A 453,168-nucleotide genomic window follows, 5' to 3' on the forward strand; every position below is an offset into this window, starting at 1 on the left:
GCTCGGCGAGCAGCTCGGCGAGGTGGCCGACCACCTGATCGGCCATTTCGTCGACCAGGCCCGCCACGCCGGCGCCTCCTGGACCGACATCGGCCGCAGCATGGGCGTGACCAAGCAGGCCGCGCAGAAGCGCTTCGTGCCCAAGGAGACCTCGCTCGCCGAGGACCTGCGCTCGTACGGGCGCTTCACCGAACGCACCCGGGCCGTCATCGTGGCGGCCCAGGCCCTCGCCCGGGACGGCGGGGCGGGCCACATCGAGCCGCAACACCTCGTGCTCGGCCTGCTGAGCGAGCCGCAGTGCCTGGCCGTGCGCGCGATGGACGCCCTCGGCGCGTCGCCCGACACGGTGCGCCAGGCGATGGAGGCCCTCACGTCCTCCGGCGAGGCGCACGGGGACGCCTCCGCGGCCCCCACGCCCCCCGCCGACTCGGAGGAAGCGGCGGGAGCCGCCGGAGGGCCGCCGTTCTCCGCCCTGTCCAGGAAGGCGCTGGAGCTGACGCTGCGGGAGGCGCTGCACCTCGGGCACAACTACGTCGGCACCGAGCACGTGCTGCTGGGCGTGCTCTCGCTCGGCGAGGCCCCGGGGGCGCATCCCGTCGTGACGGTGCTGGAAGGGCTCGGCGTGACCAAGGAAGCGGCGGAGCGCGAGATCAAGGAGCTCCTGGCCGCCATCCTCCGCGACCGCACCTGACCGGCCGTTCCCTCCCCCGAAGAACACCCCGGCGCGGGGCCTACGCCGCGCCGGTCGGGGCCGGGGTGGGGGTCGGGAGGAGGCGGGGGCCGGGGGCCGGCCCCCGGGTGATCCGGTGCAGGAGGGCGTGCAGGCCGAGGGAGGTGCGGGGCGGCCCCGGCGTCCGCCAGCGGGGGCACGGGCCCTCGCAGCGGATCAGCCTCCCGTACAGGCCGATGCGGGTGCGGCCCGGGCCTGGGTGGAGGAAGGCCAGGTCCGCGCCGTCCCGACCCGCGCGCGTCAGGGCGGCGCGCATCTCCGGCGACCAGTACGCGTCCCACCCGGGCGACACCACCGCCAGCGCGCCGCGCAACGCGCCGAGGGTGAGGTCCACGCTGGTCAGGTACGCCAGAGGCGCGCCGCTCCGCTCGGCCAGGGCGACGGCGCGCCGCTCGTAGGCGGTGAAGAAGTCCGCGCCCGTCCCGTCGTAGGGCCGGTCGAACGTCACCTTCGGCGCCCGCGTCCCGCCCTCCGCGAGGTCCCGTCCTCCCCACCGGTTGTGGGCCTGCCAGGTGGTGACGGCGTTGACGAGCACCACGCGGCCACGCGCCGACGAGGAGCGCACGGTGATCGGCACGTACCGGGCGCCGCCCGTGGACGCGTCCAGCCGGACCAGGTAGACCCCCTCCCGCCAGCCGGTGGTGTCCACGGTCAGCGACGGCTTCCAGTGGGCGGCCGTCACCATGCCCCCGACCGTGAGCGGCCCGGCCTGCCGCGTCCCCGGGACGTTCCCCGACCGCCACACCAGCTCGGGCCGGGCGCCCATGCGGAAGGCGCGCGCGGTGAAGCCGGGCGCGGTCGTGGACACCAGCAGCCGGAACCGCTCACCCGGCAGCACGCTGACCCGGTCGGCGTACCCCTCGATCTCGTGCTCGCCGCCCTCGGCGCCGATGCGCCACGCGGCCCGCCGGACCTGGCGGACCTGCCGTCGTCCGGGGACCGGCCCGGCGGCCCCGGCGCCCGTCCCCGGGTCCGCGCCCTTGTCCGCGACCGTCCCCCGGCCTGCTTCCGGGCTCGGCCCCGCCGCGGTCGGGGGCACGGCACCGGCGGCGGTCGGGGATGGGGCGGCGGCGGGCGTGGGACGCGATCCGGGCGGCACGGCGGCGGCGCCGCAGCCGGCGACCGGCGCGAGGGCCAGCGTCAGGGCGAGCCCGGCCGCCGGCAGCCTGAGCGTCCGCGGAGGGCGCGACGGGACCCGGCGGGACGAGGGCGCCGCAGCGCCCGGGGAGGTACGCACGGAACCCCATCGTCACGACGCCGCCCCCGACAGCCGGCCACTTGACCGACTCCTTACGGCCCCACGGCCCACCCGCGACCCGTCACGCGCGTGTGCCGCCGCGACCCGTCACGACGCGTGTGCCGCCGCGGCCCGTCACACCGGCAGGACGCAGCCCGGGCTCTCCACCCGGTACGTCTCCCCCGTCGGCGCCGGCACCCCGTCCTCCAGCGCGAACACCGTCACCACGTCCGCGTGCTGGTTGGCCACGTACATCCGGTCGCCGTCGACGGCGAAGTGGCGCGGCCAGGCGCCGCCGGACGGCACCTCCGCCACCGTCGTCAGGTCCTCGGCCCGCAGCACGGAGATCGTGTCCGGCCCCCGGTTGGCCACGTAGACGTGCTCGCCGTGCACCTCCAGGTGGGACGGCTGGTTGCCGGAGCCCGCCCGCGAGGCCAGGCCCGTGAACCGCGCGTCGCCGTCGATGGCGGTGACCACCCCGTCGAGCTCCCCCACCACGTACAGCCGCGACCCGGCGAAGGCCATGTGGCGCGGGCCGGTGCCGGGCGGCAGGCGCAGCGGCTCCAGGGGCTCGCCGTCGAGCGTGTAGCGGCGGATCTCGTCGGTGCCGAGGTCGCTGATGTGCAGGACGTCCTCGTGGAAGACCGCCTGGTGGGCGTGCGGGCCCTCCTGGCGGTCGGCGACGGGGCCGGACCCCTTGTGGCGCAGGGCGATCGCCTGGCCGGTGAAGGCGCCCCGCTCGTCCAGGCGGTGGATGCTCGCGGTGCCGTCGCCGTAGTTGGCGACGGCGAGCAGCGCGCCGGACGGGTGGACGGCCACGTGGCACGGCGTGTGCCCCTCGCTGGGGCGTTCGGCCAGCGGCGACAGGCCGTTCCCGGCGCGCAGCGCGGTGATCCACCCCTGCGCCAGCTCGCCCACCGCGTACAGCACCGGAAGGGCGGGGTGGGCGGCCAGGAAGGACGGCGAGGCGATGCGGGTCAGCTCGCCGTCACCCGTGACGATGCCCGGGCCGTATCCGCCGATGTACAGGTGCTTCACGACAAGCGTCCTCTCATGGTTGACTGGAGCAATGAATTCATTGACCCAAGCAAGGGTTTCTGAGATCAGAGCCTTCAACCGGTTCTATACGAAGGTGATCGGCGTTCTCCAGGCCGGGATGCACGACTCCGCGTACTCCCTCACCGAGGCGAGGGTCCTGTACGAGCTGGCGCACCACGGCGAGCCGATGGAGACCGGCGACCTGCGCGGGCTGCTCGGGCTCGACGCGGGCTACCTCAGCCGCATCCTGTCGCGGCTGGAGGGCGACGGCCTGCTGGCGCGCGAGCGCTCGCCCGGCGACGCGCGCAAGCAGGTCGTACGGCTGAGCGAGACCGGCGTCGCCACGTACCGGCACCTGGACGCCCTGTCGGCCGAGGAGATCGAGCAGCTCCTGGCCGCCCTGCCCGAGGCCGGGCAGGAGCGGCTGGTGAGCGCGATGGCCACGATCAGGGAGCTGATCGGCGGCGAGCGGGAGCGCGAGCCGTTCGTCATCAGGGCGCCGCGCGTCGGCGACCTCGGCTGGGCCGTCCAGCGGCACGGCGACCTCTACAGCCGCGAGTACGGCTGGGGCCTCGCGTTCGAGCAGCTCGTGGCCCGGCTCATGGGCGAGCTGGACTTCGCGGGCCGCGACACGGGCTGGATCGCCGAGGCCGGCGGCGAGCGGCTGGGCTGCGTGTTCTTCGAGCACGTGGACGACGGCACCGCCAAGCTGCGGATGCTGCTCGTCGAGCCGTCCGCCCGGGGGCTCGGCCTCGGGCGGCGGCTGGTCGAGGAGTGCGTGCGCCACGCCCGCGCGGGCGGCTACAAGCGGATCACGCTGTGGACCCGCGAGTGCCTGGACAGCGCCCGGCGCATCTACGCGCGCGTGGGGTTCGTGCACGAGTCCAGCGAGAGGGGCGTCGAGAACGGCGTCGAGGTGGTGGACGAGATCTGGACGCTCGACCTGTGAGTCAGCGCCCGCGGCGCCGGCCCGGCCACCAGTTGAGCGGCCCGGCCAGGCGCATCAGGCTGGGCACGAGCACCGCCCGGATCACCGTCGCGTCCACCAGCACCGCCACCGCCATGCCGACGCCGAGCATCTGCACGAACGTCACCTCCGCCGTGGCGTACGCGGCGAAGGACAGCGCCAGGATGCCGCCCGCCGCGGTGATCAGCGGGGCGCCCCGCTGGAGCCCGGCCGCCACGGCCCGCGTGGTGTCGCCCGTCCTCGCGTACTCCTCCTCGATCCTGGACAGCAGGAACACCTCGTAGTCCATGGACAGGCCGTAGGCCACGCACAGCATGAGGATGGGGATGCTCGGGTCGAGGCTGCCGGTGGGCGTGAAGCCGAGCAGGCCCGCCAGGTGCCCGTCCTGGTAGACCCAGACGAGCGCGCCGAACATCACGCCGAGGCTGAGCAGGTTCAGCGCGCTCGCCTTGACCGGGATGAGCAGGCTGCGGGTCATGGCGAGCAGCAGCACGAACGTGACGCCCAGCATCAGCCCGAGGACCAGCGGCAGCCGGCCGACGACCGAGGCCCGGTAGTCGGCCAGCTCCGCCGGATAGCCGCCCACCAGCACCGGGAACGGCGGCCGGACGGCCCGCACGGCCGCGACCAGCCGCACCGGATCGCCGGCCAGCGCCTCGGCCGAGGGCACCACCGACAGCCAGGTACCGTTTGTGCCGCTTGTGCCGCTTGTGCCGCCTGTCCCGCTTGTCCCGCTTGTGCCGCTTGTGCCGCTTGTGCCGCTTGTGCCGCTTGTGCCGCTTGTGCCGCCTGTGCCGGCCCGGCCGGCGAACCGGGCCGGGTCGCCCGCGCCGACGCGCCGCCCGGCCGCGTATGAGCCGGCCGCGGAGTCGACCTGGGCCACCCCGGGCAGCCGCGACAGAGCCACCGCGTAGGCGTCCACCGGCCCGCCGCCACCCCGGACGGCCGCGGAAGCGTCCGCCCCGCCGCCACCCTGAACGGCCGCGGAGCCGTCCGCCGGCCCTGCGGCCGCCCGGGAGACGACCTGGATGGCGTCGGTCTCCTCGGCGGGGAAGCCCTGCCGGATGACCTCCTGCGTCTGCCGGGCCGGGGCGGAGACCGGCAGGATCCGGTCGTCGGCCACCCCGAACCGCAGCCCGAGGAACGGCGAGGCGAGCAGGAGCAGCAGCCCGGCCGCCAGGCCCCCGAAGACCAGCGGCCGGCGCATGACCCGCGTCGCGAGCCCGTGCCAGAACCCGCCCTCCCGCTCCGGCGCGGCCCGCCTCGGCAGCAGCGCCCCGCCTGCGGAGGCGAGGACGGCCGGCAGCACGAGCACGGCGGCGACCGTCCCGCCGAGCACCACCGCGATGCCCGCGTACGCGAACGAGCGCAGGAACCCGAACGGCAGCGCGAAGAGCACCGCCAGCGAGGCGGCCACGGTGAGCCCGCTGAACAGCACGGTGCGCCCCGCGTGCTCGACGGCCGCGGCCACGGCCTCCACCCGGTCGAGCCCGCGCCGCGTCTCCTCGCGGAAGCGCGCGATCATGAACAGGCAGTAGTCGACGCCGAGCCCGAGGCCCATCGCCAGCGTCAGGTTAAGGGCGAAGGTGGAGATCTCGGCGAACGCCAGCACCCCGCGCAACAGGGCCAGCCCGACGACCATGGCGTACACCCCGGCCAGGATCGGCACCAGGGCGGCGGCGACCCGCCGCTGGTAGAGCCAGAGCAGGACGAACACCAGCGGGAAGACGACCATCTCCGCGCGGACGAAGTCCTGGCGGGCCAGCGGCACGGTCTGGCGGAACACCTCCTCGCCCCCTCCGGCCCGCACCTGGAGGAGCGCGTCGCCCCGCGTGATGTCGGGGACCAGGCGGGGCAGCACGACCTGCCGGACGTGGCCGGCGTCACCGGGGACGCGCGCGACGATCAGCGCGTGCCGCCGGTCCTCGCTGCGCAGGGTGGCGGAGCCGCCCCGGGTCCAGTACGAGGCGGCCTCGGCGACGCCCTCCGCGGCGGCGACCCGGGCGGTCAGCCGGCGGCCCGCCTCGGCGACGGCGGCGTCGTCCACGGTGCCCGTCCGCGCCGTGACGAGGAAGACCAGGTCGGGGCTTCCGGTGCCGAACCGGGCGGCCAGCTCGGCCTGGGCCCGGTCGGACTCGGATCCGGGAGCGTCGAACCGGGCCAGCGACAGGCGCGGCACCGCGCCGGCCGCGAGCGCCGCGGCGGCCACGAACAGGGCCAGGGCGAGGGCGAGCACGGCGCGGCGCCGCCGGGCGAGGAGGCGGCCGAGCCGGCGCAGGGGCGGCCCGTCCCCGGGCGCGGCCGGCGCGGGTCCGGTGTCCGGGACCACGGGCGCGGTCGGGTTGGTCATGCGGGCTCCCCGGAAAAGTCGGTAATCTACTCGTGTTCTGTCCTACGAGGCTCAGGAATACAAGTAAATGCTCGCATTTGTCAACGCGGGATGCCGTCGCGTCCGGAGGCCGTCGTGACCGAGCGCGCGGTGCGCAGGCAGGCGCGGGGGCTCCGGCGCATGGCCGAGATCCTCGACGCGGCCGAGCTGGTGATCGCCGACGTCGGCTACCCGGAGATGACGACCAACCAGGTCGCGGCCCGCGCCGGGATGTCGCCGGGCTCGCTGTACCAGTTCTTCCGCAACAAGGAGGAGATCCTCGACGGGCTGGTGGCCCGCTACACCGACGAGCGGGAGGAGTTCTGGGCGACCCGGCTGGCCGAGGTCACGCCGGAGGTGCCGCTGGAGGCGCTGGTCGGGCGGCTCGTGGACGAGAGCGTGGCGTTCAAGACGCGCTCGCCCGCCTACTGGGCGCTGCTGTACGGCTCGGCGACCGGCGACCGGCTGGCCACCGCGGCGGGACGGCTGCACGAGGCGATCGCCGGCCAGGTGGCGCGGATGCTGCTGCGGCGCTCCCCCGGCCTGGAGCCGGAGCGGGCGCTGACCCTCGGCACGATGGCGGTGGCCGCCGTGAAGGCCGTCATGCCGCTCGTGTCGACGGCCGCGCCGGAGCGGGCGGACGCGCTCGTGGCCGAGCTGAAGGTGATGCTGGTGCGCTACCTGGCCTGAGCGGTCCGGGAGCTCAGGGCCCGGCCCGGGAGGTCAGGGCCCGATCCGGGAGGTCAGGGCCGGAAGGAGCCGGCCCGGGAGGTCAGGGCCGGAAGGAGCCGGCCCGGGAGGTCAGGGCCGGAAGGGGCCGGTCACCTCGAAGGTGTGGCCGTCGCCCGGCTCGCCGGCCGGGCCGCGGCGGGAGGAGAAGTACAGGCGCGAGCCGTCGGGCGAGAACGCGGGCCCCGCCAGCTCCGCCCCGGCGTGCCCCTCCAGCCGCAGGAACGGGGCGATCGCCCGGTCGGGGGTGATGACGTCGACGCCCATCGTGTCCCTGGTCACGTACAGGTCGCCGGAGGGCGCGGCGGTGACGGCCCGCACGCCTCCGCACAGCCGCTCCAGCGTGGACGTCTGCGCGTCGTAGGCCCACAGGCCGTGATCGCCCTTGGTGGTGAAGTAGCAGACGCCGCCAGCGTAGTGGCAGCCCTCCGCGCCGTCGAAGCGGCGCGCGTCCTCGACCTGGTGGCGGGCGGCCTTGAGCAACGCGGCGGGCGAGGGCACCGGCCGCCAGCCGCCGGAGACGCACAGCACCTCCAGTCGCCCCTCGGTCAGGTCGCCCCAGTCGCCCGGCACGAACCGGTAGAAGCACCCGTCGGGCTCGCCCTCGGTGAGGTACACGACCTGGCGGTCGGGGTCGCAGGCGGCGGCCTCGTGACGGAAGCGGCCCATGGCCAGGCGCGGCCGGGCGGCGCGGGCGCCGTACGGGTCGCACTCGAAGACCCGGCCGCGGTGGCCCAGCTCGCACGACAGCCAGGTGTGCCAGGGGGTGGCGCCACCGGCGCAGTTGAGATCGGTGCCGGACAGGATGCGGTAGGCGTCGGCGATCGTGCCGTCCGGCGCGAAGCGGAGGGCCGAGGCGCCGCCGAGCAGGGGCAGCTCGGAGTTGGACACGTAGATCCAGCCGGCGCCGTCGGGGAAGCAGGCGCCGCCGTCGGGTGCCGCGTGCCAGGTCAGCCCAGCCACCTTGCGGCCCGAGCGGGCCACGACCCGGCCGGTGAACCCGGCGGGCAGGACCAGCCCGTCGCCGCCGTACGGGGCGAGCGGGCCGTACGGGCCGGCCGCCTCCCGGCGGAGCGGGCCCGTGCGGAGGAGAGTCTTGCGGGACATGGGTCAGGCCTCCCTCTGGGTCCACGCTAGTCGACAGCACGGACATGAATGGCGGGATCCCGGCCGCCGAACAGCACGCGAACCCCGGCCCACCGGCCTGTCGCATCCGTGCATATCGCCCACGGCTTTCCCCCTGTCCCGGCGTCCGGCACGGAAAAGCCCGGGGCCGCGCGGGGCTCCGGGCTTGACCGGCGGGGTCAGCGCTGGGCCTGGAACATCCAGCGCTCCTTGTCGATGTCCTGGGCGATCGCGATGAGGATGTCCTGGCTGGCGGGGTCGGGCTCCTCGGTCGCCTCGATCCGCTCGCGCAGCCGCCGGCCGATCCCGTCGAGGATGTCCGCGACCGTGGCCACGACCTTGCCGTCCTCGATCCAGCCGTTCTCCGGCTGCGCCAGCTTGGTGTTCTTGGCCAGGGTGGAGGAGCGGCCGTCGGGGTTGATGCCCAGCGCCGCCGCGCGTTCGGCCACGGTGTCGGCGTGCTCGCGCGCCAGCGAGACCAGCTCGTCGAGTTGCAGGTGCACCGAGCGGAAGTTCGTGCCGACGATGTTCCAGTGCATCTGCTTGGCGACGAGCGACAGGTCGATGAGGTCGACCAGGGTGCCCTGAAGGCACTCGGCGACCGTGCTCTTCGCCTCGCCCGAAAGGGGTCCGGTGATCGGAGCCATGATGTTTTCCTCCCCGTTGTACGACATCTCTGCTCTCCTGCACGAAATATGGCGCTTTAATCCTCTGGATTGACACTGCAACAGTGACAGTGTCATCGTGGTGGCATGGAGGAGACCTGGACCATCGGCGAGCTGGCGGAGCGGGCGGCCGGCCTGCTGGGCGCCGGCGGGCCGAACGGCAACGGGCGGGTGCGCGAGGTGCCGGGCGAGCGGCTGATCAGGTGGTACACGACGATCGGCCTGGTCGACCCGCCGCTGTCCCGGCGCGGCCGGATCGCCCGCTACGGGCGGCGCCACCTGCTCCAGCTCGTGGCGGTCAAGCGCCTCCAGGCGGCCGGGCTGTCGATCGCCGACATCCAGGTGGCGCTGGCGGGCGCGACGGACGCCATGCTGGAGGGCGCCGCCCAGCCGGAGCACCCAGGACAGGCCGCCTCGGCGTCCCGCCCTGACGACGGGCCGGAAGCCGCCCGCGACCGGGCGGCCGAAGCCTCCCGCGGCCGGCCGGAGGGAGCCTCCCGCGAACGGACGGAGGGAGTCGCGCGCGATCGGACGGAGGGATCCGCGCGCGGCCGGACGGAGGGATCCGCGCGCGAACGGGCAGGGGGAGCCTCCCGCGAGCGCACGGCGGAAGGCTCACGCGAGCCCGCGCCAGACCGGTTCTGGGCGCGGGCGCCGCGAGACCGTGCCCCCTCCCCCGCTCCGCCCCGCGACGACGAGCCGCGCCGGCGCGATCCCGCCCCCGCCCCCGCCCCCGAACCTGAACCGCCCGGCGGGCTGGTGCGCGGGATCAGGCTCGCGCCCGGCGTGACGCTGGTGCTCGACGGCTCCGGCCGCGTCCCTTCCACCGACGACGTCCAGGCCGTGCTCGGCGCGGCCGCCCCGCTGCTGGCGGTGCTCGAAGAGAGGAAGCTCGCATGAAGATCGTTCCACTCGAGCCCGGACGGTGCCGGCCGGTGCCGGACGCCGGGTTCGGCGCGCTGCGCACGGACCGGGGCAACCTGCCGCTGGAGAGCGTGGACGTCACGGCCGCCGTCTCGGGTCTCGTCGCCGGGGTCGAGGTGGCCCAGGAGTTCCGGAACCCGTTCGACGTCACGCTGGAGGCCACGTACGTCTTCCCGCTCCCCGACCGGGCGGCCGTGACCGCGTTCCGGATGGAGGCCGACGACCGGGTCATCGACGGCGTGCTCAAGGAGCGCGGGCAGGCGCGGGCCGACTACGACCGGGCGCTGCGCGAGGGCCGGCGCGCGGCGATCGCCGAGGAGGAGCGGCCGGACGTGTTCACGATCCGGGTGGGCAACATCCTGCCCGGCGAGCGGGTCACGGTCCGGATGTCGCTCAGCCAGCCGCTGCCGTACGAGGACGGCGCGGCCACGTTCCGCTTCCCGCTGGTGGTGGCGCCCCGCTACATCCCGGGCGCCCCGCTCGACGGCGCCCCCGCCGGCGACGGCACCGCGCCCGACACCGGGGCGGTGCCCGACGCCTCGCGGATCACCCCGCCGGTGCTGCTGCCCGGCTTCCCCGCGCCGGTGCGGCTGTCGCTTGCGGTGACCCTCGACCCCGCCGGCCTGGACCTGCGGGAGGTCTCCTCCAGCCTGCACGTGGTCGAGGAGGACGGCCACACCGTACGCCTGCGCCCCGGCGAGCGGCTGGACCGCGACTTCGTCCTCAGGCTGGCCTTCGACGCCTCGACCTCCCTCCGGATCGACACGAGCGAGACGAACGGCGAGGGCGACGGCGGGGGGACGTTCGCGCTGACCGTCGTCCCGCCCGCCCTGGAGGCCCCGCGCGCCCCGCGCGACCTGGTGCTGCTGCTCGACCGCTCGGGCAGCATGGGCGGGTGGAAGATGGTCGCCGCCCGGCGGGCCGCCGCGCGCATCGTCGACACGCTCACCTCAGCCGACCGGTTCGCGGTGCTGACGTTCGACTCGGTGGTGGAGCAGCCGTTCGAGGGGCTCGTGGAGGCGTCCGACCGCAACCGGTACCGCGCCGTCGAGCACCTCGCCCGCGTGGACGCCCGCGGCGGCACCGAGCTGCTGGAGCCGCTGCGCGAGGCCGTGCGGCTGCTGCCGCCCGCCGAGGGCCGCGAGCGCGTGCTCGTCCTCGTCACCGACGGCCAGGTCGGCAACGAGGACCAGATCCTGGAGCAGGCCGGCGGCGCGCTGTCGGCCATGCGCGTCCACGCCGTCGGCATCGACCGCGCCGTGAACGCCGGCTTCCTCGGCAGGCTCGCCGGGCTCGGCGCGGGCCGGTGCGAGCTGGTCGAGTCGGAGGACCGGCTCGACGCCGCCATGGAGCAGATCCACCGGCGCATCGGCGCGCCCCTGGTCACGGACCTGGCTCTCAAGGGCCTCGACACGGAGCCGGGCACGGTCACGCACCTCGGTTCGATCTTCCCGGGCGTGCCGCTGCGGGCGTACGGGCGCCTGCGACGCGTCGAGCCGGGCGACGTCGAACCGGGCGACGTCGAACCGGGCGACGTCGAGCCGGGCGACGCGACCGTGACCGTGCGGGGGCTCGCGGCGGGAGAGCCGTGGGAGCGGCAGGTCACCGCGACCGCCGTGGACAACCCCGCGCTGCGCGCCGTGTGGGCGCGGGCGCACCTGCGCGCGCTGGAGGACCGGTACGCGATGGGCGAGCACGGGCTGGAGGCGGAGATCGTCCGGGTCTCGCTGGAGTACGGCGTCCTGTGCAGGTTCACGGCGTACGTCGCGGTGGACAGCAGGGCGGTGACCGAGGGCGGCCCCGAGCACCGGGTCATCCAGCCGGTCGAGCCACCGAGCGGCTGGGAGATGCCGTCGCCGCCGTCGATGCCCGGGTTCGTGGCGCAGGCCGCCGTGATGGCGGCGCCGGGCCGGTTCCGCGCGTCGTCGCCGTCGTTCGAGGCGGCGCTGGAGCAGGGGGCCCCGATGAGCCCGCCCGCCGCCCCGTCGCCTTCGGGCGCTCCGGTCGCGGGGGCTGCCCCCTCCGCTCCCGGCTCCGCGCCGGACGACGCCGGCGGGTTCGGCGCCTCGTCGGGCGGGTCGGTGGGGCCGCGCGGGCCGGTGTTCGGCCGGCCGGGCGCGGTGCCGCGTCCACCCCGCCGCGCCCCGCGCGGGCTGGAGCCGGTACGGGGACAGCTCGTGGCCGAGCTCGACCGGCTCAGGGCGCTGCCCGTGGCCGACGCGCTGTACCTCGCCGACCTGGGCTCCCGGCTGGCGGCCCTGTCGGCGTACCTGGGGGATCACGCGGAGCTGTCGGCCCTGGCGCGGGAGCTGGAGGCGGCCGAGCGGCCGGGGACGGACCTGGCGGAGCTGCGACGGCACGCGGTCGAGGTGCTCACGTCGCTGACCGGCGGTCCCGCCCCGGAGACGGGCGGGGGCGGCTCCCCGGCCGAGCCGCGGCGCGGGCCCTTCTGGAAGCGCGGCTGACACTGACGGGCACCCCGCTCCGCGGCGAGGGGGTGCCCGTCAGCGTTCGATCATCCGCATCCGCTCCTCGCCGTGGTGGTCACCCGCGGCGGGGGGCAGGTCGTCGAGCCTGGCCATGATCGCGTCGGTGGGCTCCAGCAGCACGGGGTCGGGCACGTCCTCCACGCGCACATCACCGGCGCCGCAGATCAGGGTCGCTCGCATGAGAGCCTTCCGTCGTCGTGGGTCGTCCGTCGTCGGACCTCCCCCAGGCCGGCCGGGGCCGGATGACCGGCACGCCTGACCCAGGCCGGTCCCAGGTAGATCTGCGGCGGGGCGGCTCCTCGGGACCGGGTCGCCCCCGATCGAACGCGCGCGCCTGTCACGGGTGACGACAAGAGCCCCCGGGCGATGGCGCACGGGCCCGCGGGCCGGCCGGGCATAATTCTTTGCTGGGAAAATGCCGTGAATTCCGGGAGAAGACCGGATACGATCCGCCGCCGTGGCGGCACGCTGTGACACCACGCCAAAACAGTCCCGAACTCGGCCGGACCCGGCCTGGTGACATCCGGCGGCCGCGCCCGTTCCCGCCTCCCGCCGTGCGACCTGCGGAGAAGCGCTCCCCCGGCCGCATCAGCGCCCGGCGCACACCGCACCCATAATCACGGAAATTTCCGCATAAAGGGGGGAGGTCGCTTTTCCTGGTTGACCCGGAAATCGCGCCTCCATCGGCATCCCGGAAAATCCGCGCACCGTCCGGTCCGGTACGCCGCGGCCCATAGGCTGGAGCGTGTGAGCACTCTTGTCCTGGACGGCGGTCTGGCCACCCACCTCGAAGCGCTCGGCGCGGACCTGAGCGACGAGCTGTGGTCGGCCCGGCTGCTGATGGAAGACCCCGACCTGATCCGGCGCGTCCACGCCGACTACTTCGCGGCGGGCGCGAACGTGGCGACCACGGCCAGCTACCAGGCGTCGATCCCGGGGTTCCTCCGGCGGGGCGCGAGCGTGGCCCAGGCCGAGCGCCTCATCAGGCTCTCGGTCGAGCTGGCCGCGCAGGCCCGCGACGAGGCGGGCGGCGGGCTGGTCGCCGCCAGCGTCGGCCCGTACGGGGCCTACCTGGCCAACGGGGCCGAGTACACCGGCGACTACGACCTCGGCGAGGAGGGCCTGCTCGCCTGGCACCGGCCCCGCTGGGAGATCCTCGCCTCGGCCGGCGCCGACCTGCTGGCCTGCGAGACCATCCCGTCGTACGCGGAGGCGCGGGCGCTGGCCCGGCTGCTGAAGGAGACGCCGGGGCTCAAGGCGTGGGTGAGCTTCTCCTGCCGGGACGGCGAGCACATCAGCGACGGCACGCCCATCCGCGAGGCGGCGGCCCTGTTCACCGGCGACCCGCAGGTCGTGGCCGTGGGCGCCAACTGCACGGCGCCGCGCCACGTGCCCGGCGTGATCGCCGCCCTGTCGGGTGGCCTGCCGGTGGTCGTCTACCCCAACTCGGGCGAGACGTGGGACGCGGCGAACCGCCGCTGGCTCGGGCTCACCGACCCGGTGGAGTACGGCCAGGCGGCCAAGGAGTGGGAGCGGGCGGGCGCGTCCCTGATCGGCGGCTGCTGCCGCACCACCCCCGACCACATCAGGCAGATCCGCACCCACCTGTCCTGACCCCGGCTTCTGGCTGGTCTCCAGCCAGGTCCGGAACGGGGACCAGGCCTTGGCATGACGAAGCAAGGCCGTCTCTGGCCGGCCCCCACGGGGCCGCTGCCCACCGCGAGGTGAGCGCGGCCCACGGCGGGCGGACGTCACCAGGGGGCCGTGACCGCCAAGGGCCTACTCCTGGGCCCGCGGAGCAACGGCACGATCACTCCCGAGATCCGGGCGAGTGGAGTCGCTCCCGCGATGACCCCGGACGCGTTCACGGTCAGAGGCGGCCTTGCCGCTGCCCGTTCCGGCGGGACAAGCGGGGCGGCGAGCCGGCACCCCGCGAAAGGGCGCCTCAGGCGGTCGCGCCGGCCGGGGTGCGGCGGCGGCGCAGCAGGGAGTCCAGGGCCAGCGCGCCGCCCCCGGTGAAGCCGACCGCCAGCGCCCCCGCCGCCAGCGACAGCACGAACTCGTAACCGCCCTTGTCCACGCCGAACCCGCTGGCCCCGTGGACGAACACGATCGCCCCGACCATGTCGAGCGCCAGCAGCGTGCCCGCGATCGGCAGGGCCGCGCCGAGGATCAGCGCCAGGCCGCCCGCCACCTCCAGCACCGCGATGGCCGGAGCCGCCACGCCCGCCATCGGGACGCCGATCGACTCGAAGAACTTCGTGGCCCCCGCGAGGCCCATGACGGCGAACTTCTGGTAGCCGTGCACGAGGAAGATGACGCCGAGCGCCACCCGGGCGAGCAGCAGGGCGACGGGGCGCGCCTGGTCGATCATGCGGTCTCCTCAGGTGTTGGTTCGTTCAGATTTGAACGAATATACCAAGGTAGTTCAAATCTGAACAACAAGTACACTTGGGCCGTGACGGACACCCGGTGGCTAGACGACACGGAAATGGCGGCGTGGCGCGCCTTCCTGTCCACCTCTCACCTGCTGGAGAGGCGCATCGAGGAGCAGCTCAAGGCCGCGGCCGGGCTGACGCATCCGCAGTACGAGATCCTGGTCCGGCTGGCGGACGCCCCGGACCGGCAGATGCGCATGACGGAGCTGGCCCGGGGCGTCGTCGTGTCGAAGAGCGCGCTGACGTACCAGATCACCCGCCTGGAGCGGGCGGGACTCGTGGAGCGCGCGACCTGCCCGTCGGACGACCGGGGCGTGCTCGCGGTGCTCACCGAGGCAGGCCTGCGCTGTCTCGAACGCGTGGCCCCCGGCCATCTCGCGGTCGTGCGCGCCTACCTCGTCGACCGGCTCACCCGCGACGAGCTGGAGGTCATGACCACGGCCATGCGCAGGACGGAGCGGGCTCTGCGCGAGTAGCCCGCCGCGGCGACGGTCAGTGCTTGGCGGCGCGGGCCGCGCGCTCCATCTCGACCTTGGCGCTGGCCGCGTACTTGTCGACGTACTCCTGGCCCGACAGCTCCATGAGCGCGTACATGATCTCGTCGGTCACCGCGCGCAGGACCAGCCGGTCGTCCTCCATGCCGTAGTAGCGGGAGAAGTCGAGCGGCTTGCCGAACCGGACGCCCGGCCGGATGCCGAGCCTGGGCAGCGCCCGGCCCGGGGGCATCATCTCGAACGTGTTGACCATGGCCCACGGGATGACCGGGGCCCGCGACTCCAGCGCCAGCCGGGCCACGCCGGTCTTGCCCTTGTACAGGCGGCCGTCGGGCGAGCGGGTGCCCTCGGGGTAGATGCCGAGGATCTGGCCCTCGCGCAGCACCCGCAGGCCGGTGCGCAGCGCCGCCTCGCTGGCCTTGCCGCCGGAGCGGTCGATCGGCACGGTGCCGACGCCGCTGAAGAACAGCCGGGTGAAGAAGCCCTTGACGCCCCGGCCGGTGAAGTAGTCCGACTTGCCGAGCGAGATGACCTTGCGGCGCAGGTGCAGCGGGCCGAAGAAGTGGTCGGCGAACGACAGGTGGTTGCCGGCGAGGATCACCGGCCCCTGCCGGGGCACGTTGTCCGCACCCTCCGTCCAGGGACGGAAGATGAGATGGAGGAACGGCCCCAAGATGGCCTTGACCACCCAGTAGAACACCCGGCCACCTCTTCCTCTGCGCTTCATGTGTGAGCAACGTCATCTTCGCATCTCAGACTCGATGCTCCTACACCACCTCTCGCACAAAGCCCCGGGATCGTGCGACGATCGGGCAGTTCCGGGATGAAATCCCTTCGAGGAGCTGTTATGCCGCTCATGCCAGGCGCGGAGCCGTACCATCACGAAGCAGGCCAGATCGGGGTGCTGCTCTGCCATGGGTTCACCGGCACGCCGCAGTCGCTGCGGCCGTGGGCGGAGTTCCTGGCCGGGCACGGCCTGAGCGTCTCCCTGCCCCGCCAGCCCGGTCACGGCACGACCTGGCAGGAGATGAACCACACCCGCTGGGAGGACTGGTACGCCGAGGTCGAGAAGGCGTTCGAGGACCTCCAGGGGCGCTGCGCCGAGGTGTTCGTGGCGGGCCTGTCGCTGGGCGGCTGCCTGGCGTTGCGGCTGGCCGAGGTGCACGGCGAGGCGATCAAGGGAGTGGTGGTGGTCAACCCGTCGATCGCCAACGACGTGCCGCTGCTGAAGCTGGCGCCGCTGCTCAAGTGGTTCCTGCCGTCGGTGCCCGGCGTGGCGAACGACGTGAAGAAGCCGGGCGTGACCGAGCTCGCGTACCCGCGCACCCCCGTGAAGGCGGCCGCCTCGCTGCCGGGCCTGTGGTCGCTGGTGCAGGCCGACCTCGCCCGGGTCACGCAGCCGCTGCTGGTGTTCCACAGCATCGACGACCACGTGGTGAAACCCACCAGCGTGGCCATCATCCGTCAGAAGGTCCCGCAGGCCACGATCGAGGAGCTTACGGATAGCTACCATGTTGCGACGCTCGACAACGATGCCGACAGGATCTTTGCCGGTAGCCTCGGCTTCATCAGGACGCATGCCTCGGTACCCTTGCAGAGGGACTGATCGCGCCCAGGGGGAAGCCGCGATCGCTGCGGAGAGGGCCGGCTAGGTGACGCCCCAGAGTGACGAGGACGAGGTCTGGCGGCAGATCGTCGCGTCCTTCAACGACACGGCCGAGCGCGACTCGGCGGATCAGCCATGGCCGGACAGCGAGAACGTCCCCCTCGACCAGACGCGCCGGGTGATCCAGCCCGCCGAGCCCGTCCTGCGCGAGAGCGACGCCGATCGTCCCGAGCCGCATCACGACCAGCACGACGACGAGGACGACGAGGGCCACTACGAGCCTCCGCCGCCGCCCCCGCTGCCCAAGCTCGACCTGACCACCAAGCTGGCCTGGACGGCGCTGTTCGGCGGCCCGGCCTATCTGCTGTTGTCCGCGATGGCCGACTGGCGGATGGAGGGCTGGGCGCTGTTCACGGCGGTGGCGGCCTTCATCGGCGGCTTCGTGGCGCTGGTGGTCCGCATGGGCGACGGCCCGCCCAACGACTCCGGCTGGGACGACGGGGCCGTCCTGTAGCGGCCTCGGCCCGCCGGACGACCTCGCTCCCCGAACGACTCAGGACGGCTCCACCAGCGTCCGCCGCCGGGCCGGCCTGGGTCAGGAGTCCTTCGGCGGCGGGCCGCCCGGCCCGAAGGTCTCCACCACGTCGCTGTAGCGGTCGGCCAGGTCGACGGCGTGGCCCACCGCCCACACCGCCCCCTTGCCCGGCAGGTAGGTGACGGCCTGCAGCCGCACGCTGCTGCGGCCCTGCGCGGCGGCGCCGCGGATGATCTCGCAGTCGCCCTTCTCGCAGCGCAGCATGAACGGCTCGGTCTCGCGGGTCGGGTCGTAGCCGGAGATCCAGTAGCGGCCCTTGCCGTCACCGGTCACCCCGTACAGGCGGGCGTCGGTGCCGGGCAGCGGCACCCGGCGCCAGTGCTTGCCGTCCCAGGACAGCACGAGCGGCTCGACGTCGCTGGGCCCGTGGTAGACGCCGCCGACGGCCATGGCCCGCTTGCCGCCGTCGACCTGGACGTCGCGCAGGTAGCCGCCGGGCACGTCGGGCACCGGCATGGCCTTCCACGTGTCGCCGGACTGGTGCATGATCAGCGGCTGGGTGCCGGTGTCGCCGACCGCGATGCCCTCGGACACCGCGTAGAGGGCGCCCTCGGCCTCGGTCTCCTGGACGGTCCACCTGCCGTTCTGCCCGGTGACGATGAGCCCGACCGTCCAGTTGCTCTTCCTCGGGTCGAGGTCGCGGCTCTTGCCGCGGCCGACGGCCACCACCCGGCCGGGGCGGGCGTCGACGCCGCCGAGCCAGTCGCCGGTCCACAGGCCCTCGGCGCGCACGCGGTCGAAGCCGTTGACGTCGCCGTGGGCGAGGTAGGGCACGCCGTCGTGGCCGTCGCCCACGGCCCACACGTCGGACGGCGAGGCCGCGGCGACGCCGCGCAGGTTGCCCGCGCCGCTCGCGTCGCGGATCGCGACCTCCGACCACCGGGAGCCGTCCCAGTGGCGGATCGTGCCGCGGCTCTTCCAGACGTCCCAGATCTCCTGCTGCCCCACGGCCCACACGTCGTCGGCGGACAGGGCCGCCACGTCGGACAGCGAACCGTCGGCGACCAGGCGCGCGCTCGACGAGCGCTGCCACGCCTCGACCGAGACGGGCCGGGGCTCGGCTAGCACGGCATGCGTGACCTGGGACCAGGCCACGGACGTCGCCATGATCAAGGAGAGCGCACGCCGCCGGAAGCGACGGGTCATGAGCAAATGCTAAGGGTTCACGACAGGTCCCCGGAGCCGGCCCCCGATTCCACCTCCGCGACCACCGGCAGGTGGTCGGAAGCCGCGGCCAGGTCGGCCGGATCGGCGAGCGCCCCTCCGCAGTCGCGAACCCGCAGGCCGGGCCCGGTGAAGATCGCGTCGATGCGCGCCTGGGGCGACCTGGCGGGGAAGGTCAGGCCGTCGCCCCGCGGCGCCGCCGGATAGCAGTCGGCGAGCCGGGCGGCGACGTAGCGCCAGGCCGGCTGGTGGTCGCGCTCGTTGAAGTCGCCGCACAGCACGGGCTCCGCGCCGAAGCGGGCCGCCGCCGCCTCCAGCAGCGTCATCGCCTCGGTCACGTGGTGCAGCCGGGCCGCGCCGTTCAGGTCGAGATGGGTGGAGCCGACGGCCAGCCGCGCGCCCTCGACCTCGGCGACGGCGATCGCCAGACCGCGCACCTCCAGGCCGACGAAGACGCGCAGCACGTGGCTCTCGGCGTGCAGCAGCCGCGCCCGGGGGGCGGCGAAGACGGCCACGCCGCCGAGCCGCCGTCCCGCCACGACCCGCAGCCCGCACGAGCCGGCCAGCGCCTCACGCCGGGCCTGCCAGCCGAGCAGCCGGGGCGCCTCCTGGACGCAGAGCAGGTCGGCGCGCAGCGCGCCGACCACGCGGGTGAGCGCGGGGACGCTGTCCTTCATCCCCCGCACGTTGTAGGTGGCCAGCCTGACCGTCACGGACGGACTGTAATCCCGTCAGCGATGCCTGGCCAGGTCGGCGGCGCCGACCATCCCGGCGTTGGCGCCCAGCTCGGCCAGCCGGATCTCGGGCAGCGGCCGGTGCCCGCGGCCGGTCAGCCGCTCCTCGAACGCCGCACGCGCCCGGTCGAGGAACAGGTCGGAGGCGCGGCACACGCCGCCCCCCACGATGAAGCAGCCGGGGTCGAGCACCGCGGCCAGGTCGGCCATGCCCTGGCCGAGCCAGTCGGCGAGGCTCGCGAACGCCGCGAGCGACGCCTCGTCGCCCTGCCGGGCCGCCTCGGTGACCTCCTCGCCCTCGATCCTGCCGCCGGCCAGGCCGAGCAGGATCCCGGCGCGCTCGGGCTGCTCCTCGGCGATGCGCCTGGCCTCCATGACCAGCGCGTTGCCGCTGGCGTACTGCTCCCAGCAGCCTCGCTGGCCGCAGCCGCACGGCCGCCCGTCGGGGACGACCTGCATGTGGCCGAGCTCGGCCGCCATCCCCCAGTGGCCGCGGAACAGGGTGCCGCCGAACACCAGGCCGCCGCCGATGCCGGTGCCGACCGTGAGGCACACGATGTGGGACTGCCCGCGGCCGGCGCCGAAGCGGGTCTCGCCCCAGGCCATGGCGTTGGCGTCGTTCTCGATCACCACGGGCAGGTCGACCATGCCGCTGATCTTCTTCTGCAGCGGCTCCTCGCGCCAGGCGAGGTTGGGCGCGAAGCGGACGACGGACCGCGACTCGTCCACGAACCCGGCGGCGCCGACGCCGACGGCCTCGATGTCGCGGCCCTCGGCCAGTTCGCGGACCACGTCGGCCACGGTCTCGGCGATGAGGTCGGGCCGGTCGGCCGGTGTCTTCCTCAGCGCCTGCTCGACGATCGCGCCGTTCTCGTCGACCACACCCGCGCTGACCTTCGTGCCGCCGATGTCCACGCCGATCGTGAGCATTGCCGTTGCCCCCTTATCCCAGGTCGATGTGCTGCACGGTATCGTGCCCGCGCTCCCGGTCGTCGCGCGGCCCGCGGGGGGCGGCCGGCTTGCTGAGCGCGTCGAGCGTCTGCCGGAACGCGGCGAACAGCTCGCCGCCCGCGGCGACCAGATGGCCGGTCACGTCCTTGCCCGACTCGCGCTGCGCCGCGATCGCCCGGCACACCGGGCAGGCGCGGCAGATGTACTCCTCGTGCGGTTCGGAGACGGCCTCGCTCCACACGTCGCGCTCGTCCCTGCGCCCGCCGCCGCCGAGGGAGCCGGTGAACGAGCTGAGCACCGTCCGGCCGACGTGGCGGGTGGCCTGGCCCTGGATCGCGTCGAACAGCTTGCGCGCCTCGTCGGCCACCGTGCCGATCGGGTCACGGCCGCTCTGGTCGCTCTGACCGGCCTGGCCGGTCCGGCCGCTCTGGCCCGTCCGGGTGCTTCGGGTGTCGTCCGCGCGGGGGTCGGCGGCGCGGGGTCCCGTGTCGCGGGGGTCTCTGTCGTTGGTCTCGGTCATCTGGCCCTCCCTGGCTCCGGAGCGCCCGCCGTCTCGCTCACGTCGCGGCCGGCCTGTCGTCGTGGCCGGAGGCTCCGCTCGTCGCGCCGGATCGGGCTCCCGAGCTGAACCGTACCCGCAGGACGCCGTCGCGGAGCGCCGCGCCGCCGATCTCCCTGCGGGCCAGGGCCACCGGCAGCGCCAGGATCCTCCGGTACGGGCCCGCGGTGACGATCAGCTCGTCGCCCTTGCGCGCCAGGTCGACCTCGCCGCGGTCGGCGCCGGGCAGGTCGAGCTCCAGCTCGTCGGCGGACAGCCGCAGCGGCGGCCGCACCCGGGGCGGCCCGAACGGGTCGGCCTCGCCGTACAGCCGCTCGCCGACGGCCGCCAGCGCGTCGGCGCCGACGGGCTCGGCCGGCAGGTACGGCACGACGTGCAGGGGCAGCGGCGCGAACGACTCCTCCGCCTCGGCCAGCAGGCGCGACTGGGCGTTCACCCACTGGGCGCGCCACTCGTCGGCCCCGCCCGCCGGGAAGACCCGGTTGGCGATGACCGCGTCGACGCGGTAGCCGTACAGGTTGAGCGAGGTGAGCGTGCGGCGGGCCTCGGCGAGCACCACGGCCTCCGGCGTGAGCACGAGCCGCACGGACGCGCCGTCGCCGGTGAGCAGCTCGCGCACCTCCAGCAGCGCGCGGTGCAGGCGCTCGCCCGCGCCGACGACCTCGTCGCCCGGGGCGCTGACGCGCGCGACGCCGCGCACGAACGGCGCGGCCAGCTTCATGATCCGGCGGCCCACGGGCAGCAGCCTGTTGACGTGCCAGTCGAGCGCCTCGGGCAGCGCGAGCAGCCGCAACGTCTCGGCGGTGGGCGCGCAGTCGACGACGATGACGTCCCAGGCGCCGGACTGCGCGTGCTCGCGCAGCTCCAGCAGGGCGATGACCTCCTCGGCCCCGGGCAGGACCGTGATCTCCTCGGAGGTGATCTCGTCCAGGCCCAGCTCGGTGAGCAGGCCGCGGGCGTAGTCGCGCAGCTCGCCCCAGTGGCGTTCGAGGGACTTCTGCGTGTCGACCTGGTGCAGGTGCAGGCCGGGGGCGACCTCGCCGGGCTCGACGGCCAGGGCGTCGGCCAGCGAGTGCGCGGTGTCGGTGGAGACGACCAGCGTCTTGAGGCCGCGCCGGGCGGCGAGGGTCGCGGTCGCGGCGGCGGCCGTGGTCTTGCCGACCCCGCCCTTCCCGGTGAACAGCAGGACCCGGGGGCTCACCTCAGCGGCCTTCGACACGCTTCTTCAGGCCCTTGAGGGCGGTGTCCACGATGACCTTCTCGGCCTTGCGCCGCAGCATGCCGATCATCGGCACCTTCAGCTCGACGGCCAGCTCGTACGTCACCTCGGTGCCCGTGCCCACCTCGGACAGGAGGTAACTTCCCGCCAGCTCGGCGACCATCTTGCCGGGCTCGGCCACCCGCCAGGAGACGCTCTCGTCGTCGTGCCAGGTGTAGGCGAGGGTGTAGGTGTCGCTGATCACGCCCGCGTCGAGCGTGAACCGCACGGTCTCGGCCCGGCCGTCGGCGCCGGTGGTCAGGACCTCGGCGCTCTTCACCTGGCCCGCCCAGTCGGGGTAGGCGGGGAAGTCAGCGATGACGGCCATCACGCCGGGCCGGTCGGCGTCGATGACGATGCTCGAAGTCGTGCGATCAGCCATGCGACCACCGTAGTGCAGAACCCGCTACTTGCGGCGGACCGCTGAACGCGGCCCACCGTAGTGCAGAACCCGCTACTTGCGGCGGACCGCTGAACGCGGCCCACCGTAGTGCAGAACCCGCTACTTGCGGCGGACCGCCGATCAGGCGCGGACGCTCACCACAGGACGTTCACCACTCCAGGACGAACGGCTCGCCCCTCCCCCGGAAGTGCCCCACGTTGACGCACTCGGTGCGGCCGATGCGGGTGCGCCGGTGCAGCGGCTGGTGGACGTGGCCGAACAGCGCGTAGCGGGGCTGCGTGCGACGGATCAGCTCCAGCGTGGCCTCGCTGCCCCGCTCGAAGCGCCGGGCCACCACGTCGTAGAGCAGCTCGGGCACCGCGGGCGGGATGTGGCAGCACAGCACGTCGACCTCGCCGACCGCCTCCACCTTCGCCGCGTACTCCTCGTCGCTGATCTCGTACGGCGTGCGGTACGCGGTGCGCAGTCCCCCGCCGACGAACCCGAAGCGCAGCCCGCCGATCTCCACGCTCTCGCCGTCGAGCACCCGGTGCCCGTCGCGCGCGTAGTCGGCCCACAGGCGCGGCAGGTCGACGTTGCCGTAGGTGAGGTAGGCGGGCGCCGGCATCGCGGCGAACAGGCGCTCGTACTGGGCGCGCACGTGGCGCTCGATGTGCTCGCGCGGGTCGCCGTCGAGGGTCTCCCACAGGCGGGCGGACATGGCGCGGGCCTCGTCGAAGCGCCCCGCCGTGCGCAGGCCGATGAACTCCGCGGCGCGTTCGGCGCCGAACAGGTCGGCGAAGATGCCCTGCCCGTGGTCGGCGTAGTCGATGAACAGGATGAGGTCGCCCAGGCAGACGAGCGCGTCGGCGCCCTCCCCGGCGGCGGCCAGCGCGTCGGCCCTGCCGTGCACATCGCTGATGACGTGGACCCGCATGCGGGCAATCCTAAACGCGCCTGCGGCGCTGCTTGTGGCGGGTCGCTGAACGCGACCCACCATAGGCGCCGATGCGGCGCTGCCTGTGGCGGGTCGCCGAACGTGGTGGGCGTCCCAACGGATCTGTGGCTGCTAGCGTGAGGAATGGGTTCATAACGCCTGGATGACAAAGCTACCGGCGCGTAACTTATCGCGGTAACGTCCAGGCAATCCCCGAAGCGTCCGCCTGGAGGAGTTTGTCCGTGCGCGAGTACAGCGTTCCCGTACTGGTGGATGTGCCGCCCACCGCGAGCCTGCCCGACACGGTGTTCGACAGGGCGGAGCGGGAGCCCGGAAGGATCGTCGTGCGACGCCAGGTGGACGGCGCCTGGGCGGCCGTCACGGCCGCCGAGCTGCGGGACCAGGTCGTCGCACTGGCCAGGGGACTCATCGCGGCGGGGATCGAGCACGGCGACCGCGTCGCGCTCATGTCGCGCACCCGCTACGAGTGGACGCTGATCGACTACGCCATCTGGTCCGTGGGCGCGGTGACCGTGCCCATCTACGAGACCTCCTCGATCGAGCAGGTCCGCTGGATCCTCACCGACAGCGCGGCGCGCGCGGCGTTCGTCGAGTTGGACGGGCACGAGGAGACCGTGCGCGAGGCCGCGCCGGGGCTGAAGGACCTGTGGCGGGTCGAGGCCGCGCTGGACGGCCTGCCCGGCGCCTCCGAGATCTCCGAGGCGGACGTGGCCGAGCGCCGCGGCCGGGTGTGCGGCGCCGACCTCGCGACCGTCGTCTACACCTCCGGCACGACCGGCCGCCCCAAGGGCTGCCGGATCACCCACGACAACCTGCTCTTCACCGGCCGCAACGTGGTGCGCGGGCCCCTGGAGCCGCTGTTCACCGCCAAGGACCCGGCGGGGCTGCTGTTCCTGCCGCTGGCGCACATCTTCGCGCGCATGATCCAGGTGGCGCTGGTCGAGGCTGGCGCGGTCCTCGCCCACACCCCCAACATGAAGAACGTGGCGCCCGACCTGGTGGGGTTCCGTCCCACGTTCCTGCTGGGCGTGCCGCGGGTCTTCGAGAAGGTCTACAACGGCGCCGAGCAGAAGGCCATCGCGGGCGGCAAGGGCGCGATCTTCGCGCGCGCCGTGGACACGGCCGTGGCCTGGAGCCGCGCCGAGAACGCGGGCGGCGCCCCCCTCGGGCTGCGCCTGCGACATGCCCTGTTCGACCGGCTCGTGTACCGCAAGCTCCGCGCGGCCACCGGCGGCCGCCTGTCGGCGGCCGTGAGCGGCGGCGGCGCGCTCGGCGAGCGGCTCGGCCACTTCTTCCGGGGCGCCGGCATCGAGGTCTTCGAGGGGTACGGGCTGACCGAGACCTCCGCGCCGTGCTCCGTCAACATGCCCGGGGCCAACAAGATCGGCACCGTCGGCAAGCCCCTGCCCGGGGTCACCCTGCGCATCGGCGAGGACGGCGAGATCCTCGCCAGGGGCCGCAACGTGTTCCACGGCTACTGGAACAACGAGGACGCCACGGGCGAGGTGATCGACGGCGACGGCTGGTTCCGCACCGGCGACGTGGGCGAGCTGGACGCCGACGGCTACCTGCGGATCACCGGGCGCAAGAAGGAGATCCTGGTGACCGCGGCCGGCAAGAACGTCGCCCCCGGGCCGCTGGAGGACGCGCTGCGGGCCCACCCGCTGGTGTCCCAGGCCGTGGTGGTCGGCGACGGCCGGCCGTTCGTCGGCGCGCTGATCACGCTCGACCCGGAGGCGCTGGAGCAGTGGCGCTCCGCGCGCGGGCGGGCCGGGACCGCTGCCGCCGATCCGGCCGCCGACCCGGAGATCCGCGCCGAGGTCCAGCAGGCGGTGGACCGGGCCAACGCCACGGTGTCGAAGGCGGAGCAGATCAAGAAGTTCACGATCCTGCACGCGGACATCACCGAGGAGAGCGGCCACCTGACGCCGACCCTCAAGATCAAGCGCAACATCGTCATGCGCGACTTCGCCGCCGACGTCGAGGCTCTGTACACGTCCTGACCTCCGCCTCGCGGCCCGGGAAGGGGTCAGCCGACGGAGGTCAGCTCCCGGCTGGTGCGCTCGACGGCCGCGACGAGGCCGGCCAGGGCGTCACGGGTGGCCTGGAGGCCGGCGAGCTGCTCCTCCAGGCCGGTCAGCCGGCCCCGCAGGTGCTGGAGCGTGCAGGCGGCGAGCCGGTCGTCCCCCTCGACGCAGGGCAGCACCTCCTTGATCACCCTGGTCGGCAGCCCGGCGTCGAGCAGGGTGCGGATGCGCCGCACGACGACCGGCGCGTCGGGCCCGTAGTGGCGCTGGCCGCCGCCGTCGCGCTCGGCCTCCAGGAGGCCCTGCTCCTCGTAGTAGCGCAACAGCCGAGGGCTCACGCCGGTCTCACGCGACAGGTCGCCGATCTTCATGCCACTCATGTGAGCTTCCAACGCCGCTCACACGCCCCGCCATTCCGCCCTTTATGCCCGTTTTGAACGGCGAACATTACGGGCGACTTTTCCGGACATTTCTTGTATTTGCCCAGGTAGGCGACCTGAAATTTGTTCGAAGTCGCGTCCGGAAATGGCCTTGGCAGCCGCGAGCGGACGGGTAATCTGAGTCCCAAGAAAGAAAGAAAGCGGGACCGGAGATCCAATACATCCCCGGTCCCTACCTAGAAAGGTAGGGGAGATCGCGATGAGCATCAAGGACGCGGCGCTTCAATACGCCACGGCGATCGAGAACGAGCTGATCCAGGTCCGCGCCGACCAGATGGAGCTCGGCCAGCAGCTCACCGAGCGCATCAACGGCGTCGCCGACCGGGTCAAGGTCCTCGACAGCAAGGTCACGCTGCTGGACGACAGGCTCGCGATCATGGATCGCAAGTTCGAGGCCCTGGACCACAAGGTCGACACCGGATTCGCGGAGCAGCGCGAAGAGCAGAAGGCCATACGGGAGACCCAGGCGGCCATGCAGGAGACCCAGACAGCCATGCAGAAGGCCCAGACGGCGATGCAGGACAGCCAGCGCTCCATGCAGAAGACACAGGTCGAGATGATGGACATCCTCGTCGCCATCCAGGCCAAGCTCGAACTCAACTAGCCCGCGTCGGGCATGACGCGTGACCGGCCGCGCGCCCGGCCGGTCACGCGACGATCAGCTCGCCCGGCTGCTCGCCCAGGATCCGCCGCGCCTCCTCCGGCAGCCCCGCGTCCGAGACCACCACGTCCGCCTCCGCCAGGCGGGCGATGGTGCTGATGCCGACCGTGCCCCACTTGGTGTGGTCGGCGAGCACGACGAGGCGGCCGGCGGCCTCGACCAGCGCGCGGTCGGTCTCGGCCTCCATCATGTTCGGGGTGGTGAAACCGGCCCGCACGCTCATCCCGTGCACGCCGAGGAAGAGCAGGTCCACGTTCAGCCGCCGGATCGCGGCGACGGCGACCGGGCCGACGAGCGCGTCCGACGGGGTGCGCTCGCCACCGGTGAGCACGACCGTCTGGTCCGGCCGGCCGGCCCGCTGGAAGACGTCGCCGACCCGCACCGAGTTCGTCACGACGGTCAGTCCGGGCACCGCGACCAGCTCGTGGGCCAGCGTGTACGTCGTCGTGCCGGCCGACAGCGCGACCGCGGACCCCGGCTCGACCAGGACCGCGGCGCGGCGGGCGATGGCCCGTTTCTCCTCCTCCTGCCGCATCGACTTGGCGGCGAAGCCGGGCTCGTCGGTGGAGCCGGCGCCGATCGCCGTGGCGCCGCCGTGCACCTTGGCCAGCAGCCCCCGCTCGGCCAGCACCTCCAGATCGCGCCGGACGGTGATGTCGGAGACGCCGAACGCCCGGACGAGATCGACGACCCTGACGCCGCCGTTCAGCCGGACCAGCTCGAGAATGGCCTGCTGCCGCTGCGGGGCCAGCATCGCGTCACCACATCCCAACAGTTTCCGACACATCCTCAGACGCATGATGACATGCCGTTCTCGGAAATCTGCCGGCGTTATTCCGAGAACTCCCGCAAACCCGCACGAAATCATGCGTTGACAGTCCGAAATGTTGGGTTTTCGATGAATGGAAGTGCGCGAACTCGGGGGAATATGTCGGTCCACGCTAGGAGGAACCCCCCATGGACCATGGTGCGCCCCTCTCCCGCCGCAACCTCCTGCTCGGGGCCGCCGCCGCGGCCGGCGTCCCGGCCCTGCTCGCCGGCTGCTCCTCCGGCGCGCGGCCGTCCGCCGGCGGCGCGAGCGCCTCGGGCGGCCTCGGCACGGTGACGCTCGGCTCGAACGCCTCCGACGAGGTGCCGAAGAAGTCGCTGGCCACGGTGCTCGCGAGCTTCCACTCCGCCCAGGTGAAGGTCAACACCGTCGACCACAACACGTTCCAGGAGAACATCAACCGCTACCTCAAGGGCAGGCCGGACGACGTCTTCACCTGGTTCGCCGGCTACCGGATGCAGTTCTTCGCCGAGCAGGGCCTGGCCACCGACATCTCGGACGTGTGGCGCGAGATCGGCGGCGACTACACGCAGGCGTTCAAGGACGCCTCGACGGGCACGGACGGCAAGCAGTACTTCGTGCCGTTCACCTACTACCCCTGGGCCGTCTTCTACCGCAAGAGCCTCTGGCGGCAGAAGGGCTACCAGCCGCCCAGGACGCTCGACGAGTTCACGGCGCTGGCCAGGAAGATGAAGGCCGACGGGCTCATCCCGATCGCGTTCGCCGACAAGGACGGCTGGCCGGCCATGGGCACGTTCGACATCATCAACATGCGCACGAACGGCTACGACTTCCACATCTCGCTCATGGGCGGCAAGGAGTCGTGGACGGACCCGCGGGTCAGGCAGGTCTTCGACACCTGGCGCGGGCTCATGGAGTACCACCAGCCGGCCGCGCTGGGCCGCACGTGGCAGGAGGCCGCGCAGTCGCTCCAGCAGAAGAAGACCGGCATGTACCTGCTCGGCATGTTCGTCGCCCAGCAGTTCCCCGAGAACGAGCGCGACGACATCGACTTCTTCACCTTCCCCGAGATCGACCCCGCGCACGGCACCGACTCGATCGACGCGCCCATCGACGGCTACATGATCTCCGCCAAGGCGAAGAACGTGGACGGCGCCAAGGCGCTGCTCAAGCACCTCGCCCAGGCCGCGGCGCAGAACGTGGCCACCGGGCTCGACCCCGGCACCCTGGCCGCCAGCTCCAAGGCCGACACGAGCGGCTACAGCACGCTGCAGAAGCGCGGCGCCGAGCTGGTGTCCAAGGCGAAGCACATCGCGCAGTTCCTCGACCGTGACACCCGCCCCGACTTCGCCTCGACCGTGATGATCCCCTCGCTCCAGTCGTTCGTCGGCAAGCCGGGCGAGATCGACTCCTTGCTGGCCGGCATCGAGAAGCAGAAGGCCACCATCTTCCGGTGATGGCCGTCAGGACCCGTCGCTACTCCGCCCGCGACGTGACCGTGCTGGTCATCGGGCTGGGGGTGGCCATCGTCGTCAACGTGGGCCTCATCTGGGGGCCCACGTTGGCCTCCGTGGGGCTGTCCGGCACCGACTGGAACGGCATCGGCCCCCTCCGGTGGGTCGGCGGGCGCAACTACGCCGACCTGGCCGGCGCGTACCCGCCGTTCTGGTCCGCGGTCCGCAACAACCTGCTGTGGCTGGGGTTCCTCGGGCTGGTCGCGACGCCGTTCGGGCTGCTGTGCGCGGTGCTGCTGGACCGGCGGCTGCGGCTGTCACGGCTCTACCAGAGCGCGCTCTACCTGCCGGTCGTGCTGTCGCTGGCCGTGGTGGGCTTCATCGCGCAGCTCGTCTACTCCTCCGACTACGGCGTGCTGAACGCGGTGACCGGGCTGAGCGTGGACTGGCTCGGCGACCGGTCGATCAACATCTGGGTGGTCATGGTCGCGGCCGGCTGGCGGCACGTCGGCTACGTCATGATCATTTACCTGGCCGGGCTGAAGGCGGTGGACCCCGCGCTGAAGGAGGCGGCGGCCATCGACGGGGCGAGCGAGGCGCAGACGTTCTTCCGCGTCGTCTTCCCCACGCTGCGGCCGGTCAACGTGATCGTGCTGGTCATCACGGTGATCGAGGCGCTGCGCGCGTTCGACATCGTCTACGCGATCAACCGCGGCCGCAACGGGCTGGAGCTGCTGTCCGTGCTCGTCACGGAGAACATCGTGGGCGAGGCCAGCCGGATCGGGTTCGGCTCGGCCATCGCGGTGATCCTGCTGGCCATCTCGATCGGGTTCATCGTGACGTACCTGTCGCAGCTGTTCAGGGAGGAATGATGACGCTCACCGCCCCCGTCCCCACCCGCGCGGCGGGGCGGCCGGGCACGCCGCCCCGCCGCCCGGTGCGCCCGCTACGGGCGCTGCTGCACGTCTTCCTCGGCCTGGTCGCGCTGGGCTGGCTGCTGCCGCTGGCGCTCGCGGTGTACGCCTCGCTGCGCCCGTACGACGAGACGGCCCGCCTGGGCTACTTCTCGCTGCCCGAGCACCTGACGCTGGACTACTACGGCCGGGCGTGGAGCCAGGCCGAGCTGCCCCGCTACTACCTCAACACGCTGATCATCGTGGTCCCGGCCCTGGTGGTCACGCTGTTCATGGCGTCGTTCACGGCGTTCGCCATCGCGCGGCTGCGCGTCCCGGGCCGCAGGGCGCTGCTCATCGTCTTCACCGCGGGCAACCTGCTGCCGCCGCAGGTGCTCATCACTCCGCTCTACACCGTGTACGCGATGGTCCCGCTGCCCGCGTGGCTGTCGGACTCGCAGTCGCTGTACGACTCCTACCTCGGGCTGATCCTGGTGCACGTGGCGTTCCAGTTCGGGTTCTGCGTGTTCGTGATGGCCAACTTCATGCGCACGATCCCGGAGGAGATCGACGAGGCGGCGCTGGTGGACGGGGCGGGCGTGTGGAAGCGGTACTGGCGGCTGACGCTGCCGCTGTGCCGGCCGGTGCTGGCGGCGCTGTCCACGCTGCAGTTCACCTGGATGTACAACGACTTCCTGTGGGCGCTGGTGCTCATGTCGTCGGGTGACAAGCTGCCGGTCACCTCGGCGCTGAACAACCTGCGCGGCCAGTTCTTCACCGACTACAACCTGCTGGCCGCCGGGTCGGTGCTGGTGGCGCTGCCGACGCTGATCGTGTTCCAGCTCCTGCACAAGCAGTTCGTGGCCGGGCTGACGCTCGGCGCGACGAAGGGGTGACCTCACCGGGAAGGGGTGACCTCACAGGAGGGTGTGGAAGCGGGTGGCGACCAGGTCCCAGGACCACTCGCGGCCGATCCACTCGCGCCCGGCGGCGCCCAGCTTGCGGGCCCGCTCGGGGTCGCCGAGCAGCTCGGCGAGGGCGGCGGCCAGCTCGCCGGTGTCCTCGCCGTCCACGAGCAGGCCGGTCTCGCCGTGGCGGACGGCGTCGGGCGCCCCGCCGGAGGCGCCCGCCACCACGGGCAGGCCGGTCGCCGACGCCTCCAGGAACACGATGCCGAGCCCCTCCACGTCGATCCCGCCCCAGCGCGTACGGCAGGGCATGGCGAAGACGTCGCCCGCCGCGTAGTAGCCGGGCAACGCCGAGGCCGGGACGGTGCCGGTGAAGCGGACCGACTCGTGTCCGCCGGCCAGCCGTTCCAGCCGCCGGCGGTACGGGCCGCCGCCCACCAGCAGCAGCACGGCGTCCGGGACGGCGGCGAGCACCTCCGGCCAGGCCGCGATCAGCCGGTCCTGGCCCTTGCGCGGCACGAGCCGGGACACGCACACGACCACGGGCCGGCCGGCCAGCCCGAGCGCCTCCTTGGCCCGGCCGGGTTCGGCCTCGGGGCGGAAGCGCCCGGTGTCGACGCCGGGCGCGAGCTGGACGAGCTTGTCCGGGGCGATGGCGGCGGCCAGCCGGGCGCGCGTGTACTCCCCCAGGTAGGTGACCACGTCGGCGTGCCCGCCGATGCGGCGCAACACGGAGCGGAACCCGGGCCCCGCCGCCCAGGACGCCTCGTGGCCGTGGGTGAGCATCACCACCCGGCGCGCCCCGGCGGCGCGCAGCCGCGGCGCGAGCAGCCCGAGCGGGGCGGCGGCGCCGAACACCACGGTCCGGGCGCCGTGCTCGGCGACCAGCCGGGCCGCCGTGCGGGCGACGGCGGGCGTGGGCAGCATGAGCGAGGTCGGGTGGCGCACGACGGGGTACGGCTGGCGGCGGTCGAACTCGGCGCAGCCGGGCCAGGCGGGCGCGTAGACCGCCACGCCGGGCGTGCGCGCGGCCAGGCCGTGGACGAAGGACTGGATGCCGCCCGGCCGCGGCGGGAAGTCGTTGGTGACGATGAGGACGCGGGCGGTCACGGCGCCGGGACGCCGTTCAGCCGCGCCCAGGCCCGTGCCAGGGCGATCCGCTCGGGCGTCGACGGATGAGACGCAAAGAGCGCATATTCCACGGCATCAGGCGACAAGTCGGAAATATTGGTAATTGCGAGGCGTTTCTGCATGGCCACGAAGGTGGCCGGGTCTTTCGTCAGGTCGAGGGCGTGGACGTCGGCCCGGGCCTCGACGTGGCGGCTGACGAGGTTCAGGGCGGGGCCGGACAGCACGGTGGCCAGCGACATCAGCCCGACCAGCACGGCCACGGCCCGCGGGTCGGCGGCCGAGGCGACTCCGGTGCGCCGCCGTACGAGCTGGAAGGCCAGATACAGCAGCGCGGTGCCGGCGGCGGCGCCCAGCGCGCCGACGAGGGTGCCGTCGAGCACGTCGCCGTTCTTCGCGTGGCCGAGCTCGTGCGCGACCACCAGCTCCACCTGCGGGACCGGCCCGCGCAGCAGCGTGTCGTAGACGACGATCCGGCGGGTGGCGCCGAAGCCGGAGACGTACGCGTTGAGCGCCGTGGTGCGGCGGGAGGCGTCGGCGACGAGCACGTCCTCGACCGGCACGCCGTCGCGCGCGGCCATCTCCAGCAGGCTCGTGCGCAGCGCGCCCTGCGGCATGGGGCGGAAGTCGTTGAACAGCGGCTCGACCACCACGGGATAGACGAACGACAGCGCCACGGTCAGCGCGAACGCGCCCACGGCGGCGGGGATCCACCACCGCCGCACCTTCCGGGCCAGGCCGACCACGACGACCATCGCGAGCGCCAGCACGGCGGCGTCGACCCCGATGCCCTTGATCCGGTCGGCCGACCAGGCCGCCCAGTCCTGCGTGGACAGGCCGTACGCGCGCAGCTCGCTCTCGGCCCACATGCCGAGCGGCCAGCGCACCGCCTCGACCAGCGCGGTGAGGAGCAGCACGCCGAGGACGACCCGCATCCACCAGGGGCCGCGCAGGCGGCCGAGCAGCCGGGCGCCGAACGGGGTGAGGACGAGCAGGCCCGCGAAAAGCAGGGTGAGGCCCAGCGACAGGTAGACGGGGGCGGTGGTGGCGGCGTCGAACGCGGCGGCGCGGGCGATCTCGGCGGGGGTGAAGTCGCGGGCGGGGTCGGGGACGACGTGCGGCGCGGAGGGAGGCAGCGCCCGCCAGGGCGTCGTGACGGCCACGACGGCCACGGTGGCGAGGCCGAGCACGGCGCACACCACCCCGGCCTGCCGCCACCCGTCCCTCGAGTCCTCAGCCTCGGAAGCGCCGGACGCATCGGCCCCCGAGTCCCCGGCCCCGGAAGCGCCGGGCATGTCAGACCCCGGCGCGTCCGGCCTGGACGCGTCCGCCGTGGGGACCGTGTCCCCCGCCTGCCCGTCCTTCGTCACGTGTCCCCCTACGCCAGCTTCTCACGCACGTACGCGCGCCAGCCCGCCGTCAGTCTCGCGGTGGGGAGCCCGGCGGCGGCGAGCGCCCGGGCGGCGCCCCGCGTCCTGGCATCACGGTAGAGCCTCACCAGCGTCTGCTCTCCGCGCCACTCGGCGATGAACCGGCACGCGAGCCACGCCTCCTGGTAGACCGCCGCCAGCCTGGACGAACCGGGCGCGAAGTCGGCGGCCCCGGGCAGCCGGCGCGGCGTCCTCCCGGCGCGCACCTCGGCGGCCAGCTCGGCGGCGGCCACCGGCACGGCCAGGCCGGCGTCACGGTAGGCCACGTAGTCGGCGAACCCCTCGTACAGCCAGGGCGGCAGTCCGCCGGTGCCGGCGGCGACATGCGTGAGCTCGTGGGCGAGCACGACGTCCCGGCCGACGTCGGTGAGGCGGCCGAACGTCTCGGGGACGACGATGACCCGCCCGCCGTCGGCCAGCGCGGCCAGCCCCTCGACGCCCGCGACGCGGGCCAGCCGCGCGGCCTCGGCGGAGGAGTCGGGGACGAGCACGAGCGGCCGCACGGGGGTCCGGAGGACGGCGGAGACGCGCGCGCCGGCGGCGTCGGCGCGGCGAGCCAGGTCCCGCAGGAGCGCCGGGGCGGCCCGGTGTCCCAGCACGAGGGACCGCGCGCCGCGGACGGTCCGGGTCTCCCCCGGCCACGGTTCGGCCGCCACGTCCGTGCCGGGCGGGCCCGCCGCCGCGGTCCTCGCGCTCTGGCGGGCGGCGTCACCACGGTCGGGAGCGTTCTGGAGGCCGGCGCCGGTACGGTCGGCAGCGCCCTGGAAGCCGGCGCCGGTACGGTCGGCAGCGCCCTGGAAGGCGCCGCCGTCACGGCCGGGAGCGGACGCGGCGGCGAGCGCGAGCAGGGGCGCCACCCCCGCCAGCACGGCACGACGACTCACCCGGACCGACACGCTGTCCGATCGTACCCGGCCGTCCGGCGGCCACCCGGCGGTTCCCCCACGCGAGGGCGACCCGCTCCACCGATCCCGCCCGTGAACGTCTGCTCTGCCGGTGAACGCACGAAGACCCCGTCCCCAACCCGGGACGGGGTCTTCGTGCGTGCTCACAGGCCAGGACGTACCGCAGCCACGAACGACGACTTGCGCCATCCGCTGAGCTTCTCGATGCGTACCGTCAGACCTGTCCGCGGCGAGTGGACCATCTTGCCGTGGCCGACGTACATGCCCACGTGGCCGAGCCCCCGGAAGAACATCAGGTCGCCCGGCTTGAGGTGCTTCCAGGAGACCTTCTTCTTGATGCGCGCGTACTGGCTGTTCGTCACGCGGGGGATGCGCACGCCGGCCTTCTTCCAGGCGTACTGGACGAGGCCGGAGCAGTCGAACGCGCCAGGTCCGGTGCCGCCGTAGCGGTACGGGTCACCGATCTGGGCCTTCGCCACGGCGACGGCCGTGTGGGCCCTCGCCTGCTGCCGGACGGCTTTCGACGCCTTCGCCGACTTACGGGTGGCCTGCTTCACGGACGCGGCGGCCGTGCCCGCCGAAACCGAGGAGAAGCCGGCCGTGGTGCTCGTCGTCCCTTGTGCCTGGGCCGCCGGGGCATGGAGAACCAGGCCTCCGGCCGTCACGGTCATGGTGAGAGCGACACCGCTCAGCGCGATTCGGGACAGACGGGGGTTGTGCGAAGAGGTAGACAGGATTTCTCCTTGAGTCTTCCACGAACGCCTACCGGGTTAGCTGACGGATTCGGGCCTGGAAGTCGCCCTACGGCGCGCTCGCGCGCCGATTCACCCCTGATCCCGGGTTCGGGATCGCTGGGTCCCCGGCTCCGTGCCTCCTGGCTGCACGGACTCGGCAGGTCACCGCCGACACACGTACGGATATCTACGGCGGCGACCGCTGGATCTCTATCTCGTCCACATCGGGAGGACCGATGCTGGCTCGCGACGCCATGGCTTGTGCGCCGCGACGCCAGAAGTTACGCCGACAAGTCATGAAACGGCAAAGCCACCGTCAAGCTGTAAAGATCCACATAAGGTGTTAGTAAGACGATGAGTCCCAGCTTGTCACCATGATTCGTTACGCAAATGTGACTCTGCTCACACTTGACGCATCACTGGCCAGTCAAGGCTCTTTCGTCGCATTTGTCAGGTTTGCCCCGACCGCCATGCCAGGCCACCCGACCATGAACGGCACCAGATCCGTTCAGTTCTTTACTGCCGTTTCCGTCACGGAATAGCGGCAGGATCGCTAAAATGCCCCGCCACACCCCTCTGCGAGGGGGCGACGGGGCCGCCGGCCGAGGCCGGTCTCAGGGACGTACGGCGCCGACGATGCTGCCGCCGTACGACGAGAGCGTGACGACCTTCACCACGTCGCCCGTCTGCGGCGCGTGAACGATCTGGCCGTTGCCCGCGTAGATGCTGACGTGGCCCAGACCGTTGCTGAAGATGAGGTCGCCGGGCTGGAGCGCGTCCAGCGAGACCTTGCGCGAGGCGCCCCACGCCCACTGCTGCCAGGTGGTGCGTGGCAGGGAGACGCCGGCCGCGCGCCAGGCGGCCTGCGTGAGGCCCGAGCAGTCCCAGCCGCCGGGGCCCGTGCCGCCGAACACGTACGGCTTGCCGACCTGCGCGTAGGCGAACCTCAGGACGGCCGCCGCGTTGCCCGAGGCCGGGCCGGAGTACTTGATGCCGGTGCTGTTCGGGTCACCGGCGCGGTAGGCGCCGAGCCGGTCGAGCAGCTTCTTCTGCTGGGCGATGAGCTTGAGGACCTCGGCGCGTTCCTTGCGCACCGCGTCGCGCTCGTCGTCGGCGGCGGCCAGGGCCGCCTCGGCCTTGTCACGCTCGGTCTTGAGGCCGCGGTTCTCCCGGTCGAAGGCGGCCAGCTTCTGGGCGCGCTCCCTGGAGACCTGGTCGGCCAGGGCGAGGCTGCCGAGGACCGTGGAGGGGTCGTCGGAGGTGATCACGCCGGGCACGGCCGCGGCGTCGCCGCCGAACTTGTAGCTGTTGACCGCCGCGGAGATGACCTGCTGGCGCAGGTCGGCCACGGTGGCGAGCTTGCGCTTGTAGCTGGCGTTGAGCCCGTCGTAGACGGACTGGGCCTTCTTGTGCTTCTCGGTCGCCGTGTTGTAGCGGTCGACGACCTTGTCGGCCTTGTCGTTGAGCTTGGCGAGCTTGGCCTTCGCCTGCTTGATCGTCGGCTTCGGCGCGGCCTGCGCGCCACCCGTCGGCGCGATCATCAACCCGGCCACGAGACTCGCGACCACCGGCACCCGGCCCAACCTCACAGCGACGCCTCCCAGGGAACACACCTGGGGCGAAATAGTACAGAAGTTGCGGCGGTGATCTCACCTAAACGTCAGATTCCTTTTACCGCCGTTTTACCGCCGGTGGTCGCGACCGCATCCGTTCACGTCGGCGCCCCTGACCGCACCTGTCCGGCCGGGGCGGCAGTGCCGCACCGGGCCGAGTCCGAACGGAGCCGCCGGCGCCAGTGCGGGTCTACGCGCGGCCCAGCCTGCGCAGCAGCAGTCCTGATGGTACGGGCCGGGCGCCCATCCTGCGCACGGATTCGGCGACCTCGCGGTCGGAGGACACCACGGCGATGGCCCGCCCGGGCGGTTCGGCCCGGACGAGCTGGCGGATGAGGTCGTCGGCGATCTCCCCCGGCGCGCTGAACAGCACGCGGACCCCGCGCGGCGCCACCACCTGGACCGGCGCGTTCAGCTCGGCCCCGTCGAAGACCACCGTCACCTCGACGCGGGTCTGCGCGACCAGCCCGCCGAGCCCGGTCATGAGGCGGTTGCGCTGGTCGGCCAGCGTGAGGGTGCCGTAGCCGGCCTTGGTCACGTTGTAGCCGTCGATGATCAGGTGCACCTGGGGCAGGGCGAGGAGCTGGTCGAGGAGCTGCGGGTCGTCGTCGGCCAGCGCGCGGGCGGGCACGCCGCGCACGCTCGGACGCTCGCCGGTGACCGCAGCGACCGAGTCGGCGGGCCGGCTGATCATGGTGGGCAGGGCCAGCTCGCGGCGCAGCCCGGCGGAGGCGTCCTGGAGGGCGTCGAGCAGGACGCGGATGCGGGCGTCCTCGATGCTGCGTCCCTCTCGGGCGGCCCGGCGGGAGGCTTCGAGCTGTTTCTCGGCGTCGGCCAGCCGCTCGCGCAGCCGCCGCAGCTCGGACTCGCCGGCGCTGCCCGCCGCCGACGCCGCCGACCGGGCCTCGTCGGCGGCCTGCGCCATCTCCTCGGCGTGCCGCTGCGCCGCCCTGGCCCGCTCCCGCGCCTCGTGCAGGCGGCGGCGCAGGTCGGAGTTCTCGGTGCGGGCGGCCTTGAGCTGCTCGCGCAGCCGTTCGGTCTCCTCCTTGGCGGCGTTCTTCTGGGCGGCGAGCTGCTCGCGCAGCCGCGTCACGACCTCTTCGCGCTCGGACCCCTCGGCGGCCACGGCGGAGCGTTCGAGGTCGGCGCGGGCCGCCTCGACCATGTCGGCCCAGCCGGGCGGGCGGGTGAGGTAGGCCGCGGCGGCCACGAGCACGGGGTCGGCGGCGGGCGGCACGTGGCCCTCGGCCAGCGAGGCGACCAGCTCGGGCCAGCCCGCCGCGACCGACTCGGCGACCAGCTCGCGGAACTCCTTGTCGCTCTCCAACTGCGCGGCGATGGGGGCGCTGCCCAGGCGGGCGCGCTTGCGCGGGTCGAACTTGGCGATGCCCCGCAACGGGGGCGGAACGGACGCAGCGGGGAGCGAGCCGAGGACCTGGGCCGCCAGGTCGACGACGTTCAGCCGCACCGGTTCGGGAAGCGGGCGAGACAGGCCTTCACCCGCTGAGCTCATCCCACTGTCCCTTCGTGACATGCCCTTTCAGACAAGGGTACGGCTGCCCCGTACCTGACCGTAACGCTCGCCCCACGTAGACAAGCGCTTGCTAGGGGTATACCACTGGTGCGGGACCCGAACAGCAGGAGGAGACCGCCGTGGCCGAGGAGATGCGGACATCGACCCGTGACCTGCGCACCCTCCACGACCGGGTGGCCACCTGGCTGTCCGGCCGCACCGGCGGCCCGGTGGAGGTGTCGGAGCTGTCGCGGCCCTCGGCGAACGGCATGTCGAGCGAGACGCTGTTCTTCACCGCCTCCTGGGCCGGACGGCGGCCGGTGCGCTGCGTGGCGCGCCTCGCCCCGGAGACCGAGGCGGTGCCCGTCTTCCCCCACTACGACCTCGGTGCCCAGTTCGAGGTCATGCGGCTGGCCAGGGAGCGGGCGGGGGTCCCGGCGCCGAGAGCGCTGTGGTTCGAGCCGGACCCGGGGGCGCTGGGCACGCCGTTCTTCGTCATGGAGCGGGAGGACGGGGACGTGCCGCCGGACGTCATGCCGTACACGTTCGAGGGCTGGCTGCTCGACGCGCCGCCCGGGAGACGGCGAGAGCTCCAGGACGCGAGCGTGGGGCTGCTGGCCGCGCTGCACGACACGCCGTTCACGAGGGACGAACTCTCGATCCTCTTACGCCCTGACCCCGGCAGAGGGGGTGGGTTGCGGGCGCACGTGGACGCCCAGCGCGCCTACTACGGATGGGCGCACGGGGACCACCCGATCCCGCTGCTGGAACGCGCCTTCGACTGGCTGGAGGCACACTGGCCGGACGACCCCGGACCCGACGTGCTGACCTGGGGCGACGCCCGCATCGGGAACGTGATGTACCAGGACTTCCGGCCGGTCGCCGTACTGGACTGGGAGATGGCCGCGGTGGGGCCGCGAGAGCTCGACCTGGCGTGGATGATCTTCCTGCATCGGTTCTTCCAGGACCTCACGGAGGCCATGGGCCTGCCTGGCCTGCCCGACTTCATGCGCCGGGACGACGTCTGCCGGACGTACCAGGAGCTCACGGGCCATCAGCCCGCGAACATGGACTTCCACCTGACGTACGCGGCGCTCCGGCATGGGGTGATCATGGCGAGGGTGTGGCGGCGACGGATCCACTTCGGCGAACAGGCCATGCCGGACGACCCCGACGACCTCGTCCTGCACCGCACGACCTTGGAGCGCATGATCGCGCACTGAGCCGTGCCACCACCCAGACGCCTTCTCACCCTCCCCGCCCTGAGCGTCCGAACCGGCGAGGCTTTCCACTACTGAGGCCGCCTCCACGCCCAGGTTTGCAGCCGCACCCTGCGCGTCCCAACTCCTGAGAAGCACCTACTCACCCGGCCGCCCGCAGTTCCGCAGACGAGCCGCCAGACGAGCACCCGCCTCCCTGAGCTTCGCTCGCTTGAACCGACCGGTGGCCCGGTTCAGCTCGCTGAGCCGGCGTCGTGGACGATCAGGGCGATCTGCACCCGGTTGTTCAGCCCCAGCTTGGTGAGGATCCGCGACACGTGCGCCTTGACCGTGGCGACGCTCATGTAGAGGTCGGCGCCGATCTCGGCGTTGGACCGGCCCTGGCCGACCGCCACCGCCACCTCCCGCTCGCGCTCGCTCAGCCGGTCGAGCAAGGAGCGGGCGCGACCGGCGCGGCTCTCCGCCCCGCCGCCCGACACGTGGCTGATGAGCTGCCGGGTGACGACCGGCGACAGGATCGGCTCGCCCGCGGCCACCTTCCGGATGGCGCCGACCAACTCGGCGGGCGCGATGTCCTTCAACAGGAACCCCGCCGCCCCGGCCCGCAGCGCCCGGAGCACCTGCGCGTCGGCGTGGAACGTGGTCAGGACCACCACCTCGGGCGGCTCCTTCGCCGCGCGCAGCGCCTCGGTGGCGGTGAGCCCGTCGACGTCAGGCATGCGGATGTCCATGAGAACGACATCGGGACGGTGCTCGGCGACCATCGGCGGCACCTGCGACCCGTCACCCGCCTCGCCCACGATCACGATGTCGTCGGCGCCGCCGAGGATCATCGCCAGACCGGCCCGGACGAGCGGGTCGTCGTCCACGATGAGCACCTTGATCGTCATGCCGTCCACCGTAACCACCCTCCACCACGCACATCCCCACACCCCATCCGACCCCGCTCCACCTCACCCGACGCCGGCCCAGCACGCCGTACGACCCCTGAAGCCGAACCCCGCGCCCCATCACGCCCAGCCGCCCGAGCGCCGCGTCCCAGCCTGTCCGACCACCACGCCACACCACGCCCGACCGCCCAACCACCGTGCCCGCCCACGCGTGCCACGAGTTGTCCCGCACCGGACCGCACTCGCCGCATCTCCCCAACACCGAGTCCCCGCCCGCTCTTTTCTCCCCGCGGGATCACGGAGTCCATGGCAACCAGGCGTGCAGGCGGAAGTCACCTCCCGCCCCCGGGCCGAACTCCAGCCGGCCGCCCGCGAGCTCGACCCGTTCGGTGAGCCCGATGAGCCCCGCCCCCGCGCCTGGGATGCGCGGGCTCTGCCTGGCCCACACCGCGTTGCGCACCTCGACCGTCACCCCGTCACCCGGACGTCCCGCGACGGTCACCGACACCGGCGCGCCGCCCCCGTGCTTACGCGCATTGGTGAGGGCCTCCTGGACGACGCGGTAGACGGTACGGCCGAGACCATCGGACACCACCACCTCACCGGCGACATCCCCGAAACGCTCGCCGGCGCCATCACCGGCACCTTCGCCGACCCCATCGCCGAAACTCTCTCCGAGGCCGTCAGCGGCACGCTCTCCAGCACCACCGCCGGGGCCGCCCCTCACCCCCGCCCCCTCGAAGCCGTCCATCGTGAAGGACAGCTTCATGCCCGCCTGCCGGCACTCCTCCACGAGCGAGCGCAGGTCGGCCAGCGTGGGCTGGGGCGGGGCGGGGACCGGGCCGTTCTCGTCGCCGGAGGACGACGGGTGCCGCAGTACCCCGATCACCTCGCGCAGATCCTGGAGCGCCTGGTGGGCGCTGTGCCGGATGGCGCCCGCCGCCCTGGAGATCTCCTCGGGCGGCGCGCCGGGCCGGAACTCCAGCGCCCCCGCGTGCAGGCTCAGCATGGAGATGCGATGGGCCAGCACGTCGTGCATCTCCCGGGCGATCCGTTCGCGTTCGAGCCTTTTGGCCTCCTCGGCCGCGATGACCGCGCGCTGCCGTAACGACCAGACGAGCTGCCGCCGCGCCCGGACGACCACGCCCCACGCGAACACCGTCAGCAGGATCGCCACGCTGAGCGTCATCGTGCCGGCCGGCCCCAGGTCGGGGTCGGGGTGCAGCATCACGTACGGGCCCAACGTCAGCATGGCGAACGCGGCCACCGGCCCCGCCACCTTGAACGGCCGGTGCACCGCCACCGTGAACATGCCGACCACCGCCGCCCCGCCCACCATCAGCAGGAACGTCGACAGCACCGTGGTGACCATCGCGAACCACACCGGCCACCGGCGGCGCAGCCACACGGCCACGCACGACAGCACCCCGGCGACCTGCTCGATCATCATGAGCGGCCGCGGCAGGCCCTCCAGCTCCGGCGCCGTCAGGAGCGTGATGCCGCACGCGGCCAGGAACATCGCGATGTCGACGATCCAGTCACGGGTGGAGCGCCGCACCGGCCGCACGGCGGAGCCGTCGCCCAGCAGGACGGCCGGCAGGGCCCAGCGGTACTCGTCGTGGTCGCTCACAGGTCCCGAGGTTAGGGGGTCGCGGGGCGGGCGGACAGCGACCAAAGTCGATACTCCGCGCGACCTCCGGCGGACGCGCCGGAGTCACCGCTGGTGTCATGGTCGGGAGCATGGAACGTCACGACGAGCACCCGGCCCCCCGGCCTGCCCCGCGGCGGGGGGCGCCCCCGCTCCCCCGGCCCGGCGAAGGCGCGGTCTCCCGCCCCGGCGAAGGCGCGGTCTACCGACCTGGCGGAGACGGGGTCTACCGGCCTGGCGAGAGCCCGGTCCCCCAGCGTGGAGGCGCCCCGGCTCCCCGGCCTGACGACAGCCCGGTCTCCCGGCACGGAGGAACCCTGGCCTCCCCGCCTGACCCCGACCTCCGGCGCGGCACGCACACCCCCGACGCCGGCCACGGCATGAGCGGGGTCGCGTTGAGGCCGCCGCGTCATCAGGCCGATCCGCGGGCGGTCTCGTGGTGGACCGCGCAGGCGCTCATCCTGGCCGTCCCGGTGGCTGGCGCGGCCGTGGCGGCGTACTGGCTGTTCACCGGGCACCCGGTCTGGCTCGGAGTGCTGGTGGGAGGGTTCGCGGGCTGCTGCCTGGCGTTGGCGGTCGCCGGTCCGCGGGCGTCGTACCGGGTGGAGCGCTGGGAGGTCACGGACGACGCCGTGTACACGCGCAAGGGCTGGCTGACCCACACCTGGCGAGTGGCGCCGATGTCGCGCATCCAGACGGTCGACACCGCGCGGGGGCCGGTGCAGCGGCTGTTCGGCCTGGCGGACGTGACGGTGACCACGGCGTCGGCCGCCGGGCCGATCACGATCGAGGGGCTGGACCACGAACTGGCCGCCGAGCTGGCGGCCAGGCTCACCGCGATCACGCAGGCCACGCCCGGGGACGCGACATGAGCTGGCGCCGGCTGCCCCGGCGCAGCCTGGCGGTGTCCGCGGTGCTGTCCCTGGGCGCCGTGGTGCCGGTGGACGTGGTGGTGGTGCGCGTGCTGCACGAGCGCGACTGGACGTGGGGGACGATCGCGGCCGTCGCGGCCGTGGTCGCGGTGCTCATCGTGGCGGGGATCGTGGCGTACGAGGTGGCGCGGCTGCGCGCGACGCGCTGGCGGCTCACGCGCGAGCGCCTGGAGCTGCGCTCCGGCGTGGTGTCCCGGCAGCACCGGTCCGTGCCGCGCGACCGGGTCCGCAGCGTGGACCTGCGTGCCGATCCGGTACGGCGGGCGTTCGGGCTGACCGTCGTGAAGATCGGCACGGGTGGCCACGGGGACGAGAACGCCGAGCTGACTCTGGACCCGCTGACGGTCTCCGAGGCCGAGACCCTGCGCCGTGTCCTCCTGTCGGGCGCCCCGGCCGACGCCTTCCTCACGGAGGACCCCGTCCTCGCGGGCGAGCCGAGTCGAAGGGACGAGCTCGTCTCGGCAACCGAGGCCGCGTGGGGAAGCGCCCCGTTCCGGAAGGACGAGGCACCCCAGGGCAATGGGCTTCCCGAAGGGGACGAGACGTCGCGAAGAAGCGGCCGTCACAGGGGGAACGAGGCATCCCTGGGAGGTGGGCGTTCTCGGGGAAGCGCGGCCTCGCGGGGTAACGGGCCCTCCCAGGAGGACGAGGCTTCTTCGGGGCATGGGTCTTCCTGGGGAGGCGGGCCTGCGGGCGCGATGCGTGCCGTCGAGGTGGTGGCGCGGTTGCGGTGGCCGTGGGTTCGGTACGCGCCGCTGACCGTGTGGTCGTTCGCCGGGGCGGCGCTGGTGCTCGGCGTGCTCTACAAGCCGCTGGACGCGCTCGGGGTGGAGGTGTTCTCGGCCGAGACGGCGGCCCTCGTGTGGGGCTGGCTGACGGAGCGGCCTTGGGTGACCATCCCGGTGGTGGTCGCGGGCAACGTGGCGGCCGGTGTGACGGGGGCCCTCCTGATCTTCGTGGAGTCCTGGGGCGGTTACCGCCTGGAACGCGAGCCCGGCCGTCCCGGAGCGCCCGAGGACACCGGACCGGACGCGCGCCCGGCATCACGTGATGGGCGGTGGCGGGTGCGGCGCGGCTTGCTGACCAGCCGCTCCCTCACGCTGGACGAGTCGCGGCTGCGCGGCGTGGAGATCCGAGAGCCGCTGCTGCTGAGGCTGGGCGGAGGCGCGCGCGTCACGGCGGTGGCCACCGGGCTGGGCAAGGCGCGGGAGGGCGAGACCGAGGACGTGGCGGCGCTCACCCCGCCCCTCCCCCAGGCCGAGGCGGTGCGCATCGCGGCGCTGGTCGCGGGCGGGCGCCTGCCCGCGCCTGTTCCGCATCCGGCGGCGGCGCGGCGCAGGCGCGTGCGGCGGGCGCTGATCGCCGCCGTCGTCCCCGCCGTGGCGCTCGCGGCGATGGCCATGTGGATCCGGAACGGTGGCGCGGAGGCGTGGACCCGGGGCAGCGGGCTCGGCGCTTGGGCCGGGGGCGGCGGGCTCGGCTCTTGGGCCGGGACCGGCGACGTGCAGGCGTGGATCCGGGACGGCGCGCTGGAGGCATGGGTGTGGGGCGCGGTGGCAGCCGTGCTGCTCCTGGTGCTGCCGCTCGCGCTCCTGGTGGCCGTGGCCGGGTACCGGGGCCTGGGGCACGGGCTGGGCGGGCGTCATCTGCTGGCCCGGTCCGGCGCCGTGGTCCGGCGTACTGTCGCGCTCGACCGTGGCGGCATCGTCGGCTGGACGATCACGCAGTCGTACGTTCAGCGCCGCGCCGGGCTGTTGACGGTCTCGGCCACGACGGCCGCCGGTGACGGTCATTACGACGTGGTGGACGTGGGCGGCGACACCGGGCTGGAGCTGGCGGCACGCGCCGTGCCCGGACTGCTCGACCCGTTCCTGGTCAGGAGCGGCCCGGGAGCAGGATGCCCTCCGACGTCGCGGGCGCCCTCCGCTGATGCGGCGGTGCCGTCTCAGGGGCCCAGAAGCTTCTGAGCCCAGAAGGCTCAAGGCTCAGAAGCCTCAGGGCTCAGAAGTTCCAGGGCTCAGAAGTTCCAGGGCTCAGGAGCCTCGCGCGCGCGGGCCCGGCTCCCAACGGGCGGGCGCGCGCGAGGCCGTGAGGCGCGGGATCACCCACGGCCTGCCCGCGCCCCTGTCACGGTCAAGCGAGATCACGCGGCTCGGATGTTGCGTGATCAACGCTATTTGCCCGGCTTGCAGACCGGTTGCAGGCCCGTAAACCTCTCGCGTAAAGCGCCCGGGAATGCCCGTTCACGGAGCCGCTGCTCCTACCGACCTCGCGGCCACCTGAACAGCGCGTCCCGGCGGCCGGCTCCCGGCTGAGAGAGGTCAGCGACCGAGGCCGGCGTCGCGGGCGCGGACGATGGCCTCGGTCCGGTCGGCGACGTGCAGCTTGGCGAAGATGTTCGAGACGTTGTTGCGCACCGTCTTCGGCGACAGGAAGAGCGCGGAGGCGATCTGCGGATTGGACCGGCCGGCGGCGATCAGCGAGAGGATCTCCCGCTCGCGGGGCGTGAGCTGCGGGAACATGGTCTCGTCCGGCGTGGGCGCCGGCGCGGAGAAGTACTCGGCCACGCGGCGGGCGACCGTCGGCCCGAAGATGGCCTCCCCGTGGGCGACCGCCTGGATCGCGCGGACGATCTCCGCCTGGTTGGCGCCCTTGAGCAGGTAGCCGCGGGCTCCGGCGCGCATGGCGGCGAACAGCGTGGCGTCCTCCTCCGACATCGTCAGCATGAGCACGCCGATGTGCGGGCTGTCGGCGACCACCCGCCGTGTCGCCTCGATGCCGTCGAGGTCGGGCATGGTGACGTCCATGACCACGATGTCCGGTTGGAGGGCGGCGGCGCGTTCCACGGCCTCGCGTCCGTTCGCTGCCGTGCCGACGACCTCCACGCCGGGGATCGAGCCCAGCAGCACCGCCAGCCCGTCCCGGTAGACCGGGTGGTCGTCGGCCAGCAGCACGCGGATCGGCTCATCGGACACCTGTCGCCTCCAGATCTGTCTTCTCCAAGGCCGCCGCAACCGATCCGTCGGACGGGGCAGAGCCGTCAGACGCAACCGAGTCTGCCGCCGTTCCCGGGTTCGCCGCCGCAGCGGAGCCCGCCGCTGTGACGAGAGCCGACGCCGACGCCGCACCTGAAATCGCGGGACTCTCCTGAACCTGCGCCAGCGGCAGCCGCGCGCGGACCAGCGTGCCGCCCTCCGCGGGGCAGCTCACCTCGCACTCGCCGCCCAGCTCCGCCGTACGCTCGCGCAACGACAGCATGCCCACCCCGGCGACGACGTCCGGGCCGATGCCGCGCCCGTCGTCGCGGATCAGCACCTCCAGCGCGCCCTCGCGCACGCCGAGCGTGACGTCGCAGCGCGCTGCGCCGGAGTGCCGCACCACGTTGGCCAGCGCCTCCGACACGATACGGTACGCAGCCACCTCCACCGCGGCCGGCAGCGCGGCGAGCCCGTCGCCGGACACGGCCACGTGCGGCCCGCCGGAGCCCTGCCCGGCGGCGACGCGACACCCTCCGAGGCGGTCGGCCAGTTGCTCGACGGCGCGCAGCAGGCCGAGCTCGTCGAGCGCCGGCGGCCGCAGGTCGTGGACGAGCCGCCGGACGTCGGCCAGCACGGTGGTGACCTCGGCGGCCGTCTGCTCCAGGATGCGGTCCGACTCCGCGGGCGCGGACGCGGCGAGGTTGCGGGCGGCCTCGATGCGCAGCGCCACCGCGCCCAGGCTGGGGCCGAGCCCGTCGTGCAGGTCGCGCCGCAGCCTGCGGCGCTCCTCCTCGCGGGCGAGGACGAGCCGGGCCCGGATGCGCTGCAGGTCGGTGCTCAGCTCGCTGGCCCGCGCCGCCGCGGCGGCCTGCCGGACGAGGTCGCCGAGCAGCCGCTGGTCGCGTTCGGTGAGGTCGGCCCGGCACAGCACGAGGCGGCCCACCGCCTCGCCGCGGTAGGCGACGGGCAGCGACAGCGACGGCCCGCGCGGCGAGCCGTGCTCCACCACCGACCGCACGCCGCCGGGCCGTTCGATCTCGACCCGCACGTACGGCAGGCGGAACGCCTCCGCCACGGTCGTGGCCAGCGCGCGGAGCTGGTCGTCCGGCTCGGTGGCGAGTTCGAGGCGCTGGGCGAGCGTGGAGACCGTGGCGTACGGGTCGTCGCGCGCCCCGCGGGCCAGCCGCCGGGCCGCCCGCCACAGCCAGGTGCGCAGCGGCGCGTAGGCCACCGCCACGATCGCCATCGCGGTCAGCGCCGACTCGCGCTCCCCGAGCACGCTGCCCGCCACGGTGAACACGACGATGTCGATCACGACGGCCAGCGCCGCGAGCACGCCGTACAGGAAGGTGGCCGGCAGCAGCCGGTCGATGTCGTAGAGGCGGTACTTGGTCACCGCGACCAGCACCGCGCCCGAGGTGAGGCCGAGCGCGACGCAGAGCAGCGCCGCGGGCACCCCCGGCGGCGCGACGAGCGGCAGCAGCAGCACGAACATGTCCACCAGCGCCGCCCACGTCAGCCAGCGGATCTGCGCCCGCCGCTCCGGGTCCGCGGCGCGGTAGCGGCGCACCATGACCGCGAACGGCACCACCAGGCTCAGCGGCACCGCCGCCTGGGCCACCGCGATCAGCGGCCGCCACACCTCGTACGGCAGGCCGACGCTGATCAGGTCCAGGTCGAGCCGGGCGATCCCGGCGGGCAGCTCGGCCGCCCAGTGACGGCTCAGCACGTCCATCGGCACGAGCAGCCAGACCACCGCCTGGAACGCGGTCAGGCCGAGACCGGCCAGCGACAGCCACCGCCAGCCCCTCCCGGCGGGCAGGCGGCCGTCGGGGAACAGCAGGATCAGCAGCGGCAGCCCGACGAGCAGCATCGCGCCGAACCGGGCGTACAGCCAGTACGCCAGAGCCGCGCCCGGCGTCCCCGGAGAGCCGTAGACGGCGTGGAGCGACCAGGCGTCGGAGAAGCCGTTCAGCCCCCACAGGACGCCCGACAGCACCAGCACCCATGCGACCGGATGCCGGGGCAGCCGCCGCAGCAGCAGCGCACCGGGCACCACCTGGGCAAGCCCGGCCACGGCGTACGGCCAGCTCGCCTCGTCCAGGTCGGCGCCCGGCGGGACGACGACGCCGACGTTGACCACGTCCAGGACGACCGTGCCGGCCGTGAGCGCGACCACGAGGAGCGTCACCGCCGCGGCCACGATCACGGGGAAGCGGGCGGCGCCCGCCGGCGTCCCGTCCGGTCCGGTTTTCGTCATTCGAGCATTGTCGCCGGTTTTGTGTCCCGTTGTCCCGGGACAGGGTGTCCCGGGACAACGCAGCCCGAGGCAGCGGCGCCCCGGCGACGGTCCCGAACGACGGGGCCTGGGCAGCCGGGCCGGAGACGCCTCCGGACGGCCGTTCAGCTTCCGGTAAGCTTGCCCTCCAGGCCCGCCAGGTACGCGCGGGCCACCTTGAGCGCCCCCGCCTCCGCCTCCTTCTTCGGCATGAGGCGGACCTTGGGCGAGTTGGTAGGCTCGTCGCCCCGATGCTGCTGCCCCGCGTAGTCCACCGCGACGACCAGCGCGCCCTTGCGGATCATCACGGTCGTGCTGCCGGCGAACACCACACCCCGGCGGTAGCTGAGGTACTGCCTGTAGGCGGCGTCGCCCATGCCCTTGATGTCGGTCAACTTGTCCCAGGTGACCTCCTTCGTGGAGAAGGACTCCATGGACTTGCTGCCGCCACGCTTGCCCGCGTAGAACGTGCCGGCCGCGCCGGGGTCGGGCGCCCCCGCCCGGTTGGTGAACCGGTGCGTGGTGATCAGCACGCTGCGGACCTTCGTGACGCCGCCGCCGGCGTCGATCTCGCGGTTGAGCCAGCGGCACTCGTTCTGGGTGTCGGCGCCCGTCGTGCTGCCCGTCGCCTTGGTCTCGGCGTCCGGCACCAGCGCGGTCGCCGCCTTGCCCGCCGCCACGCAGTCGGCGGGCATGGCCGCGAGCTTCGTCGGCGACGGCGTGGGGGCGGCGGTCGGGAGCGTGGGCGTCGGCGTGGAGATCTTGAGCGGCTGGGCCAGCACGTCGGGGTGCTGGGCCTTCCACGCGGCCACGCCCTTGGCGATCTGGCCGACGAGGCCGGTGACCTCGCGGATGGCGTTGTCCTCGGTGATCGACTGGACGGTCTTGTTGGTGAGCAGCGCGGCGTCCTTGCGTCGCTGGTCGGCCTGGTACTTGACCTCGATGGTCATGTCGCCGACCCGGGCGTGGGCCTCACCGTAGGCGTACCACAGCACGCTGCCCGACCGCCGCCACACGTACTGGGCGAACGCGCCGTCGCCGATGCCCTGGATGTCCGTGACCTTGGAGGTGTACTCCTTGTCGCCCTTCGTCGGGGTGGGTTTGGCGGTCTCGGCGTACTTGGCGCCGCCGCGGTCGATCTCGAACGAGTTCTGCGCCATCGACCGGCCGGTCTTCGCGCCGTCGCCGCGGTGCTGGTCGACCTTGACCTCGATCTGGCGGCTGCGCCAGTACTCGCCGAACGAGATGCGCAGGTTTTCCCAGGTGCAGTCGAAGTTGATCGTGTAGTCGGTGGACCGGGAGTCGCCGGTGACCTTCGCCTCGGGCACGAGCCGGTCGATCGTCTCCTTGGGCAGCATGGCGCACACGTCCGGGCCGGGCACGGGGCCGGTCGCCGGCTTGGACGCCTTGGCCGCGGGCTCCTGACCGGCGGACGTCCTGCCGTACACGAGGTACGCGCCGCCGGCGCCGCCCGCCAGCAGGAGCGCCACGCCCGCGGCCACGACGGGCATCACCCAGGGGCGGCGCGCCTTCGGGCGGTCGGGGATGGGGGCTCCGCCGGTGGGGAGGTCCAGGCCGACGGACGACGGCATGGTGACGGGGCCGGCGTCGGCGGGCGCCGCCTGACCGTGTCCGGGGCCATGAGCGTTCTGGCCGGGCGGGCCGTAGGGGATGCCTGGAGGTGGCGCGCCGTAGGGCTGAGGGGCGCCGCCGTGGTGGGGCGGTCCGGGAGGGGGGCCGCCGTACGGGGCGGGCATGCCTTCCGATGACGCGGAGGGACCGGCGGCCGGCCAACCGGACGGCCCGGCGGGCGGTCCCCAGGATCCAGCGGCCGGTCCCGAGGGCTGCTCCGCCGGAGACACCGGTGGGACGGGAGACGGAGGGGCGGGAGGCCAGACCGGCGCCCCGAAGCCAGGACCGGACGGCGCCCCGGAGTCAGGAGCGACTGACTGAGAACCGGCTGGCTGAGGACCGGACGGCCGAGGACCGGCTGCGTGAGGACCGGCTCCGTGAGGACCGGCTGCGTGAGGACCGGCTGCGTGAGGACCGGCTGCGTGAGGACCGGCTGAGTGAGGACCGGAAGGAGCGCCGCCTGGAGAGCCCGCCGGCGGGGTGGCGGGCGGGGGAACAGGGCGGCCCTCGTACGGCTCCGCCTGCGGCTCCCACGGAACGAACGCGCCAGGCGGCGACGCCCCCTGCGCCGGCGGGAACCCCTGCGGGCCGGGCTGCGGAGGCCCTTGCGGCCCGTGCTCAGGGAACGGCGGCCGGAACTCAGGCGGTGGGGACGGGGGTCCGGCCGGTGGTGGGGACGGGGGTCCGGCCGGTGGCTCGGACGGGCCGCCCGGCCCCGGGCGGGGGTTGTGCGGGGGCTCGTTCCGGCTACCGGCATTCACGAGGGACTCCTGGGGATTCGTCATGACATGCGACTGAACATGCTAGTGAAAGCGATGATCCGCCACTCACCGATCCACCCGAAGCGGCCACGAGCCGGCTCGTCGCGACAAGCGGTGACGTAAGGAGTAAAGCTGCGTCAGGTCGCTTGCACGACACTTGCACCACCGATGACGCCCCGCCCCGGCGGGTCATCCCCCGAGCGCCGCCGACACCGCCCGCGCCGCCGTGAGCACCGCCTGCTTGCCGCCACCCGCGTCCTTGATCGGCACATTCCCGCGTTCCAGGGTCACCTGCCCCATGAGGTTGTTCAGCCGGAACAGCACGACGTCCTCACTGCGCCCCTCCTTCGAGCCGGTGAGCTTGAACGAGGTCTGCGCGTACGCGGCCTCGCCCACCCCCTTCACGTCCTGACCCTCTCCGGTGATCGTGTAGAAGACCGTGCCCTTCGCGCCCACCCTGCCGGCGCGCTCGCTGGCGTACCTGCGCTCGGCGACCCGGGGGCCGCTGAGGTCGTCGGCCGGCCGCTCGGCCCAGATCTCCACGAGCAGCGTGCCCGGCGCGACGGCCTCGTCGAGTCGCCACTGGCACGCGCCCGGCCGGGGCGCCGTCCGCAGCACCGTACCGCCCAGCAGCTCCACGGCCCGGGCGTCACTGAGCAGCCCGCACGGGTCGGGCGCCGTCGCGAACCTCCCGGTCTCGGGCGTCCCCTTCAGCGCCGTGACCCCGTACCAGCCGGCCACGCCCACCAGCACGGCGGCCACGGCCGCCACCGGAGCGAGCCACCAGCGGCGACGGCTGCCGGACGGCTCGGCCAGCGCGCTCAGCCGCTCGCGGATCACGCCCGCCGGCGGGCGCGCGACCGGGTCCTTGGCGAGCATCGCCATGATGAGCCCGCCGAGCTCGGGGCCGGCGCGTTCGGGGAACGGGGGGTCGTGCAGCAGCACCGCCGCCGCGACGGCGGCCGGCATGGCGCGCTCGAACGGCGCCCTGCCCTCGGCCGCCACGTACAGGGCCGCGCCGAGCGACCACAGGTCGGACGCGGAGCCGGCGGCCTGCTGGTTCAGCCGCTCGGGCGCCATGTACCCGAGCGAGCCGCCGCCCGAGGTGGGGCCCGCGCCGTCCTGGCCGTACAGGGGCACGGCGATGCCGAAGTCGGTGAGCATGGCCGAGCCGTCGGCGTCGAGCAGGATGTTGGCCGGCTTGACGTCGTGGTGGAGCATGCCGTTCATGTGCGCGGTCTCCAGCGCCGACAGCACGCTCAGCCCGATGCGCGCCACCTCCTCGGGCGGCAGCGGCCCGCGCTCCTTGACCACCTTGTCCAGCGAGCGGCCGGTGACCAGGTCCATGATGATCCACGGCTGGTCGCCCTCCAGGACCACGTCGTGGACCATGACGATCGCCGGGTCGCGCAGCCGCCCGGCGGACCTGGCCTCGTGGATGGCGCGGTCGGCGAACGCGGCCCGCTGCGGCGGGGTCAGGCCCGGCGGCACGCGGACCTGCTTGACCGCCACCTGCCGGTCGAGTGTCTCGTCGATCGCCCGCCAGACTGTGCCCGCGCCGCCCTCGCCGAGCCGCTCGACCAGGTGGTAGCGGCCGGCCAGCCGGTAGGCGTCAGCCCGCACGGCGCAACGCCTCCTCGGTGGCCCGCGCCGCGTCCAGCGCGGTGCGCTTGATGTCGTCGTCGGTGGGCCGGTCGCCCAGCGTGGTGTACTCGACCCGCACCACGAGGTTGGCCAGCCGGAAGTAGACGTGGGCGCTGTGCATCCGCCCCGTCGGCCCCTTCATCTCGTAGCCGAACGCCTCCTCCCCGATCCCCGTCACGGCGTGGACGGGGGTGAGGGTGGCCTTGTTGGAGCCCGTCGCGCCGACCTCCGGCCAGGTCCAGTCGACCTGGTGGTACTTCCCCCATTTGATCTTCTGGTTCTCGAACAGGGTGTGCGCGGAGACGGGGGTCATCGACCACGGGTCGGCCGTGTCGGAGTCCTTCTGGAGCTGGACGCCGATGCCCGTCTTGGGGATGGTCCAGCCGCAGGTCGGGCCCTCGTCGTCGGAGCTGCGCCGACCGGCCGGGGGCTTCTGGACCCGCAGCAGCCGGGCCACGTCCCCGCCCGGCAGCGCCGAGCAGGCGTCCATCGGCACGGTGAACGCCTCGGGAAGCCCGTCGCCCTGCTGCCGCACCAGGACGAACACGCCCGCGCCCACGACGGCGGCCACGGCGACGGCGGCCACGGCGCCCCACAGCAGGCCCCTGCGGGGGCGCCGCACCCGGCCGGGCGCGGTCATCTCGTGCGTGACCGTCAGGCGCGGCGACTGGCCGGCCGCCACCTGCCGCAGCGCGTCGCGGGCGGTGCGCGCGTCCGGCCTGGCGAACGGGTGGCGCGCGGTCAGCGCGGCGATCACCGGGCCGATGTGGCCGCCGACCTCGGGCGGCGGCGTGGTCAGCGTCGCGGTGATCCGCTCGCCCGCCGTGCCGCCGTACATCGGACGGCCCTCGACCGCGTAGAACAGCGTGGCCCCGACCGACCACAGGTCGCTGGCCGGGCCGCCCGGGTCGCCGTCCAGGCGCTCCGGCGCGATGAACCCCGGCGAGCCGATCGTCAGGCCCTGCTCGGTGATCGCGGCCTGGCCCTCCTGGCGCGCGATGCCGAAGTCGGTGAGGACCACCCGGCCGGTGTCGGTGATGAACACGTTGCCCGGCTTCACGTCGCGGTGCTGCAGCCCCTGCGCGTGGGCGGCGGCCAGCGCCTCCAGCAGGTCGGCGCCGACCCGGGCCGCGTGCTCCTGCGGCATCGGGCCGTGCCGCTTGACCACGTCGGCCAGGCTGCCGCCCCGCAGCAGCTCCATGACCAGCCACGGGCGGCCGTACTCGACGATGACGTCGTGCAGGGCCACGATGCCGGGGTGGCGCAGCCTGGCGGTGGCCTGCGCCTCGCGCACGGCCCGCGTGACCAGCTCGTTCCGCTCCGCGGCGGGCAGCCCCTCGGGCAGCGTGAGCTCCTTGACCGCCACCTCGCGATCGAGCATCTCGTCCCTGGCCAGCCACACCTTTCCCATGCCTCCGGCGCCGAGCTGGACGATCAGGGAGTAGCGGCCGGCGAGTCTTCCGCCAGACATACCCGGAAGACTAACTAATGATCATGATGAAGGGTTATTCGTCGGGCGGACGCGCAACTGTCGGTGGCCGACTCTATGGTCTTGGATCGTGGACGCGGTACAAGGCACCCTCGACGAGCTCGGCACCCCGCTGAGTGACGTCACGTTCGTGGTCTTCGACCTGGAGACGACCGGCGGCTCGCCGGCCGAGCACCAGATCACCGAGATCGGCGCGGTCAAGGTGCGGGCCGGCGAGGTGCTGGGCGAGTTCTCCACGCTGGTCGACCCGGGGGGCCCGATCCCGCCGTTCATCTCGGTGCTGACCGGCATCACCGACGCCATGGTCATGGCCGCGCCGCGCATCGAGGCGGTGCTGCCGAGCTTCCTCGAGTTCATCCAGGGCACCACGCTGGTCGCGCACAACGCGGGCTTCGACACCCGGTTCGTCAAGGCGGCCTGCGCCGCCCACGGCTACCCGCCGCCGGCCAACCCGGTCGTCGACACCGTCGACCTGGCCCGGCGGGTGCTGACCCGCGACGAGACGCCCAACGCCAAGCTGGCCACGCTGGCCCGGTTCTTCCGCAGCCCCGCCGACCCGTGCCACCGCGCCCTGCAGGACGCCAGGGCCACCGTGCACGTCCTCCACGGGCTGATCGAGCGGGCCGGGTCGTTCCAGGTCCACACGCTGGAGGAGCTGAAGTCGTTCGTCCGCGCGCCCACCCCCGAGCAGCAGCGCAAGCGCCACCTGGCCGAGTCGGTGCCCCACGGCCCCGGCGTCTACATGTTCGAGGACGAGCGCGGCGAGGTGCTCTACATCGGCAAGAGCACCAACCTGCGCAACCGCGTGCGCTCCTACTTCACCGCCGGCGAGACCCGGCCGCGCATCCGCGAGATGATCGGCATCGCCGAACGGGTCCGCCACATCGTGTGCGCCACGGGGTTAGAGGCCGAGGTGCGGGAGCTGCGCCTCATCGGCGGCGCCAAGCCCCGCTACAACCGCCGCTCCCGCTTCCCCGAGAAGGTCGTCTGGCTCAAGCTCACCCAGGAACCGTTCCCCCGGCTGTCGATCGTGCGCGAGCTCAAGGACGACGGCGCCGCCTACCTCGGCCCGTTCGGCAGCAACCGCTCCGCCGACGACGCCCGCCTCGCCCTGCAGGAGGCGGTGCCGCTGCGCCAGTGCACCCAGCCGATGACGCTGCGCACCCGCCGGGCGGCGTGCGTGCTGCTGGAGATGGGCCGCTGCGGCGCGCCCTGCGAGGGGCGGCAGAGCCAGGCCGAGTACGCCCTGCACGCCGAGGCGGCGCGCCGGGCCATGACGCTCGACGCCACACCCGTCCTCGCCGCCGTGACCGCCCGCATGGAGCGACTGTCGGCCGAGCAGCGCTACGAGGAGGCGTCGATCGACCGCGACCGGCTGGCCGCGTTCGTCCGCACGGCCGCGCGCATGCAGCGCCTGTCCGCGATCACGCGCATCCCGCAGCTCATCGCCGCCAGCCCCGCCTTCGACGGCGGCTGGGACATCCACGTCATCCGGTACGGCCGGCTCGCGGCGGCCGGGGTCATGCCGCGCGGCGCCCACCCCGTGCCGTACGTCGAGTCGCTGGCGGCCCACGCCGAGACCGTCCTGCCGGGGGCGGGGCCGATCCACGCGGCCAGCGCCGAGGAGACGGAGTGCATCCTGCGCTGGCTGGAGTCGCCGGGGGTGCGGCTGGTGGAGGTCGACGGCGACTGGGCGCTGCCCATCCACGGCGCGGCCCGCCACAAGGCCCGCATCGAGCTCGCCTACCGGCCGCTCGCCGCCGAGCGCTCGCACGCCCGTGAGGGCCGGCCCTTGCGCTGACCCGATAGAGTTGGGGCCATGGTCACGGCTATCGTTCACATCAACGCCGAGGTCGACCGCATTCCGGAGGTCGCCCAGACGATCGCCGAGATCGACGGCGTCAGCGAGGTCTACTCCATCACCGGCGAGTACGACCTGCTGGCCATGGTGCGGGTGGCCGCCTACGAGGAGATCGCCGAGGTGGTCCCGGGCCGCATCAACAAGGTGTCGGGCGTGCTGCACACCGAGACCCACATCGCGTTCCGGGCCTACTCCAAGCACGACCTGGACGCCGCCTTCTCGATCGGCTTCACCGAGTCCGACTGACTCCTCGGCCGGGGCCCGCACCGCCGGTCGCGGACCTGATCCGGCGTCCCGTCACTCGCCGAGGTCCCGGCGGTCCGTCTCCCCGGCGGTCCGTCTCTCCCTGACGACCCGGCACTCGCCGAGAGCTCGGCGGCCTGCCTCCCATGGACGCGCCGAGAGCTCGGCGGCCTGCCTCTCCTGGACGCCCCGCCACTCGCGAAGAGCTCGGCGGCCTGCCTCCCCTTGACGACCCGCCATTCGCGGAGGGTCCAAGCTCTGTCCGTCGCCGGCGGGCTGTCCCGCCGGGGCACCCTTCCGGGCTCCCGGCCCGCACCGCCGACCTCCGCGCCGCCCGCTCGTGTGCGGCGCTGTCCGGCTGTCGCGCCGTCCCCGCCTTGCGCGTCTCCTGGCGGCATACCGGGCGAGCGCGATCGTCGCCGATCCCGGCCCCACAGCATGGGAGAACGGCGCGGGCCCGGGCGGCTGGTGCCGTCCGGGCCCGGGCTGGGCCGCCGGTCCTCGGGAGACCGGCGGCGGGTGGATCAGTGGGTCAGCGAGCGGTCCTCGCCCGACCCGATCGCGGCGTGCTCGTCCTCGTGGCCGTGGCCGTGGCCCTCGTCCAGAGCGATCTTCTCGCCGCCGTACGCGCGGGACATGCGAGCCCGCAGCTTGCCGAGCGGACCGCGCATGCCCTTCGGCGGGATGCCGGCGCCGTCCGCCTCGACGGGCAGCATCGGCACCGCCTGCTTGCCGCGCACGTGAGCCTCGATGTCGTCCGCCGCCGGCGTGTGGATCTCGATGAACTCACCGTGCGGCAGCCGCTTGATGACGCCCGACTCGACGCCGTGCGAGACGACGGCCGCGTCGGAGCGCTGCAGGCCGAGGCAGACGCGGTAGGTGATGATGTACGCCAGCGCCGGCCCCAGGAACACCAGCACCCGGCCGATGTACGTCGTCCAGTTGAGCGAGATCTGGAAGTTCGCCGAGAGCTCGTCGTTGGCGCCGAGCAGCCACAGCACGCCGTAGAACACGATCGCCGCCATGCCGATCGACGTGCGGTGCGGGTTGTTGCGCGGACGGTCGGCGACGTGGTGCTCGCTGTGGTCGCCCGTGATCCAGCGTTCGAGGAACGGGTACAGCGCGAGACCGGTCATGACCAGACCCAGCGGCACGAGCGCCGGGATGATCACGCTCAGCGGCAGCGTGCCCGCGTGGGACGTGCCGAAGAGGTTGATCTCCCACGACGGCATGAGCCGCAGCGAGCCCTCCAGGAAGCCCATGTACCAGTCGGGCTGCGAACCCGCCGAGATGTCGGCCGGCGTGTACGGGCCGAACAGCCAGATCGGGTTGATCTGGGTGAACGTCGCGAGCCCGGCGACCACGGCGAACGTGAACAGGGTGTACGCGCCCGCCTTGGCCATGAAGGCCGGGTAGAACGGCGCGCCCACCACGTTCTTGTTGGTGCGGCCCTTGCCCGGCATCTGGGTGTGCTTCTGCACCCACATGAGCACCAGGTGAGCCGACACGAGCGCCAGGATGAGGCCCGGGATGAGCAGGATGTGCAGCGAGTAGAACCGGGAGATGATGTCCTCGCCCGGATACTCCCCGCCGAACAGGAAGAACGTGATGTACGTGCCGACCAGCGGCAGCGAGATCGCCACACCCTCGGTGATCCGCAGACCGGCGCCGGAGAGCAGGTCGTCGGGAAGGGAGTAGCCGGTGAGGCCCTCGACCAGCGCCAGCGTGAACAGCAGGACGCCGATCAGCCAGTTGAGCTCGCGGGGCTTGCGGTAGGCGCCGGTGAAGAACACCCGGAGCATGTGCACCAGCATGCCGGAGACGAACAGCAGGGCCGCCCAGTGGTGCATCTGCCGCACGAGCAGGCCGCCGCGCACGTCGAAGCTGATCTCCAGCGACGACGCGTACGCCTCGGACATCATGACGCCCTTGAGCGGGGCGTACGAGCCGTCGTAGGCGATCTCCCCCATGCTGGGCTTGAACCAGAGCGTCAGGAACGTCCCGGTCAGCAGCAGCAGGATGAACGCGTACAGGGCGATCTCACCGAGCAGGAACGACCAGTGGTCGGGAAAGATCTTCCGCAGGTTGCGCTTGAGGAAGTTGGCCCCCCCGATGCGCTCGTCGAGGAAGTTCGACGGACCGGCGATGCCCTTGGGAACCGTCGTCAGGTCGCTGCTCATGCGTGACCTCCCTTGGCCCTGGCCTCGGCCTCGGCGTCGCCGCGCTCCCAGTAGCTGGGGCCCGGGGGCACCGCGAAGTCGCCCTTGGCGATGAGGTAGCCCTGGTCGTCGACCGTGATCGGCAGCTGCGGCAGCGGCCGGGCGGCCGGGCCGAAGATGACCTTGGCGCCGTCGGCGGCGTCGAACGTCGACTGGTGGCAGGGGCACAGGATGTGGTGGGTGGTCTGCTCGTACAGGGCCGCCGGGCAGCCCACGTGCGTGCAGATCTTGGAGTAGGCCACGATCCCGTCGTGCGTCCAGTTGAGGTTGGTGCCCGACTTGATCTCGTCCGCCCGGAACTTGATCAGGATCAGCGTGGCCTTGGCGAGGGCGTTGAGGTCGTGCTGGTAGCCCTCGGGAACGACGGAAAGGATGCCGCCCGGCGAGTTGAAGTCGGCCGCGCGGATCGGCTGGCCGGTGCCCTCGACGACGAGCCGCAGCGGCTTGCCGTCCTTGGTCTTCTCGCCCCAGACGGTGTGGCGCAGCGTCTCGTTGAACTTCGCGCCCGGCATCTTCGAGTTGTCGAGGTCGCGCAGGAGGACCAGCGGGATCAGGCCGAGCGGGGCCGCCGCGAGCAGCAGGGTGCGGCGCAGCAGCGGGCGCTTGACGAACCCGCTCTCCTTGGCGCCCTGCAGGAAGGTCTCGGCGACCACCTCGCGGGTGTCATCGTCGGAGACCATCGGGTGGCGCTCCTGGATGAGGGAGTACTTCGGCATGATCTGGCGGACCCAGACCACGATGCCGACGGCCAGCCCCAGCAACGCGAGCGTGAGGCTGCCTCCCAGTGCGAGGTTGGAGATCGCGGTCTTCTCCGGGCTGCCCACCTGGAACACCACGTAGGAGATGATGAACGCGATCGCCGCCAGGAAGGTGATCGTGAAGCACAGCGCCACGATCTTCTCGGCCTTGCGGGCCTTGGTCTCGTCCTGGTACGTGACGCCGGCGACCTCCGCGTCGCGTGCGGCGGGTTCCCCGTCGCCGAGCATCGAGGTGCCCGGGGCGGGGGTGCCGATGACGCGCTTGGGTACGCGCTCGTCCGGCTGCTCGATCTCGTGCTCGATGTCTGTCATGACTTCTGTCGCTTCTTCGCGGTGATCCAGATGGAGGCGAGTACGAGGGCGGTGATGCCCACGACCCAACCTACGAGACCCTCGGTCACGGGGCCAATGCGGCCCAGGCCGAAGCCTCCCGGGTCCTTCTGCTCGCGCACCTGGGTGATGTAGGCGATCATGCTGCGCTTCTCTTCGGGCGTGATCGTGGTGTCGTTGAACACCGGCATGGCCTGCGGGCCGGTCGCCATCGCCTCGTAGATCTGCGTGGGGGTGGCCTGGTTCAGGTTGGGCGCGTACTTGCCCTGCGTGAGCGCGCCGCCCGCGCCTGCCCAGTTGTGGCACTGGATGCAGTTGGCGCGGAAGAGCTCGCCGCCCTTGCCGGCGTCGCCGAGCGCGGGGTCGACCTGCTCCTTGCCGGGCACCTGCGGGCCGCCGCCGAGCGACTGCACGAAGGCGCCGATCTGACGGATCTTGTCCGGCGTGACCCATCCCGCCATCGGCTTGCGCGGCACCTGGGCGCCGGGGTTGGACGCCGGCATGCGGCCGGTGCTCATCTGGAAGTCGACGGCAGCCGCGCCCACCCCGATCAGCGTCGGGCCGGTCGAGGTGCCCTGCGCGTTCATGCCGTGGCAGCTGGCGCAGTGAACCTCGAACAGGCTCTTGCCCGCGGCGACGTCGTCGAGCTTGCCCGAGGCGAGGGCCGCGTCCGCGGGCCGGCCGGCCTGCACGAAGGCGGTGTATACCATCCCGACCAGCGCCAACGCCAAAATCAGGACGGCGTATCTCGCGAGGGGATGCCGCCGCCAAGCGGTGATCCTAGTCACAGAGATCCCGTTCCTTAACGAATGATGTAGATGGTCGCGAAAAGACCGATCCAGACGACGTCGACGAAGTGCCAGTAGTAGGACACGACGATGGCGCTGGTGGCCTGCTCATGCGTGAAGCGCTTCGCGGCGTACGTGCGTCCCAGCATGAACAGGAACGCGATCAGGCCACCGGTCACGTGCAGGCCGTGGAAGCCCGTCGTGAGGTAGAACACCGACGTGAATGCGTTGGCGGACAGGGTGGCGCCCTCGCTCGCCAGCTCGCCGTACTCGTACAGCTGCCCGGCGACGAAGACGGCGCCCATCAGGAAGCTGACGAAGTACCAGAAGCGGAGCTTGCCGACCTGCCCCTTCTCAGCGGCCCACACGCCGAGCTGGCACGTCACACTCGACAGCACCAGGATGATCGTGTTGACCGTCGCGAACGGGATGTTCAGGTGAGCGCCTTCTTCGGCGGTCGCGCCCTTCAGGTGCAGGGCGGGCCCCCATTCGAGGCCGTGGCCCTCGCTCACCGACCGGATGGTGAAGTACATCGCGAACAGCGCCGCGAAGAACATGAGCTCAGAGGACAGCCACACGATGGTCCCGACGCTGACCAGGTTGGGTCTGCGGGCCGGGTGTGCTGTCGTCGTCGAAGTTATTGCGGATGCTGTCGCCACGGGCAGCATTATTGCGGCTCCGGGTGTCGGTCCGGCGCACGACCCCCCGTTAGCGGGGGTCCGGAGACCATCAAGCTGGGATAATTCCTGCAAATCACGCGCCAGGGGCGGCGGCCTGGGATTGCACGCCGCCGCACCGGTACGATCCCAGGTGACCCTATACCGCTTCGACCGATAGCGAGCGCGACCGTGAGCACCGACGACACCATGAAGGTCCTCGTCTACAGCGACGACGCCACCACCCGCGAGGAGGTGCGGCGGGCGCTCGGCCGCCGTCCGGCCGCCGACGTGCCGTTCGTGGAGATCGTGGAGTGCGCCACCGAGCCCAAGGCCCACCAGTGGCTCGGCTCCGGCGAGATCGACGTCGCCGTGCTCGACGGCGAGACCCAGCCGGCCGGCGGCATGGGCGTGTGCCGCCAGGCCAAGGACGAGGTCTACGACTGCCCGCCGGTGTGCCTGATCATCGCCCGGCGCGACGACCGCTGGCTGGCCGAGTGGTCCAAGGCCGACGCCGTCGTCCCGCAGCCGCTGGAGCCGCTGGTCCTGGCCGACACCGTGGCCGACCTCATGCGCCGCCGTTCCTCCACCCGACTCAACGCTAAGTAGGTGCCCTCCGTGGATGCCCGGACCACCTGGCCCGCCCTGCTGTCGGCGCTCCTCGCCGGCGAGCACCTCACCGCCGACGAGACCGCGTGGGCGATGCGTGAGATCATGTCCGGCTCCGCGACGTCCGCGCAGATCGCCGGCTTCGCCGTCGCGCTGCGGGCCAAGGGCGAGACCGTGGCCGAGGTGGCGGGCCTGGCCCGCACCATGCTGGAGTTCGCCACGCCGCTGAGCGTGGAGGGCCCCGTGGTCGACGTGGTCGGCACCGGCGGCGACCGCGCCCACACGGTCAACGTCTCGACGATGGCGGCGATCGTGGCCGCCGCGGCGGGCGCCCGGGTCGTCAAGCACGGCAACCGCGCGGCCTCGTCCTCGTGCGGCGCGGCCGACGTCCTGGAGCACCTCGGCATCCGGCTCGACCTCACGCCCGCCCAGACCGCCCGGGTCGCCCGGGAGGCGGGCATCGCCTTCTGCTTCGCGCCCGTCTACCACCCGGCGCTGCGCTTCGCCGGGCCGCCGCGCAAGGAGATCGGCGTCCCGACGGTCTTCAACTTCCTCGGCCCGCTCACCAACCCGGCCCGGCCCGCCGCCCAGGCGATCGGCGTCTACGACGCCGGCATGCTGCCGGTGCTCGCCGGCGTCTTCGCCGAGCGCGGGGTCTCGGCCCTGGTGTTCCGCGGCGACGACGGCCTCGACGAGCTGACGATCTCCACCACCTCCACGGTGTGGACGGTCCGCGACGGCGCCGCGACGCAGACCGTGTTCGACCCGGCGGTGCTGGGCATCCCGCGCGCCGACGCGGGCGCGCTGCGGGGCGGCGACGTGGATTTCAACGCCCAGGCGGTGCGCGACCTGGTCGGCGGGGTGACGGGGCCGGTGCGCGACGCGGTGCTGCTCAACGCCGCGGCCGCGCTGGTCGCGCTCGACGGTCCGGGCGACGACCTCGACTCCGCCATGATCGACGCGTACGCGCGGGCGACGCAGGCGGTCGACTCCGGCCGGGCCGCCGCGACCCTCGACCGCTGGGTCGAGGTCAGCCGCGCCGCCTGACGCCGCCTCCGACCTTCACGGGCCGCCCCGTGTGCGCGGTCGCGGCCCGTCGTCGTGTCCGCCGGGTGCGGTCGCGGCCCGCGGCCGTACCCCTACCGCCTGTACGGCCCCTGCACGGCCCTCAGCCGCCCGCGCGCCCGCTTCCGTACATCGGAGTGCCGGGAGCGTCACGGAGCGCCAGGAAGCCCTCTGACGGGCCAGGACGCGGTACCCGGGTCAGGGCGCCCGGGTCAGAAGGTCGTCGTGGGCCCGTCCTTGAGCGAGCTCCACTTCAGCCATTCCTTCCAGTTCTCCTGCCAGTGCCCCCAGCCGTTCGTGGGCTCCAGCACCCGCGGCGACCCCGTGATGATGATCGGGTCGCCGATCAGGGTGTTGTCGAGGAACCACTTGGCGTTCTCCGGGCTGACGTTCACGCACCCGTGGCTGACGTTGGAGTTGCCCTGCGCCCCCACCGACCAGGGCGCGCTGTGCACGTACTCGCCGCTGTTGGAGATGCGGACCGTGTCGTAGACCGTGAGCTGGTAGTAGCCCGGCTCGCCGGGGCCGATGCCGGGTGAGGTCATGACCGTGACGTTCTCCCGGGACATGGCCAGGTGGATGCCGGAGGTCGTGTAGAACTTCCAGGCGCCGCCCTGTCCCGCGCTCATCGGCATGGTGCGGATGACCTTGCCGTCGCGCTTGACGGTCAGGACGTGGTTCTGCGTGGTGCCGCGGGTGATCTGCGCGCGGCCGATGCGGAAGTCGAGCCGCACGTCGCGCTTGCCGTACAGGCCCTCGCCGCCGCGCACGCCGGCCAGGCGGGCCTCCACGCGCACCTTGGTGCGGGCGGGCCAGTACTCGGTGGGCCGGTAGTCGACGTGCCGGTCGTCGAACCAGTGCCACGCGCCCTCGACGGGCTTGGAGCTCTGCACGGTGAGGTTGCGCTCGACGGAGACCCGGTCGGTGACCGGCTTGTCGAAGGTGATCATGATGGGCATGCCGATGCCGACGGTGAGCCCGGTGTCGTTGCTGTTGGGGGTGATGTACTCGATGTCGAAGGTGTCCTTCGCCTTGACCGTGGTGAAGGTGCTGGTGCTCTCCTTGCGCTTGCCCTCGGCGTTGACCGCGACGGTCCGCACCGTGTAGGTGGTGCCGGGCCGGGCGGTCTGGTTGCTGCGCCAGCGGGTGCCGTCGTCGCTGATGACGCCGGGCAGGCGGCCGTGGTCGCTGGTGACGTGGACGCTCTTGAGCGTCCCGGCGTCCGCGGCGACGATGACGGTCTCGTCGGTCGGCACGTCGCCGGTGCGGTCACGGGGGGTCACGGCCACGGAGACGTCCGGGGCCGCGGCGGGTTTGACGGTCTGCCTGGTCGCGGTGGTGGCGGTGCACGCCGCCAGCAGCGACACGGCGATCAGAGCGGCCGATCCATGCGCGAGGTGCCCCACGAGTACTCCCCCGTCCCGTTCGGTCCCTTCGCCTCTTGTCTTACCCTGCGTGATGGATTGGCCACTTCCGCGACGTGGTAAAGATCATCAAAAAGCGGGCGTCCTCCCCCAAGGAGGACGCCCGCTCTCTGGACGGCTGGAACCAGACGGCTCGGGTCAGTGCGAGAAGTTGCCCCGGTAGTACTGGAAGACGAAGCCGATCATGGCCATGATCACCAGGAAGACCCCGATGATGAACATCCACAGGCCGATGACGAACCCGGCGAAGGCGAAGGCCGCGGCCAGGCAGAGGAACAGCGGCCACCAGCTGCTCGGGCTGAAGAAGCCGATCTCACCGGCGCCGTCGCTGATGTCGGCCTGCTTGTTGTCCTCCGGCTGGGCGCCGATGCGCCGCGCGGTGAACATCAGGTAGTAGCCGATCATGAACGCGAAGCCGACCGAGATGGCCATGGCCGTGGTGCCGACCGGCTCGCCCCGGCCCGACTCGGCCTTCGTCCAGAACCAGTAGGCGACGTCGACGCCGGCGAAGAACAGGCCGCACAGCAGGAACAGCCAACCCTGGACCTTCATCAGGCCTCAACCTCCTGGGCGGACTTGGCGGACGCGTGGGGGTAGTGCAGGTCGAAGGCCGGACGCTCCGAGCGGATGCGCGGCAGCGAGGTGAAGTTGTGCCGCGGCGGCGGGCAGGAGGTCGCCCATTCGAGCGAGCCGCCGAAGCCCCACGGGTCGTCGACCGTGACCTTGGGCGCGGTGCGCCAGGTCTTCCACACGTTGTAGAAGAACGGCAGCGTGGACGCGCCGAGTATGAAGGCGCCCACCGACGAGATCATGTTCAGGTCGGTGAAGCCGTCGGCGGCGCTGTAGTCGGCGTAGCGGCGGGGGAACCCGGCCACGCCCAGCCAGTGCTGGATGAGGAACGTGGTGTGGAAGCCGATGAACAGCAGCCAGAAGTGCAGCTTGCCGAGGCGGTCGTTGAGCATCTTGCCGGTGAACTTCGGCCACCAGAAGTAGAAGCCGGCGAACATCGCGAAGACGACGGTGCCGAACACCACGTAGTGGAAGTGCGCGACCACGAAGTAGGTGTCGCTGATGTGGAAGTCCAGCGGCGGCGAGGCCAGGATGACGCCGGTCAGGCCGCCGAGCAGGAAGGTGATGAGGAAGCCGACCGAGAACAGCATCGGCGACTCGAAGCTCAGATGGCCCCGCCACATCGTGCCGATCCAGTTGAAGAACTTCACGCCCGTCGGCACCGCGATGAGGAACGTCATGAACGAGAAGAACGGCAGCAGGACCTGGCCGGTCGGGAACATGTGGTGCGCCCACACCGTGATGGACAGACCCGCGATCGCGATGGTGGCCCCGACCAGGCCGATGTAGCCGAAGATCGGCTTACGGCTGAAGACCGGCAGGATCTCGGTCACGATGCCGAAGAACGGCAGCGCGATGATGTACACCTCGGGGTGGCCGAAGAACCAGAACAGGTGCTGCCACAGGATCGGCCCGGAGTTGGCCGCGTCGAAGATGTGGGTGCCGAGCTTGCGGTCGGCCTCCAGGGCGAGCAGCGCGGCGGCCAGCACCGGGAAGGCCATGAGCACCAGCATGCTGGTGAGCAGGACGTTCCAGGTGAAGATCGGCATGCGGAACATCGTCATGCCGGGAGCGCGCATGCAGATGATCGTGGTGATGAAGTTGACCGCGCCGAGGATGGTGCCGAGACCCGACAGCGCCAGGCCCATGATCCACAGGTCGCCGCCCATGCCGGGCGAGTAGACCGCGCTGGACAGCGGGGCGTAGCCGAACCAGCCGAAGGAGGCGGCGCCGTTCGGGGTGAAGAAGCCCGAGACCGCGATGGTGCTGCCGAACAGGTAGAGCCAGTAGCTCACCATGTTCAGGCGCGGGAACGCGACGTCGGGGGCGCCGATCTGCAGCGGCATCAGCTCGTTGGCGAAGCCCGCGAACAGCGGCGTCGCGAACATCAGCAGCATGATCGTGCCGTGCATGGTGAACAGCTGGTTGAACTGCTCGTTGCTGGTGATCTGCAGACCCGGCTGTGCCAGCTCCGCCCGCATCACCAGCGCCATGACGCCGCCGATGAGGAAGAAGACGAACGACGTGATCAGGTACAGGTGACCGATGATCTTGTGGTCGGTGGAGGACAGCCACTTGGCGATGATCCGGCCCTTGGGTGTGGGCCTGGCCGTCGTCCGGAGGGGCTCTTGGATGGCGGTCACTGGGCGCTCCCAGTCTGGGTCGCGATGTACTGGTCGTACTCAGCCTGCGGAACGAGCTTGACGTTGAACAGCATGCGGCTGTGGTCGACGCCGCACAGCTCGGCGCAGCGGCCGGCGTAGACGCCGGGCTTGTTCAGCGTGACGATCTCGAACTTCCGGCCCTTGTCGTTCTCCTGCAGGCCAGGGATCACGTCGCGCTTGAAGAGGAAGGCCGGCACCCAGAAGGAGTGGATGACGTCCGGGGAGCTCAGGTCGAACTCCACGCGCTTGTTGACCGGCAGGACGAGCTGGGGGCCCTGGTGGTAGTCGTTGACCGGCGTGCCGGTGACGGGCTTGAGCGTCTTGCCGCCGACCTCCGTGGTGAAGCGCCAGCTCCACTGGAACGCCTCGACCTTGACCCGCACGTCCGCCTTGCCCGACACGGCGTCGACCTCGCGGGTGTCACGGGCGGTGAAGAAGAAGAACACCGACACCATGACGAGCGGGACCAGGGTGTAGAAGATCTCGATCGGCAGGTTGTAGCGCACCTGCGGAGGCAGCTCCGCCTTGGCCCGCCGCCGGGTGTGGAAGATGCACGCCCAGACGATCAGGAAGATGACGACGACACCCGTGGCGAGCGCGGCGATCCAGGCACCGTTCCACAGATTGGTGATGGTGTCACCCTGGGTGGTGATGCTCGTCGGAAGGAGGCCACGACTCCAGTCGGCCTTGGGCACGTCATTAGCACACGCCGTCACGGTGGCCAGCAGCAACGCCAAAGCGGCGGCGCGCGGCACCCCGCGCCGGGCCAACGAACGCCGTGTCGAACGGCGAGTCGGACTCACGGATCGCCTACCCCACAGATGAAGCCCAAGAGTCACTCTTGGGCGCTCGTATTTCCAAATGCACAGCTGATTGCAGACACATTAGCGTGCAGGGGCCCCGCCCTCCCGCGCGGCCCCTCGAATGGCGCGCCCTCACGGGCGCCGCCTCCTCCGGCCGGGATGACGGCCGGACGGCCGGGAGCCGGCCGCGAGCGGGTCCACGCGGGTGGGACGATGGTCTCGTGGCGTACTTCGACGCGGCCTCGACCGAACCCCTCCACCCCCGGGCGCGCGAGGCGCTCCTGGAGGCGGTCGACGTCGGCTGGGCCGACCCCGCGAGGCCGTACACCCAGTCCCGCCGGGCGCATCTGCTGCTGGAGCAGGCGCGCTCGGAGGTGGCCGAGGTGCTGGGCGCGCGCCCCGACGAGGTGTCGTTCACCTCCTCGGGCACGCAGGCCGTGCATCTCGGCGCCCTCGGCACCCTACACGGCAGGCGCAGGGCCGGACGCCACCTGGTGACCGGCGCCGTGGAGCACTCCAGCGTGCTCCACGCGGCCCAGCTGCACGAACGCGACGGCGGCACGGTGGAGACGGTCGGCGTGAGCCTGACCGGACGGGTCGATCCGGCCGCCTTCGAGGCCGCCGTGGCCCGCGAGGGCACCGCGCTGGCGTGCCTGCAGAGCGCCAACCACGAGGTCGGCACGGTGCAGCCGGTGGCCGAGGTGGCCGAGGCGTGCCGGCGGCACGGGGTGCCGCTGCTGGTCGACGCGGCGCAGACGGCCGGCCGGCTGCCGGTGCCGGCGGGCTGGTCGGTGCTGACGGCCAGCGCCCACAAGTGGGGCGGCCCGGCCGGGGTGGGCGTGCTGGCCGTGCGCAAGGGCACGCGGTTCCGGTCCTTCCTGCCCGAGGACGAGCGCGAGCGCCGCCGCGTGCCGGGCTTCGAGAACGTCCCGGCGATCGTGGCCGCCGCCGCGGCGCTGCGCGCCATGGCGGAGGAGGCGCCCGAGGAGCAGCGGCGGCTGTCGGAGCTGGTCGGGCGGATCAGGGAGACGATCCCCAAGGTCGTCCCGGACGTCGAGGTGATCGGCGAGCCGGTCGAGCGGGCGCCGCACATCGTCACGTTCTCCTGCCTGTACGTGGACGGCGAGGTGCTGCTCGGCGAACTCGACCGGGCGGGATTCGCGGTCTCGTCCGGCAGCTCCTGCACCGCTAGTACGCTTCGTCCATCGCATGTCCTGGAAGCGATGGGCGTGCTCACCCATGGGAACGTGCGGATCTCCCTGCCCAGAGGCGCCACCGCGGACGAGGTCGACCGGTTCCTCGCCGTGCTGCCGGAGCTGGTGCGCCGGATCCGCCACGACGCAGGAGTCGCATGACCGAGGTCACCACGCCGGCGCTGACGATCGACGCGCTCGGGAAGAAGTGCCCGATCCCGATCATCATGCTCGCCGAGCAGATCAACTACGTGCCGCTCAACTCCGTGGTGGCCGTCCTGGCCGACGACCCGGCGGCCTACACCGACGTGCCGGCCTGGTGCCGGCTCAAGTCGCACCGCCACGTCGGCTCGTACGAGTTGCCCGGCGGCGGCTGGGCGATCCACGTGCGGCGCAACTACTGACCTCGCCCCAGCGGCGCGCGGGGTGATGTGGCTTGTGACGCGACCTGGGTAGGGCCACAGCGACCGACCGCTGACGAGCCACCCCAGGGGGAGAGATGACCGCAGGACACCCGCACGAGACCGCGCGCGACGTGATGAACCCGGGCGCCGAATGCCTCCCGGCCCACGAGACGCTCGACCGGGCGGCGCAGCTCATGCGCAACGGCAACGTCGGGGCGTTGCCCGTCTGCGACCCGGACGGGCGCGTCGTCGGGATCATCACCGACCGCGACATCGTCGTGAAGTGCATCGCGGAGGGGCGTGACCCCTCCGAGGTACGGGCCGGCGACCTCACGACGGGGCTGGTGTCGGTGACGCCGGACGCCCCGCTGGCGGAGGCGCTGTCCCAGATGGAGGAGCACCAGATCAAGCGGCTGCCGGTGGTCGAGGGCGACCACGTGGTCGGCATGATCAGTGAGGCCGACCTGGCCAGGCACCTGCCGGACGCGCAGCTCGCCGAGTTCGTCCACCGCGTCTACGCGCGCGGCTGACGCGGCCGGACGGGGCGGGACGCCCGGACCCGCGGGCCGGCAGCGACGCACGGCTCGCGGGTCCTCCGCGTTCTTCGGACCCCTCGCGGGTTACGGGTGGTGGCAGCGCACGTGGGCGGCCACCTCGGCGGCGGCGTCGGCCCCGTAGGCGGCGGCGAAGCGCTCCAGGAAGACCTTCTGGCCGAGCTCGTACTCCTGGCCGCCGACGTTCTCCAGCACGTGGGTGGCCGTCAGGTTGCCGATCTGGCCGCAGCGCTCCAGCGACAGGCCCCAGGCCAGGCCGGCGAGGAAGCCGGCGCGGAAGGCGTCGCCGACGCCCGTGGGGTCGGCCTTGCCGAGCTCGGGGGCCGGGGCCACGTGGATGGACGGCTCGCCCGCGCGGTCGATGACCGCGCCCTTGGGGCCGAGCGTGGTGACGCGGACGCCGACGCGGGACAGGATCTCGTCGTCGGACCAGCCGGTCTTCTGCTCGATGAGCCCCTTCTCGTAGTCGTTGGAGAACAGGTAGGCGGCGCCGTCGACGAGGTCGCGGATCTGGTCGTCGGCCATGCGGGCGAGCTGCTGCGACGGGTCGGCGGCGAACGGGATGCCGCGCTGGCGGCACTCGTCGGTGTGGCGCAGCATCGCGTCGGGGTCGTTGGGGCTGACCAGCACGAGGTCGAGGCCGCCGACGCGGGCGGCGACCGGCTGCAGCTCGATGAGACGCGCCTCGGCCATCGCCCCGGTGTAGAAGGAGGCGATCTGGTTGTGGTGCTCGTCGGTGGTGCACAGGAAGCGGGCCGTGTGGCGGGTCTCGGAGACGTGCACCGAGCCGCAGTCGACGCCGTGGCGCTCCAGCCAGGAGTGGTAGTCGGCGAAGTCGTTGCCGACGGCGCCGACGAGGACCGGGTTGAGGCCCAGGCAGCCCATGCCGAAGGCGATGTTCGCCGCGCACCCGCCGCGACGGATCTGCAGGTCGTCGACCAGGAACGAGAGTGACACCCGGTCGAGCTGCTCGGCGATGAGCTGATCGCCGAAGCTGCCGGGGAACGTCATCAGTTGGTCTGTCGCGATGGAGCCGGTGACGGCGATGCGCACGGGATTCTTCTTCCTCGTTGTCAGCAAGCCAGATGAGCCCATCGAGAATACGCGAAGGTCCCGCGCGCACAAAGGCGAGCGGGACCGTGTCGGTGACGACCCGTCAGGCGACTAGTTGAAGGAGTCGCCGCACGCGCACGAACCCGTGGCGTTGGGGTTGTCGATGGTGAAGCCCTGCTTCTCGATGGTGTCGACGAAGTCGATGGAGGCTCCCATGAGGTACGGGGCGCTCATCCTGTCGGTGACGACGCTCACGCCGCCGAAGTCGGTGACGACGTCGCCGTCCATCTGGCGGTCGTCGAAGAAGAGCTGGTAGCGCAGGCCGGAGCAGCCGCCCGGCTGCACGGCCACGCGCAGCTGGAGCCCTTCCTCACCCTGCTGCTCGAGCAGGCTCTTGACCTTGGCGGCGGCCGCGTCGGTCAGGATCAGGCCCTGCGCTGTGGTCTCGCTGCTCTCAACCGTCATCTGCTGACTCCCTAACCCGGCTGTCTCTTTCTGACGTCCTACTTAGACGCTACCAACACCCGGGGTATGCCCGGCATTCCCCTGCCTCTCCCTGGTTCTTCTCCGTCCCCGCCCACCCGGGACGCGAGCATGGCGCGCCGTGTGCCATCATCGGTATCGTCAAACCGACGATAAGGGGGGATGGCGATGGCCACCCAGACCGGTCTGCCGCTCTTCGTCCTCGGCCAGGGCGCCGACCCGCACTCCGAGCGGGGGGTGGACTGCCCCGGTGAGCTGCCGCCGGCCTCCGACCCCGGCCTGGTGGAGCGGGCGCGCAAGGCGAAGGAGGCGCTGGGCGATCGGCTGTTCGTGCTGGGCCACCACTACCAGCGCGACGAGGTCATCCAGTTCGCCGACGTGACGGGCGACTCCTTCAAGCTGGCGCGGCTGGCGGCGGCCCGGCCGGAGGCCGAGTACATCGTCTTCTGCGGCGTGCACTTCATGGCGGAGTCGGCCGACATCCTCACCTCCGACGCCCAGAAGGTGATCCTGCCCGACCTGGCCGCCGGGTGCTCGATGGCCGACATGGCGACGTTCGACCAGGTGGAGGAGTGCTGGGAGGCGCTGGAGGACGCCGGCCTGGCCGATGACGTGATCCCCGTCACGTACATGAACTCCAGCGCCGACATCAAGGCGTTCTGCGGCCGCAACGGCGGCGCGGTGTGCACCTCCTCCAACGCGCGCCGCGCGCTGGAGTGGGCGTTCGACCAGCGCGGCAAGGTGCTGTTCCTGCCCGACCAGCACCTCGGCCGCAACACGGCCGTGCTGGAGATGGGCATGTCGCTGGACGACTGCGTGGTGTGGAACCCGCACCGCCCCGGCGGCGGCCTCACCCGCGAGCAGCTCCAGCGGGCCAGGATGATCCTCTGGAAGGGCCACTGCTCGGTGCACGGCCGCTTCACGGCCGAGTCGGTCGACGACGTACGGCGCCGCGTCCCGGGCGTGAACGTGCTCGTCCACCCGGAGTGCCGGCACGAGGTGGTGCTCAAGGCCGACCACGTCGGCTCCACCGAGCACATCATCAAGACGCTGGAGGAGGCCCCGGCCGGGTCGAGCTGGGCCGTCGGCACCGAGCTCAACCTGGTCAAGCGGCTCGCCGGGATGTTCCCCGACAAGAACGTCTCGTTCCTGGACCGCACGGTCTGCTACTGCTCGACCATGAACCGCATCGACCTGCCCCACCTGGTGTGGGCGCTGGAGTCGCTGTCGCTGGGCGAGGTGGTCAACCAGATCACGGTGGACGAGGACACGGCGCACTGGGCGCGCGTGGCCCTCGACCGCATGCTGGCCCTGCCCTAGGTCCGCGTCACGGTGGCGCCGGCCTCGGTGTCCGTGCCGGCGAAGGCGTAGACGACGCGGACGCCGACCGACAGCGTCTGCCGGCCGGGGCTGACCGACGCGCGCTCCTCGGCCGCCATGGCGGCGAACGCCATCGGCTGGGGGCCGCCGCGCGCGTCCTCGGTGACGGAGACGACCCGGCCGAGCGCCCGCCCGGCCAGGCTCGCGTACTGGGCGGCCTTGGCCGCGGCGTCGCGGAACGCCCGTTCGCGGGCCTCCGCGAGCGCCGCGGCCGGGTCGGACAGCTCGAAGGACACGCCGCCGAGCCGCGCCTCCTCCCCCACCCCGGCGACGGCGTCGACCACCCGGTCCGCCCGCGCCAGGTCGCGCACCACGGCCTCGACCCCCTGGGCGGCGCGGTAGCCGGACACCTTGGGGTACGCCTCGTACTCCGGGCCGAGGGACAGCTCACTCGTGCGCAGGTCCTCGGCGGCGACCCCGGCCTCGCGCAGGGCGGCGTCCAGCCGCGCCGCGGCGGCCCTGACCTCGGCGAACGCCTGCGCGGCCGAGGCGCCGCGCGCCTCCACCCCCGCGCTCAGGCGCATGACGTCGGGCGCGGCCGACGCCGATCCCTCTCCGGCGACCGCGATCTGCTCGTGTTCGGTGGTCACGCGCACCCCTTCGTGGACGGGTCCGGGTCCTTCGGCCGTGGGACGGTGTCTCGTACGGATGAGCCGTTCCGCCGCCCCATTGTGCGGGCCGATCGTGTCGGCCGTCACGCCCGCCGTCGGCCCCCGCCCGCCTCCCCCGCGCCCCGTACGGCCGCCACCAGGGCGGCGGGGTCGCGGAGAAGGGCGCGGCGGCGGACGCGGACCAGCTCGGCTCCCAGCGCCGCCGCCACCCGCCGGCCCGGGGCGCGCCGGCGGGTCGTGCTGACCACGGTGACCGGGACGGCGGGCATCGGCCGGCGGGCTCTCAGGAGGCGCAGGCAGGCGGCCATGTCGCGGCGCGCCAGCCACTCCCCCAGGACGGCGGCGGCCACGTGCCCGCGCTCGCCGGGTCGTGGCCGGACGGGCTGGACGGGGGCGTGGAGCCGGTCCAGGACCGGGGCGGGTGGGACGGGGGCGTGGAGCCGGTCCAGGACCGGGGCGGCCAGCCGGGCGAGGACGGCGGCGCCCCACGTGCCGCCCAGGGCGGGCAGCCATCGGGCCGCCTCCCGTCCCGCGGCCGAGGTGCCGCGCGCGCCGCGCACGCCGGGGTGCGGGTCCACGAGCACGAGCGCGGCCACGCGCAGGGGATGCAGCCGGGCGAACGCCTCCGCGTGCCAGGCGGCCTGCCCGTGGGCGACCACGGTGACGCGTTCGGGGTGCGCGGGGGCGAGCGCGGCCAGCCGGGCGGCCTCGCCGTACAGGGTGGGCGGCGCGGAGGACGCCTCGCCGTACAGGGTGGGTCCGTACAGAGTGGGTGGCACGGCGGGGGCCACGTCGTAAAGGGTGGGTCCGTACAGGGTGGGTGGCGCGGCGGGGGCCGCGTCGGGAGCGCGCGAGCCCCGCCGGTCGGGAGCGGCCGGCACGCACGCGTCCGCGCCGAGGCCGGGGCGGTCGAAGCGGGTCACCCGGTGCCCGCGCGCCAGCGTCCGCGTCAGCCGGTCCCACGGCAGCCAGGCCCCTCCGAGGCCGCCGGTGAGGATCACGGCGGGTCCGGTCCCGTGCCGGGCCACGCGGGGCGGCGCGCCGGGGCGCGCCGGCCCGGGGCGTACGAGCAGCCGGAGCGCCGCGTACACGAGCCAGCCGGCAAGCAGCGCGGCCTGGAGGCGCTGCACGGCCCCCGCGCCCGCGAGGAGCGCCAGGAGCCCGGGATCGATCCCGCGGACGGCGTGAGCGAGCGCCGGAGCGCCGGAAAGCGACGCGAGGGGTGAGGCGGAGGCGGCGGTCAGCGTGAGCGCGGCGGGCGGTACGAGGGCCGAGCCGCCGGGGAGGAGGACGGCCATGAGCGTGGTGGCGCCGGTGGCGACGGCGCCCAGGAGGGCGGTGGCGCCCAGCGAGGCGCCGGCGAGGAGGGCCGCGGGCCAGGTGTGCCAGCGCAGGCTCAGCAGCACCATGGCGGCCACGCCGCACGCCTCGGACGGCGCCCACGCCGCGGCGTGGACGTGGTGGGCTAGCGACCGCGCCCGGTGCGCGCACGACGGGTCGCTCAGGACCGCGCAGTCCAGCGGGAACACGCCTCCCAGCAGCGCGAGCGCGGCGAAGACGGCCAGCGCCAGCCAGCCGGTGCCCTCCCGCGCCGTACGGGGCGTCAGTGCCACGCCCGCCAGGCAGGCCAGGGCGGCGAGCGCGTCGGTGGTCCGGAACAGGCGCGTCCACGGCTGGTCGCGGGCGGCCAGCTCGCTCACGTAGCCGCCCGCGCCGCTCAGGGCCGGAGTGGTGAACTGCCCGGTCACCCAGGCGCTGGCGAGTACGGCGGCCACGATGAACGCGGAAGCCGCGAACACCGACAATTGTCGCTCCACGTGACGATTACACCACTAAGCGTATCTATCGCCACGAACCGCCCCCGGCGCGAGCACATGTCCGCGTCCGGACACCGAGCAGCCGCAACACGTCGGGCGTCCCTCGGCGTCTGGATGGTGAAGGCCGTCGAGGACGGCGGCGCCGGGCCGGGCTCAGAGGCCGGGGGCGCCCCAGACCGGGAACCAGCGGCTGAGGTCCGGCTCCAGCGGCAGCTCGTCCGCGAGCGCGCCGCGCGCCTGGAGTTCGAGCGCGTTGTCGCGCCGCTGCCCCGTCAGGGGCGCGAACGGGTAGAACGTGCCGCGCTTGTACAGGTACACCAGCGATAGCCGCCGCCCGTCCGCACCGGCGAGCGACACGATCGAGCACAGCAGCGACGGGCCGAACCCGGCGCCCTCCAGCGTGGAGTTGACCGCGTGCAGCTCCGTCACCAGGTCGCCCACCGCCTCCGGCGCGCGCCGGACCAGCAGCCACGTGTAGCCGTAGCCGTCGTCCGACTCCTCGACGCGGTCGCCGAGCAGCGCCTTGGCGTCGCGTTCGGCCGCCGCGAAGGCGCCGCCCTCCGCCGCGCGGAAGGCGACCGAGCCCGTCCCGGTCGCCTTGAGCCCGGTGGCCGCCTCCAGGGTCACCAGGGCGGACGGCAGCGCGAACAGCGCGTCGAGGTTCGGCCTGACCGGCTTCGAACGGCCGAGCAGCGCGTCCAGCCAGCCCACGCTCACCCCCTCCCGAGCTGGGCGGAGATTTCCGAGAGCTGCCGGAGCCGGCGGTCGAGGGGCGGGTGCGTGGAGAACAGGTTGGCCAGCGTCGCGCCGGGCGCCGCGGCCGGGGCGAAGTAGAAGGCGTTGAACGGCGCGGCCTCCCGCAGGTCGCGGGTCGGGATCCGGGCCATGTCGCCGCTGATCTTGACGAGCGCGCTGGCCAGCTCCGACGGCCGCTGCGTGAGCAGGGCGCCGGCCCGGTCCGCGGACAGCTCGCGGTAGCGCGACAGGGCCCGGGTGAGCAGGAAGCTCACCGCGTACACCACGACGGAGACCACCATGACGATCAGCCCGACCGGCAGGCCGCCCTGCCCGTCGGAGCGGCGCGCGCCCAGCCCGCTGTAGAGGGCGAAGCGCGTCATGAGACCCGCCACGAGGCCGAGGAACGAGGCGATCGTCATGACGGCCACGTCGCGGTGGGCGACGTGCGAGAGCTCGTGGGCCAGCACCCCCTCGAGCTCCCGCGCGTCCAGGCGGCGAAGGATGCCCGTCGTGACGCAGACGACGGCGTGCTTCTGGTCACGACCGGTGGCGAACGCGTTGGGGACGTCGGAGTCGGCGATCGCCACCCGTGGCTTGGGCATGTCGGCCATGGCGCACAACCGGTCGATCAGCCCGTGCAGTTCGGGAGCCTCCCGCGGCGACACCTCGCGCCCGCCCATCCCGTACAGCGCGATGCGGTCGGACAGGAAGTACTGCGCCAGCAGCAGGCCCCCGGCGATCAGCAGCACCGTCAGCGCCCGGACCCCCAGGGCGACGAGGGCGCCGACGAACACCACGTACAGCAGCCCGAGCAGGAACATCGTCACGACCATGCGATTGGTCAGGCCGCGGTCGGGCGCGAACCGCGTGCGCACGGCTCAGCCCGGGATGAGGCCCTGGTCGCCCAGCATCTCCCGGACCTCCTCGATCGAGGCGTCCGCGGGGGGAAGGATCAGCTCTGACGGCTCAAGGCTGTCGTCGGGCAGCGTCTTGCCCACCTGGCGCACCTTGTCGAGGAGCGCGTGGAGCTTGACGCGGAAGCTGGCCTCGTCGCCGGTCTCGATCGCCGACTCCAGCTCGCCGTCCAGCTCGTTGAGCACGGCGATGTCGTCGGACGAGATCTCGACCTGGCCCTCGCCCATGATCCTGACGATCATGCGCCCTCCCCCGGCTGACGGAACTGCTGCGTGTGCTGCTGCGGCTGCGCCTGCTGCTGGGGCTGCGCCTGCTGCTGCGGGTGGCCCTGCTCGATCGCGCTCTGCGGCGCGGGACCCTGGCCGAGCTCGGCCTTCATGCGGGCGAGCTCCAGCTCGACGTCCATGCCGCCGCCCATGCGGTCGAGCTCGGCCTGGATGTCGTCGCCGCGGGTGCCGCTGAAGTCGTCGAGCGCGCCGCTGGCCAGCAGCTCGTCGATGGCGCCGGCGCGGGCCTGCATCTGCGCCGTCTTGTCCTCGGCGCGCTGGATCGCCAGGCCGACGTCGCCCATCTCCTCGGAGATGCCGGAGAACGCCTCGTTGATGCGCGTCTGCGCCTCGGCCGCGGTGTAGGTCGCCTTGATGGTCTCCTTCTTCGTGCGGAAGGAGTCGACCTTGGCCTGCAGCCGCTGGGAGGCGAGCGTGAGCTTCTCCTCCTCGGCCTGCAGGTTGTCATGCTGGATCTTCAAATCGGCCATCTGGGTCTGCAGCCCGGCCCGGCGCTCCAGCGCGGTGCGGGCGAGGTCCTCACGGCCGACGGACAGCGCCTTGCGGCCCTGCTCCTCGTAACGCTTGGCCTGCTGCTCCAGGCCGTTGATCTGCAGCTCGACCCGCTTGCGAGAGGTGGCGACGTCGGCCACGCCCCTGCGCACCTTCTGCAGCAGCTCAAGCTGCCGCTGGTAGGAGTAGTCGAGGGTCTCGCGCGGATCCTCCATCTTGTCCAGGGCCTTGTTGGCCTTGGACTTGAAGATCATCGAAAGTCTCTTCATCACGCTCATGCGCGTCGGCCGTCCCCTTCTTAGGTCGTGCTGGTGGTCACCCAGTGCAGCGCAGCCGCCCTGGGATTACCCTACGCATAACGCACGAGGGCGTCACTAAGTTGCAGTCCAGGTAGGGTTGACGTCGTGTTGCGACGCCGTTCCCAAACCTCCGTGGACGACACTCCCGTCCCCGCTGACGATCCTAAGCCTCAGGGCAAGGGTCGTCCCACACCCAAGCGCCGAGACGCCGAAGGCAGGCGGCGCCAGCCGGTCAGCGCTCCGAAGGACCGCAAGGAGGCCTACCGGCAGATGCGGGCCAAGCAGGCCGTGGAGCGCGATCGGGCCCGCAAGGGCATGCTCGCGGGAGACGAGCGCTACCTCCCGGCGCGCGACAAGGGCCCGGCCCGCAAGTTCGCCCGCGACTGGGTCGACTCGCGGCGGCTGCCGAGCCAGTACTTCCTGCCGTTCTCGCTGCTGATCCTGCTGGCGACGTGGATCCCGTGGCCGATCCAGGTGCGGGGCCTGATCCTCGGCTACGTCATCACGATCGGCTGGCCCATCATGATGATCGGCGTCGTGGCCACCTCGCTCTACGTGGCCTGGAAGGTCAAGAAGCTGGGCGCGGAGAAGCTGCCGAACGAGAGCATGCGCGGCGTCGGGTTCTACGCGGCGATGCGCGCCCTGCAGATCCGCAAGCTCCGCTTCCCGCCGCCCACGGTGGCGCCGGGCGGCAAGCCGGTCGCGCCCAGGAAGTAGGCCGGAAGGCCGAGGAAACCGGCCGGTAAGGCCCAGGAATCAGGCGGGAGGCAGGCCGCCGCGGGCGGCTCACGTCCGGGTGGCATGTCCGGGCCGAGGGCCTACTCCCAGGTGAGCGCGCCGTCGACGACGCGGGGCCGCAACTCTCCCAGTCGGCCCCGCTCCAGGCCGTCGGCCACGGCCCGCAGCAGCCCGTAGTACGACCGGACCCGCAGGCCACCGGGGCGGTCCGACATGTACTCGTCGCCGATCTCGACGACGGACCCGGCGTCCTCACTGGAGACGAGCAGCACGCCCTCCAGCTGGCCGCCGACCGGGATGAGCCGGTCGTCCCAGTTCTCCCCCGGCACGATCCCGCCGCCGTCGCGGCAGTACTCCCGCCAGAGGGCGCGGATCTGCCGGACGCCGAACAGCCGCTCGCCGACCAGCCCGAAGTGCGCCGCCCCGTCGTGGCGCAGCAGGGAGGCGCGCAGCGCGTCGGGGAACTCCACGCCCATGCGCGCCTCCGCGAGCGCGATGTGCCGGGGCCTGCCCCGGGCGCCCAGCGTCGCGTACGTCCGCGGCGCGTTGCGCCGCAGCCACCGCTCGATGCGCCGCCACTGGTGGTTGACGGCCCGCCGGACGCGCGGGTCGATCGGCCGCACCACCGCCGGACGCGCGGCCGGACGGCAGACCAGGTCCGCGGGCGCGCGGAGCCCGGTGTCCGGGCTCGGGGACGCGCCGACGGGGGCCGTGGGCGAGGCGGTGGCCAGGGGTGACGCCCCGGCCGGTGACGGCGTGTCCAGCGGCGACGGCGTCTCCGCGGGCGACGAGCTGTCCGCCGGCGACGAGGCGGCCAGCATGGACGGCGTGGCCGCCGGTGAAGGCGTGGGCTCCGGCGGGACGGCGGGCGTCAGAAACGCGGCGGCCACCAGCAGCACGACCGCCACGACCGCCCCGGCGGTGAGCAGGAGCGGCGTGATCCCTCCGGAACGCCGGGACCGCCCGCTCCCGGCCGGCCCCGAGGCGGGGTGACCAGGCGCCTGACCAGGGTGTTCCTGGCGCGCCCGGCGGCGCAGCCGTACGGCGATCGCGGTCAGGATCGCCGCGGTCAGCGCCGTCCGTACGAGCTTCAGCACGTCGCGCACCCTATCCCGAATCAGGTCACATCACGTGACCGCCTAGGGTCGTGGACATGGAATTCCGTCACCTCGGCCGCAGCGGTCTCAAGGTCAGCGAGATCAGCTACGGCAACTGGCTCACCCATGGCTCCCAGGTCGAGGAAGAGGCCGCCAAGCAGTGCGTGCAGGCCGCCCTCGACGAGGGCGTCACCACGTTCGACACCGCCGACGTGTACGCCGGCACCAAGGCCGAGGAGGTCCTCGGCCGGGCGCTCAAGGGCGTGCGCCGCGAGTCGCTGGAGATCTTCACCAAGGTCTACTGGCCCACCGGACCGGGCCAGAACGACCGCGGACTGTCCCGCAAGCACATCACCGAGTCGATCCACGGGTCCCTGCGCCGCCTGCAGACCGACTACGTCGACCTCTACCAGGCGCACCGCTTTGACTACGAGACGCCGCTCGAGGAGACCCTGAAGACGTTCGACGACCTCGTACGGCAGGGCAAGGTCCTCTACGTCGGCGTCAGCGAGTGGAGCGCCGACCAGATCGCCCAGGCGCTGAAGATCGCCGACGAGATGGGCTTCGACCGGATCGTGTCCAGCCAGCCGCAGTACTCCATGCTGTGGCGGGTCATCGAGGCCGAGGTCGTGCCGCTGTGCGAGCGCGAGGGCATCGGCCAGATCGTCTGGTCGCCGATCGCGCAGGGCGTGCTCACCGGCAAGTACCTGCCCGGACAGCAGCCGCCGGAGGGCTCGCGCGCCACCGACCCGAGCGGCAGCGGCATGATCGCCCGGTTCATGAACGACGACGTGCTCTCCCGCGTCCAGGAGCTCAAGCCGATCGCGGCCGGCCTCGGGCTCAGCATGGCGCAGCTCGCCGTCGCGTGGGTGCTGCAGAACCCGAACGTGTCCAGCGCGATCATCGGCGCCTCCCGGCCCGAGCAGGTGCGCGACAACGTCAAGGCGGCGGGCGTCAAGCTCGACGCCGAGGTGCTCAAGCGGATCGACGACGTGCTCGGCTCCGTGGTCGAGCGCGACCCGGGCAAGACCGCCAGCCCCGCCAAGCGCCCGTGACGGGAGGGCCGGGGTCCTTTCGCACGTGACGGACCCCGGCCCTCGCGATCCTCGTGGTACTCGCGATCCTCTCGGCCCGCGGCCCTCGCGGCCCCGCGGTCCTCGCGTGCTTGTGGTCCCCGTGGGCCTCGCGGGCTTGTGCTTCCCACGGTCCTCACACGACGAGACCCCTTGAGCCCGTGATCGCGGCTCAAGGGGTCTCGCTCTCGTCAGCGGGGCTTCCGTGGTCGGTCAGGAGGCCCCAGGGCTGATCGGTCGTCCGTAGTCCGTCATTCCGTCATTTCGTCACTTCGTCATGGGGATGCCGGCCGTCACTCGGCGCGCAAGGACAGGCCCTGGTACTCGACACGGTCCTCGTCGAGCAGGGCGACCTGCTCGACACCGGATTCAAGCAGGTCACGCCAGTTCTCGCCGAGCCAGGACTCCGCGTCGGCCTGGCTGGGGAAGACCTCTCGCGGCAACGGGCGGTCTGTCACCTCACCACCATGCGCGTTCTCGTAACGCCACCGCCATGTCATGCCATACGCTCCTTTTCCGCGGGTTCGCCGGCGCACCCTCCGGCGGCACTGGCACCCTACTCCCGAGCCCCGTCATGGGGCCTCACGCCGCACACACCGTCCGCACACCCCCGTGCTCCCGGCTCGGGCGACTCCGGTGCGCCGGGCGCGTACGCTCGGCGCGGTGAAGGTCTTTCTCCCCGGTACGGCGGGCGCCGCGGGCTGGCCGGAGCCGGGCTGCCGGTGCGCCTCCTGCCGCCGTCTGCCCGCCGGCCGGCGCCGGCCGTTCGAGATCGTGGTGGACGGCGTCGCGCGCCTGCCGTTCCTCGCCCCGCCGCCCGGCTACCGCGCCTTCGCCGGAGGCCACGGCCTGGAGGGCCCCGACGGCACGCGCGTCCTGTACGTCCCGCCCGGCCCTTGCCCGGAGGGCGTGGAGGGGCGCTGCGACCTCCTCCTGATCGACCTGCTCGACCGGCCGGAGCGGCTCGGGCTGCTGCGGCGCGACGGGGTCGCCGACCGGGACACCTTCGTGGTGGCGGTCGGGCTCGACCATCGGGCGCGCTCCGAGGAGGAACTGGCCCGGCGGCTGTGCCTGTGGGGTGCGCACGCCGTCCCGGACGGCGCGACGCTCGACACGGCCTCCCCCGCGGCGCTCCCCCTCCCCCAGCGGCCTGCCGGGGACGGGCCCTGGCGGGAGCTGGTGCTGGGCGGGTCGCGTTCGGGGAAGTCGGCCGAGGCGGAGACCCGGCTGGCCGGCGAGCCGTACGTCACCTATGTCGCCACGGGTCCCGGCGGCGAGGGGGACGCCGAGTGGGCGGCCCGGATCCGGGTGCACCGGGAGCGCAGGCCCGCGCACTGGGCGACGCTGGAGACGACCGACCTCGCGGGGGTCGTCCGGGACGCCGCGACGCCCCTGCTGGTGGACGGGCTCGGCACGTGGCTGGCGGCGGTGTTCGACGAGCACGGCGCCTGGGAGGGCGACCGGACGGCGGTGTGGCGGCGGTGCGACGAGCTCGTGGCCGCCTGGCGCGGCGCGGGGCAGCGGATCGTGGCGGTGTCGGACGAGGTGGGCATGGGCGTGGTGCCCGCGACGGCCAGCGGGCGGGCGTTCAGGGACGCCTTGGGCCGGCTCAACGAGCGGCTGGCGGCCGAGTCGGAGGACGTCGCCCTCGTCGTGGCCGGCCGCGTCCTCCCCCTGCCCTGACGTCCCAGAGCCCGGTCTCCCCCGGGCCCGACGCCCCGTCCCCACGATGGCCGGCTGCTCGACCTCCCTCTGGCCCTGACGCCCCTGGCTCGGTCCGCCTCCGGCCCAGCGGCCCTCGGACAGGACCCGCTGACAGGGCGGTGCGAGGGCTGACACCTGCGGGGGCGTCTGCGGGCGGCCTGGCGTGGGCGGCCTGGTGCGGGCGGCCTGGTGCGGGGGATGGGGGTCAGGGGCGGATGGCGCGGGCGTACCAGCGGCCGTCGAGGCGGTCGACGTGGAGGGCGCGGCCGAAGCACTCGGACAGGTTGCCGGGCGTGAGCACCTCCGAGACCGGCCCCGCCGCCAGGACGCGGGCGTCGCGCATGAGCATGGCGTGCGTGGTGGTCGCGGGGATCTCCTCCAGGTGGTGCGTCACCGTGATCGTGGTGAGCACCGGCCGCGTGGCCGCCAGGTCCTCGACGGCCGTGATCAGGTCCTCGCGGGCGGGCAGGTCGAGCCCCGCGAACGGCTCGTCCAGCAGCAGCACCACCGGGTCGGACATGAGCGACCTGGCCACCCGGACGCGGGCCCGCTCGCCCTGGGAGCACACCCGGAACGGCCGGTCGGCCAGGTCCTTGCAGCCGAGGTCGCCCAGCAGGCGCAGCGCGCGGTCGCGCTCAGCGTCGCCGTACTTGTCCCACAGCGGGGCGCTCGTCCCGGTGTGGCCGGTGAGTACCACGGTGAGCGCGGTCGCCCCTTCCTCCTCCAGGAGATCCTCGTCGACCAGGCGCTGGCTGGCCGCCACCAGGCCGATGTGGCGGCGCAGGGAGCGCAGGTCGACCCGGCCGAGGCGGTGGCCGAGCACGCTGACCGCGCCCTCGGTCGGATGCCGCACGGCGGCGGCCAGCGACAGCAGCGTCGTCTTCCCCGCCCCGTTGGGGCCGAGGATCGCCCAGTGCTCGCCGTACTCCACCCGCCAGTCGACGCCGCTCAGCAGCGTCTTGCCGACGACCCGGACCGCTACGCCTTCGAGTTGAACCACGTGCATCCGCTCACCCTAACGGCCGTACCATCGACCGTTATGCGGCTTCGCGGGGGATCTCCTGGCTCGTCCGCGGCCGGGGCGGGCCGGACGGACGGGCTCCGGCTGGCCGTGGGCCTGCTGACGATCTTCCCGGTACGCGTCCCGCGGGTGGATCGGCGGACCGCGGGCGCGGCCATGGGCTCCGCGCCGGTGGTCGGACTGGTGCTGGGGCTGGTGGCGTGCCTGCCGCTCCTGCTCCCGGGGCCGCCGCTGCTGGGCGCCGTGCTGGCCGTGGGGGCGCTGGCCGTGCTGACGCGGGGGCTGCACCTGGACGGGCTGGCGGACCTGGCCGACGGGCTGGGCAGCGGCAAGCCCGCCGATCAGGCGCTCGACATCATGAAAAAGTCGGACATCGGGCCGTTCGGCGTGATGACGTTGGTCATCACGTTGCTCGCCCAGATCGCCGCGCTGACCGCGGCCGGGCCGTTCGCGCTGGTGACCGCCTGCGTGACGGGGCGGCTCGCGCTCGTGTGGGCCTGCCGGTCCGGGGTGCCCGCCGCGCGGCCCGGCGGGCTCGGGGCGACGGTGGCCGGCACGGTAAGGCCGGCCACCGCCTGGCGGGTGACCGCGGCGGCGCTGATCGTCGCCGCGCTCGCCGGGGTCGTCCTCGCCGCCTGGACGTCCGCCTCCCATCCGCCGCCCGTGACCGCCCCGCTCGAATGGGGCCCCGCGACCGCCCCCTCCGACCGGACGTCCGCGCCCCTCGGCCTGACCCCGGCCGCCCTTTCCGGCTGGGCGTCCGCGGTCGTCGCGCCCATCGCCATGGCGGCGGGGCTGGGGGCCGCGCTGCTGCTCCTGCGCCGGGCCCGGCGGCGGCTGGGCGGTGTCACCGGGGACGTGCTCGGCGCGCTGGTGGAGACGGCGACCACCGCCGCCCTGGTGGTCTGGGCCGTGATCGGCTGAGACCTCAGCCCGCGGCGGGGGCCCCGGCGGGATCCGGCTCGGGCACGGGGAAGCAGGGGGGCCGCGGCGCCCGTACCGGGAAGAAGCGGAGCAGCACCACCGCCGTCACGGCCAGCACCGCCCACCCGGCCAGCCCCGTGAGCCCGGCCACGACCGGGTCGGGCGGCGCGGCCGCGTCGCCGAGCAGCAGCACGACGCCCGTCACCGCGTTCACCGAGCCGTGGGCCACCACGGCGGGCCACACGCTGCCCGAGCGCAGCCGCAACCACCCGAACACCACCCCGGCCGGCACGCAGAACCCCACGAAGTAGAGCGCGGCCCAGGGGCCGAGGCGGGCGTAGTTGTAGCCGAGCAGCGTGAGCGGGGCGTGCCAGAGGCCCCAGACGACGCCGGAGAGCGCCAGCCCGGCGACCGTGCCCCGCGCGGCCACGAGCCGGGGCGCCAGCCAGCCGCGCCAGCCCCACTCCTCGCCCAGCGACGGCACCGCGTTGAGCAGCGGGCCGGCCAGCGTGGCGATCAGGATCTGGATGACCACCACCGTGGACAGCCCGCCGGGCACCTGCGCGCCCTGCGCCCGCAGCCCCTGCTGGAACAGGCTGAACCGGGTCAGGTCCAGCGAGACCAGCCCGAGGGCGACGCTCAGCGCGATCGACGCCGCGACGAGCAGCGGCACGCCGAACCAGGCGAGCAGCACCAGCAGGACGGTGCGGCCGGGCCGCTCCCCCAGCGTCAGCCCGGTCTCCCGGGCGAACCGGCGGAACGGCGGCCGCCCCACCGCCTCGCCCGTGCCGGAGCCCGCGGCGCGGCCCGTCAGCAGCCACGCCGCCAGCACCCCCACGCTGGGCGTGAACATCATCAGCATCCCCGACACCTGCGTCATGGGCGAGCCGAGGCCGCCCGCCAGCCACACCGGCAGCGCCGCCACCCACGCCAGCCCGAACGCCACGACCAGGAACACCGGCAGGGGCCTCATGCGCCCACCCGCTCCGCGAGCAGGGCGTTGATCAGGGACGCGGCGCGCTCGGCGTCGTCCACGCTCACCGCGAGACGCCCGCCCGATCGGTAGCGGACCACGAGGCACTCCCCGCCCCGCAGCATGATGGTGGCGTCGCCCGGCAGGCCGCGGAAGCCCCACCCGCCGACCTCGACGGGGCTGCGCGTCTCGGTCCACGCCCGCTCGACGCGGTCCAGGCGGATCCTGCGCACCGGCCAGCCGAACGGCCCGAACCCGATCGCGAGCCCGTCCTCGGTGACCCGGGCCGTGAGCGAAGAGGTGAACAGGCCGGCGGCCAGCACGATCACCAGCCCGGGAAGCGCCGAGGCCGCGGTCTCGTCCCCGGCCAGCCCGAGCGTCCACAGCAGGCCGAGCAGGCCCAGCCCGGCCCCCGCCGCGGCGGTCACCGCGGACAGCCACCGGTTGCCGGCGCGGCCGACCCACACGGCGCGCTGCCCCGGCCGCAGCCGCAGCTCCGGAGGCACGGAAGCCGCGCCGCCGGGCTCGTCCGCCCCGCCGCGGCGCAGGCGGGCGGCCAGCAGCGCCGCCGCCACGGCCGTGGCGAGCACCGCGGCCGCCTGCCAGCCGGGCAGGCGCGCCTCGGTCCAGGAGGGGGCGTCAAGGTTCGCCAGCAGGGTGGTGGCGCCCATGCCGAGGAAGAGCGCGGAGGAGCCCGCCAGGGCGCCCCACCAGCCGGCGCGGGCCCGGCGTCGCCCGGAGACGGCCGGGACCATCACGAGGAGCGTCACCCAGACGGCGGCCCAGAGCGCCACGTCCGTCGTCGCGGACGCCGCGAGCGGCATCGACCGGTCAGGACCCAGGCCGAGACCCCAGTGGACGGCGATCGGGTCGGGCAGCCGGTCGCGCAGGACGAGCGGTCCCGCGGCGAGGACGGCCGAGACCGTGAGGCCCCACAGCGCGGCGGTCCGACGTGAGGGCGTCGCGAGGGCCGGGGTCGTCGTGCCGGGGTTCATGGCAGCTCCTTCAGGATGGTGATGAGGTCCTCTCGGCGGTAGCCGTGCCTCTGGGCGTCCTCCAGCAGCTCGCGGGCCCGCTGGACGAGCAGGGCGCGGCCTCCGGCGACGCCGGCGACGCTGACGCCCCGCCCCCGCCGGAACTCCAGCAGCCCCTCATCGCGCAGGTCGCGCAGGGCGCGCAGCACCGTGTTGGTGTTGATGCCGAGCGCCTGGGCCAGTTCGCGGGCCGGCGGCAGCCGGTCGCCGGCCGCGTAGGAGCCCTCGCCGATGGCCCGGCGGATGGCCGCCGCCACCTGTTCGTGCAGGGGACGGACGTCGTTGAGATCGAGCGTGAGCAGCATGGTGCCAATAACACTAGCACCATTCCATCAACCGGCCATTGGTAGGATGAACCCCTGTTTGTGAGTACCTCGTAACCCTCGATAGAGTCGGTTTACGTGACCACTGTGCGGCTGAACTCAGCAGATCCAGTCTCTTTCGACACCGACGCGCTGATCGTCGGGTTCCGGTCCGGCCCCGAGGCCCCCCTCCCCGTCACGGGCGCGCAGGCGCTCGACGCCGCCTTCGGGGGCAAGCTCGCCGCCTCCCTCACCGCAGCCGGGTTCGCCGGCAAGCCGGGCGAGATCGCCAAGGTGCCCACCTTCGGCGCCATCAGCGCCCCGCTGCTGGTCGCGGTCGGTCTGGGCGACAAGAGCGACGCCGAGACGCTGCGCCGCGCGGCCGGGGCCGCCGCCCGCTCCCTCGCCGGCACCGCCCGCGCCGCGATCGCGCTGCCCGCCGAGTCCGCCGCCGACGCCGAGGCCGTCGCCCTCGGCGCCCTGCTCGGCGCGTACGGCTTCAGCCGCTACCGCACCGGCGGCGACGCCAAGGACCCCGTGGCCGAGCTGGACGTGCTCTCGCCGCTCGGCGGCGAGGAGGGCGCCCGGATCACCGAGCGGGTCACCGCGCTCGCCGAGTCGGTGTCGCTCGTGCGCGACCTGGTCAACACCCCGCCCTCCGACCTCTGGCCGGCCAAGTTCGCCGAGATCGCCGAGCAGGCCGCCGCCGAGACCGGCCTGTCGATCGAGGTGCTCGACGAGAAGCAGCTCAAGGACGGCGGCTACGGCGGCCTCATCGGCGTCGGCCAGGGCTCGGCCAACCCGCCCCGGCTCGTCCGCCTGTCCTACACCCACCCCGAGGCCGCCAAGACGCTGGCCTTCGTCGGCAAGGGCATCACCTTCGACTCCGGCGGCCTGTCGCTCAAGCCGTCCGCGTCCATGGACTGGATGAAGTCCGACATGGGAGGCGCGGCCGCCGTCTTCGGCGCGCTGCTCGGCATCGCCCGCCTCGGCGTCCCGGTCAACGCCGTCGGCTACCTCTGCCTGGCCGAGAACCTGCCGAGCGGCACCGCGCAGCGCCCCTCCGACGTCATCCACAGCTACAGCGGCAAGACCGTCGAGGTGCTCGACACCGACGCCGAGGGCCGCCTGGTGCTCATGGACGGCATCGCCCGCGCCGCCGAGGACTCCCCCGACCTGATCGTCGACGTGGCCACCCTCACCGGCGCGCAGATCGTCGCCCTGGGCTGGCGCACCGCCGGCGTCATGTCCAACGACGACGCCGTCAGGGAGCTCGTCGTCGAGGCCGCGACGGCCGCCGGCGAGGGCGCCTGGGGCATGCCGCTGCCCGAGGAGCTGCGCAAGGGCCTCGACTCGCCGATCGCCGACCTCGCCAACCTCCACCCCGAGCGCTGGGGCGGCATGCTGACCGCGGCCATCTTCCTCAAGGAGTTCGTGCCCGACGGCGTGCGCTGGGCGCACATCGACATGGCCGGCCCCGCCTTCAACAAGGGCGAGCCGTACGGCTACATCCCCAAGGGCGGCACGGGCGCCATCACCCGCACCCTGATCGGACTCGCCGAGCGGCACGCGAGCATCTGAAACAAATGAAAAGATGACGGCATCACGAACACCCCGACAAGGAGCCTTCCTGTGGCCTACGACATCGTCGTCCTAGGTGGCGGCAGCGGCGGCTATGCCTGCGCGCTGAGGGCTGCCGAGCTGGGCAAGTCCGTCGCTCTGATCGAGAAGGACAAGATCGGCGGCACCTGCCTCCACCGGGGATGCATCCCCACCAAGGCTCTGCTGCACTCCGCCGAGGTCGCCGACGAGACCCGCGAGAGCGAGACGTTCGGCGTCAAGGCGCGCTTCGACGGCATCGACGTCCCCGGCGTCCACGCGTTCAAGGACAAGATCGTCAATCGCGCCTGGAAGGGCGTGCAGGGCCTGCTCAAGGGCGCGGGCGTGACGATCGTCGAGGGCGAGGGCCGCCTCGTCGGGGAGCGGGCGATCCAGGTCGGCTCCGAGGTGTACGAGGGGGCCAGCGTCGTCCTCGCCACCGGCTCCGCGCCGAAGTCGCTGCCCGGTCTGGAGATCGACGGCGAGCGGATCATCACCAGCGAGCACGTGCTGACCATGGACCATGTCCCCGCGTCCGTGGTGGTGCTGGGCGGCGGCGTGATCGGCGTCGAGCTGGCCAGCGTCTACCGCTCGTTCGGCGCCGAGGTGACGATCGTCGAGGCGCTGCCGCACCTGCTGCCCACCGAGGAGGAGTCCAGCTCCAAGCTGCTGGAGCGGGCCTTCCGCCGCCGCGGCATCAAGTACGAGCTCGGCGTCTTCTTCGACAGCGCCAAGACCACCGACACGGGCGTCGTGGTCACCCTGGCCAACGGCAAGACGCTCGACGCCGAGGTGCTGCTCGTCGCGGTCGGCCGCGGCGCGGTGTCGGCCGGCATGGGCTTCGAGGAGGCCGGCATCGCGATCGAGCGCGGCGCCGTCGTCGTCGACGAGCACTGCCGCACCTCGGTCCCCGGCGTCTACGCGATCGGCGACCTCATCCCCACCCTGCAGCTGGCGCACGCCGGCTTCGCCGAGGGCATCATGGTCGCCGAGCACATCGCCGGGCTCAACCCGCCGCCCATCGACTACGCCGGCGTCCCCCGCATCACGTACTCCGACCCCGAGGTCGCCTCGGTCGGCATCACGTCCGCGCAGGCCGCCGAGCGCGGCATCGAGATCGTGGAGCAGGTCTACGACCTCGCGGGCAACCCGAAGAGCCAGATTCTCGGCACCGCTGGGGCGGTCAAGGTCATCGCCCAGAAGGACGGGCCCGTCGTCGGCGTCCACATGGTGGGCCGCCGCATCGGCGAGCTCGTGACCGAGGGTCAGCTGATCTACAACTGGGAGGCGCTGCCCGCAGAGGTCGCCCAGCTCATCCACGCACACCCGACCCAGTCCGAGGCCATGGGTGAGGCGATGCTGGCACTGGCCGGCAAGCCGCTGCACGTACACAACTAGTCCAGCCCTCATCAGAACGCGAGAGAAGATAACGATGCCGGTCTCCGTACAGATGCCCCAGCTCGGCGAGAGCGTCACCGAGGGCACGGTCACCCGTTGGCTGAAGAAGGAGGGCGAGCGCGTCGAGGCCGACGAGCCGCTCCTCGAGGTGTCCACCGACAAGGTCGACACCGAGATCCCGTCGCCGTCCGCGGGTGTCATCACCAAGATCGTCGTCGCGGAGGACGAGACCGTCGAGGTCGGCGCCGAGCTGGCCATCATCGACGAGAACGGCCAGGCGGGCGGCGCCGCGCCCGCGCAGGAGGAGGCTCCGGCCCCCGCCGCGCAGCCCGAGCCGGAGCCCGCCCCGGCCTCGTCGATCCCGCAGCCCGCGCCCGCCCAGCAGGCCCCGCCGCAGCCGGCTCCGGCTCCGGCTCCGCAGGCCCAGCAGGCGCCGCCGGCTCCGGCGCCCGCCCCGGCTCCCGCTCCGGCCCCCGCGCCCGCCCCGGCTCCGCAGGCGCAGGCCCCGGCCGAGCAGGCCGCGCCGTCCGGGGAGAGCCCGTACGTGACGCCGCTGGTGCGCAAGCTCGCCAACGAGCACGGCGTCGACCTGGAGTCGGTCACCGGCACCGGCGTCGGCGGCCGCATCCGCAAGCAGGACGTGCTGGAGGCCGCCAAGGCGCAGCGCGAGCAGGCCGCCCCGGCCGCGGCCCAGCCGGCCGCCGCCGCTCCGGCGCCCGCCGCGCAGGCCCCGGCCGCGCAGGTCAGCGCGGCTCCCGAGCCGGTCGAGGTCGACACCACGCTGCGCGGCCGCACCGAGAAGATGTCGCGCCTGCGGCAGACCATGTCCAAGCGGCTGGTCGAGTCGCTGCAGACGGCGGCCCAGCTCACCACGGTCGTCGAGGTCGACGTCACGAAGATCGCGCGGCTGCGCGACCAGGCCAAGGCGGAGTTCCTGCGCCGCGAGGGCGTCAAGCTGTCGTTCATGCCGTTCTTCGAGATGGCCGCGATCGAGGCGCTCAAGCAGCACCCCAAGCTCAACGCGACGATCAACAACGAGACCATGGAGGTCACGTACTTCGACGTCGAGCACCTGGGCATCGCGGTCGACACCGAGCGCGGCCTGATCGCGGCGGTCATCAAGAACGCCGGCGACCTCAACCTCGCCGGGCTGGCCCGCAAGACGGCCGACCTGGCCGAGCGCACCCGCGCCAACAAGGTGACGCCCGACGAGATCACCGGCGGCACGTTCACGCTGACCAACACCGGCAGCCGCGGCGCCCTGTTCGACACGCCGATCCTCAACCAGCCGCAGGTCGGCATGCTGGGCACCGGCGCCGTCGTCAAGCGTCCCGTGGTGGTCGACACGCCGGAGGGCGAGGTCATCGCGGTCCGCTCGATGGTGTACCTGGCGCTGACGTACGACCACCGCCTGGTCGACGGTGCCGACGCGGCGCGCTTCCTCACGACGGTCAAGCGCCGCCTCGAGGAAGGTCGCTTCGAGGCGCAGCTCGGCCTTGCGTGATCTGTGAATAGTGGCCCGGACGGATTCCCTCCGTCCGGGCCGCTTTTCGTTCTCGGGGTCACGGCGCAGCCAAGCCGGCCGCCACCCGCCGTACGGGGCTCAGGGCCTCCAGGAAGACGGCCTCTGACCGGATGGTGGCGGGGCGCCGTGACGCCGCACCCTTGACCGTCACCGTGGTCGACCCCGCCGGCCGTCCCACCCCCGTAAGACGGCCACACTCAGGGGCGGTGTGGCGTCGGCGTGCTCGGGGGCGATTCGCGACAGCGCGGCGTAGGCTGGGCTGGTGGTGATCATCGTGACCGGGGCGTCCGGGTTGCTGGGGAGTGCGCTGGCGGAGGCTCTGCGCGGGCGTGGCGATCGGGTCGTCGCGCTGGTGCGCCGGCCGCCCCAGGGGCCCGACGAGAGGTTCTGGGACCCCGGGGAAGGCGTGCTGGAGCCCGCCGCCCTGGAGGACGCCGGCGCGGTGGTCCACCTGGCCGGGGCGCCCGTCGGCGACCGGCGCTGGAGCCCCGCCTACAAGCGCGAGCTGATCCGCAGCCGGGTCCTGGGCACCCGGACCCTCGTGCGCGCCCTGGGAGAGCTGTCACGGCCTCCTGAGGCCCTGCTGTCGGCGTCCGGGGTGGACTTCTACGGCGACACGGGAGACCGGCCGGTCGACGAGAGCGCGGGCCGGGGCGAGGGGTTCCTGGCGGAGCTGTGCGTCCGGTGGGAGAAGGAGGCCCGGGAGGCCGAGGCGCTGGGGATGCGGACGGCGCAGTTGCGCACCAGCATCGCGCTGAGCCGGCGGGGCGGGGCGCTCGGCCGGATGCTGCCGATCTTCAAGGCGGGGCTGGGGGCGCCCCTCGGTTCGGGCCGGCAGTACTGGTCGTGGATCTCCGAGCAGGACTGGGTGGGCGCGGTCCTGCACGCGCTGGACCGTCCGGAGGTGTCCGGCCCGGTCAACCTCGGCTCGCCGGGGCCGGTGACCAACGAGGAGTTCACCCGCGCGCTGGGCAAGGCGCTGGGCAAGGGCACGGTGCCGATGCCGGTGCCGGCGTTCGCGCTGGGGCTGGGGCTCGGCGAGTTCGCGAAGGAGGCGCTGCTGCCCAGCCATCGGCTCGTGCCGCGCAAGCTGGAGGACACCGGGTACCGCTTCGCCCATACCCGTCTCGACGAGGCGCTGCGCGCCGTACTCTAAGGTGCTGTTCGCCCCTCACCAGCGGATCCGCGCGAGCGGCCCGCGCCGCAGGACCGGCGCGGGCGGGCCCGGGCCGCCGGGGCGAGGGGCCGTCGAACGTGTGAACCGGATCGGGGAGGCACCGGCATGAGCAGGTCAGGGCAGTCGCACATCCTTGCCATCGGCGGCGGGTCGTTCGTGCCCACCGAGCGTCACGGCTTCCTGAAGGCGAGCCCTCTGCTGCGCTACGCCCTCGACCTGACCGGCCAGGACCGGCCGCGCCTCGGGCTGCTGGCCACCGCGACGGGCGACGACTCCGACTGGCTGCTGAAGATGTACGGGGCGTTCGCCGGGTGGGACGTCGAGGTCAGCCACCTGACCGTCTTCCCGATGCCCAACGTCGCCGACCCGCGCGCGTGGATCCTGGAGCAGGACGTGATCTACGTCAGCGGCGGCAGCGCGGCCAACCTGGCGGCGCTGTGGCGCCTGCACGGGCTGGACGAGGCGTTCGCGGAGGCGTGGCGGGCCGGGGTGGTGCTGTCCGGGCAGAGCGCGGGCGCGCTGTGCTGGCACGTCGGCGGCAACACCGACTCCTTCGGCCCCGAGCTGCGGGTGTGGGCCGACGGCCTGGGCCTGCTGCCCTACTCGTGCGGGGTCCACTACGACTCCGACCCGCAGCGGCGCGCGCTGCTGCAGCGGTCGGTGGCCGAGGGCGAGCTGCCCGCCGGCTACGCCGCCGACGAGGGCGTGGGCCTGCACTACGTGGGCACCGAGTTCATCCAGGCGGTCAGCACGCGGCCCGACGGCTACGCCTACCGGGTCGAGCACGACGGCGACGGCGGCGTGAAGGAGTTCAGGATCGAGCCGCGCCTGCTGACCTCCTGAATTACCCTTCAAGGGTGACGGAACGGCACAATGGACCCATGCGCCCCAGGCACGGGGTCGATGATCCCCTCGCGCTCGCCATCGTCCGCCTCGGTGTCGACGTCCCCTTCGAGCAGGCTTGGGCGCTCCAGCGCCGGGTCCACGGCAAACGGGTCGCCGGCGAGCTGACCGACACGGTGCTCCTGCTGGAGCACGCGCCCGTCTACACCGCCGGCCGCCGCGCCGCGCCGCACGAACGCCCGGCCGACGGCACGCCGGTCGTCGACGTCGACCGGGGCGGGCGCGTCACCTGGCACGGCCCGGGCCAGCTCGTCGCGTACCCGATCGTGGCCGTCGGCGACGTGACGACGTACATCTGCCGGCTCGAGGAGGCGATGATCCAGATCTGCGCCGACTTCGGGGTGCTCGCCCGCCGCGTGAGCGGGCGGGCCGGGGTGTGGGTGTCGGGCGATCCGGGGCTCGGTCTGCCCGACCGGCAGATCGGCGCGGTCGGCATCCGGGTGACGCGCGGCGTCACCATGCACGGGTTCGCCCTCAACTGCGCCAACGACCCGCGCTGGTTCAACCGGATCGTGCCGTGCGGCGTCCCCGACGCGGGGGTCACGTCGCTGTCGGCGGAGACGGGGCGGCGGATCGTGGTGGACGAGGTGCTGCCGATCGCCGAGAAGCGGCTGGCGGAGTCCCTGGGCATGCAGCCGTTCGACCTGCACGAAGAGGATCTTCTGCGGAGGTAGCCGCACAGAGCGCCGGGAAAGGGGCTCGCCGGGGACGGGACGGTCGTTTACGCTCGGGCCGTGAAGCGGTCGATCACGCTCGTCCTCGCGCTCCTCGTCCACCTGCTCACGGTCGCCTTCGTCGCGGGCGGCGTGTGGATGGCCGCCGTCAACAACGCCGACATGATCCTCGGCTGGCTGGTGGGCGGGCTGCTGGTGGCCATCGGCGTCATGCTGCGGCCCCGGCTGGGCGGGCGGCTGCCGGCCGACGCCGAGGTCCTGGAGCGCGGGGCCGCCGGGGAGCTCTACTCCGCCGCCGAGCGCGTGGCCGACCGGGCGGGCGTGCCGCGTCCGCGGGCCGTGGCGGTGCGCGACCTCGACCCGGTCTCCCGCTACCTTCGGGTCGGCCCGCTGCGCCGGCCCGTGCTCGTGGTGGGGCTGCCGCTGTGGCTGGCCCTGTCGCCCCGGCAGCGGGCGGCGGCGCTGGCCCTGGCGTACGCGGAGGCTCCCACGGTCGAGGAGCTGATCGTGGACGGCGCACTGGCGACCCTGGGGCATTGGCACGAGGCTCTGCTGGGGGCGGCCCCGCTGGATGTGCGGCACGAGGCGCAGACGAAGGTGCTCGCCTCCTCGCTCGGCGCGCTCGACCACCCGGGCACCGGGTACGAGGCGGCCGGGCTGATCGGCCGGGTCATCGGCCGGGTGCTGGGCGCGCCGGTGCTGCTGGTCGAGCACGGCCTGGTCCGGCTGGCGCGCTCGGACGCCGCGCGCGTCGAGCGGCGCAAGGAGGAGCTGGCGCGGCGGGTGGTGCCGGCGGCCGACCTGGCGGAGGTGCGGGCGATGCTGGCCGGCGGAGGCTATCTCGCGCCGATGCAGGCGGCGGCGCTGCGCGGCGAGAGCGTGCCGGCCATCCGGGAGGGGGCGCTGGGGCGGGCGTCGCTGCCGTCCTCGGACTCCGGCTCGGACCTGCTGGGCGCGGCCGAGTCGCACCGGATCGACGACGAGCTGCTGCGGCACTACACGCGGGCGATCCGCGGGTTCGGCCTGATCAGCTAGCGCCGCCCCGCCCGCGGCCGCACGGTCGCGATCGGGTGCGGCCACCCTCGCATGAGCCAGGTCCGGGCGAGACGTAAGCTGGGCTGGTGACCGTTGCTCCTGAAGGCCGAAAGCTCCTCCGCCTGGAGGTGCGCAACGCCGAGACCCCTATCGAGCGCAAGCCCCCGTGGATCAAGACCAAGCTGAAGACGGGCCCCGAATACACCGAGCTGAAATCGCTCGTGCGCCGGGAGGGCCTGCACACGGTCTGCGAAGAGGCGGGCTGCCCCAACATCTACGAGTGCTGGGAGGACCGCGAGGCGACGTTCCTCATCGGCGGCGACCAGTGCACGCGCCGCTGCGACTTCTGCCAGATCGACACGGGCAAGCCCAAGGAGTACGACCGGGACGAGCCGCGCCGCGTGGCCGAGTCGGTCCAGCAGATGGGCCTGCGCTACGCCACCGTGACCGGCGTGGCCCGTGACGACCTGCCCGACGGCGGCGCCTGGCTGTACGCCGAGACCGCGCGGCAGATCCACTCCCTGCTGCCCGGCTGCGGCGTGGAGCTGCTGGTGCCCGACTTCAACGGCGACCGCGAGCAGCTTGAGGAGGTCTTCTCCAGCAAGCCGGAGGTGTTCGCGCACAACGTCGAGACGGTGCCGCGCATCTTCAAGCGCATCCGGCCGGCGTTCCGCTACGAGCGCTCGCTGGCGGTGATCACCATGGCGCGCGAGGCGGGCCTGGTGACCAAGTCCAACCTGATCCTGGGCATGGGCGAGACGCGTGAGGAGGTCGTCGAGGCCATGCGCGACCTGCACGCGGCCGGCACCGACCTGCTCACCATCACCCAGTACCTCCGCCCGACGCCCCGCCACCACCCGGTGGAGCGGTGGGTCAAGCCGGAGGAGTTCGTGGAGCTGCAGGCCGAGGCCGAGGCGATCGGCTTCGCCGGCGTGCTGTCCGGGCCGCTGGTGCGCTCGTCGTACCGCGCGGGCCGGCTCTACCAGCAGGCGATCGCCGCCCGGCAGAGCGCCTGACACCCGGTCGCCCCTCTCGCGGGGGGCGCCTGACGCCCGGTCGCCCTCTCGGGGGCGCCTGGCGTCCTCGCGGCGTCCCCTCCGGGGGGCGCCGCCGCCCGGCCGGTTAGGTCACGTTTTCCTTTCACGACCGGTTGGTTTGTATCCTTGCCAGCATGGCGAAGTCCGTGGATCCAGAGAAGCCGGGGCGCATCAAGCAGCTCCGCATGATCGCGCAGATCATTCAGCAGGCCAACCCCAAGGGGTTGCCGATCGTCTTCCTGTCGGCGGTCGGCACGCTCGCTGTGGTCGTCGTGATCGGCCTGGTCACGGGCTTCCTGTGGTATTCGGTGTTCCTCGGCGTGCTGCTGGGGCTCACCGTGGGCCTGGTCGTCTTCGGCCAGCTCGCCCAGCGCGCCCAGTACTCGATCCTGCACGGCCAGACCGGCGCGGCCGCGGCGGTGCTCCAGGGCATGCGCGGCAACTGGCAGGTCACCCCGGCCATCGCGGTCAACCGCGACCAGGACCTCGTGCACATGGTGGTCGGCTTCCCCGGCGTCGTGCTGGTGTCGGAGGGCCCGGGCAACCGGGTGGGGCGGATGCTGGCCGCCGAGAAGAAGCGGGTCTCGCGGGTGGTGCTCGGCATCGAGATCTACGACATCCAGTGCGGTGACGGCGAGGGCCAGGTGCCGCTGGGCAAGCTGCAGCGCCACATCATGAAGCTGCCGCGCAACCTCAAGAAGCCCTCGGTCAACGAGGTCAAGGACCGTCTGCGGTCGCTGCCGAAGAACGTCCCCATGCCCAAGGGCCCGATGCCCAAGGGCGTGCGGATGCCGCGCGGCCCCAAGATGCGCTAGATGCCCTCCTCCTCGTCGCGGGCCAACCGCGGCTGGTGGGACGGCAACGCCGACGACTACCAGGTCGAGCACGGCGACTTCCTGCGCGACACCGGGTTCGTGTGGTGCCCCGAGGGTCTCGACGAGGCCGAGGCCCGCCTGCTGGGCGAGGTGCGCGGGCGGCGGGTGCTGGAGCTGGGCTGCGGGGCCGCCCAGTGCGCGCGCTGGCTGGTGACGCGCGGGGCCGAGGTGGCGGCCTTCGACATCTCCCACCGGCAGCTCCGCCACTCCCAGCGCATCGACCTGGAGACCGGCGTGCGGGTGCCGGTGGTCCAGGCCGACGCCGAGGCGCTGCCGTTCGCCGACCGGTCGTTCGACCTGGCGTGCTCGGCGTTCGGGGCGCTGCCGTTCGTGGCCGACCCGCTGGCGGTGTTCCGCGAGGTGGGCAGGGTGCTGCGACCCGGCGGGCGGTTCGTGTTCTCGGTCAGCCACCCGATCCGGTGGGCGTTCCCGGACGATCCGGGGCCGCGCGGGCTGACCTCCGACCGGTCGTACTTCGACCGCGCTCCGTACGAGGAGCGCGACGAGGACGGCACGCTGACCTACGTGGAGCACCATCGCACGATGGGCGACTGGGTGGGCCTGGTCGTGGCGGCCGGGCTGCGCGTGGCCGGGCTGCTGGAGCCGGAGTGGCCGCCGGGCCACGAGCGGGTGTGGGGCGGCTGGAGCCCGCTGCGCGGCCGGCACCTCCCCGGCACGGCCATCTTCACCGTCGAGCGCCCCCACTGAGGGCTCCTCAGTCTCGCGGGCGTGGGGCTCCTCAGTCGCGGGCGTAGCGGGCGGCCATGGCGTGGAAGACCTTCTTGGGCTCCCAGCGGGTGCCGTCGAGCATCCGGACCACCCCGTACGAGCCGATGTCGCCGGCGCCGGCGCGGTTGTAGCCGGCGAAGGTGAACCACAGGGCCGTGTCCACGCCGGCCTCCTCGAAGACGTCGAGCAGCTCGCCGAGGTAGCGCACCTGCTCCTCCTCGTCGGGCACCGCCCCGTCGGGCACGACCCAGGCCATGCCGCCGCGCTCCCCCGCGCCCCGGTAGGCGCACGTGCCGAACTCGGTCACCGCGACCGGCTTGCCGTGGCGGAAGTGCCCGCGCAGCTCCTCGCGGAAGGTCGCGGCGTTGTACGCGGCGCGGTAGGCGTCCACCCCCACCAGGTCGAACGGACCCCAGTCGACGAACTCCCACGGCCCGGCCGCGTAGGTCACCCGGCCGCCGAACACGGGCCTGACGGTGGCGGCGGCCTCGGCGAGGAAGGCGTTGAAGCGGGCCATGACCTCGCCCAGCGACCGCCACCACTCCATGTCGCCGTCCGTCATGGCCTGGAGCCGGTCGCGGTAGGTGTCGCCGGGGATGAAGCCGGGGCCGAAGGCGCTGGTCTCGCAGCCGGTGACGAGCACCACCTCGGCGCCGCCGCGCCGTAACGTCTCGGCCCGGGCGGCGCAGTCGGCGTACAGGGCGAGCATCTCCTCGCGCGGCACGTCCACCGGGAACGGCGCGAACCACACCTCCAGTCCGGCCGCGGCGGCCTCCTCGGCGGCGACGCCGAGGCGCTCGGGGTCGCCGCCGGAGACGCGCACGGCCCGGCAGTTCAGCTCGCCGGCGATCACGCGCATCTCGCGGCGGACGCTCTCGCGGCCGAACTCCTGACGCGACCGCTCCGGGCCGTTCAGGAACCCGGTGTCGTAGTTGATGCCCTTCTTCATGATGTGCCTCTCTCGGTGTCGTGGCCGTTTTCCAGCAGGTCGAAGGCCAGCTCGACGTCCCCGGCCAGGGCGCGCCCCGCCTCGGCGAGCGGCGTGCCGGCGGCCAGCCGGGCGAAGAACGTCTCCTGGAGCGTGGTGACCGTGGCGGTGATCTGCGCGGCCATGACCCTGGCCGCCAGGCCGGGACCGTGTCCGGGCGATCGCGCGGCGGCCAGGGCGGCGGCCAGTTCCTCGCGCTCCTCCGCGTACGCCTGCTGGACTCCGGCCAACAGGGCCGGGCTGGCGGAGATCACCCGTACGCGGGTCATGAGCGCCTCGACGTCCAGCTCCTGCGAGTCGGCGGCAGCCAGCGCCCGGTAGTGGGCGCGCAGCGCCGCGAGCGGCGTCACGCCCGGCCCCCGCCCGGCCACGATCCGCGCCATGTCGTCCTTGACCCCGTCCAGGACCAGGCAGTCCTTGGACGGGAAGTAGCTGAACAGCGTCACCTTGGCCACCCCGGCGGCCTCGGCGATCTCGTTGACGGTGACCGCGTCGTAGCCGCGCTCGGCGAACAGGCGCAGCGCGACCTCGGCGATCCGCCGCCGTGTCTGCTCCTTCTTGCGCTCCCTCAGTCCTGCCATCACAAGAAAAACGTACCCGGTTCGTTTCCGAACCGGGTACGTTTTTCGCGAGAAGGACGGGCTACATGCGGACGACCACGGTGTTCGACACCCGGTCGTGCACCCCCCGGTGGTCACGATCGAAGATCAGCGCCGGCACGGCGAGCGCGAGCAGCGCGGTGCGCACCACCACGGGCAGCAGCCGCGGGTCGCCGCCGTCCATGGCGGCCACCCTGATGCCGGCCAGCCGGTGCCCGAACGTCTGCCCCATGAAGGCCACCAGCACGAGGTACTGCGCCGCGAACACCACCACCGGCACCCACGGCGACTCGGCGGGATTGATCCGGAGCAGCAGTTGCGTGATCGCCCAGGTGCAGATCATCCAGTCGATGACCAGCGCCGCGATGCGCCGGCCCCACCTGGCGACCGACCCGCTGCCCTCCTCCGGCAGGCCCAGCCGCTCGCCCGGATAGCCGAGATCGACGCCCGCCGCCCTTACACCGCCCAGCCAGGTCTGCGTCCAGCGGGGCTCGTTGCCGCTCATGCCCTCAACGGTATCCGGCCGGGGGCCCGGTCGCTCACCCGGAGCGGCGCCCGCGCCCCCCGGCCGGCCTCGCTGCTTAACACATGCGAAACAATCGGGACACCGTTCGGAAACGGCCGCGACCTAGCGTCGGCAGATAGTCAGTCCCCAGGGAGGTTCGAGAGTGTTCAGCTCCGCCGACGACGTCCTGAAGTTCATCAGCGACGAAGGGGTGCAGTTCGTCGATGTCAGGTTCACCGACCTGCCGGGGACGACGCACCACTTCACCTTCCCGGTCGAGAACTTCGACGCCAGGGTCTTCACCGACGGGCTCATGTTCGACGGCTCGTCCATCCGCGGCTTCCAGGCCATCCACGAGTCGGACATGCTGCTGCTGCCGGACCCGTCCAGCGCCGTGCTCGACCCGTTCCGCCAGCACAAGACGCTCAACCTGAACTTCTTCGTGCACGACCCGCTGACGGGCGAGGCCTACAGCCGCGACCCGCGCAACGTCGCCCGCAAGGCGGAGGAGTACCTCAAGGGCACCGGCATCGCCGACACGGTCTACTTCGGCCCCGAGGCGGAGTTCTACATCTTCGACGACGTCCGCTTCGAGACGCGGCAGAACGCCGGCTACTACTACATCGACTCCATCGAGGGCGCCTGGAACACCGGCAAGGCCACCGAGGGCGGCAACCTCGGCTACAAGCCGCGCTACAAGGGCGGCTACTTCCCGGTCCCGCCGATGGACCACTTCACCGACCTGCGCTCCGAGATGGTCCGCAACCTCATCGAGTGCGGCATCGACGTCGAGATGCAGCACCACGAGGTGGGCACCGCCGGCCAGGCCGAGATCGACTTCAAGTTCGGCACGCTGCTGAAGACGGCCGACAACCTCATGCTCTACAAGTACGTGATCAAGAGCACGGCCCTGGAGTTCGGCCACACGGTCACGTTCATGCCCAAGCCGATCTTCGGCGACAACGGCTCCGGCATGCACTGCCACCAGTCGCTGTGGAAGGACGGCTCGCCGCTGTTCTACGACGAGGTCGGCTACGCGGGGCTGTCCGACACCGCCCGCTACTACATCGGCGGCCTGCTCCGGCACGCGCCGTCGCTGCTGGCCTTCACCAACCCGACGGTCAACTCCTACCACCGTCTGGTGCCCGGCTACGAGGCCCCGGTCAACCTGGTCTACAGCCAGCGCAACCGCTCCGCCTGCGTCCGCATCCCGATCACCGGCTCCAACCCGAAGGCCAAGCGCATCGAGTTCCGGGTGCCCGACCCGTCGTGCAACCCGTACTTCGCGTTCTCGGCCATGCTGATGGCCGGCCTCGACGGCATCCGCAACAAGATCGAGCCGCCGGAGCCGGTCGACAAGGACCTCTACGAGCTCCCGCCGGAGGAGGCCCGCCAGGTGCCCCAGGTGCCGGGCTCCCTGCCCGAGGTGCTCGCGGCCCTGGAGGCCGACCACGACTACCTGCTGGAGGGCGGCGTGTTCACGCCCGACCTCATCGAGACCTGGGTGTCGTACAAGCGGGAGAACGAGGTCGACCCGATCCGCCTGCGGCCCCACCCGCACGAGTTCGAGCTGTACTACGACGTCTAGAAGCGGCTGTCGCGAAGCGATCCGCTAGCCGAGGTCGCGCAGGAGGGCGTTCTCCAGGTGCACGGAGACGTCGGCCAGTCGCCAGCCCTCCTGCTCGGCGCGGCGGGCCAGGTCTTCGTGCAGCTCGGCGCGCACCGGGATGATCTGGCCCCGTGAGTCGAGAATGGGCTGGTACTTGCGGCGGATCTCGTGGTCGTGGCGGCGGATGAAGGCGAGCAGCCCTTCATGGTCATGCGCCAGGTCGGTGACCGCCAGCACCGCCCTGTCCCTGAGCCAGGCGGGCATCGGGTAGTGCGCCCCGGCCTTCTCGACCACGCGCGCGGGATCGGTGGGGCCGGCGTCCTCCTGGGGCGGCGCGAAGCTTCCGGCCAGCACGAGCATCAGCCGGTCGGTGGGGAAACCGCCTGGCAGGGGACGGCCCTCGACCAGAGGTCTGACGACACTCGTCAGCGCGCGCCGCGGGTGCCGGGCGAGCAGGACGTCGAGGGCGTCGACCAGGATCACGCCTCGGTGGATCGTCGCCGGCCTGCCCGAGGAGCGGGAGACCAGCTCCTCGACGAGCTCCGTCACCCACCACGGCTGCCCGGCGGCCTCGCCGGCCGCCTCCGCGTCCGGCCCGGTCAGCGCGCTCGCGTCCAGCACCGCCCACGGCACGTCCCAGACCTCGGCCAGCGCCTCGACCAGGGCGGTGCGCTGGCCCGTGCGCGGGTCGACCAGGACGACGCACCGGCGGTCCGCCCCGCCGGCGGGTGAGCCGTAGTGCCTGCTGCTGGCCACCGCCAGGGCCTCCCTGGCACGGACGGCTCCCGGCAGGAGGCCCGCGAGCTTCCGCGAGACCTGGTGCGGGGTCAGCGCCCGGCCGCCGGCCGACGGCGAGACCAGGGCCGCCGAGTTCAACCCCCTGCCCACCAGCTCGGCGTCGATGATCAGCGCCGGCTCGCCGGGCTTCGCGCGCTCGAACATCGTGGCCGCCAGCGCGTTCTCCATGACGCCGCGCAGCCCGCGCGCCCCGACGCCGCGCAGGAGCGCCTCGCCGGCGATCCGCTCGACACCGTCCTGGGTGAAGACCGTGCCCTTCCTGCCCTGGAGGGCCAGCAGTTCCGCGTACTCGTGGGTCAGGCCGTTGTGCTCGTTCTGCAGGATTCTGACCAGTTCGGCGTGGTCGAGCGGAAGCGTGGCCGTTATCACCGGGAACCGGCCCACCAGCTCGGGCAGGAAACCGTACTCGATGACGTCCTCAGGCAGGATGTGGTCCATGAGCGCGGCCCGGTCGCCCAGGGCGTCCTGAGGCAGGCTGAGCCTGCGCGCCACGTGCTCGGCGAGGCCGTTGAAGGCGCCGAGGCACACGAACAGCACGTTCTTGGTGTCGAACTGGTAGAAGTCGAGATTGCCCGACAGTTCCGAGTCACCCTTGGGGACGTCCACCACCGACCCCTCGACGAGCTTGAGCAGCTCCTGCTGCACAGCCCCGCTGGAGGCCCTGCTGCGCTCTCCGTGTCCGAGGGCAAGCTTGTCGAACTCGTCGACGCAGACGATGCCGTACTCCGCCCTGCGCAGGTTGAAGGAGCTGGCGATCAGCAGCCGGTAGAGCATCTTCTCCACCGTCATCCCGCCGTAGCCGGTGCTGCTCAGCACGGTGGCGTTGGCGATGACGAACGGCACGTCGAGGAAGCGGGCTATCGTCTCGACCAGCATCGTCTTGCCTGTGCCGGTCGGGCCGAGCATCATCACGTTGGCCTTGCGGATGGCCACGGGCGGCGCCTCGAACCTGTTGGCCATCGTCAGCCGCAGGTAGTGGTTGCTGACCGCGACGGCCAGCCGCTCCTTGGCGGTGCGCTGGCCCTCGATCCTGCTGTCCAGGTGCCGCACGATGTCGGGCGGGTCACGCAGGTCCACGCGGGGCAGGATGCGCGTCTTGGCGTCGATGAAGTCGTCCAGCGTCAGTCGCGTGGCCGACCGGGCGCCCGCGGCGTCGGCCGCCCAGTGCACGAGCTGCCGCAGCTCCGCGCCGGTGAACCCGGCGACCCCGGCGGCGATGGCCCGGATGTCCACCCCGGCGACGAGATCGTGCTCCTTCAGCAGCAGCCGCAGGATGTCGGCGCGTTGCTCCTCGTCCGGCAGCTCCAGGTCGATGCGCAGAGCGAAGCGGGTCGGCGCGAACAGCGCCCGGTCGATCACCCGGGGCCTGCTGGTGGCCGCGATGACGTAGACCCGGCCGTTGGCGTCGAGATCGTCCATGGCGGTCATCAGCTGCGCCATCGTGCGGTGGGCCTCGGCGTCACCGCCGGCGCCGACGCTGGGCCCGCTGCTGCGCTCCGCGGCGATCAGGTCGATCTGGTCGATGAAGACGACGACCGGCTTGCTGCCGGCGCTCCTGCGCGCCTCGACGAACGCCTGCCGCATCCGGCTGGAGCCCATGCCGATGAGGATCTCGTGGAACTCGGCCCCCGAGTAGGTGTACAGGGAGGCGTTCGCCTCACCGGCGATGGCCCGCGCGAGAGCGGTCTTGCCGCACCCGGACGGCCCGGCGATCAGAACCGCCCGCGGCACGTCGCCTCCCAGCATGCCGGACGGCTTGCGCAGCCAGGCGACGACCGGTTCGAGCTCCTTCTTCACCTCGTCGAGCCCGCCGAGCCGGGCGAAGCGTTCGTCCGGCTGCTCCGCCGACCGGCCGAGGCTCTGCACCTGCTGGGGCTGGTTGGCGGCGATCTGCCGCAGGCCACCCGCCAGCATCCTGATCGCCAGCCCGACGAAGATCAGCGGGAGGCTCACGGCCAGGACCAGCGCCCACGGCACGCCGATGAGCCAGGTGGCCGCCGTCTTGATCCACGGTCCCAGGTTGCGCCATTCGCCGCTGAACACCAGGTAGAACGCGATCGCGAGGGACGGCACCGCCAGCGGCCTCAGGTACTTCACAGCGTCTCCCCGCTCAGGGTCCGGTATGGGTGAACAGCGCCCAGACGAGCGGGGCGTAGGGCATGCGGTCCCGCAGCTCCAGGACCGCCTCGTGCAGCGCCACGGCGGTGCCGGCCGCGTCCATGCCGCCCCGGCCGTCGCCCAGCCGCCGGTAGACCTGCGCCGCGACGTGGGGAGCCGTACTGTCCTCGAGCTGCCATTGAGCGCCGATCACGTGGCGGTATCCCGCCAGGTGCACGGCGGACGACAGCGTGATGGCCTCGTCGGAGAGCCGTTCGTCGCCACGCGAGGTGTCGCAGCCGGACAGGAACGCCAGCCGCGCGTGGTCGGACAGGTCGAGCACCGCCAGGTCGCGGACCGTCAGCGGCCCGTCCTGGAGGGCCAGCCAGGCGTGGAACGGGCTGGCCGTGTCCTGGGCGCCGTGGCAGGCGAAGTGCACCCAGGGGCTGGCCCGCAGCACGGTGACCACGGCCTCGCGGGTGGCGCTCGTCCCTCGCAGCGTGCGGGCGCTGGGGAAGCACTCGCGGAAGATCTCCTCCTCGCGGGCCGCGCCCGGCAGGTCGGCCGCGCCCGGCGTCGTGGGCATGGACACGACCAGCGGCTGGCCGCCGGGCCGCGAGACGGGCGGCGGAAGCGAGCGGACGTGCGCCAGCGCCCGCACGGTGGGGGTGTACGAGGACACCACCCGGTCCAGCACCGTACGCGGTCGCGGGTCATGCCGCGTGCGGTGGTCCCCGGAGGCGTGCAGCGGGAGGAAGACCGCCAGCCCGGTCGGGCACCACCAGACCCGCCGCGCGCCGGGCAGCCGGTCGAGCACCGGCTCCGTGACGGCGTCCCAGACCCAGCGGAGGGTGTCCTGGACGGTCTGCCTGGCCGTCAGCCGGTCGTCGAACTCACGCGCGCCCCCGCCGAGCGCCTCGATCGCCTCGGTGAAGCCCGTCACCCGGTCCTCGACCGCCTGCGCGGACAGGTCCGGCAGCGGCACGACCGTGACCTCCCCGTCGGCGACGACGAGGGCGTCGCAGCGGTAGCGGCTGACGTTGATGACGACCACGGGGCCGTCGGAGGCGGCCGCGGCCAGCCGGGTGAAGTCCATCGACCGGTGGAAGTTCTCGAACCCCGGCTGCTGGCGGATCTCGGCCACCAACGCGGCGTGCCGCCTGGCCGCCGCGTGTCGTCGGTCCATGTCGGCGGACTGGTCGTCGAGATCGGCGTAGACCTCCGTGAGGCGGCCGGCCAGCTCGGGCAGCTCCCGGGCCAGCCGGTCGCGGTCGGCTCTGGCGTCGAGCGCCTGCGCCAGCAGGACTCCCCGGCCCTGCTCCAGCAGCTCGATCGCGAGGCGCGCGTCGCCGGTCTCCAGCGCGCAGGCGGCCGCGTCGCCGGCGGCCCCCTGGAATCGCGCGAGCAGCCGTTCCTGGTCACCGCGGCTCAGGCCGCGCCAGGCCATGACCTCCAGCAGCCCCACCATGACCCCGAATCCCTGGACGGCCAGCGCGAAGTCACCCTGGCCCGCGGCGAGGCGCCCCCACAGTCTGGCGGCGCCCGCGCGCGAGCCCGCCGGGGCCGCCTCGATGACCGCGGCCTCGCGCAACGCCTCGATCGCCTCGGCCCGCAGCCGCTCCGCCTCGCCCGGCTCGTCGTCGGCCCAGCGGTCGAGGAGCAGGGCCAGCTCGTTGAGCACGCTGGCCCGGCGCGGCTGTTCAGGGGTCATCAGGTCCAGGGTCTCGCGCAGGAGGCGCACCGCCTTGTCGTACGAGGCGGGCTCCCCCGTGACCTTGGCACGCAATGACAGGCCGACGCCCAGCGCGGAGAGCCACATGGGGTATTCGGCGTGCGTGACCGGCCCGGCCGCGACCGCGCCCTGCAGCATGTCGACGGCGTCGTCGAGATCGTCGATCACATGGGCGGGCCTGGGGCCGTCCCGCACCTCGTGGACGAGCCCCGCCAGCGCGTCGGCGTCGGCCGGCAGGGAGATCTCACCGCGTGCCAGGCCCTGGATCAGGTGGGTGATCTTCCGCTCCCGCTCGGTCACCAACGCGGCCTCAGCCTGCGCGATCAGCGCCAGCCCGAGGCTGGCCATCATGCCCGCCCGGCTCACGTGCGTGTCGCCGAGCCTGGCCAGGCCGGTGCGCAGCAGCTCGACCGCGTCGCCGGGCGCCGCCGCCCGGTCGTGGACCATGAGCGCGTTGGCCAGGTTCCGCGTGGCCAGGCCGCCGACCGGCGTCTCCTGGGGGACGGAGGCGACGGACTCACGCAGGACCAGCCGTGCCTCCTCCAGCGCGGCCATGTCGTCGTACTGGACGTACCGCTGGACCAGGGCGCTGCCGAGGTTGGACAGGTAGGTGCCGCGCAGGGTGTGCTCGTGCGGCGTCAGCCGGATGCACGCGCGCAGCGCCTCGATCGCGTCGTCCAGATCCTTCTCCAGCCCGAGGTCCTCGAACCGCGCGATCAGGGAGCCGCCGAGGTTGGCGCGGTAGAGGGCGGCGTCGTAGTGGTGGTCGGGGGTGGCCCGCACCGCCTCCCGATGCGCCTCGATCGCGCCGTCGATGTCCTCCCGGCGGCGCCAGCGCTCGTAGGCGTGGTGCAGGGCGGTGCCGAGGCCGGTGAGGGCCATGCCGCGGTTGGCGTGGTCGGGCGGCGTCAGCGCCACCCCCTCCCTGTACAGCCGCAGGCACTCGGTCAGGTGCTCCTCGCGCCCCGTGATCTCGTAGGCGATCGAGGAGGTGTTGGCGAGGTTGGCCAAGAACAGGCCGCGCTCCGGGTCGCCCTCGGGTAACCGCTCGATGCCCGCCTCCAGCAGGTCCTGGGTCGCCCTGAGGTCGGCGGTGGTGCCGGTCGTCTGCATCCTTCGCCCCATCGCGGTGCCCAGAGCGGACAACAGCTCGCCGTACGCGGGATGCCCGCCGGGCAGTTCCGCCAGGGTCGCGCGCATGGCCGTGATGACCTCGTCGAGGAGCGTGAGCCGGCCTGACGTCATCGCGACGATCGAGGCGTAGTAGGCGATGTGCACCAGGTGTTCGGTCCGGAGGGCGTGCTCCTCCGGCAGCAGCGTCATCTGCTCGCGGAAGTGGGCGACGAGCCGGTCCACGGTGACGACCCGCTCCGAGAAGTCGATGCCGTGGTCGAGCACCCAGCCGAGCGCCCCCCTGATGCTGCGCCGGTCGATCTCGGCCGCGGTCGGGAAGCGCTGCCGCACGACCTCCAGCAGCTCGCGCAGGTGCCGGTCGCGCTCGGGCAGGTCCGCTCGCTGCACGAGCAGCGTGGCCAGCTTGACCACCCGCGACAGGTAGTAGGCGTGGTGGGGGCTGGTCTCCCGCACCAGCCGGGTCAGGATCGCGTGGGTCTCGTCCTGGTACTCCCTGAGCCGCTCCGGGTGCAGCTCGGCCTGCATCTCCAGCGCCAGGACCAGGTTGACCGTCGCCGAGTCGCGCAGCTCGGGATCCAGCCCCGGGCTCTCGCACACCTCGCGGAGCAGGGCGACGGCCTCGTCCAGCACGGCGCGGTTCTCCGCCGCCGTGCTCCGGTCCGGCCGGTGCAGCTGGTAGATGTTCAGCAGCGCCGTGGCCCGGCTCAGCCCGGCCGCCACACCGGCATCGGTGCCCTCGGCCAGCCCTGCGGCGCTGCGGTGGACGGCGAGCGCCTCCGCGATGTCCTCGATCCGCCCGACGTGGTCGAACCTCATCGACAGCCCGTCGCCGAGCGCCGACAGCCAATCCGCCCGCTCGGGATGGCTGTCGGGCACCCGCTCCAGCGCGTCCCTGAGCGTCTCCAGCGCCTCGTCGAGCTGCCGAAGATCATGTGTCGACGGGTACTCGCGGATGTTCCACGCCGCTTGTCGGGCGGCGCGCACGGCTCGGCGTCGTCGAAGCATCCGCATCCTCCCCCCATGGGGCCGGCAGAACCGTTCTCATCGCGTTGGAGCACCCTCCTGCGGTTCGTTTCCGGGGATGGGTGTGTTACCGCCCCTTCGCCTTGCCGCCCCTCGCGGCGGGTGGTAGACACCAAGCCATGGCAGACCTGCCGGACGACGGCCGCGCCTTGGCGGCTCTGTGCGAGAGCCTCCCCCGGCTGGTCCGCATGGCGGCGGCCGAGGGGTGGTCGGCGGAGCTCGACGAGGCCCGGCGCGCGGTGCGCCACGGCGAGCGACGCCCCAAGGAGGTCGTCGACGAGCTGAGCCGGATGCTCGGCCTGGACGTCCTGGCCCGCGGCAAGCCGGTCATCCCCGACCTTCCATCGGCGGGGCACCTCCCGCCACCTCCGGGCGGATACCGCTGCCCGGAGAGCCGCTGCCCGCGCGACGCCCGGTCCGAGCCCGGCGGCGCTGTCCCGACCTGCGACGTCTATGAGCTGCCGCTGAAATACTCGCCGGGATGACGGGGTTCCTGTCGAGCCTCGGGCAGAAGCTCGCCGAGCGATGGCTGGCCGTGCTCGTCCTGCCCGGCGCGCTCTTCGAAGGTGTGCTCTGGCTCGCCGCCGTGCTCGGTCACCGGCGCCCCTGGGACCTCCCGTTCCTGGCCGACCGGGCCGGCGCCCAGACCAGGGCCCTGGACGGCAAGCCCGTCGCGCAGGCCCTGCTGCTCGTCGCCCTCCTGTTGGGCGCGTTCGGGGCTGGGCTGGGCGCCAACGCGCTCGCGGGGCCGGTCGTGCGCTGCTGGTTCATGCGGGGTCCACGGTGGCTGGCCCGGCCCCTGGTCGAGCGGCGCAGGCAGCGCTGGGACGCCGCGCACCGGGACTTCGACACGGCGACGGCGGGCCGGAACGAGAGCGCCGCGGACTTCCAGCGCCGCCGGGGCGAACTGGCCGCGCGGCGCAACGCCATCGCCCTGGCCCGCCCGTTCCGGCCGACCTGGATGGGCGACCAGATGGATGCCGTCGTCACCCGCGTCCACAACCGCTACGGCATCGACCTCGACGCCGCCTGGCCGCGCCTGTGGCTCGTCGTCCCCGATCACGTGCGCACCGCGATCGGCGACGCCCGCGCCGCCCTGTCCGGCGCCGCGACCACGGCGGCATGGGGCGTGCTGTACCTGGGCACAGCGGCGATCACCCTGTGGTGGCCGGCGGCGCTGATCGGCGCGGTGACGATCGCGGTCGGCCACCGCAGAGGACGGGCGGCGACGGGGACGCTGGCCCAGGTGTGCGAGGCCACCGTGGACCTCTACGGGGCGGAACTGGCCAAGGCCCTCAACGTCCCGCTCGCCGACGGCCAGGTGACCCGGCCGGCCGGCTTCACCATCACCGAGCTCCTCCGCAAGGGCGCGTGAAGCCGGTGGGAGCGCTCCGTCAGCCCTTGAGGACCTGCTCCCAGTCGACGCTCCCGGCCCAGTCGGCGTACGTGTGCCAGCGCACCGACGGGTAGGCGGCGCGCAGGGCGGCCGTGTCGACGAAGTCGGTGTTGCGCTCGAAGGCGTCGAACATCTCCGCCACCTCCTCCCCCGCCCACTGCCGGACCATGTCGAGGGGCAGCCTCCGGTACGGGATCTCGCGGCCGATCGCCTCGCCGAGGATCCGGGCGGCCTCCTCGCCCGTGACGCGGTCGGAGGCGAGGTCGACGCGCCTGCCGACCATCTCGGCGGGGTTCTCGACGGCGTGGACGGCCAGGGCGGCGATGTCGGCGACCGCCACCTGGTCCAGCTCCTTGCCGGGCGACAGCGGGCTGGACAGGACTCCCTCGGCGAGGCCGCTGAAGCCGAGGTTGAGGGCGTTCTCCATGAAGTAGACGGGGCCGAGGACCGTCGCGGGCACCTGCCGTTCGCGCAGGTACGCCTCGACGAGCTGCTTGCTGTCGGCGTGGTCGACGTTGGTGGCCTCCAGGCGGTCGCCGCCGCGTACGGAGGAGTAGATGAGGTGGGCCCCGGCGCGCTCGGCGGCGTCCACGAGGCGCCGGCCCTGGGCGACCTCCTCCTCCTTGCCGCCGGCGCCGAACGGCACGGACAGGCCGAAGACGGCGTCCACGCCGGTCGCCGCCCCCTGGAGCGCCCCGGCGTCGGCCAGATCGCCCGGGGCGAGCCGCGCGCCGGCGGCGGACAGCGCCCGGGCGGCGGGCGACTCCTCCGAACGGACGTAGGCCACCACCTCGTGCCCGTGGTCCAGGAGCAGGCGGGCGACGGCGCCGCCCTGCTTGCCGGTGGCGCCGATGACGAGAACCTTGCTCATGACGGTCTCCTGTAATCATGTAATCCGGGAAGAGGCGCGCGCTGCGGGAGCGGGCCCGGGCACGATTCTGTGACCTCAACCACAGTTGAGGTCAATCACGGGCGATCGTCGTCCGGCCGGTACGGGGCCAGGCCGGCCTCCACGGCGGAGGCGTCGCCCTCCCGCAGGCCGTACACGGCCTCCTGGAGCGCGAACGTGGCCGCGTAGGCGTCCGCGCGGGCGGCGAGGCCGGGGAACGCCTCGGCCAGCCGCGCCCGGGTGGCGGGACCGACCGAGACCGACAGGGCGGCGAGGTCCACCGCGGGATCGCCGGGGCCGGCGGCCTCCCAGTCGAGCACACCCGCCACCCGGGCCGCGCCAGGGGCGCCCGCGATCAGGACGTTGGCGCCGCCGAGGTCCCCGTGGACGAAACCGGCGGGCGCCGACTCTGCCGTCCGCAGCGCCCGCGTGGCGTCGGCCAGGGCCCGGCGGCCCTGCCCCGGCGCCAGGAGCGGCACCACGAGCCGCCGCACGTCGTCGGCCAGCTCGCGCCACTCCTCCCGCCACACGTCGTCAGCCGGCGCGCGCCACTCCCCCCGCCACACGTCGTCAGCCGGCGTCCGCCGCTCCTCTCGCCACACGTCGTCGGCCGGCTCGCCCCGCTCCTCCCGCCGGTCGGGCCCGGCGGCGCGGCCGAGCGGGACCGAGGCGAGCCGCTCCAGCAGGCCGGTCAGCGCGGCGGGGTCCGGCTCCCGCCCCGGCGCCAGCGGCTCCCCGTGGACGAGCCGCATGACCAGGCAGTCGTCGCGCACCTCCACCACCTCGGGCGCCGGGACGCCGTGCGCGCGCACCAGCCTCATCCGCTCGGCCAGCGACGCGAGGGCGCCGGCGCCGGCCGGGCGGCGCGGGAAGCGCCACGCCAGGCCGGTCGCGTCGTCCAGCACCACGTCCGCGGACTCCCCCGCGCGAAGCCGCAGGCTCTCCGCCGGGCTGCCGACCGTGCGGGCGTACCGGTCCAGGGGCGAGATCACGCACCGAGGCTAGCTGTATTGACCACGAGCGTTGTTAACAGTGGGGTCTTGATCAAAGGAGAGGCCTCCGGTGTGGTGTAGGTGTCGAATCTTCACCGCGCGGAGGCCTCGTGTCCCACCGTAACGCCCGGCTGACCATTCATGGCCGGCGTCTGCTCGTTGAACGCGTCCTGTCCGGCAGGCCGGTCGCGCATGTGGCCGCTGAAATGGGCATCTCCCGGCCCACCGCCCACAAATGGATACGTCGATGGCGCGAACAGGGCGAGGCGGGCCTGCACGACCGTCCCAGCCGGCCCCACACCACGCCGCACCGCACCCCCGCCCACATGGAGCGTCAGGTATGCCGGCTGCGTACCAGCCGTAAGCTCGGTCCGGCCCGTATCGGGCCCATCCTCGGGCTGGCGACCTCCACCGTGCATCGGATCCTCACCAGACATCGCCTGCACCGGCTGGCATGGCTGGACCGGCCCACCGGCCAGCTGATCCGCCGCTACGAACGCGATCGCCCCGGCGAGCTCGTGCACGTGGACGTCAAGAAGATCGGCCGCATCCCCGACGGCGGCGGCTGGCGCATCCACGGCCGCGACCAACGCAGCCACCACCCCAGCCGCACCGTCGGCTACGACTACATCCACTCGGCCGTCGACGACCACACCCGCATCGCCTACAGCGAGATCCACCCTGACGAGAAGGCCACCACCTGCGCCGCCTTCCTACGCCGCGCCACCACCTACTTCGCCGGCCTGGGCATCCCCACGATCGAACGCGTGCTGACCGACAACGCCCTGGCCTACCGCCGCAGCACCACCTGGCGCCAAGCCCTGGCCGACATCGGAGCGACCGGCAAACGCACCCGCGCCTACCGGCCCCAGACCAACGGCAAGGTCGAACGCTTCAACCGCACCCTGCTGGAGGAATGGGCCTACATCCGCCCCTACGCCAGCAACGACGAACGCACCGCCGCTCTGCAAGACTTCCTGCACACCTACAATCACCACCGCTGCCACACCGCTCTCGGAGGCCGACCCCCGATCACTCGCGTCAACAACGCTGCGGGTCAATACAGCTAGCGGCGCGAGCGGATGCCGGTGAGGCGGCGCAGCACGTCCCACCAGAACGGCGCGCCGAACAGCAGCGCCACGTACGTCATGAGGTAGCCGGGCCAGTGGCTGAGCGTGGTGAGCCGGTCCCACCAGGTGGCGCCGTTCCAGTGGACGGCCGGGTCGCCGTCCTCGGGGATCGACAGGCTCACGAGAGCGTGGTCGAAGACCTTGACCAGGGCGGGCTGGCTGAGGGTGTCGGTGATGCAGGGCACCGGGTTGGCGTTCTCGCAGCGGGCCTTGAGCTCGCCGTAGGCGTCGGGCCCGGACTCGGCCACGGCCGTCACGGAGGCGCGGAAGGCGTTGTCGCGCAGCAGCGTCTTGGCGTACTCCAGCCCGTCCATGGTGAACACCAGCGTCACCACCAGGCCGAGCGCGGCCACGACCCACTTGACGTAGCGCCGGTACAGCATCGACAGGCGCTGCATCTCGCCGTCGAACCACGTCTCGACCCCGGCCCGGAAGCGTTCCATGTCGCGCTGCGCGCTCTCCCACACACCCAGGAGGTGGCCGTGCAGGGGGCTGCCCATGGCCTTGAGCTTGGCCAGCAGCCCCTCGACGCCGCCGTCCTCGGCCGCCGCGAGCTCCATCATCGCGGTGGCGAACCGGCCCGGCGGCAGGTTGGCGATGCTGGTGCGGCCCTGCTTGGGGTGGTCGATCTCGCGGACCCGCTGGTAGAGGAGGTTGATCATGGCGTCCTCGGCCTTGGTCTCCTTGGCGGGCAGCTCGCCGGCCTCGGGCGGCGCGGGCTGGTCGCTGTGCCGGGGGCGCGGGTCCCGGGTGAACGGCAGCACGGCGAACACCTCGCGCACGCTGGCGGGCAGCCAGCTCCTGCCCTCCTGGTCGCTGCCGTCCATGGTGTCGCGCAGGTACGCCCACAGGAACTTGCTGCGGATGGCGAGCAGCCGGACGAACGCCTCGTTCAGCCCGCTGACGAGCAGCGACAGCAGCAGGAACGACAGCACGAGACCTAAGGCCAGATCCACGTAAAGCGACAGCAAAGTGATCACCCCGCGCCTTGCATACACCCGCGCGGGCGGGGGGCGCAACGGCTCAGGAGCCGTAGAAGACGCGTTCCACGACCTGGCGGGCACGGCGGGTGACGCGGCGGTAGTCGTCGAGGAAGTCCTCGGAGCCGTCGGGCGGGTAGCCGAGTGTGCGGGCCAGCCGCATCCGCTCGCGGGCGTCGGCGGGCACGCTGTCGCCGGGCCGCCCCTTGACCAGCATGATCGCGTCACGGATGCGGGAGGCGCACTGCCACGCCTCGGCCAGCACCTCCTCGTCGGAGGCCCGCAGCAGCCCCTCGGCGACGGCCGCGCGCAGCGCCTCCAGGGTGCGGGTGGTGCGCAGCGACGGGACCACCCCGGCGTGGCGGAGCTGGAGGAGCTGCGCCACCCACTCGACGTCGGACAGGCCGCCGGGGCCGAGCTTGGTGTGCAGCGCGGGGTCGGCGCCGCGCGGCAGCCGCTCGGCCTCCATGCGGGCCTTCAGGCGCCGGATCTCGCGTACGGACTCCTCGCGCAGGCCGCCGGCCGGGTAGCGCAGCTCGTCGGCCATCGCGCGGAACTCCTCGCCCAGCGCGGCGTCGCCGGCGGAGAAGCGGGCCCGCAGCAGCGCCTGCGCCTCCCACGGCGACGACCAGCGCGCGTAGTAGGCCCGGTAGGAGGCGAGGGTGCGCACCAGCGGGCCCTGCCGGCCCTCGGGCCGCAGGTCGGGGTCGATGAGCAGCGGCGGGTCGGGCGCGGGCAGGCTGAGCAGGCGGCGCAGCTCGTTGGCGACGGCGAACGCGGCCTCGCCGGCCTCCCGCTCGTCCGCCCCGGGGTGCGGGTCGTGGACGAACATGACGTCGGCGTCGCTGGCGTACGACGACTCCATGCCGCCGAGCCGGCCCATGGCGATGAGGGCGAAGCGGGTGGGCGGCGGGGCGCCTCGCGCCGCGCTCAGCTTGGCGATCGCGGCGTCCAGCGCGGCCTGGAGCGTCACGTCGTTGAGCGTGGACAGCGCCACCCCGACCTGCTCGATCCCGGCCAGCCCGAACAGGTCGGCGACGGCCGTGCGGAACAGCTCCCTGCGCCGCAGCGCCCGCACGGCGGCCACGGCGCCGGCCGGGTCGGCGGCGTGCCGGGTCACCGCGGCGGACGCCTCCGCCCGCAGCGCCTCGGCGGAGCGCAGCGCGAGGTCGGCGTCGGAGCCGAGCAGCGCCACGGCGTCGGGGGCGTGCATGAGCAGCCCGGTGGCGTAGCGGCTGGCGCCGAGCACGCGGGCCATGCGGGCGGCCACGGCGGTCTCGTCGCGCAGCAGCCGCAGGTACCACGGCGTGGCCCCGAGCTTGTCGCTGACCTGCCGGAAGCCGAGCAGCCCGGCGTCGGGGTCGGGCGTGTCGGCGAACCAGCCGAGCATGACCGGCAGCAGGGTGCGCTGGATGGCCGCGCGCCGCGACACGCCGGAGGTGAGGGCGGCGATGTGGCGCAGCGCGCCGTCGGGGTCGACGTAGCCGAGGGCGCGCAGCCGCGCGGCCGCCGCCGCGGTCGACAGCCGGGTCTCGGTGTCGGGCAGCCGGGCGACGGCCTGGAGCAGCGGCCGGTAGAACAGCTTCTCGTGCAGCCGCCTGGCCTCGCGCGCGTGGCGGCGCCAGCGGGCGGTGAACTCCCCCACCGGGTCGGCCTGCATGCCGAGCGCGCGGCCCAGGCGGCGCAGGGCGGCGGGGTCGGTGGGCAGCACGTGGGTGCGCCGCATCCGGTGGAGCTGGAGCAGGTGCTCGACCTGGCGCAGGAACGTGTACGCCTCGGCCAGGCCGCGCGAGTCGTCGCGGCCGACGTACCCGCCCCGCGACAGCGCGGCGAGCGCCGGGAGCGTGGCGCGGCGGCGCAGCAGCGGGTCGAGCCGGCCGTGGACGAGCTGGAGGAGCTGCACCGCGAACTCGATGTCGCGCAGCCCGCCCGGGCCCAGCTTGATCTGCCGCTCACCCTCGGCGCGCACGTGCTCCTCGACGCGGCGGCGCATCGCCTGCACGTCCTCGACGAAGCGGTCGCGGGTGGCGGCCGACCAGACCAGCTCGTTGACCGCCTCGACGTAGGCGGCGCCGAGCTCCAGGTCGCCGGCGATCGGACGGGCCTTGAGCAGCGCCTGGAACTCCCACGTCTTGGCCCACCGGCCGTAGTAGGCGAGGTGGCTGGCCAGGGTGCGCACCAGCGGCCCGTTGCGGCCCTCGGGGCGCAGCCCGGCGTCCACCTCCCACAGCGCGCCCTCGGGCGTGGCGGCCGAGCAGACCCGCATCATGGCCTGGGCCAGCCGGGTCGCGGCGCGCAGCGCCTTGGTCTCGTCGGCGCCCTCGCGCGGCTCGGCCACGAAGATCACGTCTACGTCGCTGATGTAGTTGAGCTCGCGGGCGCCGGCCTTGCCCATGCCGATGACCGCGAGCCGTACGTCGTCGGCCTCGACCTGGGTGCGGGCGACGGCCAGGGCCGCCTCCAGGGCAGCGCCGGCGAGGTCGGACAGTTCGGCGGTCACCTCGCTGAGCGAGGCGCGGCCGGTGAGGTCGCGGGCGGCCAGGCCCAGCAGCCGCCCCCGATAGGCGACGCGCAGCGCGACCATGGGGTCACCCGTCGTCGCGGCCGAGCCGGCGCGGGCCGCAGGATCGTCCGGACGCGCGGGTGAACCGGGCTCTGACGGCTGCTGGGCGGAGCCGGCGCGGGGCAGCGGGTCGGCGGGGTCGGCGGCCACGGCGCGCAGCAGGTCGTCGCGGGGGTCACCCGGATCGGCTGCCAGCAGGTGGAGGTGGCCGGGGTGGCGGACGAGGTGGTCGCCCAGGGCGGCGCTCACGCCGAGCACGGCCAGGGCGCGCTCGCGCAGCCGCTCGTCGGCCTTCAGCGCGCCGATCGCCTGGGGGGCGCGCTCGGCCAGCCGGGTGAGCGACAGCAGCGCCAGGTCGGGGTCGGCGACTTCGACCAGCCCGTCGAGCAGGTCGTCCAGCTCGCCGCCGGACTGCTCGACGAGCCGCGCGGCGGTCGCCCCGTCGGCGAACCCGAGCTTGGCGAGCCTGGCGGCGGTGGACTCGATCCTCGGCACCCCTCCATCTTGACAGGCCGTCCGGCGACCGGCGTAGAGTGCAACGCAACGTTGCGTTGCATTTGAAGGAGGGAGCCGGCATGGAGGAATCGACGGAGACCCGGCGCACGGGCACGGGCGGGGTCCCGGCGGCCGTGACGTGGGGGCTGCTGGCCGCCTGGGCGCTGCACGACGCCGAGGAGCTCGTCACGATGCCCGGATGGGCGGGGCGGGCGCGCCCCCGGCTCGAACGGCGCCTGCCCGGCGTCCCGTGGGAGCGGCTGGACGTGTCGCGGGCGCACGCGACCGTGGCGATCGGCCTCATGGGCGGGGCCGTGGCGGCGCTGTCGGCCGCGGGGGCGCGCACGGGCGGGCGGAGCCCGGTGTTCCAGGCGGCGCTGGCGGCGTTCGGGCTGCACGGGGTCGGGCACCTCGCGCAGGCGGCGCTCACCGGCGGCTACACGCCGGGCGTGGTGACCTCGCCGCTCGTCGTCATCCCGTTCACCGTGTGGGCGCGGCGGCGGCTGCGCGCGGCGGGGGTGGAGGCTCCGCGCGGGGCCGCGTTCACCTTGGGCGCGGTGGCAGCCGTCCCGCTGCTGCTGGCGGGCGTCCACGCGGCGGCCCACGCCCTCACCGGGCCCCGGCGCCGCTCAGCCCGTGACCGCTGGTACTGAGTCACCGCCGCCGCCACCGTACGGCGTGCGGCTCAGCCGCCCCTGACGACGGACGCGAACGCCTCCGCCACGGGACGCCAGGTGGACACCAGCTTGTCCTCGGCCGCCCGGACCGCTCTGACCAGCTCCTCCGCCCGCTCCAGGGTGGAGGACGCGGCCCACGACGCGAAGATGCCGGGCGTGGCCTCAGGATGGAACTGCACGGCCCAGGCGCTCTCCCCCAGCCGGTACGCCTGGTTCGGGTAGGGGGCGCCGGTCATCAGCGGCACCGCGCCCTCCGGCAGCCGCGCCATCATGTCCTGGTGGTACTGGACCGCCACCGCCGTGCCGATCCCCGACAGCAGCCGGTCGGAGGCGGCCTCGGGCAGCGCGCTCACCTCGCACAGCCCCACCTCCAGCCCGTCGCCGCCCCGCTCGACGACGCCGCCGCAGGCCATCGTCATGAGCTGGGCCCCGAGGCAGATCCCGAGCGTGGGCGTCCCGTCGAGAACGGAGCGGCGCAACAGCTCGCGGGTCGCGGGCAGCCAGGGGCAGCGCTCGTCCTCCCACGCGGCGGCCTCGCCGCCGAGCACGACGAGCCCGTCGGCCGCCCGCTCGGGCACCTCCTCGCCCCGGTACGGCCGGACGACGTCACAGACCGGACCGAACCAGCCGGCCAGGTACCCGAGCCCGGCCTCGGCCTCGTGCTCGATCACGGTGATGCGCATGCCGGGTAATTTATCCGGAACATCCGCATTCCGTCTCCCCCGCGGCGTCCGGCCGGAGGGAGCCGGTGCGCCCCTGTCCCCGGCCCCGGGGATGTCTCTAGGATCCGGTCCATGAGGGTGGACGAGGTCGGCGGGCTGCGCATCGCCGTGTTCGGGGACGGACCGCGCGTGATCATCGCGGTCCACGGGATATCGGCGTCGCTCATGGCATGGGCGGCGGTGGGACGGCGGCTGCCGGAGGGCTGGTCCATGGTGGCGATGGACCTGCGCGGCCGGGGGCACAGCGCCGGGCTGCCTGGGCCTTACGGGCTGCCGCGGCACGCCGAGGACGTGCTGCGCGTGGCCGACCACGTCGGCGCCGACGACGGCGCGGTGCTCACCGGGCACTCGATGGGCGCCTACGTGGCGGCCCTGGCGGCGGCCCGGCGCTCGTTCGCCCGGGTCGTGCTGGTGGACGGCGGCCTGCCGCTGCCGCTTCCGCCGGGCACCGACCCGGACACGGCGCTGGCGGCCACGCTCGGGCCCGCGCTGGCCCGTCTGTCCCGGACGTTCGCCACGCCCGACGACTACGTCGCCTTCTTCCGCGCCCACCCGGCCTTCGCGCGCTCCTGGAACGACGACGTCGAGGCGTACGTCCGCTACGACCTCACCGGGCCGCCGGGCGCGCTGCGCTCCCGCGCCGTCGAGGACGCCGTCCGGGAGGACGGCCGCTGGCTGCTGACCGGGGCCGAGGAGCTCGGGGCCGCGCTGGCGTCGATCGAGGCGCCGCTGCGCGTCCTGCGGGCCCCGCGCGGGCTGCTCGACCAGGAGGTCGGCATGCTGCCGGACGAGCTGGCCGCCGCCTGGACGGCCCGGCTGCCGCACCTGGAGGACGAGGTGGTGCCGGACTGCAACCACTACACGATCCTGTTCGAGGAGCGCTGCGCGTCGCTGGTCGCCGCCCGCCTCACCGGCTGAGCCCCGAGGGCCGGAACGCGAACGGCCCCGGAACCGCGCGGGTTCCGGGGCCGCCGGACTTCTCGGCGTCCTGGCGAGGCTAGCGCGGGGTGATCCAGGTGGCGCGGGCCGCGGCGACCAGCGTGCCGTCCACCTCGTAGACGGCGCTCTCGCCGAACAGCTTGCGCCCCTCGCGGCCGGTGGCGCGGGCCACGGCGGAGTAGGCGCCGCCCGGGTAGACGCGGCGGTGGATCTGCAGGGTCAGGCGGCCCAGCAGCGCCGACTCGCCGGGCTGGAAGTGCGCCCAGCCGGTGATGCAGTCGAGGACCGCGCCCACGATCGAACCGGGCACGCCGTCGGCGTCGGCCACCGTGTGCGGCACCCGCCAGCCGGCCGCCACCACGTCCTTGCCCTCGACCGGGCCGGGGAAGACGCGCAGGCCGTCACCGGGCTCGCGCAGGCCGCAGGCGAAGCACTCGGGGAAGGCGTGCCCCTTCCACCCGGCGAAGCCGGCCTCGGCGCGGGCGGCGTCCTTGAACGGGACGAACTCGGGGGCGTCGAGGTCCTGCGCCACGGGGATGGCCTCGACGAGCAGCCGGTCGCCGTCGGAGAGGGTGACGGTGTTGGCGACGTGCTCCAGCCGGAGCTCGGTCTCCAGCGGGGTGGGGGCGTGCAGCGTGACTTCGACGGCTGATCGGTTGTCGTTGAACGCGTCCGCCATGGTCCCGGCTATCCAGCCGCCGTTGGCGGCTCCGGCCGGTCCGCGGAAACGCGCGGGAACGGTCAACACGGTCTGCAGGGCAGCCGTCGTCATGCCTCACCCTCCCATATCGCTTCAACAGCGAAAAATCCGGAATTGTATATAAAGCAGGCCGATATTACCGGAGATCCGGACGGCCCGTACCAGGGGGGTGGCCGCCGATCAGCCCGCGTCAGGACATAACACTCCAGACCCAACGAAACCTTCCCGCCCCATGCGCACCGGCAGGGCGGCGGGGCCGCGCGGCGCCGCACGCGAGAGGATCCGAGGGTGGCGGATCAGCCGTACCCGTAAGATACGGGCGCTAAATTGCACGCATGTGACTTCAGCGTAAGAAGTGACGCTGATCACTCCGCGAAGTCCCCTCACGTCAGGTGCGGCCCCCGCGGGAACGCCGTCACGTTCAGGGGCGTGAGAGGGGGGACGGCGTCCTGTCTCGGGCGCGAGAGGCGGGGGGCTGTGTCGTTCACGGGCGTGGAAGGCAGGGGCGGCGTACTGTCACGGGTGTGACCATGCCGGCCGGGCGGCCGGAGGGCGCGCCTCGTCACGGCCTCGGAAGCCGAGCGGGCGAACGGCCTCGGAAGGGGAGCGGATGAACGGCCTCGGCCCCCGCGCGGTCCTCGTGCCGGACCTGGGCGACGACCTGGCGGTCGCGATCGGCGCGCTGGAGCGGCTGTTCCTCGCGCTGCGGGCCGCCGAGGAGGACGGGGCGGCCCTGGCGCCTCCCCTGGCGGGCGGCGCCGCGCTCGCGGCGCTGCGGCGGCTCTGGCGCGCGGTGGCGCCGACCCAGGGACGTCAGGGGCCGCCTCCGGCCGGGCGGCTGTACGCGCACGGCGGCCGGCCCGAACTCGTCCCGCTGCGCCTGGTGGACGTCGACCCGGTGGACGTGGCGACCCTGTCGGCCGCCGCGGCGGCGCTCGGCCGCGGCGCGAACGGCGCGGGACCGGTGCGGCGGGCGCTGGAGGAGAGCGGCGGCGACCCGCCGGGCACGGACCTCGTCGTCGCGGCGGCGGGCTTCAGCGGGCTGCTCGACCTGGCCGACACGGGTGAGTCCATCGTGCTGCGCGAACGGCTGGCGGCGGCCGGGCCGGGCGTGGACGTCGTGCTCAGCCCCGTGCAGGAGAGCGCCTACCGGGCGACCGTGGAGCGGCTCACCGCGATGTGGCCCACCCGCCGGCCCGGCCCGCCACCGCCTTCCGGAGGGGGCCGCCGGTCCCCCGCGGGGTCCTGACGGAGCCGCGACCGACGGGCGGCGGCGGGGGGCCGAGCACGTCGGCCGCCATCGCCGGCCCCGCCTCCACCTGTCCGGACTCGCCCGCCCTTCCGGGCTTGCCCGGCTTGCCGGGCCGGGGCTTTCCCGGTGGAAGATGCGCATGGGACCTGATGAGCCGGCCCACCGCGATGTTCTGCGTGTTCGCCTCCTCCAGGCCGGTGCCGACGTCGATGGTGGCGGTGACGCTCCTGTGCGCGGTGTCGATCACCACCACGGCGTCGCTCTTGCCGGTGGTGGTCGTGACGTAGGCGGTCCTGCCGTCGTGGCTGAGCGCCACCCCGATCGGCCTGCGGTAGTCGGGGATCGTGATGCCGGCCGTGACGGCGTTGCCTGCTGTGTCGATCACCGTCAGCGCGCTCTCGCCCCTTTCCGAGAGGGTGGCCACGTACGCGCGGGTGCCGTCGTCGGAGACCGCCACCCCCATGGGCGCGCCGCTGACGGGGATGGACCTGAGCAGGCCCCCGGTCGCCGTGTCGATCACCGACACCTGCCCGCTGTCCCAGTAGTTCCCGGTCACGTACGCGCGGTGGAGCAGGGGATGGACGGCGATCGCCCGGGGAGTGGCGGGCAGGGGGATGGTCCGCGCGATGGCGTTGGTCCTGGTGTTGACGACGGTCAGGTTGGGAAAGGTTCCGTCGGCGCCCGGCCCGACGCCCACCAGGGCCCAGCGGCCGGCGTGGTCGACCGCCACCGGTCCCGGATTGCCGGCGATGGGGATGGTGGCGCTGACCGACTCGGTGCGCGCGTCGATCGCCAGGACCTTGTTGTGCGACAGGTCGTAGGTGTCGTAGACGGTGGCGTACACCTGGGCGCCGTCCGGGGTGACCGCCAAGCCCGCGGGGCCGTGGTCGACCTCGATCGCGTCGAGCACGCCGTTGCTGATGGTGCTCATCACCAGGATGGCGTCCTTGCCCTCCCTGGCGAGGTTCGCGACATAGGCGCGGTCACCGTCCGGGTTGAGCGCGATCGCGGCGGGGCAGCCGCCGGCCGGGGTGTGACCGGCGACGGTGTTGGTGGCGGTGTCCAGCCGCGTCACCGCGCCGTCGTCGAAGATGCCGGGGCAGCTGTTGGCGACGTAGGCGATCGTCGGGAACTTCGGCGGCCGGACCGGGGGCGGCGCGGCGGCGGCCGGAGCGGACGGCAGCGGGAGCAGCCCGCAGGCGGCGACGGTCACGGCCATGCCGAGCCTGAGGCCGTACCGCCATCCGTGGGCCACGTTCGTGGTCGGCGAGCGCATGACACGCATTATTCGGCGCGGGTGATCGCCGCACCCGGCGTGCTCCGGACGGGTCCGGTCAACAATGCGTCTGTACGGGAAAAAGTGCCGGGCGGGGCCCCGGGCACGGACCCGCACGGGCGGGAATGGCGCCGCGTTCGGCGGCCAACGCCCGCGGATCGTCACTCGGAGGGGCGCCAGGCGTCGCGCGGCAGGATCATCGTGGTCGACGTCCACCACGCGCCGCCCACCTCGACGCTTCGCGGGTGCTCCTCCCCCTCCCGGAAGCCGAGCCGTTCGTAGATCCTCCTGGCGCGCTCGTTGTGCGCGTAGACCCCCAGCTCGACCCGCTCGACCCGGGGGTCGGCGAAGGCCGCGCCGACCGCCGCCGCGACCATGGCCGCCCCGCGCCCGCGCCCCCGGGCGGAGGGCGCGACCAGCACCATGCCGAGCCGCACCGACCGGCCCCCGGGCTGGGCGCGCAACCCGAAGTGCCCGACCGGGGTCCCGTCGGGGCCGGTGGCGACCATGAGCCGGCGATCGGGGTCGGCGGCGCTCAGGCCGAGCAACTGCCGCCCGTCGAAGGGCCAGGTGAACAAAGTGTTGCCCGACCAGGTCACCAGCGCCTCGGGGCCGTCGATCCACGACGCCACCACGGGGGCGTCGGCGGGTTCGAGCGCGCGCACACTTATCACGGCTCCCAGAGGTACCGCACCGGCGGCGGGAGGGTCAAAGTCGTCCGGCACGGAGGGTTCACATGAGGGGCGCCGCCCCGGGCACGACCAGGTGCGTCACGGCCCGGGGACGGTGGACGGCCGGCACTCTCGCCTGGCCGGTCCGTACGTTCACCGCGTAGACGACCTGGCGGTGGTCCCGCTCGTCGTCGGACACGTGGGCGGCGAGTGTGACCTCGGAGGCGTTCAGCCCCGCGCCGAGGGTGACCACGAGCTATGGGGGTCAGTCGCGGGTGGCGGGATAGGCGGGGAAGGCGAAGTGGAGCCTGCCGGCGATGGCGTCGGTGATGGCCGGGCGGTGAGGGAGGGGCTGGCGATCGGCCATCACGTAGAGGGCGGTGAGCACGTCGAGGACGTTGGCGACCTGGGCCGGCACCGGGCCGGGTCCGCCGGTGGCGAAGAGGCGATCCACGGTGGCCAGCCAGCCGGTCGCCTGGGCCGGCGTCAGCTCCGGGCGGGCGAGGATCCGGATCATGGCCCGGGCCACCCGGTCCCCCTCCATGTGGGCGTAACGGTAGGGAGTGGGCGCCACGACGCGCTCGATGATCACCGTCAGCAACGCGGCCGCCTCGTCGGCGGTGAGCCGCGGCGAGGCGCCGAGGGAGCCGCCCAGGTCGGCACCATGGGCGATGGCGTGCAGCCAGCCGAGGTCGTCGTCCCAGCCCCGCAGGTCGCTCTCGGTGAGCCACCACGCGGTGAAGGCGTCCCGCCAGCGCCGTACGGTGGCCGCGTCCAGCAGACCTGCGGCGGCGTCCCGCTCGACCTCGGCGGCGAGGATCAGCGGTGCGAACGTCCGCGCCTGCACGTCCGCGTGAGAAAGGCGCGCCACCATCGTGCCGCCGAGGGCAGTCAGCCGATCGTCGAGCACACCGCGCCGAATCCAGGTGATCAGCACCTCGTATGCCTGGCCGTCACGGATCGCCGGATCCGCCGCGGCGAGCATGGCGACCAACTCGTCGACCGCCGCGGCCAGGCCCTCCGGTACGGCGAAGTCACCCTTGATCACGGCGTCCCAGTCGGTCATCCGGCAAACATATCGATCCCGGCAGGAAGCGGACCGCCCAGGGACGGTCGGTGAGGTCTCCGCAGGCCATGGCATCGCCCCGCGGGCGATCCCGCTGATCCCCTAGTTCCTGTACGTCTTCGGATCGACCGGACGCCAGTTCTCCGGATTGTCGAGAGGATCGGCCGGGCCGGAGACGTAGAGGGAGTTGTAGGCGGCGGCCTCCAGGGTCGCCGTGACCTTGAACGGCTTCCCGTGGTCGTCGATGGTCTGAGTGACGACCCCCGCATCGGTGAGAACGTCCACGGCGAAGACGAACTCGCAATACCGCGTCCTGCTTCGAGCGGTCATCTGTAGCGTGACATCTTCGCCACGCCTCAGCGACACGGTTCTCTCCTGGAAGAACTCGGCGTACGTCCCATCGCCGTGAGCGAGTTGCGCCTGCGGGTCCGCCTGGTCCAGGTCGAATTCGATGGCTTCGTTCGGAGTGGACCCGACCATGGAACTCAGGAAGAGCATCCCGGCGAGCGGACTCCGGCAACGCGGAACCGCCTTCATCCCGACGACGCGAATCGGCGCGTTCCGATTACCCCGGATCACTACTTTGATGACCGAAGCGTTCGGGTCGACGGCGCCCCGGCGCCGGAACCACTCCGCCTCAGCGGCACTCCACCAGGGGAGCGCGTTCAGCTCGGAAAGGTCGGCGGAGGTCAGCTTCAACCCCTCCGGGAACACCCAGTCGTTCGCCTGCTCGCCCCCGTTCCGCTCCAGACGAACCAGGCTCACCACGAGCGGCGCGCCCTCGTCCTTGGGCTTGGCGTTGTTCGTGACGGCTCGCTCGATTCCCCAGACCAGTACGCCGACCAGCACCGGCGTGGCGACAGCCACCCCCGCCCACTTCGCCATGGGATGCTGCCACCAGCTCGCCGATTCCCGCCCGTCCCCTTTTCTCGGCGCTTTGTTTCTCGGCGCTTTCTTTCTCAGCGCTTTCTTTCTCGGCGTCATCGAACTGGATCCACGTACGGCTCACGGGTCACCTTGATCGGCACAAGTCGACTCTTCCCGACCCACGAAAGACAGATCCCAGGGCCGGCGATACTTTGCGGGAAAGTGACCATGGGTACATGGCCGTTCGCGAGCTCATCCCTCTCCCACCACACCGCCTCGCCAAGGAGGACGCCTCATGCGCTGGCTGGACGTGCGCAGACACAGCTTGACCAAGAAAGGCGCGATGCGCGGCCGGGGATCTCATCTCTCCGCCGACGGCATCGCCCTGGCCCGCTTCATCGGTTCTGGAGCCGGCCCCTACGAGCGCGTCGTCACCAGCTCGTCCCCACGGGCGGTCGAGACCGCCGTCGCGATGGGGTTCGCCGTCGACGACACCACGGAGATGCCGTCGGGCTACGTGTCCGGAGAGATCCCTCGGCATGCGCAGTGGGAGTGGACCGAGCCGTACCAGCAGTTGGCCGGCATCATCCGGAAGGGTCGTGCCGCGGCGGCCGTGGCCGAGACCCACCGCGCGATCTGGGCGGACACGGTGGCCGGCGTCGCGGAGGGCGGGTCGGCGCTGTTGGTCGGGCACGGAGGGGCGATCGAACTGGCGTTGGTGGCGTGTCTGCCGGACGCTCCGCACGACACGTGGGGAACGCCGTTCGCACACTGCGATGGCGTCCGCCTGGGCTTCAGCGAGGGTCGCTTTGTCAGCGTCGAGTTCTGCCGGGCCCCGGTAAGCCTCCCCCAAGGACAGCCGCCCGTGTCAAGCGTGGAGGGGCGTGGCAGGTGTTCGCCACGCCCCTCATGAGGGTCACTCGCCCGAGACGGTCTCGTGCCAGTCGATGTGGTGGCGGTGGACAGGGCCGAACATCTGCTCGGGCGCGGGCATGGCGGGCTTGTCCCCGGCCTGGCCGGACTTGGCCTTGTTCGTCGCGGCGGCACCGCCGCTGATCATTTCCACCCGGGCCCGGCGCAAGTTCTCGTACGCGGTGAACGCGGCGGCGGGAGTGGGCAGGTCGCGCAGGCAGCGGGCCAGTTCGACGGCGCTCTCGATGGCCTGGGAGGCGCCCTGCCCGGAACTGGAAGACGGGGCGTGGGCCGAGTCGCCCACCAGCACCATGCGACCGCGATGCCAGCGCGGTAGCGACGGCATGCGCTCCATCGGACCGACGATCATCATGTCCTGCGGGTCGGACCGGGCCAGGAGATTCTCGCCGGGCACGTGGCCGGCGTACAGGTCGCGCAGTCGCGCCAGCCAGTCGGCTGCGGGGACGCTGAGGACCTCGGCGTAGGTGAGGGGCTCGGCCTGGGGGAGGCTGGCGAACCAGCAGATGCGGCCGTCCGAGTAGAGCCAGTAGCCGATGAAGGTGCGACCGAAGGCGAAGTACATGGTGCCCGGCTCGGCCTGCACGCCGCTGTCGGAGCTGAAGCCGCCGAAGCTGAGGACGCCGCCGTATTCGGGGCCGGGAGCGTCGGGGTCGATGAGGGTGCGGACGGTGGAGCGGATGCCGTCGGCGCCGATCAGCACGTCGGCGGTGGCGGTGGTGTCGTCGGAGAAGGTGGCGGTCACTCCATCAGGGGTCTCTTCGGCGCCGACGAGACGTTTGCCGTACTCGATCGACACGCCCCCGGCCAGCGCATGGTCGGCAAGTGCCCGGAACAGCTCCGCTCGGGGCATGGCCACGCTGGCGGGCAGGCCGGGGAAGCCTCCGAAGTGGGCGAGTTGGTTGCCGCCGCCGTCGGCCATCACCACAGCGGGGACAGGCTGACCTAGCGCCTGTACGGAGTTCGGATCTTCAGGTCGGTCGAAGGCTTCGGATCCACAAGATGGCCCCGCGTAGATGAAGACCCGCCAGATAGCTATCGGGGGTCTTGTCGAAGCGGAAAGCCAGCCCACGCCACTCCTTGATCCGATTGATGCATCGTTCTGCGGTGTTGCGTTGCTTGTAGAGATCGGGATCATGGCTGACCGGCCGGCCGCCGCGGGAGCCGCGCTTCTTGCGGTTGGCCGCCTGGTCGCTCTTCTCCGGGATGACCGCCTTGATCCGGCGTCGACGTAAGTAGGAGCGGTTGCCGCGCGAGGAGTAGGCCTTGTCGGCGGCCACCGCGTCCGGGCGGGTGCGCGGACGTCCGAGGGGCAGGCGAATCTTGATGCGCTCCAGCACGGCGCGAAACTGCGGGCTGTCTCCCGCCTGGCCAGGGGTGAGAACAAAAGACAGCGGACGGCATCGCCGCTCAGCTGACAGGTGCACCTTGCTGGTCAGCCCGCCCCGCGAGCGGCCCAGCTTGGCCGCCGTCAGCCGGAACCTGCGCCGCCGTCGTAGCCGCCGCCCTTCGTCTCGGCCGTCTTCATCGGGGTTGCCGTCGCGGGGGTTTTGCCCCTTTGGCGGAGCCCCTTTTCCTGCTCGGCTGCCTGTTCCAGCAGTTCGACAAGCTCGCTGTCGAGTGCCATTCCGGCGGCGTGATGGTGGGCGCGGGCCGTGGTGGAATCCACGCTGACCAGGCCAAGCTCGGTCTGCCCGCGGGCCGCGGCCTCGGCGATCATTGCCTGCATCAGCTGCTCGAATACGCCGCTCAGTGCCCAGGAGCGGAACCGGTCGTAGGTGCTGGACCAGGGCCCGTACTCGGTGGGCAGGTCCCGCCACGGACTGCCCGTGCGAAACCGCCACATCACCGCGTTGAACTGCCGCCGCAGATCCGGAATCGGGCCTCGCTCACCCAGGGGCAGGTGAGGCTCGATCAAGGACCATTCCTCGTCGGTGAGGTCTCCACGTGCCATGGCGAAGACCTACCAGGATCGCGGACAGCAGGCAGGCAGATCCCTCTGATCTCAACTCCGTACAGGCCCTAGGGCCTGAACGACCTTGTCCGCCTCAATGACCTGCAGCGCGTCCAGCCCGTTGGGCGCCAGGCTCAGGATGGCGCCGACACCATCAGCGGCCTGCGGGTGCGCCTCGTAGACGGTCGCCTGGATGCCCGCCTTGGCCAGCGCCAGTGCCGTCACCGGTCCGGCGATGCCGCTGCCGATCACCAATGCCGTCTTCACCTTGCTCATGCCTGCTCCTCAGGTTCGTGCGACATTGCGATAGTTTCACTGAAACTAGTTCAATGTCAACTAGTTCGTTTGGAGCTACTATGAGCGGCATGACCACCTCGCCGTCCCCGCTCGCCCTGACAGTTCTGGCGCTGCTCCACTACAAGCCCTTGCATCCGTACGGCATGCAGCGGTTGATCAAGCAGTGGGGCAAGGACCAGGTCGTCAACGTGAGCCAACGTACGAGCCTCTACCGGACCATCGACCGCCTGTGCGCGGGAGGCCTGATCGCCGTTTGGGAGAAAGGCCGCGACCAGTCCTATCCCGAGCGGACCGTCTATGAGCTCACCGACCGCGGCCGTCAGGTCACCCGCCAGTGGCTGGACGAGATGCTGGCCGAGCCCAAGCAGGAATACCCGCAGTTCCCCGTGGCCCTGTCGCACCTGCCAGTGACCACCCCGCAGGAGGCGCTACAGGTACTCGAACGGCGTGCCGGCCGGGTAACTCAGACCCGGGCAGAGCTGGAGGCCGGCCTCGCCGCCCACGACGTACCGAGGGTGGCCATGCTCGAGATCGAATACCTGCGCGCCGTCACTGCGGCCGAGGAGCAGTGGCTGCGTTCGGTCATCGAGGACCTGCGCACCGGCACGCTCACCTGGTCGCGGGAGGAACTGATCGGCCCCGAGACGTTCAGCGCCTGACCAGAGCGGCCTCGACGCCGTCCAGGAGCCCGGTGAGCGCGTACCGTGAAGGTCTGCCTCGCCTGCCGCCCCAGTAAGTCAATCTCTTGGCGGGACGTCCTGCCCTGTGCCATCGGACCGCTCGCCGTACCCGTCATCCGTTTACCGTGCCCTGCGCCCTCTGTCTCCCGCAAACGGGTCGAGTCCTCGGAGCGGTGCGCATTCCGCGACGCGGTAGGTGCCGTGACTGGATCGCGGGCGGCCGGGCGATCCCACGGATCTCAACTCCGTCCAGGCCCAAGAGCGACGTCCCGACGTCCTCTCGCTTACGGCCATGGCGATGAGCCACTTGTTCGTGGTGATTGTGGTCGTCACCGGCCGAGGTCGCGGGGGTGCGGGGGCCGGCAGGCCAATGCCGAGAAGTTAAGAGATCTGCGAGCCCACGGCCCTCACCGCGCACCCGCAAACAGCCATAGCTGGCCAGGTCCCACGCGGTGACCTACACGATCACCATCGACCCGCCCTTGACAGCTGAGACAGCCGCATAGCTTCCCGGCATTGGCCTGCCGGCCCCCGCATGAGTCGCGTTCCCCGGCCCGGCCACGCCCGAGCCGATGGGCTGCGCACCTGGTTGCCGGCGGCTCCCGGCAGGCATAATCGTGGACCCGGATCGCGATCATGATCATGGAGGTTCCGCTGTCCGCTCGTGCCGTCACCTGTGGGGTGGCCGCAGCGCTGGCCGTACTGTCGCTGAGTGCCTGCACGAACGCACACCCCGCCGCGCGCCGGCCGGCCGCGACGAGGCCGGACGCCACGGGCGGTCCGCTGGCCATCGGCGTGGCTCCCGGGACGCGGGCGAAGCCGGCGTCCTGCCAGAGCCCTCCCCGCCGGAGCGACCAGTTCCACGCCCGCCGGGTCACCGCCGGCTGGCGCAAGGTCACCCCGGACAGCCCTTCCGGGTTCTTCAGCCAGGGGAACGTGAGTGCCGACGGCTCGCTCCTGACCGTGCAGGACCCCGGCGGCATCGGTGAGGTGCGGCGCCTGACCGGCGACACGCTGGAGCCCGTCCCCACGCCGTGGCCCGGCAAGAGCCTGGGCCTGGCGGCCGGCGGCGAGCGCCTCTGGGTGCTGACCGGGGCCGGGCAGCAGAAGTACGGCCTCGGCTCCCGGCAGGCCGGCACGTGGTATGGCGGGCCGCTGACGCCGGCATCGGGGGGCGCGGACGTGGACGGCCGCGGTCCGTGGGTGATGGCGGGCGACCGGACGATGCGCTGGGACGGCCGCGCCTGGCGGCAGGCGCCGCTGCCTGACTTCGGCGCCTCGCTCACCGGCACAGCGCGGGCCCCTTGGGTCGTCCTCGACGAGGACGCCCGTGCGCCGCTGGCGCAGTGGACCGGACGGGCCTGGCGGCTCGTGCGGGTGCCCGGCGTCAAAGGGAAGTGGGTTCAGCTGAGCGCGGTGGCGCCCACGCGGCCGGGCGAGTTCTGGGCCCTCGGCATGGTCACGTGGGACGAGGACGACGCGGAACTCGAGCCTCTGGCACGCAGCAGGCTGCTCGCGCTGCGTTGGAAGGCCGGGCGGTGGAGCTGCCTGTTCGGGCCCACCGACGAGGAGGGGAACGCCCGTTTCACCGATGCCGTCCACGATGGCCGTGGCGGGTTGTGGGCGGTGACCCACGACGGCGAGCTGTGGCATCTGACCGATGGGCGCTGGACCAGGGAACGGCCGCGCGAGGCTCGGCACGTCATGAACCCGGACATGGTGCGCGAAGAGATCACGGAGCTGGCCGCCAGTGAGGACGGGCGCCACGTGTACGCGCTGGGCAGGGCGGTGTGGCGGCTGGGCCGGTGACGGCCAGGACTCAGGACGAAGAGGGCTCAGTGTCCGGCCGCGTGGCGAAGGGCCCGGACGTCACGTAGGACTCCACACGACTCCAGACGGCTCCGCGCGGGCCAAGGTCACGGACTCGTGCGGCCTCACGGGCTCGTGCGGCCTCACAGCCGGGCTCTCCGCACGTCGACCTCGCAGTGAACGCCGCTGGCTGACGTGTGGGCGGCGGCGATCTCGCGGACCGCGCCGCGCCAGGAACGCGAGAGGCTGAGCCTGCGCTCCTCGTGCTACCGGCGGCTTTCAGGAGTGTTCTCGTCGAGTACTACGTCGTTCTTGGTCACCGGCCTTCGTCGCGGGGGTGCGGGGGCCGGGAGGCCCCCGCCTGGGGGTCGAAGGGGGCGAAGCCCCCTGGGGAGCACGCCTGAGCGTCCCAGAACGCGCGAAGCGCGCCCCCCGTGAAGACCTTGCCCTTGGGGTCGAAGGGGGCGAAGCCCCCTGGGGAGCACGCCTGAGCGTCCCAGAACGCGCGAAGCGCGCCCCCCGTGAAGACCTTGCCCTTGGGGTCGAAGGGGGCGAAGCCCCCTGGGGAGCACGCCTGAGCGTCCCAGAACGCGCGAAGCGCGCCCCCCGTGAAGACCTTGCCCTTGGGGTCGAAGGGGGCGAAGCCCCCTGGGGAGCACGCCTGAGCGTCCCAGAACGCGCGAAGCGCGCCCCCCGTGAAGACCTTGCCCTTTGGGGCCCTTTCAGAGCACCGGCAGGTACCGGTCCAGCTCGAACTCCGTCACCTGCCGACGGAAGTCGCGCCACTCCGCCCGCTTGTTGCGCAGGAAGTGGCGGCCTCATCCACAGTCATCTGCATACTCTCTCTATGCGTGTCCCAGCTGGCTCTTGGACCGTCAGCGCCTGTCCCTGTCTGTCAAAGTAGGCTGCCCCTGGACGGCCCACAGACGGCCCAAAGCGGCCCACCACGCATCTCTGATGGGAAGCCTTGACATCACGCCCTGCGGAACCTCGTGAGTGAGCTGCGGCATCGGCGATCTTTAGCGTAGTTGGCATGTCACCACCTCTGCGAGGCTACGCAAGCTGATCGCAGTATGCCCTCATGGCGGTTTTCTCGCCGAGTTCCCAGAGGAACTCCACGGACAGAGCCGACGCATAGCGGAACTTCGGCATCAGATCTCCCTATTGATGCTCCTCTCATGCTTAGCGCCTCTTACGGACTGCGTTCCTACGGCGAGCGCGGCAGAGAGTACCGCGTTTATGGATTCCGGCAGCGCTCGATTCCAGTATTCGTCGATTATTAGTTTATTTATCGCCAAGTCTTCACTTTTGAGTCCAGAATGTCGCCCGCTTTCTTGGCAGGCATTCCTCATGCGGACGCGGGCCTTAATCTCATCTGGGGCAGTAAGATTATGGTATAGCGTTGAAAGTAGGTCGGTACAGCGATGCCACTCACTCCATGGGCGATCATCGTGAAAATAGACCTTCAGTCGACTCTCCAAGGCATAGGCACGCGTGCGCATTTTCCTATATTGTGCATGCACATCCAGCAAAGGATTATCGGAGTTTATATGCGCGGGAGTCTGAGTACCACCCACTCCTCGGTTATATTCCTGCAATAGGAAGAAGAGAGCATTCGCACATTCAGTCATTTGCGTAATGAGCTCATGACGGAGACTGTAATCTTCGCGCCGACTTTGTCCCTTTTCAGTAATTCTATTTAGAAGCGGATAGCCTATCAATACAGCTCCGATTGGGCCAATTGCGGCAAGAATCAGCTTCTCAAGGAGATCTGGAGTAGATGTCACGGCACATATATACCGGCCTCGCTTAACACATAATCACAGCTTTGAGTATTTCTGGCTCACTTTATACCTGCACAGGACGGCGGTTCTGCTTGCGATCCTGCCAGGCATACCCGACCAGAACCGATTGCCATGTTTATCGAAACTCGCAGGCCAGGTTCACCGGACGCTACTGTCCGAAAGTCAGCAGCGGAATGTCGTAAAGATCAGGGTTCCGGGGCCTGTAAATGATGGTGTAACCACTTCCACCATGAGCATCTCCGCGAGGAAAATGACCGCGACGACAGCAGGGGACTCGTGCAACCGTAAGCGGACCGCTCCTTGGGCCCGAGCGTGGTGTGAATGTGCGGGAGGATTCCGCCGGTCTCCTAATCGGACGCGATTCTGCCGCAGCCCAGGGCTTCCGCTTCGTCAAGTGCATCTTCGTCCACACCGGAGCTTTTCTGCGATGAACATGGAGTTGTACCCCTGCTGGATGCAGTGCTCGCGGCAAAAGCCCGCCAGCGCGGTCATGAAGTCGTCGCCAACGGCACTCCGCCATTCTTGGTCACCGGCCGGCGTCGCGGGGGTGCGGGGGCCCGGCAGGCCCCCGCCTAGGGGTCGAAGGGGGCGAGGCCCCCTGGGGAAGCACGCCCGAACGTCCGGCCCATGGACGGCCCCAGTCAAGCAGACGGACGACGCACCATCTCCACCTGGATCTCCACCTGGCTGGCTACCGCCAGGTGTAACCGAGCGGGTCGACCGTCTGCAGTCGTCTTGGGTGAAGTCACACGGATATCTCCTTGCCACTCCCCTGCCTTGTATGAGATCCTGATCGGCTGTCCATCAGGAGAAGGATCATGGATGCAGAACGCTCGCTATTTATGCAACTGGTCACCGATCTAGCCAATCAGGCGATCGCGTCCTTAGCCCACCCTATAAATGAACAACAGATAGCGGAATCCATATTAGAAGCGTCGTATCATTGCCTCCACAATACCGAAACACTAGCCCCGGCGCACCATGCCTGGAGCTTGAAGGAAGCTCGGCGCATAAAGAAGCGTCGCCGACACACAGCAGAAAGAACGGAAAACAGAATACTCAGACGTTTCGCCGTCACCTTTGACGCATGGGAGTCGCTTCTCTCCGCCGCAGAGCTAGTGAACAAGCTACTCGTGCACGCTCTAGCCCGCCAACTGAAGGAGGAAAGACACCTTCACCGGAGCTATCTATTCGGCATCCAGGAGGAACTTGGCGGCCCGCCACTCAAAACCCTCGTGCTCACTGGAATGCAAGCACGGATGACGACGTACTGCGGCGAAATTCTGCTATTGCTTCGACACGGGTACCATGATGGCGCGCACGCCCGCCTGAGAACCCTGTACGAGATGTCCATCAAGGCCTGGTTCATATGCAATAACGAGCCGGTGCCTGACGGCTACCAGCTCGCCGAACGATATTATGTATCGGCACGACTGGAAGCCCCGGATCCTGATGAACTTGACGCCCAGGACCGAGAAGTTCTAGAAAAGGCGCGCGAGCAGTGGGGTGCATCTTTTTTCAGGAGCTCGCATGGCTGGGCTGCACCTGGAATAAACAATCCCGAAAAACGGGTGATAACGTTTAAAGATATCGAGGATGCCGTGCAAGGCAATCTTCTACGATACATCTATCTAGCATCGAACTCTGCAGTGCATGCAGGCAGCAAGCAAGTAATCGCTACGACGATAGGTGCTTCCGGCCCGGTACTGAACACACGACCAGCATTCGTGCCCGAACAGGTCGCCTATGTTGGCGCAACATCTATAGAAATATTGCGCATGGGCACGATCCAGATCCTGCAGCGCATAGCACGTGACGCTTGCGATTGGGATGTACAACTACAGGCGGCAGCGTTCATGTGGCATGCAGAAAAGGTGCGATCACTTCTAGGGAGCCGCCCAGAAGTGACATCCCTAAGTTTTGACTAGTGAAGCGCACTTCTCGAAGTAAAGTCCCAAGGAAAAGGGAGACACCTGCCGGAATTTTTCATACTCTCGGACAGTCGCCCTGCCATCTTTCCGCATCGCATCAAGGACACGGACGGCAAACGCTTCTACACAATGACGCCGACAGTGGCCGCTGCCGCGCGACGCCGTTCCTAGTCACCACCGTCGCTGGAGTGCGCGACCGACTTCATGAAAGTCGCAGCGACGAAACTTCTGACTGGGTAGCCATCGGGCCGCGTCCCTCTGCCTGTCGTTATTATCATCGCGGAGTTAGTAGGTCGTTGTTTACGGGCCCTACCCCTCGAACGTCAGCAGAGGAACGTCATAAAGATCCGGATTCCGTGGCCTGGTAATCGATGGCGACACCACTTCCACCACGAGCATCTCGGTGAGGAACAGCACCCGCGCCGAGAGCAGGTGACTCGTATAACCATCCGCAGACCTCTCTTTGAGCCCGAGCGTGGTGTGGATGTGCGGGAGGATGCCACCGGTCTCCGGATCGGCCGCTATGGTGCCGCAGCCCAGGGCTTCCGCGTTCGTCAGGTGGACCTTGGTCCACACCGGAGCTTCCGGGTTCTCAAGTTTCTCGCAGGTACCCACGATCTCGGCTTCGGCGAAGCCCGCGATGAACATCGGGATGTACCCCTGTCGGATACCGTGCTCGCGGCAGAAGTCCGCCAGCGCGGTCATGAAGTCGTCGCCGTGGTCGAAGGTGACGCCGAAGGTACGTCCGGTGGTCAGTTCGTGGGCTCGCATGCGCTCTCGGTTCCCTTCACAGCAGGTGATGACCAGGTGGTGGATGCGGCGCGCAGGCCACGGCCGCCGACCGCGGCGAACGTCTCCCTGATCTGGAACGAATCGGCTCCTGACTTGAGGAGTAGGTAGAGGAGGATGCGCGCTTTCAAGGGATCAAGGTAACCCGCCGCGATCAAAGCGCGCGCCCGCAAGTCGGACTCCGACCCCTCGAAGCCGTACGTCCTCTCGTGCACAGGGCCGGCACCCGTCCGAGAGGCAAGCACCACCGGGACGCGGGACGCGAGCTTGGCCAGTGCCGGCACCATGGCCGCTGGGACGTGCCCGACGCCGAATGCGCTGATAACCAGGCCATCAACGTGCTGCCCCATGGCCGCGACAAGCTCTCCATCGCTGTCCAGAGCCACGGTGAACAGGCCCACCTTGACAGTCCGCCATGTGTCGGGATGGAGGACCGGCCCACGCGCCACGCGCAGGGGAATGTCCACGTGCCCCTCGACCACGTGGCCGATCGGCCCATGGTTCGGGGAGACGAACGCGGCCGGACTGCTGGCATGCGTCTTGCGGACCCAGCGTGCCGCGTGCACCTGGTCACCGAAGACGACCAGGCACCCCAGTCCGCGTGCTGTACCGCTGGCGGCCGTCCGGATCGCCGCGAGCAGGTTCGCGGGACCGTCCGCGCCGGCCATGGAGGGGTTGCGCATCGCACCCGTCACCACCACCGGTGCGTCACCACCGCAGAGAAGATCGAGCACGTAGGCCGTCTCCTCGATCGTGTCAGTGCCCTGTGTGACCACGACCCCATCGGCCCCGTTGCTTACGGCCTCCTCGATGGCCGCCGCCAGCTCGATCAGGTCGGCGAAGGACAGTGATGCGCCAGGAAGCCGCCTGAAGTCGTGGACCGTCAACTCGACCGCGAGACCGTCAAGCCCCGGAATCGCTGAAAGCAGGTCGGCAGCGGTCAAAGTCGGGACGACGCCGTTGGCGCCGGGCACCATGGCGATGGTGCCGCCGAGTGAGAACACGGCGACACGGGCAGGGGCAGTCATAGGGAGAACCTCTCGCGGAGTCGAAGGCAGGTACACGTCATGAGACGGCGTGGCCGGCCTCGCGGACGAAGGCGCAGGCGGCATCAATGCCCGCAACTGAGATCAACCTGCTGCGGGGACGGAGTAGCCCGCCGCTGCCGACCTGGGCGAGCGCCTGGCAACGAGAGCGCAGCCACGTCCAGTCAAGTTCCAGATAGGCGGCCAGCGCGCGGAGTCGCTGGGCAGGGGCGTCGGCTTCGATGACGGAATGTGCGCCTACCTGTCCGCTGGCGTCGCGGAATTCCCGTAGTACGGAGACGCGCCGTGTCGTATCCACGTGCCACATCCCTGCGCCTCGGACCCAGTTCGCGATGATGGCTTGGTCTCCCCCGAGGACGAAGCCCTCGACACTCGAGTACGACGGATCGTCGCAGATCTTCGCGTGAATTCCGGTTGCTTCCATCAAGGCGATGGACAGGAAGAGCAGGATGCGCTCGTGGCGGGGCGAATCATGGACGGCGCCGCGCGGGATGCAGAACATGCGGGTAGAAGCCTGCCGGCCTGTGGTGTCCCGAACGGCTCGCAGGTAGGCGTACTTGTGATCGAACAGCAGCCACGTGCACGCCTCCTCCCCTCGCTGTTCACGCGTCCAGAAGGTCGGGAGTTCGGGAAGCGTCGTCAGGTTGCGCAGGATGTGCCGCGCGCAGAAGTCCGAGCCCAACCACATGTGCGAGACGCTCCCCAGATCGGGGGCCGCCTCACGGCTGACCGCCGATGCGCTGAGCTTCTCGTAGGCGGAGAGTTCCTCGTGCGAGGCGGCAAGTTCCTGATCATCGGCTTGCAGGCCGTCGTCCAGACTGGCCGCAGCCCACAGCAGGCCGTACGTGAAGTCGTCCAGCTCGTAGGCATCAGGGATGGCCACGCTGCCACTGTCGGGCGAGTTCGCGAGCCGGCGCCGTGCCTCCCGGGCGTCCAGCGCGAAGAACCGGGGTTGGCCGGCCGCCTTGTCGACGCCGATCAGGAGACCGCGGCTCGTGGCGCGCGAGAACTCCGCCCACCGCGGAACGTTCGTCAGCATCGTCATGGCGCGACCGGCGGTCGTGCTCGCCTCATGGAACTGCATCCGCAGGACGGCCCCCTCCATTGCGCGGCCGTCGGGAAGCAACGCCGTAAGGTCCACACCGTAATCAGGCGAGGGATGCGAAAGCCTGAGACCAGGCCATTGGGACTTGGCGAGCGCCACGAAACCGAATGGGTCATCCGGAACGCTGATGGTCGGAAGTGAGGACGACGGCAATCCCATGCCTACCTGTGTGAGCAACGCGGCGGTGCTTCCGACCAGAAACGTCCGCCTATTGAGTTTTGCCCACACTTGCCCCTCCTCGTCCACGTAGAACGACAGTCTTTCGGGGCCGGCCACGTCTTGCGATGGCACTTCGATGGCATTTCGCTGTTGGAACCCGAGCTGGCCGAAGGATCGCCCGGTCAGCGCCTCTAGTGCCCGCTGGTACGCGGGGCGCGGGCGGCTTACCTCTCCGTCCTCCCAGCGCGCCACCAGTCGGGCATCGCAGGCCAGGCCGTACTCACCGATGGTCTCGGCGATCGCCACCACCGCGCGCGCGAACTCTTCACGCGACTCATGTCGCTCCTCTTCGCGGATTCGCCGGAGCACATAGTTGGGCGTCCTGACCTTGCCCTTGGTCACCGCCGGGCCCCCTGCCATCGCCTCTATGGACTTTGCGCGGAGTACGGCAACCGTAACTGTTCACTTTGGCTGTCGCCAGCCACTTTGCCATTCATGTGCCCAGGAAGACGCCATCGAGATGCCTTGGGCTTAGGCGGTCCACTTGATGTGGCGCAGGACGGACCTCGCAACATCAAGGGAGTAGGGCATGGAACTCACGACGGTTTGGGCGTCAGTCCGCCGATATCTCCGGTGGGAGACGCTCAACGATCTCGCCGAGTGCGCGCTCAGCCTTGCTGAGGGCGACTTTGGTCCGGCGGACCTGATCCTGCACCTCAGCCAGTTCTGCGCGGAGTCGTGGGAGGTCCTCCGACAGGGACACATCCTGATTCCGATGGCGTACGTACGCGCCACTGCCGGCGCGTACCTCGACCAGCCCCAGGGCCTGCAGCTGACGGATTGCTGCGGATGCGGTGTTCCTGGCGACGCCGTACTCGGCCTCAAGCTCTCTGACCGACTTCAGCTTGTCGCCTGGTGCGTAGACGCCCTGCTCGATCTCGCGCTTCAGCTCGTCGGCAATCATGCGGCTCCCGCGTGAAGCGCTGCCCCTGAGATCTCCGTCCGCCACGCGCCAAGCATACCCACGAACTGTCCTACGACGGAGGGGTTGACCCGTCGGCTTACCTCCACTACTGTCCTATGACAGTGAGGGTGATTGAGACAGTAGTCCGCTCTCCACCGAAAGGAATCCCTGGACATGCGTGGTATCCGCTCAAGCCGGGTGCTTTCCACCGTCCTCATCATCGTCACGTTGCTCTTCGTCATTCGGCAGCCCGCCACGGCTGCCGATACCGCCACAAAGATCTTCAACTGGCTCACGAAAGCGATCGACGGACTGGTGGTCTTCGCCAGTTCGCTCGGCTGATCCACCACCAAAACGAGGAGCGGCCCCCAATCCGCCAAGACCCGGGGCCGCCCCTCAACTCCAACCCACTGCAAGCAAGAAGGAGCGTCTCCATCATGACCTACGGGTCCCTCAAGGCACAGGGCTGCCCCCCGGCCTGTCGCAACGGTCAGATCTGGAACCCGGGCACCGGTCCCTATCCGTGCCCGTTCTGCAGCTCGGGCGCCAAGCCCGGTAAGGCGCGTTGATGCGCGTCCGTGGCCGGGGCGCGGTGCGCGTTCTGCGTGCGGCGCTGGTGCAGGCCGGTCCGGTCTGCACCAGCGGCGACGCGGAGCTGTTCACCGGCCCCGACGCCTTCACCGACGAGCCGGCCGACGTCCGCGAGGAGCGTGAGGCGCGCGCCAAGGCGGTGTGCGCCAGCTGCCCGGCGCGGGTGCCGTGCCTGCTGTACGCGATGGCGATCAAGCCGCGCGTGGGCGTGTGGGCGGGCCTGACCTCTGACGAGCTGCGCGGCGTTGACGCGCGGGCGGAGGTGGCCTGATGCCTGCTGCTCGCTACTTCTCCGTGATCTCCCCGGCGCCGTGGAACAAGTCCGGCCAGGCCCGGATCACGGTCCGCACCGGCGGTTCGTACGAGGTCTACCTCTGCGTCGGCAACCAGCGGGTTCCGCTGACCGAGGCGGAGGCGTGGGCGTCGTGGGTGGCGCTGGGCAACGCCCTGAGCGCCAGCTTCGGTCCCGTCCCCGAGTGGGCCGCCGACCAGGCCGACGACCGGGCGGGTGAGGGCTGATGGGCCGCTACCAGTGCCCGCTGTGCCAGAGCCTGCACCGCAGCGAGGACCAGGCCCGATGCCCGGTTCACGGCATGGGCTACTCGCCGCGCTGCCAGCAGTGCCGGCACGTGGCCGTGCTGACGCCGTGCGGGGGTGGCCGGTGATGGGCCGCTTCCAGTGCATCGGCTGCGACCGCGTCCACACCGCCGCGACCGGCTGCCCGCGCTGCTGGATCGGGTGCCGGCAGGTGGAGATCTGCCGCGTTCACGGTGCCCGCCCGGTGCGTTCCTGCGGCTGCTGCCGCGTCCTGACCCGTGCTCAGACCGGACTGTAGGAGACCCGGCATGACCACCACGACCCTGACGACCGGCCGGCCGATGCCGCTGGGGCCGGTCAAGCGCTGCCCGCGCTGCGCCACCGTGCTGGACGGCGGCCCGGTGCTGTTCCACTGCCAGTCCTGCAAGCGCGCGGTCTACGCCGCCGATCTGGACAACGAGATCCCCACCACACTGGGGAGGGCCGCATGAGCGAGGTCCGCGCAGGCGTGTCGATCTACCAGCCGCGCGCCAGCGAGATGACGCTGAGGCCGCACCCCGAGTCCAAGACGCTGTTCTTCACCCTGTCCACGGACCACGTGTGGTTCGCCCTGAACGCCGCTGACAGCGACGTGGCCGCCGAGGCTGAGGCGATGGACCGGCTGGCCGAGCTGGCCACCGAGGCCGCCGCCCGGCTGCGCGCCCTCCACACCGTCATGGCCGGTGCCACGGCCGAGGGCGGGGGTGGGCGGTCGTGACGTCGCTGAGCCTGTCCGCTCGGGTGCTGTTGGCCGAGGTGGCTACCTGGGCGCGTGCCCGTCAGATCATCATCGTCGCCGCTGTGGCCGGCCGCACCGCCGACTCCGCCACCCGCGCTTGGGCCGAGTGCCCGGCCAACTGGTGTGACCGACCCGGCTGCCCGAAGTGCTGGAGCCGGGGGTGCCCGCAGTGAGCACGCCCGTGCAGATCCGGCTGATCGGCGAGCCCGCCGACGTCGAGCGCGTGGCCGAGGTGCTGCGCGCCGCTCTCGACCTGTATGCCGAGTCGCGGCCCTACGCCAGCCGCCGCAACCCCTCCCACGTCCGCCTCTACCTGGAGGTTCTCCCGTCATGACCGTCACGCTCAACACCGGGCAGCCGTCCACCTCCGGTGCCGACACGCAGACGGAACCCACCCGCGCCGTGTTCGTCGTCATCACCGTGCAGACCGCCTACGGGGAGGTGTCCACCAGCAGTCACGACCTGATCGTTCCAGTCGGCATGCGCCACTTGGACCTGCTGACGCGCGTGCTGAAGGAGCGCATCCCTGAGCACCTGCGCGGCAACTGCGTCGTGCTGCACTACTCGGTTCATCCGGCGGTGATCTCGTGAAGCGCATCGCCCCTGCCGTGGAGGTGGCTGGCCTCGCCGATCTGGTCGTCGCCTTGCGAGACGCCGCCCATCTGCCTGGCCTGCTGGTCTATGTCGCCGGCGAGCTCGGCGACAACGCCACCGCCGAGGCCCGTCCGTGCGGGTCGGCGCCGCTCGTCGGCGTGGGCGCCGACCTGCTGGACGACCACCGCTCGCCCGAGCTGGTGGGGTCGGTGGCGCACGAGATCGCCCATCACGCGCTCGGCCACCTGTCCGGCTGGCTGGTCCCGGCGCTGGACTGGCTCTACATCTGGACCTGCGTCGCGGGGATCATGAGCGCTTTCCTGCCGGTGCCCGGCTGGATCAGCCCGGCACTGCTGTCGCTCGCGCTCGCCGCCCGGCTGTGCGTGAGCTGGCTGCGTCGGGCGGCGGAGTTCGCCGCCGACCGGCACGCCGTCGCGCTGCTCGACAGCCTGGGCATGCCGGGCCGGCAGATCGTCACCGCGATGCTGATCCGGGACCTGGCCGTCGAGCCGATCTGGTACGCGATGGTCGGCTGGCTGGCCGGCACACACCCGCCCGCGCACGCCCGGCTTCGCCGCCTGGCCGACGCACCGTCGTTCACGCTGCACGGTCTGGAGGTGACGTCATGACCGCCACGTTCCCCTTGCCGGAACCGACGCCAGAGGAGGTGTCGCGCGGGCTGGCCGAGCTGGAGCGTCACCTGCGCGACCAGGCGCAGCCCGCGCCCGCGACCGTCCCGGCGCCCGTCGACGTCCCGCCGGCCGCTACGGAGCCCGCCGCAGGGCCGAGCGAGACCGGGGGGCAGACCAAGCGGGTGCGCCGGCTGCGCGATGAGGTGGCCGAGGCGCACCTGCTGGCCGACCTGCAGGAGGACGAAGCGCCGCTGCTGGTGGACACGCCGAAGGTTCGCAAGCGCCGCAAGCGGGCGGCCGAGGCGGCCCGGCTGCACGAGCTGGCCAGCGACCCGGCGGCGGTGGCCTACCGCGACGCCAAGGTCCGCCGCACCGTGACCGTCATGGTCATGCTGGCCGCGTGCATCGCGCTGCTGGTCTCCAGCATCGGCGTGCAGGCATCGGTCGCCGCGGCTCTCGACCTCGCCCCGCACACGCTCGGCTGGTGGGCGGCGTTCGGTGTCGAGCCGGCGCTGTCGCTGCCGCTGCTGGCCGCCGTCGCCGTCCAGGCCTACAGCGCCATGCGCGGCCTGGTGGTGGACCGCAAGAGCCCTGAGGGGCGCAAACTGTTTCGGACCGAGGCGCTGCTGCTCGGGCTGACGCTGGTGCTCAACTGCTGGCCCGCGCTGGCTGGCGGATTCGATGCGCTGTCGCTGATCGTGCACAGCCTCGGCCCGGTGGCTGCGGTGACCGCGATCTGGGTGCTGCCCGCCCTGTGGTCGGTGCTCGCCGCCCTGCCCGTGCTCAAGACCACCGACGCCTCTACCGCTGCTACGTACAGCGTCAACGCCGCCAGCGTCGCCCCTCTCGTGGCACGGGCGCGCCGCCTGATCGAGGACGGCATGTTGCCCGAGCGGCCGAGCGCGAGCCGTCTGCAGCGGACGTTGCGGTGCGGGATGGACGCGGCCCGCGCGGTGCGTGACGCGCTCGCTGAGGGAGCTTCGTGATGCGAACCCTCAGCATCACCGCCACCCCACGCACCCGCCACGGCTGGCGCGAGCGGCTGCAGGCCGGTGCGCGGGGGGCGCTGGCGATGCTGATGCTCCTCTCGACCGCCGCCGACGCCTGGCTGAGCGCGCTGCTCGGCCTGCCGCTGCTGGCGCCGGCGGTGCGCCGCCTGGCCGCTGTGATCGCAGATGAGTGCCGGGCGTGCGCGGCCGGCGCCATCGACGCCGACGTCATCGAGGACCCGGAAAGGCAGGTGTGGCGTTGATGGAGCGCCGCAACATCACCGAGCTGTCCACCGTCGAGTTCACCGGCTCGCTGGGGGCCGCCTTCCAGCACTACGGCCGCCAGCTGACCGCGCTGGCGCAGCGATGGGGCACCGAGCTGGACATCGCCGCTGTCGACGCCGAGGCGGCGATGTCGTCGATGAAGGGCCACGTGCTGCTGTTCGGGCTGGACTCCAAGGTCCGCGCCCGCCGGGTGGCCAAGCGGCTCAAGCGCGCCCGTGACCTGACCGCCGCGCTGGCCGAGCGCGGCGAGTCCTTCCACCGCAGCTACCGCAAGCACTTCCTGCCCTGACGAGAAAGGAGGCATCTGATGGGGACCGGACACGCCCGGCTGGACGAGATCGCTGACATCGAGTTCCACGGCAAGGTCGCAACGAAAATCGCCGAGTACACGCTGGCCACGCAGTGCTTCGCGCACGACATGGCCCGTGAGCTGGACGCCGCCGAGTCGGCCGCGGAGTCGGCGATGGGTGAGCTGAAGGGCCACCCGCTGCTGATGGGCCTGGACGTGCGCGCCCGCGCCCGCCGGGTGGCCCGCAACCTGCGCGAGGCGCGCGAGCTGGCCCAAGGCATCTCGGCCGAGGCGATCAAGTTCAACCTGCAGTTCCGCCAGGAGTTCCTGCAGGCCATGGAGGAAGCGCGTGCCACCAAGCGCAAGGAGTACAAGGGGAAGGTGGATCTGTGATGGCCCGCAACAGCAAGACGCCGTCCCTGCAGCTGGTGCAGGAGGCCACCATGGACCGGCTGGCCGCCTCGGCCGTCTCCAAGGTCGGCGTTCTCGTGCCGCCGTGGGCGGTGCTCGGCGTGGAGGCGGCAGCGGGTGCGATCTCGCACGGAATGTGGGGGCAGGCGCCGGCGGTGACGTGGGCGGCGGTCGGCTGCACCCTCGGCTCCACCGTGCTCACCGCTCTGACGTGGGCGGTGACGCATCAGCGCAGGTTGATCGGCCGTCTGCACGCCACGCTCACCACGGCGGCGGCGTCGGCGTGGTTCACCACCGTGACCATCACCGGCTTCGACGTCCCGGCCGTGACCGGTTCGCTGTTCTTCGGCGGCGCCACCCTAGCGCTGTCATGGAACATCCGCACCGTCATCCGCAACGCCGGCGGCGAGGAGGGCGAAGGCGGCGGCGACGCGCTGGCGTCACTGTTCAACCGCGCCAAGGAACAGGCCGGTCTGAAGGGGGCGCGGGTGCGGGCCATCGAAGTCACCGACCACAAGGTCAAGGGCCAGATGCAGCTACCGCCCGGGGAGAAGACCGCCGACGACGCCATCAAGGCCACCGACCGCATCGAGTCCGGCATGCAGCTGCCGCCGGGCAGCGTCATCGTGGCCCGCGACGACGACCGCGCCGACCGCGCGCACATCACCGTCTCCGACCCGCGCGCCATCCGCCAGCCCATCGCCTGGCCCGGCCCCTCCCACCCCGGCGCGTCGGTCGACAAGCCGCTGCGCATCGGCATCTACCAGGACGGCGACGACGTGCAGTACCGGTTCGTCGGCCACCACCTGCAGATCATGGGCCGCACCGGTTCCGGCAAGTCCATCGGCGGAGCCTGGAACATCATCGGCGAGGTCATCACCCGCGCCGATGCGGCGGTGTTCTCCATCGACATCAGCAAGGACGACCAGACCATGGGCCCGCTGCGGGAAGGGCTGCATCGCTTCGAGACCACCAAGGCCGGCGCGGTCGAGCTGATCCGCGCCATGCACGAGGCGATCCCGCAGCGCACCAAGTGGCTGGCCGACCATGGCTACAGCGACTGGGAGCCCGGCTGTGGCCTGACCTACTGGTACCTGCACATCGAGGAGATCGCCAAGCTGGTCAACGAGATCGGCGGCCAGGACGAAGAGCGACTCGGTGAGATCCTCAAGGAGATGCGCTCGGCCGGCGGCAGCGTCATCCTGTCGCTGCAGCGCGCCGACTACACCCAGATGCCGACCCTGTTCCGCTCGCAGATGGCCAAGATGTGCTTCGGCCTGTCCGACCCCGACGACGTCAAGTACGGCGTCTCCGCGCGCCAGCGCAAGGCCGACGTGGCCCCGCACGAGTGGGAAGACCACTACCCCGGCATGGCCCTGCTGGACGCGCGCGGCATCCGCACCACCCACTACGCCATGCCGCTGCGCACCTTCTCCTGGGGCCGCACCAGCGCCGAGGCCCGCGCGGCGATGGCCGCCCACGCCGCCGCGCACCCGGCAGCGGGCAAGCAGGTGGACCCGTTCACCGCCGCCCTGGCCCGTCCCACCGCGCCCGCCCGCACCGCGACGGCGGTGGAGGCCGGCGGGGCGCTGTCGCTGCCCCCCGGCGCTGCGCAGGAGTCGGCGCCGCGGGATGAGCAGGAGGAGTTCGCCGCCGACTTTGCCGAGCTGCTCGCCGACGCCGCCGAGCTGGTCATCGCCACCCAGCACGCCTCCCCGAGCATGCTGCAGCGCAAGCTGCGCATCGCCTGGCAGGACTGCCTGCGCCTGCTGGAAGCCCTGCAGCGCAAGGGCGTCGTCGGCCCGCCCGAGCCCGGCAGCGACAACCGGCCGGTCCTGATCGCGGCCGACGACCGCGCCGCCCCGGCCGTCATCGAGCACCTGCGCGAGGACGGCGACGTCGTCACCGAGACCCTGGCCCGCAGCGACGACCCGGACCCGGGCCTGACGGCCGGCCCTGACGACGCCGTCCAGCAGCCCACCGAGCAGGAGGCCGACGCGCTGAAGGCGCCCGGCCCGGCGGTCAAGATGCACCCCGCCGAAGCCCGCCAGCTCATCCACGCCTGGCTGCGCAGCCGCCACCACCACGGCGCGCTCACCTTCACCGCCACCGACGACGACCTCACCAACGTGCGCCGCCAGACCGGCAACGGCCGAGGCTGGATCTACAAGGTCCTGACCGACCTGACCGACCGCGGCGTCCTGACCGTCAACGCCGCCGGCGCCACCCGCACCTACACCATCACCGACCTGAGCCCGCTGGACCGCGACGACCACGCCGGCGAGCGCGCCGCCTGAGCGAGGCCCGGGGCGACCCATGACGACGGCGCCGCCCCCGCCCCTCGCGCGGCTGCGCGTGGGACGCCCGCAACGCACGCGAACGATCTTGTCACGCGTCTGTCACGGGCTCTGTCACACCGCCTGTCACGGGGCCGCTGTCACGGTGTCACACCACCGCTGACCTGCAACACCCATCCCCAGCCCCTTTCCGTGACAGCCCACCCTGTCACGACCACCACCGCCACCCGTCCATCTCGCCATGCCTCAAATCAGGAGACCCCCATGTCCAGCCCGTCGATCTTCACCACGTTCGCGACCCTCGCCATCTGCCTGACCGTCCTGGCGGTCCTGGCGGCCGGCCTGGCTGTCGCCTACCGGCACAGCCTCAAGCACCACCCCTACACCGACTGCCGCCGCTGCAAGGGCACCGGCCAGCGCCGTAGCTGGCTGTTCGCTCACTCCGTCGGCTACTGCCCCGACTGCACCGGCACCGGCCTGAAGACCCGCGCCGGCGTCCGCCTGTTCAACATCCGCTAACCCGCACCCCGAAGGAACCAGCATGCACCTGAGCACGCTCGCCGCAGCCTGCCTGATCGCCACCACCGCAGCCACCTGCGCCGCCCCACCGCCAACGCTGCCCTCCGCGTCCAAGACCGACCCCGCCGGACTCGTCATGGGCACCAAGAACGACCGCGTCCTGATGATCGGCATTCTCAACCGCTTCCAGGCCTACGAGCGCTCCGCCACCCCGGCCCAGATCAGGGCCTGCACCAAGCGCCCCGACATGCGCTACCCGCAGTGCCTGCCCCCCACGCGCTGACCCGCCATCGGCACCGTGTCTGAAAGGACGACCTCAACCATGACCGCCCCGGCCACCACCACCCGCACCAACGAGATCACCATCGGCATGACCGGCCGCGAGCTGCGCCAGTTCCTCGGCGCCGTCCTGCCGCACGCCAGCACCGATGACAGCCTGCCGGTGCTGACCATGGTGACCTTCGAGGCCACCGGTGACATGCTGCACGCGCTGGCCACCGACCGTTACACCCTGGCCATCGCCCGCCACCCGCTCCCCGACCCGGCCCCTGACAAGGTCACCCTCACTGTGCCGGCCGCCGCGCTTGGTGCGGTGCTGCGCCAGATCAAGGTGCGCGCCGACGTGCGGCTCACGCTCACCAGCGACGGCCTGACGCTCGACCAACTCAGCGACCCGCGCCTGACCTATCGGCTGCACGCCACCGGCGAGGCGCCGCTCCTGGCCGACTGGCGGAACTGGATCGCCAACCGGCTCACCGCGAAGCCGGAACCTGTGGTGACCTCCGCCCGAGGCGTCGCCCTGAACCCGGACTACCTGGCCCGCTTCCGCGCCGCTTCCCGCGACCACCTGCCCCTGGAGATCCGCCCCGCCGGACGCTGCATGGTCATCACCTGCGGCACCCACTTCCTCGGCCTGCTCACGCCCATGGACCTCACCAAGATGAGCGAGTACAGCACCGACCCGCTCACCGGCTGGCTCTCCACGCCCCCTGCAGACACGAACGCGGCGTGACGACCGCCATGACCATCACAACCACCCCGCCGGCCTTGCATACCGACCTGCTCAACGGCGCCAGCTTCACCTGCCAGTGCAAGGCCGGCAGCCCCACCGCCTGCGGCAAACCGCACAAGCCCACCGGCGGGGCGTGCATCGTCCCGCACAGCCCCGCCGCGCCGCTGCACGTCGTCGCGCGCCAGGACGTCCCGTGCGAGCTGGCGGCGGCACTGCCTGCGCGGGCGCTGATGCTCCTGTGCGACGACTGCCACGCCGCCCTGCTCGCCCACCGACGCAAGACCCGCACCACCGCGCCCGCACCTGACGCCCTGTTCTGAAAGGACCGTCGATGAGCACCCAGCAGCTCCGCTACGCCCTGGCCGCCGCCGCCCGGGGTTGGCATGTCTTCCCGCTCACGCCCGGCGACAAGACGCCGCTGGAGGGCATGAGCTGGAAGCGGCAGGCCACCACCGACCCGCAGGTGATCCGCCGGATCTGGGGACGCCGACCGTACAACGTCGGCATCGCCTGTGGGCCGTCCCGGCTGCTGGTGGTGGACCTGGACGTGCCCAAGCCCGGCGAGCACCCGCCCGCGCCCTGGGACCTGCCCGGGGTCCGGGACGGGGCCGACGTCTTCGCCCTGGTCTGCGGGCGGGCCGGCGAGCCGGTGCCGCTGGAGACCTTCCAGGTCCGCACCCGGCGCGGCGGCCTGCACCTGTACTTCACCGCCCCGCACGGCCTGGCCCTGGGCAACACCTCCGGCGACAAGGGCAACGGACTAGGCTGGAAGATAGACACCCGCGGCGACGGCGGCTACGTCGTCGGACCAGGCAGCGTCGTGGAACTGCCCGACGGCGCCGGCACCTACCAGCCGCTCCACACCGCCGACCCGGCGCCGCTCCCGGCCTGGCTGGCCGAGCGGCTGTGCCCCGCACCACCGCCCCGGCGGTCGGTCGTGGTGCCGTTGCGGACCGGTCGCAGCGGCGCGTACCTGGACGCAGCCATCGGCGCGTGCCTGGAGCGGATCGCCGCCACCGGGGAGGGCCACCGCAACGTCACCCTGTGGGGCGCGTCCGTGGCGCTCGGCCAGCTGGTGGCCGGCGGCGCGCTGGACGACGCCACCACCGAAGCCCTGCTTCTGGAGGCTGCCGTCCAGGTCGGCTACCCGGCCGGTCCGGCGCGTAAGACGATCCGGTCGGGGTTCCGCCGCGGCGCCATGCGGCCCCGGAGGGTGCCCGCATGACCCGCACCACCGACGTCCAGGTCGGCTCCGGACCGGAGACCATCCGGGTCCTGAAGGCGGCGCTGGCCGAGCGGCTGCTGCCGGAGACCTACGTCTCCGGCGGCGCCCTGGTCCACATGGAGACCGTCTCCGGCGGCCAGGCCAGCCCCGCGGCCGACGAAGACTCCCCGCTCCCGGTCACCGCCAGCACCATCACCCCGGCCACGCTCGCGGGACTGCTGGCCGAGCATGCCTACGTCTACCGGCTGCGCTCCCGTAAGGACGGCGCCGGCCGCGAGGAGATGTACGAAGAGGAGATCACCCCACCCCGCGAGATCCTGTCCGCCGTACTGGCCGGCAAGACCTGGCCCGGCGTCCCGGTCCTGCGCGGCGTCATCGGCGCCCCCGTACTGCGCCGCGACGGCACCCTTCTACAGGCACCCGGCTACGATCCGGCGACCGGCCTCTATCTCGCGGCCAAGGTCAGCCTGCCGCCGGTCCCCGACCAACCAACCTCTGAGCAGGTCCACGCCGCCCGGGACTTCCTGCTCAACTGGTTCCTGCGCGACTTCCCGTGGGCCAGCCCGGCCGACCGCGCCAACTACATCGCGCTGCTGGCCACGCCGATCCTGCGGCACTTCACCCGCTCGCTGACGCCGTTCGCGCTCATCGACGCCACCATGCCCGCCTCCGGCAAGAGCATCCTGACCGGCGGCCCCGGCATGCTCTACGGCCAGCGCGTCATGCCCTGGCCCTACACCGAAGAAGAACTCCGCAAGAGCATCACCGCCGTCCTGGCCGAACAAGTCGGCGTCGTCGTCTGGGACAACCTCGCCGAAGGCACCGTCATCGACTCCGCCACCCTCGCCCTGCTCGTCACCGCCGGCGTCTGGTCCGACCGCCAGCTCGGCGCCTCCCGCAACATCGCCACCGTCAACGACCGGCTCTGGATGGCCACCGGCAACAACCTCCAGGTCGGCGGCGACATGGCATCGCGCACCGTCCGCGTCCACCTCGATCCGAACATGCCCCGCCCCGAGCAGCGCGACCAAACACGCTTCGGCATCCCGCACCTCGACCAGTGGATCACCGTCCCGGCCAACCAGCACACCGTGCTCTGGCACCTGCTGGTTCTCGTTCTGGACTGGACCGGCCACGGCGCTCCCAGAGCCGCCACCGTGGCGATGCGCCAGTTCACGCCCTGGGCGCAAGCCCTCGGCGGTTTCCTCGCCCACCACGGCATCGACGGGTTCCTGGCCAACGCCGCCGACGTGCGCGGCATCGATGAGGACGAAACGCGCTGGCGTGCCTTCCTCGCCTGCTGGCACACCCTGCACGCCAGTAAGCCGATGACCGCCGCTGAGCTGCGTCGCTCAGCCGAGCCCGACCGGATCGGCGATAGCGAGCACGACATCTGGGACGGCCAGTTCATCACCACCCACACCGGCCGCCTGCCCAACGCCCTTGCCCTCGGCCGACTCCTCACCGGGCAGGTCGGCCGCTGGCGCGGCGACTACGTCATGCGCTCATCCAAAAACGAGCGGGGCGACCGCAACGTGTTCTGGGTCGAGTGCCATGCCTGACCGGACCCGAGAACCGCTGAAACATCTCCGCATCTCCGCATCTCCGCAAACCGGCCCTCCACCAGCGCAAACAGTTGCGGAGATGAAACACCCCTCCGGACGTCCATCTCCGCATCTCCGCACGATCTTGCGGAAATGCAGGCCGGTTGCGGAGATGGAGTCACTCCAGAATTTTCTATCTCCGCAAGCGTTTCCGCAGGTCAAGCAAGATCGTGCGGAGATGCGGAGATGCGGAGATGTTTCAGCCCCCCGCACTAGAGAGCCGCACCGGCGATCTCACCTCCGCCCCGCCGGCCCTCCAGGAGATCGGGAAAAGCGCCGGACCGGAAAGCCCGTCACCTCATCAACCGACCGCTGGACACGCAAGGAGACCGCACGCATGGCCACCGCCGTTCCCCGGCTTCGTCCGGTGCCCGCCCCAGAATCGCCCACCTTCCTCACCCCCGAGCAACTCGCCGACCTGTTCACCGTCCCCCTGGAGACCGTCTACCAGTGGAGGCGCAAGCGCACCGGCCCTCCCGGCTTCCGAGTCGGCCGCCACCTCCGCTACGACCTGGCCGCGGTGCTCGCCTGGGTCGCCCAGCAGACCGAGAACACCGGAGCCGCCTGATGGCAGGACACGTCCAAGACCGCTGGTACAAGACCGAGCCGGGAGCCGACGGCAAGCCCAAGCGCGTCCGCACCGACCGGTACGGCAAGGGCATGCGATACCGCGCCCGCTACGTCGGCCCGGACGGCACCGAGAAGAGCCGTTCCTTCCCCGACCGCCAGAAGCGCAGGGCTGAGGAATGGCTGGCCAGCATCGAGGCCGACATGTCCCGAGGCCAGTACATCGACCCTCGCGCCGCCCGCACGACCTTCGGGCAGTACGCGGAACGATGGCTGGCCTCCCAGACCACCGATCTGAGCACCCGGGTGTCCGTGGCGACGCAGCTTCGCCGCCACGCCATCCCCTACCTCGGCTCGCGTCCCCTCGACTCCTTCCAGCCCGGCCACATCCGCCAATGGCTCAGCGAGCTGGAGAACGTCCTACCGGCGTCGTCCTACCGCCGCGTCATCTTCGGCAGCGTGTCGGCCGTGTTCACCGCGGCTGTGGACGACGGCCTGTTGACCAAGAACCCGTGCGTCGCGCGGTCGGTGCGGGCGCCGGCCCCCGCCCGCGGCCGCGTGCAGCCATGGACGGCCGAGCGGGTCTTCGCGGTACGGGCAGGACTCCCCGAGCGCTTCCAAGCCATGACCGACATCGGCGGCGGCTGCGGACTTCGACAAGGGGAGATCTTCGGACTCCCGCTCGATGAGGTTGACTTCGCGGCCGGCTGGCTCCACGTCGCCTATCAGGTCAAGGTCGTCAACGGGCACATGGTCTTCGCCCCTCCCAAGCGCGAGAAGGAACGCGACGTACCTCTTCCCGACCGCGTGGCCGACGTCGTCAAGGCGCACATGAAGCTCCACCCGCCCAGCAAGGTCACACTCCCCTGGCGCACGCCCGGCGGCCCGCCGCTCACCAAGCTGCTGCTCTTCACCCGGAAGGACGGCGGCCCGGTCAGGCGGACCGACTTCAACGTGTACGTCTGGAAGCCCGCGCTCGTGGCGGCCGGCGTCATCCCAGAGCCTGAGAGCGGCCGGCGCCACCAGGCCGCCCGCGAGCACGGCATGCACGCCCTGCGGCACTTTTACGCCTCGGTCCTCCTGGACGCCGGCGAGAGCATCAAGGCGCTCAGCCAATACCTCGGCCACAGCGATCCGGGCTTCACCCTCAGGGTCTACACGCACCTGATGCCGAGCAGCGAGGGGCGGACCCGCCGCGCCGTGGACAAGGTCTACGAGGCCGCCGAATCACAGTCCGACGGCCCACAGACGGCCCAGAGCCAGTAAGACAGCGTGGGGCCGACGGCACTACGCGGTCGACCCCACAACCGCGATCGGAGAGAAACCGCTCCTGACCAGGGCTTACAGCACCGGGAGGTACCGGTCGAGCTCGAACTCCGTCACCTGGCGGCGGAAGTCGCGCCACTCAGCCCGCTTGTTGCGCAGGAAGAAGTCGAAGACGTGCTCGCCCAGCGTCTCGGCCACCAGCTCGCTCTGCTCCATGACGGCGATGGCCTCGTCGAGGGACTGCGGCAGCGGCCGGATGCCGAGGGCGCGGCGCTCGGCGCTGGTGAGGGTCCAGACGTTGTCCTCGGCGGCCGGCGGCAGCTCGTACCCCTGCTCGATGCCCTTGAGCCCGGCGGCGAGGACGAGGGCGAAGGCGAGGTACGGGTTGCAGGCGGAGTCGAGGGAACGGAACTCGATGCGGGTCGAGCCGCCCTTGTGCGGCTTGTACATGGGCACTCGGACCAGGGCCGAGCGGTTGTTGTGGCCCCAGCAGATGTAGGACGGGGCCTCGCCGCCCTGGCCGGCGATGGCCTCGGCGCCGCCCCAGAGCCGCTTGTACGAGTTGACCCACTGGTTGGTGATGGCGGTGATCTCGGCGGCGTGCTTGAGCAGGCCGGCGATGAACGAGCGGCCGACCTTGGACAGCTGGTAGTCGGCGCCGGCCTCGTAGAAGGCGTTGCGGTCGCCCTCGAACAGCGACATGTGGGTGTGCATGCCGGAGCCGGGGTGCTCGGTGAACGGCTTCGGCATGAACGACGCCCAGATGCCCTGCTCCAGCGCCACCTCCTTCATGACCAGGCGGAAGGTCATGATGTTGTCGGCCGTGGTGAGGGCGTCGGCGTAGCGCAGGTCGATCTCCTGCTGGCCGGGGGCGCCCTCGTGGTGGCTGAACTCGACCGAGATGCCCATCGACTCCAGCATCATGATCGCCTGGCGGCGGAAGTCGTGGCCGGAGCTGTGGGGGGTGTGGTCGAAGTAGCCGCCGGAGTCGATCGGCTCGGGCCGCCGGCCGGGCTCGGGGCGGTTCTTGAGCAGGAAGAACTCGATCTCGGGGTGGGTGTAGAAGGTGAACCCCATGTCGGCGCACTTGGCGAGCGTGCGCTTGAGCACCCAGCGCGGGTCGGCGTGCGAGGGCGAGCCGTCGGGCATGAGGATGTCGCAGAAGATGCGGCCGGCGCCCGGTGTCTCGCTGCGCCACGGCAGGATCTGGAACGTCGCCGGGTCGGGCTTGGCGAGCATGTCGGCCTCGTACACGCGGGCGAAGCCCTCGATGGCCGAGCCGTCGAAGCCGATGCCCTCGGCGAAGGCGCCCTCCAGCTCGGCCGGCGCGATGGCCACGGACTTGAGGAAACCGAGGACGTCCGTGAACCAGAGCCGGATGAACCGGATGTCGCGTTCCTCGAGCGTGCGGAGCACGAACTCCTGCTGGCGGTCCAAGGCATCCCCTCAAGAACAGTTGTCGTGTCCCTACCAGCATGCCGTGTCCGTGTTTCGCACACGTTACGGGGGGTCGTGGGGGCGCAGCTCGCCGACAAGCGGGTGCGAGCCTCGCTGACAAACCGCCCGCCCCCACCTACTGTGATCATGCAGTCGGTCTCGGGGGAGGCATGGGTGGCCATCGACCTGCTCAATCACAAGCTGGATCGGGCGTTCGACCACATCGACGCGGGCGGCGGCGGCTCGGTCGCGCGCGGGGATCTGCTGGGGCTGGGGGCGCGCGTTCTGGTGGGTTTCGGCGAGTCGCCGACGTCGGTCACCGGCAGCGGGCTCGTCGACGGCTTCGACGCGATCTGGGCGGCCCTGGCCGACGCGCTCGGCCGCGACCGCGACGCGCGGCTGTCGAGGGAGGACTTCCGCGACGGCATGCGGGCGGCGTTCGTGTCGGGTGACCGGTACGAGCCGGTGTTCCGGCCGGTGACGGTGACCGTGGCGGGGCTGTGCGACCCGGACGGCGACGGGCTGATCGGGCCGCGGGAGTTCCGGACGATGCTCAGCGCGTTCGGCACCGCGTACGACGACGTGGACGCGGCCTTCGACCGCCTCGACCGGGCGGGACGCGGCAGGCTGACGGTGGACGGGCTGGTCGTGGCGGCCCGGCAGTACTACACGGGCGAGGACCCGAACGCGGCGGGCAACTGGCTCTTCGGGCCCTTGTGAGCACCGCCGTGATCGCGACCGTGAGGACCGCGCTGCGGTCCGTGCTGCAGTGGAACCCGCTCGCCCCCGCCCCGCGCGCGGGGGAGGCGGACCCGCGACGGGCGGAAGGCGGCCCGCGGGGCGGGGCGTCGGCGCTGATGACGCTGACGGAGCGGGTGCCGGCGCTGGCCGCCCCGTGCCGGATGCACCCTTCCGTGTACGCGATCGAGGCGGCCGTGATCGACTGGGCGCGGCGCACCGGCCTGGAGGCGGACCCGGGCGTCGGGTTCCACCGGATCGCCGGGCGGGCGCTGGCCGAGTTCGACGCGGCCGCGGCGGCGCTGTTCGCGCAGTGGCTGACGTGGCTGTTCCATCTGGACGACGAGATGGACGAGGGTCCCGCCCGGCTGGAGATCTTCCAGGGGCTGCTGGAGGGCCGCGCGGCGCATCCGCTGGAGGCGGCGTTCGCGGACCTGTGGCGGGTGACGAGCGCGCGGATGAGCGACCACTGGCGGGCCAGGTTCGCCGCGAACCTGCGGCGCCATCACGACGCGTGCCGCGCGCAGGCGGCCAACCGGGCGGCGGGACGCGTGCCGACGCTGCGCCAGTATCCGGCGCTGCGCCGGGCGACCGTCGGCCCGTACGTCTTCGACCTGGTCGAGCCGTGCCTGCGGGTGGAGGCGCCGGCCTGGCTGCAGGGCTGCGAGGCGTGGCGGGAGCTCGTGGACGCCTGCAACGACGTGACGGCGTGGTGCAACGACGTCGCCTCGCGGGCGAAGGAACGCGGCGACGGGCACAACCTGGTGGTGGTCGCGGCGGCCGAGCTGGGGCTGGCGGAGCCGGAGGCGGTGGCGTGGGTGCTCGACCGGATCGCCGAGCGCTGCCAGGACATGACGCGGGCGGCCCGGCGGCTGCCGCTCGACGAGCTGGGGCCGCGCGCGGCCCGCGACGTGAGCAAGGTCGCGTGCGCGTACCTGGCGGCGCCGCGGGCGCACATCGACTGGCTGGTGGAGTCGACCCGATACGCGCACCGATGAGAGCCCGGGTCAGGGGGCGCGCGTCCAGGGCAAGAGGCTCGGTCAGGGGGCGTGCGTCCAGGGAAACCCTCGGTCAGGGGGCGTGCAGGGCGAGGGCGTCGCCCGTGGGGGTGCGCCGGTAGACGACCTCCTTGCCGACGCGCAGCCCCACGGCCAGCCCGCTGTCGCTGAGCACGCCGAGGTGCTGGCTGACGGCGCCGCGCGAGATGGTCATCCGGTCAGCCAGCGCCGAGGTGGTGGCCGGCTCGGCCAGCGCGAGCAGGATCCGTGCCCGGCTGCGGCCGATGAGCGCGGCGAGCGCGCCGGGGGCCGGCGGCGGCCCCTGCTCCCACAGCGTGCCGACACCGGACACCGGATAGACGAGCATCGACTGGTACGGCTCGGACATGATGGCCGTGGCCGGCCAGTAGAACGCGCTGGGCACCAGCAGCAGCCCGTCGCCGTGGATGGACTCGGTCGCGCGGTGGCAGGGCCGTTCGACGACGAGCCGCTCCCCCGTCCACGACACGGCCGGGTCGAGCCCGGCGAACAGCTCCCGCGCCCCGCCCGTGGTCAGCAGCCGCGACCTGCGCAGCACGTCACGCTCCAGCAGCGCGTACACGCGTGGCCAGAACTCCGCCAGGCACGCCTCCCAGTACGCCTCCAGCGCGTCGGCGACCCGGGCCACCCCGGCCGCCGGGTCGGCGCGGAAGCGCTCGATCATCGCCGGGTCCGAGCCCACGACCCAGCCCGCCTCGATCGCGGCCCGCTCCGGCGGGGTGCGCCGCACGACCTCGATCTCGCTCGCGAAGTCGGGCAGCGGCGTGTCCGGCGGCGGGGTGATGAAGTCCACCAGGTAGCCGTCCGGGGGGACGAGCGCGAACAGCTCCTCCATGTCGAGCCCGGCCAGGCGGGGCCGCACGCACTTGATCCACGGCAGGTGGACCGACTGCCGGGCCGGGTCGCGCAGCGTCCGCAGGCTGGCCACCAGCTCCCACAACGGCGAGAACGCGAACCTGATCCGCGCCACGTCCTCCGGCTTGAGCACCCAGGTCATCGCCACACGTTTTAGTGTGCCCTAAATCGTTCGCCCGCCGCCGCGCGGGTCATCACGCTTGGTCCCGTGAGCACCCCCGTTCTTGAGAAGCCCGGTTTCCTGCGGTCGGCGTTCGGCGGGCTGCCCCGCCCGTTCTGGGCGTTGTGGGGCGGCACGCTGGTGAACCGCCTGGGCACCATGGTCCTGCCGTTCACCGGCGTCTACCTCACGCAGGAGCGCGGCCTGTCCGTGGCGGCGGCCGGGGTCGTGATGGCGGTGTTCGGCGCCGGGTCGCTGGTGTCGCAGCTCGGCGCCGGCGTCCTCGCCGACCGGATCGGCCGCCGGGCGACGCTGGCGGGCGGCATGCTGGCCACCGCCGCCACGATGCTGTGGCTGGGCGCCAGCTCGTCGCTCGCCATGATCACGACGGCGATGTTCGTGCTGGGCGTGGTGATCGACGCCTACCGCCCGGCGACGAACGCGCTGGTCGCCGACCTGGTCTCGCCCCAGGAGCGGCCCCGCGCCTACGGGCTGTTGTTCTGGGCGATCAACCTGGGGTACGCGTTCGGCATGACCGCCGGCGGGCGGCTGGCCGGCATGGGGTTCTCCTGGCTGTTCTGGATCGACGCGGCCACCTGCGTGGCCTTCGCGGCGCTGGTGTGGCGGGCCGTGCCGGAGACCCGGCCGGTCGGGCGCGAGGCGGGCGGCGGGTTCGGCGTGGTGCTGCGTGACCGGGTCATGGTCGCGTTCACCCTGGTCATGCTGGGCAACGCGCTCATGTACTCGCAGACGGTCACGATGCTGCCGGTCGCGATGACCCGGGTCGTGGGCATCCCGTCCGGCGACTTCGGCCTGGCGATGGCGCTGAACGGGGTGATCATCGTGCTCGCGCAGCCGCTGGTGTCCGGATGGATCGGGCGGCGCGACCCGGCGCGGATGCTGGCCCTGGGACTGATGATCATGGCAGCCGGGTTCGGGCTCACCGCCTTCGTCACCTCGGTGGCGGGGCTGGTGGCGACGATCGTGGTGTGGACGTCCGGGGAGATCGTGACGGCCGGCATCGCGGGGACCGTGGTGGCCCGGCTCGCTCCCCCTCATCTTCGGGGCCGGTACGCGGGGCTGGAGGGGTTCCCCTGGTCGGTGTCCGCGGTGCTGGGGCCGCTGTTCGGCGGGCTGCTGCTGGGGGTGAGCCCTCAGGCGCTGTGGTTCACGGTCGGCGGGCTGGGCCTCGCGTCGGCGGCCGGCATGCTCGCCCTCGGCCCCGCCATCCGCCGGCGCGGCCAGGTCATCCCGCTCCACCGCCGCTGACCCGGCCGTCCCCGGCGCCGGGATCGCGCGAACTTCCCCGGCCCTGCGGTCGTCGTATGGACCGAACGACGTTCAGGGGACGTTGAACGGCTTTTGATCGGATGATGGCACCCGTCCGATACCTTCCTCCCCGAGCAGCAGGGTCACCGGGTGAGAGGACGGGTGGGATGCGCCACGCTGGACGGGCGCGCGGGGTGGCGATCGGCCTGGCCTCGCTCGCCGTCGTCTTCGAGCTGACCAACATCTGGGTGACGGCCCAGCTCCCGCAGCCGTCGTACACGCCGCTGCCGTTCGCCCCCGAGGACGTCGCGGGCACGGCGTTCCCGGTGTTCGGCGCGATCCTCGTGTACAGCAGGCCGCGCCTGGTCATCGGCTGGCTGCTGGTGGCGGGCGGGCTGGCCTCGGCGGCCAACATCCTGTCCGCGAACCTCAACCTGCTCCTCGACGGCCCGGCGCTGGACTGGCTGATCGTCAACGTCACCTGGCAGGTCGGCGAGCTGACCCTGGGCGTCCTCCTGCCGCTCCTCTACCCGACCGGCAGGCTGCCGGGCAGGAGGTGGGCGTGGGTGGCCGGGCTGGCGCTGGCCGGCGACGCGCTCGACTGGGTCGCCGTGTCCGTCCGCAGCCTTCCCCTGCGGGAGGCGGCCCACTGGGCGGTCGCGGCCGCCATGGGGCTGGCGTTCGTGTCGCTGGCCGTGCGGTTCGCCCGGGGGGACGCGGTCGAGCGGCGGCAGTTGCTGTGGCTGCTGGTGACGCTGCCCGGGCTGCTGCTGCCGTGGATGCTCGGCGACCCGTTCTGGTGGCTGGCGTCGCTGGGGATCCCGCTGATCCCGGCGGCGATCGCGGTCGCGGTGCTGCGGTACCGGCTGTTCGGCATCGACACGCTGATCAGCCGGGCGCTGGTCGGGACCGGCCTGGCGGTGGTGATCGGCGGCGTGTACCTGGCGGCCGGTGCGGCGTCCAGCCTGTTCCTGTCGGGGGTGGACCGGGTGGCGGGGCTCGCGGCGGCGCTGTTCGCCGGGGCGTTCTTCCACCCGATGCGCCGGCTGTTCCTGCGCGGCGTGGACCGCCTGCTCTACGGCAGCACCGGCGACCCGGACGCGCTGGCCGACCGGCTCAAGCTGCGGCTCCAGCTCGCCGATCCCGGCCACGGGCTGCTGGCCACGCTGGAGGTCCTGCGCGACGGGCTGTCGGTGACGGGCGTGGCCGTCGAGGTGGACGGCGCGGTGACGGTGACGGGCACGCTGGACGTCCCGGCCCGTACGGTGCCGCTGGTGTGGCACGGCGAGCCGGTCGGCCTGCTGCTGGTCGGACCGACGGACCGGCGCCGCTTCGCGGCCGCGCACGACGAGCGGGTGCTGGGCACGCTCACGCCGTTCATCGCCGACGCCGCGCACGCCGTGCGGCTGACGGCCGCGCTCCAGCGCTCCCGCGAGCGGATCATCACGGCGCGCGAGGAGGAGCGGCGGCGGCTGCGCCGCGACCTGCACGACGGGCTGGGCCAGTCGCTCAGCGGCATGGCCATGTCGATCAACGCGGCGCGCATGACGCTCCACTCGTCGCCCGAGCGCGCCGCGCGGCTGCTCACGACCCTGCGCGACGGCATGGACGCCGTCACCGGCGACATCAGGCAGCTCGTGTACGGGCTGCGCCCGCCCGCGCTGGACGAGCTCGGCCTGGCCGGGGCCGTCGAGGAGCTGACCGAAGCGCCGGTCGAGGCGTCCGGCGACCTCACCGGCCTGCCGGCGGCCGTCGAGGTGGCCGCGTACCGCATCGTGCAGGAGGCGCTGACGAACGCCCGCAAGCACTCCGGCGCCGACCGGATCGAGGTCGCGCTGCGGCGCGGCCCCCTCACGGGCGACGGCGCCGGCCGGGGCGACGTGCTGCGGGTGACCGTCACCGACGACGGGTGCGGCATCCCGCCGGACGCGCGGGCGGGCGTGGGGCTGTCGTCCATGCGGGAGCGGGCCGCCGAGCTGGGCGGCACCTGCGTGGTCCGGCCGCGCGAAGGCGGCGGCACCGAGGTCAGCGCGGACCTCCCGCTGTGACGCGCGCCCCGGGCCCGCGTCGTGAAGCCGTTCTCCACCCGCTCACGAAGCACTGTAGAAGATCGCCATATCCCCCGACGTCAAAGGGCTCTACGCTTACCTCTGCCATGCTGACATTCACCGCGCTGGGACCGTTCCATGCCTGGTCCGACGGCGTTCCCCTCGACCTCGGCGGCCAGCGGCAGCGGGCGGTGCTCGCCCGCCTGCTCGTGGCCGGCGGCCGCGCCGTGCCCGTGACCACGCTCATCGACGAGCTGTGGCCCGGCGACCCGCCCGCGCAGGCGCTGTCGACCATCCAGGGGTACGTCTCCCGCCTGCGCCGCGCCCTCGAACCCGGCCGCGCGCCCCGCGAGGAGGCCGGGGTGCTCGTGTCGGCCGCCCGGGGGTACGCGCTGCGCGCCACGCCCGACCAGGTGGACGCCTGGAGGTTCGAGGACCTCGTCCAGTCCGACGGCGACCCGGCGCGCCTGTGGGAGGCCATGGACGCGGCGCTCGCGCTCTGGCGGGGGCCCGCGCTCGCCGAGTTCTCCGACCTGACCTGGGCCGTCACGGAGGCGGGCCGGCTGGAGGAGCTGCGGCTGGTCGCCGTGGAGCGGCGCGCCGGCGCGGGCCTCGCGCTCGGCCGGGCGACGGCGCTGGTCGCCGACCTGGAGGCGCACGCCTCGGCGTACCCGCTGCGCGAGGAGGCGTGGCGGCTGCTGGCGCTGGCCCTGTACCGGACGGGCCGGCAGGGCGACGCGCTCGGCGCGCTGCGGCGGGCCCGCGCGATCTGGCGCGACGAGCTGGGGCTGGACCTGACGAGCGGGCTGCAGCGGCTGGAGGGCGACATGCTCGCCCAGCGCCTGGAGGAGCCCGCCTCCCCCGCCCCGGCCACGTCCCCGGCCCCGGTCTCGGCATCGGTCGCGGGGCCGGCGCTGCGGGTGCTCGTGGCCGACGACCAGGCCCTGGTACGCGCCGGCATGCGGACCGTGCTGAGCGACGAGCCCGGACTGGAGCCGGCCGGGGAGGCGGCCGACGGCGAGGAGGCGATCGCGCTCGCCCGCCGCACCCGCCCCGACGTGGTGCTGCTCGACATCCAGATGCCGCGCCTGGACGGCCTGGCCGCGGCCCGCCGCATCCTGGCCGACGAGCGGCCGCCCAAGGTGATCGTGATGACCACGTTCGGCAGCGACGACAACCTGTACGCGGCGCTGCGGGCGGGCGTCAGCGGGTTCGTGCTGAAGACGTCCCCTCCGGAGCAGCTCGTGGCCGCGATCCGGGCCGCCGCGGCCGGCGACGCGCTGATCGACCCGGCCGTCACGACGCGCGTGATCGCCGGGTTCGCCGGCCGTACCGACCCGGCCTCTCCCCCGGCCCTGGCCGGGCTGTCCGACGACCGGATCGACGTGCTCAAGCTCGTGGCCCGCGGCCTGACGAACCAGCAGATCGCGCGGACCCTCGCGCTGCCCGAACCGGCCGTGGCCGCGCGGGTGACGGCGCTGCTCGACCACCTCGGGCTGATCGACCGGGCGCAGCTCGTCGTCGCCGCCTACGAGTCCGGCCTGGTCACCCCGGGAGGCGCGATCAGGAAATGACCCGATCTTCACCGCCGGGGTGCCGAAAATCATGGCGTATTAGGCTGGACGTGTGGCTCAACTGCGCATCGCCCTGGCACAGACCAACCCCACCGTAGGAGACCTCAGCGGCAACGCCGGCAAGCTCGTCGCCTGGACCCGCGACGCCGCCGACCGCGGCGCCCACCTCGTGGTCTTCACCGAGATGTTCCTCACCGGGTACCCGGTCGAGGACCTGGTGCTGCGCACCTCGTTCGTGGACGCCAGCATCAGGGCGCTCCGGGAGACGGCCGCCCGGCTGCGCGACGAGGGGCTCGGCGAGCTGCCCGTGGTCGTCGGCCACGTCGACCGGGCCGGGCTGGCGCCGCGCGTCGGCCAGCCCAAGGGCGCGCCGCTCGACGCCGCCGCGCTGCTCCACCGCGGGGAGGTGGTGACCTGCACGGCCAAGCACCACCTGCCCAACTACGGCGTCTTCGACGAGTACCGCTACTTCGTCCGCGGCGACCGGCTGCCCGTCTTCCGGCTGCACGGCGTCGACGTGGCCGTCGCCGTCTGCGAGGACCTCTGGCAGGAGGGCGGCCCCGTGTCCGTCGTCGGCCGGGCCGGCGCCGGGCTGCTCGTCGTGCCGAACGCCTCGCCGTACGAGAAGGAGAAGGACGACGTCCGGCTGGAGCTGTGCGCGCGGCGGGCGCGCGAGGCCGGGTGCGCCCTCGTGTACGTCAACCAGGTCGGCGGCCAGGACGAGCTGGTCTTCGACGGCGACTCCCTGGTGGTGGACGCCTCGGGCGAGCTGGTCGCGCGGGCCGGGCAGTTCCGGGAGGAGCTGCTCACCGTGGACCTCGACCTGCCGGTGTCGGACGCCGAGCCCGGCAGGTACCCGTTCGACGCGGGCGACGGGTCCACGATCACCGTGGAGCGGCTGGTGCTGTCGCCCGAGCCCGTCCCGCCGTACGAGCCGGAGCCTCCGGTCATCGCGGACCGGCTCGACCTGCACGCCGAGGTCTACGCGGCGCTGGTGCTCGCCGTGCGCGACTACGTGGCCAAGAACGGCTTCCAGTCGGTCATCCTCGGGCTGTCCGGCGGCATCGACTCGGCGCTGACCGCGACCATCGCCTCCGACGCCATCGGCCCCGACCGGGTCCACGTCGTGCTCATGCCGTCCCGCTACTCCTCCGACCACTCGCTCGCCGACGCCGAGGAGCTGGTCCGCCGCCAGGGCGTCAACGCGCGGGTCGTCCCCATCGCCGACATCGTGGACGCGTTCGAGAAGGAGATCGAGCTGTCGGGCCTGGCCGCCGAGAACCTCCAGGCCCGCGTCCGCGGCATGATCCTCATGGGCCTGTCCAACGAGCACGGCCACCTGGTGCTCACCACCGGCAACAAGAGCGAGCTGGCCACCGGCTACTCCACCCTCTACGGCGACTCGGCGGGCGGCTTCGCGCCGATCAAGGACGTGCCGAAGACGATGGTGTGGGAGCTGTCCCGGTGGCGCAACGAGCACAGTGACCCGTCGTTCCTGCTGCGCGCCGAACGGCCCGTGCCGGAGAACTCCATCACCAAGGAGCCCAGCGCCGAGCTGCGCCCCGACCAGCGCGACACCGACTCGCTGCCGCCGTACGAGGTGCTGGACCGGCTCCTCGACGACTACGTCGAGAAGGACATGGGCTCGCGCGAGCTCATCGAGGCGGGGCACGACCCGGAGCTGGTGGCGCGGGTCATCCGGCTGGTGGACCTGGCGGAGTACAAGCGGCGCCAGTACCCGCCGGGGCCGAAGATCACCCCGAAGAACTTCGGCCGCGACCGCCGCCTGCCCATCACCAACCGCTGGCGCGAGACCACCTGACCCCTTCCGGGCCCGGGGCCCGCTACGGGCAAGGCCCTCACGGGGGCGCGCTCCGCGCGGGTCGCGGCTCGGCCGGCGCCACCGCGTCCTGCCGAACACGGTCAGAAGCACGCGGTGGTAAGGCTCTCGGAGAAGCGAACTCCCGCCCCTGGTCACAGCCCGCACGTGCAACAGTTTTCCCCCTTCGTCCCTCTGAACGGTGAAGGAACGACGAAGGGCGACGAGTCTTGGATGCAGATTCCCGTTTCGCGGAGTTCGTCGCCGAACGCGGCGACGCGCTCCTGCGCTACGGCTACATGCTGGCCGGCAATCCGCACGATGCCGCCGACCTGGTGCAGGAGGCGCTGCTGAAGGTGCGGGCCGCCTGGCCGCGGCTGCGGAGCAAGGAGAACCCGGAGGGCTACGCCCGTACCACGATGGCCCGGCTGCACATCGCCACCTGGCGGCTGCGCCGGCGTGAGTTGCTCGCCTGGGACCTGCCGGAGCTCGAGCACCACGACCGGCTGTCCGGCGGCGACGAGCGCAGGATGTGGCAGGCGCTGGCCGGGCTGCCGCGCAAGCAGCGCGCGGTCCTGGTGCTGCGCTACTACGAGCAGCTCGACGACGCCGAGATCGCCGCCGTGCTGGGGATCTCCCGGGGGACCGTGCGCAGTCAGGCCGCACGCGCTCTGGACAAACTCCGCGCCGCCGTCCCGGCCGACCCGATGACGAGGGGGAACGTACGATGACCGAGGTCGAGGACACGCTGCGCAGGACGTTCGGCCAGGCGGAGGAGCAGGCGCCCCGGCTGCCCGCGCTGCTGGCCGAGCGGCTGGTGGCGGCTCACCGGCGCAGGAGGCGGCGGGCCAGGACGGCGCTGGCCGCCGCCGCGGTCGTCCTGGCCGCCGGTGGGGTGGCGGCCGTGACGCGCGGAGGCGACACGATCACCGCCGTGCCCGCCTCGCAGCCGCTCTCCTCCAAGCCGGACGCCTCCGTGGAGCAGGTCTGGCCGCGGGCCGTGCTGACGGCTCCGGCGAAGGGGCCCGGCGGCCTGGACTGGCGGCCGGCCGCGATGATCGACGACCGCACGGCGCTGATGGTCACCGTGACGGCGAGGGGTGGGTGGGCGGCCGCCCTGTACGCCTACGACCTCGACAGCGGCGCGCAACGCGAGATCGTCACCTTGCCGGAGTCCGCGGACGGGTACGGCCTGGCCAACGGGTTCGCGGTGGGGAACGGTCAGGTGGCCTGGTGGAGCAGCGGCAAGGACCGCGTCGCCGGCCTGTGGACCGTGCCCGTGGACGGCGGGAAGCCGCGGCTCGTCGGCACCCGGAGCATCAAGAAGGGCGACGGCAGCGGCATCGACGTGCTGGCCGTGGCCGGCGACAGGATCGTGTTCTCGCTCTACACCGGCGGCGTCTTCTCCGTCCCCCTCGCGGGCGGCCCGGTGGAGCCGGTCGAGCAGGGCGCCGGGATGCACCTGCTCGCCTGGCCGTGGATCGGCACGCCAGGACAGGGCGGCGAGCCCCACGGCACCGAGTACGCCCGGATCCTGAACGTCGAGACGGGCGAGACCAGGACGGCCGTCACCGAGCCCGGCGAGCAGATCCAGATCTGCGGGGTGACGCTCTGCTTCGGCCAGGGCGCCGACGGCCGGAGCCTCGTCCGGCACCGGGACGGTTCCGCGTCCAAGGTCCTGCCCGGCCGGGTGGCCCTCATGGAGCCGCCGACCCAGGACCGCTTCTTCGTCTCGACGTACGGCGACGGCGGCCCGAGGGGCGTGGGGCTCTACGACGTGGACACCGGCAAGGCGGGCGACCTCGGCATCCGGGGCGATGGCCAGATGATCAGCCTGCCGTCCACCGATCCGAGCGGCCGGCTCCTCAGCTACCTGCGGGGCGACCGGCTCTATCTGATCGACCTGTCCAGGATCCGATGACGGTGGGGACGGCGGGAGATCCCCGGCGCATGCCCTCCGGGTGTCCTGGTCCGGCCCGGCCGGACCCCCGAGCATGAGGCACGGGACGAATCCGACCGGGAAGGGACGTCAGGATCCTGAAGAGGTCGATGAAGGGTCTGGTAGCGGCGGCGGCGGTCGCGACGGCGCCGGCGGGGGCCGGCGTCGCGACCGCGCCGGTGGCCGAGGCCGCCGCGTCGTTCACCTGCCCGCCGGGCGTGGGAACGACCGACGGCCACAGCCCGGGCCCGCTGACCGGCCCTTCCCGGGGCCGGTCAGCGGAAGACCCCGCTGTAGGCGTTGAGGGCGGGCTGGCCGCCCAGGTGGGCGTACAGGACCGTGGAGTCGCGCGGGATCTCCCCGCTCCGCACGAGGTCGACGAGGCCCGCCATGGACTTGCCCTCGTACACGGGGTCGAGGATCACGCCTTCGAGGCGGCCGGTGAGCCGGATGGCGTCCACGGTGGACGGGACGGGGACGCCGTACACGTCCCCGGCCCAGCCCTCCAGCAAGGTGATCTCGTCGTCGCGCAGGTCGCGGCCGAGTCCGACCAGCTCGGCCGTGGCACGGGCGATCTTCTCCACCTGGGCGCGGGTCTCGGCGGGCTTGGCGGAGGCGTCGATGCCGAGGACACGGCGGGGACGGTCCTGACCGGCGAAGCCGGCGATCATGCCCGCCTGGGTGCTGCCGGTCACGCTGCACACCACGATCGTGTCGAAGAAGACGCCCAGCTCCTCCTCCTGCCGCCGCACCTCCTCCGCCCAGCCGGCGAAGCCCAGCCCGCCGAGGGGGTGGTCGGAGGCCCCGGCGGGGATCGCGTACGGGGTGCCGCCGGCCGCCCGGACGTCGTCCAGGGCCTGCTGCCAGCTCTCCTTGAACCCGATGCCGAAGCCCGCCTGGACCAGCCGCACGTCCGCGCCCATGATCCGCGACAGCAGGATGTTGCCCACCTTGTCGTTGACCGGGTCGGGCCAGTCCACCCAGCTCTCCTGCACCAGCACGGCCTTCAGCCCGGCCTTGGCGGCGGCTGCGGCGACCTGGCGGGTGTGGTTGGACTGCACGCCGCCGATGGTGACGAGGGTGTCGGCGCCGCGGGCCAGGGCGTCGGCGACGAGGTACTCCAGCTTGCGGGTCTTGTTGCCGCCGAAGGCCAGGCCGCTGTTGCAGTCCTCGCGCTTGGCCCAGACGCGGGCGCCGCCGAGGTGGTCGCTCAGCCGCTCCAGCGGGTGGACGGGGCTGGGCCCGAACAGCAGCGGATAGCGCGGGAAGTCGTCGAGGGGCATCTGTCGCTCCTTGCCTGGTGGTCTCTCACGGCTCGTCGGGGAGGGCGTCGAGGAGGGGATCGAGGGTCTCCCAGTTGGCGCGGGTGGCGGCCGCCGCGCCCTCGGCGTCGCCCGCCGCGCACAGCGCGATGATCCGTTCGTGCTGCGCGACCGAGCGCCGGCCGCTCAGCGAGGAGAAGCGCAGCCGTTCCAGCCGCCGCAGCATCGGCGTGAACTGCTCCAGGACGGAGCGGATGGCGGCGTTGGCGCTCGCGGTGACCAGGACGCCGTGGAAGTCGTCGTCGGCGGCGATGGCCGCCTCGACGTCGTCGCGGCGCAGCGCGTCGGCGAAGCGCTCGTTGGCGGCGCGCATGGCGTCCAGCTCGGCGGCCGACAGGCCGGGCAGCGCCTCGCGTACGGCCAGCTCGTGCATGGCGGACGTCACGGACCGGGCCGCGCGGGCGGCGCGCACGTCGAGCGGGCTGACGATCGTGTAGCGGCCGGGTTTGGTGCGCACGAGACCGGCCTGCTCCAGCCGTGCCAGCGCCTCGCGCACGGGGGTGCGGCTGACGCCGAGCCACTCCACGAGGTCGCCGTCGCTGAGGCGTTCGCCGGGCGCGAGGGTGCCGTCGACGATGGCGTCGCGGATCGCCCGGTAGGCGTCGTCACGCAGGAGGGATCGGGAGACGTACCCGCGTCTCTTGGGGACCGGCATGCAATATATTGCATGCTGCCGGAGGGGACGTTGTCAATGCGCCCTCGCCGTGATCACAGCTCCTTCGCGGCTGCTCCGATGACGCCGCGCACCGCCAGCGTGATCCGCTCGGCGGCCACGCCCGGGTCCAGCGGGCCGGCGCCGGACGGGCCGGGGCCGGAGGGATCGGCGCAGGACGCGGGACCGGAGGGGTCGGCGTCCGGCGAGCCGGTGTCCAGCCAGGCGAGGACGCCCTCGACGGTCACGGTGAAGGCCAGCCGCGCCGCCCAGCCCGCCCACGCCGGGTCGGGGATCCGCTCGGCCAGCTCCCGGCGCGCCAGCTCGACGGACGTCGCGGTGAAGGAGTCGACGACGTCGCGGAACTCCGGCTCGCGGGCGGCGTAGCGGAACAGCACCCGGAACCCGTCGGGGTCGGCGCCCGCCGCGCGGACGAGCGCGGGGATGGTCCCGGCGTCGAAGTGGTCGTCCCCGACCTGCTCGACGAGCCGCTCCCGGCACCGGTCGAGCACGGCGCGGTAGAGGTCGGTCTTCGACTCGAAGTGCCGGTAGAGGATGACCTTGCTGATGCCCGCCTCGTGGGCCACGGCCTCCAGGCTGGTCGCGCCGAAGCCGGTGCGCGCGAAGGTGCGGGCGGCGGCGTCGATGATCTGCTGCCGGCGCTCGGCCCGGCGCATCCTCCGCACGGTCTCCATCCGTCCCCCTCTTGTTAACTCCGAAGGTAACAACTAGCGTTGTTTACATGCGAGTCAACAAAAGCTCCTCGCCGTGCCCGATGGAGCGGGTGCGCACCGCCGTGGGTGACGAGGCGTGGCGCGTCACCGGCTACGACCTGGCGCGCCGCCTGCTGGACGACGACCGCCTGGGACGTTCGCACCCCGACCCGTCCTCCGCCGCGCGGATCGGCGAGTCCGCCCTGTTCGGCGGGCCGAGCGGCGACCACGCCACCGAAGGCGAGGACCACGCGCGGCTGCGCGCCATGCTCCAGCCGCACTTCTCCCCCGCGCGCGTGCGCGCCCTCCGGCCCCGCGTCGAGGAGCTGACCGCGCGGCTGCTCGACGCCATGGAACGCGACGGCCCGCCCGCCGACCTCCACCGCGCCCTCGCCCTGCCCCTCCCCCTCCTCGTCATCTGCGAGCTGCTCGGGGTCCCGTACGAGGACCGGGACCGCTTCCGCGCCTGGACCGAGGCCGCCGGCGACACCACCGACAACGCGCGCTCGGCGCAGGGCCTGGCCGCGCTCTACGCGTACGGCAGGGAGCTCGTCGGGCGCAAACGCCGGGAACCGGCGGACGACGTCATCTCCCGCCTGTGCGCCTGGCCCGGCGCGGACGACGACGAGATCGCCCGCCGGTCGATGACGCTGCTGTTCGCCGGCCACGAGACGACGGTGGCGCAGATCGGCCTCGGCGCGGCGCTCCTCCTCGCCGACCGCGGGCAGTGGCGCGCCCTCGCGTCGGACCCGGGCCTCGTGGACGGCGCGGTCGAGGAGATCCTGCGGGCGCCCACGTCGAGCGGCGCCGGCATCCCCCGCTACGCGCGCGCGGACTTCGAGGTGGGCGGGGCCCGCGTCGCGGCCGGCGACCTCGTCCTGCTGGACACGGCCGCCGCGAACCACGACCCCGCGGTCTTCGAGCGGCCCGGCGACCTCGACATCACGCGGAAGGCGGCCGGGCACCTGTCGTTCGGGCACGGGGCGCGCTACTGCGTCGGCGCGCCGCTGGCCCGCCTCGAACTGCGCGCCGTCTTCTCCGGGCTCGCCGCCCGGTTTCCGGACCTGCGCCTGGCGGTGCCCGCCGACCGGCTGCGGCTCCGGACCGGGTCGCTGACCAGCGGGTACGTGGAGCTGCCCGTCACCTGGTAGGCCCGGAAACCGAAGGCAACCGATCCCCGCCGGTGACCGAAATAAGGATTACGCTGGATAACTGGGGGATCTCATGAACATCGGCTTCTTTCTCATTCTCCTGATCGCCGTGGCGATCGTCTTCAGCATGGGCTTCCTGCTCGTCGAGACGGTCCTCAAGATGGTGCGCGACGAGGACTGGAACGTGGGCGCCCGCGCCGAGCGGCACCGTCCCCTGCGAAGGTGACGCCGCGAGGATGACGCGCCGGGGGGCGCGCCGCGATGCGGCGCGCCTCGATCGCCGGCATCTGGAAGAAGCGGCGCCCGCCCGGCCCCGCGGACCAAGCTCGGGCCGGGCGAGCGCCGCCGGCACAGGGTGGGTCAGACGCCGCGGGCGGCGTCGAACCGGGCGATGACGTCGGTCCAGTTGATCAGCCCCCACAGCTTCTCGACGTAGTCCGGGCGGACGTTGCGGTACTGCAGGTAGTACGCGTGCTCCCAGGCGTCGAAGACGAGCAGCGGGGTGGTGTTCATGCCGACGTTGCCGTGGTGGTCGTAGACCTGCTCGACCACCAGGCGGCGGCCCAGCGGCTCCCAGGCCAGCACGCCCCAGCCGGAGCCCTGCACGGTGGCGGTGGCGGTGGTGAGCTGCTTCTGGAACGCCTCGAAGGAGCCGAAGTGCTCGACGATCGCGTCGCCCAGTTCACCGTCGGGGCGGTCGCCGCCGTCCGGGGACAGGTTCTGCCAGAAGATCGTGTGCAGCACGTGCCCGGACAGGTTGAACGCGAACGTCTTCTCCAGCCCGACCAGGCCGCCGAACTCGCCCTTGTCACGGGCCTCGGCCAGCCTTTCGAGGGTGTCGTTGGCGCCCTTGACGTACGCGGCGTGGTGCTTGGCGTGGTGCAGCTCCAGGATCTCGCCGGTGATGGCGGGCTCCAGGGCGGCGTAGTCGTACGGCATGTCCGGAAGGGTGTACTGACCCATCGGCGCGCTCTCCTCCAACGATCCATCGCTTAATGCGAGTTATTTGCAATAGCGATATCAAAGCAGAAACGCGTGTCCGGTGCCAGACGACAGCCCGTACGACTCATGCGGCGAACAGGAGGGTGAGGCCGCCGAGGGTGTAGCAGAGCATGAGGACGAACAGCGGGATCTGCCCCGCCACCGCGCGCTCCGGCGGCAGGAGCCGGACCGAGCGGTCGTGCGCCGCGACGACCCCCGCGACGTGACCCGCCACGATGGCCAGCACCTGGACCGTGGCGATCGTGCCCGGCCCGACGACGTCCCGGTCCACCTCCACGCCGAGCCGGTCCAGGCCGAGGGCGAGGATGACAGCCCGCTGGCCCTCGAAGACGAGCAGCGAGAAGTAGTGGGCCACCAGGTAGCCGAGCGCGATGGGCACCAGCGAGTGGGCGAAGCGGGGCGCCAGGCCGCGCGTGCCGCCGACGAGGCCGGCCACGCCGAGGCACGCCGCGTACAGCAGCGCCACCCCGGCCACGGCCGCGAGCAGGCCGAGCGTGCCCAGCCCGGCGCGGCCGAGCGGGCTCGTCTGCAGGGCGTTCACCCAGGCGGGCGCGCCGGAGAAGCCGTCGTAGCCGGTGCCGCCGAGCAGCACGCACACGGTCGCGACCAGGCCGGGGGCGGGCCGCACGGCGTCCAGGCCGTCGAACGGGCCACGCAGCACCCGCGTGCCGTCCGCGCGCCGGCCGAGCGGGGACAGGTGGCCGATCAGCGTCGAGTACACCTCGAACGGGTCGCCGCGTTCGAGCCAGGCGTGGCCGTAGGCGAGCGTGCCCGCGACCTGCGCCGCCGCGTACACCGCGCAGAAGGCGAGCAGCGTGGGCGGCGCGGCGGGCGCGGGCGCGACGAGCTCCGTCCAGGTGAACGCGAGCAGCCCGGCGGCGGCCGGCCAGTAGCCGAGGCGGGCGGGCAGCGGGCGGCGCGGCCGGCCGGGCAGCAGCCGGAACGGGCTGACCGTCCGCCACACCGGCCCGAACAGCAGCGACGCCGGGACGAGGCCGACCCAGAACAGCACGTACACGAGGTACGGGCCGGCGTTGCCCTCGGCCGGGCCCACCAGCAGCCACCCCGCGGTGTAGAGGGCGGCGAGCAGGGCCGCCACGCGGGCCGGGCGGGCGGGGAGCCGCGCGCGGATCGCCCGCCCCGCCCGGTCGCCGCTGAAGCGGGAGTCCGCCCACAGCAGGCCGAGCGCCAGGAACGACACGACCAGCGCGGCGAACGCCCCGGCGTAGGCGTAGAAGAGCGGGATGGGCAGGTCGCTGCGCTCGCCCACCCCGTGCGCCAGGGCCGGCAGGCCGCCCCCTTGGGCCAGAACCCCCGCGCCGCTCACCGCACCGCCACCTGGGTGAGGACCAGGCCGCTCTCGTGCGTCTCCACCTCGAACACGCCGGTCAGGTCCGCCCGGAAGCGCACGGTCACGGCCTGACCGGGTCGCAGCTCGGCCGTGCGGTCGTAGCCGTGCACGTGCAACTCGTCGGCGACGTCGCTGGTGACCGTGATGGCGACCGTCTGGCCGCGCCGCGCCTCCAGCCAGCCGGACGGGGGGCTCACCCGCCCGGCCCGTACGGTGATCACCGCCCGCGCCTCGCCGCCCTGACCGCCCCCGCCCGGCGGGGCGGTGGCCACCTCGTGGCTGTTGCCCGGCTTGTGGTGCGTCTGCGACAGCGGCCCGCACCCGGCGGCCAGCAGGACGACCGCCGCCCATCCGGTCAGCCGCCGCCTCATGCCGCGACCTCCGCCTCCACGGCGGACTTCCCGGCGGAACGGGTACGGCGCGGCGCGAGCACCACGACCGCCCACAGCACCCACACCCCGACGAGGAGCCCCCGGAACCAGCCCGGCCCGAGCGGGATGACCGGGATGAGCCGGACCAGCCGGTCGTAGGCGTCGGCCAGCGCCAGCACGCCCAGCGCGACCGTGAGCCAGCCGAACGCCCGCCGGTCCCTCAGCACCGCCGCGCCCAGGCACAGCCACCACCCGGCCATGAGCAGCAGCGCCACCCCCGCGAGCAGCGTGTCGTCCACGGCCGCCGCCACCACGTCCAGGACCAGCCCGGCCAGCCCGAGGACGGTGCCCGCGACCACGAGCCGGCGCCCGCGGCGTGAGCCCTCCCTGCGAACGGGCGTCATACGGCCCTCTCCGCGAACGGGCGTCATACGGCCCGCCCGCGCCCAGAACAGCACGGCCAGCAGCCCGAGCACGAGCGAGCCGCCCAGCGCGAGCTGCGTCTCCACCTTGCCGAGCCCCGACGCGCCGAACCAGTCGCAGCCCGCGGGCAGCCGCGCCGCCTGGGCGCTGAAGTCGGCGCACAGGTAGAGCTTGGTGAGCTTGACCGGCTCGGCCAGCCACCTGCTGGAGCCGCCGGACAGCTCCGGCGCCCGCTCCGCGCAGAGCGGCAGCGCCGCCGGGCTGGTGCGCGCGGCCCGCGCCTGCCAGCAGTTGCCCGTGCCCTGGCCGTCCCACCACACGTCGCGGCCGTTGGGCCGCCGCCGGCCGTCCGGGGCGACGCCGAGCACGTTGCCCTCGTACCGGTTGAAGTCGGAGGTGTCGGCCTGCCGGTCCAGCCGGCTCTCGCCGCGGATGAACGCGGGCACCCCGAACAGGTGGAACGCCGCCCCGCGGTGCCCCCAGACCTGGTTGTCCCGGAAGATGTTGTAGTTGCCGCCCGCGACGATCACGCCGGTGCCCGGCGGCACGCCGACCTGGGAGCAGACCACGCCCCGCTCGTAGCCGCGCTCGGCCGGCGGTCTGGCGCACGTGCCGTCGCGCGTGTAGCGGTAGTAGTCGCGGTTGTTGTCGTAGATCTTGTTGTTCTCGAACTTGGCGTGGTTCTGCGGGAGCCCGGGGTGGCTGGGCCACAGGCTGTCCATCGTGGCGCCGACCATGTTGTCGTAGAACTCGTTGTCGTGGACCCACATCGAGTCGCCCGCGGTGCCGGAGTAGCCGAGCGCGTTGTCGTGGCTGCGGCAGCGGCGGATCTCGATCGCGTAGCGAGGGACGTCGTGGCCGCGGCCCTCGTTGAGGTTGGAGGCGCTGCCCGGGTACAGGCCGCCGTCGCCGTTGCCGTACGCCTCGCAGTCGGTGTACAGGCCGTGGTCGCTGGCGAAGGTGAGGAAGCCGTACTCGTCGTTCCAGCGGGTGAGGACCCGGTCGATGACGAACCCGTCGGTCTCCAGCACGTACAGGGAGTTGAACGTGGTGCGCTGGGCGGTGAGGTTGCGGAAGTAGACGCCGTCGGTACGGTCGGCGCGGATGGCGTTCAGCTTGCGGTACTCCGCGTCCACGATCACGTCGAGCGGTCCGGCGCCGGTGCCCTCGATCTGGAGGTCCTTCTTGCCGAGGACGGCGACGAGGTTCTGGTTGTGGGGGCACTGCTGCTGCTGTTCGAACGACAGGATCTGGTAGCCCCAGGTGGACCAGCGGGCGGGCAGCCGGGCGCAGGCGCCGGTCGGGGCGGCCTGGCTGGGCTCCTCGCGGTAGAGGCCGGGCAGCATCGCGATCGTCATCCCGGGCCGGTCCACCCTGTCGACGGCCTCCTGGAGGTGCCTGACGCCGTCCTTGAGACATCGCCGGAACAGCGTCAGGTTGCGTTCGCGCAGCTCGGCCGGGAAACCGGCGACGCGGCGGGCGAAGTCGGCCTCGTCGGTCTTGCACACCAGCAGGTCGGGCTCGCCGGTGCGCAGCGCCGGCACGCTGCCCGATCCGTCCGGCAGGGTGACCGGCCGTTCCTCGTGGGCCAGGGCGGCCCCCGCCGGGAGCAGCAGAGCCGCGGTGAGGGCGGCTACTGATCCCACGCGGCGGAGAAGGCCGCGTAAGGGGGGCCTGGGCAAGGGGCGTAAGGGGGGCATGGCCGCGACACTAGAACAGGGCTCACGTTCTGCCTAGAGCCAGATGATCTTCTTTGTCCGCGTGGCCCGGGAACGGCGACGGCCGCCCCGGAGGGAACCCGGGGCGGCCGTAGGAGTGCGGGAGAGGCGGTCAGCGCGAGGCGATGCCGGACAGGACCTGGTCGACGATCCGCTCGGCGAGGCCATCGGTGAGCTCGGCGTTGCCCCACTTGGTGTACCAGAGCATGGCGCCCGACAGTGAGGCGAGCGCCACGTCCACGTCGATGTCGGGCCGCAGCTCGCCGGTGTCGACGCCGCGCTGGACCACGTCGCGCACGGCCTTCCTGCGCGGCTCGACGGCGACCTTCACGAACCGGCCCATGAGGCGCGGGTAGCGGTCGGCGTCGCTCATGGCGACGTTCATGAGGCATCGGGTACGGTCTTGGCCCGCCTCGTTCTGCATGGCCGCGAGGAGCGTGATCAGATCCTCGCGCACCGAGACGCCGCGGACGGGCGGCAGCGGGGCCTTGAGGGTGGCGAGCGAGTCGGCGACCAGGTCTTCCTTGTTGGACCAGCGCCGGTAGATGGTCGTCTTGCCGACCCCGGCCCTTGAGGCGATCGCCTCGATGGACAGCTCGGCCACGCCCATGCCCTCCGCGATCAGGTCGAGGGTGGCCTCGATGATCGCCTTCTCGGCCTTCTCGCTGCGGGGGCGGCCCGCCGGGCGGCCGGCTCCCGCCACCGCCTGCCCGGCCGTCCCGTGCGTCATCTCCTGCGTCGTCATCGCGGCCTCACACTACCGCTGGTTCCCTCGTTTCGGCCTCCTGAACAGGGGCCGGCTTGCCCGGCATCCACCGGAAGACCACGCCCACGCCGACCAGCGCGATCACCGCGGACACCAGGGCGGTGATGTGCATGCCGTGGATGAACGCGTCGTAGGCGGGCGCCATCAGGCCCTGGCCGCGCGCGCCGAGCGCCTTGGCGGCGGCGTCGGTGGCCATGAGCGACTCACCGGCGGCGTGCCGCATGGCCTCGGGCAGGCCGGTCAGGTGCGGGGCGATCTCACCGCGGTAGCTGGAGGACAGCACCGAGCCGAGCACGGCCACGCCGAGCGCGCCGGCGACCTGGCGGACGGTGTTGCTCATGGCCGACCCGACGCCGGCCTTCTCGCGGGGCAGCGACTCCATGATGGCGGTGGTGGCGGGCGGCATGATGTTGGCCATCGCGGCGCCCTGGATGAAGAAGATCACCTCGATGAGCAGGACCGGGGTGTCCTGGTCGAGGAGCGCGTAGCTGGCGAGCACCAGGGTGATCACCGCCATGCTGACGCCGGAGGCGAGCTTGGCGCCGAAACGCTGGTTCACGCGCTGGCTGAGCGGCGCGAAGATGAGCTGGGCCGCGGCGAAGGGGATCATCAGCGCTCCCGCCTGGACCGGGCTGAAACCCAGCACGATCTGCAGGTAGAAGGTCAGGAAGAACATCCCGCCCATCATCGCGAAGAAGACCATGCCCATCATGCCGATGGCCGAGCTGAAGCGGACGTTGCCGAAGTTGCGCACGTCGAAGACGGGGTTGTCGATGCGCCGCTCCCACCAGGCGAAGACCGCCAGCACCGCGACGCCCACGAGCGTCGGGACGTAGACCTCGGGGTCGGTGACGGTGGCCAGCTCGCCGCCGCGGATGATGCCGTAGACGATCGCGACGAGACCGATGATCGACAGCAGCACGCCGACCGGGTCGAGCTTGGACGGCTTGGGGTCACGCGACTCGGGCACGATGAAGCCGATCAGGAACATGCTGATGATCACGATCGGCACGTTGACGAGGAAGACCGAGCCCCACCAGAACCGCTCGATCAGCAGGCCGCCGGTGATGGGGCCGATGGCCACGGCCAGGCCGACGCCGCCCGCCCAGATGCCGATCGCCTTGCCGCGCTCGGACGGGGGGAACACGTTCGAGATGATGGCCAGGGTGGCCGGCATGATCGCCGCGCCGCCGATGCCCATCGCCGCGCGGGCCAGGATCAGCTGGGTCGGGTCCTGGGAGTAGGCGCTGGCCAGTGAGGCCAGGCCGAACAGCGCCATGCCGACGAAGAGCATCCGCTTGCGGCCGGTGCGGTCACCGATCACGCCGAAGGTGAACAGCAGTCCTGCGAACACCAGCGTGTAGGAGTTGATCGCCCACTCCAGCTCGCTCTGGGTCGCGCCCAGGCCGTGGGTGGGGTCGGCGATGGTCTTCATCGCCACGTTGAGGATGGTGTTGTCGAGCACGACCGCCAGCAGGCTGAAGACCAGCACTCCGAGGATCGTCCACCGGCGCGGATGGCCTGCGTGGGTTTCCATGCGAACTCCAATTTCGATACGTCAATGTTTCGCAACGCGAGCGTATCGTAAGAATATTCCGATACGCAACGGTGTCGTTTCGAAAGCTGGTCACCCGGTCCCGATCACGCCCACCCCGATCGTTGAACGCCCAGCTCAGGGAGGGTTTCCTCTTGGGGAGGATCGGCGCAGAAGTCCTACGCGGGTGCGGGCCCCACGCAGAGGCGAGCACCACATACGGGCCCCGCAGGGGCGCCGCACCGGGGAGCAGGCGCTGAAGGAGGCGCCGCGCAGGGCTGCGATGGCATGTCGCGCTCAGGGGACATGCCGCACGCGACGCGCGCCCAGGGCCTGGAGACGGCAGCACGCCGCGGCCTCGGCGGAGCGGCGCCCGGCGGGTCAGGGGGTCGCGGTGGCCGGGGCCGGTTCCTCCGTCGTCGTCCGGCTGGCCTCCGCCGAGCGGCCGCGCCAGAACGGCACCGCCACCCCCACCATGACCACGCCCACCGCCCCCGCCACGGCGAACGCCCAGGCAGGTCCGTGCGCGTCGATGACGGCGCCCGCGATCGGCGCGGACAGGGCGCCGCCGACCAGCAGGGCCGTGCCGTGCAGGCCCATCGCCTCGCCCCGCGCCGCCGCCGGCACCCGCCCGCTCACGGCCTCGACCGTGGACGACAGCGCCGGCGCGCACAGCAGACCCGCGGGCAGCATCGCCAGGACCAGCCACCGCCAGTCGCCGGCGGCCAGGCCCACGGGCGCGGTCAGCAGCCCCATCCCCGCGATGAGCCCCAGCGGCGAGAACCCCCGGCTCAGCCCGCCGTACACGAACCCGCCCAGCAGGGAGTACACGCACCACAGGGCGACGGCCAGCCCCACCCACGCGGTCTGGCCGGCGTTCTTGATGGTGCCCACGAGGGCCAGCTCGCTGGCGGTCAGCACGAACGTGGCCGCGGCGGCCGTGCCGAGCAGCGCGGCCAGTCCGGGCGTGAGCCAGCGCCGCCTCGGCACCCGCACCTGCTCGGCGGCGAGCTCCTCGGCCGAGCGGGTCGGCGGGTCGAGCACGATCAGCCCCAGCCCGGCGGCCGTCATGCCGCCCGCGATGACGGCCATGGTGGGGCCGCTGCCCAACGTGGTGACGCCGGCCACGGCCAGCGCGGGCCCCGTCATGTAGGACAGCTCGACGATCATCGAGTCGAGCGAGAAGCCCATGCGGCGCTGCTCCGGCGGCACCAGAGCCGTCAGGCACTGCCTGATCACGCTGAACACCGGCAGCGCCAGCAGGCCCGCGAGCGCCGCCGCGGCCACCAGCGCCGGGAACGGCAGCGCCCACGCGCACGCCCAGAACGCCGCCTGCGCGCCGGTCGTGACGGCCAGCACCGGGCGCAGCCCGTGCCTGTCGACGAACCTCCCGGATAACGGCGAGCCGACGGCCATGCCGACCGTGCTGGCCATGGTGACCAGCCCCGCCTGCCCGAAGCCGAGCCGCATGCCTTCGACGACGTGCAGCGTCAGCGCCATGCCCGTCGCGGTCGACGGGACGCGGGCCAGCAGGCCCACGAGGAGCAGGGTGCGGACGCCGGGCAGCCTGAGCAGACGCCGGTAAGGTTCGAGAGCCATGGTGATTGCTTACCTCCGCACCCATTGTGGCAAGCGGCACCGACAGTCTCGCCACCGGTTTTCGCGGGTGGCATCATCGAAGGGTCCGGGTACGCCACTGGGGCGCCTCGAGACTTTCTGGAGCGTTCGACATGCCTTCTTCCACCATGCCCCCACCCACCCCCACCTCCCTGTACGGCGGCGCCGCCGGGCGGCGCGTCACCGTCCGCGACCTCGCCGCGGCCAAGGAGCGCCGCGAGAAGTGGCCGATGCTGACGGCCTACGACGCCATGACGGCGCGGGTGTTCGACGAGGCGGGCGTGCCGGTGCTGCTCGTCGGCGACTCGGCGGCCATGGTCGTCTACGGCTACGACTCCACGGTCCCCGTCACCGTGGACGACCTGCTGCCCCTCACGGCCGGCGTCGTACGCGGCTCCTCACGGGCGCTCGTGGTGGCCGACCTGCCGTTCGGCTCCTATCAGGCGTCGCCGGCGCAGGCCCTGGAGTCGGCGGCCCGCTTCCTGAAGGAGGCCGGGGCCCACGCGGTCAAGCTGGAGGGCGGCCACCGGGTGCTGCCGCAGGTCGAGGCGCTGGTGTCGGCCGGTGTCCCGGTCATGGGCCACCTCGGTCTCACCCCGCAGTCCGTCAACGTCTTCGGCGGCTACCGCGTCCAGGGGCGCGGCGAGTCGGGCGAGGAGCTGATGAAGGACGCCAAGGACCTGGAGCGGGCGGGCGCGTTCGCGCTGGTGCTGGAGTGCGTGCCGGCCGAGCTGGCCGAGCGGGTGACGGCGTCCCTGTCGATCCCGACGATCGGCATCGGCGCAGGCGCGGCCACGGACGCGCAGGTGCTCGTCTGGCAGGACCTCATGGGGCTCACGCCGCATCCCGCGAGGTTCGTCAAGAAGTACGGCGACCTGGCGGCCGACCTCGACCGCGCGGCCCGCGCCTTCGCGGCGGACGTCGTCTCGGGCGCCTTCCCCGCCCCGGAGCACACCTACCGCTGACCGCTCCGGTCACCTTCGCCGCCGCCGCCCGGCCGCCCTCCGGCCGCCGGGCGGCACCGCTTTCCGGTAGCCGCGCGGACTCCCCGGCCGAGCCGGGGCAGGCATGCGACGAATCTCACTCCGCGTTCAGGGTGGACGGGTCGGTGTTGGCGCCGCAGACCACGACCGCGACCCGCTCCCCCGGCGCCGGCGTGTACGCGCCCGACAGCAGCGCCGCGTAGGCCGCCGCGCCGGCGTGCTCGGCCACCACCCGGTGGCGCTCCCACAGCGCCCGCCGCGCCGCGACGATGGCCTCGTCCGGCACGAGCACACTGGCCAGGCGCCCCTCCGCGGCGGCCCGCGAGCAGATCCCGTACGCCAGCCCGCCGACGCGGCTCGCGCCGAGGGCGTCGGCCGCCACCCCGCTGACCGGCACCTGGACCGGCTCCCCCGCGCGCAGCGCCTCGTGCAGGGTCGGGCACAGCTCCGGCTCCACGGCGACGATCCTCGGCCCGGGCGTCCCGTCACCGGAGGTCCCGTCGCCCCCGGGCGTCCCAGCACCGGGAGTCCCGTCGCCCCCGGACGTCCCGTCGCCCCCGGGCGTCCCAGCACCGGACGTCCCGTCGCCCCCGGGCGTCCCAGCACCGGGCGTCCCGTCGCCGGACGCATCGCCGCTCGCCGTGCCGCCCTCGCCGGGCGCACCGCCGCCCAGCGCGCCGCCGCCCAGCGCGCCGCTGCTCACCGTGACGCCGGCGACGAGCCCGCCGCCGCCCACCGCCACGATGATCGTGTCGAGCCCCGGCACCTGGCCGGTCAGCTCCAGCCCGAGCGTGCCCTGCCCCGCGACCACCTCGGGCTGGTCGTAGGCGTGGACCGCGAGCGCGCCCGTCTCGGCGGCGCGCTTGGCGGCGGCCTCGGCGGCCTGCGCGTAGAGGGCTCCGCTCTGCCGGATCTGCGCGCCCAGCGCCCGCAGCCCTGCCACCTTGACGGGGCTGGTGACCTCGGGCACGAAGATCTCGGCCCGGACGCCGAGCGCCCGGGCCGCGTGGGCGACGGCCAGGCCGTGGTTGCCGCCGCTGGCCGCGATCACGCCGGCCGGCGGCAGCTCGCCCGCGGACAGGATCCGGTTGAAGGCGCCGCGCGCCTTGAACGACCCGGCGTGCTGGAGCTGCTCCAGCTTCAGGAACAACCCCGGTGACACCTCGAGGACCGGCGTGCGCAGCGCGTGCCCCGCGATCCGCCGGGCGGCGCCCGTCACGTCCTCGTACGTCACCGTCATGGGGGGCTCCTTCTCGATCGGGCCAGGGCACAGCGCGATGACTAGTCTGCCAACGCCTGCTCGATGTCGGCCCACAGGTCCTCGGGGTGCTCGATGCCGACCGCGATGCGGACCGTGCCCTCGCCGATGCCGAACCGGGCCAGGGCCTCGGCGTCGAGCGAGCGGTGCGAGGTGGTGGCCGGGTGCATGGTGAGCGTCTCGACGCCGCCCAGCGACGGCGCGAGCAGGGCGAGCCGTACGGACTTCATGAACCTCTCCCCCGCCGCGCGCCCGCCCGCGAGGTCGAAGGAGAACACGCCGCCGAAGTCCGGCAGCAGCTTGCCGGCGATCTCGTACGACGGGTGCGACGGCAGGCCCGGCCAGTGGACCGCGGACACGGCGGGGTGCTCGACCAGCCGGGTGGCCAGCAGCCGGGCGTTGGAGCAGTGGCGCTCCATGCGCAGGGCCAGCGTCTGCATGCCGCGCAGCGTGAGCCAGGCGGGGAACGGGTCGGCCGAGGCGCCGAGCACGGTGGAGTGGTGCCACACCTTCTCGTGGAGCTCGTGGTCGCGGAAGACGGCCAGGCCGCCGACCACGTCGGTGTGCCCGGACAGGTACTTGGTGGTGGAGTGGACGACGATGTCCGCGCCGTGCTCGATGGGGCGGCACAGCACCGGCGAGGCGAAGGTGTTGTCGACCACCGAGACCAGGCCCAGCTCGCGGGCCGCCGCGCACATCCCGGGCAGGTCGGCGACCAGCGTCATCGGGTTGGAGATGGTCTCCAGGTACAGCATCCGCGTCTCGGGGCGGGCGGCCTCGCGCACCGCGCCGGGGTCGGCCTCGTTCACGTGGGTGACGGTGACGCCGAAGCGGGCGGCGAGGTCGTTGAGCGTCGCGGCGGTCCCGCCGTACAGGGACTTCTGCGCGATCACGTGGTCGCCCGGCTTGAGCAGGGCGTACAGGACCGTGTTGATGGCGCCCATGCCGGAGCCGGTGGCGAACGCCGCGACGCCGCCCTCCAGGCCGGACACGGCGCTCTCCAGGGCGCGCACGGTGGGGTTGCTGTAGCGGCCGTACACGAACGGGCCGTCGGGGCGTCCCATCGCGTCGGCCATCACCGCCGGGTCGTCGAAGACGAATCCGGACGTCTGGTAGATCGGCATCGTGATCGGCCGGCTGTCCTCGACGGGCGGCTGCGGCGGGTGGACGACGCGGGTCTCAGGTCGGAGTTCGCTCATGTCGTCCAGGATGTCCGTTCGAGGTGGCCTCTGTCAGATCCAATGCGGCAGAATTGGTCCATGAACGGGGCCAATGTCAGCATCGATGACCTGGTCGACTTGCTCGGCCGGTGGGCGTCCGGGCGCGGGCCGCTCTACCTGCTGCTCGCCGCCCGGTTCCGGGCCCTCGTCGACGACGGGGTGCTGCCGCCCGGCACGCCGCTGCCGCCCGACCGGACGCTCGCGCGCCGGCTGGCCGTCGGCCGGGGCACCGTCGTCGCCGCGTACGACCTGCTCCAGCAGGAGGGACGCGTGACGCGCCGCCAGGGCAGCGGCACCCGGGTCGCGCCGCTGGAGCTGCCCGCCTCCCGCTCGGCCGACAGCGTGCGCGCCAACCCCCTCCTCCTGCACATCCTCCAGCCACCGGACGGGGTGAGCCTGCTGACCTGCGCGTCGCCGGACCGGCCGCCGGCCGTGCTGGCGGAGGCGTACGAGGAGGCGGTCGGCCGGCTGGCCGGCATCCGCGACCTGGGGTACCAGCCGGCGGGCAACCCGGAGCTGCGCGAGGCCGTGGCCGCCTACTACCGCGGCCGCGGGCTGCCGACGACGGCGGAGGAGATCCTGGTCACGACGGGGGCGCAGCAGGCGCTGACGCTGCTGTCGGGGCTGCTGCTGGCGCCCGGCGACACGGTGCTGACCCAGTCGCCCACGTACCCGGGGGCGCTGGAGGTGTTCCGGCACGCCGCCGCGGTGGTGCGGCCGGTGGCCCTCACCGCCCCGGCCTCCCGGTCCGAGCCGGTGACCCTCACCGCCCCGGCCTCCGGGTCCGGGCCGGCGCCCGACCTGGCGGCGGCCCTGCGGGAGCGGCCGTCGCTCGTCTACACCGTGCCGACGGCGAGCAACCCCACCGGCGCCACCCTGCCCGCGGGCGAGCGCAGGCGGCTGGCACGGCTGACCGGGGAGCACGACGTGCCGATCATCGACGACGAGGTCTGCGCCGAGCTGTGCTTCTCGGGCGAGACCCCGCCGCCCGTCGCCTCGTACGCCAGGGGCGAGCAGGTCATCACCATCGCCTCCCTGAGCAAGGTGGTCTGGGGCGGGCTGCGGGTCGGGTGGGTGCGCGCGCCGGCGCCGCTGGTGTCGCGGCTGGCGCGGCTGCGGGCCGTGCACGACCTGGGCGGCGAGGTGCTCGGCCAGGTCGCGGCGGCGGCGCTGCTGCGACGGCTGCCGGAGATCCGGCCCGCGCGGGTGCGCGAGCTGCGCGACGGCCACGACCACCTGTGCGCCGAGCTGGCCGCGCGCCTGCCGTCATGGTCGTTCGAGCCGGCGACGGGCGGGCAGACGATCTGGGTGCGGATCCCGCGCGGCGACGTCGACGCGTTCGCGCAGGTGGCGCTCAGGCACGGGGTGGCGGTGCCGCCGGGGCGCTCGTTCGACCCGCTCGGCGGCCATGCCGAGTACATGCGGCTGCACTTCCTGTTCCCGCGGGAGGAGCTGTCGCGGGCGGTGGCCGGCCTGGCGGCGGCCTGGGACGCCTATGACGGCACCCGGGGCCCGGCCACGCGCCCGCCCCTGGTCGTGTGAGCGGCGCGGGTCTCGGGTCGGGTGAGCGGCGCGGGTCTCGGGTCGGGTGAGCGACGCGGGTCTCCGGTCGTGTGAGTGGCGCGGGCCGCCGGCGCGCCGGTGACCGTCCGCGATCGCTGTGAGCTGACAGCGGTCTCCCGCGCTCCCGGGTCGCGCGACCCTGGAGGCATGACGACCACCTTCGTGTTCCTGCACAGCCCCGCCGTCGGCCCCTCGACATGGGAGCCCGTCGCCGCGGCGCTGGAACGGCGGGGCCGCGCCGCCGTGATCCCCGACCTGACCGGCGTCACCGCCGGAGGGCCGCCGACGTGGCCGCGGGTGGTCGAGGCCGTGCGGGCGGCCGTCCCCGAGACGCCGCTGGTGCTGGTGGCCCACAGCAGCGCGGGCCTGTTCGCGCCCGTGGTCAAGGAGGGCCTCGGTGACCGGGTGGTGGCCTGCGTGTTCGCCGACGCCCACGTGCCGCCGCCCAAGGGTCTCGTCCAGGCCGCCGAGGAGCGGCGGCTGGAGTTCCTGCGCGCCCGGGCGGGCGAGGACGGGCTGCTGCCGCGCTGGACCGACTGGTGGAAGGAGGAGGTCGTCGCGGCGATGCTGCCCGACCCGGCCGCGCGGGCCAGGGTGGTGGCCGAGCAGCCCCGGCTGCCGCTCGCCTTCTTCACCGAACGGATCCCCGTGCCCGACGGGTGGGACCGGGTCAGGTGCTCCTGCCTGTGGTACGGCCCGCCGTACGACGTGATGGCCGAGGAGGCGGAGCGGCGCGGCTGGCCCGTGGCGCGGGTGCCGGGCGGGCACCTGCACCAGATGGTGGATCCGGAGGCCGTCACCGGCGCGCTGCTGAAGCTGTCGCGCGTCTCGTGAATTCTTCACTGCCGCCGCCCGGAACGCCCAGGAATAGTCGTGTTCATGACGGCGATTCGCGTGGAAGCGCTCCGGAAGAATCATGGACGGTTCGAGGCGGTGAAGGGCATCTCCTTCGAGGTGGCCGCCGGTGAGGTCTTCGCGCTGCTCGGCCGCAACGGGGCCGGCAAGACGACGACCGTGGAGGTGCTGGCCGGGTTCCTGCGGCCGGACGGCGGGTCCGTGCGGGTGCTCGGGCTCGACCCGTCCGCCGAGCGGGCGGAGGTCCGGCGGCGCACCGGGATCATGCTGCAGGAGGCGGGGTTCTTCCCCGACCTGACGGTCGCGGCCACGGTCGACGCCTGGCGCGGCTTCACCGCCGCGCCCCGGCCCCGCGACGAGGCGCTGGAGCTGGCCGGGCTGGCCGGCCGCGCCGGGGTGCGCGTGCGCCAGCTCTCGGGCGGGGAGAAGCGCCGCCTCGACCTCGCACTCGCCCTGCTCGGCCGCCCCGACGTGCTGTTCCTGGACGAGCCGACGACCGGCATGGACCCCGAGGGCCGCGCGGCGACCTGGGAGACGGTGCGCGAGCTGGCCCGGCGGGGCACCGCGGTGCTGCTGACCACGCACTACCTGGAGGAGGCCCAGCGGCTGGCGTCCGCGATGGCGATCATGGATCGCGGCGAGATCGTCGCCTCCGGCGGGATGGCCGAGACGCTCGCCGCGCGGGGCGGTCGGGTGTCCTTCCGGCTGCCCGCCGGGGTCGAGGCCGCCGACCTGCCGCTGCCCGTGACCGTGGACGGCGACGAGGCGGTCTGCCGCGCCGAGGACCCGGACCTGGCGGCGCAGACGCTGCTGAGCTGGGCCGCCGAACGCGGACTGCGCCTGCCCGGCCTGGAGGTCCGCGCCGCCACCCTGGAGGACCTCTTCCTCGACCTGCCGACGTCGGCCCGATGACCTGGAGGCTTCGATGACCCTGACCGCCACCTACCGGCTCGGCACGCGGCTGTTCTGGCAGGACCGCGCGCTGCTGCTCGGCTCCGTCCTCACCCCCGCCCTGATCGCCATCGGGCTGCCGCTGCTCATGCGGCACCTCCGGCCCGGCGCGACCGGCGAGGCGACCGCCCAGTTCCAGGGCACGCTGGCCATCATCCTGTCCATCACCGCGTTCATGAACGTCGCCGTGGCCCTGTCCGCCCGCCGCGACCAGCTCGTGCTGAAGCGGCTGCGCGCCACGACGCTCACCGACGGCCGGATCCTGGCCGGCCAGATCGCCGCCACGGCCACGCAGACGGTGGCGGTGGCGGTGGTCTGCACGGTGGCGGTGAACCTGGCGGCCGGGGTGCCGTATCCGGCGAACCCCCTGCTGTACGGCGCCATGGTGATCGCCGGATCGGTGGTGCTGGCGACGCTCGGGGCCGCGTACACGGCCGCGATCCCGCGCGCCGAGCTGGCGGGGGCCGCCTGCATGCCGGTGTTCCTGCTGTCGGGGATCGCCACCGGCGCGATGGGGCCGATCCGCCAGGCGCTGCCGTCCTGGGTGGGCGCCGCGCTGGACCTGCTGCCGACCACGGCCGTCGTGGACGCCGTCAGGACCGGCGCGGTGGCCCGGCCCGCGCTCCTCCTGGCCGTGTGGGGCGTCGCCGGGGTCGTCGTGATCCGGTTCTGGTTCCGCTGGGAACCGCGCCGGTCGTAGCCGGTCATAATGGCCGGGACATGACCTCCTCCTCCGCCCAGCGGCTCGCCCGCGTCCTGATCACCTCCGTCGGCGCCGTCTACGTCCTGATCGGCCTGTGGTACTTCGCGGTGAGCCCCGGGTACGGCCTCGTCGCGGCCGGGTTGATCGTCGCGGTGGCGGCGCTGCACTTCGTCACCATGCGCGCCGCCCTGCGGGACCCGCGCCCGCCGCTCTTCCCGCTCTTGCCGGCGCTCCAGGCCGTCGCGACGTACGCGCCCGACCTGTTCCTGCCGATGGGCTGGTCGGGGGTCGCGGCGCCGATGCTGGGCGGCGCGGTGCTGGTGACGCTGCCGCTGCGCTTCGGCGGGCCGCTCGTCGGCCTGATGACGCTGTACTCCAGCGCAGCGATCTTCCCCTACAACCCGGTGGTCGCGCTGTTCTACGGGCTCACCATCCCCCTCACCGGCGGCATGGTCTACGCCCTGGTACGGCTGGTCCGGGTGACGTCCGACCTCGAACAGGCCAGGGCCGAGCTGGCCGAGGCGGCGGTGCTCCGGGAGCGGCTGCGCATCTCGCGCGACCTGCACGACGGCCTCGGCCGCAGCCTCACGGCGATCGCGCTCAAGGGCGACCTGGCGGGACGCCTCATGGAGCGGGACCCGGCCGCCGCCCGGGACGAGGTCGGCGAGCTGGTACGGGTGGCGCGGGAGGCCGCGCAGGACGTGCGGCAGGTGGCGCGCGGGTACCGGGAGCTGTCCCTGGCGGGCGAGGCGAACCGGGGGGCGGCGCTGCTGGAGTCGGCCGGAGTGGGCTGCCAGGTCCACCTGGCCGACGTCACGCTGCCCCGGCCCGCGGAGGAGGCCCTGGCCTGGGGCGTGCGGGAGGCCGTCACGAACGTCCTGCGCCACAGCGCGGCGACGACCTGCACGATCGCCACGTCGCGGCACGCTGGCTCCGTCCGGCTGGAGGTCACCAACGACGGCGTCCCGGGCGGGGGCGAGCCGAGCGCGAACGGGAACGGCCCGACCGGCAGCTCTACCGGAAGCGGGCCGACCGGAAGCGGGCCGACCGGGAACAGGTCGAGCGGTGACGGGCTGAGCGGTGACGGGAAGGCGGTGCCCGGCGGCGGGCTGACCGGGTTGGCGGAGCGCGCGGCGCACGCCGGCGGCACGGTGGACGCCGGGCGCACCCCCGCCGGAGGCTTCCGCCTGACGATGGAGGTCCCGGCATGACGGGCGTGATCCGGGTCCTGCTCGCGGAGGACATGCACATGATCCGCGCCGCCCTCACGGCCCTGCTGCGGCTGGAGCCGGACATCGAGGTGGCGGGCGAGGTGACGAGGGGCGACGAGATCGTCCCGGCGGCGCTGCGGCTCCGTCCCGACGTGGCGATCGTCGACATCGACCTGCCCGTCCTCGACGGCATCACCGCGGCCGCGTCCCTGCGCTCCGAGCTGCCCTCGTGCCGGATCCTCGTGCTGACGGCGCTCGGCCGGCCGGGTCAGGTGCGGCGGGCGCTGGAGGCGGGCATCCAGGCGTTCCTGGTGAAGGACGCGCCGGGCGAACGGCTCGCCGACGCGGTGCGCAGGACGGCCGCCGGCCTGCGGGTGCTGGACCCGGAGCTGGTGGCCTCGGCCCTGCAGTACGGCGAGAGCCCCCTGACGCCCCGGGAGACGACCGTCCTGCGGGAGGCGGCCCGGGGGTCCTCGGCCGAGGACATCTCGGCCCGCCTCCACCTGTCCGCCGGCACCGTACGCAACTACCTGACCAGCGCCATCACCAAGACCGGCGCCCGCAACAAGATCGACGCCATCCGCATCGCGGAGGACGCCGGCTGGCTGTGACCGGCCCCGCCGCGACGGCGCGGCACCGGTCACACACCGCCCCGCCAGGACGGTACACAGGGCCGGTCACACCGCCCCGCCAGGACGGCGGCTGGTCACACGCCGTCCCGACAGGACGGCACGCGGGGCTGATCACACGCCGCCTCGCCCCGGCAGGGACGCGAGCCGGTCACACGTCGGTGATGCGGATCCCGGCGTGGGCCTTGTAGCGGCGGTTGACCGAGATGATGTTCGCGGTCAGCGCCTCGACCTGGTGGGCGTTGCGCAGCCGCCCCCCGTACACCCCGCGCACCCCCGGGATCACCCCGGCCAGCGCCTGGACGAGGTCGGTGGCCTCCCTGTCGTCGCCGAGGACGAGCACGTCCAGGTCGACCTTCTCCACGGCCGGGTCCAGCAGCACGACGGCGGAGACGTGGTGGAACGCCGCCACGACGCGGCTGCCGGGCAGCACGGCGGCGGCCTGCTGCGCGGCGCTTCCCTCCTCCACGGGCAGCGCGTAGGCGCCCTGTTTGTCGAAGCCGAGCGGGTTGACGCAGTCGACCACGATCTTGCCGGCCAGCTCGTCGCGCAGCGACTCCAGCAGCGCCCGGTGCCCGTCGTACGGCACGGCCACGATCACGATGTCGGCCTCGGCGGCGACGGCGGCGTTGGCCGCGCCCCGCACGGGCCCGGCCTCGCCGAGGGAGGCGGCGGCCTCCTGGGCGCGCTCGGCGCTCCGGGAGCCGATCAGCACCTCGTGCCCCGCCAGCGCGAACCGCCGCGCCAGCCCCTTGCCCTGGTCGCCCGTGCCACCGAGGATGCCGATGGACAATCCGCTCACGTCAGTCATACCCCCGATCATGCCAGCCCGCCGGGGAGGGCCCCGCGCGACCCCGTCCCGACGCGGCAGCCCCCGGCGGCACCGGCGGAGCGACAGGGACGAGACTCGCCGGGCCGCTGAGGGCGGGACGGAGAGGGTCTCCGCCGCAGGCGGGCGCAACGAAGACGGTCACCGCCGCAGGCGGGCGCAACGGCGACGGGCCCGGCCGCTGAAGGGCGGCCGGGCCCGGGCGTTCCGGATGGCCGGTCAGCAGTTGCCGATCGCGGGCAGGCCGAGCACCCGCAGCGCCAGCCACTCGATCGCCAGCGGCCCTCCTTCGACCGCCCCGAGGACGTGGGAGCCGGCCGGCAGCGAGGTCCAGCGCACGTTGGCGCCGGCCCGGCAGTACTCCGAGCGCAGCGTCGCGCCCACGGCCTGCGGGATGATCTCGTCGCCCTGCGCGTGGTAGAGGAACACCGGCACCTTGGGCGGCGTGGCGCCGAGCCGGTTCTCGGCCAGGCGGACCCGCCACTTGGGCAGGTCGAGCAGGTCCACCGGGCTCAGGTCGGAGAAGCGCAGCCCGGCCAGCTTGTCCTCCAGCTCGCCCACGCAGTCGTCGGCCGCGTCGCCCAGCAGGGCCTTGCCGCGGTCGTTGAGGTCGGCCTCCAGGTCCAGCTCGGGGTAGGCGGCGTCGAGGCCGACGCCGGCCGCCGCGGCGAGGCCGAAGTTCTTGTCGCCGTCCAGGTGGGCGGCCACGGCCCGCAGGTCGGCCGGCACGCCGCCGGCCGCCACGCCCTTGAGCCGCAGCTCGGGGGCGTACGACGGCTGGAGCTGCCCGGCCCACCCGGCGGACGCGCCGCCCTGCGAGTAGCCCATGACGGCGACGGGGGCGCGGTCCGACAGGTTGGCGCCGGGGACCCGGGTCGCGGCCCTGATCGAGTCGAGCACGGCGTGGCCCTGGGAGACGCCCACCATGTACGTGTGCTGTCCCGGGGTGCCCAGGCCCTCGTAGTCGGTGATCGCGACCGCGAACCCCTTGAGCAGGAACAGGCTCACCAGCGCCAGCTCGGCCTCGCCGCCCCGGCTCATGCTGGCGGAGGGGGCGCACTGGTCGCCGAGACCGTGGGTGCCGGTGGCGTAGCCGATGACGGGCCGCCTGCCCAGGGGGTAGGCGGCTTTGGGCACGAGCAGGGTGCCGGACACGGTGGTGGGCTGCCCGGTGGCGGAGGTGGAGCGGTAGAGCAGGTGCCAGGCGTCGACCGGGACCTCCAGCAGCTTGCCCGGCAGGAGGTAGACGGTGGTCGGCTCGGCCGAGACCACGTCGCCGGGGGCCTGCGCGGCTGCTCCGGAGACGCGGGCCGACGCCGCGCGCGCCGGTGACGCGGCCGTCGTCGCGGCCAGGAGTGACGCGATCACTAACAGGACGATGGACATGCTGACGCGGACACGTAGGGTCATGTGCCGCCCTCTCCGTGGGGGGATCGGTTGGGGCCGGCGGCGCCGCGAGCCGATCGTTACCCGGCGGTAACCACCTGTCAAGGCCCGAAATGACATGGACACTCCACCGATGTCAGACGGGCATGGCGGCGAAACGGGCCGACGAAGCGGCGGCGGTCATGCACTATGGGGCGATGGACTCTGGTTCGGTGGACTTCCTCCGCGAGCTCCTCGCCGAGACCGGATGGGTCGAGCGCACCCGCGAGCTCGGGCTCGCGCTGCGGGCGACCCGCTCTCCCGGGGGCCTGCTCCTCGTGGGCACACCCGAGGAGGAGCCGTGGCATCTGACCGCCCACCTCGCCGACGAGGCGCGGCTGTCGGGTCTGCCGCAGCTCGCCCCCACCCTCGTGCGCTGGTCGCCGCCGCCCGGGGCGCCCGCGCACCTGCGGGTCGGCCTCGACCGCGTGCGCCGGGCGGGCCGGGGCGAGACGCTGTTCGTGGTGGCCGAGGGGCAGGCCCCGGTGCCGCTGCTGGAGCGGGTGGACGACGCCCGCCGCGTCGGGGCGACCATCCTGGCCCTGGAGGGGGCGCACCCGGAGGTGGCGGGGCTCGCGCACGACGCGATCGCCGTGCCGGCCGGCGGGCCGGTCTCGTTCGACGGCGCCCAGCACCTGGTGAGCGCCGCCGCGGGCGAGATCCCCCGCAACGTGGGGCTGCGCGAGCGGCTGGCCCGCCTGCTGGAGAAGGTCACCGGCCCGCAGGTCACCGACTGACGCCACGCCGTGCACGCCGCGGACGCCGTACAGACCGCGCGGGCGGACGCCCTGCCGACCGCGACGGCGCAGGCGGCACGGCGCCTCAGGCCGGCTGGAGGTGACCCTTCAGGCTGCCTTCGAGGGCGGCCGTGGCGTCCTCGATCGCGCCGATCACGACCGCCTGCACGGGGTCCGGCTCCCCCGACCGGGTACGGCTGACCCGGGTCACCGCGTCGAGCCGGCGCGCGCCCACGTCCCGCAGCTCGCTCACCCGCACCTCGCCCTCCGGCACGTCGAGCAGCGCCAGCGTGGGCACGATCGCCACCCCGTGCCCGGCCGCGACCAGCGCCAGCGCCGGGCCGAACTCCGTGATGACGTGGACCTTGCGCGGCTCGAAGCCGTGCAGCCCGGCCAGCCGGTCCAGCGCCTGGCCGCACGCCTGGTCGGGCTCGCCCGCCACCCAGGGCATGTCGGCCAGGTCCGCCATGGAGCGCGGCGGGTTCGGCCAGTCGGGCGGCACGACGATGCGGTACTCGTCGACGTACAGGGCGCGGGTGGCCAGCGACGGCTGCGACAGCACCGGCAGGCTCATGTCCTGCTCGGTGATCAGCACGTCCACTGCGCCCAGCCGCAGCTCCTGGAGCGCGGGCTGGCCGTACACCTCGTGGATGACCGGCGTGATGCGGGGATGGCGGGCCGCCAGGTCGCGCAGGGCGGGCACCAGCATGTGCTTGATCACGGTGGGGAACGCGGCGATGCGCACGGGCCCCGCCAGCCGCTCGGTGAACCGCGTGAGCTCCCGCCGGGCCTCGGCCAGCTCCTCCTCGACGCGCTCGGCGTACCCGGCGAGCACCCGGCCCGCCGGGGTGAGGGAGACGCGCCGCTGGGAGCGGTCGATGAGGGCCAGGCCCACCTCGCGTTCGAGCTGGGCGAGCTGCTGGGAGACCGCGGAGGGCGTCAGGAACAGGGCCTCGGCCGCGCGCATGACCCCGCCGCGGCGGGCCACCTCGTGCAGGACACGGAGGCGCCGGGGGTCGATGTCCATACAGGAAAGCTTACTTGCGGCTGTAGCAACCTTTAATTGCACTTTATGACTAGAAATTCGGACAATGGGCGGCATGGACCTGCTCTTCGAGGTGGCCGGCTGGCTGGGCGCCGGTCTCCTCCTGCTCGGCTACGGCCTCGTCACCGCCGGCCGGCTGCCCGCGGGCGGCGTCGCCTACCAGGTCGTCAACCTCGCCGGCTCGCTCGCCCTCATGGCCAACAGCGCGCGCAACGACGCCTGGCCGTCGGCCGGCCTCAACCTCGTGTGGGCCGTGATCGGCGCGGTCGCGCTGGTCCGGCTGGTACGGATCGGAGTGTCCGCGTGATCGTCGAGCTGAGCCACCCCATCGTCGAGGGCATGGTCACCTATCCGGGCGTGCCGGGCCCCGTGCTCGGCACGCACCTCAGCCGGGAGGACTCACGGGAGGTGTACGCGCCGGGCACCGAGTTCCACATCGGGACGATCACGCTGGCCGCCAACACCGGCACGTACCTCGACACGCCCCACCACCGCTACGACGGCGGGCCGGACCTGTCGCAGGTGCCGCTGAGCAGCCTGGCCGACCTGCCCGGGATCGTGGTGCGGGCCGCCGGCGCGACGGACCGCGAGATCCGCCTGGACCCCGATCTCGACGTGCGCGGCAAGGCCGTGCTCGTGCACACCGGCTGGGACCGGTACTTCGGCACGGACGCCTACTTCCACGGGCACCCCTACCTGGCGCCCGAGTCGGCGCGGCGGCTCGCCGAACGGGGCGCGGCCCTGGTCGGCATCGACTCGCTCAACATGGACGACACCCCGCCGCGCGGCGAGCGGCCCGCGCACACCGTGCTGCTCGCGGCCGGGATCCCGCTGGTGGAGCACCTCACGGGGCTGGCGGCGCTGCCCGACGAGGGCTTCCGGTTCCACGCCGCGCCGCCGATGGTGGCGGGCATGGGCACCTTCCCCGTACGGGCCTACGCCGTCGTCCCCTGAGCAGGAGTCATTCCTCGTCGGCGTCGGCCTCGTCCCACGCCTTGTTGCGCTCCGCCGCGCGCTGCAGGGCGCCGGCGGCCTCCTGCTCGCTCGCGTACGGACCCATCCGGTCCTTGTTGGGGCAACCCTGCTCGGGCTCGACCCGCATGTGCTTGAGACAGAACCACCACTGGCCATCGCTCACGGGGGCTATTCTGCCCCGTAGACTCGTCTTTCATGACGACACTGCTCCAGCCCGGGCGAGTTTCGCCCATGCGAAAGGTCCCCGCGCACATCGAGCGGCCGGAGTACGTCGGAAAGAAGCGCCCGAAGACCGGCGAGGCCGACGTCAAGACCCCGGAGACCATCGAGCGGATGCGGGTGGCGGGGCGGATCGCCGCGCAGGCGCTCGAGGAGGTCGGCAGGAACGTCCGGCCGGGCGTCACCACCGACGAGCTCGACCGGATCGGCCACGAGTTCCTGCTCGACCACGGCGCCTACCCGAGCACGCTGGGCTACAAGGGCTACCCCAAGTCGCTGTGCACCTCGATCAACGAGGTCATCTGCCACGGCATCCCCGACGACACCGTCCTGCGCGACGGCGACATCGTCAACGTCGACATCACCGCCTACATCGGCGGCGTCCACGGCGACACCGACGCCACCTACCTGGTGGGCGAGGTCGACGAGGAGTCGCGGCTGCTGGTGGAGCGCACCCGCGAGGCGACGATGCGCGCCATCAAGGCGGTCGCGCCGGGCCGGCAGCTCAACGTGGTGGGCCGGGTCATCGAGGCGTACGCCAAGCGGTTCGGCTACGGTGTGGTGCGCGACTTCACCGGTCACGGCATCGGCACGACGTTCCACTCCGGGCTGATGGTGCCCCACTACGACGACCCGTCGCTGCGCGTGGAGCTGGTGCCGGGCATGACGTTCACCATCGAGCCGATGCTGACGCTGGGCACGATCGACTACGACATCTGGCCCGACGGCTGGACCGCGGTGACCAAGGACCGCAAGCGCACGGCGCAGTTCGAGCACACGATCGTGGTCACCGAGACCGGCAGCGAGATCCTCACCACCCCGTAGCCGCCCGGCGGCCGGTCAGCCGCGCCTGGGCACCGCCGCGGTGACGGTGGTGCCCTCGCCCTTCACGCTGCTCACCGACAGGGTGCCGCCGACCTCGGCGACGGCCGCCCGCATCCGCGCGATGCCCCGCCCGGCCTTCTCCGCGGGGAAGCCGCGGCCGTGGTCGCTGACAGTCATGCGCAGCCCGTCGCGGCCCGCGGTGACGGCCACCGACACGACCTTGGCGCCGCTGTGCCGCTCGACGTTGGCCAGCGCCTCGTTCAGCGTCTCCAGGACCGCCTGGCCGACCGGGGCGGGCACGTCGGTGGCGGGAAGGGCCCAGATCTCCACGCGGACGCCGCTGCGCTCGGACCACTGCGCCAGCCGGCTCTCGAGCGTCTCGGCGAGGCTCCGCCCCCCACGCATACGCGTATCTTCCACCTCTGCTCGCCTTCCCGGGGCATCCCGGACTCCTGGCCGGACCCCACACCGGCGTCGCGCACCGGGTGACGCGGCCCCCCTCAAGGCCCCGCGCACCCCTGCGGGAAGGTGATGCCCACCTCCCCGTAGGGCAAGGCTACCTGGCGGGTGGGAGACGTACGGCTTGAGGATAGATTGCCCTGCCGATCCGGCTACGCGCACCCGCCCGGGTCAGTCGGCGCGGTCGGCCTGGCCGGCCTTGCCCGCCTTGTTGAGCCGCGCCAGGTAGGCGTTGTAGGCGTCGAGCTCGGGGTCGCCCCCGCCGCGGTCGGCCCGCCGGTCGGCGCGGCGGCCCTTGCGGTCCTCGTCCTGGTACCACTGCACGGCGATGGCCAGCAGCACGATGAGCGTCGGGATCTCGCCGAAGCCCCACGCGATCGCGCCGCCGTCGCGCTGCTCGTCGATGAGCGGCCCGCCCCAGACGCGGCCGAGCTGCTCGTAGTAGTCGGACGCGATGACGGCGCCGGTCATCATCAGCGCGACGCCGAAGAACGCGTGGAAGGGCATCGTGACGAACAGCGTCAGCAGCCGGCCCACGTACGGCAGCCGGTGCGGGGCCGGGTCGACGCCGATGATGACCCAGAAGAACAGCGACCCGGTGATCAGGAAGTGCAGGGTCATCCAGATGTGCCCGAGGTGCTCCTCCATGGCCGAGGTGAACAGCGGCGTGAAGTACAGCGCGTACGTCGAGGCGATGAACAGGGCGGTGGCGATGCCCGGATGGCCGACGACCCGCACGAAGCGGCTGTGCAGGATCGTGGTCAGCCACTCGCGCGGCCCCCGGTCGCCGCGCCGGACGGCCGGCTTGAGCGCGCGCAGGGCGAGCGTGACCGGCGCGCCGAGCACGAGGAAGATCGGCACGATCATGGACAGGGTCATGTGCTCGATCATGTGCACGTCGAACATGATCTTGGAGTAGCGGGCCACGCCGCTCTGCGTCGCGACGACGAGGATCGCCACGCCCAGGAACCAGGCGGCGGTGCGGCCCCACGGCCAGGCGTCGCCCCGGCACAGCAGCCTCACCACGCCGGCGGCGTACAGGCCGGCGAGGAGGGCGGCCACGAGGGCGAAGAACAGGTCGAGCCACCACAGCGTCGCCAGGTTGGCCAGCGAGATCGGCGGCGGCACCGGGAAGCCGAGCAGCTCGAAGGCCCGGTCGGCGGGCAGGCTGACCTCGGGCGGGCGGGTGCGCGACAGGGCGACGGCCAGGCCGACGGTGGCGGCCATGAGCAGCGCCTCGCCGCCCGCGAGCCGGGTGAAGGCGCGCGGGCGGTCCGCGGCGAGCGCGGCGAGCGTGCGCTGCCGGTGCCACCAGCCGACGTAGCCCAGCAGCACGAACGCGACGATCTTGGCCACCACGAGCACGCCGTACGACGACGTCCACAGGTCGGACACGGCGGAGAGCCGGGCCACGACGCTGAACACCCCGGACACGCCGACGCCGACGTAGCACCACAGCGCCATCCGCGAGAAGCGGGCGGCGGCCACGTCGAGCCGCGGCTCGCGCCGGACGGCGTGGACGGCCAGGACGACGAGGCCGCCCACCCACAGGGCCAGCGCCAGCAGGTGCAGCGACAGGGCGGAGGTGGCCAGGCCGTGGTTGGGCGAGGAGGAGGCGTGTCCCGTGAGCGCCGGCGGCAGCATGGTGACCAGCGCGAACACCAGCAGCCCGGCCGCCGCGCCGGCCGTGATGGCCCCGCGCGAGAACAGCGAGATGGCCACCGAGAACAGGATGACCAGGGTCAGCGCGATGCCCTGGCTGGTCTGGGTGGCGTAGGAGCTGAGGTAGTTGGCGGTGGTGATCGCCTGCGGCAGGGGCTGCCCCCACGAGTCGGACACCTCGAAGACGAGGGTGAGGAACGCGCTGCCGGCCCAGGTCAGGGCGGCCCAGGAGGCGGCCCGGACGTAGCCGGTGGCGCTCGCGCCCAGCATGCCCTTGTCGTTGGGCAGCAGCGCGGTGGCCGCGAGGAGCAGGCCCACGGTCAGCACGCCGGCGGCGTCCATCGCCAGCTTGGCCAGCGGCAGCCCCCAGCGGGTGACCACCCCGGCGTCGGGCAGGCCGGCGATGATCCGCGGGAAGGCCGCGCCCCCGGCGATCATGGCGATCACCAGGACGGCGACCGCCGCCGCGGCCGCCGCGAGCGCGAGACGCGCGGCTCTGGTCACGGCCGCTTCTTGCGCATGCTGATGAGGAAGCCGACGCCGATGCCCGCCAGGGCGCCGACGACGACCACCAGCCAGACGGGGAAGGTGGCCGAGGAGCCGCCGGCCTCCTGGGTCGCGGCCGCCGGGGCGGAGGAGCCGGCCGGGGCGGCGGACGGCGCCGGCGACTGCGTGGCGGCCGGCTGGGCGGCGGCCGTCTCGGAGGTCTGCGCGGCGGGCGTCTCGGTGGCGGGGCTCTGCGTCTCGGCCTTCGGGGCGCCCTTGACGGTGAAGGGGATCTCGCCCTCGATCGGGTGGCCGTCGGAGGAGACCACGCGGTAGGCGATCGTGTACGTGCCGTCGGGCAGGGTGTCCTTGAGCGCCTGGCGCACCACCGGGCCGTCGGTCTCGGCCGAGCCGGCCTGGTGCTGGGCGCCGTCGGCCCCGCGGACGATCACGAACGGCATCCGTACGCTGGCGCTGAACTCCAGCTTCACCTTCTCGACGGTCTTGACCGTGGAGCCCTTGGCCGGGTCGCTGCTCTTGAGCGAGTCGTGCGCCAGCGCGGGCCCGGCGGCGGTGCCGAGCAGGAACAGGGCGGCGAGGAACGCGGTGACTGCCGCGATCAGGGGTCTTTTCATGGCAATCCCAGGCTACCGACGTCGCCGCCCGGTCCCTACTTCGGTCACAGACCGGCGCAGGCGAGGGCGCGCTGGTACGCGGCGACGCTTCCCTCGATGTCGCCGAGCAGCTCCATGCTCTCGGCCGCGGCGTACCATTTGCCGGCGACCCGGCGCGAGTCGGGAAGCGGCGAGAGCCAGTCGCTGACGGCGCGCAGCTCCTCCCGCGCCTCCGACAGCCGGCCCAGGCCGCCGTAGGCGCGGCTGAGCATCAGGTGGGCCTCCGCCTCCAGCGCCCGCGCGGTCTTCGGCATCAGCTCGACCCCGGCGCGGCCGTGCTGGACGGCCCGCTCGAAATCGCCCGCCACGAGCTCGGTGCGCGCCAGCTCGACCTGGGCGTTGGCGCGGTCGAACGTGCTCGCCGAGGTCTGCGTCAGCTCCTCATCGGCCCGCGCCAGCGTGGCGCGCACCTCCTCGACGGCTTCGGGGTGGAAGCGCAGCTTCTCGACGGCGTAGGCCACGCGGGCCCGGGCGAGGTTGCGCGGCTGCCCGTTCTCCGACTGGATCGCCAGGGCCCGCTCCAGGAAGGCCAGGGACTCCTCGCCATGGCCGGTGCTCTGAGCCACGAGGGCGGCGTTCCAGCACGCCGCGACGATCGCCCTGGGCGAGCCCAGCATGTCGGCGGCGTTGAGCAGCTCCGCCGCGAACTGGCGGGCGCGCAGCAGGTCGCCGCTGTAGAGATAGGCGATCAGCAGGGTCGCGCCCAGCTCGACCAGCCCGTCGGTCCAGGTCGGACGGGGCGAGACGCTGAGAAGCGCCTCACCCACCTTGATGGCGTCGCTGAGGCGGTCGCTCAGCCGGTAGCAGCGGCACAGGGCGACGGCGATGCTGATCTGCCGCTCGGGGGCGATCTCCTCGGCCTGCAGCCGGCGCAGCGTGGCGATCGCCTCCCCGAGCTCTCCGCACGCCTCCAGGGCCAGCGCCAGCCCGTATTCGGTGTCTTGACGCAGAGATGTCAGACCTGCGAGGTTATGGTTCGCCAGGAGTTCGGCGAACCTCGTACGGGCCTCGACGACCTCGCCGTTCTCGAGAGCCAGCCTCGCGTACCCGAGGGCGAGCTCGATCTCCTCCATCTGCTCCGCGGTCACGCCATTGAGCAGGTAGGAGAGCGAGCAGTCCAGCTTCTGGGCCAGGAGCTCCAGCACGGCCGGGGTCGGGGTACGCTTGCCACTCTCGATCAAGGAGACGTAGCTGTCCGACAACTCGGGGTGGGCGAGCTGCGCCTGTGACAGGCCACGCTGCCGCCTCACCGTCTTGATGCGAAGTCCGACCAGGTCAGATGTGGTCACAGCTATCGCTCCCTGAGATGATGACGTCCGAACAACCTAGAGGCGAGGGAGAACCCCCATGCGCGCGCGCATTGCCCTGTCCGTACTTTCCGCTTTGGTCACGGCTTTTGTCGTGGTCGGAGGCAATGCTACGGCCGATGCGGCCGTTTCGTCTCCATCGGATTCGAGCGCGACATCAGTGAACTTCGAGACTCCCGCGTGCTGCTGACCCTCGGCGCCCCCGGCTGCTGATCCTGTGTCCGGCACCGCACCGGACACAGGTCTCGCTCACCGGCCTTCCGGCTCAGCCCGCACACAGCGCCAGGAAGAAGTCGACCCGGTCGGCCATCGACGACAGGTCGCGGCCGGTGAGCTCCTCCACCCTCCCGATGCGGTAGCGCACGGTGTTGACGTGCACGTGCAGCCGCTCCCCGCAGGCGTTCCACGAGCCGGCGCAGTCGAGGAACGTGGCGAGCGTCCGCACCAGCTCCGACTGATGCCGGCGGTCGTAAGCGACGATCGGCCCGAGCAGCCGGTGCGCGAACGAGCGCCGTACGTCCCCGGGCACCGTGGCCAGCAGCAGCGCGTGCGTGTAGATCTCGTCGCTGGTCACGACGCCGCCCGAGCGGGCCTCCGCCAGCCGCCTGGCGTGACCGGCCTCCTCGATGCCGCCCCGCAGGGCCGCGGCCCCGGTCAGCTCGCCGCTGAGCCCGACGCGCAGCCGCCCGTCGGGCAGCGCCGCCAGCACCTCCGCTCCCCGCCGCAGCCGCTCGGCCAGCTCCCCGACGCTCGCGCCGGCCAGCGGCACCACCGCCACCGCGCCGTCCAGCCCCGCCACCGCCCCCGCCCGGTCCGGCGGCGTCGCCGCCGCGGCGCGCTCCAGGGGCGTCGCCGCCGCCGCGCGGTCCGGCCCCGTCACCGTCGCCGCGCGGTCCGGCCCCGTCACCGCCGCCGCGCCGTCCGTGCCCACCGCCGCCACGACCTCGCGACCCAGCAGCTCCTCCAGCGCCAGCCCGCCGAGCGTCGCGGGGCCGGGGCCGCTCCCGGGGGCGTCGCCGTGCCGGGTCCGCCGGGGCAGGGTGGCGCTGACCACCGCGTACGGCTCGCCGTCGCCGATGCCGCAGGTGCGCAGCCGGGCGGCGACGACGGCCGGGTCGGGCTCGGTGAGGGCGGCCGCGACGAGCTGCCCGGCCAGCCGCCGCTCGACCCGGCGGCCCTCCTCCGTCCGGTTGCGTTCGAGCGTGACGCAGGCGGCCAGCTCGTGACCCAGGTCGGTCCGCTCCATCAGGTCGCCGTCGCAGGCGAGGACCCAGCCCGCCGCCCGCCGGCCGTGGCCGGTCCCGCCCGGCCCCACGGCGAACAGCGTGTGAGCGCCGGAGCGGCAGGGCAGCGCGGGCGCGGTGAGGTAGGCGCGGGCCAGACCCACCGGGTCGTCCGCGTGCCCGGCGACCACCTGGCCGCAGGCGGAGACGACGGCACCGGTGACGCCCAGCTCGGCGGCGGTGAGCGCGAACAGCTCGGTCAGCCCGGCGCCCTCGGCGACGGCGGCGACGAGCCTGCGGTGGCGGCCGAGCGCGTCGCGGGCGTCGCGGGCGTCGCGCGCGTCCCGGAGCTCCCCGGCCGGGCGGGAGGCCGCCAGCTCGGCGAGCGCGCCGAACGACACCTCCGTGGGCACCTCCAGCAGCGGCAGGCCCGCCTCGGCGCAGGCCGCGACCAGGTCACCGGGGACATGGCCGAGCCGGGCCAGACCGGCGCCGAGCGCCGCCACCCCGGCCCGCGCGAGCGCCGCGACGAAGGGCGCCGAGTCGGCGGGTCCGTGCCGCCACATGAGCCCGGTCAGCACCAGCTCGCCGCCCGACAGGTAGCGGCCGGGGTCGGGCAGGTCGGTGATGTGGACGCCGCGGAACTCGGTGTCCGGGTCGCCCGTGAGCAGCCCGAGCCGCAGCCTCCCCACCGCCAGCAGCTCACTGATGCGCACTTGGAGGAATATACAAGTCCGCAGGTCGAGTGCGGACCCGGATTTCACTCGCCGCGCATTGGAGGGCTGCGGCGGCGGTGCTCTACTCGAAGGATGACCGAGACCAGCACCGGGACCCGCGCCGCGGCGTGGGGCGTCGGCGCGAGCGCTCCGCGCCCCGACGCGACGCTCAAGGTGACGGGCGAGTTCGCCTACGCCTCCGACCTGTGGCTCGACGGCATGGTGTGGGGCGTGACGCTGCGCAGCCCGCACCCGTCGGCGTGGATCCGCTCGATCGACCTCGGTCCGGCCCTCGCGATGCCCGGGGTGCTCGCCGCGCTCACCCACGAGGACGTGCCCGGCGAGAAGTTCTACGGTCTCGACGTCAAGGACCAGCCGGTGCTGGCCGTCGACCAGGTGCGTTACCAGGGCGAGCCGGTCGCGCTGGTGGCCGCCGACCATCCCGAGACGGCGCGGCGGGCCGCGGCGGCGATCGTCGTGGACTACGAGGTGCGGCCGGCGGTGACGGACCCGCGCGAGTCGCGTGACGTCGTGCGCCACCAGCCGGTGCGGGTGGGCGACACCTTCGAGGCGGAGGTGGTGGTCACCGGCGAGTACGAGGTCGGCATGCAGGACCAGGCGTTCCTCGGCCCGGAGTCGGGGCTCGCGGTGCCGGCCGAGGACGGCGGCGTCGACCTGTACATCGCCACGCAGTGGCTGCACGTGGACCGCGACCAGCTCGCCCCCTGCCTGGGCCTGCCGCCGGAGAAGGTGCGGCTGACGCTGTCAGGAGTGGGCGGCGCGTTCGGGGCCCGCGAGGACCTGTCCATGCAGGTCCACGCCTGCATGCTGGCGCTGCGGCTGGACCGTCCTGTCAAGATCGTGTACGGGCGGGAGGAGTCGTTCTTCGGCCACGTCCACCGGCATCCGGCCCGCATGCGCTACGAGCACGGCGCCACCCGCGACGGCCGGCTCGTCTACGTCAAGGCCGACATCCTGCTCGACGGCGGCGCCTACTGCTCCTCCTCCCCCGCCGTCGTGGGCAACGCCGCCTCGCTGGGGGTCGGGCCGTACGAGGTGCCCAACGTGCGGATCGACGCGACCGGCGTCTACACCAACAACCCACCGTGCGGGGCGATGCGCGGGTTCGGCGCCGTGCAGGCGTGCTACGCGTACGAGTCGCAGATGGACCGGCTGGCCGAGGCGTGCGGGCTGTCGCCGGTGGAGATCCGCGTGCGCAACGCGATCTCCCAGGGCTCGTCGCTCATCACCGGCCAGGTGATCGACTCGCCGGCGCCGCTGGCCGCGATGCTGCGCGAGCTGGAGGCGATGCCCATGCCGATGGAGCGTTCCGGCTCGGACCTGCGGGGGCTGCCGGGCGGGGTGTCGCAGACCACCCACGGCGAGTCGGTACGGCGGGGCGTCGGCTACGGCGTCGGCATCAAGAACATCTGCTTCTCCGAGGGCTTCGACGACTACTCCACGGCCCGGGTGCGGGCCGAGCTGGTCGGCGGCGAGCCGCACGTGACCGTGCACACCGCGGCGGCCGAGGTCGGCCAGGGCCTGGTGACGATCCAGGCGCAGATCGCGCGCACCGAGCTGGGCGTCGAGCACGTGACCGTGGCGACGGCCGACACCACCGTGGGCTCGGCGGGGTCGTCGTCGGCCTCGCGCCAGTCGTACGTGACGGGCGGCGCGGTCAAGGCCGCCTGCGAGGCCGTACGGGCCCGCTTCGAGGGGCTGCCGGCGCGCGAGGCGCTGGAGAAGTTCGGGCCCGTCGAGGAGACGCGCGAGTACCGGCACCGCCCGACGTACCCGATGCACCCCGAGACAGGGCAGGGCGACTCGCACACGCAGCTAGCGCTGTGCGTCCACCGAGCCGTGGTGGACGTGGACGTGGAGCTGGGCCTGGTCAAGGTGGTGGAGCTGGCGGCCGTGCAGGACGTCGGCCGGATCCTCAACCCTTCGGCGCTGGAGGGGCAGATCCACGGCGGCTCGGCGCAGGGCCTCGGGCTGGCGCTGATGGAGGAGATCCAGGTGCGCGACGGCCGGGTGCTGAACCCGTCGTTCACCGACTACCTGATCCCCACGATCCTCGACATGCCGCCCATGCGGCTGCGCGTCCTGGAGAACCCGGACCCGGCGGCGCCGTACGGGCTGCGCGGCGCGGGCGAGCCGCCGACGCTGTCGTCCACGCCCGCCATCGCGGCGGCGGTGCGGGCGGCGACGGGACGCGAGTTGACGCGTGTTCCCATCAGACCCGAAGATATCGCCTTGTTCTGGGACCGGTCCGATGACGCGGTCCGCTGAAGGGCCCGGACCTGCGGCGATCACTCGCCGCGCCGGCCGGGCCCGCGACGGGGAGGTATGCGATGGCTGACGCGCGCGAAGCGGCCAAGGCGGAGTTCGAGCGGTTCGACGCCGACGGCGACGGCCTGCTGACGGCGGCCGAGATCCGGCAGGTCAACCAGGCGCTGGGCGGCCAGGGCGTCACCGACGAGGAGGTCGAGGCGTTCATCGCGGCGGCCGACAGCGACGGCGACGGCCGGATCGGGCTGGAGGAGTTCGTCGCCCTGGTGGGCGGCGGCAGGCACGAGAAGGCCTGACCACCGCGGGTGGCGGCCGCGACGACCATCGTGGGCGGCGGCCGCCGCGAGAAGGCATGATCGCCTCTCTCGCCGGGTAGGGCACCGGCAGTCCCCCTGACCGCGAGGGGGGATGTCCGTGCTCGACAGGGTCTTCGAGCTGAAGGCGCGGGAGACGACCGTCGCGCGCGAGGTGCGCGGCGGGATCACGACCTTCATGGCGATGGCCTACATCGTCCTGCTCAACCCGATCATCCTGGCCGGCGCCCATGACGTGACCGGCGCGCGGCTCACGATCGCCCAGCTCACCACCGCCACCGCGCTGGCGGCGGCGGTCAGCACGCTGCTGATGGCGTTCGTGGGCAACGCGCCGTTCGGGCTGGCGGCCGGTCTCGGGCTGAACGCGGTGGTGGCCTACCAGGCCGCCCCGTACATGACCTGGGCGCAGGCCATGGGGCTGGTCGTGCTCGAAGGGGTGGTCATCATCGTGCTGGCCGTCACGGGCCTGCGCACGATCATCATGAACGCCATCCCGCTCGCCCTCAAGCACGCGATCAGCGTCGGGATCGGGATGTTCATCGCGCTGATCGGGCTGGTCGACGCGGGGTTCGTGACCCGCGGGTCGGGGACGCCGGTGCAGCTCGGCTCGACCGGCCACCTCACGGGCTGGCCGGTCACGCTGTTCTCCTTCGGCCTGCTGCTGATGATCGTCCTGTACGTGCGACGGCTGCCGGGGGCGATCCTCATCAGCATCATCGTCACCGCGGTCCTGGCCGTGATCGTGGACGCGACGGCCCGCGTGGACCCCCGCTCGTGGGGCGTGGTGCAGCCGCGCGTGCCCGAGCGGCTGGTCGCGCCACCCGACTTCGGGCTGGTGGGCCAGGTGGACGTGTTCGGCGGCTTCGCCCGGGCGGGGGTGCTGACGGCATCCGTGGTGCTCTTCACGCTGGTGCTGTCGGGCTTCTTCGACGCGATGGGCACGATCATCGGCGTCGCCGACGAGGCCGGGCTGGTGGACGAGCAGGGCCGCGTGCCGAGGCTGGGGCGGATCCTCACGGTCGACGGGGTCGCCGGCGTGATCGGCGGGGCGACCAGCGCGTCGGCCAACACGGTGTTCGTCGAGTCGGCGGCCGGCGTGGGCGACGGCGCGCGGACCGGCCTGGCCGCCGTCGTGACCGGCGCGCTGATGGGGCTCACCCTGCTGTTCACACCGCTCGCGGGAGTGGTGCCCGCCGCGGCGGCGGCCCCGGCGCTGGTGCTGGTCGGGGCGCTGATGATGACGCAGAGCCGGAACGTGCCGTGGGAGGACCTGGAGCTGGCCATCCCGGCGTTCCTGACGATCGCGATGATGCCGTTCACGTACTCGATCACGAACGGGGTGGGCGCGGGCGTCGTCTCGTACACGCTGATCAAGGCGGCGCGGGGGAAGTTCGCGCAGATCCCGTGGCTGCTGTGGGTGGTGTCGGTGATCTTCCTGGCGTACTACGCGATCGACGCCCTGGAGGGGTGGGCCGGCTAGCGGATGTCGGCGCTGTTGCAGGCGACGCCGTTGCCGTCCACGTCGGTGTACCAGGTGTACTCCTCGTGGCGGCCCCTGGTGTAGGGGCCGAAGCCGGCGGCCACGGCCTCCTTGCAGCTGGCGAACTTCCGGTCGGGGGTGCGCCGGCCGCCGGTCGCGGTGTTCGTGCCGCCGGGGGTGGTGGCGGGACCGGTGGCGGGGCCGGTGGTGGGATGGGTCGCGAACGGGTCGGTGACGCCGGTGCCCGGGGTGCTCCGGGTGCCCGGGTTCGTGGCGCCGGGGTCCGTGACGCCCGGGTTGGTGGCGGCCGGGTTCGTGGCGGCAGGGTCGGTCGCGCCGGGCGTCGGCCGGCCCGCTCCCGGCTGGTCCGTGCCCGGCTGGCCGGTCGCGGGCGGGCCGCCGAGCAGGCGGGCGACCAGGGCCTCGGCCTCCTGCCTGGTGTAGCCGGCGATGCTCAGGCTGTCGCCGTTCATGGTCTGCGTGACGACGGGCGCGGCGACGACCGTGCGGGGCAGCAGCACGACGGCGATCTGCCGCTCGGTGGCCGCCATCTCGTCGATGAGCTCGACCACCTTGTCCTTGAACTTCGGCGCGATCGCCACGCGCACGGAGTAGGTGCCGTCCTTCTCGCGCACGGGCTCGATCCGCTGCACGGCCTCCACCGTGACGCCGTCCTCCAGGAGGTAGCAGGTGGTCTGCCGGTCGTCGAGGGCGGCCTCGGCGCCGGGGCACGGCGCGGGCTTCTGCTCGCGGATCGGGGCGAAGTGGATGGGCGTGCGCAGCCGCTGGGGCGGGACGCCGCCGAGCAGCGGCGCGTCGGGGCTGCGCGTCATGAGGACGGCCACGGTGCCGAGCACGCCCGCGATCACCACGACCAGGACGAGCGAGACGATCAACACGATGGTGGTGAGCCGGCTGGCCTGCGGCTCCCCCGGGACCGCTGGTGGCGGTTCCTCCGGCTTGTCCATCCTTGGCGACCCCATCCCTGACGTACGGGCTGCCGGTGAGCTTAGCGAGGAGGAGCGGCACCCAGGTAATCAGAGCGAGATTCCCTACGTTGTCCTGGGATAAGGCGGCTTTTCGAGGAATAAGGAGGAGATGGCGGCGATTCTGTCCGGCTGACGAAACGAGGGCGAGTCATGAAGGTCGGCGTTCCCCGCGAGGTCAAGGACAACGAGTACCGCGTCGCGCTCACTCCGGCAGGCGTCCACGAACTGGTGCGCAACGGGCACCAGGTCTTCGTCGAGAGGGATGCGGGCGTCGGCTCGTCCATCCCGGACGTCTACTTCGAGTCGGCGGGGGCCGTGATCCTGGACACGGCGGACGAGGTCTGGGCCGAGGGCGACCTGGTGCTCAAGGTGAAGGAACCGGTGGCCGAGGAGTACCACCGGATGCGCAAGGGGCAGGTGCTGTTCACGTACCTGCACCTGGCGGCCTCCCGGCCCTGCACCACGGCGATGCTCGACTCCGGGGTCACCGGGGTCGCGTACGAGACCGTGCAGTCCGACAACGGCGCGCTGCCGCTGCTCGCGCCCATGTCGGAGGTGGCGGGCCGGCTCGCCCCGCAGGTGGGCGCGTATCACCTGATGCGCTCCGGCGGCGGGCGCGGCGTGCTCATGGGCGGCGTCTCCGGCGTGCGCGCGGCGAACGTCGTGGTCATCGGCGCCGGGGTGTCCGGCATGAACGCGGCGGCCATCGCCCTCGGCATGCAGGCCGAAGTCGTGCTGCTCGACCGCAACATCGACAAGCTGCGCCAGGCGGACCTCATCTACCAGGGCCACTGCCAGACGATCGCCTCCAACACGCTGGAGATCGAGCGCGCGGTCCTGGAGGCGGACCTGGTCATCGGCGCCGTGCTGGTGCCGGGCGCGCGGGCGCCCAAGCTGGTGACCAACGAGCTGGTCAGCCGCATGAAGCCCGGCTCGGTGCTGGTGGACGTCTCCATCGACCAGGGCGGCTGCTTCGAGGACTCCCGGCCGACCACGCACGCCGAGCCGACCTACCAGGTCCACGACTCGGTGTTCTACTGCGTGGCCAACATGCCGGGGGCCGTGCCGCACACCTCGACGTACGCGCTGACGAACGTCACGCTGCCGTACGCGCTGGCGATCGCCGACCTGGGCTGGCGGCGCGCCATGCACCTGGACCCGGTGCTGGGGCGGGGCCTGAGCACCCACGAGGGTCATCTGGTGAGCCGCCCGGTGGCCGAGGCGCACGGCCTGGAGTGGACGGCCCCCGAGGACGTCCTGGGCCGCGCGGCCTAGGGCCTGTTTTGTGGATCTCATGCAAGCCATAGCAGCAGGCAGGCGATGGTGACAGCTGCCTGGTAGTGAACGGCGAGCTTGTCGTAGCGGGTGGCGATGCCTCTGAACTGCTTGAGCCGGTTGAAACAGCGTTCGACGACGTTGCGACGTTTGTAACGGGCAGGGTCGAACGCGCAGCGCCGGTGCCCTCGATGAGCTCGCCCAGCCAGCTGGTCGACGCGTTCAGGGATGGTCGCGCTGATACCCCGCCGGCGCAGATAGGTACGGATGGCCCGGGAGCTGTAGCCCTTGTCAGCGATGACGTGCTGAGGCCGGGTGCGGGGACGGCCAAGGCCGAGCCGAGGGACGCGAACGGCTGCCATCACACGGGTGAACTCGGTGCAGTCGTTGATGTTGCCGCCGGTGAGAACGAACGCCAGCGGCAGGCCGCGTCCGTCGGTGGCCAGGTGGAGTTTGGTGGTCAGTCCGCCGCGCGAGCGCCCGAGCGCCTGTCCGCCTTGATCCCCAACGTGATGGTTCGTCCTTGCCGGGTTCCCCCTTTACGGGCGCCCGCGGCGTGCTGGTGGGCCCGGACAATGGTCGAGTCGACGCAGACGGCCGACCAGTCCACCGCTCCTGCCGCATCCTCGTGAGCCTGGACATGCTCCAGCAGCCGCTGCCACGTCCCATCCGCTGACCAGCGACGGAACCGCTGATAGATCGTCTGCCAAGGGCCATACCGTTCGGGGATGTCCCGCCAGTCGGCACCGGTGCGGATCTTCCACACGATGCCGTTGAGCACTTGACGGTGATCCCGCCACCGGCCACCTCGTCCTGGGTGGGCCGGCAGTAGCGGCGCGATACGTTCCCACGCGGCATCGGTTAACTCATGGCGACGGACCATGTACCCATCGAGCCACACCCGAGCTCATCGCGCTGCCCGAATCGGCGAATCAGGAGGTTGAACCCACCTCCTGATCCACAAAACACGCCCTAGCACTCCCTGACGGGGCGCGGCCGTCAGATGTGCTCCATGACGAAGACCGCGCTGGTGTCGGCGGCGAGGGCGTCGAAGATGTGCGGCACGTCGCCGGGGTAGGTCACGTAGTCGCCCGGCCGCAGCTCGACCGGCTCCTCCGCGGGGCCGGCCAGCGCCCGGCCGGAGGCCAGGACGACGTGCTCGACCGTGCCCGGCGCGTGCGGCGCGGACAGGCGCGGCTCGCCGGGCCGGGCCGTGACCCGGTACAGGTCGCGGCGGGCGTTCGGGGGGCTGGAGGCCAGCAGGGCGGCCGTGTAGCCGGCGACCTCCGAGTGAGCGGCGGGCCCCTCCCCCGCCCGCAGGACGCGCGTGGCGGGCCGCGGCGGGTCGACGAGCCGGCTGAACGGCACGCCGAGCGCCGTGGCCAGCGCCCAGAGCGTCTCGACGCCGGGGTTGCCCGCGCCCGACTCGATCTGGGACAGCGTGGACTTGGCGACGCCGGCCCGCTTGGCCAGCTCGCTCAGGGACATGCCGGCGCGCTCGCGCTCGCGGCGCAGCGCGGCGGCGATCACCGCGATGAGACCCGGCTCACCGGCGGGGCTGTTTCCCAAGGCGTTCACTCTCCTGGACAGTCGTTCGGTTTGACGAACACCACAGCGCTGGTCCACTCTGACGATACAGCCGTTCGGTACACCGAACACCGGAAGGGAAACCCCATGCCCCACCTCGGCATCCTCGCGCACAGCACGGAGGGCGCGGCGCTCTGCTTCCTGGACTACTGCCAGGAGGGCTTCCGCCGCACCGGCCGCAACGAGCACCCCGACGTGACGCTCGACTACATCGCCCTGGGCCGCAGCATGCCGGCCTGGGACTCCGGCGACCACGTGGCCGTGCGGCGCACCCTGGCCGTGAGCGTGGACCGGCTGGAGCGGGCCGGGGCCGCCTTCTTCGCCTGCCCGGACAACACCGCCCACCTCGCCCTCGAACACCCGGGCGCCGACTTGGCGCTGCCCGGCCTGCACATCGCGGAGGTGGTCGCGGACCGGGCGGCGGCCGAGGGACGGCGGCGCGTCGGCGTGCTCGGCACGCGCTACACCATGGACGGCCCCGTCTACCCGCGGGCGCTGGCCGCGCGGGGCATCGCCGCCGAGGTCCCCGAGCCCGCCGACCGCGAGACGGTGAACCGGATCATCTTCGAGGAGCTGGTCAACGGCGTCTTCACGGACGCCTCCCGGCGGGAGTACGTCCGGGTCATCGAGCGGCTGGCCGCGCGCGGCTGCGACGCCGTGGCGCTGGTGTGCACGGAGATCCCGCTGCTGGTGACCCCGGACGTCGCGCCGCTGCCGACGCTCGACTCGACCCGGCTGCTGGCGCGGGCCGCCTACGAGGTGGCCGTGGGCGAGCGGCCGCTGCCGACATGGCGCGGCGGCCCGCTCACGGCCTGATGACCGCTACTCGCTGCGGTCGATGAGCGCTACTTGCTCTGGGTGGGGCTGGCGGTCGGGGCCAGGGTCTCCATCGGCTGCTGCTGGTTGCCCTTCGGCTCCGGCGGCAGCGGCGCCTGGTCGGCGGTCGTGGTGATCGCGTCCGGGCCGCCGCAGGTGGTGCCCAGCTCGGGGGTGTCCTTGCCGTTCTGGAACTTCTTGATGAACGCCGGGAGCTTCGGGTCGTCCGGCTTGTCGAGCTTGAGCTGGTGCCCCCAGGAGGAGACCACGATCGGCGAAGGCAGGTTGGGGTAGGGGCTCATCAGCATGAAGTCCTGCTGGCCGGTGCTGGTGGCCACGGCGCGCAGCGCGTCCACCTGCTGCTTGGGCAGGTCCGGCCGGTAGGTGATCCACACGGCGCCGTGCTCCATCGAGTGGACGGCGTGCTCGTTGTGGATGGGCTTGGAGTAGATGTCGCACGCCTGCCAGTAGTTGTTGTGCTGGCCGCCGACGGGCGGGGTCTCCTTGTACGACACCGGGGTCCACACGTGCTGGCCCGCCTCGTAGGAGTAGTTGGAGACCGCGTCGAGCGAGGTCTCGCGGGTCTGCTTGACCAGGTAGAAGCCGACCCCGCCGACCAGCAGCAGGACGACCAGGCCACCCGCGCCCCACATCAGGAACGCCGCGCGCCGCTCCTTGCGCTTCTGCTCGGCGCGCATCTTCTGCAGATGCTCGCGCCGCGCCTGCGCCTTCTCCTTCATCGGTCCTCCATCGGCGTGCCAACTCGGGTCACCCTATGCCCTGAAATCGTATGGGGAGAATAAGGCCGTTCTAAGCCGTAGATCACCGGTGAAAGCAGAGGGTCCGGTGCCCCGGGTGGGTACGCTGGACACGCCATGGACAACCCCGAATCCCCAGCAGGGCCCGAAGTGCCGGAGGCGCCCGAGTCCCCGGCGAGGCCCACCAGCTCCCAGCGCGGCACGCTGCTCGCCGGCCTCGCCGTCCTGATCGTCGCCGCGGCGGCGCTCTTCCTCGTGTTCGGCCGGGGCGGCACGCCCGCCGACGCCTCCCCCGAGGCCGGGTTCGCCCGCGACATGGCCGCCCACCACGCGCAGGCCGTCGACATGTCCTTCACGATCAGGGACGAGAGCCAGTCGCGCGAGATCCGCAACCTGGCCTACGACATCATCACCGGCCAGTCCAACCAGCGCGGCATGTTCATCGGCTGGCTCCAGCAGTGGGGCCTCGACCAGGCCACCGACCGGCCTCCCATGGCCTGGATGAACGGCCACGGCCACGGCGGCGGCCCGGCCGCGACGCCGGGCGTGATGCCGGGCATGGCGACCCCCGAGGAACTGGCGAAGCTCAAGACGCTCAGGGGCACGCAGGCCGAGGTGCTGTTCCTCCAGCTCATGATCCGCCATCACGAGGGCGGCGTGCAGATGGCCCAGGGGCTGCTGCGGCTGTCCGACCGGGAGGAGGTCGCCAACATGGCAGACAAGATCGTCAAGGGTCAGTCCAGCGAGATCAAGCTCATGACCGACCTGCTCAAGGCCCGCGGCGCGCAGCCCCTGCCCACGATCCTCAAGTGACCCCACGCCCGGGCCGCCCGCGCACGCCTCAACGGGTCCCGGACGGGAGGCGCACGCTCCCGTCCCGAACGCCTCTGCCGGGGAGCGGCCCACGAGCGTCCCTGCCGGGGAGCGGCTCGCGGTGAGCGGGCGGGCGGTGGTCGTCGGATCGGGTCCGAACGGGCTCGTCGCGGCCGTCGCGCTGGCCGCGGCCGGACGCGAGGTGGTGCTGCTGGAGGCCGCCGAGCGGTTCGGCGGCGGGCTGCGCTCGGAGGAGCTGACGCTGCCGGGCCGGGTCCACGACGTCGGGGCGACGGTCATGGCGCTGGCCCTGGCCTCGCCCGCGTTCCGGGAGCTGGGCGTGGAGCGCCTGGTGCAGTTCGCGCACCCGCCCGTGGCCGTCGCCCACCCCCTGGACGACCGGCCGGCGGTGCTGGTCCACCGCGACGTCCGCCGCACCGCCGAAGGGCTGGGGGCGGACGGCGCGGCGTGGCGGGCGAGCGTGGGGGCGGCGGCCCGCGCGGGGCTGCCGCTCACCGACCTGCTGCTGAAGCCGCTCGGGCCGTGGAGCGGGAGCCCCCGGGCGTTCGCGTCGGCGGCCGCGTTCGGGCTGGCCGGCCTGGCGCCGGCCACGGCGTTCGCCCGGCGCGTGTTCCGCACCCCCGAGGCGCGGGCGGCGTTCGCGGGGCTGGCCGCGCACTCGATGCTCGACCTGCGCGCCCCACTCAGCGGCGCGTACGGCCTCATGCTCGGCACGCTGGCGCACCTGGTCGGCTGGCCGCTGGTCAGGGGCGGGTCCCAGGTGCTGGCCGACGCGCTGGTGGCGCGGCTGCGCGAGCTGGGCGGGCAGGCGGTCACCGGGCACCGGGTACGCCACCTGAGTGAGCTGGAGGCCGACATCGTCGTGCTGGACGTGACGCCCCGGCAGTTCCTGGAGATGGCCGACCTCCCCCCGGCCTACCGGCGGCGGCTGCGGCGCTACCGCTACGGGCCGGGGGTGTTCAAGGTCGACTGGGCGCTCGACGGGCCGGTGCCGTGGCGCGACCCGGCCGTCGCCTCGGCCGGCACCGTCCACCTGGGCGGCACGCTGGAGGAGATCGCGCTCAGCGAGGCGGAGATGGCGCGCGGACGCCACTCGCCCCGCCCGTACGTGCTGCTCGTCCAGCCGTACGCGGCCGACCCCACGCGCGGCGGGCACACGCTGTGGGCCTACTGCCACGTGCCCCACGGGTCGCCGGTGGACATGACGGCCGCGATCGAGGCGCAGATCGAGCGGTACGCCCCCGGCTTCCGCGACCGGGTGCTGGCCCGGCACGCGATGGGGCCGGCGGCGCTGGAGGCGTTCGACGCCAACCTGGTGGGCGGCGACATCGGCGGCGGGCTGGCGAGCGTGGTCCAGTTCGCCCGGCGGCCGGTCTGGTCGCCCGCGCCGTGGCGCACGCCGCTGCCCGGGGTGTTCCTGTGCTCGGCGGCGACGCCTCCGGGCGCCGGCACCCACGGCATGGGCGGCTGGCAGGCCGCCCGCCTCGCCCTACGTACGAACTAGCCCCCTCACGGGCGGGCCGCGCGTCCGGCCGTCCGCGACAGCGTGGCGGCCGGGCCCGTCGGGTGCGGCGGCCGGGCGGCGGGGGCGAGGGGCCGGAGCGTGAGGAGGCCGGCCGCCGTGGCCATGGCCGCGCAGAGCGGCGTGTACACGATCAGGTTCAGCCAGTAGAACGGGGTCGCCGTGTCCGCGCCGATCCCGAGGATCCAGACCAGCCCGGCCGCCGCCCGTACCAGCGTCCCGGCGGCCACGGCGCCGGTGACCAGCCGCGCGGGCAGCCCGCCCCGGCCGCGGGAGCGCGCGAGGACCGCCACGGCCCCGGTGGTGAGCACGGCCGCGAGCGGCACCAGGACGCGCGGGGTGAAGGGCACCTCCAGGTTCAGCACCGCCAGCGAGAGCGACCTGACGTCGTGGGCGGGCCAGGTGCGGCCGGTCAGCCAGTACAGGTGCGCGGCGGCGTCGGTGAGGAGGACGGCGGCGGTCAGGGTGCCGAGGCGTGAAGTGTTCATACCCGGCAGGAGTCGGCGAACCGCCCGATGGTTCCATGGAACCTTTCGCGCCTTCCCCGCCTCTGGATGGACATGAGCTGGCCTGTTGCCGACCTGGACCCCGTACGACGGCTGCGCGCGCTCGCCGCCGCCATCCCCGGGGCGTACGTCGCCGAGCGCGTCATCCCCGCCCCCTTCGCGGCGGTCTGGGCCGTGGCGGGCGACCTGGAGAAGGAGTTCGGCACCTTCGAGCCCGACATGCGGCGTCTCACCCTCGACTCCGCCCGCCCGGACGGCCGCCTCGTGGCCAGGGCCCGCAGCCGGTACGGCATGCGTGCCCGGTTCGACGTGGACCTGCGGCCGGGCTGGTGCTGGATGCAGAGCCGATTTCTGCTCGTGGGCCTGGCCGCGACGGCGGTGCCGGAGGGGACCCTGGTCGCGCAGACGGGCGGGGTCCGCGTCCCGGGCCGGGCCGCGCTGGTGCCGTGGGGGGTGCGGGCGGCCGGGGACCGGGCGCTGGCCCGGCTCGCCGCCCGGGTCGCCGGGAGGCCGGTGTGACGCCCGGGCTGGTGCTCGCCGCCCAGCGGGGCGACACGATGGCCATGAACGACCTGCTCACCGAGCTGACGCCGTACCTGGGCCGGATCTGCGGCCCGATCGCGCTGGACAGCGGGCCCGACGCCGTCCAGGAGGCCCTGATCGCGATCTTCCGGCACCTGCCGGACCTGCGCGAGCCCGAGGCCCTGCACGGCTGGGCCCGGGCGATAGCCGTGCGCGAGGCCGTCCGGATCGCCCGGCGCGACGGCCGCTCCAGCCCGGCGGAGCTCGACGGGCTGCCGTCGCCGCAGGACGTCGAGCGCGCCGTGGACATCCGCGACGTGCTGGAACGCCTGCCGCCGGAGCATCGGGCGGTGCTGGTGCTGCGCGACCTGGAAGGGCTGCCGGAGGAGGCCGCGGCGCGGCTGCTGCGGGTCCCCTCCGGCACGGTGAAGTCCCGCCTGCACCGGGCGCGCGCGAGCTTCCGCCGCGCCTGGCAGGGGTGAGACGAGGCCGGGGAACGCACCGCGGCCCGCGGCTCCGCCCGTCCGGGCCGGGAGCCGCGGGCCGCGGGCGATCCGGCTAGCTCGCGCCGAGCTCCTCGGCGAGGGCCGCGGCGAAGGCGTCCACATCGGCCTCCGTGGTGTCGAAGGCGCACATCCAGCGCACCTCGCCCGTCGCCGGGTTCCAGGTGTAGAAGCGGAAGCGCTTCTGCATGCGCTCGGTGACGTCGGGCGGCAGGATCGCGAAGACGGCGTTGGCCTCGACGGGCCGCGGCACCTCCACGCCCGGCAGGTCGCGCACCGCCTCGGCCAGCCGCCGGCCCATGGCGTTGGCCTGGCGGGCGTTGCGCAGCCACAGGTCGTCCGACAGCAGCGCCAGGAACTGGGCGGAGACGAAGCGCATCTTCGACGACAGCTGCATGAACGTCTTGCGCAGGTAGTCGACGCCGCGGGCCGCCCGCGGGTTGAGCACCACGACCGCCTCGCCGTACAGCATGCCGATCTTGGTGCCGCCGAACGAGAGCACGTCCACGCCCGCGTCGGTGGTCAGCGCCCGCATGGGCACGTCGAGCGCGGCGGCGGCGTTGGTCAGGCGCGAGCCGTCGAGGTGGACGAGCATGCCGAGCTCGTGGGCGTGGGAGCAGATCGCGGCGATCTCCTCCGGCGTGTAGACGGTGCCCAGCTCGGTGGTGTTGGAGATGGACACCACGCGCGGCTGGGCGCGGTGGACGTCGCCGAAGCCCCACGCCTGCCGGTCGATCAGCTCGGGCGTGAGCTTGCCGTCGGGGGTGGGCACGGTGAACAGCTTGATGCCGCCCGCCACCTCCGGGGCGCCGCCCTCGTCGGTGTGGATGTGGGCCGTCTCCGCGCACACGACCGCCTCCCAGGGGGCGAGCATGGAGCGCAGCGAGACGACGTTGGCCGCGGTGCCGTTGAACACCGGCCACGCCTGCGCCGTCTCGCCGAAGTGCCGGCGGAAGACCTCGGCCAGCGCCTCGGTGTAGACGTCGTCGCCGTAGGAGATCTGGTGGCCGCCGTTGGCCTCGGCGATGGCCTGGAGGATCTCCGGGTGGACGCCGGCGTAGTTGTCGCTGGCGAAGCCCTTGAGCGAGGGGTCGTGCAGTGCTGTCACGTCGTGAGGTCCTGTCGGGTTCCGTTGATCTCGGCGGCGGGCCGGTCGTAGAGCCCGCCGACGGCCTGGGCGAGGTCGCGCACGTCGGTGAACCCGGCGAAGCGCGCCTCGGGCTTGGCCGCGCGCATGGCGTCGTTGACCAGCGCCTTGATGACGAGGATGACGGCCGCGGAGCCGGTGTCGCGCAGCGCGTCGGCCAGGGAGAGGGTCCACGCCTCGGCGGCGGCCTTGGCGGCGGCGTAGGCGGCGCCGCCGGCCGTGGGCCGCTGCGCCGCCTGGGCCGAGACGATGACGAAGCGGCCGTTGCCGCTCCTGCGCAGCAGCGGCTCGAAGGCCAGCGACACGTGCTGGAGCGTGCGGATGAGCAGGTCGTGCAGGGTGTCCCAGTCGTCGAGGCTGGTCTCGGCGAAGCTCTTGGAGCCGCGCCAGCCGCCGACGAGGTGGACGACGCCGTCGACGACGCCGTGCTCCTTCTCCACGCGCGCCGCGAACGCCTGGACCGCCTCGCGGTCGAGCAGGTCGACGTCGTCGCGGTCGACGCCGATGACGGTGTGCCCGCCGGCGCGGAAGTGGTCGGCGACGGCCTGGCCGGTGGGACCCGCGGCCCCGGTCACCACGATGATCATCCCCGGATCCCCTTCGTCGACTCGACCACGTCGGCCAGCTTACGGCGCAGCGCCTCGTAGAACATGCTCAGGGGGAACTCGTCGGACAGCACCGCGTCCACCTTGGCCTTCTGCTCCTCGGGCAGCGCCTCGACGCCCTTGGCCCAGGTGGAGGCCGGGTGCGGCTCGACGTAGGCGGTGACCAGCTCGTAGGCCGCCAGCCAGTGGGCCAGCTTGGAGCGGTCGATGCTGTCGCGGTAGAGCTTCTCGACCTCGCCGCGCAGGTCGGCGACGCCGTCGGCGACCCGCTCCCAGTCGATGCTGAGCCGGTTGTCGGTCCAGCGGACGATGTCGTTGCGGTGCAGGTAGGCGAACAGGAGCTGGCCGCCGAGCCCGTCGTAGTTGCGCACCCGCTCGCCGGTGATCGGGAAGCGGAAGAGCCGGTCGAACAGGATGGCGTGCTGCACGTAGCGGGCGTGCGGCACACCGCGCGCCTCCAGCTTGACCGCCTCGCCGAACGCGGTCAGGTCGCAGCGCAGCTCCTCCAGCGAGTACAGCCAGTACGGCATGCGCTGCTTGATCATGAACGGGTCGAACGGCAGGTCGCCGTGGCTGTGGGTGCGGTCGTGGATGAGGTCCCACAGCACGAAGGTGTCCTGGGCGAGCTGCTGGGAGGCCAGCAGCCGGGCGGCGTCCGGCGGCAGGTCGAGCCGGAGCGTCTCGGTCGCCGCGCCCGACACCCGGCGGAAGCGGGCGGCCTCGCGGTCGGCGAAGATGCCGCCCCAGGTGAAGCGGGCCGGCGCCTGCCGCACGGCGACGGTCTCGGGGAAGAGCACGGCCGAGTGGGTGTCGTAGCCGGAGGTGAAGTCCTCGAACGCGATGGGCACGAACATCGGGTTGTCGTAGCCGCCGGCCTCCAGCTCGGCCAGCCAGCCGGGCCAGATGGTGCGCAGCCAGACCGCTTCGAGGTTGCGGTTGGGGTTGCCGTTCTGGGTGTACATCGGGAACACCACCAGGTGCTCCAGCCCGTCGACGCGCTGGGTGTCGGGGTGGAAGAGCTCCAGCGAGGCGAGGAAGTCCGGCACGCCGAGGTCCTGGCGGGCCCAGGCGGCCAGGTCCTCCTGGACGGCCTGGAGGTAGGCGGCGTCGTGCGGGAAGTGCGGGGCGAGCTCGGCCACGCGGGCGGCGATGACGCCGACCAGCTCCTTGGCCCGCTCCTTGTCCTCCGGCACCGAGCCGTCCTTCACCTGGAGGGGGCGCAGCTCCTCGACGGCGGCCTTGAGCTGGGCGAACAGCGCGGCCTTGGCCTCGTCGCGGCCGGCCTGCGAGGCGGCGCCGGCGGGGACGCGGGCCGCCCAGGTGACGACGTTGCCCCAGAGCCGCCGGTGGTCGTGGTCGTCGAGGGAGTCGTCGCCGAACAGGTCGGAGTCGGCGAAGACGACCACCCGGCCCTGGCCGTAGGCGAGGGCGACGGCGAGGGGCTCGCCGGCGGGGGCGGCCTGCGGCGAGGTGGCGAACAGGACGGTGGCGTCCTGCCCGGCGGTGAGGACGCCGGAGCGGTAGAAGCAGGCGTGCTTCACGCCGGCGAGCAGCCCGGCGCCGGTGGCGGGCTCGGCGACGACCCAGGTGGCGACGCCCCGGTGGGCGTGCCCGGGGTCGCGCACGGTGGTGTGGCGGACGCCGACGCCGAAGCGGGCGAGCAGGTCGGCCAGGTTGCTGCCGTACTTGTCCTGCTCCTCCTCGGCGAGCACGACGAGCCCGCCGCCGCCGGCGACGAAGTCGCGCACGGCGTCGAGCTCGGCCTCGGTGAAGATCGGGGCGCCGAGGCCGGTGGTGCGCTCCCAGCGCTCGTCCGCCGGGTGGGCGATGACCAGGACGTCCTGGTCCTGGAGCGCTCCATCCGTCAGCGGGCCGTCGGTGTGGGCGGCCACCGTGTGTCCCAGGTGCCGCAGCAGGTCGGCCGCGCGGGCATAGCTGCTGTCGTCGGGGTGGGCGGGGTTGATGGCCTCGGCCACGTCACGGCGGATGGTCCACGACTCGTTGTGGGCCTCGTCGAACAGCACTCTGGGGAAAGCCTGCATGAAAGATCTCCTGTTACTCCCGCTTCCAAACGGAAAATATACACACAGGCCCCGCAATCCTCACAAAAGGCTTCCGGATGCTGAGATCCTCCCCGCCCCGCTTCACGCGGCTCCCGGCCGCACCACCCCCGACTCGTACGCGAAGACGACCGCCTGCGCCCGGTCGCGCAGATCCAGCTTCATGAGCACCCGCGCCACATGGGTCTTGACCGTGGCCTCGCCGACGAACAGCTCCTTGGCGATCTCGGCGTTGGTGATGCCGCGCGCCAGCAGCCGCAGCACCTCCAGCTCGCGCGGGGTCAGCTCGGCCAGCCGGGGCGAGGGCGTCGGATCCCGGCGGCCGGCGAAGGAGGCGATCACCCGGCTGGTCACCGCGGGATCGAGCAGCGCGTCACCGGCGTGGACCACCCGGATGGCCTCCAGGAGCTGCTCGGGCGGCGACACCTTCAGCAGGAAGCCGCTGGTGCCGGCCTGCAGCGCGGCGTACAGGTTCTCGTCGCTGTCGAAGGTGGTCAGCGTGATGACCTTGGGCGGGGACGGCGCGTCGAGCAGCTCCCTCGTCGCCGACAGCCCGTCGAGGCGGGGCATGGAGATGTCCATCAGGACGATGTCGGGACGGGTGCGCCGGGCCACGGCGACGGCCTCGCGCCCGTCGGCGGCCTCGCCCACCACGTCCATGCCCGGTTCGGCCTCCAGGATCATGCGGAGGCCGGCTCTGATCATCGCCTGGTCGTCCGCGATGACGATGCGTATGCTCACACGCGGAGACTAGACGGCCACCGGCGGATTGGACACCCAGGTCAAGCCGCGTACAAGTGGCTTACAAGATCACAAGTCGGACAAGGGCGTCACTGGAGGCGCACGCTCTGGCGCACGCGCGCCTGCACCGCGTCGTCGCAGGTGTTGCGGGCGCAGAAGTAGAGCAGGAGCATCGGCTTGGGCTTGCGGTCCACGACGTAGCCGACGAAGCCGAGCCGGGCGCCGCTGTCGCGGTCGGTCAGCGACCCCGAGTAGCGGGTGGCGGGGCTGGTGCCCGCCTGCTCGGTGACCGGGCCGCTCACGTCGATCCTGCCGGGCAGCAGCCCTTCGAGCATGGCCTTCATCTGCGTGTCCGTGGCCGTGGTGCTGAGGGTGTCGGAGACCTGGACGTACACGCCGGTCGCGTTCTCGGGGTCGTCGGTGATGACCGGGACCACCGGCGTCCAGTCCGCGCCGGCCCCGGAGACGAACATCGACTCGAACTCCGGCGCGCGCGGCGAGACCAGGGCGAACAGGTCCTCGTGGGTGCGCACGGTCCAGCCGGCCGGGTACTCGAAGCCGACCGGCGCGGCCGTGGTGGGCTGGTAGCGGGCCCAGGACTCGCCCCGCTGGCTCAGCACGAGCAGCACGACGAGCACGAGCGCCGCGACGGCCGCCGTGAGCGTGGCCGCGATGATCGGCAACCGGCCCGGCCGGCCGGTCCCGCCGCGCCCGGCGGCCGGGCGCCGGGGCCGCACCGGGAGGGGGGCGGCGAGCGGCCGGTCCTCCAGGTGGCCGCTCATCGCGTCGCGCAGCGCGGCCACGAACGCGCCACAGGTCGGGTAGCGCTGCTCGGGTGACTTGGCCAGCGCCCGCTCCATCACGGCGTCCACCTCGGGCGGCAGCTCGGGGCGCATCTGCGACAGCGGCGTGGGCTGCTCGGCCAGGTGCGCCCACAGCAGCGCGATGTCGTTGTCGCGCTGGAACGGCAGCCGCCCCGACAGCCCCTCGTAGACGACGCAGGCCAGCGCGTACTGGTCGCAGCGGCCGTCGATGTGCTCCTTGTTGATCTGCTCGGGCGACATGTAGCGGGGAGTGCCGATGAACTGGTCGGTCTGGGTCAGCCCGGAGATCGACGTGCGGTGCTTGGTGATGCCGAAGTCGGTCAGGTAGACGTGGTCGCCGGCCAGCAGGATGTTGGCCGGCTTGACGTCGCGGTGGATCAGGTCGTGGGCGTGGGCGGCGTCGAGCGCCGCGGCCACCTGGGTGAAGATCTGGTTGGCCTGGGCGAGCGGCAGCGGCCCCCGGTCGTAGATGAGGCGGCGCAGGTCGAGGCCGTCGACGTAGCGCATCGAGATGTAGAGCACGCCGTCGGCGTCGGCGTTGGCCTCGTAGATGGGGATGATGTTGGGGTGCTCGATGCTGGCGACCGTCCTGGACTCCAGGATGAACCGCTGGCGGAAGCGGTCGTCCACGCTCAGCACCGGGTTGAGGATCTTGAGCGCGACCCGGCGGCTCAGCCTCGGGTCCAGGGCGAGGTAGACGACCGCCATGCCGCCCTTGCCGACGATGTCCTCGATGTAGTAGCCGGCCACCTCCTGGCCGATGAGGGAGCGTTCGTTCACCGGCATCACGTCTCGATGGGGTGACCGCAGTAGCCGCAGAACCGGTGCGCGGCCCCCAGCCGCATCCCGCAGGCGGTGCAGAACTTCACGGCCTGCTCCTGCGCGGTCAGCACCTGCTTCTGCTGCGGGATCACCGCGAACGGCTGGGAGCGGCGGACGACCACGGTCTGGTTGGCGCCCTCGTCCAGCGGCTGCGGGGGCACGGCGACCAGTGGCGGCGGCTCGGGCTTGGGCTCGGGGCCGCGCCGGCGCCGCCACAGCAGGACCGCCCCGGTCGCCGCGGCCAGGAACAGCACCCCGGCGGCCACGGCGAACGGCCACATCGGCGTGGCGGAGCGGGCGGGCACGGGGACGGGCCGGACGCCGCGGTCCTCGGGGCCGCCCCGCTTGGCCAGGGAGTCCTTGAGCAGCGTGGCGGCCACCACGTTGCCGGGGTAGAGCTCCAGCACGCGCTGGAAGCCGGGGGCCGCCTCGGTGTAGTACTTCGTGTGGTAGCGGGTCAGCGCCGCCTCGAACGCCGAGTCGATCGCGCCCCTGCGCGGGGCGACGCCGGCCTTGGTCAGCGCCGAGGTGACCTCCCGGATGCCGATCATCCGGGCCGCCCGGCCGCCGCCGATGAGCATGCCGACGACGTGGCCGTCCTTGTCGCCGATGACGGGCGCGCCGCGCAGGCCGCGGTCGGCGAGGCCGGCCAGCTTCACGGGCTCGTCCACCTTCTTGTCGGGGTCGGCGAACGGCCGGCCGTTCTCGCCCGCGCCGCCGCCCTTGCCCAGGTGGGCGATCTCGACCGTGGTCTGCACGGTGGGGCCGGGCCGGCCGAGGAAGCCGGCCACGTTGGTGGGCGAGCCGGCCGACTCGGGCACCCGGTCGGCGAGGGGGGCGGTGGGCAGGCCGACGCCGCCGACGACCCGGCTGGACGTCTGGAGCACGGCCGGCGTGTCCGGGCCCGGTCCGGCCTTGACCAGGTCCGCCTTGAGGCCCTTGGGGTCGGCCGGTGAGACGTTCGGGAAGACCGTGATGTCGGTCCTGATGTTGTAGATGCAGGTCGCCTTGGAGGTCAGCGGCGGGTAGCACTGCTGGAGGTGGCGGTCGAGCACCTCGTCCTTGAGCTTGTGCCGCTCGAAGTCGGCCGGGATCTTCACGCCGTGGTGCTCGGCGAAGATCTTGTTGGCCGCGTGGACGGCGAGGTCCTGCTCGCTCTTGACCACGCGGGTGAGCGTGACGATGCCGCCCTCGGGGTTGACCACGACGCCGGTGCCGACGCCGATGGGCACCTTGTAGGACCGTTCCACGTGGACGAGGTCGCGGATGTGGTCCAGGAGCGTGATGTCGATGTGCGCGGTGGCCTCGACGCGGACCACGGCGGGGGTGACGAGGTCGGTGATGCCGCTGGGGTGCTCGTGCGCGGCGGCCGGGAGCACGCCGTACGGGGAGAGAGACAGGGGGAGGGACAGCGGGAGGAACAGCGCCACGAGCGCCACGGCGGCGCCGCCGGCCAGAGCTGTGAGACGAGCCATCGCCGCTCCGTTTCGCAGAAGTGTCAACAGCGTCCCAATCGCCTGCCGTAAGTACAAGAGGGAAGGTCGTAGACAAGCGCTTGCTTGTTGTCTACCGTACCGGAATGGGCTTCGCGATCGGCGTGGACGTCGGTGGCACCTTCACCGACGTGGTCCTGCGCCGCCCCTCGGGCGCGGTCACCGTGGCCAAGTGTTTGAGCACCCACGACGACCCCATCGCGGGGATCGTCACCGGCGTTACGCGGGTCCTGTCCGGGCTCGACCCGGCGCTCGTGACCCGGGTGGTCCACGCGACCACGCTCGCCACCAACGCGGTGCTGGAACGCAGGGGCGTGCGCGTCGCGTTCGTCACCACGCGGGGCTTCCGCGCCGTCGTGCCGCTCGGCCGCTACGCCCGGGTCGAGGAGGACCGGTACGACCTGCGCTTCACGCCCCCTCCGCCACCCGTCGACCCCGGCGACTGCTTCGAGGTGACCGAGCGGATCTCGGCCCGCGGCGAGGTGCTGACCCCGCTCGACGAGGACTCCGCCCGGCGGGCCGCCGCCGAGATCGCCCGGCGCGGCATCACGTCGGCGGCCGTCTGCCTGCTGCACTCCTACGCCGACCCGGCGCACGAGCGGCGCGTGGCGGCCATCCTGCGCGAGCACGTGCCGGACGTGGTGGCCTCCTCCGAGGTGTGGCCGGAGATCCGCGAGTACGAGCGGGCCACCACCACCATCATGTCGGCCTATGTCGGGCCGCTCATGGCGTCGTACCTGTCGCGCCTGGAGGACGCCCTGGCCGCGCTCGGGGTGCGCGCCCCCGTCCACGTCATGGAGTCGGGCGGCGGGGTCATGTCGGCCCGCCTGGCCGCCCGGCGGGCCGTGGCCACCATCGAGTCCGGGCCGGCGGCCGGGGTGCTCGCCGCGGCGGCCACCGGACTCGGCGACGTGATCTCGTTCGACATGGGCGGCACCACCGCCAAGGCGTGCGTGGTGCGCGGCGGGCGGCCGGAGATCACGCACGAGTTCCACGTCGGCGGCAAGGGCAGCTTCGGCGGGCGGCGCGCCGGCACCGGCGTGCCGATCAAGACGCCCGCCATCGACCTGGCCGAGGTCGGCGCGGGCGGCGGCAGCGTCGCCTGGATCGACGCCGCCGGTGCCCTGCGCGTCGGCCCCCACTCGGCGGGCTCCTCCCCCGGCCCCGCCTGCTACGGGCTCGGCGGCGGCGAGCCCACCGTGACCGACGCCAACCTCGTGCTCGGCTACCTGGCCGCCGCCTCCATCCCGCTGTCGCCCGCGCTCGCCGGCAAGGCCCTCGACCGGCTCGCCGAGCCGCTCGGGGTGTCGCGGGCCGAGGCCGCGCACGCCGTCCACACGATCGTCAGCGCCGCCATGGCCTCGGCCGTGCACGTGGTGACCGTGCAACGGGGGATCGACCCGCGCGGGTTCGCGCTCGTGGCCTTCGGCGGGGCCGGGCCCGCGCACGCGGCGCGGGTCGCCGAGCGGTTCGGGATCGGGCTGGTCGTGGTGCCCGAGCACTGCGGGGTCGCCTCCGCCGCCGGTCTGCTGGCCGGGGAGCTGTCGGCCGACCGGGTTCTGTCGCGGCTCGGCGCCCGCGATCCGGAGGCGGTCTTCGCCGGGCTGGCGTCCGCGGCGGCGGCCGACCTCGGCGTGTCGCCGGACGACCCGGGGGTGCGGGTCGAGCGGTCGGTGGACGCGCGTTTCCGCGGGCAGTCGCACGATCTGACGGTGCCGTGGGAGGCGTCGCGGGACCGGCTGGAGTCGCGGTTCCTCTCCCGGTACGCGCAGGTGTACGGGATCGAGCAGCGGGGGGAGGTTGAGCTGGTCGGCTACCGCGTCCAGGTCACGCTCGCGGCCCCGGCCGGAGGGTCACCCGGCGCCCCGCTCCTGGGGGCCGCGCCTGACGAACCGCCCACCGGCACTGCTGCGGGCGAACCGCCCACCGGCACCGCTTTGGGCGAGCCGCCCACCGGCACCGCTTTGGGCGAGCCACCCACCGCGCCCTCTGGAGGGCCGTCACCGGCCGCGCCCGGGAGGGAGCCCTCGCGGCCCTCGCCCGGGACGCGCCCCGCGTACTTCCCCGAGCTCGGTGGCTACGCCGAGACGCCCGTGCGCACCCGCGCCACCCTGGGGGCCGGGCTGGACGGCCCGGCGATCGTCGAGGACCCCGAGTCCACCATCGTCGTGCCGCCCGGCTGGACGGCCCGGCTCGGCCCCGGGCGCGCCGTCCACCTCACCCGGATCACCACCGGAGGGGAGGCGCGGGATGGCGCCTGACACGCTCACCGCCGACGTGCTGCGCAACGCGCTCGTGGTCGCCGCCGAGGAGGCGAGCATCGTGGTGGTGCGCTCGGCCTACTCGACGTTCATCGTCGAAGGCTCGGACGCCTCCGCCGCCCTCCTCGACGCCGAGGGACGGCTGATCGCCCAGTCCATGGCCACGACCCTCATGAACAGCATGGCCCTCAAGGTCGCCCTGCCCGAGCTGCTCGCGGACATCCCCCTCGCCTCCATGCGGCCGGGCGAGGTGTACGTGCTCAACGACGCCTACCGGGGCGGCGTCCACACCAACGACCTGCTGGTCTACCGCCCCGTCTTCGTCGGGGGGCGGCCCGCGTACTTCACCGCCACCATGATCCACGTCTCCGACCTGGGCGGGCTGTCGGCGGGCGGCATGGCGCCGCTGGCCACCGACATCTTCCTCGAAGGGCTCCAGCTCCCGCCGATCCGCCTGGCGACGTCCGCGGGGATCGAGCCCGCGGTCGAGGCGATCCTGCGCGCCAACAGCCGCACCCCCGACAAGGTCATGGGCGACGTGCGGGCGCTGATCGCCGGCACGGCCGTGGCCGCCGCCCGGCTCGGCGCGCTGGTCGAGGAGTACGGCGAGGCGGGCCTGGCCGCGGGCGTCGAGGCGTACCTCGACTACACGGAGGCCCGCACCCGGGCGGCGCTGGCGGAGCTGCCGGCGGGGCGGTTCGCGGCGTCGTACCCGATCGACGACGACGGCATCGACCTCGCCACCCCGCGCCACGTCCGGGTCGCCCTCACGCTGCCCGGGGCGGAGGCGGCGCGGTCGGGCGCGGTGGCGGACTTCGCGGGCACGGACCCGCAGGTGCCGGCGGCGATCAACGCGTCGGCGTCGCAGTCGCTGGCGGCCGCGGTCTTCGCGGTGCGCTGCTTCCTCGACCCGGCCATCCCCATGAACGACGGCTGCCTGCGCGCCATCGACGTGCGGCTGCCCGCCGGGTCGCTGCTCGACGCCCGCTCCCCCCATCCGTGCGGCGGCCGGTACGTGCCGATCTATGCCGCCATGGAGGCCGTGTTCCAGGCGCTGTCGGACGCGGTGCCGGAGCGGGCGATCGCGGCGAGCGGGATCCTGCAGCCGTTCTCGATCGCGGCCGTGGGGGCGCCGTACTGGATCCATCTGGCGTACGACTTCGGCGGGGTGGGCGCCCGGCGCGGGCTCGACGGGCCGGACGCGACGGGCGTGCACTTCGGGATCGGCCGCAACTCGGTGCCCCAGGCGGAGCCCGTGGAGAGCCGCTGCCCGCTGCTGGTGGAGTCGGTCGAGACCGTCCCCGACTCGGGAGGGCCCGGCCGGTTCCGCGGCGGGCTCGGGTCGCGCACGGTGTACCGGTTCCTGGCGGACTGCCACGTGACGACGCGCGGCGACCGGCTGCGCCTGGCCCCTCCTGGTCGCGACGGCGGACTGCCGGGACGCCTCGGCGGCTTCTACCGGCGCCGCCTGGACGGGACGCTGGAGCGGCTGGCGTCGAAGGTGAACAACGTCCGGTTCGCGGCCGGGGAGGCGTTCGTGGTGGAGACGACGGGGGGCGGCGGGATCGGCTCGCCGCTGGAGCGGGACCTGGCGGCGGTGGCGGAGGATCTGCGGGCGGGCCGCGTCACGTCGCGCGGGGCCGCCGAGGATTACGGGGTCAGGGTCGCGGCGGACGGCACGCTCAGCCGCGACGCCTCATGAGGTCGGCCGGGTCGAAGCTGACGGGGAACGGGGCGTGCAGGTCCGCGACGACGCCGGCCTTGTGCGCGGTGGGCGGGCCGTAGGTCTCGCCGTCAAGCTCGTAGACGTAGAGGGTGGGGCCCTCGTCCATCTCGACGCGCCAGTAGACGGGGATGCCGGCGGCGGCGTAGACCTCAGGTTTCAGGAACCTGTCCTGGGCCCTGCTGGTCGGGCCGACCACCTCCACGGCCAGCGTGACATCCCGCGGCGAGACCATCGAGGTCGCGCTCTCCGTCGCCGCGGCGGGCACGACGGCGACGTCGGGGACGTAGAGCTCCCTGAAACCGACCCTGAGATTCACCGTCTGCAGCGGCTCCACACCCTCTGGCGCGACATCCTCCAGGATGCGGCAGACGCGGCTGCTCACCCGCTGGTGCAGCGGCGTCGGCCCCGCACTGATGAGCAGGCTGCCGTTGACGAGCTCGTAGCGGATGTCGTCCCCCGGCAGGCCGAGCAGGTCGGCCACGATGTAGGGGGGATGGTGCGGCGGCACGACCGTCGCGTCAAGGCGTGTCACAGGCCCAGTATGGAGACCGGCCGCTCACTCCGTGCCGCGTTCTCCAGATTTCATCACTCTACGGCGCGAGGCCGCCACGTTTCGGCACCGGCGCGGACCGCCTGGTGGACGGCTCTGGCCAGGCGGGCGCCCCAGGTCGAGCGGGGCCCGGCGAAGAGCTCCTCCGGCCCCTCCTCCCGTACGGCCACGCACACCGCGTCCGACGCCGTGCCCGTGCCCGCGAACCCCGTCTCCACCAGCGCCTGAGTCTTCGCCTCCGTCACCGTCATGACGGCGTTGACCAGCGCCGCGTCCGTCATCGCCACCGGTAACGCGGCCACGATGTTGATCGTGCCGACCCGTGGCGGCGCCAGCATGGGGGCCAGCTCGGGATCGGGCGCGCCCTCCGGAGCGGCCGCCCAGGTGGGGACGCGCAGCCCCACCGTGGCCACCACCCGCACCCCGCCGTCCGAGGCGATGACGCGGCGCGAGACCGAGGCGGCCGTCATCATGCCCACCCCCTCCCCCGGCGGCGCCAGGGAGGCCAGGTGGCCGGCCGGGTCCATGCGGGAGTAGCCCGCCACGACCTGGGCGTTCAGCACCCACGCGCGCGGCCCGATGCCGCCGCCGAGCACCGCCGAGGAGATCATCCGCCAGCCGGGCCCGAACTCCCACAGCAACGTCCCGAGCCGCTCCCCCTCCTCCTTGCGGAAGGTGAGCCGCAGCCCGCCCGCGTCCTCACGGTGGCTGAGGCTCACCTTCGCGGCCCTCCCCGGACGAGGTGGACGACGGGCCGGCCGTCGGGCCCCGGCTGCACCTGGACGCCGGCGCCGAAGTGCCGCCCGACCAGGTCCTCGGTGAGCACCTCGGCGGGGCGGCCCGCCGCCGCCACCCGTCCGTCCGCGAGCAGCAGCAGGGTGTCGGCGTACTGCCCGGCGAGGGTTAGGTCGTGCAGCGTGGTGACGACGGTGAGGCCGTCGGCGAGGCGCAGCCGGTCGACCAGCTCCAGCACCTGCTGCTGGTGGCCGAGGTCGAGGGCGGTGGTGGGCTCGTCGAGGAGGAGCACGGGCGCCTGCTGGGCGAGCGCCCGGGCCAGCACGGCGCGCTGCCGTTCGCCGCCCGACAGCTCGCCGGCGCGGCGGGTGGCCAGGCCGCTGAGGTCGAGCCGGTCGAGCACCGACGCCGTGACCTCGCGGTCGTGGTGGCTCTCGCGGCCGAGGTACGGGATGTACGGGGTGCGGCCGAGCAGGGCGTAGTCGAACACGGTCATGTCGGGCGGCAGGGCCGGCGTCTGGGGGGCGTAGGCCACGAGGCGGGCCCGGTCGCGGGGGCGCAGCTCGCGGGCGGGCCGGCCGCCGAGCGTGATCTCGCCGTCGTGGGCGAGCAGGCCCATGACGGCCTTGAGCAGGGTGGACTTGCCGGCGCCGTTCGGGCCGAGGACGGCCAGCCACTCGCCGGGACGTACGGACAGGTCCACGCGGTCGAGGACGCGCCGCTCACCCAGCCGGACCGAGAAGGCCACCGCGCCGATCACCGGTCCCTGGGCGCCGTTCTGGCCGCCCGCGGTGCTGCTCTGGCCGCCCGCACCGGTCTCGTCGGCGCCCGCAGCTGTCTCGTGGGTGCCCGCGGCGGTCTCGTGGGTGCCCGCCTGGGTACCCGCAGTGGGCTCGTGGGTGCTCGCGGCGCTCTTCGGGGAGGTCTCATGAGATGCGGAGCCGGCCGGGGCGCCGGACGTGGCAGAGGACGGCGTTCTGGGAGGACCGCCTGGCGTGGGGCGGGTCATGGGGCGCTCCGGCGGGTCAGGCGCAGGACGCCGACGAAGAACGGCGCGCCCACGAACATGGTGACCACCCCGATGGGCAGCTCGGCCGGCGCGATGACCGTGCGGGCCACGACGTCGGCGAGCACGAGGAACGCGGCCCCGCCCAGCAGCGAGAGCGGCAGCACGATCCGGTACGAACCGCCCGCGAGCCGCCGGGCCACGTGCGGGATGACGATCCCGATGAACCCGATCAGGCCGCTCACCGCGACGGCCGCGGCCGTGGCCAGGGAGGCGGCGAGGAGCACCACGAGCCGGACCCGGCCCGCGCGCACCCCGAGGCTGGTCGCCTCCTCGTCGCCCACGGACAGCACGTCGAGCATCCGCCCGTGCAGGAGCAGCAGGACCGAGGAGACGGCGGCGTACGGCAGGACGAGGCGGACCTGCTCCCATCCGCCGCCGACGTCCCCCATGATCCAGGAGTAGATCCGCTGCAGCTCCTCGACCTTGAACTGCTGGATGAACGTCTGGATCGCGGTCAGGAACGACGTGACCGCCACCCCGGCCAGCACGAGCGTCGCGGTGCCGCCGGAGCGCCCGGCGGTGTTGCCCAGCGCGTACGCGAGGAGCACGCCGCCGAAGGCCCCGGCGAAGGCCGCCACCGGCACGGCGACGACCCCGGCCGGGACGAGCACGATGACCACGGTCGCGGTCAGCCCGGCCCCGGCGGCGGCGCCGAGCAGGTACGGGTCGGCCAGCGGGTTGCGGAAGACGCCCTGGTACCCCGCTCCGGCGATGGCCAGCAGGCCGCCCACGACGGCCGCGAGCAGCACGCGGGGCAGCCGGATCTCGTACAGCAGGCCCTGCTCGACGGGGGCGAGGCCGGAGTGGACGTCGACCAGCGGCAGCCAGTCGAGCGCCTGGAGCACCACCTGGCCGGGCGAGATGTCGGCGGCGCCGCCCAGCAGCCCGACGATCATGGATACGACCAGCAACGCCGCCGCCCCGGCCAGCCACAGCGGCCTGGCCCGGGCCGGCGCGGGCGGCCCAGGCGGCTTGGGCGCGCCGGACGGGCCAGGCGGGCCAGGCGGGCCAGGCGGGCCGGACGGGCCAGGCGGGCCAGGCGGGCCGGACGGGCCAGGCGGGCCGGACGGGGCTGGCCGGGCGGTGGACCCCGCGGACTCGGGGAATTCCGGAGATCCGGGAGACCCGGCAGATCCGAAAGATCCGGCAGATCCGACGGTCCCGGCAGGCTCGGAGGATCCCGCCGGCTCGGCAGACTCAGGGGATCCCGCGGACCCGGCAGGCTCAGCGGGTCGGGAAGACCCCGAGAGCCGGTCGGGACGGCCGGAGCGGCGGAACGGCGCTGGCCGGGACACTACGAGCCGGCCGCCTTGGAGACCGCGTCACCGATCGTGTGGGCGAGGTCCACGATGCGCGGCCCCCAGCGGGAGGCCACGTCGTCGTCGAGCGGGACGACCTGGTCGTTCTTCACGGCCTTGAGGTTCTTCCAGCCGGGCCGCTTGGCCAGGGCCTCCTTGTTCTGGCCGCAGCACTTCACGTCGGCGAGGAAGATCAGGTCCGGGTCGGCCTGGGCGACGAACTCCTTGGACAGCTTCGGGTAGCCGCCGGCCGCGCCGGGCGCCTTGTCGGCGATGTTGACCAGGCCGAACATCGCGTAGATCTGCCCGATGAAGGTGGAGGACGTCGCGGCGTAGGGCGTCTGGTCGAGCTCGTGGTAGTAGGTGAGCTTGCGGTCCTTGGGGGCGCTCGCGGCGAGCTTGTCCAGCGCGCCCTTCATCGTGGTGACGAGCTCGTCGGCCTTGGCCTGGTTGCCGGTCGCGGCGCCCAGGTCGGCGATCTCGTCGTACGCCTCGTCCAGCTTGGTGGCGGCGGGCTCCAGCAGGACGGGGACGTTGAGCTTGCCCAGCTCGGAGGCGACCTTGTTGATGTCGTTGGAGATGATGACGAGGTCGGGCTTCTGGGCGGCGATCGCCTCGACGTTGGGCTTGAACCCGGACAGGTCGGTGCGGGGGGCCTGCTGGGGGAAGTTCGACTGGTCGTCGACCGCCACCACCTGCGGGCCCGCGCCGATGGCGAACAGGGTCTCGGTGTGCGCGGCGGACAGCGAGACGATGCGCTCGGGGCGCTTGGCCAGGGTGATCCTGCCGTTGGCGGCCTCGACGGTGACCGGGAAGCCGGCCGCGGCGTCGGGACTCGCGGAGGCGGGAGCCGAGGCGGTGGAGGCGGTCGAGGGGGCGGTGGACGAGGGGGCGGTGGGGGCGGTCTGGCCGCACGCGGCCAGGACGAGCGTTCCCAGCAGCGCGCCCGCGAAGGCCGTGCGTACGGGCCTCACGAGTAGTCCTTTCACACTGTCGGAACCGAGAGACCCGCGATGAGCGACGGATCACCCTTTTCCACGAGGGTTGATGACGTCGGCGCAGAGGCAGGCGACCTGGCTATGACAGTTGCGGGACAGCGCCGGACTCGCACCGGACTTCGCTGCAACACTGCGCGTCGGACAAACGCTATCAATGCTCCGGATCGAGCCGAAGTCAAGGGGCAGCCAGTTGCGCCTCGGCCTCGGCGATGACGCGCTGGAGCCGCAGGCCGCGGGCGGCGTCGAGGGGGTGTCCGCCCTCCCGTACGGTGCGGGCGAACTCCTCGGCGACGACGGCCAGGGCGTCGCCGTCGTCCGGCACGAGGACGGCGCTGCCCTTGCGGCCGTAGACGGCGACGGAGGTGGGCGGGGTCTCGCCGGGGACGGTCATGCAGAGCGACGTCTCGCTGACCGCGCCGCCCTCGTGCTCCAGCAGCAGGCCGGTCCAGCCGAGCGGGTCGCCGTGGGCGCGCACGCCGGTGACGGGGCCGAGCGCGGCGTCGAGCAGGTCGATCATGTGCGGTCCGACGTCGAGCAGCGCGCCGCGCTCCAGCCGCCACGGGGTCCCGAAGGGGTGGTCGCCGAGCAGGACGCCGGAGAGGTTCGCGGCGTGCCCGCCGAACGGCTCGATCTCGGCGCAGCGGGCCAGGAACTCGCGGGTGCGGGCCGCGTAGCGCAGGGTCAGCATCATCTGGGAGGGCACGCCGGCCTCGGCGATGGCCGCGGCGAGCCGCTCGGCCGCCTCCAGGGAGTCGGCGAGCGGCTTCTCCAGCAGCAGCGCCTTGCCGGCCTTGGCGGCCTTGACCCCCAGCTCGGCCTGTACGGCGGGCGGCACGCAGAACGCGACGGCCTCGCAGGCGTCGAACAGCTCCTCGACCCGCTCGAACACGGGCGCGCCGAGCCGGGCGGCGGCCTCCGGGCGGCGGGCCCAGACGCCGGCCAGGCGGGTGTGCGGGCCGCGGGCCAGCATGGGGGCGTGCGCGAGTTCCGCCCACGGCCCGGCTCCGATCAGTCCCACCGCTACCGGCTCCATCAGCCCTCCCAAAGCCCGATTTTTCATGACTTTATGGGATGAGCATGACCCATGGGACGAGGGGGTCCAGAGGAGAGGCGGTGGTCAGGGCGGGGCGAGGCGCCGCTGGTGGAGGGCGTGCTCGGGCCGGTGCGCCAGCGTGCCGCAGTCGATCACGACCGTCTGCCCGGTGATGCACCGCGCCTCGTCCGAGGCCAGGAACGCCACCAGGTCCGCCACGTCCTCCGGCGCGCACGCCCACGGCAGCAGCCGCTCGGCCTCCTTGTCGGCCAGCCGGTCCGGGCCGAGGGCCAGCCGGGCGGCGTCCGTGAGCACCAGCGCCGGGGCGACCGCGTTGCAGCGGATCCCGCGCGCGCCGTACGTGGTGGCCACGTACCGGACGAGCCCCGTGAGCGCGGCCTTGGACGTGCCGTACGCGGCGTGGTCCAGGTCGCCCGTGAGGCCCGACACCGACGAGGTCAGGACGAAGGCGCCGCCGTCGGCCATGCGCGGGGCGGCGTGCTTGACCAGGAGCATCGCGCCGCGCACGTTGACGGCCATGGTCCGGTCCCACACGTCCGCGTCCAGGGTCTCCAGGTGGTGGTCGCGGCCGTACACCTCGCGGCCGAGGGCCGCCGCGTTGGAGTGGACGACGTCCAGCCGCCCGTACGAGGCCAGCAGCTCGGCCACGGCGGCGGCGACCTGCTTCTCGTCGGAGACGTCGCAGGTGAGGGCCGTGGCCGTGCCGCCCCGGCCGCGGATGGCGGCGGCCGTGGCCCGGGCGCCGGAGGCCCGTACGTCCAGGACGCCCACGCACGCCCCCTCGACGGCCAGCCGCGCGGCGCAGGCCGCGCCGATGCCCGACCCCGCGCCCGTCACCAGCGCCACCCGCCCGTCGAACCGGCCGCCGGACACGGCGAAGCCGGGCAGGCCCGCCGTCACCACTCCACCAGCAGCGACGGCAGCCCGCGCCCGACGATCGAGCGGCGGTAGGCGATCTCCTGGCCGGGCGCGAGCCGCAGCCCCGGCAGGCGCCGCCCCAGCACCTCCAGGGCCGTGCGCAGTTGCAGCCGCCCGAGGGCGGCCCCGACGCAGAAGTGGATCCCGTACCCGAACACCATGTGCGCGTCGGCGTTGGGCCGGTCGATCACGAACCGCTCCGGCTCCGGGAAGACCGTCTCGTCGTGGGCGGCCGAGTCGGTCGACAGCAGCACCAGCGACCCGGCGGGGATCGTCACCCCGTGCAGCGTGACGTCGGTCGTGGCGTACCGGAACGAGCCGAGCGAGGCGCCGTCGATGCGCATGCACTCCTCGGCCGCGTTCTGGACCAGGGCCGGCTCGACCGGCCACGCCTTCTCGCGCAGCAGCCGCAGGACGGTGTTGCCGAGCTGGTTGGGCACGGTGTCGTTGCCGCCGAGCAGGATCGTGGAGATCAGCTCCACCACCTCGCGGTGGCTCAGCTCGGTGCCGATGAGCGAGGTCATCAGCGAGGTGAAGTCGTCGCGCGGGCGCTCGGCCCGGGCGGCGACCAGGCGGTCCACGTAGGCGAGGTAGGTCAGGAAGCTGTCGGCCAGTTCGAGCTGGCGCTCCGGCGGCTCCGGCGACAGGAAGAGCTGGAACCAGTCCTTCACGTGCGCCTGCACGAACGCCTCGTCCTCCTCCGGCACGCCGATGAAGCGGGCGGTCAGCTTGATCGACGGCTCGTGGCCGATCTCGGTCACGAAGTCGGCGCGGCCCTTGGGCCCGATCCGGTCGAGCAGGTCCTCGTTCAGCCGCCGGAACGTCTCCTCCATGGCCGAGACGGCGCGCGGCGTGAACGCCCGCGACACCGACCGGCGCAGCCGGGTGTGGTCGGGCGGGTCCACGTTGGCCACGAAGCTCGACAGGAACGAGCCGTGCTCGCCCAGCTTCTCGCGCGTCTCCCGGGTGAGGCTGCGGGAGATCGTGAGCGAGCCCTTGGAGGAGAAGCGCCGCGGGTCGCCGTACGCGGCGCGCACGTCGGCGTGGCGGGTGAGCACGTACGCGCCGAGGTGCTCGCTGGCGAACACCGGCCGCTCGCGCCTCAGCCGGGCCAGGAACGCGTACGGCGAGGCGACGTGCCAGTCCGAGGCGACGTCGAAGTCCTCGATCATCCGAAGATCCTCCGCGGGTTGTCGACGAGCATCTGGTGGATCTGCTCCTCGGTGACGCCGCGCTTGCGCAGCTCGGGCAGGACGTCACGGGAGACGTGCAGCAGGTGGTAGTCGGGGTGGCGCTCGCGCACGACGTCGGCGTCGAAGCGGTCGTTGAAGCAGTACGAGTCGTGGCCGAGCACCATGCGGCCGGCGTGCCCGCGCTCGCACATGGCGGCCACGACCGCGACCCGGTCCTCGAACGGGCTGATCGTGCCGATGCCGAAGCGGTCCATGCCGATGAAGGAGCCGTTGGCCACCAGCTCCTCCAGGTAGGCGACGTCGGTGGAGTCGCCGGCGTGGCCGATGACGACCCGGCCGAGGTCCACGCCGAGGGCGGCGAGCAGCCGCTGCTGCTCCAGGCCGCCGCGGCCGGCGCTGTGGGAGTGGGTGGTGATGGGCACGCCCGTCTCCAGGTGCGCCTCGGCCACGGCGCGGAAGACCCGCTCGCAGTTCTTCGTCATCCCCGGCCGGTCGGTGGCGCACTTGAGGATCGCGGCCCTGACCCCGGTGCGGCCGATGCCCTCGGTGATGTCGCGGACGAAGAACTCGGCCAGCCGGTCGGGCCCGCCGAACAGCGTGCCGGGGCCGCGGTTGCCGAAGTAGGGCGGCAGCGCGTCGTAGGTGTAGAGGCCGGTGGCGGCCACGATGTGCACGTCGGTCAGCTCGGCGACCCGCTGGACGGCCGGCACGTGGCGGCCGAGCCCGACGACGGTGAGGTCCACGATCGTGTCGATGCCCTCGGCCTTGGCCGCGTCGAGCTTGGCCGCCGCCTCGCGGGCGCGCGTCTCCAGGTCCCAGCCCTCGGGGATGTCCGGCCAGTTCCAGAGGATCTCCGGGCTGAGCCCGAAGACGTGCTCGTGCATGAGCGTCGCCCCGAGGTCGGCGACCGGTCCTCTCACGGTCTCGGGCACGGGAACCTCGGGTGGTCGAAGGGCCGGTTGACCTCCAGGCCGAGCCCGTCGGTCTGCTTGTACGGCGTGCCGGTGTAGAGGGCGTCGGCGTCGAAGTAGGTCACCGTGAACGACAGGCGGGTGCTCTCGCGTCGGTTGGCGGGCGCCCCGTGCACGGTCAGCGCGTGGTGGACGGTGGCGTCGCCCGCTTCGAGGTCGAGCGGCGGCGACAGCTCCAGCTCCTTGAGCCACGGGTGCTGGGTGAGCTGGTCGTCGCCGGCGCGGGTGAAGCTGCGCCCGAGCACCCCGTGCCGGTGCGAGCCGCTGTAGAAGCGCAGCGAGCCCATGTCGGCGGGCACGTCGGCCAGGGCGAGCCAGACGGTGAGCATGGCCGAGCGGTCCATCGGCATCCACGGGAAGTCCTGGTGGAACTCCGTCGCGCCGTGCTCGCCCGGCTCCTTGACCAGCAGGTTCGTCACCTGGACGCGGACGTCGCGCACGCTGTGGAGCAGGCGGACGGCGTTGCGGCCCATCGCGGGGGCGAGGGCGAGCGCGCGGAACGCCTCGTCGCCGTCGGCCACGTCGCGCGACTGGCCGAACGCCTGGTCCACCAGCGTGGCGGCACCGCGCTCGCGGGCCCGCAGGTGGTCCATGGCCCGCTCGCGCAGGGCCGTCACGGTGTCGGGCGGCACCAGCCGTGCGAGCCGGACCCAGCCGTGCCGGTGGAAGAAGCGCACCTCGTCGTCCGTCGCGTGACGCACCGGGATGTCCATGCGGCCAGTGTCGCACTTGAAGCAAGCGCTTGGTAAGTGGGCGGCGTACACTCTCGGTCCAGACGCTCGGCCGAGACGAGGAGGCGCGGTGCGGCGGTTCAGGTTCGGGGCCGTGATACGGCAGGCGGAGTCCGGCAAGGAGTGGGCCGAGAAGGCCCGGCGACTGGAGGGCTCCGGGTTCGACGTGCTCCTGGCGCCGGACCACCTGGTCGGGCCGCGCTTCGCGCCCGTGGCCGCGCTCACGGCCGCCGCGTGCGCGACCACCCGGCTGCGCGTGGGCACGCTGGTCTTCGCCAACGACTTCCGGCACCCGGCCGTGCTGGCCAAGGAGACGGCGACCCTCGACCTGCTGTCGGACGGCCGGCTGGAGGTGGGGCTCGGCACGGGCTGGATGGCCGGCGACTACGTCTCGGCCGGGCTGCCGCTGGACCCGCCCGGCGTCCGGGTGGAGCGGCTGGCCGAGGCGCTGGCCGTGCTCAGGGGGCTGTGGGGCGACGGGCCGTTCACCTTCGAGGGCGCCCACTACCGCGTCCGCGGCCTCGACCAGCGGCCCAAGCCGGTCAGCCGGCCGCACCCGCGGCTGCTGCTCGGCGCGGGCGGCCCCCGGATGCTGCGGCTGGCCGCCCGCGAGGCCGACGTGGTCCACCTGACGACGCGGGTGCGCGGCGACGGCAGCGGCCCGGACGAGCGCGACGGCGGCCTGGCGGCGTACCTGGACAAGCTGCGGACCGTGCGCGAGGCGGCGGGCGACCGCTACGAGCGGCTGGAGCTCGGGACGAGCGTGCTGCAGGCCGGCGAGCGCCGGGCGGAGGAGGCGTGGAGCGCCGCCGCCAGCGCGCGCCTGGAGGACACCCCCCAGGTGCTGCTCGGCACGCGGCGCGACATCGCCGACCGGCTCCGCCACTGGCGCGACGCGCACGACGTGTCGTACTTCGTCGTCCACCACGAGCGTGATCTCGGCGTCCTCACCCCCGTGGTCGAGGAGCTGGCCGGCGCCTGACCTCCCTCCGGCCGCTCCCTCAAGCGAGGTCGAGGTCGGGCGTGCCGGATGATGGGAGGCATGGATGAGATGTTGCTGCTCAGGCATGGTGAGACCGAGTGGAGCCGGACCGGCAGGCACACCGGCCGCACCGACGTGCCGTTGACGCCCCACGGCGAGGAGCAGGCGCGGGCGCTGGCCCCGCTGGTCAAGGAGTGCACGTTCGACCTCGTGCTCGTCTCGCCGCCGCAGCGCGCCCGCCGCACGGCGGAGCTGGCCGGGCTCGGCGCGTACGAGGTGGAGCCCGACCTGTGGGAGTGGGACTACGGCGGCTACGAGGGCATCACCACGCCGGCCATCCGCGAGGACCGGCCCGGCTGGTACCTGTGGCGTGACGGCGTGATCCCCGGCGACGCGGAGCATCCCGGCGAGACGGTGGAGCAGGTGGGGGCGCGGGCCGACCGGGTGATCGCCCGGGCCAGGGCGGCCGAGGGCCGGGTGGCGCTGGTGGCCCACGGCCACATGCTGCGGGTGATCGCGGCCCGCTGGCTGGGGCTGCCGCCGCGGGACGGGCGGCTGTTCAAGCTGGAGACGGGCACGTACTCACGACTCGGCTTCGAGCACGCCGAGCCGGTCGTCGTCGCCTGGAACGCCCCCGTCACCCCCTGACCCGGGCCGCTTGAGTCGGTCAGGGGGCCAGCCGGCAGCCCGGGAACGGCGCGAGCAGCGTCTCGCGCCACGGCCCGTCGAGGTGGTCGCGGGCCCGCTTGGCCCAGCCGAGCAGCCGGTCGTCGGGCTCGGCCTCGTCGTCGAGGCCGAGCGCGGCGTCGCGGGCGCGCTGGGTGCGCAGGTGGTCGTCCAGGGAGACGCCCCAGAGCGTGACCACCTCGGTGTCGCAGAACAGCACCTCGTACAGGCCGACCAGCTCGTGCCCGTGCTCGGCCATCAGCGGCGCCCGCTCGGCGCGCACGGCCTCCAGGTAGTCGAGGGCGGCGCCGGGCCGCACCCGGGCGCTCTCGAACAGGTAGAACTCGGAGCGGCCGACGTCGGCGAGCGACGGCGTGCCGGGCACGGCGCCGAGCGGGCGGGAGAAGGCGGAGAAGCGCAGGTCGTCGATGTCGGACAGGAAGAGGCGGTCGTCCACGCCGCGGTAGATGTTCATCATCTGCCGCCAGCCGCCGTCCCAGCCGCCGTGGCACTCCCACAGCGTGACGGCCTTGAACTGGGGGTGCCCGGTGATGCCGACGGCGTAGAACGCGCCGGCCAGGTCGATGTCGCGGGACCTGATGGACGTGCCCGAGGTCAGGGTCGGGCGGTCGAGGGTCTCGTCCTCGCGTTTGTAGCGGGTCAGCCAGGTGAGGTACTCCAGGGGCCGCCGGGAGTTCATGGGGCGGAAGTCGACCTCTTCGATCAGGTAGATGGCCCGGCGCACCACGCCTCCTCGACCTCGCATGACCAAGCGATTGCTCGGCTCAGGCGCGAGCCTAACACGACCCCGGGAGGCGCGGGCAGGGGGCGGGAAAAGGCGGGAAGCGAGCAGGGTCAGGACAACAGTGCCTGCTTGGGCTGCGGTCCTCGGCCGGTCAGCCACGCCAGCACCTGGCGGTGCCCGGACGCGGCGTCCTCGAAGTGGCCCCAGTGCCAGTATCGGGGCTGGTCGCGCAGGCCGGTCACCCAGGTGCGGTACGAGACGCTGCCGGATTCCGCCGGCGCGACGCCGTACGTGCGGATCACGACCTTGCCGCCGGGCGCGAACAGCACGTCGTCGGCGATCGGGTAGAGAGTCATCTGGTCGAGCATGGACCGCATCCTGCCGCCCGCGCGGGGCGGGGCCGTTACGCCCCCGGCGCGCCGCCGTTAAGCGGGCACGCCGGAGGTTAACACGCGGTTACGCCGTCCCGGGAAGGCCACCGGAGGCGGGGCCCGTGCGGGCGCCCGTCAGACGAGGGGGGCGTCAGACGAGGAGGCCGTCGAACTCCCCGTCCTTGACCCCGAGCACGAGGGCCCGGATCTCGTCACGGGTGTAGATCAGGGCCGGCCCGTCGGGGAAGCGCGAGTTGCGCACCGCGACGCCACCGTCGGGGAGCTGGGCGAGCTCCACGCAGTTGCCCTGCGAGTTGCTGTAGCGGCTCTTGCGCCAGGCGACCTGCTTGAGGTCGGTCGCGGGCATGCCGTTGTAGGTCTGCTTCATCTACATCTTTCTGAGAAGACCGCCGATGAGCTCGACGGTGCCCCCGGGCGTGGTGCTCTCCACGCATAACTGCTCCATGGCCGTGAGGTACGGGTCGATGTCCTCACGTTTGTCCAGGTATAGGGCACCCCAGAGCTGCTCGACATAGACAACGTCCGACAAATCGGACTCGGGAAACCGCAAGATGCTGAACGCGCCACCTTCAGCCGCGTGCATACCGTATCTGAAGGGCATCACCTGAAGGGTGATATTGGGCAGTGCGGCCACTTCCAGCAGGTGCTGGAGCTGTTCGGCCATGACCTCCCGCCCGCCGATGGTCCGCTTGAGCGTGGCCTCGTCGATGACGGCCCACAGGCGCGGCCCGTCCTTCTGGGTGAAACGCTCCTGCCGCTGCATGCGCAGATGCACGCGGCGTTCGATCTCCGCGGGGCTCGCCTCGGGGTTGCCGAGCTGGAAGACCGCGCGCGCGTACGCGGCCGTCTGCAGCAGGCCGGGCACGAACTGCACCTCATAGGTGCGGATCACGCTGGCGGCCTCCTCAAGCCCGACGTAGGTGGTGAACCACGAGGGCAGCACGGCGGAATACTTGTGCCACCACCCGGGGGTGTTGGCCTCGCGGACCATCTCCAGCAGTGCACGGCGTTCGGCGTCATCGACGACGCCGTACAGGGTGAGCAGGTCCTCGACGTCACGTGTCTTGAATCCGACGCGCCCGAGCTCCATCCGGCTGATCTTGGACTCGGACGCCCTGATGTGGAATCCGGCCTGGTCCCTGGTGAGCTCGCTGGCCTCGCGAAGGCGCCGGAGGCTGGCTCCGAGCATGATGCGCCTGACGGTCGAACCAGAACCCGGCGGATCAATGGACACGCGCTGCTCCTTGGTCGTTTCCTTGACACCTAGTCTGTCACTTCACGGTCGAAAGATCATCAACCGCGGCCAAGATCCCCTTTCACGCCGGTTCCGACCATTTGAGGGAAACCGTAGCGCCTGCACGCACCCTCTGCACGTGCATTCGCCCTTGCACCTGCACGAGAGTTTGCCGCAGAATGATCTATGTGCAACCCACCCTGGCTCCCGGCCAATGGACCACGTTCGACTGGTGGCCCCCCGTCGGCTGGTGGCCGGAGGCGGCGCGCGACCTGCTGACTTCCGGCCCCTCCGCGAGTGCCACGTTCGTCCTTCCCCCCACACCGTCCTCCGTGCACGCCGCCCGCGCCTTCGCCATGGGCGCGCTGAGCGGCTGGAAGCTGGAAGAACTCACAGAGAACATGGAGCTCGTCGTCTCCGAGCTGGCGACCAACGCGCTCCGCCACGGCCTGCACGTCTCCGACCCCGGCACCCGGCCGCCCGTGCACATGTCCCTGGTACGCCGCGGTCCGCTCGTCACCAGCGCCTTCACCGACCCGGCCTCCGGGGTCCCGGAGCTGCGCTATCCCGGCCCCCTCGAAGCCGGCGGGCTGGGGCTGCACATCGTCGAGTCCCTCAGCCTCCGCTGGGGCTGGTCGGCGCTCGCACCACAAGGGAAGATCGTCTGGGCAGTCCTCACGTGACCGGGGGTGATCTGCACTACCGTGGATGCTCATGGCTCACGGTGAGTCCCGCGCGCGACCCCTGAGAGTGCTGACCGATGGATGATCACCTGCTCGGCTGGCTGCGGACACTCGACGAAGACCGGCTCGGCCGCATTCTCGCGAACCGGCCCGACGCCATCGCCGCGCCCTGGCCGCGGCGGCTCGACACGCTCGCCCAGCGGCTGTGCAACGGCTTCGCCGTGATGGAGGCGCTGCGCGGCCTCCCGCTGCCGTGCCTGGAGCTCGCCCAGGCGTGCCTCGTGGTCCGCCGTCCCACGCCCGAGCGGGTCGCGCAGTTCCTCGGCGTGCCGGCCTCCGAGGTGACGCCCTGGCTCGACCGGCTGCACGACCACGCGCTGGCCTGGCCCGACGCCGAGGGCGTGATCCACCTGGCCGAGGCCGTCTCCCGCTGGTGGCCCACCCCGCTCGGGCTCGGCGAGCCGCTCGACCACTACCTCAACTCCTGGACCATCAGCCTCGACACCCTGCGCGCCCTGGCCCGCCGCCTCGGCCTGCCCCCCGGCGGCCCCAAGCGCGCCGCGATCGCCCGGGTGAGCGAGGTGCTCGCCGACTCGGCGCACGTGGCGGCGCTGCTGCGCCACGCCCCCGAGGGCACGCGCGAGCTGCTGGACGCCTTCGCCTGGAACGGCCCCGTCCGCGACGTCGACGGCCACCGGTTCGTCGTGCCGGGCACACCCGAGAAGTGGTGCGCCGACCACGGCCTGCTCTACCGCCCGAGCTGGCACGTGGCCGAGATGCCGCGCGAGGTGGCGCTGTGCGTGCGCGGCCCCGGCCACCACCCGCCGTTCACGCCCGAGCCGCCCGAGGTGGCCACCATCCCCATCGACCCCGAAGAGGTCGACCACCTGATGACGCTGGCCGCGCCGCACGTGGTGGAGCGGTGCGCGGCCCTGCTCGACAACATCTCCAAGACGCCGCTGCCGCTGCTCAAGACCGGCGGCGTGGGCGTGCGCGAGGTGCGCCGCGTGGCCAAGGAGACCGGCTGCGACGAGGACGAGACCCGGCTGCTGCTGGAGGTCTGCGCGGTGGCCCGGCTGCTGGCCTGGGACGAGCAGGCGGGCGGCATGGTGCCGACCGAGCGGTTCGATCGGTGGCGGCTGGACGAGGGCGCCGCGCGGCTGCGGGTGCTGCTGTCGGCGTGGTGGCGCATGGAGCGCTCGTCGCTGCGCCGCGTCGACGGCCGCTACGGCACCGTCCTCGGCGACGACCGCGCGGGGGCGGCCGTGGCCCGCATCCGCCGGGCGGTGCTGCCGGTGCTGGCGCGCCTGCCGTCGGGCACCGCGTTCGCCGACCGCGCCGGCCTGGTGGCCGACGTGCACTGGCACGCGCCGCTGCTCGATCAGGAGCTGCTCGGCGAGTGCGCCACGGCGACGCTGGAGGAGGCGCGGCTGCTCGGCCTGCTGGCCAACGACTCGCTCACCGACCTCGGCCGGGCCCTGGCCGGGCTGGCCGCGCAGGCGGGCGACGAGAACGACGAGGTCGTGCCCCTGGTCGAGCACGACCCGATCCTGGTGGAGGCGTCCACGCGGGCGCTGGCCAGCGTGCGCAGGAGCGCCCTGTTCGGCCCCGACCTGACCGCGGTGGTCACCGGGCCGCCCGCCGCCGAGCTGGCCGCGCTGCTCGACCGCGTGGCCGAGCGCGAGTCGCGCGGGGCCGCCTCGGTGTGGCGCTTCACGCCCGCGAGCGTGCGCGGCGCGCTCGACCACGGCCACGACGCCGACGAGCTGCTGGCGGAGCTGGCCGCGGTCGGCACGGTGCCGCAGCCGCTGGAGTACCTCGTGCGTGACGTGGCCCGCCGCCACGGCGAGGTGACCGTGACCACGGTCGGCTGCGTGGTGCAGGCGTCCGACCCGGCGCTGCTCGCCGAGATCGCCGCCAACCGGCGGCTGGCCCGGCTCGGGCTGCGGCTGCTGGCCCCCACGGTGCTGGTCGGCTCGGCCGACGCCGAGCGCACGCTGGCCACGCTGCGCGAGCACGGCTACGCCCCGGTGCCCGTCGCCGACACCGGCGAGATCACCATCCGTCGGGTCCGCCCCGAGGAGCCGCCCGCGGGCGGCAAGCTGATCCTGCTGCCCGGCGGTCAGGTGGCCGAGCTGCCGGAACGGCCCGTCCCGTCGGGGGCCGCCGCGCTGGCCGGCCCCGACGGGTTCGCGCACGTCGTGTCCGACCCCGCGCCCGACCCGTACGAGCACGCCCGCCGGCTGCTCGCGACCGGCCAGAGCGCCCAGCCGGCCGGCCGCACCTGGGCCGTCATCGGGCGGATGGCGACCCGGCTGCCCACCGCGCAGCAGTCGCTGCTCGGTTTCGTGGTCGACCGGGGCGTGCGGGCCGGCATCACGCTGACCGGCGGCCTGACCGCCACCATCAGCCACGGCGAGCTGAAGGGCGGGGCGCTCGACGCGTGGTGCGAGGAAGCGGGCGACTACCTGGAGTTCCCGCTGGGCGAGATCGTCGAGGTCAGGGGAGCTTACTAGCCTTCCTGAGGTCGGCCACGAGCCCCTCGACGAACGCCGCGTACCCCTGGTAGCTGAACGGCGTCTCGGCCCGCCACGGGTAGAGCTGCCCGGCCTTGACCGCGGGGAGCTTGGCGAAGGTCGGCTTCCGCATCATCTCCTCGGGCTTGAGCGCCTGCGTGCGGGTGTCGTACAGGATGACGTCGGCGTCGTAGGTGTCGGCGTTCTCCCAGCTCAGCGTCTGGAAGAAGCCGCCCTCGTCCACCTTGGACGGCTTGACGACGTCGAGCCCGGCGGCGGTCAGGTGGACGATGTCGGGGTACTCCGGCGGGTTGACCACCCAGAACGCGTCGGCGCCGCCCGACACCATGAGGATCTTCAGGTCCTTGAACGCGGCCAGCTCCTTCGAGGCGGCCTCCAGCCGGGCCTTGGCCTCGGGCACCCCCTTCATGTCGGCGCCGAGGGAGGCGGCCAGGGCCTCGTAGCGGCCGATCACTTCCGTGGCGCTCTTGCCGGTCAGCATGATGCCGGCGGTGGGGGCCACCTGCTCGATGGTGTCCTTGGACTTCTCCGGGACGTACCAGAGGGTGTCCTTCACGTACATGTTGCTCACGAGCAGGTCGGGCTGGAGCGCGATGTACTGCTCGACGTTGAACTCGTCCCACACGTTGCCGAGGCCCGTGACCTTGGTGATGTCGACGTTGCCCGCCTGCGGGTCCCTGCTGCCGTCCTTGAGCCTGTGCGGGCCGAACACCGCCACCGGCCGCACGCCGAAGTCCCACAGCGCGGCGGCCGAGCCGACCTGGGCCACGACGCGCGCGGGACGTGCCGGGCGTTCGAGCTTGCGGCCGCGGTCGTCGGTGAACGTCCACGGGCCGCCGCCGGCGGATCCGCTCGGTGCGGGCGATCCGGCCGCCGTCGTGCCCGTCGTGCTCGTCGTCCCGGTGCCGGACCCGCACGCGGCCAGGGTCAGCGACGCCGCCAGGCCCGCGGCCGCCGTGAGGAAGCCCCTGCGGGCCAGTACCGGTTCGGACATTTCCATCTCCTGAGGTTAGGCTTGCCTTCGTCGATCGAGATGAGATTAGCCTTACCTTACTTTGACCGCTACGAGAGGGGGGCGGGTGCGCCCGGCCAAGCAGAGCGAGCCGCCGACCGCGACGGCCGAGGCTCCTTCCGCCGGCGGTGCGAGCGGCGGTGCGAGCGGCGGGGGGACGGGACGGCGGCGGGCGGCCCTCCTGACCGGCGGGCTGGTGGCCGCGCTGGGCGTGCTGGTGCTCGTCGCGCTGGCCAGCGTGGCGCTGGGCGCCCGGTCCGTGCCGCTCTCGACGGTGATCGACGCCTTCCTCGCGCCCGACGCCTCCAGCGACCACACCGTGATCCGCGAGCTGCGGGTCCCCCGCACGCTCCTGGGCATCGGCGTGGGCGCCGCGCTCGGGCTGGCCGGGGCGATCATGCAGAGCCTCACCCGCAACCCGCTGGCCGACCCCGGCCTGCTCGGGATCAACGAGGGGGCGGCCCTGGGCGTGACCGTGGCGCTCGCGCTGCTCGGGGTGTCCGATCCGGCGGCCTACGTGTGGTTCGCGTTCGCGGGCGCGGCCGTGGCGGCCGTGCTCGTCTACGCGCTCGGCTCGGCGGGCCGGTCGGGCTCGGCCCCGGTGCGGCTGGCGCTGGCGGGCGTGGCCGTGGGCATGGCGCTCACCGCCGCGTGCTCGGCGCTGCTGCGCATCGACTCCCGGACGTTCGACCGGATGAGGTTCTGGCTGACCGGGTCGCTGGCCGGGCAGGACGCGGGCACGCTGACGCGGCTGGCGCCGTTCATGGTGGCGGGCGTCGCCCTCGGGCTGACGCTGGCGCGGCCGCTCAACATGCTGGCGCTCGGTGACGACGCCGGCCGGGCGCTGGGCGTGGCCGTCGCCCGGACCCGGCTGCTCGCCGGAGTGGCGGTGACGCTGCTCTGCGGGTCGGCGACCGCGGCGGCCGGGCCGCTGTGGTTCGTGGGCCTCGCGGTGCCGCACGCCGTGCGCGCGCTCGTGGGCGGCGACCAGCGGTGGGTGCTGCCGTACACGGCGGTCGTCGCGCCGGCGCTGCTGCTGGCGGCCGACGTTGCCGGGCGGCTCGTCGCCCGGCCCGGCGAGGTCCAGGTGGGCATCATGTGCGCGCTGCTGGGCGCCCCGGTGTTCATGCTGATGGCCCGGCGCAGGAGGCTCGCCGCCCTGTGAGCCCCCGTTCGAAGAGACCCCCCGTACGATCCCGCGCAGGAGACCTTCCGTGACCCTGTCCCCCTCTCCCGGCTCGCCCGGCCGGCCCCGGCGGGCGGTGCGCCTCGGGCCCTGGTCGGTCCGGCCGGCGCCCCGGGCGTTGTCGGTGTGCCTCGGGCTCGTCGTCGTCGGGTTCGTGGTGGCCGTGCTGGCGATCTCCACCGGCGAGTTCACCGTTCCGGTGCCGGACGTGCTGCACGCGCTGTTCGGGCAGGGCACGCCCGTCGCCGAGCTCATCGTCGGCAAGCTGCGCGCTCCCCGGGTCGTCACCGGCCTGCTGGTCGGCGCGGCGTTCGGGATGAGCGGCGCGATCTTCCAGAGCCTCACCCGCAACCCCCTCGGCAGCCCCGACTTCATCGGGTTCACGGCGGGCGCCTCGACGGGCGGCATCCTCGCCGTCGTCTCCGGCGGCACGGCTCTGCACGTCGCGGGCGGCGCGCTGGCCGGCTGCGTGGCGACGGCCCTGCTGGTGTACGGGCTGGCCTTCCGGCGCGGGGTGCAGGGCTACCGGCTCGTGCTCGTCGGCATCGGCGCGAACGCGCTGCTCGTCGCGGTCAACTCGTACCTGCTGACCCGGGCGAACATCAACGACGCCGCCACCGCCGGCGCCTGGCTCACCGGCAGCCTGAGCGGGCGCGGCTGGGACCACGCGATCCCGGTCGGCGTGGCCGTCGCCGTGCTGCTGCCGGTCTGCGCGTACGTGTCGCGGCCGATGCGGATGATCGAGATGGGCGACGACGCGGCCCGCGCCATGGGGATCGGCGTGGAGCGCGTGCGGGCGGCGGCCGTCGTCGCCGGGGTGCTGCTGTGCGGCGTGGCCACGGCCGCCGCCGGCCCCGTCGTGTTCGTCGCGCTGGCCGCGCCGCAGCTCGCCCGGCGGCTGGCCCGCTCCCCCGGCGTCACCATGACGGCCTCGGCGCTCACGGGCGCCGTCCTCCTGACGGGCGCCGACCTGGCCGGGCAACGGCTGTTCGCGCCCGTCCAGCTCCCCGTCGGGGTGCTCACCGCCGCGATCGGCGGCGTCTACCTCGCCCTCCTCCTGCGAAAGGACCGCCACTGATGCCCGAGTCCGCCGCCCGGCTGTCGGGCTCCGGCCTGACGCTCGCCTACGACCAGCGGGTGGTCGCCGAGGACCTGGACGTGACGATCCCCGACGAGTCGTTCACCGTGATCATCGGGCCGAACGCCTGCGGCAAGTCCACGCTCCTGCGCGCCCTCGCCCGCATGCTCAGGCCGCGCGCGGGCGCCGTCCACCTCGACGGCAGCGTGATCACCTCGCTGCCGTCCAAGGAGGTGGCCCGCAGGCTCGGCCTGCTGCCGCAGACCTCGATCGTGCCCGACGGCATCACCGTGGCCGACCTGGTGGCCCGCGGCCGCTACCCGCACCAGCGGCTGATGCGGCAGTGGTCGCGGGCGGACGAGGCGGCCGTGGCCGAGGCGATGCGCGCCACCGACGTGGCGGAGCTGGCCGAGCGGATCGTGGACGAGCTGTCGGGCGGGCAGCGGCAGCGGGTGTGGCTGGCCATGGCGCTGGCCCAGGAGACGCCGATCCTGCTGCTGGACGAGCCGACGACGTTCCTCGACATCTCGCACCAGATCGAGGTGCTGGACCTGTGCGCCGACCTGCACGAGGCGGGCCGCACGATGGTCGCCGTGCTGCACGACCTCAACCAGGCGTGCCGCTACGCCACGCACCTCGTCGTCATGCGCGCCGGCCGGATCGTCGCCGAGGGCGAGCCGTCGGCGATCGTGACGCCCGAGCTGGTGGAGCGGGTGTTCGACCTGCGCTGCGAGATCATCGCCGACCCGCAGACGGGCACCCCGCTCGTCATCCCGGAGGCGCGCCGCCGCGCCGCCGCCCCGGCCGTCCTCGCGGAGGGGCCCTAGCGGACGCGCCCCGGCCGTCCTCGCGGAGGGGCCCTAGGGCCTGTTTTGTGGATCTCATGCAAGCCATAGCAGCAGGCAGGCGATGGTGACAGCTGCCTGGTAGTGAACGGCGAGCTTGTCGTAGCGGGTGGCGATGCCTCTGAACTGCTTGAGCCGGTTGAAACAGCGTTCGACGACGTTGCGACGTTTGTAACGGGCAGGGTCGAACGCGCAGCGCCGGTGCCCTCGATGAGCTCGCCCAGCCAGCTGGTCGACGCGTTCAGGGATGGTCGCGCTGATACCCCGCCGGCGCAGATAGGTACGGATGGCCCGGGAGCTGTAGCCCTTGTCAGCGATGACGTGCTGAGGCCGGGTGCGGGGACGGCCAAGGCCGAGCCGAGGGACGCGAACGGCTGCCATCACACGGGTGAACTCGGTGCAGTCGTTGATGTTGCCGCCGGTGAGAACGAACGCCAGCGGCAGGCCGCGTCCGTCGGTGGCCAGGTGGAGTTTGGTGGTCAGTCCGCCGCGCGAGCGCCCGAGCGCCTGTCCGCCTTGATCCCCAACGTGATGGTTCGTCCTTGCCGGGTTCCCCCTTTACGGGCGCCCGCGGCGTGCTGGTGGGCCCGGACAATGGTCGAGTCGACGCAGACGGCCGACCAGTCCACCGCTCCTGCCGCATCCTCGTGAGCCTGGACATGCTCCAGCAGCCGCTGCCACGTCCCATCCGCTGACCAGCGACGGAACCGCTGATAGATCGTCTGCCAAGGGCCATACCGTTCGGGGATGTCCCGCCAGTCGGCACCGGTGCGGATCTTCCACACGATGCCGTTGAGCACTTGACGGTGATCCCGCCACCGGCCACCTCGTCCTGGGTGGGCCGGCAGTAGCGGCGCGATACGTTCCCACGCGGCATCGGTTAACTCATGGCGACGGACCATGTACCCATCGAGCCACACCCGAGCTCATCGCGCTGCCCGAATCGGCGAATCAGGAGGTTGAACCCACCTCCTGATCCACAAAACACGCCCTAGCGGACGCCCTTGACCGTCGTCGGGGAGGGGCCCTAGCGGACGCCGCAGAGGCGGACGGCGAGCAGGGCGAGGGCGCGGGTCACCTCGCGCAGCTCCGCCAGCTCCACCTGCTCCCTCGGGGCGTGCGCGAACCGCACGTCGCCCGGCCCGTAGTGCAGCGACGGGATGCCGCCCGCCGCGTACAGCCGCAGGTCGCTGCCGTACGGCGCGGCGGCCTCACGCGGCCAGGCGCCCGAGACGTCGGCGACCGCCCGGTTGACCTCGCCCAGCAGCGGATGCCCCTCGGGCAGCCGCCCGCTGGCGAACTGACCGCCCGGCCACGTCACCACCGGCGGGTTCTCCCGCAGCCAGGGGCTCGCCGCCCCGTGCACCGCCTCCTTGAGGGCGGCGCGCGCGTCGGCGGGGTCCTCGTCGAGCCGGACGCCCAGCCGTCCCTCGGCGACCAGCAGGTCGGGCACCGTGCTCGCCCAGTCGCCGGCCCGCACGGTGCCGATCTCGATGGGGTACGGCAGCGCGTTGTCGCCGTACAGGGGCGGTACGTCGCGGTTGCGCTCCTCCTCCAGCCGCCGCAGCGCCTCGAACACCGGCCAGAACACCTCGATGGCGCTGACCCCCTCGGTCCGGGTGGCGCCGTGGGCCGCGCGGCCGGGGACCTCCAGCCGGAAGGTCAGCGCGCCGGCGTTGGCCGTGATGACGGTGCCGCTGGTCGGCTCGGTGAGGACGGCCGCCTCGGCGGTGTGGCCCCGGGCCAGCGTGGCGAACGCGCCGAGCCCGCCGTCCTCCTCGCTCATCACGCAGTGGACGGCCAGCGGCCGGGCCAGGCGCACCCCGGCGGCGCGCAGGGCGCGGACGACGGCGATGTTGGCGACCAGGCCGGCCTTCATGTCGCAGGCGCCCCGGCCGTGCAGGGTGTCGCCCACGATGCGCGCGGCGAACGGGTCGCTGCCCTCCCACTTGGCCAGGTCGCCGGTCGGCACGACGTCGACGTGGCCCTGGAGCGCCAGCGCGGGCACGCCCTCGCCGCCGGTGACGCCGACCACGCCGTACGCCTCCGTGCGGGGCGCCTCGGTGCCGGGGAAGTCCGCGCGGGCCCGCAGCCCGTCGATGTCGATCTTCCACACGTCGACGTCGAGACCGGCCTCGTCGAGCAGCCCGGCGACGTGATGCTGGAGCTCCGACTCGGCGTCGGTGCCCGTGACGCTGGGCACCCTGACCGTCTCGGCCAGCAGGCTCACGGTGCCGGGGTCGTCCACGGCGTCCAGGACCCGGGCTTCCACGTCGCGCATGAGGCAACCCTAGCCACGCCGCGCCCCCGCCATGAACCCGGTCCTGGGGTGGTGGCGATACAGGGGGGAGGTGCGGGAGTGCGTCGATGGCAGCGGGTCGCGGCGGGGGTCGTCACCGGGGTTCCGGGGGGCGTCCTGGCGGGGTGGGCGGCGGTGCGGTGGAGCGGGTTCGAGCCGGGCTGGCCGTGGGTGCCGGTGGTGGCGTTCACGCCGTACGCGGGGGGCGCGGCGGTGGTGGTGCTGCTGGCGGCGGGTCTCCTGCGGCTGCGGGCGGCGACGGCGCTGGCCCTGGTGGCGGCCGTGGGGCTGGGCGCGGCCGTGCTGCCCCGGGCGTTGCCGGACGGCGACGCGGGCGGGGCGGGGTTGCGGGTTCTGAGCGCGAACCTGCTCGTCGGCTCGGCCGACCCGGCGGCTCTCATGGCGCTGGTGGAGCGGCTGCGGCCCGACGTCCTGGCGCTTCAGGAGCTGACGCCCGCGGCGGTGGAGCGGCTGGAGACGGCCGGGTTGCGCCGCGCCCTGCCCTACGTGGTCGCGCGTCCGGGGCCCGGGGCCGGCGGGTCGGCGTTGTACGCGCGGCACCGGCTGACGCCGGTCGCGGGACCGCCGCCGGGCACGTTCGAGCAGGCGGCCGGGGTGCTGGAGCTTCCGGGAGGCCCGCGGGTGGAGGTGGTGTCCGTGCACCCGTGCGCCGTCCACGTCTCCGAGACCCGGCCGTGCTGGCGGCGCGAGCTGGACGCCCTCCCCCGCGCCGACGGGACCCTGAGAGTGCTGGCCGGCGACTTCAACGCGACCCTCGACCACCTGCCGCTGCGCCGCCTGCTGGCCTCCGGCTACCGCGACGCGGCCGACGCCGCCGGGCGCGGGCTCACGCCGACCTGGCCCGCGCGCGGGTGGCACGGCCTGCCCGGCGTGGCGATCGACCACGTGCTCGTACCGGAAGGGGTGTCGGTGCGCGGGTACGACGTCCAGGCGCCGGTGGGCAGCGACCACCGTCCCGTCTTCGCCGAGCTGGTCCTGCCCGCGTCCCACGGATCATGAAAGCGCTGGTCGGGCGCGGCGGCCTCCCGGCGGATCGTAAACTTGGCCCGTGGCAGAGCCCAAGTTCGAGATTCAGATGCTGCACGACCGGGTGATGATCCGGCTGGAGCAGAAGGCCGAGGAGCGGCGCAGCGGCTCGGGGATCGTGATCCCGGCGACCGTCAAGCTCGCCAACCGGCTGGCCTGGGGAGAGGTCTGCGGCGTCGGGGCCAACGTGCGCTCGGTCAAGGTCGGCGACAAGGTGCTGCTCAACCCTGAGGAGCAGTTCGAGGTGGAGCTGCACGCCCAGGTCTACCTGGTCATGCGCGAGCGCGACCTGCACGCCGTGGCGACGCAGGAGACCGACCACGGCACGGGGCTCTACCTCTGACCCTGCTGCCGTTCACGCCGGGCTGGGCTGTGAGGCGCGGTTGAAGGTCAGCCACAGCTCGGCGGTCCACGTGCGGGCCGGGATGACGGCCAGCGCGCGCGTGACCCTGCCGTCCAGGCCCACGACGGTCAGCCGGTACGCGCCGTTCTGCGGCATGACGGCGATGACGTGGTCCTCGTCCCACCAGCCGAACAGCGCGGCCGGCCGTACCGCGACGCGCCTGGTGATCCGGCCGGTGGCCGGGTCGGCGACGCACAGGCGCTCGGCGGAGCGCGGCGGGCACCACAGCGCCAGGCGGCGACCGGAGGGCGAGTAGGGGTCCTCGGGGCCGGCGGGCCGGCCGAGCGCGGTGTGGGTGCTGAGGACGGCGCCGTCGGCGGCGCGGTAGGCGCGCAGCCCGTCGCCGTACCGCGCGATCAGCTCTCCGGCGGGCGTCCACGTGAACGCCGCGCGCGTGTCCAGGCCGGCGACCATGACCGTGCGGGCGGTGCCCGCCGCCGCGTCCACGACGGTGAAGCCGGCGGCGCGCCAGGACCCTCCCGTCTTGCGCTCGACGGTCAGGACGACCCGCCTGCCGTCCCTGGACCACGCGACGGACGAGGCGGCGAGCGGCTTGGCGACGGTCGGGACGCGCCGCAGCGCGCCGGTGGTCCGGTCGCCCAGCAGGAGGGCGTCCTTGCTCGCCCGGTAGGTGGTCGGCACCGCGGCGAGGGTGCGCCCGTCGGGCGAGACCGCGGCCTCCGACACGCCCGCGCGCACGGTGAACGCGTCGCCGGTGCGGGCGCGCACGTACGTGGCCTTGGTGCCGAGCCCGTACGTGGACAGCCGCGCGGGATCCCGCGACGCCTGCTGGTAGGTCACGCCGACGCCCGGCAGCGGCAGGGCCGTCGCCCTCCCCGTGGACGCGGTCGGCGTGGGTGTGGGGATCGGCGTGGGGGTCGGCGCGGTGAGGCCGGACGGCGCGAGGAGCGTCAGGGAGAGCACGGCGGCGGCGAAGGCTGGCACTCCCCGCACACTAGACACCGCGCGCCGCGATATCCCGCGCGATAACGGCCCGGTATGACACGGGCCGTCGGCGGGTGGCGGGTCAGATGAAGCGCTGGGCGAGCTGGAGCAGGTCGATGCCGACCGCCTTCATGCCGAAGTACACGATCGCGGCGGCGGCGGCCACCGTGACGAGCAGCACGACGATGCGCACGGCCCAGCCCTGCTCCTTGTACCACTCGGTCCAGGCGCGCAGGGTGCGCTTGCCGAACTCCAGCACCCGCCGCGCCCAGTGGAACTCGGTGGCGAGGATGGCCAGCCCCGCGAACACCACGAGCCAGCCCGGCCCCGGGAACGGCACCATGATGAGGCCGCCCACGACCGTGACGGCGCCGATCGCGCCGACGACGATCTTGAGGGTCAGGGCGCCCGTGCGGGTGGAGCGGACGCCGTCCAGCCAGCCGTGCAGGCCGCCGCGGCGCGCTGGCATGTCGGAGGCGTGCGCGGCCTCGTCCTTCACCGCGTCGGCGTCCCCGGTCTCTGAGTCGTGGATCGGCACAGTCCCCCCGGACGTTCGTTCGTGCCCCAAGGATACGGCCCGATCGTCCGGACATATGCGACCCGAAGCTTAACGATCTATAAACCCCGCCGAAAGTAAAAATATCCGTCCAAGAGGCACTATCTTTCAAACATCGGTTAATGTGCGCTATGCCCGAGGTCATGCTTCGCACTGTCACCGGCCCGATCCGCGCCGCCTCGGTGGAGGGCGCCGTCCTCCCCCACGAGCACCTGCGCACCGACATGCGCTGGGCGGTCGGCATCGACTCCGATCCCCACCGCTGGCTCGACGAGGAGCACACGGTCACCGACGAGCTCCTCGACCTGCGCAGGTCCGAGGGGCTGAACCTGGTCGTGGACCTCACCTGCCTCGGCATGGGCCGCGACGCCGCCGGCCTGGCCCGCCTCGCCGCCGCCGCGCGGGTGCCCGTGATCGCCTCGACCGGCGTGTTCAGCGAGCCGTTCTCCCCGGCGCGCGACGCGGACGTGCCCACGCTCACCCGGCTGCTCATGGACGAGATCTCCAACGGCCTCGACGGCACCGGCGTGTTCCCCGGCGTGATCGGCGAGGTCGGCTGCTGGGGCGCCGAGCCCACGCCCGCCGAGGAGCGCGCCCTGATCGCCGCCGCCCACGCCTCGATCGCCACCCGCCTCCCGGTCGCCACCCACGGCCGCGACGCGCTCGGGGTGCTGGAGATCCTGCTCGCCCAGGGGCTGCCGGCCTCGCGGGTCGCCGCCGGGTACGCGGGCTCCGACCTCCCCGAGGCCCGCAAGATCGCCGAGATGGGCGCGTACGTGAGCGTGACCGCGCTCGGCAACGGCGTGGACGCCGCCGTCCGGGTCGCGCTCGGGCTCATCGAGGAGGGGCACGGCGAGCGGCTGCTGCTGAGCACGGGGACGAGCCGGGTGTCGCAGCTCGCCAAGTACGCGGGGCCGGGGTACGCGAACCTGTTCCACGCGGTGCTGCCGCGCCTGCGCGAGGCCGGGGTGGACGAGGACATGATCCGGCTGGTCACCCACGGTAACCCGCTGCGCTGGCTCACCTCCGGCGCCGCCTGACCCGTCCCCTCCTCCGCCGCTCGGCCCGTCCCCACGCCCGCCTCCGCCGCTGGGAGCGGCCGTCCGTGGGGCGGGAAATGGCTAGGATCGAGGCGATACGAGCCTGGCCGGGTGGGGGATGGTGAGCGAGGACACGCACAGCGGCGGCCGGTCGCGCGGGCGGTTCGCGCGGCTGTCGCGCCGGAGCACGGCACGCCGGTCGGGCGGGACGTTCGCGCGACTGGGCGACGTGCCCGTCGTGGTGATGCTGGCGTGGGCCGGCTGGCTGGCGGTCCCGTGGTCGTTCAGCGGCCTCGCCCAGGCGCGGGCCGCCGCCGCTGCGGCCGCCGAGGCCGGTCTCCCTCCGGCTCCGGCCGTTCCTGAGGCCGCCGCCCCGCCCGTCCCGCCACTCCCGTCGCTCCCGAGCCAGAACGCCGCCGGCGCCGGTCTCGCCGAGGCAGCTCTCGCCGCGCCCGGCAAGGCGTGGGGCCTCCCTCCGGCCCGTGACCTCCCCACCACCGTCATCCGGCCCGCCGCCGCCCAGGCCCCGGCCCCTCCTCAGGCCCCGGACGCTGCCCCGAACCCGGCCCCTGCCCAGGCCCCGGCCCCTGCCCACGCCCCGGCCGCTCCCCCGGAGGCGGCGCGGGAGGCGTTCGCGGCGGAGCGGGCGTGGATCGCGGGCGAGGTGCACGACGCCGCCGGCCACGGGCTGGCGGCCATCGCCATGCAGGCCGGGGTCGCCCTGGTCACCCTGGACGACGATCCCGAGCAGGCGCGGGTCTCGTTACGGGCCATCCGCGAGACGAGCCTGACCGCCCTGGCGCAGCTGCGCGCCGCCCTCGACCGCCTCGACCCGCGCCCCGGCGAGGCCCCGTCCGTCATGGCCGTCGCGGACACCGCGCGCGGGACGGACGGCGGGCTCGGCGCGCTCGTTGACGGGGTACGGGCCGCGGGCCTTCGCGTGGAGGTCGAGCCGGAGGCTCCCGCCGTGCCGCCCCGTCTCCAGGACGCCGTCTACCGCGTGGTGCGGGAGTCCCTCACGAACGTCCTGCGCCACGCCGGGCCCTCCGCCACGGCCAGGGTCACGCTGTCCGGCGAGCCGGGCGCGTACGTCGTGGAAGTCGTCAACCACGCGGCCGGGACATGGGAACTCGGCGGCGAGCCGGGCGTCGGCGGGCGCGGCCTGGCCGGGATGCGCGCCGGGGTGACCGCGCTCGGCGGGCAGCTCATGGCGGGCCCCCGCGAGGACGGCGGTTTCCGCGTCCTCGCCCGCTTCCCCCTGAGCCCGAGCCCCGGTCCCGGGGAGGTCGCGTGATCCGGGTCGCCGTCGCCGACGACCAGGCCGTCGTGCGCATGGGCCTGCGGGCCCTGCTGGAGCGCGAGCCCGACCTGGAGTGCGCCGGCGAGGCGGCCGACGGCGCCGCCGCGCTCGACCTGCTCCGCCGTACCCGTCCCGACGTGCTGCTGCTCGACATCCGCATGCCCGGCATGGACGGCCTGGCCACGCTGCGCGCCATCGCCGCCGACCCCGAGCTGGCGGGCACGCGGATCGTGGTGGTGACGACGTTCGCCGTCGACGAGTACGTCTTCGCCGCCCTCCAGGCCGGCGCCAGCGGCTTCCTGCTCAAGGACAGCGCCCCCGACGAGCTGGTGAACGCGGTCAGGGTGGTCGCGGCGGGCGAGGCGCTGCTGTCGCCGTCGATCACCCGCAAGGTCATCTCCCTGTTCGGCCGCAGCGGCGCCGAGCCGGTGCGCGGGCTGGACACGCTCACCCCGCGCGAGCGGGAGATGGTGGCGTGGGTGGCGACCGGCCGTTCCAACGAGGAGATCGCCGGGGAGCTGGTGATCAGCCCCGACACGGTCCGCACCCACGTGAGCCGGGCCATGGTGAAGCTGGGGGCGCGCGACCGGGCCCAGCTCGTGGTGTTCGCCATGCGGGCGGGCCTGGCGGTCCCGGGGTAGCGGGCTCAGCGCAGGAAGCCCTCGTAGGTGCGCTGCTGGAGCTGCGCCTCGATCTGCTTGACCGTCTCCAGCCCCACGCCCACCATGATGAGCACGCTGGTGCCGCCGAACGGGAAGTTCTGCTGCGTCCCGGGATCCCTGAGGATCATGAACGCGATCATCGGCAGCAGCGCGAGCACGCCGAGGTAGAGCGCCCCGGCGGCGGTCAGGCGCGACAGCACGTAGGCGAGGTAGCCGGCCGTCGGCCGTCCCGGCCGGATGCCCGGCACGAACCCGCCGTACCTGCGCATGGAGTCGGCCACCTCCACCGGGTTGAAGCTGATCGACACGTAGAAGTACGCGAACCCCACGACCAGCAGCACGTACGCGGTGAGGTAGAGCGGATGCGTCCCCGTGGCGAGGACCCGCGACAGCCACCCGCCCACCCCGTCGCCCAGCAGCGGCGCGGCCATGGAGGGCAGGTAGAGCAGCGACGAGGTGAAGATGACCGGCACGATCCCCGCCTGGTTGACCTTGAGCGGGATGTAGGTGCTGGTCCCGCCGTACATGCGGCGCCCGACCATGCGCTTGGCGTACTGGACGGGCAGGCGGCGCTGCGCCTGCTCCACGTACACGACGCCCGCGACGAGGAACGCGCCCGTCACCAGCATCACGCCGAAGGAGAACGGGCTGACCATGAAGATCGTCGACATGTAGGACGGGAAGACGGCCACGACCTGGGTGAACATCAGCAGCGACATCCCGTTGCCGATCCCCCGGTCGGTGATCAGCTCGCCGAGCCACATGACGAGGCAGGCGCCCGCGACCATGGTGACCACGATGACGGCGACGGCTAGCAGGCTCTGGTCGCGCAGCAGCGGCGTCGCGCAGCCGGGCAGCAGGTTGCCGGCGCGGGCCAGGGCCGTGACCGTGGTGGCGTTGAGGACGGCCAGCCCGACGGTGAGGTAGCGGGTGTACTGGGTGATCCTGGCCTGCCCGTTCTGTCCTTGCTTGCGTAGCGCGTCCAGGCGGGGCACCACCACGGCGAGCAGTTGCATGACGATGCCCGCGGTGATGTACGGCATGGCGCCGAGCGCGAAGACGGACAGCTTCAGCATGGCGCCGCCGCTGAGGAGCTGCATCATGTCGACCAGCCCGCCCCGCGCGGAGCCCAGGCACCGCCGGACGGCGACCACGTCCACGCCGGGCGCGGGCAGCATCTGCCCGAACCGGAACAACGCCAGCAGACCCAGCGTGAACAGCAGTTTCCGGCGGAGCTCCGGCACACGGAACGCCCTGATCAGCACAGTGAGCATGGCTCACGAGTCTGGCCCGGGACCGGCCGGGGGTCGTCCGCTCAGCCGATGCACCCGTGTACGCGGATCCGCGTACACCGGCCCGCTTCATGAAGGTGGGAAGACCGCCGCGAGGACGCCGGGCAGGCGCGGGACCAGCCGGGTGAAGCGGCCCTCCGCGCAGCCCGCGTCCGGCTCGTTGGCGAGCTGCTGGGACACCAGCCCGGCGATGAGGCTCGCGGCCAGGGCGAGCCCGTCGTCGCCGGCCGCGTCGGGGTGCAGCTCGCCGCGCTCCACCGCGCCCCTGATCAGGGCGGCGAAGTGGGCGTGGATGTCCTGGGCGGGCGCGTACGCCTGCGGCGACGGCGTGAAGCCGGGCACCGGCCGCCAGAACAGGAGCTGCGCGAGCACCTGGTTGTCCATGATCCACCGGGCGCCCGCCTCGTAGGAGGCCCCGAGGGCGCGCAGGCCGGGCGGATGCGGCTCGGCGGCCCGGCGGACGGCGTCGAGGTACTGGCGCTGGCCGCGCTCGAACAGCGCGTCGTACACGGCGGTGCGCGACGGGAAGTACCGGTAGAGCGACGGCGGCTGGACGCCGAGCCGCCGGGCCACCGTGGACAGGCTCAGCCCCGCCACCCCCTCCTCCGCCATCACGCCGAGCGCCAGCCCGAGGATCTCGTCCTGCGTCTGCGCCCTGCGCCGGGCCCTGCGATCCGGAATGTCAGCCACGGCATGTAGCTTACGCTATGGGTATTAGCTAATGGCATTAGCAGAAGCTAAGGGGGATTGCATGTCGCGCGACATCGTGCTCACCGGACTGCGCCAGAACAACCTCAAGGACGTCTCGCTGCGGGTGCCCAAGGAGCGGCTCACGGTGTTCACCGGGGTGTCGGGGTCGGGCAAGTCGTCGATCGTGTTCGAGACGATCGCCGCCGAGTCGCGGCGCCAGCTCAACGCCACGTTCAGCGCGTTCGTCCGCAACCGGCTGCCCTCCTTCGAGCGCCCGCGCGCCGAGCGGCTGGCCGGGCTGACGGCCGCCGTCGTGGTGGACCAGAAGCCCGTCGGCGGCAACGCGCGCTCCACGGTCGGCACGATGACCGAGATCCACCCCATGCTGCGGGTGCTGTTCTCGCGCCGGGGCGAGCCGTCGGCGGGCCCGGCCACCGCCTACTCCTTCAACGACCCGCAGGGCATGTGCCCTGAGTGCCACGGCATCGGCCGGACCATGGAGGTGGATCTCGACCTGCTGCTGGACCGCGACCTGTCGCTGGAGGAGGGCGCCATCCGCATCCACCCCGTCGGCTCGTACGCCTGGAAGCTCTACGCGGCGAGCGGCCTGTTCGACCCCGCGAAGCCGCTGCGCGACTTCACCGGCGAGGAGCTCGACCTGCTGCTGTACGGCGGCGGCTTCAAGGTCGAGCGCGGCGGCGGCTACGAGAACACCTACGAGGGCGTCGTCACCCGCTTTAACCGGCTGCACCTCAACCGCGCGGTCGACGCCCTCGACGAGACCGCGCGCCGGGTGGTCCGCGAGGCACGCTGCCCGGCCTGCCGGGGCGCGCGGCTCAACGCGGCGGCGCTCGCCTCGCGCATCGGCGGGCGCAACCTCGCCGACCTGTGCGCCCTGGAGGTCGCCGACCTGATCGGCGTGCTGGACGAGCTGGACGACCCGGTCGCCGGCGAGGCGGTCGAGGCGCTGCGCCGCATCGAGGCGATCGGCCTCGGCTACCTGACGCTCGACCGCGAGACCCCCACGCTGTCGGGCGGCGAGGCGCAGCGCCTGAAGACCGTGCGCCACCTCGGCAGCAGCCTGACCGGCCTGACGTACGTCTTCGACGAGCCCAGCGCCGGCCTGCACCCGCGCGACGTGCACCTGCTCGGCGACCTGCTGCTGGAGCTGCGCGACAAGGGCAACACCGTGCTGGTCGTCGAGCACGACCGCGACCTGATCGAGCTCGCCGACCACGTCGTGGACCTGGGGCCGGGCGCCGGGGCCGACGGCGGCCGGGTGGTGTACGAGGGGACGGTCGCCGGGCTGCGCGCGAGCGGCACGCTGACCGGCCGCATGCTGGAGCGGGTGACCGGCTTCAAGGACACCCGCCGCGAGCCGACCGGCTGGCTGACCGTCGGCGGCGCCCGCACGCACAACCTCAGGGACGTGACGGTCCGCCTGCCGCTGGGCGTGCTCACGGCGGTCACCGGCGTGGCGGGGTCGGGCAAGAGCACGCTGGCCACGGTCGAGCTCACGGCCCGCCACCCCGGCGTGATCCTGGTCGACCAGTCGGCCATCGCCGCGTCGGTGCGCTCGACCGTGGCGACGTACCTGGGCGCCATGGATCCGCTGCGGCGGATGTTCGCCCGCGCCCACGGGGTGCGGGCGGCGCTGTTCAGCGCCAACTCGGAGGGCGCCTGCCCGGCGTGCGGCGGACGCGGCGAGATCACCACGGACCTGGCGTTCATGGACCCGGTCACCCGCGTGTGCGACGCGTGCGAGGGCACCCGCTTCCGGCCGGAGGCGCTGTCGTACCGGGTCGGCGGGCGGACCATCGCCGAGGTGCTGGCGCTGACGGCCGACGAGGCGGCCCGCGCCTACGACCTGCCGGGACCCGCCCGGCTGGCGGACCTGGGGCTCGGCCACCTGACGCTGGGCCGCGCGCTCACCACCCTGTCGGGCGGGGAGCGGCAGCGGCTCAAGCTGGCGCACCGGCTGCGGGAGGAGGGCAACGTCTACGTCTTCGACGAGCCGACCACCGGCCTGCACATGGCCGACGTCGGCACGCTGCTCGCGCTGCTCGACCGGCTGGTCGACGCCGGCAACACGGTCGTCGTGGTCGAGCACGACCTGGAGGTGGTCAAGCACGCCGACTGGGTGATCGACCTGGGGCCGGAGGCCGGGCGGCACGGGGGCGAGGTGGTGTTCGAGGGCACGCCGCCCGAGCTGAGCCGGGCCGCCACGGCGACGGGCGCGTACCTGGCCCGCTCGCTCGGGACCCTTCAGCTCACCACCCGTTAGCCGCCGTCACCCCGTAGCGGTCGTCACCCGGTAGTCGTCGTCGCGCGCGTCCATGATCGCCATGTGCCCCGGCAGGTGTCCGATCGCGAACTCCACCCCGCTGGCCATGATCGCCGCCTGCGGCGTCACCCCGCACGCCCAGAACACCGGCACCTCGCCCCGCCGCACCTCGACCGGATCGCCGAAGTCCGGCCGGGCGAGGTCCGCGACGCCGATCGCCGCCGGGTCGCCCACGTGGACCGGCGCGCCGTGCACCATCGGGTACCGGCCGCTCACCTCGATCGCGACGTCCACCAGCTCCTCCGGCACCGGCCGCATCGACACGACGAGCGGCCCCGACAGCGTCGCCGTCGGCTCGCACGGGACGCTCGTGCGGTACATCGGCACGTTCATCCCCAGTTCCAGGTGGCGTACCGGCACGCCGGCCGCGAGCAGCGCGCCCTCGAAGGTGAAGCTGCAGCCGATGAGGAACGGCACGAGGTCGTCGCGCCACCGCGCCACCACGTCGCCGACGTCGGCGACCGGCCGCCCGTCCCGGTAGACGCGGTAACCCGGCAGATCGGTGCGCAGGTCACCGCGGAACAGGGCGGTGGAGCGCGCCCCCGGCTCCCCCACGTCGAGGACCGGGCACGCCTGAGCGTTGCGGTGGGCGAACAGCAGCAGCTCGTAGGCGAGCGGCCGGGGCACGGCGATCAGATTGGCCTGCGTCCAGCCCCTGCACCAGCCGGCGGTGGGCGACCGCTCGCCCGCGCGGAACCGCTCGCGCGCCTGCGCGGGCGTCAGGTCTGCGACATCCACGCTTCGACACTACGCCCGGGGTGCCGCTCAGCTCTCCACCGAGAAGGTGGGGCTCGCTCAGCTCTCCACCGAGAAGACGGGGTCGCTCAGGTCTCCACCGAGAAGGTGTGCGGGCCGAGGCCCACCCGGTCGCCCTGGGGCACCACGTACCCCTGGGCGACGAGTGTCGCCAGGCTGCGCCGCAGCCCGTCCTCCTCCAGGCCCGTGGCGCGGCACAGCGCGCCGACGTCCACGCTGCCGCCGCCCTGTGCCTGCGCGGCGACGGCCTCGTAGACGTGCACGTCCACATCCGACAGCGCCTGCACGTCGTGGGCCCGCGCGTCCTCAGGCCCAGGCTCATGCTCGTGCTCGTTGTGGTGGGTCATCAGCGTGCCCTCGCTCCCTCCCGCAGCCGCTCGGGGTCCACGTCCCGTTCGGGGTAGCGGCGCAGGTACTCGCTCTCCAGCTCGTTCGTCCGCGAGGTGTGACGGGCGAGCGCGTCGTCGGAGCCGTGCAAGAAGGTGTCGGTCCGGGTGGCGTGCAGTTGCCGCAGCTCACGCAGCAGATCGTCGTCACTCAGGTCTCTGGGGTCTATTCCCATGGTCGTCATGGGGTGCCCCCTACCCTGAATGACCTCGACAATATCTGTCACATTTCCTGACAGATGGGATTGCCGCGAACAGAAGTGAGCCTTACCTTCCCGGTATGGACCTTGAGCTCCGGCACCTCAGGATCGTCCGGGCGGTCGCCGACGCGGGAAGCGTGAGCAAGGCCGCGTCCACGCTGGGCCTGGCGCAGCCGGCCCTGTCCGCCCAACTCAAACGCATCGAGAGAGCGCTCGGCGGCACCCTGTTCGAACGCGACAGGCTCGGGGCCCGGCCCACCCGCCTCGGCGAGCTGGTGCTCGCCCGCGCCCGCGTCCTCCTCCCGGCCGCCCAGGAACTCCAGGACGAGGCGGCCCGCTTCGTCACCCGCCCCTCCCCCGGGTTCCGCATCGGCGCCACGTACGGGCCCGTGCTCGGCGGCCTCGTGGACCGGCTGGCGGCGGAGCACCCGGTCACCACGTACACGAGCTGGTCGGCCCGCGAGCTGGCCTCGATGGTGGAGCTGGGCCGCCTGGACTACGCGCTCGTCGGGGCCTGCGGCGACAGCGGCGCCCCAGGCGGCGCGCTGCTGTGGGACTCGATCAGCCTGGACCCGATCTTCGTGCTCGTCCCCGAGCAGCACCCGGCGGCCGGCGAGAAGGAGGTGGAGCTGGCGGACCTGGCGGACGAGCAGTGGGCCGTCACGCCGGGCGACGCCTGCTTCGCCGACTGCTTCGCGATGGCGTGCGCCCGCGCCGGGTTCACGCCCGGCACGATCTACGAGACCGACGTGGCCACCTGCGCGCACCTCGCCCAGGTCGGCCGCGCGGTGGCGCTCTGCCAGGCCACGCACGTACCGGAACCGGGGCTGGTGATGGTGCCGCTGGCGGGGGCGCCGTTACGCTGGCGCCAGCTCCTCGGCCGCGACCCCGCCGCGCCGGACGCCACCTGGGTCCTGTCCCACGCCAAGCAGGCCCACCTGGACGCGGTACGCCGCAACCCGGCCTACAGCGACTGGCTCGTCCGCAACCCGTCCTTCGGCACCGCCCCGTGACCCTGGTCCTTCAGCGGCTCATACGGGCCAGGTCGCCACCGTGAACTCCCACCCCGGCCGCCATGCGAACGGCGCGTCCACCAGCTCCTCCAACGGCACGCCCTCCAGCAGGTTCTGCAACGCCCACCGGTTGGCGGAGTGCGCGACGACGAGCACCGTGCGCCCCTGCCACTCCTTCATGCAGTCCTCCAGGAAGGAGGCGGTCGCGGCCACCACGTCCCGGTAGCTCTGCCCTCCGGGCCAGGGCACGTCGATGTACCGGCGCCGCAGGGCCGCCACCTCGCTCACGGGCCGCCCGTTGTAGATCCCGTAGTCGCACTCCCGCAACCGCGCATCCAGCCGCACCTCCTTGCCGGCCCCGTCGCGGACGGGAAAGGCGATCTCCACGGTCTGGACGGCCCGCCGCAGGTCGGAGCAGTAGACCACGTCCACGTCCCGCCGCCGGACCCCGAGCTCGACGGCCAGCTCCCGCCCACGCTGCGACAGCTCACCGGGCAGGACGCCGGTGGCGATGCCGATCTCGTTGTCCACGGTGACGGAGTGCGTCTCGTAGACCAGTCTCACGCCCATCCCCAGACGCTACCGGCCCACCCTGGGAACCCCTGACCCACTCGATCAACGCGTGGGAGCGTGGAATGATGTGCTCGCAGCGAACCCTCCCCCGGCGCGACGGGCCTATGCTCTACCCTTAGCCTGCGCCCCGGGGTCGGGACCGCGGACAACTGAATCCAGGGGCGGTAGCTCAGCCGGTCAGAGCATCGGACTCATAATCCGTGGGTCGTGGGTTCAAGTCCCACCCGCCCTACTCTCTCCACCATCGCAAAGCCGTGATCGCATGCCGGCGGCTCCCGGGAGTCGTTGACGAGCATCGGGCCCGTCCGGGTTGTGTGCGGGAACGTGGTCGGGTGATGCTGGGTCGGCCCCGGAGCGATACTTCGATGTGGAGACGCCATGGACGTGGTCAGCTTCGCCGAGGTCCCGACGCAGGAGCGGTTCGCCTTCTGGCGCGAGATGAGCTCGAAGATGTGGATGCCGCTGGACGCGCACTGCGAACCACGTCTGGAGAGCGCGTTTCAAGCTCACGTCGCCCTCAGCGGCCTCGGCCTCGTGCAGGCGACCTTGCTGACCGCGCCCTCGTTGACGATCCGGCGTACGCCCCGCCTGATCCGCCGTTCCGACCCCGAGACCTTCTTCGTGACCTGCGCCGTCCGGGGTCACGCCATCGGCGAACAAGCCGGCCGGCAGGCGGAGCTGCATGTCGGGGATCTGATGCTTCGGACCAGTTCGCAGCCCTATCTGACCACCTTCGAGTCGAGGGGCCCCGCGGACGGGCAGGTGCTGTCGCTGCAGTTCCCGCGCTCCTTGCTGCCCCTGCCCGAGCGCGGCCTGCGGGAGCTCAACGCGGTGCCGATCCGCGGAACTCGGGGCATGGCTGCGCTGGCCTCGCAGTTCCTGCTCCGACTGGCCCGGCATCTGGAGGAGTTCAGCCCGGCCGAGGCGACGCGGGTCTCCCACCTGACCCTCGACGTCCTGACCGCCGCGCTGGCCGGCGCGCTGGACGCCCGGAGCGCGGTGCCGCCGGGCAGCCGGCAACGCGCGTTGCTCGCCCAGATCCACGCCTTCGTCCAAGCGCACCTGGGTGATGCGGACCTGACTCCGGCCGCGATCGCCGCGGCGCACCACATCTCCCTGCGGTATCTGAACAAGCTGTTCCACGCCGAAGGGCACACCGTGGCCGGCTGGATCCGCGAGCGCCGCCTGAAGCAGTGCCGGCGCGATCTCGCCGAGCCGCATCTGGCCGGCCACCCGATCAACGCGATCGCGGCCCGGTGGGGGTTCACCAGCCCGGCGCATTTCAGCCAGGTGTTCCGCAGCGCCTACGGGATGTCGCCAAGCGAGTTCCGCCGGCAGTGCGCGAGCACGAGATAGTGCCCGCAGACTGAACATCCGTGCACGCAGCTGCAACGACGGCCCCAGCCCGCGGCGGCATCCTTTTGCCTTGGCGGGGTCGACTCCGTCACCACACGTAGGCAGCAACGTCACGGAAACCCATGAGCAGAGGAGAGACCCTCATGGAGACAGCAGGGAAGTTCAGGAAGGCCCGCCTTCTGGGTGCCCTCCTGACGATGGCGACCGCTCTCACGGTCACCTCGACAGTGGCAGCATCACCTGCTTCCGCCAAGGTCACCGATCTCAAGAAGGTGGCCGGGATCAGCAGGTGCCTGGGGCTCTGGGCCCAGGACGGCAGGATCAAGCTCCAGCACCAGAGCCGCTGCGGCCCCAACGGCTCCTACCACATCCACGTCTGGAGCCCTGGACACGACACCAACAGCGGTACCTACACCTACGCCGGCGTCGCACTGACGTTCAACAACCCTTGGCCGGTGCCCGCGGGCACCAACATCTGCGCGGAGCTCTGGCACCATGAGCCCGGTGGCGGATATTCGAGCTGGGGCCTTCCCTGCGACACGATGTAACGCCGGCCGACTCCCGTAACGGCTGCGGGGGCCACGAGGTCTCCGGTATTCGGTTGGTCCTGGTCGACTCACCGCTTACCGGAGACCTCGCCCATCGCCGATCCCCTAGGGGTTGTAGACGGCGGAGCTCCCGTAGAGCTTGTTGGTGAACGCCGAGATGTAGGACGCGGTGTTCGCCGACGTGAGGTTGTAGGTGAGGAAGACGCCGTACCCCTCGGCGACCGTGCGCCGGGCGAGGCTCGCGGCGGTGGACGAGCTGGTGGCGGTGTACGACACGGCGGCCGGGGAGAGGCGGGACCTGGAGGTCGGGCCGTTCGGCACGGCCCAGGTGCCGTAATACGGGTTCCAGGCGTAGTCGAAGGTGTTGGCGACGCTCACGCCGTTGTAGCTCAGGCGATCCGCGGCCGGGCCGATGTCGTACAGCGTGATGAGCTTGTCCGGCAGCTTCCGGCGCAGGGCCGAGACCAGGTAGACGAAGGAGTAGGCGTTCGGCTGGCCGGTGCCGTTGTTGCCGTACTCGGCGTACTCGTCGTCGAAGTCGATGCCGTCGAGTCCGTACGTCGTCACCGCGTCGGCCAGTTGCTGGGCGAACGCGTCGGCGGCCTGCCGGGTCGGGAAGTTCGCGAAGCCGGCGCCCTGGTGGTTGCCGAGGACGGACAGCAGGACCTTGATGCCCTTCTCCTGCAGCGGGCGGATCTCGGTCGCCACGTTGTCGAGCACCCGCTGCACGTTCTCGTTGAAGTACAGGTAGGCGTTCGTGCCGTCGTAGTTGATGTTCGCCGCGAAGATGACCGCGATGTCGAACACCTGCGCGCCGCCCCTGGCGAGCGTGTACTTGGCGGCGTTGGTCATGCTCTCGTTGTTGACCTCGATGTAGACGACCGAGATCGGTCCGGTCTTGGCGCCCGAGCGGCCCTCGGCGTGCGCCGTCGCGGGTAACGCGACGCCGGCGGCGGTCACGGCCAGGGCTGACAGCAGGGTCCTTCTCCGCATCAGGGGTGCGCTCATCGGTCGGCTCCTCATCGCAGGGGGGTGGCGTTGCTATATCGGTTAAGTCCAGTTCACCGCCTGCCGGGTGGACAGGCGGTGGTGGGAGATAAATCGGTATAGTGCCTCGATCATCGACATCCCCGGGCACGCTGTCAAGGTGTCGCCGGCTCAGGACGGCCGTCGCGCCGCGGCCCGGTGAGGGTCTTCCTCGCGCGGTGAGGTCAGGCCATGCGAAGAGGGCGGGCCCCCGGGAGTCCCATCAAGGAACGCCCGGGCGGCCTGCCCTCCGTGTACGACTACATGACTACATCCGCGCGGCGGCGTCCCCCTGGCCGGCCGAGGCGGACAACAGCCCGGCGATGTAGTCGGCGACCGCGGCGACCGTCGGCTGCTGCCACAGCAGGGTCGCCGGCAGCGAGCATCGGAACCGCTTCTCCAGCCGCCGCCGCACGACCACCGTCAGCACCGAGTCGAGCCCCTGCTCGACCAGCGGCCGGTGCGGCTGCAGGTCGGCGGGGGCCAGCCGCATCTCCTTGGCGATCTGCGCCCCGACCTCCTCCAGGAGGAACGCCCGCAGCTCCTCCGGCCCCAGGTCCACGATGGACTCGGCGGGCCGCACGCCTTCGGCGCCGCTCTCCGCGGCGGGCGGCGCGTCGATGACCGGGTAGCGCAGCCCCGACAACCAGCCGGCGACGGCGCCGGCGCGGTCAGCCATCCGCACGTGAACGGTGTCGGCGCGGTCAGTCACCCGCACGTGAACGGTGTCGGCGCGGTCAGTCACCCGCACGTGAACGGTGTCGGCGCGGTCGGGGTCGAGCCACACCTCGATGTCCACCGTCTCCGGCGGCTGCCCGACCGTGACCAGCCGGTCCACGTGCGTCACCATGCGGAGCAGCGGGTCGCCGGGGAACACGCTCGGCGCCACCGACATCGCCGCGTCCAGGACGGGCGCCCACGTGGCGGCCGGCCCGCACCGGACCCGGGCGCGCAGCGCGCCGTCGCCGCGCAGCAACTCCTCGACCGTCCAGTCGAACCCGGTTCCCGGTACGCCGACGGCGGCGAGCCGCTGCATGACGAGGCCCGGGTCCGCCGACTCCAAGCGCCGTGCCGGTGGAACCGGCGCCTCTCCCGGTTCGGCGGGCACCGTGGCGGTGGCGATCATCTGCCAGGCGGCGTCCGGATCGCCCGCGGCGCGGGCGGCCAGCCGCAGCCCGGTCCCCTGCCGGACGACCTGGACCTCGCGGCGCTCGGCGGTCAGCAGCGGCGCCGACATCGTCACCTCACCGAGCGCCTGCGCTTCGGCGGCGGCGAAGAAGGTGGCCGCCAGCACCGCGGCCGGCACGATCTCCACGCCCTCGATGGCGTGGCTGCCGGGATAGGGCCTGCTCTGGTCGTCCACGCCGGTCCGCCAGAGTCGTACGTCGGTGCCCGCGAGGTCGAGACCGTCGCCGAGCAGGGTGTGCGTGTCCGGGTCGTGGCCGCGTCCGCCGGTGTCGGGGGCCGACGGCGCACGCCAGTGCCTGCGGCGCTGCCACGGGTACGAGGGGAGCACGACCGGTCCGCCGGCCGGTTGCAGCCGGTGCCAGTCCACGTCGAGGCCGGCGCAGTACGCCGCGGCGACACTGGCCGGCAGGGTGACGCGCGGGGAGCGGTTGCGCCGCAACGACGCGCCGACGAACACCTCCTCGTGGCCGCCCGCGCCCAGCGTCTCCAGCACCGAGTGGGTGACCACCGGGTGCGGGGAGATCTCGACGAACGCCCGGTATCCGTCGGCCGCGGCCGCCGCGACCGCCTCGGCCAGGCGCACCGGCCGGCGCAGGTTGGCCGCCCAGTATTCGGCGTCGAAGCCGTGTTCCGTCCGTGGATCGTCCAGCACGGTCGAGTAGACGCGGATGCCGGGGGCACCCTCCGTCAGGCCGGCCGCGGCGGTGGTCAACTCGGCCAGCAGCGGATCCATCTGGGGCCCGTGGAAAGCCACGTCCGAGGCGACCCGGCGGGCCGGGATGCCCTCCTCCAGCCAGCCGGCCAGCACCTCGGCCACGGCGTCCGGATCGCCGGAGACGACGGTCGAGCCGGGCGACGACGCGATCGCGGCCACCACGTCGGTGCGGTCTCCCAGCAGCCGCGCCGTCTCGCCGAACGGCAACGGCACCATGACCATCGCGCCCCGGCCGGCGACCCGCCGCAGCAGCAGGGACCGCCGGCAGATCAACCGGGCGCCGTCCAGGCGGCTCAGCGCGCCGGCCGTCACGGCGGCGGCGATCTCGCCGACCGAATGGCCGATCACCGCGTGCGGGCGCACCCCGTGCTCGCGCCACAGCTCGACGAGGCCGAGCTGCATCACGAAGATCATGGTCTGGATGCGGTCGACCTCGGTCAGCTCGTCCTCGGTGAGCGCCTTCCGCGGCGAGAAGCCGATCTCGGCGGCGAAGACCGGCTCCAGCTCGTCGACCACCGCGGCGAAGGCCGGCGAGGTCTCCAGCAGTTCCCGGCCCATGCCGGTCCACTGCGAGCCGTGCCCGGAGAAGACGAACACCGGGCCGGGACCGGGATCAGCGAGCACCCGCCCGGTGGTCACCGCGTCGTGCGGGGCTCCGGCCGACAGGGCGCGCAGCCGGTCGGCGAGCGCGGCCGGGTCCTCCGCCGCCACGACCGCCCGCTGCGGCAGGTGGGCGCGGCGCAGCGCGAGCGTGTGCCCCACGTCGGCCGCGGACAACCGGCCGACGACGCCGGCGAGGTTGCCGGCGGCCTGCCGCAGCGCCGCCTGCGACGCGGCCGACACGGGGTACAGCCGCGCGACCGACACGGAGTACGGCCGCGCGGGCGACACCAGGTACGGCCGGCCCACGGCCTCTTCGGCGGGTGACCGGGCGGCGGCCACCTCGGCGGGCGGCTCGGTCGCGGTCCCTGCGGCGGGTGGCTGGGACGCGGCCCCTTCGGCGGCAGGCTGGGACACGGTCCAGTCGGCGGCGGGCCGGGGCGGTGGCGCCTGTTCGAGGACGACGTGGGCGACGGTGCCGCCGTAGCCGAAGGCGGAGACCGCGGCCCGGCGCGGATGCGCGGAGCCCGGCCACGGCGCCGGCGCGTCGACCACGCGCAGCCCCGCGCCCGCCCAGTCGACGGCCGGGGTGGGCGTGTCGAGCCGGCTCGGCGGGATCTCCCCGCGCTCCAGCGCCAGAACCGCCTTGACCAGGCCGGCGATGCCGGCGGCCCCTTCGAGGTGACCGATGTTGGACTTGGCCGAGCCGATGAGGCACGGCTGCTCCGGCGGCCGGCCCTTCCCGTAGACCGCGCTCAGCGCGCCGGCTTCGAGCGGGTCGCCGATCGCGGTGCCGGTGCCGTGCGCCTCGACGTAGCCGACCGTGCCCGGCTCGACGCCCGCCTGCCGCAGCGCGCGGCGCATGACGTGCTCCTGCGCCTGGCCGCACGGCGCCATGATGCCCACGGTGCGGCCGTCCTGGTTGACCGCGCTGCCGCGGATGGTCGCCAGGACGCGGTCCCCGTCGCGTACGGCGTCGGCGAGCCGTTTGAGCACCACGACCACCGCGCCCTCGCCCCGCCCGTAGCCGTCGGCGGCGGCGTCGAACGACTTGCTGCGCCCGTCCGGCGCCAGCGTGGCCGCGGCGTCCAGGGTCAGCGTCTCGCCGGGGGACAGGATGAGGTTGACCCCGCCGGCCAGCGCCACGTCGGTCTCGCCGGCCCGCAGGGCCTGCACGGCCAGGTGGACGGCGACCAGCGACGCCGAGCACGCCGTGTCCACCGCCATGCTCGGACCGCGCAGGTCGAGCGCGTACGACACCCGGTTGGCCACCGCGCAGGTGGCGGCGCCGATCCCGGTCCACGCCTCGATGTCGGGCAGGTCCTCCAGCAGCCGGTGCCCGTAGTCGCCGGTGCAGACGCCCACGTACACGCCCGCGTCCGTGCCGGCCAGTGAGGTCGGCGGCACGCCGGCGTGCTCCAGCGCCTCCCACGCGGTCTCCATCACGAGGCGCTGCTGCGGGTCCATCAGCTCCGCCTCGCGCGGCGAGAGGCCGAAGAACTCCGCGTCGAAGTCGGCGACCCCGTCGAGGAAGCTGCCGCGGGCGAGGGTGCGGCGCACCGCCGCCGCGTACGACGGGCCGCGCTCGGCGTAGTCGCGCCAGCGGTCGGCGGGCGCCGGTCCGCTGGCGTCCCGTCCCTCGCACAGCAGGGTCCAGTACTCGTCCGCCGAGCCGACGCCGCCGGGCAGGCGGCAGCCGACACCGATCAGCGCGATCTTCTCGGCAGGTCGGTCCATCACACATGCCTCCCGTGGTCGAACCCGATCGTCGATGCGCCCGGCCGCTCAGCCGGGCCTGCCGGAGGCGTACTCCTCGGGGATGTCGCGGATCCGCAGGACCGCGCAGGCCAGGGTCTTGCCGGCGCCCACCCCGACGAGGAGCACGTAGTCGCCGGCCGCCAGCGCGCCGCCGGCCAGCAGGTGGTCGAGGGCGACGAACTGGTCGCTCACCCCGAGGTGACCGATGCCGGCGCCGTACTCCCAGGTGGTGTCGGCCAGCGTCAGCCCGAGCCAGCTCGCCCGCTCCTCCACGTTGTCCCAGCGGCCATGGGGGAACGCCACGCGCGCCACCTCGTCGAGCGTGATCCCGGCCTCCTTGAGCGTGCGGTCGACCAGCACCATCAACGTCGACTGGATCGCCCGCATGACCCCGGCGCCGTCGCGGGCCAGCAGCCGCCTGCGGAACTCACGGTGGCGGGAGGCGAAGTCGAGCGGTCTGCCCACGGTCGCGTCCGGCGGGAACATCGGCACGCCGCCGTCGTTGACCGCCTCGGCTTCCGGCAGCACGGTCACGTTGACCGCGCGCAGCTCCGCGAAGCCCGGCTCCGTGGTGACCAGCAGCGCGCACCCGCCGTCACCCACCACGTAGCCCTCCATCATGCGCCACCGGTCGACCAGCGGGCTGCCGTGGTTGTCGGCGCCGACCAGCAGGGCGGTGCCGCCCGGCCGCAGGTAGCCGGCGGCGAGCTGGAGCGCGCCGAACAGCCCGCAGCATCCCTGCCGCAGCTCCATCGCCAGGACGTCGCCGCCGACCAGGTGCCGCTGCAGGTAGAACTGCGGCTGCCAGCCCTCCGGCCCCTGGTGCCAGACGTCGGCGTACAGCATGAGGTCGAGGTCGCGCGGCGACATCCCGCCGGAGCGCTCGAAGGCGTGCCGGGCCGCGCGGAGCGCGAGTTCGGGGGCCGGCACGTCGCCGGCCACCGCGGCGCCGCGCAGGCGGAAGTGCTCCCTGTCCTCGGCCGGGTAGCGGCCCTCGGCGACCGCCGTCTCGATGCTGACCACCGGCGGCAGATGGACGCCGATGCTGCGCAGGTAGATGTCGGGTGTACGCATCCGTGCTCCTTCATCGCGGCATGCCGCGGCGCGGGGCGGGGTGGAACGAATGACCCTCTGCTGGGGAGAGAAGAGCTTGTCGGTAGAGCTGCCGGGTTACCGATCACAGGCCGGCGGCACGTGCGGCGGGCCTCGCGACCTCGGACGCCTGTGTCCGGGGAGGCAGCGCCGATGCTAATCGAATGGATCTTCCATGACTAGTGGTGTCATTCTCCGGTCGGACCATGCATAATCTTCACCTCCGATGATCAACAACAGCTCGTCCAGGTCCCAGGACCAGGCTCCGGCCACCGGCCGGAAGCGCACCGGCCGGCTCGTCCTCGTGCTCGCGGCGCTCACCGCGGTCGCTCCGCTGGCCGTCGACATGTACGTGCCCGGCTTCCCCGGCCTGGCCGGGACCTTCGGCGCCGCGGCCTCCTCGGTCCAGCTCTCGCTGACGGCCTTCCTCGTCGGGCTCGCCGCGGGGCAGCTCCTCCTGGGGCCGGTCAGCGACATGGTGGGCCGCCGGCGCGTCCTGCTGTCCGGCGCCGCGCTGTTCACGGTGCTGTCGCTGACCTGCGCCGTCTCCCCCGGCATCGAGATCTTCGACGCGGCGCGGCTGGTGCAGGGAGTCGCCGGGGCGGCGGGCATGGTGGTCGCCCGGGCCGTGCTCACCGACCGCTTCCACGGCACCCCGGAGGCGGGCCGCCACTTCGCGACGCTGTCCGCGATCGTGTTCACCGCCCCGGTGGCGGCGCCGGTGCTCGGCGGGGCGATCCTCGGCGTCGGCTCCTGGCGGCTGGTGTTCGTCGCGCTGGCGGGCTTCGGCGTCCTGCTGATCGCGGGTATCCTCGCCTGGGTGCCGGAGAGCCTGCCCGCCGCACGCAGGCGGCCGGGCGGGGTGACCGGCGTGGTCAAGGCCGTCGCGATGCTGGCCGGGCGGCGCGCCCTCGTGGGGTACGTGCTCGCCTCGTCCTTCACCGGGGCGGCGCTCTTCACCTACATCGCCGGCTCGACGTTCGTCTTCCAGGACGGCTACGGCCTGTCGGCCACCCGGTACAGCCTCGTCTTCGCCACCAACGCCCTCGGCATGCTGGCCTCCAGCCTCGTGTTCGGCCGCCTGTCCGCCCGCGTCCCGGTGCGCACGCTGCTGGTCGCGGGGCTGGCCGTGGCCGGATCGGGTACGGCGGCCCTGGTGGGGTCGCTGGTCATGACCGGCGGGTCCTTCGCCACCACCTGGGCCTGCCTGCTCGTCACCGTCGCCGGTCTCGGCACGGCGCTGCCCGCCACCACGACGACCGTCCAGTCCCTCGGCCATGACGCTCCGGGAGCGGTCTCCGGCCTGCTCGGCGGCAGCCAGTTCGTCCTCGGCGCGGCCGCCTCGCCCCTGTCGGGCCTGCTGGGCGACGGCGCGCTCCCCATGGCCGCCGTCATGCTGGCGGCCTTTGGCCTCGCCGCGCTGTCGCTCGTCCTGGTACGCGGCGCCGGGGGCCCGTCGCCGTCCTGACCGGAGCGGCCCGCCTGGCATCATGCCCCCATGCTGCAAGTGTGTCCCAACGGCGCCCGCGACCGGAGCACGTGCCCGCATCTGCCCGTCTCGCCGGCCGAACTGGCCGCGGCGGTCAGGGAAGCCGTCGCCGCCGGCGCGCAGGACGTCCACCTCCACCCGAAGACCCCCGAGGGGGCCGACAGCCTCGCCCCGGAGCACGTGGCCGCCGCGGTCACCGCGGTGCGCGCGGCCGTGCCCGGCGTACCGGTCGGGGTCACCACCGGCGCGTGGGCGGCGCCGGATCCCCGCCGGCGGGCCGAGCTCATCCGGTCCTGGTCGGTGCTGCCCGACCACGCCTCGGTCAACTGGCACGAAGAGGGCGCGGAGGAGGTGGCCGAGGCGTTGCTGGAGCGTGGTGTCGGGATCGAGGCCGGCGTCTTCTCGGGGACGCCGGCGGCGCGCAGGTTCCTGGCCTCGCCGCTCGCGGGCCGGGTCCTGCGGGTGCTGGCGGAGGTGACCGACACCGACCCGCGCACGGCGCCGGCCGCCGCGCGCACGCTGCTGGGTGAGCTGGGCGACGGCCTGCGGGCGCCGGTGCTGCTGCACGCCGAGGAGGGGGCGGCGTGGCCGGTGCTCCGCCTGGCGGGTGAGCTGGGGCTCGACACGCGCATCGGCCTGGAGGACGTGCTGGAGCTGCCCGACGGAACTCCGGCGGTGACCAACGCCGAGCTGGTCCGCGCGGCCCGCGCCATGCTCACCGCTACCCGCTGACCGGCCCGCGCGGCCCACGCCGTGCTGGCCATGCCCCCCTGACCGGTCCGCGTGGCCGCGCCATGCTCACCGCGACCCGCTGACCGGTCCGCCGCCGCCCGGCGGGGCTCAGGGGTGGATCTTCTTGTGCTCCCGCAGCATCGCCACGAACTTCTCGATGCGCGCCGCCCGGGTCGTGGCCTTCTTGGCGTCGCCCACCCGGTGGAGGATCGAGAAGCGGTTCCTGCTGTCCAGGGTGGCGAAGAACGCCGCCGCGGCCGGGTCGGCGTCCAGCGCCGCCCGCAGGTCGTCGGGCACCTCCGCTGTCCGCTGCGGCTCGTAGGCGGCCTCCCACCTGCCGTCGGCCCTGGCCGCCTCGATCTGCGCCAGGCCGGCCGGGCGCATCGCCCCGGCGGTGATGAGCTCCTCGGCCCGCACGCGGTTCACCTTCGACCACTTGCTCCTGGCGGTGCGCGGGGTGAAGCGCTGCAACCAGTGCTCGGCGTCGTACGAGCGCTTCTGCCCGTCGATCCAGCCGAAGCACAGCGCGACGTCGAGCGCCTCGGCGTAACTGACCGAGGGGATGCCGGAGCCCTTCTTGGCGATCTTCAGCCAGAGCCCTGGCGACGCGTCGTGCTCGGCCTCCAGCCAGGTCTCGAACGCGGTCCGGGAGGGGAAGGCGAGGGTGGGGAGGTCTTGCTTCTCCGTCACGGCTGGCAGCACTCCTTCGATCGGGGACTCTCAAGGGCCGTCCTGCACCAGCATCCTGTCCCAAAAGCCACCGCCTTCGTCCACGAAGGTCCCTTCACAGCGCTTGGAGCGGTGCAAGATCCCTGTTTTCGGTCGCGGTCTTGACAGTGCCACGGCCCGTGGTCTTGGCTGACTGGGAGCGCTCCCAGACCCGTCGTTGGGAGCGCTCCCAACCCCCCGCCGTGACACAACTGGAGCAAGGGTGTCGAGATCAACGTCCGTCGCCGGCCCGCCCACCGAGTCCGTCACGAGCGGCCGCCGCTGGGCGCCGCACCTGTGGTGGATCGCGCTGGCCCTCGGCCTGGCCGGCGCCGTGTTCGTCTGGCTCGGCACGGACCACAGCCGCGCGATCGGCGCGGCCTGGCAGCTCGTGGCCAAGCTGGTCGTGTTCGCCTGCCTCTGCTGCGCGATCGCGTTCTTCCCGTCCTCGTCGCGGCGCCTCCACTGGCTGCTGTACGTCCCCTTCGTCTTCTTCACCGGCTACGTGATCCCGCGCATCAGCTGGTTCTACTACGGCGACACCGGCCGGGCCTGGCCCGACGACTTCTACACCCACGTCTACCTGCTGCTCTATCCCGGGATCGTGCTCACGGTCGCCGCCGCGTACCGGCTGGGCGGCGGCTCCCCCGGACGCTGCCTGAAGGTCATGGCGACCGGGGTGCTCATCGTGTTCTCGGGCTGGCTCGACATCATGTGGTACACGATCAACCCGGTCCCGCGCCCGGAGACCATGGACGCCCCGCACATCAGCCTGATCACCGGCGGCCCCATCTCGTTCGGCGCGACGATCCTGTTCGCGCTGGCTCACCTGCCGATCATCGTGGGGGTCAACCTGCTCCCCCTCGACCGATGGATCGGCCGTCTGCTCGGAACCCGCCCGTAGTTCGCGGAAGCGCCCGCATGTCCCACCCGAACGAGACGATCGCGCGAAGGTAACGCATGCCGACATCCCCTGCCCTCTCCCCCACCCTTGAGATCTCCGTGGCGGCGCCGGCCTACAACGAGGCGGACAACATCGCCGCGGCCGTGCTGGAATGGCGTGACTACCTGGCCGGGAACCCGGCGGTCGGCGCCTGGGAGATCGTCGTCTGCGACGACGGAAGCACGGACGCGACCAGGGCCATCCTCACGGCGCTGCAGGAGGAGTGCCCGCAGCTCGTCGTCGTCGGCTTCGACCGCAACCGCGGCGCGGGCGCGGCCGTCGCCGAGGCCATCGCGCACACCCGGCTGGCGTGGGTCGCGCTCCTCGACTCCGACGGCCAGTTCCCGATCACCAACCTCGACCGGTTCGTGGACCGCGTCCGGGCCGGTGACGGCCTCGCCTTCTCCGGGGCGCGGGTCAGGAAGGCCGACAGCCTGCCGTACCGGTGGGGGTCGGCGGCCAGCGGCGCGGTCAGCAACCTCCTGCACCACACCGGGTACCGCGACTTCAACTCGATCTTCAAGGTGGTGCACGGCCCCCTGTTGCGCGCCCTGCGCCTGGAGTCGGGCGGGATGAACTGCTCGACGGAGATCACGGCGCGGGTGGCGGAGCTCGGGCACACGTGGCAGGAGATCCCGATCGCGCACCGGGTACGCGGCGGCGGGCAGCGCGGGTGGCGGTTCTGGCGCGGGGCCCGCGATCGGGCGCTGTTCGTCGGCTATCTCGGCTATCGCCACTGGCTCCTGCGGCGCGGCGTGCTGCGCCTCCCCGACGCTCCAGGCGTGCCGATCGGCTCACCCGACGCTCCGGGCGTGCCGGCCGGCTCCGCGGCGTACGTCATGGCCGCCGGTCCGGAGCGGGTCCGTTGAGGTCGCCCCACGCCGGCCGGATCGAGGTGGCGATGTTCAGCGGCGGCCGCGGCGGGGCCGGCATCGGACGGCACCTGCTGCGCACGCCGGGCGTCGCCCTCTCCGTGCTGATCAACGGGTACGACAACGGCCTGTCCACCGGCGCCCTGCGCCGCCAGCTGCCCGGGATGCTGGGCCCGTCGGACTTCCGCAAGAACCTCCTGCTCCATCTCGACGGCGACGACCCCCGCGACGCGGCGCTCGTCGCGGTCCTGGAGTACCGCTTCCCGGCCGGCAGCACCCGGCGGGACCTGGACGAGCTCGTCCACGCCCTCGGCTCGCCCGGCCGCCGCGAGTTCGCCGCGCTGCCCCGCCGGACCCGGGCGGCGATCGTCCGGGACCTCACCGCCTTCCGGCACCGGCTCGACGCGGACCCCCGCGGATTCGACCTCGCCGACTGCGCCCTGGGCAACCTCGTCTTCGCCGGCGCCTACCTCCGCGCGGGCGAGGACTTCAACGCCGCGGTCCGGTCCTGCGCCTGGACGTTCCGCTCACCGGCGCGGCTGGTCAACGTCACCGGCGGGGAGAACGCCTACCTGGCCGCGCTCAAGGAGAACGGCCGGGTCCTGGCGGACGAGGCCGACCTCGTCGCCCCCCAGGACGCCGCCGCCGTCACCGACCTGTTCCTGCTGCGCGAGCCGCTGACCACGCGCGAGCGGGCGGAGCTGGACACGTGGCCCGTCGAGCGGCGGCGGCGAGCCCTGGCGGGCCGCTCCACCCCGGTCTCGCCGAACCCCGAGGCGCTGCGGGCCCTCCGGGACGCCGATCTGATCGTGTACGCCCCGGGCACGCCGCACTCGTCGTTGTTCCCCAGCTACCTCACCCCCGGCGTCCCGGAGGCGATCAGGGCCGCCCGCGCCCGGGCCAAGGTGCTCGTCGTCAACCTCCGCGAGGACCACGACGTCCAAGGGCTGACCGCCGCCGACCTCGTGGACCTCACGCTGGCGTATCTCGGCGACCCGCTCAACGAGCGCGGCACCGTCACCCACGTCCTGTGCCATCACGCCGGAGCCCCGGGGTCCGGCGTGCCGGCGACGCCGTACGGGCTCGCGGACGGCGGCACCTGGGCCGGGGCGCGGTGGATCATCACCGACCTGGAGGACCCGGAACGCCCCGGCACGCACCGCGGCGACCGCACCGCCGCCGTCCTCACCGGCATCGCCGGCGCGGCGGCCCTGGTGCGGGCCGGATGAGCCCGCGGAGGGCGGCCGCCGGCGAGATCGCCCGGCGGCGGGTCTGGCTCTGCGACCTCGACGGCACGCTGGTGGACTCCGCGCCGGCCCACCGGGCCGCCTTCCGCGCCGCGCTGGCCGAGGTCGCGCCCGGCCTGGCGGGCTCGTTCCGCTACGACGCCCACGCCGGCGCCAGCACCGCGGACGTGGCGGCCGCCCTGGGCGCCGGCCCGGAGGTCGCCGCCCGGCTGGTCCGGCGCAAGCAGCAGATCTACCGCGGCCACGTCGAAGCGGGCCGGGTGGAGGTGCTCCCCGGGGCGCGCCGGCTCCTCGACCGGCTGGTCTCCGGCGGCCGCACCGCCTACCTGGTCACCAGCGGCAGCCGCGGCTCGGTCGAACGGGTCCTCTCCGCCACCGCGCTGGGCGGGTACTTCCGCGGCGTGCTCACCGCCGACGACGTCCCGACGAGCAAGCCGCACCCGGGCTGCTACCTGGAGGCCCGCCGCCGCTGGGCGATCGAGCCCGGCGACGCGGTGGCCGTGGAGGACTCCGCGCACGGGGTGGCCGCCGCGGTGCGCGCGGGCCTGGTGACGCTCCAGGTGCACGCGGCCGAGCCCGCCCCGGGCGCGATCGCGATGAACGGCCTGGACGACGTCGTCTCCCTTCTCGACGCGGAAGCCTCCCTCCTCGACGCGGAAGTTCCCCTCCTCGACGCGGAAGCCTCCCTCCTCGACGCGGAAGGCGGATGTCCGTGACCGGGCGAGGTGTCTGCGCGGTGATCCCGGCGGCCGGGCGCGGCACCAGGCTCGGCGCCGCCGTACCGAAGATCATGATCGAGGTCGCCGACGGCGTCACGGTGTGGCACCTGCTGCACCGGCGGCTGCGGCCGTACGTGGACCACCTCCACGTCGTCGTCTCCCCGGAGGGTGAGGCCGCGTTCCGCCGCCTCGTGGCCGGCGAGATCGCCGGCGGCGCCGTGTCGGTGAGCGTGCAGGAACGGCCGACGGGCATGGGCGACGCCGTCTTCGGCGCGGCCCCGCACTGGGAGGCCCACGACACGGCCCTGGTGGTCTGGGGCGACCAGGTCAACCTGGCGCCGGCGACCGTGCGCGAGGTCGTGCGCGCCCACCGGCAGGCCGCGGGCCCCGCCCTCACCCTCCCCCTCGTCCCGCTGCCGGACCCCTACGTCGAGTACGAGGTCGTCTCCGGCGGGCTGCGCCGGGTGCGGATGTCCCGGGAGGGCGACGCGTGCCGGCCCGGCGGGCTCAGCGACGTCGGCGTGTTCTGCCTCAGCACCGCCGGCCTGCGCGAGGCATGGGAACGGTATCTGGCCACCGCCGCGCGCGGCTCCGTCACCGGCGAGGTCAACTTCCTGCCGTTCCTCCCCCACCTGTCGCTCGTCCACGGCTGGGAGGTGCGGACTGTGCCGGTCACCGACCCCGGCGAGGCGCGCGGCGTCAACACCCCGGACGACCTGGAGTTCGCCCGGCGGGCGTTCCAGCGGTGGGCGCGCTGACCGCCCGGGGCCGGGACCCGCTGGCGCGGCTGCTCCGCGGTCACCGGTGGGCGGCCGGGCCCACGCTGATGAGCACCCTGGCCAGTGGGACGGCCGCGGCCACCACGCTCGTCATCGCCCGCGGGACGGGCGCGGCGGTCTTCGGCCGCTACTCGCTGGTCATGTCGCTCGCCCTGGTGGTGTCGGTCGGCATGCTGATGAGCCTGCACTACGTGCTGCTCCAGGAGCTGCCCAGGGCCGCGCCCGCCGCGCGCCCGGCCCTGGTGACGACGGCCCTGTTCGCCACGCTCGCCCTGGGCGCCGGGCTGGCCGCGGTGGCGGCGCCGCTCACCCCGCTCCTGACCGCCGTCTCGGGGGCCGACGCCGGATCGGTGTGGTTCGCGCTGGCGCTGGCCCTGGCGCTGACCCTGAACCAGCTCACCGAGAGCTTCCTGCGCGGCCTGGCGAGGTACGCGTTCGTGGCCGCGCTCAAGCTGGCCGTCGCCGGGCTCCACCTGGCCGTGACCGTCTTCAGCCTGCTCGTCCTCGGCGTCCACGACGCGAGCTTCTACCTCACCGCGTTGATCGTCGCCTATGTCGCTTTGGCGCTCGTGGCCGTGACGGCTCTCCCCGTCGTCCCGCGGTCGTGGTCGCCGGCGCTGGCGCGCTCGCTCTACCGGCACGGCGCGTACGTGACCGTCATCGCCGCCCTGACCGGTGTCCTGTTCGGCGTCGACGTGGTCTTCCTCAACCACTGGGCCGACGCGGCCGACGTCGGCGTGTACTCCGTCTACAGCGGTTTCCCGAGGCGGCTGCTCGGCGTGGTGTTCGTCGAGGGAATCGGTCTCGCGCTGTTCCCGGCCCTGGCGACCATGGACAAGCCCGCGCTGCTGCGGCGCGTCGCGCGGATCGCGCCCGTCGCCGGGGGCGTCACGGCGGTCCTCCTGTTCGGGGCGAGCGCGGTCTTCTTCCTGCTGATGCGCGGGCAGTACCCGTACTCCCCGGCCCTGATGGCGCTGTCCGCGCTGGGGATCGGCGGGCACGCGGTCTTCCACCTCTACTACGCGGCGCTGTCCATGGACGGCGTGCGCGGCGCCAAGGTCCTCATCGCCTGCCTCGCCGCCGGAGCCCCGCCCGCCCTGGCCGGCCAGGTGGCCTGCGTCGCCCGGTGGGGCCTGACCGGGGCGCTGGTGAGCTTCGCCCTGACCAACCTCCTCCTCGTGGCCGTCGTGGCCGTCACCGCCGGACGGGTGTACCGGCGGGCTGAGATTCCCGTACCGGAGGCACGCCGTTGAAGATCGCCTATGTCGTCACCCAGTTCCCGCCCAACATCAGCGCGGGACTCGGCCGGTACGTCGAGCAGATGGTCCCGTACCTGGCCCGCGACCACCGGCTGGCCGTGTTCACGCTGAACGACGGCCGCCTGCCGGCGCACGAGCGGGACGGCGCCGTCACCGTGCACCGGCCCCTCGGCCGCCTGCTGGGGGCGGTCAGCGGCGGGCGGCGGCTGAACCGCACCCGTCGCGCCGAGTTCCTGCTGCTCACGGCCACCGTGGTGCTGAGCAACTGGCGGTACTTCGCGCTGCTGCGCCGCGCCGGCCCCGGCGGGCGGCCCGACCTGGTCGCCGTCCACGACGCGACGAACTTCCTGTGTGGCCTGCTGTGCCACTACGTGCTGCGGCTGCCGGTCGTGTACCACGTGCACACCGCCGAGTACGGCGCCGCCCGGCACCGTGACGTCGCCGACCCGCTCGGCGTGTTCGCGGGGCTGGAACGGTGGCTCGGCCGGATCGCCCGCCGGGTCGTGGTCCCGACGCCCGACATGCGCGAGGAGCTGGCCGCCGCCGGCTGGGACCGCGCGGCGATCGAGGTGGTGTCCCTCGGCGGCACCTTCGAGCGCGTGCTCGCCGACCCGGCCTTCGACCGGCGTGAGCTCCGCGCCCGTGCCATGGACCTGCGGGCCCGTCTGGGGATCCCCGCGACGGCCCCGGTGCTGCTGTTCGTCGGCCGCCTCGACCGGCAGAAGGGCGTCCACCAGCTCCTCGCGGCCATGCCCGAGATCGTCCGGGCGCTGCCCGACCTGCGGCTCGTGCTCGTCGGGGAGGGCGACCTCGCCGGGGTCCGGCGCACGGTGGAGGAGTCGGGACTGCGCGGGCACGTCCTCGCCTCCGGGGAGTTCGTCGGCCGGGACGAGCTGCTGCGCCACTACGAGATGGCCGACGCCTGCGTCTTCCCCTCGCTGTTCGAGCCGTTCGGGCTGGTGGCGACGGAGGCGATGGCCCTGGCCAGGCCCACGATCCTCGGCGACGGGTTCTCCCGGGTCTTCCTCGGCGACCCGGCGCGGCCCGCCGCGCGGTTCGTGCGCGCCGCCGATCCCGGCGACATCGCCGCCGGCGTGATCGAGGTCATGACCGACCCGGAGCTGCGCCGCGCGCTGGCCGAGCGGGGAGAGCGCTTCGTCCGGGAGCGGCTGAGCTGGGCCCGCGCGGCCGGCGAGACGCTCGCGGTGTACCAGGCGGCCGTACGGACCAGTATGGGAGTGTCCCGATGACCACGGTGTCCCTCGTCATCCCCTGCTACAACGCGGCCAGGACGCTGCGGCTGTGCCTGGAGGCGGTGGCGGCCCAGACCCGGCGGCCGGACGAGGTCGTCGTGGTCGACGACGCGAGCGGCGACGACTCCACGGCGATCGCGGCCGAGTTCGGCTGCCGCGTGATCCGGCTGCCCGAGAACCGCGGGGTGTCGGCCGCCAGGAACGCCGGTGTGGCCGGCACGACCGGCGACATCGTGTTCTTCCTGGACTCCGACGTGGCGCTACGGCCCGACGCGGTCGCCAACGCGGTCGGCATCCTCGAACGCCATCCGGAATACGGCTGCGTGTACGGCATGTACGAGCCCGAGCCGCTCATCGACGACGGGCCCGTCGAGTGGTACCGGATCCTGCACGCCGTCAACTGGTACACCCGGCTGGCCGGTGAGGTCCACAGCGTGGTCTTCGCCCTGGCGGCGATCCGCCGGGAGGCGTTCCTGGAGACCGGCGACCTCGACGAGGGCCTGCGCGACTGCGAGGACATCGAGTACGCCGGACGGCTCGCGCGACGCCACCGGATCCTGCTCAGCGACACGGTCCGGGGCCGCCACGACGACGGGCACCGGCTGCTGCCGATCCTCGCCGAGCAGTGGCGGCGCTCCCTGCCGCTGGTGCCGCTGGCGCTCGCCGGGACCAGAGAAGGGGGCGGCCGGCGGGAGTACACGAACCGTCCCGGCGGGATCCTGGCCTGCGCGCTCGCGCTGGTCTGCCTGCCGTTCGCGCTGGTGCATCCCCTCGCCCTCCTGGCGGTCGCCGCGTTCCTGGTGGCGTTCGCGCTCGCCGACCCGCCGCTGCTGAGGCTCGTCCACCGGCGCCGCGGGACGGCCTTCACCGGCTACTTCCTCCTCGTCCACCTCGCCGTCCACGTCGTGCTGGTGGCGGGACTGGTCACCGGCTCGGCCCGGCTGCTGCGCCCGCGGCGGCCCGGGGTCGTCCCGAGGCAGGCCACGTCCGAGTGAGGCCCGCCCGCCGTCCCGGGGCGAACTGATCCACCCGGCCGCCGACCTATGATTCTTTTCATTCGGTATCTGGCTGAATGTCGGAAAGGCGGTCATGACCCACCCCCTCAGCCGACGGTCCGCACTGCTGGGCGCCGCCGCCCTGGCCGGCCTCGCCCTGGCGCCGAGACCGGCCGCGGCGGCGAACGTGGCCGTCGGCGCCGCCGCGTTCGACGCCGCGCGTGAGCGGTGGGTGAGCCTGCTGGCCGGAGGGTCGTACGACCCCGCCTACCTGGAACGGACGCAGGCCGTCGAGGGCTCGGCCAACGCGGTGCTGCGCAAGCTCGCGCCCGACCCCGGCCGCCCGAGCCTGTGGCCCGACCTGCCCCTGGACGACCCCGGGACCGGCAACTTCAACCGCTCCTACAACCGCATGCGCGCGCTGGCGCTGGGCTGGGCCACGCCGGGCACCGCCATGCACGGCGACCGGCAGGTCGCCGAGACCGCGGCCGGCGCCCTGGACTTCCTGTACGAGCACGCCTACAACGAGGGCCTCGACCGGCGGGGCAGCAACTGGTACTGGTGGGAGATCGGCGTCCCCCGCTCGCTGACCGACACCTGCGCCCTCATGTACGACGGCCTGCCCAGGGACCGCGTCGAGCGCTGGCTGCGCCCGTTACGCCGCTGGTGCCCCGACCCCGAGCGGCGCGTCAGCCACCCCGGCGTCGTCGAGACCGGCGCCAACCGGGCGGGCAAGGCCATGGCGGTGGCGATGCGCGGCCTGCTCACCCACGACGCGGGCCTGATCGAGCGGGCCAGGGACGCGGTCTCCGCCCTGCTGCGGCCGACCTCCGGCCCAGGCGACGGCTTCTACCGCGACGGGTCGTTCATCCAGCACGGCGTGTACCCCTACAACGGCAGCTACGGCGTGGACTACCTGGACAGCGTGGCCAAGCTCATCGCCATGCTGGCGCGCTCGCCGTGGCAGATCACCGGCGTCGGCGACGTCTACGACATCGTGGACCGCTCGTTCGTCCCGTTCGTCTTCGACGGGCTGATGATGGACTGCGTGCGCGGCCGGCAGATCTCGGTGCAGGGCCACCGCGACTACCACTCGGGGCAGAAGGCGGTCGAGGCCATCCTCACCCTGCTGGAGGCCGCGCCCGAGGGCCACGCCCGGCGGTGGCGGCCGATGGTGAAGGGCTGGCTCACCCGCAACCAGGCCATACCGTACGACACGCTCGCGCCGCTGCCGAGCATCGCCCAGGCCAGGGCCCTGCTGGAGGACGCGTCTGTGCCGGTCAGCCCGCGGACGACGGGCACGTACGTCTTCGCCGACATGGACCGGGTCGTGCACCGCCGCCCCACCTGGGCGTACGCGATCGCGATGAGCTCGGAGCGGGTCGGCGCGGCCGAGGCCATGAACCGGGAGAACCTGCACGGCTGGTACACCGGCGACGGCATGACCTACCTCTACACCGACGACCTCACCCACTGGAACGACGACCTGTGGCCCACGATCGACCCGTACCGGCTGCCGGGCACGACGGTCGACCGCCGCAGGCGCGCCGATCTGCCGCACGGCGGGCGCGCCCTGCCACCCACCCCGTGGGCGGGCGGCGTCGCGCTCGACGGCGAGTACGGCGTGGCGGCCATGAGGCTGATCGCCGACGGCTCCTCGCTGCGGGCCAGGAAGGCGTGGTTCCTGCTCGACGACGCGGTGATCGCCCTCGGCGCCGGGATCACCGCCTCCGACGGCCGCCGCGCCGAGACGATCGTGGAGAACCGCAACACGCACGACACGCACCCGCCGCTGGCCCGGGGCGACGGCTGGGTCCACCTGTCCGGCGTGGCGGGCTACGCGCTGCTCGACGGCGCCAAGGCGAAGGTGATCCGCGAGAAGCGCACCGGCCGCTGGCGCGACATCGACAAGGGCGCCACCACCGGAGGCGACACGACCCCCGTCACCAGGCACTACACGACGATCCTCATCGACCACGGCGTGGACCCGCACCGCGCCCGCTACGCCTACGCCGTGCTGCCCGGCGCCTCCGTCGCGCAGACCAAGGCCTATGCCCGCCGGGTCGAGATCCTCGCCAACTCCGCAACCGCGCAGGCCGTCTCCCGCGGCGACCTGCTCGCCGCCGTCTTCTGGCGCGCCGGGACCGTCGAGACCCCGCACGGGCCGCTCACCGCCGACGGCCCGTGCGTTCTGCTGATCCGCCGCGACCACCGGCGGGTACGGCTCGCGGTCTCCGACCCGTCCAGGACCGCCGACGAGGTGCGGATCACGCTGCCGTGGCCGGTGCGGTCGGTCAAGGAGGGCGACCACGGGGTGCGCAGGTCCAAGCGAGCGGTCAAGGTGAAGGTCGGCGGCAGCCGCGGCCACGCCCGCACCGCCGTGGTGCGCGTCTGAGCGCTCCGCTCACTCGCGCGCCACCGGCTCCAGGGAGAGGTCCCAGAACTCGGCGTAGCGGCCGCCGCGGCGCAGCAGCTCGTCGTGGCCGCCCTCCTCCACGACCCGGCCGCCGTCCAGGAAGACGATGCGGTCGGCGCGGCGGACGGTCCGCAGCCGGTGCGCCACCATCACCACCGTCCGTCCCGCCATCAGCCGCTCGATGCCCTCGTGGACGGCCGCCTCGTTCACCGGGTCCAGCGCGGAGGTCACCTCGTCCAGCAGCACGATCGGCGCGTCCTTCAGCAGCGCCCGCGCGATGGAGACGCGCTGGCGCTCGCCGCCCGACAGCAGCGCGCCGCCCTCGCCGACGTTCGTCGCCCAGCCGCCGGGCAGCCGCTCGACCACCTCGTCCAGGCGCGCCGCGGCCGCCGCCGCCCGCACCTCGGCCTCGGTGGCGCCGGGGCGGCCGAGCCGCACGTTCTCCTCGATCGTGCCGTCGAACAGGTAGACGTCCTGGAACACCATCGCGATCCGCGCCATCAGCGCCTCCGTGCCGATCGCGCGCACGTCCACGCCGCCCAGCCGCACCGCTCCCCCGTCCACGTCGTGGAAGCGCGCGAGCAACTGCAGCAGCGTGCTCTTGCCGGCGCCCGACGGCCCGACGACGGCCAGCCGCCGCCCCTCTGGCACCGACAGCGACACGCCGTCGAGCACCGTACGGTCGCCGTGCCGGAAGACGGCGGAGGCGAACTCCAGGTCGTGGCGTACCGGCTGGACCGGTTCGGGCGCCTCCGGCAGCGGCTCGGTGCGCAGCACCGCGTCGAGCCTGGCCAGCACGGAGCGCGCGCCGCGGAGCTTGCCGCCGATGCCCGACAGCGACAGCAGCGGATCCGCGCAGCGGGCGGCCAGCACCAAGATCGTCAGCACCTCCGCCACGCCGACGGTCCCGCCCAGCGCGAGGTACGCGCCCAGGACCAGCAGCGCGGTGAACACCGCCTGCACCACGAGCGTCAGGCCCAGGGTGCCGGGCAGCGACGACAGCACCGAACGCCGGGAGGCCCGCCGGATCTCCCGCAGCGCGTCGTCGAGCAGTCCGAAGCGTTCGGCGGTCCGGCCGCCGGCCCGCAGCACCGGCTGGGCCTGGAGGTACTCGATGACCCGCCCGGCGGCCTCGTGGTCGCGTTCGTGGCGCTCCTCGTCGTCGGCGGCCGTCGAGCGTCCCGTCCAGATCTGGACGGCCGCCACGACCGGCGCGGCGACCAGCGCGGCCAGCCCCATCGGCGGGTTGTAGGCGAGCATCACGGCCACGATCGTCAGCGGCGTCACGCAGGCGGTCAGGAACGGCGCCAGCAGGTGCACGATCACGCTCATGGCCTGCAGGACGCCGCTGCCGGCCAGCACGGACACCTCGCCGACGCGGTCCGGGCCGTACCAGCCGACGGGCAGCCGGGCCAGGTGGTCGCCGAGCCGGTGGAACATGCCGCGCAGCAGCGCGGTCGCGACGCGGAAACCGGACAGGTCGCTGCGGTAACGCAGCGCCGCGTAGGCGGCGACCGCGGTCCCGAACGCGACCAGCCAGGGCCCGGCGTCGCCGGGCGCGCCCCCGAACAGCGCCCGCAGCACCGGCACCAGCAGCGCGTACGACAGCCCCTCGGCCACCGCGGTCGTCGTCATCAGCGCCACGGTGCGGCGCACCGGCCGGGCGTACTCGTCTCCCAGGACGAGCAGCAACATGCGGATCATCGGGGCTCGTCTCCTCGGGGCGCGCCGCTCTCGCCGGCGGCGGCCGATCGGTGGGACTTCCAGAACGCGGCGAACCTGCCGTCGCGGGCCAGCAGCTCGGCGGGCGTGCCGTGCTCGACGATCACGCCGTCCTCCAGCATCACGACGGTGTCGGCGTCGGCGATCGTCTCCAGGCGATGGGCGATGACCAGGACGGTCCGGTCGCCCGCCAGTGTCGCCAGGGCCCGGCGCACCGCCTGCTCGGTGCGCGGGTCGGCGAAGGCGGTCGCCTCGTCGAGCACCAGGACGGGCGCGTCGGCGAGCAGTGCCCGCGCGATCGCGACGCGCTGTGCCTCGCCGCCCGACAGCCCGGCGTCCTCGCCGATCACCGAGTCGTACCCGCGGGGCAGTTCGAGGATCCGGTCGTGGATGTCGGCCAGGCGGGCGGCGCGCATGACGTCCTCGCGGCCGGCCCGCGGCACGGCCAGCGCGATGTTGTCGGCGACCGACGCGCGCAGCAGCCGGACGTCCTGGAAGACGAAGGACACCTTCTCGTACAGCTCCCGGCTGCCGATCTCGCGCAGGTCGGCGCCGCCCAGGACGACCGAGCCGTGGGTCGGGTCGAAGAACCGCGGCAGGAGCTGGACCAGCGTGGACTTCCCGCTCCCCGACGGCCCGACGACCGCCGTGACCGTGCCCGGCTCCAGCACCAGGTCGATCCCGCGCAGCACCTCGCGCCCGGCCTCATAGCCGAAGCGCACGTCCCGCAGTTCCACCCGGTGGCCCCGGGGCGCGACCGGGCGCGCGGGCTCCGGCAGTGGCGGCACGGCCAGCACGTCGCCGATCCGGCCGAGGGCGCGCCGGGCGGCCTGCAGATCGTCGAAGCCGTGGCCGAGCGCCGCCACCGGAGCGGTCAGGCCGAGTCCCAGCAGCAGGAAGGGCAGCAGCGCGGCCGGCTCCATGGCGCCGTTCGTGATCAGAGCCGCGCCGCCGGCGAGCACGACCAGCAGCACGAACGGCGGCGACAGCGCGAGCTGCATCCCCGCGGCGACCGGCGCCATGCCGCGCACCCAGCGCAGGAAGGCGTCGGTGAACTCGTCCGCGGCCGTGCGGAACCTGCGGTGGGCGCGACCGGCCCCGCCGAACGCCTTGACCACCGCGATGCCCTGCGCGAACTCGACGGCGGCGTTCGAGATCCGGCCCATGCCCGCGTCGAACTCCTTCTGCTCGCGCAGCCGGGCCGGGGTCATCATGAGGGGGACCAGCGCCACCGCCAGCACCACGGGCGCCAGCGTGATCAGCGTCAGCCGCCAGTCGACGGCGAACAGGTAGACCAGCGACACCAGCGGCACGACGAAGGCGGCGACGAGCTCGCCGGGAGCGTGGGCGACGACCGGGTGGACGGCGCTCACGTCGTCGCCCACCACCTTGGCCAGCTCGCCGGTCCGGCGCCGGGAGAGCCAGCCGATCGGCACGCGTCCCAGCCGCGCGGCGAGCCGCCGGCGCAACGCGAGCTGCACCTGGCCGTCGACGAGGTGCCCGATCCCGGACGACGCGGCCGTGAACAGCAGCCGCACGAGCAGGCCGGCCGCACCCACGAGCACGACGGTCCAGACGTGGTCCTGGTCGGCCGGGCCGGGCGACAGCAGGGCGCGGCCGAGCTCGGCGACCGCCAGCAGCGGCGCCAGACCGGCGACCGCGCCGACCACCTGCAGGAGGACGACGGCGGCGAAACTCCACGCGTGGGGGCGCAGCAGCCGCGCCAAGCTCTGTTCCGCAGGGTCCACCGCCGGGACCGGGGGTGGCGCGGACCGTTCCCTCACCTGTTGCGTCATCACGGCCGCCATCGTCGTGCAGCCGTCGTTCAGGGGCGTCCTGCGGACGGAGTCTTCTGCCGCTACCGCACCGGGATCAACGACCGGCCGCGCTACTACGCCGGGAGTAGTCCCGGGCCACGACGGCCCGCTCACGCACGAGCAGCCCGCCGAGGGCGGCGGCGAGGACGGGCAGGCCGACGACCACGGCCGCGACAGCGGCCCACGGGGTCTCGAAGGGCAGCACCCGTGGCGGGTCCTCCCAGGTGGTCGACATCGTCAGGGGCCAGATCAGCAGCATCCCGACGGGACATCCGGCGAGCGCGCCGAGCACCACCCCGCACAGCGCGCCCATCCCCGCCCGGGAGGCGCCGAACCACCGCAGAGCCGCCGATCCGGCGCCGGCCCGCCGCAGCACCTGCCCCGGACGCGCCCGCGCCGCCGCGCCGATCCCGGTCGCCGACGCGCCGCCGAGGGCGAGGAGGAGCAGCGCCGCGGCGACGACCCGCCAGCCGATCATGGGCTGGTATCCCCGCTCGACATAGGCGTCCGCGATGTCGCCCAGCCGGCTGCGGAGCCGCGCCCGCTCGTCCTCCGAGGCTCGGTGGAGGGAGGGATCGACGATCAGCTCGTTCGGCACCAGCCGGAGGCCCCGGTCACGGGCGATCTTCGCCGGGATGAAGATCGTCTCCATGTGCGGATCGACGGTTCCGGCCACGACCGCCGGGATGGTCTCGACCTTCACCGCGCTGTCGCGACCGTTCACGCGGTAGTCGATCTCGACCGAGTCGACCCGCACGTCGTCGGTCGTGACCACCACGGCCTTGTCGGGGTCGTACGGCGTCGCCTGGTCGCCCGTGAGATACCTCAGCAGCGTCTCGTCGCCGATGACCTGGGACCAGTAGGCGGATTCGTCCGACAGATCGACGTCGTCGGCACTCGCGTTGAAGGTCTGGTCTCCGAACAGAGAGCCGCTCAGGGTCTCGGTCTGCGTGACGGGCACTCCAGGCAACTCCCGCTGGACCGCCGCACGTACGTCGCCGAGGTGCCCCGCCTCGAAATACCCCACCAGGAGGGCGCCGGGCCGGGCCCTGGGGACGTACTGGGCGCTGCTCTGCCCCGTCATGCCGACCGCGACGACCGTCAACGCGATGCCGAGGGCGGTCGCCATCGCCGTCACCGTGATGGCGCTGGCCGTGATCTCACGACGTCCGGCCAGGTCACGGGCCGCCAGGCGGACGGGCAGCGGCAGCCGTTCCGCGTACCCGGCGAGGATCTCCAGCAGCCGCGAGGCGAACGGCCCCAGGCCGAGGAGGAGCAGCCCCGCGCCCGTCAGGGCCATCAGCATGAGCCCGATCGCCTCCAGGGCTCCGTAGTGCGAGTCCTCGTACGCCGACCACGCGCTGAGCGCCATCAAGCAGAGGCCGACGAGCGACAGGGCCCATCCCCAGCTCACATAGGGCCGGCCGAGGCACGTGTGGCGGTTCGGCGGGGCGGACGACGTCGCGAGCGTCACGGCCGCCGCCGCGAACGCGACGGGAACGACCATGCCCTCGGCGATCCTGGCGAGGGCCTCAAGCTCGGCGATCATGAACGGATCGTAGCCACCCGCCCTCCACCGCCACGACCGCGTACCGTTTCACATAGGTCACATATCCACCATTAGTCGCGAAAGGCCGGTCTCGTCACGTGCCCCTGATCTCCGTCATCACGCCCAGTTACCGGCCGGTGCGCGAGCAGCTCCTGGAAGCCTACGAGTCGGTGCGTTCGCAGGAGTTACCCCGGGGCTGGGAGGTCGAGTGGATCATCCAGGAGGACGGTGACACCGGCGCCGCCCTGGAGATCCTCCCCGAGGACCCCGTCGTGCGCTTCGCCACGGGCCGGCGGGGCGGCGTCGCCCTGACGCGGAACATGGCGCTCGCGCGGGCCCGCGGCGATCTGGTGAAGAACCTGGACCACGACGACGTCCTCACCCCCGGCGTGCTCGCCCGCGACATCGAGGTGCTCTCGTCGGACCCGCTGGTGCAGTGGACGACCTCCCCGGTGCTGGACCTGCTGCCCGACGGCTCGACGGTCGCCTTCGACAGCGACCCGGAGCCAGGACGGATGGAGCCGGGGTACGTCTTCGACCACTGGCGCACCCACGGCTACCGGCTCCCGGTCCACCCCACGAGCATCTGCATCCGCCGGCCGCTGGCCGTGGCACTCGGCGGCTGGATGGGCGTTCCGGGGTCGGACGACACGGGGCTGCTGGTGCCGGCCAGCGTCGTCAGCTACGGCTACTTCCACGGCGAGGCGGGCCTGCTGTACCGCAAGTGGCCGGGCCAGGAGACGGCGGCCGCCGGCCACTACGCGCCCATGGAGTGGAGCCTGCGCATGCGGCTGATCGAGGAACGGGCGGAGACGGTGCGCAAGCTGTGGCCGGATGTCGTGGGGGTCTGATCATCATGTGGGGTGGTCGAGGAGGAGGGGTTTGAGCTGGCGGAAGAATTCGGTCGCGTCGGCCAGGGAGTCGCGGCCGGGGGCGTGTTCGATGATGTTGATGGTGAGGAGGCGCTTGTAGTCGGGCGTCCATCCGTAGACGGTGGCGATCGTCTGGTCCTGCTCGTTCTTCCGCCACGCCGCGAACCCGGGCCCTAGCTGGTCAGGAAGGTCGACCCCTCGGTTCGATCTTTTGGTGTTCTCCAGATCTTCCTGGCGATCCGTGGAAGGGTCGAAGAGTTCGATGAGGAGTCCTCCGCCGTCCTCTCGGCCTGTCCTGTCCATAACCGTGCACGACTCGAAGTGACGCCCCATGTCCATTTTCGTGCCGAGGACCTTGTAGCGGTCGAGCCCGGTGGCAATCTTGATGGCGCTGGCCGATATCAGGTCACATTCTTGCGGCGCGGCGGTCACGTCGCCCAGCGGCCGGGTGTCCTGTGGAGGAGGCGGGGATGAGCACGCCGCTGCGAGGCCGAGGACGGCGAGAATGGTCAGTATCCATGACCGGCCTCTCATGAGCCATGGCCCGAGTAATACTTTTCGGCCTTGTTGAAGCCGAGCTCGATGGACTCGTCCGGGCGGCTGAAGACGCGGCCGGTCGTGGGTAAGCCCAACCACTCGGTGTAGGCATCTCGCTGGTCGGCGTTCATGTCATCCCATGACCTCATCTTCCCGTCGACCATGAAGTCGCCCTGTGAACCCGCGGAGAAGTCCTTGTGGTAATACGGGTGCGTCACGGCAGGCACGGACCCGTCCCCGAAAAGCCCGTGGCGCATCATTGCTGCCGCAGTGAGATCGGTGAACATATGCTGGGCCACCCCCATTGTGGTGTCCGCGTCCTGGCGAGCTCGATCCTCATTGCTGGACTTCATCTTGCCGAAGATCGCTCCTTTGGCCTCGTCGACCAGGAGCCCGACGAACTTCCCCTGCGGCCCCGGAGCCAGGCCGACCACCTTCTCAGCCATACCCTTGAAGGCCGCGAGCCGCGCATCGTCAGCCTTCGCTTCCTCAATGTCCGAGACGTTAGCAGCATCAGTGATCAGCCAGGTGGTAACGCTGAGATCACGCACCGCGCTTGCGAATTGGGCGCCTCCGCTTCGACTCATGCGCTCCTCCAGGATGTCCTGTCGCACAGCGTCGAGTTCCTGTCGCGAAGCACCGGGGTGCGCCGTCTGCCATTGCGAGGACTTGGCGCCGATCTCCGCTGCGACGTTTGCAGCGAGTTCGTCCAGCAACTTGGCGGAATATACCCCGTGTGCAGCGGCCACCGTCTCCAAAGCGTCGTCGTCCGCGAACGCCCACGTCATCGCCTTCTGAATGTCGCTCCCATTGAAGGTGGCGCCATAGGGCTCCGCACCCCGCAGGCTCTTGTCTGGATCCGGACTTGCCACCACGCCGGGCACTTTGTCAGTGAAGGACTGCGCGTCGCGGTGCACATCCCCGATGTAATGGCCCAAGACCGTACCGAGGTTCCCCCGCGTATGCGGCAGATTCCCCTGAACCTTGGGATCGCTCCAGAACCGGACCGCCCAAGAAGCGATCAACGCCGACCTGTACCCCCGCGATCCCCCCGGCGGCAGATCATGGTCCCGGAACTCTGTGCTCGCCGCCTGTATCGCCCACCCCAGGTCGCCGTCGGCGTCGCCGTCCCACGGGTGCTTGCGCATCAGGTACGCCAGCGGTCTGCGCTGCGGGTCGGTGAAGAAGTCCTGGGCCACGGCGGGATGGTGGGCCAGGGCGACCAGCGCCGTCCCCATGGGGCTGAGGTCTCCCGGTGAGACGTCCTTGGGGCCGGGCTTCGTCCAGGGGTCTCGCGGGAGGCTCGGGTCGGGCGGGTGGGCCACGTCCTTGTCGTACAGCTTCCGCACCACCGTGAGCAGGAACGCGGGGTCGAAGTCGCCGTCCTGGAGCAGCTTCTTGACCGCGAACGCGTTCTGCGGGTTCTCGACGTCCTCGACCAGCCGGTCGGCGTAGTCGGCGGGCAGCCTCATCGAGCCCACGCCCCGCGACGCCGTGCCCAGGATCCGGCTGAGCAGGGCGGCGAGCCGGTCCTGGGTCCGGACGTCGCGCTGGGACGGGCGCTCCGACTGTGTGAGGCCGGCCCCGTACGTCCGGGCGATCAGGGCCTTGAGCTCGCGCGGCGGGATCTCCTTGGCGAGGGCCAGGGCGAAGTACGGGTCGTTCCTGTGCCGCTCGACGTCGGCCACGCTCTTCGCGTCGAGCGCGTGATCCTTGATCCGCTCCCGGAGCCTGGCGGCCAGGGTCCTGGCGGACGCCGCCCCCTCGGCGGGGGACTTCGACAGCCAGTCGGACTCGTTGGCCCACAGCGTGCCGCCCTTGCCGGGCTCGCGGTCGGGGGTGGCGAGGATCAGGTCGAGGCGGCCCTGGAGGGCGGGGATCCGGTCGCTCATCTGGTGACCGATGGCGCGGACCGGGGTCGGGCCCCACAGCGGGATGTCCAGCGCGGTCAGCGCCCGCTCCACCTGGAGGCCGACGTCCGGGATGGTGCCGCTGACCCGCTTCATGCCGTTGATGAGCTGCGTCATCAGCGCGGGGTTGATGCCGACCATGGGGCTCATCGGGGGGCGGCCCCCCGATGGTCGGACGGCCTCAGGGAGTCCAGCAGGGACAGGGCGCGGGTGAACATGTCCTTGAAGCCCTGGTCCCACGCGCGCAGGTCGGCGGCGAGCCTGTCCCCCGCCTCGCCCTTGAGCGCCCCGTCGTCGACCAGCCGGACGAGCGCGATCACGTCGTTCGCGTGCTGGTCGCGTAATCGCTCGATCTGGCGCCGGGCGGCGTCGATCTCTTCCTGCGTCGCCATGGTCCCCCGATCTCATGGACGTGGGAGATGCCGGGATCGATCGCATGGTAACCACGGGGAAGGCCGGGTTGAAGTCGAATGTCGCGTACGCGGCGATATTGCTATGGATGATCTGACGGACGGCGGTGGCGGCCGGCGTTCCCGGCCGCCACCGTCGTGTCCGGGCCCGACCGCTAGTCCACCTCGGCGACCGCCTGGGCGAACTGGGCGGAGTACAGCCGGGCGTAGGCGCCGTCGGCCTCCAGCAGCGACTCGTGCGTGCCCTGCTCGACGATCCGCCCGTTCTCCATGACCAGGATCAGGCTGGCGTCGCGGATCGTGGACAGCCGGTGGGCGATCACGAAGCTGGTGCGGCCCTCGCGCAGCGAGCTCATCGCCCGCTGGATGAGCACCTCGGTACGGGTGTCGACCGAGCTGGTGGCCTCGTCCAGGATGAGGATCGCCGGCTCGGACAGGAACGCCCGGGCGATCGTGATGAGCTGCTTCTCGCCCGCGCTGACCGTCGCGCCCTCCTCGTCGATCATCGTGTCGTAGCCGTCGGGCAGCGTGTGCGCGACGCGGTCCACGTGGGCGGCCCGCGCGGCGGCCTCGATCCGCTCACGCGTGGCGCCCTCCGCGCCGTAGCCGATGTTCTCCGCGATCGTGCCGCCGAACAGCCAGGCGTCCTGCAGCACCATGCCGATCTGGGCGCGCAGCTCCTCCCGGGACATCTCGGCGATGTCGACGCCGTCGAGCGTGATCCGGCCGCCGGTCACCTCGTAGAAGCGCATGATGAGGTTGACCAGGGTGGTCTTGCCCGCGCCGGTGGGGCCGACGATGGCCACGGTCTGGCCGGGTTCGACGGTCAGCGACAGGTTCTCGATCAGCGGCCGGTCCGGCGCGTAGCGGAAGGACACGTTCTCGAACGCCACACGCCCCCTGGCCCGCTCGGGACGGGCGGGCGCGGCCGGGTCCGGCGACTGCTCCGGCGCCTCCAGCAGCTCGAAGACCCGCTCGGCCGAGGCGACGCCCGACTGCACCAGGTTCGCCATGCCGGCCACCTGGGTCAGCGGCTGGCTGAACTGCCGGGAGTACTGGATGAACGCCTGCACGTCGCCCAGCGAGATGGAGCCCGAGGCCACCTTGAGCCCGCCGACCACGGCCACCAGCACGTAGTTGACGTTGCCGATGAACATCATCGCCGGCTGGATGATCCCGGAGATGAACTGGGCGCGGAAACTGGAGGCGAACAGGGCCTCGTTGTGCCGCTCGAAGGTCTCGGCGGCCTCCTGCTGCCGGCCGAACACCTTGACCAGCGTGTGGCCGCCGTACATCTCCTCGATGTGGCCGTTGAGCTTGCCCGTCGAGGACCACTGCTTGACGAACTGCGGCTGCGAGCGCTTGCCGACCGCCGCGGTCACGTACACCGACACCGGCACCGTGACCAGCGCGATGAGCGCCAGGACCGGCGAGATCCAGAACATCATCACCAGCACCGCCACGACCGTCAGCACCGACGAGATGAGCTGGCTCATCGTCTGCTGCAGCGTCTGCGCGATGTTGTCGGTGTCGTTGGTGGCGCGGCTGAGGATCTCGCCGCGCGGCTGGCCGTCGAAGTAGCTCAGCGGCAGCCGCGCCAGCTTCTCCTCGATCAGCCGGCGCAGCCGGGACGCCGCCCGCTGCACGACGGTCGTGGTCAGCCGGAACTGGACGATCCCGAGCAGCGCCGCCAGCAGGTAGATCGCCAGCACCCAGCCCAGCACCTGGGCGAGCGCGGTGAAGTCGATGCCGTGGCCGGGCACCACGTTCATCGACGCGACCATGTCGGCGAACGTGCCCTGGCCCCGGGCGCGCAGCCCGGCCACGGCCTGGTCCTTGGTGATCCCCGCGGGCAGGCGGGCCCCGATGATGCCGGAGAAGATCAGGTCCGTGGCGTGGCCGAGGATCTTGGGGCCGGTCACGGTCAGGGCGACGCTGGTCGTCCCGAGGGCCAGGACGACGGCCAGCAGTGCGCGCTCGGGGCGCAGCAGCCGCAGCAGGCGGCGCAGGGAGCCGCCGAAGTCGAGGGCCTTCTCGGCGGGCCCGGACATCATCCGGGCCGGCCCGAAGCCGGGCTGGGGCCGGCGCGGGGGCGCCTGGTTCGTCATGCCGCGGCCTCCTGTTCGGTGAGCTGGGACAGCACGATCTCGCGGTACGTCGGGCAGCCGGCCATGAGCTTGGCGTGGTCGCCGCTGCCCACCACCCGGCCGTCGTCGAGCACGAGGATGCGGTCGGCGTCGCGGATCGTGTTCACCCGCTGGGCCACGATGACGATCGTGGCGTCGGTGATCTCCTCGGCCAGCGCGGCGCGCAGCCGGGCGTCGGTCGCGTAGTCGAGGGCGGAGAAGGAGTCGTCGAACAGGTAGATCTCGGGCCGGTGCACCAGGGCCCTGGCGATGGCCAGGCGCTGGCGCTGGCCGCCGGAGACGTTCGTGCCGCCCTGGGAGATCGGCTCGTCCAGGCCGCCGGGCATCGCCTCGACGAACTCCCGGGCCTGGGCCACCTCCAGGGCCCGCCACAGCTCCTCGTCGGTGGCGTCCGGCCGGCCGTACCGGAGGTTGGAGGCGACCGTGCCGGAGAACAGGTAGGGCGTCTGCGGGACCAGGCCGACCGCGCGGGAGAGCGCGGCCGGGTCGAGGTCGCGCACGTCGACCCCGTCGACCCGCACCTCGCCGGCGGTCGCGTCGAACAGGCGCGGGATGAGGTTGAGCAGCGTCGTCTTGCCGCTGCCCGTGCTGCCGATGATCGCGATGGTACGGCCCGGCCGCGCCGTGAAGCTCACGCCGCACAGCACCGGCTCCTCGGCGCCCGGGTAACGGAAGTCCACGGACCGCAGTTCCAGCTCGCCGATCCGGGTGCTCGGGGTGACGGGAGCGGCCGGCGGGGCGACGGTCGGCTCGGCGCCGAACACCTCCTCGATGCGCTCGGCGCACACCTCGGCCCGGGGGATCATCATGAACATGAACGTCGCCATCATCACCGACATGAGGATCTGCATGAGGTAGGAGATCACCGCGGTCAGCGCGCCCACCTCCATGGTGCCGTCGGCGATGCGGTGGCCGCCGAACCACACCACGGCGACGCTGGAGACGTTCACCACCAGCATCACCGAGGGGAACATCAGCGCCATCAGCCGGCCGACCCGCAGCGACACGTCGGTCAGCCGGTCGTTGGCCACGCCGAAGCGCTCGCGCTCGTGCCGGTCGCGGACGAAGGCCCGGATGACCCGGATGCCGGTGATCTGCTCGCGCAGCACCTGGTTGATCCGGTCGATGCGCTCCTGCATCGTGCGGAAGAGCGGGCGCATCCGCATAACGATCACGCCCACCAGGACGATCATCACGGGCAGCACGACGAGCAGCAGCGACGACAGCGCCGTGTCCTGGCGCAGCGCCAGCACGATGCCGCCGACGCACATGATCGGAGCGGCCACCATCATCGTGAGCGTCATCAGCACGAGCAACTGGACCTGCTGCACGTCGTTGGTGGTGCGGGTGATCAGGGACGGCGCGCCGAACCGGTTGACCTCCTGGGCGGAGAATTCCTGCACCCGGTGGAAGATCGCGGCCCGCAGGTCCCTGCCGAGGGCCATCGAGGTGCGCGCGCCGTAGTACACGGCCACGATCGAGCAGACGATCTGGACGAGCGTCACCCCGAGCATCACCAGCCCGACGCGGGCGATGTAGCCGGTGTCGCCCTTGATGACGCCGTCGTCGATGATGTCGGCGTTCAGGGTGGGGAGGTAGAGCGTGGCCAGCGTCTGCACGAACTGGAAGAGGACCACGAGCGTGATCTCCTTCCCGTACGGCCTGAGCCGGGCCCGCAGGAGCCGCAGCAGCATCACGGGGCGCTTTCTGTGGAGGGATCCGGGGGTGGGGAGGGCCGTACGAGCAGCCCGTCGAGCAGCACGGAGACGATCTCGTCGTCGTCCATGTCGTTGAACTCGTCGCCGTGGCCGAAGCCACCGCGGAACACACTCACCGTGGTCAGCATCATCAGCAGTTGCGCCGTGGCCTCAGGGGAACGGCGCAGCCGGTCGCGGTCGGGTTCGATGATGGCGGCGAGCGCGCTCTGGATCCGGCCCCGCCTCTCGCCCATCCGCTCCAGGAACTCCGCGTCGTCGGCCATCAGCTCTCTGGGTGTGGTCATGAGCTTGGCGTTGGCCATCATCCCCGCCCGCATCGTCCTGACCACCTGACGAAGCCGGGCGCGCAGTTCGAGCCGCGTGCCGACGGCCGTGATCGCGTCCACCGCCGGTTGCGGGTCGAACGCGCTCATCACCGCCGCGCGCAGCAGCGAGACCTTGTCGGGGAAGACGCCGAAGATCGTGCCCTCGGCCACGCCCGCGGCCTCGGCGATCTGGCGGGTGGAGACCGCGGTGCCGTGCTCGCGCAGCAGCGGGATCGTGGCGGCGATCAGCGCGGCGCGGCGGTCCTCGGGCGCCATCGCGGGCACCCTTCGCCTCTTGGTCATGCGGGTGAGCTTAATGAGCGAGTACTCACTCGCTCAACCTATTTAACCCTCTCGCCCCGTTATGACGCAGTGTTATGACTCGGTGGCGAGCCGGCGCGGACTGGCGAAGGCCGCTCAGAGTGAGCTCAGGGTCCCCTGGTGGAAGTACACCCGCCAGCCGTCCCCGGACCGGCGCCACACGGAGCTGCGGCGGGCGCGGCGCCCGGCGTTGTCGCTGACGTAGGTCAGGTGGACGATGTCGGGCGGTCGAGAAGCCGGAGCTCCCCGGCGATGGCGGCCTGTATCGGATCTGTCCGCTCGTCCGTCATGCCATGGACCCTAAGGGCTCCGCGCCCTGCCCGGCGGTTCAGGCCGCGACGAGTCCGGCCGAGGCCAGGACGCGCAGATGTTCCAGCAGGCCCCGGGGGGTGTCGGCGAGCGGCTGGACGCAGACGTGGTCCGCTCCTGCGTCGAGGTGCTCCCGTACGCGCCCGATCACGGTGTCCGGCTCGCCCCACACCACGATGGCGTCGACCAGCGCGTCGCTGCCGCCGCCGGACACGTCCTCCTCGGACCAGCCCAGGTCGCGCAGGTTGTTGGCGTAGTTCGGCAGGCCCAGGTAGAGCGCCATGAACCGGCGGGCGATCCCCCGCGCCCGCTCCGGGTCCGTGTCGAGCACCACGGTCTGCTCCGGCGCCAGCACCGGGCCCGCGCCGAGGACCTCGCGGGCGCGGGCGGTGTGGTCGGGGGTGACGAAGTAGGGATGCGCGCCCTGGGCGCGCCGGGCGGCGAGCTCCAGCATCCTGGGCCGGAGCGCGGCCAGCAGCCGCGGCGGCGGTTCCGGCAGCGGGCCGCCGTACTCCGCGGCGTCCATGGCGTCGAGGTAGGCGTTCATCGCCGCGAACGGCCTGCGGTAGTCGTGGCCTCTCGCCGACACCGTGGGCGCGTGGCTGACCCCCAGACCGAGCACGAACCGTCCGCCGGACGCCTCCGCGAGGGTGTTCGCGCCGTTGGCGGTCGCGACGGCGTCGCGGGCCCAGATGTTGGCGATCCCGGTGGCGACCGTCAGCCGATGCGTCGCGCCGAGCAGGATGGACGCGTGGGTCAGCACCTCCTTGCCGGTCGGGGTCTCCCCGATCCAGAGCGCACCGTAGCCCAGGCTCTCGATGTGGGCGGCCACCTCGCGCCCCACCGAGGCGGCTTGCCCGCTCAGCGTGCTGTTCCAGACCCCTACGCGTCCCAGGCGCCGCTTCAACGCCTCGGCCTCGCCCGCATCCGTCATCACGTCCTCCGCCGGCCTGTCACCGTGGGCCGCCTCCGGCCCGCCCCGGTCTCACGATAGGCAGCGGGACGTCTTCGCAGGTCAACGGCCGATTCATGACTTGCCGCGTTCTCTCCTGACGGGGTGCGCCCGGTCCGGGGATCTCAGGCATTGACCGGGAGAAAAACGTGATGGATAGTCACGTTGTCCTTTCGACCAGCAAGGCCAGCGAGGATGGTGAGGGAGTCGTGCGACTGTTGCGTCACGTTGCCGCCCGTCTTGTCGGCAAGGTCCGCGTCAGCGGCAAGTACCCGTACTGGCCGTACCACGGCGGCGGCAAGTAAGCAGCACCCGCCGGTTGGACCCGGCACGCCCGCCGGGGCCTCGCGGCCACTGGCTGATGGGCAACGCCGCCGCGTACGAGAAGGACCGCGCCGGCTTCCTGCGCCGTCATCACCGTGACTACGGCGACGTGTTCTCCTTCGACGAGCGGATCGTCTTCACCGTTGATCCGCGACTCGCCCACCAGGTCCTGACCGCCACCAACCGGGACTACGTCACGGAGCCGGCGCCGTTCGCCGGGTCGTCTGCTCCGGGCGACGCGGGTGAGGCGGCCCGCCCGTGGATGCGGGCGCGCCGCGTGCTGCGTCCCGCCGTGGCCGACGCCGCGCCGATGGTCACGGGCATGGACGGGCGGTTCGTCGCGATCCTGGACGACGTGCTGGACCGGACGGCGGGCCGCGAGGCCGAGGTGCTGCCGCTGATGCTCGACGTCGCCGGGCGGGCCGTGGCCGAGCTGTGCCTCGGCGAGGACGCGGCGGGCGTCCCGGACCTGCTGGCGGCCGTCAACGCGGCGCTGCTGCCGTTCGAGGACGCGGGCTACCAGCTTCCCGCGTGGATCCCGTCGCCGCGCAACCGCCGGTTCTTCCGCGTCCATCGCCGTACGTCCGAGACCCTGACCGGGCTGGTGCGCGCGCGACGACGCGCCGGGGCCGCCCTCACGCCGCCCCGGGACCTGCTGGACGTCCTGCTCGCGGCGGGTCCGGCGATGAGCGACGGGGCGGTGACGTCCGCGCTGTGGACCGTGCTGATCGGCGGGCACGGGGTGCCCGCGGCGGCGCTGACCTCCGTGGTCCGCGAGCTCGCGATGCGCCCCGACCTGACCGCCGCCCTCGCGCACGAAGCCGCCCGACTGGACGAAGCCGAGCGGCCGGGCGGAGGCGAGCGGCCGGGCGGAGGCGGGCGGCCGGGGCCGGGCAGGGGAACAGACGGGGCGGGGTGTCCGCGGGCGCGGCTGCCGCTGGCCGAGGCGGTCGTCCATGAGGTCCTGCGGCTGTGCCCGCCCGCGTGGACGATGACGCGGGTCGCGTGCGCCGCCGTCGACTTCGGCCGGTGGCGGTTGCGTCCGGGGGACGAGGTGCTGTCCATCCCGTACCTGATCCACCGCGACCCGCGCTGGTGGCCCGACCCGGACGTCTTCGACCCGTCCCGGTGGCCCGCCGTGCGGCCCGCGCCCGGCACGTACCTGCCGTTCGGCTCCGGCCCCCGGCGCTGCCTGGGCGCGGCGGCGGCGCTGCGCCAGCTCACCCTCGCGGCGTCCCACATCGCCCGGCGCTTCCACGTACGCGCGCCGGACGCGGCCGCCGCGGAGCCCGCGTTCTGCGGCCGCCTCGCGCCGGCGGGCCTGCGTGCGGCGTTCCACCCCGTCGAGCCCTGATCACAGGCGCCCGACGAGCCTCTTGAGCGGACGGACCCCGTAAGCGGGCGGGCCTCATGAACGGGCGCCTCGTGAGAGGCGGGAGGTCAGTCGGCGGGGAGGCCGGTGCGGCGGGCGAGCGTGCTCAGAGTGACGCGCAGCGTCTCCGCCCCCTCCTGGTCGAGCCCCTCCAAGAGCTCCGCGTCGAGCTCGGCCGCCGCCCGCGCGCACTCGGCCAGCAGGTCGCGCCCCTCGGCCGTCAGCGTGAGGATCTGCCGGCGCCGGTCGGACGGGTCGCGCTCGCGCCGCACCGCCCCCAGCTCCTCCAGCCGGTCGGCGAGCGAGACCACCAGACTGGGCGCCACGCTCATGATCTTGGCGACGTCGAGCTGGGAGGCCGCCACCCCGGAGTCGAGCACCGCCAGCAGTCCCACGTGCTTGGGCTTGAGGTCGTGGGCCGCCAGGCGCGCCGTGAACCGGTCGGTCAGCACGGCCCCGAGCGTGCCGAGCCGGAAGGTGAGCGTCGAGGTGAGCTTGACGGCGTTCATGGTGGCAATGCTACCGTCTCTTCATCATTCAGCTTCTGAACGATTTGGAACGTGAATCATGCTTGACGCCACCACCGTGCAGTTCGTCTTCGCCGACCTCCAGGACGCGATCGTCCCGGCCGGCGCCACCAACCCCGCCCCCTCCCTGCGCCGCGCCGCCGGGGTGCTGGGGGCGCTGGCCCCGGTGCTCGACATCCCGTTCACCGTCTCGGTCGCGCCCCGGCCGGGCGGTCCAGGGGTGATCGAGGAGGTGCCCGAGGCCGAGCCGTACGTGCGCACCGGCCCCTCCTGCTGGGACGACGCCGCGTGGCGCGAGGCCGTCCTGGCCCACGGCCGCCGCACCCTGGTGATCTGCGGCGTGACCACGGAGATCGTGGTGCTGCGCACCGCCCTCGACGCGCTCGCGCACGGCCTGTCCGTCCAGGTGCCGGTGGACGCGTGCGGCGGCATGACGCCCCGCACCGAGCAGGCCGCCCTGCGGCAGATCGAGGCCGCGGGCGGCGTGGTGACCTCGGTGGCCGGCGTCGCCTCGGACATGGTGCGCGACTTCACCACGCCCGTCGGCCACCAGGTCATCACCGCGCTCCACCAGCTCACGTGAGACCCCGGGCCGGGGTCAGCCGTCCCGGCGCTGGGTCGCGAGCCACTCGTCGAACGTCGTGGGCGCGATGTGGGCGCCCTCGCCGGGCAGCAGCACGTTGCCCGCCATCGCCTCACCGAACAGCCCGGACCAGGTCGGCACCAGCTTCACCGCGCGCCCGAGCGCCTGGTGGGTGCGCCGCGCCATGTCGACGAGGTCCTGCGGCTCGGGCCCGGCCACGTCGGCGTACCGGCCCCGGGGCTCGCCCGTCGCGATCCCGGCGAGGACGCCGGCCACGTCGGCGGGCGCGATCGGCTGCACGAGCAGCGGCGCGATGGTGGCGACGCCGTCCTGCTCGGTCCAGCTGGCCACCATCGCGGCGAAGTCGTGGAACTGCGTGGCCGGGACGATCGTCCACGGCACCGGCCCCTCGGCCACCAGGCGCTCCTGCTCCCGCTTGCCGGCGTAGTGGGCGTTGCCCGTGACCTTGTGGATGCCGACGATCGAGAGCAGCACGTGGTGGCGGACGCCGGCCCGCTCCTCGGCGGCGAGCAGGTTGCGCGTGGCGGCGCCGAAGTACGCCACGGTCTCGGCCACGTCGGACGCCGGGCCGTTGGTGACGTCGATCACCGCCTCGACGCCGGCGAGGGCGTCGTCGAGCCCCTCGCCGGTCAGCAGGTCCACGCCGAGGGAACGGCTGACGCGCACGACCTCGTGGCCCTGCCCTTCGAGGGCGGCGACGGTCAGGGCACCGATGTTGCCGGTCGCGCCGGCGACTGCGATCCGCATGATGATCTCTCCTCTGTCTCGGCTGGACGCTATCACGGACTATATAGGTCCACAATGTCTCCGATATGCTGGGGGGCGTGAAACTGCCTGTGAGCACGGAGTGGGTGCTGCACTGCGCCACGACCCTGGCGCAGCTCGAACCGGGAGCCACCGCGTCGACCGCGCAGCTCGCGCTGTACTACGACCTCCCGGCGCCCTATCTCGCCAAGCAGTTGCAGGCCCTGGTCAAGGCCGGGGCGCTGGCCGCGACGACGGGGCCGCGCGGCGGGTTCAGGCTCGCGCGGGCGGCTTCGGAGATCACGCTGCTGGACATCGTCGAGGCCGTGGACGGCACGTCGCCGCCGTACGAGTGCCGGGAGATCCGCCAGCGCGGCCGGGGGGCGCTGCCGCCCGAGGACTGCCGGCGCACGTGCGTCCTCGCCGAGAAGATGGCCGACGCGCACGCCGCGTGGCGGGCCAGCCTGGCCGGGGTGACGCTGGCCGACGTCCTCGCCGCGATCCCCCCGTCGGCGCCGGCCCGCACCCGCGCGCGCCTCGCCGGCACGTAGCCGCGCCGGCACCCGTCCTACGACGATCTCACCCGTCGGCCAGGCGCGCCTCCAGCTCCGCCAGGTCGCGGACGAACCAGACGTGCCGCCCCCGGTCGGACTCGCGCACCCAGTCGCGGAACGCGGTGCTGGCGGCGACGTGCCGGGAGACGTCGCCCACGATCGCGAGGCCGACCCGGTAGTTGACGAACTTCTGCGCGATCTCGCCGGCCACACCGGTGCGCAGGCTGAAGAAGTCGTCGTGCAGGCGGGCGACCGGCAGCGCGACCCAGCGGGCCCCGCCCCAGGCGGCCTCGCCGAGGATGTCCATCAGGTCGGAGGTGTCGCGCAGGGGCGTCCCGCCGGGGTCGCAGAGGAAGACGTCGTCACGCATGGTGGGCCTCCATCAGGCTTCAACCTTCTCTTTCGCTCCCTATGATGCAGCAAAGAGAGGAAGAAAAGGGAATGGGAGGGCGTCGGCGGCGTTTACGGTGGCGCTCTCCCCCGCCCCGCCGTCCCCCACGGCCACCGACACCGCGGCGCCGACCGCGAGCCCGTCCGCCACCCCGTCCGACCAGGGGCCGGGACAGGGCCGGCGCTGGGGTCACCGGATGGGCTTCGGCGGCCCCGCCCTGCACGGCGAGTTCGTCGTGCCCGACGGCGAGGGCGCGTACACGACCGTCGCCACCCAGTACGGCGACGTCACGGCCGTCGACCAGGACTCGGTCACGGTCAAGAGTGAGGACGGCTACACCAAGGAGTACACGGTCGACGCCGGGACCCGGGTCAACCGCGACGAGGGCATCGCCGCGGTGAAGACCGGGGCGAAGGTCATGGTCATGGCCAAGGTGGACGGCGGGAAGGCCACCGCCGTGACGGTGCGCGACGTGTCCCTGTGCGACGGGCAGGGCCGGCCCGGCCGGCCGTTCCCCGGGGGCCGGGACGGTCGCCGGCACGGCGGCGACCACCGGTGGCCCGGCGAGCCGCCGGCCTCCTCGCCCGCGCCCAGCTCCCCGCCGTCGAGCACGCCGCCCAGCGCGGAGCCGAGCACCTCCGCCACCGCCACCTCCTGACCGACCCCGCCGCTTCCCCACCGCCACCTCCTGACCGACCCAGCCGCTTCCCCGCCGTCACGTCATGAGCATGACGGCACGACCCGTCCCGGCCGTCACGTCGCGGCCACTCCCCGCGGCCGGCTCCCGGCCGCTTCCCACGGCCACTTTCTGACGGCCGGGACGGGCCCCGCGACCCATGCCGCCCCGCGCGGCGTGGGTCGCGGCGTTTCGGCACGTCAGCGCACCAGAAGACGTCCCGATCACCCGTCCCCCTGGATCGCTCCAGGAGCCGCCCCGCGCCGGGACGGCCGACCGGGACCGGGGACGGGGTTTCGGCGTTCCGGTTGACAACGCCGCGCGATCCTCGCTTTGCTTGTTACCGGAACTCCATTCCGCATTATGGAATACGACGTGATAGAAAGGTGACGTGGTGGTCAGCCTCCGCACGATCTTAACCCGGTTCACCGCGGTCACGGCCCTCGTTCCGGCCGCCGCGCTCGGCCTCCAGGCCCCGTCCCAGGCCGCGACGGCCACGTCGCCGTCGACGACGGCGGGGATCTGGCGGCCGCCGGTGGACAGCCGCTGGCAGTACCAGCTCCAGGGCAGCAAGACCTACGCCTCGACCGGCGGCGTCAACGTCGACATCTGCGGGGTGCCGCAGAGCGGCGGGGCGTGCGTGCGGCCGAGCGTCTTCGACATCGACCTGTACGCCGCCGCGGAGGTCGCCGGCAACAACACGACGCTCAACACGGCGGCCGTCAAGGCGATCCACGCCAAGGGCGCCAAGGCCATCTGCTACGTCGACGCCGGCTCGATCGAGGACTTCCGCCCCGACTACCAGGAGTTCGTCGACTGGCACAACGCGCACGGCAAGTCCCTGCTGGGCAAGCCGTTCAGCGACGAGTTCCCCAACGAGCGCTGGGCGAACATCAACAACGACAAGGGCCAGCGTGACTTCCTGCTGAAGATGATGGCGGCCCGCGTCGACAAGTGCGCGCAGGCCGGCTTCGACGGCGTCGAGTTCGACGTGGTCAACGCGCACGAGGAGGGCAAGTCCGTCACCGGCTGGACCGTCAGCCCCGCCACCCAGCTCACCTTCAACAAGGCGCTGGCCGCCATCGCCCACGGCAAGGGCCTGTCCGTGGCGCTGAAGAACGACCTCAGCCAGGCCGAGGAGCTCGTGTCCTCCTTCGACTACGCCGTCAACGAGGAGTGCTTCCAGTTCGACGAGTGCTCCGAGCTGAGCGTCTTCGTCAAGGCCGGCAAGCCCGTCTTCCACGTCGAGTACGCGACGGCGCCGTCGAGCTTCTGCGCCAAGTCGAAGACGCTGAAGTTCAACTCGCTCAAGAAGCCCGAGGACTACTCCCTGTTCGACAAGCCGTACGCGCCCTGCCGGTGAGCCGGTGGCCGGCCCGCGCCAGCGCGCGGGCCGGCCCTGGCCGTCATGCCAGCCGCGGCACGAGCGCGAGCGCGTTGGCGGCGAAGACACGTTCCAGGACGTCGTCCGGCAGGCCGAGACCGGAGATCGTCCAGCGGCCCATCAGCGGCGGGTCCTCCAGGGAGTGCGCGAACGCCTCGTCGGCGGTCTCCATGAACCGGAAGTGGATCCGGTAGACGTCCGGGTCGGGCGGGATCTCGTCGGTGCCGAACAGCACCCGGCCGGGGTGGCGGAGCATGAGGGCGCGCGTGGCGCGGGGCTGGCGTCCCAGCTCGGCGACGCGGGCCGCGATGTCGATGTGGAAGTTCGGGTACGTGTCCAGCATCCGGCTCGCGAAGCCGAGGTTCTCCGGCCAGCAGCCCGCGTGGACGCCGATCACCGTGGTGGCCGGGTGCCGGGCGACCATCGCCTCCAGGGCCTCCATCAGCCGCTCGAACGGCGGGAACCCGGGTCCGGAGAAGTTCCAGTCGGGCCGGGCGGTGAGTTGTTCGAGGCGTTCGTTGCGCTCGTCGGCCGGCTCGAAGAAGGCGACCGGGTCGGCGGTGTGCAGGGCGATCGGGACGCCGGCCGCGCCGACGGCCGCCCACAGCGGGTCGAGCCGCGGGTCGTCGAGCATGACCAGCTCGCCGCGGTGGTCGCGGACCCGCAGGCCCACGTCCTTCCACACCTTCAGCCCGGCGGCGCCCTCGGCCACGGACCGGGTGAGCTGGGCGGCCAGCCGCTCGCCGAAGCCGGGCTCGGCCGCCTGCGACCAGTCGACGTGGCAGAAGGTGGCGAAGCGGCCGGGGTGGGCGGCGTCGTAGCGCTCGATGTTCTCGGCCAGTTCCCTGCCCCAGCGGCCGTCCAGGTTGACCATGCCGCGCAGGTTCAGCTCGTCCATGAGGCCGACGAGGGCCGGGACGTCCCGGACCATCCAGCCGCCGTCCTCGGTCAGCCAGCGGCCGAGGTGGATGTGGGCGTCGACGGCGGGCACGTGGGCCCGCCGTACCTCGTGGACCGCGACCCTGAGCTGCGACACCGGCCGGTAGCGGGAGAGGGGCAGGTCCGCGTCACCCACGCCTGATCCCTTCCGCGACCGCGGCCCGGCGCTCGGCGTGGGCCTCGATCCGCGCGCCGATGCCCAGCTCGGCGACCATCCACCGGGCCATGGCCTCGGCGGTGTCGAGCCGGGCCTGGTCGATGTCGTGCAGGACGATCGTCGAGTCCGACAGCTCGGGGAAGGTCAGCAGGTCGGACAGGAGGTTCTTGGCGAAGGTGATGCTGCCGGCGCCGACGAGGACGATGCGGGCCATGGTCTCCTACCTCCCTTGCGGGGTGAGCAGGGCCTTGATGGGCGCGACGGCGCCGTTCATGAGCGCCGTGAACACCTCCGCGCCCTCGGCCAGGGGGAAGGTCTCGACCCAGCTCAGGTCCCAGCCGGAGACCAGGCCGAGCGCGCCGGCGAAGTCGGCGTCGTCGTAGGCGAAGGAGCCGAGCACGCGCTTCTCGCCGCGTACCAGGTCGCGGGCGTCGTAGCCGGCCACGGTGTCGGCCAGGCCGAGCCAGACGGCCGTGCCGCCGGGGCGCAGGCGGGCCAGCGACTGCTCGCGCGTGGCGGCGACGCCGGCCGCGTCGAACACCACGTCGTACTCGCCGGTCAGCTCGGGGCCCGTGGTGGCGGCGCCGAGCCGGGAGGCGATGGCGAGCCGTTCCGGCGAGCGGTCGGCGACCTCGACGGAGGCGGCGCCGCCGGAGAGCGCGACCTGCAGGCAGGTCAGCCCGATGGCGCCGGCTCCGAGCACGCCGATCCGCGCCCCGGACGGGCGCCCGGCCAGCCGCCAGGCGTGCACGGCGTTGGCGGCGGGCTCGACGACGCCCGCGGCGGTCCAGCCGAGCCCGCCGGGCAGCGGCACCACGGCGCCCGCGGGCACCGCGACGCGCTCGGCGAACCCGCCGGGCCGGTGCACGCCGATCATCCGCCGGTTGCGGCACACGTTGCGCAGCCCGGCCGCGCAGACGTCGCAGGTGCCGCAGGACAGGATCGGGTTGACCGCCACCGCCCGCCCGTCGTCGGTGCGCCCGGCGAACTCGTGCCCCATCACCAGGGGCGGCACCCGGAAGCCCGGGGTTCTGACGCCGTGCAGCTCGCTGCCGCAGATGCCGGACGTGACCACGTGGACGAGCACCTCGCCCGGGCCGACGTCGGGTTCGGGGATGTCGCGCGGCTCCACGACACCGGGCGCGGTGAAGACGAGGGCCTTCACCGCGGCCCGCCGGCGATCGCATGCGGCTGTTCCATGGAGCTCCTGTTCCGTATTATGGAATGATGTTCCGATGCAGGTGACAGCAGATCACCGAGGCTCAGAGCATGTCAAGTATCGGGGGCCGACCCTCAGGGGCGGCCACAGCGGACGCCGCGCTGTCCCGTACCGGTCGCCAGCAGGCTTTTCGGGCACTTCACGGAGATGTTCCGGGAGATGGAACGTCGCCCTGTAACTCAGAATCGAGTGGCCTGGCCGGTCACGCCGGGCGGGCGAGCCTGGCGAAGGAGAGGACCACGACCGTCGACAGCAGCCAGCCGAGCACGCTCGCCACGTTCAGCAGCGCCGAGGTCACCCGGCCGGCCGTGGTGCGCGTCTCCGGGTACCAGACGGCGCGCTGCCCCAGCGAGATCAGCGGGACCACGGTGTCGATCGTGTAGAAGACGGGGTCGAAGCAGCGGACCTGGCCGTCGCCGCACGGCCCCGGGCGGGGCGCGGCGCGGGACCGGGTGGCGCTGGCGTCGGCCGCCTGCTTGGTCTCGTCCACGGTGACCAGGCGGCCGTCCACCGCGTACACGTTGCCGCGGGGGTCCGTGGCCCGTAACGTCGCCTGCGCCGCCGGGATCGCCACCAGCGTCCCGACCAGGGCCAGCAGCGCGCCGAGCAGCCACAGCGTACGTCCCGGGCGGTAGCCGTAGCCGACCGTCACCCCGTACAGGACGTCCCGCAGGTCGCGCAGGAGACGGCCCGGCGTGCGCGCGCCAGGCGGCCGGGCCTGCCTGGCGTGCCTGCGCTGTTCCATGAGCAGCCGCTCGGCCTCCACCGGCCGGCCGTGCTGGCGGTAGACCCTGGCCGCCTGCTCGTACGGGCCCGCGTCGAAGGGCTCCATCCCGCGCAGCCAGTCGCGGCGGGTCCGCCAGTCCCAGGAGCCGTCGAACCGGTCGTACACGAAGCCCGCGATGGCCGAGCGGCGCGGCCACGTGGCGGGATCGTCGGCGAGCACGGTGGTGATCGCGCCCGTGAGGTCCACCGAGTCCGGAGCGGTCGCCCAGTGCAGGTCCATGCCGCCGCGCGCGGTCGCCGACACGCCCGTGAGGTCGCCGAACGTGCCGCCCGCGCAGTCGAGCCGCCCTTCGATGACGGCCCGGTCCAGCAGGACGGAGCCCTCGGCGGTGAATCCCCCGGCGAGCAGGACCGATCCCCTGACCATGGCCTGGCGCAGGGAGAGCGCCTCATGCCCGGGGTCGCACAGCCTGGCGCCGTGGGCGTCCAATGCGGTGCCTATCGTCGCGGAGCGGAAGATGATCCGTCCGCCACGTGTCTCCACCCGGCGCAGGTCCACGTTGCCGTCGATGGTCGAGCCCTGCGCCGCGACGAGCGTGCGGTCCTCCGGCCGGCTCCACCGGGTGCTCCTCAGGACGAGGTCGCCCCTGATGTGCGCGCCCGCCAGTCGCAGCGTTCCCTCGACGGCCACCCCTTCGGCCAGGACGAGGCTGGAGCGGAGTTCGGCGTTGGTCAGGTCGAGCGCCCGTTCTCCTCCGGCGGCGATCGCCGTGCCCTCGTGGATCCGGATGGTGCTGTACGTCCCCATGGACAGGTCGACGCCGCCGCCGATCCGGCACTCCCCCTCGATGCTGACATCGCCGTTCACCACGAGGCCGGGCGCGCTGACCGCGGTGCCGGCGCGGCGCCGGCTGCTGTAACCGGTGCCGGTCACGGCCCCGGCCGGCTCCAGGTCGGCGTCGCGGATCAGGAGCTGGCCGGCGATCCGCGCGTTGCCCAGGTCGAGGCGGCCCCGGATGAGCGGGCGGCGGCCCGTCTGGTCGGCGATGACGAAGACGCTGCCGCCGATCGTCGCGTCGCCGAGGGTCAGCCCGTTCATGAGACGGGCGCCGGTGAGGTCGAGCGAGCCCGCCACGTCCGCGCCGATGAGCCGGATGCCGCCGCGCGCCTCGAACCCGTGCAGCAGCCGGATCGTCCCGCCCACCCGCATCCGGTCGGCCTGCACCGCGCGGACCGCGCCGTCGATGACGGTGTCCACGCACAGCAGCCGCCCGCCGATCTCCGACTCGCACAGCCACACCGCGGCGCTGCACGAGGTGCTGGCCGAGGTCCACAGGTCGCCGCGGACGCGGGAGCGGGACAGGTCGAGATCGCGACGCACGCGCAGCCCGTTGGCCAGGATGCCGGGGACGTCGCACCCGTCCAGCACCAGCGCGTGCAGCTCGGCGCCGTCGAGGTCGAGCGGCCGGTCGAACGCGCAGCCCACGAACCGCAGCGGGAAGGGGACCTGCATGCCGCGCAGGTCGAGGCCGCCCTCCACGCGGAAGCCCTCCAGGGTCAGGCCGCGGGGATCGAGGTCCTGCGGGTCGCGCCGGAACAGCTCGCGCAGCAGGCCGCCGGTCACGACGAGGGCGCCGCCGTTGCCGTCACCGTGGGCGGCGCCGTCGTCGTCGCCGTTGTCGTCGCCGTCGAGCGGGCGGAGCGCCTCACCGGTCACGGCGGCGCGGCGCAGGGTCGCCTCATCGATCATGTGATCACCTTAGGCGCGGCGGGCCGGTCCGTCTTGAGGCCGCGGAGACGTGGCCGCGCGCACGGGTCGGTCCCTCCACAGGGAACGGAGACACGACCACGGGCGCGAATCGTCCGCCTCAACCGCGGCCAAGCCTTGACGCGCCCGCTCCGCGAGAGGCATCATCTACCCCAATCTGAGATCGATCTCACATTGGAGCGCAGAATGTCGCAGGTCCGCACGCCCGTCCGTCCGCTCGGAGCGATATCGGAGACCTTCCGGGCCGATCTGGACGCGGCGGTGACGCCTGAAATCGAGGCCCAGGTGACCGCGTTCGTCGACAAGGCGCTCACCCCGGCCACCCGGGTGATCTACCTCGTGGGCTGCGGCGGATCGCTGTTCATGTTCGGCGCCATGCGCTTCCTCCTCGAACGCTCCCCGATCCCCGTGGTCGCCCTCAACGCCGACGAGTTCATGCTGCGCCGCCCGGCCGCCCTCGGCCCCGGCTCGGTCGTGATCGCGAGCAGCACCAACGGCGGCACCCCCGAGACCGCCCGGGCTGTGCGCTTCGCCCGCGAGGCCGGCGCGCCGGTGCTGCTCGTCACCAAGGACCCGGACAGCCTCGTCGCCAAGGAGGCCGAGGACGTCGTCCTGCACCGCAGCGTCGAGGCCAAGCAGGTGCTGCAGGGGCTCATCGCGTACGCGCTGCTGCGGGCGCAGGGCGTGGCCGGCGACTACGACGAGGCGCTGGCCGTGTTCCGCTCCTGCTCGGAGGCGTTCGAGACCTCGGTGCGCGAGCTGGACGAGCGGCTGCGCGACATCGCGGCGGCCTGCGTGGACGAGCCGTGCGTGTACGTGCTCGGCTCGGGCCCCCTGGAGGGCGCGGCCCAGACCTTCGCCGCCTGCTACCTGCAGGAGATGCAGACCAAGCACGCGGTGGCCACCGGCTCGGGCGAGTTCCTGCACGGCGCGTTCGAGGTCGTCGACGGCACGGTGCCGGTGATCGTGCTGCTCGGCGAGGACGCCACCCGGCCGATGGGCGCGCGCGCCATCTCCTTCCTGGAGCGTTACAACGAGCGCAACCACGTCATCGACGGCGCCTCGCTGTCGCTGCCCGGGGTGCCCGCGCACCTGCGCGCCACGGTCGGCTCGTTCGTCATGGCGAGCTGCGTCACCGCCCGGCTGGCCCAGCACTTCGAGGCGTTCTCGGGCCGCCCGCTGAGCGAGCGCCGCTACATGTGGCGGGTCGAGTACTGATGCGGCTCGCGGCCGTCGGCGACAACATCACCGACTGCTACCTCGACGCGGGGCGGATGTACCCGGGCGGCAACTGCGTGAACGTGGCCGTCCACGCCGCCCGCGCCGGCGCGCGCGCCTCCTACGTCGGCTCGGCGGGGCGCGACGAGCGCGGCGACCGGCTCGCCGCCGCGCTGCGGGAGGAGGGCGTGGACGTCTCGCGCCTGCGCCGCCCGGCTGGGCCGACGGGCTACGCCACGGTCGTCAACGTCGGCGGCGAGCGCGTCTTCGGCCCGTACGACCGCGGGGTGGCGCGCTTCCGGCTCGACGAGGCGGACATGGAGTTCGTCGCGGCCCACGACATGGCGCACTCCAGCTACTCGGCCGACCTGGAGGAGCAGCTCCCGGCCCTGGCCGAGCGCGTGCCGCTCTCCTTCGACTTCGACTCCCACACCGGCGACGACTACGCCGCCGCGCTGATCCCGTACGTCACCTACGCCTTCTTCTCGGCCTCGCACCTCGGCGAGGCCGAGACCGGCGACCTGCTGCGCTGGGCCGTCGGCCCGCCCCACCACCGCGCGTCCCGCACGACCGGCGCCCGCGTGGCCCTGGCGACGCGCGGCGCGGCGGGCGCGTGGCTCTTCGACGGCCGCGAGCTGCTCGCGGAGCCGGCCGTGCCGGTCGAGGTGGTCGACACGCTCGGCGCGGGAGACACCTTCATCGCCCACGTCCTGACCGGCCTCGCGGCCGGCCTGGGCGGGCGCGAGACCCTGCGGCGCGCGTCCGCGCACGCCGCGCGGGTCTGCACCGCGCTCGGCGCCTTCGGGCACGCCGCGCCGCTCACCCCGGACATTCCCCGACACCCCGAAGGCTTCCGAGCAGCACAAACCCCCCAGTAGCAAAGGAATCGACATGACCGGTATCAGTGGTGGCCGCAAGGGCGTGGCCCTGATCGCGCTGCCGGTGTGCGCGGCGCTCCTCCTGTCCGCCTGCGGCGGCGGGTCCGGCGACGCCGCGCGATCCGCGGGCGCGCCGGCCCAGGCACAGGGAACGGCTCAGCCCGCCGGCGACCCCGCGGTCGCCAAGCTCGTCCCGCCGGACCTCAAGAGCGCCAAGGTCGCGGTCTTCGGGGACTGGGCGCCCGAGGAGTACGTGGAGAGCGGCCAGATCAAGGGCTGGAGCGTCGAGCTGGCCAAGGCCATGGCCGCCAAGATGGGCATCGCGTTCACCTACACGGCCACCGGCTTCGACATGATCATCCCGGGTCTGGACAACGGCCGCTACGACGTGGCCGTAGCCTCCCTCGGGGTCACCCCCGAACGGCTGGAGAGCCTCGACTTCGTCCCGCTGCAGAAGGAGGGCACCGCCTTCGGCTGGAAGAAGGGGGCGGGGCTGACCATCGCCCGGATCGAGGACGTGTGCGGCAAGTCCGTGGCCGTGCTCACCGGGGCCTGGGAGTACAAGTACCTCACCGAGCACAACCCGCGCACCTGCGGCTCCACGCCCATGAAGATCGAGCAGTTCAAGGACCAGCCCTCGGCCGAGCTGGCCGTCACCTCGGGCCGCGTCCAGCTCGTCGCCGCCGGCTCGGGCAAGCTCAAGTACAGCGCGAAGCAGACCGGCCAGCTCGAGACCTCGGCCCTGCTGGTCAACGCCGTCTACAACGGGCTGGGCGTGAAGAAGGACAGCCCGCTCGGGCCCGCGCTCAAGGCGGCGCTGCAGGCCGTCATCGACGACGGCACGTACGCGAAGATCCGCTCCGACTGGGGCGTGACCAGCGAGGGCGACCTCAAGACCGCCGTCCTCATCACCAAGGCCAACCCCGAAGGCTGACCCGCCCCATCACCGTGAGGAGTCGTCCATGACGAACGCCGGCAGCCCGGCACAGGGGACCGCCCACGGCGGCGGGTTCCGCAGCGCCGGGGGCGCGCGGAGGGTGCCGCTGCGGCACCCGTGGTGGTGGGCCGGAGGGGCGGTGCTCGTCCTGCTGATCGCGCTGTTCGCGCGGCTGCTGGTGACGAACGAGAACATGCGCTGGTCGGTGGTTCTGGAGTACCTGTTCGACCGGGAGATCCTCGGCGGCCTGGTCACCACCCTGGAGCTGACCGTGCTGGCCATGGTGCTCGGCCTGGCCCTCGGCGTGGTCCTCGCGGTGATGCGGCTGTCGGCCAACCCGCTGTTCCGCTCCGTGAGCTGGCTGTGGCTGTGGTTCTTCCGGGGGGTGCCGCCGCTGGTGCAGATGGTGTTCTGGTTCAACCTGGCCACGCTGATCCCGGTGATCGAGCTGGGCGTCCCGTTCGGGCCCACGCTCGCCTCCTGGGACACCAACACGGTCGTCTCGTCGTTCTCGGCGGCCATCCTCGGCCTCGCCCTCACCGAGAGCGCGTACGCCGCCGAGATGATCCGCGCCGGCATCCAAGCGGTGCCCAAGGGGCAGACGGAGGCCGCGCTGGTCGTCGGGATGTCCCGCTTCCAGGTGCTGCGGCGGGTCGTGCTGCCCCAGGCGCTGCGGATCGTCGTCCCGCCGATCGGCAACGACCTCATCTCGATGCTGAAGTTCACCTCGCTGGTCAGCGTCCTGGCCACGCCCGACCTGCTCTACAGCGCGCAGATGATCTACTCCCGCAACTATCGGACGATCCCGCTCCTGCTCGTGGCCACCATCTGGTACCTCGTGCTGACCACCCTGCTCACCGTCGCGCAGCAGCAGGTGGAGCGGCGGATGAAGCTGACCCGGGCCGCCGCGGGCGCGGCCGGTGACGGCAGACGGCTGCGCTTCCTTCCCTCGTTCGGAAAGGCGTGAGGCGCGATGCCCGAGATCCCCCTGCTCCGTGTCGAGAACGTCGGCAAGGCGTTCGGCCGGCACCAGGTGTTGCGCGAGGTGTCCCTGGACGTGCACGCCGGCCAGGTGCTGTGCGTCATCGGCCCCTCGGGCTCCGGCAAGAGCACCCTCCTGCGCTGCGTCAACCGGCTGGAGGTGCCGGACAGCGGGTACGTCTACCTCGAAGGACAGCCGGTCGGCTTCCGCTGGAAGGGCGACGGCCTGCACGAGATGACCTCCTCCCAGCTCGCGGCCCAGCGCCGCCGGATGGGCATGGTCTTCCAGAACTTCCACCTGTTCCCCCACCGCCGCGTCATCGACAACGTGACCGAGGGCCCGGTCGTCGTCAACGGCCTGGACCGCCGGACGGCCGGGGAGCAGGCGATGGAGCTGCTGACCAAGGTGGGCCTGGCCGACAAGGCCGGCGCCTTCCCCGAGTCGCTGTCCGGCGGCCAGCAGCAGCGCGTCGCGATCGCCCGCTCGCTGGCCATGCGGCCCGCGCTCATGCTCTTCGACGAGCCCACCTCCGCGCTGGACCCGGAGCTGGTCGGCGACGTCCTCGACGTCATGCGCGACCTGGCCCGTGACGGGATGACCATGGTCGTGGTCACCCACGAGATGGCCTTCGCCCGCGACGTCGCCGACCAGGTGGTGTTCATGGACGGCGGCCGGGTGGTGGAGGCGGGCCCGCCGGAGCGCGTCTTCGGCGCGCCGGAGCACGAGCGCACCCGCTCGTTCCTGTCGAGGGTGCTGTAGTGGACGTGCTGATCCTCTCGGACGCCGACATCCGAGCCACGCTGGACGCCGCCGAGGTGGTGGCGACCCAGGAGCGGGCGTTCCTGCTGGCCGGTGAGCCGGGGCGGGTGCGCGCCGCGCACACCCACCACGCGACGTTCGCCCCGGACGGCATGGCGTTCGCCCACGCGGCCGTGGCCGCCGGGGAGACCGGCGTGCCGTCCGCACCCGGGACCGGCATGGTGCCCGCACCTGGAACCGGTGTGGTGCCCGCACCTGGGACCGGCGTGCTGTCCGCACCCGGGACCGGTGTGGTGTTCAAGACCGGCACCCAGCACCCGGCCAACGCTGAGCGGGGCCTGCCCACGGTCCACGCGACGGTCACCGTCCACGACCCGGAGACCGGCGCGGCCGTCGCCGTGCTGAACGGCACGACGATCACCACGCTGCGCACCGCCGGCGGCCTGGTCGCCGCCGCCCGCGCCCTGTCCCCCGCCCTGTCCCCCGCCTCGTCCCCCGGCCTGTCCCCCGGCCGTCCGCACACCGTCGGCGTGCTCGGCGCCGGGGCCCAGGCGACCGAGTTCGTGCGCCTGATGGCCGCGCTGACGCCGGTCGAGCGGTTCCTCATGTGGAGCCCCGGGCTGCGGGCGCGCGGGGCCGCCCGGCTCGACCCGCGGCTCGCGGACCTGCCGATCGAGGTGGCCGCCTCCCCCCGGGACCTGTGCGAGCGCAGCGGCACCGTCGCCACCTGCACGCTCAGCCGTACCCCGGTGGTGGAGGGCGCCTGGCTGCGGGCGGGCACGGCAGTGCTGACGATGGGCTCGTACGCGCCCGACCGGCGCGAGATCGACCTCGCCTGCTCGGCGCGCGCCGCCCGCACCTACGCCGACCTGCCCGAGCAGGCGCTGCGCTCGAACGGCCCGGTCGTGGCGGCGGTCGAGGCCGGGGTGCTGGAGGCCGCGGCGGTGCGCCCGCTCGCCGCCGCGCTGCGCGGCGACCACCCGGCGCGGGCCGGCGACGGGGAGACGGTGGTGTTCCACAGCAACGGCCTCGGGGTCCAGGATGCGACGCTGGCCTGGCGTGCGTACACTCGCGCTCGCGCGAACGGCCTCGGCACCCGTGTCCGCCTTTGACATCCTCCCCCGCCTGAACGCGGGGGATTCCAACGGCAGCTACCCCACGAGGAGGAGGTCGCGTTGAGGTTCGCGGTGCACCGGCCCGGCAACCCGTGGCCCTTCCCGCACGGACACGGCATGCCCTGCCGCCAGCTTGATGTTCCTGGCCGCGTTCACATCAGCGTTGCAGGCGTATCCGCAGGACCGGCAGCGGAAGTCGGCTTGGCTCTCGCGCGACTTCGCATCCACGATCCCGCACACCGAACACCGCTGACTCGTGAACGCGGGGTTGACCTTGGCGACCCGCCCAGGCCCCTTGTGCTCCAGTCGTTGGACGAGCCGGCCCCACGCGGCGGCCATGATCGACCGGTTGAGGCCCGCTTTCTGGCGGACGTTCCGGCCGGGCGCTCCGATGGTGCCCTTGGCCGACGTGGTCATGTCGCGGATCTTCAGGTCTTCGACAGCGATCACGTCGAACCGGCGTGCCAGACCGGTGGAGGTCTTCTCCACCCAGTCCTTGCGCCGGTCGCTCTCCCGCGCCTTCAGCTTGGCGATGGCCTGCTTGACCTTGCCGCGCCGGTTCGACCCCCGCTTGGCCCGCGCCAGCTTGCGCAGGAGCCGCCGCAGGCGCGCCTTCTCGGGGTTGCGCAGGCCGGGAGCGTTCAGCATCTCCCCGGTGGACAGGGCGGCCGACACGGCCACACCCCGGTCCACGCCCACCACCTCGCCCGTGCCGGGTACGGGGATCGGTTCCGGGATCGCGGCGAACGCCACATGCCAGCGTCCCGCCCGGTCGCGGGTGATGCGGTAGGACTTCACGCCGTCGGGGACGGTACGCGACCAGCGAAACCTGACCCATCCGACCTTGGGGACCTTCACCGCGCCGACGTTGCCGGACAGGCGGCGTACGTCGCCCACCTTGAGCGCCTGCTGCTGCACGATGATCGAGCCCGCCCGCAGCCACTCGGATTCCGCTCGCGCCTCGGTCAGCTGGCGGCACTGCTCGGCGAACCTGGGCGCGCTCTTGCGCCCCGGCCGCCAGTGCGCGTGCTGCTCACACGCCAGATTCCACACGAACCGGGCGTGCCCGCAATGCTCGGCCAGCGCCTGCTCCTGGGCAGGCGTCGGCGTCAGGCGGTAGCGGGACATGCCGATAACCTACCGACCGTCACCGACAGAACCGGGAGCTCAGAGTGTCCGACCGTTCCGGCTTTCCTGCCCGCCCTGAAGGACAGGGCCTCCAGCTTGTAGATATTCGGTGATCGTGGCGACTGAACCCGGAGCGGGCTCGGGCTCCAGGCGGCCCAGCCTCAAGGACGTCGCCGCGCGGGCGGGGGTCTCCAGGGCCAGCGCCTCGCGCGTGCTGGGCGGCTACGGCTACTCCAGCCAGGACGTCGTCGACCGGGTGATGGCGGCGGTCCGCGAGCTGGGCTACGAGCCCGACCGCGTCGCCCGCACCATGCGCAGCGGCAAGTCGGGCGTCATCGGCTTCGTCTGCGCCGACATCTCCGACGCCTTCTTCTCCAGCGCCATGCGCGGCATCTGCGACGTGGCGCTGCGCGAGGGCGCGCAGGTCATCGTCATGAACACCGACGACAAGCCGGGCCAGGAGCGCGACGCCACCCGCGTGCTGCTGTCGCACAAGGTGGACGGCGTCATCATCACCCCGGTCTCGGTGCGCGAGCACGCCCACATCGGCGCCATCACCGGCGCGGGCGTGCCGGTCGTCTCGCTCGACCGGCAGCTCAGCGACATCGGCATCGACAGCGTGGTGGCCGACAACGAGGCCGCCACGGAGCAGGCGATCCGCCACCTCATCGGCCTCGGGCACCGGCGGATCGCCTTCCTCGGCTCGGTGCAGCGCGAGGAGCCGCCCGTGCTGCGCGTCGGCAAGGTGCGGGCGAACGTCGTGGGACCGTCCCGGCCCTCGCTCGACCGGGCGCGGGGCTACCTGCGCGCCCTCACCGCGGCGGGGCTGCCCGTGGAGCGCGAGCTCATCGCGTTCGCCCCGCACGACGCGCCGGACGGCCGCCTGGAGGCGGTGGCGGCGGTGCTCGCGGCCGAGCCCCGGCCGAGCGCGCTGTTCACGGCCGACAGCTACATGACGCGCAGCGCGTTCTCGCTGCTGTCGGAGCGCGGCATCGCGATCCCGGGCGAGATGTCGCTGATCGGGTTCGACGACCTGGAATGGACCACCCTGGTACGCCCGCGGATCTCGGTCGTCGTGCAGCCCGCGTACGACATGGGGCGCGCCGCGGCCGACCAGCTCTTCGCGCAGATCGCCCGCCCCGACGGAACCGGGGCCGGGACGGGCGCGGGGCGCGGGCACCGCACGGTGGTCCCGACCCGCTTCATCGAACGCGGCAGCGCCGGCGCGGCGCCCTGACCGGCGCGCCCCGCCGGACGGCGCCGACGCGTCAGACGATGTTGAGCTCGGGCCGGGCGCCGGCGAGGGCGAAGCGGCGGGCGTCGAAGCCGCTGACGTCCACGAACGGCTCCCGCCCCAGGTACAGGTCGCGCACCACCTCACCGACCGCCGGGCTCATCAGGAAGCCGTGGCCGGAGAACCCGGTGGCGTAGATGAACCGATCCACCTCGGGGGCGACGCCGATGAGGGCGTTGTGGTCGGGCGTCACCTCGTACAGGCCGGCCCAGCCGGTGGCGATGCCGGTCTCCATGAGCGCCGGGGCGCGGCGGGCCATGGCCTCGCCCAGCCGCGGCAGCCAGGCGTCGGAACGGTCGAGCTTGAACCCGGGCGTCTCGTCGGGGTCGGACATGCCGAGCAGCAGGCCGGGCCCCTCGCGATGGAAGTAGAACGTGGTGCCGAAGTCGATGGTGAACGCCGTCGGCGGCAGGTCCGGGACCGGCTCGGTGACCAGCACCTGGCGGCGCAGCGGGGTCACCGGCAGGTCCACGCCCACCCACGCGCCCACGGGGGCCGACCAGGCGCCGGCCGCGCAGACGACGGTGTCGGTCTCGATGCGGCCGCCCTCGGTCAGGACGGCGGTGATGCGCCCGTCCACGGTCTCGACGCCGGTGGCGGCGCAGTTCGGCAGCAGTCGCGCGCCGAGCCTGCGGGCCGCGCCCGCGTAGCCGAGGACGACCGACTCGGGCGTGCAGTGGCCGTCGGTGGGCGAGTACGCGGCGCCGAGCAGCCCGTCGGTGTCGATGAGCGGCGACAGCTCGGCGGCCTCGCGCAGCGAGATCATCCGGCTGGGCACCCCGAGGTCGTTCTGGATCGCGACGTTCTTCTCGAACTCGGCGACGGCCGCGGGCGTGTCGAGCAGGAACAGGTAGCCCGGCTTGTGCAGGTCGATCTCCTGGCCGAACCGCTCGGCGAAGGCGTCGAACGTCTCCAGGCTGCGTACGGCCAGCTCGATGTTGACCCGGTCGGAGAACTGCGCGCGCACTCCCCCGGCGGCCTTCGAGGTCGAGCCGGAGCCCAGCGGTCCCTTGTCGACGAGCACCACGTCCGGGACCCCGGCGGCGGCCAGCGCGTAGGCCGAGCTGACGCCCATGGCGCCGCCCCCGATGATCACGACCGAGGCTCGCGACGGCAGCTCGCGCCCGGACTCGTTCATGGGACGGCTCCTTCCTGCGTCATGGGGCATGGTGTGTCCAGCATCGCGGAGGGGGCGACGCCGGAGGAAGCGGCCGAGCGCGGGCATCTGTGGGCGTGGCGGAAGAACTTCTTATGCTTCATCGCCGCTGGTCCGCGCAGGTGAGCTTCATCGCTGCTGCTCCGCGAAGGCGAGGCCGGGCAGGACGCCGCCCAGCCGGGCCGCCGCCCGGCGCAGGGCGCGCACCGCGCCGGTGATCGCCGGGTTGGTGGTCTCGGAACGGTACACGGCGCCGATGCGGCGGCGCGCGCCTACCCCGTCGAGCCGGGCGGCGGCCACGCCGTCGCTGGGCTGGTGGGCGAGCGCCGGGACGAGGGCGACGCCCAGACCGGAGCGGACGAAGCCGCGGATGACGCCGTAGTCGTTGCTGCGGTAGTCGACCTGCGGCTGGTAGCCCGCCTGGGCGCACAGGCCGCGCAGGAACGCGGCCCCGGCCGTGCCCTCCCGGGTCGCCACCCAGGTCTCGTGCTTGAGGTCGTCGAGACCGACGGCCCCGGCGCCGGCCAGGGAGTGCCGCTCGGGCAGTAGCACCAGCAGCTCCTCCTCCAGCAGCCGGACCTGGTGCAGGTCCCTCGGCCAGGCGCGGGGCACCAGGTCGTACCGGTAGACCAGCGCCATGTCCAGCTCCCCGGCGCGGACGAGCGGGATCAGCTCGTCCGGCTCGCCCTCGTCGAGCAGGGTCTCCACGGCCGGGTGCGACTGGGCGTACCCGGCCAGCGCGATCGGCAGGAGCCGCTGGCTGGCCGTGGGGAAGCTGCCCAGCCGGAGCCGGCCGATCGTGCCCTCGCACAGGCCGCGGACGTCCTCCTCCAGGGCGTCCAGCGCCGACAGCACGTCCACGGAGCGCTGGACGAGGTAGCGGGCCGCCGGGGTCGGCGTGATCGTGTGCGCGCCGCGCTCGAACAGCGGCACCTTGACCACGCGTTCCAGCGCGGCGATCTGCTGCGAGACCGCGGAGCCGGTGTAACCGAGGCTCCTGGCCGCGGCGGCGAACGACCCGGCGTTCAGCACGGCGGCCAGCGTCCGGAGGTGCACCGGGTTGAGCATCAGCAGATCTGTCCTTACATGTACCAATTACCGCTATTCTCCCGTACCTCCAGGCCCGTGAACAGCCACAACCCACATGCCGGACACGCACGCCGGGCTTTTGTCGGTGGTGGTCCCTACTGTCCCGGCCATGAGCCAAGCCACGCAGACCTACAGCTACGCCGCGCCCTCCGCGATGGTGGACGGGCGCCTCGGACTTTCCACCTCCGGCGGCCGGGCCCTCAGCGGCCCGGCCGTGGCGCCCCGGTTCTTCAGCGGGCTGGTGACCCAGGCCGCGCCCGCCGCCGCCGCGCTGCTGGGCGTGGCCGACGTGGCCCTCGCCCGCTACCACCAGCCGCGTCCTGGCTGGACCCGCGACCCGGTCGTCACCTGCGGCGGCGACCGGCTGCGGTTCGAGTCGTTCTCCGCCTGCGGCGGCGTCTACGCCCGGCTCGACCTGCTCGGCGGCGCCCTGGACGGCGAGGTCTTCGACCGGGGCACCACCAACGTCGACGTCAACGGCCCGCTGCGCGAGGCGCTGGCCAGGGTCGGCGGGCGCGACCCGCTGCACCTGGGTGTCGGGGCCGACGAGCTGGTCGTCACCACGCTCGACGGCGCGGTCGTGGAGAAGAAGGTGCCGCTGCCGGAGCGGTGGCTGCGCGGCTTCGCCGAGGTCCAGGTCATCGCGGCGGGCATGGACCTGCGGGCGGAGCTGACCGGCATGAGCGCCGTACGGTTCCTGCGGTCGCTGCCCAAGCGCGCCACGGCCGACCTGTGGGTCGCCCCGGCGGGCCGCGACCTGCGCGTCACCGACCGGTCCGGCGCGGGCGCGGTGTGCCTGTCCGGCGCGGGGCGCCTGGCCACGCTGCACCCCCTGCTGCGCTTCGCCAAGAGCCTCAAGGTGTACGGCCCGGCGGCCGGCGACGGTCCGCTGTCGAGCGCCTGGGAGCTGGAGCTGCCCGGCATGCGCTACACCCTCGCCCTGTCGCCGGAGCGCTGGCGCGGCTTCTCCGGCGAGGGCGCCGTGCTGGCCGACCTGGCCACCGAAGAGGCCGAGGCCGACGCCGACGTGGTGGGCATGCTGCTCAACTTCGAGCCGGAGGTGGAGATCGGCCTGCTCGCCGACCGCGCCGGCCTGCCCGTGGACCGGGTCCGGGCCGCGCTCACCCAGCTCGGCACGGCCGGCCGCGTGGGCTACGACCTGTCCGAGGCCGCGCACTTCCACCGCGAGCTGCCCTACGACCGCGAGCACGTCCAGCACCTCAACCCGCGCCTCACCTCGGCCAGGAAGCTCGTCGAGGGCGGCGCCGTGCGGCTCGACGGCGACGTGGCGCTGGTGCGCACCGACGGCGGGCTGCGCGAGGTCAGGCTGTCGGACGGCTCGTGCACCTGCCCGTGGTGGTGGGACCACCGAGGCTCGCGCGGGCCGTGCAAGCACGTGCTGGCCGCCCGCATCGCCGCCCGGGCCACCGACGACGTATCGACCGACGTGCCCGCTGACGTGCTCGGGTGACCACGAGGAGACGGGTCGGCCTCTGAGAGGCGGGTCAGCGGCGCACGCTGGAGCCGCGGATGACCAGCTCCGGGTCGAACAGCACCTGCCGGTGCCGGTGGCGCTCGCCCTCGTCGATCTCCTCCAGCAGCAGCTCGGCGGCGACCCGGCCGAGCTCCTGGCGCGGCTGCCGGATCGACGACAGCGGCACCGCCGCCGCGGCGGCGTAGTCGATGTCGTCGTAACCGATGAGCGCCACGTCACCGGGGATCCGCACCCCGGCGGCGGTGAGCCCCTGCATGAGGCCGAGCGCGAGCAGGTCGTTGGCGCAGAACAGCGCCGTGGGCCGTTCGGGTGCGGGCATCGCGGCCAGCCGCTCGGCGGCGTGCCGTCCGGAGGCGAAGCTCAGCGACGGCACCTCGATCAGCGTGAGCGACGGCGCCTCGGCGCCGCCCTCCTCCTGGCCGCCGGTGCGTGCCGCGGCCTCCACCGCCTGGGCGGCCCCCTTGTGCCGCTCGGCGACCTGGCTGATCGACCAGGAGCCGCCCACGAAGCCCAGCCGCCGGTGACCCTGCGCGAGCAGGTGCTCGGCGGCGAGCCGGCCGCCGAGCACGTCGTCCACGGCGACCGAGCAGCGGTTGCGCCGCGTGGCCCGGTGGTCGAGCAGCACCACCGGCGTGCCGCGCCCGATGATCTGCTCCAGCCGCTCGTTCTCCCGCTCGACGGGCGTGATGAGGATGCCCTGGACGCGCTGCTCCTCCAGGTGGTGCAGGTAGCGCTGCTCGCGCGGCCCGTCCTGGTCGCTGTTGCAGAGCGTGACGATCATCCCGTGGTCGGCGGCGACCGCCTCCACGCCCTTGGCCACGTCGGTGAAGAACGGGTTGGTGACGTCCAGCACCACCAGGCCCAGGGTGCGCGTACGGCCGGAGCGCAGCGCCCGGGCCGACTCGTTGCGCACGAAGCCGAGCTCGTTCATGGCGTTGAGCACCCGCTCGCGCGTGGCGGGCGAGACCGCGTCGGGGCGGTTGAGCACGTTGCTGACCGTCCCCACGGACACGCCGGCCAGCTTGGCGACCTCCTTGATGCTCGCTATCGCCATGGCTCCTCACACGGACGGGTCACGCCAGGATCGTGCGTCAGCGTACGGGACGTTCGACCCGTACGTGGACGAGACCGAGGACGGGCTCGACACCGTCGCCTGGGTACGGGCGCAGGGCTTCTGCGACGGGCGGGTCGGCATGTGCGGCGCGTCGTACATCGGCGCCACCCGGCTCCTCGCGGCCCGGGTGGCGCCCGGCGGGCGCGCGTACGGGGCGGTGGACGGGAGCCTGCGGGCCCGCTACCCGCACGGCACGGACCGGGAGGTGCCGCTGTCGTGGAGACGGTCTCGTTCGCCGGAGCGCCTAGGGACCGTCCGGTGGCGGGATGACGTCGGCGCCGAGCCCTTCCAGCAGCTCGGCCAGACGGGCGGCGTTGCGCTGGGAGTTGTCGGCGCAGCAGTTGTTGGTGAGCACGTGCGTGATGGCGGCCTCCTGCGACAGCGCCGCGATCCGGCCGGCCCAGTCCCGCAGCTCCTCCTCCGCGTACAGGTAGCCGAACCGCTCCTCGATGACCCGGCTCGTCCACTTGTCCGAATGGCCGTGCAGGCGCACCACGGCCAGGTCGGAGGTCGCGGCCAGTACGGGCGGCACGGACGACGCGTGGCCCTGGGGCATGTCCACCCCCACGTACGGCAGGTCGTGGTCGGCGAGGAAGCCGAGCGTCTCGCGGCGGTGCTCGTCGTCCAGCCACGCCGCGTTGCGGAACTCCACGCAGATCCGGGCCGGCCGGCAACGGTCACGGCATTCGAGGATGTACCGGCGGCTCGCGCTCCCGGGCCGGAACCACGGCGGGAACTGGAACAGCACCGCCCCCAGCTTCCCCGCCTCCCGTAACGGCCGCAGCGCGCCCAGGAACCGGCTCCACACCTGCTCGGCCACGTCCTCCGGCACGTCCCGCAGGTAGAGGGAGCGCCGCGGCTCACCGAGCGCCGCCCGTAAGTCCTTGTACAGCGCGTCGGGCCGGGTGGGGTGGTGGGTGAGCAGGGAGAACGCCTTGACATTGAAGGTGAAGTCACCGGGGGTGCGGTCCCGCCACGACGCCGCGGTCCGCTCGGAGGGCGGGTGGTAGTAGGTGGCGTCCACCTCGACCAGGGGGAACCGGGAGGCGTAGAAACGGAGGCGGGCCTCGGGCGTGGTCGCCTCGGGGGGATACCAGCCTGAGGCGAGCAGCGACTTGTCGGTCCACGAGGCCGTACCGACGAGGATCTTGCCCATGACGTCACCGTAGGTTGCGAGGGTTGGGGGTGCGGGGTCAGCGATCAGAGTTGTCGACACAGGGTTTCCCCGTTGAAGACGATGTAACGCGGACTCACCATGAGCAGCCCAGATCCTGTTTCGGTCTTTTCGATCGCGCGCGGACCAGCACGCTCCGAACAGGAATAGTCTCAGAGAGTGACATCCTCGTCAGCCCCCGGTCACGGATTCGCCCAGTGCGACCAGCCGGTGCAGCCGTCGCGCCTCCTGCGCCACCCGGCTGGAGCCCTTGCGGCCCGCCATGGCGGCCAGGGCGGGCAGGTCCGCCTGGGCCTTCGCGGGGCGGGCGGCGGTCGCGGCGGCGGCCATGAGGTCGGCGAGCCCGGTGCGGGGCCGGTCGCCGTCCACCGGGAGCAGGGCGGCCAGCAGGCGTGCGGCCACCGCCCACACCACGTCGTGGCCGCCCGCGCGCGCCGCCTCGTCGAGGGTCGCCGACACCCGGTTGAGCTTGAGGTATCCGTCAGTGATCAGTTCGGTGAGTGCGGCGCCGAGGGCCTCGACCGGCGTCTCGCCGCGCGCCGCCAGCGTGAGCAGCGCGTCTGCCGTGCTCGACCGGGACGCCGAATCGGCGTGGCCCATGCCGTAGGCCAGCGCGTACGCGGTGGCCGTCCCCGCCGGGCCGGCGCAGTGCGCGAGGTCTCCCAGGACGGCGGCCACGCCGCTCTTCGCCTCCGCCGCATGCGCGAGGTGCGGCAGGAGATGGGCCGCCGCGAGCTCCCGGTGCGACGGGAGGGCCAGGGCCCACCAGTTCGGCAGCTCGGGGTAGTCGTGGGACCAGACCGTGTCCAGCCCCTCCACGGCGGGCAGGGTCAGGGTCACGCGGACGCTCTTCTTGGTCGACCAGTAGTCGGACGTGCTGTACGGCTCGCAGGACACCTCCGGGTCGGGCAGGCGGTCGCCGGACATCCAGGCGGCGCAGGCGCGCCCGGCGTCGGAGGTGAAGGTCCTGGCCCGGGCCGCGGTCGCCGCGTCCACGTCGCGGGGCAGCCGGAGGAGGGCCTGCGCGAGGTCGGCGGGCAGCGCCTCCGCCCCGGACGCCTCCAGGAGGGCGAGACGGTCGAGCAGCACTTCAGGGTCCACGTGCCCGGTGCCCGTGGTGGGGGTGGCCAGCAGCACCGGGTGGCCCGCCCCGCGCTCGAACACGGCGACCAGCTCGAACGCGCGGGCCCGGTACAGCCGGTCGATCGGCCCGCAATGCGGTGACGAGCCGTTGGGCCAGTTCGCGGAGGTGATGCCGCGGCTCTGCTCCGGGGCGGCGAAGGCGAGGAAGGCCCGGTTGAGGAGGTGCTCCGCCTCGTCGTCGAGGTTCTGGCCGTAGGAGTGGCGGGGGTGCTCCCACCAGGGGCGCAGCGCCTCGCGCAGCACGTCGGGCGCGCGGTGCGACCACTCGGCGAGCCCCGCGAGGAGCCGTTCGAAGGCGGACGCGTCGTCGTGCTGCCCGCGGAAGCCGGCCAGCTCGCGGGCCAGCTCGTCGGGCGAGGCGACGGGCGGCGGGAGCGACGGGGCGGGAGCCGCCACCAGGGACGGGGCGGCCGGCTCGTCCTCCTCGGGCAGCTCGCCGTAGGCCGCGGCGATCCGTTCGCGCAGCTCGGACGGCAGCGTCGCCGCCGCCTCCCTGATCGCCGCGCGCCCCTCCTCCCCCGCCACGGGCGCCAGCGGCACCGCCAGCCGTACCGCCCGCTCCTGCAGCACCAGCGCCTCGTGGCCGATGATCTCGGCCAGCGCGCGCAGCGCGACGTCGGCCCGCCCGGCGGCGCGGGGCCCGGCCGTGGCCCCGAGCCACGACAGCACGGCCCGCAGCAGCCTGGGCTCCGGCCGGAACGTCAGGGCCTCCACCGCCTCGGCGAACAGCTCCTCCTCCAGCCGTCCCGCCTCGTCCAGCGCCCGCAGCCGCGCCACGGCCGACTCGGCCACCGGGACCGGCGCGGGCGGCAGCAGGCGCACGTAGTCCTTGGCGCGTGACGCCGTCTCGTCGAGGTCGGGGGCGAGCCAGTCGTGCAGGTTCGCGAGGACGGGCAGGCCGTTCTGCCCGTCGCGCAGGAGGCGGCCGACGACGCCGTCGAGCACGGCGCGGCGATCCAGCAGCCCGGCCCGCACCAGCTCGTCCAGGACCATGGCCTCGGCGACCGAGAAGCCTTCGCGCAGGGCGTCGCTCTCGAAGATCCGTGGCCCCAGGACGGGCAGCAGCGGGTCCGCCGCCGCCGACTCGGCCCGCAGCTCGTTCAGCCAGCCCGCCATGAACGCGGGGTTGTCCGGCGGCTCGGCGCCGGTCTCGCGGACGAGGGCGGCGGCCAGCTCCCAGTGGTCCAGCTCCGGCAGCCGCACCCGGGCGGCGACGCGGCGGGCCAGGTCGGCCCGCCACGGCTCCGGCCGGTCGCGCACCAGCTCCAGGATGCGGGCGACGTCGTTCGGGTCCTGCCTGCGCCAGCGGAACTCGCGCCGGAACAGCCACGCGGCGACCGCCGCCGAGCCGCCGAGACAGCCGGCGCCCACCATCATGAGGGGACGGATGTGGTGGCGGAACTCCCCGGCCCACCCCGGCTGCCCGCCGCGGACCGCCTTCCGCACGTGCTCCGTCGCCTCGGCCGCGACGGCCTTGCGGTCGGCCGGGCCGAGCCCGGCCACGAGCCAGGCCGTGCGGGCGGCGTCGCCGCCGCGGATGAAGGGGTACAGGTCGTTCCAGGCGGTCATGAGGGCCTCTCCAGTACGGGGGGTCACTGGATCCGGGACGTTAGCGACGCCCTACGACAATCTTGATCGGCCGGTCGGGCTCAGCGGACGGTGGGGTGGGTGACGTCGTGGGCGCGGAGGTGCCCGCACATGCCCCACCGCTCCTCGGGCGGGCTCTCCAGGAGGGCCGATCCGGCGAGGTGGGCGGCGTCGCCCGCCTCCAGGGCGTCCAGCACGGCGGCGGTGTGCCGCGCCTGTTCGGCCACGTTGCGCTCCCACAGCTCCCGCCAGCGCCCCACGTTCGGACGCACCAGCGCCACCGCGTCCGCGTACAGCCGGCGCAGCGGCCCCAGGTCACCGGCCGCGGCCGCCTGCGCGAGCCGCAGGAAGCCCTCCACCGCGAGCTCACGCCGCCGGGCCACCGCCCGCTCGATCTCCTCCGGCGACGCCCCGGCGGGCAGCGCGGCGGCCGCGCGATAGCGCGCGGGGTCCCCCACCACGTCCGGGGGGAACGTCATGACCGCGTCACCCGCCTCCGGCAGGCCCGCGTTCTGCATCACGACCACCACCTCCAGGCCGTCGTGGTTGACCGCCCGGTGGATCGTCCCCGGCGTGAACCACACCGTCGAGCCGGGCGCCAGCTCGGTCTCGCGCGGTCCGCGCACGTCCAGCGTCTGCAACGCGCCGCGCCCGCCGACCACCACGTACGCCTCCGTCGAGGCCGTGTGCAGGTGCGGCGTCCCGCCCGCGAGACCGTCGGCCGCGCACGTGCCGGAGTACACCGACAACCGGCTCACCGACGTGCCACCCGGGAACGCCATGCCGCCGGAGAACGCCCCGCCGCCGGAGGTCATGCCGCTCCCCCGGCCAGCGCCGCCCTGCCCCGCTCGGCCAGCAGCGCCGTGCCCTGCTCCCCCCTGTCGCCGTCGGCCACCACGACCGCGTACCGGAAGCGCAACGTCTCGCCGTCCGGCAGCTCCAGCTCCTCGCTGAAGAACGGCGCCGGGCACAGGCAGGCGAACTCCTCCGTGCGGGCGAACCACTGCGGCGGATGCCGCGGGTTCGCGGCGTCGTCCACCATGACGATCGTCGAGTGCCCGCCCGTGCCGTCGTGCCGGCCGCGGAAGCCGAACCACTCGGCGCGGGTGCCGCGCAGCTCGCCGCCGCCCGCCCCGGCGGGCGACTGGATGAGGCCGCCGGTGAACGAGCGCGGGCCGCGCCAGAACAGGCCGCCGTAGCCGGCGTTCTCGCGTCCCTTGGTGGTCGGGGAGCCGAAGGACAGCGTCGCGCCGGACACGTTCGTCATGGCCGTGTCGAACACCAGGGCCCACGTCGCGTCGTCGAGGACCGAGGCGGCCAGCGCGCGGCGCTCGTCGATGACGGGGTCGCCGGCCTGGGAGGTCCAGGCGAGGGTGTGGCCGATCCCGGCCCGGCCGCCCTCGGCCGACAGCGTGGTCATCTCCTGGTGGGTGGCGCTGCCGTTGTTGTCGAGCTGCACGTAGAAGCGGCCGTGCACGTACGTCGGGCCGCCCCAGAAGTTGTGCTCGCCGACGTGCGGCAGCGACCAGGCGATGCCCTTGTGCCAGACGTGGTCGTGCGGCCGGAACAGCGACACGAGCTCGCCGCCGAGGGTGCGGACCGGGTGGAGGTACGGCTTGGGCGACTCCAGCACCGGCGTGTCGGGCCGGTAGACGTAGGTGAAGAGCTGGACGCCGCCCGCCGAGACGGCGACCGAGCGGCCGAGAGCGTGGTCGACCTGCAGGGTCACTGGTTCCTCACCTTTTCCCACGGTGCGCCGGTCCCGTCCATCCGCGTCGCGAACGGGTCGCCGGGCGTGATCTGTCCGCTGCGTACGCGCTCGCCGGTGAAGGCGGAGCGGTACAGGGCGGCGATGAACTCCATCGTCCGCCGGGCGTCCCCGGCCGTGACGGGCGGCGCCTCGCCCCGGTCCAGGGCGTCGAGCACCGCCGCGAACCAGCCCTCGTGGCCGCTCGGCACGGAGCTGCGCTCCCGGTTCCACAGGGCCGCGACGTCCTCGTGGCCGGGGGCCGGGGTGACGGTCCAGTCGTCGTCGGTGTAGCCGTACAGGTGCTCCACCTCGACGGTGGCGCGTTCGTAGTCGAAGCGCAGCGCGGAGGTCTGCCGGGGCGAGACCACCGAGTTGACCACGGTGGCGACCGCGCCGCCGTCGAAGGTGACCAGCGCGGCCGACACGTCCTCGGTGTCGACGGCGCGGGCCCGGCGGGCGGCGAGCGCGGTGACCTCGCGCCACGGTCCGAGCACGGAGAGCAGCAGGTCGAACTGGTGGATGCCGTGTCCCATGGTAGGGCCGCCGCCCTCGCTCTCCCACGTGCCGCGCCAGGGCACCGCGAAGTACGCCTCGTCGCGGTACCACTGGGTGGCGCAGGTGGCGAGCAACGGCCGGCCCAGCTCGCCCGCGCCGGCGAGGCGGCGCAGCCGCAGCGCGCCCGCGCCGAAGCGGTGCTGCAGGACGGTGGCGACGTGCGCGGTCGAGCGGGCCTCGGCCGCCACCAGCGTGTCCATCTCGGCCAGCGAGAGCGTCGGCGGCTTCTCCACCAGCACGGTCACCCCCGCCTCCAGGCACTCCAGGGCGAGCGGCGCGTGCAGCGCGGGCGGGGTGCAGAGGTGGACCAGGTCCACGTCGCCCTCGCGCAGCAGGTCGGTCAGGCTCGCGTGGACGCGGGGGATCTCCCACGTCTCCGCGAACGCCTTGGCCCGGCCGAGATCCACGTCCACGGCGGCGGCTAGGCTCGCCCGCCCGGCCGAGGCGGCGACGGCCCCGGCGTGGGCGGAGGCGATCCCACCGGTGCCGACGATGGCGGACCGGTAGTTCCGTTGAGACAAGGTGGGGCTCCAGGGGGGCGGGGAGACAGCGGGAAAACGCTTTCCCAAAAGTCTGCCCGGAGGGCCGCGGCAGCGTCAAGGGCCGCCCGCCGAGGAAGAGGCATCGCACCCCTTCACCTACAAGATCTCAACAGGTATGGTCAGATCCGTTCGCGAAGAAAAGTTTCACCCCTGGAGGGACAGTGGGCAAGAAGCTTCAGTTGCTGGCGTTACCGGTGGCGGCCATCGCGCTGGCCACCCTGACCGCCGGCCCGGCCCAGGCCGCCGACGGCTACGACCGCTGCCACGCCGGTTACTACTGCCTGTTCTCCGGCCTCGACGGCTCGGGCGACATCGTCGAGATCAAGAGCGACACCCCCGACCTCGGCGCGCTGAACATGGCGGACCGCGCCAAGTCCGACTGGAACCGGACGAGCTCCTACATCCACCTGTACTCCGAGGCCAACTACGGCGGCTGCTCGGCGGTGACCAGCCCCGGCGGCAAGGGCAACTTCTTCAGCGCCTTCCGCGACTTCTTCGACTCCGTCCGCGTCGGCGGCCCGAACGGCCCCTCCTGCGAGGTGACGTTCTCCCGCTCGGTCACCGACTCGCACGGCTGACCCGGACTCCGGCCCGGCGGCGCGCGAGGGGTCACGCGCGGCGCCGGGCCGGAGCCGTCACCATGCGACGAGCAGGGGCCCGCCGGTCACCGGCCCTCCTGCTCGCCGCCGCGGCCCGTCATGCGCTATGCGCGGGCCGTCACGACGCTCGCCGCCGTCTCCCCGTGCAGGCCGCGCTCGTCCGTGTTCCGGGCCAGCAGCTCCCGTACGGCCTGCCGCAGCGCCTCACCGTGGCCGGCGGCGTACGGCGAGGCGACCGCCGAGAACCCGAACAGGCAGCACAGCGCGTCCGGCCCGCCCGGCAGCGTGACCGGGACCGTCCACTCGCGCACCTCGACCCCCGTGAACCCCGCCTCCTCCACCAGCGCGGCGACCTCCTCCCCGGCCAGCGTCCACGGCTCGGCGAACAGCTCGGCCTCCTCCGGACCCAGCACGGCCCCCACGGCGTCGCGCAGCGCGCGGAACAGCGGGTTGCGCTCCAGCGGCAGCCAGGTGACGATCGCGATCCGCGCGCCCGGCCGGGCCGCCCTGCGCATCTCCGCGACCGCCGCCCGCCGGTCCGGCACGAACTGGAGCACCTGCTGCGCGGTGACGACGTCGAACGCCTCGTCGGACACGTGCAGCGGCGCGGCCCCGCACTCGACGTACTGGATGGACGCGGACTGGATCGGCACGGACTCGATCGGCGCGGAGTCGATGGGCGTTGAGTCGATGGGCGTTGAGTCGATGGGCGCTGAGTCGATCGGCCCGGACAGGATCGGCGCGGGCTGGATGCGGGCGCCGGAGGGTGGCGGCTCCTCGCGGGCGAGCGCCAGCATGGCCAGGCTCGGGTCCGTGCCGACGACGGCGCCGGCCGGGCCCACGGCCGCCGCCAGCACGCGCGCCACCGTCCCGGGCCCGGTGCCCACGTCCAGGGCCCGCGCGCCGGGCGCGGGGGCGAGCGCGCCGACCAGCCGTTCCGCCCACGGCCCGAAGATCGCCGGCACCAGCACCTCCCGGTACGGCCGGACCCGCGCCGTGCCGCCCGCCTCGAACGCGGGCGCCGCGCCCCCGCCCCGCGCCGACCTCGTCGCCCCCTCCAGCGTGGCGGCCAGGTGGTCCACCTCGTCGGCCGCGTTGTACAGGTAGAACGACGACCGGATGGCGGCCGGGATGCCGAAGCGGCTGCACGCGAGTTGCGCGCAGTGGTGGCCGGAGCGCACGGCGATGCCCGCCTCGTCGAGCACCGTCCGCAGCTTCTGCAGCGGCACCCCGTCCACGACGAACGACAGCAGCGGCAGCCGGTCCACGCCGTCGGCCGGCCCGATGAACCGGATGCCCGGCACCCGCCCGAGCCGCTCCAGCGCGTACTCGACGAGGGCCTGGTCGTGGGCCGCGATCGCGTCCATGCCGATCCCGGCCAGGAAGTCGCAGGCCGCGCCCAGCCCCACGGCCTGCGCGACCGGCGGCGTGCCGGCCTCGAACTTCAGCGGCGGCGCGGCGTACCGCATGGCGTCCACGCTGACCGTCTCGATCATCTCGCCGCCGCCGAGGAACGGCGGCAGCGCCTCCAGCAGCTCGTGCCGGCCCCACAGCACGCCGATCCCGGTCGGCCCGCACATCTTGTGCCCGGAGAACGTCACGAAGTCCGCGCCCAGCGCGGCGACGTCCACCGGGAGGTGCGGCACCGACTGCGCCGCGTCCACCACCAGCAGGGCGCCGACCTCGGCGGCGCGGGCGGCGATGGGCGCGATCGGGTTCACGGTGCCGAGGATGTTGGAGGCGTGGACGACCGCCACCACCCGGGTCCGCTCGGTGACCACCTCGGACAGGCGAGACAGGTCGAGGCGGCCGTCGTCGGTGATGCCGAGGTAGCGCACCGTCGCCCCGGCCCGCTCGGCGAGCAGCCGCCACGGGATGAGGTTCGAGTGGTGCTCCATCTCGGTCACCACGATCTCGTCGCCGGGACCGACCCGCAGGTCGTCGCCGGCCCACATGAGGGAGTTGGACAGGAGGTTGACGGCCTCGGTGGCGTTCTTGGTGAAGACGATCTCCTCGGGGCGGGCCGCGCCGACGAAGGCCGCCACGGTGCGGCGGGCCCCCTCGTACAGCTCGGTGGCCTCGACGGCCAGGCGGTAGACGCCGCGGTGGACGTTGGCGTTGGTGCGCGTGTAGTAGTGGGCCAGGGCGTCGAGCACCGGGGCGGGCTTCTGCGTGGTGGCGGCGCTGTCGAGGTAGACGGGCGGGCGGGAGCCGTCAGCGGGTGTCTCGAAGAACGGGAATGCCTTCCGAATCGACTCGACGTCGATCGCCATCGTGGCCTCCTCTGCCGTGCGGTGTAGCGGCAGTGTCGCCCGGGCCGGCGCGCGCGGACCCAACTGGAGTTGCGCCACGGAAATCCCACGATGTCCTCCGTACGATAGGCCGCCGCCGCCCCGGTGCGCGGGGGCGCGGGTGGCAGGAACCGGCCGCCGCTTCTGGCCTTCGTCCCGAAGATGATCTGGCGCCTAACCTGGCGGCATGGCCGGCGATTACTTGGTCGACGGGGCGCGGATCATGGCCATGCGGCGGGCGCGCGGCCTGTCCCGGCGGGTCCTGGCCGACCTCGTGGGCTGCAGCGAGGAGTGGCTGCGGCTCGTGGAGAAGGGCGTACGGCCGCTGGACCGGCTGTCCACGCTCATGCGCATCGCCGGCGTCCTGCGCGTCGAGGACCTGTCGGAGCTGGTGGACGGGCCGGTCGCGCTGCCCGCCGCGGCCGGCGTTCCGGGGCACCCGGACGGGGGGTTCGGCGGGTCGGCGGACATGGTGCTCGCGCTGCTGCTGCCCCGCCGCCCGGCGGACGACGGGCCGGTCGAGGACGTCCACCGGGTGCGCCGGCGGGTGTCGGCGGCCTGGGAGGTGTGGCGGCGCTCGCCGCGGCGGTACACGGAGCTGCGCCGCGACCTGCCCGGCCTGCTGCTGACGGCCCAGGCCACGGCCCGCGCCGCCCATGCGGAGGACGCGGCCTCCTCGGCGGGAGGTGCGCCCAAGAGAGAGGCGGCCTCAGAAGGGGCGCTCTCGGGGAGGGCGTTCTCGGGAAGGGCGGCCTCGGGAGGGGCGGGGACGGTGGCGGTCAGGGAGGTCGCGGGGATGGCGGCGGCCGAGCTGGGGCGGGTGTACCGGCTGTTCGCGACGGTGCTGCGCGGGAGCGGCGAGTACGCCCCCGCTCTGCTGGCGGCCGACCGGGCGGTGTCGGTCGCGCGGGGCGATCCCGTGGCGGCTGCGCCGGCGTGGGCGGAGACGGCCGAGGTCCTGGTGCTCCTGGGGCGCCCGGCCGACGCCCGCCGCGTCTGCCTGACGGCCGCCGACCTCGCCGCCGGCCCGGCGTCCCCCCGCAACAGGCCGTACGCGCCGGAAGCCGGAGCGACTCCGCGCAGCCGGCCGTACGCGCCCGAGGCCGGAGCGACTCCGCCCAGGCGGCCGTACGCGCCGGAAGCCGGAGCGACGTCGCACCCGCGCGGCACGCCGTACGCGGCGGCCGTGGGGGCGTGCCTGCTGGCGGCGGCGCTCGCCGCGGCGGCGGAGCACGACCTGCTGGGCGTCGAGGAGCTCCTGAACCGCGCACGCGGGCTGGCGGCCCGGCTCCCCGAGACCGACGGGGACGGAGGCGGAGACGGGGATGGAGACGCAGGCGACGGCGAGGACCGCGACGGCTTCCTGGTGGAGGTGGACCTGCGCGCGGCGGCGGCCGCGGTCCGCATGGGCCGGCACCGGCAGGCCCTGCGCCTGGCGGAGGGCCTCGACCCGGCCCGCCTGACCACCCGCGACCAGCGCGTCCGGCACTTCCTGACGCTGGCCGCCGCCCACGCCCGGGACCGCGCCCCGCGCGCCGCCGCCGCCATGCTCCGCAAGGTCGCGGAGAGCTGCCCGGAGGAGCTGAAGCACGGGGCCCAGGCGGTGCGGCTGCTGGCGGAGCTGCGCCTCCTGGACTGCGCGACCACCCAGGTCGAGCTCCGCGAGCTGCGCGAGCTCACCCGCCTCACCGCCTGACCCCGCGGGGAGCCGCGCACCAGCCCTCGGCGCGGCCCGGCACGGCGACGCCGCGGGACCCCCTCACGGTGGCCCCGCGGCGCGCGCCCGAGCGATCAGCCCCGGTGATCAGCCCCGGTGATCAGCCCCGGTGATCACCTCAAAGGATCAGCCCAAGGGATCGGCTCAACGGATCAGTAGCGTTCGGCGGCTCCCGTGTTGATCTCGATGAGGGCCAGCGTGGCCTGCTGGTAGGCCGCGAAGTCGTCGCCCGGCGGCCGGGTCAGCACCGTCCGGGCGTGCCGGGCGGCGCCGCCGACCGTCCGCGCCCCGATCCGGTCCATGGCGACGCCGCGCACCGCCGTGGCGGCGTTGATACGCCGGCTGCCCAGGTTGAGGTACGCGCCGAGCAGTTCGGTGCGCAGCGCCCGCGGCTGCGGGAGCGGCGGCGCGAGCGCGGCCGAGACCTCCTGCTGCGTCAGCAGCCCGTCCGGGGAGGAGCCGTCGGCCCCGTCGAAGCGGGTGTCGGTGGCCTGCACCCGGGCCAGCAGCTCGGCGGTGCGCAGCGCCGGCATCGCCATCCATACCGCCGACGGACGCGGGTCGCGGCTCGGCGCCACCTCCGTGACCGTCGAGGTGGCCGAGGCCGTCACCGGGTCGTACGCGCAGCCGTTCGCGTTGACGTACACCACCTTGGCGTGTCCCGTCTGCTCCGTGCCGCCCGTCACGAGCAGGCTGGAGCGGGTGGTGAACGCGACGGTCGCCGTGGCGCCCGCCTCCACCGGGCCGAGGCGCCAGGTCAGCGTGCCGCCGGAGACCTCCGTGGGCCGGGGCCCGCTCCCCTGGTCGAGGGCGGTGCTGTAGTACACCTCGTCGGGCAGCGCGTAGGTGAGCGTGACGCCGGTGGCGGCGGCGCCGCCGGTGTTGCGGACGGTCAGGGTGGTGGTCGTGGCCTCGCCCGCGTTCGCCTCCGGCGTGGTGGCGGCGGACAGGGTCAGGCGCGGCGCCTTGACCGTGCTCTTCGCCGTGCCGGTGTTGTCGGTGGTGTCGGCCTCGTCGCCGCCGGCGAGGTTCTTGGCCGCCACCGTGGCCTTGTTGGTCACGACCGAGTCGTTGTCGGCCGTGCACGGCACGACGTAGGTGAACGTGGCGGAGCGCTGCGCCGCCGCCCGGATGTCGGGCAGCCGCTGCTCGGCCGTGGTGCCGTCGGGGAAGGTGTCGGTCACCTTGACGTCGGCGGCGGTCCCCCGGCCCTCGTTGCGCACGAGGACGGTGTAGGTGAGGGTGTCGCCGGGCAGCGCCTCGGGCTTGTCCACGGTCTTGGTGGCGGTGACGTCCGGGTCGTAGAAGTCGCGCAGGGCCAGCTCGGCGCCGAGCACGGCCGGGAACCCGATCTCGGTGACGGACGTCGAGGCCGCCGGGGCGCCCGCGTCCGGGGAGCCCGCGGCGCGGTACTTGAGGCTTCCCCAGTCGTCGTGGCCGGTCAGCAGGGTGGCGCGGCCGGTGTCGCCGGGCCCGGGCGCCGTGTTGCAGGCGTCGCCGCCGTTGAGGATGGCGTCGCCCTCCCGCACGTCGTTGCCGGAGGGCATCGTGGTCAGGATGCCGTCCGTGCCGGCGAGGACGCAGACGTCGTCGTCGGAGTTGATGTCGGCGGCCACGCGGTTCGGGTCGTTCGGCACGGCGTCGTCGTTCCAGTTCAGCGCGCCGGTGCCGGGGCCGAACAGCGGATTGCCGCCGGGGAGCCGCCAGCGGGTGAGGTCCTCGCCGTCGCGGATGCCGTCGCCCTCCAGGAGCTGCCCCTTGTCGAGCGTGGGCAGCTCGCTGCGCGAGTAGTCGAGGCGGCGCGGCAGCGGGTCGGGGCCCGTCGGGATGCCGCCGGGGTCGAAGGCGTAGTTCATGACGCTGAGGTAGTTGGGCTTCATGTTGGTGCGGTCCGTGCCGCCGTGCGCCAGGCCGAGCGCGTGCCCCAGTTCGTGCATGATGCTGCCGGACTGGTCGCGTACGGTCCCCACGTCCGCGTCGGCGGCCCCGGTGCCCTTCTTCAGGATCTGCCGGTCGTCGGTGCGCGGGTCGGCGTCGGTGTCGCAGGTACGGTTGGAGCCGACCAGCAGGTCCTCGCCCATCTTCGCGTCCGTGGCGGCGGGCGTGGTGTCGAGCTTGCCGTTGTCGCCGGGCGCGACGCAAACCGTGCGCCAGCCGCCGAGGGTGACGATGAAGTCCTTGTTGTTCCCCCGGTTGGGCTCGCAGCAGCGGCCGGAGCTGAAGCCGCCGGCCGTCTGCCGGTGGGCGAAGATCGCGTAGTGGGCGTACGGGGCGAGCAGCTTGCTGAAGTTCGCGTCGCGCGCGGCGCGGTAGTCGGCGTCCAGGCCCATCACGTCGCGCTCGGCGACGGACGCGCCCGCGATGTGCACGAAGTCGACGCCCTGCGTGGTGGTGAAGCCCGGATACGGGCAGGGTGACACGGGATCCACGGGCGCGTCCTCGAAGGCGCGCTCGACCTCCTCGATCGCGGCGTCCTTCGGCTGGTGGCTGTGCCCGTCGGCGGCGCCGGTCATGTAGTCGATCTGCACGACGACGGACTTGCGGCACGGGTTCGCGCCCATGGCCTTGAGGTCGTACTTCATCGACCCGTCCTTGTCGCGCACCCCGAACCGCTCGATGACGTCGTAGATGCCGTCACCGTCGATGTCGGGCAGCGGGCTCAGCCGTTCGATCTTGATGCCGATGGTGATGGCGACGCCGTCGTTGGTGTCGGGGAAGTTCGGGTCGCCGTCGCCCGTGATGCGTTCCTGGCCGGGGGTGATGCCGTCCTCGGGGGACGTCCAGGTGTCGGTGCCGATGTCGTACGTGAGGTCGAGGTCGTCGTCCTGGTTGCCGGGGCTGATGTCCATGTGGTCGTCACCGAAGTTGGTGCCGTCGTCGTAGTCCCACAGCCGCACCAGGATGGGCACGGTGGTCCGGTCGTCGGGGACCGTGGTGTCCTGGGTGAAGACCCACGGGTCGGGGAAGGCGCTGGGGTTGAACACGTCGTCCTGGACGTACGGCTTGCGCAGCAGCGGCCCGTCGCCGATGCGGATCTCCGGGAAGTAGTCGCCGTCGCCCCCGTCGTCGTCGGGGTTCTCGCCCTGCTGGATCCAGGTGATGGACAGCTTCAGCCGGACGGCGGTCGAGGCGCGGGCCGGCGCGGCGAGCGCCGCCAGGCCGGCCGTGACGAGGAGCAGCGCGGCGAGGACGGCGAGCGCTCGGGCCCGGACCGCCACGCCGGGGTGAGGATGCATGACATTTCCCCCTGCCATCTGATGGGACTGTGGCAAGGATCGGGACGGGGACGGTGCGGCGCATGAGTAGCCCTCTACTCGGATGAGCCTTTGCCGGGAATTGGGCCGGTGCCGGGATATCCCGCACCGTACCGGTCATCGGTCGCCTCAGCGGGGCTTGAGGCCGTCGAGGGCGATCTCGGCGAAGCGGCGCCAGTCGCCGGCCTCGTTGCGGATGACCGACGCGAGACCGCAGACGATCATGTTGACGTCCGAGGCCGCGGCGTCCGCCCGGAACGCACCCGCGGCCTTTCCCCGTTCGACCAGCTCGCGGGCGACGTCCCTGAGCGCCTCCCCCGTCCGTCCCTGCGGTTCGGTGGTGCCCACCACGGCCTCGATGGCCTGCGACATGCCGCGGTCGGCGGTCAGCACCTCGCCGACGTGCGCCACGAAGAGGGCCAGCGCCCGGGCCGGGTCGGCCTCGCCGAGACAGTGTGCCCGCGCGTGCTCCAGCAGCTCGGCCGACCGGCTCTCGGCGGCGGCCTCGATGAGCGCCTGACGGGTCGGGAAGTGCCGGTAGAGGGTGCCGATGCCGACTTCGGCGACCCGCGCCACCTCCGTCATCTGCACCTCCTGGCCGTGCTCGGCGAACAGCGCCCGCGCCGCCTCCAGGACGCGGGCGCGGTTGCGCTCGGCGTCGGTGCGCGGCTTGCGGCGGGGCGGCGGTGTTGACATCGGGGCCCGTCCTCTGGCTAGAGTCGTTTACGGAATCCGGATTCCGGATTCCGCTTATGTCGTCCATTGTTCCACATGCCGCGGAGCTCGCGGCACTCGCGGCGCGAAGGGATACCCCCATGTCGAAGGACCGTTTCATCCTGCTCGAACCCGGCGAGGCCCGGCCCGGCCGCATCCGCGTCCCTCCCGCGTTCTCCGTGAAGGCGCGCACCGAGGACACCGAGGGGCGGCTGTCGCTGCTGGAGACGACCCTCGCCCGGGACATCCCGCGGCACGTCCACCATGAGGCCGACGAGTGCGTCTACGTGCTCGACGGTGTGCTGGAGGTGGAGTTCGACGACCGGGTCGAGCGACTGGGCAAGGGCGGGTTCGTGCTGCTGCCGCACGGGGTGCCGCACGCCCTGCGCAAGGGGTCGTCGCCGCCGCCCCGGGTCATCCAGATCTCCTCGCCCGGCGGATGGGAGTGCTACGTGGAGGACCTGGTCGAGGCCGGACCGGCGGTCACGACCGACGGCGCCTTCGACCCGGTGAAGCTCAACCAGGTCGCCGCCCGGCACGGCATCACCTACGAGGTCCCCTGACCCCGCGCCGGGCGGTCAGCGGACCACGGCGACGGTGCAGCGGGCGTGGTGGAGGACGCTCCGGCTGACCGAGCCCAGGAGCAGCGACCCGACCGGCCCCACCCCCCTGGACCCGACGACGAGCAGCGCCGCCCGGGTGGAGGCGGCCACCAGGGCCGGCACGGGCGGGCAGCGGGTGACCTCGCAGGTGACCGTCACGTCCGGGTAGCGCTCCCGCGGGCCCGCGAGCCGCTCCTCCCCGTGCCACTCCTCGACGTCCACGGTTTGCGCTTCCGGGGAGCGGCCACCCGCGCCCGTCCCGGTGAGCGGCCCGCGTCCGGGCGGCCGTCGCGTGGTGGCGTGCTCAGGGCGGGCGTGGACGACCAGCAGCGGGCGGCGGTGCAGCCGGGCCTGCTCGAACGCGAACTCCAGCGCGCGGTCCCCCTCCCCCGCCTCGCCCGCCCGCTCGTCACCGGCGCCCACGACGATCCGCCCGACCTGCCCGCCGCCCAGATCGCCGAACGCGATGCCGTACGGATCGTCGAACCCCATGCCGCCGGAGTCCGGCGCCTGCGGGCAGCGGGCCACCACGACCGCGCCGGCCACGTGCCCCGCGACCCGCAGCGGCACCGACCCCACCAGCGTGCCCGGCGCCACGCCCGCCCCGTGGCTCCCCACCACCACCTCGGCGGCCCCGGTGGCGCGCTCGCGCAGCACCTCGTCCGGCCGCCCCTCGGCCAGTTCGGTGGTCACGGCGGAGGCGCCCGCGTACCGGGCGGCGACCCGGGCGGCCTCGGCGAGCACCCGCTCCCCCTCCTCGGTCCCGGAGACGCCCGCGGGCACGGCGTGGACCAGGTGCACGCGCAGCCCGCGCCGCGACGCGTCGTCGGCAGCCCACCGCACGGCCGCGGCGGCGCCCGCCGAACCGTCCGTCCCGGCGACGATCACCCCGCTCATGACGCTCTCCCCGCTCTCCGCGAGCCCGCGCTCCCTCGTCCCCTACCCCTCCGGCCGGCGACGACGCGCCCCTGCCTGGGGGATGGGCGAGAGGGTAGAAGACCGGTCATGGATCCCTGGGTGCTGGCCTACGACGGGTTCGACCCGGCCGCCGAAGGGCTGCGGGAGGCGCTGACCACGCTGGGCAACGGGTACGTCGCCACCCGGGGCGCCGCGGCCGAGGCGGAGGCCGACGGCGTCCACTACCCCGGCACGTACCTGGCGGGCTGCTACGACCGGCTGGAGTCGCACGTCGCCGGCCGTACCGTGACGAACGAGGACATCGTCAACGTCCCCAACTGGCTGCCCCTGACATTCCGCCCCGTGGGCGGCGAGTGGTTCGCGCCCGGTGGCGACGTCCGGATCCTGAGCTGCCGGCGGCGGCTCGACCTGCGGCGCGGCGTCCTGACCCGACTGGTACGGGTGCGCGACGGCGACGGGCGCACGACCGCGGTGGAGGAGCGGCGGCTGGTGTCCATGGACGACCCGCACCTGGCCGCGCTGTCCGTCACCGTCACCCCCGAGGACTGGGACGGGCTCCTGGAGATCCGCGCGGCGCTCGACGGGCGGGTGGTCAACGCGGGCGTCGCCCGCTACCGCGAGCTGAACGGCCGCCACCTGGTGCCGCTCGCCGCCCACTCCTCCGCGGACGGGATCGTCGAGCTGCTGGCCCGTACCGCGACGTCACGGGTGGAGATCGCGCTCGCGGCCCGCACGACGGCGCCCGGCCATCCGGGCGCGCGCCGCGCCGCGCTCACCCGGCGGGCGTGGGCGGCCGACGTGCTGACCCTCCACGCGCACGCCGGCGAGGCCGTGCGGGTGGAGAAGATCGTGGCCGTCCACACCTCCCGCGACCGCGCCATCGGCGCCCCCGCCGAGGCGGCCCGCGCGGCGGCCCTGCGCGCGCCCGGCTTCGAGGAGCTGCTGGAGCGGCACGCCGGCGCGTGGGAGCGGCTCTGGGCGCGGGCCCGCGTCGAGAGCGGGGACGCCGAGGTGCGGCAGACCCTCAACCTGTACGCCTTCCACCTGCTGCAGACGGCCTCGCCGCACGTCGCCGACCTGGACGTGGGCCTGCCCGCCCGGGGCCTGCACGGCGAGGCGTACCGGGGACACGTGTTCTGGGACGAGCTGTTCGTCTTCCCGTACCTGGCGCCGCGCTTCCCCGGCGTCGCCGAGGCGTTGCTGAAGTACCGGTGGCGGCGCCTGCCCGCCGCCCGCCGGGCCGCGGCGCGGGAGGGGCGCGCCGGGGCGATGTTCCCGTGGCAGAGCGGCAGCGACGGCCGCGAGGAGACGCCGGACCTGCACCACAACCCCCGCTCGGGCCGCTGGCTGCCGGACAACTCCCACCTGCAGCGCCACGTCGGCCTGGCCGTCGCCGTCAACGCGTGGCGGCACCACCGGGTGACGCGGGACGCCGCGTTCCTCGCGGGGTTCGGGGGCGAGCTGATGGCGGAGGTGGCGCGCCTGTTCGCGGCGCTGGCCGTACGGGAGGGCGACCGGTACGCGATCCGCGGCGTGATGGGCCCGGACGAGTACCACGACGGCTACCCGGACCGCGCCGAGCCGGGCATCGACAACAACGCCTACACCAACGTGATGACGGCCTGGCTGATGCGCCGCGTGCTGGAGACCCCCGCCGTCGCAGACGCGGGCGGCCTCACCGCCGCCGACCTGGACCGCTTCGCCGAGCTGGCGCACGGGCTGCGGGTGGACTTCCACGACGGCGTCATCAGCCAGTTCGAGGGATACGGCGAGCTGCTGGAGCTGGACTGGGACCGCTACCGGCGCGGGTACGGCGACATCCGGCGGCTGGACCGCATCCTGGAGGCCGAGGGCGACACCCCGAACCGCTACAAGGCGTCCAAGCAGGCCGACGTGCTCATGCTGTTCCACGTGCTGGGCGAGGAGGAGCTGACCCGGCTGCTCACCGGCCTCGGATACGCCTGGGACCCGGCCGCCGCCGCGCGCACCGTGGACTACTACCTGGCCCGCACCTGCCACGGCTCGACGCTGAGCGCGGTGGTCCACGCCGGGGTGCTGGCCCGGGTCCGGCCGGGCGCCTCCGAGCCGTTCCTGGTGGAGGCGCTGAACAGCGACGTGCGGGACGTCCAGGGCGGGACGACGGCGGAGGGCGTGCACCTGGGCGCGATGGCGGGGGTGCTCAGCCTGTTCGGCGGGTCCGCGGAGCGACGCGCGAACGCCCACCCCGGGGCCGGGGCGGGCGCTGAGCCTTGAGGGCCGGGCTACTTGAGGATCGGGTGCCGCCGGACGACCGGCAGGTTGCCCAGGCCGAGGGTGGCGCCGGCGCCCGACAGGGCCAGACCGGCCAGGACGATCGTGTAGACGATGTGGTCGTCCATGAAGGGGTTGGTGGCGAGGGGCAGCTCCGCGGCCCACATGAGCACCAGCATCAGGCCGCCGCTGACGGCCGCGATCCGCATGCCCACGCCGAGCGTGAGGGCCAGGCCGACGCCGAGCAGGCCGGCCATGAACAGCCAGTCCACCCAGACCTGGCCGGCCAGCGCCGAGAACACCCCGCCGAGCGCGTTCTCACCGGTGCCCTTGAGGAAGCCGGTCGTCGGGCTGCCACCCGCGATCCAGGCCTTCGCGGCGGGGGTGGCGAAGCCCCAGCCGAACGTCTTGTCGAGGAACGCCCACAGGAACACCCAGCCGAGGCTGATCCGGGCGATCGCCCAGACGTAGTCGACGGGACGGTGCGCCGTCTCGGCCGTGTGAGCGCGGGGGGCGGTGCTGGGGAGCGTGGTGGCCATGACGGCCCCCTTCCTTGCCGGTTCAGGAGGTTCTCTTTGCATCTCCATGACATCGGACCGGCCGCCTCCGGGGCAGAGCCGTAAGGTCCGGTCCGCCGGGACCTTCCAGCCCCACCCGCCGGGACTTTCGGCCCGGCGGCGCCTCTGCCCCGCGATGTCGCGGTCGTCCGGAGGAAGGGGGGTCTTCGCTGTTCAGGAGGGTAATCAAGCCTCAGGCGGAGGTGACGGCCCATCGCCCCCGCCCTGCGCCGCCGGCGAGGAGGGTGGGAAGCCATGCTGGTCCGGGAGGTCATGTCGAGCCCGGTCGTGACGGTCGGCCGCACCACGTCGATCCGCCAGGCCGTCCGCGTGCTGTACGAGCACGACATCACCGCCGCCCCCGTCCTCGACGACGCCGGGCGGCTGGTGGGCGTGGTGTCCGAGCTGGACCTGCTGCGCGGCGAGTTCCCGCCGGACCCGCGCGCCAGTGCCCGGCCCGTGCCCGGCGGTGAGGGCCCGCCGCCCGCGCTCGTGTGGCAGGTCATGACCCACGCGGTGGTCACGGTCAGCGAGACGGCCGACGTGACCGCCGCCGTCGATCTCATGGTGGGCAAGCAGGTCAAGAGCCTGCCGGTGCTGGCCGGCCACCGCGTGGTCGGCATGGTCAGCCGGCGCGACCTGATGCGCATGCTGGCCCGTCCCGACGATGAGCTGCGCGCGGAGGTGGCGGCCGCGCTGCGTGAGCACTACCCGCACGGCCCGTTCTGGGAGGTGGCCGTGCACGACGGCGTCGCCGAGCTGCGCCCGGCCCCCGAGTCGCGCCCGTCCGCCGGCGCCGGTCCGTCCGGGGCGCTGCTGGCCTCCGGGCCCGGTGACGTGCTCGCCGAGCACGTCGCCGACGTGCTCGCCCGTACGGTGCCCGGCGTCGTCCGGGTCAGGCACCTGGGGTGATCGAGGACCGAGCTCGCAGGAAGAAGCCGGCGGCGAGACCCTTGGGAGTGGGCCTCGTGGTGGTCCCGCCGCCGACGAGGTGGCCGAACGCCATGCGGGCGGGCCGATGCGCGGCCGCGGCCCCGCCTGGTGTCGGAGCGCGGGAGAGTTCCCCGGCCTAGAGCAGCGGGGGCACGATGAGCCGGTCCTCCGGGGCGACGTCCAGCTCCGAGACGACGTCCACGACGCCGTCCACGGCGCGGAGTGCCTCGGCCGTCGCGGCGGCCTGCGACACGGAGCCCACGCGGCCCCGGATCGTCACCACGCCGCGGTCGATCTCGACGGAGAGCTCCCCGCCGGCGTCCGCCGGGTCCGGCAGCGCGGCCAGCACGTCGGCCTCCAGCTCGGCGGCAGGCCGGGTGAAGACCGCCAGGACGTCGCGCTGGTGGAGCGCGCCGATCACACGGCCGGTCACCGGGTCGATGACGGGAAGCTGCTTGATCCGCCGGTCGCGCATCGACCGGGCCGCGTCGCGCACCGGCGTCCCGGGGGTGACCGTGACGGCCGGCGCGGTCATGAGCTGCGCCGCCGTCGCGCCGGCCGCCTTCTCGTGCTCCCGCCGCCGGCGGGCGGCCCCGAGGAAGGGGAGGCCGGTCCGCCCGTCGCCCGCCTCCTTGAGCAGCAGGTCGTCCTCCGACACGACGCCGACCGGCCGCCGGTCGGCGTCGATCACCGTGACCGCGCCCACGCCGCCCAGCCTCATGGCGGTGATGATGTCGGAGAACGACGCGTCCTCCCGGACGGCGACGGCCATGCGGCCCATGACGTCCTTCACGGTGATGGACATGGGTGCCACCTCGCTTTCGCCTCTCACCTTGCTGCGCGGGGCCGCTCCGCGTCACCGGCCGACGTCCCGTCTCTTCGGGCCTTTGGCCCCGGGCCCGTACGGACCACGGACCCTCAGCGGGCGCGCACGACCGCCACGGGGCACTGCGCGTGGTGCAGGACGCCGCGGCTCACCGAGCCGAGGAACATCGACGCCAGGGCGCCCTGGCCGTGCGAGCCGACCACCACCAGGTCGCTCTCGGCCGACGCCCGGCGCAGCGCGTCCACGGGGTGCGAGGCGCGGACCTCCTCGGTGACGCTGACCTGCGGGTATTCCTTCTTGTACCGTTCGAGGTGCTCGTCGATGACCTCGCACGCGGCCTGGCGGATCGCGTCCATGTCGTGCGGGCCGGGCGCGAACGCGTACACGGGCATGTCCCAGGCGAACACGGCGCGCAGGGCGCTGCCGCGCAGCCTGGCCTGCTCGAAGGCGTACGGCAGGGCGGGCTCGCACGAGGACGTGTCGTCCACGCCGACCGTGACGACGCCGTGCCGCCGGCCGGTCTCGCCGCGCACCACGACGACGGGGCAGGGCGCCCGGCCCGCGACGTTGACGCCGGTCGAGCCGAGCAGCGCGCCGGCGAACCCGCCGAGCCCGCGGCTGCCGACGACGATCTCCGCGGCGTCCTGCCCCTCGTCCCGGAGGACCTGCGCCGGGGAGCCTTCGAGCATCCGCGTGGTCGCCTCGACGGACGGCTGGCGCTCGTGCGCCACGGCGAGCGCCTCGGCCAGGGCCTTCTCGCCGCCGCGGATGAGCGCGTCGGGCCACTCGGCGGTGGGGAACTTCGCGATCTGGTACGGCGAGCGGTCCACGGCGTGGACGATGCGCAGCGGCTCGTGCATCCGGAGGGCGTCGTCCGCCGCCCACTCCACGGCGGCGCGCGCGGGCGCGGAGCCGTCGACACCTACGATGATCATGGTCTGCCTCCCTGTCCGCTCCCATCGCATCGCGGGCAGGCGGCCGGAGGGCAGGGCCCTTGGTCCCGTCCGGCCGGGCCGAACGGCATCCCGATGGGTGATCGCCCACCGCGGCCTCTACCAGGCGTGATTCGACGGGCCCGCGCCGGGCACGCCTCGCAGGGAGGGGGAACGCCCGGCGAGAGGCGAGGAGGCGGCGATGAACGCCAAGCAATGGACCGTGCAGATCTACATCAGCGAGGACGAGGGCGACGAGCGGACGCTCGCCCGCGCCGTCCTGTCGGCGACCGGCACGCCCTGGCACGAGAGCGTGGGGCTGGCCCGGCGCAACCCGGCGGACCGTCCGGTGCCCGAGATCGGCGACGAGCTGGCCGCGGGCCGGGCCCTGATGGACCTGGCCGACAAGCTCCTGGGCGACGCCGCCAGGGACGTGGCGGAGCTGGGCGGCCCCGCCGAGGTCCGCTGAGGCCCTCCGAGGGCCGCGGAGGCGGCGGCGCCGACCGAAGCGGCCCCGGGAGGCCGGGCCGGACTGCCCGGCCACGAGGCGGCGGCGCCACCGCACGGGTGGCCACGGGCGGTCACGTCGCGCCACCGCGCGGGCGGTCACGTGGTCACGGGTGGTACGGCGGCAGGCCCAGGCGCTCGCGGATGGTGCTCTGGATGGCGGCCTTCTCCCCCCGGGCGTCCACGGTCGTGACGTACTCCTTGCCGCGGAACAGCTCCAGCACCGGGTCCGTCTTGTCGTGGTAGTCGCGCAGCCGCACGGCCAGCGCCTCCGGCGTGTCGTCCTCGCGGGCGACCAGCTCGCCGCCGCACACGTCGCAGCGGCCCTCGACCTCGGGGCGGTGGGCGATGAGGTTGTAGTCCATGCCGCAGCGGGAGCACAGGCGCCGGGCCAGCACGCGCCGCCGCACCTCCGCGTCGGGCAGGTCCAGGTGGATCACGCCGTCGATGTCGTAGCTCTCCAGGAAGAACTCCGCCTGCCGCCGGTTGCGCGGGAACCCGTCCACGACGAATCCGTAGTTCCAGTCGTGCTGCTGGAGGCGTTCGCGGACGACGTCCTCGACCAGGTCGTCGCCGACCAGCTCGCCCGCGGCGACGATGCGGCGGACCTGGGCGCCGAGCTTGGTGTGCTGCTTGACGTGCCACCGGAAGATGTCGCCCACGTTGATGTGGGTGAGGTCCAGGTCGCCGGCGAGCAGCTTGCTCTGGGTGCCCTTGCCGCTCCCCTGCACACCCATGATCACGTATTTGCGCATGTCCCATTGTCGGACGCCCGGAGCGGCGGACGTGTCACCGGGGACGGCACGCGCTTCGTGTTGACAGCCGAACCAACCAAGCGCATGCTTCATGCTGTGACGGGGGCCACATCCCCAGCTCGTCCGTAGCGTTCGCACCGGGCGCGAGGTGCCATCGCGGTTGTTCCTCCGGCTGCCGCCGGCGAGCTCTCCGCCGTAGCGGCGCACGCACGTGGAAGGGATCGGATCCAGCATGCCCGAGTCCAGCACGGACCCCACCCCCCAGCCCATCACCCCCGGACCGCCGGCGCTCCCCGCGCCCAGCCGCCGCACGCTGCTGCGGGGCGCCGCCCTGGCCGGCGGCGCGCTGGTCGCCGGCGCCACCCTCGGCCACCCCTCCCCCGCCCGCGCGGAGGCGGAGTACGACGTCGTCGTCGTGGGAGCCGGCGCCGCCGGCATGACCGCCGCGCTGACCGCCGCCAAGCGGGGCCTCAGCGTGGTCGTCGTCGAGAAGGCCCCCGTCTTCGGCGGATCCGCCGCGCGCTCCGGCGCCGGCATCTGGATCCCCAACAACGAGGTCATCCTGGCCGCCGGCGTGCCCGACACCCCGGCCAAGGCCGCCGCCTACCTCGCCCGCGTCGTGGGCGACACGGTGCCCGCCGCGCGGCAGCAGGCGTTCCTCGCCAACGGCCCGGCGATGATCTCGTTCGTCCTGCGCAACAGCCCGCTGCGCTTCCGCTTCATGGAGGGGTACGCCGACTACTATCCCGAGTACCCCGGCGGCATGCCGAACGGCCGCTCCATCGAGCCCGACCAGCTCGACGGCCACATCCTCGGCGCCGAGCTGGCCCGCCTCAACCCCTCCTACATCCCCACCCCGGCCGGCCTGGTCGTCTTCAGCGCCGACTACAAGTGGCTGACGCTGGCCGCCGTCAACCCCAAGGGCCTGGAGGTCAGCGCCGCCTGCCTGGCCCGCGGCACCGCCGCCGCCCTGCGCGGCGAGAAGCCCCTCACCATGGGCCAGGCCCTGGCCGGCGGGCTGCGCGCCGGGCTGCTCGCGGCCGGCGTCCCGGTCTGGCTCAACACCCCGCTCGTGGACCTGCGCATCGAGAACGGCCGCGCCACCGGCGTGCTCGTCAGCCGCGAGGGCACGCAGACGTCGGTCAAGGCCCGCCGCGGCGTCATCGTCGGCTCCGGCGGGTTCGAGCACAGCGCCGCGATGCGCGCGGAGTTCCAGCGCCAGCCCATCGGCACCGACTGGACCGTCGGCGCCGCGTCCAACACCGGCGACGGCATCCGGGCCGGCGAGCGCGCCGGCGCCGCGCTCGACCTCATGGAGGACGCCTGGTGGGGCCCGGCGATCCCGCTGCCCGACGAGCCGTACTTCTGCCTGGCCGAGCGGACCCTGCCCGGCTGCATCCTGGTCAACGGCAAGGGCGAGCGCTTCGTCAACGAGGGCGCGCCGTACAGCGACGTCGTGCACGTCATGTACGACCGCAACACGCCGTCGTCGCCGCACATCCCGGCCTGGCTGATCGTGGACCAGAACTACCGCAACAAGTACCTGTTCAAGGACATCGCGCCGCTGCTGCCGTTCCCCGACTCCTGGTACGACAGCGGGGCCGTGTTCAAGGCGGCGACCGTCGAGCTGCTCGCCCAGAAGATCGGCGTCCCGCAGGCGGCGCTGCGCGCGACGGTCAACCGGTTCAACGGGTTCGCGGTCACCGGCAGCGACGCCGACTTCCACCGCGGCGACAGCGTCTACGACCGCTACTACGCCGACCCGTTCGTCCGGCCGAACCCGTGCCTGGCGCCGCTGTGGCTGCCGCCGTTCTACGCGTTCAAGATCGTCCCTGGTGACCTGGGCACCAAGGGCGGCATGCGGACGGACGCGCGGGCGCGCGTGCTGCGGGCCGACGGGTCGGTCATCGCTGGCCTGTACGCGGCGGGCAACGCGAGCGGCGCCGTCATGGGACACAGCTACGCGGGGGCGGGCTCGACCCTGGGGCCGGCCATGACGTTCGGGTACGTGGCGGCCAACGACATCGCTGCCGGCTGACCCGCTTCGCCGCCCGCTTCCCTCGGGCGGGCGGGCGGCGAAACAGGAGCGTCTCCGAGGTCAGTCGTCCGCGACCAGCCGGGCCGGGAACCCGCCCGTCGAGATCGGCCCCCAGCGCTCGATGTGCAGCCGGATGAGCGACTTGCCCTGCCGCGCCATCGCCGCCCGGTACTCGTCCCAGTCGGGGTGCTCGCCCGCGATGCACCGGTAGTAGTCGACCAGCGCGTCCAGCGCCTCGGGCATGTCCAGCACCTCGGCCCGCCCGTCCACCTGCACGTACGGGCCGTTCCAGTCGTCGGACAGCACGCAGATGGACGTCCGCTCGTCACGCCGCGCGTTGCGGGCCTTGGCGCGTTCCGGATAGGTGGACACCACGATCCGGCCCTCGCCGTCGACCCCGCAGCTCACGGGCGAGAGCTGGGGCCGCCCGTCGGCACGGGTGGTCGCCAGCAGCCCGTGGTGCCTGGGGCGCAGGAACTCCAGCAGGTCGGGCAGATCGACGCGGCGCGCGGTCGCGATGTTCGGAGCCATCGGGGCCTCCCCCTCGTACGTGTCCAGGGCGGGGCCAGGCTACCGGCCGCGGAGCTCAGACGGTGACCTGCTGCGGCTCGTACATGGTGTCCTTGGCGCCACCGCGAGACGTCGAGGGCTCCGCGGCGCCCGCGGACCCCGGCCCGGCCTCCCAGCGGGGGGACAGGCTGCCGCGCAGCCGGCGCACCCACGTGACGAGCGAGGCGATCAGCAGCGTGAGACCCAGCAGCGCGAACACGGTCAGGTGGACGCCGAGGACCATGAGCAGGACGCTGCCGAACAGCGGGCCGGCCGCGGACGCCCCGTAGCTCACCAGCCGGGAGAAGCCGGTGACGCGGGCGATGAGGTCGGGGTGGCTGCGGCTCGTCACCGTCTTGATGGTCACGTTGCTGAGCCCGCCGGCCGCGCCCATGACGACCAGCCCGGCCGCGAAGAACACCGGGGCGTTGGTGAAAGCGATCAGCGCCAGCGACAGCACCCACAGCCAGGCGTGCAGCACGAGCGTGGAGCGCCCCCGCCGGGTCAGCCCGGCGTGGTCGGTCACCTTGCCGACGAGGGGCCTGCGGGCCGTCCAGCCGGCGAGCCACGAGGCGACCCGGCCGCGCCGCGGCGCGACGAGTGAGCCGATGAGCCCGCCCACCCCGCTCGCGGCCAGCACCAGTCCCGTGACGAGCGGGGAGGTGCCGTGGTCCACGCCCGAGGCGATGAAGACGATGACGAGCGCCTGGAAGATCATGTTCGTGGCGGCGGTCAGCCACGTGGCCACCCGCAGGAAGGCGTCGCCGCGTACGACGGTGATGCCCCGGCGGATCTCCTGGAGCAGCGGCGCCCGGTCGCGGGAGGTGAACGACCCGCCGAGCCCGCGCAGTGCCGTGAGAAAGCCGCCGATCAGGACGAGGTTGGCGACGAGCGGTGCGGCGGGCAGCCAGCCGAACAAAAGGCCGCCGAGAGGGCGTCCGGTGAGCACCGCGATGTGCACGCTGCTCTCATGGACGGCCATTGCGTTCCCTATATCCTTTTTGCGGACTATGGCCGAAATAAGAGCGGTTTCGGCGAGCGAGGAAAAGACCGAGAACGCGGCCTCGAAGAATGCGACGGCGAGCAGGTGCCACACGTCGAGCCGCCCCCACATGAGGGCCAGGACGACGCTCGCGATCGCCACCGCCCGCAGGACCTCGCTCCACCTCAGCACCAGGCGTGGATCCCACCGGTCGACCAGGGCGCCGGCCGGAATGTAGAGCAGCGTCGGCACCGTCCAGGCGAACACCACCCATCCCGCCCACACGACGGAACGCCCGTCCAGAACCGCGAGCAACGGATAGACGACGCCGAGCGCCCGAGTGCCGGCCATGGATACGGCCGAACCCAGCCAAAGCCTCCGGAAACCGGGATAAGCGACAAGAACCGCCAGCGGTCCTCGTCTCCTCACCTTACCCTTTATACCGGCAGGAACCATGGAGTGAGTTTCGTCGGGTCCCGGCGGTAACGGGTCAGGACTCACCGCTGAATGCTAATGCACGGGAAACCTTTGTTGATTATGGGATCGCTGATTTAGCCCCGGACCAGGCGCTCCGCCACCTCGACCAGCGGCCGCGGGAGCGGCGGCCGCACGCCGTCCTCCAGGGCGCGGCGGGCCAGGCTCGCGACGTCGTCCCGCCGTCCCGCCGCGTCGCGGATCCGGGCGACCCGGAGCAGCACGGTCACGCTCGTCTCGTGCTCGATGGGGGGCACGAGGTCCAGCGCCTCGTCCACCCGTCCCTCCAGCGCCAGGGCCAGCGCGTAAGCCGTCCGCGCGGACGGCGAGTAGCCCCAGTCCAGGCGCCCGAGGTCGCGCAGCGCCGCCGTCGGGCGGCCGAGGTCGGCCATGATCTCGCCTCGCGCGCGCAGCGCCCGCCGCTCGTCGCCCTCCTCGGCGAGCACGGTGTCCAGCATGTCCACGGCGCCGTTCACGTGCCCGGAGCACCACATCACCCAGGCCAGCTCGACCCTGATGCCCGCGTCGTCGGGACGGCGCAGCGCGGCGGCCTCCAGGTCGCGCAGCGCCGACTCGAACCGTCCCTGCGCCATCTTGATCTGGCTGATGGCCGTCAGCACCCCGGCGACCTGCCCCTCCGCGCCCGGCAGCGACTGGAGCAGGACGGAGGCCCGTCCGTAGTGGTCCACGGCGGTGTCGAGGTCGTCGCCGCGGTAGGCGATGTCGGCGAGCAGTTGCTCCAGGTCCGCCCGCAGACGCTGGTCGGGCCCGCTGTGACGCAGCGCCGTGCGCGCGTGGTCGCGGGCGCGTTCCAGGTAGCCCTCCCGCAGGGCGGCCTCCGCCAGCCGCCGGTACTCCGCCGGGTCCACCCGCCCGGCCGGCGCACGGCTCTCCTCGCCGCGCGTGAGCGCCCGTACGAGGTGGTCGTGGGAGAGCCGCCAGCGGCTCCCGCCCTGGAGCCGCTCCTCCAGCCGGAGCACATGGCGCCCGGCCAGCGCCCTGATCACCGCGTCCGGCAGCCCGGCGCTCTCCGCCGAACCGGCCACCACGTCCTTGCGGCCGCCCTTCTCGTCCACGAACGCCTCGCGCAGCCGCGCCCGCAGCCGCTCCGTCTCGCCGTGGTAGGCGTCGCGGGCGACCTCGTCGATCACGCCGTCGTAGAAGTCGGCCAGGGACCGGGCGACGTCGCCGAGGTCCCGCACGTGCCCGGCGGTGACGACGGAGGCGTCCGGCGGCAGGGCCTCCCACAGCGCGGAGCACACCACCTGGAGCTGCAACGGCTCGACCAGGGGCAGCCGCTCCTCCGTCTCGTCGCCCAGGGGGCTGACCCGCCGGACGGTCAGCAGATCCTCCACGAGCCTCTCCGCCGCGCCCCGCGCGAAGGGGCGTCCGGCCGTCCTCGCCGGGCCGCGGACGGCGGCCGTGGCCGCGGCCGGTTCGAGCGCCTCGACGGCGTACTCGACCGCGCGCCGGAAGACCTTCTCCCGCCGGCTTCTCAGCATCGGCAGCGCGTCCTCGCGCACCACGACGAGCGCGCGCAGGTCGCGGTCGCCCTCCAGCGCGGTGGCGAGCTGGGCGAACAGATCATCGCTCGCCGCCGGGTCACGGCCGGCGGCCAGCAGCGCCTCGGCGCCGTCGACCGCGACGAGCGTGGGCATCGGGTCGCCGTACTGGTCGTGGCGGACGCGCCGCCGCGCCAGGAAGCCGGAGATGGTCACGTCGGAGAGCCCGGACGGCGCCTCGTACGGCAGCCAGGACGAGAGCACGGCGAAGACGTACGGGTTGGACCCGCCCCGCAGCGCGACCGGGACCCGCGTGCCGGACGACACGCGCCCGACGGGCAGCGCGTCCACGACGTCCGGATCGAGCAGCGGCAGCACACCGGCCTGGAGCAGCGAGGTCTTCCCCGCGCCGGCGGGGCCGCTCAGGAAGGTCAGCGAATTGGCCTGCCAGTGGTCGGCCAGCTCGCGCGCCTCCCTGGCCCGCCCGAAGAAGACGTGACGGTCCTCGGGCCGGAACGCGCGCGGCCCCACGTACGGCCCTCCCTGCTGCTCAGCTCTGCTGCGGGGTGTCATCATGTCGTCCCAATCGCCGCCGGAGCTCCCCCGTGAATTCGTCGATTGTCCCCCAGTAGATGGAAATACGCCATTTATCGAAGCGAGCCGCTTGATATTGCATCATCGATGGCCCCGCATCACCTCCCGACGGGTTCACGGACGGCGGGAGCTGAACGCTGACGTGACGCCGCCGGACCATTCCCGGCAGCACCCGTTGCAGGCCGTTGAAGATGGTGCGGAATGTCATGTCGCGCATTCCGTAACCGATGAACAGCAGCGATCTCGTCGTCAGGGCGGCGCGGATGACGGGCGGTATGATCTCGCGGTCGGCCACCAGGCTGGTGATGAACTCCTCGTAGTCGTCGTTGGTCAGGACGATCGACTGCGGCTGGCGCATGCTGCCGTGGAGGTGGTAGATCAGCGGAGAATCGGGGCGCGGATTCCAGCCCGCCTCGCTGCTGAGCAGCTCCTGGCTGTGATTGATCTGGTCATGCCACGGACAAATGGCGACATTTGGCTTTTTGCCGGCGCGGGTCAACGCTTTGAGCAAGAGATCATCATAATTGGTGGTGATGAAGATCGGCAGAGGGAGCTCAGCCAGGAGGGCGTACGGCTCCAGCACCGCGTCCAGGCCGTCCGCCCCCGCCCGGATCTCCTCGCAGATCAGCGACTTCACGTACGGGACGTCGCCGCCGAACCACCACACGAGGTAGTCGGTGACCTCGATGAGATCGCCCGGCCGGTCGTAGGGGTACTTGTACTTCTCGGCCAGCCGCCGGCTCAGCTTCGTCGCGTCCGGGAGGACGCCGGCACCGGCGCCGGCCCCGACGAAAGGCACGCAGTCACCCTTGCTCAACTGATCGACCAGCCGATCCCATTCACCGTCCCGCCACGCGATCTCCGCCATCGCTCACCCAGGTGCCGCCTCCGCTCACATCGCGGAGTTGAACGCGGCGACCGCCTCCCCGTTCCTCGCGACCAGTTGTTCGAGCGCCCGCCTCAGCCTGGCGTTGCCGAGAGCGGGAAGATCGTCGAGGGGCAGATCCGAGACATCGATGAGAACAGCCGTTCCGAACGACTCTTCGCTCATGCGTTTCTCCCTGTGGGCGGTCCGGGCGCCGTATTCGGTCACCCGTTATCCGGTGATACGTGACCTGATATCTGACCGATAAATGGAGATGATCGCTCCCTCGCGATCGTTTCATCGCTATATGCGATTCTGTGACGCGACGCCATGCTATTCAACCTTTAGGATCGCGGTAGCGGAAAACAATCTTCCACATGCGGGAGGTTCCAGATGGTCTCGGTGGGCAACGTCACGACGCCGGAGCGGGCTCCCGAGGTCTGGGGCAAGGTGCCGCCGCGCAACCGCAACTTCACCGGCCGCGAGGAGTTACTGGCGCAGATCAGGCGCAGCATCGGCGAGGTGACCGCCGTCGTCCCGCTCCCGCAGGCGCTGCACGGCCTCGGCGGCGTGGGCAAGACGCAGCTCGCCATCGAGTACTGCTGGCGCTACCGGGGCGAGTACGACGTGGTCTGGTGGATCACGGCCGACCAGAAGGCGCTGGTTCCCCCGGCGCTGGCGGCGCTCGCGCCGCGCCTCGGCGTCGCCCACGCCGACACGGTGGGCGTGGACGAGTCGGCGGAGGCGGTTCGCGAGGCGCTGGAGCGCGGCGACCCGTACGGCCGGTGGCTGCTGGTCTTCGACAACGCCGACCAGCCGGAGTCCATCAAGGGCTACATCCCCGCCAACGGCCACGTCCTCATCACCTCGCGCAACACCCGCTGGGACACCGCGGCCGAGACCGTGTCGGTGGACGTGTTCGCCCGCGAGGAGAGTGTCGAGTTCCTGACCAAGCGCCTGCCCAGGATCGGCCTCGCCGACGCCGAGCGGGTCGCCGACGCCCTGGGCGATCTCCCCCTCGCGCTGGAGCAGGCCAGCTCGCTGATGACGCAGACCGCGATCTCCGTGGACGAATACCTGACGCAGCTCGAGAAGAACACCCGCGAGCTGCTGGCCGTGGGCCGGCCGACCGAGTACCCGACGTCCATGACGGCCGCCTGGCGGCTGTCGGTGACCCACCTGCAGGCCCGCCGTCCCGAAGCCATCGACATCCTGCGCTGCTGCGCGTTCTTCGGCCCGGAGCCCATCCCGCGCGACGTGTTCCGCCCGGGCGGCGGCCCTCTCCCGGCCGGCCTGAGCGAGCTGCTGTCCAGCCCCATCGAGCTGAGCAAGGCGATCGGCGAGCTCAACCGCTTCGCGCTGGCCCGCATCGACTCCGACAGCCGCACCCTCCAGGTCCACCGGCTGATCCAGGCGCTGCTCCGCGACGATCTGGACGCGACGGAGCAGGCCGCGACCCGGCACGTCGTCCACCGGCTGCTGGCCAACGGCGCCCCGCGCGACCCCGACGACAACACCACCTGGCCCCGTTGGGCCGAGCTCGTGGGTCACCTGCGGCCCTCGCTGGTGGCCGACTGCGAGGACGACGAGGTCCGCGCGTTCGCCATCAAGGTCATGCGCTACCTCTACCGGCGGGGCGACTACCGCACCGCCCGCGACATCGCCGAGCAACTGCTGGAGAAGTGGACGCAGAACTCGGGGCCGGACGACCCCGACGTGCTGGCCGTCCGCCGGCACCTCGGCAACGTGCTGTGGCAGCTCGGCGAGTACGACACCTCGTACCGGCTGAACGAGGAGACGCTGAGTCTCATGCGCCGCACGCTCGGCCCCGAGCACGAGGAGACGCTGGGCGTCATCAACAACTTCGGCGCGAACCTGCGCGCCAGCGGAGACTTCGGTCAGGCCGCCGAGGAGGACGCGAACTCCCGCGAACTCCACGAGAAGGTCTTCGGCAAGGACGATCCGCGCACGCTGCGCGTGATCGGCAACCTCGCGCTCGACTACGCCCTCACCAGCGACTACACGACCGCGCGCAAGGAGCACGAGCACACCTACCTGGAGCAGACGAGCGGCTCCGGCGGGGCGAGCCGCTGGGACATCCTCAACACGATGACCGGCCTGGCGCGGGTGGTGCGGCTGTGCGGCGACTTCTCCGACGCCTGCGACATCGGCGCGGAGGCGTACGACTACGGGCGCACCGAGCTGAGCCCCGACCACCCGCTGACGCTGAAGGCGGGCAAGGACCTGTCCATCGCCCTGCGGATGCGGGGCGACCTCGCCGAGGCGCGCGAGCTGGCGGAGCTCACCCACAGCCGGCTGAGCGCCCTGTTCGGCATGCGCAACCCCGACACCCTGGCCGCCGCCGTCAACCTGGCCAACGTCCTGCGCCGGATGGGCGAGCTGGAGGACGCCTTCCGCCTGACGAAGGAGACGGCCTCCAGGTACGCCGAGGTCTACGGTGCGGGGCATCCCTACACGCACGGCTGCCGGCTCAACCTGGCCCTGCTGCACCGGCTGCGGGGCCGGCCGGACGAGGCGCGGGCGCTGAACGAGGAGGTGCGCGAGGCCCTGCTGCGGCGCCTCGGCCCCAAGCACGACTACGTGCTGAGCTGCGCCATCAACCTCGCCAGCGATCTGTCCGTGCTCGGCGAGCACGCCGCGGCCAGGGATCTCGGCCGGCAGGTCCTGGGCGACCTGGCCACGCACTTCGACCGCGACCACTACATCACGTTCTCCGCCACCCACAACCTCGTCCTGGACCTGCGGGCGACGGGGGAGCTGGAGGAGGCCGCCCGCCTGGACGCCGAGATGCGCGGCCGGCTCAGGCTCGACGACACCTCCTCTGACCACCGCCGGGAGATCCTGGCGGGCGGGCGCGTCGACATGGACTTCGACCCGCCGCCGCTCTGACGGTCGCCGCTCCGGCCGCCGCCGCTCCGGCCGTCGCCGCCCTCGGGAGGGCGCGGCGCTAGGAGTGGGCGGCGTTCCAGCGGGCGCGGTGGCGGTCGGACTCGTGGCGGGCCGCCGCGTCCGCCCGCTCCCGCGCGGGCTCCTTCAGCCAGCCCTCCAGCGTGCCGCGCATGCCCGCCACGAACGCCTCCCCCGCCTCCGTCAGCAGCCCGCTCGCCGCGAGCGTCCCCGTGGCCTCGTACGCCGCCTCCCGCCAGCGGGCGAACTCGACCTCGGCGCGGAACCGGTCCTGCTCGTCCGCCGGCAGGTTCCTCTGCCGCCGCCAGAACCCGGTCACGCCCAGGAAGGCGTACGCGCCGTGGAGCAGACCGTGCGCGGGCCGGGGGTCGTCGCGCCACGGGGCGTAGAAGCGGCGCCCGTCGTCCGGCCGCAGCAGCGGGACGAGGGTCAGCAGCGCGCCCAGCTTGGCGTGCTGCACCTCGTGGGCGAACGTGGCGGCCAGCCACAGCCCGTCGGGCGGCGCCGACAGGGCGAGCGTGCCGAAGTGGTCGCCCGAGGAGGCGCTGCGCGTGCGGTCACGCTCGGGCGCGTCGATCGGGGTGAGGACCGTGACGATCGCGGCGGTCTCCTCGGCCAGGGTGCGGTGGCCGGCCTGGAGGAGGCGCCAGGCGTCGCGCAGGCGCGCCGCGAGGGTCTCGCGTTCGGGGCCGGGCAGGGGGCCGCGCCGGACCGAACCGGCCGGCCAGCGGTACGGGTCGAGGTCGTCGAGGAGGACGGCGAGCCGCCGCCCGCCGGTCTCGGCGGTCAGGCGGTGGAGCCGGCACCAGGCGGGCGGCTCCGCGTCCGCGCCCGGGGCCGTCCCGCGGCGACGCCCAGCCGCCTCGCCCGCGGCGGCCTTGTCAGCCCCGGCCATCCCGGCCCCGGTCACTTCGGCCGCGGTCAGGTCGGCCGCGGTCAGGTCGGCGACGGTCACCTCGGCCGGGCCCGCGGTCAGGCGGTCTCCGGGGCGCACGGTGAGGCGTACGAGGCCGTCCTCTCCCGGCACGGCGAGGCGTCCCAGGGACGGCAGTGTGAGGTGCCCGGCGGCGACCGGCGCCTCCCCCTCGTACGGCAGCCCCGCCCGGACCGCCGCCGCCGCGGCCACGGCCCCCAGCCGCGCCGGATCATGCCCACCCCACGCCACCGCGCCCGTCCCTCGCAGGGCCGCCGCGCCCGCCTCAAGCGGGCCGGTCTCGCCCGCCTCCAGCGCACCCGCCGTGCCCGCCTTCAGTGGGACCGCGCCCGCCTCCAGTGGGCCCGCCGCGCCCGTCCCCAGCAGCAGGGCGCCGGCTGTGGCGCGGGCCCACGCCCCCACCGCCGGATAGCGGATCAGCGTGTCCACCGCCGCCGGCGCCGTCCGCTCCAGGGCGGCCAGCGCCGCGTACGCCCGCTCCGCCGCCCCCGCGTGCGGGTGGCCGGCCCGCCTGGCCGCCTCCACCACCCCGAGGATCAGCAGCATGTGCCGGCCCCGCTCGGAGGCGCGCAGATGACCGGCCGCGGCGGCCCCGCCGCCGCCCCGCGCAAGGGCCGCGAACGCCTCGGCCGGCAGCGCGCCACAAGCACCCGGCCCCGCCGTCATGCCCCCTCCACAGGTGCGGGCGGTCGCCGCAGGTCGGCGACCACGCGTGAGCGGATGTGCCCGATCAGCCGGTACAGGTCCGCGCAGTACACCGACGGGTTGCGGAACCCGGTACCCGCCCGGTACCGGTGCGGGTACAGCCCCGCCCCACAAACCCGCCCGAACCTGCACGCCCGGCACTCCTCGCCCAGCGCGGCCCAGCCGAGCTGCCGCGCCACCATGCCCGGGTGCCGCAGCGCCTCGTCGAACGGGTGGTCGGCGATGTTGAGCCCCGTCGCGGCGGCGCCGTGGCCGACGACCTTGAGCGAGTCGGTCTGCTCCACGGTGCCGTCGGTCTCGACCACCACCAGGGTCGCCGGCGTCAGGCCCACGGCCTCGCTCGCCGACGCGCCGCCGAGCAGCAGCCGGATGATCTCGTGGAACAGCCTGACCACCGTCTCGTCCCGGTCGGAGCCGTACCAGCGGTCGAAGATCGCGATCAGCCAGTCGCCGTAGGGGGCGCGGCTCTGGTCGGGGGTGCGCTCCGGCGGGGGCGACTCCCAGGTGCCGTGCGGCAGCAGCAGGTCGATCACGGGCGGGTCGAACGCGATGAGCGACTCGTACGTCTCCACGGGGTCGTTGGCCAGGTCGACCGTGCAGAGCAGCCCCGCGTACAGGTGGCGGTAGGCGGGGCGGGTCAGCAGGCGCAGGGCGGCGGCGACGGCGGCGTGGGTGCCGCGCCCGTCGGCGTAGCGGCGGTTGCGGTCGTGGGCGCGCGGGCTGCCGTCGAGGCTGACGCCGACCTTGAGGTCCAGCTCGTGGAAGGCGCTCAGCGCCCGCTCGTCGAGCAGCACGGCGTTGGTCTGGACGGCCGCGTCCACCCGCACGTCGGGGGCCGCCTCGGCGCGGATGAGGCGGATCGCGTCGGCCAGGTACGCGTACCCGGCCAGCAGCGGCTCGCCGCCGTGCAGGATGACCCGGACGGAGCGGAGCCGGTGGGCGCGGGCGTGCTCGGCGATGCGGCGCGCGGCGGCGGCCACGACGGCGGACGACATGACCATCGGCTGGGAGCGCCAGCTCTGGTCGCCGAGCGTGTAGACGTAGCAGTAGTCGCAGGCGAGGTTGCACCTGCTGTGCATCTTGAGCAGGAACTGCCGGAAGGGGCGGGGGCGCCAGCCGTCCGCGACGAGCCCGTCGACGTCGAGCGTGGCGGGCCACTCACGCCCTGGCCGCGCCGCGCCGGATTTCATCGAGAAACCACTCCCGTGAGCCCGAAAGCATGAGCAAATACCGATGGTAACCGGGCCGCGGATGAATGGATACCGGCATCCCGCCGGGATTAGAGTAATTCCCTGTTCCCGTCACGCGGGCGCTTTCTCGTACGGTCCGCAAAAACCGGATAAGGCCGTTCCGATATCCGGGTGGGGAGGCGCGGATGAAAGCGGAGCCGGTGGTTCTGGCCACGGCGGCGTTCAGTCTTCTCGTGGGTCTCGGCGGGTACGCCTGGCGGTCGCGGCGCGGCGACGGGGGCGGCTTCGAGCGGGCCTATGTGGTGTCCTGGCTGCTGATCTCGCTGTTCCCGGTGCTGCTGATCTTCTCGTTCTTCCCGCAGAGCGAGTTCTCGGCCGGGGTCAAGGGCGCCACCGCGACGGGCGCGGTGGCGCTGTTCGTGTTCCTGTGGTGGTACGGCACGCGCACCACCCGGGCCGCCGCCACGGTGGACCGGCTGCGCGCGGAGCTGGCCGGGCGCACCCGGGAGGCCGAGGAGCTGCGGGCGCGGCTGCGGCTGCCCTCGCCCATCGAGGAGACCAGGACGTACGAGTACGTCCTGGACGGCGCCCCCGACCGGCGGCTCGTCGTGATCACCGGCGACCTGCGCGGCGTCAAGGGCGTGGACGTCTGGGTCAACTCGGAGAACACGGACATGCAGATGTGCCGGTTCCACGAGACCTCCATCTCGGCGATCATCCGGTACGAGGGCGCCCGGCGCGACCCGGTGACCGGCCGGGTCGTGGAGGACCTGGTGGCCGACGAGCTGCGCGAGCGGCTCGGCGGCCAGCCGTCGGTGGAGCCCGGGTCGGCGGTCGTCACCGGGGCCCACGGGCTGGCCGAGCGGTACGGCGTCATGGGCGTGGTCCACGCGGCGGCCGTGCACGGCACGGGCGCCGGATACGGCCAGGTCGGCAACCTGGCCGCCTGCGTGCGCAACGCCCTGGCGCGGGCCGGGGAGGTGCGCGACGGCGAGCGCCGGGCGGGGTCGGCGCTGCTGCCGATCCTCGGGGCGGGCACGGGCGGCGCGGCGGTCGAGGCCACGGTCCGCACGATGGTCAACGCCATCGTGGGTCACCTGGCGGGCCCGCCGGAGCCGCGGGTGCGGTCGGTGTACCTGCTCGCCTACACCGACGCCGAGCTGGCGGCCTGCGAGAGGGCGCTGGACGAGTGCGAGCGGTTACGGCCGGCGTTCACCCGGCCGAGACCGAAACGGCGTTCCCGGAGAACCGGAAGGGGCCCGCGAACCACGTCGTGAAAGAGACGCACAAGGGATCCGAAAAGGCGCGCGGCGATTCCCCGCGAATACGCCGCGTTCATCCCTTGAGGTACCGGGTCATCCCGGCCGCGAGCGCCGCGGCCATGCGTTGCCGGAACCGCGGGTCGGACATCTTGGCGGCGTCGCCGCGGTTGCGCATGTTCCCGCACTCGATGAACACCGCCGGCCGCGTCGACAGGTTGAGCCCGCCCAGGTCGGTGCGGACCGACAGGCCGTTCCTGGCGGTGTAGGTGGCGTACGGCAGGCCGGTGAGGCGGTGGAAGGCGTCGCGCACGTCGAGCCCCAGCCGCCGGGACGGGCGGATGATGGCGTCGTTGTGGCCCGCGACGAGGCCGGGCAGGATCACGTGGAAGCCGTGTCCGGAGGCGACCGCCCCGTCGCCGTGGACGGACAGGACGGCGTCGGCCCTGGCCTTGTTGCCGATGGCGGCCCGCTCGGTGACGCACGGGCCGACGCCCTCGTCGTCCGGCCGGGTGAGCACCACCTTGGCGCCCTCGGCGAGGAGCAGCGGGCGCAGGCGGCGGGCGACGTCCCAGGTGAAGGCGTGCTCGGGGTATCCGGCGTCCGTGCTGGTGCCGGTGGTGTTGCACGGCTTGCGGCCGGTGATGACGTCGACCTGGCGGTTGATCTGAGCGGGGTGGGCGGCGTTGCCGCCGTTGTGGCCGGGGTCGATCACGACGACCTTCCCGGCCAGCGGCCTGCCGGCCCGCTCGCCCTGGGGCCCGGTGGGCGTCCCCGGGGCGCCTTGGGGCCCCGCGCTTGGGGAGCGCGCGCCCTGGGGCTCGGTGAGCGGCGCCCGCGCGGCCGGCGACCGCGTGCCGGGCGGCGTGGTCGCCTCGCGGGCGGGCGGGCTCGCGCCGCCGCCGCATGCCGTGGCCAGTGTCGCCACCAGCGCGGCGGCGATCGCCGGTGCCGTCCCGTCGGCGCGCATGCCTCAGACCGTACCGGCCGCCCGCGCACGCCCCGGTCTACGTAACGCCCGGATTGGGAAGATCTTGACGATCAGGGCAGCAGCTCTACGGTCCCCCTCTCCCCGTCCACGCGCACGCGGTCGCCGTCGCGCAGCCGCATGGTGGCGTTGCCCGTCCCCACGACGGCCGGGATGCCGAGCTCCCTGGCCACGATCGAGGCGTGCGACAGCGGCGCCCCCATGTCGGTCACGACGGCCGCCGCGCGCGGGAACATGGGCGTCCACCCCACGTTCGTCAGCGTCGTGACCAGGATCTCGCCGGCCCGCAGCCGCTCGCCGTCCTCGGGGCCGGACAGCACCCGCACCACGCCCTCCACGACGCCCGGCGCGCCGGGGAAACCGGTCACGGTGTCGGCGGCGGGCGCGGACGCGCCGCGCGCGTCGTACACGTCGCCGCGCCGGTCCGGGTCCGCCGCCCAGCGCACCGGGTCGAACGGGCCGACGATCAGCGCCGGGTACGGGGGCAGCGCGGCGTACCGCTCGTACGTGGCACGCCGCACCGGGACGCGGGCCAGCGGCCCGGACGAGCCGCGCAGCACGGCGAGGATCTCCTCCAGGTGCAGGAAGAACAGGTCGTCGCCGTGCCCGGTCAGCTCACCGGCGCGCACCACGAACGCGCGCAGCACCCAGAACGCCCGGATGACCTCGGAGCGCGTGGCCTCGCGGTCGCGCACCACCTGGTTCCAGCGGCGGACCCGCTCCCGCATCCGCGCCACCCGGCGCGGATAGCGGCGGGCGAAGCGCTCCCAGGCGGCGTCGCGGGCCTCCTTCTGGCGTTCGAGCAGCGCCCGCGTGCCCTCGGCGGCGTCGCGCAGGCCGGCCAGCGCCGCGTCGATCCAGGCGGGGTCCTCGCCGGGCCGCGGCAGGGACACCTCGAACTCGTGCGGCCCGCGATGCCCGTAGGTCCTGGCCCAGGTGTCGCGGTCGATCTCGCCGGCGGCCAGCCAGGCCAGGCCGGTGACCGGCCCGAGACTGGCCAGCTCGCCGCCGGCGCCCGCGCCGGTCAGCATGGCCTCGGCCTCGACCTCGCCCACCAGGCGGCGCAGCTTGTCGCGGGTCCACACGAGCGTCGCGCCGCCCTGGCGGCCGGCCGCCTCCAGCATGCGGCAGGCGGTGACGAGGTGCGGCTCGATCTCGTCCGCCCAGAGCGCGGCCAGCTCGGGGCCGGTCGCGGTGGCGGCGATCCGGGCCCGCAGTTCCTCGCACCGCCGCTGGGAGGTGGCGAGGAACGCGGGCATGCCCCTGAGGTTGTCGCGCACGCGGCGGCGCAGGTTCAACGCCATGGGCAGCGTCCGTCTGATGATCTCCCAGCGGGAGGTCGTCAGCAGCGGCACGTCGAGGCCGGGCGGCAGCTTGCCGAAGACCTGCTCCACGGCGCCGAGCCGGCTCTCCATGCCGAGGGCGCGGGCGATGGAGAAGGTCACGCTGAGGTTCATGTAGAAGCGGCCGCCGATGTTGCCGACCAGGTCGAAGCCGGGCAGCGTCGAGGCGTGCATCGCCTCGTGGATGAACAGGCGGACGAACGACCAGGTCGCGGGCGTCATCACGTCGGGGATGGCCTCGCCGAGGTTGCCGGCGGTCCACAGCTCGCCGCCCTTGAGGCTGTCGTTCCACTCCTCGACCTCGGGGGCGAGATTGGTGATGGGCCGCGCCTGGAGGATGAACAGCTCGCCGTCGCGGCGGGCCCACTCCACGTCCATCGGTGTGCCGTACAGCTCCTGGATCCGGGACCCCAGCTCCGCCAGCCGTACGGCCTGCTGATCGTCCAGCACCGGACGGTGGCGCAGCTCGGCGGGCACGGGCCGCTCCCGGGTGCCGCCGGGGACGCGCGCGGTCATCACGGCCTTGTCGCCGATCCGGGTCTCGGTCACGGCGCCGCCCGACACGACGACCGTGTCGGGCGTGACCTGGCCGCCGACGACGGCCTCGCCGAGCCCCCAGGAGGCGTTGACGACGGTACGGTCGCGGGCGCCGGTGACGGGGTCGGCGGTGAACATGACGCCCGCCGCGTCGGCGTCGACGAGCTCCTGCACCACCACGGCCAGGGCCACGTCGTCGTGCGGCACGCCGTTGTGCTCCCGGTAGGCGACGGCGCGCTCGTTCCACAGCGACGCCCAGCAGCGTTTCACCGCGTCGAGCAGCCCGTCGCGCTCGACGCCGAGATAGGTGTCCTGCTGGCCGGCGAACGACATGTCCGGCAGGTCCTCGGCGGTGGCGGACGAGCGGACGGCGACGACCGCCCGTCCGTCGCCGAGCGCGTCGTAGGCGGCGCGGATCTCGGCGGCCAGGCCGGGCGGCATCTCCCGCCGCTCGAACAGCTCGGCGACGCGGGCGGGGTGGCCGGCGGCATCGCGGGCGGTGTCGCGGGAGGCGTCGCGGACCGTGTCGTGGGAGGCGTCGCGGACCGTGTCGCGGGTGGCGGCGCGGGAGGTGTCGTGGCGTACGGCGGCCTCGGCGAGCTGCTCGCGGAAGCCCGCCGTGAACTCCCGGTAGGCGGCCGTGGTGATGTGGAACCCGCCGGGCACGGGCAGCCCGGCGCGGCTCAGTCGCGCCAGCGAGGCGCCCTTGCCGCCCACCGTCTCCAGGTCGGCGCCCTCGTCGTCGAACGGCAGCACGGCCTTCATGCCCGGCTCCCCTCTGCGCCGGTGACGGCGTCCATGGTCTCCAGGGGGACGTCCAGGGACGCCGCCAGTTTGGTCAGCGCGATCTCGCGCATGCCGGCGAGGTAGCCGGCGGTGGCCTGCCGGACGGCGCGGGCGCCCTCGTCTTCCAGGGGCGTGCCCGAGCCGATGGCCAGGTCCACGGTCTCGGCGATCAGGGCGGGCAGCCGCTCCTCCGCGGGCTCGGACCCGGGCGGCAGCATGCCCCGCGTCATGAGGAACCCGTAGAGCACGGCGCTCAGCACGGAGACCCGCTCCTCCGGCGTGGGGCCGGGACGCAGCGCGCCGTGCCGGCCGAGCACCGCCAGGTAGCCCTCGAACGCGGCCAGCTGCCCCGCCAGGACCTGGGAGGCGTCCGCCGCGCCGAGCCGCTTCTGCCGTACGAGCTTGCCCAGCACCTCGGAGTCGCCCGTCATCAGCGCCGTCATCAGCGGCCGGCGCAGCAGGCCCGCGGCGAGCTCGCGGACCAGCTCGCGCAGCGTGGCGGGCGCGGCGGCGGCCACCTCCTCCAGCATGCCCACCCGGTCGCGGCGCAGCAGCGCCGAGAACAGCGCCTCCCGGGTCTTCCAGTGCAGGTAGATCGTGCCCTTGGCGACACCCGCGCCCCGGGCCACGTCGTCGATCGTCGTCTTGTCGTAGCCCCAGCGCAGGATCAGCTCCGCGGCGGCGTCGAGGATCCGGTGCGCCCGCTCCAGCCGGCTCGCCGGATCCTGCGGGGGCCTTCCCGTCCTGACCATGTCGTCTCACCCCAGTTTCGTGACTGGATAAGACTATGTGGTCAATCAATTCATCGCAACGTCACCCGATCCTCGCCAGGAGTTCGGCCGCCTGCGGCGCGAAGGCGGCGTCACCGGTGGCCACGGCCGTCTCCAGCAGGCGCCGGGCCGTGGCGAGGTCGCCGTGCTCGTACCGGATCTCGCCCAGCCGGAAGGCCGCCTCCGCCACCAGGTCGGGCCGGTCCGTGAGGGTCAGGGTCAGCTCGTAGTGGCGCAGCGCCCCGTCGCGGTCGCCCAGCCAGTGGCACAGCTCGCCCAGGTGCGCCGCCGCCATGCCCGACTCGAGGTCGCCCGAGTCGATCACCCGCTGGTACCAGCCGAGCGCCTCGGGATAGTCGCGCGCCCGTTTCGCCAGCGCGCCCAGGTACATCGCCGCCACGGCCGCCGTGTGCCCGTCCTCGGCGTCCAGCGCCTGCAGGTACCAGCGGCGGGCCTCCGCCTCGTCCTCGTCGTGGTACGTCTCGCCGATGGCGATCACGGCGCGGGCGGCCAGGTCCGGGTCGCCCGCGTCCAGGACCCGCCGGTAGGTCCGGCGGCCCTCGTCCACCTCGCCGGCGGCGACCAGGGCCTGGGCGAGCAGGGCGAGGGCCGTGGGCTCGCCGGTCGCGGCCGCCTCGCGCAGCGTCCGCAGGGCGGCCTCCGTGTCGCCCTGGCGTTCCTGCAGCATGCCGAGCAGGCCGCCGAACACGCCCGGCGCGGGGCTGTCGGCGTCGCCGGCCTGCCGTTCGGCCAGGCTGTAGAAGGCGTCGGAGTCGCCCTCGGCGTCGAGCAGCGCGAGCAGCCTGCCCCCGGCGACGAACCGCACACCGGGATCGTCGTGCTCGTGGAGCCGCTCGAACATCGCCCGCGCCTCGGCGGTGCGCCCCAGCTCGGCGAGGCGCTGCGCCACGTCCAGCTCGACGAACGGGCCGGAGCCGGCCAGCTCGTAGTAGGGGCGGACGGCGCCGGGGTCCGGGCAGCTCGCCGCCAGCTCGCGCGCCACCGCCACGCCGTCCTCACCCATGACCCCCAGGACCCGCACGGCCAGCGCGTGCGCGCCACCCTCGTGCGCCAGGCGGGCGGTCGCCTCCAGCTCCTCCATCGCGGTACGGGCCATCGCGGTATGGGCCTGCGCGGTGGGGATCATCGCGGTGCGGGCCTGCGCGGTGGGGGCCATCGCGGTGGGGGCCATCGCGGTGCGGGCCTGCGCGGTGGGGGCCATCGCGGTGGGGGCCATCGCGGCGCGGGCCTGCGCGGTGCGGGCAGCCGCGGCGGCGGCGAACGCCTCGGCGGCGCCCTGCAGATCGCCCGCGTCCCGCAGGCGGGCGCCCAGCAGCAGCCCGGCCCGCGCCACGGCGTCGGGATCACCGGAGGCCATGGCCAGGCGCGCCTCACGCGCGGCCTCATCCAGGTCGCCCAGCTCATCGAGAACGACGGCGAGATCGGCCCGCGCGCCACCCACGACGGCGGCATGGGGCGCGCCACTACCCGCCGCGGCAGGGCGGGACAGGAGGTTCCCGTCGCCTGTCGCGGAAAGCACACCGCCGCCCCCCGCGCCGAGACCAGACGGGTGGGTCTCCACCCCGGCCGCGGCGGACACACCGCTACCCGTGACACCGGGCCCGGACAGGACGGTGTCCACGCCGGTCGCGGACAGCACGCCGCTCCCTCCCTCGGGGCCGGGTAGGACGGGCTCCACGAAGGTCGCGGAGAGCCCGCCGCCCATGATGTCGCGGCCTGCGGCGTCGCGGCCTGCGGTGCCGGGACCCGCAGCATCGGGGCCCGCGGCGTCAGAGCCCGCGGCATCGGAGCCCGCGGCATCGGAGCCGGTCGGGTCGTTTCCTGCGGTCTCCCGGGAGACGGCGCTGATTCCCTCGCGGTAGGCCGCCGCCGCGCCCAGCAGGTCGCCCGCCGCCCGGAGACATGCGCCCCGCACCCGGTGGCCGAGCACGACGGTCTCGGGATCGCCCGTGTCCACCGCCCGCCGCGCCTCCGCCTCGGCGGCCTCGTAGCGCTCGTGGCGTACCAGGTGGACCATCAGGGCCCACAGGGAGGCGAGATCGCCCGCCTCGGCCCCCGCGGCGAGGGCCCGGCCGGCGCCTTCGGGGTCGCCGAGCTCGTCGAGCACGCCGGCGAGCGCGACGGCGGTGGCGGGCATCGCGGCCCCGAGGGCATCCGCGGCGCCGACGAGGTCACCCCGTCCGCGCCTGGCGACGGCGATCCCCCGCCAGGCTGCCTCGGCAAGCCCCGGGACGGCGGCCTCGCCGCTCCCACGCCAGGCGGTCTCGGTGACGGGTCGCAGGCACAGCTCGGCGTGGGAGTGACGCCCCTCGTCCGACAGCAGCGCGCCCAGCCCGAGCCGCGCGCGTGCGGCCGTTCCGGCGTCGGCGCGCTCGGCGACGTGCTGGTAGAGCGCCTCACCGTCCCGGCCGCCCAGCTCCCGGGCCACCTCCAGCACGAGCGCGTACGCCCTCCCCAGCCCCCTCAGGTCGCCCAGCCCCCTCAGCTCGCCCAGGGCCGCCAAGGCGCCGTCCACGTCGCCGGTGGCCGCCAGGGCCGCGGGGCGTTCCTCCGGCGTGGCCAGCCCGAGCCGCAGGCGGGCCGCGAGCGTCACGACCGGGTTCTCGTCCAGTTCCGCCGCGCGCCGCCAGGCGGCCCGGGCGCCCTCCTCGTCACCGGCCCCGGCCAGCGCGTCCGCACCCTCCAGCAGGATCTCTCCCGTGAGGTCCGGTTCCAGCTCGACGGCCCGCTCGAACGCCGCCCGAGCCCCTTCCGGGTCCCCCGCCGCCGCCCGCGCCGCGCCGAGCACCCGCGCCGCCCACCCGGCGAGCTCCTCCGGTACGGCATCGGCCGCCTCCTCCGCCACCGTCAGAGCGGCCGTGGCCTCCCCCGCCTCGCGCAGGAACGCGGCCAGGTACAGCGGGGCCGCCTCACCGGTCAGCGTGTCCAGCAGCCCACGGGCCTCCTCCACCCGCCCGAGCTCGGCCAGCACCCTGGCCAGCAGCATCGCGGCCTCCGCCACCTCACCGAAGTCCCCGGCACCGGCCGCGGGCTCATCGGCACCCGCGCCACGGGCCTCCGCCACCTCGGCGAAGTCCCCGGCGCCAGCCTCGGGCTCACCGACGCCCCCGCCGCAGGCCTCCGACCCACCGACCCCGGCACCGGTCTCCGACCCACCGACCCCGAGACCAGCCTCCGACCCACCGACGCCCCTGACGCTCGCCTCCCGCCCGCCCGCCGCCTGCCCCAGCGCCCGGGACAGAACCTCGGCCGCCGCGCCCGGATCACCGAGCCGGTGCAGAGCCCGCCCCATACCGGTCAAAGCCGTCACCGCCGGCCCCGTCGCCGCCGCCGACCCACGGCTCTCCTCGACCGCGCGCTCCCAGGCCGCCAGCGCGCCGCGCCAGTCCTCGGCCTCCGCCCGCCACGCGCCGAGCCGGCACGCCACCTGCTCCCGGTACTCCGGATGCCCGTGCTCCAGCAGCAGGGACAGCAGCGCGTCGGCGTCGCCCGCCCGCCCCGCGCGCCGCCAGGCGTGCGCGCACTCCAGGCCGAGCAGCGCGCCCAGCGGCCCCCCGTCCTCCGGGGACAGGAGGACGAGCGCGCGCCCCGCCCCGGCCAGGTCGCCGTCCAGCAGGCACCGCGCATAACGCCCGAGCCCCACCTCATCCCCCGAAACCGGAGAAACCATGGCGAAGGCCGCACGGGCCCCCTCCAGGTCGTCCAGCCGGACCCGCGTCAGCCCCAGCAACAGGGCGTGCCGGGCCGCCGCCCGCTCCTCACCGCCCTCCGCGATCAGGCGTTCGTGCAGCCGGGCCACCGCCGGCAGGTCCCCCTGGAGCTCCAGCACCCGCAGCAGCGCCCCCGCCGCTTCCGCCCGCAGCCCCCGGTGTCCCGTCCCGAGCGCCGTCTCATAGGCCCGGCGCGCCTCGGCCAGGCTCTCCGCGTCCCCGTCGAGCAGCCCGCCCAGCGCGTACCCGACCCACGGGGCGAGCACCGGGTGCCCCTCCGCGCGGGCCCGGCGCAGCAGCTCGACCGCCTCCCCGCCCTCGCCCCGGCTCTCCAGGATCTCCCGGTAGACCAGCGCCGCGTACGACAGCGCCAGCGGGTCCCCGGCACCGGCGGCAGCGCGGAACAGCCTGCCCGCCTCCGACACGTCGTAGCCCGTCGTCGCCAGCACCTGGGCGAGCACCGCCGTGGCGATCGCCGCCACCGCAGGGTCGGGGTGCTCCATGGCCGTCCGGTAGCCGACCAGCCCCTCCTCGCGTCCGAACCGCTGGTGGTCGAGGATCGCCCGCAGCACCGGATGCGCCCCCGCCCCCGCGGGCTCCGGCGCGCGCAGCAGGTGCAGCATGAACGCGGCCGTGAACCCGCCCACCACGTCGTCGCCCTCCGCCACGTACGACAGCAGCTCGTCGGCCTGGTCCAGATCCCCCTGAGCCAGCTCCACCTGGGCGAGCGCCACCATGGCGCGCACGGCCTGGGTGCCCGCGCCGGAGTCGGCGGCGCGGCGCAGCAGCCCGCGGGCCTCGGCCAGGCGGCCGTCCTGGAGCAGCACGAGCGCGTCGTCCACCTCGCGCAGCGCCCGCTCCTCGACGGGGTCGGCGCGCGGCCGCTGCCGGGCGTCGTGGTCGAGCAGCAGCCCGGCCTTGAACGCGGCGTCCTGGTCCGGATGCCCGGCGACCTCCCCGGCCAGCTCGATGATCGGCCCGCGGCGCTCCGGGTGCTGCTCCAGCAGCATGCCGAGGAGCGTGGCGCTGACCGACGCCCACGGCGACTCCCCGGCCGCGAACACCGCCCGCAGCGCCGCCAGCGCCTCGTCCACCTCGCCCGCCTCGGTGTGGAGCTGCGCCAGGCAGGCCCGCGCCTCCAGGGCGTAGTCCCGCTGCCCGCTGGCGATCACCCGCTCGAAGATCGCCCGCGTGGCCGGCATGTCGCCGAGCTGGGCGATGACCTTGGCCTGTTCGATGAGGGCGGGCAGGCGCACATCCGGCCGGGGGTCCTCGGCCGCCCTGGCGTACGCCTGCACCGACTCCGCGTACTCGCCGAGATCGACCAGCACCGCCCCGAGCAGCTTGTACGCCATGGTGAGGTGGTCCGGGTGGCCCACGGCGATGGCGTGCTCGCACGCCTCCCGCGCCGCGGCGAAGTCGCCCTCGTCGGCGTGGATCCGGTACAGCCGGAACGCCGACAGCGACACCACCTCAGGGTCGCCGCAGATCAGCAGCTCGCGGTAGTCCTCCTCGCCCTCCGCCCGCTCGTACAGCTCCCACGGCGTACGGGGGTCGGCCCACTCGAAGACGGGCAGCTCCAGCCGCTCGGCCAGCTCCGCCACCGCGGGGCTGTCGCAGCGGCGGGCCCGCTCCAGCGCCTCGGTCGCGCCCGCGGCGTCGCCCAGCTCGGTCAGCACGAGGACGAGCGCCGTGTCGGCGAGCGCGGCCACCTCGAAGTCGGCCCCGTCGGAGGCGATCGTCAGCACCCGGTAGGCCGCCGGCCACTCCCGGGCGGCGACCAGCATCATGCCCATGGCGATGGCCGAGCGCTGGCCGAACACCGGATCGCCCGACTGGATCACCGACCGGTGGGCCGCCTCCGCGCCGTCGAGGTCGCCCTGCTCCTCCAGCAGGCACGCCAGCAGATGGGACGCCTCCGGGTCGCCGGTGGCGGCGATCTGCCGGAACAGCACGGCGGCACCGTCGAGATCTCCCTCCTCCCAACGCTTCATGGCCGCGGCGAGCTGTTCTGACGTCATATCGACTCCCAAGTCACTCAATAGAGTGAAAAAACTACCCAGGTGTCACGCACGTCACAGGCATTTCGGCCCAGCCCGATCGGCGCGGCCGTGACGGCCTGGCATGTCTCGTGTACACCGGGGTAACAGAGGGCGCATGAGATCTCCGTTCGCGGTGGCCGCGCTCGGGCTCGCGTTGACGCTCACCGCGGGGTGCGGCGTGGACACGGCCTCGCCCGCCGGCGCGGCGGCGCGCTTCCACACCGCCGTGGCGGCGCACCAGGACGCGGCGGCCTGCGCCCTGCTCACGCCCAAGACCGCCGAGAAGCTGCCCGACCCGGACGAGACCTGCGCCCAGGCGCTGGCCGCGCTGAAGCTAGGCCCGGCCGGCCGGGTCACCGGGGTCGAGGTGTGGGGCGACGACGCCCTCGTGCGGATGGCGGGCGACACGGTCTTCCTGCACCGGTTCTCCGACGGCTGGCGGGTCACGGCGGCGGGGTGCGAGCCCCGGCGCGACCTCCCCTACGACTGCGAGGTGGAGGACTGATGCGGGTGATGTTCTGGCTCACGCTGGCGCTCATCGCGGCCGGGCTGGCGTACTTCTTCGCGATCGGGCTGGCCCACCTGTGAGCGCGGCTGAGGGGGACGCATGAGGTGGATCAAGGAGAACGCGCTCTCGGTGGCGTTCCTGGTGATGTTCCTGCTGGCGCTCGCGGGCCAGGCGTGGTCGGGGGCGATCCACTACAACGAGGAGCAGCTGGTCAACGGCCTCCAGCCCGTGTCGGTCTGGGCGTACGTGACGTCGTCGTCGTTCGCGGTCGACGTGGCGGAGAACTGGCAGTCGGAGTACCTCCAGTTCCTGCTGTTCATCGTGCTGACCGTCTGGTTGGTGCAGAAGGGCTCGCCCGAGTCGAAGAAGCCGGGTGAGGAGGGCCCCGAGGCCGACCACGAGCAGCTCATCGGCGAGCACGCCGAGAAGGACTCGCCGCGCTGGGCCCGCGTGCGCGGGGCGCGGCTCTGGATGTACAGCAACTCGCTCGGGCTGGTCATGGGGACGATCTTCGTGCTGTCGTGGCTGGCGCAGTCGGTGGCGGGGCTGGCGGCCTACAACTCCGAACGGATCACCGACCTGCGCGACCCCGTCGACTGGGGCTGGTACGTGACCTCGTCGGAGTTCTGGAACCGCTCGCTGCAGAACTGGCAGTCGGAGCTGCTGGCCGTGCTGTCGATGGTGGTGCTGTCGATCTACCTACGCCAGCGCGGCTCACCCGAGTCCAAGCCGGTGGGCGCGCCGCACCACGCGACCAGCGTCGAGGGCTGACCCCTCACCCCGGCTCACCCCGGCTCACCCCCGGCTCATCTCGGCGGGAAGGGCTCGCCGGTGACGACCGCGACGACCCGGGCGCCGGGCGCGAAGCCGCCGCCGCGCGCCCGGGACACGATCCCGAGGAGCATCTTGGCCACGTACACCTCCTCCACCCCGTGCCGCGCGGCGAACGCGCGCAGCTCCGGCGTCGTGCGGGCGTAGCCGCCGAAGTGGTGGTCGAGGTCGATCGACCAGTTGTCCCACACCCGCCCGTACGCCTCGCGCTGGAGCCGCGCCACCTCGTCCACCAGGAACCCCGCCCCCTTCAGCACCGCGAACCCGAGCGCCCGCCGGCCCGCCGGCAGCCCCGCCGCGATGCCCGCCAGCGTGCCGCCCGTGCCGACCGGGCAGCAGACGACGTCGTACGCGCCCCCGGTCCCGGCCTCGCACTCGGCGGCGAACTCGGCGTCGATCTCCGGGGGCAGCTCGGCGCAGCCGCGCACCGCCGCCGCGTTGCTGCCGCCCTCCGGCAGGATCAGCACGTCGCCCCACCGCTCCCGCAGCGCCGCCTCCACCTCGGGCGTGTTCTTGCGCCGGTACGTCTCCCGGTCGAGGTAGGTGAGCGTCATGCCGCAGGAGGCCGCGTACGCGAGCGACGGGTTGAGCGGCAGCCGCTCCTCGCCCCGGATGACGCCGATCGTCGCGAACCCGTGGCGCAGCCCCGCCGCGGCCACGGCCCGGATGTGGCCGGAGTAGGCCCCGCCGAAGGTGAGCACGCGCGGATGGCCCAGGTTGTAGCGCAGCTTGCGGGCCTTGTTGTCGTCCCGCTTCAGGAAGACCCGGACCGAGCCGAGGTCCGTATCCAGCAGCTCCTCCACCCGCGCTAGTCTACGGTCGGGCCTTTGTTGAGGAGTGTTTGGTCATGCGCGTTGTTGAAGCTTTCCGCGCGGCGTTCGGCGCGGACCCGCGAACGGTCTGGCACGCGCCCGGCCGCGTCAACCTGATCGGTGAGCACACCGACTACAACGACGGATTCGTGCTGCCCTTCGCCGTGCCATGGGGCGTCACGGCCGCCGTCACGCCGCGCGGCGACCACACGGTCCGGCTGCTGTCCCTCCAGTCGGACGGCGAGCCGATCACGATCGAACAGCACCAGGACGCGCGCGGCTGGACCCGCTACGTCGTGGGCGTGCTCGCCATGCTGGCCGACCGGCTGGGCGAGCCCGTGCCGGGCGCCGACATCGCGATCGACGGCGACGTGCCGCAGGGCGCCGGGCTCAGCTCCAGCGCCGCCCTGGAGGTCGCCGTCGCCTGCGCGCTGAACGACCTGCACGGCCTCGGCATGACGCCCATGGAGCTGGCCCTGCTGTCGCAGCGGGCCGAGAACGACTTCGTCGGCATGCCCTGCGGCATCATGGACCAGGCCGCCTCGGCGCTCGGCGAGGAGGGCCACGCGCTGTTCCTCGACTGCCGCTCGCTCGGGTCGCGCACCATCCCCCTCGACCTGGCCTCCCACGGGCTGCGCATCCTCATCGTCGACACGGGCGTCCACCACGAGCACGCGGGCGGCGAGTACGCCAAGCGGCGCGCCGAGTGCGAGTCGGCGGCCCGCAAGCTCGGCGTCGAGGCGCTGCGCGACGTCACCGACCTGGCCGGCGCGCTGGAGCTGCTCCAGGGCGACGAGCGCAAGCGCACCATGCACGTCGTCACCGAGAACCACCGGGTCGAGGCGCTGATCGGCCTGCTGCGGGCGGGCGCCGTCACCGAGATCGGCGCGCTGCTCAACGCCTCCCACCTGTCGCTGCGCGACCAGTACGAGGTGTCGTCGCCGGAGCTCGACGTCGCGGTCGAGGCGGCCCTGCGCGGCGGGGCGCGCGGGGCGCGCATGACGGGCGGCGGGTTCGGCGGCTCGGCGATCGCCCTGGTGGCCGAGGACCGTCTCGACAGCGTCCAGGAGAGCGTGGCCGCCGCGTACGCGGAGCGGGGCTGGCGCGCCCCGCGCTTCCTGCCCGCGGTCCCGAGCCCGGGCGCCCGCCGCCGCGCCTGACCCGCCGATCGGGGCCCGGCCCTGTGAGCCGGGCCCCGTTCACTGGGCCCGGCTCACAGCTTCCGGCTCACAGGGCCGGGAAGTTCGGAGGGCGGCGCTCCAGGAACGACGCGACGCCCTCCGCGAAGTCGGGCCGCCCGAAGGACGCGACCATCTCGGTGACCGCGTTCGCGGCCGACTCGGCCAGCGTGACCTCCCAGTCGTGCCAGACCTGCCGCTTGATCACCGCCATCGACGCCGGCGAGCTGTGCTCGGCCAGCTCCCGGGCGTACCCCTGCGCCTCGGCGAGCAGCCTCTCCCCCGGCACCGACCGGTTGACCAGCCCCATCTCGTACGCCTCCCGCCCCGTGAAGACGCGGGCCGACAGCAGCACGTCCATGGCGCGCTGCTGTCCCATGAGCCGCGGCAGCACCCACGCCAGGCCGTACTCCGCGATCAGGCCGCGGCGCGCGAAGGCGGTGGTCCACTTGGCCTCGTCGGCGGTGAGGACCACGTCGCAGACCAGCGCGTGGACCATCCCGAGCCCGGCGCACGCGCCGTTGACCGCGGCGACGATCGGCTTGCCGATCGTCGTGGGGAACGTGTTCGGCCGCGGGTCGAGCTCCTCGTCATGGCTGCCGTCGCGGATCGCGCCGAGCGTGCCGAAGTCGGCGCCCGCGCAGAAGCCGCGCCCCGCGCCGGTGACCACGATCGCCCGTACGGCCGGGTCCTTCGCGGCCTCCTCCAGCAGGTCGAAGTAGCGCCGCCCCATCGGGACCGTCCAGGCGTTGAGCCGGTCGGGACGGTTGAAGGTCAGGGTCAGCACACCCCGGTCCGTGGAGGAGAGCACGAGTTCGTCCATAGGTGAACCGAATCATGTTCTAGCCGTGGGGGGCAAGCCAGGGGTCACTTGTGGCGGACGAACGCCGGGGTGAGCGCCGGATTGTCGTAGTAGCGATGGAACACCGGAGTCGCCCCGCCGGAGATCGGCGGCACGATCCACGACCAGTCCGCCGGGCAGACCCGTCCCGCCTTCTCCTCCCGCGCCAGGTGCGTCAGGAAGCGCCGTGCCTCGGTGTGGTGGTCGGACATCGTCACCCCGGCCCGTTCGAACGAGTGCAGCACCGCCACGTTCAGCTCCACCAGCGCGTGGTCGCGCCACAGCGACCGCTCGGTGGAGGTGTCCAGCCCGAGCCGGGCCGCCACCACCGGGAGCTGGTCGTAGCGGTCCACGTCGGCCAGGTTGCGGGCGCCGATCTCCGCGCCCATGTACCACCCGTTGAACGGCGCGCACGGGTAGCAGATCCCGCCGATCTCCAGGCACAGGTCCGAGATGGCCGGGACGGCGTGCCAGCGCAGCCCGAGCTCCTCGAACCACCGGTAGTGCGGATGGACGATCGGCACCTCCAGGACCGCGTCGCCCGGCAGGGTGCACAGCAGGGGCCCGCCGCGCCCGGACCGCACGACCAGCGGCAGCACGTCGAACCGCCCGCCCGCGCCGCGCCAGCCCGACGCCCTGACCAGCTCCGTGAAGTCGGCCTGGCGCGGGTCGCCCACCACCCGCCCGTCGGCGGCGCGGTATCCGGCGTAGCGGATGAGCTGCTCGTTCAGGATGCGGGGCCCGGGCCGGCCGGGCACGTCGGGGGCGAACACCGTGATGGCGGGCCGGATCCGGCCGCCGTTGGTGACCTCGCGCAGGTGCTCCACGCACTCGATCGCGACGCCCTCGGCGCTGGTGACCTGCCGCCGGTCGCGCACCCGCAGCGACCGCCAGTACAGGCGGCCGATGCAGCGGTTGCTGTTGCGCCAGGCCACCCGGGCGCCGAACTCCAGCTCGGCGAAGGTGTGCGCGTAGGTGCCGTACCGCGCGATGTCGGCGGCCACCTCCCGCAGCCGGGCGTGCGGGGGTCCCGCGGCGGGGTTCTCCGCGTGGAAGAGCCTGATGAAGCGCTCGGCCTCGCGGACGTCGATGGTCCGCTCGATGAGCGTCTGCACGGCGATCGAGTCGAAGGGACGGAGAGATCTGATCCAGGTACGCACGCAGAAACCAGCACTTCTCTCTCACGGAACACCCCGCCGATTCCGGGTCGGCGGCACGCTCCTGCCGGCGGCGCCCCTCTCCGCACCGCCCGTCGGCCTGTCCGCGGCCACCCCATCCTGGCGTCTCGCCCCGGCGTTGTCACGGCAAATGCAAGAAGGTGTGACCTTACCGCTACAAAGCGTGAACCATCGGTCGGTCCGCACTCCGGCGACATGCCTCAAGAGACGCCCGCCCGAACGCTGCCCAACACCTTCCCGGCGCAGCCTCACGACTCACGACGGTGTAGCGGATCACGAGATCAGGTGCGAAGTTGATCAAGTTGCGGGTCATAGCAGTGCAATCCGAGGCGCTGGGCTACCTCTGGGTTTCGTGCATCTGCGCAGCCTCGGCGTCGCTGGATGGGCATTCGCCCCCCCACACAGCCAGGTCGTAACTCATGGCAGAGATCCTGTCAGCCGGGATCTGTCGGCGCGCACGCGTCAGGCTCACCCTGGCGCGGCGGCAGGCGGGCAGGCTTCCACGGCAGCCCGCTCGGACGGTCAGGAAACGATCGCGCTGCCCGGCGCTGGAGCGCGTGACGAGAACTTGCTCGACACGCACCACCCAGACCGTCTACCGGCACCCGATGAGGCCGGTCATCGTCCATGGACACCTCTTCGGGACCGGCGAGTCGTTCGTCCCATGGCTCCCGGAACGACTCAGGCCCCCTGCCTGTCTCCAGATAGGGGGCCTGAGCTGTGTCCCTCAGGACTGCGAAGCTCCCGCGATAGGACTCGAACCTATAACCTGCCGGTTAACAGCCGGCTGCTCTGCCGTTGAGCTACGCGGGATCGCTCGTTCGCGCTGATCGGCGGGCTTTTTTGGCCCTTCCGTTCGGCGCAGGACTAGATTAGCGCACTCCTGGAGTGCGTGTCGCATCGTCATCGGGGTAGGCCCGGTGTCAGCGGAGGTGCGAAATGCGATATCGAATGACATTCGCCGTCGGTCTGGCCGTCGGGTACGTGCTCGGCAGCCGCGCGGGCCGTGAGCGGTACGAGCAGATCAAGAAGATGGCCCAGCGTGTGGCCGACGACCCGAGGGTGCAGGAGGCCGCGGGCGTCATGGGCGCGCAGGTGTCGAAGGTGGCCGGGGTGGCCCGCGACCGGGTCGGCGGCACGCTGCAGGAGAAGATCCCCTTCCTGGGCGGCCACGACCACGACTCGGGCACCGGCTGGCCGGAGGACAGCGTGCGGCAGAAGAAGCCCGACGAGACCGGTATCCCCTACTGACCGGACGGGCGCGTCCCCGCGCGCACCGGTCGCCGGACGGCACCGGTCCTCCGGGAGATCGACGGGCGTGTGCGGCGGCTTCTCCAGGCCGCCCACGCGCCCGCCCCGGGTCCCTTCCCCGATGAGATGGCGCGACGGCCAGGGAAGGCCCGAAAGGGCCCCTCAGACGCCCATGCTCCGCCGTACGCCCTCCAGGGCCTGCTCGGCCTGGGCGCGCAGGCCGGGGTCGGTGGGGTCGAGGCCGTCGTCGAAGACCAGGGTCCAGCCCAGCATGTCGCCGCCGGGCCGGCGCCGGGCGACCAGCCGCACGCCGCCCCGCCCGGGCAGCGACACGTGCTTGTTGACGATGATCGTGGAGTTGACCCGCTCCCGCACGGTCTCGGGCAGCAGCCGCGGCTCGGCGATGCGCTCGCGGTGCCAGGCGCCGTCCATGGTGAGGACGCGCAGCCCCTCCTCGTCCCACGCCGCCTTGTCGACCGTCTCGTACGGCACCCGCGTGCCGTCGGACATGAACAGCGCGCGGTCGGTCGCGACCACGTAGCCGCCGTCGGACCCGGCGAAGGTGAGCACCCGCTCCCCCGGCTCGGTGGCCAGGGACTTGCGGACGTCGGAGGGCAGGCGGCGCAGCAGGCTCATGCCCCCACGTTATCGGCGAGCAGGTCGAGGGTGAGCGCGGCGCTCCACGAGAAGTCGCGGCAGCCGCGCCCGCTGCCGTCGAACGGGTCGAAGCACTCCCGGAACCCCGCCTGCCGGACGAGGCGCAGCGTGCCGCCGGTGAGCTGGTCGCGCAGCGGTCCGAGGCCGTGCACGGAGGCGGCGCGGCGCAGCAGCCAGTTGGTGTTCACCCAGGAGGGGCCGCGCCAGTAGCGGGTGCGGTCGAACTGGGACGCGCGGATCTCGCAGCTCGGCACCGGGTAGCCGGTCGCGCCCATGAAGCGGGCCGACTGGAGCACGTCGACGAGCGCGCCGACGTGCTCGCCGGGCAGCCAGGGGTCGAGCAGCGGCCCGAACCCGCCGACCGTGCAGATCGGGATGAGCCGGTCGGTACGCAGGTCGCGCGCGTAGAAGCAGCCGTCCCAGAGGCGCTCCAGCAGCCCGCGCCGGATCCGCTCGGCCTGCTCGGCGTGCGGGCCGGGGTCGGCGCCGGCCAGCGGCGCGAGCTCGGCCAGCGCCTGGCAGGAGGCCAGCCAGATGCCGTTGAACAGCGGGCACTCGATGGCGAACGGGTGGTCGTCGCGCAGGTACTCGGCCCGGTAGCCGGCGTCGCGGTAGCGCAGGGCGAGCCAGACGTACCGGTCGTGGTCGCTGTCGGGGTGGCGTTCGTCCAGGTCGAGGTTGCGGTAGCCGTAGCGGATCTCGGGCAGGGCGGCGAGCGGCCGGTCCCAGGCGGGGCTGTCGTCCATCCCGGACTCCCAGGGATGGACGATCGCGGCGAGCCCGGCCCCGCCGAGGTCGCGGGCGGCGGCGAGGTAGCGGTGCTGCGCGACCAGCGCCGGGAAGGCGCGCCGCACGAACGCGACGTCCCCGGTGTGCCGGTAGATCCACCACAGGGCGAGCCCGTGGACGGGTGGCGCGGTCAGACCGGAGGTGAGCACGCGGGGCGCCGCGGCGTGGTCGTGCGAGCGCCAGACGGACGGCCCGGGGAAGTACGCCTCGGGCGTGTGGAAGACGATGTGCGGGACCATCCCGGTGGCCCACTGCCCGGCGAGCAGGCTGAGGAGCTCGGCGCGGGACCTGTCGGGGCGGTGCCGGGCGAGGCCGATCGCCACGAACGCGGAGTCCCAGCTCCATTGATGGGGGTAGAGGCCGGGCGCGGGCACGGTGGCGGTCCCCGTCCAGTTCGCGTCGAGCACGGACAGCGCCTCACGCCCGAGCGCGGCGTCGTCGACCGCTGGCCGCGCATCCATTCACTTACTATGCGCCGCCCGGCGTTCGGAAGCTATGTCCTCTTCGTCCACTTTGACAGAAGCATTACGCCCGCGGCGACGAGGCCGATGATGAGACCCCACTTCAGCAGGGTGAAGGCGAGACCCAGGAGCGGGCCGATGAGCACCAGCGCGGCGAGCACGGCCGCGGCGATCAGAAGAATGCGTCCCATGCTTTGACGATAAAAGATCCTTTAAGCATCTTGCAGGTGACACAGGGTTCAATCAGGGTCATGTCAGGGACCTCCCCCAGTTGCCGGAACCAACCCACCACGACTCCCGTTAAGCCGGTAAAAGCGGGGGATCGGGGACCCTCTTCAGGGGGAGCGGGATGAGCCTGGGACCACCCATGAGCAGGGAAGGGGCCGAGTACGCGCTGCGTGCCCGGGCCGAGGAGCGCGACCGCATCTCGGGGCACCTGCTCGACCTCGAATCACACACCACCTACCAACTCCTCAAGGGCGCCCCGCTGCGGGGCCTCACCCAGCGCCGCTGGGCCGCCGGACAGGGCGCCCTGACCGCGCTGTGGACGCTGTACGACGCCTACCGGGGCGTCCTGCGCGACGCCGAGCAGCTCAGGGCGTCGCGCGGGCGGCTCGGCTCGGAGCAGCTCGCCGCGCTGACGGGCCTGCTGGCCGGCCCGTCCGTGGTGCTGAAGGCCGCGGTCAAGCCGGTCGAGCAGCGCTCGCTGCTGCCCGAGCAGGACGAGCGGCTCAGCCTCGACGAGGCCGTGGCCCGCATGGACGCCTCCTTCCAGGAGGTCACGGACGTGCTGGCGGACGTCGACGCCGTCTGGTCGGCGGCGCTGCCCCGGCTCGACGCGGCCGACGCGCTGTTACGCGAGGTGATCGCCCTCCGGCGGGAACTGGACGCCCCCGACACCGGCGGCCCCGAGTCCGCGGCCATGGCGGTCGACCCCGGCCCGGCGGATGTGGCGGGAGACGTGGCGGGCGACCTCGGGCCGGCGGGCGTGGGCGGGGAGTTGCGGCGGATGCGGGCGTCCGTCCTGGAGGACCCTCTGGGCGCGCCGCCGTCCCCCCAGGACCTCGACCGGATCGATCGCCTCCTCGCCACCCACCGAGCGGACCTGGAAGAGGCGCTGCGGGCCAGGCGTGAGTACGGCCGGCGGCGCGAGGAGCTGGCCGCCGCGCTGGACAGGGTGCGGGCCGCCGAGAGCGAGGCCCGGCTGGCCCACGGCGCGGTGGTCGTGAAGATCGCCCTGCCGGCCCGCGCCGTGCCGCGCAGCCGCGTGGACACCTTGAGCGACGAACTGGCCCTGCTCGACGCCTCAGCCGACGACTGGCTCGCCCGGGCCCGCCGGCTGACCGCCCTGGAGCAGGCGGCGCGGCAGGCCGCCGACCAGGCGCGGGCCACGGCCGCGGCGATGTACGGCCTGCTCGGCAGGCGTGACGAGCTGCGCGGCCGGCTCGGCGCCTGCCAGGCCATGGCGGTGCGCAGGGGCACGGCTGAGGACCCGGAGGTGACCCGCCTCCACGAGCGGGCGCGGCTGCTGTTGTGGACCGCGCCCTGCGACCTGACGAAGGCGGCCGAGGCCGTCGACCTGTACCAGCGCGCGATCCATGGAGGTGGCCGATGAGCGGATGTCGGCAGCCCGGCTGCACGGGCACGATCGAGGACGGCTACTGCGACCTGTGCGGCCACCCCGAGACCCCGGCGTCCCCCTTATCCGGGCCGTCCGCCGGGACCGGCGCGGGCGCAGGCACGGGCGGCACGCCGTCCCCCTCCGGCGGCTCCCCCGGATACGACGCCCCCACCCCCAGCCGCCCCCTCACCGGCCCCGTCAGCACCGGCCGCTCCCGCGCCGGAGCGCTGCCCGAGCTGGCCGACCTGCCGTCGGTGCCCTACCGGGACCCGGCCGCCGCCGTCATGGCGAACCCCGAGGTGCCCGAGGACAAGCGCTTCTGCTCCAACCCCGACTGCGGCAAGCCGATCGGCCGCTCGCGCGACGGCCGGCCGGGCCTGAGCGCCGGGTTCTGCCCGCACTGCCGGCGCGAGTTCTCGTTCACCCCGAAGCTCGGCAAGGGCGACCTCGTCGGCGGGCAGTACCGGGTGCTGGGCTGCCTGGCGCACGGCGGCCTCGGCTGGGTCTACCTGGCCGCCGACGAGAACCTCGACGGCCGCTGGGTGGTGCTCAAGGGCCTGCTCAACACCGCCGACGCCGAGGCGCTGGCGGCGGCCGAGGCCGAGCGCCGCTTCCTCACCACGGTCGACCACCCCAACATCGTCAAGATCTTCAACTTCCAGCGGCAGGCCGGCCTCGACTACATCGTCATGGAGTACGTGGGCGGCCAGTCGCTGCACGAGCTGCGCCGCCAGGGGCCGCAGCCGCTGCGCGAGACCCTCATGTACGGCCGCGAGATCCTGCGCGCGTTCGCGTACCTGCACGAGCAGGGCCTGGTCTACTGCGACCTGAAGCCGGCCAACGTGATCCGGGTCGGCAAGCAGCTCAGGCTCATCGACCTGGGCGCGGTCCAGAAGGTCGGCTCCCCGCCCGGCTCGTCGTGGGCGACGCTCGGCTACCACGCGCCCGAGCTGGACACGCGGCCCGCGTCGGTGGCCTCCGACCTGTACACGGTGGGGCGGACGCTGGCCGTCATGGCCATCCCGTCGTTCAGCCCGGCCAGGAACGGCGTCGAGACGCCGCTGCCCGACAGCTTCGGCACCGAGTCGTTCATCCGGCTGCTGCGCCGGGCCACCGCCCCCGACCCGGCCGCCCGCTTCCCGAGCGCCGAGGAGATGGAGGCGCAGCTCGTCGGCGTGCTGCGCGAGGTCAGCGCGATCGCCGACGGCCGCCCGTACCCGGCGCCGTCGGCGCTGTTCGGACCGGAGCGGCTCGCGGCGGGCGCGGCGCTGTCGGCCGACACCGGCCTGGTGTTCGACCCGCTCGACCCCCGCGCGGCAGCCGCGGCGCTGCCCGTGCCGCTCGCCGACCCCGAGGACCCGGCGGCGGGCGCGCTGGCGGGCCTGGTGGGGCGCGACCCCGCCCAGCTCGTCACGCAGGTGGCCGCGATGCCGCAGACCCCCGAGACCTGGCTCACCCGGGCCCGGCTGCTCGCCGAGCAGGGCGCCGAGGGGGCCGCGCAGGCGCTCGACGACGCCGAGCGCGCGCTGCCCGGCGACTGGCGGATCACCTGGTACCGCGGGGTGCGGGAGCTCGCGCTCGGGCAGGCGGCGCGGGCCGTGCCGCTGTTCGACGCGTGCTTCTCGACGCTGCCGGGCGAGTGCGCGCCCAAGCTCGCGCTCGCCTTCGCGCTGGAGTGCTCGGGCAAGGACGCCTCCCTCTGGTACGACAGCGTGTGGCGGACCGACCACGGGTACGTGAGCGCGGCCTTCGGGCTGGCCCGGTCGGGCCGGACCGGGGTGCTGGACCAGGTGCCGCCCACCTCTTCGCACCGGGTGGCCGCGCAGCTCGCTTTGGTGGCGTCGGTCGCGCGGGCGGGGCGGCCCGAGGCGCTGCGCCCGGAGGAGCTGGCGACGGCGGCCGACCGGCTGGACGACCTGACCGACCTCGACCCGCGCCGCCGCGAGGCGATGACGGCCGAGCTGCTCCAGGCGGCGCTGGCGTGGCTGCGGAGCGCCGGCGCGCCACCGGGCGCCCCCTCAGGAGCGGGGGCGGGAGGGCTCACCGTGGCGGGCGCGCCGTTCACCGACCGAGGGCTGCGGGAGCGGCTGGAGGGCATCCTCCGCCGCCTGGCCGTCGCCGCCGACACCCGGCAGGAACGCCACGACCTCATCGACCGGGCCAACGCCGTACGCCCCCGGACGTGGCTGTGACCTGCCCCCTCTGCGCGGCCCCGGTGCTGGCCGAGCACGCCTTCTGCGAGGCGTGCGGCCACGAGCTCGACGCCCCGGCCTGCGCCGCGTGCGGGGCGCAGGCGGTGGACGCCGACGGCTACTGCGAGCGGTGCGGGCTGCGCCAGCCCACCGGCCGGGACGAGGCGGAGCTCACGCTGCCCGGCGGCGCGGCCGCGGTCACCCACAAGGGGCTGCGCCGGGCCCGCAACGAGGACGCGATGGCGCTGCTGGAGGCCGGCGACGTCACCGTGGCGGTGGTGTGCGACGGCGTGGGCAGCTCGCCGCGCGCCGACGAGGCGTCGGCCGTGGCGGTGGAGACCGCCGCCCCGGCCCTGGCCCGCGGCATGGACCCGGCGGAGGCGTTCGCGCTGGCCGGGCGGGCCGTGGCCAAGCTGGGGTCGTCCCCGGACGACGCCCCGGCCTGCACGTACGTCTCGGCGGTCGTCTCCGGCGGGCGGGCCACGCTCGCCTGGGCCGGCGACACGCGCGTCTACTGGCTCCCGCACGGCCCCGGCCCGGTGGCCGCGGTGCGGCTGACCGACGACCACGCGACGTCCACCGGTGAGATCACCGCGTGGCTCGGCGCCGACGCCGGCGACTGGAAGCCAAGCGTCCGCGTCTTCGAACCGCCCGGCCCCGGGTCGCTGCTGGTGTGCAGCGACGGCCTGTGGCGCTACCTGGACGGCCACACCGTCCCCGGCGCGGCCGTCCACCCGGCCGGCGCCTCTCTCGACCTGGCCCGCGAGCTGCTGCGCTTCGCGCTCGGCCGCGGCGGCCACGACAACGTGACCATCGTCCTGATCCCCCTAGGAGGACAGCATGGGTGACCAGCCCGCCTTCACGCTCCAGATCGACCAGAACAAGTACCTGCCGCTCGACGGGCGTGAGGTCCACGCCATCCTCACCGTTTCCTCCACCGGGACCGTCACGACGACGACGTCCGTGCCGGCCGAGGCCGCCGAAGTGATCATCGTGGACACGTCCGGCTCCATGAGCGGCGGCAAGATCCGCGAGGCGCGGCAGGCCGCCGCGAGCGCGGTGCAGGCGCTGCGGGACGGCGTGAACTTCGCGGTGATCGCGGGCACCGACACGGCCCGCGTGGTCTACCCGCGCGGCCGCACGATGGCGCGGGCCACGCGCGCCACCCGCGCCGAGGCGCAGACCGCCATCGGCAAGCTGTCGGCCAACGGCGGCACGTCCATCGGCGAGTGGCTGCTGCTGGCCCGCGACCTGCTCGACGCGCACCCCGACGCGATCCGGCACGCCCTGCTGATGACCGACGGGCAGAACAACGAGAGCGGCGACGCCTTCGCCCGCGCCCTGTCGGCCTGCTCGGGCCGGTTCGTGTGCGACAGCCTGGGCGTGGGCTCCGACTGGGTGCCGGCCGAGCTGCGCAAGGTGTCGGAGGCGCTGCTCGGCACGTTCGACTTCGTCCGCAACCAGAGCGACCTGTCGGCCTTCTTCAACCGCATCACCCAGGAGTCGATGAGCAAGACCGTGGCCGAACTGGCGCTGCGGGTGTGGGTGCCGCAGACCGCGACCCTGAAGTTCGTCAAGCAGGTCTCCCCCACGCTGCTCGACCTGACCGGCAAGCGCGCCGACGTCAACCCGCTGACCGGCGACTACCCCACCGGCTCGTGGGGCGCGGAGGAGCGCGAGTACCACCTGTGCGTGGAGGTGCCGCCCGGCCAGATCGGCACCGAGATCCGCGCCGGCTGGGTGAAGCTGCTGCGCCCCGACACCCAGGAAGTGCTGGCCAGCGGCAACGTGCTCGCCCAGTGGACCGACGACCTGGCGCAGTCCACCCGGATCAACGGCAAGGTCGCCCACTACACCGGCCAGGCCGAGCTGCACGAGCTGATCCAGGAGGGGCTGAGCGCGCGGGCCGCGGGCGCCGTGGACGTCGCGACCGCCCGCCTGGCCAAGGCGCGGCGGATCGCCGCCGAGTCGGGCCGCGAGGACACGGCGCGGCTGCTGGACAAGGTCGTCGAGGTCGATCCGCGCGACGGGACGGCGCGGCTGCGCCGCAACGTGGACAAGGCCGACGAGATCGAGCTGGACACCGGCTCGGTCCGCACCAGCCGGCTGCGGCAGGGCGGGGAGGGCTCCTGATGGCCACCTGCCCGCAGGGACACGCCTCGGGCGCCGACGACTACTGCGACGTCTGCGGGGCCCAGATGACCGGCGCCCCGCCTTCCGCGCAGGGCGGGTCCTCCGCGGCGCAGGGCGGGCCGCCGGCCCCGGCCTCCCCCGGCGCGGCGGCCCAGGGGCCGGTGGAGGAGTGCCCGGTGTGCCGGACGCCGCGCGCCGGCCAGTACTGCGAGGTGTGCGGCCACGACTACTCCGGCAGCGCGCCGCCCCGCGTCCCGGTGGTCGCGGCCCGCTGGGAGGCGGTCACCGGCGCCGATCGCGCCTACTACGAGGAGGTCGTCGGCCAGGACGGCCCCGACGCCCACACGATCGCCTTCCCGCCGTACTGCCCCGAGCGTTCCTTCCCGCTCGCCGGCGAGCAGGTGCGCATCGGGCGCGGCAGCAAGCGGCGCCCCGTCAAGCCGGAGATCGACCTGACCGGGCCGCCGGAGGACCCGGGCGTCTCGCACCTGCACGCGGTGCTGCTCGCGCAGCACGACGGGTCGTGGACGCTCGTGGACCCCGGCTCCGCCAACGGCACGCGGGTCAACGGCAAGCCGGTCGCCGTCAACGTGCCCGTCCCGGTGGGGCCGGGCGACCGCATCCACGTGGGCGCGTGGACGGTCATCACGATCAGGGAGGGAACGCCGTGACCACCGTCCAGGCCCCGCCGCCGTCCACACCACCGTCCGCCACGCCGCCGTCCGCGCCGCCGGCGCCGGCCGGCGCGCTCCCCGCGGTACGGCCGCCCGCGCCGCCGCGCCGCAGCGTGCCCCGCCGGATCCGGGTCATCACGGGCGTCACCGTCACGGCCCTGGCGCTGCTGTTCGGCTCGCTCGCGGTGGGCAGCGCCGCCGCCCGCGACGGACTGCGCGTCATCGGGCGCGACGCCGGCCCCCAGGTGCTCGCCACCGCCGGCCTCTACTTCGGGCTGAGCGACATGGACGCGCAGATCGCCGACGCCCTGCTCATGGGCCAGGGGTACGGCGGGCGGCGGCAGGAGGCGCTGGCCCGCTACGAGCGGCGGCGCTCCGAGGCGAACGACGCGCTGATGAAGGCGTTCGCCCTGTCCGGCGACGACCCCGCCGGGCGGCGCACCGTCCAGTCGGTGCTCGACGGGCTCGGCCGCTACGAGCGGCTGGTCGGGCAGGCGCTGCTGCTCGACTCCCAGGCCCGCCACCCGGCCGGCGCACCGCCGGAGAAGGTCGTCGAGGTCTACCGGCAGGCCACCGACCTGATGCGGCTGGTCCTGCTCCCCCAGGCGTACAACCTGACCCTGGAGAGCGGCACGATCGTGCGCCGCACGTACGACGACAAGAGCCTCACCGTGCCCGCGCTGCGGGTCGCGGTGATCGTGACCGGGCTGGTGGCGCTGGCCTGCCTGGTGTGGCTGCAGGTGTACCTGGCGCGGCGCTTCCGGCGCGTGTTCGGGCTCGCGCTGCTGGCGGCCACCCTGGCGACGGCCGTCGCGCTCGTGGCCGGGGCGAGCGTGCTCGGGCAGGACGAGCGCGACCTGCGGGTGGCCAAGACGCAGGGCTTCGACCCGGTGCTCAACGTGGCGCGGGCCCGGGCGATCAGCAACAGCATGCAGGGCGACCAGAGCCGCTACCTGCTGGACAAGGTCCGGGCCGACACCTACGAGCACACCTACCTCGACAAGGCCCAGACGGTGTTCTACCTGCCGGCGGGCAACCTCGACGCCTACCACGCCGGCGTGGCCGCCTCCAGGCAGGGCTACCTCGGCCTCATGGGCGACCGGCTCGGCGGCCGGGCCGGCGAGCAGGCGCTGAGCGCCTACCAGGCGTTCCAGCGGGCCGACACCGGGTTCCGGGCGCTCGCCGCGTCCGGGCGGGCCGACGACGCCGTGGCGGCGCGGCTCGGGGAGGTCAGGCAGGCGTTCGACACCTACGACGGCGCCCTGGTGACCCTGTCGCGCGGCCACGAGGCCGCCTTCCGGTGGGCCGTCGGCGACGGCGAGCGGGCGCTGGACGACCTGTGGCGGCTGCTCCCGTTCGCGATCGGCGGCATCGCGCTGCTGATCCTCGCGGGCGTCTGGCCCCGACTGAAGGAGTACCGATGAAGCGGATCTTTCCCGTCGCCCTCGGGCTGACCGCCCTGCTGGCCGTCACCGGGCTGCTGGCGGGCGGGTGCGCCGCGGGCGGGCGGAAGTCGGTCCTCGACGCGGACAGGATCGTCATCGGGGTGCGCCCCGACCTGCCGTCGGTGGGCTTCCGCCGGCCCGACGGCACGTTCGAGGGCTTCGACGTGGACGTGGCCCGCTACATCGCCCGCAAGCTCGGCAAGGGCGTCACCTTCGAGCCGGTGCTGGCGGCCGAGCGCGAGAAGGCCATCACCTCGGGCAAGGCGGATCTGGTGCTGGCCACGTACACGATCAGCATGGACCGCAAGCAGAAGGTGCTGTTCGCCGGGCCGTACCACATCTCCTACCAGGACATCCTGGTGCGGCGCGACGAGGGCGGCATCCGCAACGTGCGCGACCTGAAGGGGCGGCGCATCTGCGAGGTCCAGGGCTCCAACGCCGCCCAGCGGGTGGTCACGGAGCGCAAGGTGGCGGCGCAGGTGGTGCCGTTCCCCGACTACGCGGGGTGCCTGGCGGCGCTCAAGCAGGACCGCGTGGACGCCATCACGACCAACGACGTCATCCTGGCCGGCCTGGCCATCCGGGACGGCTCCGGCCTCAGGCTGGCCAACGCCCAGTTCAACGAGCAGCGGACCGGGGTCGGCATGCGCAAGGGCGACGTCGAGGGCTGTGAGGAGGTCAACCGGGCCATCACCGAGATGTACCAGGACGGCACGGCCTCGCGGCTGCTGCACCACTGGTTCGGCAAGGCGGGCCTGAACCTGTCCACGATCGCGGTCCCCCAGTTCGAGGGCTGCTCGTAGCCGTCGCGCGTACGAGGGGCCCGGGGGCGAACCCCCGGGCCCCTCGTACGCCTGGAACGGTCAGTCCAGGTAGTCGCGCAGCATCTGCGCCCTGGTCGGATGGCGGAGCTTGGCCAGGGTCTTGGACTCGATCTGCCGGATGCGCTCCCGGGTGACGCCGAACTCCCTGCCCACCTCCTCCAGCGTGCGCGGATGCCCGTCGGCCAGGCCGAAGCGGAGCTGGATGATGCGCTGCTCACGGTCCGACAGGGTCGCCAGGATGTCGTCGAGCTGGTCCTGCAGCATGATGAAGGCGGCGGCCTCCATGGGCACGACCGCGTCCGCGTCCTCGATGAAGTCGCCGAGGTCGGAGTCCTCCTCGCCGATGGGCGACTGGAGCGAGACGGGCTCCTGCGCGATGCGCTGGATCTCCACCACCCGGTCGACCGGGAGATCCATCTCCTTGGCGATCTCCTCGGGCACGGGCTCGCGGCCGAGGTCCTGGTGGAGCTGGCGCTGCACCCGGACGAGCTTGTTGATCGTCTCCACCATGTGGACGGGGATCCGGATCGTGCGTGCCTGGTCGGCGATCGCCCTCGTGATCGCCTGCCGGATCCACCACGTGGCGTAGGTGGAGAACTTGTAGCCCTTGGTGTAGTCGAACTTCTCCACCGCGCGGATCAGGCCGAGGTTGCCCTCCTGGATCAGGTCCAGGAACAGCATGCCGCGCCCGACGTACCGCTTGGCGATCGACACCACGAGCCTGAGGTTGGCCTCGATGAGGCGTTGCTTGGCCCTCGTGCCCTGCCACACGAGCTCCCTGAACTCCGGGAAGGCCAGGCGCGACACCCCGCCGGCGAGTTTGTCCTCGGCGAACAGGCCCGCTTCGATCGATTTGGCGAGCTCCACCTCCTCCTCAGCCGTCAGCAGGGGCACGCGACCGATCTCCCGCAGGTAGATGCGGACCAGATCGCTGGTCGGCGCCCGCTTGCCCACGTCTTCCTCATCGGCGCGGGAGGTGTCGTCGTCGCCCTGGGGCTCGAGGACCTCCACGCCGTTCTCGGCGAGCATGCGCACGACGCGTTCCAGCGCGTCGGACGGCAACTCTGATCGGTCAAGCGCGGCTGCGACGTCATCGACGGTGACGCTTCCGCGCTCTCTTCCTTTCGCGACGAGGTCCGCCACCTGATCTACCGATGGCGGCCCGCTTGGCAGCACCGATGCACCCACGGGAGACAGTCTGCAGTATTGCTTCCATAAAATGGCAGACCCATTTTTGGCACCGAAGGTAAGGCGTCGGCCCTTACCGAATTGAGATCCATAAAAGGTTTGGCCGGAGTTTGATCAGGAAAGAAAAGTCAATTACGCGAGCAGGTAACGGGGCGCCGCGACGACGGCGGGCGGCGCCCGTGCCGCGGCCTGCCCGGACGTCTCCTCAGGGGACCGTCCGGCGCGCGTCTTGCCCGGCATGCCGGATGGGCGCACGACTGATGCGAATAACACTTTCCTTCACAACAGCTCGGCTTTGTGTCGATCGATGCCATAGGCGTTCTGCGAACGCGCGGCGGGGGCGAGCACTCAGCTTCCGGCGGCGCGTTCCCTCAGCACCCGCCGCTGCTGCTCCAGCGCGACCAGCTCGCCGAACAGCTTGTTGTACTCCTGCTGCTCGTCCACCGGGTTGAGCCGCTGGATGCGGGACTTGACCTGGGCGATGGCCCGGTCGACCGCGATGGCCTCGATGGCCGCCAGCATGGCGGCTCCGTAACGCTCCTCGACGTGCGCGTCGGCCTGGATGGCCTCCACCGCGAAGCGCGTCACCAGCACCCGCGCCGCCTCGTCCGGCGCCTGCTCCAGCAGCCGGTCGACCCACTCGCGCCCGCCGTGACCGGCCGTCGCCGTGCCGCCCGCCGCCGCGACCACCTGGCGCAGCGTCACGTGGTCGGCCGCGGTGAACGCCTGCGGGTCGAGCGCGTCGAAGCGCGGCCCGAGCAGCGCCGGACGCTGCACGGCCAGCTTGAGCAGCTCGGCCTCCACCCGGGTGTGCGGATCGACCGGCGCGGGCCGCGGCGCGCGCTGCGGGCGGCCCGCCTGGGCGTTGCCCACCTCGCCGATGCGCTGCATGACGAACCGCTCGTCCATGAAGCCCAGCCACCGGTCGAGGTCGATGGCGTAGCGCTTGCGCAGGCCGGGGTCCTTGATGCCGGCCACGATCGGCGCCGCCGCGTCGAGGGCGGCGATCTTGCCCTCGTTGCTGCGCAGGTCGTAGCGGGCGATCGTGCTGCGGATGGCGAACTGGAACAGCGGCTCGCGCCCGGCGATCAGGTCGCGCACGGCCGCGTCGCCCTGCTTGACCCGCAGGTCGCACGGGTCGAGCCCGTCGGGCTGCACGGCCACGTACGTCTGGGTGACGAACTTCTGCTCGTCGGCGAACGCCCGCAGGGCGGCCTTCTGCCCGGCGGCGTCGCCGTCGAAGGTGAAGATCACCTCGCCGCGGAACTCGGCCTGGTCGAGCAGGAAGCGCCGCAGCACCTTGATGTGCTCCTCGCCGAACGAGGTGCCGCAGGTGGCCACGGCGGTCGGCACCCCGGCCAGGTGGCAGGCCATCACGTCGGTGTAGCCCTCGACGATCACCGCCTGGGAGCGCTTGGAGATCTCCCGCTTGGCCAGGTCGATGCCGTAGAGCACCTGGCTCTTCTTGTACAGCGGCGAGTCGGGCGTGTTGAGGTACTTCGGCCCGTCGTCGGAGTCGAGCAGCTTGCGCGCGCCGAACCCGATGACGTCGCCCGTCGCGTCGCGGATCGGCCAGATGAGCCGCCCACGGAACCGGTCGATCGGCCCCCGGCGGCCCTCCTTGACCAGCCCGCCCTTGATCAGCTCCTCGGCGGTGAACCCGCGCCCCATGAGGTGGCGGCCGAGCGCCTCCCACTCGGCCGGCGCGTAGCCGACGCCGAACGCCTCGGCGTCGGCCCGCTCGAACCCGCGCTCGGACAGGAACCGCCGCCCGGGCGCCGCGTCGGGGCTCATGAGCTTGGCGGCGTAGAACTCGGCGGCGGCGCGGTGCGCCTCGATGAGCCGTGCCCGCTCGCCGTGGTCGCGCCGCGGCACGTAGCCGCCCTGCTCGTACTGGAGCTGGATGCCGGCCCGCTGCGCCAGCCGCTCGACGGCCTCGCCGAACGTCAGGTGCTCGATCCGCTCCACGAACGTGATGACGTCGCCGCCCTCGGAGCAGCCGAAGCAGAAGTACATGCCGCGCTCGGGGGTGACGTTGAACGACGGGGTCTTCTCGTCGTGGAAGGGGCACAGGCCCTTGAGGTTGCCGCCCCCGGCGTTGCGCAACTGGATGTGCTCGCCGATCACGTCGGCGATGGGGGATCGCTCGCGTACGAGCGCGATGTCGACGTCACGGATGCGGCCAGCCACGCCGGTGAGTCTATTGCGAACGGCGGGCGGACCCCACCCCGGCGGCCGCGGTGCGTCCGGTTTGGGGTGATGGGAAGGGTGATATCACCTCAGCGCCCGGAAAGTGGAAAACGTGTCCAGCCTGTTGTCCCGGTCGGCTACAAAGGTAAAGCTCGGGCTGGATACGGTGACGCGGGTGGAGATCATGCGATCGGGGCTTCTGGGACGATGGGCCGCCGTGGCGGGCGCACTGCTGCTGACCGGCGCCTGCGCCCAGTCGACCGGGGTGGCGGGGGTCAGCGCCCAGTCGCCCGAGACCGTACCGCCGGCCGCGACCGGGCCGACGCCCGACGTCACCGCGACCATCCCCGGCCCCGACGCCACGACGGAGGCGTCCGTGGACCCGCCGAAGGGCAAGTCGCCGGTCAACGTGCCGCCGCCGAGGCTGTCCGACTTCACCTACGCCTTCCCCGTGACCGGCTGTCAGGTCAGCTACCAGCGGCAGTTGCTGGTGCTGCCGAAGACGACGATCTGGACGGGCAAGGGCTGCACGTTCGTCTCGCCCACGAGCGGCGTGGTGGACGAGGTGAACACCGGCGACCGGTGGAGCGCGGCCACCGACCGGGGCCAGGACCGCGAGGGCCGCTTCGTCACGGTCGTCGGCGACGACGGCGTCCGCTATCTCGGCGGCCACCTCGACTCGGTGGCCGCCGGCATCAAGCCCGGCGTGCGGGTGACGGCGGGGCAGGCGCTCGGCCGGGTCGGCACCTCGGGCAACGCCCGCACCCAGGGGCCCAACCTGTACTTCGCGCTGTCGTGGAAGACCGGCTCGTCGGCCTGGTGGGTGCGGCGCGGCATGGTCAACCCCTGGCGGTACCTCGACGCGTGGCTGGCCGGCAACAAGACCCTCTCCCCGCGCGAGGAGACCATGGCCACCCGGGCCCGGCTCGGCGAGACGCCCCGCTGCCAGGTGCAGTGCGCCTCGAAGAAGCCGGTCAAGAAGAAGCGCGAGCCGCGCGAGACGCCGGACCCGGTGGTCACCATCACGGTCAACCCGACCTGAGCCGCCCTCCGGCGGCGGCCGTCAGCCCGAGGCCAGCTCCTTGGGGTCGGCGACCTCGCCGGAGCGGATGCGGTCCTGGATGCCGCCCACGACGTCCCAGACGTTGACGTTCATGCCCGCCACCACCCGGCCCTCGCGCAGCCAGTACGCGACGAACTCCAGGTCGTCCACCGACCCGCGGTACACGACCTCGTCGTAGCCCGTGGTGTCGCCGGAGAACTCCATGCCCAGGTCGAACTGGTCGGTGAAGAAGTACGGCACCCGGTCGTAGACGACCTCCTGGCCGAGCATGGCGCGGGCCGCGGCCGGGCCGCCGTTGAGGGCGTTGGCCCAGTGCTCGACGTGCAGCCGCCGGCCGTACAGGGGGTTGAAGGGCTCGGCGACGTCGCCCGCCGCGTACACGTCGGGGTGGGAGGCACGCAGCGAGGCGTCGGTGAGGATCCCGCGGCCGACCTCCAGCCCCGCCTCGCGGGCGAGCCCCACCTCGGGGACGACGCCGACGCCCGCCACGACGAGGTCGGCCTCCAGCCGCTCGCCGGTGGTGAGCCGCACGCCGTCCTCGGCGATCTCCGCCGCGCCGGCCCCGAGGCGCAGGTCCACGCCGTTGCGGCGGTGCAGGCCGGCGAACACCTCGCCCAGCTCGGGCCCGAGGACGCCGTGCAGCGGCGTGGGGGCCGGCTCGACGACGGTCACCTCGCAGCCCGCCTGGCGGGCCGCTGCGGCGGTCTCCAGGCCGATCCAGCCGGCGCCCACGACGACGACCCGGCCGCCCGCCCCGCCCACCTCGGCCAGGCGCCGCTTGAGCGCGTCGCTGTCCTCGGCGGTGCGCAGGTAGAGGGCGGGCCCGGGCAGCCGCCGCGGCGTCGCCCCGGTCGCGATGAGCAGCTTGTCGTACGCCCGGCGGGAGCCGCCGGCCAGCCCGACGGCGTGCTCCCCCGGCTCGATCCGGGTGACGGGGCTGCCGAGCAGCAGCTCGACGGCGTTGTCGGCGTACCACTGCTCGGGATGGACGTAGATCTTCTCGCGCTCGCTCTTGCCCTGGAGGTAGCCCTTGGACAGGGGCGGGCGCTCGTAGGGGCGCTCGTTCTCCGCTCCGATGAGGACGATCTCCCCGTCGAAGCCCTCCTCGCGCAGCGTCTGCGCGGCCTTCGCCCCCGCGAGGCCGGCGCCGACGATCACATATGTGGCCATGGCCGCAGTTTCTCAGCCGGACAGGCGGCGGTGCCAGGCGACGGCCGAGGTGTCGGTGAGCGAGGCGATCTGGTCGATGACCACGCGGGTGCGGGCGGCGTCGCCCGAGGCCGCGGCGAACGCGGGCCGGAAGGCGGGCTCCAGCGTGCGGGGCGCGCCGAGCGTGATGAGGGCGGCCAGCTCGGCGATCAGCTCCCGCTGCCGGGCCTGGTTGGCGTGGTGGTCCTCGGTGGTCATCACGTAGTGGGCGGTGATGCCCTTGAGCACGGCGCACTCCAGCTTGGTGGAGCGGGGCACGACCAGCTCGACCCGGTGGCGCATGCCGTACGCCTCCTTGGTGGCGGTCTGCGCGGAGCGGCAGAACCGGCCGATGAGGCCGCTGGTGAGGGCCTTGAGCCCGGCCAGGTCGGCGAAGGTGGCGGCGAAGCCGCGCGGCCACAGCGGGTCGGCGATCAGCCGGCCGAAGACCTCCTCCAGCTCGGCGCAGTCGGCGTCGGGGGCGTACCAGGCGCGGGCCAGCTCGCACACCTGCCGCCGCTCCTCCGGCGAGCGCAGCGCCTCGGGCGTGACGTGGCCGGAGTGCAGCGCGTCCTCCAGGTCGTGGACGGAGTAGGCGACGTCGTCGGACCAGTCCATGATCTGCGCCTCGAAGCTGACCCGGCGCGGCGGCGCGCCGTCCCTGATCCACTCGAAGACGGGCAGGTCGTCGTCGTAGACGCCGAACTTCGGCGCGTCCTCGCGGGTCCACGGGTACTTGATCGAGGCGTCGAGCGCGGCCCGGGTGAGGTTGAGGCCGGCGCTGTGGCCGTCCTCGGTCAGGACCTTGGCCTCCAGGCGGGTGAGCAGGCGCAGGCTCTGCGCGTTGCCCTCGAAGCCGCCGCAGCCGGCCGCCAGCTCGTTCAGCGCGACCTCGCCGTTGTGGCCGAACGGCGGGTGGCCGAGGTCGTGGGCCAGGCAGGCGGTCTCGACCAGGTCGGGGTCGACGCCGAGGACGGCGCCCATCTCCCTGCCGACCTGCCCGCACTCCAGGGAGTGGGTGAGCCGCGTGCGCGGGATGTGCTGGCCGGCGCCGACGGCCTCGAACGGGCCCACCACCTGGGTCTTGGCCGCCAGGCGGCGCAGCGCGGAGCTGTGCAGCACCCGCGCGCGGTCGCGTTCGAAGGCGCCACGCTCGGGGTTGCCGGGCGGCTCGGGCACCCAGCGTGCCTGGTCGTGGTCGTCGTAGCGGGCCATAAGTGCAGTGATTTTATCCACTTTCCGGACTCCGCTAGTGTCAAGTTTCGCGAGAACCCCCTTCCCCGGGAGCCCTCCTTCATGACCACTGCGTTCCGTGCCGTGCTGGCCTTCACCCTGCTCGCAGGGTTCTACGTGCTGGTCGGCCTGTTCGTCGGCGCGGCCGTCCTCCTCGACGTGCTGCTGATCGTCGACTTCCACGTCAACCTCCTGAAGGCCGCGATCGTCCTGACGCTGGCCGCCGCGGCGCTCGTCCGGGCACTGGTCATGGTGAGCCGGACGAAGGGCGGCGAGGAGCCGGGCGTGGCGGTGACCCGCGAGCAGGAGCCGGTGCTCTGGCAGACGGTCGAGGACCTCGCCCAGCGGGTGCGCACGGCCCCGCCCGCCGAGATCCGCCTGGTGCCCGAGGTCAACGCGGCCGTGTCCGAGGACACCCGCTTCCTCGGCCTGAAGGCGGTCAGGCGGCGCATGTTCGTCGGCCTGCCGCTGCTGCAGACGCTGACCGTGGACGAGATGCGCGCCGTGCTCGGGCACGAGCTGGGCCACTACAGCGGCGCCCACACCCGGCTGGGCGCGCCGGTCTACCGGGGCCGGGTCTCGCTCATCGCCGCCGTGCAGGGGCTCGACGGGCATCCGGTCATCCGGCGGGTGTTCTCCGCGTACGCCAAGCTCTACCTGCGGGTCTCGCAGGCCGTCTCGCGGCGGCAGGAGCTGGAGGCCGACGAGCTGGCGGTGGCCATCGGCGGCCGGCGGGCCATGGCCGAGGCGCTGCGCAAGATCCACGGCACGGCCGCCGCCTGGGACGTCTACGTGGGCAGCTACCTGTCGCTGACCGGCGCGGGCGGCCTGCGTCCGGCGTCGGTCTTCAACGGCTTCCACACGCTCATGAACGACCCGGCGCGGCAGGCGGAGGTCGCCGCGCTCGCCGCGCGGCCGGAGGAGACCTCGCCGTACGACTCGCACCCGAGCCTGGCCGAGCGGCTGGCCGCGGTCGAGCGGCTGCCGGAGCCGCCGCACGTGCCCGACCCGCGCCCGGCGCTGACGCTGCTGCGCGACCCCGGCGTGGCGGCGCAGGCGGTGGAGCAGTCCATGTGGACCGCGGAGGCGCTGGCGACGCTGCGGCCGGCCTCCTGGGAGGAAGTGGTCGAGCGCGGCATGTACGCCGCGCGCAACGCCGAGGCGCTGCACGACCTGGCCGTGGCGGGCCAGCGGGTGGTGGGGGCGGCCCGGCCGTACCTGGACGCGGCGTTCGAGGCGATCGCCCGGGGCGCGCAGGAGGAGCTGGCGGCGCGCCTGACCGAGCTGGGCTGGAGCCCCTCCCCCACGATGCTGGCCGGGGTGCTCGGCCAGGCGCTGGAGGGGGTGCTCATCGAGCACGGCCAGGCCCGGTGGACGCTGTCCTGGTCGGGCCCGGCGCGGCTGGTCTACGACGACGGCGAGGAGGTCGCCCTGGCCGAGTACGCGGCCCAGGTGGCGGCCAACCCGCCGGCCGTGGCCGGCCTGCGCAAGTGGCTCGGCGACCACGGGGTGCGGCACGACTACGTGCCGGTCCCCGAGGAGGACCGGCACGCGCCGGGTCTGCCCGCCTGACCGGCCCGCCCGCGTCGCGGGGAGGGCACGCGCCTGACCGGCCCCCGTCGTGGGGAGGGCCGGTCGGGGCGGTCAGCGGGTGTCGGAGTCGTTCTGGCTGAGCGCGGCCCGCCCCGCCTCCAGGCGGGCGACCGGGATGCGGAACGGCGAGCAGGACACGTAGTCGAGCCCGGCCTCGTGGCAGAAGTGCACCGAGTCGGGGTCGCCGCCGTGCTCGCCGCAGATGCCCAGCTTGAGGTCCGGCCGGGCGGCGCGGCCCTCGTCCGCGGCGATGCGCACCAGGCGGCCCACACCGTCGCGGTCCAGCGTCTCGAACGGCGAGACCCCGAAGATGCCGAGCTCCAGGTAGCGCGAGAAGAACGCCGCCTCCACGTCGTCGCGGGAGAAGCCCCACGTCATCTGGGTCAGGTCGTTGGTGCCGAAGGAGAAGAACTGCGCGGCCTCGGCCACCTGCCCGGCCGTCAGCGCGGCCCGCGGCGTCTCGATCATCGTGCCGATGAGGGCGTCCACCCCGGCCTCGGCGAGGATCGCGGCGGCCTCCTCGCGGACCGCCTCCAGCTCCTGCACGGCCGCCGTGAGCGGGATCATGATCTCCGGACGGGCTCCGGGCACCGCCTTGGCGGCCTGGGCGATGGCCCGTACCTGCATGGCGAACAGGCCGGGGATCACCAGGCCGAGCCGCACGCCGCGCAGGCCCAGCATGGGGTTCTGCTCGTGCAGCCGCTTGACGGCGGCCAGCAGCTCGTGGTCCTTGTCCGTCGCCTCGCCCGCGCCCGCGTCGGCGAGCGCCACGCGCACCGACAGCTCGGTGAGGTCGGGCAGGAACTCGTGCAGCGGCGGGTCGATGAGGCGGATCGTGACGGGCAGGCCGTCCATCGCCCGGAAGATGCCCTCGAAGTCGGCGCGCTGCAACGGCTCCAGCGCGTCGAGCGCCGCCTGCCGCTCCTCCTCGCCGGAGGCGAGCACGAGGTCCTCGACGAGCTGGCGGCGCTCGCCGAGGAACATGTGCTCGGTCCGGCACAGGCCGATGCCCTGCGCGCCGAAGCGGCGGGCCCGGGCCGCGTCCTCCGGAGTGTCGGCGTTGGCCCGCACCTGGAGACCGCGGGTCTCGTCGGCGTGCCGCATGAGGCGGTCCACGGCGCGGACGAGGTCGTCGTCGCCGACGTCCTTGCCCTCGAAGTACTCGACCACCGGCGAGTCGACCACCGGCACCTCGCCGAGGAACACCTCGCCGGTGCTGCCGTCGATGGAGATCACGTCGCCCTCGGACACGGTGACGCCGCCGGGAGCGCTGAACCGCTTGCCCTCGATCGACACCTCCAGCTCCTCGGCGCCGCAGACACAGGTCTTGCCCATGCCGCGGGCGACCACGGCCGCGTGCGAGGTCTTGCCGCCGCGGCTGGTCAGGATGCCGCGGGCGGCGATCATGCCGGACAGGTCGTCGGGGTTGGTCTCGCGGCGCACCAGGATGACGTCCTCACCCTTGTCGGCCAGCTCGACGGCGCGCTCGGAGGAGAAGACGGCCTTGCCGACGGCGGCGCCCGGCGAGGCGTTCATGCCCTTGGCGATGCGCCGCTTGTCGGCGTCCGCGTCGAAGCGCGGGAACATCAGCTTGGCGAGCTGGTCGCCGGTGACCCGGGTGACGGCCTCGTCCATCGTGATGAGGCCCTGGTCGACGAGCTGGGTGGCGATGCAGAACGCGGCGGCGGCGGTGCGCTTGCCGACGCGGGTCTGCAGCATCCACAGCTTGCCGCGCTCGATCGTGAACTCGATGTCGCACAGGTCGCGGTAGTGGTTCTCGAGGGTCGCCATGATCTCGAGCAGCTCGTCGTAGGAGCGCTTGTCGATGCGCTCCAGGTCCTGCAGCGGGATCGTGTTGCGGATGCCGGCGACGACGTCCTCGCCCTGGGCGTTCTGGAGGTAGTCGCCGTAGATGCCCTGCTGGCCCGAGCCGGGGTCGCGGGTGAAGGCGACGCCGGTGCCGGAGTCGTTGCCGCAGTTGCCGAAGACCATGGCCACGATGTTGACCGCGGTGCCGAGGTCGGCCGGGATGCGCTCCTGGCGCCGGTACAGGATGGCGCGCGGGGCGTTCCAGGAGTCGAAGACCGCCTTGACGGCCAGGCGCATCTGCTCGCGCGGGTCGGCGGGGAACTCCATGCCCGCCTGCTCGCGCACGATGCCCTTGAACGTCTCGACGAGTCCCTGGAGCTCGCCGGCGTCGAGGTCGGTGTCCTGCCGGTCGCCCTTGAGCGCCTCGAGGGCGCCCTCGAAGTGCTCGCCGTCGATGCCGAGCACGGTCTTGCCGAACATCTGGATGAGCCGCCGGTAGGAGTCCCAGGCGAAGCGCTCGTTGCCGCCGGCCTGCTTGGCCAGGCCGTGGACGGACTCGTCGTTGAGGCCGATGTTGAGGACGGTCTCCATCATGCCGGGCATGGAGAACTTCGCGCCGGAGCGGACGCTGACGAGCAGCGGGTCGTCGGTCTGGCCGAGCTTCCTGCCCATCGCCCGCTCCAGGGCCTCCAGGTGCTGGTCGACCTCGTCACCGAGGCCGTCGGGCACCTTGCCCTCGGCGAGGTAGTACCGGCACGCCTCCGTGGTGATCGTGAACCCGGGGGGCACGGGCAGGCCGAGATTCGTCATCTCGGCCAGGTTCGCCCCCTTGCCGCCGAGGAGGTCTTTGAGATTTCTGTTGCCCTCGGTGAAGTCGTAAACGTACTTGGCCACCACAGCTCCAATCGACGCCTCTGCCGGGGACTCTACCGGCGAGAAAGATGAAGAAACCGCACTCATCGGTTAAGTCATCGTTTCCCCAGGTAGACCGGCTGTCACCGGTCTAATCCAATTAATATTCCGTTGATCGGGAAATTGGTTTATACCAGTGGTTTACACCAATTCTTCGGAAAGTCGGGAAGCGGGAAGAATCACGGCATCCCCCTGCAGGAGGCGCCCATGGCCGTCTTTCGTCCGGGCGCCGCCCGCGCCGCGCGGGGCCTCGCGGTGTGGCTCGACGAGCGGCTGGGGTCGGGTCGGTGGCTGCGGCCCGCCCTGCGCAAGCCCTTCCCGGGCCACTGGTCCTTCCTGCTCGGGGAGCTGGCGCTGTACGCGTTCGCGCTGCTCGTGCTGACCGGGGCCTTCCTCACCCTGTTCTACGAGCCGTCCACCGGGGGCGCCTACCCGTCGGTGCGGGGGCTCAGCCTGGAGATCCGCGGCGGGCTGCTGGTGCGCGGGCTCCACCACTGGTCGGCGACCGTGTTCGTGCTGGCGATCGTGGCGCACCTGTGCCGGGTGTTCTTCACCGGCGCCTTCCGCCGGCCGCGGGAGGCCGCCTGGGTCCTCGGGGTGGTGATCTTCGGGCTGGTGCTGGCGGAGTCGTTCCTCGGGGTGTCGCTGCCGGCCGACCGGCTCGGCTTCACGGGGCTGCGGGAGGCGCAGGGGCTGCTGCTGTCGGTGCCGGTCGCGGGGGCGTACGTGTCGCGGCTGCTCTTCGGCGGCGACTTTCCCGGGGAGGTGGTGCCGCGGCTGTTCGTGGCGCACGTGCTGCTGGTGCCGGGAGTGCTGCTGGCCGCCGTGCCGCTGCACGCGCTCGTGCTGACGTGGCGGCAGGGGCACACCGAGCGGCGCCGCCCCGGCGCGCGGGAGGGGCGGGTGAGCGGCGGGCCGTTCTTCCCGTCCTTCGCGGCGCGGAACGCGGGGACGGCTCTGGCCACGGCGGCGGCGATCGCGCTGCTGGCAACGCTCTTCCCGGTCGGCGCCGGCTGGGCGGGGCACCACGGGCCGTACCACCCGGGGGCGCCGCCGCCGTCGGCGCAGCCGTTCTGGTACGCGGGGGTGCTGGAGGGGGCGCTGCGGCTGGCGCCGCCGTGGGAGGTCACGGTGGGCCCGTACACGCTGCCGGTCGGGCTGTGGCTGCCGCTGCTGGTCCCGGCGGCGTTCTTCGTGGCGCTGCTGGTGTACCCGTTCGCGGAGCGCCGGGTGACGGGCGACCGGGGCGAGCACCACCTGCTGGACCGGCCCGCCCGGGCGCCCGGGCGCACGGCGCTGGGCGTGGCGGTGATCGTCTTCTTCGCGGTGCTGTGGGCGGGGACGTGGGTGTCGGTGATCCCGCCGGACCCGTGGTCGCCGCAGCCGACGCTGGTGACGTCGGAGGGGATCTACCGGGGCATCGTGTACGGGCTGCGGGCGGCGGTGTTCGTGCTGCCGGTGGCGGCCTACGCCCTCACCCGAGTCTGGTGCCGCCGCCACGCCCGCCGTCACCCGGAGAGCCCCGCACCCGCTGCCGCCCCTGACGCCCCCGGCGCCGGCCCGCCTCCCTGAGGGCCCTCCTCCGAGGCCGCCCGCGTTTGTGCACCCTCCTGCTCACGCCGACGGCTCTGAGATCAGGTCCGCCGAGCCCGCGGCGCTGAGACCTCGGCCACGTTTCCGAGTGCTCCGGCTCCCCCGCCGAGAGCGCGACAGACGGCGGAGACGGCGGCGGCCGGGGGCTCGGTGGGAGCCGCCCGGCCGCGTCGCGGAGAACCGCGTGTGGGTCGTCGCGTCGTGGAAAGTCGCGTGTCGGTCGGCGCGGTCGAGGAAGACCGCGCCTCACCCGTTGCCGTGCCTCAGTCGTTGAGGTGGGTGCGCAGGTAGGTCTGCACCTGGTCGAGGCTGATGCGTTCCTGCGCCATCGTGTCGCGCTCGCGGATCGTCACCGCGTGGTCCTCAAGGGTGTCGAAGTCGACGGTGACGCAGAACGGCGTGCCGATCTCGTCCTGCCGACGGTAGCGGCGGCCGATCGCGCCCGCGTCGTCGAACTCGACGTTCCACCGGCGGCGCAGCTGCGCGGCCAGGTCGCGGGCCTTGGGCGACAGGTCGGCGTTGCGCGACAGCGGCAGCACCGCGACCTTGACCGGGGCGAGCCGGTGGTCGAGGCGCATGACCGTGCGCTTCTCCATGACGCCCTTGGCGTTGGGGGCCTCGTCCTCGGTGTAGGCGTCGATCAGGAACGTGAGCGTCGCCCGGTCGACGCCGGCGGCCGGCTCGATCACGTACGGGACGTAGCGCTCACCGGTGTCCTGCTCGAAGAAGCTGAGGTCGACGCCCGACGCCTTGGAGTGGGCGGTCAGGTCGAAGTCGGTGCGGTTGGCGATGCCCTCCAGCTCGCCCCACTCCGAGCCGGCGAAGTTGAAGCGGTACTCCACGTCGACGGTGCGCTTGGAGTAGTGGGACAGCTTCTCCTGCGGGTGCTCGTAGAGCCGGAGGTTGTCCTTGTTGATGCCCAGGTCGGAGTACCAGCGGAAACGCTCGTCGATCCAGTACTGGTGCCACTCCTCGTCGGTGCCGGGCTTGACGAAGAACTCCATCTCCATCTGCTCGAACTCGCGGGTGCGGAAGATGAAGTTGCCCGGGGTGATCTCGTTGCGGAACGACTTGCCGATCTGGCCGATGCCGAACGGGATCTTGCGGCGCGCCGACTGCTGGACGTTGAGGTAGTTGATGAAGATGCCCTGCGCGGTCTCGGGCCGCAGGTAGGCCAGGCCGGACTCGTCCTCGACCGGGCCGAGGTAGGTCTTGAGCAGGCCGCTGAACTGCCGGGGGTCGGTGAAGGCGCCCTTGTTGCCGCAGTTGGGGCAGGTGATGTCGGCCAGGCCGTTCTCGGGGGCGCGGCCGTTCTTCTCCTCGTACGCCTCGACGAGGTGGTCGGCGCGGAAGCGCTTGTGGCACGACTGGCACTCGGTGAGCGGGTCGGAGAACGTCTCGACGTGGCCGCTGGCCTGCCAGACCTCGCGGGCCAGGATGACGCAGGAGTCGAGGCCCACCACGTCCTCGCGCGCCTGGACCATGGACTGCCACCACTGGCGCTTGACGTTGTTCTTCAGCTCCACGCCCAGGGGACCGTAGTCCCACGACGCACGCAGACCGCCGTAGATCTCGCTCGACGGGTAGACGAGCCCGCGGCGCTTGGCGAGGCTGACGATGGTGTCCATGACGTCTGTTCGGCGTGCCATGTGGTTGGGTCTCTTTCCGGCTGGAGGTCGGCGAGGGGATGGATGAGCTCCCAGCTTAGGGGACGTGGCGGGCCCCTCGCGCGGGAGTGAGGTTACGCCCGCTCTTGGGTGTAGACGTCCTCGAACGCGCTGGGCTCGTGGACCATGAGGATCATCAGGGGATACATCGCCATCCGGGCGGCCGAGAGGGCCCGGCGGTAGAAGCCGGCGCCCTCCCACTCGCTGACCAGGGCCCACAGGTTGGGCTCGTCGACGGATCGGGCGAGCCGGCCGCGCAGGTAGCCGGGCTGGGTGGCGAGGGTGTCGAGGATGGCGTGGCCCTGCTTGACGAAGTCCTGGGACTGGGACTCGGGAACGGTGTAGCGCATGACGGCGAGCACGTGACCAGATTAGAGGCGCTTGGACCCGCCGGAAGCGCCGACTGCCGTAGGCTCTGGCTGTGGCCCCGAACAGCAAGCGCCCGCTTCCCCAGGGGGAGCAGTTCTTCACGCCGGGCGCGACCGGCCTGCGCAAGGCCGTCGAGCGGCGCAGCGCCGTGCCGATGACGTACCTGTTCACGCAGGTCCCCCGCTGGGTGGCGCCCGCCGCGCTGGTGATCCTGCTGCTGGCGGGGTTCGCGGTCGCCAACCCGCTGGGCGGCGTGGCCGTGCTGCCGGTGATCCTGTTCGTCGGCTGGCTGGCGTATCTGTCGTGGCCGTCGCTGGGGGCGGGCGGCAAGCTGCTGCGGGTGGTCGTGCTGACCTTCCTGGTGCTCCTGGTGGCGACCCGCTTCGGCGCCTTCCCGAACGGCCTCTGACAGCGCCTCGCGCCTCCCGGCCTCCGCCGCGCTCCCGGCACGTCGCCTCGGGCCCCGGCGACGGCTCCGCCGCCCCCGCCGGGGCGATCACGCGTGCCCGCGTACCGACCCCCTGCATGCGGCACGCTGCCCACGCCCATGGGCGGCGCCCTCGCTCCTGTACGCCGTCCGGAATCCCCTTCCACGACGTGCCGCACGAACCCGGGAGATTTTGACAACCATTTTCATTTTGCCGCATACTGGCTCGCATGATGTCGCGATTGTCCCGGTCGTACGCTGCCGGTCTGCTGGCCGGAGCCGCCCTCCTCACCTCCACCGCGTGCGGGGCCGGCTCGGCGGAGACCGGAGCCGGCGCGGGCGGCGGCAAACCCGCCGTGGTGGCGGCCTTCTACCCCCTCCAGTGGCTCAGCCAGCAGGTGGGCGGCCCCGACGCCGCCGTGAGCGTGCTGACCGCCCCCGGCGTCGAGCCGCACGACCTGGAGCTCGGCCCCCACCAGATGGCGGAGCTGGGCGAGGCGAGCCTGATCGTCTACATCAAGGGCGTGCAGCCGGCCGTGGACGACGCCGTCGACGCGGACAAGGCCTTCGACGCGGCCACCGCCGTCAAGACCCTCCCCGCCGGCCACGACGAGGCCGGCCACGAGGGCGAGGAGGCGGAGCACGACCACGAGGTCTCCTACGACCCCCACCTCTGGCTCGACCCCGCGCGCCTGGCCACGGTCGCCACCGGGCTCGGCGAGCGGATGGCCGCCGCCGACCCGGCGCACGCGCAGGGCTACAAGGACCGCGCCGCCGCGACGGCGGCCTCCCTCGGCGCGCTCGACAAGGAGTTCACGCAGGGCCTGGCCACCTGCCGCTCCCGTACCCTGGTGACGGCCCACGAGGCGTTCGGCTACCTGGCCGACCGCTACCGGCTCAAGCAGGTCGGCATCACCCTCGCTCCCGAGGCCGAGCCCTCCCCCGCCCGCCTGGCCGAGGTCGCCGGGCTGGCCAAGAGTGAGAAGGTGACGACCGTGTTCACCGAGTCGCTGGTCAGCCCGAAGGTCGCGCAGGTGCTGGCCTCCGAGGTGGGGGCGAGGACGGCGGTGCTCGACCCGCTGGAGAGCAAGCCGTCCGGCGACTACCTGTCCGCGATGCGGGCCAACCTCACCACCCTGCGCACGGCCCTGGGATGCGGAGCATGACCATGAGCGAGACCGCCGGGAACACCACGGGCGAGAACGCCACGGGCGCGAACACCACAGCCGCCAACACCACGGGCGCCAGCACCACGGGCGCCAACACCACGGGCGCGAAGACCTCGGGCGAGACGGCCTTCTCCATGACCGGCGGGAAGGTCACCCTGGACCGGCGGCCGATCCTGCGGGGCGTGGACCTCACGATCCGCCCCGGCGAGGTGGTCGCGGTCATGGGCACCAACGGCTCCGGCAAGTCCACGCTGGTGCGGGCGCTGCTCGGCCTGATCCCGCTGTCCGGCGGCCAGACCCTCCTGTACGGCCGCCCGCCCGCCCGGTTCCGCGACTGGTGGCGCATCGGCTACGTGCCCCAGCGGCTCCAGGTCGGCGGCGGCGTGCCCGCCACGGTCCGCGAGGTGGTCGCCTCGGGACGGATCGCGCGGCAGCGCCGCCTGCGCCGGACCAGCGCGGCCGACCGGGCGGCCGTGGCCGACGCGCTGGAGGCCGTGGACCTGACCGCGCGGGCCGGCGACCCCGTGCAGCACCTGTCGGGCGGCCAGCAGCAGCGGGTGCTCATCGCCCGCGCGCTGGCCGGCGAGCCCGACACGTACGTCATGGACGAGCCCACGGCGGGCGTCGACGCCGAGACGCAGCGCCTGCTGGCCGACACGCTCGCCACGCTGGTGCTGCAGGGACGCACGATCGTGCTCGTCGCCCACGAGCTGGGCCCGCTGGAGCCGCTGATCACCCGGGGCGTCGTGGTGCGCGACGGCCTGATCACCCACGACGGCGCGCCGCCCCGGCCGGAGGGCGAGTGCGCCCGCCCGGGACACGAGCACGTCCATCCGCACGCCCCGGACGAGCCCGGCGCGAGCGAGATCCTCGGGCGCGGCGCGGGCGCCGGGCCGCTGAACTGGCAGGGAGAGGCATGATCGAGCTGCTGCAGGCGCCGTTCTTCCAGCTCGCGCTGGTCGCGGCGCTGCTGGTGGGCCTGTGCGCGCCCGCCGTGGGCACGTTCATCGTGCAGCGGCGGCTCTCGCTGCTCGGCGACGGCATCGGGCACGTCGCGCTGACCGGCGTGGCGCTCGGGTTCCTCACGGACACCGAGCCGGTGCTGACGGCCGTCGTGGTGTCCGTCGCGGGCGCCGTCACCATCGAGCTGGTACGGGCACGCGGCCGGACGAGCGGCGACGTGGCCCTGGCCCTGCTGTTCTACGGCGGCATCGCCGGCGGCGTCATGCTCATGGGCATCGCGCCGGGCGGCGGCACCGCCAAGCTGAACTCCTACCTGTTCGGCGCCATCGCCAGCGTCACCACCGAGGACATCTGGGTCATCGGCGCGCTGGCGGTCGCGGTCGTCGCGGTGGTGGTGATCTTCGGCAGGGAGTTGTTCGTCCTGTGCCAGGACGAGGAGATGGCGCGGGCCAGCGGCCTGCCGGTGCGCTTCCTCAGCCTGGTGATCGCGATCACGGCGGCGCTGACCGTCGTCATCGCCATGCGCGTGGTCGGGCTGCTGCTCGTCAGCGCGCTCATGGTGATCCCGGTGGCCACGAGCCAGCAGCTCACCAGGGGCTTCCGGGCGACGATGGCGCTGGCCATGACGATCGGCGTGGTGGTCGCCGTGGGCGGCCTCCTGGCCTCCACGCTGTCGTCCCGGGTGCCGCCGGGCGCCGCGATCGTCCTTCTCGCGCTCGCCGGCTTCGTGCTGGCCCTCGGTGTCGGTAGATTCGTACGCCGAGGCCGTGTCCGGGAGCCGGGCATACACGGGGATCCTACGACGACGCCTGTCAGGGAGGCTGCTTGACTTTCTCCCCATGCCTGGAGGCGAGGGATTCCCACCTTCGCAGGTCGGGGTTCCTGCTTCACCGGCGACCGCACCCGGGTGGACCCGGAGTGTCTGACGTCACCTCCGCAGGCAGTCACGGCAAGACCTGCCGCCAGGATGTTCTTCGCGGCGTTGAGGTCCCGGTCGTGCCGGGTGCCGCAGGACGGGCACTGCCACGTCCGGATGCCGAGCGGAAGCCGCTCAAGCAGGTGCCCGCAGGCCGAGCAGGTCTTGGAGCTGGGCAGCCAGCGGTCGACCACGACCAGGTGACGCCCGTACCTGGCCGCCTTGTAGGCGAGCATGCGGCGGAAGGCGCCCCATCCGCAGTCGGAGACGGCCTTGGCCAGTGTGCGGTTGCGGATCATGTTGGTCACGGCCAGGTCCTCGATCACGATCACGTCGTGGTCGCGGACCAGCCGCGTGCTGGTCTTGTGCAGGAAGTCCGTGCGGGACGCGCGTACCTTCCGGTGGGCGCGGGCGACCTTGGCCTTCGCCTTGCGGTGGTTGCTCGACCCCTTGACCTTGCGTGCTCGGCGGCGCTGGTAGCGGGCCAGGTTGCGCTCCCGCTTGGCCAGATGGCGCGGGTTGGGGATCTTGTCGCCGTCGGAGGTGACGGCGAAGTCCGTCACGCCGAGATCCACGGCGACCACGGTGCCCGCCGCCGCGAGCCGGTCGGGAACGGCGACATCGGCGGCGAAGGAGACGTACCACCGTCCGCACGGGTCCCGGGAGACGGTCACCGTGGTCGGGTCGATGGACGCCGGGTGCACCTCGGGCCAGGACCAGACGAATGCCAGGGGCGCGTCCATCTTCGCGAGGAACAGTCGCCCGTCTCGGTAGCGGAACCCCGAGCGGGTGTATTCGGCCGACTGCCGTCCGGTTCGGGACTTGTAGCGCGGATGTCGGGCGCGTCCGGCGAAGAAGTTCGTGAACGCCGCCTGCTGGTGCCGGATCGCCTGCTGCAACGGCACCGACGACACCTCGTTCAGCCATGCCAGCTCGTCGGTGGCCTTCATCGCGGTGAGGTAGGCGTTCGCCTGGACAAAGCCGATCTTCGCCTGCTGGGTGCGGTATCGGTCGCGCCGCCAGGCCAGGGTGCGGTTCCAGACGACGCGTACGCACCCGAACGTGCGATTCAACGCACTGGCCTGCTCAGGCGTCGGGTACGCCCGGCACTTGTACGCCGTCCTCACAGATCCATTCTGACGAATCACCCCCTCAGGAATCAGCCACTTCGCACGAAGCACGTGCGTGGTGGTGCCCGGCCTTCCTGCCCAGGGCCCAAGCCCGGGGTCTCCAGCACCAAGGAGTTTCGATGAGCACGAGACGCGATGCCGTGCACGACACTCTTCGCCGAAGCGAGGGGTTCCGCAGCGCGCAGGACGTCTACGCCGAGATGCGCCAGCACGGCGCCAAGATCGGCCTGACCACGGTCTACCGCGCCCTGCAGGCGCTGGCCGACGGCGGTCAGGTCGACGTGCTGCGCACCGACGACGGCGAGTCCGTCTACCGCGCGTGCGCCAGCGGCGACCATCACCACCACCTGGTCTGCCGCCGCTGCGGTCACACCGTCGAAGTGGCCGGCCCGGCCGTGGAGCGCTGGGCGGAGGCGGTCGGCGGCGAGCACGGCTTCACCGAGATCACTCACACGGTCGAGGTCTTCGGCACCTGCGCGTCCTGCTCGGCCTCCGTGCGGGCCGGCTGAGCGCCGCGCGAGCCGTACAGGACACCGAGGACGATCACCGCGCAGCCGGCGAGCTGGAGCGGCGACGGGCGCTCGCCGAGCGTCAACGCCGACAGCGCCACGGTGGTCAGCGGCTGCACGAGCAGCAGCAGCGCGGTGAGCGCGGCCGGCTGCCTCGGCAGCGTGTACGTGATCAGCGACCAGCCGATCACCTGCGGCCCGAGCGCGAGCAGCAGCAGCCAGCCGTGCGCAGGCCAGGCCGGGACCAGGTCGGCGCCGCCGAAGACCGGGCTCAGCGCCGCGATGGCGAGGGCCGCCACGGCCGTGGCGTGCGCGAGAGGCCCGGCGGCCCGCTCCGAGCCGCCCTTCATCAGCAGCAGGAAGCCGGCGTACGAGATCGAGGTGGCGGTGCCGGTCAGCGCGCCGAGCATCGGGTCTGAGCCGTAGGCGGCGCTGTCGAACAATCCCGAGATGAGCGCCACCCCCGCGAACACCACCGGGGTCGCAAGCATGAGCCGGCCCGAAGGCCGCTCCCGGAAGATCGCCCAGGCGGCGAACGCGACGATGAAGACCTGGAGGTTGCCGAGCACGGTGGCCAGGCCCGCGCCCACGTAGGCGATGGTGTGGTGCCAGAACAGCAGGTCGAGGGCGAACAGCAGGCCGGCCGCCCACGCGATGCCGGTCGCCCGGCGCCCCAGCGGGCCGAGCCGGCGGCGTTCGCGCCAGGCCAGGACGGCCATGGGCGGCACCGCGTACGCGCACCGGAAGAAGGCCGAGGTGGCGGGTGAGACGTCGGCCAGCCTGACGAGGGGGGCGGAGGTCGAGATGATCAGCGCTCCGGCGATCGCGACGAGCACGATGCGGCGGTGTCCGCTCACGTATGACCCCCGAACGCGCAGACTAGAGATACGCTGCGTCCACGCTAGAATGGGCGCCAGACAGGAGTCAACATGCCGTTTGGCCATGACATGGTCCACTCGCTGGCCACGGTCGTCGAGCTGGTCAACACCTCGCCCTCGACCGGCGGCGATGACCGGCTGGCCGACCTCGCCACACTCCGGGCGTTCGTCGAGGCGCGGCAGGTCAGCGGCATCACCACGCTCACCCCGCGCGACCTCGGCCAGGTGCGCCTGGTACGGGAGGCGTTCCACCGGGTGTTCACCGCGCCCGACCAGCCGACCGCGGTGCGCCAGCTCAACGCGCTGCTCTCCGAGACGCGGATCACGCCCCGGCTGACCGAGCACGACGGCCACCCGCTGCACGTCCACTACTTCGCGCCCGACGCGACGCTGTCGGAGCACCTGGCCGCCGACTGCGGGGTCGCGCTGGCCCACCTGCTCGTCGAGGGCGAGTGGGAGCGGCTGCGCACCTGCTCGGCGCCCGACTGCGACCGCGTGTTCGTCGACGAGTCGCGCAACCGCTCCCGTGTCTACTGCGACAGCCGCACCTGCGGCAACCGCATGCACGTCGCCGCCTACCGCGCCCGCCGCCGCGCCTGAGGGGGAGCCGGACGGCCGGCGTTCGGTGTCGTGTCCGAGGAGAGCCGGACGGCCGGCGTTCGGTGTCGTGTCCGAGGAGAGCCGGACGGCCGGCGTTCGGTGTCGCGGTCGAGGAGAGCCGGACGGCTAGCGTTCGGTGTCGCGGTCGAGCACCGGCTTGACGTCCACGATGGGGGTGCCGTCCAGCGCCTCCAGGTCACGCACCCGCAGCCGCGTCCCCTCGACCGCGACGACGCCCACCCGGTGCAGCCCCACGGGGTTGGGCCGGTCCGGAGAGCGGGTGCTGAAGACGCCCTGCCGGGGCCGGCTCGCGTCGCCGCGCGGATGGACGGACAGGACGTCGCGGACGGCCCGGTCGAGCCAGGTCAGCACGATGACCTCGTCGCCCTCACGCAGGTCGCGCAGCCCCTCGCGCACCCGCTCCTCGAACACCAGCCACGCCTCCGGCGCGCCCTCGTCACCCTGCTTGGGCGCCTGCCCCCGGTCGGTCAGAGGCGACTCGACATGGCCGATCGGCTCGATCACGTACGGACTCATGGCGCGCATCCTGCCGTAAGCGCGCCCCGTCTTCTAGACCTGGTTGGGGATGGCGCCGCCGTAGCGCCGGTCGCGCTTGGCGAAGATCTCGCACGCCTCCCACAGGTCACGGCGGTCGAAGTCGGGCCAGAGCCGGTCGAGGAACACCATCTCCGCGTAGGCCGACTGCCACAGCAGGAAGTTGGAGAAGCGCTGCTCCCCCGACGAGCGGACGAACAGGTCGACCGCCGGGATCTCCGGCTCGTCGAGGTAGCGGGAGAAGACCTTCTCGTCCACCTTCGACGGCTTGACCCGGCCCGCCGCGATGTCGGCGGCCAGCTTGACCGCGGCCTGCACGATCTCGGCCTGCCCGCCGTAGTTGACGCAGAACTGCAGCGTCAGCTTCCGGTTGTGCACGGTCATCTCCTCGGCCGTCTGGAGCTCGGAGATGACGCTCTTCCACAGCCGGCCGGGACGGCCCGCCCAGCGCACCCGCACGCCCATCGCGTGCAGCTCGTCGCGGCGCCGGCGGATGACGTCGCGGTTGAAGCCCATGAGGAAGCGCACCTCGTCGGGCGAGCGCTTCCAGTTCTCCGTGGAGAAGGCGTACGCGCTGAGGTACGGGATGCCCAGCTCCAGCGCGCCCTCGATGACGTCGAACAGCGACGCCTCGCCCGCCTTGTGGCCCTCGGTGCGGGGCAGCCCGCGGGCCTTGGCCCAGCGCCCGTTGCCGTCCATGACGATGGCCACGTGCCGCGGCACGAACTCGCGGGGGATCGGCGGCGGCGTGGCGCCGGACGGGTGGGGGGACGGCGGTCGGACGTTCACACTGGCTCCCTTTCGACGTGTCGCAGAGAGCGTATTCCGTGTTCGAGGTGCCATTGGAGGTACGCGGCCACCAGGCCGCTGCACTCGCCGCGGTGACGCTGCTCGGAGGCGTCGGCCGTCGCCCAGTCGCCGCGCAGCAGCGCCGTCATGAGCCCGATCGTCTCGATCGCCGGCACGGCCGCGCCCGCCGGCCGGCAGGCGCCGCAGACCACGCCGCCGGAGACGATGGCGAACGCCCTGATCGCGGGCGCCCGGCACTTGGCGCACGCGTCGAGCGCGGGCGCGTAGCCCGCCACCGCCAGGGAGCGCAGGAAGTAGGCGTCGAGGACCAGGCGCGGCTCGTGCAGGCCCTCGGCCAGCGTGCGCAGCCCGCCCACCAGCAGCAGGAAGTGCCGCAGGGCCGGCTCCTTCTCGCCGTGGACGAGCCGGTCGGCCGTCTCCAGCATCGCCGTGCCCGCGGTGTAGCGCGGGTAGTCGGACGCCAGCGCCTCGCCGTACGGCCGGATCGTCTCGGCCTGCGTGACGACGTCGAGCGTGCGGCCCGTGTGGAGCTGCAGGTCGACGTGCGTGAACGGCTCCAGCCGGGCGCCGAAGCGCGAGGTGGTGCGGCGCACGCCCTTGGCGACGGCGCGCACCTTGCCCGTGCGCCTGGCCAGGATGGTGACGATGCGGTCGGCCTCGCCGAGCTTCTGCGTGCGCAGAACCACGCCTTCGTCACGGTAGAGACTCACTCGCCCATCTTATGGCCGCACGGTCTTTCTGTTACGGGACCGCGTCAGTGACGCGACTCTGCGCGACTCTCATTAGACTCAGACGCCTGTCCCCGCAATACCTCCAGTAGTTCATCCCCCCGCAACCGCCTCGAAAGGGAGTCATGACCCGCGTGGTCCTGCTGGGCTCTTCGCCCGGCCCCGACACCGCTCCTACCGGCCTGAGGCTCGCGGCGCTGCCCGGCGGCCCGACCGTGGCAGAGCGACTGCGCAGCCAGATCCTGTCCCTGGATCCGCGGCCGGCGACCATCGAGTCCGACGACGTGGCCGCCGCCCTGCGCGCGCTGGCCGACGTCGCGGAGTCCGCGACCGAGAGCCTGCTCATCCTGCCCGCCAACTCGGTGATCCACGACGAGCTCATCTACCAGATCACCAAGACCAAACGCGGCGCGCTGGCCCTCATCGCCAAGGAGCCCAGGCCGGAGGCGGCCGACGAGGCGCAGGAAGACATCGTCCCGATCGACGAGGCGGAGCCCGAGATCAGCCTCCGGCGTTTCGAGGACCTGCCCGTGCGCGCCCGCGCCGGCAAGTCCCGCATCGTCTCCGTCGGCACCGCCCACCACGCCGTGACCCGGCCCAACATGGTCGCGCTCGGCCCCCTGCACGTCAGCACGCGCAACGCGGCCGTCCTGGCCGAGGCGTGCCGCGAGATGGCCGGCCTCGCCCACCTGTTCGGCGAGGACGACGACCTGGTCCAGCTCCTGATCTTCGGCCTGGTGCGCAAGGGCGTGTCGGTCGGCGTCCGCGGCCGGCGCGACCTGTTCTTCCGCCGGGTCTCGACGCAGCAGGAGGCCGACGAGGCCGTCGCCGAGATGTCCGGCTTCGACGAGGACCGGGCCCGGCTCAACAACGCGGTCAAGGGCGCCGACGGCTTCTTCACCACCTACTTCGTCTCCACCTACTCCCGTTTCATCGCCCGCTGGGCGGCCCGGCGCGGGCTGACGCCCAACCAGGTCACGCTCATCTCGATCACGCTGGGCGTGCTCGCGGCGGCCTGCTTCGCCACCGGTGACCGGCCGTGGATGGTGCTCGGCGGCGCCCTCATCTACTTCGCGTTCGTCTTCGACTGCGTCGACGGGCAGGTCGCCCGCTACGCCCGCAAGTTCGGCGTGCTCGGCGCCTGGCTCGACGCGACGTTCGACCGCTTCAAGGAGTACGTCGTCTTCGCCGGCCTGGCGATCGGCTGGGTCGTGTCGGGCAACGGCGACGACATCTGGATCCTCGCGCTGGCCGCCATCGGCCTGCAGTCGGTGCGCCACCTGCTCGACTTCTCCTACGGCGTCGCCAACCGGCGCAAGCCGCCGGCCCAGCTGCCCACGCTGCCGCTGACCGCGCCCGACGACCGCCCCCTGCGCAAGGCTCTGGAGCGCCGCCGGGTCGAGCGCAGCCAGGGCATCCGGGGCGTGCTGAAGATGTGGTCCAAGGCCGGGCGTTACCGCGCCGTCCACTGGGCGCGTAAGATGATCGTCTTCCCCATCGGCGAGCGGTTCGCGGCCATCGCGATCACCGCCGCCCTCTTCGACGCCCGCATCACCTTCCTCACGCTGGTGATCTGGGGCACCGTCGCCGCCGTCTACACCCTCACCGGACGCCTCATGAGGTCGCTCGCATGATCACCTACCCGCAGGCCGCCGCCACCCCCACGCCGGATCCCGACGAGGAGCGCCGCCGCGTCCAGACCGCCCGCCTGCTCGCCTACCGTGACGACGGGCCCCTCGTCCACGCGCTGTCCGGCCGCCTCGGCAAGGGCCTGCCCCCGGTGCCCGCCACGCTGCTGGCGCTGGTCGCGGTCGCCGTCCTCACCGCGATCGGCCTGCCGTCGTCCGGGCCGATGCTGCTCGTGCCCGTGCTCGTCGTCCTGGTGCTCGTGCTGCCGACCGCGCCGCGCGACCACCTGGGCCGGCTCGACTGGCTCACCCCGCCGCTGCTGCGCGGCACCGAGTTCCTGACCATCATCGCGGTGGGCCTGGCGGCCGACGCGCCCCGGTGGCTGCTGTTCGTGCTCGTGTACGTCGTGGGCTACCACACCTACGACACCGTCTACCGCACGCGGCAGAGCATCTGGCCGCCCGCCTGGGTGTTCCACGCGGGGCTCGGCTGGGAGCTGCGGCTGCTGCTCATCGGCGCGGGCGCGGCGCTCGGCTGGCTGCCGCTGGTGCTGGCGCTGCTGACGGCCTACCTGTTCGTGCTGTTCGCGGTGGAGAGCGTGACGAGCTGGGTGCGCCTGGACAAGCAGTCCGCGCAGGCCGGCGCCGAGGCCGAGCAGGACCTGGAGGCCTCTCCCGAGGACGCCCTGGAGGCGGCCACCGGCGAGGCCGACAAGGGCTGACCTCCCCCAGGATCCGTCCGGCGAGCCGGGGCGCGTGCGTCGAGCACCGCCCCGGCTCGCTCGCGTTCGCGCTCCGTGTTTGAGAGCGCTCTCCATCGTTTGACACCCCCGTCACGGCATGTTTACCTCTCTGTAAGAGAGCGCTCTCTCGCGACAGGTCCACGCTCCGCCCCCGCATCCCCCAGGAGCAGCCATGACAACGCGCCTCCTCCCCCGCCTCCCCCGCCGCCACCGGCGTCGCCTGGCCGCCCTCGCCGCGGCTCTGGTCACGCTCGCCGGCCTGCTCGTCCACGCGGCGGCCGGCGCCTCGGCCGCCGTCCCGCCCACCCCGTCCGGCTGGTCGCTCGTCTGGTCGGACGACTTCACCGGCCCCTCCGGCTCGGCCCCGTCGGCCGAGTGGATCGTCGACACCGGCCACGCCTACCCCGGCGGCCCCGCCGACTGGGGCACCGGCGAGATCCAGAACTACACCGGCAACCCCGCCAACCTCAGCCTCGACGGCTCCGGCAACCTGCGCATCACCCCGCAGCGCGGCTCGTCCGGCGAGTGGACCTCGGCCCGGATCGAGACCCGGCGGGCCGACTTCAAGCCCGCCGACGGTCGCGTGCTGCGCATCGAGGGCCGCATCCAGATGCCGAACGTCACCGGTGACGCCGCCCTCGGCTACTGGCCCGCCTTCTGGGCGCTCGGCGCGCCGTACCGGGGCAACTACTGGAACTGGCCGGGCATCGGCGAGTTCGACATCATGGAGAACGTCAACGGCGTCAACGCCGTCTGGGGCGTCCTGCACTGCGGCGTCAACCCCGGCGGCCCCTGCCAGGAGACCAACGGGCTCGGCGCCAACCGGGCCTGCCCCGGCTCCACCTGCCAGTCGGCCTTCCACACCTACCGCTTCGAGTGGGACCGCTCCGTCAGCCCCAACCAGCTGCGCTGGTACGTGGACGGCCAGCAGTTCCACAGCGTGAGCCAGGCCCAGCTCGACGCCGGCACCTGGACCGCCATGACCGGCCACGCCGGCTACTTCCTGCTGCTCAACGTGGCCATGGGCGGCGCCTTCCCCAACGGCGTGGCCGGGTTCGGCACGCCCACCGCGGCCACCGTGCCCGGGCGGCCGATGCTGGTGGACTACGTGGCCGTGTGGCAGAGCGGCGGCGCCGGCCCCACGCCGACGCCCACCGTGACGCCCACGGTGCCGCCCGGCGGGGTGGATGCCCGCTCCACCATCCAGGCCGAGGCGTACCAGGCCCAGTCGGGCACCATGATCGAGAGCACGACCGACACCGGCGGCGGGCAGAACGTCGGCGGGATCGCCAACGGCGACTGGCTGCGCTTCGACGGGGTGGACTTCGGCTCCGAGGCGGCCCGGCAGGTCAAGGTGCGCGTGGCGTCCGGGGCGGCGGCCGGGGTGAGCGGGCTCGTCCAGGTGCGCCTGGACAGCCTGGGCGCGGCTCCGGTGGGCGACTTCGCGGTGGCCTCGACCGGCGGCTGGCAGAGCTGGCGCACCGTGCCGGCCAACATCGCCCCGGTGACGGGCCGGCACACGGTCTACCTGACCTTCGCCAGCGGCCGGCCGGCCGACTTCGTCAACGTCAACTGGTTCACGTTCTCGACCACCTGACCGGCGGTCTCCAGCCCGGCGGCCTCCTGACCGGCGGCCTCCTGACCGGCGACCGCCCGACCGGCGACCGCCCGACCGGCCACCGCCCGACCGGCCACCGCCCGACGGGGCGGCCTCCTGACCGGTGCCCGCCCCGGCTCGCCCCGCCCGCCCGGCCGGCGCTCAGGTCGAGTCGCGCACCACCAGGCGGGCCGGCAGCACCACGGGGCCCGCGTGCCGGCCGTCCAGGCGGGACAGCATCAGCCGCGCCAGCGCGAGGGCCTGGTCCTCGGCCGGCACCCGGACCGTGGTCAGGGCCGGTGTCGTGCAGGAGGCCGCGTCGATGTCGCCGAACCCGGCGATCGCGACGTCCTCCGGCACCCGCCGCCCCAGGTCGCGAGCCGCGCGCAGCGCGCCGATCGCCAGGTCGTCGGAGGTGGCGAAGAGCGCGTCCAGCTCCGGGTGGTCCGACAGGAGCCGCCGGGCCGCCGCCGCGCCCGACTCGCGGTCGAGCCCGGACAGGGCGAGCAACGGCCGTAGCCCGGCCTCACGCAGGGCGTCGCGGTGCCCGGCGAGCCGGTCCTGCACGGCGACGAGGTCCGTCGGCCCGCAGACCATGCCGATGCGGCGGCGGCCCCCGGCCAGCAGGTGGGCGGTGGCCGCCCGCGCGCCGCCGGCGTCGTCCACGGCCACGTGCGGCACGAGCGAGGCCACGGCCGGGCGGCCGAGCAGCACGACGGGCACGCCGGTGCGGGCCAGCCGCTCGGCCAGCGGGCCGTGGTCGTCGGGCGGCAGCAGCACCACCCCGTCGGCCTGGCGCGCCTCGACGTGCTGGATGACGCGCCGCCGGCTGTCGGCCGTGTCGGCCAGCATGAGCGTGATCTGCTTGCCGGCCCCTTCCAGCATGCTGGTGACGTACCGGACGACGGCCGCGATCAGCGCGTCGCCGCCGTGGCGCGGCTCGGACAACACCAGCGCCACCGTGTCGGTCCTGCGGGTGACGAGGCTGCGCGCGGCGGCGTTGGGGACGTACCCGAGCTCGCTGATCGCGCGCAGCACCGCGTCGCGCGCCTCGGCGCTGACCGACGCCTCGCCGTTGACGACCCGCGAGACCGTGGCCCGCGAGACGCCGGCGCGGGCGGCGACGGTCTCCAGCGTGGGCCGCCGCGTCCGGCCGTCGGGCAGGCCGTTGCGGGCGATGACGTCGCGGTACCACAGGGCGCTGTCCTTCAGCCGCCGCCGCTGGGTCTCCAGGTCCACGTGGACCAGGCCGAACTTGCGCCGGTAGCCGTCGGCCCACTCGACGCAGTCGAGCAGCGACCACACGAGGTAGCCGCGGACCTTGGCCCCCTCCTCCAGCGAGACCCGCAGCGCGCGCAGGTGCTCCTCGATGAAGCTCGTCCGCTCGACGTCGTGGATGCCGTCGGCCGTGACCACGTCGACGAAGTCCGCCCCGTTCTCGGTGATCATCATCTCGGTCTCGGGGTACTCCCGCGACAGGCGGCGCAGCAGCAGGGTCAGCCCGCTGGGCACGATGGGCCAGCCCATGGCCGTCACGGCGGTGGGCACGCTGCAGAACAGGACGTCCTCGCTGCCGGGGAAGGCCGGGTCGGCCACCGCGCCCGGCCGGGCCTGCACGACGGTCGGGGTGTAGTAGTTGACGCCCAGCAGGTCGATCGGCCGGCCGATGAGGTCGAGGTCGCCGTCGCGGACGTGCCCGAGCCCGGCCGTCCGCTCGATCAGCGCCAGCAGGTCGGCGGGGTAGCGCCCGCGCAGCACCGGCTCCAGGAACTGCCGGTTGTGCAGCGCGTCGATGCGCGCCACCGCCGCCGCGTCCTCCTCGGACGGCCGCGACTCCATGTCGCCGAGCTGGCCGGGGGTGAGCACGGGCGAGAGGTTGAGCAGGATGCCGGCCCGGCCGGCGCCCGCCGAGCGCAGCGCCTCCAGGCCGAGCCCGTGGGCGAGCAGCATGTGGTGCGCGGCGGTGAACGCCTCGGCCGCCGAGCTCCGGCCGGGCGCGTGGACGCCGGAGCCGTGCCCGAGGAAGGCCGCCACCCACGGCTCGTTGAGCGTGAACCAGGTGCCGACGCGGTCGCCGAGGCGGTCGTGGACGGCCCGGGCGTAGTCGGCGAAGCGGTGGGCGGTGTCGCGGGAGGTCCAGCCGCCCTCGTCCTCCAGGGCCTGGGGCAGGTCCCAGTGGTAGAGGGTGGCGTACGGGGCGATGCCGGCGGCCAGCAGCTCGTCCACCAGCCGGTCGTAGAAGTCCAGGCCGGGGCCGTTGAGCCGCCCCCGGCCCGTGGGCATGACGCGCGGCCAGCTCACCGAGAACCGGTAGGCGGCCATGCCGAGGTCCTTCATCAGCCGGACGTCGTCGGCGTGGCGCCGGTAGTGGTCGCAGGCCGGATCGCCGTTGCGCCCGCCGGGGAAGACGTCCCAGATCGACGGGCCGCGCCCGTCCTCGGTGGTCGCCCCCTCGATCTGGTAGGCGGACGTGGACACTCCCCACACGAACCCTTCGGGGAAGCGCGCTGTGCTCATCTCTCGACAACCCTCCGGCGGCGTACGCGGACGCGGCAGGCGGCGTCGCGCGGCGCCTAGTCTGCCGCATGTCCCGTCATGTCGCGCGGCGCGCCGGCGCTCGTCACGTCGGGACGCCGCCGCCTGTCCTGTCGCGCGGCGCGCCGACGTCCGCCCGCGTCGCGCCGTGACGGGGCGAGGCGGTATACAGGGCCCGTGGAACTGGACCGGCTGGATCGCGCCATCATCGCCGCCCTCGTCGAGGACGCCCGGCAGACCTACGCGGAGATCGGGCACCACGTCGGGCTGAGCGCGTCCGCCGTCAAGCGCCGCGTCGACCGGCTGCGCGAGACCGGCGTCATCACGGGCTTCAGCGCCCGGGTCGCGCCGCGCGCGCTCGGCTGGACCACCGAGGCGTACGTCGAGCTGTTCTGCCAGGGCAAGACCAAGCCGTCCGACATCGCGCTCGCGGTCGCGAAGTTCCCGGAGGTGGTGGCGGCGGCCACGATCACCGGCGAGGCCGACGCGCTGGTGCACATCCGCGCCACGGACGTGCGTCACGTGGAGCGGGTCATCGAGCGGATCGCGGCCCAGGCGTTCGTGGTGCGCACCAAGAGCTCGATCGTGCTGTCGCGCCTGGTGGACGAGCCTCCGGGGGCCTCCCTGGACGAGGTCGCGGGCGCCGGGCAGGTGCGGGAGACGCCGCCCGAGGCCGCCCTGCGCTAGCCGCCCGAGACACCCTGGGAGGGCCGCGTGGCGGGGCTGTCCGGTGGCCGCGCAACGGATCGCACGCCGACGCCCGATACTCGCAACAGACCCGCGCGAACACGCCATTCGCATTGCTTGGCCTGCATAAACATACATTCCTAGGCTGTGCTCGTCCCCCACGCCCGGGGCTCACACACCCTTGTACGACCTCTACGGAGACCTGCATGCCCAAGCACTTCCTCATGTGCCGCCCCGAGCACTTCACGGTTGAGTACGCCATCAACCCGTGGATGCATCCGGAGGCGGGCGCCGACCGCGACGTCGCGATCCGGCAGTGGGAGGGACTCAAGTCCACGTACGAGAGCCTCGGGCACCAGGTCAGCCTCATCGACCCGGTCGAGGGCCTGCCCGACATGGTCTTCGCGGCCAACGGCGCCCTCGTCGTGGACGGCCGGGCGTACGGCGCCCGCTTCGCCTTCCCCGAGCGCGGCCCCGAGGGACCGGCGTACCTGCGCTGGTTCGCCGAGCGCGGGTATCCTGTGCTGGAGCCGGAGCACGTCAACGAGGGTGAGGGCGACTTCCTGACCCTGGACGAGGTCGTGCTGGCCGGCACCGGGTTCCGCACGAACGTCGCCGCCCACCTGGAGGCCCAGGAGTTCGTCGGCCGCCCGGTGGTGTCGCTCACGCTGGTGGACCCCCGCTTCTACCACCTCGACACGGCGCTGTTCCCGCTCGACGGCCGCAACGTCTGCTACTACCCCGACGCCTTCTCCGAGGGCAGCCGGCGGGTCCTGGCCCGGATGTTCCCGGACGCGGTGCTCGCGAGCGCGGCCGACGCGGAGGTGCTCGGGCTCAACGCCGTCAGCGACGGCACCCACGTGGTCATCAACTACGAGGCCGCGGATCTGCAGCTCGAACTGAAGCGGCGGGGCTACGAGCCGGTCCCCGTCGACCTGTCCGAGCTGCGCAAGGCGGGCGGCGGCCCGAAGTGCTGCACACTGGAGATCAGGGGGGACAACTAGGATGACGACCAGCTCAGAGCTGATCGGCGTGATCGAGCGCCGGAGCGCGCACAACTACCACCCGCTGCCCGTGGTGATCAGCGAGGCGCAGGGCGCCTGGGTGACCGACGTCGACGGCAGGCGGTTCCTCGACTGCCTGTCCGGCTACTCCTCGCTGAACTTCGGCCACGGCAACGAGAAGATCGTCGAGGCGGCGCAGCGGCAGCTCGCCCGGCTCACGCTGACCAGCCGCGCGTTCTACCACGACCAGTTCGCCGAGTTCTGCGCCGGGCTCGGCGACCTCACCGGCAAGGACATGATCCTGCCGATGAACACCGGCGCCGAGGCCGTCGAGACCGCGATCAAGGTGGCCCGCAAGTGGGGTTACGAGGTCAAGGGCGTCGAGCCGGAGCAGGCCACCATCATCGTGATGGAGGACAACTTCCACGGTCGCACCACCACGATCGTCAGCTTCTCCACCGACCCCGACGCGCGCGGCGGCTTCGGCCCGTACACGCCGGGCTTCAAGATCGTCAAGTACGGCTCGGTCGAGGCCGTGCGCGAGGCGATCGACGCCAACACGGTCGCGGTGCTGGTCGAGCCGATCCAGGGCGAGGCCGGAGTGCTGGTGCCGCCGGACGGCTACCTCACGCAGCTGCGCGAGCTGTGCACGGCCGAGAACATCCTCATGATCGCCGACGAGATCCAGTCGGGTCTCGGGCGCACCGGCCGGACCTTCGCCTGCGAGCACGAGAACGTCGTCCCGGACATGTACGTGCTGGGCAAGGCGCTCGGCGGCGGCGTGGTCCCGGTCTCGGCCGTCGCGGCGAACGCGGACGTGCTCGGCGTGATCAAGCCGGGGCAGCACGGGTCCACGTTCGGCGGCAACCCGCTGGCCTGCGCCGTGGGCAACGCCGTGATCGAGATCCTGCGTACCGGCGAGTTCCAGGAGCGCGCCGCCCGCCTCGGCGAGGTGCTGCACGCCCGGCTGCGCGAGCTGATCGGCGACGGCGTGGTGACCGTGCGCGGTCGCGGCCTGTGGGCGGGCGTCGACATCGACCCGTCGCTGGCGACCGGCCGCCAGGTGTCGGAGGCGCTCATGGCGCGTGGCGTGCTGGCCAAGGACACCCACGGCTCCACGATCCGGCTCGCCCCGCCGATCGTGATCTCGGAGGAGGACCTCCTGTGGGCGGTCGACCAGCTCGCCGACGCGATCAAGTCGTTCCGCTGAGCTGACGGACCGTCGAACTGACGGACCGTCGAGTTGACGGACCGTCGAGTTGACGGACCGTCGAGCCGACAGGCCGTCGAGCTGACGGGCGCCTTGCGGCCCGCGCCGCCGCACGACGCACGCACCGGACCGGACGTGCGGCCCCGCCGCGAACCCTCGCCTGTGGCGGGGCCGCACGTCCGCCACGGACGCCACAGATCGCCGCGAAGGCCGCCCGTTCCCGCGAACGCCGCCCTTGGTGGCGAATCCGCACGCCCCCACACGGGGGGCCGCGCGCCCGCCGCGCTATCCCGCGCGGCGCCAGGCCTGCATGCCGTCGGGGGCGTCGTCCGGGACGAACCCGGCCGCCTCCAGCTCGGCCCGCAGCCGGGCCGTGGTGGGCCGGTGGGTCTCGCCCAGCACCTCGTCCTCGCTGATCAGGGCCCCGTCCTGGGTGATCTGGTAGAGGTGGCGGTAGCGCGAGGTCTCACCGGAGACCTCCAGCACCTGGCCGCGCACCTGGTAGGTGTGCCGGCCCACCCGGTAGGAGCCCATGAGCTCCATCTCCCCGGGCTCGGCCTGGGGTCGCTCCCGGTGGTTGAACAGCAGCAGCCCGCCGGGTTCGAGCGAGCGGGCCAGCACGGGCCAGAGCCGCTCGCGCTCAGCCCGGCCGAAGCCGTACAGGACCGAGATCATGACGATGGCCTCGGCGGGCTCGGCGAGGACCACGTCGTGCGCCCCGCACGCCAGGACGGTCACGCGCTCCAGCAGGTCCGGGTCCTCGGCCAGGCGGGACAGCAGGACGGAGCGCATGGCGAGCGCCGGCTCGACCGCGAAGATCTCGGCGGGGGTCGCCCGGGCGATGACCCGGGTGATCAGGCCGGTGCCGGCGCCGATCTCCACCACGCTCCGCCGGACCCCCTTGAGCAGCGGCGGGAGGAGCTCGCGGATCTCGGGCACGTGCCCGTCCTCGTGCCACAGGTCGTAGAAGGGTACGGCGACGGAGTACTGGTCATTGCTCACGACGCCGAACGATAACCGTTTTCACTTTATTTGTACAGAAGCGATCTCTTTGATGGTGTTGCCCGAGGACTGGTACCAGGTGGCGCGGTCGGGGAAGGTGAGCGTGGCCAGGGCGTTCTGGAACCACGGCCCCTCGGTCACCCGCCACCGGAACGGCGGCCTCGGGATGCGGGCCGAGCGCGCGAGCCAGCCGCCGACCAGGGTCGCGACGCCGAACTGCGTGATCACGTTGGCCCAGCGCAGCAGCGGGCTGAGCGGGTTGCGGATCGGCGAGCAGACGATCTGGTGGATGTCGCCGGCGTTCGCCTTGGCCACGTAGGAGTAGTGGACGTCGCCAGACAGGACCAGCGTCGGCTTGCCCACCCGCACCAGCAGCCGCGCCAGGTCGTCGAACGAGCGGCGGAACGCCGCCCAGTGCTCCAGGTCCACGGCCTGCCGGAACTTCTCCGACAACCGCGCCACCAGGCGGCCCCACTTGCCGTCGCACAGGGCCTCGTTCCAGTTCTGCACCGAGTGGACTCCCTCGGGCAGCAGGAACGGGATCGAGGAGCCGACGACCAGCCGACCGGCCGGCTTGCCGACCTCCTCGACCAGCCACTGCCACTCCACCGGGTCGAGCATCCGGCGGTCGCCGGGGGTGAGCTGCCGCGCGCACCTGGTGTCGATCATGATGAGGCGGGTGTGGCCGAGGTCGCGCGCGTAGCTCCAGCGGGTGCTGGCCGGATCGGCGTCGGCCTTCTCGGCGAAGTCGTCGAGCAGGCCGCCGCCGTCGCCCGTGCCCTCGCGCAGGCTGCGCAGCAGCGGATCGGCCTCCCGCTCGGCCGGCGACAGGTTGCCGAGGTGCTGGTAGATCCAGTACGCGCCGAGCCCGGAGATCACCCGGCGCCGCCACCAGCTCGTCGCGGCCATCTGCCGGCGCCAGGTGTGGGAGGTGTTCCAGTCGTCGCGCAGGTCATGGTCGTCGAAGATCATCGCCGTGGGCACGGTCGACAGGAGCCAGCGGATCTCGGGGTCGCTCCACGCCTGCCGGTAGAGCTCGGCGTACTCCTCGTAGTCGGCGATCTCGCCGTGCGGCTCGTCGTCGCGGCGGGCGCGGATGTACTCCAGCATCTCGGGCGAGGGACTGTCGGCGTAGACCTGGTCGCCGAGCAGCAGCAACAGGTCGGGCCACTCGTCGTCGCCCGCCTCCATGAGGTGGCCGCCGTAGGCGCGCAGCACGTCCTCGCCGTGCGTCAGGACGTGGGCGGCGTCGTGGGGCACGCTCGTGCGGCAGGAGCCGAACGTCATCCGGCGCGGCCCTTCCGGCGGCAGCAGCCGGATGCGGCTCGGCGGCCGGCCCTCCTCCGGCCACACCCGCTCGCCGTCCAGCTCGACCGCGTAGCTCTCGACGTCCGCAGTTAAGCCGACGAGGTCGACGATCGCGTAGTGGTGGCCGTGCACCGTGAAGGTGCGCGAGTCGTGGGCGCGCCCGTCCGCGACGACGGAGACCGCGCACGGGCCGTCGGTCTCCACCCAGATCGATGCGCTGGACGCGTCCACGTAACGCAGCATCGGCCCGAGCACCAGTGCGGGCATCCCGACCCCCCGATTCGACAACAAGGCACAGTCTCGTACCCAAGGGTGCCAGAGTGGCACCTACGCGGCGCCGCCAGCTAGGGGTTGGATCGATGAATGCAGCACCGTTTCGCCACGACTATCAAAAAACCCAGTCGCGCCGAAACAGGCCGCTATAGGATCATCGCGACACCTACCCCCAAAGAGGCAGGCAATGGCGCCTGTCCTCCCCATGGGGGTACACACCAGGAGGCACTCCTTCCATGACCGTCATGGTGCCGTCAATGACGCCGGCGCTCGCGAAACCGGCCTCGATCCCGTCCGACCTCACGACCCCGGGCCTGCAGGCCCTCGACTCCGCCCTCCGGCAGCTCCACCACGCGGCCGAGCACCTCGGCCTCGACGACGGGCTGCGCACGATGCTCGCCACGCCGCGCCGCTCCCTGACCGTCTCCGTGCCGCTGCGGCGTGAGAACGGCCAGATGGACGTCGTCCAGGGCTTCCGCGTGCAGCACAACATCTCGCGCGGCCCCGCCAAGGGCGGCATCCGCTTCCACCCGGCCACCGACATCCACGAGGTCACCGCCCTCGCGATGTGGATGACCTGGAAGTGCGCCCTCGTGGGCATCCCGTACGGCGGCGCCAAGGGCGGCGTGGCCGTGGACCCGAGCGCCCTCAGCTCGCGCGAGCTGGAGCGGCTGACCCGCCGCTACGTCAACGAGATCCTGCCGCTCATCGGCCCGGAGAAGGACATCCCGGCCCCCGACGTCGGCACCGACGAGCAGACCATGGCCTGGATCATGGACACCTACAGCGTCAACACCGGCTACTCGGTGCCCGGGGTGGTCACCGGCAAGCCGATGACGCTGGGCGGCTCGCTCGGCCGGGCCGGCGCCACCTCGCGCGGCGTGCAGATCGCGGCACTGGCCGCGCTGGGCCGCTCGCCCGAGGGCGTGACGGTCGCCGTGCAGGGCTTCGGCAAGGTGGGCGCGCTGGCCGCGCAGTACCTCGCCGACGCGGGCTGCGTGGTCGTCGCCGTCTCCGACGTCTCGGGCGCCGTCCACGCCCCGGCCGGGCTCGACGTGGCCGCGCTGCGCGCCCACGCCGACGAGTCGGGCGGCGTCGCCGGCTACCCCCACGCCGACGCCATGGCCCACGACGACCTGCTGGAGCTGGACGTCGACGTGCTGGTGCCGGCCGCGCTGGAGAACGTCATCACCGCCGCCAACGCGCCCCGCGTCCGCGCCCGCCTGGTCGTGGAGGGCGCCAACGGGCCCACCACGCCCGAGGCCGACGAGATCCTCGCCGACGCCGGCACGACGGTCGTCCCGGACATCCTGGCCAACGCGGGCGGGGTGATCGTGTCGTACCTGGAGTGGGTGCAGAACATGCAGGCGTACTCGTGGAGCGCCGGTGAGGTCGAGCTGAAGCTGCGCGACCTCATGGAGAGCGCGTACGGCGAGGTGCGCACGCTGGCCGGCGAGCGGGGGCTGACCCTGCGGCAGGCGGCGCACGTCATCGGCGTGGACCGGGTCGCCGAGGCGCACCGGGTGCGCGGCCTGTACCCCTGATCGAGCCCGCCCGGGCCCGCACCTAGGTTGGGTAAACCTCGCCGATCACCAGGTGTCGCAGGTCAGGGCATTGATCATCGGGGACCTAAGGTGGGGGACGTGCTCAGGTCGGTGCTGTCCCTCACCCTGCCCCTCGCCCTCCTCCATTCGCCTCTCGTGCCTGACACGCAGGTCACGGCGCAGCGGGCGCTCGCGCAACGGTCCGTCCCCCAGCGCCAGGTCCTGACGCCGGGGGGCGACCGGCTGGGGTACGCGCCCGTCGCCCCGCCCTACGCCGGGGAGCGGCGGCTGGCGGGGCTGGTGCTGGCCCGCGACCCGGTCGCGGGCCGCACCGTGCTGTGCGGCGGCGCGGTGATCAGGTCGCGCAGCCGGAGCCTGGTGCTCACGGCCGCCCACTGCCTGTACGACCAGGGCAGGAAGCTGCGGGAGGTGTCGTTCCTGCCGGGCTTCCAGGGCGGCCGGCCGCCGCTCGGGGTGTGGCGGGCCGCGCGGACGTGGGTGCCGCAGCGGTGGCGCACCGGGCAGGGCACGGTGGACCAGCTCCCGTACGACGTCGGCCTGATCGGGGTCGGCGGCCGTGGCCCGGCGCTGGAGGACGTGACCGGGCGCGGGCTGCGGACGCTGCCCACGCGGCACGGCACCTCGCTGCGCGGGCTGGAGCTGCTCGGCTACCCGGCGGGCCGGAGGTACCCCGGCACGGATCTCTACCACTGCCTGGGCGACGCCGCCGAGGGCGCGGACCGGGGGCCCGGGGTGCTGGTGACGCGCAACTGTCACGCGCCCGACGGCGGCAGCGGCGGCCCCGCGCTGCACGACGGGGCGGTGGCGGGCGTCGTCTCCTCCTCCAGCCCGCTGCACGACCCGCGCGGTTTCACCGTGCTCACGCGGCTCGGCGGCCGGACGTTCCGGCGGATGCTCGACGAGTCGGACCGGTGGATGAGCGAGCGGTGGACGAGCGGCAGGCGGACGGGCGACCGGCCCCTCCTCCCCTGGCCGGTCGTGGATCAGCTCGTGCCGTGCTCCCCGGCGTGCCTCACGATGTCCTCGCAGATGGCGTGGGTGATGAGCGCGTCGTCAGCCGTGAGCAGGCGCCCGTCGCGCACGGCGTCGAGGAAGTCCAGGCACGCCTGCTCGATGCCGCGCTGCCGGGCGACCGGCACCCAGTCGGGCCGGCGCACCAGCGTCTCGCCGGCCGTGTAGTCGATCACGTCACCCAGGTTGACCACCCGCCGCTTGACGCCGCCGCCCATGACCTCGCAGCTCTCCTCGGCGGCGCCGCTGACCCGGCACATGGAGCCGATCGCGGTGAACCCGTCGCCGGTCAGCTCCAGCACCAGGTGCTCGGCCAGGCCATTGACGACGCGGGTGCGGATCGCGGTGCCGGTCACCTCGCCGGGGGCGAGGAAGCGCAGGGTGTCCACCACGTGGATGAAGTCGTCGAACACGGTCCGCCGGGGGTCGTCCGCCTGGCCGGCGCGGTTCTTCTGCATGAGGACCAGATGGCGGGGCAGCGCCGCGAGGCCCACGTAGCCGGGGGCGTACCTGCGGTTGAAGCCGACCATGAGCGAGCGGCGCTCGGCGTGCGCGAGCCGTACGAGGTGCTCGGAGTCGGGCAGGTTGTCGGCGAGCGGCTTGTCCACGTAGACGTGGACACCGGCCTTGAGCAGCGGTTCGACCAGCTCGCGGTGGGCGGTCGTGGCGGCGTGGACGAACGCGGCCTCGACGCCCGCCTCGATCACCTCGCCGACGGAGGTGAACCGGCCGGCGACGCGGTAGGTGTCGCCGAGCCGGTCCAGGGTCGGCCGGTCGCGGGTGCAGAGGTGGAGGTCGATTCCGGGCTGGGCGGCGAGCACGGGCAGGTACGCCTTCTCGGCGATGTCGCCCAGGCCGATCACGGCTGTCTTCATCCGGCGAGCGTAGCCCGCAGCGCCTCGTCCGTCGGCGTGGGGCGCACGCCGAAGGTGGTCTGGAACGCCGAGGAGTCGAGCACGAACGGCTCGACGAACTGGTAGCGGATGTGCCGCATCTCCCCGGCCATGGGGTTGACCAGGCCCACCGCGCGCACCAGCGGCCACGGCAGCGTGCTCATCCTCGGCGCCGGGCGGCCGAGGACGGCCGCCATCCGCTCGCCGATCTGCCGGAAGGTGAGCGGCTCGGCGGTGGGCACGTGCCACGGCCGGCCCCACGCCCGCTCGTCGGAGCCCGCCACGATGAGCGCGTCGGCGACGTCCGGCAGGTACGTCCAGCTGTGCGGCACGTCGGCGGGCCAGACCAGCGAGACCGTCTTGCCCGCGCGCAGCGGGACGAGGAACCGGGCGCCCAGGTAGGACTGGTCGGAGGAGCCGGGCCCGAAGTAGTCGGAGCCGCGCACCTCGGTCACCCGGACGCGGCCCGCCTCGTGCGCGGCCAGGGCCTCGGTCCACATGCGGGCGCGCACCCGGGCCTTGGGGCTGGTGGAGGCGAGCGGCAGGTCCTCGGTCATCGGGCCGCTCACGGGGCCGTACGCGTAGAGGTTGCCGAGCATGGCGTACACGGCGCCGGTGGCCTCGGCGGCGGCCAAGAGGGAGGCGGCCATCGGCGGCCAGTCGGTGAGCCAGCGGTGGTAGGCCGGGTTGACGCAGTTGTAGAGGACGTCGGCGCCCTTGCCGATCTCGGTGAGCCGGGCCTGGTCGGTGACGTCGGCCGCCACCCGGGTGGCCCCCTCGGGGCCGGAGCCGGAGCGGGTGACGACGGTGACGTCGTGGCCCTGCGCGACGAGCTTGGCGGCCAGGTGGCCGCCGACCTGGCCGGAGCCGACGACGATGTGCTTACCCATGATCAGACCTGCTTCCAGAGGATGCGGAGGACCGCGTTGACGACGAAGACGAGGGCGAAGACGGCGGCCGGGGCCGCCCGGCCCGCAGCGTAGAGGAAGAACGCGCCGCCGCCGAACCAGACGATCTCCAGGACCGCCCGGGCGATCCCGGTGAGCGGGATCGTGGCGTTGGCGCCGCCGCCCGCGCCGAACAGCGCCCACACGGCGATGAACAGGGCCGGGCCGCCGAGGCCGGCGAGCAGCTTGATCGCCCAGTTGGGGCTCACCGTGAAGCCCCAGTAGGCCACGGAGGCGAGCACGCCCAGCTCCAGGAAGAACATCAGCACCGCGTTGGCGCCCTTGAGGGTGGTGAGCATCTCGGCCTCCGGTGACTACCCGTTCGCTTACGAGAGCAATGCTCTCTCAAGTGAGCGGCAGTCGTCAAGAGCGGTGCTCTCGTTTTCTGCCGCCGCTCTGGTAGCGTGCTGGACATGACAGCCAGCCGAACCGCGAGAGAACGCGTCCGCGCCGAGCTGACGAGGGAGATCGTGGAGATCGCCCGCAGGCAGCTCGCCACCGAGGGGGCCGGCGGCCTGTCCCTGCGCGCCGTGGCGCGCGAGATGGGGATGGTGTCCTCGGCGATCTACCGCTACTTCCCGAGCCGCGACGACCTGCTCACCACGTTGATCATCGACGGCTACAACGCGCTCGGCGAGGCCGTGGAGCGCGCCGACGCCGCCGCCCCCGGCGGCGACTTCCCGGGCCGGTGGGCGGCCCTGTGCCACGCCGTACGCGACTGGGCGCTGGCCCACCCCCACGAGTACGCGCTGCTGTACGGCTCGCCGGTGCCGGGCTACCAGGCGCCGCAGGACACGATCGCGCCGAGGGTGCGCGACCTGAGGGTGTTCGGCGCGATCCTGTCCGCCGCCCAGCGGGCCGGGGCGCTCGTGCCGCCCGCCGCCCCCGTGGAGGCCGATCCGGCGCTCGCGGGAGAGGCGGAGGCGAGCCTGGCCGAGCTCATGCCCGGCGTGCCCGGCGACGCGCTGCTGCGCGCCCTGTCGGCGTGGACGGCCCTGTACGGGTGGGTGAGCTTTGAGGTGTTCGGCCAGTTCAAGGGCGCCTTCGAGGACAACCGGCCGGCGTTCGACCACATGGTGCGGGCGCTGGGCGCGACGATCGGGCTCACCCGCGCCTGACCCCGGAGACGACTCGACCGCGCCTCCCCCGGGGTCGCGGGGAGCGCGGTCGAGTGACTCCGGGCCCGGCAGGTCGTGCCGGGGCCCGGAAGCAGGGCCCGCCGGGTCAGCGGGACGCGCGGTTGACGGCCGAGATCACGGCCTTGAGGGCGGCGGTGGTGGTGCTGGCGTCGATGCCGACGCCCCACAGCACCTGCCCGTCCACCTCGCACTCCACGTACGAGGCGGCCTTGGCGTCGGAGCCGGCGCTGAGCGCGTGCTCCACGTAGTCGAGGACGCGCACCCGGACGCCGATGCGCGCGATGGCGTCGATGAACGCCGAGATGGGGCCGTTGCCGGAGCCCGCGACCTCCCGGATCTCGCCGTCGACCCGCACGTCGGCGCTGATGCGGTCGACGTCGTCGGCCACCGACTCGTGGCGGTGCGCCATCAGGCCGAGGCGGCCCCAGCGGTTGGCCGGGTTGGGGAGGTACTCGTCCTGGAAGATCTCGAACATGGCGGCCGGGCTGATCTCGCCGCCCTCGGTGTCGGTGCGGGCCTGCACGACCTTGGAGAACTCGATCTGCAGCCGGCGCGGCAGGTCGAGCTGGTGGTCGGCCTTCATGATGTAGGCGACGCCGCCCTTGCCGGACTGGCTGTTGACCCGGATGACCGCCTCGTAGCTGCGGCCGATGTCCTTGGGGTCGATCGGGAGATACGGCACCGCCCAGGTGAACTCGTCGACGGGCACGCCCGCCTCCCGCGCGTCCTTCTCCAGGTGCTCGAAGCCCTTCTTGATGGCGTCCTGGTGGGAGCCGGAGAAGGCGGTGTAGACCAGCTCGCCGCCCCACGGGTGACGCGGGTGGACGGGCAGCTGGTTGCAGTACTCGGTGACGCGGCGGATCTCGTCGATGTCACTGAAGTCGAGCTCGGGGTCGACGCCCTGGGAGAACAGGTTCATGCCCAGCGTGACCAGGCAGACGTTGCCGGTGCGCTCGCCGTTGCCGAACAGGCAACCCTCGATGCGGTCGGCGCCGGCCAGGTAGCCCAGCTCGGCGGCGGCCACGGCGCTGCCCCGGTCGTTGTGCGGGTGCAGCGACAGCACGATCGAGTCGCGGTGGCGCAGGTTGCGGTGCATCCACTCGATCTGGTCGGCGTAGATGTTGGGGGTGGCCATCTCGACGGTGGCGGGCAGGTTGATGATGACCTTGCGGTCGGGGGTGGGCTGCCACACGTCGTTGACGGCGTCGCACACCTCGACCGCGTACTCCAGCTCGGTGCCGGTGAACGACTCCGGTGAGTACTGGAAGCGGACGTCGACGTCGGTGGCGTCGGCGAGCTTCTTGACCAGCTTGGCGCCCTCGACGGCGATCGCGGTGATGCCGTCCTTGTCCTGGCCGAAGACGACCCGGCGCTGCAGGGTGGAGGTGGAGTTGTACAGGTGGACGATGGCCTGCTTGGCGCCCTCGATCGCCTCGAAGGTGCGCTCGATGAGCTCCGGCCGGGCCTGCGTCAGCACCTGAACGACGACGTCGTCGGGGACGCGGCCCTCGTCGATGATCTTTCGGATGAAGTCGAAGTCGGTCTGGCTGGCGGCCGGGAAACCGACCTCGATCTCCTTGAAGCCCATGCGGACGAGCAGCTCGAACATCTGGAGCTTGCGGTGGGAGTCCATCGGGTCGATGAGCGCCTGGTTGCCGTCGCGCAGGTCGACCGCGCACCAGCGGGGGGCCTTGGTGATCACCTGGTCGGGCCACGTGCGGTCGGTCAGGCGTACCGGCTCGAACGGCTGGTAGCGATGGAACGGCATGGGACTGGGCTGCTGAGCGGTCATGGTGGGCTCTCCTCGTCGGTCGATGGCGAACGGCCGACGCGCATGACTCGCCCCGCGGCGAGGGAGCCGGCCTAGAGGCCCCCGCCGCGGCGGCTAAGAAGGAGTCCGCGCAGCATGCCAAGCACGCTACCAGACGTCTCGCCGTGCGCCGTCCCGCGTCTCGGATGTTGAGATGTCAGGGGATGAGGACGGACAGGCAGGTGACGCAGCCCTCCAGTTTCTCGAACTCCGAGATGTCCACGGTCGTCACGTCCAGGCCGCGCTGGACCAGCAGGTCGGCGGTGCGGGGCGCGGAGGCCGCCATGAGGACGCGGTCGCCGCCGAGGAGGACGACGTGGGCGCCGGACTCCTCCTCGGGTTCGAGCAGGCCGGCGGGCCGGTCGAGGCGGGCGAGGTCGAGGGCGGCGAGGTCGAGGTGGGCGGGGTCGCCGATGAGGGTGCCGTCGGGCAGGGCGGTGACGGCGGACTTGAGGTGCAGCACGCCGTCGAGGTCCACCGGCCGCACCTGCCGTTCGGGCAGCAGCGCGGCGAGCTGGGCGATGCCCTCGTCGTTGGTGCGCGACGAGCGGCCGACGTAGACGGCGCGGCCCACCTGGAGGACGTCGCCGCCGTCCAGCGTGCCGGGGCGGGTGACGCGCACGGCCCTGAGGCCGAGCCCGCGCACCGCCTCCTCCACCGCGGCCACCTCCGGCCGCCGCTCGGGGGCGCCCGGGCGGGTCAGCACGGCCAGCCGCCCGCAGACCACGACGGCGTCCTCGACGAACGGCGCGTCGGGCAGGTCGTCGGCCGGTTCGACGTGGACCGGCGTCCAGCCGGCCGCGGCGAGGGCGGCCACGTACGCCTCGTGCTGCACGAGGGCGCGCTCCGGGTCGACGGGTTCGCGCTCGATGTGGGTGACGAGACCCTCGGCGATCCGGGGTCCGGGCTTCCTTACCAGCGCGATACCAGACATAGGGCGCTTTCTATCACGTACTCAGTAGAGTCTCCGACATGCGTGACGACGAGATTCTGAGCCGGATCAGCGCCCTCGTGACCGAGGAGCACGAGCTGCGCGGCAAGCTGTCGGCGGGCGAGGTCACCTCCGAGGAGGAGAATGCCCGCGTCAAGGAGCTGGAGGTCGCCCTGGACCAGTGCTGGGACCTGCTGCGGCAGCGTCGCGCCCGCCGCGGCGCCGGCGAGGACCCGGACGCCGCCAGCGCCCGCCCGGCCTCGGAGGTCGAGGGCTACCGCCAGTAGGAAGACCCGCTCACCGGCCTGGTGCGAGGGGGCCGTTCTTCACGTGCGTGTTGCCCCGATGTTAAGCGTGCGTTAGATATCGGCCTCCTCCCCTTGTTCGAACATCCTTCTGCGGCGAGGCTCTGGCCTGCAACTACTCCCCCCAGGAGGTACACCAGTGAGCACACCCAAGGTGCCGTGGAAGGCGGTCGTCGGCGGCTCCATCGGCAATCTGGTCGAGTGGTACGACTGGTTTGTCTACAGCAGCTTCGCGATCTACTTCGCCGCCTCCTTCTTCCCTGACGGCGACGCGACGGCGCAGTTGCTCAACACCGCCGGCATCTTCGCCGTGGGCTTCTTCATGCGGCCCGTCGGCGGCTGGCTGCTCGGCCGCTACGCCGACCGGAAGGGCCGCAAGGCCGCGCTCACGCTCACGGTCACCCTGATGTCGGCCAGCGCCCTGCTGATCGCCATCGCCCCGACGTACGAGGCGGTCGGCTTCTTCGGCGCCGTCGTCCTGCTGATCGCCCGCCTCCTGCAGGGTCTGTCGGTCGGCGGCGAGTACGCCGCCAGCGCCACCTACCTCACCGAGGCCACGCCTCCCGGCAAGCGCGGTCTGGCCTCCAGCTTCCAGTACGTCTCGATGACGGCCGGCCAGCTCGTCGGCCTGGGCCTGCAGATCATCCTGCAGAACACCATGTCGGACGAGGTCCTCAAGTCCTACGGCTGGCGCATCCCGTTCGTCATCGGCGCGCTCGGCGCGGCGGTGGTGTTCTACCTGCGGCGCAACCTCCTGGAGACCGAGGCGTACGACGAGGAGGAGCGCGAGGTCGAGGGCGGCCACCAGCAGCGCGGCACCATCAAGGCCCTGATGGCGCACAAGAAGGAGGCGCTGCTCGTCATCGCCCTCACCATGGGCGGCACGGTCGCGTACTACACCTACACGACCTACCTGACGAAGTACCTCGCCAACACCGCGGGCCTGCCCAAGCAGACCGCCACCCTGGTCAGCTTCTGCGCGCTGTTCGTCTTCATGCTCATCCAGCCGCTCGCCGGCTCGCTGTCGGACCGCATCGGCCGCCGGCCGCTGCTCATCACGTTCGGCATCGGCTCGCTGCTCGGCACCGTGCCCCTCATGACGGCGCTGGCCAGCGTGGACGGCTTCCTCGGCGGCTTCGTCCTCTCGCTGGTGGGCCTGATCATCATCACCGGCTACACCTCGATCAACGCGGTGGTGAAGGCCGAACTGTTCCCGACCAACATCCGGGCGCTCGGCGTGGCCCTGCCGTACGCCATCGCCAACGCCCTGTTCGGCGGCACCGCCGAGTACGTGGCCCTGTGGTTCAAGTCCAGCGGCATCGAGTCCGGCTTCTACTGGTACGTCTCCGGTTGCGCCGCGGTGTCCCTGGCCGTGTACCTGACCATGCGTGAGACCCGCGACGCCGCCCTCAGCCGCGCTGAGCAGAAGGCCGGCGAAGCGGATTCGGTCCCGATTCGCCTCTAGTCTGGGCGACATGCGAGTTCTCCTGGTCGAAGACGACGATCGGCTCGCCTCCGCGCTCACCACGGCCCTCGCCCGCCACGGCCACCAGGTCGCGCGGGCGGGGCTGGCCGTCGACGCCCTCCGCCTCGCGGGGGGCGTCGACTTCGTCCTGCTGGATCTGGGCCTGCCCGACATGGACGGTCTCGACGTGCTGCGCCGCCTGCGCCGTGTGTCGGCGGTCCCGGTGATCGTGGTGACCGCCCGGACCGAGGAGCGCGAGGTGCTGCGCGGGCTGCGCTCGGGCGCCGACGACTACCTGGTCAAGCCGTTCCGCACGGTGGAGCTGATGGCCAGGATGGAGGCCGTCGTGCGGCGCGGCACCCGGCCGATGCCCGATCGCGGACAGGTGGTGAGCGTCGGCGACGTCCACATCGACCTCGTCGCCCGCCAGGTCACCGTGGCGGGGGCGGCGGTGACCCTGACCCGGCGCGAGTTCGACGTGCTGGCCCTGCTGGCCCGCGAGCCGGGCGTGGTGCGCAGCCGCGAGGAGATCCTCGACGAGGTCTGGGGCGACCCGCTGCTGTCGGCGTCGCGCTCGCTCGACGTCCACGTCGCGGGCCTGCGCTCGAAGACCGGCCGGCCCGGCCTGGTCGAGACGCTGCGCGGCACGGGCTACCGCCTGGGCTCCGGCGCGTGAACTCCCGCCTGGTGATCACGTTCACCACGCTGATCGCGATCCTCATCACGGCGCTGGCCGTGCCCCTGGCCCTCTCCTACGCCTCCCACCGCACCAACCGGCTGCTGCTGGACCGCCGCGCCGACGCCACCCGCTTCGCGGAGCTGGCCGACCAGGCGACCCGCGAGGGCGACCACACGAGCCTGACCTCCGAGGTGGTCCGCTACGCCGAGCTGTACGGCGCGGCCGTGCGGGTGCGCGACCGGGGCGGTCGCGTGCTCGTCACGGCCGGCCGGTTCGAGGCCGACGACACCGAGCCCACGCGGCTCGCGCTGTCCGGCCGCACCACCGAGGACCTGCCCATGGTCGACCCGTTCGGCCCGGCCAGCGTGCTGCTGGCCGAGCCGGCGGGCCGCGATGCCCAGCTCTCGGGCGCGGTGCTGCTCCAGGCCCGCACCGACCAGGCCCGGCTGGACGTCGGGATGGTGTGGGGCGCGCTGGCGCTCGGCTCGCTGATCGCGCTGGCCTACGGCGTGCTGGCGGCGCGCCGGCTGGCCCGCTGGATTTTGCGGCCGGTCACCGAGCTGGACCGCACGACGCGGGCCATCGCCGAGGGCCATCTGGACGCCCGCGCGCACCCGGGCGTCGGCCCCACGGAGCTGCGGCGGCTGGAGGAGCGGTTCAACGCGATGGCCGACGCCCTGTCGGGGGCGATGGAGCGGCAGCGGGCCTTCGTCGCCGACGCCTCCCACGAGCTGCGCACGCCGCTGACCGTGCTGGGGCTGCGGCTGGAGAACCTGGAGCCGCACCTGCGCGACGAGGGCTCGGCCGAGTTCGAGGAGGCCATGGCCGAGCTGGACCGGCTGGCCGTGCTCGTCGAGGACCTGCTGGCGCTGGCCCGGGTGGAGGCGGGCGCGATCGCCGACGACAAGGAGGTCGAGCTGGCGCCCCGGCTCGGGGTGTGGCGCGAGGTGTACGCGGCCAAGGACATCACCCTGGACATGGACGTACCAGAAATGTCGGTCGTGCCGGAGGCGGCGGCCAGGATCGCGGACATAGCCCTCGACAACGCCCAGAAGTTCGTGCCGCCGGGCGGCACGGTGACCGTCACCCTGCGCGACGGGGTGCTGCGCGTCGCCGACGACGGGCCGGGGCTCGCCGAGGAGGAGCGGGCCGACGCGCTCGGCCGCTTCTGGCGCTCGGTCAGCCACGCCAACGTGCCGGGCAGCGGGCTCGGGCTGGCGATCGCCGCCGAGCTGGCCAAGGCGTGCGGAGCGACGCTGTCGCTGCTGCCGGCCGACCCTCACGGCCTGGTGGTGGAGCTGCGCCTGCCCGAGCAGTACGCGGCGGGCTGAGAGAGCTCCCGGGCCTCAGCCGTAGACGGAGCGGTAGTAGCGGGCCGCGCCCGGGTGGAGCGGGACGATGCCGGTCCCTATGGCGTACCTCTTGTCCAGCCGGCCACCGGGCGCCGAAGGGGCCTGGAGCCGGTCACGGGCCCGGAAGAGCGTGTCCGTCACGGTGTAGGCGGCGTCCTCGGGCAGGTCGCGGCGGCACATCAGGTAGCTCGGGGTGCCGACGGTCGGCACGGGCAGCGTCCCCGCGTACACGCCGGCCGGGACGTCCGCCGGTTCGTAGACCGGCCCGTACGTGCGGCGCAGCACCGGCACCAGCGACTCCAGCGGGACGAGCCTGATGCCCTCGGTCGCGGCGAGCGCCGGGGTCGGGACGCCGCCCGACCAGAAGAACGCGTCGACGTCCCCCTCGCGCAGCGCGAGGATGGAGGCGTCCAGCCCGAGCCGGAGCGCCCCCGCGCTCGGCAGGCCCGCGGCCGACAGCACCCGCGCGGCCGTCACCGCGGTGCCCGATCCCTCGGCGCCGATGGACACCACCCGCCGGGCCAGGTCCTTCGGCTCGAAGATCGCCGAGTCGTGGCGGACCACCAGGTGGACGTAGTTCATGTACATCCTGGCCAGCGCCGCGACGGGCTGGTGGCGCACCCGCACCGCGTCGTCGGCGCTGTCGGCCAGCGAGAAGCCGACGTCGGCGCGGCCGTCGGCGAGCATCTGGAGGTTCTGCACGCTGGCCGCCGTCTTGATCACCTGCACCGCGACGCCGTCACGCCGCAGCTCGGCCGCGAACCGGTCGCCCAGCACCTCGTACGGACCGCCCGCCAGCCCGGTCGCCAGCCGGATCGTGTGCTCCGCGTCCTCGGCCGGCGCGCAGCCCGTGGCCGCGAGCGAGGTGAGCACCAGGAAGGCGCGGCGGGACATCGGCACGATCTCACGCTATCGAATCACGCAGAATGAGAGATATGACCCAACGGGACGCACTTCTCCGGATCGCCCCGGAGCTGCGGATGTTCCTGCCCGTGAGCCGCCGCCAGGAGTGGCAGCGGGTGACTCCGGACGGCAGCTCCACCCTCGGGCACCACGTCGAGTCGGTCGGCATCCCCCTGACCGAGGTCGGCCCCATGACCGTCGAGGGCCGCGGAGTCGCCCCCTCCCACCAGCTCGCCGCCGGCGACGTCGTCGAGGTCGCCCCGGTGCCGCGCCCCCAGCAGCTCCCCCGCGAGCCGCGGTTCCTGCTGGACGTCCACCTCGGCACGCTGGCCCGGCGGCTGCGGCTGCTCGGCATCGACACGGCCTACCACAACGACATGGACGACCCGGCGCTCGTCGTCCAGGCCAACGAGGAGCGGCGGGTGCTGCTCACCCAGGACCGCGGCCTGCTGCGCCGCCGCGCCCTGTGGCTCGGCGCGTACGTGCGCGGCTCGCGGCCCCAGGACCAGCTCCGCGACCTGATGGAGCGCTTCGCACCGCCCCTGCGGCCGTGGACGCGCTGCACGGCCTGCAACGGCGAGCTGACCCCCGCCGACAAGGAGGCGGTGGCCGCGCGCCTGGAGGCGGGGACGAGGCGCAGCTACGACGCGTACGGGCAGTGCCGGGCGTGCGGCCAGGTGTACTGGCACGGAGCGCACAGCGATCACCTGGAGGAGATCGTCCGCACGGCCCGTGCGTGGGCGGGCAGCCTCTCCTGACCTCACGGGCGCTCTGCCCGTCGCTCTGCCCGTCGCTCTGGCCGGGGCGGCGTCGCCGTCCTAAGGTGGCCGTGTGGCCGATCCCCTTCAGCCGGGCCCCCGTCAGGGCAGGATCAGACGCGGCAGGCGCGGGTACGCGCTGGCCGTCAGCGTGGCCGCGGCGCTGCTCGTGCTCTGCGCCGTCCTGCCGTGGGCGGGCATCGAGGCCAGAAGTGAGGTCATCGGCGGCGGTCTCACCAGCGACGTGCGGGGCGTGGACGCCGGGCTCGGCGTCTTCACCCTGGTCGCGGGGCTGGTGGCGCTGGCGCTCGGGGTGGCGGGGCTGCTGGGCCGCCGCCCGTGGGTGGCCGCCCTCGCGGCGCTGCCGGGGGCGTTCGCGACCGTGCTGCTGGTGATGTTCGCGGCCGACCCGGGCGGCGTGACCGGCCGGGTCTCGCTCGACCTGGGCGGGATGCTGTCGGTGGGGCCGGTCATCAGGTACGGGTGGTTCGCGGCGCTGGCCAGCTCGCTGGCGCTGGTCCTGTTCGCCGTGCTGGCCGCCGCGCGCCGCTCCCCCGCGACCGGCTGACGACGGCGCGAGGCCCCCCGATCAGCCGGAGCAGCCCGATCAGCCCGGTCAGTCGGAGCAGCCGGATCAGTCGTAGAAGCCGAGCCGGCGCAGCTGCTTGGGGTCGCGCTGCCAGTCCTTGGCGACGCTGATGCGCAGGTCGAGGTAGACCCGGGTGCCGAGCAGCGCCTCGATCTGCTGGCGGGCCCGCGTGCCCACGTCGCGCAGCCGCTCGCCCTTGTGCCCGATGACGATGGCCTTCTGCGACGGCCGTTCGACGAACATGTGGGCGTAGATGTCGAGCAGGTCGTCGCGGCCCTCGCGCGGCAGCATCTCGTCGACCACCACGGCGATCGAGTGCGGCAGCTCGTCGCGGACGCCCTCCAGCGCCGCCTCCCTGATCAGCTCGCCGACCAGCACCTGCTCGGGCTCGTCGGTGAGCTGCCCCCCCTCGTACAGCGGTGGGGACTCGGGCAGGTGCTCGATGAGCACGTCGCCGAGCACGTCGAGCTGGTCGCCCCGCTCGGCCGACACGGGCACGATCGCGGCGAACTCCGCGACCTGCGACACGGCGAGGAGCTGCTCGGCGATCTGCTCCTTGGTGGCCAGATCGCACTTGGTGACCACGGCAACCACCGGGGTGCGCTTGACGGCGGCGAGCTTGTCGGCGATGAACCGGTCGCCCTTGCCGATCGGCTCGTTGGCCGGCACGCAGAAGCCGATGACGTCGACCTCGGTCAGCGTGGACAGCACCAGGCTGTCGAGCCGCTCACCGAGCAGGGTGCGCGGCCGGTGCAGCCCGGGGGTGTCGACGATGACGATCTGGGCGTCGGGCCGGTGGACGATGCCGCGGATGACCCGGCGGGTGGTCTGCGGCTTGGACGAGGTGATCGCGACCTTCGTGCCCACCAGGGCGTTCATCAACGTGGACTTGCCGACGTTGGGCCTTCCCACGAAGCAGGCGAATCCGGCGCGATGGTTGTCTGGCGAGGTCACTAGTGCATTGTCGCCCATCAGCGGGTCTGCCCGCGCCACCAGGCGAACACCTCGGGCAGCACGCGGGGCGACCACGGCGTCATCGCCAGCCCCGCCAGCTCCTCCTCGGTGACCCACCGGTAGTCGGTGATCTCGTCGCCGTCGGGCTGCGGGACGCCGGAGGCGAGCGCGCAGCCGTACACGGCGATCATGTACTGGCACCGGTGGCCGTTGGGGTAGACGGCGTGGAACTCGGGGCCGCTGTACACGCCGATCACGCCGCGCACCTCGACCTCGACGCCCAGCTCCTCGCGCAGCTCCCTGACCACGGCCTCCTCGGGCCGCTCGTCCGGGTCGAGCATGCCGCCGGGCGCGGCCCACAGCCCGACGTCGCCGTGGCGGGCCAGCAGCAGCCGCCCCGACCCGTCGAACACGCATCCGCACACCGACGGCAGCAACAGCAGGTCGGAGCCGACCTTCGCGCGCAGCCCGGCGAGGTACGGCGACATCGGCATGTCAGCTCCGCAGGGTGCCGTCGGGGCCGGCCACGAGCAGCGCCTTGACGCCCAGCTCGCGGGCGACCTCCTCGTCGGCGGGGCTCGGGCCGTCGCCCGCGGTGACGAGCGCGACGGCCTCCAGGGACTGCGCGCCGCTGGAGACGGCCATCGCGACGGCCACCTGCACAGCCGACAGCCGCAGGGAGGAGAGCGCGACGTCGGTCGCGGAGTAGGTGCGGCCGGTCTCGTCGCGCACGGCGGCGCCCTCGGCGGAGCCGTTGCGGGCGCGCGCGGCGCGGGCCAGCGTGATGATCTTGCTGTCTTCGGGATCGAGAGTCACGGGCACCAGACTAGGCGCTGGCCATCTTCAGGACGGCGCCGACCAGTCGTTCGGTGCTCGCCCGCTCGACGCTGGCCATGCCGCTGTGCACGATCGAGACGAGCGTGTCGCCCGCGCGGGCGAGCACGACGTCCATCGTGTACGGGTATCCGCGCAGCTTCCCGCGCAGCCGGGCGCTCACGGCCTCGTCGCCGGGCGCCTCGACCGGCAGCGAGCGCAGCCGCAGCCGCGTGCCGCCGGGCGCCCGCACGGTCTGGCACTGCGCCAGCGAGCCGGCGAGCGCGTCGAGGTGGCTGCCGGCCTCGGAGCCCGAGTAGCGGGCCAGGCCCACGGCGACCTGCTCGCCCAGCTCGTCCCCCTGGTAGCTGACCGCCGCCTGCCCGGTGAGCGCCCGCAGGGGTGCGTGGCCCCCCGCGGGCTCCAGGATGGCGCGGCAGTCGCGGTCGGCCACCTTGAACGGCACCCGCCACGCCGCGCCGGCCCGGGGAGAGAACCCGTCGGGCAGCGCCTCCGGCCGTTCGAGCAGCGCGTGCAACCGGACCGACGCCCGGACGCTGGTACGCGAGGTGGTGTACGTGCCGGCGTGCCCGCCGCTTCTCCGCGCCTCGCAGGCCGCCAGTCCGCCGGCCAGGAGCGCGGCGACCGTGGCGAGCCCGATGATCCGCAGTCCGCGTCGCATGATTACCTCCGCTCGCGGATCTCCCCGGGAGCCGAACAGGACAACCCACCACAGTCACCAATAAAGCCTCAAACGCTGAAAGGGTGCCCTCGTCCGGCTTTACGGACGAGAGCACCCTTACGCCAAGCAACGCCGCGATCGTGATGATCGAGACGTTGCCGCCCCCCGGGAGCGTCCTCCGGCCGCGAACCCCACCCGGCGTTCGGACGCTTCCCTCGTTCGACGCCCTCCGCACTGGGCGTCGAGACAAGACTGGGACACCCCGCTTGCAACCGGCTTGTAGAACACTTGCCACAACTGCCAACAAATGCCGCACTGCTGCAATTCACCGGCGTGGGTGGCGGAGGGGCCGGAGTCAGTCCCGCTGTTCGGTGGTGGCGAGGCGGACGTCAGTCCTGCTGCTCGGCGGAGGCCGGGACGGTCTCGCCCTCCGGCCGCGTGACCCGGCGGACCACGACCGTGCTGATGCGGTTGCGGCGGCCCGCCAGGCTCTCGGCCGTGAGCTGGAGCCCGGCGACCTCCGCCTGCGAGCCGGCGATCGGCACCCGGCCGAGCGCGTGGGCCAGCAGCCCGCCGACCGTCTCGACGTCGTCGACCTCGATCTCCGTGTCGAACAGCTCGCCCAGTTCGTCCACCGGCATGCGGGCGGTGACCCGCAGCGCCCCGTCGGGCATGGGCTCGACCCTCGGCGCCTCCTGGTCGTACTCGTCGGCGATCTCCCCGACGATCTCCTCCAGGACGTCCTCGATCGTGACCAGCCCGGCCGTGCCGCCGTACTCGTCGATGACGATCGCGAGGTGGATCTGCCGCGCCTGCATCTCGCGCAGGAGCTGGTCGATCGGCTTGCTCTCGGGCACGTACGTGGCCGGCCGCATGATCGAGTCGATCCGCTCGGCGCCGCCGTCCTGACCCGACTCGTGCACCCGGCGGATGATGTCCTTGAGGTAGGCGATGCCGACGACGTCGTCCTCGTTCTCCCCGACGACGGGGATGCGGGAGAAGCCGCTGCGCAGCGCCAGCGACAGAGCCTGGCTGAGCGTCTTGCCGCGCTCGATGAACACCATGTCGGTACGGGGCACCATGACCTCGCGCACCAGCGTGTCACCCAGCTCGAACACCGAGTGGATCATCTCGCGCTCGTCCGGCTCGATGACCCGGCGCTCCTCGGCCAGGTCGACCAGGTCGCGCAGCTCGGCCTCGGAGGTGAACGGGCCCTCGCGGAACCCCTTGCCGGGGGTCAGCGCGTTGCCCAGCAGGATGAGCAGCTTGGGCAGCGGGCCGAAGATCCGGGTCAGCCCGTAGACGATCGGCGCCCCGGCCAGCGCGATGGGCTCGGCGTGCTGGCGGCCCAGGGTGCGCGGCGAGACGCCGACGATGACGTAGCTGACCACGATCATGACGGCGGCGGCCGTCACGTACGCCCACCCCTGGTCGCCCAGGCGGTCGATGCTCAGCAGCGTGACGATCACCGTGGCGACCAGCTCGCAGCTCAGCCTGAGCAGCAGGAGCAGGTTGAGGTAGCGCGGCGGGTCGGTGACGATGGCCTGCAGCCGCACGGCGCCGCGCCTGCCCTCGCGCACGAACTCCTCCGCCCGCACCCGGGAGATGCGGGTCAGAGCCGTCTCCGCGCTGGCGATCAGGCCACCGATCACCACGAGCGCGATGGCCAGGGGCAACCAGGCGTTCACCGCGGGTCGCGCACCTCCTGCCACGCCTCCAGCAGCCGCGCCTGCAGGCCGAACATCTCCTTGTGCTCCTCAGGCTCGGCGTGGTCGTAGCCGAGCAGGTGCAGGATGCCGTGCGTGCACAGCAGCTCCAGCTCGTCGCGGGTGGAGTGGCCGGCCTCCTCGGCCTGCCGGGCCGCGACCTGCGGGCAGAGCACCACGTCGCCGAGCAGCGCCGGGTCGGCGGGCGCGTCGCCGTCGCCGCGCGCCCCGCCGCCCGGGCGCAGCTCGTCCATGGGGAAGGCGAGGACGTCCGTGGGACCGGGCTCGCCCATCCACTTCTCGTGCAGCTCCGCCATGGCGTTCTCGTCGACCACCATGATGGACATCTCGGCGAGCGGGTTGATGCCCATCTCGCCGAGCACGTGGGCGGCGAGGCGGACGATGTTCTCCTCGTCGACCTCGACGCCCGACTCGTTGTTGATCTCGATGCTCATCGCCGCTTACCCCGGTGCTGGATCGGCTTGGCGGGCCCGGCCGCCTCCTGAAGGGCGTCGTAGCGCCCGTAGGCGTCGACGATCTCGCTGACCAGCTTGTGGCGCACCACGTCGGAGCTGGTCAGGCGGGCGAAGTGGATGTCGTCGATGCCGTCGAGGATCTCCTGCACGACGCGCAGGCCGCTGGTGGTGCCCGCCGGCAGGTCCACCTGGGTCACGTCGCCGGTCACCACGATCTTGGAGTTGAAGCCGAGCCTGGTCAGGAACATCTTCATCTGCTCGGCCGAGGAGTTCTGGGCCTCGTCGAGGATGATGAAGGCGTCGTTGAGGGTGCGGCCCCGCATGTACGCCAGCGGCGCGACCTCGATCGTGCCCGCCGCCATCAGCTTGGGGATGGAGTCGGGGTCGACCATGTCGTGCAGCGCGTCGTACAGCGGCCGGAGGTAGGGGTCGATCTTCTCGTACAGCGTGCCCGGCAGGAAGCCGAGCCGCTCGCCCGCCTCGACGGCGGGACGGGTGAGGATGATCCGGTTGATCCGCTTCTCCTGGAGCGCCCGCACGGCCTTGGCCATGGCGAGATAGGTCTTGCCGGTGCCGGCCGGACCGATCCCGAACACGACCGTGTGGTTGTCGATCGCGTCGACGTAGCGCTTCTGGTTGACGGTCTTGGGCCGGATCGTCCGGCCGCGCGAGGAGAGGATGTCGAGGGAGAGCACCTCGGCCGGCCGGTCGGAGGTCATGCGCAGCATGGCGATGCTCCGCTCGACCGCGTCGGGCGTGAGCTCGCCGCCGCTCCTGAGCACTTCGACGAGCTCTTCGAACAGCCGCACCACGGCCCCGCTCTCGTCGGGGCTGCCGGTGACGGTGATCTCGTTTCCTCGGACGTGGATGTCGGCCCGGAAGGCGCCCTCGATGACACGCAGCAGCTCGTCACGGGAGCCCAGGAGGCTGACCATCGGGTATTCGTCCGGAATCAGCACCTTGGCCTGTGTGCGCGTCGGAGGTGCGGTCCGGCGGGTTTCGTGTAGTTCGGACATGGGCAGGCCAGCGGCCTGATGCCTCCCGGTCTGTTCGTGTGTGCTTCTTCGCCCATGGTAGCCGGGCCCACGCGAACCGTTCTCGTCAATATCAGCCGGTCGCCGTCAGCCGGGCGGCCAGGTCAGGTCGCGGCCCCCGAGCACGTGCGCGTGGACGTGGAAGACCGTCTGGCCGGCCCCGGGCCCGGTGTTGAAGACCACGCGGTAGCCGGTGCCGGCCACGCCCTCCTGGACGGCCACGGCGTGGGCGGCCTTGAGGACGTCGTCGGCCAGCCCGTCGTCGGCCGCGGCCAGCGCTGCCGCGTCGGCGTGGTGCTCCTTGGGGATGACCAGGACGTGGGTCGGGGCCTGCGGGTTGATGTCGCGGAACGCGAGCGCCCGGTCGGTCTCCAGGACGACCTCGGCCGGGATCTCCTTGGCGACGATCTTGCAGAAGAGGCAGTCGGTCACCTGCCCACCCTATCGAGGCGCGCCGCCGGCGGCCCGCCTGGAACGTTCCCGACACCCAGGAACCCGTTGTGAATCGGTGACCGAGCGCGCCGTGCAAGGGAAGATCCTCGCGGTTAGGGTGGGTGTGCGAGACTTCAAGCACAACAGCACACATCAGGGTCGGGTACGGCCACCTGGCGAGGACACGACTGGGTAATGCCCTTCAAGGAACGTAAACCCTCTCGGAAGGCCGCGCGTCCTCATGAGGTGACCACCGAGACCCTTCTGGCCGACAGGTCGTTAGGGGCGGTGCCGGTCGGGTGGGACGCCGACATGGCCGTGACCGCGCTCTACAGCGCGCACTTCCGGTCATTGGTGCGTCTCGCCGTGTTGCTCGTCCGCGACATGGCGACCGCCGAGGAGGTCGTGCAGGACGCGTTCGTCGCCATCCACGGCGCCTGGCGCAGGCTGCGCGACCCGGACAAGGCACTCGCCTACCTGCGTCAGTCCGTCGTCAACCGTTCCCGATCCGTGCTGCGTCATCGCGCGGTCGTCGAGAAGTATGCTCCCAAAGGTCTGCCCGACGCCCCGAGCGCCGAGAACGGCGCGATCGGCGAGCTCGAACGCTCGGCCGTGATCGAGGCGCTGCGGGCCCTGCCGGCACGTCAGAGAGAGGCGCTCGTCCTTCGCTACTACGGTGACCTGTCCGAGGCTGAGATCGCCCACGCCATGGGCATCAGCAAGGGAGCGGTCAAGAGCCACACCGCACGTGGCATGGCCGCTTTGCGTTCCGTCCTGGAGAAGATGTCATGACCCAGCCCCCCGACGAGTACGGCGACGTGCTGCGCCGTGTGCTGCGCGCGGAGGCGGACACGGTCGTGCCCTCGCCGGACGGACTGGAGGTCATCCGTGCCCGCATCGAGCGGCGCGGGGTCCGCAACCTGTTCTGGTGGCGCGCCGGCGCCGCCGCGGCCAGCGCCGTGCTGGTGGCCGGCACGATCGTCATGGTGATCCCCGACCTGCGCCAGCAGGTGCTGCGCGAGACCGTGCAGGACGTGCGCAGCACCTCCACGCCGCCCTCCGGCTCCTCCACCACCCGGGCCGTGTCGCCCGAACCGCCGCAGCGCAGCGAGCCGCGCGAGGTCGTGGTGGTGCCCGATCCCACGACCCGGCCGCCCCGGCACATCCCCGAGACCGCGCGGTCCACCAGCAAGCCGGCGCGCCCGACCCCGTCCCCGACGCCGTGCGCCTCGACGCCCGGCGCGGAGGCCGCGCGGGACGACGACTGCCCCGGCGTGACGCAGTCCCCGACGCCCACCCCGTCCGTCACGGCGACGGACGCCACACCGACCGTCGTCCCGTGCCCGGCCGACGACTGCCCGAGCGACGATCCGCAGCCGACGCAGCCCACCCAGCCCGTCACCACGATCCTGGAGACCCAGCCGGTCGCCCCGCAGTGAACGCGTCGGACGCCCCCGGCGTCAGGCGTCCCTGAGGTCGGAACGCGTCGGACGCCCCCGGCTTCAGGAGTCCCTGAGGGTCAGGCGGTCACCAGCGGCCGGTGCGGGCCATGAGGACCGCAGCCGCCGCGACCCCGGCCGTCGAGGTGCGCAGCACCGTCGGCCCGAGCAGCACCGGCACGGCGCCCGCCGCCCTGAACCGGGCCACCTCCTCGTCCGCGACCCCGCCCTCCGGGCCCACGACCATGACGATGTCGCCGCCGGCCGGGACCTCCACGCGCGACAGCGGCTCGGCGGCCTCCTCGTGCAGCACGAGCGCCAGGGCCGCCTCGCGCAGCAGCTTCTCCACCTGGGCCGTGGACGCCGGCTCGGTCACCTCGGGCAGGTGGAAGCGGCGGGCCTGCTTGCCCGCCTCGCGGGCCGTGGAGCGCCAGCGGGCCAGGGACTTGGCCGCCCGGTCGCCCTTCCACTGGGTGATGCTGCGGGAGGCGGACCACGGGACGACCACGTCCACGCCCGCCTCGGTCATCATCTCGACGGCCAGCTCGCCCCGGTCGCCCTTCGGCAGGCCCTGCACGGCCACGATCCGCGGCCGCGGGGCCGGCACGTCGTAGCGTGCGACCACGTCGAGCCGCAGGGAGTCCTTCAGCGTCTCGCGGACGACGCACTCGGCGACCGCGCCGGCGCCGTCGGTCAGGTCCACCCGCTCACCGGCGCGCAACCGGCGCACGGCGGCGGCATGACGCCCCTCGGGGCCGTCGAGCACCAGCTCGGCGCCGTCCAGGGCATCGGACAGGAAGACGGGGACGCTCACGCCCGCCTGCCCGCGCCGGCCTCGCCGGAACGCTCCCTGGCCCTGCCCCGCCCGGCCTCGCCGGAACGCTCCCTGGCCCTGCCCCGCCCGGCCTCGCCGGAACGCTCCCTGGCCCTGCCCCGCCCGGCCTCGCCGGAACGCTCCCTGACCCCGCCCCGCCCGGCCTCGCTCCGGGTCATCGGCCGTTGAAGGCGTCGCGCAGCCGCGAGAAGAACCCCTGCTGCCCCGGCGCGAACTTGCCCGGGGGCCGCTCCTCGCCGCGCAGCTTGGCCAGCTCGCGCAGCAGCTCCTCCTGCGCCGGGTCGAGCCGCGACGGAGTCTCGACGTTGACGTGGATCAGCAGGTCGCCGCGGCCGCTCTCGTTGAGCCGCTGCACGCCCCGGCCGTACATCGTGATGACCTGCCCCGACTGGGTGCCCGGACGCACGTCGATGTCCTCGGCGCCGTCGAGCGTCTCCACCGTGAGCACGGTGCCGAGCGCCGCGGCCGTCATCGGGATCTGCACCGTGCAGTGCAGGTCGTCGCCGCGCCGCTCGAAGATCTCGTGCGGACGCTCGACGATCTCCAGGAACAGGTCGCCGGGCGGGCCGCCGCCGGGGCCGACCTCTCCCTCGCCGGCGAGCTGGATGTGCGTGCCGTCCTCGACGCCCGCCGGGATGCGCACCTTGATCGTACGGCGGGTGCGCACGCGGCCGTCGCCGGAGCACTCCTGGCAGGGGTGGCGGATGATCGACCCGAAGCCGCCGCACTGGGGGCACGGCCGGGACGTCATGACCTGGCCCAGGAACGACCGGGTGACCTGCGAGATCTCGCCGCGGCCGTTGCACATGTCGCAGGTGTCGGGGTGGGTGCCGGGAGCGGCGCCCGCCCCCTGGCAGACCTCGCACAGCACCGCCGTGTCGACGACCAGCTCCCTCGTGGTGCCGAACGCGGTCTCGCGCAGGTCGAGCTCGACGCGGATCGTCGCGTTGCGGCCCCTGCGGGCGCGCGAGCGGGGGCCGCGGGAGCCGCCGGCCGAGCCGAAGAACGCGTCCATGATGTCGCTGAACGGGAAGCCCGCGCCGAAGCCGCCGGCCCCCGCGCCCGCCCCGGCCCCGCCGAAGGGGTCGGCGCCCAGGTCGTACATCTGGCGCTTGTTCGTGTCGGACAGCACCTCGTAGGCCTGCGTGATCTCCTTGAACCGCTCCTGGGTCTCAGGGTCGGGGTTCACGTCAGGGTGGAGCTCTCGGGCCAGCCTGCGGTAGGCCTTCTTGATCTCGTCCTGACTGGCGTCACGGCGCACCCCGAGGGTGGCGTAGTAGTCGCTGTTTGCCACTTATCGACCTCTTATGATGCAGCCAGGATCTGGCTGACGTAGCGTGCCACCGCGCGTACGGCGCCCATCGTCACGGGGTAGTCCATCCTCGTGGGACCCAGCACGCCGAGCCGTGCCAGTTGGTTGTCGCCAGAACCGTATCCGGTGGCGACGATGGACGTGCCGTGCAGATAGGGGTTTTCCGAGCCGATGCGCACGGTGAGCGCGGACGGGGTGTCGCCGGACGTCTCGCCCAGCAACCGCATGAGCACGACCTGCTCCTCCAGGGCCTCCAGCACGGCGCGCAGCCCGGTGGTGAAGTCGGCGCCGGCGAGGTTGGCCGCCCCGGCGAAGACGATCTTCTCGTCGTGCCGTTCGACCAGGGTCTCGAGCAGCACCGACAGGATCGTGGCCACGGCCGGGCGGTCCTCGGCGGGCAGCCGCTCGGGAAGGTCGGCGACCAGGTCGGGCACGGCGCTCAGGCCGCACCCGTCGAGGCAGGCGTTGAGCACCGCCCGCAGGTGCGCGATGCGGGTCTCCTCGACGACCTCGGGCAGCTCGACGACCCGCTGCTCGACGCGGCCGGTGTTGGTGATGAGGACCAGCATGACCCGCCGGTCCGTCAGCGGCACCAGCTCGACGTGGCGCACGGTCGAGCGGGTCAGCGTCGGGTACTGCACGACCGCCACCTGCCGGGTGAGCTGCGCGAGCAGCCGCACGGTGCGGGTGACCACGTCGTCGAGGTCGACCGCGCCCGCCAGGAACGTCTCGATCGCCCGCCGCTCGGCACCGGACAGCGGCTTGACCTGGGACAGCCGGTCGACGAACAACCGGTAGCCCTTGTCGGTCGGCACGCGGCCGGCGCTGGTGTGCGGCTGGGTGATGTAGCCCTCCTCCTCCAGCGCGGCCATGTCGTTGCGGACCGTGGCGGGGGAGACCTTGAGGTTGTGGCGCTCTGCCAGCGCCTTGGAGCCCACCGGTTCGTTGGTGGACACGTAGTCTTCGACAATGGCGCGGAGCACCGCCAGTTTACGATCGTCGAGCACGTGCTCACCTCCTGCCTCTGCCTTGCGGGAACGACCGTCTAGCACTCTGTGTTCCCGAGTGCCAAGTGTACGGCTCTCACCCACAAGGTGCGATAACACCTGACCATCATGCTGCTGGCGCGGGCCCGCGGTCAGGGATCACACTGGCCGACATGACCGACGATTCCCCGTCCCAGCCGCCGGAGCCCGATCCGTCCGGGCCGGCGCCCGGATCCGGCCCGTACCCCGGTCAGCCCGCTCCACCTCCGCACGGCCCGCCACCGTACGGGCGGCAGCCTTACCAGACGGGGCCGCAGGGCGCTCCGTACCCGCCTGCGTCCCACGGCGGGCCGTCGGGTGAGCAGCGAGCCTACCCGCCGCCGCCGTACGGACCGGGACCTTCGACGGGCGCGCAGGCCCCCTTCCCGCAGGGCCCTCCCCCGCAGGGTCCTTACGGGCCGCCGTCGGGCGGGCAGGGGCCGTACGGCCCGCCGGGGCCGGCGTCGGGTCCGCAGGGCCCTTACGGTCCGCCGTCCGGTGGTCAGGGGCCGTACTACGGGCCGCCGTCGGGGCCGCAGGGTCCGTACGTGGACTCGGGGCCCCAGGGTCCGTACGGCGGGTCGGGCGGGCAGGCCGCGTACGCCGGGCAGCCGTTCGGGGCGTCCGGGCCGTACGGCGGGGCGTCCGGGCCGTACGGCGGTGGCCCGCTGTCCACGCCGTGGGTGAGTCCCAAGCTGCTGCGTCCGCCGCTGTGGTGGATGTGGGCCGCCTGGGGGGTCGCGCTGGTGTGCGTGGTGGCCGGGGTGGCGCTGTTCGTGAGCGGCGTGACGACCACGGTGAACGGCGCGCTGCCGACGAGGACGTTCGCGGCGGGCGAGACCGCCTCCGTGACCGTGGACCCCGCCGAGGCCCCGGTCGTGTACCTGGCCAGCGCCACCCCCGTCCAGTACACCTGCTCGGTCACCGGCGGCGACGGCAAGGGCCTGCTGGCCAGGATGCCCGGCACCATGACGGTCACCCAGGGCTCGACCCGCTGGCAGGCCATCCTGGCCCTCAACGTGTCCAGGAAGGGCGGCTACGTGCTCCAGTGCGCCACCGTGCAGTCCGTGGGGGCGCGCTTCGCGGTGGGCCCGTCCGTGGACGCCGGCGGGCTCGCGGGCGGGGTGGCGGCCCTGGTGCTGCTGCCCGGCGCCGGGATCCTGCTGGCGCTCGTCGTGACGGTCGTCGTCCTCGTGCGGCGCAGCTCCCACCGCAAGCGCCTCGCCACGGGCGGGTGATTTGCTACGGTCCCCGGTGTGTACGACGGTGATGTTCTCGCGGGAAACTGGCGGCGGCCGGGCAAGGGCACGATCCCGAAGGTGCCCGCCGAACCCGACCTCGTCGTGGAGGACGCCGAGAGCGGCTTCTGCGGCGCGGTCGTGGCCTGCGACAAGGAGGCGGTCACGCTGGAGGACCGCTTCGGCAAGCGGCGGCTGTTCCCGCTGGCGCCCGCCGCGTTCCTGCTGGAGGGCAAGGTCGTGACGCTGGTGCGGCCGGCCGCGGCACCGAGCGGGCCGAGGCGCAGCGCGTCCGGGTCGATCGCGGTGGAGGGGCTGCGCGCCAAGGTCGCCAAGGAGAGCCGCATCTACGTCGAGGGGGTCCACGACGCCGCCCTCGTCGAGAAGATCTGGGGCCACGACCTGCGCGTGGAAGGCGTCGTGGTCGAGTACCTGGAGGGCGTGGACGACCTGCCCGCGATCGTCGCCGAGTTCGGTCCCGGTCCTGGACGCCGGCTGGGCGTGCTGGTCGACCACCTGGTGCCCGGCTCCAAGGAGAGCCGCATCGCCGCCCAGGTGACCTCGCCGGACGTGCTCGTGGTGGGGCATCCGTTCGTGGACGTCTGGCAGGCGGTCAAGCCGTCCGTGCTGCGCATCCCCGCCTGGCCGGAGGTGCCGCGCGGGGTGCCGTGGAAGGAGGGCGTGATCGCCGCCCTGGGCTGGCGCGTGGAGCCGGCCGAGGCGTGGCGGCGCATCCTCGGGTCCGTCTCCTCGTTCGCGGACCTGGAGCCCGAGTTGCTCGGCCGGGTGGAAGAACTGATCGACTTTGTCACGGAGGCACGATGAGTCAGGACCCGCCGCACCACCAGCCCGACGACGACGCCACCCGGCGCGTCCCCCGCCCGGACCCGGAGCCCGGGGCGGGCCACGGCCATGACCCGCAGGCCGGTCCGGCGTACGGGTCGGGCTCTCAGCCGGGGCCGCCGCCGTATATCCCGGAAGCCGGCTACGGTACCGGGCCGCAGTCCGGCGGTCAGAGCTACGGCGCGGGGCCCCAGTCCGGCGGCCAGAGCTACGGTTACGGCCAGCAACCGCCCCCACCCCCCGGATACCAGCCCCCCGGGTACCAGCAGCCCGGCTACCAACAATCCGGTTACCAGCAGCCCGGCTACGGCTATCAGCAGCCGAGCGCCCCCGGCTACCCCGGCAACCCGGGATACCAGCAGCCCGGCCCCGGCTACTCGAACCCGTACCAGCGCCCGCCGCACCGCCCCGGCGTGTACGGCCCCCGTCCCGGCACGGACGACACCACGATGGCGATGCTCTCCCACCTGCTGGGGCTGCTGGTCTCGTGGATCGGCCCGCTGATCATCTACCTGATGAAGAAGGACGAGGCCCCCTACGTCCGGGACCAGGCGGCCGAGGCCCTGAACTTCCAGATCACGATGTTCATCGGCTACGTGGTGGCCGGAATCCTATCGATCTTCGTGATCGGGCTGCTGCTGTTCCCGATCGTGTGGATCGTGTCGCTGATCTTCCACATCCAGGCGGCCCTGGCCACCAACCGGGGCGAGAACTACCGTTACCCGCTGTCCGTCCGCCTGATCAGCTGACCATGTCGCGCACCAGCGCGTCCGCGAGCAGCCGCCCCTTCAGGGTGAGCACCATGAGACCGGCCTTGAACGCCTCGGGTCGCAGCAGACCGTCCGCGAGCGCGGCGGCGACGGCCGTCCGGGCGCGCGGCGCGACGTCGGCGAGCGGGTAGCCGGACACCAGCCGGAGCTCCAGCATGAGGCGTTCGGTCTCGCGGTCCTCGTCGGGGAGCACCTCGCGCGCGTGCGCGGGCGAGGTGCCGGCGGCCAGGCGCTGGGCGTAGGCGGCCGGGTGCTTGACGTTCCACCAGCGGGTGCCGCCCACGTGGCTGTGGGCGCCGGGGCCGGCGGCCCACCAGTCGCCGCCGGTCCAGTAGAGCAGGTTGTGCCGGCAGCGGGCCGCCTCGGACGTGGCCCAGTTCGACACCTCGTACCAGTGGAACCCGGCCTCGGCGAGCATCGCGTCGGCGATCTGGTAGCGGTCGGCGGCCACGTCGTCGTCGGGCATGGGCAGTTCGCCGCGCCGGATGCGGGCCGCCAGGCGGGTGCCGTCCTCGACGATGAGGGAGTACGCGGAGACGTGGTCGGGTTCGGCCTCGACGGCGGCCGCGAGCGAGGCCCGCCAGTCGTCGTCGGACTCGCCGGGGGTGCTGTAGATGAGGTCGAGGTTGACGTGCTCGAACCCGGCCTTGCGCGCCTCCTGCACGGCCTGCGCGGCCCGGCCGGGGGTGTGGTGGCGGTCGAGGACCTTGAGCACGTGCTCGCGGGCGCTCTGCATGCCGAAGCTGACCCGGGTGAAGCCGCCCTCGCGCAGGCTCTCCAGGTACGCGGGGTCGACCGACTCGGGGTTGGCCTCGGTGGTGACCTCCGCCCCCGGCGCGAGTCCGAACTCCGCGTCGATGGCCGCGAGGATCCGGGTGAGGTCGGCCGGAGGGAGCAGCGTGGGCGTGCCGCCGCCGAAGAACACGGTCTGGACCGGCAGGTCGGCGTCGCCGAGCACGCGTCGCGCCAGCCGCACCTCCTGCAGGACCGTGTCGGCGTAGTCGCGCTGCGAGGCGCCGGGGCCCAGCTCGGCGGCGGTGTAGGTGTTGAAGTCGCAGTAGCCGCAGCGCGTCACGCAGAACGGCACGTGGACGTAGAAGCCGAACGGGCGCTCGCCGAGGCCGCGCAGCGCGCTCTCGGGCAGTTCGCCCGAGGCGGGCGCGGCTTCGCCGTCGGGCAGGGTGGATGGCACGCCTCCAGTCTGCCCGCCTCCGGCGACTGCCCTGACCGCTGCCGGTGCCGGACCAGGCTCGGGCTCAGGTCAGGGAGCCGCCCAGCACGCGGGTGGCCACGTCGTCCCAGAACGCGGCGCGCTCGGGGACGGCGAGCACGCGCCGCATCAGCTCCTTGTCGCCGTGGAACGCCCGGAACGCCTCGGCGACCGTCACCCCGTCCCGGGGCCGGTGCAGGACGCGCACCCCGTCGCCGACGCCGAGGTCGCCGGCCTCCACCACCTTCAGGTACGCGCCCGGCCGTCCGGCGTTCGTGAACCGGCGCACCCATCCCGGCTCGTCCATCCAGTTGCGGAACACGACACACGGCACCCGGGGGCCGCTGATCTCCAGCACGACCGACCCGACGCGCCACCGCTCCCCGAGCATGGCGCCGTTGACGTCGAGTCCCTCGGTCGTCAGGTTCTCGCCGAACCGGCCGTCACGGAGCTCGCGCCCCAGCTCGCCCTCCCACCAGTCGTAGTCCTCGCGGGCGTACGCGTAGACGGCGTGGCCCTCGCCGCCGTGGTTGACCAGGTCGCCCCGCCCGTCCCCGGCGAGCCCTTCGGGGCGCGCCTCGACCCGGTGCAGCACCGGGGACTTGTCGATCGCCGTGCGCCCGGTCTTGCCCGCCCAGGCCGCATCCACAACTTTCCCAACATTTACCGAGATGACCCGCATGGCGCTGACGCTAACCGAGCGATCTGACGACGGCGATCCCTTTTCCGCCGTTTTGTACTGTCCCAGGCGGGGTCAGAGGTCCTCCGGCATGTCGGTCATCGCGTTGAGCAGGGGGACGAGCTGTTCCTCCTCGTAGTCGAGGTGCGCCTCCAGCTCACGGGCGAGCCGCTCCAGCTCCTCCGCGACATCCGTCCCCGGCCCGGACGCGACGTCCGCGTCGGCCTCAGCCGTGGCGTCCGCGCCGCCTTCCGGTGATTCGCCGGCGCCGACCAGGGCCCGGATGCGGGCCAGCAGCCGGGCCACCACCTGGTGCTCGTCCCGGAGACGGTCGAGGACGGCGGCGAGCTCGGGGTGCAGGCCGTCCAGGTGCGGGAAGAGCACGTCGTCCTCGCCGCTGTGATGGGCGTGCAGCGCCTCGCAGAACGTCAGGCAGTGCTCCCGCAGCGCGGGCGCCCGCATCGAGCCGCTCCGCAGCGCCGCGAGGTCGCGGCGGAAGGTGTCATGCAGCTTCACCAGCTCGTCGCCCCAGGCGATCGCACGCTCGTGGACCACCCCCTCGTCACCTCCACTCACGTCGCGTCCCTTGCCGTCGGCCACGCCGTCTCCCTCGCCACTTGTCACGCCGACTCCCTTGCCACCGCTCACACCGTCTCCCTCGCCACCGCTCACACCGTCTCCCTCGCCACCGCTCACACCGTCTCCCTCGCCACCGCTCACACCGTCTCCCTCGCCACCGCTCACACCGCCTCCCTCGCCACCGCTCACACCGCCTCCCTCGCCGCCGTCTGCACGGCCTCCACCGCCACGTGGGACGGCGTACGGGCGAGTGCTCCCTGCGCGAAGGCGAACACCGCCGAGACCAGGGCCGCGATCGCCGAGACCGCGAAGCTCCACCCCGCCCCCGCGCCGGACAGCACGGCCGCCGTCACAGCACCGGCCAGGCTGCTGCCCACCACCCGCACCAGCGCGTTCACGCCTCCCGCCGCGGCCGTCTTGGCCGGTTGGACGTGCTCGACGGCCATCGTGCCGAGCGCCGCGTACCCGAGGCCGATGCCGAGCCCGAGAACGGTCGCCGCCCCGTACAGGGCAGCCGGCGACCCGTGCGAGAGGCTCAGCCAGAGCGCCGCGACGGCCACCACCGACGACCCCGCGGCGACCAGCGACGAGGCGCTGAAGCGGCGCATCAACCGGCCCGCGAGCAGCGAGACCGCCAGCATCAGCAGCGCCGTCGGCAGCAGGTACAGGCCCACCTGGAGCACCGAGGCGCCGAGCCGGGCCTGGGCCACCGACGACAGCGTGGTGATGACGCCGAACAGCGCGAACCCGAGCAGCAGCGAGGCCACGGTCGCCCCGACGGTCCCCCGGTGCAGGAGCATCGGGAGCTCGATGAGCGGCGCCGCGGCGCGCCGGGCCGACAGCACCCAGGCCGCGCACAGCACGACGCCGCCCGCCAGCAGCCCGAGGGTCGCCGCCGACGTCCAGCCCCAGACCGTTCCCTTGCTGACGGCCAGCAGCAGGCAGACCAGCCAGGCGGCCATCAGCGCCGCGCCGGCGAAGTCGGGGCGCGCCCCCGGCGCGGGACGGGCGGGCTCGCTCACGAACACGGCGACGAGCCCCGTTCCGACGGCGGCGAGCCCCGCAAGGATCCAGAACAGCGCCTGGTAGCCGCCCCCGACCAGCCCGGCCAGGATCATGCCGCCTCCGCTGCCGACGCCCATCATGGCGCTCAGCACGCCGATCGCCGTGGGCAGCCGGTCGCGCGGCACCTCCTGCCGGGCGATCCCCATGGCGAGGGGCAGCAGCGGCGCGGCCAGCCCCTGGAGCACGCGGCCGGCGACGACCCCGGCGAGCGTGGTCGCCAGCGCGGCCACGACCGATCCGGCGACCAGCAGACCGAGGGACACCATGGCGACGCGCCGCCGCCCGTACAGGTCGCCCAGGCGCGACAGGAGCGGGATGGAGATCGCCCCGGACAGCAGCGAGGCGGTCACGGTCCAGGAGGCGGAGGTCAGCGACGTCTGGAGCTCGCGTTGCAGCGCGGGCAGCATCGGCACCACGGCCGTCATCTGCAGGGTGCCGACGGCCACGCCGAAGGCGAGGACGCACACGGCCACCCACGGAGACTTTTTGTACATGTATAGAAAGTAACATGGCAGGATGCCGGTGCGCACGGGGCGGCCCCCCAAGATCTCGAAGACGGACATCCTCACCGCGGCCCACCGCGTGATCGACGAGGAGGGCACACAGGCCCTGACCATGCGCCGGCTGGCCCGCGAGGTCGGCACCACGCCGATGGCGCTCTACCACCACGTACGCGACAAGGACGAGCTGCTCCTGCTGCTGCTCGACGACTACGCCGCCGGAGTGGCGAGGCC

418 protein-coding genes, 2 tRNA genes, 3 pseudogenes and 1 riboswitch (2 of these 424 cut by a window edge) are annotated in these 453,168 nt (G+C 73.1%); of the genes and pseudogenes, 196 read left to right on the forward strand and 227 right to left on the reverse strand.

Annotation, left to right across the window (positions count from 1 at the left end):
- Window positions 1-691 carry the 3' portion of a Clp protease N-terminal domain-containing protein gene (locus tag HD595_RS02585; protein WP_253765372.1) on the forward strand. It extends 95 nt beyond the left edge of the window, so 691 of the gene's 786 nt are visible here — the last part of the coding sequence; its start codon lies off the left edge, out of view; its stop codon occupies window positions 689-691.
- 40 nt (window positions 692-731) lie between these two features.
- Here HD595_RS02585 and HD595_RS02590 read toward each other — a convergent pair whose 3' ends face one another.
- Window positions 732-1,967 (reverse strand): N,N-dimethylformamidase beta subunit family domain-containing protein, encoded by a 1,236-nt coding sequence (locus tag HD595_RS02590; protein ID WP_253765373.1) that lies wholly within the window; start codon window positions 1,965-1,967, stop codon window positions 732-734.
- A gap of 135 nt (window positions 1,968-2,102) precedes the next feature.
- Window positions 2,103-3,005 (reverse strand): lactonase family protein, encoded by a 903-nt coding sequence (locus HD595_RS02595; protein WP_253765374.1) that lies wholly within the window; start codon window positions 3,003-3,005, stop codon window positions 2,103-2,105.
- A gap of 94 nt (window positions 3,006-3,099) precedes the next feature.
- Between HD595_RS02595 and HD595_RS02600 the strand changes: the two genes are divergently transcribed.
- Window positions 3,100-3,954 carry a bifunctional helix-turn-helix transcriptional regulator/GNAT family N-acetyltransferase gene (locus HD595_RS02600; RefSeq protein WP_253765375.1) on the forward strand — a complete coding sequence of 285 codons (855 nt, stop codon included), beginning with the start codon at window positions 3,100-3,102 and terminating at the stop codon, window positions 3,952-3,954.
- Window position 3,955: 1 nt separating this feature from the next.
- Here HD595_RS02600 and HD595_RS02605 read toward each other — a convergent pair whose 3' ends face one another.
- Window positions 3,956-6,322 carry an MMPL family transporter gene (locus HD595_RS02605; protein ID WP_253765376.1) on the reverse strand — a complete coding sequence of 789 codons (2,367 nt, stop codon included), beginning with the start codon at window positions 6,320-6,322 and terminating at the stop codon, window positions 3,956-3,958.
- Window positions 6,323-6,436: 114 nt separating this feature from the next.
- Here HD595_RS02605 and HD595_RS02610 point away from each other — a divergent pair, with 114 nt between their 5' ends.
- Window positions 6,437-7,030, forward strand: coding sequence for a TetR/AcrR family transcriptional regulator (locus HD595_RS02610; protein ID WP_253765377.1), 594 nt, complete (start codon window positions 6,437-6,439; stop codon window positions 7,028-7,030).
- A 111-nt stretch (window positions 7,031-7,141) separates the two neighbouring features.
- Here the strand turns inward: HD595_RS02610 and HD595_RS02615 are convergent, their stop codons facing one another.
- Both HD595_RS02615 and HD595_RS02620 read right to left on the reverse strand, forming a co-directional pair.
- A complete protein-coding gene (locus HD595_RS02615; RefSeq protein ID WP_253765378.1) occupies window positions 7,142-8,176 on the reverse strand; it encodes an alkaline phosphatase PhoX in 1,035 nt (344 codons plus the stop codon).
- Window positions 8,177-8,373: 197 nt separating this feature from the next.
- Window positions 8,374-8,841 (reverse strand): Dps family protein, encoded by a 468-nt coding sequence (locus HD595_RS02620; protein WP_253765379.1) that lies wholly within the window; start codon window positions 8,839-8,841, stop codon window positions 8,374-8,376.
- A gap of 105 nt (window positions 8,842-8,946) precedes the next feature.
- Here HD595_RS02620 and HD595_RS02625 point away from each other — a divergent pair, with 105 nt between their 5' ends.
- Both HD595_RS02625 and HD595_RS02630 read left to right on the forward strand, forming a co-directional pair.
- Window positions 8,947-9,759 (forward strand): helix-turn-helix domain-containing protein, encoded by an 813-nt coding sequence (locus HD595_RS02625; protein ID WP_253765380.1) that lies wholly within the window; start codon window positions 8,947-8,949, stop codon window positions 9,757-9,759.
- Window positions 9,756-12,248 carry a VIT domain-containing protein gene (locus HD595_RS02630; protein ID WP_253765381.1) on the forward strand — a complete coding sequence of 831 codons (2,493 nt, stop codon included), beginning with the start codon at window positions 9,756-9,758 and terminating at the stop codon, window positions 12,246-12,248. Before HD595_RS02625 ends, HD595_RS02630 begins: the two co-directional genes overlap by 4 nt.
- Before the next feature lie 39 nt (window positions 12,249-12,287).
- Here the strand turns inward: HD595_RS02630 and HD595_RS02635 are convergent, their stop codons facing one another.
- Window positions 12,288-12,452 carry a hypothetical protein gene (locus tag HD595_RS02635; RefSeq protein ID WP_253765382.1) on the reverse strand — a complete coding sequence of 55 codons (165 nt, stop codon included), beginning with the start codon at window positions 12,450-12,452 and terminating at the stop codon, window positions 12,288-12,290.
- A 558-nt stretch (window positions 12,453-13,010) separates the two neighbouring features.
- On the opposite strand from HD595_RS02635, the gene mmuM reads away from it, so the two are divergent.
- Window positions 13,011-13,886, forward strand: a complete 876-nt coding sequence (mmuM, locus tag HD595_RS02640) for a homocysteine S-methyltransferase (RefSeq protein WP_301309865.1) — start codon at window positions 13,011-13,013, stop codon at window positions 13,884-13,886.
- Between the two features lie 331 nt (window positions 13,887-14,217).
- On the opposite strand, the gene HD595_RS02645 is transcribed toward mmuM, so the two are convergent.
- On the reverse strand, window positions 14,218-14,646 hold the full coding sequence (locus tag HD595_RS02645) for a DoxX family protein (RefSeq protein WP_253765384.1): 429 nt from the start codon (window positions 14,644-14,646) through the stop codon (window positions 14,218-14,220).
- A gap of 84 nt (window positions 14,647-14,730) precedes the next feature.
- On the opposite strand from HD595_RS02645, the gene HD595_RS02650 reads away from it, so the two are divergent.
- Window positions 14,731-15,186: a MarR family winged helix-turn-helix transcriptional regulator gene (locus HD595_RS02650; protein ID WP_253765385.1), complete on the forward strand. Its 456-nt coding sequence runs from the start codon at window positions 14,731-14,733 to the stop codon at window positions 15,184-15,186.
- Between the two features lie 16 nt (window positions 15,187-15,202).
- Here HD595_RS02650 and HD595_RS02655 read toward each other — a convergent pair whose 3' ends face one another.
- Window positions 15,203-15,904 (reverse strand): lysophospholipid acyltransferase family protein, encoded by a 702-nt coding sequence (locus HD595_RS02655; protein ID WP_253781023.1) that lies wholly within the window; start codon window positions 15,902-15,904, stop codon window positions 15,203-15,205.
- Window positions 15,905-16,051: 147 nt separating this feature from the next.
- On the opposite strand from HD595_RS02655, the gene HD595_RS02660 reads away from it, so the two are divergent.
- Together HD595_RS02660 and HD595_RS02665 are read left to right on the forward strand one after the other, a co-directional pair.
- The gene (locus HD595_RS02660; RefSeq protein ID WP_253765386.1) at window positions 16,052-16,810 is read left to right on the forward strand and encodes an alpha/beta hydrolase; all 759 of its coding nucleotides are present in this window, start codon (window positions 16,052-16,054) and stop codon (window positions 16,808-16,810) included.
- Window positions 16,811-16,856: 46 nt separating this feature from the next.
- On the forward strand, window positions 16,857-17,324 hold the full coding sequence (locus HD595_RS02665; RefSeq protein ID WP_253765387.1) for a hypothetical protein: 468 nt from the start codon (window positions 16,857-16,859) through the stop codon (window positions 17,322-17,324).
- Between the two features lie 81 nt (window positions 17,325-17,405).
- On the opposite strand, the gene HD595_RS02670 is transcribed toward HD595_RS02665, so the two are convergent.
- From HD595_RS02670 to HD595_RS02700, 7 genes are all read right to left on the reverse strand, one after another.
- Entirely contained in the window at window positions 17,406-18,551 is a 1,146-nt protein-coding gene (locus tag HD595_RS02670; protein WP_253765388.1) for a hypothetical protein, read from the reverse strand.
- A gap of 17 nt (window positions 18,552-18,568) precedes the next feature.
- The gene (locus HD595_RS02675; protein ID WP_253765389.1) at window positions 18,569-19,282 is read right to left on the reverse strand and encodes an endonuclease/exonuclease/phosphatase family protein; all 714 of its coding nucleotides are present in this window, start codon (window positions 19,280-19,282) and stop codon (window positions 18,569-18,571) included.
- An 18-nt stretch (window positions 19,283-19,300) separates the two neighbouring features.
- Complete coding sequence (locus HD595_RS02680) at window positions 19,301-20,233, reverse strand: ROK family glucokinase (RefSeq protein WP_253765390.1); 933 nt, start codon at window positions 20,231-20,233, stop codon at window positions 19,301-19,303.
- 13 nt (window positions 20,234-20,246) lie between these two features.
- On the reverse strand, window positions 20,247-20,774 hold the full coding sequence (locus HD595_RS02685) for a DUF5304 domain-containing protein (RefSeq protein WP_253765391.1): 528 nt from the start codon (window positions 20,772-20,774) through the stop codon (window positions 20,247-20,249).
- A gap of 37 nt (window positions 20,775-20,811) precedes the next feature.
- Window positions 20,812-22,032, reverse strand: coding sequence for an ArsA family ATPase (locus HD595_RS02690; protein WP_253765392.1), 1,221 nt, complete (start codon window positions 22,030-22,032; stop codon window positions 20,812-20,814).
- Complete coding sequence (locus tag HD595_RS02695; RefSeq protein WP_253765393.1) at window positions 22,016-22,453, reverse strand: SRPBCC family protein; 438 nt, start codon at window positions 22,451-22,453, stop codon at window positions 22,016-22,018. The genes HD595_RS02690 and HD595_RS02695 overlap by 17 nt, the downstream gene beginning before the upstream one ends.
- Window positions 22,454-22,622: 169 nt before the next feature.
- Window positions 22,623-23,390 (reverse strand): metallophosphoesterase family protein, encoded by a 768-nt coding sequence (locus HD595_RS02700; RefSeq protein WP_253765394.1) that lies wholly within the window; start codon window positions 23,388-23,390, stop codon window positions 22,623-22,625.
- A gap of 242 nt (window positions 23,391-23,632) precedes the next feature.
- Between HD595_RS02700 and HD595_RS02705 the strand changes: the two genes are divergently transcribed.
- On the forward strand, window positions 23,633-25,414 hold the full coding sequence (locus HD595_RS02705) for an AMP-dependent synthetase/ligase (protein ID WP_253765395.1): 1,782 nt from the start codon (window positions 23,633-23,635) through the stop codon (window positions 25,412-25,414).
- A 26-nt stretch (window positions 25,415-25,440) separates the two neighbouring features.
- Here the strand turns inward: HD595_RS02705 and HD595_RS02710 are convergent, their stop codons facing one another.
- Complete coding sequence (locus HD595_RS02710) at window positions 25,441-25,818, reverse strand: MerR family transcriptional regulator (protein ID WP_308211095.1); 378 nt, start codon at window positions 25,816-25,818, stop codon at window positions 25,441-25,443.
- Window positions 25,819-26,077: 259 nt separating this feature from the next.
- On the opposite strand from HD595_RS02710, the gene HD595_RS02715 reads away from it, so the two are divergent.
- Window positions 26,078-26,482, forward strand: coding sequence for a hypothetical protein (locus HD595_RS02715; RefSeq protein ID WP_253765396.1), 405 nt, complete (start codon window positions 26,078-26,080; stop codon window positions 26,480-26,482).
- Between the two features lie 43 nt (window positions 26,483-26,525).
- Here HD595_RS02715 and HD595_RS02720 read toward each other — a convergent pair whose 3' ends face one another.
- Window positions 26,526-27,293: a DeoR/GlpR family DNA-binding transcription regulator gene (locus tag HD595_RS02720; RefSeq protein WP_253765397.1), complete on the reverse strand. Its 768-nt coding sequence runs from the start codon at window positions 27,291-27,293 to the stop codon at window positions 26,526-26,528.
- Between the two features lie 203 nt (window positions 27,294-27,496).
- On the opposite strand from HD595_RS02720, the gene HD595_RS02725 reads away from it, so the two are divergent.
- The 3 genes from HD595_RS02725 to HD595_RS02735 are packed head-to-tail and all read left to right on the forward strand — an operon-like array spanning window position 27,497 to window position 30,572.
- Window positions 27,497-28,786 (forward strand): ABC transporter substrate-binding protein, encoded by a 1,290-nt coding sequence (locus HD595_RS02725; RefSeq protein WP_253765398.1) that lies wholly within the window; start codon window positions 27,497-27,499, stop codon window positions 28,784-28,786.
- On the forward strand, window positions 28,786-29,655 hold the full coding sequence (locus tag HD595_RS02730; RefSeq protein ID WP_253765399.1) for a carbohydrate ABC transporter permease: 870 nt from the start codon (window positions 28,786-28,788) through the stop codon (window positions 29,653-29,655). Before HD595_RS02725 ends, HD595_RS02730 begins: the two co-directional genes overlap by 1 nt.
- Entirely contained in the window at window positions 29,652-30,572 is a 921-nt protein-coding gene (locus tag HD595_RS02735; RefSeq protein ID WP_253765400.1) for a carbohydrate ABC transporter permease, read from the forward strand. Before HD595_RS02730 ends, HD595_RS02735 begins: the two co-directional genes overlap by 4 nt.
- Before the next feature lie 21 nt (window positions 30,573-30,593).
- Here HD595_RS02735 and HD595_RS02740 read toward each other — a convergent pair whose 3' ends face one another.
- The 6 genes from HD595_RS02740 to HD595_RS02765 form a co-directional block, all read right to left on the reverse strand.
- Window positions 30,594-31,694: a glycosyltransferase family 4 protein gene (locus tag HD595_RS02740; RefSeq protein WP_253765401.1), complete on the reverse strand. Its 1,101-nt coding sequence runs from the start codon at window positions 31,692-31,694 to the stop codon at window positions 30,594-30,596.
- Complete coding sequence (locus HD595_RS02745) at window positions 31,691-32,902, reverse strand: M48 family metallopeptidase (protein ID WP_253765402.1); 1,212 nt, start codon at window positions 32,900-32,902, stop codon at window positions 31,691-31,693. Before HD595_RS02745 ends, HD595_RS02740 begins: the two co-directional genes overlap by 4 nt.
- 188 nt (window positions 32,903-33,090) lie before the next feature.
- Entirely contained in the window at window positions 33,091-34,038 is a 948-nt protein-coding gene (locus HD595_RS02750; RefSeq protein WP_253765403.1) for a basic secretory family protein, read from the reverse strand.
- Between the two features lie 152 nt (window positions 34,039-34,190).
- Window positions 34,191-34,718 (reverse strand): C40 family peptidase, encoded by a 528-nt coding sequence (locus tag HD595_RS02755; protein ID WP_253765404.1) that lies wholly within the window; start codon window positions 34,716-34,718, stop codon window positions 34,191-34,193.
- Window positions 34,719-34,791: 73 nt separating this feature from the next.
- Window positions 34,792-34,951, reverse strand: a riboswitch (cyclic di-AMP (ydaO/yuaA leader).
- 444 nt (window positions 34,952-35,395) lie between these two features.
- Window positions 35,396-36,370: a C40 family peptidase gene (locus HD595_RS02760; RefSeq protein ID WP_253765405.1), complete on the reverse strand. Its 975-nt coding sequence runs from the start codon at window positions 36,368-36,370 to the stop codon at window positions 35,396-35,398.
- Window positions 36,371-36,584: 214 nt separating this feature from the next.
- Window positions 36,585-37,907 carry an NYN domain-containing protein gene (locus HD595_RS02765; RefSeq protein ID WP_253765406.1) on the reverse strand — a complete coding sequence of 441 codons (1,323 nt, stop codon included), beginning with the start codon at window positions 37,905-37,907 and terminating at the stop codon, window positions 36,585-36,587.
- Between the two features lie 140 nt (window positions 37,908-38,047).
- On the opposite strand from HD595_RS02765, the gene HD595_RS02770 reads away from it, so the two are divergent.
- A complete protein-coding gene (locus HD595_RS02770) occupies window positions 38,048-39,130 on the forward strand; it encodes a phosphotransferase family protein (protein ID WP_253765407.1) in 1,083 nt (360 codons plus the stop codon).
- Window positions 39,131-39,360: 230 nt separating this feature from the next.
- On the opposite strand, the gene HD595_RS02775 is transcribed toward HD595_RS02770, so the two are convergent.
- Together HD595_RS02775 and HD595_RS02780 are read right to left on the reverse strand one after the other, a co-directional pair.
- Window positions 39,361-40,017: a response regulator gene (locus HD595_RS02775; protein WP_253765408.1), complete on the reverse strand. Its 657-nt coding sequence runs from the start codon at window positions 40,015-40,017 to the stop codon at window positions 39,361-39,363.
- A 295-nt stretch (window positions 40,018-40,312) separates the two neighbouring features.
- Entirely contained in the window at window positions 40,313-41,647 is a 1,335-nt protein-coding gene (locus HD595_RS02780) for a sensor histidine kinase (protein ID WP_253765409.1), read from the reverse strand.
- 398 nt (window positions 41,648-42,045) lie between these two features.
- Here HD595_RS02780 and HD595_RS02785 point away from each other — a divergent pair, with 398 nt between their 5' ends.
- Window positions 42,046-42,537, forward strand: a complete 492-nt coding sequence (locus HD595_RS02785; RefSeq protein WP_253781025.1) for a PH domain-containing protein — start codon at window positions 42,046-42,048, stop codon at window positions 42,535-42,537.
- Window positions 42,534-44,564: a PH domain-containing protein gene (locus tag HD595_RS02790; RefSeq protein ID WP_253765410.1), complete on the forward strand. Its 2,031-nt coding sequence runs from the start codon at window positions 42,534-42,536 to the stop codon at window positions 44,562-44,564. The genes HD595_RS02785 and HD595_RS02790 overlap by 4 nt, the downstream gene beginning before the upstream one ends.
- Before the next feature lie 354 nt (window positions 44,565-44,918).
- Here HD595_RS02790 and HD595_RS02795 read toward each other — a convergent pair whose 3' ends face one another.
- From HD595_RS02795 to HD595_RS02815, 5 genes are all read right to left on the reverse strand, one after another.
- The gene (locus tag HD595_RS02795) at window positions 44,919-45,572 is read right to left on the reverse strand and encodes a response regulator (RefSeq protein WP_253765411.1); all 654 of its coding nucleotides are present in this window, start codon (window positions 45,570-45,572) and stop codon (window positions 44,919-44,921) included.
- Window positions 45,562-47,835 (reverse strand): sensor histidine kinase, encoded by a 2,274-nt coding sequence (locus HD595_RS02800; protein ID WP_253765412.1) that lies wholly within the window; start codon window positions 47,833-47,835, stop codon window positions 45,562-45,564. Before HD595_RS02800 ends, HD595_RS02795 begins: the two co-directional genes overlap by 11 nt.
- Window positions 47,836-47,978: 143 nt before the next feature.
- Window positions 47,979-49,610 carry a hypothetical protein gene (locus HD595_RS02805; protein WP_253765413.1) on the reverse strand — a complete coding sequence of 544 codons (1,632 nt, stop codon included), beginning with the start codon at window positions 49,608-49,610 and terminating at the stop codon, window positions 47,979-47,981.
- 825 nt (window positions 49,611-50,435) lie between these two features.
- Window positions 50,436-51,869 (reverse strand): serine/threonine-protein kinase, encoded by a 1,434-nt coding sequence (locus HD595_RS02810; protein WP_253765414.1) that lies wholly within the window; start codon window positions 51,867-51,869, stop codon window positions 50,436-50,438.
- Window positions 51,859-53,361, reverse strand: coding sequence for a serine/threonine-protein kinase (locus HD595_RS02815; RefSeq protein WP_253765415.1), 1,503 nt, complete (start codon window positions 53,359-53,361; stop codon window positions 51,859-51,861). The genes HD595_RS02810 and HD595_RS02815 overlap by 11 nt, the downstream gene beginning before the upstream one ends.
- 88 nt (window positions 53,362-53,449) lie before the next feature.
- Between HD595_RS02815 and HD595_RS02820 the strand changes: the two genes are divergently transcribed.
- Together HD595_RS02820 and HD595_RS02825 are read left to right on the forward strand one after the other, a co-directional pair.
- Complete coding sequence (locus HD595_RS02820; protein ID WP_253765416.1) at window positions 53,450-55,180, forward strand: DEDD exonuclease domain-containing protein; 1,731 nt, start codon at window positions 53,450-53,452, stop codon at window positions 55,178-55,180.
- Window positions 55,181-55,198: 18 nt separating this feature from the next.
- Window positions 55,199-55,486 carry an Lrp/AsnC family transcriptional regulator gene (locus HD595_RS02825; protein WP_175588857.1) on the forward strand — a complete coding sequence of 96 codons (288 nt, stop codon included), beginning with the start codon at window positions 55,199-55,201 and terminating at the stop codon, window positions 55,484-55,486.
- A gap of 521 nt (window positions 55,487-56,007) precedes the next feature.
- Here HD595_RS02825 and qcrB read toward each other — a convergent pair.
- The 4 genes from qcrB to ctaE all read right to left on the reverse strand — a co-directional run bounded on the left by qcrB (window position 56,008) and on the right by ctaE (window position 60,246).
- On the reverse strand, window positions 56,008-57,663 hold the full coding sequence (gene qcrB, locus HD595_RS02830) for a cytochrome bc1 complex cytochrome b subunit (protein ID WP_253765417.1): 1,656 nt from the start codon (window positions 57,661-57,663) through the stop codon (window positions 56,008-56,010).
- Window positions 57,660-58,772, reverse strand: coding sequence for a cytochrome bc1 complex Rieske iron-sulfur subunit (qcrA, locus tag HD595_RS02835; protein WP_253765418.1), 1,113 nt, complete (start codon window positions 58,770-58,772; stop codon window positions 57,660-57,662). The genes qcrB and qcrA overlap by 4 nt, the downstream gene beginning before the upstream one ends.
- Window positions 58,769-59,500 (reverse strand): cytochrome bc1 complex diheme cytochrome c subunit, encoded by a 732-nt coding sequence (qcrC, locus tag HD595_RS02840; RefSeq protein WP_235994448.1) that lies wholly within the window; start codon window positions 59,498-59,500, stop codon window positions 58,769-58,771. Before qcrC ends, qcrA begins: the two co-directional genes overlap by 4 nt.
- 92 nt (window positions 59,501-59,592) lie before the next feature.
- Window positions 59,593-60,246: an aa3-type cytochrome oxidase subunit III gene (gene ctaE / locus HD595_RS02845; protein ID WP_301309422.1), complete on the reverse strand. Its 654-nt coding sequence runs from the start codon at window positions 60,244-60,246 to the stop codon at window positions 59,593-59,595.
- 198 nt (window positions 60,247-60,444) lie between these two features.
- Here ctaE and HD595_RS02850 point away from each other — a divergent pair, with 198 nt between their 5' ends.
- Together HD595_RS02850 and trpD are read left to right on the forward strand one after the other, a co-directional pair.
- Window positions 60,445-60,843 carry a response regulator transcription factor gene (locus HD595_RS02850; protein WP_253781027.1) on the forward strand — a complete coding sequence of 133 codons (399 nt, stop codon included), beginning with the start codon at window positions 60,445-60,447 and terminating at the stop codon, window positions 60,841-60,843.
- 9 nt (window positions 60,844-60,852) lie between these two features.
- On the forward strand, window positions 60,853-61,890 hold the full coding sequence (gene trpD / locus HD595_RS02855; RefSeq protein ID WP_253765419.1) for an anthranilate phosphoribosyltransferase: 1,038 nt from the start codon (window positions 60,853-60,855) through the stop codon (window positions 61,888-61,890).
- Between the two features lie 230 nt (window positions 61,891-62,120).
- On the opposite strand, the gene HD595_RS02860 is transcribed toward trpD, so the two are convergent.
- The 4 genes from HD595_RS02860 to ctaC all read right to left on the reverse strand — a co-directional run bounded on the left by HD595_RS02860 (window position 62,121) and on the right by ctaC (window position 66,405).
- Window positions 62,121-63,314 (reverse strand): L,D-transpeptidase, encoded by a 1,194-nt coding sequence (locus HD595_RS02860; RefSeq protein WP_253765420.1) that lies wholly within the window; start codon window positions 63,312-63,314, stop codon window positions 62,121-62,123.
- A gap of 156 nt (window positions 63,315-63,470) precedes the next feature.
- Entirely contained in the window at window positions 63,471-63,884 is a 414-nt protein-coding gene (locus HD595_RS02865; RefSeq protein WP_175588864.1) for a cytochrome c oxidase subunit 4, read from the reverse strand.
- Complete coding sequence (gene ctaD, locus HD595_RS02870; RefSeq protein WP_253765421.1) at window positions 63,884-65,545, reverse strand: aa3-type cytochrome oxidase subunit I; 1,662 nt, start codon at window positions 65,543-65,545, stop codon at window positions 63,884-63,886. Before ctaD ends, HD595_RS02865 begins: the two co-directional genes overlap by 1 nt.
- Window positions 65,542-66,405 (reverse strand): aa3-type cytochrome oxidase subunit II, encoded by an 864-nt coding sequence (ctaC, locus tag HD595_RS02875; RefSeq protein ID WP_475717321.1) that lies wholly within the window; start codon window positions 66,403-66,405, stop codon window positions 65,542-65,544. The genes ctaD and ctaC overlap by 4 nt, the downstream gene beginning before the upstream one ends.
- Before the next feature lie 185 nt (window positions 66,406-66,590).
- On the opposite strand from ctaC, the gene HD595_RS02880 reads away from it, so the two are divergent.
- The 3 genes from HD595_RS02880 (at window position 66,591) to HD595_RS02890 (ending at window position 68,496) form a co-directional block, all read left to right on the forward strand.
- The gene (locus tag HD595_RS02880) at window positions 66,591-67,724 is read left to right on the forward strand and encodes a cysteine desulfurase family protein (protein ID WP_253765423.1); all 1,134 of its coding nucleotides are present in this window, start codon (window positions 66,591-66,593) and stop codon (window positions 67,722-67,724) included.
- On the forward strand, window positions 67,721-67,966 hold the full coding sequence (locus tag HD595_RS02885) for a sulfurtransferase TusA family protein (protein WP_253765424.1): 246 nt from the start codon (window positions 67,721-67,723) through the stop codon (window positions 67,964-67,966). Before HD595_RS02880 ends, HD595_RS02885 begins: the two co-directional genes overlap by 4 nt.
- 95 nt (window positions 67,967-68,061) lie before the next feature.
- Window positions 68,062-68,496 (forward strand): CBS domain-containing protein, encoded by a 435-nt coding sequence (locus tag HD595_RS02890; protein ID WP_253765425.1) that lies wholly within the window; start codon window positions 68,062-68,064, stop codon window positions 68,494-68,496.
- 90 nt (window positions 68,497-68,586) lie between these two features.
- Here the strand turns inward: HD595_RS02890 and HD595_RS02895 are convergent, their stop codons facing one another.
- Window positions 68,587-69,573 carry a carbohydrate kinase family protein gene (locus HD595_RS02895; RefSeq protein WP_253765426.1) on the reverse strand — a complete coding sequence of 329 codons (987 nt, stop codon included), beginning with the start codon at window positions 69,571-69,573 and terminating at the stop codon, window positions 68,587-68,589.
- A 111-nt stretch (window positions 69,574-69,684) separates the two neighbouring features.
- Window positions 69,685-70,038, reverse strand: a complete 354-nt coding sequence (gene erpA, locus HD595_RS02900; RefSeq protein WP_175588871.1) for an iron-sulfur cluster insertion protein ErpA — start codon at window positions 70,036-70,038, stop codon at window positions 69,685-69,687.
- A 180-nt stretch (window positions 70,039-70,218) separates the two neighbouring features.
- On the opposite strand from erpA, the gene nadA reads away from it, so the two are divergent.
- Window positions 70,219-71,376 carry a quinolinate synthase NadA gene (gene nadA / locus HD595_RS02905; RefSeq protein ID WP_253765427.1) on the forward strand — a complete coding sequence of 386 codons (1,158 nt, stop codon included), beginning with the start codon at window positions 70,219-70,221 and terminating at the stop codon, window positions 71,374-71,376.
- Here nadA and HD595_RS46570 read toward each other — a convergent pair.
- From HD595_RS46570 to HD595_RS02935, 6 genes are all read right to left on the reverse strand, one after another.
- Complete coding sequence (locus HD595_RS46570) at window positions 71,373-72,026, reverse strand: SIMPL domain-containing protein (protein ID WP_253765428.1); 654 nt, start codon at window positions 72,024-72,026, stop codon at window positions 71,373-71,375. The genes nadA and HD595_RS46570 overlap by 4 nt on opposite strands.
- Before the next feature lie 104 nt (window positions 72,027-72,130).
- Window positions 72,131-73,864 carry an alpha/beta fold hydrolase gene (locus HD595_RS46575; protein ID WP_253765429.1) on the reverse strand — a complete coding sequence of 578 codons (1,734 nt, stop codon included), beginning with the start codon at window positions 73,862-73,864 and terminating at the stop codon, window positions 72,131-72,133.
- A gap of 153 nt (window positions 73,865-74,017) precedes the next feature.
- The gene (pspAB, locus tag HD595_RS02920) at window positions 74,018-74,575 is read right to left on the reverse strand and encodes a PspA-associated protein PspAB (protein WP_253765430.1); all 558 of its coding nucleotides are present in this window, start codon (window positions 74,573-74,575) and stop codon (window positions 74,018-74,020) included.
- Between the two features lie 2 nt (window positions 74,576-74,577).
- Window positions 74,578-75,477 carry a zinc metalloprotease HtpX gene (gene htpX / locus HD595_RS02925; RefSeq protein ID WP_308211096.1) on the reverse strand — a complete coding sequence of 300 codons (900 nt, stop codon included), beginning with the start codon at window positions 75,475-75,477 and terminating at the stop codon, window positions 74,578-74,580.
- 3 nt (window positions 75,478-75,480) lie between these two features.
- Window positions 75,481-75,759: a PspA-associated protein PspAA gene (gene pspAA, locus HD595_RS02930; RefSeq protein ID WP_253765431.1), complete on the reverse strand. Its 279-nt coding sequence runs from the start codon at window positions 75,757-75,759 to the stop codon at window positions 75,481-75,483.
- Window positions 75,756-76,550, reverse strand: a complete 795-nt coding sequence (locus HD595_RS02935) for a PspA/IM30 family protein (RefSeq protein ID WP_253765432.1) — start codon at window positions 76,548-76,550, stop codon at window positions 75,756-75,758. Before HD595_RS02935 ends, pspAA begins: the two co-directional genes overlap by 4 nt.
- Window positions 76,551-76,727: 177 nt before the next feature.
- On the opposite strand from HD595_RS02935, the gene HD595_RS02940 reads away from it, so the two are divergent.
- Window positions 76,728-77,312, forward strand: coding sequence for a DUF3043 domain-containing protein (locus HD595_RS02940; RefSeq protein ID WP_253765433.1), 585 nt, complete (start codon window positions 76,728-76,730; stop codon window positions 77,310-77,312).
- A 101-nt stretch (window positions 77,313-77,413) separates the two neighbouring features.
- On the opposite strand, the gene HD595_RS02945 is transcribed toward HD595_RS02940, so the two are convergent.
- The gene (locus HD595_RS02945) at window positions 77,414-78,430 is read right to left on the reverse strand and encodes an SMI1/KNR4 family protein (protein WP_253765434.1); all 1,017 of its coding nucleotides are present in this window, start codon (window positions 78,428-78,430) and stop codon (window positions 77,414-77,416) included.
- Between the two features lie 56 nt (window positions 78,431-78,486).
- Between HD595_RS02945 and HD595_RS02950 the strand changes: the two genes are divergently transcribed.
- On the forward strand, window positions 78,487-79,485 hold the full coding sequence (locus tag HD595_RS02950) for an aldo/keto reductase family protein (protein WP_253765435.1): 999 nt from the start codon (window positions 78,487-78,489) through the stop codon (window positions 79,483-79,485).
- Between the two features lie 311 nt (window positions 79,486-79,796).
- Here HD595_RS02950 and HD595_RS02955 read toward each other — a convergent pair whose 3' ends face one another.
- Complete coding sequence (locus tag HD595_RS02955; protein WP_420540683.1) at window positions 79,797-79,961, reverse strand: hypothetical protein; 165 nt, start codon at window positions 79,959-79,961, stop codon at window positions 79,797-79,799.
- A gap of 205 nt (window positions 79,962-80,166) precedes the next feature.
- Between HD595_RS02955 and HD595_RS02960 the strand changes: the two genes are divergently transcribed.
- Window positions 80,167-81,186, forward strand: coding sequence for a bifunctional adenosylcobinamide kinase/adenosylcobinamide-phosphate guanylyltransferase (locus HD595_RS02960; protein WP_253765436.1), 1,020 nt, complete (start codon window positions 80,167-80,169; stop codon window positions 81,184-81,186).
- Window positions 81,187-81,412: 226 nt separating this feature from the next.
- On the opposite strand, the gene HD595_RS02965 is transcribed toward HD595_RS02960, so the two are convergent.
- Window positions 81,413-82,213: an ABC transporter ATP-binding protein gene (locus HD595_RS02965; RefSeq protein WP_253765437.1), complete on the reverse strand. Its 801-nt coding sequence runs from the start codon at window positions 82,211-82,213 to the stop codon at window positions 81,413-81,415.
- Window positions 82,214-82,246: 33 nt separating this feature from the next.
- Here HD595_RS02965 and HD595_RS02970 point away from each other — a divergent pair, with 33 nt between their 5' ends.
- Entirely contained in the window at window positions 82,247-83,152 is a 906-nt protein-coding gene (locus HD595_RS02970; RefSeq protein WP_253765438.1) for an adenosylcobinamide-GDP ribazoletransferase, read from the forward strand.
- 4 nt (window positions 83,153-83,156) lie between these two features.
- On the opposite strand, the gene HD595_RS02975 is transcribed toward HD595_RS02970, so the two are convergent.
- The 3 genes from HD595_RS02975 to HD595_RS02985 are packed head-to-tail and all read right to left on the reverse strand — an operon-like array spanning window position 83,157 to window position 85,464.
- Window positions 83,157-84,125, reverse strand: a complete 969-nt coding sequence (locus HD595_RS02975) for a CPBP family intramembrane glutamic endopeptidase (protein ID WP_253765439.1) — start codon at window positions 84,123-84,125, stop codon at window positions 83,157-83,159.
- Window positions 84,122-85,120 carry an SdpI family protein gene (locus HD595_RS02980; RefSeq protein ID WP_253765440.1) on the reverse strand — a complete coding sequence of 333 codons (999 nt, stop codon included), beginning with the start codon at window positions 85,118-85,120 and terminating at the stop codon, window positions 84,122-84,124. The genes HD595_RS02975 and HD595_RS02980 overlap by 4 nt, the downstream gene beginning before the upstream one ends.
- A complete protein-coding gene (locus HD595_RS02985; RefSeq protein WP_253765441.1) occupies window positions 85,117-85,464 on the reverse strand; it encodes a GntR family transcriptional regulator in 348 nt (115 codons plus the stop codon). The genes HD595_RS02980 and HD595_RS02985 overlap by 4 nt, the downstream gene beginning before the upstream one ends.
- Window positions 85,465-85,560: 96 nt before the next feature.
- On the opposite strand from HD595_RS02985, the gene HD595_RS02990 reads away from it, so the two are divergent.
- The 10 genes from HD595_RS02990 (at window position 85,561) to HD595_RS03035 (ending at window position 96,392) form a co-directional block, all read left to right on the forward strand.
- Window positions 85,561-87,042 carry a leucyl aminopeptidase gene (locus HD595_RS02990; RefSeq protein ID WP_253765442.1) on the forward strand — a complete coding sequence of 494 codons (1,482 nt, stop codon included), beginning with the start codon at window positions 85,561-85,563 and terminating at the stop codon, window positions 87,040-87,042.
- Window positions 87,043-87,093: 51 nt separating this feature from the next.
- Window positions 87,094-88,458: a dihydrolipoyl dehydrogenase gene (gene lpdA / locus HD595_RS02995; RefSeq protein ID WP_253765443.1), complete on the forward strand. Its 1,365-nt coding sequence runs from the start codon at window positions 87,094-87,096 to the stop codon at window positions 88,456-88,458.
- A 34-nt stretch (window positions 88,459-88,492) separates the two neighbouring features.
- A complete protein-coding gene (sucB, locus tag HD595_RS03000; protein WP_253765444.1) occupies window positions 88,493-89,962 on the forward strand; it encodes a 2-oxoglutarate dehydrogenase, E2 component, dihydrolipoamide succinyltransferase in 1,470 nt (489 codons plus the stop codon).
- A 283-nt stretch (window positions 89,963-90,245) separates the two neighbouring features.
- Window positions 90,246-91,139 (forward strand): TIGR01777 family oxidoreductase, encoded by an 894-nt coding sequence (locus HD595_RS03005; protein ID WP_253765445.1) that lies wholly within the window; start codon window positions 90,246-90,248, stop codon window positions 91,137-91,139.
- A gap of 126 nt (window positions 91,140-91,265) precedes the next feature.
- Window positions 91,266-92,003 (forward strand): Type 1 glutamine amidotransferase-like domain-containing protein, encoded by a 738-nt coding sequence (locus tag HD595_RS03010; RefSeq protein WP_253765446.1) that lies wholly within the window; start codon window positions 91,266-91,268, stop codon window positions 92,001-92,003.
- A gap of 38 nt (window positions 92,004-92,041) precedes the next feature.
- Complete coding sequence (lipB, locus tag HD595_RS03015) at window positions 92,042-92,737, forward strand: lipoyl(octanoyl) transferase LipB (protein WP_253765447.1); 696 nt, start codon at window positions 92,042-92,044, stop codon at window positions 92,735-92,737.
- A gap of 60 nt (window positions 92,738-92,797) precedes the next feature.
- A complete protein-coding gene (locus HD595_RS03020) occupies window positions 92,798-93,772 on the forward strand; it encodes a M48 family metalloprotease (protein WP_253765448.1) in 975 nt (324 codons plus the stop codon).
- Between the two features lie 86 nt (window positions 93,773-93,858).
- The gene (lipA, locus tag HD595_RS03025) at window positions 93,859-94,788 is read left to right on the forward strand and encodes a lipoyl synthase (protein WP_253765449.1); all 930 of its coding nucleotides are present in this window, start codon (window positions 93,859-93,861) and stop codon (window positions 94,786-94,788) included.
- Window positions 94,789-94,943: 155 nt separating this feature from the next.
- The gene (locus tag HD595_RS03030) at window positions 94,944-95,624 is read left to right on the forward strand and encodes a DUF4191 domain-containing protein (protein ID WP_253765450.1); all 681 of its coding nucleotides are present in this window, start codon (window positions 94,944-94,946) and stop codon (window positions 95,622-95,624) included.
- On the forward strand, window positions 95,625-96,392 hold the full coding sequence (locus HD595_RS03035) for a class I SAM-dependent methyltransferase (protein ID WP_253765451.1): 768 nt from the start codon (window positions 95,625-95,627) through the stop codon (window positions 96,390-96,392). It abuts the gene before it with no gap.
- A 31-nt stretch (window positions 96,393-96,423) separates the two neighbouring features.
- On the opposite strand, the gene HD595_RS03040 is transcribed toward HD595_RS03035, so the two are convergent.
- From HD595_RS03040 to HD595_RS03050, 3 genes are all read right to left on the reverse strand, one after another.
- Entirely contained in the window at window positions 96,424-97,362 is a 939-nt protein-coding gene (locus tag HD595_RS03040) for a hypothetical protein (RefSeq protein ID WP_253765452.1), read from the reverse strand.
- Window positions 97,359-97,982, reverse strand: coding sequence for a TetR/AcrR family transcriptional regulator (locus HD595_RS03045; protein WP_253765453.1), 624 nt, complete (start codon window positions 97,980-97,982; stop codon window positions 97,359-97,361). The genes HD595_RS03040 and HD595_RS03045 overlap by 4 nt, the downstream gene beginning before the upstream one ends.
- A 61-nt stretch (window positions 97,983-98,043) precedes the next feature.
- The gene (locus HD595_RS03050) at window positions 98,044-98,505 is read right to left on the reverse strand and encodes an RDD family protein (protein ID WP_253765454.1); all 462 of its coding nucleotides are present in this window, start codon (window positions 98,503-98,505) and stop codon (window positions 98,044-98,046) included.
- 163 nt (window positions 98,506-98,668) lie between these two features.
- Here HD595_RS03050 and glnA (HD595_RS03055) point away from each other — a divergent pair, with 163 nt between their 5' ends.
- Entirely contained in the window at window positions 98,669-100,093 is a 1,425-nt protein-coding gene (gene glnA, locus HD595_RS03055) for a type I glutamate--ammonia ligase (protein ID WP_253765455.1), read from the forward strand.
- A gap of 24 nt (window positions 100,094-100,117) precedes the next feature.
- On the opposite strand, the gene HD595_RS03060 is transcribed toward glnA (HD595_RS03055), so the two are convergent.
- Together HD595_RS03060 and HD595_RS03065 are read right to left on the reverse strand one after the other, a co-directional pair.
- Window positions 100,118-103,009, reverse strand: a complete 2,892-nt coding sequence (locus HD595_RS03060; RefSeq protein WP_253765456.1) for an AAA family ATPase — start codon at window positions 103,007-103,009, stop codon at window positions 100,118-100,120.
- A 13-nt stretch (window positions 103,010-103,022) separates the two neighbouring features.
- Window positions 103,023-106,880: a CHAT domain-containing protein gene (locus tag HD595_RS03065; RefSeq protein WP_253765457.1), complete on the reverse strand. Its 3,858-nt coding sequence runs from the start codon at window positions 106,878-106,880 to the stop codon at window positions 103,023-103,025.
- Between the two features lie 137 nt (window positions 106,881-107,017).
- On the opposite strand from HD595_RS03065, the gene HD595_RS03070 reads away from it, so the two are divergent.
- Window positions 107,018-107,383 carry a calponin homology domain-containing protein gene (locus HD595_RS03070; protein ID WP_253765458.1) on the forward strand — a complete coding sequence of 122 codons (366 nt, stop codon included), beginning with the start codon at window positions 107,018-107,020 and terminating at the stop codon, window positions 107,381-107,383.
- The gene (locus tag HD595_RS03075; protein ID WP_253765459.1) at window positions 107,380-108,273 is read left to right on the forward strand and encodes a hypothetical protein; all 894 of its coding nucleotides are present in this window, start codon (window positions 107,380-107,382) and stop codon (window positions 108,271-108,273) included. Before HD595_RS03070 ends, HD595_RS03075 begins: the two co-directional genes overlap by 4 nt.
- A 19-nt stretch (window positions 108,274-108,292) precedes the next feature.
- Here HD595_RS03075 and HD595_RS03080 read toward each other — a convergent pair whose 3' ends face one another.
- Entirely contained in the window at window positions 108,293-109,165 is an 873-nt protein-coding gene (locus HD595_RS03080) for an NmrA family NAD(P)-binding protein (protein ID WP_253765460.1), read from the reverse strand.
- Between the two features lie 95 nt (window positions 109,166-109,260).
- Complete coding sequence (locus HD595_RS03085) at window positions 109,261-110,175, reverse strand: aminoglycoside phosphotransferase family protein (RefSeq protein WP_253765461.1); 915 nt, start codon at window positions 110,173-110,175, stop codon at window positions 109,261-109,263.
- Window positions 110,176-110,285: 110 nt separating this feature from the next.
- Between HD595_RS03085 and HD595_RS03090 the strand changes: the two genes are divergently transcribed.
- Complete coding sequence (locus tag HD595_RS03090; RefSeq protein WP_253765462.1) at window positions 110,286-111,245, forward strand: IS481 family transposase; 960 nt, start codon at window positions 110,286-110,288, stop codon at window positions 111,243-111,245.
- Here HD595_RS03090 and HD595_RS03095 read toward each other — a convergent pair.
- Window positions 111,242-112,261 (reverse strand): hypothetical protein, encoded by a 1,020-nt coding sequence (locus tag HD595_RS03095; RefSeq protein WP_253765463.1) that lies wholly within the window; start codon window positions 112,259-112,261, stop codon window positions 111,242-111,244. The genes HD595_RS03090 and HD595_RS03095 overlap by 4 nt on opposite strands.
- A 67-nt stretch (window positions 112,262-112,328) precedes the next feature.
- On the reverse strand, window positions 112,329-115,343 hold the full coding sequence (locus tag HD595_RS03100) for a bifunctional [glutamine synthetase] adenylyltransferase/[glutamine synthetase]-adenylyl-L-tyrosine phosphorylase (RefSeq protein ID WP_253765464.1): 3,015 nt from the start codon (window positions 115,341-115,343) through the stop codon (window positions 112,329-112,331).
- Window positions 115,344-115,423: 80 nt separating this feature from the next.
- Between HD595_RS03100 and HD595_RS03105 the strand changes: the two genes are divergently transcribed.
- Window positions 115,424-115,996, forward strand: a complete 573-nt coding sequence (locus HD595_RS03105; RefSeq protein WP_253765465.1) for an HXXEE domain-containing protein — start codon at window positions 115,424-115,426, stop codon at window positions 115,994-115,996.
- Between the two features lie 32 nt (window positions 115,997-116,028).
- Here the strand turns inward: HD595_RS03105 and HD595_RS03110 are convergent, their stop codons facing one another.
- Window positions 116,029-116,703: a type 1 glutamine amidotransferase gene (locus HD595_RS03110; RefSeq protein WP_253765466.1), complete on the reverse strand. Its 675-nt coding sequence runs from the start codon at window positions 116,701-116,703 to the stop codon at window positions 116,029-116,031.
- Window positions 116,704-116,814: 111 nt separating this feature from the next.
- Between HD595_RS03110 and HD595_RS03115 the strand changes: the two genes are divergently transcribed.
- Window positions 116,815-117,660: an alpha/beta hydrolase gene (locus HD595_RS03115; RefSeq protein ID WP_253765467.1), complete on the forward strand. Its 846-nt coding sequence runs from the start codon at window positions 116,815-116,817 to the stop codon at window positions 117,658-117,660.
- Window positions 117,661-117,739: 79 nt separating this feature from the next.
- On the opposite strand, the gene HD595_RS03120 is transcribed toward HD595_RS03115, so the two are convergent.
- On the reverse strand, window positions 117,740-118,453 hold the full coding sequence (locus tag HD595_RS03120; protein WP_253765468.1) for a PaaI family thioesterase: 714 nt from the start codon (window positions 118,451-118,453) through the stop codon (window positions 117,740-117,742).
- Window positions 118,454-118,991: 538 nt separating this feature from the next.
- Between HD595_RS03120 and HD595_RS03125 the strand changes: the two genes are divergently transcribed.
- The gene (locus HD595_RS03125) at window positions 118,992-119,630 is read left to right on the forward strand and encodes a hypothetical protein (RefSeq protein WP_253765469.1); all 639 of its coding nucleotides are present in this window, start codon (window positions 118,992-118,994) and stop codon (window positions 119,628-119,630) included.
- Here HD595_RS03125 and HD595_RS03130 read toward each other — a convergent pair.
- The 5 genes from HD595_RS03130 to HD595_RS03150 all read right to left on the reverse strand — a co-directional run bounded on the left by HD595_RS03130 (window position 119,551) and on the right by HD595_RS03150 (window position 123,630).
- Window positions 119,551-120,909, reverse strand: a complete 1,359-nt coding sequence (locus HD595_RS03130; protein WP_253765470.1) for a YncE family protein — start codon at window positions 120,907-120,909, stop codon at window positions 119,551-119,553. The genes HD595_RS03125 and HD595_RS03130 overlap by 80 nt on opposite strands.
- A gap of 161 nt (window positions 120,910-121,070) precedes the next feature.
- Window positions 121,071-121,583 (reverse strand): GNAT family N-acetyltransferase, encoded by a 513-nt coding sequence (locus HD595_RS03135; protein WP_253765471.1) that lies wholly within the window; start codon window positions 121,581-121,583, stop codon window positions 121,071-121,073.
- Window positions 121,584-121,641: 58 nt separating this feature from the next.
- The gene (locus HD595_RS03140) at window positions 121,642-121,833 is read right to left on the reverse strand and encodes a hypothetical protein (protein WP_253765472.1); all 192 of its coding nucleotides are present in this window, start codon (window positions 121,831-121,833) and stop codon (window positions 121,642-121,644) included.
- Between the two features lie 12 nt (window positions 121,834-121,845).
- Window positions 121,846-122,646 (reverse strand): DUF2785 domain-containing protein, encoded by an 801-nt coding sequence (locus HD595_RS03145; protein WP_253765473.1) that lies wholly within the window; start codon window positions 122,644-122,646, stop codon window positions 121,846-121,848.
- Window positions 122,647-122,748: 102 nt separating this feature from the next.
- Complete coding sequence (locus HD595_RS03150; RefSeq protein ID WP_253765474.1) at window positions 122,749-123,630, reverse strand: hypothetical protein; 882 nt, start codon at window positions 123,628-123,630, stop codon at window positions 122,749-122,751.
- Between the two features lie 178 nt (window positions 123,631-123,808).
- On the opposite strand from HD595_RS03150, the gene HD595_RS03155 reads away from it, so the two are divergent.
- Window positions 123,809-124,426: a histidine phosphatase family protein gene (locus HD595_RS03155; RefSeq protein WP_253765475.1), complete on the forward strand. Its 618-nt coding sequence runs from the start codon at window positions 123,809-123,811 to the stop codon at window positions 124,424-124,426.
- Window positions 124,427-124,429: 3 nt separating this feature from the next.
- Here the strand turns inward: HD595_RS03155 and HD595_RS03160 are convergent, their stop codons facing one another.
- From HD595_RS03160 to HD595_RS03170, 3 genes and pseudogenes are all read right to left on the reverse strand, one after another.
- Entirely contained in the window at window positions 124,430-125,365 is a 936-nt protein-coding gene (locus HD595_RS03160; RefSeq protein ID WP_253781031.1) for an FAD-dependent monooxygenase, read from the reverse strand.
- A 49-nt stretch (window positions 125,366-125,414) separates the two neighbouring features.
- A pseudogene (locus HD595_RS03165) lies at window positions 125,415-126,397 on the reverse strand (IS5 family transposase).
- A gap of 51 nt (window positions 126,398-126,448) precedes the next feature.
- Complete coding sequence (locus HD595_RS03170; RefSeq protein ID WP_253765476.1) at window positions 126,449-126,673, reverse strand: FAD-dependent oxidoreductase; 225 nt, start codon at window positions 126,671-126,673, stop codon at window positions 126,449-126,451.
- Between the two features lie 89 nt (window positions 126,674-126,762).
- Here HD595_RS03170 and HD595_RS03175 point away from each other — a divergent pair, with 89 nt between their 5' ends.
- The 3 genes from HD595_RS03175 to HD595_RS03185 all read left to right on the forward strand — a co-directional run bounded on the left by HD595_RS03175 (window position 126,763) and on the right by HD595_RS03185 (window position 132,916).
- On the forward strand, window positions 126,763-127,353 hold the full coding sequence (locus HD595_RS03175; RefSeq protein WP_253765477.1) for a PadR family transcriptional regulator: 591 nt from the start codon (window positions 126,763-126,765) through the stop codon (window positions 127,351-127,353).
- 657 nt (window positions 127,354-128,010) lie between these two features.
- Window positions 128,011-129,183: a hypothetical protein gene (locus tag HD595_RS03180; RefSeq protein ID WP_253765478.1), complete on the forward strand. Its 1,173-nt coding sequence runs from the start codon at window positions 128,011-128,013 to the stop codon at window positions 129,181-129,183.
- A 2,623-nt stretch (window positions 129,184-131,806) separates the two neighbouring features.
- Window positions 131,807-132,916 (forward strand): DUF5677 domain-containing protein, encoded by a 1,110-nt coding sequence (locus HD595_RS03185; protein ID WP_253765479.1) that lies wholly within the window; start codon window positions 131,807-131,809, stop codon window positions 132,914-132,916.
- A 312-nt stretch (window positions 132,917-133,228) separates the two neighbouring features.
- Here the strand turns inward: HD595_RS03185 and HD595_RS03190 are convergent, their stop codons facing one another.
- From HD595_RS03190 to HD595_RS03205, 4 genes are all read right to left on the reverse strand, one after another.
- Entirely contained in the window at window positions 133,229-133,690 is a 462-nt protein-coding gene (locus HD595_RS03190) for a PPC domain-containing DNA-binding protein (protein ID WP_253765480.1), read from the reverse strand.
- Window positions 133,672-134,736, reverse strand: a complete 1,065-nt coding sequence (locus HD595_RS03195) for an asparaginase (RefSeq protein WP_253765481.1) — start codon at window positions 134,734-134,736, stop codon at window positions 133,672-133,674. Before HD595_RS03195 ends, HD595_RS03190 begins: the two co-directional genes overlap by 19 nt.
- 37 nt (window positions 134,737-134,773) lie before the next feature.
- Window positions 134,774-136,420 (reverse strand): hypothetical protein, encoded by a 1,647-nt coding sequence (locus HD595_RS03200; RefSeq protein WP_253765482.1) that lies wholly within the window; start codon window positions 136,418-136,420, stop codon window positions 134,774-134,776.
- A 211-nt stretch (window positions 136,421-136,631) separates the two neighbouring features.
- On the reverse strand, window positions 136,632-136,982 hold the full coding sequence (locus HD595_RS03205) for a GntR family transcriptional regulator (protein ID WP_253765483.1): 351 nt from the start codon (window positions 136,980-136,982) through the stop codon (window positions 136,632-136,634).
- 174 nt (window positions 136,983-137,156) lie between these two features.
- Here HD595_RS03205 and HD595_RS03210 point away from each other — a divergent pair, with 174 nt between their 5' ends.
- The 22 genes from HD595_RS03210 to HD595_RS03315 all read left to right on the forward strand — a co-directional run bounded on the left by HD595_RS03210 (window position 137,157) and on the right by HD595_RS03315 (window position 150,578).
- Window positions 137,157-137,324: a hypothetical protein gene (locus tag HD595_RS03210; protein WP_253765484.1), complete on the forward strand. Its 168-nt coding sequence runs from the start codon at window positions 137,157-137,159 to the stop codon at window positions 137,322-137,324.
- Between the two features lie 226 nt (window positions 137,325-137,550).
- Window positions 137,551-137,844, forward strand: a complete 294-nt coding sequence (locus HD595_RS03215; protein ID WP_253765485.1) for a WhiB family transcriptional regulator — start codon at window positions 137,551-137,553, stop codon at window positions 137,842-137,844.
- The gene (locus HD595_RS03220; protein WP_253765486.1) at window positions 137,844-138,092 is read left to right on the forward strand and encodes a hypothetical protein; all 249 of its coding nucleotides are present in this window, start codon (window positions 137,844-137,846) and stop codon (window positions 138,090-138,092) included. Before HD595_RS03215 ends, HD595_RS03220 begins: the two co-directional genes overlap by 1 nt.
- Window positions 138,092-138,238 (forward strand): hypothetical protein, encoded by a 147-nt coding sequence (locus HD595_RS03225; protein WP_253765487.1) that lies wholly within the window; start codon window positions 138,092-138,094, stop codon window positions 138,236-138,238. The genes HD595_RS03220 and HD595_RS03225 overlap by 1 nt, the downstream gene beginning before the upstream one ends.
- Window positions 138,239-138,418: 180 nt before the next feature.
- A complete protein-coding gene (locus HD595_RS03230; RefSeq protein WP_253765488.1) occupies window positions 138,419-138,601 on the forward strand; it encodes a hypothetical protein in 183 nt (60 codons plus the stop codon).
- On the forward strand, window positions 138,598-138,867 hold the full coding sequence (locus tag HD595_RS03235; RefSeq protein WP_253765489.1) for a hypothetical protein: 270 nt from the start codon (window positions 138,598-138,600) through the stop codon (window positions 138,865-138,867). The genes HD595_RS03230 and HD595_RS03235 overlap by 4 nt, the downstream gene beginning before the upstream one ends.
- Before the next feature lie 190 nt (window positions 138,868-139,057).
- Window positions 139,058-139,222 (forward strand): hypothetical protein, encoded by a 165-nt coding sequence (locus HD595_RS03240; protein ID WP_253765490.1) that lies wholly within the window; start codon window positions 139,058-139,060, stop codon window positions 139,220-139,222.
- Entirely contained in the window at window positions 139,219-139,479 is a 261-nt protein-coding gene (locus tag HD595_RS03245; protein ID WP_253765491.1) for a hypothetical protein, read from the forward strand. The genes HD595_RS03240 and HD595_RS03245 overlap by 4 nt, the downstream gene beginning before the upstream one ends.
- The gene (locus tag HD595_RS03250; protein WP_253765492.1) at window positions 139,476-140,111 is read left to right on the forward strand and encodes a M48 family metalloprotease; all 636 of its coding nucleotides are present in this window, start codon (window positions 139,476-139,478) and stop codon (window positions 140,109-140,111) included. The genes HD595_RS03245 and HD595_RS03250 overlap by 4 nt, the downstream gene beginning before the upstream one ends.
- Window positions 140,108-141,100, forward strand: a complete 993-nt coding sequence (locus tag HD595_RS03255) for a hypothetical protein (protein WP_253765493.1) — start codon at window positions 140,108-140,110, stop codon at window positions 141,098-141,100. Before HD595_RS03250 ends, HD595_RS03255 begins: the two co-directional genes overlap by 4 nt.
- Window positions 141,100-141,366, forward strand: coding sequence for a hypothetical protein (locus HD595_RS03260; RefSeq protein ID WP_253765494.1), 267 nt, complete (start codon window positions 141,100-141,102; stop codon window positions 141,364-141,366). The genes HD595_RS03255 and HD595_RS03260 overlap by 1 nt, the downstream gene beginning before the upstream one ends.
- Window positions 141,366-141,677: a hypothetical protein gene (locus HD595_RS03265; RefSeq protein WP_253765495.1), complete on the forward strand. Its 312-nt coding sequence runs from the start codon at window positions 141,366-141,368 to the stop codon at window positions 141,675-141,677. Before HD595_RS03260 ends, HD595_RS03265 begins: the two co-directional genes overlap by 1 nt.
- An 18-nt stretch (window positions 141,678-141,695) precedes the next feature.
- On the forward strand, window positions 141,696-142,070 hold the full coding sequence (locus HD595_RS03270; protein WP_253765496.1) for a hypothetical protein: 375 nt from the start codon (window positions 141,696-141,698) through the stop codon (window positions 142,068-142,070).
- Entirely contained in the window at window positions 142,070-144,385 is a 2,316-nt protein-coding gene (locus HD595_RS45530; protein ID WP_301309427.1) for a DNA translocase FtsK, read from the forward strand. Before HD595_RS03270 ends, HD595_RS45530 begins: the two co-directional genes overlap by 1 nt.
- Window positions 144,386-144,649: 264 nt before the next feature.
- A complete protein-coding gene (locus tag HD595_RS03280; protein ID WP_253765497.1) occupies window positions 144,650-144,904 on the forward strand; it encodes a hypothetical protein in 255 nt (84 codons plus the stop codon).
- Between the two features lie 22 nt (window positions 144,905-144,926).
- Window positions 144,927-145,187, forward strand: coding sequence for a hypothetical protein (locus HD595_RS03285; RefSeq protein WP_253765498.1), 261 nt, complete (start codon window positions 144,927-144,929; stop codon window positions 145,185-145,187).
- Between the two features lie 39 nt (window positions 145,188-145,226).
- Window positions 145,227-145,916 carry a DNA polymerase III subunit beta family protein gene (locus HD595_RS03290; protein WP_253765499.1) on the forward strand — a complete coding sequence of 230 codons (690 nt, stop codon included), beginning with the start codon at window positions 145,227-145,229 and terminating at the stop codon, window positions 145,914-145,916.
- Between the two features lie 8 nt (window positions 145,917-145,924).
- On the forward strand, window positions 145,925-146,236 hold the full coding sequence (locus tag HD595_RS03295; RefSeq protein WP_253765500.1) for a hypothetical protein: 312 nt from the start codon (window positions 145,925-145,927) through the stop codon (window positions 146,234-146,236).
- A gap of 11 nt (window positions 146,237-146,247) precedes the next feature.
- Window positions 146,248-147,141: a bifunctional DNA primase/polymerase gene (locus tag HD595_RS03300; protein ID WP_253765501.1), complete on the forward strand. Its 894-nt coding sequence runs from the start codon at window positions 146,248-146,250 to the stop codon at window positions 147,139-147,141.
- Complete coding sequence (locus HD595_RS03305; RefSeq protein ID WP_253765502.1) at window positions 147,138-148,703, forward strand: hypothetical protein; 1,566 nt, start codon at window positions 147,138-147,140, stop codon at window positions 148,701-148,703. Before HD595_RS03300 ends, HD595_RS03305 begins: the two co-directional genes overlap by 4 nt.
- Window positions 148,704-149,082: 379 nt before the next feature.
- Entirely contained in the window at window positions 149,083-149,313 is a 231-nt protein-coding gene (locus HD595_RS03310; RefSeq protein ID WP_253765503.1) for a helix-turn-helix domain-containing protein, read from the forward strand.
- Window positions 149,313-150,578, forward strand: coding sequence for a tyrosine-type recombinase/integrase (locus HD595_RS03315; RefSeq protein WP_253765504.1), 1,266 nt, complete (start codon window positions 149,313-149,315; stop codon window positions 150,576-150,578). The genes HD595_RS03310 and HD595_RS03315 overlap by 1 nt, the downstream gene beginning before the upstream one ends.
- Before the next feature lie 75 nt (window positions 150,579-150,653).
- Here HD595_RS03315 and glnA (HD595_RS03320) read toward each other — a convergent pair whose 3' ends face one another.
- On the reverse strand, window positions 150,654-152,015 hold the full coding sequence (gene glnA, locus HD595_RS03320; protein WP_253765505.1) for a type I glutamate--ammonia ligase: 1,362 nt from the start codon (window positions 152,013-152,015) through the stop codon (window positions 150,654-150,656).
- 147 nt (window positions 152,016-152,162) lie between these two features.
- Here glnA (HD595_RS03320) and HD595_RS03325 point away from each other — a divergent pair, with 147 nt between their 5' ends.
- Both HD595_RS03325 and HD595_RS03330 read left to right on the forward strand, forming a co-directional pair.
- Window positions 152,163-152,735 carry an EF-hand domain-containing protein gene (locus tag HD595_RS03325; RefSeq protein WP_253765506.1) on the forward strand — a complete coding sequence of 191 codons (573 nt, stop codon included), beginning with the start codon at window positions 152,163-152,165 and terminating at the stop codon, window positions 152,733-152,735.
- A gap of 8 nt (window positions 152,736-152,743) precedes the next feature.
- A complete protein-coding gene (locus tag HD595_RS03330) occupies window positions 152,744-153,751 on the forward strand; it encodes a terpene synthase family protein (protein ID WP_253765507.1) in 1,008 nt (335 codons plus the stop codon).
- 73 nt (window positions 153,752-153,824) lie between these two features.
- Here HD595_RS03330 and HD595_RS03335 read toward each other — a convergent pair whose 3' ends face one another.
- Window positions 153,825-154,787, reverse strand: a complete 963-nt coding sequence (locus HD595_RS03335; protein WP_253781035.1) for a DUF5937 family protein — start codon at window positions 154,785-154,787, stop codon at window positions 153,825-153,827.
- A gap of 66 nt (window positions 154,788-154,853) precedes the next feature.
- On the opposite strand from HD595_RS03335, the gene HD595_RS03340 reads away from it, so the two are divergent.
- The 6 genes from HD595_RS03340 to HD595_RS03370 all read left to right on the forward strand — a co-directional run bounded on the left by HD595_RS03340 (window position 154,854) and on the right by HD595_RS03370 (window position 163,436).
- Window positions 154,854-156,074 carry an MDR family MFS transporter gene (locus HD595_RS03340; RefSeq protein ID WP_253765508.1) on the forward strand — a complete coding sequence of 407 codons (1,221 nt, stop codon included), beginning with the start codon at window positions 154,854-154,856 and terminating at the stop codon, window positions 156,072-156,074.
- Between the two features lie 167 nt (window positions 156,075-156,241).
- Entirely contained in the window at window positions 156,242-158,122 is a 1,881-nt protein-coding gene (locus HD595_RS03345) for a sensor histidine kinase (RefSeq protein WP_253765509.1), read from the forward strand.
- Between the two features lie 107 nt (window positions 158,123-158,229).
- The gene (locus HD595_RS46580; protein WP_308211097.1) at window positions 158,230-159,696 is read left to right on the forward strand and encodes a BTAD domain-containing putative transcriptional regulator; all 1,467 of its coding nucleotides are present in this window, start codon (window positions 158,230-158,232) and stop codon (window positions 159,694-159,696) included.
- A 52-nt stretch (window positions 159,697-159,748) separates the two neighbouring features.
- Complete coding sequence (locus HD595_RS03360; RefSeq protein ID WP_253765510.1) at window positions 159,749-161,518, forward strand: NAD+ synthase; 1,770 nt, start codon at window positions 159,749-159,751, stop codon at window positions 161,516-161,518.
- A gap of 227 nt (window positions 161,519-161,745) precedes the next feature.
- Entirely contained in the window at window positions 161,746-162,246 is a 501-nt protein-coding gene (locus HD595_RS03365; protein WP_253765511.1) for a SigE family RNA polymerase sigma factor, read from the forward strand.
- Window positions 162,243-163,436, forward strand: a complete 1,194-nt coding sequence (locus tag HD595_RS03370; RefSeq protein ID WP_253765512.1) for a TolB-like translocation protein — start codon at window positions 162,243-162,245, stop codon at window positions 163,434-163,436. Before HD595_RS03365 ends, HD595_RS03370 begins: the two co-directional genes overlap by 4 nt.
- A 293-nt stretch (window positions 163,437-163,729) precedes the next feature.
- On the opposite strand, the gene HD595_RS03375 is transcribed toward HD595_RS03370, so the two are convergent.
- From HD595_RS03375 to HD595_RS03385, 3 genes are read right to left on the reverse strand one after another with little or no spacing between them, the layout of a single operon-like run.
- Window positions 163,730-164,737, reverse strand: a complete 1,008-nt coding sequence (locus HD595_RS03375; protein ID WP_253765513.1) for a 1-aminocyclopropane-1-carboxylate deaminase — start codon at window positions 164,735-164,737, stop codon at window positions 163,730-163,732.
- A gap of 25 nt (window positions 164,738-164,762) precedes the next feature.
- The gene (locus tag HD595_RS03380; protein WP_253765514.1) at window positions 164,763-165,431 is read right to left on the reverse strand and encodes a GntR family transcriptional regulator; all 669 of its coding nucleotides are present in this window, start codon (window positions 165,429-165,431) and stop codon (window positions 164,763-164,765) included.
- 53 nt (window positions 165,432-165,484) lie between these two features.
- A complete protein-coding gene (locus HD595_RS03385) occupies window positions 165,485-166,123 on the reverse strand; it encodes a TetR/AcrR family transcriptional regulator (RefSeq protein WP_253765515.1) in 639 nt (212 codons plus the stop codon).
- Window positions 166,124-166,170: 47 nt separating this feature from the next.
- Here HD595_RS03385 and HD595_RS03390 point away from each other — a divergent pair, with 47 nt between their 5' ends.
- Entirely contained in the window at window positions 166,171-167,292 is a 1,122-nt protein-coding gene (locus tag HD595_RS03390; protein ID WP_253765516.1) for a cytochrome P450, read from the forward strand.
- Between the two features lie 73 nt (window positions 167,293-167,365).
- The gene (locus HD595_RS03395) at window positions 167,366-167,518 is read left to right on the forward strand and encodes a hypothetical protein (protein WP_253765517.1); all 153 of its coding nucleotides are present in this window, start codon (window positions 167,366-167,368) and stop codon (window positions 167,516-167,518) included.
- A gap of 134 nt (window positions 167,519-167,652) precedes the next feature.
- Here the strand turns inward: HD595_RS03395 and HD595_RS03400 are convergent, their stop codons facing one another.
- From HD595_RS03400 to HD595_RS03430, 7 genes are all read right to left on the reverse strand, one after another.
- Window positions 167,653-168,255 carry a superoxide dismutase gene (locus HD595_RS03400; protein ID WP_253765518.1) on the reverse strand — a complete coding sequence of 201 codons (603 nt, stop codon included), beginning with the start codon at window positions 168,253-168,255 and terminating at the stop codon, window positions 167,653-167,655.
- Between the two features lie 103 nt (window positions 168,256-168,358).
- Complete coding sequence (locus HD595_RS03405) at window positions 168,359-169,621, reverse strand: hypothetical protein (protein WP_253765519.1); 1,263 nt, start codon at window positions 169,619-169,621, stop codon at window positions 168,359-168,361.
- On the reverse strand, window positions 169,618-170,016 hold the full coding sequence (locus tag HD595_RS03410; RefSeq protein WP_253765520.1) for a cupredoxin domain-containing protein: 399 nt from the start codon (window positions 170,014-170,016) through the stop codon (window positions 169,618-169,620). The genes HD595_RS03405 and HD595_RS03410 overlap by 4 nt, the downstream gene beginning before the upstream one ends.
- Window positions 170,013-172,085 (reverse strand): right-handed parallel beta-helix repeat-containing protein, encoded by a 2,073-nt coding sequence (locus tag HD595_RS03415; protein WP_253765521.1) that lies wholly within the window; start codon window positions 172,083-172,085, stop codon window positions 170,013-170,015. Before HD595_RS03415 ends, HD595_RS03410 begins: the two co-directional genes overlap by 4 nt.
- A gap of 184 nt (window positions 172,086-172,269) precedes the next feature.
- Window positions 172,270-172,902, reverse strand: a complete 633-nt coding sequence (locus HD595_RS03420) for a TetR/AcrR family transcriptional regulator (protein ID WP_253765522.1) — start codon at window positions 172,900-172,902, stop codon at window positions 172,270-172,272.
- 7 nt (window positions 172,903-172,909) lie between these two features.
- Complete coding sequence (locus tag HD595_RS03425) at window positions 172,910-174,460, reverse strand: MFS transporter (protein WP_253765523.1); 1,551 nt, start codon at window positions 174,458-174,460, stop codon at window positions 172,910-172,912.
- Between the two features lie 378 nt (window positions 174,461-174,838).
- Window positions 174,839-176,056: an MFS transporter gene (locus tag HD595_RS03430; RefSeq protein ID WP_253765524.1), complete on the reverse strand. Its 1,218-nt coding sequence runs from the start codon at window positions 176,054-176,056 to the stop codon at window positions 174,839-174,841.
- 131 nt (window positions 176,057-176,187) lie between these two features.
- Here HD595_RS03430 and panB point away from each other — a divergent pair, with 131 nt between their 5' ends.
- On the forward strand, window positions 176,188-177,039 hold the full coding sequence (gene panB / locus HD595_RS03435; RefSeq protein WP_253765525.1) for a 3-methyl-2-oxobutanoate hydroxymethyltransferase: 852 nt from the start codon (window positions 176,188-176,190) through the stop codon (window positions 177,037-177,039).
- Window positions 177,040-177,154: 115 nt separating this feature from the next.
- On the opposite strand, the gene HD595_RS45535 is transcribed toward panB, so the two are convergent.
- Complete coding sequence (locus HD595_RS45535; RefSeq protein ID WP_301309430.1) at window positions 177,155-178,297, reverse strand: pyridoxal-phosphate dependent enzyme; 1,143 nt, start codon at window positions 178,295-178,297, stop codon at window positions 177,155-177,157.
- A gap of 41 nt (window positions 178,298-178,338) precedes the next feature.
- The gene (locus tag HD595_RS03455) at window positions 178,339-179,514 is read right to left on the reverse strand and encodes a trans-sulfuration enzyme family protein (RefSeq protein WP_253765526.1); all 1,176 of its coding nucleotides are present in this window, start codon (window positions 179,512-179,514) and stop codon (window positions 178,339-178,341) included.
- A 60-nt stretch (window positions 179,515-179,574) separates the two neighbouring features.
- Here HD595_RS03455 and HD595_RS03460 point away from each other — a divergent pair, with 60 nt between their 5' ends.
- The 6 genes from HD595_RS03460 (at window position 179,575) to HD595_RS03485 (ending at window position 185,429) form a co-directional block, all read left to right on the forward strand.
- Window positions 179,575-181,077: an aminotransferase-like domain-containing protein gene (locus HD595_RS03460; RefSeq protein WP_301309431.1), complete on the forward strand. Its 1,503-nt coding sequence runs from the start codon at window positions 179,575-179,577 to the stop codon at window positions 181,075-181,077.
- Window positions 181,078-181,245: 168 nt separating this feature from the next.
- Window positions 181,246-181,932, forward strand: a complete 687-nt coding sequence (locus tag HD595_RS03465) for an alpha/beta hydrolase (RefSeq protein WP_253765527.1) — start codon at window positions 181,246-181,248, stop codon at window positions 181,930-181,932.
- Between the two features lie 45 nt (window positions 181,933-181,977).
- The gene (locus tag HD595_RS03470; protein WP_253765528.1) at window positions 181,978-182,865 is read left to right on the forward strand and encodes an ABC transporter ATP-binding protein; all 888 of its coding nucleotides are present in this window, start codon (window positions 181,978-181,980) and stop codon (window positions 182,863-182,865) included.
- A gap of 13 nt (window positions 182,866-182,878) precedes the next feature.
- Window positions 182,879-183,604, forward strand: a complete 726-nt coding sequence (locus HD595_RS03475) for an ABC transporter permease (RefSeq protein ID WP_253765529.1) — start codon at window positions 182,879-182,881, stop codon at window positions 183,602-183,604.
- Between the two features lie 20 nt (window positions 183,605-183,624).
- A complete protein-coding gene (locus HD595_RS03480; RefSeq protein ID WP_253765530.1) occupies window positions 183,625-184,818 on the forward strand; it encodes a sensor histidine kinase in 1,194 nt (397 codons plus the stop codon).
- A gap of 5 nt (window positions 184,819-184,823) precedes the next feature.
- Window positions 184,824-185,429, forward strand: coding sequence for a response regulator transcription factor (locus HD595_RS03485; protein WP_175599548.1), 606 nt, complete (start codon window positions 184,824-184,826; stop codon window positions 185,427-185,429).
- A gap of 169 nt (window positions 185,430-185,598) precedes the next feature.
- Here HD595_RS03485 and npdG read toward each other — a convergent pair whose 3' ends face one another.
- Both npdG and HD595_RS03495 read right to left on the reverse strand, forming a co-directional pair.
- A complete protein-coding gene (gene npdG / locus HD595_RS03490) occupies window positions 185,599-186,258 on the reverse strand; it encodes an NADPH-dependent F420 reductase (protein ID WP_253765531.1) in 660 nt (219 codons plus the stop codon).
- Between the two features lie 237 nt (window positions 186,259-186,495).
- Complete coding sequence (locus tag HD595_RS03495) at window positions 186,496-187,686, reverse strand: lipase family protein (protein ID WP_253765532.1); 1,191 nt, start codon at window positions 187,684-187,686, stop codon at window positions 186,496-186,498.
- A gap of 173 nt (window positions 187,687-187,859) precedes the next feature.
- On the opposite strand from HD595_RS03495, the gene HD595_RS03500 reads away from it, so the two are divergent.
- Window positions 187,860-188,438, forward strand: a complete 579-nt coding sequence (locus tag HD595_RS03500; protein ID WP_253765533.1) for a hypothetical protein — start codon at window positions 187,860-187,862, stop codon at window positions 188,436-188,438.
- Between the two features lie 85 nt (window positions 188,439-188,523).
- Here HD595_RS03500 and HD595_RS03505 read toward each other — a convergent pair whose 3' ends face one another.
- A complete protein-coding gene (locus HD595_RS03505) occupies window positions 188,524-189,465 on the reverse strand; it encodes a LysR family transcriptional regulator (protein WP_253765534.1) in 942 nt (313 codons plus the stop codon).
- Window positions 189,466-189,538: 73 nt separating this feature from the next.
- On the opposite strand from HD595_RS03505, the gene HD595_RS03510 reads away from it, so the two are divergent.
- Both HD595_RS03510 and HD595_RS03515 read left to right on the forward strand, forming a co-directional pair.
- Entirely contained in the window at window positions 189,539-189,790 is a 252-nt protein-coding gene (locus HD595_RS03510; RefSeq protein ID WP_253765535.1) for a CBU_0592 family membrane protein, read from the forward strand.
- Window positions 189,787-190,437 carry a cyclase family protein gene (locus HD595_RS03515; RefSeq protein WP_253765536.1) on the forward strand — a complete coding sequence of 217 codons (651 nt, stop codon included), beginning with the start codon at window positions 189,787-189,789 and terminating at the stop codon, window positions 190,435-190,437. Before HD595_RS03510 ends, HD595_RS03515 begins: the two co-directional genes overlap by 4 nt.
- Before the next feature lie 7 nt (window positions 190,438-190,444).
- On the opposite strand, the gene HD595_RS03520 is transcribed toward HD595_RS03515, so the two are convergent.
- Window positions 190,445-190,621: a hypothetical protein gene (locus tag HD595_RS03520; RefSeq protein ID WP_253765537.1), complete on the reverse strand. Its 177-nt coding sequence runs from the start codon at window positions 190,619-190,621 to the stop codon at window positions 190,445-190,447.
- 32 nt (window positions 190,622-190,653) lie between these two features.
- Between HD595_RS03520 and map the strand changes: the two genes are divergently transcribed.
- Window positions 190,654-191,502 carry a type I methionyl aminopeptidase gene (gene map / locus HD595_RS03525; protein ID WP_175588962.1) on the forward strand — a complete coding sequence of 283 codons (849 nt, stop codon included), beginning with the start codon at window positions 190,654-190,656 and terminating at the stop codon, window positions 191,500-191,502.
- 15 nt (window positions 191,503-191,517) lie between these two features.
- On the opposite strand, the gene HD595_RS03530 is transcribed toward map, so the two are convergent.
- The 5 genes from HD595_RS03530 to HD595_RS03550 all read right to left on the reverse strand — a co-directional run bounded on the left by HD595_RS03530 (window position 191,518) and on the right by HD595_RS03550 (window position 198,029).
- Window positions 191,518-191,907, reverse strand: coding sequence for a sensor histidine kinase (locus HD595_RS03530; RefSeq protein WP_253765538.1), 390 nt, complete (start codon window positions 191,905-191,907; stop codon window positions 191,518-191,520).
- A 225-nt stretch (window positions 191,908-192,132) separates the two neighbouring features.
- Window positions 192,133-194,127: a bifunctional copper resistance protein CopD/cytochrome c oxidase assembly protein gene (locus tag HD595_RS03535; RefSeq protein WP_253765539.1), complete on the reverse strand. Its 1,995-nt coding sequence runs from the start codon at window positions 194,125-194,127 to the stop codon at window positions 192,133-192,135.
- On the reverse strand, window positions 194,124-194,744 hold the full coding sequence (locus HD595_RS03540; RefSeq protein ID WP_253765540.1) for a copper resistance CopC family protein: 621 nt from the start codon (window positions 194,742-194,744) through the stop codon (window positions 194,124-194,126). The genes HD595_RS03535 and HD595_RS03540 overlap by 4 nt, the downstream gene beginning before the upstream one ends.
- A 44-nt stretch (window positions 194,745-194,788) precedes the next feature.
- Entirely contained in the window at window positions 194,789-196,072 is a 1,284-nt protein-coding gene (locus tag HD595_RS03545) for a helix-turn-helix domain-containing protein (protein WP_253765541.1), read from the reverse strand.
- A gap of 283 nt (window positions 196,073-196,355) precedes the next feature.
- Window positions 196,356-198,029: a helix-turn-helix domain-containing protein gene (locus HD595_RS03550; protein WP_253765542.1), complete on the reverse strand. Its 1,674-nt coding sequence runs from the start codon at window positions 198,027-198,029 to the stop codon at window positions 196,356-196,358.
- 93 nt (window positions 198,030-198,122) lie between these two features.
- Here HD595_RS03550 and HD595_RS03555 point away from each other — a divergent pair, with 93 nt between their 5' ends.
- The 3 genes from HD595_RS03555 to HD595_RS03565 all read left to right on the forward strand — a co-directional run bounded on the left by HD595_RS03555 (window position 198,123) and on the right by HD595_RS03565 (window position 202,112).
- Window positions 198,123-200,318 (forward strand): xanthine dehydrogenase family protein molybdopterin-binding subunit, encoded by a 2,196-nt coding sequence (locus HD595_RS03555; protein WP_253765543.1) that lies wholly within the window; start codon window positions 198,123-198,125, stop codon window positions 200,316-200,318.
- Window positions 200,319-200,380: 62 nt separating this feature from the next.
- On the forward strand, window positions 200,381-200,614 hold the full coding sequence (locus tag HD595_RS03560; protein WP_175588969.1) for an EF-hand domain-containing protein: 234 nt from the start codon (window positions 200,381-200,383) through the stop codon (window positions 200,612-200,614).
- A gap of 112 nt (window positions 200,615-200,726) precedes the next feature.
- Entirely contained in the window at window positions 200,727-202,112 is a 1,386-nt protein-coding gene (locus HD595_RS03565; protein ID WP_253765544.1) for an NCS2 family permease, read from the forward strand.
- Here HD595_RS03565 and HD595_RS03570 read toward each other — a convergent pair.
- Window positions 202,109-203,080, reverse strand: a complete 972-nt coding sequence (locus HD595_RS03570; RefSeq protein WP_253765545.1) for an excalibur calcium-binding domain-containing protein — start codon at window positions 203,078-203,080, stop codon at window positions 202,109-202,111. The genes HD595_RS03565 and HD595_RS03570 overlap by 4 nt on opposite strands.
- 171 nt (window positions 203,081-203,251) lie before the next feature.
- Between HD595_RS03570 and ald the strand changes: the two genes are divergently transcribed.
- Window positions 203,252-204,376 carry an alanine dehydrogenase gene (gene ald / locus HD595_RS03575; RefSeq protein WP_253765546.1) on the forward strand — a complete coding sequence of 375 codons (1,125 nt, stop codon included), beginning with the start codon at window positions 203,252-203,254 and terminating at the stop codon, window positions 204,374-204,376.
- Window positions 204,377-204,393: 17 nt separating this feature from the next.
- Here the strand turns inward: ald and HD595_RS03580 are convergent.
- Both HD595_RS03580 and HD595_RS03585 read right to left on the reverse strand, forming a co-directional pair.
- A protein-coding gene (locus HD595_RS03580) for an IS5 family transposase (RefSeq protein WP_420540749.1) occupies window positions 204,394-205,259 on the reverse strand; the annotation gives its coding sequence in 2 pieces (ribosomal slippage) (window positions 204,394-204,863 and window positions 204,863-205,259; 867 coding nt in all).
- Window positions 205,260-205,375: 116 nt separating this feature from the next.
- Complete coding sequence (locus HD595_RS03585; protein ID WP_253765547.1) at window positions 205,376-205,954, reverse strand: helix-turn-helix domain-containing protein; 579 nt, start codon at window positions 205,952-205,954, stop codon at window positions 205,376-205,378.
- Between the two features lie 96 nt (window positions 205,955-206,050).
- On the opposite strand from HD595_RS03585, the gene HD595_RS03590 reads away from it, so the two are divergent.
- Window positions 206,051-206,779 carry an aspartate/glutamate racemase family protein gene (locus tag HD595_RS03590; RefSeq protein ID WP_253765548.1) on the forward strand — a complete coding sequence of 243 codons (729 nt, stop codon included), beginning with the start codon at window positions 206,051-206,053 and terminating at the stop codon, window positions 206,777-206,779.
- Window positions 206,780-206,808: 29 nt separating this feature from the next.
- On the opposite strand, the gene HD595_RS03595 is transcribed toward HD595_RS03590, so the two are convergent.
- Window positions 206,809-207,519 carry a DUF3105 domain-containing protein gene (locus tag HD595_RS03595; protein ID WP_253765549.1) on the reverse strand — a complete coding sequence of 237 codons (711 nt, stop codon included), beginning with the start codon at window positions 207,517-207,519 and terminating at the stop codon, window positions 206,809-206,811.
- Window positions 207,520-207,654: 135 nt separating this feature from the next.
- On the opposite strand from HD595_RS03595, the gene HD595_RS03600 reads away from it, so the two are divergent.
- Together HD595_RS03600 and HD595_RS03605 are read left to right on the forward strand one after the other, a co-directional pair.
- Entirely contained in the window at window positions 207,655-208,350 is a 696-nt protein-coding gene (locus HD595_RS03600; protein ID WP_253765550.1) for a DUF305 domain-containing protein, read from the forward strand.
- Between the two features lie 121 nt (window positions 208,351-208,471).
- Window positions 208,472-209,875, forward strand: coding sequence for a phytoene desaturase family protein (locus HD595_RS03605; protein ID WP_253765551.1), 1,404 nt, complete (start codon window positions 208,472-208,474; stop codon window positions 209,873-209,875).
- A gap of 5 nt (window positions 209,876-209,880) precedes the next feature.
- On the opposite strand, the gene HD595_RS03610 is transcribed toward HD595_RS03605, so the two are convergent.
- A complete protein-coding gene (locus HD595_RS03610) occupies window positions 209,881-210,381 on the reverse strand; it encodes a DUF3995 domain-containing protein (protein ID WP_253765552.1) in 501 nt (166 codons plus the stop codon).
- A gap of 72 nt (window positions 210,382-210,453) precedes the next feature.
- Here HD595_RS03610 and HD595_RS03615 point away from each other — a divergent pair, with 72 nt between their 5' ends.
- Both HD595_RS03615 and HD595_RS03620 read left to right on the forward strand, forming a co-directional pair.
- A complete protein-coding gene (locus HD595_RS03615) occupies window positions 210,454-210,918 on the forward strand; it encodes a hypothetical protein (RefSeq protein ID WP_253765553.1) in 465 nt (154 codons plus the stop codon).
- A complete protein-coding gene (locus HD595_RS03620) occupies window positions 210,915-211,403 on the forward strand; it encodes an RNA polymerase sigma factor (protein ID WP_253765554.1) in 489 nt (162 codons plus the stop codon). Before HD595_RS03615 ends, HD595_RS03620 begins: the two co-directional genes overlap by 4 nt.
- Before the next feature lie 76 nt (window positions 211,404-211,479).
- Here HD595_RS03620 and HD595_RS03625 read toward each other — a convergent pair whose 3' ends face one another.
- The 6 genes from HD595_RS03625 to HD595_RS03650 form a co-directional block, all read right to left on the reverse strand.
- Window positions 211,480-212,532, reverse strand: coding sequence for a threonine aldolase family protein (locus HD595_RS03625; RefSeq protein ID WP_253765555.1), 1,053 nt, complete (start codon window positions 212,530-212,532; stop codon window positions 211,480-211,482).
- A complete protein-coding gene (locus HD595_RS03630) occupies window positions 212,529-213,158 on the reverse strand; it encodes an SDR family NAD(P)-dependent oxidoreductase (protein ID WP_253765556.1) in 630 nt (209 codons plus the stop codon). Before HD595_RS03630 ends, HD595_RS03625 begins: the two co-directional genes overlap by 4 nt.
- Complete coding sequence (locus HD595_RS03635) at window positions 213,155-215,218, reverse strand: DUF6421 family protein (RefSeq protein ID WP_253765557.1); 2,064 nt, start codon at window positions 215,216-215,218, stop codon at window positions 213,155-213,157. The genes HD595_RS03630 and HD595_RS03635 overlap by 4 nt, the downstream gene beginning before the upstream one ends.
- A 102-nt stretch (window positions 215,219-215,320) precedes the next feature.
- Window positions 215,321-215,977: a response regulator gene (locus HD595_RS03640; RefSeq protein WP_175599576.1), complete on the reverse strand. Its 657-nt coding sequence runs from the start codon at window positions 215,975-215,977 to the stop codon at window positions 215,321-215,323.
- An 89-nt stretch (window positions 215,978-216,066) separates the two neighbouring features.
- A complete protein-coding gene (locus HD595_RS03645) occupies window positions 216,067-217,587 on the reverse strand; it encodes a serine/threonine protein kinase (protein ID WP_253765558.1) in 1,521 nt (506 codons plus the stop codon).
- Window positions 217,587-219,098, reverse strand: coding sequence for a S1C family serine protease (locus tag HD595_RS03650; protein ID WP_253765560.1), 1,512 nt, complete (start codon window positions 219,096-219,098; stop codon window positions 217,587-217,589). Before HD595_RS03650 ends, HD595_RS03645 begins: the two co-directional genes overlap by 1 nt.
- Window positions 219,099-219,202: 104 nt before the next feature.
- Between HD595_RS03650 and HD595_RS03655 the strand changes: the two genes are divergently transcribed.
- Together HD595_RS03655 and HD595_RS03660 are read left to right on the forward strand one after the other, a co-directional pair.
- Window positions 219,203-221,377 carry a hydantoinase/oxoprolinase family protein gene (locus HD595_RS03655; RefSeq protein ID WP_253765562.1) on the forward strand — a complete coding sequence of 725 codons (2,175 nt, stop codon included), beginning with the start codon at window positions 219,203-219,205 and terminating at the stop codon, window positions 221,375-221,377.
- Window positions 221,367-223,079, forward strand: a complete 1,713-nt coding sequence (locus tag HD595_RS03660; protein ID WP_253765564.1) for a hydantoinase B/oxoprolinase family protein — start codon at window positions 221,367-221,369, stop codon at window positions 223,077-223,079. Before HD595_RS03655 ends, HD595_RS03660 begins: the two co-directional genes overlap by 11 nt.
- On the opposite strand, the gene HD595_RS03665 is transcribed toward HD595_RS03660, so the two are convergent.
- From HD595_RS03665 to HD595_RS03710, 10 genes are all read right to left on the reverse strand, one after another.
- Window positions 223,060-223,635: a Uma2 family endonuclease gene (locus tag HD595_RS03665; protein WP_253765566.1), complete on the reverse strand. Its 576-nt coding sequence runs from the start codon at window positions 223,633-223,635 to the stop codon at window positions 223,060-223,062. The two genes, HD595_RS03660 and HD595_RS03665, sit on opposite strands and share 20 nt — an antisense overlap.
- 53 nt (window positions 223,636-223,688) lie before the next feature.
- A complete protein-coding gene (locus HD595_RS03670) occupies window positions 223,689-224,372 on the reverse strand; it encodes an adenosylcobinamide amidohydrolase (protein ID WP_253765568.1) in 684 nt (227 codons plus the stop codon).
- Window positions 224,369-225,397: an ABC transporter ATP-binding protein gene (locus HD595_RS03675; protein ID WP_253765570.1), complete on the reverse strand. Its 1,029-nt coding sequence runs from the start codon at window positions 225,395-225,397 to the stop codon at window positions 224,369-224,371. Before HD595_RS03675 ends, HD595_RS03670 begins: the two co-directional genes overlap by 4 nt.
- Entirely contained in the window at window positions 225,394-226,368 is a 975-nt protein-coding gene (locus HD595_RS03680; protein ID WP_420540684.1) for a FecCD family ABC transporter permease, read from the reverse strand. The genes HD595_RS03675 and HD595_RS03680 overlap by 4 nt, the downstream gene beginning before the upstream one ends.
- Before the next feature lie 383 nt (window positions 226,369-226,751).
- A complete protein-coding gene (locus HD595_RS03685; RefSeq protein WP_253765572.1) occupies window positions 226,752-227,729 on the reverse strand; it encodes an ABC transporter substrate-binding protein in 978 nt (325 codons plus the stop codon).
- Between the two features lie 199 nt (window positions 227,730-227,928).
- Window positions 227,929-228,771: a Gfo/Idh/MocA family protein gene (locus tag HD595_RS03690; RefSeq protein WP_253765574.1), complete on the reverse strand. Its 843-nt coding sequence runs from the start codon at window positions 228,769-228,771 to the stop codon at window positions 227,929-227,931.
- Window positions 228,772-228,870: 99 nt separating this feature from the next.
- Entirely contained in the window at window positions 228,871-229,707 is an 837-nt protein-coding gene (locus HD595_RS03695) for an SDR family NAD(P)-dependent oxidoreductase (protein ID WP_253765576.1), read from the reverse strand.
- A complete protein-coding gene (locus HD595_RS03700; RefSeq protein ID WP_253765578.1) occupies window positions 229,704-230,897 on the reverse strand; it encodes a cytochrome P450 in 1,194 nt (397 codons plus the stop codon). Before HD595_RS03700 ends, HD595_RS03695 begins: the two co-directional genes overlap by 4 nt.
- Window positions 230,894-231,850, reverse strand: coding sequence for a phosphotriesterase family protein (locus HD595_RS03705; protein ID WP_253765579.1), 957 nt, complete (start codon window positions 231,848-231,850; stop codon window positions 230,894-230,896). The genes HD595_RS03700 and HD595_RS03705 overlap by 4 nt, the downstream gene beginning before the upstream one ends.
- Complete coding sequence (locus HD595_RS03710) at window positions 231,835-232,602, reverse strand: phytanoyl-CoA dioxygenase family protein (protein WP_253765581.1); 768 nt, start codon at window positions 232,600-232,602, stop codon at window positions 231,835-231,837. Before HD595_RS03710 ends, HD595_RS03705 begins: the two co-directional genes overlap by 16 nt.
- 88 nt (window positions 232,603-232,690) lie before the next feature.
- Here HD595_RS03710 and HD595_RS03715 point away from each other — a divergent pair, with 88 nt between their 5' ends.
- Together HD595_RS03715 and HD595_RS03720 are read left to right on the forward strand one after the other, a co-directional pair.
- Complete coding sequence (locus tag HD595_RS03715; RefSeq protein WP_253765583.1) at window positions 232,691-233,602, forward strand: TIGR03621 family F420-dependent LLM class oxidoreductase; 912 nt, start codon at window positions 232,691-232,693, stop codon at window positions 233,600-233,602.
- Window positions 233,603-233,662: 60 nt separating this feature from the next.
- Window positions 233,663-234,250: a histidine phosphatase family protein gene (locus HD595_RS03720; protein WP_253765585.1), complete on the forward strand. Its 588-nt coding sequence runs from the start codon at window positions 233,663-233,665 to the stop codon at window positions 234,248-234,250.
- 19 nt (window positions 234,251-234,269) lie between these two features.
- Here the strand turns inward: HD595_RS03720 and HD595_RS03725 are convergent, their stop codons facing one another.
- From HD595_RS03725 to HD595_RS03740, 4 genes are all read right to left on the reverse strand, one after another.
- The gene (locus HD595_RS03725) at window positions 234,270-235,013 is read right to left on the reverse strand and encodes a hypothetical protein (RefSeq protein WP_253765588.1); all 744 of its coding nucleotides are present in this window, start codon (window positions 235,011-235,013) and stop codon (window positions 234,270-234,272) included.
- 110 nt (window positions 235,014-235,123) lie between these two features.
- On the reverse strand, window positions 235,124-235,381 hold the full coding sequence (locus HD595_RS03730; protein WP_253765590.1) for a hypothetical protein: 258 nt from the start codon (window positions 235,379-235,381) through the stop codon (window positions 235,124-235,126).
- Window positions 235,382-235,535: 154 nt separating this feature from the next.
- Window positions 235,536-235,772, reverse strand: a complete 237-nt coding sequence (locus HD595_RS03735) for a DUF397 domain-containing protein (protein ID WP_113703532.1) — start codon at window positions 235,770-235,772, stop codon at window positions 235,536-235,538.
- Window positions 235,773-236,594: a helix-turn-helix domain-containing protein gene (locus tag HD595_RS03740; protein WP_175589180.1), complete on the reverse strand. Its 822-nt coding sequence runs from the start codon at window positions 236,592-236,594 to the stop codon at window positions 235,773-235,775. It abuts the gene before it with no gap.
- 224 nt (window positions 236,595-236,818) lie between these two features.
- Between HD595_RS03740 and HD595_RS03745 the strand changes: the two genes are divergently transcribed.
- Together HD595_RS03745 and HD595_RS03750 are read left to right on the forward strand one after the other, a co-directional pair.
- Window positions 236,819-237,322, forward strand: a complete 504-nt coding sequence (locus HD595_RS03745; protein WP_253765592.1) for an ATP-binding protein — start codon at window positions 236,819-236,821, stop codon at window positions 237,320-237,322.
- 77 nt (window positions 237,323-237,399) lie between these two features.
- Window positions 237,400-239,838: a helicase-associated domain-containing protein gene (locus HD595_RS03750; RefSeq protein WP_253765594.1), complete on the forward strand. Its 2,439-nt coding sequence runs from the start codon at window positions 237,400-237,402 to the stop codon at window positions 239,836-239,838.
- Here HD595_RS03750 and HD595_RS03755 read toward each other — a convergent pair.
- Window positions 239,822-240,853, reverse strand: a complete 1,032-nt coding sequence (locus HD595_RS03755) for an ABC transporter substrate-binding protein (RefSeq protein ID WP_253765596.1) — start codon at window positions 240,851-240,853, stop codon at window positions 239,822-239,824. The genes HD595_RS03750 and HD595_RS03755 overlap by 17 nt on opposite strands.
- A gap of 61 nt (window positions 240,854-240,914) precedes the next feature.
- On the opposite strand from HD595_RS03755, the gene HD595_RS03760 reads away from it, so the two are divergent.
- From HD595_RS03760 to HD595_RS03770, 3 genes are read left to right on the forward strand one after another with little or no spacing between them, the layout of a single operon-like run.
- Window positions 240,915-242,036, forward strand: coding sequence for a FecCD family ABC transporter permease (locus tag HD595_RS03760; RefSeq protein WP_253765598.1), 1,122 nt, complete (start codon window positions 240,915-240,917; stop codon window positions 242,034-242,036).
- 49 nt (window positions 242,037-242,085) lie between these two features.
- On the forward strand, window positions 242,086-243,135 hold the full coding sequence (locus HD595_RS03765) for a FecCD family ABC transporter permease (RefSeq protein ID WP_253765600.1): 1,050 nt from the start codon (window positions 242,086-242,088) through the stop codon (window positions 243,133-243,135).
- On the forward strand, window positions 243,135-243,962 hold the full coding sequence (locus HD595_RS03770) for an ABC transporter ATP-binding protein (protein WP_253765602.1): 828 nt from the start codon (window positions 243,135-243,137) through the stop codon (window positions 243,960-243,962). Before HD595_RS03765 ends, HD595_RS03770 begins: the two co-directional genes overlap by 1 nt.
- A gap of 54 nt (window positions 243,963-244,016) precedes the next feature.
- Here HD595_RS03770 and HD595_RS03775 read toward each other — a convergent pair.
- A protein-coding gene (locus tag HD595_RS03775; protein WP_420540749.1) for an IS5 family transposase occupies window positions 244,017-244,882 on the reverse strand; the annotation gives its coding sequence in 2 pieces (ribosomal slippage) (window positions 244,017-244,486 and window positions 244,486-244,882; 867 coding nt in all).
- Window positions 244,883-245,007: 125 nt separating this feature from the next.
- Entirely contained in the window at window positions 245,008-246,261 is a 1,254-nt protein-coding gene (locus HD595_RS03780) for an ArgE/DapE family deacylase (protein WP_253765604.1), read from the reverse strand.
- A 78-nt stretch (window positions 246,262-246,339) separates the two neighbouring features.
- On the opposite strand from HD595_RS03780, the gene HD595_RS03785 reads away from it, so the two are divergent.
- Window positions 246,340-247,299, forward strand: coding sequence for an endonuclease/exonuclease/phosphatase family protein (locus HD595_RS03785; protein WP_253765606.1), 960 nt, complete (start codon window positions 246,340-246,342; stop codon window positions 247,297-247,299).
- A gap of 49 nt (window positions 247,300-247,348) precedes the next feature.
- A complete protein-coding gene (locus HD595_RS03790; protein ID WP_253765608.1) occupies window positions 247,349-247,669 on the forward strand; it encodes a GroES family chaperonin in 321 nt (106 codons plus the stop codon).
- A gap of 12 nt (window positions 247,670-247,681) precedes the next feature.
- On the opposite strand, the gene HD595_RS03795 is transcribed toward HD595_RS03790, so the two are convergent.
- Both HD595_RS03795 and HD595_RS03800 read right to left on the reverse strand, forming a co-directional pair.
- Complete coding sequence (locus HD595_RS03795) at window positions 247,682-248,674, reverse strand: hypothetical protein (protein ID WP_253765610.1); 993 nt, start codon at window positions 248,672-248,674, stop codon at window positions 247,682-247,684.
- An 82-nt stretch (window positions 248,675-248,756) separates the two neighbouring features.
- Window positions 248,757-249,212: a TIGR02611 family protein gene (locus tag HD595_RS03800; RefSeq protein ID WP_253765612.1), complete on the reverse strand. Its 456-nt coding sequence runs from the start codon at window positions 249,210-249,212 to the stop codon at window positions 248,757-248,759.
- Window positions 249,213-249,373: 161 nt separating this feature from the next.
- On the opposite strand from HD595_RS03800, the gene HD595_RS03805 reads away from it, so the two are divergent.
- From HD595_RS03805 to HD595_RS03815, 3 genes are all read left to right on the forward strand, one after another.
- Window positions 249,374-250,270, forward strand: a complete 897-nt coding sequence (locus tag HD595_RS03805; protein WP_253765614.1) for a phosphotriesterase family protein — start codon at window positions 249,374-249,376, stop codon at window positions 250,268-250,270.
- 118 nt (window positions 250,271-250,388) lie between these two features.
- Window positions 250,389-251,564: a sensor histidine kinase gene (locus HD595_RS03810; RefSeq protein WP_253765616.1), complete on the forward strand. Its 1,176-nt coding sequence runs from the start codon at window positions 250,389-250,391 to the stop codon at window positions 251,562-251,564.
- Window positions 251,561-252,211: a response regulator gene (locus tag HD595_RS03815; protein ID WP_175589011.1), complete on the forward strand. Its 651-nt coding sequence runs from the start codon at window positions 251,561-251,563 to the stop codon at window positions 252,209-252,211. Before HD595_RS03810 ends, HD595_RS03815 begins: the two co-directional genes overlap by 4 nt.
- A gap of 5 nt (window positions 252,212-252,216) precedes the next feature.
- Here the strand turns inward: HD595_RS03815 and secY are convergent, their stop codons facing one another.
- Window positions 252,217-253,506, reverse strand: coding sequence for a preprotein translocase subunit SecY (gene secY, locus HD595_RS03820; RefSeq protein WP_253765618.1), 1,290 nt, complete (start codon window positions 253,504-253,506; stop codon window positions 252,217-252,219).
- Window positions 253,507-253,593: 87 nt separating this feature from the next.
- A complete protein-coding gene (locus tag HD595_RS03825; RefSeq protein WP_253765620.1) occupies window positions 253,594-254,214 on the reverse strand; it encodes a TetR/AcrR family transcriptional regulator in 621 nt (206 codons plus the stop codon).
- A gap of 61 nt (window positions 254,215-254,275) precedes the next feature.
- On the opposite strand from HD595_RS03825, the gene HD595_RS03830 reads away from it, so the two are divergent.
- Complete coding sequence (locus HD595_RS03830) at window positions 254,276-256,498, forward strand: ATP-binding cassette domain-containing protein (protein WP_253765622.1); 2,223 nt, start codon at window positions 254,276-254,278, stop codon at window positions 256,496-256,498.
- Between the two features lie 6 nt (window positions 256,499-256,504).
- On the opposite strand, the gene HD595_RS03835 is transcribed toward HD595_RS03830, so the two are convergent.
- From HD595_RS03835 to HD595_RS03845, 3 genes are all read right to left on the reverse strand, one after another.
- On the reverse strand, window positions 256,505-257,296 hold the full coding sequence (locus HD595_RS03835) for a putative hydro-lyase (RefSeq protein WP_253765624.1): 792 nt from the start codon (window positions 257,294-257,296) through the stop codon (window positions 256,505-256,507).
- Window positions 257,297-257,382: 86 nt separating this feature from the next.
- Window positions 257,383-257,661, reverse strand: coding sequence for a hypothetical protein (locus HD595_RS03840; RefSeq protein ID WP_253765626.1), 279 nt, complete (start codon window positions 257,659-257,661; stop codon window positions 257,383-257,385).
- The gene (locus HD595_RS03845) at window positions 257,661-257,885 is read right to left on the reverse strand and encodes a DUF6158 family protein (protein ID WP_253765628.1); all 225 of its coding nucleotides are present in this window, start codon (window positions 257,883-257,885) and stop codon (window positions 257,661-257,663) included. The genes HD595_RS03840 and HD595_RS03845 overlap by 1 nt, the downstream gene beginning before the upstream one ends.
- A 95-nt stretch (window positions 257,886-257,980) precedes the next feature.
- On the opposite strand from HD595_RS03845, the gene HD595_RS03850 reads away from it, so the two are divergent.
- A complete protein-coding gene (locus HD595_RS03850; RefSeq protein WP_253765630.1) occupies window positions 257,981-258,913 on the forward strand; it encodes a LysR family transcriptional regulator in 933 nt (310 codons plus the stop codon).
- A gap of 18 nt (window positions 258,914-258,931) precedes the next feature.
- On the opposite strand, the gene HD595_RS03855 is transcribed toward HD595_RS03850, so the two are convergent.
- A complete protein-coding gene (locus HD595_RS03855; protein ID WP_253765632.1) occupies window positions 258,932-259,483 on the reverse strand; it encodes a histidine phosphatase family protein in 552 nt (183 codons plus the stop codon).
- 161 nt (window positions 259,484-259,644) lie between these two features.
- On the opposite strand from HD595_RS03855, the gene HD595_RS03860 reads away from it, so the two are divergent.
- The 3 genes from HD595_RS03860 (at window position 259,645) to HD595_RS03870 (ending at window position 261,390) form a co-directional block, all read left to right on the forward strand.
- Window positions 259,645-259,718, forward strand: a tRNA-Ile gene (locus tag HD595_RS03860).
- A 146-nt stretch (window positions 259,719-259,864) separates the two neighbouring features.
- The gene (locus HD595_RS03865) at window positions 259,865-260,842 is read left to right on the forward strand and encodes a helix-turn-helix domain-containing protein (RefSeq protein ID WP_253765634.1); all 978 of its coding nucleotides are present in this window, start codon (window positions 259,865-259,867) and stop codon (window positions 260,840-260,842) included.
- Window positions 260,843-260,985: 143 nt separating this feature from the next.
- The gene (locus HD595_RS03870; protein ID WP_253765636.1) at window positions 260,986-261,390 is read left to right on the forward strand and encodes a hypothetical protein; all 405 of its coding nucleotides are present in this window, start codon (window positions 260,986-260,988) and stop codon (window positions 261,388-261,390) included.
- A 105-nt stretch (window positions 261,391-261,495) separates the two neighbouring features.
- On the opposite strand, the gene HD595_RS03875 is transcribed toward HD595_RS03870, so the two are convergent.
- From HD595_RS03875 to HD595_RS03885, 3 genes are all read right to left on the reverse strand, one after another.
- On the reverse strand, window positions 261,496-262,398 hold the full coding sequence (locus HD595_RS03875; RefSeq protein WP_253765638.1) for an endo-beta-N-acetylglucosaminidase H: 903 nt from the start codon (window positions 262,396-262,398) through the stop codon (window positions 261,496-261,498).
- 286 nt (window positions 262,399-262,684) lie between these two features.
- Window positions 262,685-266,656, reverse strand: a complete 3,972-nt coding sequence (locus tag HD595_RS03880; protein ID WP_253781043.1) for a type I polyketide synthase — start codon at window positions 266,654-266,656, stop codon at window positions 262,685-262,687.
- Between the two features lie 48 nt (window positions 266,657-266,704).
- The gene (locus tag HD595_RS03885) at window positions 266,705-267,751 is read right to left on the reverse strand and encodes a ketoacyl-ACP synthase III family protein (protein ID WP_253765640.1); all 1,047 of its coding nucleotides are present in this window, start codon (window positions 267,749-267,751) and stop codon (window positions 266,705-266,707) included.
- Between the two features lie 244 nt (window positions 267,752-267,995).
- Between HD595_RS03885 and HD595_RS03890 the strand changes: the two genes are divergently transcribed.
- Window positions 267,996-269,237 carry a multidrug effflux MFS transporter gene (locus HD595_RS03890; RefSeq protein WP_253765642.1) on the forward strand — a complete coding sequence of 414 codons (1,242 nt, stop codon included), beginning with the start codon at window positions 267,996-267,998 and terminating at the stop codon, window positions 269,235-269,237.
- Window positions 269,238-269,267: 30 nt separating this feature from the next.
- A complete protein-coding gene (locus HD595_RS03895) occupies window positions 269,268-269,990 on the forward strand; it encodes a 3-keto-5-aminohexanoate cleavage protein (protein ID WP_253765644.1) in 723 nt (240 codons plus the stop codon).
- A 108-nt stretch (window positions 269,991-270,098) separates the two neighbouring features.
- Here the strand turns inward: HD595_RS03895 and HD595_RS03900 are convergent, their stop codons facing one another.
- Complete coding sequence (locus HD595_RS03900; RefSeq protein ID WP_253765646.1) at window positions 270,099-270,680, reverse strand: YdeI/OmpD-associated family protein; 582 nt, start codon at window positions 270,678-270,680, stop codon at window positions 270,099-270,101.
- Window positions 270,681-270,921: 241 nt separating this feature from the next.
- Here HD595_RS03900 and HD595_RS03905 point away from each other — a divergent pair, with 241 nt between their 5' ends.
- From HD595_RS03905 to HD595_RS03945, 9 genes are all read left to right on the forward strand, one after another.
- A complete protein-coding gene (locus HD595_RS03905; protein WP_253765648.1) occupies window positions 270,922-271,602 on the forward strand; it encodes a hypothetical protein in 681 nt (226 codons plus the stop codon).
- A gap of 56 nt (window positions 271,603-271,658) precedes the next feature.
- Window positions 271,659-272,510, forward strand: a complete 852-nt coding sequence (locus HD595_RS03910) for a glycosyltransferase family 2 protein (protein WP_253765650.1) — start codon at window positions 271,659-271,661, stop codon at window positions 272,508-272,510.
- A complete protein-coding gene (locus tag HD595_RS03915) occupies window positions 272,507-273,742 on the forward strand; it encodes a 2-phospho-L-lactate transferase CofD family protein (protein WP_253765652.1) in 1,236 nt (411 codons plus the stop codon). The genes HD595_RS03910 and HD595_RS03915 overlap by 4 nt, the downstream gene beginning before the upstream one ends.
- Window positions 273,739-274,476, forward strand: a complete 738-nt coding sequence (locus HD595_RS03920; protein WP_253765654.1) for an HAD family hydrolase — start codon at window positions 273,739-273,741, stop codon at window positions 274,474-274,476. The genes HD595_RS03915 and HD595_RS03920 overlap by 4 nt, the downstream gene beginning before the upstream one ends.
- On the forward strand, window positions 274,473-275,237 hold the full coding sequence (locus tag HD595_RS03925; protein ID WP_253765656.1) for an NTP transferase domain-containing protein: 765 nt from the start codon (window positions 274,473-274,475) through the stop codon (window positions 275,235-275,237). The genes HD595_RS03920 and HD595_RS03925 overlap by 4 nt, the downstream gene beginning before the upstream one ends.
- Window positions 275,225-276,511 (forward strand): MATE family efflux transporter, encoded by a 1,287-nt coding sequence (locus HD595_RS03930; RefSeq protein ID WP_253765658.1) that lies wholly within the window; start codon window positions 275,225-275,227, stop codon window positions 276,509-276,511. The genes HD595_RS03925 and HD595_RS03930 overlap by 13 nt, the downstream gene beginning before the upstream one ends.
- Complete coding sequence (locus tag HD595_RS03935; protein ID WP_253765660.1) at window positions 276,508-277,767, forward strand: glycosyltransferase family 4 protein; 1,260 nt, start codon at window positions 276,508-276,510, stop codon at window positions 277,765-277,767. Before HD595_RS03930 ends, HD595_RS03935 begins: the two co-directional genes overlap by 4 nt.
- Complete coding sequence (locus HD595_RS03940; protein WP_253765662.1) at window positions 277,764-278,765, forward strand: glycosyltransferase family 2 protein; 1,002 nt, start codon at window positions 277,764-277,766, stop codon at window positions 278,763-278,765. Before HD595_RS03935 ends, HD595_RS03940 begins: the two co-directional genes overlap by 4 nt.
- 94 nt (window positions 278,766-278,859) lie before the next feature.
- Window positions 278,860-281,160 (forward strand): polysaccharide lyase 8 family protein, encoded by a 2,301-nt coding sequence (locus HD595_RS03945; protein WP_253765664.1) that lies wholly within the window; start codon window positions 278,860-278,862, stop codon window positions 281,158-281,160.
- A 9-nt stretch (window positions 281,161-281,169) separates the two neighbouring features.
- Here HD595_RS03945 and HD595_RS03950 read toward each other — a convergent pair whose 3' ends face one another.
- The 3 genes from HD595_RS03950 to HD595_RS03960 all read right to left on the reverse strand — a co-directional run bounded on the left by HD595_RS03950 (window position 281,170) and on the right by HD595_RS03960 (window position 286,269).
- Window positions 281,170-282,885 carry an ABC transporter ATP-binding protein gene (locus HD595_RS03950; protein WP_253765666.1) on the reverse strand — a complete coding sequence of 572 codons (1,716 nt, stop codon included), beginning with the start codon at window positions 282,883-282,885 and terminating at the stop codon, window positions 281,170-281,172.
- Window positions 282,882-284,651 carry an ABC transporter ATP-binding protein gene (locus HD595_RS03955; RefSeq protein WP_253765668.1) on the reverse strand — a complete coding sequence of 590 codons (1,770 nt, stop codon included), beginning with the start codon at window positions 284,649-284,651 and terminating at the stop codon, window positions 282,882-282,884. Before HD595_RS03955 ends, HD595_RS03950 begins: the two co-directional genes overlap by 4 nt.
- A gap of 124 nt (window positions 284,652-284,775) precedes the next feature.
- Window positions 284,776-286,269 (reverse strand): hypothetical protein, encoded by a 1,494-nt coding sequence (locus HD595_RS03960; RefSeq protein WP_253765670.1) that lies wholly within the window; start codon window positions 286,267-286,269, stop codon window positions 284,776-284,778.
- A 98-nt stretch (window positions 286,270-286,367) separates the two neighbouring features.
- Between HD595_RS03960 and HD595_RS03965 the strand changes: the two genes are divergently transcribed.
- The gene (locus HD595_RS03965) at window positions 286,368-287,120 is read left to right on the forward strand and encodes a glycosyltransferase (protein ID WP_253765672.1); all 753 of its coding nucleotides are present in this window, start codon (window positions 286,368-286,370) and stop codon (window positions 287,118-287,120) included.
- Between the two features lie 3 nt (window positions 287,121-287,123).
- Here the strand turns inward: HD595_RS03965 and HD595_RS03970 are convergent, their stop codons facing one another.
- The 7 genes from HD595_RS03970 to HD595_RS04000 form a co-directional block, all read right to left on the reverse strand.
- Window positions 287,124-287,573 (reverse strand): hypothetical protein, encoded by a 450-nt coding sequence (locus tag HD595_RS03970; protein WP_253765674.1) that lies wholly within the window; start codon window positions 287,571-287,573, stop codon window positions 287,124-287,126.
- Between the two features lie 98 nt (window positions 287,574-287,671).
- The gene (locus HD595_RS03975) at window positions 287,672-289,729 is read right to left on the reverse strand and encodes a hypothetical protein (protein WP_253765676.1); all 2,058 of its coding nucleotides are present in this window, start codon (window positions 289,727-289,729) and stop codon (window positions 287,672-287,674) included.
- Window positions 289,730-289,734: 5 nt separating this feature from the next.
- On the reverse strand, window positions 289,735-289,980 hold the full coding sequence (locus HD595_RS03980; protein WP_253765678.1) for a hypothetical protein: 246 nt from the start codon (window positions 289,978-289,980) through the stop codon (window positions 289,735-289,737).
- A 173-nt stretch (window positions 289,981-290,153) separates the two neighbouring features.
- On the reverse strand, window positions 290,154-292,106 hold the full coding sequence (locus tag HD595_RS03985) for an ABC transporter ATP-binding protein (protein ID WP_301309438.1): 1,953 nt from the start codon (window positions 292,104-292,106) through the stop codon (window positions 290,154-290,156).
- The gene (locus HD595_RS03990; RefSeq protein WP_253781047.1) at window positions 292,103-293,839 is read right to left on the reverse strand and encodes an ABC transporter ATP-binding protein; all 1,737 of its coding nucleotides are present in this window, start codon (window positions 293,837-293,839) and stop codon (window positions 292,103-292,105) included. Before HD595_RS03990 ends, HD595_RS03985 begins: the two co-directional genes overlap by 4 nt.
- Window positions 293,839-294,471: a TetR/AcrR family transcriptional regulator gene (locus HD595_RS03995; protein ID WP_253765680.1), complete on the reverse strand. Its 633-nt coding sequence runs from the start codon at window positions 294,469-294,471 to the stop codon at window positions 293,839-293,841. Before HD595_RS03995 ends, HD595_RS03990 begins: the two co-directional genes overlap by 1 nt.
- 346 nt (window positions 294,472-294,817) lie before the next feature.
- Window positions 294,818-295,732, reverse strand: coding sequence for an LLM class F420-dependent oxidoreductase (locus tag HD595_RS04000; RefSeq protein WP_253765682.1), 915 nt, complete (start codon window positions 295,730-295,732; stop codon window positions 294,818-294,820).
- 337 nt (window positions 295,733-296,069) lie between these two features.
- Between HD595_RS04000 and HD595_RS04005 the strand changes: the two genes are divergently transcribed.
- Window positions 296,070-297,428, forward strand: coding sequence for a cytochrome P450 (locus tag HD595_RS04005; protein ID WP_253765684.1), 1,359 nt, complete (start codon window positions 296,070-296,072; stop codon window positions 297,426-297,428).
- Between the two features lie 86 nt (window positions 297,429-297,514).
- Here HD595_RS04005 and HD595_RS04010 read toward each other — a convergent pair whose 3' ends face one another.
- The gene (locus HD595_RS04010) at window positions 297,515-297,955 is read right to left on the reverse strand and encodes a MarR family winged helix-turn-helix transcriptional regulator (RefSeq protein WP_253765686.1); all 441 of its coding nucleotides are present in this window, start codon (window positions 297,953-297,955) and stop codon (window positions 297,515-297,517) included.
- A 58-nt stretch (window positions 297,956-298,013) separates the two neighbouring features.
- Between HD595_RS04010 and HD595_RS04015 the strand changes: the two genes are divergently transcribed.
- On the forward strand, window positions 298,014-298,556 hold the full coding sequence (locus HD595_RS04015) for an isochorismatase family protein (protein ID WP_253765688.1): 543 nt from the start codon (window positions 298,014-298,016) through the stop codon (window positions 298,554-298,556).
- 15 nt (window positions 298,557-298,571) lie between these two features.
- Here the strand turns inward: HD595_RS04015 and HD595_RS04020 are convergent, their stop codons facing one another.
- Entirely contained in the window at window positions 298,572-299,324 is a 753-nt protein-coding gene (locus HD595_RS04020; RefSeq protein WP_253765690.1) for an SDR family oxidoreductase, read from the reverse strand.
- Between the two features lie 77 nt (window positions 299,325-299,401).
- Between HD595_RS04020 and HD595_RS04025 the strand changes: the two genes are divergently transcribed.
- Window positions 299,402-299,872, forward strand: coding sequence for an RrF2 family transcriptional regulator (locus HD595_RS04025; RefSeq protein WP_253765692.1), 471 nt, complete (start codon window positions 299,402-299,404; stop codon window positions 299,870-299,872).
- Window positions 299,873-299,900: 28 nt separating this feature from the next.
- Here the strand turns inward: HD595_RS04025 and HD595_RS04030 are convergent, their stop codons facing one another.
- Entirely contained in the window at window positions 299,901-300,245 is a 345-nt protein-coding gene (locus HD595_RS04030) for a DUF4180 domain-containing protein (RefSeq protein WP_253765694.1), read from the reverse strand.
- A gap of 97 nt (window positions 300,246-300,342) precedes the next feature.
- Here HD595_RS04030 and HD595_RS04035 point away from each other — a divergent pair, with 97 nt between their 5' ends.
- On the forward strand, window positions 300,343-300,924 hold the full coding sequence (locus HD595_RS04035; RefSeq protein ID WP_253765696.1) for a hypothetical protein: 582 nt from the start codon (window positions 300,343-300,345) through the stop codon (window positions 300,922-300,924).
- Between the two features lie 409 nt (window positions 300,925-301,333).
- Complete coding sequence (locus HD595_RS04040) at window positions 301,334-302,305, forward strand: endo alpha-1,4 polygalactosaminidase (RefSeq protein WP_253765698.1); 972 nt, start codon at window positions 301,334-301,336, stop codon at window positions 302,303-302,305.
- 43 nt (window positions 302,306-302,348) lie between these two features.
- On the opposite strand, the gene HD595_RS04045 is transcribed toward HD595_RS04040, so the two are convergent.
- From HD595_RS04045 to HD595_RS04060, 4 genes are all read right to left on the reverse strand, one after another.
- Entirely contained in the window at window positions 302,349-303,401 is a 1,053-nt protein-coding gene (locus tag HD595_RS04045; RefSeq protein WP_253765700.1) for an amidohydrolase family protein, read from the reverse strand.
- Entirely contained in the window at window positions 303,394-303,636 is a 243-nt protein-coding gene (locus HD595_RS04050) for a family 4 glycosyl hydrolase (protein ID WP_253765702.1), read from the reverse strand. Before HD595_RS04050 ends, HD595_RS04045 begins: the two co-directional genes overlap by 8 nt.
- Before the next feature lie 6 nt (window positions 303,637-303,642).
- Window positions 303,643-304,587 carry a zinc-binding dehydrogenase gene (locus HD595_RS46585; protein WP_253765704.1) on the reverse strand — a complete coding sequence of 315 codons (945 nt, stop codon included), beginning with the start codon at window positions 304,585-304,587 and terminating at the stop codon, window positions 303,643-303,645.
- A gap of 256 nt (window positions 304,588-304,843) precedes the next feature.
- Window positions 304,844-307,117, reverse strand: a complete 2,274-nt coding sequence (locus HD595_RS04060; protein ID WP_253765707.1) for a hypothetical protein — start codon at window positions 307,115-307,117, stop codon at window positions 304,844-304,846.
- A gap of 204 nt (window positions 307,118-307,321) precedes the next feature.
- Between HD595_RS04060 and HD595_RS04065 the strand changes: the two genes are divergently transcribed.
- Genes HD595_RS04065 through HD595_RS04090 form a run of 6 tightly spaced genes read left to right on the forward strand, consistent with a single transcriptional unit; the run spans window position 307,322 to window position 313,021 of the window.
- Window positions 307,322-308,353, forward strand: coding sequence for an SIS domain-containing protein (locus HD595_RS04065; protein ID WP_253765709.1), 1,032 nt, complete (start codon window positions 307,322-307,324; stop codon window positions 308,351-308,353).
- Entirely contained in the window at window positions 308,353-309,231 is an 879-nt protein-coding gene (locus HD595_RS04070) for a PfkB family carbohydrate kinase (protein WP_253765712.1), read from the forward strand. The genes HD595_RS04065 and HD595_RS04070 overlap by 1 nt, the downstream gene beginning before the upstream one ends.
- A 13-nt stretch (window positions 309,232-309,244) precedes the next feature.
- Window positions 309,245-310,165 (forward strand): transporter substrate-binding domain-containing protein, encoded by a 921-nt coding sequence (locus HD595_RS04075; RefSeq protein ID WP_253765714.1) that lies wholly within the window; start codon window positions 309,245-309,247, stop codon window positions 310,163-310,165.
- A 28-nt stretch (window positions 310,166-310,193) separates the two neighbouring features.
- Window positions 310,194-311,135 (forward strand): amino acid ABC transporter permease, encoded by a 942-nt coding sequence (locus HD595_RS04080; protein WP_253765717.1) that lies wholly within the window; start codon window positions 310,194-310,196, stop codon window positions 311,133-311,135.
- 6 nt (window positions 311,136-311,141) lie between these two features.
- Complete coding sequence (locus tag HD595_RS04085) at window positions 311,142-311,909, forward strand: amino acid ABC transporter ATP-binding protein (protein ID WP_301309439.1); 768 nt, start codon at window positions 311,142-311,144, stop codon at window positions 311,907-311,909.
- Entirely contained in the window at window positions 311,909-313,021 is a 1,113-nt protein-coding gene (locus HD595_RS04090) for an ornithine cyclodeaminase family protein (RefSeq protein ID WP_253765719.1), read from the forward strand. The genes HD595_RS04085 and HD595_RS04090 overlap by 1 nt, the downstream gene beginning before the upstream one ends.
- Before the next feature lie 39 nt (window positions 313,022-313,060).
- Here HD595_RS04090 and HD595_RS04095 read toward each other — a convergent pair whose 3' ends face one another.
- A complete protein-coding gene (locus HD595_RS04095) occupies window positions 313,061-314,152 on the reverse strand; it encodes an RNA-guided endonuclease InsQ/TnpB family protein (RefSeq protein ID WP_253765721.1) in 1,092 nt (363 codons plus the stop codon).
- A gap of 115 nt (window positions 314,153-314,267) precedes the next feature.
- Between HD595_RS04095 and HD595_RS04100 the strand changes: the two genes are divergently transcribed.
- A complete protein-coding gene (locus HD595_RS04100) occupies window positions 314,268-315,389 on the forward strand; it encodes a LacI family DNA-binding transcriptional regulator (RefSeq protein ID WP_253765723.1) in 1,122 nt (373 codons plus the stop codon).
- A 31-nt stretch (window positions 315,390-315,420) separates the two neighbouring features.
- Here the strand turns inward: HD595_RS04100 and HD595_RS04105 are convergent, their stop codons facing one another.
- Both HD595_RS04105 and HD595_RS04110 read right to left on the reverse strand, forming a co-directional pair.
- Window positions 315,421-316,584, reverse strand: coding sequence for an NAD(P)/FAD-dependent oxidoreductase (locus tag HD595_RS04105; protein WP_253765725.1), 1,164 nt, complete (start codon window positions 316,582-316,584; stop codon window positions 315,421-315,423).
- Between the two features lie 147 nt (window positions 316,585-316,731).
- Window positions 316,732-317,670, reverse strand: coding sequence for a LysR family transcriptional regulator (locus HD595_RS04110; RefSeq protein ID WP_253765727.1), 939 nt, complete (start codon window positions 317,668-317,670; stop codon window positions 316,732-316,734).
- A gap of 130 nt (window positions 317,671-317,800) precedes the next feature.
- On the opposite strand from HD595_RS04110, the gene HD595_RS04115 reads away from it, so the two are divergent.
- The gene (locus HD595_RS04115; RefSeq protein ID WP_253765729.1) at window positions 317,801-319,162 is read left to right on the forward strand and encodes an SWIM zinc finger family protein; all 1,362 of its coding nucleotides are present in this window, start codon (window positions 317,801-317,803) and stop codon (window positions 319,160-319,162) included.
- A gap of 34 nt (window positions 319,163-319,196) precedes the next feature.
- On the opposite strand, the gene HD595_RS04120 is transcribed toward HD595_RS04115, so the two are convergent.
- Window positions 319,197-320,240: a LacI family DNA-binding transcriptional regulator gene (locus tag HD595_RS04120; protein WP_253765731.1), complete on the reverse strand. Its 1,044-nt coding sequence runs from the start codon at window positions 320,238-320,240 to the stop codon at window positions 319,197-319,199.
- On the opposite strand from HD595_RS04120, the pseudogene HD595_RS47165 reads away from it, so the two are divergent.
- Window positions 320,239-320,424 (forward strand): annotated as a pseudogene (locus HD595_RS47165) (CocE/NonD family hydrolase); the annotation flags it as partial. The gene HD595_RS04120 and the pseudogene HD595_RS47165 sit on opposite strands and share 2 nt — an antisense overlap.
- 120 nt (window positions 320,425-320,544) lie before the next feature.
- Here the strand turns inward: HD595_RS47165 and HD595_RS04125 are convergent.
- From HD595_RS04125 to HD595_RS04145, 5 genes are all read right to left on the reverse strand, one after another.
- Window positions 320,545-321,456 carry a DUF72 domain-containing protein gene (locus HD595_RS04125; RefSeq protein WP_253765733.1) on the reverse strand — a complete coding sequence of 304 codons (912 nt, stop codon included), beginning with the start codon at window positions 321,454-321,456 and terminating at the stop codon, window positions 320,545-320,547.
- A 189-nt stretch (window positions 321,457-321,645) separates the two neighbouring features.
- Window positions 321,646-324,186 carry a DUF7824 domain-containing protein gene (locus tag HD595_RS04130; RefSeq protein WP_253765735.1) on the reverse strand — a complete coding sequence of 847 codons (2,541 nt, stop codon included), beginning with the start codon at window positions 324,184-324,186 and terminating at the stop codon, window positions 321,646-321,648.
- A gap of 80 nt (window positions 324,187-324,266) precedes the next feature.
- A complete protein-coding gene (locus HD595_RS04135) occupies window positions 324,267-325,019 on the reverse strand; it encodes a cupin domain-containing protein (protein WP_253765737.1) in 753 nt (250 codons plus the stop codon).
- Window positions 325,016-325,933, reverse strand: coding sequence for a DUF6807 domain-containing protein (locus tag HD595_RS04140; protein WP_253765739.1), 918 nt, complete (start codon window positions 325,931-325,933; stop codon window positions 325,016-325,018). The genes HD595_RS04135 and HD595_RS04140 overlap by 4 nt, the downstream gene beginning before the upstream one ends.
- Window positions 325,930-327,030: a Gfo/Idh/MocA family protein gene (locus tag HD595_RS04145; protein ID WP_253765741.1), complete on the reverse strand. Its 1,101-nt coding sequence runs from the start codon at window positions 327,028-327,030 to the stop codon at window positions 325,930-325,932. Before HD595_RS04145 ends, HD595_RS04140 begins: the two co-directional genes overlap by 4 nt.
- A gap of 182 nt (window positions 327,031-327,212) precedes the next feature.
- Here HD595_RS04145 and HD595_RS04150 point away from each other — a divergent pair, with 182 nt between their 5' ends.
- Complete coding sequence (locus HD595_RS04150) at window positions 327,213-327,629, forward strand: peptidase inhibitor family I36 protein (protein ID WP_253765743.1); 417 nt, start codon at window positions 327,213-327,215, stop codon at window positions 327,627-327,629.
- Window positions 327,630-327,754: 125 nt separating this feature from the next.
- Here HD595_RS04150 and HD595_RS04155 read toward each other — a convergent pair whose 3' ends face one another.
- A complete protein-coding gene (locus HD595_RS04155) occupies window positions 327,755-329,923 on the reverse strand; it encodes a SufS family cysteine desulfurase (protein ID WP_253765745.1) in 2,169 nt (722 codons plus the stop codon).
- Between the two features lie 205 nt (window positions 329,924-330,128).
- On the opposite strand from HD595_RS04155, the gene HD595_RS04160 reads away from it, so the two are divergent.
- Window positions 330,129-331,637 carry a helix-turn-helix domain-containing protein gene (locus HD595_RS04160; RefSeq protein WP_253765747.1) on the forward strand — a complete coding sequence of 503 codons (1,509 nt, stop codon included), beginning with the start codon at window positions 330,129-330,131 and terminating at the stop codon, window positions 331,635-331,637.
- A 173-nt stretch (window positions 331,638-331,810) separates the two neighbouring features.
- Here the strand turns inward: HD595_RS04160 and HD595_RS04165 are convergent, their stop codons facing one another.
- The gene (locus tag HD595_RS04165; RefSeq protein ID WP_253765749.1) at window positions 331,811-334,894 is read right to left on the reverse strand and encodes a CARDB domain-containing protein; all 3,084 of its coding nucleotides are present in this window, start codon (window positions 334,892-334,894) and stop codon (window positions 331,811-331,813) included.
- A gap of 147 nt (window positions 334,895-335,041) precedes the next feature.
- Window positions 335,042-335,608, reverse strand: a complete 567-nt coding sequence (locus tag HD595_RS04170; RefSeq protein WP_253765752.1) for a TetR/AcrR family transcriptional regulator — start codon at window positions 335,606-335,608, stop codon at window positions 335,042-335,044.
- A 119-nt stretch (window positions 335,609-335,727) separates the two neighbouring features.
- Here HD595_RS04170 and HD595_RS04175 point away from each other — a divergent pair, with 119 nt between their 5' ends.
- On the forward strand, window positions 335,728-336,189 hold the full coding sequence (locus HD595_RS04175; RefSeq protein WP_253765753.1) for a cupin domain-containing protein: 462 nt from the start codon (window positions 335,728-335,730) through the stop codon (window positions 336,187-336,189).
- Between the two features lie 15 nt (window positions 336,190-336,204).
- Here the strand turns inward: HD595_RS04175 and HD595_RS04180 are convergent, their stop codons facing one another.
- Entirely contained in the window at window positions 336,205-337,125 is a 921-nt protein-coding gene (locus HD595_RS04180) for a universal stress protein (protein ID WP_253765755.1), read from the reverse strand.
- Window positions 337,126-337,233: 108 nt separating this feature from the next.
- Between HD595_RS04180 and HD595_RS04185 the strand changes: the two genes are divergently transcribed.
- Entirely contained in the window at window positions 337,234-339,399 is a 2,166-nt protein-coding gene (locus HD595_RS04185) for a glycoside hydrolase family 65 protein (RefSeq protein ID WP_253765757.1), read from the forward strand.
- 8 nt (window positions 339,400-339,407) lie between these two features.
- Here the strand turns inward: HD595_RS04185 and HD595_RS04190 are convergent, their stop codons facing one another.
- A complete protein-coding gene (locus HD595_RS04190; RefSeq protein ID WP_253765758.1) occupies window positions 339,408-339,935 on the reverse strand; it encodes a hypothetical protein in 528 nt (175 codons plus the stop codon).
- A gap of 273 nt (window positions 339,936-340,208) precedes the next feature.
- On the opposite strand from HD595_RS04190, the gene HD595_RS04195 reads away from it, so the two are divergent.
- Window positions 340,209-340,865 (forward strand): CBS domain-containing protein, encoded by a 657-nt coding sequence (locus HD595_RS04195; RefSeq protein WP_253765760.1) that lies wholly within the window; start codon window positions 340,209-340,211, stop codon window positions 340,863-340,865.
- A gap of 157 nt (window positions 340,866-341,022) precedes the next feature.
- Here HD595_RS04195 and HD595_RS04200 read toward each other — a convergent pair whose 3' ends face one another.
- Entirely contained in the window at window positions 341,023-341,691 is a 669-nt protein-coding gene (locus HD595_RS04200; RefSeq protein WP_253765762.1) for a CBS domain-containing protein, read from the reverse strand.
- Window positions 341,692-341,804: 113 nt separating this feature from the next.
- On the reverse strand, window positions 341,805-342,647 hold the full coding sequence (locus HD595_RS04205; protein ID WP_253765764.1) for a universal stress protein: 843 nt from the start codon (window positions 342,645-342,647) through the stop codon (window positions 341,805-341,807).
- Between the two features lie 199 nt (window positions 342,648-342,846).
- Here HD595_RS04205 and HD595_RS04210 point away from each other — a divergent pair, with 199 nt between their 5' ends.
- On the forward strand, window positions 342,847-343,113 hold the full coding sequence (locus tag HD595_RS04210) for a DUF1876 domain-containing protein (RefSeq protein ID WP_175589096.1): 267 nt from the start codon (window positions 342,847-342,849) through the stop codon (window positions 343,111-343,113).
- A 145-nt stretch (window positions 343,114-343,258) separates the two neighbouring features.
- Here the strand turns inward: HD595_RS04210 and HD595_RS04215 are convergent, their stop codons facing one another.
- A complete protein-coding gene (locus HD595_RS04215; protein ID WP_253765766.1) occupies window positions 343,259-343,906 on the reverse strand; it encodes an adenylate kinase family protein in 648 nt (215 codons plus the stop codon).
- 232 nt (window positions 343,907-344,138) lie between these two features.
- Here HD595_RS04215 and kstD point away from each other — a divergent pair, with 232 nt between their 5' ends.
- Window positions 344,139-345,944: a 3-oxosteroid 1-dehydrogenase gene (gene kstD, locus HD595_RS04220; RefSeq protein WP_301309440.1), complete on the forward strand. Its 1,806-nt coding sequence runs from the start codon at window positions 344,139-344,141 to the stop codon at window positions 345,942-345,944.
- Between the two features lie 60 nt (window positions 345,945-346,004).
- Here kstD and HD595_RS04225 read toward each other — a convergent pair whose 3' ends face one another.
- From HD595_RS04225 to fxsA, 5 genes are all read right to left on the reverse strand, one after another.
- On the reverse strand, window positions 346,005-346,475 hold the full coding sequence (locus HD595_RS04225; RefSeq protein ID WP_253765768.1) for a PPOX class F420-dependent oxidoreductase: 471 nt from the start codon (window positions 346,473-346,475) through the stop codon (window positions 346,005-346,007).
- Window positions 346,476-346,530: 55 nt separating this feature from the next.
- The gene (locus HD595_RS04230) at window positions 346,531-347,931 is read right to left on the reverse strand and encodes an MFS transporter (RefSeq protein ID WP_301309441.1); all 1,401 of its coding nucleotides are present in this window, start codon (window positions 347,929-347,931) and stop codon (window positions 346,531-346,533) included.
- Window positions 347,932-348,026: 95 nt separating this feature from the next.
- Entirely contained in the window at window positions 348,027-349,982 is a 1,956-nt protein-coding gene (locus HD595_RS46590; RefSeq protein ID WP_253765772.1) for a tetratricopeptide repeat protein, read from the reverse strand.
- A 19-nt stretch (window positions 349,983-350,001) separates the two neighbouring features.
- A complete protein-coding gene (locus tag HD595_RS04240) occupies window positions 350,002-350,913 on the reverse strand; it encodes an SIR2 family NAD-dependent protein deacylase (protein WP_253765774.1) in 912 nt (303 codons plus the stop codon).
- A 24-nt stretch (window positions 350,914-350,937) separates the two neighbouring features.
- Window positions 350,938-351,096, reverse strand: coding sequence for an FxSxx-COOH cyclophane-containing RiPP peptide (fxsA, locus tag HD595_RS04245; RefSeq protein WP_253765776.1), 159 nt, complete (start codon window positions 351,094-351,096; stop codon window positions 350,938-350,940).
- Window positions 351,097-351,303: 207 nt separating this feature from the next.
- On the opposite strand from fxsA, the gene fxsT reads away from it, so the two are divergent.
- On the forward strand, window positions 351,304-353,820 hold the full coding sequence (fxsT, locus tag HD595_RS04250) for an FxSxx-COOH system tetratricopeptide repeat protein (RefSeq protein ID WP_253765778.1): 2,517 nt from the start codon (window positions 351,304-351,306) through the stop codon (window positions 353,818-353,820).
- A gap of 58 nt (window positions 353,821-353,878) precedes the next feature.
- On the opposite strand, the gene HD595_RS04255 is transcribed toward fxsT, so the two are convergent.
- On the reverse strand, window positions 353,879-355,438 hold the full coding sequence (locus HD595_RS04255; protein ID WP_253765780.1) for an aKG-HExxH-type peptide beta-hydroxylase: 1,560 nt from the start codon (window positions 355,436-355,438) through the stop codon (window positions 353,879-353,881).
- Window positions 355,435-356,667, reverse strand: coding sequence for an FxsB family cyclophane-forming radical SAM/SPASM peptide maturase (locus tag HD595_RS04260; RefSeq protein ID WP_253765782.1), 1,233 nt, complete (start codon window positions 356,665-356,667; stop codon window positions 355,435-355,437). The genes HD595_RS04255 and HD595_RS04260 overlap by 4 nt, the downstream gene beginning before the upstream one ends.
- A 185-nt stretch (window positions 356,668-356,852) precedes the next feature.
- Between HD595_RS04260 and HD595_RS04265 the strand changes: the two genes are divergently transcribed.
- Complete coding sequence (locus HD595_RS04265) at window positions 356,853-357,944, forward strand: macro domain-containing protein (protein WP_253765784.1); 1,092 nt, start codon at window positions 356,853-356,855, stop codon at window positions 357,942-357,944.
- A gap of 58 nt (window positions 357,945-358,002) precedes the next feature.
- Here HD595_RS04265 and HD595_RS04270 read toward each other — a convergent pair whose 3' ends face one another.
- The 4 genes from HD595_RS04270 to HD595_RS04285 form a co-directional block, all read right to left on the reverse strand.
- The gene (locus HD595_RS04270; protein WP_253765786.1) at window positions 358,003-358,896 is read right to left on the reverse strand and encodes an N-acetylmuramoyl-L-alanine amidase; all 894 of its coding nucleotides are present in this window, start codon (window positions 358,894-358,896) and stop codon (window positions 358,003-358,005) included.
- 71 nt (window positions 358,897-358,967) lie between these two features.
- On the reverse strand, window positions 358,968-361,559 hold the full coding sequence (locus HD595_RS04275; protein ID WP_253765788.1) for a PEP/pyruvate-binding domain-containing protein: 2,592 nt from the start codon (window positions 361,557-361,559) through the stop codon (window positions 358,968-358,970).
- Window positions 361,556-362,332: a TetR/AcrR family transcriptional regulator gene (locus HD595_RS04280; protein ID WP_253765790.1), complete on the reverse strand. Its 777-nt coding sequence runs from the start codon at window positions 362,330-362,332 to the stop codon at window positions 361,556-361,558. Before HD595_RS04280 ends, HD595_RS04275 begins: the two co-directional genes overlap by 4 nt.
- 61 nt (window positions 362,333-362,393) lie before the next feature.
- Window positions 362,394-368,102, reverse strand: a complete 5,709-nt coding sequence (locus HD595_RS04285) for a tetratricopeptide repeat protein (RefSeq protein WP_253765793.1) — start codon at window positions 368,100-368,102, stop codon at window positions 362,394-362,396.
- A gap of 136 nt (window positions 368,103-368,238) precedes the next feature.
- Here HD595_RS04285 and HD595_RS04290 point away from each other — a divergent pair, with 136 nt between their 5' ends.
- Both HD595_RS04290 and HD595_RS04295 read left to right on the forward strand, forming a co-directional pair.
- Window positions 368,239-368,628, forward strand: a complete 390-nt coding sequence (locus tag HD595_RS04290; protein ID WP_253765795.1) for a hypothetical protein — start codon at window positions 368,239-368,241, stop codon at window positions 368,626-368,628.
- A gap of 102 nt (window positions 368,629-368,730) precedes the next feature.
- A complete protein-coding gene (locus tag HD595_RS04295; protein ID WP_253765797.1) occupies window positions 368,731-369,402 on the forward strand; it encodes a DUF6766 family protein in 672 nt (223 codons plus the stop codon).
- 35 nt (window positions 369,403-369,437) lie between these two features.
- On the opposite strand, the gene HD595_RS04300 is transcribed toward HD595_RS04295, so the two are convergent.
- Window positions 369,438-370,265 (reverse strand): 1-aminocyclopropane-1-carboxylate deaminase/D-cysteine desulfhydrase, encoded by an 828-nt coding sequence (locus HD595_RS04300; RefSeq protein ID WP_253765799.1) that lies wholly within the window; start codon window positions 370,263-370,265, stop codon window positions 369,438-369,440.
- 44 nt (window positions 370,266-370,309) lie between these two features.
- Between HD595_RS04300 and galK the strand changes: the two genes are divergently transcribed.
- On the forward strand, window positions 370,310-371,434 hold the full coding sequence (gene galK / locus HD595_RS04305) for a galactokinase (RefSeq protein ID WP_253765801.1): 1,125 nt from the start codon (window positions 370,310-370,312) through the stop codon (window positions 371,432-371,434).
- A gap of 67 nt (window positions 371,435-371,501) precedes the next feature.
- Here the strand turns inward: galK and HD595_RS04310 are convergent, their stop codons facing one another.
- The 3 genes from HD595_RS04310 to HD595_RS04320 form a co-directional block, all read right to left on the reverse strand.
- Entirely contained in the window at window positions 371,502-372,275 is a 774-nt protein-coding gene (locus HD595_RS04310) for an enoyl-CoA hydratase-related protein (protein ID WP_253765803.1), read from the reverse strand.
- A gap of 44 nt (window positions 372,276-372,319) precedes the next feature.
- Complete coding sequence (locus HD595_RS04315; protein ID WP_253765805.1) at window positions 372,320-373,453, reverse strand: nitric oxide synthase oxygenase; 1,134 nt, start codon at window positions 373,451-373,453, stop codon at window positions 372,320-372,322.
- 759 nt (window positions 373,454-374,212) lie between these two features.
- Window positions 374,213-374,284, reverse strand: a tRNA-Asn gene (locus HD595_RS04320).
- A 126-nt stretch (window positions 374,285-374,410) separates the two neighbouring features.
- On the opposite strand from HD595_RS04320, the gene HD595_RS04325 reads away from it, so the two are divergent.
- Complete coding sequence (locus HD595_RS04325; RefSeq protein WP_253765808.1) at window positions 374,411-374,722, forward strand: YtxH domain-containing protein; 312 nt, start codon at window positions 374,411-374,413, stop codon at window positions 374,720-374,722.
- Window positions 374,723-374,884: 162 nt separating this feature from the next.
- Here the strand turns inward: HD595_RS04325 and HD595_RS04330 are convergent, their stop codons facing one another.
- Genes HD595_RS04330 through HD595_RS04340 form a run of 3 tightly spaced genes read right to left on the reverse strand, consistent with a single transcriptional unit; the run spans window position 374,885 to window position 376,820 of the window.
- Entirely contained in the window at window positions 374,885-375,358 is a 474-nt protein-coding gene (locus tag HD595_RS04330) for a hypothetical protein (protein WP_253765809.1), read from the reverse strand.
- Window positions 375,355-376,629: an amylo-alpha-1,6-glucosidase gene (locus HD595_RS04335; RefSeq protein WP_253765811.1), complete on the reverse strand. Its 1,275-nt coding sequence runs from the start codon at window positions 376,627-376,629 to the stop codon at window positions 375,355-375,357. Before HD595_RS04335 ends, HD595_RS04330 begins: the two co-directional genes overlap by 4 nt.
- Window positions 376,630-376,661: 32 nt before the next feature.
- Window positions 376,662-376,820, reverse strand: a complete 159-nt coding sequence (locus tag HD595_RS04340) for a hypothetical protein (protein WP_253765813.1) — start codon at window positions 376,818-376,820, stop codon at window positions 376,662-376,664.
- A gap of 176 nt (window positions 376,821-376,996) precedes the next feature.
- Here HD595_RS04340 and HD595_RS04345 point away from each other — a divergent pair, with 176 nt between their 5' ends.
- From HD595_RS04345 to HD595_RS04375, 7 genes are read left to right on the forward strand one after another with little or no spacing between them, the layout of a single operon-like run.
- Window positions 376,997-378,244 (forward strand): hypothetical protein, encoded by a 1,248-nt coding sequence (locus HD595_RS04345; protein ID WP_253765814.1) that lies wholly within the window; start codon window positions 376,997-376,999, stop codon window positions 378,242-378,244.
- Complete coding sequence (locus HD595_RS04350; protein WP_253765816.1) at window positions 378,241-380,442, forward strand: serine/threonine-protein kinase; 2,202 nt, start codon at window positions 378,241-378,243, stop codon at window positions 380,440-380,442. Before HD595_RS04345 ends, HD595_RS04350 begins: the two co-directional genes overlap by 4 nt.
- Entirely contained in the window at window positions 380,433-381,290 is an 858-nt protein-coding gene (locus HD595_RS04355) for a PP2C family protein-serine/threonine phosphatase (protein WP_253765818.1), read from the forward strand. Before HD595_RS04350 ends, HD595_RS04355 begins: the two co-directional genes overlap by 10 nt.
- The gene (locus HD595_RS04360; protein ID WP_253765820.1) at window positions 381,283-382,575 is read left to right on the forward strand and encodes a vWA domain-containing protein; all 1,293 of its coding nucleotides are present in this window, start codon (window positions 381,283-381,285) and stop codon (window positions 382,573-382,575) included. Before HD595_RS04355 ends, HD595_RS04360 begins: the two co-directional genes overlap by 8 nt.
- Window positions 382,575-383,246, forward strand: a complete 672-nt coding sequence (locus HD595_RS04365) for an FHA domain-containing protein (RefSeq protein WP_253765822.1) — start codon at window positions 382,575-382,577, stop codon at window positions 383,244-383,246. The genes HD595_RS04360 and HD595_RS04365 overlap by 1 nt, the downstream gene beginning before the upstream one ends.
- The gene (locus tag HD595_RS04370) at window positions 383,243-384,673 is read left to right on the forward strand and encodes a hypothetical protein (protein ID WP_253765823.1); all 1,431 of its coding nucleotides are present in this window, start codon (window positions 383,243-383,245) and stop codon (window positions 384,671-384,673) included. The genes HD595_RS04365 and HD595_RS04370 overlap by 4 nt, the downstream gene beginning before the upstream one ends.
- Window positions 384,670-385,497 (forward strand): glutamate ABC transporter substrate-binding protein, encoded by an 828-nt coding sequence (locus tag HD595_RS04375; RefSeq protein ID WP_253765825.1) that lies wholly within the window; start codon window positions 384,670-384,672, stop codon window positions 385,495-385,497. Before HD595_RS04370 ends, HD595_RS04375 begins: the two co-directional genes overlap by 4 nt.
- 60 nt (window positions 385,498-385,557) lie before the next feature.
- Here HD595_RS04375 and rpoD read toward each other — a convergent pair whose 3' ends face one another.
- Window positions 385,558-386,694 (reverse strand): RNA polymerase sigma factor RpoD, encoded by a 1,137-nt coding sequence (gene rpoD, locus HD595_RS04380; protein ID WP_253781050.1) that lies wholly within the window; start codon window positions 386,692-386,694, stop codon window positions 385,558-385,560.
- 360 nt (window positions 386,695-387,054) lie between these two features.
- Window positions 387,055-388,896, reverse strand: coding sequence for a DNA primase (gene dnaG / locus HD595_RS04385; protein WP_253765827.1), 1,842 nt, complete (start codon window positions 388,894-388,896; stop codon window positions 387,055-387,057).
- A gap of 184 nt (window positions 388,897-389,080) precedes the next feature.
- On the opposite strand from dnaG, the gene HD595_RS04390 reads away from it, so the two are divergent.
- Window positions 389,081-389,938, forward strand: coding sequence for a M23 family metallopeptidase (locus tag HD595_RS04390; RefSeq protein ID WP_253781053.1), 858 nt, complete (start codon window positions 389,081-389,083; stop codon window positions 389,936-389,938).
- 21 nt (window positions 389,939-389,959) lie between these two features.
- Here the strand turns inward: HD595_RS04390 and HD595_RS04395 are convergent, their stop codons facing one another.
- Entirely contained in the window at window positions 389,960-391,129 is a 1,170-nt protein-coding gene (locus HD595_RS04395; protein ID WP_253765829.1) for an NAD(P)/FAD-dependent oxidoreductase, read from the reverse strand.
- Between the two features lie 12 nt (window positions 391,130-391,141).
- Entirely contained in the window at window positions 391,142-392,362 is a 1,221-nt protein-coding gene (locus tag HD595_RS04400; RefSeq protein WP_253765831.1) for a deoxyguanosinetriphosphate triphosphohydrolase, read from the reverse strand.
- A gap of 81 nt (window positions 392,363-392,443) precedes the next feature.
- On the opposite strand from HD595_RS04400, the gene HD595_RS04405 reads away from it, so the two are divergent.
- Window positions 392,444-393,952 (forward strand): M48 family metallopeptidase, encoded by a 1,509-nt coding sequence (locus HD595_RS04405; RefSeq protein ID WP_253765833.1) that lies wholly within the window; start codon window positions 392,444-392,446, stop codon window positions 393,950-393,952.
- 72 nt (window positions 393,953-394,024) lie between these two features.
- On the opposite strand, the gene ppdK is transcribed toward HD595_RS04405, so the two are convergent.
- Window positions 394,025-396,676, reverse strand: coding sequence for a pyruvate, phosphate dikinase (ppdK, locus tag HD595_RS04410; RefSeq protein WP_253765835.1), 2,652 nt, complete (start codon window positions 396,674-396,676; stop codon window positions 394,025-394,027).
- 225 nt (window positions 396,677-396,901) lie between these two features.
- On the opposite strand from ppdK, the gene HD595_RS04415 reads away from it, so the two are divergent.
- Window positions 396,902-398,266, forward strand: a complete 1,365-nt coding sequence (locus HD595_RS04415; RefSeq protein WP_253765837.1) for a cytochrome b — start codon at window positions 396,902-396,904, stop codon at window positions 398,264-398,266.
- 284 nt (window positions 398,267-398,550) lie between these two features.
- On the opposite strand, the gene HD595_RS04420 is transcribed toward HD595_RS04415, so the two are convergent.
- Entirely contained in the window at window positions 398,551-399,936 is a 1,386-nt protein-coding gene (locus HD595_RS04420; protein WP_253765839.1) for a glycine--tRNA ligase, read from the reverse strand.
- 92 nt (window positions 399,937-400,028) lie between these two features.
- Window positions 400,029-400,316, reverse strand: coding sequence for an antibiotic biosynthesis monooxygenase family protein (locus HD595_RS04425; protein WP_175589137.1), 288 nt, complete (start codon window positions 400,314-400,316; stop codon window positions 400,029-400,031).
- Between the two features lie 59 nt (window positions 400,317-400,375).
- Between HD595_RS04425 and HD595_RS04430 the strand changes: the two genes are divergently transcribed.
- The 4 genes from HD595_RS04430 to HD595_RS04445 all read left to right on the forward strand — a co-directional run bounded on the left by HD595_RS04430 (window position 400,376) and on the right by HD595_RS04445 (window position 403,711).
- A complete protein-coding gene (locus HD595_RS04430) occupies window positions 400,376-400,732 on the forward strand; it encodes a DUF6703 family protein (protein ID WP_253765841.1) in 357 nt (118 codons plus the stop codon).
- A 248-nt stretch (window positions 400,733-400,980) separates the two neighbouring features.
- On the forward strand, window positions 400,981-401,916 hold the full coding sequence (locus HD595_RS04435) for a metal ABC transporter substrate-binding protein (protein ID WP_253765843.1): 936 nt from the start codon (window positions 400,981-400,983) through the stop codon (window positions 401,914-401,916).
- A gap of 137 nt (window positions 401,917-402,053) precedes the next feature.
- Window positions 402,054-402,839: a metal ABC transporter ATP-binding protein gene (locus HD595_RS04440; protein ID WP_253781055.1), complete on the forward strand. Its 786-nt coding sequence runs from the start codon at window positions 402,054-402,056 to the stop codon at window positions 402,837-402,839.
- Window positions 402,836-403,711 carry a metal ABC transporter permease gene (locus tag HD595_RS04445; protein ID WP_253765845.1) on the forward strand — a complete coding sequence of 292 codons (876 nt, stop codon included), beginning with the start codon at window positions 402,836-402,838 and terminating at the stop codon, window positions 403,709-403,711. The genes HD595_RS04440 and HD595_RS04445 overlap by 4 nt, the downstream gene beginning before the upstream one ends.
- A gap of 29 nt (window positions 403,712-403,740) precedes the next feature.
- On the opposite strand, the pseudogene HD595_RS04450 reads toward HD595_RS04445, so the two are convergent.
- Window positions 403,741-404,925 (reverse strand): annotated as a pseudogene (locus tag HD595_RS04450) (RNA-guided endonuclease InsQ/TnpB family protein); the annotation flags it as partial.
- 122 nt (window positions 404,926-405,047) lie between these two features.
- On the opposite strand from HD595_RS04450, the gene HD595_RS04455 reads away from it, so the two are divergent.
- Window positions 405,048-405,437: a Fur family transcriptional regulator gene (locus HD595_RS04455; protein WP_253765848.1), complete on the forward strand. Its 390-nt coding sequence runs from the start codon at window positions 405,048-405,050 to the stop codon at window positions 405,435-405,437.
- Here HD595_RS04455 and HD595_RS04460 read toward each other — a convergent pair.
- Window positions 405,377-406,294: a DMT family transporter gene (locus HD595_RS04460; protein WP_253765851.1), complete on the reverse strand. Its 918-nt coding sequence runs from the start codon at window positions 406,292-406,294 to the stop codon at window positions 405,377-405,379. The two genes, HD595_RS04455 and HD595_RS04460, sit on opposite strands and share 61 nt — an antisense overlap.
- 72 nt (window positions 406,295-406,366) lie before the next feature.
- Between HD595_RS04460 and HD595_RS04465 the strand changes: the two genes are divergently transcribed.
- The gene (locus tag HD595_RS04465) at window positions 406,367-406,915 is read left to right on the forward strand and encodes a CGNR zinc finger domain-containing protein (RefSeq protein WP_253765854.1); all 549 of its coding nucleotides are present in this window, start codon (window positions 406,367-406,369) and stop codon (window positions 406,913-406,915) included.
- 126 nt (window positions 406,916-407,041) lie between these two features.
- On the opposite strand, the gene tsaA is transcribed toward HD595_RS04465, so the two are convergent.
- From tsaA to recO, 3 genes are read right to left on the reverse strand one after another with little or no spacing between them, the layout of a single operon-like run.
- A complete protein-coding gene (gene tsaA, locus HD595_RS04470; protein WP_253765856.1) occupies window positions 407,042-407,452 on the reverse strand; it encodes a tRNA (N6-threonylcarbamoyladenosine(37)-N6)-methyltransferase TrmO in 411 nt (136 codons plus the stop codon).
- 33 nt (window positions 407,453-407,485) lie between these two features.
- Window positions 407,486-408,259, reverse strand: coding sequence for an isoprenyl transferase (locus tag HD595_RS04475; RefSeq protein WP_253765858.1), 774 nt, complete (start codon window positions 408,257-408,259; stop codon window positions 407,486-407,488).
- A complete protein-coding gene (gene recO, locus HD595_RS04480) occupies window positions 408,256-408,990 on the reverse strand; it encodes a DNA repair protein RecO (RefSeq protein ID WP_253765860.1) in 735 nt (244 codons plus the stop codon). The genes HD595_RS04475 and recO overlap by 4 nt, the downstream gene beginning before the upstream one ends.
- 143 nt (window positions 408,991-409,133) lie before the next feature.
- On the opposite strand from recO, the gene HD595_RS04485 reads away from it, so the two are divergent.
- The 3 genes from HD595_RS04485 (at window position 409,134) to HD595_RS04495 (ending at window position 412,976) form a co-directional block, all read left to right on the forward strand.
- Window positions 409,134-410,642, forward strand: a complete 1,509-nt coding sequence (locus HD595_RS04485; protein WP_253765862.1) for a CDP-alcohol phosphatidyltransferase family protein — start codon at window positions 409,134-409,136, stop codon at window positions 410,640-410,642.
- On the forward strand, window positions 410,639-411,358 hold the full coding sequence (locus HD595_RS04490) for a DUF5941 domain-containing protein (protein ID WP_253765864.1): 720 nt from the start codon (window positions 410,639-410,641) through the stop codon (window positions 411,356-411,358). The genes HD595_RS04485 and HD595_RS04490 overlap by 4 nt, the downstream gene beginning before the upstream one ends.
- A 193-nt stretch (window positions 411,359-411,551) precedes the next feature.
- The gene (locus tag HD595_RS04495) at window positions 411,552-412,976 is read left to right on the forward strand and encodes a glycoside hydrolase family 16 protein (RefSeq protein ID WP_253765866.1); all 1,425 of its coding nucleotides are present in this window, start codon (window positions 411,552-411,554) and stop codon (window positions 412,974-412,976) included.
- 162 nt (window positions 412,977-413,138) lie between these two features.
- Here the strand turns inward: HD595_RS04495 and HD595_RS46595 are convergent, their stop codons facing one another.
- Window positions 413,139-415,493 (reverse strand): GH1 family beta-glucosidase, encoded by a 2,355-nt coding sequence (locus HD595_RS46595; RefSeq protein WP_308211099.1) that lies wholly within the window; start codon window positions 415,491-415,493, stop codon window positions 413,139-413,141.
- Window positions 415,494-415,688: 195 nt separating this feature from the next.
- On the opposite strand from HD595_RS46595, the gene HD595_RS04510 reads away from it, so the two are divergent.
- From HD595_RS04510 to rocD, 3 genes are all read left to right on the forward strand, one after another.
- The gene (locus HD595_RS04510; protein ID WP_253765868.1) at window positions 415,689-416,198 is read left to right on the forward strand and encodes an Lrp/AsnC family transcriptional regulator; all 510 of its coding nucleotides are present in this window, start codon (window positions 415,689-415,691) and stop codon (window positions 416,196-416,198) included.
- Window positions 416,199-416,404: 206 nt separating this feature from the next.
- A complete protein-coding gene (gene ddaH / locus HD595_RS04515) occupies window positions 416,405-417,202 on the forward strand; it encodes a dimethylargininase (protein ID WP_253765870.1) in 798 nt (265 codons plus the stop codon).
- A 1-nt stretch (window position 417,203) separates the two neighbouring features.
- A complete protein-coding gene (gene rocD, locus HD595_RS04520; RefSeq protein ID WP_253765871.1) occupies window positions 417,204-418,412 on the forward strand; it encodes an ornithine--oxo-acid transaminase in 1,209 nt (402 codons plus the stop codon).
- Between the two features lie 285 nt (window positions 418,413-418,697).
- Here the strand turns inward: rocD and HD595_RS04525 are convergent, their stop codons facing one another.
- Together HD595_RS04525 and HD595_RS04530 are read right to left on the reverse strand one after the other, a co-directional pair.
- Entirely contained in the window at window positions 418,698-419,414 is a 717-nt protein-coding gene (locus HD595_RS04525) for a class I SAM-dependent methyltransferase (protein ID WP_253765873.1), read from the reverse strand.
- A gap of 21 nt (window positions 419,415-419,435) precedes the next feature.
- The gene (locus HD595_RS04530) at window positions 419,436-420,989 is read right to left on the reverse strand and encodes an alkaline phosphatase D family protein (RefSeq protein ID WP_253765875.1); all 1,554 of its coding nucleotides are present in this window, start codon (window positions 420,987-420,989) and stop codon (window positions 419,436-419,438) included.
- Between the two features lie 242 nt (window positions 420,990-421,231).
- Here HD595_RS04530 and HD595_RS04535 point away from each other — a divergent pair, with 242 nt between their 5' ends.
- Window positions 421,232-422,539 (forward strand): Glu/Leu/Phe/Val family dehydrogenase, encoded by a 1,308-nt coding sequence (locus HD595_RS04535; protein WP_253765877.1) that lies wholly within the window; start codon window positions 421,232-421,234, stop codon window positions 422,537-422,539.
- Between the two features lie 1,004 nt (window positions 422,540-423,543).
- On the opposite strand, the gene HD595_RS04540 is transcribed toward HD595_RS04535, so the two are convergent.
- The 3 genes from HD595_RS04540 to HD595_RS04550 are packed head-to-tail and all read right to left on the reverse strand — an operon-like array spanning window position 423,544 to window position 425,710.
- Complete coding sequence (locus HD595_RS04540) at window positions 423,544-424,446, reverse strand: Gfo/Idh/MocA family protein (protein ID WP_253765879.1); 903 nt, start codon at window positions 424,444-424,446, stop codon at window positions 423,544-423,546.
- On the reverse strand, window positions 424,443-425,354 hold the full coding sequence (locus tag HD595_RS04545; protein ID WP_253765881.1) for an NAD-dependent epimerase/dehydratase family protein: 912 nt from the start codon (window positions 425,352-425,354) through the stop codon (window positions 424,443-424,445). The genes HD595_RS04540 and HD595_RS04545 overlap by 4 nt, the downstream gene beginning before the upstream one ends.
- 2 nt (window positions 425,355-425,356) lie before the next feature.
- Window positions 425,357-425,710, reverse strand: coding sequence for a YrdB family protein (locus HD595_RS04550; protein ID WP_253765883.1), 354 nt, complete (start codon window positions 425,708-425,710; stop codon window positions 425,357-425,359).
- Window positions 425,711-425,824: 114 nt separating this feature from the next.
- Between HD595_RS04550 and HD595_RS04555 the strand changes: the two genes are divergently transcribed.
- A complete protein-coding gene (locus HD595_RS04555) occupies window positions 425,825-426,529 on the forward strand; it encodes a TetR/AcrR family transcriptional regulator (RefSeq protein ID WP_253765885.1) in 705 nt (234 codons plus the stop codon).
- Between the two features lie 106 nt (window positions 426,530-426,635).
- Here the strand turns inward: HD595_RS04555 and leuA are convergent, their stop codons facing one another.
- Window positions 426,636-428,342 carry a 2-isopropylmalate synthase gene (gene leuA, locus HD595_RS04560; protein WP_253765887.1) on the reverse strand — a complete coding sequence of 569 codons (1,707 nt, stop codon included), beginning with the start codon at window positions 428,340-428,342 and terminating at the stop codon, window positions 426,636-426,638.
- Window positions 428,343-428,517: 175 nt separating this feature from the next.
- Window positions 428,518-429,294 carry a dimethylargininase gene (gene ddaH / locus HD595_RS04565; RefSeq protein ID WP_253765889.1) on the reverse strand — a complete coding sequence of 259 codons (777 nt, stop codon included), beginning with the start codon at window positions 429,292-429,294 and terminating at the stop codon, window positions 428,518-428,520.
- 38 nt (window positions 429,295-429,332) lie between these two features.
- Between ddaH (HD595_RS04565) and HD595_RS04570 the strand changes: the two genes are divergently transcribed.
- The 4 genes from HD595_RS04570 to HD595_RS04585 all read left to right on the forward strand — a co-directional run bounded on the left by HD595_RS04570 (window position 429,333) and on the right by HD595_RS04585 (window position 433,071).
- Entirely contained in the window at window positions 429,333-429,578 is a 246-nt protein-coding gene (locus tag HD595_RS04570) for a DUF2630 family protein (protein ID WP_253765892.1), read from the forward strand.
- 157 nt (window positions 429,579-429,735) lie between these two features.
- Entirely contained in the window at window positions 429,736-431,061 is a 1,326-nt protein-coding gene (locus HD595_RS04575) for an MFS transporter (protein WP_253765894.1), read from the forward strand.
- Between the two features lie 10 nt (window positions 431,062-431,071).
- Window positions 431,072-431,737, forward strand: coding sequence for a response regulator transcription factor (locus HD595_RS04580; protein ID WP_253765896.1), 666 nt, complete (start codon window positions 431,072-431,074; stop codon window positions 431,735-431,737).
- The gene (locus HD595_RS04585) at window positions 431,734-433,071 is read left to right on the forward strand and encodes a sensor histidine kinase (protein WP_253765898.1); all 1,338 of its coding nucleotides are present in this window, start codon (window positions 431,734-431,736) and stop codon (window positions 433,069-433,071) included. Before HD595_RS04580 ends, HD595_RS04585 begins: the two co-directional genes overlap by 4 nt.
- Window positions 433,072-433,086: 15 nt before the next feature.
- Here HD595_RS04585 and HD595_RS04590 read toward each other — a convergent pair whose 3' ends face one another.
- A complete protein-coding gene (locus tag HD595_RS04590; RefSeq protein ID WP_253781058.1) occupies window positions 433,087-433,986 on the reverse strand; it encodes a TAXI family TRAP transporter solute-binding subunit in 900 nt (299 codons plus the stop codon).
- 41 nt (window positions 433,987-434,027) lie between these two features.
- Between HD595_RS04590 and HD595_RS04595 the strand changes: the two genes are divergently transcribed.
- Both HD595_RS04595 and HD595_RS04600 read left to right on the forward strand, forming a co-directional pair.
- Window positions 434,028-434,753, forward strand: a complete 726-nt coding sequence (locus HD595_RS04595; protein WP_420540685.1) for a Mut7-C RNAse domain-containing protein — start codon at window positions 434,028-434,030, stop codon at window positions 434,751-434,753.
- 73 nt (window positions 434,754-434,826) lie between these two features.
- Window positions 434,827-435,321 (forward strand): hypothetical protein, encoded by a 495-nt coding sequence (locus tag HD595_RS04600; RefSeq protein WP_253765902.1) that lies wholly within the window; start codon window positions 434,827-434,829, stop codon window positions 435,319-435,321.
- Window positions 435,322-435,387: 66 nt separating this feature from the next.
- On the opposite strand, the gene era is transcribed toward HD595_RS04600, so the two are convergent.
- The 8 genes from era to HD595_RS04640 form a co-directional block, all read right to left on the reverse strand.
- Window positions 435,388-436,314 carry a GTPase Era gene (gene era / locus HD595_RS04605; RefSeq protein ID WP_175595000.1) on the reverse strand — a complete coding sequence of 309 codons (927 nt, stop codon included), beginning with the start codon at window positions 436,312-436,314 and terminating at the stop codon, window positions 435,388-435,390.
- Window positions 436,314-436,790 (reverse strand): NUDIX domain-containing protein, encoded by a 477-nt coding sequence (locus tag HD595_RS04610; protein ID WP_301309443.1) that lies wholly within the window; start codon window positions 436,788-436,790, stop codon window positions 436,314-436,316. Before HD595_RS04610 ends, era begins: the two co-directional genes overlap by 1 nt.
- Before the next feature lies 1 nt (window position 436,791).
- Window positions 436,792-437,112: a cytidine deaminase gene (locus tag HD595_RS04615; RefSeq protein WP_253765904.1), complete on the reverse strand. Its 321-nt coding sequence runs from the start codon at window positions 437,110-437,112 to the stop codon at window positions 436,792-436,794.
- Window positions 437,113-437,122: 10 nt separating this feature from the next.
- A complete protein-coding gene (locus HD595_RS04620) occupies window positions 437,123-437,791 on the reverse strand; it encodes a hypothetical protein (RefSeq protein ID WP_253765906.1) in 669 nt (222 codons plus the stop codon).
- Window positions 437,792-438,180: 389 nt separating this feature from the next.
- Window positions 438,181-439,479 (reverse strand): hemolysin family protein, encoded by a 1,299-nt coding sequence (locus tag HD595_RS04625; protein ID WP_253765907.1) that lies wholly within the window; start codon window positions 439,477-439,479, stop codon window positions 438,181-438,183.
- Window positions 439,476-439,952, reverse strand: a complete 477-nt coding sequence (ybeY, locus tag HD595_RS04630; RefSeq protein WP_253765909.1) for an rRNA maturation RNase YbeY — start codon at window positions 439,950-439,952, stop codon at window positions 439,476-439,478. The genes HD595_RS04625 and ybeY overlap by 4 nt, the downstream gene beginning before the upstream one ends.
- On the reverse strand, window positions 439,949-440,989 hold the full coding sequence (locus HD595_RS04635) for a PhoH family protein (RefSeq protein ID WP_253765911.1): 1,041 nt from the start codon (window positions 440,987-440,989) through the stop codon (window positions 439,949-439,951). Before HD595_RS04635 ends, ybeY begins: the two co-directional genes overlap by 4 nt.
- A gap of 105 nt (window positions 440,990-441,094) precedes the next feature.
- Complete coding sequence (locus HD595_RS04640; RefSeq protein WP_253765913.1) at window positions 441,095-441,439, reverse strand: histidine triad nucleotide-binding protein; 345 nt, start codon at window positions 441,437-441,439, stop codon at window positions 441,095-441,097.
- A gap of 312 nt (window positions 441,440-441,751) precedes the next feature.
- Between HD595_RS04640 and HD595_RS04645 the strand changes: the two genes are divergently transcribed.
- Together HD595_RS04645 and HD595_RS04650 are read left to right on the forward strand one after the other, a co-directional pair.
- Entirely contained in the window at window positions 441,752-442,231 is a 480-nt protein-coding gene (locus HD595_RS04645; RefSeq protein ID WP_175595049.1) for a SigE family RNA polymerase sigma factor, read from the forward strand.
- A complete protein-coding gene (locus HD595_RS04650; protein WP_253765915.1) occupies window positions 442,228-442,878 on the forward strand; it encodes a hypothetical protein in 651 nt (216 codons plus the stop codon). The genes HD595_RS04645 and HD595_RS04650 overlap by 4 nt, the downstream gene beginning before the upstream one ends.
- Window positions 442,879-442,966: 88 nt before the next feature.
- On the opposite strand, the gene HD595_RS04655 is transcribed toward HD595_RS04650, so the two are convergent.
- From HD595_RS04655 to hrcA, 4 genes are read right to left on the reverse strand one after another with little or no spacing between them, the layout of a single operon-like run.
- On the reverse strand, window positions 442,967-443,692 hold the full coding sequence (locus HD595_RS04655; RefSeq protein WP_253765917.1) for a 16S rRNA (uracil(1498)-N(3))-methyltransferase: 726 nt from the start codon (window positions 443,690-443,692) through the stop codon (window positions 442,967-442,969).
- Complete coding sequence (locus HD595_RS04660) at window positions 443,689-443,871, reverse strand: hypothetical protein (protein WP_253765920.1); 183 nt, start codon at window positions 443,869-443,871, stop codon at window positions 443,689-443,691. The genes HD595_RS04655 and HD595_RS04660 overlap by 4 nt, the downstream gene beginning before the upstream one ends.
- Complete coding sequence (dnaJ, locus tag HD595_RS04665) at window positions 443,868-445,007, reverse strand: molecular chaperone DnaJ (protein WP_253765922.1); 1,140 nt, start codon at window positions 445,005-445,007, stop codon at window positions 443,868-443,870. The genes HD595_RS04660 and dnaJ overlap by 4 nt, the downstream gene beginning before the upstream one ends.
- 11 nt (window positions 445,008-445,018) lie before the next feature.
- Window positions 445,019-446,032: a heat-inducible transcriptional repressor HrcA gene (hrcA, locus tag HD595_RS04670; protein ID WP_253765924.1), complete on the reverse strand. Its 1,014-nt coding sequence runs from the start codon at window positions 446,030-446,032 to the stop codon at window positions 445,019-445,021.
- A 566-nt stretch (window positions 446,033-446,598) separates the two neighbouring features.
- Here hrcA and HD595_RS04675 point away from each other — a divergent pair.
- From HD595_RS04675 to HD595_RS04685, 3 genes are read left to right on the forward strand one after another with little or no spacing between them, the layout of a single operon-like run.
- Window positions 446,599-447,288: a hypothetical protein gene (locus tag HD595_RS04675; RefSeq protein ID WP_253765926.1), complete on the forward strand. Its 690-nt coding sequence runs from the start codon at window positions 446,599-446,601 to the stop codon at window positions 447,286-447,288.
- 18 nt (window positions 447,289-447,306) lie between these two features.
- Window positions 447,307-448,113 (forward strand): DUF3097 domain-containing protein, encoded by an 807-nt coding sequence (locus tag HD595_RS04680; protein WP_253765928.1) that lies wholly within the window; start codon window positions 447,307-447,309, stop codon window positions 448,111-448,113.
- The gene (locus HD595_RS04685; protein WP_253765930.1) at window positions 448,110-448,880 is read left to right on the forward strand and encodes a DUF4870 domain-containing protein; all 771 of its coding nucleotides are present in this window, start codon (window positions 448,110-448,112) and stop codon (window positions 448,878-448,880) included. The genes HD595_RS04680 and HD595_RS04685 overlap by 4 nt, the downstream gene beginning before the upstream one ends.
- Here the strand turns inward: HD595_RS04685 and hemW are convergent.
- The 4 genes from hemW to HD595_RS04705 form a co-directional block, all read right to left on the reverse strand.
- Window positions 448,873-450,093 carry a radical SAM family heme chaperone HemW gene (gene hemW, locus HD595_RS04690; RefSeq protein WP_253765932.1) on the reverse strand — a complete coding sequence of 407 codons (1,221 nt, stop codon included), beginning with the start codon at window positions 450,091-450,093 and terminating at the stop codon, window positions 448,873-448,875. The two genes, HD595_RS04685 and hemW, sit on opposite strands and share 8 nt — an antisense overlap.
- A 64-nt stretch (window positions 450,094-450,157) precedes the next feature.
- Window positions 450,158-450,760 (reverse strand): MOSC domain-containing protein, encoded by a 603-nt coding sequence (locus tag HD595_RS04695; RefSeq protein ID WP_308211100.1) that lies wholly within the window; start codon window positions 450,758-450,760, stop codon window positions 450,158-450,160.
- Between the two features lie 105 nt (window positions 450,761-450,865).
- A complete protein-coding gene (locus HD595_RS04700; RefSeq protein ID WP_253765937.1) occupies window positions 450,866-451,414 on the reverse strand; it encodes a hemerythrin domain-containing protein in 549 nt (182 codons plus the stop codon).
- Between the two features lie 140 nt (window positions 451,415-451,554).
- A complete protein-coding gene (locus tag HD595_RS04705; RefSeq protein WP_253765938.1) occupies window positions 451,555-452,928 on the reverse strand; it encodes an MFS transporter in 1,374 nt (457 codons plus the stop codon).
- A gap of 22 nt (window positions 452,929-452,950) precedes the next feature.
- On the opposite strand from HD595_RS04705, the gene HD595_RS04710 reads away from it, so the two are divergent.
- Window positions 452,951-453,168, forward strand: the 5' end (the start) of a protein-coding gene (locus HD595_RS04710; protein WP_253765940.1) for a TetR/AcrR family transcriptional regulator. 433 nt of this gene lie beyond the right edge of the window; the window shows 218 of its 651 coding nt (coding positions 1-218); it begins with the start codon at window positions 452,951-452,953; its stop codon lies beyond the right edge, outside the window.

The organism is Nonomuraea roseoviolacea subsp. carminata (assembly GCF_024172185.1).
In the GTDB taxonomy this organism is placed as follows: domain Bacteria; phylum Actinomycetota; class Actinomycetes; order Streptosporangiales; family Streptosporangiaceae; genus Nonomuraea; species Nonomuraea roseoviolacea.

Coding starts and splice junctions, on each gene's coding strand:
- HD595_RS03480 (WP_253765530.1), top strand. CDS start 183,625: ATGACCTCCTCCTCCGCCCAGCGGCTCGCCCGCGTCCTGATCACCTCC.
- HD595_RS02785 (WP_253781025.1), top strand. CDS start 42,046: ATGAGCGGGGTCGCGTTGAGGCCGCCGCGTCATCAGGCCGATCCGCGG.
- HD595_RS02815 (WP_253765415.1), bottom strand. CDS start 53,361: ATGTCTGGCGGAAGACTCGCCGGCCGCTACTCCCTGATCGTCCAGCTC.
- HD595_RS04310 (WP_253765803.1), bottom strand. CDS start 372,275: ATGGACGAACTCGTGCTCTCCTCCACGGACCGGGGTGTGCTGACCCTG.
- HD595_RS03870 (WP_253765636.1), top strand. CDS start 260,986: ATGGAGACAGCAGGGAAGTTCAGGAAGGCCCGCCTTCTGGGTGCCCTC.
- HD595_RS03195 (WP_253765481.1), bottom strand. CDS start 134,736: ATGACTGCCCCTGCCCGTGTCGCCGTGTTCTCACTCGGCGGCACCATC.
- HD595_RS03830 (WP_253765622.1), top strand. CDS start 254,276: ATGTCGCGCGACATCGTGCTCACCGGACTGCGCCAGAACAACCTCAAG.
- HD595_RS04160 (WP_253765747.1), top strand. CDS start 330,129: ATGGCCGGCGATTACTTGGTCGACGGGGCGCGGATCATGGCCATGCGG.
- HD595_RS03345 (WP_253765509.1), top strand. CDS start 156,242: ATGCGCCACGCTGGACGGGCGCGCGGGGTGGCGATCGGCCTGGCCTCG.
- HD595_RS03850 (WP_253765630.1), top strand. CDS start 257,981: ATGGACCTTGAGCTCCGGCACCTCAGGATCGTCCGGGCGGTCGCCGAC.
- erpA (WP_175588871.1), bottom strand. CDS start 70,038: ATGACGGTTGAGAGCAGCGAGACCACAGCGCAGGGCCTGATCCTGACC.
- HD595_RS46580 (WP_308211097.1), top strand. CDS start 158,230: ATGCTGACATTCACCGCGCTGGGACCGTTCCATGCCTGGTCCGACGGC.
- HD595_RS03700 (WP_253765578.1), bottom strand. CDS start 230,897: ATGATCGAGGACTTCGACGTCGCCTCGGACTGGCACGTCGCCTCGCCG.
- tsaA (WP_253765856.1), bottom strand. CDS start 407,452: ATGAGTCCGTACGTGATCGAGCCGATCGGCCATGTCGAGTCGCCTCTG.
- HD595_RS03050 (WP_253765454.1), bottom strand. CDS start 98,505: ATGAGCGGCAACGAGCCCCGCTGGACGCAGACCTGGCTGGGCGGTGTA.
- HD595_RS03430 (WP_253765524.1), bottom strand. CDS start 176,056: ATGGCTCTCGAACCTTACCGGCGTCTGCTCAGGCTGCCCGGCGTCCGC.
- HD595_RS04130 (WP_253765735.1), bottom strand. CDS start 324,186: ATGACCGCCTGGAACGACCTGTACCCCTTCATCCGCGGCGGCGACGCC.
- qcrC (WP_235994448.1), bottom strand. CDS start 59,500: ATGGTATACACCGCCTTCGTGCAGGCCGGCCGGCCCGCGGACGCGGCC.
- HD595_RS02670 (WP_253765388.1), bottom strand. CDS start 18,551: ATGACCCGTCGCTTCCGGCGGCGTGCGCTCTCCTTGATCATGGCGACG.
- ddaH (WP_253765889.1), bottom strand. CDS start 429,294: ATGTCTGGTATCGCGCTGGTAAGGAAGCCCGGACCCCGGATCGCCGAG.
- ddaH (WP_253765870.1), top strand. CDS start 416,405: ATGCCCAAGCACTTCCTCATGTGCCGCCCCGAGCACTTCACGGTTGAG.
- HD595_RS04590 (WP_253781058.1), bottom strand. CDS start 433,986: ATGTCCCGCCGCGCCTTCCTGGTGCTCACCTCGCTCGCGGCCACGGGC.
- HD595_RS04445 (WP_253765845.1), top strand. CDS start 402,836: ATGATCGAGCTGCTGCAGGCGCCGTTCTTCCAGCTCGCGCTGGTCGCG.
- HD595_RS04360 (WP_253765820.1), top strand. CDS start 381,283: ATGGGTGACCAGCCCGCCTTCACGCTCCAGATCGACCAGAACAAGTAC.
- HD595_RS02985 (WP_253765441.1), bottom strand. CDS start 85,464: ATGCTGCTCACGCTCGATCTCAACGACGTCCGTCCCCTGCACGAACAG.
- HD595_RS03730 (WP_253765590.1), bottom strand. CDS start 235,381: ATGCTCGACCAGATGACTCTCTACCCGATCGCCGACGACGTGCTGTTC.
- HD595_RS02775 (WP_253765408.1), bottom strand. CDS start 40,017: ATGACGATCAAGGTGCTCATCGTGGACGACGACCCGCTCGTCCGGGCC.
- HD595_RS03895 (WP_253765644.1), top strand. CDS start 269,268: ATGCTGCAAGTGTGTCCCAACGGCGCCCGCGACCGGAGCACGTGCCCG.
- HD595_RS03675 (WP_253765570.1), bottom strand. CDS start 225,397: ATGACCCGCCCCACGCCAGGCGGTCCTCCCAGAACGCCGTCCTCTGCC.
- HD595_RS04260 (WP_253765782.1), bottom strand. CDS start 356,667: ATGAAATCCGGCGCGGCGCGGCCAGGGCGTGAGTGGCCCGCCACGCTC.
- HD595_RS02720 (WP_253765397.1), bottom strand. CDS start 27,293: ATGCTGGCCCCGCAGCGGCAGCAGGCCATTCTCGAGCTGGTCCGGCTG.
- HD595_RS03390 (WP_253765516.1), top strand. CDS start 166,171: ATGCGAGTCAACAAAAGCTCCTCGCCGTGCCCGATGGAGCGGGTGCGC.
- HD595_RS03530 (WP_253765538.1), bottom strand. CDS start 191,907: ATGCGTGGGGGGCGGAGCCTCGCCGAGACGCTCGAGAGCCGGCTGGCG.
- HD595_RS03495 (WP_253765532.1), bottom strand. CDS start 187,686: ATGACCCTACGTGTCCGCGTCAGCATGTCCATCGTCCTGTTAGTGATC.
- npdG (WP_253765531.1), bottom strand. CDS start 186,258: ATGACTGACGTGAGCGGATTGTCCATCGGCATCCTCGGTGGCACGGGC.
- HD595_RS04635 (WP_253765911.1), bottom strand. CDS start 440,989: ATGTCCGAACTACACGAAACCCGCCGGACCGCACCTCCGACGCGCACA.
- pspAA (WP_253765431.1), bottom strand. CDS start 75,759: ATGATCGTCAGGATCATGGGCGAGGGCCAGGTCGAGATCTCGTCCGAC.
- qcrA (WP_253765418.1), bottom strand. CDS start 58,772: ATGACAGACATCGAGCACGAGATCGAGCAGCCGGACGAGCGCGTACCC.
- HD595_RS03810 (WP_253765616.1), top strand. CDS start 250,389: ATGGTGAGCGAGGACACGCACAGCGGCGGCCGGTCGCGCGGGCGGTTC.
- HD595_RS03590 (WP_253765548.1), top strand. CDS start 206,051: ATGCCCCACCTCGGCATCCTCGCGCACAGCACGGAGGGCGCGGCGCTC.
- HD595_RS03890 (WP_253765642.1), top strand. CDS start 267,996: ATGATCAACAACAGCTCGTCCAGGTCCCAGGACCAGGCTCCGGCCACC.
- HD595_RS04015 (WP_253765688.1), top strand. CDS start 298,014: ATGCTTGACGCCACCACCGTGCAGTTCGTCTTCGCCGACCTCCAGGAC.
- HD595_RS03910 (WP_253765650.1), top strand. CDS start 271,659: ATGCCGACATCCCCTGCCCTCTCCCCCACCCTTGAGATCTCCGTGGCG.
- HD595_RS04010 (WP_253765686.1), bottom strand. CDS start 297,955: ATGAACGCCGTCAAGCTCACCTCGACGCTCACCTTCCGGCTCGGCACG.
- HD595_RS03885 (WP_253765640.1), bottom strand. CDS start 267,751: ATGCGTACACCCGACATCTACCTGCGCAGCATCGGCGTCCATCTGCCG.
- HD595_RS03500 (WP_253765533.1), top strand. CDS start 187,860: ATGGACTCTGGTTCGGTGGACTTCCTCCGCGAGCTCCTCGCCGAGACC.
- HD595_RS03855 (WP_253765632.1), bottom strand. CDS start 259,483: ATGGGCGTGAGACTGGTCTACGAGACGCACTCCGTCACCGTGGACAAC.
- ctaE (WP_301309422.1), bottom strand. CDS start 60,246: ATGCTGCCCGTGGCGACAGCATCCGCAATAACTTCGACGACGACAGCA.
- HD595_RS04545 (WP_253765881.1), bottom strand. CDS start 425,354: ATGGGTAAGCACATCGTCGTCGGCTCCGGCCAGGTCGGCGGCCACCTG.
- HD595_RS03650 (WP_253765560.1), bottom strand. CDS start 219,098: ATGGCTCGTCTCACAGCTCTGGCCGGCGGCGCCGCCGTGGCGCTCGTG.
- HD595_RS03655 (WP_253765562.1), top strand. CDS start 219,203: ATGGGCTTCGCGATCGGCGTGGACGTCGGTGGCACCTTCACCGACGTG.
- HD595_RS03600 (WP_253765550.1), top strand. CDS start 207,655: ATGGACAACCCCGAATCCCCAGCAGGGCCCGAAGTGCCGGAGGCGCCC.
- HD595_RS04070 (WP_253765712.1), top strand. CDS start 308,353: ATGCGGCTCGCGGCCGTCGGCGACAACATCACCGACTGCTACCTCGAC.
- HD595_RS03865 (WP_253765634.1), top strand. CDS start 259,865: ATGGACGTGGTCAGCTTCGCCGAGGTCCCGACGCAGGAGCGGTTCGCC.
- HD595_RS04400 (WP_253765831.1), bottom strand. CDS start 392,362: ATGGCCCGCTACGACGACCACGACCAGGCACGCTGGGTGCCCGAGCCG.
- HD595_RS03255 (WP_253765493.1), top strand. CDS start 140,108: ATGACCGCCACGTTCCCCTTGCCGGAACCGACGCCAGAGGAGGTGTCG.
- HD595_RS02685 (WP_253765391.1), bottom strand. CDS start 20,774: ATGACCGAGACCAACGACAGAGACCCCCGCGACACGGGACCCCGCGCC.
- HD595_RS02950 (WP_253765435.1), top strand. CDS start 78,487: ATGGAATTCCGTCACCTCGGCCGCAGCGGTCTCAAGGTCAGCGAGATC.
- HD595_RS04405 (WP_253765833.1), top strand. CDS start 392,444: ATGACCACTGCGTTCCGTGCCGTGCTGGCCTTCACCCTGCTCGCAGGG.
- HD595_RS03210 (WP_253765484.1), top strand. CDS start 137,157: ATGCGTGGTATCCGCTCAAGCCGGGTGCTTTCCACCGTCCTCATCATC.
- HD595_RS03310 (WP_253765503.1), top strand. CDS start 149,083: ATGGCCACCGCCGTTCCCCGGCTTCGTCCGGTGCCCGCCCCAGAATCG.
- HD595_RS04110 (WP_253765727.1), bottom strand. CDS start 317,670: ATGCTCAACCCGGTGCACCTCCGGACGCTGGCCGCCGTGCTGAACGCC.
- HD595_RS04660 (WP_253765920.1), bottom strand. CDS start 443,871: ATGACCCGGAGCGAGGCCGGGCGGGGCGGGGTCAGGGAGCGTTCCGGC.
- HD595_RS03610 (WP_253765552.1), bottom strand. CDS start 210,381: ATGAACACTTCACGCCTCGGCACCCTGACCGCCGCCGTCCTCCTCACC.
- HD595_RS04075 (WP_253765714.1), top strand. CDS start 309,245: ATGACCGGTATCAGTGGTGGCCGCAAGGGCGTGGCCCTGATCGCGCTG.
- HD595_RS02700 (WP_253765394.1), bottom strand. CDS start 23,390: ATGCGGGTCCACGTCATCAGCGATGTGCACGGCAGGGCCGACGCGCTG.
- HD595_RS03130 (WP_253765470.1), bottom strand. CDS start 120,909: ATGCGCTCGCCGACCACGAACGTGGCCCACGGATGGCGGTACGGCCTC.
- HD595_RS02800 (WP_253765412.1), bottom strand. CDS start 47,835: ATGACGAAAACCGGACCGGACGGGACGCCGGCGGGCGCCGCCCGCTTC.
- HD595_RS03985 (WP_301309438.1), bottom strand. CDS start 292,106: ATGACGAACCAGGCGCCCCCGCGCCGGCCCCAGCCCGGCTTCGGGCCG.
- HD595_RS04705 (WP_253765938.1), bottom strand. CDS start 452,928: ATGTACAAAAAGTCTCCGTGGGTGGCCGTGTGCGTCCTCGCCTTCGGC.
- HD595_RS04530 (WP_253765875.1), bottom strand. CDS start 420,989: ATGCCCGCACTGGTGCTCGGGCCGATGCTGCGTTACGTGGACGCGTCC.
- HD595_RS02825 (WP_175588857.1), top strand. CDS start 55,199: ATGGTCACGGCTATCGTTCACATCAACGCCGAGGTCGACCGCATTCCG.
- HD595_RS04540 (WP_253765879.1), bottom strand. CDS start 424,446: ATGAAGACAGCCGTGATCGGCCTGGGCGACATCGCCGAGAAGGCGTAC.
- era (WP_175595000.1), bottom strand. CDS start 436,314: ATGGGCGACAATGCACTAGTGACCTCGCCAGACAACCATCGCGCCGGA.
- HD595_RS04105 (WP_253765725.1), bottom strand. CDS start 316,584: ATGAACGAGTCCGGGCGCGAGCTGCCGTCGCGAGCCTCGGTCGTGATC.
- HD595_RS04170 (WP_253765752.1), bottom strand. CDS start 335,608: ATGTCAACACCGCCGCCCCGCCGCAAGCCGCGCACCGACGCCGAGCGC.
- HD595_RS03110 (WP_253765466.1), bottom strand. CDS start 116,703: ATGCGCATCACCGTGATCGAGCACGAGGCCGAGGCCGGGCTCGGGTAC.
- HD595_RS04610 (WP_301309443.1), bottom strand. CDS start 436,790: ATGCCGATGTCGCCGTACCTCGCCGGGCTGCGCGCGAAGGTCGGCTCC.
- HD595_RS02850 (WP_253781027.1), top strand. CDS start 60,445: ATGAAGGTCCTCGTCTACAGCGACGACGCCACCACCCGCGAGGAGGTG.
- HD595_RS03510 (WP_253765535.1), top strand. CDS start 189,539: ATGGACCTGCTCTTCGAGGTGGCCGGCTGGCTGGGCGCCGGTCTCCTC.
- HD595_RS03220 (WP_253765486.1), top strand. CDS start 137,844: ATGCCTGCTGCTCGCTACTTCTCCGTGATCTCCCCGGCGCCGTGGAAC.
- HD595_RS03735 (WP_113703532.1), bottom strand. CDS start 235,772: ATGAAGCAGACCTACAACGGCATGCCCGCGACCGACCTCAAGCAGGTC.
- map (WP_175588962.1), top strand. CDS start 190,654: ATGACGACACTGCTCCAGCCCGGGCGAGTTTCGCCCATGCGAAAGGTC.
- HD595_RS02975 (WP_253765439.1), bottom strand. CDS start 84,125: ATGAGGCCCCTGCCGGTGTTCCTGGTCGTGGCGTTCGGGCTGGCGTGG.
- galK (WP_253765801.1), top strand. CDS start 370,310: ATGCGCGTTGTTGAAGCTTTCCGCGCGGCGTTCGGCGCGGACCCGCGA.
- HD595_RS04115 (WP_253765729.1), top strand. CDS start 317,801: ATGAGCCAAGCCACGCAGACCTACAGCTACGCCGCGCCCTCCGCGATG.
- HD595_RS04000 (WP_253765682.1), bottom strand. CDS start 295,732: ATGACGGATGCGGGCGAGGCCGAGGCGTTGAAGCGGCGCCTGGGACGC.
- HD595_RS04280 (WP_253765790.1), bottom strand. CDS start 362,332: ATGGTCAGGACGGGAAGGCCCCCGCAGGATCCGGCGAGCCGGCTGGAG.
- HD595_RS03660 (WP_253765564.1), top strand. CDS start 221,367: ATGGCGCCTGACACGCTCACCGCCGACGTGCTGCGCAACGCGCTCGTG.
- HD595_RS45535 (WP_301309430.1), bottom strand. CDS start 178,297: ATGACGGTGACGTACGAGGACGTGACGGGCGCCGCCCGGCGGATCGCG.
- HD595_RS03325 (WP_253765506.1), top strand. CDS start 152,163: ATGCAGTCGGTCTCGGGGGAGGCATGGGTGGCCATCGACCTGCTCAAT.
- HD595_RS03555 (WP_253765543.1), top strand. CDS start 198,123: ATGACCGAGACCAGCACCGGGACCCGCGCCGCGGCGTGGGGCGTCGGC.
- HD595_RS03980 (WP_253765678.1), bottom strand. CDS start 289,980: ATGGCGACGCAGGAAGAGATCGACGCCGCCCGGCGCCAGATCGAGCGA.
- HD595_RS02765 (WP_253765406.1), bottom strand. CDS start 37,907: ATGAGCTCAGCGGGTGAAGGCCTGTCTCGCCCGCTTCCCGAACCGGTG.
- HD595_RS03455 (WP_253765526.1), bottom strand. CDS start 179,514: ATGAGCGAACTCCGACCTGAGACCCGCGTCGTCCACCCGCCGCAGCCG.
- ald (WP_253765546.1), top strand. CDS start 203,252: ATGAAGGTCGGCGTTCCCCGCGAGGTCAAGGACAACGAGTACCGCGTC.
- HD595_RS03385 (WP_253765515.1), bottom strand. CDS start 166,123: ATGGAGACCGTGCGGAGGATGCGCCGGGCCGAGCGCCGGCAGCAGATC.
- HD595_RS03290 (WP_253765499.1), top strand. CDS start 145,227: ATGACCGCCCCGGCCACCACCACCCGCACCAACGAGATCACCATCGGC.
- HD595_RS03260 (WP_253765494.1), top strand. CDS start 141,100: ATGCGAACCCTCAGCATCACCGCCACCCCACGCACCCGCCACGGCTGG.
- HD595_RS03175 (WP_253765477.1), top strand. CDS start 126,763: ATGACCACCTCGCCGTCCCCGCTCGCCCTGACAGTTCTGGCGCTGCTC.
- HD595_RS04215 (WP_253765766.1), bottom strand. CDS start 343,906: ATGCGCAAATACGTGATCATGGGTGTGCAGGGGAGCGGCAAGGGCACC.
- HD595_RS03975 (WP_253765676.1), bottom strand. CDS start 289,729: ATGGTCGGCATCAACCCCGCGCTGATGACGCAGCTCATCAACGGCATG.
- HD595_RS04060 (WP_253765707.1), bottom strand. CDS start 307,117: ATGATCGATGAGGCGACCCTGCGCCGCGCCGCCGTGACCGGTGAGGCG.
- HD595_RS04135 (WP_253765737.1), bottom strand. CDS start 325,019: ATGACCTCCGGCGGCGGGGCGTTCTCCGGCGGCATGGCGTTCCCGGGT.
- HD595_RS04065 (WP_253765709.1), top strand. CDS start 307,322: ATGTCGCAGGTCCGCACGCCCGTCCGTCCGCTCGGAGCGATATCGGAG.
- HD595_RS03465 (WP_253765527.1), top strand. CDS start 181,246: ATGACGACCACCTTCGTGTTCCTGCACAGCCCCGCCGTCGGCCCCTCG.
- HD595_RS02730 (WP_253765399.1), top strand. CDS start 28,786: ATGGCCGTCAGGACCCGTCGCTACTCCGCCCGCGACGTGACCGTGCTG.
- HD595_RS02725 (WP_253765398.1), top strand. CDS start 27,497: ATGGACCATGGTGCGCCCCTCTCCCGCCGCAACCTCCTGCTCGGGGCC.
- HD595_RS03505 (WP_253765534.1), bottom strand. CDS start 189,465: ATGGACATCGACCCCCGGCGCCTCCGTGTCCTGCACGAGGTGGCCCGC.
- HD595_RS03305 (WP_253765502.1), top strand. CDS start 147,138: ATGACCCGCACCACCGACGTCCAGGTCGGCTCCGGACCGGAGACCATC.
- HD595_RS02970 (WP_253765438.1), top strand. CDS start 82,247: ATGCGGCTTCGCGGGGGATCTCCTGGCTCGTCCGCGGCCGGGGCGGGC.
- HD595_RS03410 (WP_253765520.1), bottom strand. CDS start 170,016: ATGAGGCGGCGGCTGACCGGATGGGCGGCGGTCGTCCTGCTGGCCGCC.
- HD595_RS03375 (WP_253765513.1), bottom strand. CDS start 164,737: ATGCCCCTCGACGACTTCCCGCGCTATCCGCTGCTGTTCGGGCCCAGC.
- HD595_RS04200 (WP_253765762.1), bottom strand. CDS start 341,691: ATGTCCATCACCGTGAAGGACGTCATGGGCCGCATGGCCGTCGCCGTC.
- HD595_RS03125 (WP_253765469.1), top strand. CDS start 118,992: ATGAACGGCCTCGGCCCCCGCGCGGTCCTCGTGCCGGACCTGGGCGAC.
- HD595_RS02605 (WP_253765376.1), bottom strand. CDS start 6,322: ATGACCAACCCGACCGCGCCCGTGGTCCCGGACACCGGACCCGCGCCG.
- HD595_RS03425 (WP_253765523.1), bottom strand. CDS start 174,460: ATGGAAACCCACGCAGGCCATCCGCGCCGGTGGACGATCCTCGGAGTG.
- leuA (WP_253765887.1), bottom strand. CDS start 428,342: ATGACCGCTCAGCAGCCCAGTCCCATGCCGTTCCATCGCTACCAGCCG.
- HD595_RS04550 (WP_253765883.1), bottom strand. CDS start 425,710: ATGCTCACCACCCTCAAGGGCGCCAACGCGGTGCTGATGTTCTTCCTG.
- HD595_RS04495 (WP_253765866.1), top strand. CDS start 411,552: ATGACAACGCGCCTCCTCCCCCGCCTCCCCCGCCGCCACCGGCGTCGC.
- HD595_RS04275 (WP_253765788.1), bottom strand. CDS start 361,559: ATGAAGGCCGTGCTGCCGTTCGACGACGAGGGCGCCGACCTGGAGACG.
- HD595_RS03770 (WP_253765602.1), top strand. CDS start 243,135: ATGCCCGAGTCCGCCGCCCGGCTGTCGGGCTCCGGCCTGACGCTCGCC.
- HD595_RS03920 (WP_253765654.1), top strand. CDS start 273,739: ATGAGCCCGCGGAGGGCGGCCGCCGGCGAGATCGCCCGGCGGCGGGTC.
- HD595_RS03470 (WP_253765528.1), top strand. CDS start 181,978: ATGACGGCGATTCGCGTGGAAGCGCTCCGGAAGAATCATGGACGGTTC.
- HD595_RS03105 (WP_253765465.1), top strand. CDS start 115,424: ATGGAGGAATCGACGGAGACCCGGCGCACGGGCACGGGCGGGGTCCCG.
- HD595_RS02645 (WP_253765384.1), bottom strand. CDS start 14,646: ATGATCGACCAGGCGCGCCCCGTCGCCCTGCTGCTCGCCCGGGTGGCG.
- HD595_RS03270 (WP_253765496.1), top strand. CDS start 141,696: ATGGGGACCGGACACGCCCGGCTGGACGAGATCGCTGACATCGAGTTC.
- ybeY (WP_253765909.1), bottom strand. CDS start 439,952: ATGAGCATCGAGATCAACAACGAGTCGGGCGTCGAGGTCGACGAGGAG.
- HD595_RS02790 (WP_253765410.1), top strand. CDS start 42,534: ATGAGCTGGCGCCGGCTGCCCCGGCGCAGCCTGGCGGTGTCCGCGGTG.
- HD595_RS04435 (WP_253765843.1), top strand. CDS start 400,981: ATGATGTCGCGATTGTCCCGGTCGTACGCTGCCGGTCTGCTGGCCGGA.
- HD595_RS02620 (WP_253765379.1), bottom strand. CDS start 8,841: ATGGCTCCGATCACCGGACCCCTTTCGGGCGAGGCGAAGAGCACGGTC.
- HD595_RS02965 (WP_253765437.1), bottom strand. CDS start 82,213: ATGCACGTGGTTCAACTCGAAGGCGTAGCGGTCCGGGTCGTCGGCAAG.
- HD595_RS04485 (WP_253765862.1), top strand. CDS start 409,134: ATGACCCGCGTGGTCCTGCTGGGCTCTTCGCCCGGCCCCGACACCGCT.
- HD595_RS03540 (WP_253765540.1), bottom strand. CDS start 194,744: ATGAAAAGACCCCTGATCGCGGCAGTCACCGCGTTCCTCGCCGCCCTG.
- HD595_RS03875 (WP_253765638.1), bottom strand. CDS start 262,398: ATGAGCGCACCCCTGATGCGGAGAAGGACCCTGCTGTCAGCCCTGGCC.
- HD595_RS03950 (WP_253765666.1), bottom strand. CDS start 282,885: ATGATCCGCATGTTGCTGCTCGTCCTGGGAGACGAGTACGCCCGGCCG.
- HD595_RS02935 (WP_253765432.1), bottom strand. CDS start 76,550: ATGATCTTCAAGTCCAAGGCCAACAAGGCCCTGGACAAGATGGAGGAT.
- HD595_RS04225 (WP_253765768.1), bottom strand. CDS start 346,475: ATGGCTCCGAACATCGCGACCGCGCGCCGCGTCGATCTGCCCGACCTG.
- HD595_RS03755 (WP_253765596.1), bottom strand. CDS start 240,853: ATGTCCGAACCGGTACTGGCCCGCAGGGGCTTCCTCACGGCGGCCGCG.
- HD595_RS03395 (WP_253765517.1), top strand. CDS start 167,366: ATGAACATCGGCTTCTTTCTCATTCTCCTGATCGCCGTGGCGATCGTC.
- HD595_RS04230 (WP_301309441.1), bottom strand. CDS start 347,931: ATGGTTCCTGCCGGTATAAAGGGTAAGGTGAGGAGACGAGGACCGCTG.
- HD595_RS02980 (WP_253765440.1), bottom strand. CDS start 85,120: ATGAACCCCGGCACGACGACCCCGGCCCTCGCGACGCCCTCACGTCGG.
- HD595_RS04535 (WP_253765877.1), top strand. CDS start 421,232: ATGACCGTCATGGTGCCGTCAATGACGCCGGCGCTCGCGAAACCGGCC.
- HD595_RS03235 (WP_253765489.1), top strand. CDS start 138,598: ATGAGCGAGGTCCGCGCAGGCGTGTCGATCTACCAGCCGCGCGCCAGC.
- HD595_RS04095 (WP_253765721.1), bottom strand. CDS start 314,152: ATGTCCCGCTACCGCCTGACGCCGACGCCTGCCCAGGAGCAGGCGCTG.
- HD595_RS03030 (WP_253765450.1), top strand. CDS start 94,944: ATGGCGAAGTCCGTGGATCCAGAGAAGCCGGGGCGCATCAAGCAGCTC.
- HD595_RS02865 (WP_175588864.1), bottom strand. CDS start 63,884: ATGAAGGTCCAGGGTTGGCTGTTCCTGCTGTGCGGCCTGTTCTTCGCC.
- HD595_RS04350 (WP_253765816.1), top strand. CDS start 378,241: ATGAGCGGATGTCGGCAGCCCGGCTGCACGGGCACGATCGAGGACGGC.
- HD595_RS03215 (WP_253765485.1), top strand. CDS start 137,551: ATGCGCGTCCGTGGCCGGGGCGCGGTGCGCGTTCTGCGTGCGGCGCTG.
- HD595_RS03205 (WP_253765483.1), bottom strand. CDS start 136,982: ATGATTGCCGACGAGCTGAAGCGCGAGATCGAGCAGGGCGTCTACGCA.
- HD595_RS04390 (WP_253781053.1), top strand. CDS start 389,081: ATGCGATCGGGGCTTCTGGGACGATGGGCCGCCGTGGCGGGCGCACTG.
- HD595_RS02660 (WP_253765386.1), top strand. CDS start 16,052: ATGCCGCTCATGCCAGGCGCGGAGCCGTACCATCACGAAGCAGGCCAG.
- HD595_RS04050 (WP_253765702.1), bottom strand. CDS start 303,636: ATGGCCCGCATCGTCCTCGTCGGCGCCGGCAGCATCACCTTCGCCAAG.
- HD595_RS02890 (WP_253765425.1), top strand. CDS start 68,062: ATGACCGCAGGACACCCGCACGAGACCGCGCGCGACGTGATGAACCCG.
- HD595_RS04570 (WP_253765892.1), top strand. CDS start 429,333: ATGCGTGACGACGAGATTCTGAGCCGGATCAGCGCCCTCGTGACCGAG.
- HD595_RS03995 (WP_253765680.1), bottom strand. CDS start 294,471: ATGACCAAGAGGCGAAGGGTGCCCGCGATGGCGCCCGAGGACCGCCGC.
- HD595_RS03990 (WP_253781047.1), bottom strand. CDS start 293,839: ATGCTGCTGCGGCTCCTGCGGGCCCGGCTCAGGCCGTACGGGAAGGAG.
- HD595_RS04620 (WP_253765906.1), bottom strand. CDS start 437,791: ATGCGACGCGGACTGCGGATCATCGGGCTCGCCACGGTCGCCGCGCTC.
- HD595_RS03570 (WP_253765545.1), bottom strand. CDS start 203,080: ATGGACAAGCCGGAGGAACCGCCACCAGCGGTCCCGGGGGAGCCGCAG.
- HD595_RS03070 (WP_253765458.1), top strand. CDS start 107,018: ATGGCAGACCTGCCGGACGACGGCCGCGCCTTGGCGGCTCTGTGCGAG.
- HD595_RS03595 (WP_253765549.1), bottom strand. CDS start 207,519: ATGAAGGAGAAGGCGCAGGCGCGGCGCGAGCATCTGCAGAAGATGCGC.
- HD595_RS03645 (WP_253765558.1), bottom strand. CDS start 217,587: ATGCCGGTGAACGAACGCTCCCTCATCGGCCAGGAGGTGGCCGGCTAC.
- HD595_RS04555 (WP_253765885.1), top strand. CDS start 425,825: ATGACAGCCAGCCGAACCGCGAGAGAACGCGTCCGCGCCGAGCTGACG.
- HD595_RS03880 (WP_253781043.1), bottom strand. CDS start 266,656: ATGGACCGACCTGCCGAGAAGATCGCGCTGATCGGTGTCGGCTGCCGC.
- HD595_RS02625 (WP_253765380.1), top strand. CDS start 8,947: ATGGAGGAGACCTGGACCATCGGCGAGCTGGCGGAGCGGGCGGCCGGC.
- HD595_RS03710 (WP_253765581.1), bottom strand. CDS start 232,602: ATGGACATCCCGGTGCGTCACGCGACGGACGACGAGGTGCGCTTCTTC.
- HD595_RS03225 (WP_253765487.1), top strand. CDS start 138,092: ATGGGCCGCTACCAGTGCCCGCTGTGCCAGAGCCTGCACCGCAGCGAG.
- nadA (WP_253765427.1), top strand. CDS start 70,219: ATGGCGATGGCCACCCAGACCGGTCTGCCGCTCTTCGTCCTCGGCCAG.
- HD595_RS46595 (WP_308211099.1), bottom strand. CDS start 415,493: ATGAGCACAGCGCGCTTCCCCGAAGGGTTCGTGTGGGGAGTGTCCACG.
- HD595_RS03840 (WP_253765626.1), bottom strand. CDS start 257,661: ATGACCCACCACAACGAGCACGAGCATGAGCCTGGGCCTGAGGACGCG.
- HD595_RS04340 (WP_253765813.1), bottom strand. CDS start 376,820: ATGGGACGCATTCTTCTGATCGCCGCGGCCGTGCTCGCCGCGCTGGTG.
- HD595_RS04490 (WP_253765864.1), top strand. CDS start 410,639: ATGATCACCTACCCGCAGGCCGCCGCCACCCCCACGCCGGATCCCGAC.
- HD595_RS04195 (WP_253765760.1), top strand. CDS start 340,209: ATGCTGGTCCGGGAGGTCATGTCGAGCCCGGTCGTGACGGTCGGCCGC.
- HD595_RS45530 (WP_301309427.1), top strand. CDS start 142,070: ATGGCCCGCAACAGCAAGACGCCGTCCCTGCAGCTGGTGCAGGAGGCC.
- HD595_RS03280 (WP_253765497.1), top strand. CDS start 144,650: ATGTCCAGCCCGTCGATCTTCACCACGTTCGCGACCCTCGCCATCTGC.
- HD595_RS03300 (WP_253765501.1), top strand. CDS start 146,248: ATGAGCACCCAGCAGCTCCGCTACGCCCTGGCCGCCGCCGCCCGGGGT.
- HD595_RS03155 (WP_253765475.1), top strand. CDS start 123,809: ATGCGCTGGCTGGACGTGCGCAGACACAGCTTGACCAAGAAAGGCGCG.
- HD595_RS04645 (WP_175595049.1), top strand. CDS start 441,752: ATGGCCGTGACCGCGCTCTACAGCGCGCACTTCCGGTCATTGGTGCGT.
- HD595_RS04345 (WP_253765814.1), top strand. CDS start 376,997: ATGAGCAGGGAAGGGGCCGAGTACGCGCTGCGTGCCCGGGCCGAGGAG.
- kstD (WP_301309440.1), top strand. CDS start 344,139: ATGCCCGAGTCCAGCACGGACCCCACCCCCCAGCCCATCACCCCCGGA.
- HD595_RS04420 (WP_253765839.1), bottom strand. CDS start 399,936: ATGGCACGCCGAACAGACGTCATGGACACCATCGTCAGCCTCGCCAAG.
- HD595_RS03115 (WP_253765467.1), top strand. CDS start 116,815: ATGAGGGTGGACGAGGTCGGCGGGCTGCGCATCGCCGTGTTCGGGGAC.
- HD595_RS03380 (WP_253765514.1), bottom strand. CDS start 165,431: ATGCCGGTCCCCAAGAGACGCGGGTACGTCTCCCGATCCCTCCTGCGT.
- HD595_RS04210 (WP_175589096.1), top strand. CDS start 342,847: ATGAACGCCAAGCAATGGACCGTGCAGATCTACATCAGCGAGGACGAG.
- HD595_RS03750 (WP_253765594.1), top strand. CDS start 237,400: ATGGATGATCACCTGCTCGGCTGGCTGCGGACACTCGACGAAGACCGG.
- HD595_RS03285 (WP_253765498.1), top strand. CDS start 144,927: ATGCACCTGAGCACGCTCGCCGCAGCCTGCCTGATCGCCACCACCGCA.
- HD595_RS04455 (WP_253765848.1), top strand. CDS start 405,048: ATGAGCACGAGACGCGATGCCGTGCACGACACTCTTCGCCGAAGCGAG.
- HD595_RS04240 (WP_253765774.1), bottom strand. CDS start 350,913: ATGGCGGAGATCGCGTGGCGGGACGGTGAATGGGATCGGCTGGTCGAT.
- HD595_RS04180 (WP_253765755.1), bottom strand. CDS start 337,125: ATGAGCGGGGTGATCGTCGCCGGGACGGACGGTTCGGCGGGCGCCGCC.
- HD595_RS03460 (WP_301309431.1), top strand. CDS start 179,575: ATGAACGGGGCCAATGTCAGCATCGATGACCTGGTCGACTTGCTCGGC.
- HD595_RS02695 (WP_253765393.1), bottom strand. CDS start 22,453: ATGGCTGATCGCACGACTTCGAGCATCGTCATCGACGCCGACCGGCCC.
- HD595_RS03370 (WP_253765512.1), top strand. CDS start 162,243: ATGACCGAGGTCGAGGACACGCTGCGCAGGACGTTCGGCCAGGCGGAG.
- HD595_RS02755 (WP_253765404.1), bottom strand. CDS start 34,718: ATGACCGTGACGGCCGGAGGCCTGGTTCTCCATGCCCCGGCGGCCCAG.
- HD595_RS04085 (WP_301309439.1), top strand. CDS start 311,142: ATGCCCGAGATCCCCCTGCTCCGTGTCGAGAACGTCGGCAAGGCGTTC.
- HD595_RS04190 (WP_253765758.1), bottom strand. CDS start 339,935: ATGGCCACCACGCTCCCCAGCACCGCCCCCCGCGCTCACACGGCCGAG.
- HD595_RS04030 (WP_253765694.1), bottom strand. CDS start 300,245: ATGCGTGACGACGTCTTCCTCTGCGACCCCGGCGGGACGCCCCTGCGC.
- HD595_RS03245 (WP_253765491.1), top strand. CDS start 139,219: ATGACCGTCACGCTCAACACCGGGCAGCCGTCCACCTCCGGTGCCGAC.
- HD595_RS03180 (WP_253765478.1), top strand. CDS start 128,011: ATGATCATGGAGGTTCCGCTGTCCGCTCGTGCCGTCACCTGTGGGGTG.
- HD595_RS04415 (WP_253765837.1), top strand. CDS start 396,902: ATGGCCGTCTTTCGTCCGGGCGCCGCCCGCGCCGCGCGGGGCCTCGCG.
- HD595_RS04295 (WP_253765797.1), top strand. CDS start 368,731: ATGAGGTGGATCAAGGAGAACGCGCTCTCGGTGGCGTTCCTGGTGATG.
- HD595_RS04185 (WP_253765757.1), top strand. CDS start 337,234: ATGGATCCCTGGGTGCTGGCCTACGACGGGTTCGACCCGGCCGCCGAA.
- HD595_RS04205 (WP_253765764.1), bottom strand. CDS start 342,647: ATGATCATCGTAGGTGTCGACGGCTCCGCGCCCGCGCGCGCCGCCGTG.
- HD595_RS04685 (WP_253765930.1), top strand. CDS start 448,110: ATGAGTCAGGACCCGCCGCACCACCAGCCCGACGACGACGCCACCCGG.
- HD595_RS04285 (WP_253765793.1), bottom strand. CDS start 368,102: ATGACGTCAGAACAGCTCGCCGCGGCCATGAAGCGTTGGGAGGAGGGA.
- HD595_RS03045 (WP_253765453.1), bottom strand. CDS start 97,982: ATGGCAGGACTGAGGGAGCGCAAGAAGGAGCAGACACGGCGGCGGATC.
- HD595_RS03295 (WP_253765500.1), top strand. CDS start 145,925: ATGACCATCACAACCACCCCGCCGGCCTTGCATACCGACCTGCTCAAC.
- HD595_RS03565 (WP_253765544.1), top strand. CDS start 200,727: ATGTCCGTGCTCGACAGGGTCTTCGAGCTGAAGGCGCGGGAGACGACC.
- fxsA (WP_253765776.1), bottom strand. CDS start 351,096: ATGAGCGAAGAGTCGTTCGGAACGGCTGTTCTCATCGATGTCTCGGAT.
- HD595_RS04650 (WP_253765915.1), top strand. CDS start 442,228: ATGACCCAGCCCCCCGACGAGTACGGCGACGTGCTGCGCCGTGTGCTG.
- HD595_RS03170 (WP_253765476.1), bottom strand. CDS start 126,673: ATGAGCAAGGTGAAGACGGCATTGGTGATCGGCAGCGGCATCGCCGGA.
- HD595_RS04580 (WP_253765896.1), top strand. CDS start 431,072: ATGCGAGTTCTCCTGGTCGAAGACGACGATCGGCTCGCCTCCGCGCTC.
- secY (WP_253765618.1), bottom strand. CDS start 253,506: ATGCTCACTGTGCTGATCAGGGCGTTCCGTGTGCCGGAGCTCCGCCGG.
- HD595_RS03120 (WP_253765468.1), bottom strand. CDS start 118,453: ATGACGACGGCTGCCCTGCAGACCGTGTTGACCGTTCCCGCGCGTTTC.
- HD595_RS03335 (WP_253781035.1), bottom strand. CDS start 154,787: ATGACCTGGGTGCTCAAGCCGGAGGACGTGGCGCGGATCAGGTTCGCG.
- HD595_RS04290 (WP_253765795.1), top strand. CDS start 368,239: ATGAGATCTCCGTTCGCGGTGGCCGCGCTCGGGCTCGCGTTGACGCTC.
- HD595_RS02715 (WP_253765396.1), top strand. CDS start 26,078: ATGAGCATCAAGGACGCGGCGCTTCAATACGCCACGGCGATCGAGAAC.
- HD595_RS03475 (WP_253765529.1), top strand. CDS start 182,879: ATGACCCTGACCGCCACCTACCGGCTCGGCACGCGGCTGTTCTGGCAG.
- HD595_RS02885 (WP_253765424.1), top strand. CDS start 67,721: ATGACCGAGGTCACCACGCCGGCGCTGACGATCGACGCGCTCGGGAAG.
- HD595_RS03080 (WP_253765460.1), bottom strand. CDS start 109,165: ATGAGCAAGGTTCTCGTCATCGGCGCCACCGGCAAGCAGGGCGGCGCC.
- HD595_RS02615 (WP_253765378.1), bottom strand. CDS start 8,176: ATGTCCCGCAAGACTCTCCTCCGCACGGGCCCGCTCCGCCGGGAGGCG.
- HD595_RS03740 (WP_175589180.1), bottom strand. CDS start 236,594: ATGCTCGGAGCCAGCCTCCGGCGCCTTCGCGAGGCCAGCGAGCTCACC.
- HD595_RS02635 (WP_253765382.1), bottom strand. CDS start 12,452: ATGCGAGCGACCCTGATCTGCGGCGCCGGTGATGTGCGCGTGGAGGAC.
- HD595_RS03185 (WP_253765479.1), top strand. CDS start 131,807: ATGGATGCAGAACGCTCGCTATTTATGCAACTGGTCACCGATCTAGCC.
- HD595_RS03805 (WP_253765614.1), top strand. CDS start 249,374: ATGCTTCGCACTGTCACCGGCCCGATCCGCGCCGCCTCGGTGGAGGGC.
- lipB (WP_253765447.1), top strand. CDS start 92,042: ATGCGCCCCAGGCACGGGGTCGATGATCCCCTCGCGCTCGCCATCGTC.
- HD595_RS03745 (WP_253765592.1), top strand. CDS start 236,819: ATGATCTATGTGCAACCCACCCTGGCTCCCGGCCAATGGACCACGTTC.
- HD595_RS04175 (WP_253765753.1), top strand. CDS start 335,728: ATGTCGAAGGACCGTTTCATCCTGCTCGAACCCGGCGAGGCCCGGCCC.
- HD595_RS03615 (WP_253765553.1), top strand. CDS start 210,454: ATGAGCTGGCCTGTTGCCGACCTGGACCCCGTACGACGGCTGCGCGCG.
- HD595_RS04255 (WP_253765780.1), bottom strand. CDS start 355,438: ATGACGGCGGGGCCGGGTGCTTGTGGCGCGCTGCCGGCCGAGGCGTTC.
- HD595_RS04270 (WP_253765786.1), bottom strand. CDS start 358,896: ATGCGCGCCGACGGGACGGCACCGGCGATCGCCGCCGCGCTGGTGGCG.
- panB (WP_253765525.1), top strand. CDS start 176,188: ATGCCTTCTTCCACCATGCCCCCACCCACCCCCACCTCCCTGTACGGC.
- HD595_RS04465 (WP_253765854.1), top strand. CDS start 406,367: ATGCCGTTTGGCCATGACATGGTCCACTCGCTGGCCACGGTCGTCGAG.
- HD595_RS03035 (WP_253765451.1), top strand. CDS start 95,625: ATGCCCTCCTCCTCGTCGCGGGCCAACCGCGGCTGGTGGGACGGCAAC.
- HD595_RS03160 (WP_253781031.1), bottom strand. CDS start 125,365: ATGGCCGACGGCGGCGGCAACCAACTCGCCCACTTCGGAGGCTTCCCC.
- HD595_RS04440 (WP_253781055.1), top strand. CDS start 402,054: ATGACCGGCGGGAAGGTCACCCTGGACCGGCGGCCGATCCTGCGGGGC.
- HD595_RS03315 (WP_253765504.1), top strand. CDS start 149,313: ATGGCAGGACACGTCCAAGACCGCTGGTACAAGACCGAGCCGGGAGCC.
- HD595_RS03075 (WP_253765459.1), top strand. CDS start 107,380: ATGACGGGGTTCCTGTCGAGCCTCGGGCAGAAGCTCGCCGAGCGATGG.
- HD595_RS04595 (WP_420540685.1), top strand. CDS start 434,028: ATGACCCAACGGGACGCACTTCTCCGGATCGCCCCGGAGCTGCGGATG.
- HD595_RS04325 (WP_253765808.1), top strand. CDS start 374,411: ATGCGATATCGAATGACATTCGCCGTCGGTCTGGCCGTCGGGTACGTG.
- HD595_RS03635 (WP_253765557.1), bottom strand. CDS start 215,218: ATGCAGGCTTTCCCCAGAGTGCTGTTCGACGAGGCCCACAACGAGTCG.
- HD595_RS04335 (WP_253765811.1), bottom strand. CDS start 376,629: ATGGATGCGCGGCCAGCGGTCGACGACGCCGCGCTCGGGCGTGAGGCG.
- HD595_RS03190 (WP_253765480.1), bottom strand. CDS start 133,690: ATGCGAGCCCACGAACTGACCACCGGACGTACCTTCGGCGTCACCTTC.
- HD595_RS03945 (WP_253765664.1), top strand. CDS start 278,860: ATGACCCACCCCCTCAGCCGACGGTCCGCACTGCTGGGCGCCGCCGCC.
- HD595_RS03400 (WP_253765518.1), bottom strand. CDS start 168,255: ATGGGTCAGTACACCCTTCCGGACATGCCGTACGACTACGCCGCCCTG.
- HD595_RS02630 (WP_253765381.1), top strand. CDS start 9,756: ATGAAGATCGTTCCACTCGAGCCCGGACGGTGCCGGCCGGTGCCGGAC.
- HD595_RS03420 (WP_253765522.1), bottom strand. CDS start 172,902: ATGACGACGCAGGAGATGACGCACGGGACGGCCGGGCAGGCGGTGGCG.
- HD595_RS03720 (WP_253765585.1), top strand. CDS start 233,663: ATGGATGAGATGTTGCTGCTCAGGCATGGTGAGACCGAGTGGAGCCGG.
- HD595_RS04375 (WP_253765825.1), top strand. CDS start 384,670: ATGAAGCGGATCTTTCCCGTCGCCCTCGGGCTGACCGCCCTGCTGGCC.
- HD595_RS03960 (WP_253765670.1), bottom strand. CDS start 286,269: ATGATCGCCGAGCTTGAGGCCCTCGCCAGGATCGCCGAGGGCATGGTC.
- HD595_RS03845 (WP_253765628.1), bottom strand. CDS start 257,885: ATGACGACCATGGGAATAGACCCCAGAGACCTGAGTGACGACGATCTG.
- HD595_RS02710 (WP_308211095.1), bottom strand. CDS start 25,818: ATGAGTGGCATGAAGATCGGCGACCTGTCGCGTGAGACCGGCGTGAGC.
- HD595_RS04155 (WP_253765745.1), bottom strand. CDS start 329,923: ATGGCGATCGACGTCGAGTCGATTCGGAAGGCATTCCCGTTCTTCGAG.
- HD595_RS03040 (WP_253765452.1), bottom strand. CDS start 97,362: ATGAAGAAGGGCATCAACTACGACACCGGGTTCCTGAACGGCCCGGAG.
- HD595_RS03065 (WP_253765457.1), bottom strand. CDS start 106,880: ATGCTTCGACGACGCCGAGCCGTGCGCGCCGCCCGACAAGCGGCGTGG.
- HD595_RS04080 (WP_253765717.1), top strand. CDS start 310,194: ATGACGAACGCCGGCAGCCCGGCACAGGGGACCGCCCACGGCGGCGGG.
- HD595_RS03265 (WP_253765495.1), top strand. CDS start 141,366: ATGGAGCGCCGCAACATCACCGAGCTGTCCACCGTCGAGTTCACCGGC.
- HD595_RS04120 (WP_253765731.1), bottom strand. CDS start 320,240: ATGGCGATAGCGAGCATCAAGGAGGTCGCCAAGCTGGCCGGCGTGTCC.
- fxsT (WP_253765778.1), top strand. CDS start 351,304: ATGGTCTCGGTGGGCAACGTCACGACGCCGGAGCGGGCTCCCGAGGTC.
- HD595_RS03560 (WP_175588969.1), top strand. CDS start 200,381: ATGGCTGACGCGCGCGAAGCGGCCAAGGCGGAGTTCGAGCGGTTCGAC.
- HD595_RS02735 (WP_253765400.1), top strand. CDS start 29,652: ATGATGACGCTCACCGCCCCCGTCCCCACCCGCGCGGCGGGGCGGCCG.
- HD595_RS02805 (WP_253765413.1), bottom strand. CDS start 49,610: ATGCCCGCCCCGTACGGCGGCCCCCCTCCCGGACCGCCCCACCACGGC.
- HD595_RS04265 (WP_253765784.1), top strand. CDS start 356,853: ATGAAAGCGGAGCCGGTGGTTCTGGCCACGGCGGCGTTCAGTCTTCTC.
- HD595_RS03230 (WP_253765488.1), top strand. CDS start 138,419: ATGACCACCACGACCCTGACGACCGGCCGGCCGATGCCGCTGGGGCCG.
- HD595_RS03150 (WP_253765474.1), bottom strand. CDS start 123,630: ATGACGCCGAGAAAGAAAGCGCTGAGAAAGAAAGCGCCGAGAAACAAA.
- HD595_RS04165 (WP_253765749.1), bottom strand. CDS start 334,894: ATGCATCCTCACCCCGGCGTGGCGGTCCGGGCCCGAGCGCTCGCCGTC.
- HD595_RS03145 (WP_253765473.1), bottom strand. CDS start 122,646: ATGACCGACTGGGACGCCGTGATCAAGGGTGACTTCGCCGTACCGGAG.
- HD595_RS04365 (WP_253765822.1), top strand. CDS start 382,575: ATGGCCACCTGCCCGCAGGGACACGCCTCGGGCGCCGACGACTACTGC.
- HD595_RS03940 (WP_253765662.1), top strand. CDS start 277,764: ATGACCACGGTGTCCCTCGTCATCCCCTGCTACAACGCGGCCAGGACG.
- HD595_RS04125 (WP_253765733.1), bottom strand. CDS start 321,456: ATGGGCAAGATCCTCGTCGGTACGGCCTCGTGGACCGACAAGTCGCTG.
- qcrB (WP_253765417.1), bottom strand. CDS start 57,663: ATGAGCAGCGACCTGACGACGGTTCCCAAGGGCATCGCCGGTCCGTCG.
- HD595_RS02680 (WP_253765390.1), bottom strand. CDS start 20,233: ATGCTCACGATCGGCGTGGACATCGGCGGCACGAAGGTCAGCGCGGGT.
- sucB (WP_253765444.1), top strand. CDS start 88,493: ATGCCGGTCTCCGTACAGATGCCCCAGCTCGGCGAGAGCGTCACCGAG.
- rocD (WP_253765871.1), top strand. CDS start 417,204: ATGACGACCAGCTCAGAGCTGATCGGCGTGATCGAGCGCCGGAGCGCG.
- HD595_RS04020 (WP_253765690.1), bottom strand. CDS start 299,324: ATGCGGATCGCAGTCGCCGGCGCGACCGGCAACATCGGTGCCCTGACC.
- HD595_RS03630 (WP_253765556.1), bottom strand. CDS start 213,158: ATGATCATCGTGGTGACCGGGGCCGCGGGTCCCACCGGCCAGGCCGTC.
- HD595_RS03780 (WP_253765604.1), bottom strand. CDS start 246,261: ATGCGCGACGTGGAAGCCCGGGTCCTGGACGCCGTGGACGACCCCGGC.
- HD595_RS03010 (WP_253765446.1), top strand. CDS start 91,266: ATGAGCAGGTCAGGGCAGTCGCACATCCTTGCCATCGGCGGCGGGTCG.
- HD595_RS04395 (WP_253765829.1), bottom strand. CDS start 391,129: ATGGCCACATATGTGATCGTCGGCGCCGGCCTCGCGGGGGCGAAGGCC.
- HD595_RS04330 (WP_253765809.1), bottom strand. CDS start 375,358: ATGAGCCTGCTGCGCCGCCTGCCCTCCGACGTCCGCAAGTCCCTGGCC.